The sequence below is a fragment of the Kribbella rubisoli genome (assembly GCF_004217145.1).
Lineage (GTDB): Bacteria > Actinomycetota > Actinomycetes > Propionibacteriales > Kribbellaceae > Kribbella > Kribbella rubisoli.
Map to the genome: position 1 here is coordinate 279,776 of NZ_SHKR01000013.1, position 454,764 is coordinate 734,539.

The 454,764-nt window shown below is 67.9% G+C and carries 438 protein-coding genes, 6 tRNA genes, 1 other RNA gene, 2 pseudogenes and 2 riboswitches (2 of these 449 only partly in view); of the genes and pseudogenes, 249 read left to right on the top strand and 198 right to left on the bottom strand.

The window, feature by feature from the left end; genetic code table 11:
* Nucleotides 1-1,585: the 5' portion of a 2-oxo-4-hydroxy-4-carboxy-5-ureidoimidazoline decarboxylase gene (gene uraD / locus EV645_RS21435; RefSeq protein WP_130445755.1), read on the bottom strand. 329 nt of this gene lie to the left of the window's left edge; only the first 1,585 of its 1,914 coding nucleotides appear in the window; it begins with the start codon at nt 1,583-1,585; its stop codon lies off the left edge, out of view.
* 142 nt (nt 1,586-1,727) lie between these two features.
* Nucleotides 1,728-3,260 carry a PucR family transcriptional regulator gene (locus tag EV645_RS21440; RefSeq protein WP_130445756.1) on the bottom strand — a complete coding sequence of 511 codons (1,533 nt, stop codon included), beginning with the start codon at nt 3,258-3,260 and terminating at the stop codon, nt 1,728-1,730.
* Nucleotides 3,261-3,413: 153 nt separating this feature from the next.
* Between EV645_RS21440 and EV645_RS21445 the strand changes: the two genes are divergently transcribed.
* From EV645_RS21445 to EV645_RS21470, 6 genes are all read left to right on the top strand, one after another.
* Nucleotides 3,414-4,226, top strand: coding sequence for a hydroxypyruvate isomerase family protein (locus EV645_RS21445; protein ID WP_130445757.1), 813 nt, complete (start codon nt 3,414-3,416; stop codon nt 4,224-4,226).
* Between the two features lie 19 nt (nt 4,227-4,245).
* Nucleotides 4,246-5,130: a 2-hydroxy-3-oxopropionate reductase gene (locus EV645_RS21450; RefSeq protein ID WP_130445758.1), complete on the top strand. Its 885-nt coding sequence runs from the start codon at nt 4,246-4,248 to the stop codon at nt 5,128-5,130.
* A complete protein-coding gene (gene gcl, locus EV645_RS21455) occupies nt 5,130-6,905 on the top strand; it encodes a glyoxylate carboligase (RefSeq protein WP_130445759.1) in 1,776 nt (591 codons plus the stop codon). The genes EV645_RS21450 and gcl overlap by 1 nt, the downstream gene beginning before the upstream one ends.
* Nucleotides 6,906-7,033: 128 nt before the next feature.
* Complete coding sequence (locus EV645_RS21460) at nt 7,034-8,074, top strand: glycerate kinase (protein WP_277877072.1); 1,041 nt, start codon at nt 7,034-7,036, stop codon at nt 8,072-8,074.
* A complete protein-coding gene (allB, locus tag EV645_RS21465; RefSeq protein ID WP_130445761.1) occupies nt 8,071-9,411 on the top strand; it encodes an allantoinase AllB in 1,341 nt (446 codons plus the stop codon). Before EV645_RS21460 ends, allB begins: the two co-directional genes overlap by 4 nt.
* Nucleotides 9,408-10,223: a bifunctional allantoicase/(S)-ureidoglycine aminohydrolase gene (locus EV645_RS21470; RefSeq protein ID WP_130445762.1), complete on the top strand. Its 816-nt coding sequence runs from the start codon at nt 9,408-9,410 to the stop codon at nt 10,221-10,223. Before allB ends, EV645_RS21470 begins: the two co-directional genes overlap by 4 nt.
* Before the next feature lie 5 nt (nt 10,224-10,228).
* Here EV645_RS21470 and EV645_RS21475 read toward each other — a convergent pair whose 3' ends face one another.
* Entirely contained in the window at nt 10,229-10,768 is a 540-nt protein-coding gene (locus EV645_RS21475) for a GNAT family N-acetyltransferase (protein ID WP_130445763.1), read from the bottom strand.
* A gap of 51 nt (nt 10,769-10,819) precedes the next feature.
* Complete coding sequence (locus EV645_RS21480) at nt 10,820-11,173, bottom strand: hypothetical protein (protein WP_130445764.1); 354 nt, start codon at nt 11,171-11,173, stop codon at nt 10,820-10,822.
* A 17-nt stretch (nt 11,174-11,190) separates the two neighbouring features.
* On the opposite strand from EV645_RS21480, the gene EV645_RS21485 reads away from it, so the two are divergent.
* Both EV645_RS21485 and EV645_RS21490 read left to right on the top strand, forming a co-directional pair.
* Complete coding sequence (locus tag EV645_RS21485; protein WP_130445765.1) at nt 11,191-11,958, top strand: SDR family NAD(P)-dependent oxidoreductase; 768 nt, start codon at nt 11,191-11,193, stop codon at nt 11,956-11,958.
* Between the two features lie 516 nt (nt 11,959-12,474).
* Nucleotides 12,475-13,101 carry an ATP-binding cassette domain-containing protein gene (locus tag EV645_RS21490; RefSeq protein WP_198681766.1) on the top strand — a complete coding sequence of 209 codons (627 nt, stop codon included), beginning with the start codon at nt 12,475-12,477 and terminating at the stop codon, nt 13,099-13,101.
* On the opposite strand, the gene EV645_RS21495 is transcribed toward EV645_RS21490, so the two are convergent.
* Complete coding sequence (locus EV645_RS21495) at nt 13,028-13,822, bottom strand: ABC transporter permease (RefSeq protein WP_130445767.1); 795 nt, start codon at nt 13,820-13,822, stop codon at nt 13,028-13,030. The genes EV645_RS21490 and EV645_RS21495 overlap by 74 nt on opposite strands.
* Entirely contained in the window at nt 13,819-14,760 is a 942-nt protein-coding gene (locus EV645_RS21500) for an ATP-binding cassette domain-containing protein (protein ID WP_130445768.1), read from the bottom strand. The genes EV645_RS21495 and EV645_RS21500 overlap by 4 nt, the downstream gene beginning before the upstream one ends.
* Before the next feature lie 94 nt (nt 14,761-14,854).
* Here EV645_RS21500 and EV645_RS21505 point away from each other — a divergent pair, with 94 nt between their 5' ends.
* A complete protein-coding gene (locus EV645_RS21505) occupies nt 14,855-15,628 on the top strand; it encodes a TetR/AcrR family transcriptional regulator (RefSeq protein ID WP_130445769.1) in 774 nt (257 codons plus the stop codon).
* Here EV645_RS21505 and EV645_RS21510 read toward each other — a convergent pair.
* The 5 genes from EV645_RS21510 to EV645_RS21530 all read right to left on the bottom strand — a co-directional run bounded on the left by EV645_RS21510 (nt 15,614) and on the right by EV645_RS21530 (nt 19,066).
* The gene (locus EV645_RS21510; RefSeq protein ID WP_130445770.1) at nt 15,614-16,216 is read right to left on the bottom strand and encodes an FMN reductase; all 603 of its coding nucleotides are present in this window, start codon (nt 16,214-16,216) and stop codon (nt 15,614-15,616) included. The two genes, EV645_RS21505 and EV645_RS21510, sit on opposite strands and share 15 nt — an antisense overlap.
* Nucleotides 16,213-17,358: an LLM class flavin-dependent oxidoreductase gene (locus EV645_RS21515; protein WP_130445771.1), complete on the bottom strand. Its 1,146-nt coding sequence runs from the start codon at nt 17,356-17,358 to the stop codon at nt 16,213-16,215. Before EV645_RS21515 ends, EV645_RS21510 begins: the two co-directional genes overlap by 4 nt.
* A gap of 127 nt (nt 17,359-17,485) precedes the next feature.
* The gene (locus tag EV645_RS21520; RefSeq protein WP_130445772.1) at nt 17,486-17,830 is read right to left on the bottom strand and encodes a tetratricopeptide repeat protein; all 345 of its coding nucleotides are present in this window, start codon (nt 17,828-17,830) and stop codon (nt 17,486-17,488) included.
* A 29-nt stretch (nt 17,831-17,859) separates the two neighbouring features.
* Nucleotides 17,860-18,738 carry an aldo/keto reductase gene (locus EV645_RS21525; protein ID WP_130445773.1) on the bottom strand — a complete coding sequence of 293 codons (879 nt, stop codon included), beginning with the start codon at nt 18,736-18,738 and terminating at the stop codon, nt 17,860-17,862.
* A 67-nt stretch (nt 18,739-18,805) separates the two neighbouring features.
* Nucleotides 18,806-19,066 carry a TetR/AcrR family transcriptional regulator gene (locus tag EV645_RS21530; RefSeq protein ID WP_130445774.1) on the bottom strand — a complete coding sequence of 87 codons (261 nt, stop codon included), beginning with the start codon at nt 19,064-19,066 and terminating at the stop codon, nt 18,806-18,808.
* Between EV645_RS21530 and EV645_RS42310 the strand changes: the two genes are divergently transcribed.
* Entirely contained in the window at nt 19,065-19,250 is a 186-nt protein-coding gene (locus tag EV645_RS42310) for a hypothetical protein (RefSeq protein ID WP_130445775.1), read from the top strand. The genes EV645_RS21530 and EV645_RS42310 overlap by 2 nt on opposite strands.
* 3 nt (nt 19,251-19,253) lie before the next feature.
* Here EV645_RS42310 and EV645_RS21540 read toward each other — a convergent pair whose 3' ends face one another.
* Nucleotides 19,254-20,834, bottom strand: a complete 1,581-nt coding sequence (locus EV645_RS21540) for an alkaline phosphatase D family protein (protein WP_130445776.1) — start codon at nt 20,832-20,834, stop codon at nt 19,254-19,256.
* Between the two features lie 168 nt (nt 20,835-21,002).
* Here EV645_RS21540 and EV645_RS21545 point away from each other — a divergent pair, with 168 nt between their 5' ends.
* The 3 genes from EV645_RS21545 (at nt 21,003) to EV645_RS21555 (ending at nt 23,796) form a co-directional block, all read left to right on the top strand.
* Nucleotides 21,003-21,233, top strand: a complete 231-nt coding sequence (locus EV645_RS21545) for an antitoxin VbhA family protein (RefSeq protein ID WP_130445777.1) — start codon at nt 21,003-21,005, stop codon at nt 21,231-21,233.
* 43 nt (nt 21,234-21,276) lie between these two features.
* Nucleotides 21,277-21,759 (top strand): GNAT family N-acetyltransferase, encoded by a 483-nt coding sequence (locus tag EV645_RS21550; protein WP_130445778.1) that lies wholly within the window; start codon nt 21,277-21,279, stop codon nt 21,757-21,759.
* 384 nt (nt 21,760-22,143) lie between these two features.
* Entirely contained in the window at nt 22,144-23,796 is a 1,653-nt protein-coding gene (locus EV645_RS21555) for a peptidase M16 family protein (protein WP_130445779.1), read from the top strand.
* Here EV645_RS21555 and EV645_RS42315 read toward each other — a convergent pair.
* From EV645_RS42315 to EV645_RS21595, 8 genes are all read right to left on the bottom strand, one after another.
* The gene (locus EV645_RS42315) at nt 23,775-24,860 is read right to left on the bottom strand and encodes a hypothetical protein (protein ID WP_198681767.1); all 1,086 of its coding nucleotides are present in this window, start codon (nt 24,858-24,860) and stop codon (nt 23,775-23,777) included. The genes EV645_RS21555 and EV645_RS42315 overlap by 22 nt on opposite strands.
* Nucleotides 24,857-25,741 (bottom strand): hypothetical protein, encoded by an 885-nt coding sequence (locus EV645_RS21565; RefSeq protein ID WP_130445780.1) that lies wholly within the window; start codon nt 25,739-25,741, stop codon nt 24,857-24,859. Before EV645_RS21565 ends, EV645_RS42315 begins: the two co-directional genes overlap by 4 nt.
* A gap of 174 nt (nt 25,742-25,915) precedes the next feature.
* Nucleotides 25,916-27,355: a diguanylate cyclase domain-containing protein gene (locus EV645_RS21570; protein ID WP_130445781.1), complete on the bottom strand. Its 1,440-nt coding sequence runs from the start codon at nt 27,353-27,355 to the stop codon at nt 25,916-25,918.
* A 91-nt stretch (nt 27,356-27,446) separates the two neighbouring features.
* The gene (locus EV645_RS21575) at nt 27,447-28,193 is read right to left on the bottom strand and encodes a sugar phosphate isomerase/epimerase family protein (protein ID WP_130445782.1); all 747 of its coding nucleotides are present in this window, start codon (nt 28,191-28,193) and stop codon (nt 27,447-27,449) included.
* A 19-nt stretch (nt 28,194-28,212) separates the two neighbouring features.
* Nucleotides 28,213-29,028 carry a sugar phosphate isomerase/epimerase family protein gene (locus tag EV645_RS21580; protein WP_130445783.1) on the bottom strand — a complete coding sequence of 272 codons (816 nt, stop codon included), beginning with the start codon at nt 29,026-29,028 and terminating at the stop codon, nt 28,213-28,215.
* Nucleotides 29,025-30,248, bottom strand: a complete 1,224-nt coding sequence (locus EV645_RS21585) for a dihydrodipicolinate synthase family protein (RefSeq protein ID WP_130445784.1) — start codon at nt 30,246-30,248, stop codon at nt 29,025-29,027. The genes EV645_RS21580 and EV645_RS21585 overlap by 4 nt, the downstream gene beginning before the upstream one ends.
* A complete protein-coding gene (locus tag EV645_RS21590; RefSeq protein WP_130445785.1) occupies nt 30,248-31,408 on the bottom strand; it encodes a Gfo/Idh/MocA family protein in 1,161 nt (386 codons plus the stop codon). Before EV645_RS21590 ends, EV645_RS21585 begins: the two co-directional genes overlap by 1 nt.
* An 11-nt stretch (nt 31,409-31,419) precedes the next feature.
* Nucleotides 31,420-32,148, bottom strand: coding sequence for a cupin domain-containing protein (locus tag EV645_RS21595; RefSeq protein ID WP_198681768.1), 729 nt, complete (start codon nt 32,146-32,148; stop codon nt 31,420-31,422).
* Nucleotides 32,149-32,381: 233 nt separating this feature from the next.
* Between EV645_RS21595 and EV645_RS21600 the strand changes: the two genes are divergently transcribed.
* Entirely contained in the window at nt 32,382-33,200 is an 819-nt protein-coding gene (locus tag EV645_RS21600; RefSeq protein ID WP_130445786.1) for a hypothetical protein, read from the top strand.
* Here EV645_RS21600 and EV645_RS21605 read toward each other — a convergent pair.
* A complete protein-coding gene (locus EV645_RS21605) occupies nt 33,187-34,596 on the bottom strand; it encodes an FGGY family carbohydrate kinase (protein ID WP_130445787.1) in 1,410 nt (469 codons plus the stop codon). The two genes, EV645_RS21600 and EV645_RS21605, sit on opposite strands and share 14 nt — an antisense overlap.
* A 120-nt stretch (nt 34,597-34,716) precedes the next feature.
* Here EV645_RS21605 and EV645_RS21610 point away from each other — a divergent pair, with 120 nt between their 5' ends.
* From EV645_RS21610 to EV645_RS21640, 7 genes are read left to right on the top strand one after another with little or no spacing between them, the layout of a single operon-like run.
* Entirely contained in the window at nt 34,717-35,610 is an 894-nt protein-coding gene (locus EV645_RS21610; protein ID WP_242000551.1) for a nucleoside hydrolase, read from the top strand.
* Complete coding sequence (locus EV645_RS21615; RefSeq protein ID WP_130445789.1) at nt 35,607-36,902, top strand: ABC transporter substrate-binding protein; 1,296 nt, start codon at nt 35,607-35,609, stop codon at nt 36,900-36,902. The genes EV645_RS21610 and EV645_RS21615 overlap by 4 nt, the downstream gene beginning before the upstream one ends.
* A 3-nt stretch (nt 36,903-36,905) precedes the next feature.
* Nucleotides 36,906-37,808 (top strand): carbohydrate ABC transporter permease, encoded by a 903-nt coding sequence (locus EV645_RS21620; protein ID WP_130445790.1) that lies wholly within the window; start codon nt 36,906-36,908, stop codon nt 37,806-37,808.
* Complete coding sequence (locus tag EV645_RS21625) at nt 37,805-38,701, top strand: carbohydrate ABC transporter permease (RefSeq protein WP_130445791.1); 897 nt, start codon at nt 37,805-37,807, stop codon at nt 38,699-38,701. Before EV645_RS21620 ends, EV645_RS21625 begins: the two co-directional genes overlap by 4 nt.
* 8 nt (nt 38,702-38,709) lie before the next feature.
* Complete coding sequence (locus EV645_RS21630; RefSeq protein WP_130445792.1) at nt 38,710-39,705, top strand: sugar phosphate isomerase/epimerase family protein; 996 nt, start codon at nt 38,710-38,712, stop codon at nt 39,703-39,705.
* The gene (locus EV645_RS21635; protein WP_130445793.1) at nt 39,702-40,580 is read left to right on the top strand and encodes a transketolase; all 879 of its coding nucleotides are present in this window, start codon (nt 39,702-39,704) and stop codon (nt 40,578-40,580) included. Before EV645_RS21630 ends, EV645_RS21635 begins: the two co-directional genes overlap by 4 nt.
* On the top strand, nt 40,577-41,545 hold the full coding sequence (locus tag EV645_RS21640; protein ID WP_130445794.1) for a transketolase family protein: 969 nt from the start codon (nt 40,577-40,579) through the stop codon (nt 41,543-41,545). Before EV645_RS21635 ends, EV645_RS21640 begins: the two co-directional genes overlap by 4 nt.
* Here the strand turns inward: EV645_RS21640 and ribB are convergent.
* A complete protein-coding gene (gene ribB / locus EV645_RS21645) occupies nt 41,529-42,143 on the bottom strand; it encodes a 3,4-dihydroxy-2-butanone-4-phosphate synthase (RefSeq protein ID WP_338419149.1) in 615 nt (204 codons plus the stop codon). The genes EV645_RS21640 and ribB overlap by 17 nt on opposite strands.
* Before the next feature lie 90 nt (nt 42,144-42,233).
* A riboswitch (FMN riboswitch) is annotated at nt 42,234-42,367 on the bottom strand.
* 45 nt (nt 42,368-42,412) lie between these two features.
* Between ribB and EV645_RS21650 the strand changes: the two genes are divergently transcribed.
* From EV645_RS21650 to EV645_RS21700, 11 genes are all read left to right on the top strand, one after another.
* Complete coding sequence (locus tag EV645_RS21650) at nt 42,413-43,882, top strand: apiosidase-like domain-containing protein (RefSeq protein WP_130445795.1); 1,470 nt, start codon at nt 42,413-42,415, stop codon at nt 43,880-43,882.
* A gap of 31 nt (nt 43,883-43,913) precedes the next feature.
* Nucleotides 43,914-44,891, top strand: coding sequence for a sugar-binding transcriptional regulator (locus EV645_RS21655; protein WP_198681769.1), 978 nt, complete (start codon nt 43,914-43,916; stop codon nt 44,889-44,891).
* Nucleotides 44,881-46,224 carry a threonine/serine exporter family protein gene (locus tag EV645_RS21660; protein WP_130445797.1) on the top strand — a complete coding sequence of 448 codons (1,344 nt, stop codon included), beginning with the start codon at nt 44,881-44,883 and terminating at the stop codon, nt 46,222-46,224. The genes EV645_RS21655 and EV645_RS21660 overlap by 11 nt, the downstream gene beginning before the upstream one ends.
* Nucleotides 46,225-46,502: 278 nt before the next feature.
* Nucleotides 46,503-47,705 (top strand): 3,4-dihydroxy-2-butanone-4-phosphate synthase, encoded by a 1,203-nt coding sequence (locus tag EV645_RS21665; protein ID WP_130445798.1) that lies wholly within the window; start codon nt 46,503-46,505, stop codon nt 47,703-47,705.
* The gene (locus EV645_RS21670; RefSeq protein WP_130445799.1) at nt 47,702-48,394 is read left to right on the top strand and encodes a class I SAM-dependent methyltransferase; all 693 of its coding nucleotides are present in this window, start codon (nt 47,702-47,704) and stop codon (nt 48,392-48,394) included. The genes EV645_RS21665 and EV645_RS21670 overlap by 4 nt, the downstream gene beginning before the upstream one ends.
* A 32-nt stretch (nt 48,395-48,426) precedes the next feature.
* Nucleotides 48,427-49,020 (top strand): TetR/AcrR family transcriptional regulator, encoded by a 594-nt coding sequence (locus EV645_RS21675; RefSeq protein WP_130445800.1) that lies wholly within the window; start codon nt 48,427-48,429, stop codon nt 49,018-49,020.
* A complete protein-coding gene (locus tag EV645_RS21680; protein ID WP_157997126.1) occupies nt 49,020-49,661 on the top strand; it encodes a VC0807 family protein in 642 nt (213 codons plus the stop codon). Before EV645_RS21675 ends, EV645_RS21680 begins: the two co-directional genes overlap by 1 nt.
* On the top strand, nt 49,658-51,043 hold the full coding sequence (locus EV645_RS21685; RefSeq protein WP_130445802.1) for an FAD-dependent monooxygenase: 1,386 nt from the start codon (nt 49,658-49,660) through the stop codon (nt 51,041-51,043). Before EV645_RS21680 ends, EV645_RS21685 begins: the two co-directional genes overlap by 4 nt.
* Before the next feature lie 57 nt (nt 51,044-51,100).
* On the top strand, nt 51,101-51,499 hold the full coding sequence (locus EV645_RS21690) for a cyclic nucleotide-binding domain-containing protein (RefSeq protein ID WP_130445803.1): 399 nt from the start codon (nt 51,101-51,103) through the stop codon (nt 51,497-51,499).
* A gap of 127 nt (nt 51,500-51,626) precedes the next feature.
* Nucleotides 51,627-52,574 carry an adenylate/guanylate cyclase domain-containing protein gene (locus EV645_RS21695; RefSeq protein ID WP_242000552.1) on the top strand — a complete coding sequence of 316 codons (948 nt, stop codon included), beginning with the start codon at nt 51,627-51,629 and terminating at the stop codon, nt 52,572-52,574.
* A gap of 601 nt (nt 52,575-53,175) precedes the next feature.
* Entirely contained in the window at nt 53,176-53,925 is a 750-nt protein-coding gene (locus EV645_RS21700) for a GNAT family N-acetyltransferase (protein WP_242000553.1), read from the top strand.
* On the opposite strand, the gene EV645_RS21705 is transcribed toward EV645_RS21700, so the two are convergent.
* Nucleotides 53,922-55,169 carry an HAAS signaling domain-containing protein gene (locus EV645_RS21705; RefSeq protein ID WP_130445804.1) on the bottom strand — a complete coding sequence of 416 codons (1,248 nt, stop codon included), beginning with the start codon at nt 55,167-55,169 and terminating at the stop codon, nt 53,922-53,924. The two genes, EV645_RS21700 and EV645_RS21705, sit on opposite strands and share 4 nt — an antisense overlap.
* Nucleotides 55,166-55,495: a PadR family transcriptional regulator gene (locus EV645_RS21710; RefSeq protein WP_130445805.1), complete on the bottom strand. Its 330-nt coding sequence runs from the start codon at nt 55,493-55,495 to the stop codon at nt 55,166-55,168. Before EV645_RS21710 ends, EV645_RS21705 begins: the two co-directional genes overlap by 4 nt.
* A 127-nt stretch (nt 55,496-55,622) precedes the next feature.
* Here EV645_RS21710 and EV645_RS21715 point away from each other — a divergent pair, with 127 nt between their 5' ends.
* The gene (locus EV645_RS21715) at nt 55,623-56,549 is read left to right on the top strand and encodes a helix-turn-helix domain-containing protein (RefSeq protein ID WP_130445806.1); all 927 of its coding nucleotides are present in this window, start codon (nt 55,623-55,625) and stop codon (nt 56,547-56,549) included.
* Between the two features lie 125 nt (nt 56,550-56,674).
* Here the strand turns inward: EV645_RS21715 and EV645_RS21720 are convergent, their stop codons facing one another.
* Nucleotides 56,675-58,603 (bottom strand): Xaa-Pro dipeptidyl-peptidase, encoded by a 1,929-nt coding sequence (locus EV645_RS21720; protein WP_130445807.1) that lies wholly within the window; start codon nt 58,601-58,603, stop codon nt 56,675-56,677.
* Between the two features lie 144 nt (nt 58,604-58,747).
* Between EV645_RS21720 and EV645_RS21725 the strand changes: the two genes are divergently transcribed.
* The gene (locus tag EV645_RS21725; RefSeq protein ID WP_130445808.1) at nt 58,748-59,761 is read left to right on the top strand and encodes a LacI family DNA-binding transcriptional regulator; all 1,014 of its coding nucleotides are present in this window, start codon (nt 58,748-58,750) and stop codon (nt 59,759-59,761) included.
* 14 nt (nt 59,762-59,775) lie between these two features.
* On the top strand, nt 59,776-60,678 hold the full coding sequence (locus EV645_RS21730) for a 1,4-dihydroxy-2-naphthoyl-CoA synthase (protein WP_130445809.1): 903 nt from the start codon (nt 59,776-59,778) through the stop codon (nt 60,676-60,678).
* Between the two features lie 507 nt (nt 60,679-61,185).
* Here the strand turns inward: EV645_RS21730 and upp are convergent.
* On the bottom strand, nt 61,186-61,827 hold the full coding sequence (upp, locus tag EV645_RS21735; RefSeq protein ID WP_130445810.1) for a uracil phosphoribosyltransferase: 642 nt from the start codon (nt 61,825-61,827) through the stop codon (nt 61,186-61,188).
* 117 nt (nt 61,828-61,944) lie between these two features.
* On the opposite strand from upp, the gene EV645_RS21740 reads away from it, so the two are divergent.
* From EV645_RS21740 to EV645_RS21760, 5 genes are all read left to right on the top strand, one after another.
* A complete protein-coding gene (locus EV645_RS21740) occupies nt 61,945-62,127 on the top strand; it encodes a hypothetical protein (RefSeq protein ID WP_130445811.1) in 183 nt (60 codons plus the stop codon).
* A 98-nt stretch (nt 62,128-62,225) separates the two neighbouring features.
* Complete coding sequence (locus EV645_RS21745; protein WP_130445812.1) at nt 62,226-62,699, top strand: tRNA adenosine deaminase-associated protein; 474 nt, start codon at nt 62,226-62,228, stop codon at nt 62,697-62,699.
* 31 nt (nt 62,700-62,730) lie between these two features.
* Nucleotides 62,731-63,159, top strand: a complete 429-nt coding sequence (locus EV645_RS21750) for a nucleoside deaminase (RefSeq protein ID WP_130446499.1) — start codon at nt 62,731-62,733, stop codon at nt 63,157-63,159.
* A gap of 13 nt (nt 63,160-63,172) precedes the next feature.
* A tRNA-Ser gene (locus EV645_RS21755) sits at nt 63,173-63,263 on the top strand.
* A gap of 100 nt (nt 63,264-63,363) precedes the next feature.
* Entirely contained in the window at nt 63,364-64,875 is a 1,512-nt protein-coding gene (locus tag EV645_RS21760; RefSeq protein WP_130445813.1) for a potassium/proton antiporter, read from the top strand.
* Between the two features lie 2 nt (nt 64,876-64,877).
* Here EV645_RS21760 and EV645_RS21765 read toward each other — a convergent pair whose 3' ends face one another.
* Both EV645_RS21765 and EV645_RS21770 read right to left on the bottom strand, forming a co-directional pair.
* The gene (locus tag EV645_RS21765) at nt 64,878-65,441 is read right to left on the bottom strand and encodes a LytR C-terminal domain-containing protein (protein ID WP_130445814.1); all 564 of its coding nucleotides are present in this window, start codon (nt 65,439-65,441) and stop codon (nt 64,878-64,880) included.
* Nucleotides 65,442-65,470: 29 nt separating this feature from the next.
* Nucleotides 65,471-65,764 (bottom strand): type II toxin-antitoxin system VapB family antitoxin, encoded by a 294-nt coding sequence (locus EV645_RS21770; protein WP_130445815.1) that lies wholly within the window; start codon nt 65,762-65,764, stop codon nt 65,471-65,473.
* Between the two features lie 166 nt (nt 65,765-65,930).
* On the opposite strand from EV645_RS21770, the gene EV645_RS21775 reads away from it, so the two are divergent.
* From EV645_RS21775 to EV645_RS21785, 3 genes are all read left to right on the top strand, one after another.
* Complete coding sequence (locus tag EV645_RS21775; protein WP_130445816.1) at nt 65,931-67,487, top strand: helicase HerA-like domain-containing protein; 1,557 nt, start codon at nt 65,931-65,933, stop codon at nt 67,485-67,487.
* Nucleotides 67,488-67,635: 148 nt separating this feature from the next.
* Nucleotides 67,636-68,973, top strand: a complete 1,338-nt coding sequence (locus tag EV645_RS21780) for a GGDEF domain-containing protein (RefSeq protein WP_130445817.1) — start codon at nt 67,636-67,638, stop codon at nt 68,971-68,973.
* A 21-nt stretch (nt 68,974-68,994) separates the two neighbouring features.
* Nucleotides 68,995-69,528: a SigE family RNA polymerase sigma factor gene (locus EV645_RS21785; protein ID WP_130445818.1), complete on the top strand. Its 534-nt coding sequence runs from the start codon at nt 68,995-68,997 to the stop codon at nt 69,526-69,528.
* 1,123 nt (nt 69,529-70,651) lie between these two features.
* On the opposite strand, the gene EV645_RS21790 is transcribed toward EV645_RS21785, so the two are convergent.
* Nucleotides 70,652-71,599, bottom strand: a complete 948-nt coding sequence (locus tag EV645_RS21790) for a hypothetical protein (protein WP_242000554.1) — start codon at nt 71,597-71,599, stop codon at nt 70,652-70,654.
* Nucleotides 71,600-71,618: 19 nt separating this feature from the next.
* On the opposite strand from EV645_RS21790, the gene EV645_RS41920 reads away from it, so the two are divergent.
* The 3 genes from EV645_RS41920 (at nt 71,619) to EV645_RS21805 (ending at nt 73,703) form a co-directional block, all read left to right on the top strand.
* Nucleotides 71,619-71,807, top strand: a complete 189-nt coding sequence (locus EV645_RS41920; RefSeq protein ID WP_198681770.1) for a hypothetical protein — start codon at nt 71,619-71,621, stop codon at nt 71,805-71,807.
* Between the two features lie 334 nt (nt 71,808-72,141).
* The gene (locus EV645_RS21800; protein WP_130445821.1) at nt 72,142-72,657 is read left to right on the top strand and encodes a SigE family RNA polymerase sigma factor; all 516 of its coding nucleotides are present in this window, start codon (nt 72,142-72,144) and stop codon (nt 72,655-72,657) included.
* The gene (locus EV645_RS21805; RefSeq protein WP_130445822.1) at nt 72,657-73,703 is read left to right on the top strand and encodes a hypothetical protein; all 1,047 of its coding nucleotides are present in this window, start codon (nt 72,657-72,659) and stop codon (nt 73,701-73,703) included. The genes EV645_RS21800 and EV645_RS21805 overlap by 1 nt, the downstream gene beginning before the upstream one ends.
* Nucleotides 73,704-73,742: 39 nt before the next feature.
* Here EV645_RS21805 and EV645_RS21810 read toward each other — a convergent pair whose 3' ends face one another.
* On the bottom strand, nt 73,743-74,246 hold the full coding sequence (locus EV645_RS21810; protein ID WP_130445823.1) for a DinB family protein: 504 nt from the start codon (nt 74,244-74,246) through the stop codon (nt 73,743-73,745).
* Entirely contained in the window at nt 74,243-75,037 is a 795-nt protein-coding gene (locus EV645_RS21815) for a helix-turn-helix domain-containing protein (RefSeq protein WP_130445824.1), read from the bottom strand. The genes EV645_RS21810 and EV645_RS21815 overlap by 4 nt, the downstream gene beginning before the upstream one ends.
* A 113-nt stretch (nt 75,038-75,150) precedes the next feature.
* Between EV645_RS21815 and EV645_RS21820 the strand changes: the two genes are divergently transcribed.
* Together EV645_RS21820 and EV645_RS21825 are read left to right on the top strand one after the other, a co-directional pair.
* On the top strand, nt 75,151-75,513 hold the full coding sequence (locus EV645_RS21820) for a nuclear transport factor 2 family protein (protein ID WP_130445825.1): 363 nt from the start codon (nt 75,151-75,153) through the stop codon (nt 75,511-75,513).
* Nucleotides 75,514-75,677: 164 nt separating this feature from the next.
* Nucleotides 75,678-76,415, top strand: coding sequence for a phytanoyl-CoA dioxygenase family protein (locus EV645_RS21825; protein WP_130445826.1), 738 nt, complete (start codon nt 75,678-75,680; stop codon nt 76,413-76,415).
* On the opposite strand, the gene EV645_RS21830 is transcribed toward EV645_RS21825, so the two are convergent.
* Complete coding sequence (locus EV645_RS21830) at nt 76,402-77,253, bottom strand: aminoglycoside phosphotransferase family protein (RefSeq protein WP_130445827.1); 852 nt, start codon at nt 77,251-77,253, stop codon at nt 76,402-76,404. The two genes, EV645_RS21825 and EV645_RS21830, sit on opposite strands and share 14 nt — an antisense overlap.
* An 89-nt stretch (nt 77,254-77,342) precedes the next feature.
* On the opposite strand from EV645_RS21830, the gene EV645_RS21835 reads away from it, so the two are divergent.
* Complete coding sequence (locus EV645_RS21835; RefSeq protein ID WP_130445828.1) at nt 77,343-78,143, top strand: methyltransferase domain-containing protein; 801 nt, start codon at nt 77,343-77,345, stop codon at nt 78,141-78,143.
* A 427-nt stretch (nt 78,144-78,570) separates the two neighbouring features.
* A complete protein-coding gene (locus EV645_RS21840) occupies nt 78,571-79,323 on the top strand; it encodes a hypothetical protein (RefSeq protein ID WP_130445829.1) in 753 nt (250 codons plus the stop codon).
* A 159-nt stretch (nt 79,324-79,482) separates the two neighbouring features.
* Here EV645_RS21840 and EV645_RS21845 read toward each other — a convergent pair whose 3' ends face one another.
* The 3 genes from EV645_RS21845 to EV645_RS21855 all read right to left on the bottom strand — a co-directional run bounded on the left by EV645_RS21845 (nt 79,483) and on the right by EV645_RS21855 (nt 81,480).
* On the bottom strand, nt 79,483-79,809 hold the full coding sequence (locus EV645_RS21845; protein WP_130445830.1) for a hypothetical protein: 327 nt from the start codon (nt 79,807-79,809) through the stop codon (nt 79,483-79,485).
* Nucleotides 79,806-79,991 carry a hypothetical protein gene (locus tag EV645_RS21850; RefSeq protein WP_130445831.1) on the bottom strand — a complete coding sequence of 62 codons (186 nt, stop codon included), beginning with the start codon at nt 79,989-79,991 and terminating at the stop codon, nt 79,806-79,808. The genes EV645_RS21845 and EV645_RS21850 overlap by 4 nt, the downstream gene beginning before the upstream one ends.
* A 301-nt stretch (nt 79,992-80,292) precedes the next feature.
* Complete coding sequence (locus EV645_RS21855) at nt 80,293-81,480, bottom strand: MFS transporter (RefSeq protein ID WP_157997128.1); 1,188 nt, start codon at nt 81,478-81,480, stop codon at nt 80,293-80,295.
* A gap of 62 nt (nt 81,481-81,542) precedes the next feature.
* Between EV645_RS21855 and EV645_RS21860 the strand changes: the two genes are divergently transcribed.
* Nucleotides 81,543-82,049 (top strand): helix-turn-helix domain-containing protein, encoded by a 507-nt coding sequence (locus EV645_RS21860; protein ID WP_130445833.1) that lies wholly within the window; start codon nt 81,543-81,545, stop codon nt 82,047-82,049.
* 24 nt (nt 82,050-82,073) lie between these two features.
* On the top strand, nt 82,074-82,850 hold the full coding sequence (locus EV645_RS21865; RefSeq protein WP_130445834.1) for a GNAT family N-acetyltransferase: 777 nt from the start codon (nt 82,074-82,076) through the stop codon (nt 82,848-82,850).
* 116 nt (nt 82,851-82,966) lie between these two features.
* On the opposite strand, the gene EV645_RS21870 is transcribed toward EV645_RS21865, so the two are convergent.
* Nucleotides 82,967-83,521: a dihydrofolate reductase family protein gene (locus EV645_RS21870; protein WP_130445835.1), complete on the bottom strand. Its 555-nt coding sequence runs from the start codon at nt 83,519-83,521 to the stop codon at nt 82,967-82,969.
* Nucleotides 83,522-83,579: 58 nt separating this feature from the next.
* A complete protein-coding gene (locus EV645_RS21875; protein WP_277877075.1) occupies nt 83,580-86,102 on the bottom strand; it encodes a Tex family protein in 2,523 nt (840 codons plus the stop codon).
* A 154-nt stretch (nt 86,103-86,256) separates the two neighbouring features.
* On the opposite strand from EV645_RS21875, the gene EV645_RS21880 reads away from it, so the two are divergent.
* Nucleotides 86,257-86,634, top strand: coding sequence for a hypothetical protein (locus EV645_RS21880; RefSeq protein ID WP_130445837.1), 378 nt, complete (start codon nt 86,257-86,259; stop codon nt 86,632-86,634).
* Between the two features lie 46 nt (nt 86,635-86,680).
* On the opposite strand, the gene EV645_RS21885 is transcribed toward EV645_RS21880, so the two are convergent.
* Together EV645_RS21885 and EV645_RS21890 are read right to left on the bottom strand one after the other, a co-directional pair.
* On the bottom strand, nt 86,681-88,156 hold the full coding sequence (locus tag EV645_RS21885; RefSeq protein WP_130445838.1) for an MFS transporter: 1,476 nt from the start codon (nt 88,154-88,156) through the stop codon (nt 86,681-86,683).
* Between the two features lie 63 nt (nt 88,157-88,219).
* On the bottom strand, nt 88,220-88,855 hold the full coding sequence (locus EV645_RS21890) for a DUF624 domain-containing protein (RefSeq protein WP_242000555.1): 636 nt from the start codon (nt 88,853-88,855) through the stop codon (nt 88,220-88,222).
* A 76-nt stretch (nt 88,856-88,931) separates the two neighbouring features.
* Between EV645_RS21890 and EV645_RS21895 the strand changes: the two genes are divergently transcribed.
* From EV645_RS21895 to EV645_RS21920, 6 genes are all read left to right on the top strand, one after another.
* Entirely contained in the window at nt 88,932-89,999 is a 1,068-nt protein-coding gene (locus EV645_RS21895) for a LacI family DNA-binding transcriptional regulator (protein ID WP_130445840.1), read from the top strand.
* Nucleotides 90,000-90,037: 38 nt separating this feature from the next.
* Complete coding sequence (locus tag EV645_RS21900; RefSeq protein WP_130445841.1) at nt 90,038-90,448, top strand: hypothetical protein; 411 nt, start codon at nt 90,038-90,040, stop codon at nt 90,446-90,448.
* On the top strand, nt 90,445-91,620 hold the full coding sequence (locus tag EV645_RS21905) for a hypothetical protein (RefSeq protein ID WP_130445842.1): 1,176 nt from the start codon (nt 90,445-90,447) through the stop codon (nt 91,618-91,620). Before EV645_RS21900 ends, EV645_RS21905 begins: the two co-directional genes overlap by 4 nt.
* Before the next feature lie 153 nt (nt 91,621-91,773).
* Entirely contained in the window at nt 91,774-93,048 is a 1,275-nt protein-coding gene (locus tag EV645_RS21910) for an extracellular solute-binding protein (protein WP_130445843.1), read from the top strand.
* Nucleotides 93,045-93,983 (top strand): carbohydrate ABC transporter permease, encoded by a 939-nt coding sequence (locus EV645_RS21915; RefSeq protein WP_130445844.1) that lies wholly within the window; start codon nt 93,045-93,047, stop codon nt 93,981-93,983. The genes EV645_RS21910 and EV645_RS21915 overlap by 4 nt, the downstream gene beginning before the upstream one ends.
* A complete protein-coding gene (locus EV645_RS21920; RefSeq protein WP_130445845.1) occupies nt 93,976-94,887 on the top strand; it encodes a carbohydrate ABC transporter permease in 912 nt (303 codons plus the stop codon). Before EV645_RS21915 ends, EV645_RS21920 begins: the two co-directional genes overlap by 8 nt.
* 247 nt (nt 94,888-95,134) lie before the next feature.
* Here EV645_RS21920 and EV645_RS21925 read toward each other — a convergent pair whose 3' ends face one another.
* Nucleotides 95,135-95,677, bottom strand: a complete 543-nt coding sequence (locus EV645_RS21925) for a TetR/AcrR family transcriptional regulator (RefSeq protein ID WP_242000556.1) — start codon at nt 95,675-95,677, stop codon at nt 95,135-95,137.
* A 211-nt stretch (nt 95,678-95,888) separates the two neighbouring features.
* Between EV645_RS21925 and EV645_RS21930 the strand changes: the two genes are divergently transcribed.
* Genes EV645_RS21930 through EV645_RS21940 form a run of 3 tightly spaced genes read left to right on the top strand, consistent with a single transcriptional unit; the run spans nt 95,889 to nt 99,166 of the window.
* Nucleotides 95,889-96,668, top strand: coding sequence for a nitroreductase/quinone reductase family protein (locus EV645_RS21930; protein WP_277877089.1), 780 nt, complete (start codon nt 95,889-95,891; stop codon nt 96,666-96,668).
* Between the two features lie 28 nt (nt 96,669-96,696).
* A complete protein-coding gene (locus tag EV645_RS21935) occupies nt 96,697-98,307 on the top strand; it encodes a LuxR family transcriptional regulator (protein ID WP_130445847.1) in 1,611 nt (536 codons plus the stop codon).
* A 52-nt stretch (nt 98,308-98,359) separates the two neighbouring features.
* Nucleotides 98,360-99,166 (top strand): class I SAM-dependent methyltransferase, encoded by an 807-nt coding sequence (locus tag EV645_RS21940; RefSeq protein WP_157997129.1) that lies wholly within the window; start codon nt 98,360-98,362, stop codon nt 99,164-99,166.
* On the opposite strand, the gene EV645_RS21945 is transcribed toward EV645_RS21940, so the two are convergent.
* From EV645_RS21945 to EV645_RS21960, 4 genes are all read right to left on the bottom strand, one after another.
* On the bottom strand, nt 99,142-99,891 hold the full coding sequence (locus EV645_RS21945; protein ID WP_130445849.1) for a class I SAM-dependent methyltransferase: 750 nt from the start codon (nt 99,889-99,891) through the stop codon (nt 99,142-99,144). The genes EV645_RS21940 and EV645_RS21945 overlap by 25 nt on opposite strands.
* A gap of 14 nt (nt 99,892-99,905) precedes the next feature.
* Nucleotides 99,906-100,652 carry a RibD family protein gene (locus tag EV645_RS21950; protein ID WP_242000558.1) on the bottom strand — a complete coding sequence of 249 codons (747 nt, stop codon included), beginning with the start codon at nt 100,650-100,652 and terminating at the stop codon, nt 99,906-99,908.
* Between the two features lie 63 nt (nt 100,653-100,715).
* A complete protein-coding gene (locus tag EV645_RS21955) occupies nt 100,716-103,046 on the bottom strand; it encodes an ABC transporter permease (RefSeq protein ID WP_130445851.1) in 2,331 nt (776 codons plus the stop codon).
* A complete protein-coding gene (locus EV645_RS21960; protein ID WP_130445852.1) occupies nt 103,043-103,750 on the bottom strand; it encodes an ABC transporter ATP-binding protein in 708 nt (235 codons plus the stop codon). Before EV645_RS21960 ends, EV645_RS21955 begins: the two co-directional genes overlap by 4 nt.
* 139 nt (nt 103,751-103,889) lie before the next feature.
* Between EV645_RS21960 and EV645_RS21965 the strand changes: the two genes are divergently transcribed.
* The 8 genes from EV645_RS21965 to EV645_RS22000 all read left to right on the top strand — a co-directional run bounded on the left by EV645_RS21965 (nt 103,890) and on the right by EV645_RS22000 (nt 109,500).
* Nucleotides 103,890-104,684 (top strand): sensor histidine kinase, encoded by a 795-nt coding sequence (locus tag EV645_RS21965; RefSeq protein WP_242000559.1) that lies wholly within the window; start codon nt 103,890-103,892, stop codon nt 104,682-104,684.
* Nucleotides 104,681-105,346, top strand: coding sequence for a response regulator (locus EV645_RS21970; RefSeq protein ID WP_130445853.1), 666 nt, complete (start codon nt 104,681-104,683; stop codon nt 105,344-105,346). The genes EV645_RS21965 and EV645_RS21970 overlap by 4 nt, the downstream gene beginning before the upstream one ends.
* Entirely contained in the window at nt 105,339-105,590 is a 252-nt protein-coding gene (locus tag EV645_RS21975) for a DEAD/DEAH box helicase family protein (RefSeq protein ID WP_198681775.1), read from the top strand. Before EV645_RS21970 ends, EV645_RS21975 begins: the two co-directional genes overlap by 8 nt.
* Nucleotides 105,591-105,683: 93 nt before the next feature.
* Nucleotides 105,684-106,118: a VOC family protein gene (locus EV645_RS21980; protein WP_198681776.1), complete on the top strand. Its 435-nt coding sequence runs from the start codon at nt 105,684-105,686 to the stop codon at nt 106,116-106,118.
* A gap of 15 nt (nt 106,119-106,133) precedes the next feature.
* Nucleotides 106,134-106,544 carry a YciI family protein gene (locus EV645_RS21985; protein ID WP_130445854.1) on the top strand — a complete coding sequence of 137 codons (411 nt, stop codon included), beginning with the start codon at nt 106,134-106,136 and terminating at the stop codon, nt 106,542-106,544.
* On the top strand, nt 106,541-107,686 hold the full coding sequence (locus EV645_RS21990; RefSeq protein WP_130445855.1) for an RNA polymerase sigma factor: 1,146 nt from the start codon (nt 106,541-106,543) through the stop codon (nt 107,684-107,686). The genes EV645_RS21985 and EV645_RS21990 overlap by 4 nt, the downstream gene beginning before the upstream one ends.
* Nucleotides 107,687-107,707: 21 nt before the next feature.
* Entirely contained in the window at nt 107,708-108,109 is a 402-nt protein-coding gene (locus EV645_RS21995; protein ID WP_198681778.1) for a VOC family protein, read from the top strand.
* 803 nt (nt 108,110-108,912) lie between these two features.
* Nucleotides 108,913-109,500 carry a hypothetical protein gene (locus EV645_RS22000; protein WP_130445856.1) on the top strand — a complete coding sequence of 196 codons (588 nt, stop codon included), beginning with the start codon at nt 108,913-108,915 and terminating at the stop codon, nt 109,498-109,500.
* Between the two features lie 508 nt (nt 109,501-110,008).
* Here EV645_RS22000 and EV645_RS22005 read toward each other — a convergent pair.
* A tRNA-Ser gene (locus tag EV645_RS22005) sits at nt 110,009-110,096 on the bottom strand.
* Between the two features lie 165 nt (nt 110,097-110,261).
* Between EV645_RS22005 and EV645_RS43395 the strand changes: the two are divergent.
* From EV645_RS43395 to EV645_RS22015, 3 genes and pseudogenes are all read left to right on the top strand, one after another.
* Nucleotides 110,262-110,444: pseudogene (locus tag EV645_RS43395) on the top strand (RNA polymerase sigma factor); the annotation flags it as partial.
* 133 nt (nt 110,445-110,577) lie between these two features.
* Nucleotides 110,578-110,937 carry a sigma factor-like helix-turn-helix DNA-binding protein gene (locus EV645_RS43400; RefSeq protein ID WP_422386637.1) on the top strand — a complete coding sequence of 120 codons (360 nt, stop codon included), beginning with the start codon at nt 110,578-110,580 and terminating at the stop codon, nt 110,935-110,937.
* Nucleotides 110,938-110,947: 10 nt separating this feature from the next.
* Nucleotides 110,948-111,472: a GNAT family N-acetyltransferase gene (locus EV645_RS22015; RefSeq protein ID WP_130445857.1), complete on the top strand. Its 525-nt coding sequence runs from the start codon at nt 110,948-110,950 to the stop codon at nt 111,470-111,472.
* On the opposite strand, the gene EV645_RS22020 is transcribed toward EV645_RS22015, so the two are convergent.
* Nucleotides 111,449-112,264: a TIGR03620 family F420-dependent LLM class oxidoreductase gene (locus EV645_RS22020; protein ID WP_130445858.1), complete on the bottom strand. Its 816-nt coding sequence runs from the start codon at nt 112,262-112,264 to the stop codon at nt 111,449-111,451. The genes EV645_RS22015 and EV645_RS22020 overlap by 24 nt on opposite strands.
* 107 nt (nt 112,265-112,371) lie before the next feature.
* Here EV645_RS22020 and ffs point away from each other — a divergent pair.
* Both ffs and nadE read left to right on the top strand, forming a co-directional pair.
* An RNA gene (gene ffs, locus EV645_RS22025) (signal recognition particle sRNA small type) lies at nt 112,372-112,468 on the top strand.
* A gap of 28 nt (nt 112,469-112,496) precedes the next feature.
* Nucleotides 112,497-113,315, top strand: coding sequence for an ammonia-dependent NAD(+) synthetase (nadE, locus tag EV645_RS22030; RefSeq protein WP_130445859.1), 819 nt, complete (start codon nt 112,497-112,499; stop codon nt 113,313-113,315).
* On the opposite strand, the gene EV645_RS22035 is transcribed toward nadE, so the two are convergent.
* From EV645_RS22035 to EV645_RS22045, 3 genes are read right to left on the bottom strand one after another with little or no spacing between them, the layout of a single operon-like run.
* A complete protein-coding gene (locus EV645_RS22035; protein ID WP_130445860.1) occupies nt 113,308-114,162 on the bottom strand; it encodes an alpha/beta fold hydrolase in 855 nt (284 codons plus the stop codon). The genes nadE and EV645_RS22035 overlap by 8 nt on opposite strands.
* 33 nt (nt 114,163-114,195) lie before the next feature.
* On the bottom strand, nt 114,196-114,594 hold the full coding sequence (locus EV645_RS22040; RefSeq protein ID WP_130445861.1) for an SRPBCC family protein: 399 nt from the start codon (nt 114,592-114,594) through the stop codon (nt 114,196-114,198).
* Nucleotides 114,595-114,596: 2 nt separating this feature from the next.
* On the bottom strand, nt 114,597-115,073 hold the full coding sequence (locus EV645_RS22045; protein WP_130445862.1) for a MarR family winged helix-turn-helix transcriptional regulator: 477 nt from the start codon (nt 115,071-115,073) through the stop codon (nt 114,597-114,599).
* 163 nt (nt 115,074-115,236) lie between these two features.
* On the opposite strand from EV645_RS22045, the gene EV645_RS22050 reads away from it, so the two are divergent.
* Nucleotides 115,237-116,862, top strand: a complete 1,626-nt coding sequence (locus tag EV645_RS22050; protein ID WP_242000560.1) for a long-chain fatty acid--CoA ligase — start codon at nt 115,237-115,239, stop codon at nt 116,860-116,862.
* A gap of 65 nt (nt 116,863-116,927) precedes the next feature.
* On the opposite strand, the gene EV645_RS22055 is transcribed toward EV645_RS22050, so the two are convergent.
* Nucleotides 116,928-117,743 carry a nucleotidyltransferase domain-containing protein gene (locus EV645_RS22055; protein WP_130445863.1) on the bottom strand — a complete coding sequence of 272 codons (816 nt, stop codon included), beginning with the start codon at nt 117,741-117,743 and terminating at the stop codon, nt 116,928-116,930.
* Nucleotides 117,744-117,800: 57 nt separating this feature from the next.
* Between EV645_RS22055 and EV645_RS22060 the strand changes: the two genes are divergently transcribed.
* The 12 genes and pseudogenes from EV645_RS22060 to EV645_RS22095 all read left to right on the top strand — a co-directional run bounded on the left by EV645_RS22060 (nt 117,801) and on the right by EV645_RS22095 (nt 126,668).
* A complete protein-coding gene (locus EV645_RS22060) occupies nt 117,801-118,439 on the top strand; it encodes a nucleoside/nucleotide kinase family protein (RefSeq protein ID WP_198681780.1) in 639 nt (212 codons plus the stop codon).
* 117 nt (nt 118,440-118,556) lie between these two features.
* A pseudogene (locus EV645_RS22065) lies at nt 118,557-120,056 on the top strand (DNA polymerase III subunit gamma and tau); the annotation flags it as partial.
* Nucleotides 119,944-120,285: a hypothetical protein gene (locus EV645_RS43405; RefSeq protein WP_242000653.1), complete on the top strand. Its 342-nt coding sequence runs from the start codon at nt 119,944-119,946 to the stop codon at nt 120,283-120,285. The pseudogene EV645_RS22065 and the gene EV645_RS43405, both read left to right, overlap by 113 nt.
* 732 nt (nt 120,286-121,017) lie before the next feature.
* On the top strand, nt 121,018-121,248 hold the full coding sequence (locus tag EV645_RS42320) for a hypothetical protein (RefSeq protein ID WP_206751452.1): 231 nt from the start codon (nt 121,018-121,020) through the stop codon (nt 121,246-121,248).
* Between the two features lie 51 nt (nt 121,249-121,299).
* Nucleotides 121,300-121,440, top strand: a complete 141-nt coding sequence (locus EV645_RS42325; protein ID WP_198681858.1) for a hypothetical protein — start codon at nt 121,300-121,302, stop codon at nt 121,438-121,440.
* Nucleotides 121,441-121,697: 257 nt separating this feature from the next.
* On the top strand, nt 121,698-121,934 hold the full coding sequence (locus EV645_RS42330; protein ID WP_206751453.1) for a hypothetical protein: 237 nt from the start codon (nt 121,698-121,700) through the stop codon (nt 121,932-121,934).
* Between the two features lie 260 nt (nt 121,935-122,194).
* Complete coding sequence (locus EV645_RS42830) at nt 122,195-122,752, top strand: YbaB/EbfC family nucleoid-associated protein (RefSeq protein WP_242000561.1); 558 nt, start codon at nt 122,195-122,197, stop codon at nt 122,750-122,752.
* Between the two features lies 1 nt (nt 122,753).
* On the top strand, nt 122,754-123,353 hold the full coding sequence (recR, locus tag EV645_RS22075; RefSeq protein WP_130445864.1) for a recombination mediator RecR: 600 nt from the start codon (nt 122,754-122,756) through the stop codon (nt 123,351-123,353).
* Complete coding sequence (locus EV645_RS22080) at nt 123,346-123,990, top strand: DUF5063 domain-containing protein (RefSeq protein WP_130445865.1); 645 nt, start codon at nt 123,346-123,348, stop codon at nt 123,988-123,990. The genes recR and EV645_RS22080 overlap by 8 nt, the downstream gene beginning before the upstream one ends.
* Nucleotides 123,991-123,996: 6 nt before the next feature.
* Entirely contained in the window at nt 123,997-124,647 is a 651-nt protein-coding gene (locus EV645_RS22085) for a hypothetical protein (RefSeq protein WP_130445866.1), read from the top strand.
* 21 nt (nt 124,648-124,668) lie between these two features.
* Nucleotides 124,669-126,135 (top strand): serine/threonine-protein kinase, encoded by a 1,467-nt coding sequence (locus tag EV645_RS22090; RefSeq protein ID WP_130445867.1) that lies wholly within the window; start codon nt 124,669-124,671, stop codon nt 126,133-126,135.
* Entirely contained in the window at nt 126,135-126,668 is a 534-nt protein-coding gene (locus EV645_RS22095; protein WP_130445868.1) for a GNAT family N-acetyltransferase, read from the top strand. Before EV645_RS22090 ends, EV645_RS22095 begins: the two co-directional genes overlap by 1 nt.
* Here EV645_RS22095 and dinB read toward each other — a convergent pair.
* Entirely contained in the window at nt 126,607-127,800 is a 1,194-nt protein-coding gene (dinB, locus tag EV645_RS22100) for a DNA polymerase IV (RefSeq protein WP_338419150.1), read from the bottom strand. The two genes, EV645_RS22095 and dinB, sit on opposite strands and share 62 nt — an antisense overlap.
* 88 nt (nt 127,801-127,888) lie before the next feature.
* Between dinB and EV645_RS22105 the strand changes: the two genes are divergently transcribed.
* A complete protein-coding gene (locus tag EV645_RS22105; RefSeq protein ID WP_242000562.1) occupies nt 127,889-129,100 on the top strand; it encodes an MFS transporter in 1,212 nt (403 codons plus the stop codon).
* On the opposite strand, the gene EV645_RS22110 is transcribed toward EV645_RS22105, so the two are convergent.
* Nucleotides 128,983-129,654 carry a dihydrofolate reductase family protein gene (locus EV645_RS22110; RefSeq protein WP_130445871.1) on the bottom strand — a complete coding sequence of 224 codons (672 nt, stop codon included), beginning with the start codon at nt 129,652-129,654 and terminating at the stop codon, nt 128,983-128,985. The two genes, EV645_RS22105 and EV645_RS22110, sit on opposite strands and share 118 nt — an antisense overlap.
* Nucleotides 129,611-129,934: an ArsR/SmtB family transcription factor gene (locus EV645_RS22115; protein WP_130445872.1), complete on the bottom strand. Its 324-nt coding sequence runs from the start codon at nt 129,932-129,934 to the stop codon at nt 129,611-129,613. The genes EV645_RS22110 and EV645_RS22115 overlap by 44 nt, the downstream gene beginning before the upstream one ends.
* A 231-nt stretch (nt 129,935-130,165) precedes the next feature.
* On the opposite strand from EV645_RS22115, the gene EV645_RS22120 reads away from it, so the two are divergent.
* Both EV645_RS22120 and EV645_RS22125 read left to right on the top strand, forming a co-directional pair.
* Nucleotides 130,166-131,434 (top strand): aspartate kinase, encoded by a 1,269-nt coding sequence (locus tag EV645_RS22120; protein WP_130445873.1) that lies wholly within the window; start codon nt 130,166-130,168, stop codon nt 131,432-131,434.
* A gap of 5 nt (nt 131,435-131,439) precedes the next feature.
* Nucleotides 131,440-132,537 (top strand): aspartate-semialdehyde dehydrogenase, encoded by a 1,098-nt coding sequence (locus tag EV645_RS22125; protein ID WP_338419151.1) that lies wholly within the window; start codon nt 131,440-131,442, stop codon nt 132,535-132,537.
* A gap of 92 nt (nt 132,538-132,629) precedes the next feature.
* Here EV645_RS22125 and EV645_RS22130 read toward each other — a convergent pair whose 3' ends face one another.
* Nucleotides 132,630-133,619 (bottom strand): helix-turn-helix domain-containing protein, encoded by a 990-nt coding sequence (locus EV645_RS22130; RefSeq protein WP_130445874.1) that lies wholly within the window; start codon nt 133,617-133,619, stop codon nt 132,630-132,632.
* A 1,199-nt stretch (nt 133,620-134,818) separates the two neighbouring features.
* On the opposite strand from EV645_RS22130, the gene EV645_RS22135 reads away from it, so the two are divergent.
* Genes EV645_RS22135 through EV645_RS22210 form a run of 16 tightly spaced genes read left to right on the top strand, consistent with a single transcriptional unit; the run spans nt 134,819 to nt 152,877 of the window.
* Nucleotides 134,819-135,685 carry an ABC transporter permease gene (locus tag EV645_RS22135; RefSeq protein WP_130445875.1) on the top strand — a complete coding sequence of 289 codons (867 nt, stop codon included), beginning with the start codon at nt 134,819-134,821 and terminating at the stop codon, nt 135,683-135,685.
* On the top strand, nt 135,672-136,490 hold the full coding sequence (locus EV645_RS22140) for an ABC transporter ATP-binding protein (protein WP_242000563.1): 819 nt from the start codon (nt 135,672-135,674) through the stop codon (nt 136,488-136,490). Before EV645_RS22135 ends, EV645_RS22140 begins: the two co-directional genes overlap by 14 nt.
* 3 nt (nt 136,491-136,493) lie before the next feature.
* Complete coding sequence (locus EV645_RS22145; RefSeq protein WP_130445876.1) at nt 136,494-137,588, top strand: glycosyltransferase; 1,095 nt, start codon at nt 136,494-136,496, stop codon at nt 137,586-137,588.
* Nucleotides 137,585-138,907, top strand: a complete 1,323-nt coding sequence (locus tag EV645_RS22150) for a glycosyltransferase (protein ID WP_242000564.1) — start codon at nt 137,585-137,587, stop codon at nt 138,905-138,907. Before EV645_RS22145 ends, EV645_RS22150 begins: the two co-directional genes overlap by 4 nt.
* Nucleotides 138,904-139,620 (top strand): hypothetical protein, encoded by a 717-nt coding sequence (locus EV645_RS22155; protein ID WP_130445877.1) that lies wholly within the window; start codon nt 138,904-138,906, stop codon nt 139,618-139,620. Before EV645_RS22150 ends, EV645_RS22155 begins: the two co-directional genes overlap by 4 nt.
* The gene (locus EV645_RS22160; protein WP_130445878.1) at nt 139,613-140,806 is read left to right on the top strand and encodes a hypothetical protein; all 1,194 of its coding nucleotides are present in this window, start codon (nt 139,613-139,615) and stop codon (nt 140,804-140,806) included. Before EV645_RS22155 ends, EV645_RS22160 begins: the two co-directional genes overlap by 8 nt.
* Nucleotides 140,803-141,414 carry an acyltransferase gene (locus EV645_RS22165; RefSeq protein WP_130445879.1) on the top strand — a complete coding sequence of 204 codons (612 nt, stop codon included), beginning with the start codon at nt 140,803-140,805 and terminating at the stop codon, nt 141,412-141,414. The genes EV645_RS22160 and EV645_RS22165 overlap by 4 nt, the downstream gene beginning before the upstream one ends.
* Nucleotides 141,411-142,502, top strand: a complete 1,092-nt coding sequence (locus tag EV645_RS22170) for a DegT/DnrJ/EryC1/StrS family aminotransferase (protein WP_130446509.1) — start codon at nt 141,411-141,413, stop codon at nt 142,500-142,502. The genes EV645_RS22165 and EV645_RS22170 overlap by 4 nt, the downstream gene beginning before the upstream one ends.
* Nucleotides 142,503-142,504: 2 nt before the next feature.
* Complete coding sequence (locus tag EV645_RS22175; protein ID WP_130445880.1) at nt 142,505-143,506, top strand: Gfo/Idh/MocA family protein; 1,002 nt, start codon at nt 142,505-142,507, stop codon at nt 143,504-143,506.
* Between the two features lie 2 nt (nt 143,507-143,508).
* On the top strand, nt 143,509-144,561 hold the full coding sequence (gene wecB, locus EV645_RS22180) for a non-hydrolyzing UDP-N-acetylglucosamine 2-epimerase (RefSeq protein WP_130445881.1): 1,053 nt from the start codon (nt 143,509-143,511) through the stop codon (nt 144,559-144,561).
* Between the two features lie 4 nt (nt 144,562-144,565).
* Nucleotides 144,566-145,774: an acyltransferase family protein gene (locus tag EV645_RS22185; RefSeq protein WP_130445882.1), complete on the top strand. Its 1,209-nt coding sequence runs from the start codon at nt 144,566-144,568 to the stop codon at nt 145,772-145,774.
* 25 nt (nt 145,775-145,799) lie between these two features.
* Complete coding sequence (locus EV645_RS22190; RefSeq protein WP_130445883.1) at nt 145,800-147,101, top strand: nucleotide sugar dehydrogenase; 1,302 nt, start codon at nt 145,800-145,802, stop codon at nt 147,099-147,101.
* A complete protein-coding gene (locus EV645_RS22195; protein WP_130445884.1) occupies nt 147,098-149,722 on the top strand; it encodes a glycosyltransferase family 4 protein in 2,625 nt (874 codons plus the stop codon). Before EV645_RS22190 ends, EV645_RS22195 begins: the two co-directional genes overlap by 4 nt.
* A gap of 12 nt (nt 149,723-149,734) precedes the next feature.
* A complete protein-coding gene (locus EV645_RS22200; RefSeq protein ID WP_130445885.1) occupies nt 149,735-150,874 on the top strand; it encodes a glycosyltransferase in 1,140 nt (379 codons plus the stop codon).
* 46 nt (nt 150,875-150,920) lie between these two features.
* Nucleotides 150,921-151,838: a hypothetical protein gene (locus EV645_RS22205; RefSeq protein ID WP_130445886.1), complete on the top strand. Its 918-nt coding sequence runs from the start codon at nt 150,921-150,923 to the stop codon at nt 151,836-151,838.
* A gap of 58 nt (nt 151,839-151,896) precedes the next feature.
* On the top strand, nt 151,897-152,877 hold the full coding sequence (locus tag EV645_RS22210) for a hypothetical protein (protein WP_130445887.1): 981 nt from the start codon (nt 151,897-151,899) through the stop codon (nt 152,875-152,877).
* Here the strand turns inward: EV645_RS22210 and EV645_RS22215 are convergent.
* A complete protein-coding gene (locus tag EV645_RS22215; RefSeq protein WP_157997131.1) occupies nt 152,864-153,670 on the bottom strand; it encodes a helix-turn-helix transcriptional regulator in 807 nt (268 codons plus the stop codon). The genes EV645_RS22210 and EV645_RS22215 overlap by 14 nt on opposite strands.
* 102 nt (nt 153,671-153,772) lie before the next feature.
* Here EV645_RS22215 and EV645_RS22220 point away from each other — a divergent pair, with 102 nt between their 5' ends.
* Nucleotides 153,773-154,519, top strand: a complete 747-nt coding sequence (locus EV645_RS22220) for an SDR family oxidoreductase (protein ID WP_130445889.1) — start codon at nt 153,773-153,775, stop codon at nt 154,517-154,519.
* Nucleotides 154,520-154,564: 45 nt separating this feature from the next.
* Here EV645_RS22220 and EV645_RS22225 read toward each other — a convergent pair whose 3' ends face one another.
* Both EV645_RS22225 and EV645_RS22230 read right to left on the bottom strand, forming a co-directional pair.
* The gene (locus EV645_RS22225) at nt 154,565-155,440 is read right to left on the bottom strand and encodes an NAD(+)/NADH kinase (RefSeq protein WP_130445890.1); all 876 of its coding nucleotides are present in this window, start codon (nt 155,438-155,440) and stop codon (nt 154,565-154,567) included.
* Nucleotides 155,437-156,429 carry an SPFH domain-containing protein gene (locus EV645_RS22230; RefSeq protein ID WP_130445891.1) on the bottom strand — a complete coding sequence of 331 codons (993 nt, stop codon included), beginning with the start codon at nt 156,427-156,429 and terminating at the stop codon, nt 155,437-155,439. The genes EV645_RS22225 and EV645_RS22230 overlap by 4 nt, the downstream gene beginning before the upstream one ends.
* 79 nt (nt 156,430-156,508) lie before the next feature.
* Between EV645_RS22230 and EV645_RS22235 the strand changes: the two genes are divergently transcribed.
* From EV645_RS22235 to EV645_RS22245, 3 genes are all read left to right on the top strand, one after another.
* Nucleotides 156,509-157,186, top strand: coding sequence for an NUDIX hydrolase (locus EV645_RS22235; RefSeq protein ID WP_130445892.1), 678 nt, complete (start codon nt 156,509-156,511; stop codon nt 157,184-157,186).
* Between the two features lie 99 nt (nt 157,187-157,285).
* Nucleotides 157,286-157,939: an SDR family NAD(P)-dependent oxidoreductase gene (locus EV645_RS22240; RefSeq protein ID WP_242000565.1), complete on the top strand. Its 654-nt coding sequence runs from the start codon at nt 157,286-157,288 to the stop codon at nt 157,937-157,939.
* Between the two features lie 82 nt (nt 157,940-158,021).
* Nucleotides 158,022-158,537 (top strand): hypothetical protein, encoded by a 516-nt coding sequence (locus tag EV645_RS22245; protein ID WP_130445894.1) that lies wholly within the window; start codon nt 158,022-158,024, stop codon nt 158,535-158,537.
* A 113-nt stretch (nt 158,538-158,650) separates the two neighbouring features.
* Here the strand turns inward: EV645_RS22245 and EV645_RS22250 are convergent, their stop codons facing one another.
* The 10 genes from EV645_RS22250 to EV645_RS22295 form a co-directional block, all read right to left on the bottom strand.
* A complete protein-coding gene (locus EV645_RS22250) occupies nt 158,651-159,556 on the bottom strand; it encodes a carbohydrate kinase family protein (RefSeq protein ID WP_242000566.1) in 906 nt (301 codons plus the stop codon).
* A 102-nt stretch (nt 159,557-159,658) separates the two neighbouring features.
* Nucleotides 159,659-160,288, bottom strand: a complete 630-nt coding sequence (locus EV645_RS22255) for a CoA transferase subunit B (RefSeq protein WP_130445895.1) — start codon at nt 160,286-160,288, stop codon at nt 159,659-159,661.
* Between the two features lie 2 nt (nt 160,289-160,290).
* Entirely contained in the window at nt 160,291-161,079 is a 789-nt protein-coding gene (locus EV645_RS22260; protein ID WP_130445896.1) for a CoA transferase subunit A, read from the bottom strand.
* 86 nt (nt 161,080-161,165) lie between these two features.
* On the bottom strand, nt 161,166-162,098 hold the full coding sequence (locus EV645_RS22265; protein WP_130445897.1) for a hypothetical protein: 933 nt from the start codon (nt 162,096-162,098) through the stop codon (nt 161,166-161,168).
* A gap of 53 nt (nt 162,099-162,151) precedes the next feature.
* Nucleotides 162,152-162,850 (bottom strand): carbohydrate-binding family 9-like protein, encoded by a 699-nt coding sequence (locus EV645_RS22270; RefSeq protein WP_130445898.1) that lies wholly within the window; start codon nt 162,848-162,850, stop codon nt 162,152-162,154.
* Nucleotides 162,843-163,247, bottom strand: coding sequence for a hypothetical protein (locus EV645_RS22275; RefSeq protein ID WP_198681782.1), 405 nt, complete (start codon nt 163,245-163,247; stop codon nt 162,843-162,845). Before EV645_RS22275 ends, EV645_RS22270 begins: the two co-directional genes overlap by 8 nt.
* 9 nt (nt 163,248-163,256) lie before the next feature.
* On the bottom strand, nt 163,257-163,877 hold the full coding sequence (lipB, locus tag EV645_RS22280) for a lipoyl(octanoyl) transferase LipB (protein ID WP_130445899.1): 621 nt from the start codon (nt 163,875-163,877) through the stop codon (nt 163,257-163,259).
* Nucleotides 163,878-163,886: 9 nt separating this feature from the next.
* Nucleotides 163,887-165,215 carry a J domain-containing protein gene (locus tag EV645_RS42335; RefSeq protein WP_198681783.1) on the bottom strand — a complete coding sequence of 443 codons (1,329 nt, stop codon included), beginning with the start codon at nt 165,213-165,215 and terminating at the stop codon, nt 163,887-163,889.
* A gap of 70 nt (nt 165,216-165,285) precedes the next feature.
* Nucleotides 165,286-165,362, bottom strand: a tRNA-Pro gene (locus EV645_RS22290).
* Between the two features lie 24 nt (nt 165,363-165,386).
* A complete protein-coding gene (locus tag EV645_RS22295) occupies nt 165,387-166,325 on the bottom strand; it encodes a metallophosphoesterase (RefSeq protein WP_422386641.1) in 939 nt (312 codons plus the stop codon).
* A 32-nt stretch (nt 166,326-166,357) separates the two neighbouring features.
* On the opposite strand from EV645_RS22295, the gene EV645_RS22300 reads away from it, so the two are divergent.
* Entirely contained in the window at nt 166,358-166,825 is a 468-nt protein-coding gene (locus EV645_RS22300; RefSeq protein ID WP_130445901.1) for a GatB/YqeY domain-containing protein, read from the top strand.
* A 44-nt stretch (nt 166,826-166,869) separates the two neighbouring features.
* On the opposite strand, the gene EV645_RS22305 is transcribed toward EV645_RS22300, so the two are convergent.
* The 4 genes from EV645_RS22305 to bagA all read right to left on the bottom strand — a co-directional run bounded on the left by EV645_RS22305 (nt 166,870) and on the right by bagA (nt 173,984).
* Nucleotides 166,870-169,206, bottom strand: coding sequence for a penicillin-binding protein (locus EV645_RS22305; RefSeq protein WP_242000567.1), 2,337 nt, complete (start codon nt 169,204-169,206; stop codon nt 166,870-166,872).
* A gap of 192 nt (nt 169,207-169,398) precedes the next feature.
* Nucleotides 169,399-171,750: an endopeptidase La gene (lon, locus tag EV645_RS22310; RefSeq protein ID WP_130445903.1), complete on the bottom strand. Its 2,352-nt coding sequence runs from the start codon at nt 171,748-171,750 to the stop codon at nt 169,399-169,401.
* A gap of 89 nt (nt 171,751-171,839) precedes the next feature.
* Nucleotides 171,840-172,961, bottom strand: coding sequence for an ArsA family ATPase (gene bagB / locus EV645_RS22315; protein WP_130445904.1), 1,122 nt, complete (start codon nt 172,959-172,961; stop codon nt 171,840-171,842).
* 69 nt (nt 172,962-173,030) lie between these two features.
* A complete protein-coding gene (bagA, locus tag EV645_RS22320; protein WP_130445905.1) occupies nt 173,031-173,984 on the bottom strand; it encodes an ATPase BagA in 954 nt (317 codons plus the stop codon).
* Between the two features lie 84 nt (nt 173,985-174,068).
* Between bagA and EV645_RS22325 the strand changes: the two genes are divergently transcribed.
* The 5 genes from EV645_RS22325 to EV645_RS22345 all read left to right on the top strand — a co-directional run bounded on the left by EV645_RS22325 (nt 174,069) and on the right by EV645_RS22345 (nt 177,382).
* Nucleotides 174,069-174,230 carry a Sp36 family protein gene (locus EV645_RS22325; protein ID WP_130386959.1) on the top strand — a complete coding sequence of 54 codons (162 nt, stop codon included), beginning with the start codon at nt 174,069-174,071 and terminating at the stop codon, nt 174,228-174,230.
* Nucleotides 174,227-174,688 carry a RidA family protein gene (locus EV645_RS22330; RefSeq protein WP_130445906.1) on the top strand — a complete coding sequence of 154 codons (462 nt, stop codon included), beginning with the start codon at nt 174,227-174,229 and terminating at the stop codon, nt 174,686-174,688. The genes EV645_RS22325 and EV645_RS22330 overlap by 4 nt, the downstream gene beginning before the upstream one ends.
* 7 nt (nt 174,689-174,695) lie before the next feature.
* On the top strand, nt 174,696-175,541 hold the full coding sequence (locus EV645_RS22335) for an NUDIX hydrolase (RefSeq protein ID WP_242000568.1): 846 nt from the start codon (nt 174,696-174,698) through the stop codon (nt 175,539-175,541).
* The gene (locus EV645_RS22340) at nt 175,538-176,299 is read left to right on the top strand and encodes an MBL fold metallo-hydrolase (RefSeq protein ID WP_130445907.1); all 762 of its coding nucleotides are present in this window, start codon (nt 175,538-175,540) and stop codon (nt 176,297-176,299) included. The genes EV645_RS22335 and EV645_RS22340 overlap by 4 nt, the downstream gene beginning before the upstream one ends.
* Before the next feature lie 135 nt (nt 176,300-176,434).
* Nucleotides 176,435-177,382 (top strand): type IV toxin-antitoxin system AbiEi family antitoxin domain-containing protein, encoded by a 948-nt coding sequence (locus EV645_RS22345; RefSeq protein ID WP_130445908.1) that lies wholly within the window; start codon nt 176,435-176,437, stop codon nt 177,380-177,382.
* A gap of 212 nt (nt 177,383-177,594) precedes the next feature.
* Here the strand turns inward: EV645_RS22345 and EV645_RS22350 are convergent, their stop codons facing one another.
* Complete coding sequence (locus tag EV645_RS22350) at nt 177,595-178,272, bottom strand: Crp/Fnr family transcriptional regulator (RefSeq protein WP_130445909.1); 678 nt, start codon at nt 178,270-178,272, stop codon at nt 177,595-177,597.
* 133 nt (nt 178,273-178,405) lie between these two features.
* Between EV645_RS22350 and nth the strand changes: the two genes are divergently transcribed.
* Genes nth through EV645_RS22380 form a run of 6 tightly spaced genes read left to right on the top strand, consistent with a single transcriptional unit; the run spans nt 178,406 to nt 182,817 of the window.
* The gene (gene nth, locus EV645_RS22355; RefSeq protein WP_130445910.1) at nt 178,406-179,182 is read left to right on the top strand and encodes an endonuclease III; all 777 of its coding nucleotides are present in this window, start codon (nt 178,406-178,408) and stop codon (nt 179,180-179,182) included.
* Nucleotides 179,179-179,778, top strand: a complete 600-nt coding sequence (locus tag EV645_RS22360; RefSeq protein WP_242000569.1) for a TlpA family protein disulfide reductase — start codon at nt 179,179-179,181, stop codon at nt 179,776-179,778. The genes nth and EV645_RS22360 overlap by 4 nt, the downstream gene beginning before the upstream one ends.
* Nucleotides 179,775-180,479, top strand: a complete 705-nt coding sequence (locus tag EV645_RS22365; RefSeq protein WP_130445911.1) for an NUDIX hydrolase — start codon at nt 179,775-179,777, stop codon at nt 180,477-180,479. Before EV645_RS22360 ends, EV645_RS22365 begins: the two co-directional genes overlap by 4 nt.
* Complete coding sequence (locus EV645_RS22370; RefSeq protein ID WP_130445912.1) at nt 180,476-181,648, top strand: MarP family serine protease; 1,173 nt, start codon at nt 180,476-180,478, stop codon at nt 181,646-181,648. The genes EV645_RS22365 and EV645_RS22370 overlap by 4 nt, the downstream gene beginning before the upstream one ends.
* Nucleotides 181,649-181,690: 42 nt before the next feature.
* Nucleotides 181,691-182,191, top strand: coding sequence for a SigE family RNA polymerase sigma factor (locus EV645_RS22375; RefSeq protein ID WP_130445913.1), 501 nt, complete (start codon nt 181,691-181,693; stop codon nt 182,189-182,191).
* Nucleotides 182,188-182,817, top strand: a complete 630-nt coding sequence (locus EV645_RS22380) for a hypothetical protein (RefSeq protein ID WP_130445914.1) — start codon at nt 182,188-182,190, stop codon at nt 182,815-182,817. Before EV645_RS22375 ends, EV645_RS22380 begins: the two co-directional genes overlap by 4 nt.
* On the opposite strand, the gene EV645_RS22385 is transcribed toward EV645_RS22380, so the two are convergent.
* The 4 genes from EV645_RS22385 to EV645_RS22400 form a co-directional block, all read right to left on the bottom strand.
* Nucleotides 182,804-183,631 (bottom strand): alpha/beta fold hydrolase, encoded by an 828-nt coding sequence (locus EV645_RS22385; RefSeq protein ID WP_242000570.1) that lies wholly within the window; start codon nt 183,629-183,631, stop codon nt 182,804-182,806. The genes EV645_RS22380 and EV645_RS22385 overlap by 14 nt on opposite strands.
* Nucleotides 183,632-183,711: 80 nt before the next feature.
* Entirely contained in the window at nt 183,712-184,155 is a 444-nt protein-coding gene (locus tag EV645_RS22390; RefSeq protein WP_130445916.1) for a phage holin family protein, read from the bottom strand.
* Between the two features lie 52 nt (nt 184,156-184,207).
* Nucleotides 184,208-185,422 (bottom strand): Na+/H+ antiporter NhaA, encoded by a 1,215-nt coding sequence (gene nhaA, locus EV645_RS22395; protein WP_130445917.1) that lies wholly within the window; start codon nt 185,420-185,422, stop codon nt 184,208-184,210.
* 70 nt (nt 185,423-185,492) lie between these two features.
* Nucleotides 185,493-186,155 (bottom strand): haloacid dehalogenase type II, encoded by a 663-nt coding sequence (locus EV645_RS22400; protein ID WP_130445918.1) that lies wholly within the window; start codon nt 186,153-186,155, stop codon nt 185,493-185,495.
* 49 nt (nt 186,156-186,204) lie between these two features.
* Between EV645_RS22400 and EV645_RS22405 the strand changes: the two genes are divergently transcribed.
* Entirely contained in the window at nt 186,205-186,786 is a 582-nt protein-coding gene (locus EV645_RS22405) for a TetR/AcrR family transcriptional regulator (RefSeq protein ID WP_130445919.1), read from the top strand.
* Here EV645_RS22405 and EV645_RS22410 read toward each other — a convergent pair.
* Nucleotides 186,755-187,726, bottom strand: a complete 972-nt coding sequence (locus EV645_RS22410; protein ID WP_130445920.1) for a glutathione S-transferase family protein — start codon at nt 187,724-187,726, stop codon at nt 186,755-186,757. The two genes, EV645_RS22405 and EV645_RS22410, sit on opposite strands and share 32 nt — an antisense overlap.
* Before the next feature lie 203 nt (nt 187,727-187,929).
* On the opposite strand from EV645_RS22410, the gene EV645_RS22415 reads away from it, so the two are divergent.
* Complete coding sequence (locus EV645_RS22415; protein WP_130445921.1) at nt 187,930-188,688, top strand: GntR family transcriptional regulator; 759 nt, start codon at nt 187,930-187,932, stop codon at nt 188,686-188,688.
* Between the two features lie 29 nt (nt 188,689-188,717).
* Here the strand turns inward: EV645_RS22415 and EV645_RS22420 are convergent, their stop codons facing one another.
* The 3 genes from EV645_RS22420 to EV645_RS22430 are packed head-to-tail and all read right to left on the bottom strand — an operon-like array spanning nt 188,718 to nt 190,594.
* A complete protein-coding gene (locus EV645_RS22420; protein WP_130445922.1) occupies nt 188,718-189,269 on the bottom strand; it encodes a P-loop nucleotide/nucleoside kinase family protein in 552 nt (183 codons plus the stop codon).
* Nucleotides 189,269-189,943: an SIS domain-containing protein gene (locus EV645_RS22425; RefSeq protein ID WP_130445923.1), complete on the bottom strand. Its 675-nt coding sequence runs from the start codon at nt 189,941-189,943 to the stop codon at nt 189,269-189,271. Before EV645_RS22425 ends, EV645_RS22420 begins: the two co-directional genes overlap by 1 nt.
* 45 nt (nt 189,944-189,988) lie before the next feature.
* Nucleotides 189,989-190,594, bottom strand: a complete 606-nt coding sequence (locus tag EV645_RS22430; protein WP_130445924.1) for an NAD(P)-dependent oxidoreductase — start codon at nt 190,592-190,594, stop codon at nt 189,989-189,991.
* A 71-nt stretch (nt 190,595-190,665) separates the two neighbouring features.
* Here EV645_RS22430 and EV645_RS22435 point away from each other — a divergent pair, with 71 nt between their 5' ends.
* The 3 genes from EV645_RS22435 (at nt 190,666) to acs (ending at nt 193,905) form a co-directional block, all read left to right on the top strand.
* Nucleotides 190,666-191,019, top strand: a complete 354-nt coding sequence (locus EV645_RS22435; RefSeq protein ID WP_130445925.1) for a winged helix-turn-helix transcriptional regulator — start codon at nt 190,666-190,668, stop codon at nt 191,017-191,019.
* Between the two features lie 56 nt (nt 191,020-191,075).
* Nucleotides 191,076-191,519, top strand: coding sequence for a MarR family winged helix-turn-helix transcriptional regulator (locus tag EV645_RS22440; protein WP_130445926.1), 444 nt, complete (start codon nt 191,076-191,078; stop codon nt 191,517-191,519).
* Between the two features lie 451 nt (nt 191,520-191,970).
* A complete protein-coding gene (acs, locus tag EV645_RS22445; RefSeq protein ID WP_130446513.1) occupies nt 191,971-193,905 on the top strand; it encodes an acetate--CoA ligase in 1,935 nt (644 codons plus the stop codon).
* 50 nt (nt 193,906-193,955) lie between these two features.
* On the opposite strand, the gene EV645_RS22450 is transcribed toward acs, so the two are convergent.
* Entirely contained in the window at nt 193,956-194,468 is a 513-nt protein-coding gene (locus tag EV645_RS22450) for a DUF402 domain-containing protein (protein ID WP_130445927.1), read from the bottom strand.
* Nucleotides 194,469-194,517: 49 nt separating this feature from the next.
* On the opposite strand from EV645_RS22450, the gene EV645_RS22455 reads away from it, so the two are divergent.
* The 3 genes from EV645_RS22455 to EV645_RS22465 all read left to right on the top strand — a co-directional run bounded on the left by EV645_RS22455 (nt 194,518) and on the right by EV645_RS22465 (nt 197,402).
* A complete protein-coding gene (locus tag EV645_RS22455; protein WP_130445928.1) occupies nt 194,518-194,958 on the top strand; it encodes a hypothetical protein in 441 nt (146 codons plus the stop codon).
* Between the two features lie 129 nt (nt 194,959-195,087).
* On the top strand, nt 195,088-196,929 hold the full coding sequence (asnB, locus tag EV645_RS22460) for an asparagine synthase (glutamine-hydrolyzing) (RefSeq protein WP_130445929.1): 1,842 nt from the start codon (nt 195,088-195,090) through the stop codon (nt 196,927-196,929).
* A gap of 53 nt (nt 196,930-196,982) precedes the next feature.
* Nucleotides 196,983-197,402 (top strand): MarR family winged helix-turn-helix transcriptional regulator, encoded by a 420-nt coding sequence (locus tag EV645_RS22465; protein ID WP_130445930.1) that lies wholly within the window; start codon nt 196,983-196,985, stop codon nt 197,400-197,402.
* A gap of 150 nt (nt 197,403-197,552) precedes the next feature.
* Here EV645_RS22465 and EV645_RS22470 read toward each other — a convergent pair whose 3' ends face one another.
* The 12 genes from EV645_RS22470 to EV645_RS22525 all read right to left on the bottom strand — a co-directional run bounded on the left by EV645_RS22470 (nt 197,553) and on the right by EV645_RS22525 (nt 210,868).
* Nucleotides 197,553-197,987 carry a hypothetical protein gene (locus EV645_RS22470; RefSeq protein WP_130445931.1) on the bottom strand — a complete coding sequence of 145 codons (435 nt, stop codon included), beginning with the start codon at nt 197,985-197,987 and terminating at the stop codon, nt 197,553-197,555.
* 242 nt (nt 197,988-198,229) lie between these two features.
* The gene (locus tag EV645_RS22475) at nt 198,230-201,802 is read right to left on the bottom strand and encodes a discoidin domain-containing protein (protein ID WP_130445932.1); all 3,573 of its coding nucleotides are present in this window, start codon (nt 201,800-201,802) and stop codon (nt 198,230-198,232) included.
* A 183-nt stretch (nt 201,803-201,985) separates the two neighbouring features.
* A complete protein-coding gene (locus EV645_RS22480; RefSeq protein WP_130445933.1) occupies nt 201,986-203,623 on the bottom strand; it encodes a solute symporter family protein in 1,638 nt (545 codons plus the stop codon).
* Nucleotides 203,620-203,964, bottom strand: coding sequence for a DUF485 domain-containing protein (locus EV645_RS22485; RefSeq protein ID WP_130445934.1), 345 nt, complete (start codon nt 203,962-203,964; stop codon nt 203,620-203,622). Before EV645_RS22485 ends, EV645_RS22480 begins: the two co-directional genes overlap by 4 nt.
* Before the next feature lie 83 nt (nt 203,965-204,047).
* Nucleotides 204,048-204,884: a class I SAM-dependent methyltransferase gene (locus EV645_RS22490; RefSeq protein ID WP_130445935.1), complete on the bottom strand. Its 837-nt coding sequence runs from the start codon at nt 204,882-204,884 to the stop codon at nt 204,048-204,050.
* A 38-nt stretch (nt 204,885-204,922) separates the two neighbouring features.
* Entirely contained in the window at nt 204,923-205,669 is a 747-nt protein-coding gene (locus EV645_RS22495) for a cytidylyltransferase domain-containing protein (RefSeq protein ID WP_242000571.1), read from the bottom strand.
* The gene (locus tag EV645_RS22500) at nt 205,657-206,472 is read right to left on the bottom strand and encodes a hypothetical protein (RefSeq protein WP_130445936.1); all 816 of its coding nucleotides are present in this window, start codon (nt 206,470-206,472) and stop codon (nt 205,657-205,659) included. Before EV645_RS22500 ends, EV645_RS22495 begins: the two co-directional genes overlap by 13 nt.
* Complete coding sequence (locus EV645_RS22505) at nt 206,472-207,962, bottom strand: hypothetical protein (protein ID WP_242000572.1); 1,491 nt, start codon at nt 207,960-207,962, stop codon at nt 206,472-206,474. The genes EV645_RS22500 and EV645_RS22505 overlap by 1 nt, the downstream gene beginning before the upstream one ends.
* 10 nt (nt 207,963-207,972) lie before the next feature.
* Complete coding sequence (locus EV645_RS22510; protein WP_130445937.1) at nt 207,973-209,097, bottom strand: DegT/DnrJ/EryC1/StrS family aminotransferase; 1,125 nt, start codon at nt 209,095-209,097, stop codon at nt 207,973-207,975.
* Nucleotides 209,098-209,099: 2 nt separating this feature from the next.
* The gene (gene pseB / locus EV645_RS22515; RefSeq protein WP_130445938.1) at nt 209,100-210,083 is read right to left on the bottom strand and encodes a UDP-N-acetylglucosamine 4,6-dehydratase (inverting); all 984 of its coding nucleotides are present in this window, start codon (nt 210,081-210,083) and stop codon (nt 209,100-209,102) included.
* A 100-nt stretch (nt 210,084-210,183) separates the two neighbouring features.
* A complete protein-coding gene (locus tag EV645_RS22520) occupies nt 210,184-210,651 on the bottom strand; it encodes a type II toxin-antitoxin system VapC family toxin (RefSeq protein WP_242000573.1) in 468 nt (155 codons plus the stop codon).
* On the bottom strand, nt 210,641-210,868 hold the full coding sequence (locus tag EV645_RS22525) for an AbrB/MazE/SpoVT family DNA-binding domain-containing protein (RefSeq protein ID WP_130445939.1): 228 nt from the start codon (nt 210,866-210,868) through the stop codon (nt 210,641-210,643). Before EV645_RS22525 ends, EV645_RS22520 begins: the two co-directional genes overlap by 11 nt.
* Before the next feature lie 111 nt (nt 210,869-210,979).
* Between EV645_RS22525 and EV645_RS22530 the strand changes: the two genes are divergently transcribed.
* On the top strand, nt 210,980-211,996 hold the full coding sequence (locus EV645_RS22530) for a PseG/SpsG family protein (RefSeq protein WP_242000574.1): 1,017 nt from the start codon (nt 210,980-210,982) through the stop codon (nt 211,994-211,996).
* Here EV645_RS22530 and EV645_RS22535 read toward each other — a convergent pair.
* On the bottom strand, nt 211,989-214,217 hold the full coding sequence (locus EV645_RS22535; protein WP_130445940.1) for a hypothetical protein: 2,229 nt from the start codon (nt 214,215-214,217) through the stop codon (nt 211,989-211,991). The genes EV645_RS22530 and EV645_RS22535 overlap by 8 nt on opposite strands.
* 95 nt (nt 214,218-214,312) lie before the next feature.
* Between EV645_RS22535 and EV645_RS22540 the strand changes: the two genes are divergently transcribed.
* The 5 genes from EV645_RS22540 to EV645_RS22560 are packed head-to-tail and all read left to right on the top strand — an operon-like array spanning nt 214,313 to nt 222,054.
* Nucleotides 214,313-215,065: an N-acetyltransferase gene (locus EV645_RS22540; RefSeq protein ID WP_130445941.1), complete on the top strand. Its 753-nt coding sequence runs from the start codon at nt 214,313-214,315 to the stop codon at nt 215,063-215,065.
* A gap of 45 nt (nt 215,066-215,110) precedes the next feature.
* Nucleotides 215,111-217,402 carry a glycosyltransferase family 2 protein gene (locus tag EV645_RS22545; protein WP_130445942.1) on the top strand — a complete coding sequence of 764 codons (2,292 nt, stop codon included), beginning with the start codon at nt 215,111-215,113 and terminating at the stop codon, nt 217,400-217,402.
* Nucleotides 217,402-218,226: a DNA replication complex GINS family protein gene (locus EV645_RS22550; RefSeq protein WP_130445943.1), complete on the top strand. Its 825-nt coding sequence runs from the start codon at nt 217,402-217,404 to the stop codon at nt 218,224-218,226. The genes EV645_RS22545 and EV645_RS22550 overlap by 1 nt, the downstream gene beginning before the upstream one ends.
* Nucleotides 218,219-219,910 carry a hypothetical protein gene (locus EV645_RS22555; RefSeq protein WP_130445944.1) on the top strand — a complete coding sequence of 564 codons (1,692 nt, stop codon included), beginning with the start codon at nt 218,219-218,221 and terminating at the stop codon, nt 219,908-219,910. The genes EV645_RS22550 and EV645_RS22555 overlap by 8 nt, the downstream gene beginning before the upstream one ends.
* A complete protein-coding gene (locus EV645_RS22560; RefSeq protein WP_130445945.1) occupies nt 219,907-222,054 on the top strand; it encodes a glycosyltransferase family 2 protein in 2,148 nt (715 codons plus the stop codon). Before EV645_RS22555 ends, EV645_RS22560 begins: the two co-directional genes overlap by 4 nt.
* On the opposite strand, the gene EV645_RS22565 is transcribed toward EV645_RS22560, so the two are convergent.
* A complete protein-coding gene (locus EV645_RS22565) occupies nt 222,051-223,442 on the bottom strand; it encodes a class I SAM-dependent methyltransferase (RefSeq protein WP_242000575.1) in 1,392 nt (463 codons plus the stop codon). The genes EV645_RS22560 and EV645_RS22565 overlap by 4 nt on opposite strands.
* 163 nt (nt 223,443-223,605) lie before the next feature.
* On the opposite strand from EV645_RS22565, the gene EV645_RS22570 reads away from it, so the two are divergent.
* A complete protein-coding gene (locus tag EV645_RS22570) occupies nt 223,606-224,382 on the top strand; it encodes a hypothetical protein (protein WP_130445946.1) in 777 nt (258 codons plus the stop codon).
* Here EV645_RS22570 and pseI read toward each other — a convergent pair.
* The gene (gene pseI / locus EV645_RS22575; RefSeq protein ID WP_130445947.1) at nt 224,379-225,428 is read right to left on the bottom strand and encodes a pseudaminic acid synthase; all 1,050 of its coding nucleotides are present in this window, start codon (nt 225,426-225,428) and stop codon (nt 224,379-224,381) included. The two genes, EV645_RS22570 and pseI, sit on opposite strands and share 4 nt — an antisense overlap.
* Nucleotides 225,428-225,931 carry a GNAT family N-acetyltransferase gene (locus EV645_RS22580; RefSeq protein WP_130445948.1) on the bottom strand — a complete coding sequence of 168 codons (504 nt, stop codon included), beginning with the start codon at nt 225,929-225,931 and terminating at the stop codon, nt 225,428-225,430. The genes pseI and EV645_RS22580 overlap by 1 nt, the downstream gene beginning before the upstream one ends.
* Nucleotides 225,932-226,029: 98 nt before the next feature.
* Here EV645_RS22580 and EV645_RS22585 point away from each other — a divergent pair, with 98 nt between their 5' ends.
* Nucleotides 226,030-227,607, top strand: coding sequence for a glycoside hydrolase family 10-like protein (locus tag EV645_RS22585; RefSeq protein ID WP_130445949.1), 1,578 nt, complete (start codon nt 226,030-226,032; stop codon nt 227,605-227,607).
* A gap of 182 nt (nt 227,608-227,789) precedes the next feature.
* Here EV645_RS22585 and EV645_RS22590 read toward each other — a convergent pair whose 3' ends face one another.
* The gene (locus tag EV645_RS22590) at nt 227,790-230,093 is read right to left on the bottom strand and encodes a hypothetical protein (protein ID WP_198681785.1); all 2,304 of its coding nucleotides are present in this window, start codon (nt 230,091-230,093) and stop codon (nt 227,790-227,792) included.
* Between the two features lie 173 nt (nt 230,094-230,266).
* On the opposite strand from EV645_RS22590, the gene EV645_RS22595 reads away from it, so the two are divergent.
* From EV645_RS22595 to EV645_RS22605, 3 genes are read left to right on the top strand one after another with little or no spacing between them, the layout of a single operon-like run.
* Nucleotides 230,267-230,518: a phosphopantetheine-binding protein gene (locus EV645_RS22595; RefSeq protein ID WP_130445950.1), complete on the top strand. Its 252-nt coding sequence runs from the start codon at nt 230,267-230,269 to the stop codon at nt 230,516-230,518.
* Nucleotides 230,515-231,768: an AMP-binding protein gene (locus EV645_RS22600; protein ID WP_242000576.1), complete on the top strand. Its 1,254-nt coding sequence runs from the start codon at nt 230,515-230,517 to the stop codon at nt 231,766-231,768. Before EV645_RS22595 ends, EV645_RS22600 begins: the two co-directional genes overlap by 4 nt.
* The gene (locus EV645_RS22605; RefSeq protein WP_130445951.1) at nt 231,761-232,507 is read left to right on the top strand and encodes an SDR family NAD(P)-dependent oxidoreductase; all 747 of its coding nucleotides are present in this window, start codon (nt 231,761-231,763) and stop codon (nt 232,505-232,507) included. Before EV645_RS22600 ends, EV645_RS22605 begins: the two co-directional genes overlap by 8 nt.
* Here EV645_RS22605 and EV645_RS22610 read toward each other — a convergent pair.
* The gene (locus tag EV645_RS22610) at nt 232,471-233,964 is read right to left on the bottom strand and encodes an MFS transporter (RefSeq protein WP_130445952.1); all 1,494 of its coding nucleotides are present in this window, start codon (nt 233,962-233,964) and stop codon (nt 232,471-232,473) included. The two genes, EV645_RS22605 and EV645_RS22610, sit on opposite strands and share 37 nt — an antisense overlap.
* Nucleotides 233,965-234,088: 124 nt before the next feature.
* On the opposite strand from EV645_RS22610, the gene EV645_RS22615 reads away from it, so the two are divergent.
* The gene (locus EV645_RS22615) at nt 234,089-234,688 is read left to right on the top strand and encodes a TetR/AcrR family transcriptional regulator (RefSeq protein ID WP_130445953.1); all 600 of its coding nucleotides are present in this window, start codon (nt 234,089-234,091) and stop codon (nt 234,686-234,688) included.
* On the opposite strand, the gene EV645_RS22620 is transcribed toward EV645_RS22615, so the two are convergent.
* Together EV645_RS22620 and EV645_RS22625 are read right to left on the bottom strand one after the other, a co-directional pair.
* Nucleotides 234,648-235,166, bottom strand: a complete 519-nt coding sequence (locus tag EV645_RS22620; RefSeq protein WP_130445954.1) for a dTDP-4-dehydrorhamnose 3,5-epimerase family protein — start codon at nt 235,164-235,166, stop codon at nt 234,648-234,650. The genes EV645_RS22615 and EV645_RS22620 overlap by 41 nt on opposite strands.
* Nucleotides 235,163-236,368 (bottom strand): DUF2786 domain-containing protein, encoded by a 1,206-nt coding sequence (locus EV645_RS22625; protein ID WP_242000577.1) that lies wholly within the window; start codon nt 236,366-236,368, stop codon nt 235,163-235,165. The genes EV645_RS22620 and EV645_RS22625 overlap by 4 nt, the downstream gene beginning before the upstream one ends.
* Nucleotides 236,369-236,522: 154 nt before the next feature.
* On the opposite strand from EV645_RS22625, the gene EV645_RS22630 reads away from it, so the two are divergent.
* On the top strand, nt 236,523-237,914 hold the full coding sequence (locus tag EV645_RS22630; RefSeq protein ID WP_130445955.1) for an FAD-binding oxidoreductase: 1,392 nt from the start codon (nt 236,523-236,525) through the stop codon (nt 237,912-237,914).
* Here the strand turns inward: EV645_RS22630 and EV645_RS22635 are convergent.
* The 4 genes from EV645_RS22635 to EV645_RS22650 all read right to left on the bottom strand — a co-directional run bounded on the left by EV645_RS22635 (nt 237,889) and on the right by EV645_RS22650 (nt 243,988).
* On the bottom strand, nt 237,889-238,860 hold the full coding sequence (locus EV645_RS22635) for a GNAT family N-acetyltransferase (RefSeq protein ID WP_130445956.1): 972 nt from the start codon (nt 238,858-238,860) through the stop codon (nt 237,889-237,891). The two genes, EV645_RS22630 and EV645_RS22635, sit on opposite strands and share 26 nt — an antisense overlap.
* A gap of 45 nt (nt 238,861-238,905) precedes the next feature.
* Nucleotides 238,906-239,949: an alpha/beta hydrolase gene (locus EV645_RS22640; protein ID WP_130445957.1), complete on the bottom strand. Its 1,044-nt coding sequence runs from the start codon at nt 239,947-239,949 to the stop codon at nt 238,906-238,908.
* Nucleotides 239,950-239,965: 16 nt separating this feature from the next.
* Nucleotides 239,966-241,636, bottom strand: coding sequence for an arginine--tRNA ligase (gene argS, locus EV645_RS22645; RefSeq protein ID WP_130446521.1), 1,671 nt, complete (start codon nt 241,634-241,636; stop codon nt 239,966-239,968).
* A gap of 129 nt (nt 241,637-241,765) precedes the next feature.
* Complete coding sequence (locus EV645_RS22650) at nt 241,766-243,988, bottom strand: bifunctional glycosyltransferase/CDP-glycerol:glycerophosphate glycerophosphotransferase (RefSeq protein WP_130445958.1); 2,223 nt, start codon at nt 243,986-243,988, stop codon at nt 241,766-241,768.
* Between the two features lie 24 nt (nt 243,989-244,012).
* Here EV645_RS22650 and EV645_RS22655 point away from each other — a divergent pair, with 24 nt between their 5' ends.
* A complete protein-coding gene (locus EV645_RS22655; RefSeq protein ID WP_130445959.1) occupies nt 244,013-244,786 on the top strand; it encodes a Fic family protein in 774 nt (257 codons plus the stop codon).
* Nucleotides 244,787-245,057: 271 nt separating this feature from the next.
* Here the strand turns inward: EV645_RS22655 and EV645_RS22660 are convergent, their stop codons facing one another.
* Nucleotides 245,058-245,867, bottom strand: a complete 810-nt coding sequence (locus EV645_RS22660; protein ID WP_130445960.1) for an HAD family hydrolase — start codon at nt 245,865-245,867, stop codon at nt 245,058-245,060.
* Nucleotides 245,868-246,272: 405 nt separating this feature from the next.
* Between EV645_RS22660 and EV645_RS22665 the strand changes: the two genes are divergently transcribed.
* Together EV645_RS22665 and EV645_RS22670 are read left to right on the top strand one after the other, a co-directional pair.
* Nucleotides 246,273-247,952 carry a chitinase gene (locus tag EV645_RS22665; RefSeq protein ID WP_130445961.1) on the top strand — a complete coding sequence of 560 codons (1,680 nt, stop codon included), beginning with the start codon at nt 246,273-246,275 and terminating at the stop codon, nt 247,950-247,952.
* Between the two features lies 1 nt (nt 247,953).
* Complete coding sequence (locus EV645_RS22670) at nt 247,954-248,862, top strand: helix-turn-helix transcriptional regulator (protein WP_130445962.1); 909 nt, start codon at nt 247,954-247,956, stop codon at nt 248,860-248,862.
* A gap of 35 nt (nt 248,863-248,897) precedes the next feature.
* Here the strand turns inward: EV645_RS22670 and EV645_RS22675 are convergent, their stop codons facing one another.
* Together EV645_RS22675 and EV645_RS22680 are read right to left on the bottom strand one after the other, a co-directional pair.
* Complete coding sequence (locus tag EV645_RS22675) at nt 248,898-249,347, bottom strand: aminoacyl-tRNA deacylase (RefSeq protein ID WP_130445963.1); 450 nt, start codon at nt 249,345-249,347, stop codon at nt 248,898-248,900.
* A 4-nt stretch (nt 249,348-249,351) separates the two neighbouring features.
* The gene (locus EV645_RS22680) at nt 249,352-250,572 is read right to left on the bottom strand and encodes an MFS transporter (RefSeq protein ID WP_130445964.1); all 1,221 of its coding nucleotides are present in this window, start codon (nt 250,570-250,572) and stop codon (nt 249,352-249,354) included.
* Between the two features lie 71 nt (nt 250,573-250,643).
* Here EV645_RS22680 and EV645_RS22685 point away from each other — a divergent pair, with 71 nt between their 5' ends.
* Nucleotides 250,644-251,531, top strand: coding sequence for a LysR family transcriptional regulator (locus tag EV645_RS22685; protein WP_130445965.1), 888 nt, complete (start codon nt 250,644-250,646; stop codon nt 251,529-251,531).
* Nucleotides 251,532-251,619: 88 nt separating this feature from the next.
* Nucleotides 251,620-252,423, top strand: a complete 804-nt coding sequence (locus tag EV645_RS22690) for an SGNH/GDSL hydrolase family protein (RefSeq protein WP_130445966.1) — start codon at nt 251,620-251,622, stop codon at nt 252,421-252,423.
* Nucleotides 252,424-252,458: 35 nt separating this feature from the next.
* On the opposite strand, the gene EV645_RS22695 is transcribed toward EV645_RS22690, so the two are convergent.
* Together EV645_RS22695 and EV645_RS22700 are read right to left on the bottom strand one after the other, a co-directional pair.
* Nucleotides 252,459-254,003, bottom strand: a complete 1,545-nt coding sequence (locus EV645_RS22695; protein WP_130445967.1) for a cellulose binding domain-containing protein — start codon at nt 254,001-254,003, stop codon at nt 252,459-252,461.
* 30 nt (nt 254,004-254,033) lie between these two features.
* The gene (locus EV645_RS22700; protein ID WP_130445968.1) at nt 254,034-255,782 is read right to left on the bottom strand and encodes a glycosyl hydrolase family 18 protein; all 1,749 of its coding nucleotides are present in this window, start codon (nt 255,780-255,782) and stop codon (nt 254,034-254,036) included.
* A gap of 205 nt (nt 255,783-255,987) precedes the next feature.
* On the opposite strand from EV645_RS22700, the gene ssd reads away from it, so the two are divergent.
* From ssd to EV645_RS22735, 8 genes are all read left to right on the top strand, one after another.
* On the top strand, nt 255,988-257,064 hold the full coding sequence (gene ssd / locus EV645_RS22705; protein WP_130445969.1) for a septum site-determining protein Ssd: 1,077 nt from the start codon (nt 255,988-255,990) through the stop codon (nt 257,062-257,064).
* A 38-nt stretch (nt 257,065-257,102) separates the two neighbouring features.
* Nucleotides 257,103-258,278, top strand: a complete 1,176-nt coding sequence (locus EV645_RS22710; RefSeq protein WP_242000580.1) for a TadA family conjugal transfer-associated ATPase — start codon at nt 257,103-257,105, stop codon at nt 258,276-258,278.
* A gap of 173 nt (nt 258,279-258,451) precedes the next feature.
* Nucleotides 258,452-259,093, top strand: a complete 642-nt coding sequence (locus EV645_RS22715; protein ID WP_242000581.1) for a type II secretion system F family protein — start codon at nt 258,452-258,454, stop codon at nt 259,091-259,093.
* A complete protein-coding gene (locus EV645_RS42835; RefSeq protein WP_242000582.1) occupies nt 259,086-259,802 on the top strand; it encodes a type II secretion system F family protein in 717 nt (238 codons plus the stop codon). The genes EV645_RS22715 and EV645_RS42835 overlap by 8 nt, the downstream gene beginning before the upstream one ends.
* A gap of 202 nt (nt 259,803-260,004) precedes the next feature.
* Nucleotides 260,005-260,253 (top strand): DUF4244 domain-containing protein, encoded by a 249-nt coding sequence (locus tag EV645_RS22725; protein WP_242000583.1) that lies wholly within the window; start codon nt 260,005-260,007, stop codon nt 260,251-260,253.
* Nucleotides 260,254-260,322: 69 nt separating this feature from the next.
* Nucleotides 260,323-260,820 (top strand): TadE family type IV pilus minor pilin, encoded by a 498-nt coding sequence (locus tag EV645_RS43410; RefSeq protein ID WP_130445973.1) that lies wholly within the window; start codon nt 260,323-260,325, stop codon nt 260,818-260,820.
* Nucleotides 260,817-261,563, top strand: a complete 747-nt coding sequence (locus EV645_RS43415; protein ID WP_422386638.1) for an Rv3654c family TadE-like protein — start codon at nt 260,817-260,819, stop codon at nt 261,561-261,563. The genes EV645_RS43410 and EV645_RS43415 overlap by 4 nt, the downstream gene beginning before the upstream one ends.
* A 183-nt stretch (nt 261,564-261,746) precedes the next feature.
* A complete protein-coding gene (locus tag EV645_RS22735) occupies nt 261,747-262,367 on the top strand; it encodes a response regulator transcription factor (RefSeq protein WP_130445974.1) in 621 nt (206 codons plus the stop codon).
* On the opposite strand, the gene EV645_RS22740 is transcribed toward EV645_RS22735, so the two are convergent.
* The 10 genes from EV645_RS22740 to EV645_RS22785 all read right to left on the bottom strand — a co-directional run bounded on the left by EV645_RS22740 (nt 262,364) and on the right by EV645_RS22785 (nt 273,792).
* Nucleotides 262,364-263,341 (bottom strand): phosphotransferase, encoded by a 978-nt coding sequence (locus tag EV645_RS22740; protein WP_157997132.1) that lies wholly within the window; start codon nt 263,339-263,341, stop codon nt 262,364-262,366. The genes EV645_RS22735 and EV645_RS22740 overlap by 4 nt on opposite strands.
* Nucleotides 263,338-263,748, bottom strand: a complete 411-nt coding sequence (locus EV645_RS22745; RefSeq protein ID WP_130445976.1) for a hypothetical protein — start codon at nt 263,746-263,748, stop codon at nt 263,338-263,340. The genes EV645_RS22740 and EV645_RS22745 overlap by 4 nt, the downstream gene beginning before the upstream one ends.
* 24 nt (nt 263,749-263,772) lie before the next feature.
* Nucleotides 263,773-265,020 (bottom strand): CehA/McbA family metallohydrolase, encoded by a 1,248-nt coding sequence (locus EV645_RS22750; RefSeq protein ID WP_130445977.1) that lies wholly within the window; start codon nt 265,018-265,020, stop codon nt 263,773-263,775.
* Nucleotides 265,020-266,189, bottom strand: coding sequence for an ABC transporter ATP-binding protein (locus EV645_RS22755; protein WP_130445978.1), 1,170 nt, complete (start codon nt 266,187-266,189; stop codon nt 265,020-265,022). Before EV645_RS22755 ends, EV645_RS22750 begins: the two co-directional genes overlap by 1 nt.
* Entirely contained in the window at nt 266,189-267,031 is an 843-nt protein-coding gene (locus EV645_RS22760) for a carbohydrate ABC transporter permease (RefSeq protein WP_130445979.1), read from the bottom strand. The genes EV645_RS22755 and EV645_RS22760 overlap by 1 nt, the downstream gene beginning before the upstream one ends.
* Nucleotides 267,028-267,936, bottom strand: coding sequence for a carbohydrate ABC transporter permease (locus EV645_RS22765; protein WP_130445980.1), 909 nt, complete (start codon nt 267,934-267,936; stop codon nt 267,028-267,030). The genes EV645_RS22760 and EV645_RS22765 overlap by 4 nt, the downstream gene beginning before the upstream one ends.
* The gene (locus EV645_RS22770; RefSeq protein ID WP_130445981.1) at nt 267,936-269,366 is read right to left on the bottom strand and encodes an extracellular solute-binding protein; all 1,431 of its coding nucleotides are present in this window, start codon (nt 269,364-269,366) and stop codon (nt 267,936-267,938) included. Before EV645_RS22770 ends, EV645_RS22765 begins: the two co-directional genes overlap by 1 nt.
* Before the next feature lie 594 nt (nt 269,367-269,960).
* Nucleotides 269,961-270,728 carry a hypothetical protein gene (locus tag EV645_RS22775; protein WP_157997133.1) on the bottom strand — a complete coding sequence of 256 codons (768 nt, stop codon included), beginning with the start codon at nt 270,726-270,728 and terminating at the stop codon, nt 269,961-269,963.
* 317 nt (nt 270,729-271,045) lie between these two features.
* Nucleotides 271,046-271,447, bottom strand: a complete 402-nt coding sequence (locus EV645_RS22780) for a hypothetical protein (protein WP_130445983.1) — start codon at nt 271,445-271,447, stop codon at nt 271,046-271,048.
* Between the two features lie 35 nt (nt 271,448-271,482).
* Nucleotides 271,483-273,792, bottom strand: a complete 2,310-nt coding sequence (locus EV645_RS22785) for a DEAD/DEAH box helicase (RefSeq protein WP_198681786.1) — start codon at nt 273,790-273,792, stop codon at nt 271,483-271,485.
* 174 nt (nt 273,793-273,966) lie between these two features.
* Here EV645_RS22785 and EV645_RS22790 point away from each other — a divergent pair, with 174 nt between their 5' ends.
* From EV645_RS22790 to EV645_RS22820, 7 genes are all read left to right on the top strand, one after another.
* Nucleotides 273,967-274,326 carry an STAS domain-containing protein gene (locus tag EV645_RS22790; RefSeq protein WP_272948965.1) on the top strand — a complete coding sequence of 120 codons (360 nt, stop codon included), beginning with the start codon at nt 273,967-273,969 and terminating at the stop codon, nt 274,324-274,326.
* A 224-nt stretch (nt 274,327-274,550) separates the two neighbouring features.
* The gene (locus EV645_RS22795) at nt 274,551-276,854 is read left to right on the top strand and encodes a sodium-translocating pyrophosphatase (RefSeq protein WP_130445984.1); all 2,304 of its coding nucleotides are present in this window, start codon (nt 274,551-274,553) and stop codon (nt 276,852-276,854) included.
* A 127-nt stretch (nt 276,855-276,981) separates the two neighbouring features.
* Nucleotides 276,982-278,184 (top strand): DUF4142 domain-containing protein, encoded by a 1,203-nt coding sequence (locus EV645_RS22800; RefSeq protein WP_198681787.1) that lies wholly within the window; start codon nt 276,982-276,984, stop codon nt 278,182-278,184.
* 268 nt (nt 278,185-278,452) lie between these two features.
* Complete coding sequence (locus EV645_RS22805; protein WP_130445986.1) at nt 278,453-279,445, top strand: ABC transporter ATP-binding protein; 993 nt, start codon at nt 278,453-278,455, stop codon at nt 279,443-279,445.
* 1 nt (nt 279,446) lies between these two features.
* Nucleotides 279,447-280,211 (top strand): ABC transporter permease, encoded by a 765-nt coding sequence (locus tag EV645_RS22810; protein ID WP_130445987.1) that lies wholly within the window; start codon nt 279,447-279,449, stop codon nt 280,209-280,211.
* A 173-nt stretch (nt 280,212-280,384) separates the two neighbouring features.
* On the top strand, nt 280,385-281,179 hold the full coding sequence (locus tag EV645_RS22815; protein WP_130445988.1) for a DUF2785 domain-containing protein: 795 nt from the start codon (nt 280,385-280,387) through the stop codon (nt 281,177-281,179).
* 317 nt (nt 281,180-281,496) lie between these two features.
* Nucleotides 281,497-282,801 carry a cytochrome P450 gene (locus EV645_RS22820; protein ID WP_130446524.1) on the top strand — a complete coding sequence of 435 codons (1,305 nt, stop codon included), beginning with the start codon at nt 281,497-281,499 and terminating at the stop codon, nt 282,799-282,801.
* A gap of 109 nt (nt 282,802-282,910) precedes the next feature.
* Here the strand turns inward: EV645_RS22820 and EV645_RS22825 are convergent, their stop codons facing one another.
* Nucleotides 282,911-283,726: a TIGR03619 family F420-dependent LLM class oxidoreductase gene (locus EV645_RS22825; RefSeq protein WP_130445989.1), complete on the bottom strand. Its 816-nt coding sequence runs from the start codon at nt 283,724-283,726 to the stop codon at nt 282,911-282,913.
* Nucleotides 283,727-283,933: 207 nt separating this feature from the next.
* Between EV645_RS22825 and EV645_RS22830 the strand changes: the two genes are divergently transcribed.
* Together EV645_RS22830 and EV645_RS22835 are read left to right on the top strand one after the other, a co-directional pair.
* Nucleotides 283,934-285,490: a GGDEF domain-containing protein gene (locus EV645_RS22830; protein WP_130445990.1), complete on the top strand. Its 1,557-nt coding sequence runs from the start codon at nt 283,934-283,936 to the stop codon at nt 285,488-285,490.
* A 39-nt stretch (nt 285,491-285,529) separates the two neighbouring features.
* Nucleotides 285,530-287,098 (top strand): GGDEF domain-containing protein, encoded by a 1,569-nt coding sequence (locus EV645_RS22835; RefSeq protein WP_242000584.1) that lies wholly within the window; start codon nt 285,530-285,532, stop codon nt 287,096-287,098.
* Here the strand turns inward: EV645_RS22835 and EV645_RS22840 are convergent.
* Both EV645_RS22840 and EV645_RS22850 read right to left on the bottom strand, forming a co-directional pair.
* On the bottom strand, nt 287,092-288,534 hold the full coding sequence (locus EV645_RS22840; protein ID WP_130445991.1) for a DUF7059 domain-containing protein: 1,443 nt from the start codon (nt 288,532-288,534) through the stop codon (nt 287,092-287,094). The genes EV645_RS22835 and EV645_RS22840 overlap by 7 nt on opposite strands.
* A 421-nt stretch (nt 288,535-288,955) precedes the next feature.
* Nucleotides 288,956-292,609 carry an NPCBM/NEW2 domain-containing protein gene (locus tag EV645_RS22850; RefSeq protein ID WP_130445992.1) on the bottom strand — a complete coding sequence of 1,218 codons (3,654 nt, stop codon included), beginning with the start codon at nt 292,607-292,609 and terminating at the stop codon, nt 288,956-288,958.
* A 157-nt stretch (nt 292,610-292,766) separates the two neighbouring features.
* On the opposite strand from EV645_RS22850, the gene EV645_RS22855 reads away from it, so the two are divergent.
* Complete coding sequence (locus tag EV645_RS22855) at nt 292,767-294,146, top strand: alpha/beta hydrolase (protein WP_130445993.1); 1,380 nt, start codon at nt 292,767-292,769, stop codon at nt 294,144-294,146.
* A 210-nt stretch (nt 294,147-294,356) separates the two neighbouring features.
* Entirely contained in the window at nt 294,357-297,113 is a 2,757-nt protein-coding gene (gene topA / locus EV645_RS22860; protein ID WP_198681789.1) for a type I DNA topoisomerase, read from the top strand.
* Between the two features lie 6 nt (nt 297,114-297,119).
* Here topA and EV645_RS41925 read toward each other — a convergent pair whose 3' ends face one another.
* Nucleotides 297,120-297,293 (bottom strand): hypothetical protein, encoded by a 174-nt coding sequence (locus EV645_RS41925; protein ID WP_157997134.1) that lies wholly within the window; start codon nt 297,291-297,293, stop codon nt 297,120-297,122.
* Between the two features lie 345 nt (nt 297,294-297,638).
* Between EV645_RS41925 and EV645_RS22865 the strand changes: the two genes are divergently transcribed.
* Nucleotides 297,639-298,070 (top strand): Fur family transcriptional regulator, encoded by a 432-nt coding sequence (locus EV645_RS22865; RefSeq protein ID WP_130445994.1) that lies wholly within the window; start codon nt 297,639-297,641, stop codon nt 298,068-298,070.
* 66 nt (nt 298,071-298,136) lie between these two features.
* The gene (locus EV645_RS22870; RefSeq protein WP_242000585.1) at nt 298,137-300,908 is read left to right on the top strand and encodes a glycoside hydrolase family 2 TIM barrel-domain containing protein; all 2,772 of its coding nucleotides are present in this window, start codon (nt 298,137-298,139) and stop codon (nt 300,906-300,908) included.
* 8 nt (nt 300,909-300,916) lie between these two features.
* Here EV645_RS22870 and EV645_RS22875 read toward each other — a convergent pair whose 3' ends face one another.
* From EV645_RS22875 to EV645_RS22885, 3 genes are read right to left on the bottom strand one after another with little or no spacing between them, the layout of a single operon-like run.
* Entirely contained in the window at nt 300,917-301,324 is a 408-nt protein-coding gene (locus EV645_RS22875) for a type II toxin-antitoxin system VapC family toxin (protein WP_130445996.1), read from the bottom strand.
* On the bottom strand, nt 301,321-301,596 hold the full coding sequence (locus EV645_RS22880) for a type II toxin-antitoxin system Phd/YefM family antitoxin (protein ID WP_130445997.1): 276 nt from the start codon (nt 301,594-301,596) through the stop codon (nt 301,321-301,323). The genes EV645_RS22875 and EV645_RS22880 overlap by 4 nt, the downstream gene beginning before the upstream one ends.
* Nucleotides 301,597-301,633: 37 nt before the next feature.
* A complete protein-coding gene (locus tag EV645_RS22885) occupies nt 301,634-303,046 on the bottom strand; it encodes an aminotransferase-like domain-containing protein (protein WP_130445998.1) in 1,413 nt (470 codons plus the stop codon).
* Nucleotides 303,047-303,109: 63 nt separating this feature from the next.
* Between EV645_RS22885 and EV645_RS22890 the strand changes: the two genes are divergently transcribed.
* The 5 genes from EV645_RS22890 (at nt 303,110) to EV645_RS22910 (ending at nt 309,389) form a co-directional block, all read left to right on the top strand.
* Nucleotides 303,110-304,204: a pyridoxal phosphate-dependent aminotransferase gene (locus EV645_RS22890; RefSeq protein ID WP_130445999.1), complete on the top strand. Its 1,095-nt coding sequence runs from the start codon at nt 303,110-303,112 to the stop codon at nt 304,202-304,204.
* A 9-nt stretch (nt 304,205-304,213) separates the two neighbouring features.
* On the top strand, nt 304,214-306,199 hold the full coding sequence (gene tmk, locus EV645_RS22895; RefSeq protein WP_130446000.1) for a dTMP kinase: 1,986 nt from the start codon (nt 304,214-304,216) through the stop codon (nt 306,197-306,199).
* 115 nt (nt 306,200-306,314) lie between these two features.
* Nucleotides 306,315-307,523, top strand: coding sequence for a DNA polymerase III subunit delta' (locus EV645_RS22900; RefSeq protein WP_130446001.1), 1,209 nt, complete (start codon nt 306,315-306,317; stop codon nt 307,521-307,523).
* A gap of 129 nt (nt 307,524-307,652) precedes the next feature.
* Nucleotides 307,653-308,321, top strand: coding sequence for a DUF4190 domain-containing protein (locus EV645_RS22905; RefSeq protein WP_130446002.1), 669 nt, complete (start codon nt 307,653-307,655; stop codon nt 308,319-308,321).
* A 27-nt stretch (nt 308,322-308,348) separates the two neighbouring features.
* Nucleotides 308,349-309,389 (top strand): DUF4190 domain-containing protein, encoded by a 1,041-nt coding sequence (locus EV645_RS22910; protein WP_130446003.1) that lies wholly within the window; start codon nt 308,349-308,351, stop codon nt 309,387-309,389.
* Here EV645_RS22910 and EV645_RS22915 read toward each other — a convergent pair whose 3' ends face one another.
* Nucleotides 309,390-309,953 (bottom strand): hypothetical protein, encoded by a 564-nt coding sequence (locus EV645_RS22915; RefSeq protein ID WP_130446004.1) that lies wholly within the window; start codon nt 309,951-309,953, stop codon nt 309,390-309,392.
* Nucleotides 309,950-310,447, bottom strand: coding sequence for an RNA polymerase sigma factor (locus tag EV645_RS22920; protein ID WP_130446005.1), 498 nt, complete (start codon nt 310,445-310,447; stop codon nt 309,950-309,952). The genes EV645_RS22915 and EV645_RS22920 overlap by 4 nt, the downstream gene beginning before the upstream one ends.
* A 92-nt stretch (nt 310,448-310,539) precedes the next feature.
* Between EV645_RS22920 and EV645_RS22925 the strand changes: the two genes are divergently transcribed.
* On the top strand, nt 310,540-311,562 hold the full coding sequence (locus EV645_RS22925) for a PSP1 domain-containing protein (RefSeq protein ID WP_130446527.1): 1,023 nt from the start codon (nt 310,540-310,542) through the stop codon (nt 311,560-311,562).
* On the top strand, nt 311,559-313,100 hold the full coding sequence (locus tag EV645_RS22930) for an alpha/beta hydrolase (RefSeq protein WP_130446006.1): 1,542 nt from the start codon (nt 311,559-311,561) through the stop codon (nt 313,098-313,100). Before EV645_RS22925 ends, EV645_RS22930 begins: the two co-directional genes overlap by 4 nt.
* Here EV645_RS22930 and EV645_RS22935 read toward each other — a convergent pair.
* Nucleotides 313,097-313,729, bottom strand: a complete 633-nt coding sequence (locus tag EV645_RS22935) for a hypothetical protein (RefSeq protein WP_130446007.1) — start codon at nt 313,727-313,729, stop codon at nt 313,097-313,099. The genes EV645_RS22930 and EV645_RS22935 overlap by 4 nt on opposite strands.
* An 89-nt stretch (nt 313,730-313,818) precedes the next feature.
* Here EV645_RS22935 and EV645_RS22940 point away from each other — a divergent pair, with 89 nt between their 5' ends.
* Complete coding sequence (locus EV645_RS22940; RefSeq protein ID WP_130446528.1) at nt 313,819-314,163, top strand: sterol carrier family protein; 345 nt, start codon at nt 313,819-313,821, stop codon at nt 314,161-314,163.
* 48 nt (nt 314,164-314,211) lie between these two features.
* On the opposite strand, the gene EV645_RS22945 is transcribed toward EV645_RS22940, so the two are convergent.
* The gene (locus EV645_RS22945; protein WP_130446008.1) at nt 314,212-315,003 is read right to left on the bottom strand and encodes a hypothetical protein; all 792 of its coding nucleotides are present in this window, start codon (nt 315,001-315,003) and stop codon (nt 314,212-314,214) included.
* 184 nt (nt 315,004-315,187) lie between these two features.
* Between EV645_RS22945 and EV645_RS22950 the strand changes: the two genes are divergently transcribed.
* Both EV645_RS22950 and EV645_RS22955 read left to right on the top strand, forming a co-directional pair.
* Complete coding sequence (locus EV645_RS22950) at nt 315,188-316,474, top strand: MFS transporter (RefSeq protein ID WP_130446009.1); 1,287 nt, start codon at nt 315,188-315,190, stop codon at nt 316,472-316,474.
* Between the two features lie 179 nt (nt 316,475-316,653).
* Complete coding sequence (locus EV645_RS22955) at nt 316,654-317,616, top strand: hypothetical protein (RefSeq protein ID WP_130446010.1); 963 nt, start codon at nt 316,654-316,656, stop codon at nt 317,614-317,616.
* A 129-nt stretch (nt 317,617-317,745) separates the two neighbouring features.
* Here EV645_RS22955 and pdxR read toward each other — a convergent pair whose 3' ends face one another.
* Nucleotides 317,746-319,245 carry a MocR-like pyridoxine biosynthesis transcription factor PdxR gene (gene pdxR, locus EV645_RS22960; protein WP_130446011.1) on the bottom strand — a complete coding sequence of 500 codons (1,500 nt, stop codon included), beginning with the start codon at nt 319,243-319,245 and terminating at the stop codon, nt 317,746-317,748.
* Between the two features lie 28 nt (nt 319,246-319,273).
* Between pdxR and EV645_RS22965 the strand changes: the two genes are divergently transcribed.
* Nucleotides 319,274-320,074 (top strand): methyltransferase, encoded by an 801-nt coding sequence (locus EV645_RS22965; RefSeq protein ID WP_130446012.1) that lies wholly within the window; start codon nt 319,274-319,276, stop codon nt 320,072-320,074.
* 5 nt (nt 320,075-320,079) lie between these two features.
* Here EV645_RS22965 and EV645_RS41930 read toward each other — a convergent pair whose 3' ends face one another.
* Nucleotides 320,080-320,220 (bottom strand): hypothetical protein, encoded by a 141-nt coding sequence (locus EV645_RS41930; RefSeq protein ID WP_157997135.1) that lies wholly within the window; start codon nt 320,218-320,220, stop codon nt 320,080-320,082.
* Between the two features lie 22 nt (nt 320,221-320,242).
* On the opposite strand from EV645_RS41930, the gene EV645_RS22970 reads away from it, so the two are divergent.
* Nucleotides 320,243-321,730, top strand: coding sequence for a CYTH and CHAD domain-containing protein (locus tag EV645_RS22970; protein ID WP_130446013.1), 1,488 nt, complete (start codon nt 320,243-320,245; stop codon nt 321,728-321,730).
* A gap of 115 nt (nt 321,731-321,845) precedes the next feature.
* On the opposite strand, the gene EV645_RS22975 is transcribed toward EV645_RS22970, so the two are convergent.
* From EV645_RS22975 to EV645_RS23015, 9 genes are all read right to left on the bottom strand, one after another.
* Complete coding sequence (locus tag EV645_RS22975; RefSeq protein ID WP_130446529.1) at nt 321,846-323,477, bottom strand: sodium:solute symporter family transporter; 1,632 nt, start codon at nt 323,475-323,477, stop codon at nt 321,846-321,848.
* Between the two features lie 11 nt (nt 323,478-323,488).
* Complete coding sequence (locus EV645_RS22980; RefSeq protein ID WP_130446014.1) at nt 323,489-323,821, bottom strand: DUF485 domain-containing protein; 333 nt, start codon at nt 323,819-323,821, stop codon at nt 323,489-323,491.
* A 174-nt stretch (nt 323,822-323,995) separates the two neighbouring features.
* Entirely contained in the window at nt 323,996-325,534 is a 1,539-nt protein-coding gene (locus EV645_RS22985) for a sodium/solute symporter (protein ID WP_130446015.1), read from the bottom strand.
* Nucleotides 325,535-325,915: a hypothetical protein gene (locus EV645_RS22990; protein WP_130446016.1), complete on the bottom strand. Its 381-nt coding sequence runs from the start codon at nt 325,913-325,915 to the stop codon at nt 325,535-325,537.
* Nucleotides 325,912-326,658 (bottom strand): LytR/AlgR family response regulator transcription factor, encoded by a 747-nt coding sequence (locus EV645_RS22995; RefSeq protein ID WP_130446017.1) that lies wholly within the window; start codon nt 326,656-326,658, stop codon nt 325,912-325,914. Before EV645_RS22995 ends, EV645_RS22990 begins: the two co-directional genes overlap by 4 nt.
* Nucleotides 326,659-326,667: 9 nt before the next feature.
* Nucleotides 326,668-327,792, bottom strand: a complete 1,125-nt coding sequence (locus EV645_RS23000; RefSeq protein WP_130446018.1) for a sensor histidine kinase — start codon at nt 327,790-327,792, stop codon at nt 326,668-326,670.
* A 17-nt stretch (nt 327,793-327,809) separates the two neighbouring features.
* Nucleotides 327,810-328,541, bottom strand: a complete 732-nt coding sequence (locus EV645_RS23005) for a metallophosphoesterase family protein (protein ID WP_130446019.1) — start codon at nt 328,539-328,541, stop codon at nt 327,810-327,812.
* A gap of 55 nt (nt 328,542-328,596) precedes the next feature.
* Complete coding sequence (locus tag EV645_RS23010; RefSeq protein WP_130446020.1) at nt 328,597-329,631, bottom strand: hypothetical protein; 1,035 nt, start codon at nt 329,629-329,631, stop codon at nt 328,597-328,599.
* A gap of 193 nt (nt 329,632-329,824) precedes the next feature.
* The gene (locus EV645_RS23015) at nt 329,825-330,979 is read right to left on the bottom strand and encodes a hypothetical protein (RefSeq protein ID WP_130446021.1); all 1,155 of its coding nucleotides are present in this window, start codon (nt 330,977-330,979) and stop codon (nt 329,825-329,827) included.
* A 113-nt stretch (nt 330,980-331,092) separates the two neighbouring features.
* On the opposite strand from EV645_RS23015, the gene EV645_RS23020 reads away from it, so the two are divergent.
* The gene (locus EV645_RS23020) at nt 331,093-332,520 is read left to right on the top strand and encodes a serine/threonine-protein kinase (protein ID WP_130446022.1); all 1,428 of its coding nucleotides are present in this window, start codon (nt 331,093-331,095) and stop codon (nt 332,518-332,520) included.
* On the opposite strand, the gene EV645_RS23025 is transcribed toward EV645_RS23020, so the two are convergent.
* Nucleotides 332,517-333,452 (bottom strand): hypothetical protein, encoded by a 936-nt coding sequence (locus EV645_RS23025; RefSeq protein WP_130446023.1) that lies wholly within the window; start codon nt 333,450-333,452, stop codon nt 332,517-332,519. The genes EV645_RS23020 and EV645_RS23025 overlap by 4 nt on opposite strands.
* A gap of 117 nt (nt 333,453-333,569) precedes the next feature.
* Here EV645_RS23025 and EV645_RS23030 point away from each other — a divergent pair, with 117 nt between their 5' ends.
* The 4 genes from EV645_RS23030 to EV645_RS23045 are packed head-to-tail and all read left to right on the top strand — an operon-like array spanning nt 333,570 to nt 337,741.
* Complete coding sequence (locus EV645_RS23030; RefSeq protein WP_130446024.1) at nt 333,570-334,904, top strand: dipeptidase; 1,335 nt, start codon at nt 333,570-333,572, stop codon at nt 334,902-334,904.
* A gap of 43 nt (nt 334,905-334,947) precedes the next feature.
* The gene (locus tag EV645_RS23035) at nt 334,948-336,069 is read left to right on the top strand and encodes an NAD(P) transhydrogenase subunit alpha (protein ID WP_130446025.1); all 1,122 of its coding nucleotides are present in this window, start codon (nt 334,948-334,950) and stop codon (nt 336,067-336,069) included.
* Nucleotides 336,069-336,374: an NAD(P) transhydrogenase subunit alpha part 2 gene (locus EV645_RS23040; RefSeq protein WP_130446026.1), complete on the top strand. Its 306-nt coding sequence runs from the start codon at nt 336,069-336,071 to the stop codon at nt 336,372-336,374. Before EV645_RS23035 ends, EV645_RS23040 begins: the two co-directional genes overlap by 1 nt.
* Nucleotides 336,371-337,741, top strand: a complete 1,371-nt coding sequence (locus EV645_RS23045; RefSeq protein ID WP_130446027.1) for an NAD(P)(+) transhydrogenase (Re/Si-specific) subunit beta — start codon at nt 336,371-336,373, stop codon at nt 337,739-337,741. The genes EV645_RS23040 and EV645_RS23045 overlap by 4 nt, the downstream gene beginning before the upstream one ends.
* 319 nt (nt 337,742-338,060) lie before the next feature.
* Here the strand turns inward: EV645_RS23045 and EV645_RS23050 are convergent, their stop codons facing one another.
* Genes EV645_RS23050 through EV645_RS23055 form a run of 3 tightly spaced genes read right to left on the bottom strand, consistent with a single transcriptional unit; the run spans nt 338,061 to nt 340,035 of the window.
* Nucleotides 338,061-339,047 carry a helix-turn-helix domain-containing protein gene (locus EV645_RS23050; RefSeq protein WP_130446028.1) on the bottom strand — a complete coding sequence of 329 codons (987 nt, stop codon included), beginning with the start codon at nt 339,045-339,047 and terminating at the stop codon, nt 338,061-338,063.
* Between the two features lie 5 nt (nt 339,048-339,052).
* Complete coding sequence (locus EV645_RS42840; RefSeq protein ID WP_242000587.1) at nt 339,053-339,289, bottom strand: response regulator transcription factor; 237 nt, start codon at nt 339,287-339,289, stop codon at nt 339,053-339,055.
* Nucleotides 339,235-340,035 carry a TrmB family transcriptional regulator gene (locus tag EV645_RS23055; protein WP_242000588.1) on the bottom strand — a complete coding sequence of 267 codons (801 nt, stop codon included), beginning with the start codon at nt 340,033-340,035 and terminating at the stop codon, nt 339,235-339,237. Before EV645_RS23055 ends, EV645_RS42840 begins: the two co-directional genes overlap by 55 nt.
* Nucleotides 340,036-340,336: 301 nt before the next feature.
* Here EV645_RS23055 and purF point away from each other — a divergent pair, with 301 nt between their 5' ends.
* Nucleotides 340,337-341,896 (top strand): amidophosphoribosyltransferase, encoded by a 1,560-nt coding sequence (purF, locus tag EV645_RS23060; RefSeq protein WP_130446029.1) that lies wholly within the window; start codon nt 340,337-340,339, stop codon nt 341,894-341,896.
* Between the two features lie 83 nt (nt 341,897-341,979).
* Entirely contained in the window at nt 341,980-343,053 is a 1,074-nt protein-coding gene (gene purM / locus EV645_RS23065; protein WP_130446030.1) for a phosphoribosylformylglycinamidine cyclo-ligase, read from the top strand.
* A 173-nt stretch (nt 343,054-343,226) separates the two neighbouring features.
* Here purM and EV645_RS23070 read toward each other — a convergent pair whose 3' ends face one another.
* From EV645_RS23070 to EV645_RS23080, 3 genes are all read right to left on the bottom strand, one after another.
* Nucleotides 343,227-343,412: a DUF3073 domain-containing protein gene (locus EV645_RS23070; RefSeq protein ID WP_130387089.1), complete on the bottom strand. Its 186-nt coding sequence runs from the start codon at nt 343,410-343,412 to the stop codon at nt 343,227-343,229.
* 194 nt (nt 343,413-343,606) lie between these two features.
* Nucleotides 343,607-344,419: an ABC transporter permease gene (locus tag EV645_RS23075; protein ID WP_130446031.1), complete on the bottom strand. Its 813-nt coding sequence runs from the start codon at nt 344,417-344,419 to the stop codon at nt 343,607-343,609.
* 33 nt (nt 344,420-344,452) lie between these two features.
* Complete coding sequence (locus EV645_RS23080) at nt 344,453-345,343, bottom strand: ABC transporter ATP-binding protein (protein ID WP_130446032.1); 891 nt, start codon at nt 345,341-345,343, stop codon at nt 344,453-344,455.
* Nucleotides 345,344-345,485: 142 nt separating this feature from the next.
* On the opposite strand from EV645_RS23080, the gene EV645_RS23085 reads away from it, so the two are divergent.
* Together EV645_RS23085 and EV645_RS23090 are read left to right on the top strand one after the other, a co-directional pair.
* Nucleotides 345,486-346,676 (top strand): sensor histidine kinase, encoded by a 1,191-nt coding sequence (locus EV645_RS23085; RefSeq protein ID WP_130446033.1) that lies wholly within the window; start codon nt 345,486-345,488, stop codon nt 346,674-346,676.
* Nucleotides 346,673-347,329 carry a response regulator gene (locus EV645_RS23090; RefSeq protein ID WP_130446034.1) on the top strand — a complete coding sequence of 219 codons (657 nt, stop codon included), beginning with the start codon at nt 346,673-346,675 and terminating at the stop codon, nt 347,327-347,329. The genes EV645_RS23085 and EV645_RS23090 overlap by 4 nt, the downstream gene beginning before the upstream one ends.
* Here EV645_RS23090 and EV645_RS23095 read toward each other — a convergent pair.
* The 3 genes from EV645_RS23095 to EV645_RS23105 all read right to left on the bottom strand — a co-directional run bounded on the left by EV645_RS23095 (nt 347,326) and on the right by EV645_RS23105 (nt 350,023).
* Nucleotides 347,326-347,562 carry a hypothetical protein gene (locus EV645_RS23095; RefSeq protein WP_130446035.1) on the bottom strand — a complete coding sequence of 79 codons (237 nt, stop codon included), beginning with the start codon at nt 347,560-347,562 and terminating at the stop codon, nt 347,326-347,328. The genes EV645_RS23090 and EV645_RS23095 overlap by 4 nt on opposite strands.
* A gap of 192 nt (nt 347,563-347,754) precedes the next feature.
* Nucleotides 347,755-348,603, bottom strand: a complete 849-nt coding sequence (locus EV645_RS23100) for a C40 family peptidase (protein ID WP_130446036.1) — start codon at nt 348,601-348,603, stop codon at nt 347,755-347,757.
* Nucleotides 348,603-348,770: riboswitch (cyclic di-AMP (ydaO/yuaA leader) on the bottom strand. It overlaps the preceding gene by 1 nt.
* Nucleotides 348,771-349,069: 299 nt before the next feature.
* A complete protein-coding gene (locus tag EV645_RS23105; protein ID WP_130446037.1) occupies nt 349,070-350,023 on the bottom strand; it encodes a pyridoxal-phosphate dependent enzyme in 954 nt (317 codons plus the stop codon).
* Nucleotides 350,024-350,123: 100 nt separating this feature from the next.
* Between EV645_RS23105 and EV645_RS23110 the strand changes: the two genes are divergently transcribed.
* Nucleotides 350,124-350,486, top strand: a complete 363-nt coding sequence (locus EV645_RS23110; protein ID WP_130446038.1) for a YciI family protein — start codon at nt 350,124-350,126, stop codon at nt 350,484-350,486.
* Between the two features lie 62 nt (nt 350,487-350,548).
* Here the strand turns inward: EV645_RS23110 and EV645_RS23115 are convergent, their stop codons facing one another.
* Together EV645_RS23115 and EV645_RS23120 are read right to left on the bottom strand one after the other, a co-directional pair.
* The gene (locus EV645_RS23115; RefSeq protein WP_130446039.1) at nt 350,549-350,734 is read right to left on the bottom strand and encodes a YegP family protein; all 186 of its coding nucleotides are present in this window, start codon (nt 350,732-350,734) and stop codon (nt 350,549-350,551) included.
* 80 nt (nt 350,735-350,814) lie between these two features.
* A complete protein-coding gene (locus EV645_RS23120) occupies nt 350,815-351,477 on the bottom strand; it encodes a TetR/AcrR family transcriptional regulator (protein WP_130446040.1) in 663 nt (220 codons plus the stop codon).
* Nucleotides 351,478-351,569: 92 nt separating this feature from the next.
* Here EV645_RS23120 and EV645_RS23125 point away from each other — a divergent pair, with 92 nt between their 5' ends.
* The 5 genes from EV645_RS23125 (at nt 351,570) to EV645_RS23145 (ending at nt 355,443) form a co-directional block, all read left to right on the top strand.
* A complete protein-coding gene (locus EV645_RS23125; RefSeq protein WP_130446041.1) occupies nt 351,570-352,994 on the top strand; it encodes an MFS transporter in 1,425 nt (474 codons plus the stop codon).
* Nucleotides 352,995-353,034: 40 nt separating this feature from the next.
* Nucleotides 353,035-353,319 carry a tyrosine-protein phosphatase gene (locus tag EV645_RS23130; protein ID WP_130446042.1) on the top strand — a complete coding sequence of 95 codons (285 nt, stop codon included), beginning with the start codon at nt 353,035-353,037 and terminating at the stop codon, nt 353,317-353,319.
* 137 nt (nt 353,320-353,456) lie between these two features.
* The gene (locus EV645_RS23135) at nt 353,457-354,527 is read left to right on the top strand and encodes a serine hydrolase domain-containing protein (RefSeq protein WP_130446043.1); all 1,071 of its coding nucleotides are present in this window, start codon (nt 353,457-353,459) and stop codon (nt 354,525-354,527) included.
* A 12-nt stretch (nt 354,528-354,539) separates the two neighbouring features.
* The gene (locus EV645_RS23140) at nt 354,540-354,878 is read left to right on the top strand and encodes a hypothetical protein (RefSeq protein ID WP_130446044.1); all 339 of its coding nucleotides are present in this window, start codon (nt 354,540-354,542) and stop codon (nt 354,876-354,878) included.
* A gap of 82 nt (nt 354,879-354,960) precedes the next feature.
* Complete coding sequence (locus tag EV645_RS23145; RefSeq protein WP_157997136.1) at nt 354,961-355,443, top strand: GNAT family N-acetyltransferase; 483 nt, start codon at nt 354,961-354,963, stop codon at nt 355,441-355,443.
* On the opposite strand, the gene EV645_RS23150 is transcribed toward EV645_RS23145, so the two are convergent.
* Nucleotides 355,390-356,610 (bottom strand): hypothetical protein, encoded by a 1,221-nt coding sequence (locus tag EV645_RS23150; protein ID WP_130446046.1) that lies wholly within the window; start codon nt 356,608-356,610, stop codon nt 355,390-355,392. The two genes, EV645_RS23145 and EV645_RS23150, sit on opposite strands and share 54 nt — an antisense overlap.
* Nucleotides 356,607-357,734 (bottom strand): helix-turn-helix domain-containing protein, encoded by a 1,128-nt coding sequence (locus tag EV645_RS23155; RefSeq protein WP_157997137.1) that lies wholly within the window; start codon nt 357,732-357,734, stop codon nt 356,607-356,609. The genes EV645_RS23150 and EV645_RS23155 overlap by 4 nt, the downstream gene beginning before the upstream one ends.
* A 334-nt stretch (nt 357,735-358,068) precedes the next feature.
* On the opposite strand from EV645_RS23155, the gene EV645_RS23160 reads away from it, so the two are divergent.
* Complete coding sequence (locus tag EV645_RS23160) at nt 358,069-358,806, top strand: phosphotransferase family protein (RefSeq protein WP_130446048.1); 738 nt, start codon at nt 358,069-358,071, stop codon at nt 358,804-358,806.
* Here the strand turns inward: EV645_RS23160 and EV645_RS23165 are convergent.
* A complete protein-coding gene (locus EV645_RS23165; RefSeq protein WP_130446049.1) occupies nt 358,789-359,640 on the bottom strand; it encodes an aminoglycoside adenylyltransferase domain-containing protein in 852 nt (283 codons plus the stop codon). The genes EV645_RS23160 and EV645_RS23165 overlap by 18 nt on opposite strands.
* A 102-nt stretch (nt 359,641-359,742) precedes the next feature.
* Complete coding sequence (locus EV645_RS23170; protein ID WP_130446050.1) at nt 359,743-361,866, bottom strand: MMPL family transporter; 2,124 nt, start codon at nt 361,864-361,866, stop codon at nt 359,743-359,745.
* Nucleotides 361,867-362,021: 155 nt separating this feature from the next.
* Here EV645_RS23170 and EV645_RS23175 point away from each other — a divergent pair, with 155 nt between their 5' ends.
* Genes EV645_RS23175 through EV645_RS23185 form a run of 3 tightly spaced genes read left to right on the top strand, consistent with a single transcriptional unit; the run spans nt 362,022 to nt 364,395 of the window.
* Complete coding sequence (locus EV645_RS23175) at nt 362,022-363,170, top strand: sensor histidine kinase (protein WP_130446051.1); 1,149 nt, start codon at nt 362,022-362,024, stop codon at nt 363,168-363,170.
* Nucleotides 363,167-363,823, top strand: a complete 657-nt coding sequence (locus tag EV645_RS23180) for a response regulator (RefSeq protein WP_130446052.1) — start codon at nt 363,167-363,169, stop codon at nt 363,821-363,823. The genes EV645_RS23175 and EV645_RS23180 overlap by 4 nt, the downstream gene beginning before the upstream one ends.
* Before the next feature lie 53 nt (nt 363,824-363,876).
* Nucleotides 363,877-364,395, top strand: coding sequence for a GNAT family N-acetyltransferase (locus tag EV645_RS23185; RefSeq protein WP_130446053.1), 519 nt, complete (start codon nt 363,877-363,879; stop codon nt 364,393-364,395).
* Between the two features lie 207 nt (nt 364,396-364,602).
* Here EV645_RS23185 and EV645_RS23190 read toward each other — a convergent pair.
* From EV645_RS23190 to EV645_RS23205, 4 genes are all read right to left on the bottom strand, one after another.
* A tRNA-Phe gene (locus tag EV645_RS23190) sits at nt 364,603-364,675 on the bottom strand.
* A gap of 44 nt (nt 364,676-364,719) precedes the next feature.
* Nucleotides 364,720-364,796 (bottom strand) — tRNA-Asp (locus EV645_RS23195).
* Between the two features lie 59 nt (nt 364,797-364,855).
* Nucleotides 364,856-364,928: transfer RNA gene (locus EV645_RS23200), tRNA-Glu, on the bottom strand.
* Between the two features lie 166 nt (nt 364,929-365,094).
* The gene (locus EV645_RS23205) at nt 365,095-366,285 is read right to left on the bottom strand and encodes a hypothetical protein (protein WP_130446054.1); all 1,191 of its coding nucleotides are present in this window, start codon (nt 366,283-366,285) and stop codon (nt 365,095-365,097) included.
* Between the two features lie 130 nt (nt 366,286-366,415).
* Here EV645_RS23205 and EV645_RS23210 point away from each other — a divergent pair, with 130 nt between their 5' ends.
* Genes EV645_RS23210 through EV645_RS23220 form a run of 3 tightly spaced genes read left to right on the top strand, consistent with a single transcriptional unit; the run spans nt 366,416 to nt 367,705 of the window.
* Nucleotides 366,416-366,733 carry a hypothetical protein gene (locus tag EV645_RS23210; protein ID WP_130446055.1) on the top strand — a complete coding sequence of 106 codons (318 nt, stop codon included), beginning with the start codon at nt 366,416-366,418 and terminating at the stop codon, nt 366,731-366,733.
* On the top strand, nt 366,727-367,338 hold the full coding sequence (locus EV645_RS23215; RefSeq protein ID WP_130446056.1) for a helix-turn-helix domain-containing protein: 612 nt from the start codon (nt 366,727-366,729) through the stop codon (nt 367,336-367,338). Before EV645_RS23210 ends, EV645_RS23215 begins: the two co-directional genes overlap by 7 nt.
* 19 nt (nt 367,339-367,357) lie before the next feature.
* The gene (locus tag EV645_RS23220) at nt 367,358-367,705 is read left to right on the top strand and encodes a metallopeptidase family protein (RefSeq protein WP_130446530.1); all 348 of its coding nucleotides are present in this window, start codon (nt 367,358-367,360) and stop codon (nt 367,703-367,705) included.
* A 6-nt stretch (nt 367,706-367,711) separates the two neighbouring features.
* Here the strand turns inward: EV645_RS23220 and EV645_RS23225 are convergent, their stop codons facing one another.
* Nucleotides 367,712-368,437 carry a polyprenol monophosphomannose synthase gene (locus EV645_RS23225; RefSeq protein ID WP_130446057.1) on the bottom strand — a complete coding sequence of 242 codons (726 nt, stop codon included), beginning with the start codon at nt 368,435-368,437 and terminating at the stop codon, nt 367,712-367,714.
* Between the two features lie 56 nt (nt 368,438-368,493).
* Nucleotides 368,494-368,877, bottom strand: coding sequence for an STAS domain-containing protein (locus tag EV645_RS23230; RefSeq protein WP_130446058.1), 384 nt, complete (start codon nt 368,875-368,877; stop codon nt 368,494-368,496).
* A gap of 197 nt (nt 368,878-369,074) precedes the next feature.
* Between EV645_RS23230 and EV645_RS23235 the strand changes: the two genes are divergently transcribed.
* The gene (locus EV645_RS23235) at nt 369,075-369,803 is read left to right on the top strand and encodes a DNA alkylation repair protein (protein WP_130446059.1); all 729 of its coding nucleotides are present in this window, start codon (nt 369,075-369,077) and stop codon (nt 369,801-369,803) included.
* A 15-nt stretch (nt 369,804-369,818) separates the two neighbouring features.
* Here EV645_RS23235 and EV645_RS23240 read toward each other — a convergent pair whose 3' ends face one another.
* The gene (locus EV645_RS23240; protein WP_130446060.1) at nt 369,819-371,318 is read right to left on the bottom strand and encodes an MFS transporter; all 1,500 of its coding nucleotides are present in this window, start codon (nt 371,316-371,318) and stop codon (nt 369,819-369,821) included.
* Nucleotides 371,319-371,322: 4 nt separating this feature from the next.
* Nucleotides 371,323-372,039, bottom strand: coding sequence for a hypothetical protein (locus EV645_RS23245; RefSeq protein ID WP_130446061.1), 717 nt, complete (start codon nt 372,037-372,039; stop codon nt 371,323-371,325).
* Nucleotides 372,040-372,328: 289 nt separating this feature from the next.
* On the opposite strand from EV645_RS23245, the gene EV645_RS23250 reads away from it, so the two are divergent.
* The 4 genes from EV645_RS23250 (at nt 372,329) to EV645_RS23265 (ending at nt 375,101) form a co-directional block, all read left to right on the top strand.
* Nucleotides 372,329-373,144, top strand: coding sequence for a DUF4397 domain-containing protein (locus EV645_RS23250; protein ID WP_242000589.1), 816 nt, complete (start codon nt 372,329-372,331; stop codon nt 373,142-373,144).
* Between the two features lie 194 nt (nt 373,145-373,338).
* Nucleotides 373,339-373,794: a class F sortase gene (locus EV645_RS23255; protein ID WP_242000590.1), complete on the top strand. Its 456-nt coding sequence runs from the start codon at nt 373,339-373,341 to the stop codon at nt 373,792-373,794.
* Nucleotides 373,795-373,813: 19 nt separating this feature from the next.
* A complete protein-coding gene (locus tag EV645_RS23260; RefSeq protein WP_130446063.1) occupies nt 373,814-374,431 on the top strand; it encodes an L-threonylcarbamoyladenylate synthase in 618 nt (205 codons plus the stop codon).
* A gap of 22 nt (nt 374,432-374,453) precedes the next feature.
* Entirely contained in the window at nt 374,454-375,101 is a 648-nt protein-coding gene (locus EV645_RS23265; RefSeq protein ID WP_198681792.1) for a nitroreductase family protein, read from the top strand.
* Here EV645_RS23265 and EV645_RS23270 read toward each other — a convergent pair whose 3' ends face one another.
* Nucleotides 375,102-375,593 carry a DNA polymerase ligase N-terminal domain-containing protein gene (locus EV645_RS23270; protein WP_130446064.1) on the bottom strand — a complete coding sequence of 164 codons (492 nt, stop codon included), beginning with the start codon at nt 375,591-375,593 and terminating at the stop codon, nt 375,102-375,104.
* 228 nt (nt 375,594-375,821) lie between these two features.
* Here EV645_RS23270 and EV645_RS23275 point away from each other — a divergent pair, with 228 nt between their 5' ends.
* Complete coding sequence (locus EV645_RS23275) at nt 375,822-375,998, top strand: hypothetical protein (RefSeq protein WP_198681793.1); 177 nt, start codon at nt 375,822-375,824, stop codon at nt 375,996-375,998.
* A gap of 29 nt (nt 375,999-376,027) precedes the next feature.
* On the opposite strand, the gene EV645_RS23280 is transcribed toward EV645_RS23275, so the two are convergent.
* On the bottom strand, nt 376,028-377,089 hold the full coding sequence (locus EV645_RS23280) for a serine hydrolase domain-containing protein (RefSeq protein WP_157997138.1): 1,062 nt from the start codon (nt 377,087-377,089) through the stop codon (nt 376,028-376,030).
* Between the two features lie 39 nt (nt 377,090-377,128).
* A complete protein-coding gene (locus tag EV645_RS23285) occupies nt 377,129-378,028 on the bottom strand; it encodes a TIGR03564 family F420-dependent LLM class oxidoreductase (RefSeq protein ID WP_130446066.1) in 900 nt (299 codons plus the stop codon).
* Nucleotides 378,029-378,106: 78 nt separating this feature from the next.
* Between EV645_RS23285 and EV645_RS23290 the strand changes: the two genes are divergently transcribed.
* From EV645_RS23290 to EV645_RS23325, 8 genes are all read left to right on the top strand, one after another.
* Nucleotides 378,107-378,979, top strand: a complete 873-nt coding sequence (locus tag EV645_RS23290; protein ID WP_130446067.1) for a LysR family transcriptional regulator — start codon at nt 378,107-378,109, stop codon at nt 378,977-378,979.
* 268 nt (nt 378,980-379,247) lie between these two features.
* Nucleotides 379,248-381,542: an MFS transporter gene (locus tag EV645_RS23295; RefSeq protein WP_130446068.1), complete on the top strand. Its 2,295-nt coding sequence runs from the start codon at nt 379,248-379,250 to the stop codon at nt 381,540-381,542.
* Between the two features lie 73 nt (nt 381,543-381,615).
* Nucleotides 381,616-382,914, top strand: a complete 1,299-nt coding sequence (locus EV645_RS23300; protein ID WP_130446069.1) for an SWIM zinc finger family protein — start codon at nt 381,616-381,618, stop codon at nt 382,912-382,914.
* Nucleotides 382,911-384,314: a DUF5691 domain-containing protein gene (locus EV645_RS23305; protein ID WP_130446070.1), complete on the top strand. Its 1,404-nt coding sequence runs from the start codon at nt 382,911-382,913 to the stop codon at nt 384,312-384,314. Before EV645_RS23300 ends, EV645_RS23305 begins: the two co-directional genes overlap by 4 nt.
* Complete coding sequence (locus EV645_RS23310; RefSeq protein ID WP_130446071.1) at nt 384,311-385,405, top strand: ATP-binding protein; 1,095 nt, start codon at nt 384,311-384,313, stop codon at nt 385,403-385,405. Before EV645_RS23305 ends, EV645_RS23310 begins: the two co-directional genes overlap by 4 nt.
* Nucleotides 385,402-387,564: a DUF5682 family protein gene (locus EV645_RS23315; RefSeq protein WP_130446072.1), complete on the top strand. Its 2,163-nt coding sequence runs from the start codon at nt 385,402-385,404 to the stop codon at nt 387,562-387,564. The genes EV645_RS23310 and EV645_RS23315 overlap by 4 nt, the downstream gene beginning before the upstream one ends.
* Nucleotides 387,561-388,709, top strand: a complete 1,149-nt coding sequence (locus EV645_RS23320) for a VWA domain-containing protein (RefSeq protein ID WP_130446073.1) — start codon at nt 387,561-387,563, stop codon at nt 388,707-388,709. The genes EV645_RS23315 and EV645_RS23320 overlap by 4 nt, the downstream gene beginning before the upstream one ends.
* 10 nt (nt 388,710-388,719) lie before the next feature.
* The gene (locus EV645_RS23325; RefSeq protein WP_130446074.1) at nt 388,720-389,007 is read left to right on the top strand and encodes a hypothetical protein; all 288 of its coding nucleotides are present in this window, start codon (nt 388,720-388,722) and stop codon (nt 389,005-389,007) included.
* A gap of 100 nt (nt 389,008-389,107) precedes the next feature.
* On the opposite strand, the gene EV645_RS23330 is transcribed toward EV645_RS23325, so the two are convergent.
* Nucleotides 389,108-389,452, bottom strand: a complete 345-nt coding sequence (locus EV645_RS23330) for a YciI family protein (RefSeq protein WP_130446075.1) — start codon at nt 389,450-389,452, stop codon at nt 389,108-389,110.
* Nucleotides 389,449-390,390 carry an aldo/keto reductase gene (locus tag EV645_RS23335; protein WP_130446533.1) on the bottom strand — a complete coding sequence of 314 codons (942 nt, stop codon included), beginning with the start codon at nt 390,388-390,390 and terminating at the stop codon, nt 389,449-389,451. Before EV645_RS23335 ends, EV645_RS23330 begins: the two co-directional genes overlap by 4 nt.
* A 219-nt stretch (nt 390,391-390,609) precedes the next feature.
* Here EV645_RS23335 and EV645_RS23340 point away from each other — a divergent pair, with 219 nt between their 5' ends.
* The gene (locus EV645_RS23340) at nt 390,610-391,179 is read left to right on the top strand and encodes a TIGR03086 family metal-binding protein (protein ID WP_130446076.1); all 570 of its coding nucleotides are present in this window, start codon (nt 390,610-390,612) and stop codon (nt 391,177-391,179) included.
* Between the two features lie 88 nt (nt 391,180-391,267).
* Here the strand turns inward: EV645_RS23340 and EV645_RS43210 are convergent, their stop codons facing one another.
* From EV645_RS43210 to EV645_RS23355, 3 genes are read right to left on the bottom strand one after another with little or no spacing between them, the layout of a single operon-like run.
* A complete protein-coding gene (locus EV645_RS43210) occupies nt 391,268-392,440 on the bottom strand; it encodes a hypothetical protein (RefSeq protein WP_130446534.1) in 1,173 nt (390 codons plus the stop codon).
* On the bottom strand, nt 392,424-393,494 hold the full coding sequence (locus EV645_RS23350) for a glycosyltransferase family 2 protein (RefSeq protein WP_130446077.1): 1,071 nt from the start codon (nt 393,492-393,494) through the stop codon (nt 392,424-392,426). The genes EV645_RS43210 and EV645_RS23350 overlap by 17 nt, the downstream gene beginning before the upstream one ends.
* Nucleotides 393,495-393,505: 11 nt before the next feature.
* Nucleotides 393,506-393,889, bottom strand: a complete 384-nt coding sequence (locus EV645_RS23355; protein WP_242000591.1) for a GrpB family protein — start codon at nt 393,887-393,889, stop codon at nt 393,506-393,508.
* A 134-nt stretch (nt 393,890-394,023) separates the two neighbouring features.
* Here EV645_RS23355 and EV645_RS23360 point away from each other — a divergent pair, with 134 nt between their 5' ends.
* The 5 genes from EV645_RS23360 to EV645_RS23380 all read left to right on the top strand — a co-directional run bounded on the left by EV645_RS23360 (nt 394,024) and on the right by EV645_RS23380 (nt 400,047).
* On the top strand, nt 394,024-396,903 hold the full coding sequence (locus EV645_RS23360; RefSeq protein ID WP_242000592.1) for a S8 family serine peptidase: 2,880 nt from the start codon (nt 394,024-394,026) through the stop codon (nt 396,901-396,903).
* Between the two features lie 94 nt (nt 396,904-396,997).
* Nucleotides 396,998-397,561 (top strand): TetR/AcrR family transcriptional regulator, encoded by a 564-nt coding sequence (locus EV645_RS23365; RefSeq protein WP_242000593.1) that lies wholly within the window; start codon nt 396,998-397,000, stop codon nt 397,559-397,561.
* Entirely contained in the window at nt 397,558-398,415 is an 858-nt protein-coding gene (locus EV645_RS23370; protein WP_130446079.1) for an LLM class F420-dependent oxidoreductase, read from the top strand. The genes EV645_RS23365 and EV645_RS23370 overlap by 4 nt, the downstream gene beginning before the upstream one ends.
* A 79-nt stretch (nt 398,416-398,494) precedes the next feature.
* Entirely contained in the window at nt 398,495-399,352 is an 858-nt protein-coding gene (locus tag EV645_RS23375) for a hypothetical protein (protein ID WP_130446080.1), read from the top strand.
* A complete protein-coding gene (locus EV645_RS23380; protein WP_157997139.1) occupies nt 399,349-400,047 on the top strand; it encodes an HD domain-containing protein in 699 nt (232 codons plus the stop codon). Before EV645_RS23375 ends, EV645_RS23380 begins: the two co-directional genes overlap by 4 nt.
* Nucleotide 400,048: 1 nt before the next feature.
* Here EV645_RS23380 and EV645_RS23385 read toward each other — a convergent pair whose 3' ends face one another.
* Nucleotides 400,049-401,053 (bottom strand): LacI family DNA-binding transcriptional regulator, encoded by a 1,005-nt coding sequence (locus EV645_RS23385; RefSeq protein WP_130446082.1) that lies wholly within the window; start codon nt 401,051-401,053, stop codon nt 400,049-400,051.
* A 136-nt stretch (nt 401,054-401,189) separates the two neighbouring features.
* Between EV645_RS23385 and EV645_RS23390 the strand changes: the two genes are divergently transcribed.
* The 12 genes from EV645_RS23390 (at nt 401,190) to EV645_RS23445 (ending at nt 416,506) form a co-directional block, all read left to right on the top strand.
* Entirely contained in the window at nt 401,190-402,491 is a 1,302-nt protein-coding gene (locus EV645_RS23390; protein WP_130446083.1) for an ABC transporter substrate-binding protein, read from the top strand.
* 5 nt (nt 402,492-402,496) lie between these two features.
* On the top strand, nt 402,497-403,432 hold the full coding sequence (locus EV645_RS23395) for a carbohydrate ABC transporter permease (protein ID WP_130446084.1): 936 nt from the start codon (nt 402,497-402,499) through the stop codon (nt 403,430-403,432).
* Nucleotides 403,429-404,244 carry a carbohydrate ABC transporter permease gene (locus tag EV645_RS23400; RefSeq protein ID WP_130446085.1) on the top strand — a complete coding sequence of 272 codons (816 nt, stop codon included), beginning with the start codon at nt 403,429-403,431 and terminating at the stop codon, nt 404,242-404,244. The genes EV645_RS23395 and EV645_RS23400 overlap by 4 nt, the downstream gene beginning before the upstream one ends.
* Nucleotides 404,241-405,704 carry an alpha-amylase family protein gene (locus tag EV645_RS23405; protein WP_130446086.1) on the top strand — a complete coding sequence of 488 codons (1,464 nt, stop codon included), beginning with the start codon at nt 404,241-404,243 and terminating at the stop codon, nt 405,702-405,704. Before EV645_RS23400 ends, EV645_RS23405 begins: the two co-directional genes overlap by 4 nt.
* Nucleotides 405,705-405,724: 20 nt before the next feature.
* The gene (locus EV645_RS23410; RefSeq protein WP_242000594.1) at nt 405,725-407,722 is read left to right on the top strand and encodes an alpha-amylase family protein; all 1,998 of its coding nucleotides are present in this window, start codon (nt 405,725-405,727) and stop codon (nt 407,720-407,722) included.
* Nucleotides 407,723-407,733: 11 nt separating this feature from the next.
* Nucleotides 407,734-409,299, top strand: a complete 1,566-nt coding sequence (gene aceB, locus EV645_RS23415; RefSeq protein WP_130446088.1) for a malate synthase A — start codon at nt 407,734-407,736, stop codon at nt 409,297-409,299.
* Between the two features lie 165 nt (nt 409,300-409,464).
* Entirely contained in the window at nt 409,465-411,234 is a 1,770-nt protein-coding gene (locus tag EV645_RS23420; protein WP_206751449.1) for a peptide ABC transporter substrate-binding protein, read from the top strand.
* Between the two features lie 2 nt (nt 411,235-411,236).
* On the top strand, nt 411,237-412,214 hold the full coding sequence (locus tag EV645_RS23425) for an ABC transporter permease (RefSeq protein WP_130446090.1): 978 nt from the start codon (nt 411,237-411,239) through the stop codon (nt 412,212-412,214).
* Entirely contained in the window at nt 412,201-413,109 is a 909-nt protein-coding gene (locus EV645_RS23430) for an ABC transporter permease (protein ID WP_130446091.1), read from the top strand. The genes EV645_RS23425 and EV645_RS23430 overlap by 14 nt, the downstream gene beginning before the upstream one ends.
* Complete coding sequence (locus EV645_RS23435; RefSeq protein ID WP_130446092.1) at nt 413,106-414,071, top strand: ABC transporter ATP-binding protein; 966 nt, start codon at nt 413,106-413,108, stop codon at nt 414,069-414,071. The genes EV645_RS23430 and EV645_RS23435 overlap by 4 nt, the downstream gene beginning before the upstream one ends.
* A complete protein-coding gene (locus EV645_RS23440) occupies nt 414,064-414,840 on the top strand; it encodes an ATP-binding cassette domain-containing protein (protein WP_130446093.1) in 777 nt (258 codons plus the stop codon). Before EV645_RS23435 ends, EV645_RS23440 begins: the two co-directional genes overlap by 8 nt.
* A 622-nt stretch (nt 414,841-415,462) precedes the next feature.
* The gene (locus tag EV645_RS23445; protein ID WP_198681795.1) at nt 415,463-416,506 is read left to right on the top strand and encodes a hypothetical protein; all 1,044 of its coding nucleotides are present in this window, start codon (nt 415,463-415,465) and stop codon (nt 416,504-416,506) included.
* A gap of 3 nt (nt 416,507-416,509) precedes the next feature.
* Here the strand turns inward: EV645_RS23445 and EV645_RS23450 are convergent, their stop codons facing one another.
* From EV645_RS23450 to EV645_RS23465, 4 genes are all read right to left on the bottom strand, one after another.
* Entirely contained in the window at nt 416,510-417,490 is a 981-nt protein-coding gene (locus EV645_RS23450; RefSeq protein WP_130446095.1) for an aminoglycoside phosphotransferase family protein, read from the bottom strand.
* Nucleotides 417,491-417,699: 209 nt separating this feature from the next.
* Nucleotides 417,700-418,857 carry a DegT/DnrJ/EryC1/StrS family aminotransferase gene (locus EV645_RS23455; protein WP_130446096.1) on the bottom strand — a complete coding sequence of 386 codons (1,158 nt, stop codon included), beginning with the start codon at nt 418,855-418,857 and terminating at the stop codon, nt 417,700-417,702.
* Nucleotides 418,839-420,605: a polysaccharide deacetylase family protein gene (locus tag EV645_RS23460; RefSeq protein ID WP_130446097.1), complete on the bottom strand. Its 1,767-nt coding sequence runs from the start codon at nt 420,603-420,605 to the stop codon at nt 418,839-418,841. Before EV645_RS23460 ends, EV645_RS23455 begins: the two co-directional genes overlap by 19 nt.
* A gap of 69 nt (nt 420,606-420,674) precedes the next feature.
* Nucleotides 420,675-421,055 (bottom strand): cupin domain-containing protein, encoded by a 381-nt coding sequence (locus EV645_RS23465; RefSeq protein WP_130446098.1) that lies wholly within the window; start codon nt 421,053-421,055, stop codon nt 420,675-420,677.
* Nucleotides 421,056-421,123: 68 nt separating this feature from the next.
* On the opposite strand from EV645_RS23465, the gene EV645_RS23470 reads away from it, so the two are divergent.
* Nucleotides 421,124-421,345, top strand: a complete 222-nt coding sequence (locus EV645_RS23470) for a hypothetical protein (RefSeq protein ID WP_130446099.1) — start codon at nt 421,124-421,126, stop codon at nt 421,343-421,345.
* Between the two features lie 6 nt (nt 421,346-421,351).
* On the opposite strand, the gene EV645_RS23475 is transcribed toward EV645_RS23470, so the two are convergent.
* Nucleotides 421,352-422,113 carry a S1 family peptidase gene (locus tag EV645_RS23475; RefSeq protein WP_130446100.1) on the bottom strand — a complete coding sequence of 254 codons (762 nt, stop codon included), beginning with the start codon at nt 422,111-422,113 and terminating at the stop codon, nt 421,352-421,354.
* A 150-nt stretch (nt 422,114-422,263) separates the two neighbouring features.
* Here EV645_RS23475 and glgX point away from each other — a divergent pair, with 150 nt between their 5' ends.
* The 4 genes from glgX to EV645_RS23495 all read left to right on the top strand — a co-directional run bounded on the left by glgX (nt 422,264) and on the right by EV645_RS23495 (nt 428,856).
* Nucleotides 422,264-424,381: a glycogen debranching protein GlgX gene (glgX, locus tag EV645_RS23480; protein WP_130446101.1), complete on the top strand. Its 2,118-nt coding sequence runs from the start codon at nt 422,264-422,266 to the stop codon at nt 424,379-424,381.
* A complete protein-coding gene (treY, locus tag EV645_RS23485) occupies nt 424,378-426,774 on the top strand; it encodes a malto-oligosyltrehalose synthase (RefSeq protein ID WP_130446102.1) in 2,397 nt (798 codons plus the stop codon). The genes glgX and treY overlap by 4 nt, the downstream gene beginning before the upstream one ends.
* 1 nt (nt 426,775) lies before the next feature.
* On the top strand, nt 426,776-428,503 hold the full coding sequence (gene treZ, locus EV645_RS23490) for a malto-oligosyltrehalose trehalohydrolase (RefSeq protein WP_130446103.1): 1,728 nt from the start codon (nt 426,776-426,778) through the stop codon (nt 428,501-428,503).
* 155 nt (nt 428,504-428,658) lie between these two features.
* Nucleotides 428,659-428,856 (top strand): hypothetical protein, encoded by a 198-nt coding sequence (locus EV645_RS23495; RefSeq protein WP_130446104.1) that lies wholly within the window; start codon nt 428,659-428,661, stop codon nt 428,854-428,856.
* Between the two features lie 171 nt (nt 428,857-429,027).
* On the opposite strand, the gene EV645_RS23500 is transcribed toward EV645_RS23495, so the two are convergent.
* Together EV645_RS23500 and EV645_RS23505 are read right to left on the bottom strand one after the other, a co-directional pair.
* Entirely contained in the window at nt 429,028-429,756 is a 729-nt protein-coding gene (locus EV645_RS23500; RefSeq protein WP_130446105.1) for a helix-turn-helix transcriptional regulator, read from the bottom strand.
* Nucleotides 429,753-431,339, bottom strand: coding sequence for an AfsR/SARP family transcriptional regulator (locus tag EV645_RS23505; RefSeq protein ID WP_198681796.1), 1,587 nt, complete (start codon nt 431,337-431,339; stop codon nt 429,753-429,755). Before EV645_RS23505 ends, EV645_RS23500 begins: the two co-directional genes overlap by 4 nt.
* A 235-nt stretch (nt 431,340-431,574) precedes the next feature.
* Here EV645_RS23505 and EV645_RS23510 point away from each other — a divergent pair, with 235 nt between their 5' ends.
* Entirely contained in the window at nt 431,575-432,390 is an 816-nt protein-coding gene (locus tag EV645_RS23510) for an SAM-dependent methyltransferase (RefSeq protein WP_130446107.1), read from the top strand.
* A 715-nt stretch (nt 432,391-433,105) separates the two neighbouring features.
* On the opposite strand, the gene EV645_RS23520 is transcribed toward EV645_RS23510, so the two are convergent.
* From EV645_RS23520 to EV645_RS23530, 3 genes are all read right to left on the bottom strand, one after another.
* Nucleotides 433,106-433,942: a nucleotidyltransferase domain-containing protein gene (locus tag EV645_RS23520; protein ID WP_130446109.1), complete on the bottom strand. Its 837-nt coding sequence runs from the start codon at nt 433,940-433,942 to the stop codon at nt 433,106-433,108.
* Between the two features lie 33 nt (nt 433,943-433,975).
* Nucleotides 433,976-434,815, bottom strand: a complete 840-nt coding sequence (locus tag EV645_RS23525) for a phosphotransferase (protein WP_198681797.1) — start codon at nt 434,813-434,815, stop codon at nt 433,976-433,978.
* A gap of 93 nt (nt 434,816-434,908) precedes the next feature.
* Nucleotides 434,909-435,643, bottom strand: coding sequence for a Type 1 glutamine amidotransferase-like domain-containing protein (locus EV645_RS23530; RefSeq protein ID WP_130446111.1), 735 nt, complete (start codon nt 435,641-435,643; stop codon nt 434,909-434,911).
* A gap of 146 nt (nt 435,644-435,789) precedes the next feature.
* On the opposite strand from EV645_RS23530, the gene EV645_RS23535 reads away from it, so the two are divergent.
* Entirely contained in the window at nt 435,790-436,089 is a 300-nt protein-coding gene (locus tag EV645_RS23535) for a hypothetical protein (protein WP_130446112.1), read from the top strand.
* Here the strand turns inward: EV645_RS23535 and EV645_RS23540 are convergent.
* Entirely contained in the window at nt 436,086-436,391 is a 306-nt protein-coding gene (locus EV645_RS23540; RefSeq protein WP_130446113.1) for an alkylmercury lyase, read from the bottom strand. The genes EV645_RS23535 and EV645_RS23540 overlap by 4 nt on opposite strands.
* Entirely contained in the window at nt 436,388-438,964 is a 2,577-nt protein-coding gene (locus tag EV645_RS23545) for a GNAT family N-acetyltransferase (RefSeq protein ID WP_130446114.1), read from the bottom strand. The genes EV645_RS23540 and EV645_RS23545 overlap by 4 nt, the downstream gene beginning before the upstream one ends.
* Nucleotides 438,965-439,077: 113 nt before the next feature.
* Here EV645_RS23545 and EV645_RS23550 point away from each other — a divergent pair, with 113 nt between their 5' ends.
* Complete coding sequence (locus EV645_RS23550) at nt 439,078-439,758, top strand: siderophore-interacting protein (protein WP_242000595.1); 681 nt, start codon at nt 439,078-439,080, stop codon at nt 439,756-439,758.
* A 10-nt stretch (nt 439,759-439,768) separates the two neighbouring features.
* Nucleotides 439,769-440,218, top strand: a complete 450-nt coding sequence (locus EV645_RS23555; protein ID WP_130446116.1) for a GNAT family N-acetyltransferase — start codon at nt 439,769-439,771, stop codon at nt 440,216-440,218.
* Here EV645_RS23555 and EV645_RS23560 read toward each other — a convergent pair.
* Together EV645_RS23560 and EV645_RS23565 are read right to left on the bottom strand one after the other, a co-directional pair.
* Nucleotides 440,196-441,053, bottom strand: coding sequence for a serine/threonine-protein kinase (locus EV645_RS23560; RefSeq protein ID WP_130446117.1), 858 nt, complete (start codon nt 441,051-441,053; stop codon nt 440,196-440,198). The two genes, EV645_RS23555 and EV645_RS23560, sit on opposite strands and share 23 nt — an antisense overlap.
* Nucleotides 441,054-441,240: 187 nt before the next feature.
* Nucleotides 441,241-442,998 carry an ABC transporter ATP-binding protein gene (locus EV645_RS23565; RefSeq protein WP_130446118.1) on the bottom strand — a complete coding sequence of 586 codons (1,758 nt, stop codon included), beginning with the start codon at nt 442,996-442,998 and terminating at the stop codon, nt 441,241-441,243.
* A gap of 252 nt (nt 442,999-443,250) precedes the next feature.
* On the opposite strand from EV645_RS23565, the gene EV645_RS23570 reads away from it, so the two are divergent.
* Entirely contained in the window at nt 443,251-444,048 is a 798-nt protein-coding gene (locus EV645_RS23570; protein ID WP_157997141.1) for a sensor histidine kinase, read from the top strand.
* Entirely contained in the window at nt 444,045-444,665 is a 621-nt protein-coding gene (locus EV645_RS23575; protein ID WP_130446120.1) for a response regulator, read from the top strand. The genes EV645_RS23570 and EV645_RS23575 overlap by 4 nt, the downstream gene beginning before the upstream one ends.
* A 21-nt stretch (nt 444,666-444,686) precedes the next feature.
* Here EV645_RS23575 and EV645_RS23580 read toward each other — a convergent pair whose 3' ends face one another.
* The 8 genes from EV645_RS23580 to EV645_RS23615 all read right to left on the bottom strand — a co-directional run bounded on the left by EV645_RS23580 (nt 444,687) and on the right by EV645_RS23615 (nt 452,784).
* On the bottom strand, nt 444,687-445,304 hold the full coding sequence (locus EV645_RS23580; RefSeq protein ID WP_157997142.1) for a TMEM175 family protein: 618 nt from the start codon (nt 445,302-445,304) through the stop codon (nt 444,687-444,689).
* A gap of 63 nt (nt 445,305-445,367) precedes the next feature.
* Entirely contained in the window at nt 445,368-446,777 is a 1,410-nt protein-coding gene (gene sthA, locus EV645_RS23585) for a Si-specific NAD(P)(+) transhydrogenase (protein ID WP_130446122.1), read from the bottom strand.
* Nucleotides 446,778-446,832: 55 nt separating this feature from the next.
* Nucleotides 446,833-448,335 (bottom strand): arabinosylfuranosidase ArfA, encoded by a 1,503-nt coding sequence (gene arfA, locus EV645_RS23590; protein WP_130446123.1) that lies wholly within the window; start codon nt 448,333-448,335, stop codon nt 446,833-446,835.
* A 24-nt stretch (nt 448,336-448,359) separates the two neighbouring features.
* Nucleotides 448,360-449,259 carry a carbohydrate ABC transporter permease gene (locus EV645_RS23595; RefSeq protein ID WP_242000596.1) on the bottom strand — a complete coding sequence of 300 codons (900 nt, stop codon included), beginning with the start codon at nt 449,257-449,259 and terminating at the stop codon, nt 448,360-448,362.
* Nucleotides 449,256-450,140 (bottom strand): carbohydrate ABC transporter permease, encoded by an 885-nt coding sequence (locus EV645_RS23600; RefSeq protein WP_130446124.1) that lies wholly within the window; start codon nt 450,138-450,140, stop codon nt 449,256-449,258. The genes EV645_RS23595 and EV645_RS23600 overlap by 4 nt, the downstream gene beginning before the upstream one ends.
* Nucleotides 450,141-450,153: 13 nt before the next feature.
* Entirely contained in the window at nt 450,154-451,443 is a 1,290-nt protein-coding gene (locus EV645_RS23605) for an extracellular solute-binding protein (RefSeq protein WP_130446125.1), read from the bottom strand.
* 92 nt (nt 451,444-451,535) lie between these two features.
* Nucleotides 451,536-452,546 (bottom strand): LacI family DNA-binding transcriptional regulator, encoded by a 1,011-nt coding sequence (locus EV645_RS23610; protein WP_130446126.1) that lies wholly within the window; start codon nt 452,544-452,546, stop codon nt 451,536-451,538.
* A gap of 37 nt (nt 452,547-452,583) precedes the next feature.
* On the bottom strand, nt 452,584-452,784 hold the full coding sequence (locus EV645_RS23615; RefSeq protein ID WP_130446127.1) for a hypothetical protein: 201 nt from the start codon (nt 452,782-452,784) through the stop codon (nt 452,584-452,586).
* A gap of 184 nt (nt 452,785-452,968) precedes the next feature.
* On the opposite strand from EV645_RS23615, the gene EV645_RS23620 reads away from it, so the two are divergent.
* A complete protein-coding gene (locus tag EV645_RS23620) occupies nt 452,969-454,003 on the top strand; it encodes an aminotransferase class V-fold PLP-dependent enzyme (protein WP_130446128.1) in 1,035 nt (344 codons plus the stop codon).
* Between the two features lie 27 nt (nt 454,004-454,030).
* Complete coding sequence (locus tag EV645_RS23625; protein WP_130446129.1) at nt 454,031-454,456, top strand: MerR family transcriptional regulator; 426 nt, start codon at nt 454,031-454,033, stop codon at nt 454,454-454,456.
* On the opposite strand, the gene EV645_RS23630 is transcribed toward EV645_RS23625, so the two are convergent.
* Nucleotides 454,440-454,764, bottom strand: partial view of an SRPBCC family protein gene (locus EV645_RS23630; RefSeq protein ID WP_130446130.1) — the 3' portion only. Its footprint extends 176 nt past the window's final position; the window shows 325 of its 501 coding nt (coding positions 177-501); its start codon lies off the right edge, out of view; the stop codon is at nt 454,440-454,442. The genes EV645_RS23625 and EV645_RS23630 overlap by 17 nt on opposite strands.

The window sequence follows — 454,764 nt, forward strand, 5'->3', positions numbered from 1 at the left end:
CAACGAACTGCGACCCCAGCTGCGGGTACGCCTGGATCAGATCGCGCTGCTCGTCGCGTGAGCCGGAGAACAACGCCTCCTGGAAAGAACGTCGCAGCGCGTGGGTGTCGGCGTACGGCCGCATGTCCCAGGCCCGCTCGACGGCCCAACGCGGACCCTGGAACAGCCCGCCGAAGGTCTCGACGAACTCCTCGCGCGTCATCTTGTTCACCTGGTCCAGCCGCACGGAGTCACCTGGCTGTCCCGCAACCGCGGGGCCGTAGTTCTTGCCGATGTGGTGGAACAGGATGTTCAGGAAGATCGCGGTCAGGCTGCCGAGCGTGATGCCGCTGCCGAAGATGATCTCGGCCCAGTCCGGCACGGCCTGCGCGACCTGCGGCTGCGCGGTGACGTACATGGCCAGGCCGACGCTGGTCGCGACGATGACGACGTTGCGGTGATCGTGGAAGTCGACCTTCGTCAGGGTCTGGAAGCCGACCACGGCCACGGTCGCGAACATCGCCAGCGCGGCACCGCCCAGGACCGGGTGTGGTACGCCGGCCACGATCGCACCGGCCTTCGGCAGCAGCCCGATCACGATCATGATCGCTCCGGCGGTCGCGACCACCCATCGGCTGCGGACCCTGGTCAGCCGGACCAGGCCGACGTTCTCGGCGAAGCAGGTGTACGGGAACGAGTTGAAGACGCCGCCGATCGTGGTCGCCAGGCCGTCGGCCCGCAGCGCCCGGGCGATGTCCTCGCGACCGATCCGCTTCTCGACGATCTCACCGGTCGCGAAGACGTCACCGGTGGTCTCGACCGCGGTGATCAGCATGACCACGACCATCGAGATGATCGCCGCCACCGAGAACTTCGGCCAGCCGAAGTAGAACGGCTGCGTCACGCCGACCCAGGCCGCGTCGTGCACGGCGCCGAAGTGCGCGTCGCCGAACGCCCAGGCGACCAGCGTCCCGGCCACCAGGCCGATCAGTACGGCGATGGTCGCCATGAAGCCCTTGAACACGCGCTGGATCAGCACGATCAGCGCCAGCGTCCCGAGTGCGTACGCCATGTTCTTGCCGCTCGTCGGCGCCGCCGTCGGTCCCGCCCCGCCGACCGCGTCCCCAGCCGCGACCGGCAGCAGCGCCAGACCGATGATCGTGATCACCGAGCCGGTCACAACTGGCGGGAAGAACCGGATCAGCTTGCTGAAGTACGGCGCGATGAAGAACGTGGCCAGCCCGGCGACCAGTACGGCGCCGTAGATCACCAGCAGACCGTCGGTACCGCCGCCGGCCGCGAGCCCGATCGCGATCATCGGCGAGACCGCCGTGAACGTCACGCCCTGCAGCAGCGGCAGCCGGACGCCGACCTTCCAGAATCCGACGGACTGGATGATCGAGGCGATACCGCAGGTGAAGAGGTCCGCGTTGATCAGGTGGATGAGCTGCTCGGTGGTGAGCCCGATCGCACTGGCGAGCAGGATCGGTACGATCACCGCCCCGGCGTAGAACGCCAGTACGTGCTGAGCGCCGTACACCGCGAGCTTGCCAGGCGGCAGCACCTGATCGACGGGGTGGCGGCTGGACCGCAGGTTTGCCTTCATCGGGGACACGCTCCTCGGGCTGCATGGGGCGGCGGGGGATTTGACCTGCCCCTGAGCATCGGCTCAGAACGCGCCGGATTGCACCCGGTGAACCTCCGAAGATGAACGGCCGGAGAACACCCTGTTTTGTGCGATCACACAACTAGAGGGATTTGAGCGCCAGGAACACGTCCACCCGGTCCTCGAGGCTCGACAGATCGCGACCGGTCAGTTGCTCAACGCGTTCGATCCGGTAGCGAACGGTGTTCACGTGCAGGTGCAGCGACTCCGCCGTACGCGTCCAGGAACACGAGCAGGCGAGGAAGGCCTGGAGCGTGGTGAGCAGGTCGGCATGGGTACGGCGGTCGTGCTCGAGGACTGCTCCGAGCACACGGTTGGTGTAGGTACGCCGTACGTCGTCCGGCAGGGTCGCGAGCAGGAGGACGTGGGACGCGACCTCGTCCGAGGTGACCACCGACACGGGCGCGCGCCCCGCCCCGGCGGCCCGCTGGGCGAAGCGGGCTTCTTCGAGCGCGCCGGCGAGCGCGTCGACGGAGGTCTCGCCGCTGATTCCGACCGCGAGCCGACCTCGACTCAGACCAGGACCGAGACGGCTGAAGCTCCGTCGTACGTGCTCCGGCAGCTCCGGCGTATAAGGCAGGAAGCCGACCAGCAAACCGTCACGTCCAGGCGCGACGACCGCCGGGCCGACCGTCAGCGCCACGTCCTCGAGCAGGCTCAGTGCGACCTCGCTCGGTCCGTCATCGCGGAGCTCGGCGACCGCGACGACCATCGGTCGCTCCGAGTGCGCCCCGGCCTGCTTGAGCCGCGCAGCGACCTCGGCCTGCGGCGCCCCGGACTCGACCAACGCGAGCGCGTCCGCGACCAGCGGACGTAGCGCCCGGCGGCCCTCGTCGCGGCGAGCGCGGTCGAGCGCGGCGATCGCGCACAACTCATGCACCGCCTCGACATGGTCGCGGGACCATTCGTTGTGATCGCCTTCGATCACCAGCACCCATGCCGTCAGGCGGTTCCCCAGCCCGGATCCGACCGGGAACAGGCTGTACGACGCATCGATCGTCATCGCGACCGCGGGCGTGCGATCCGCGGTCAGGAACTTGCGGGTCACCGCGTCGATCGCGGCGGCGTCGAGCTCACCCGGTCCCGGTACGACGTGGCGCCCGGTCGGCGTCAGCACGCGACAGTCGTGCCCGATCTCCGCCGAGATCCGAGCCGCCAACTCGTCGAGGCTGCGCCCGGCCGCGATCGACGACAACAGCTGCCGCTGCCGGACCAGACTCGCCGACAGCCGGGCCCCGGTCTCGGCCGATCCTGCCGCCGCGACGTACTCCGTCACGTCCGCGAAGGCGATCTCGACCGGCACCTCGATCAGCGTCACCTCGTGCCGCCGGCACGCATCCGTCAGGTCCGCCGGCACATCGCCCAGCTGCGCCTTGCCCGCCAGGATCGTCCGCGCCCCGCGGCCCGCCATCGAGGCCACGAAGACCTCGCTGTCCATCGGCCGTCGCCGCCAGACCAGCCCGGTCAGCACGACCTCGCCGCCGTTCAGGTACCGCCCCGGCTCGAGTAGGTCGGTGGTGACGAGCCGCCCGATCGGGCGATCCAGCACCCCGCCCGCCGAATGCAGCAGGCGCAGCCCGAGCTCGGGCGCGTCCAGCAACTCGGACAGCAGCACGGCAAACCTCCTTTAGAGGAACGTACAACGCGCGCGCCCACGTGAGACACCCCCTCGCCGTCCCGAACCCAGACCTTGACGCTCTCGCCCAAGCTACCCTATGGTTTTCGCAGAACAGAAACGAACTTCCGCAATACGGAAATTGGAGTCAGGATGAGCCACCAACTGCGGTACACGGTGAACTGCTCGTTGCTCTTCACCGAGTTGCCCCTGCTGGAGCGACCGGCCGCCGCCCGGCGGGCCGGGTTCAGCGCGGTCGAGTTCTGGTGGCCGTTCGTCGAGGCGGTCCCGCCGGACCGGCAGGTCGACGCGTTCGTCAACGCGGTCACCGACGCCGGAGTCCAGCTGACCGGCCTCAACTTCTTCGCCGGCGATATGCCCGGCGGCGACCGCGGGCTGGTGTCCTGGCCGAAGCGGTCGAGCGAGTTCCGCGACAACATCGACGTCACCGTCGGCATCGGTGAGCGACTCGGCGCCCAGGGCTTCAACGCCCTGTACGGCAACCGCGTCGACGGCAGCAGCGAGCGGGAGCAGGACGACCTCGCGGTCGAGAACCTCGCCCTCGCCGCCCGGGCCGCGGCACGGATCGGCGCCACGGTCCTGGTCGAGCCGGTCAGCGGGGCCGAGCGGTACCCGCTGAAGACAGCAGCCGACGCCCTCACTGTGATCGGCCGCGTCCAGACGGCGTACGACGTACCGAACGTCGGATTGCTTGCCGACCTGTACCACCTCGCGGTCAACGGCGACGACGTGAACAAGGTGATCGCCGACAGCACCGACTGGGTCGCCCACGTGCAGATCGCCGACGCGCCGGGGCGCAATGAGCCCGGCACCGGCACGCTCCCGCTCGACCAGCAGCTGACCGCCCTCGAGGCGAACGGCTACTCCGGCTGGGTCGGACTCGAGTACAAGCCGTCCACCACCTCAGACGAAAGCTTCGGCTGGCTGCCGTTCGAGCGCCGCTGACACACCTAGGAGACGTGAAATGACGAATATCGCCTTCATCGGCCTCGGCATCATGGGCAACCCGATGGCCGTCCACCTCGCCAACGCCGGGCACAACGTGGCCGGCCTGGACCGCAGCCCGGAGCGGGCCGAGGATCTGGTCGCCGCCGGCGGCCGGGCCGCGACCTCGCTGGCCGACGCGGTCAAGGGCGCCGACGTGATCTGCGTGATGGTGCCCGACTCGCCCGACGTCCAGGCCGTGCTCGAGGGTGAGGACGGGGTCTTCCAGCTGGCTGAGACCGGCACGCTGATCATCGACTTCTCCAGCATCCGACCCGACGTCACCCAGCAGCTCGCCGAGCAGGCGCGGGCGCTCGGCTTCCACCTGCTCGACGCCCCGGTGTCCGGCGGCGAGGCGGGGGCCAAGAACGCCGCGCTGTCGATCATGGTCGGCGGCGAGGCGGACGACTTCGCGAAGGCCAAGCCGCTGTTCGACGTCGTCGGCAAGACCGTCGTCCACGTCGGCCCCAGCGGTTCGGGTCAGACGGTCAAGGCCGCCAACCAGCTGATCGTCGCCGCGAACATCCAGGCGGTCGCCGAGGCTGTCGTCTTCCTGGAGGCGTACGGCGTCGACACGAAGGCCGCGCTCGAGGTGCTGGGCGGCGGGCTGGCCGGGTCGACCGTGCTGAACCAGAAGAAGGAGAACATGCTGTCGCGCTCCTTCCAGCCAGGGTTCCGGATCGACCTGCACCACAAGGACATGGGCATCGTCACGGCGGCCGCGCGCGAAGCGGGTGTCGTCGTACCGCTCGGTGCACTCGTCGCGCAGCTCGTCGCGTCGGCGCGGGCGAACGGCGACGGCGGTCTCGACCACTCGGCTCTGCTGCGCGGCGTCGAGCGGCTGTCCGGGAAGGAGATCGGCTGATGACACGGATGCGCGCGGTTGACGCCGCAGTACTGATCCTGGAGAAGGAGGGTTCGACGCAGGCGTTCGGGTTGCCGGGCGCGGCGATCAACCCGTTCTACGCCGCGATGCGCGACCACGGCGGGATCAAGCACGTCCTCGCCCGGCACGTCGAGGCCGCCTCGCACATGGCCGAGGGGTACACCCGGGCCCGGGCCGGCAACATCGGCATCTGCATCGGTACGTCGGGACCGGCCGGGACCGACATGATCACCGGCCTGTACTCCGCCGCCGCGGACTCGATCCCGATCCTGTGCATCACCGGCCAGGCGCCGGTCGCCAAGCTGCACAAAGAGGACTTCCAGGCCGTCGACATCTCGTCGATCGCCAAGCCGGTCGCGAAGTGGGCGGTCACGGTGATGGAGGCCGCGCAGGTGCCGGGCACCTTCCAGAAGGCGTTCCAGGTGATGCGCGAAGGCCGTCCGGGTCCGGTGCTGATCGACCTGCCGCTCGACGTCCAGCTTGCGCAGATCGACTTCGACATCGACACGTACGAGCCGCTTCCGGTCTCTCGTCCCGCGGCGACGCGGGCCCAGGCGGAGCGGGTGCTCCAGATGCTCGGCGCTGCCGCTCAGCCGTTGATCGTTTCTGGCGGCGGCGTGATCAACGCGGACGCGAGCGATCTGCTGGTGGAGTTCGCCGAGCTGACGGGCATTCCCGTCGTACCGACGTTGATGGGGTGGGGCTCGATCGCCGACGACCACCCGTTGAGTGCCGGGATGGTCGGCCTGCAGACCTCGCACCGGTACGGGAACGCCACGATGCTGGCGTCCGACCTGGTCCTCGGCATCGGCAACCGGTGGGCGAACCGGCACACCGGCGGGCTGGATGTGTATCGCGGTGAGCGGAAGTTCATCCACGTGGACATCGAGCCGACGCAGATCGGGCGGGTGTTCGCGCCGGACTACTCCGTTGTGTCGGACGCCCGGGCTGCGCTCGAGGTCTTCGTCGAGGTGGCGCGCGAGTGGGCCGCCGACGGCAGGCTCGCCGACCGTACGGCGTGGGCCGCGGAGTGCCGCGACCGGCGTACGGCGTTGCAGCGGAAGACGCACTTCGAGAGCACGCCGATCAAGCCGCAGCGTGTCTACGAGGAGATGAACCGTGCGTTCGGGCCGGAGACCCGGTACGTCAGCACGATCGGGCTGTCACAGATCCAGGCCGCGCAGATGCTGCACGTGTACCGGCCGCGGCACTGGATCAACGCGGGCCAGGCCGGGCCGCTCGGCTGGACCGTGCCGGCGACGCTGGGGGTCGCGGTCGCGGATCCCGAGAGCACCGTGGTCGCGTTGTCGGGCGACTACGACTTCCAGTTCCTGATCGAGGAGCTGGCGGTCGGGGCGCAGTTCAACATCCCGTACATCCACGTGGTCGTGAACAACTCCTACCTCGGGCTGATCCGGCAGGCGCAGCGCAACTTCGACATGGACTACTGCGTGCAGCTGTCGTTCGAGAACATCAACAGCCCGGAGGTCAACGGGTACGGCGTCGACCACGTGAAGGTCGCGGAAGGCCTTGGTTGTAAGGCCCTCCGGGTCTTCGAGCCGGACGGCATCCTGCCGGCCCTCGAGCAGGCGAAGAAGCTGATGGTCGAACACCAGGTCCCGATCGTCGTCGAGGTCATCCTGGAACGCGTCACCAACGTCTCCATGGGCGTAGAGATCGACAACGTCATCGAATTCGAAGACCTGGCCATCTCCCCCGAGGACGCGCCGACGGCGCTGGCCCTCCTCGACTGATGACCGACGCAACCCGCCCCGCCCGCAAGGCGGATGGGGGGCCCGCCCCGGGGCTGGATCCCTCACCGCGGACGGGCTACCGCCGAATCCCCCCGCCCCGAGCGGAGCGAGGGGCGGGGTTTCGGGTGGTGGTTGCCTCTGACAAGTTCAAGGGGACCTTGACGAGTGCGGAGGTGGCGGCTGCGGTTGGTGCTGGGGTACGACGAGTCCACCCCGACGCCACCGTGGTCGCGGTCCCGGTAGCCGACGGTGGCGACGGCACGCTCGCCGCCGCCGTCGAGGCGGGCTACGAGTTGGTCCCGGTTGTTGCCTCGGGCCCTACGGGGGAGCCGGTGAAGTCCGGCTACGCCCGCCGAGGCGACACCGCGGTGGTTGAGCTCGCGGACGTGTCCGGCCTGGTCCGCCTCCCAGGTGGCGTTCCGGCTCCGTTGACGGCCACGTCGTACGGCACCGGCGAGCTGATCGCCGCAGCCGTCGCCGCCGGCTGCACCCGCATCATCCTCGGCATCGGCGGCAGCGCCTCCACCGACGGCGGCGCCGGCCTGATTGCCGGGCTGGGAGGCCAGCTGGAGGGCGTGCAGGTGGTGGTGGCTTGTGATGTGGACAACCCGCTGACCGGGCCACGGGGCGCGGCGGCTGTCTACGGACCGCAGAAGGGCGCCACCGCGGAGCAGGTCGTCGAGCTCGACCGCAAACTGAGCGCGTGGGCCGACCAAGTCGCCGAGCAAACCGGCCGGGATCTGCGGGACGTGCCGGGTGCTGGAGCCGCGGGTGGGGTCGGCTTCGCGGCGCTTGCGCTTCTGGATGCCGAGCTGCGGCCGGGGATCGAGTTGGTGTTGGAGATGGTCGGGTTCGAGGAGCAGCTCGCGGGTGCCGACCTCGTGATCACGGGTGAGGGCGCGCTCGACGAGCAGACCCTGCACGGGAAGGCCGTGGCCGGAGTAGCTGCGAAGGCAGCCGGCATCCCGGTGGTCGCTGTGTGCGGCGTCAACCAGCTCGAGCCTCATCAGCTTCAGGAAGCCGGTGTGCAAGCGGCGTACGCGCTCACCGATCTCGAGCCGGACGTCCAGCGCTGCATCGCGGAGCCGAAGCCGCTGCTCGAGCAGCTTGGCGAACGGATCGCAGTCGAGCACCTTACGATGACGAGAAGGGAGAGAGGGATCGGATGAACGCTCTTGATCTGGTGATCCGGGCCCGGCGAGTAGTCCGCCCCGCGGGCGAGCAGCCGGGTGCGATCGGCGTACGGGACGGGCGCATCGTCGCGATCGCGCCGTACGACGCCGAGCTCCGCGCGACCGCCGACGTACGCCTCGCCGACGACGAAGCCCTGCTCCCGGGCCTCGTCGACTCCCACGTGCACGTGAACGATCCCGGCCGGACCGACTGGGAAGGCTTCACCTCCGCGACCAAGGCAGCGGCCCGCGGCGGCGTCACCACGATCATCGATATGCCGCTCAACAGCATCCCGCCGACCTGTGACGTGCCGGCGCTCACCCTCAAACGCAAGACCGCCGAGACCCAGGCGTACGTCGACGTGGGGTTCTGGGGCGGCGCGATCCCGGGCAACGTCCCCGACCTGCGCCCGCTTCACGACGCCGGCGTGTTCGGCTACAAGTGCTTCCTGCTGCACTCGGGCGTCGACGAGTTCCCGCCGCTCGATCACGCCCAGCTCCAGGCCGCGATGCGTGAGATCAGCAGCTTCGACGGTCTGCTGATCGTGCATGCCGAAGACGCCCACCGCATCGACGAAGCGACGCAACCCGACGGCGCGAGCTACGAAGCCTTCCTCAACTCCCGTCCCCGCACCGCCGAGAACGATGCCGTTGCCGAGGTCATCGACCTCGCCCGCGCGACCGGCTGCCGCGTCCACATCCTGCACGTATCCAGCGCCGAGGTCCTCCCGCTGGTCGCGAAGGCCCGCGCGGACGGCGTACGGATCACCGCGGAGACCTGCCCGCACTACCTGGGCTTCACCGCGGAGGACATCCCCGACGGCGCCACGCAGTACAAGTGCTGCCCGCCGATCCGTGAGGCCGCGAACCGCGAGCTCCTCTGGGACGGCCTCCGCGACGGCACCATCGACCTGGTCGTCTCCGACCACTCGCCGTCGACGATCGACCTCAAGCACCTCGACACCGGCGACTTCGGCACGGCCTGGGGCGGGATCGCGTCACTCCAGCTCGGCCTGCCCGCCGTCTGGACCGAGGCCCGCCGCCGCGGCTTCACCCTCTCCGACGTCGTCCGCTGGATGTCCGCCGCCCCCGCGAAGCAGACCGGCCTGACCGCCAAGGGCGGCCTCGACATCGGGTACGACGCCGACTTCTGCGTCCTCGCCCCGGACGAGACCTTCGCCGTCGACGCGACGCAGCTCCAGCACAAGAACGCCATCACGCCGTACGACGGACGCACGCTCACCGGCGTCGTCCGCAGTACCTGGCTCCGCGGCCGACCCGTCGACATTGCCGTCGACCCGCGCGGCCGCCTGCTGACCCGAGGAGAACGATGAGCTACTACGCCCCGAAAGGCGGACTGCCCGCGCAGACCGACCTCACCACCGACCGCGCGGTCTTCACCGAGGCGTACGCCGTCCTGCCGCGCGGCACGATGCGGGACATCGTCACCAGCCGGCTGCCGTTCTGGGACGACACGCGGTTGTGGGTGATCGCCCGTCCGCTGTCCGGGTTCGCGGAGACGTTCTCGCAGTACATCGTCGAGGTCGGGCCCGGCGGCGGGAGCGACAAGCCGGAGACCGACCCGGCCGCCGAGGCCGTGCTGTTCGTTGTCTCAGGCAACGTTGTGCTGACGGTCGCCGGTGAGAAGCACACGCTGACCGAAGGCGGGTACGCGTACCTGCCGCCGGGCGGGGACTGGACGGTGCGGAACACTAGCGACGCGGTCGCGACGTTCCACCTGGTGCGGAAGGCGTACGAGCGGGTCGACGGGATCGACGTACCGCCGGCGTTCGTCACCAACGAGGCGGACGTAGAGGGCCGGGAGATGCCGGGCACCGAGGGACGCTGGAAGACTCAGCGGTTCGCCGACCCGGACGACGTACGGCACGACATGCACGTCAACATCGTCAGCTTCGAGCCGGGCGGGGTGATCCCGTTCCCGGAGACGCATGTGATGGAGCACGGGCTGTACGTGCTGGAGGGCAAGGCGATCTACCTGCTGAACAAGGACTGGGTCGAGGTGCAGGAGGGCGACTTCATGTGGCTCCGCGCCTTCTGCCCGCAGGCCTGCTACGCCGGTGGCCCCGGACGCTTCCGCTACCTCCTCTACAAGGACGTCAACCGCCACCCCAAGCTCACCCTCTGAGGTCCTCAGACGGTGATGCGGACCGGGCGCTGGGGTGGGGTGAGCGGGTCGGTGACGAGGCGGGCGTGGCGCTCGACGTCGTACCGCGTGCCGTCGAAGGCGAGGCGTTGGCGCTCGATGCCTTCGGAGAGGAAGCCGGCACCGGCGGCGACCGCGCAGGATGCCGGATTGTTCAATTGGTGACCGAGCTCGAGCCGGTACAGCCCGGCCTGCCCGTGCGCCCAGCCGGCCAGCGCGCGGAGGGCGTCCCGCGCGACACCATGCCCGCGGACGTCCGCGAGCGTCCAGTACCAGGTCCAGCCGACCCGGTGCCGGTCGATATTCGTCACCGCGACGCAGCCGATCGGGTGATCGTCGGCGTCCGCCACGGCGTACACATGCCCGTTGTCCAGGTCCGCGACCCGCCCGATCCAGTCGACCGCGGACGCCCGATCGACGATCCCGCCCTGACTGACCATCTCAGGATCCGCATGCGCCGCGGCCAGCCGCAACGCATCACCGGTCCGCCACCGCCGCAGCCCCAGCTCCCCGAGCGCGTATCCCATCCATCGAATCTACCCCCGCCCCGCGCCCCACAATCTGCCCTCCGGCGCGTTTCAAGCCAGCCCGATGACACCGACGACCCCGGCCAGCACGCTCAGGACCTCTACTAGCCGGTCGCCGACCGGGATCTTCCCGTCGTACACCCAATAGGTCTCGTCCTGGGCGAAGGTGAATGTCACCCCGCGGGCGGTCGCCAAGCAGAGGGTCGCGGCGATACCCGATCCGACGATCAGACCGATGGGGATCACGCGCTCGGCCGGCGTCGCGGTCGTCGCCAGCACAAGCGCGGCGATCCAGCCGACGCCGATGGCAGCCAGGCAGCGGCGGCGAACTCTCGTCAGCAGGCGCACCACGACCGCGCCTAGAGGCCAGGCGACATACGCGGCGATCAGAACGGAACGCGGCACTACGAGAGGATAGGCCCATGGGATATCTGGATTTCAGGGATCAGGTTGTTGTGGTGACCGGGGCCAGTAGTGGGATCGGGGCTGCGGCGGCGGTCGGGTTCGCGGAGAGTGGGGCTTCGGTCGCGCTTCACTACCACCAGAACGAGGAGGGGGCGAAGCACACCGTCGGGGCGGTGCAGACTGCCGGCGGTACGGCGTCGTTGCACCAGGCGGATCTGGCTGACCCGAAGTCGGCGGACGCGTTCATCGACGAGGTGCTCGCGCAGCACGGGCGGATCGACGTACTCGTGAACAACGCGGGCGACCTGGTCCACCGGTCGCCGATCGCCGACGTACCGGACGAGGAGTTCCACCGGATCCTCGACGTGAACCTGACCTCGGTGTTCGCGCTGAGCCGGCGGATCGTGCCGGTCTTCCGGGCGCAGGGCAGCGGCTCGATCATCAACGTCACGTCGATCGCCGGGCGGACGGGCGGCGCCGGCGGGTCGGTGGTCTACGCGACCAGCAAGGGCGCGGTCAGCACGTTCACCCGCGGCCTGGCCAAGGAGCTCGCCCCGGAGGGCATCCGGGTGAACGCGATCGCGCCGGGCGTGATCAAGACCCCGTTCCACGAGCGCCACACTGCCGACGCGCAGATGCAGGCCATGCTCGCCACCATCCCGATGGGCCGCACCGGTACGCCGCACGAGTGCGTCGGCACGATCCTGTTCCTCGCCTCCGACCGCATGTCGTCGTACGTGACCGGCCAGATCATCGAGATCAACGGCGGCCAATTGACGCCCTAGGCAACTTGTTTGACTCTGAGGTTCTTGCCAGAAAGCTCGGATGGATCCCCAAGCCTGGCTGGCTAACTTCGTGGTTGTCGCAAGCAGTTGACCGCGGCAACAACCAACACACGAAGGAGAACTGCCATGAGCTTCAAGGAGATCGCCCCGCTCAAGCCGAAGGCCCCGACGGCGGCGCGTGCCACAAGAAGCCCGCCAAGAAGGCGCCGCGCCGCCGTCGGCCGATCGCACGCTGACCTCAGTTCTCTGACGATGGGGCCTGCATTCCGCAGGCCCCATCGGCGTGTTCAAACGGGAGGCGGCGGCAGATGACGATCCGGCAGGCGTTCGCGCGGTTCTGGCCGCTGACGCGAGGTGACCGGCGGTGGTACGTCCTGGTCTGTGTTTGTGTGATCGCGGCGGCTCTGTGCGAGACCGTTGCGATCCTGCTCTTCGGCAACCTGACCGACAACGCGCTCGAGCAGGGCTCACTCGCGGCGTTCTGGCATCCCGCCTCGGCCTGGCTCGCGGTCGCGGTTGGAGCCCGGCGAGTTCGTGATCCTCACCGGCCCGAGCGGTATCGGCAAGTCCACGATCGCGAAGCTCCTGCTCCGCTTCTACGATCCCGCCGCCGGCACGATCCGGCTCGACGGCATACCGCTGAAGTCTCTGGAGGTACGGCGCCTGCGCGAGAACATCACGTTGCTCTCGCAGCAGACGCTCGTCCTCCCCGACACGATCCGGGCAAACCTCGCGTACGGCCGCCCCGACGCCACCGACACGGACATCATCGCCGCAGCCCGCGCATCCGCCGCCCACGACTTCATCACAGCCCTACCTGACGGCTACAACACCCGCCTCGACCCCTCCACCCCCACTCTCTCCGGCGGCCAACTAAAACGCCTGACCTTCGCCCGAGCCCTCCTCCGCAACACTTCCGTCCTGCTCCTCGACGAACCAACCGCCGGCCTCGACCCCAGCGCAGCCAACGAAATCATCACCCCCCTCCAATCCCTGACCCACAACCGAACCACCCTCCTCATAACCCACGACCCAGCCCTCCTGCCCTACGCCGACCGGGTCGTCACCCTCAGCGGGACAGAGTCCGGAAGCGATGCGCAGACAGTGGAAGGAAGATTGCTGTCAGCAGCAAGGGAGCTATGACGGCGGCCAGCTCTGCGTGGGTGCCTATCCAGGTGGTGGTGGAGGAGGGGTCGGGGTTGCCGAAGAGTTGTCGGGAGGCGGTTGCTGTTGCCGATAGGGGGTTCCACTGGGCGATGGTGCCTAGCCAGGTGGGCATCGTGGAGGTGGCTACGAAGGTGCTGGAGAGGAAGCCGATGGGCCAGACGAGGACCTGGACCATCGTCACGCTCTGCGCGTTCTTCACGGTGAGGCCGATGAAGATGCCGATCCACAACAGCGCGAACCTCAGCAGCAACAGCAACCCGAACGCGGCCAGCGCGGACGGCAACCCTTCATGCCAGCGCCAACCGAGGGCGAGGCCGGTCGCGACCAGCACGAGGAGCGTGACCACCGAGTCGAGCATGTCCGCGATGCATCGGCCGAGCACCACCGCCGTCGAGCTCATCGGGAGTGAGCGGAACCGGTCCGTCACCCCCTTCGACACATCGGTGGTGACCGCCGTCATCGTGCCCTCGAGCCCGAACAGCATCGCCAGCGCGAAGATCCCCGGCACCAGCAATTCGTAGTACGACGAACCCTCCGGGAACTCCATCGCCCCGCCCAGCAGGCCGCCGAACATCAGCAGCATCAGCACCGGGAAGAACCACTGGAACAGCACCAACCCGGGCTGCATCCGCCAATGCGTCAACGTCCGCCGCGCGATCGTCCAGCTGTCGGCGAGCGCCCACCCGAGGCCGTTCATGCGGCCGCCCCGGTCAGGTGCAGGAAGACTTCGTCCAGCGTCGGCCGCCGCAACGTGATGTCCTCCGGTTCGATCCTTGCCTCATGCAACGAGTTCACCATCACCACCAACGCCTTCGTACGATCCTTCACCGGCACACTCACCCGTACGTCGACCACCTGGATCTCGCCGTCCGCCAGCGGCCCGGCCAGCTCCACCACCCGCGGTACGTCGGCCGGATCCGCGAGCAGGATCTCCAGCCGGTCCGACCCGAGCTGCGTCTTGAGCTCATCAGGGGTGCCCTCGGCAACGACCTTCCCCGCCCTGAGCATCGAGATCCGGTTCGCCAGCTGATCCGCCTCCTCCAGGTACTGCGTCGTCAGCAACACCGTCGTACCGCCGTCGACCAGCTGCCGTACGGCGGACCACACCTCGATCCGCCCGGCCGGATCCAGGCCGGTCGTCGGCTCGTCCACGAACAGCACCCGCGGCGCCACGATCAGACTCGCCGCGAGATCCAGCCGCCGGCGCATGCCACCGGAGTACTTGCTCACGGCCTGCCCGGCTGCCTCTGTCAGGCTGAACCGCTCCAGCAGTTCGTCCGCCCGGCTCTGGTGATTCTTCAGATGATTCAGCCGTCCGAACATCACCAGGTTCTGCCGCCCGGTGAGTATTTCGTCCACAGCGGCGTACTGCCCGACCAGCCCGATCCGCCGTCGTACCTCCGCGCCTTGCCGGCCTACGTCGTACCCCGCGATCGTCGCCGTACCGGAATCCATCTCCAGCAGCGTGGACAGGATCCGCACCGCCGTCGTCTTGCCGGCGCCGTTCGGGCCGAGCAGACCCGTCACCGTGCCGGCCGTGACCTCGAGGTCGAAGCCGTTCAGCCCCGCACCCTCCGTGCCGCCCTTGTAGTTCTTCCGTACGCCGACGGCCTCGATCACTGTTTCCGTAGTCATTCCCACCTCTCGGGTCGTTGAGCCGTAGAGTGTACCGTACATTGTACGGCTCAGGTACGATGCGTTCAACGACGAGCGGTGGAAGAAGGTTCCGGTGGCGGGAAGGAAGGCGGCTGCGCCTGATCCGGCGCGCAGTCTGGCGCTGCTGTGGGGGAGTCACGCCAAACCCGGCCGCTCCGGTCTGACCGTTCGCGCGATCGTCGACGCCGCGATCGAGCTCGCCGATGCCGAAGGCCTCGAGGCGCTCTCGATGCGGATGGTCGCCGACCGGCTGAAGGTCGGCACGATGTCGCTCTACACGCACGTCCCCGGCAAGGGTGAGCTGGCCGACCTGATGTTCGACCGCGCGTACGGCGACCTGTACGCCGACGCCGACGAGCCGTCGAAGCAGCCCGGCGGCTGGCGGGGCGCGCTCGAATTCATTGCCCGCCGCAACTGGGAGATCCTGACCGCGCACCCGTGGATCCACGAGGTCCCGACGATGCGTACGGCGCTGGGCCCGAACATCACCCGCAAGTACGAGGCGGAGCTACGCCCGCTCGACGGCCTCGGCTTGACCGACGTCGAGATGGACTCCGCGCTGGCCCTCGTCCTCACCCACGTCCAAGGCACCGCCCGCGCCGGCGCCGAACAACTCCGCACCCAACGCGACTCCGGCCTCACCGACGAGGAGTGGTGGCGTCAGATCTCCCCGACCCTCACCACGGTCATGTCCGGCACCCATTTCCCGGTCGCCGGCCGTGTAGGCACCGCCGTAGGCGAACACTTTCAGTCAGTAATAGACCCAGCCCACGCCCTGACCTTCGGCCTGACCACCATCCTCGACGGCCTGGCCCAACTGATCGAGTCGCGATCAGCTGTTGAGTAGGTCTGCGAAGGGGGTGGGGTTGGTGAAGGGGTCGGCCTTTGTCGGGGTTTCGTGGTGGAGGGCGGCGACCAGTTCGCTTGCTGCTTGGGTGATGCGGGGGCGAAGGCCGGCGGCGTTGGGGCCCCAGTCGGTGGAGGCGGCGTACACGCCGGTCGGGACCGGTAGGGCCTTCAGGTAGGCGAAGAGTGGGCGGAGGGCGAAGTCCAGGACCAAGGAGTGCCGCTCGGTCCCGCCGGTGGCGCCCAGGAGAACGGGCTTGCCGGCCAGAGCCTGGTCGTCGAGTACGTCGAAGAACATCTTGAACAGGCCCGAATACGACGCGCTGAACGTCGGGCTGACGACGATGAGGGCGTCCGCCGATTCGACCGTCTCGAGGACCTCGCGCAGCTCGGCCGACGGGAAGCCGGTGAGCAGGTTGTTGGTCAGATCGTGAGCGTGGTCGCGGACCTCGATCGTCTCGGTGCGGGAGGTGATCCCGCGACCGGACAACTCGTCCGCGACAGCGGCCGACAGTTGGTCGGCGAGCAGCCGGGACGACGACGGTGTCGTCAGCCCAGCTGTCACCACGGCAATCACGCGTTCGTTCATCGCGTCGGCTCCTCGGCGGTCGGCTCGGCCACCACGGCCGGCTCCTCGATTGTCTCCAGTGCGCGCGCCCGCTCGGCGGCGACCTTCAGGGAAGCGTGCGTCGGCGCGTCCGGCACGTGTGCCGGCTTCAACGCGGCGAACTCCTTCCGCAGTACCGGAACGACCTCTTCACCGAGGATGTCCAGCTGCTCCAGCACGGTCTTCAGCGGCAACCCGGCGTGGTCGATCAGGAACAGCTGCCGCTGGTAGTCACCGAAGTGCTCCCTGAACGACAGCGTCCGCTCGATAACCTCCTGCGGACTGCCGACAGTCAGCGGCGTCTCCCGGGTGAAGTCCTCGAGCGACGGCCCGTGTCCGTAAACCGGCGCGTTGTCGAAGTACGGCCGGAATTCGCGGACCGCGTCCTGCGAGTTCTTCCGCATGAAGACCTGGCCGCCGAGCCCGACGATCGCCTGGTCCGCGGCGCCGTGCCCGTAGTGCTCGAAGCGCCGGCGGTACAGCTCGATCATCTGCTTGGTGTGCGTGATCGGCCAGAAGATGTTGTTGTGGAAGAACCCGTCACCGTAGTACGCCGCCTGCTCGGCGATCTCGGGCGACCGGATCGACCCGTGCCACACGAACGGCGGTACGTCGTCCAGTGGCCGCGGTGTCGCGGTGAACCCCTGCAGCGGCGTACGGAACTTGCCTTCCCAGTCGACGACGTCCTCGCGCCAGAGCCGGCGGAGCAACGCGTAGTTCTCGACCGCGAGCGCGATGCCGTTGCGGATGTCCTGACCGAACCACGGGTACACCGGACCGGTGTTGCCGCGACCCATCATCAGGTCGACCCGGCCGTCGGCCAGGTGCTGCAGCATCGCGTAGTCCTCGGCGATCTTCACCGGGTCGTTGGTCGTGATCAGGGTCGTCGAGGTGGACAGGATGATCTTCGACGTCTGCGCCGCGATGAATCCGAGCTGGGTCGTCGGCGACGACGGCACGAACGGCGGGTTGTGGTGCTCGCCCTGCGCGAACACGTCCAGCCCGACCTCCTCGGCCTTCAGCGCGATCGCCACCATCGCCTTGATCCGCTCACCCTCGCTGAGCGTGACCCCGGTCGTCGGGTCCTCGGTCACATCCCCAACGCTGAACACCCCGAACTGCATCGGCTCTCCTAGGTCTAAGTAGTTCACTATTAAACTACATAACACGGACCCCTGGCCAGTCATTCCGCCCCGGGTACGCCGAAGGCCCGCGATCCAGGGGTGGATCGCGGGCCTTCAGTGTCGTCGATCAGAGCGTGTGACCTTCGAGCAACTCGTCGTCACCGGTCAGCGCGGCGGCGATACGCCGATGCTTCCCGGCCTCGTCCCGGCGGGACTGCCGCTCGAGCGTCCGCGCCAGCATCAGATGCGCGTAGTACTCGGTCGGCTCCCGCTCGATCACCTCGAGCAGCTGCTCCTCGGCCGGCTTCAGCAGCGCCGCGTGGTAGTACGCCCGCGCCAGCAGGAGTCGCGTCCCGACATCGTCCGGCGTCTCGTCGACGACCGGCTTCAACGCCCGGATCGCACCCCGATAGTTCCGCTCCTCGAAGTACTGCTGTCCCAGTCCGTAGCTCAGCGCACGCATGTCCTCCATGCGCCGCAGAACGCCGTACGCGGCTCTCGTTATTCCGAGGCGTCGAGTACTGCGACCTGGTCCGCCGTCAGTTGCAGGTCGACCGCGGAGTACGAGTCGCGGATGGTTTCCGGGCGGCTGGAGCCCGGGATCGGGATGACGATCGGGGACTTGGCGAGCATCCAGGCCAGCGTGAGCTTCTGCGGGCTGACGCCGAGCTCGGCCGCGAGGGTCTGAAAGGCCGGGTACTTCGCGCCGAGCTCGCTGGCGTTGGAGATGCCGCCGAGCGGGGACCACGGCAGGAACGCGATGCCCAGCTCGTCGCACAACTCCAGCTCCGGCTCGCTCGAGCGGAACTTCGGCGAGAACTGGTTCTGGACCGAGACGAGCCGGCCGCCGAGGATCTCGTTGGCCTGCTTGATCTGGGCGGGGTTGGCGTTCGAGATGCCGGCCATCCGGATCTTGCCGGCGTCGAGGAGGTCGCGGATCGCGCCGACGGAGTCCTCGTACGGCGTCTTCGGGTCGGGCCGGTGGAACTGGTACAGCCCGATCGCCTCCACGCCGAGCCGCTTCAGCGACGCCTCGGCCGCCTCGGCGATGTACTTCGGGGAGCCGTTGAGCGTCCAGCTGCCGTCGCCGGGGCGCAGGTGGCCGCCCTTGGTCGCGACCAGCACGTCGGAGGTGTCACCGCCGTACGACGCCAGCGCCTTGGCGATCAGGCTCTCGTTGTGTCCGTCGTCGGTCGCGGTCAGGTGGTACGCGTCGGCCGTGTCGATCAGCGTGATCCCGGCGTCCAGCGCCGCATGGATCGTCGCGATCGACCGGGCCTCGTCGGGCCGTCCCTCGATCGACATCGGCATCCCGCCGAGCCCGATCGCGGATACCTCGACGTCACCGATCCGGCGGGTCTTGTTCGTGTCAGTTGCCATGTATCCAACGTCCCCCGCGAGGACTACGAATTCCAACAGGAATATCCGCACACACTCAGCAGCTCGACTACTGAATGTCTGCCACCGCGTCCAGCGCCGCGTGCAGGTAGGGGACCAGCCGCTCGACGTCCCCATTGAGCACGGTCGACCCGAGGACCGTCCGGTTCAGCATCATCCCGGCGCAGATCGCGATCAGTAGTGCGGACCGCCCGGTCTTGTCCGGTCCGGGCAGGCCGTCGGCGAGCCGGGCCTGGTAGTTCCGCTCGAGGCTGTCGCGCATGATCGCCGCGGCCCGCGGGTTCGCCACCGAGCGCAGCGTGAGCAGCATGCCGTCGGTCGCATGCTGGTCCTCGCCCGTCAGCAGCGCCTTCGCGGCGGCCGCCGCCGACCTGGTGCTGACCGCCGAGGACATCGAGCGGCTCGACACCATGAAGGTCGTCGGTGAACGCGAGCAGGACATCAGCGACAACTGGCTCAGCGGCGTCACCCCGCCGCTGAGCCGGCTGAGGTAGCTGTCAGGCTGAGTGGACGTGCGGGTGGCGGTCCTCGACGACGTACGTCGCTCGGGTGGTGATCGGGGCGTTCGGGGTCTCGACGTACGGCACGACCCGGAAGTCAGACTTCCACTGCTTCTGGTCGGCCGTGACCCGGACGTACCCGCGCTGGGAGTTGAAGAACTTCAGGTGCGGGTTGGCCTCGAGGAACTGCCGGCCTTGGTCGGTCATGTCGGCGCCGTTGCCGCCGCTGGTGATCGACGTACCGACGAACTCGGTGCCGACCGTGGCGGAGTCCGGGTTCGCGTAGTCGCGCTTGAGTTCGAGGGCGTAGTTCTGGTGCCGGTCGCCGGTGATGACGACCAGGTTGCGGACGCCGCTGTCCTGCGCGGCCCCGAGAACCTTGTTGCGCTCAGCAACATAACCGTCCCACGGGTCCAGCCAGACATGGGTTTCCGGACCGGGCGTCCAGTCGGTCTGGCCCATGGGGGTCTGGTTGCCGATCACCTGCCAGCGGGCCTTCGACTGCCGGAACCCGTCCAGCAGCCAGGCGCGCTGCTTGCCGCCGAGCATCGTGTTGTCCGGGTTGAACCGGTCGTCACAGGTGGACGAGTCGCCGTCGCCGCACGGCTGGTCGGTGCGGTGCTGGCGGGTGTCGAGGATGGTGAAGTCGGCGAGCCGGCCGTACGGGAGGCGCCGGTGGTAACGGATGTCCGGACCGGACGGCATCTGCGCGTGCCGCAGCGGCAGGTTCTCGTACATCGCCTGGAAGGCATCGGCGCGGCGGGCCCGGAACACGGCCGGGTCCTGGTCCGGCTCGGTGTCGATCTGTGAGATGTCGCCGGCCCAGTTGTTCTCGACCTCGTGGTCGTCGAACGTGTGGATCCACGGGTGCGCGGCGTGCGCGGCCTGCAGCGGCGCCTCGGTCTTGTAGAGGCTGTACTGCAGGCGGTAGCGGGCCAGGTCGAACGTCTCGGTGTGGAACCGCGGGTCGGTTGTGACGAGGCGCTTGTTGGTCTTCACGCCGGACTCGTAGATGTAGTCGCCGAGGTGCACGACCAGGTCGAGGTCCTCGTTCGCCATGTGGTCGTACGCCGTGAAGTAGCCGTCCTGCCAGGCGTTGCAGGACGCGAACGCGAACTTGAGCTCGCGCGGGGTCGTCAGCGGGTGCGGCGCGGTCCGGGTGCGGCCGGTCGGCGAGACCTCGCGGCCGCTGCGGAATCGGTAGTAGTACACGTGGTCGGGCAGCAGGCCGCGGACCTCGGGGTGGACGGAGTGGCCGAGTTCGGGTGTGGCGAGGACGCTGGATCGCCGTACGACGTGGCGGAAGCTCTGGTCGTACGCGACCTCGTACTCGACCCGGACCGGACGCGCGGGCATGCCGCCCTTCCCGTCGACGGCGTACGGGTCGGTGGCGAGGCGGGTCCACAGCACGACCCCGTCGTACTGCGGATCGCCCGAGCCGACCCCGAGCGTGAACGGGTTGCCGGTGCCGGACGGGCTGGCGTACGTGGTCGAGGCGTCCCAGGCCCCGGTGCCGAGCAGTACGGCGGCAGCGCCCGCACCCCCGTACCCCAGGAAGCGACGGCGTGACACGGACATGGTTCCTCCAGATGAAGGGCGGGTCAGGTGGGGGAAAGCGGTGTCAGTGTTTCGACGGCAGGTGGCGATAGGGTTAACAGCCTTGGTCGGTAAATTAACAGGTGTCGACGGTAGGAATCCGGACTTCGCTACGCTGGGCCGATTGCTAGCTACTCGGGGAGCTGACTGATGGCCTACGAACCGTGCCGCTACGCCCAGCGCTGGCCGGAGTTGTTCGAATCGCTCGACGATGACCAGAAGCAGCGGGTCAGCGACGCGCTCGCGAACAACCGGCTGGAAGGCTGGGAGCCGCAACGCGACGACGTCGCCGACCTGGCCGACCGCGAGGCGGGCCGGATCGACACCGCGGAATACATCCGCCGCACGATGTCGAAGGTGACCGGCGGAGACCCGGTCTGACTCACCGGACAGGGCCTGCGGCCCGCGGTGCAGGATAGGCGGTATGCAGACCGACGAACGGATTCGCCGTGCCCGGCCGGAGGACATCCCGGCGATCGTGGAGCTCGTGTACGCGCTGGCGGAGTACGAGCGCGCACCCGACGAGTGCCACCTGACCGCCCCGCAACTGCAGACCGCGCTCTTCGGCCCCAATCCAGCAGTCTTCTGCCATGTCGCCGAACACGACGGCGAGATTGCCGGCTGCGCGATCTGGTTCCTCAACTTCTCCACCTGGCGCGGCGTCCACGGCATCTACCTGGAAGACCTCTTCGTCCGCCCCGAAACCCGAGGCACCGGCCTGGGCAAAGCCCTCCTCACCGCACTGGCCCAAGAATGCGTCACCAACAACTACGAACGCCTCGAATGGTCCGTCCTCAACTGGAACACCCCCGCCATCGACTTCTACAAGTCCCTAGGCGCCACCCCCCAAGAAGACTGGACCGTCTACCGCCTAACCGACGCAGCCCTCACCAAGCTGGGTTCATAAAGGCAGAGGTGGTTGGAGGAGAGCCCCCACGCGGTGCTACGCGCGGCTCCTTCGTCGCCGTGCTGCGCGCCGCTCCCACCCACCCTGGGGCGGTGCGTGCTGCCGCGCGCTCCTTGACGCTCATCGCGCGAACGTGCGGGCTGTCGCCCGTTCCTGCTCGCTCCGCTCGCGGCGACCTCGGCGTACCGGCAAGCGACGCTGTGTCGTCAGGCCGATGACGCCCCTCAGGAAGTGAGCTGGTAGCCGCCACGCGCTGCGCGCCGAACTGGCCGCGCGGGCTGTTGAGCGCCGGGGATGTCAAAAGTTGCAAACGGGGAGCGGATTGCGGGGTTGATCCGGCAGGATGGGCCGGCGGTTGGTCTGGATTGGTGGGGGTGCGGGGAGATGGCTGGGGAGTTGCGGGTTACAGAGGTGGACGGGGTTCCCGTCTACTGGGTGCCGGGTGAGGGCCGGATGCGGGCCAGCCTGTGGTTCCGAGGCGGGTTTGCGGACGACACGCTGCCCACGCATGGCTGGCGGCACCTGCTTGAGCATCTCGCGCTGCACGATCGCGACACGATCCGCGTGCCGATCAACGGGCGCGTCACCATGCTGCATACGACGTTCGACGCCGAAGGTGAACCCGAGGACATCGTCACCTTCCTGCGGGACCTGTGCGGTTGGCTGAACGCGCCCGACTTCGGCGAGCTGGAGCACGAGCGGCGAGTCCTGCGCGCCGAGAGCGCGCGGCGAGGTGCGGGGCCCGTAGAGCTGCACATGTTGTGGCGGTACGGCGCCCAGGGGCCGGGGCTCGTCGCATATAGCGAGTACGGGCTGCAGACCGCCGAACCGGATCGTCTGCGAGCGCTGGCTGCGGAGGTTTTCGCCCGCGGGAACGCCGTACTCGCACTGACCGGTCACCCGCCGGCGGGTCTGCGGCTTCCGCTGCCCGACGGTTCGCGGTCACCCGCCCGGGTCGCCGTGCCGTGCGATCAGAGGTTGCCGCTCGGCTTCGGCGGCCCTCCGGGATCCGTGGCGGTGTCGGGCGTGCTTCAGCGATCGACCGTCGGCCCCGCGCTGGGTCGGGCCTTGCGGCGTGGGCTGGAGGACGGGTTCCGGCACGGCGCCGGAGTCGGGTACAGCGGATGGCACTCGTACGAACTGGTCGACGCGGAGAACGCGATGCTCACCGCCGGGATCGACATGCTGCCCGAGGCGCGACCGACGGTGGTCGCCCAGACCTTGGACGTACTTCGCGACCTGCGCCAGCGCGGTCCGGACCCGACCGAGCTGCGCGACGACGTGGACCAGGAGATCCGGCGGATCAAGGCCGAGCCGGCCGAACACTGGATGCCGTACGTCGCGGCACGCGAGGTCCTGCTGGGGCGTCCGGTACTGGAACGCGACGAGCTGATTGCTGAGGCCGAGGAGATCACGGTCGGCGAGGTCCGCCGGGCCGCGGATGCGTTGTGGGACAGCGTGCTGCTGTCGGTCGATCCCGACGCGACGACCGATCCCCGGCTGAACTGGATCACTCGTCCGCCGGGCTCGAGGTCGACGCCCACCGGCCGACGCTTCAGAGCGGCCGGCTGGCCGGTCGTGAAGGGCGAGCTGACCGTCGGCCGCAGCGGCGCTCACCTCGAGACGGGATCCGCTGAGGCTTCGGCGTCGTACGACGACCTTGCAGCTCTGATCGCATATCCGGACGGTGGTCGGCAGCTCGTCCGGCGCGACGGCTATCAATTGCAGATCGAGCCGGCCCGATGGCGGAACGGTCAACAGGCTGTGGCAGCCGTCGACGATGCGGTCTCCCCGACGTTGAAGGTCCCGATGCCGGCCCGCGATCCGGAGGACATTCCGCGCAGCGCGGTGACGCGACGCCACCTGGCGACGTACCTGCTCAAGAAGCCTGCGTTCTGGGTCGCTCTGATTTGCGTCGCCGTGGTCGTCATCGGCCTGGCCAGCGGCATCCCGGCTCAGCGGATCGCCCAGCCGGGAGCCGTCGCCGTGCTCCTCGTCGGTGTCATCGTTGCCGTCTACAACCTTCGCCGGGGTTGACTCAGGAAGCGGTCGCGTAGCTCAGTGAGTAGTTGGGACTTGTCGGTGAACGGCTCGGTGGCCAACCAGATCGTCTCGACCGCGGCCGAGAATGAGTCCACGTTGAAGGTGGCGGTGACTACAGTCACGGCGTTGTCGAACGGGTCGCGGTCAGCGAACCACCCGTAGGCCTGGGTGACGAACTGGTGGACGGGGGCGCTGGCATCTGTCACCGGTTCGACCCGTGGTAGCGGTCCGTTGAGGGTCTCGAGCCAATCGGTGCCACGGTCCATGCGGTCCAAGATGCCGGCAATCCGCTCGTTGCCGGCGTACCCGGCCTCCTCGCACCCGCGTCGTGCCGCCCACCGTGCGATCAAGCGCAACGTCTGCGGTTCGGTCTGCTCGAGCGCATCCACCAAGGCCCGGTCCATGAATGCCAGCTCCCGGCCGTTCATGGTGCGCTCCAGCCGTTCGGTTGGCAGCGTGCCGCCCCAGGCCGCTGCCCGCTCGGCGAGGCGGCGCTCTCCCTCCTGGCGCGCCTTCTCCTGCTTCAGTTCCGCGAGCTGGGCAGGTGTCGGCTGCTGACGGGCGAACTTGTGCCAGTACGCCGCCTGCTTACTGGTCTCCTTAACCACCCGATCAGGCGCAGGCCGAGCCGGCCAGAACTGCAGGAGGTAGCGATCGACGAGCGGTTCGCCGTCCCGCGGTGGGCCGGACTGGTGGCCGGCGTCCATGCCCCAAGCGGAGTACCGGACTCGGTAGGTGACCTGCTCCAGCTCCAGCGGCAACCGCTGGTACCCAAGACTCGTCAACAACACGTCGCTAGGCGGCAGGTACGACGCCTCGACCACGTCCTCAGCGTCGTACTCGACAGACGGCATCCGGTCGTGTACTTCAACCCGGAGCTCGACCTTCCCCGTGTGCAGCCCGGTCCGCAGGAACAACTTGCCCGGCACAGCCGCCCCGCACAATCCGTTCCGCTGTCCGGCAAAGCACTCCTCCGGAGCGCAGTACTCGTCGGGACCCGCGACGTAGATCTGCCCGTACTCGAGCCAGAACGGCCCGTCCGTGACGACCCGAGTCATTCGCCGGTGAGGTTCTTGTATTCGCGGGTCATCGCGAAGTAGGTGCGCGCGTCGAAGGTGGCGCCGATCTTGCCCAGACTCCGGATCACCGTCGCCGATCCGTTGGCGTGCCCAACGGCGTACAGGTAGGCGGTGTCGGTGTCCTGGTCGACGGCCGTCAGGAGCGTGCCGTTCTGCCCGCAGCTGTCGACCACCAACGACTCGAACCGTTCCCAGCCCGCGTCACGCACCCGGCGGACGATCCGCGCCAGCGGCAGCCGGACCGGGATCCGGATTGTGTACAGCGCGCCGCCGCGGGTCGTCGCCAGCAGCGTGTCGTACGACGCGTTCTCGCTGATCACCGTCATCGCCTTGACGGAGCCGAAGCCGGGAGCCGAGCCGTACGGCATGATCCCCTCGTACCGGAACAGCGTGCCGTCGTTGCGCAGGCCGTACATAAGCATGTCGCGGCCCTTGCGCGCCGCGACGTCCGACGTAGCGAGTTGCGTGAACGCGCCCCAGCCGCCGTTGATCCGCCGATCGATGATGTCGGGATTCGAGCTGCCCGGGTGGTAGGTCAGCGTCGGCTGGTAGATCCCGGTGCCGGAGAGCATCATGGCGCGCCACTCGCTGAGACCTTGCTGCGGATAGAGCCGGTAGTACCAGCTCGCGCTCGCCCTCGCATAGCTGAGGCCGGCACCGCCGAAGCGGACTTGCTTGACCGCCGGCACCGCGGTCGCGGTCACGTCCCAGGCGCTCAGGCCGCCTTCAACGTCCTGAAAGCCGACGCGCTGGACACACGGCGAGGTCACCGCATCAGCCGTCGCCGCATCAGCTGATGCTGGAACCACGGCAGCTGTGACAAGCCCAACCGCCAGCATCAGCGCAAGTTTGCGCAGCATGTGTCGATCCCCCCATTCAATGGATCCCCATTTGAACCACAAGCACGACCAACACTTCAAGTCGCCTGCAGCTTGCTGCAACCAGATGCATGGCCTTCTGCTGTGCGACGAACACGCCGATGACAGCCGCAAGCGCGGCCTAACACCGCGTGGGGGCTTTCAACCTCCCGGTAACTAGATGCGGCGGTTCTTTGCGGTGTACATCGCCTGGTCGGCCTCGTGGAGGAGGGTGTCTAGGTCGGTGGTGGTGGGGGTGATGGGGACGGTGCCGACGCTGGTGGTGACTTCTACGGCGATGTTGGGGAGGGGGCGGCTGACGGCGGACTCCAGGCGGGCAATCAGGGTGGTCAGGTCGTCGCCGGCGATGTCTTCGGCCAGTACGGCGAACTCGTCGCCGCCGAGGCGTGCAACGGTGTCGCCGTGGCGGACGGCCGTGGTCAGGCGGATCGCGATCTCGCGCAACGCCCGGTCGCCGGCCTCGTGGCCGTAGCCGTCGTTGACGAGTTTGAAGTGGTTCAGGTCGCAGAAGAGGAGCGCGCCGGGGCGGCCCGTCGTACGTGTCCGCTCGAGGACCTTTGTGAATCGGTGCTGCAAGAGCCGCCGGTTCGGCAGGCCGGTGAGTGGGTCGTGCGCCGCATGGTGGCGGAGCTCCCGTTCGGCGTCCTTGCGGGCCGTTACGTCGTCGATCTGGATCAATAGGATCCGCGGCCGCTCGACGCCTTGTTCGACGATCGCCGCCGTACCGCCGAGCCAGATCGCGTTCCCGCTCGGCTGCGTGAACACCCGCTCGAACCGGTACGTACCGTTGCCAGCAGCAACATCCTCCAGATCGGACCGGGTCGACCCAGGCTCCTCGTCGCGCAGGAACTGCGCCAGCCGCGCCCCGAGCAGATCACTGGCGTCGTACCCCGTGATCCGGCAGAACGCGTCGTTCACGCGCAGGATCCGGCCGCGCTCCGGCCCGTCGAATCCGATCGTCGCCATGCCGTTCCCGGCGCCCTCGAAGACCAGCCGGAACGTCGCCTCGCTCGCCTCCAGCCGCGTCTTCTCGGCGAGCAACTGATCCGTCAGCCGCGCCTTGTCGATCGCCAGCCCGGCCTGGGTCGCGAAGATCTCCAGCAGCTCCCGGTGCACCGGCCCGGGCCGGCGCTGATCCTCGGGCAGATCGACCGACAGCATCCCGACCAGCTCCCCGTCCGAGGAGTACAACGGAGCGAACAGTGCGTCGAGCGGATGCCACGCACCCGGGTCGTCAGAGACGGGTACGTCGGGCACCCACCCGACGACCTCGCCCTCGGGCAGCCGCTCGTGCGGCACGAACCGGAGCTTGCCCCAGGCATCCGCGATCGCGAACTCGGTGTCGAAGATGTCCGGCGCGCTCACCCGCCCGAGCAGCGCCTCGCGCGCCTCGGGTGAACCTGCGACCGCGATCACCTCGAACTTGCCGTCCGCGTGCCGCAGGTTCAGTACGGCGATCCCGAAGCCGAGCCCGTTCACGACGCCGTCGACGACGGCCTGCAGCGTTTCGGCAAGGCTTCGCCCAGCGCCCATCCGGGCGCTCACTTCGTACAGGCGACGGACGGCACTCAGCCGCACCGTTGGATCGTTCTGCACCCGTCGAGAATAGGCCGATCTCACCACCTGTGAGCAGACGTAACCAGAATTGATCCGGTTAAGCGTTGGTTCTCACAGTCATGAGAACTCCTCAGTATCGGATCTCGGTCAGGCCGCGGTAGCTGCGTTCGGCCGACTTCCAGGCGTCGGTGGGCTTGTCGTGCTCGACCAGCCACTGCTCCACGCCGCCCGCCTGGGCGTGCTCGAACATCGCGCCGAAGTCGAGCTTGCCGGCGCCGACGTCCTCCCACGAACCGTCCTCGGCCATGTCCTTGACGTGCAGCGCGGGGAACCGGCCTGGGTGCTCCTGGAACAGCTTCGCCGGGTCGTGCCCGCCGTCGACCGCCCAGTACAGGTCCAGCTCGAAGCCGAGCAGCTCCGGGTCCACGCCGAGCAAAATGTCGTACAGCACCTGCCCGTCGACCTCGTCGAAGTCGCGCCCGTGGTTGTGGAACAGCAGCTTCAGCCCGGCGTCCCGCGCCACCTTCCCGGCCTCGGTGAACGCGGCCGCCGCGGCTTTGAAGCCCTCGACCGAGTGCTGCTCGGACGGGATCGACGGTACGACGGCCCACTGCGCGCCGAGCGTCTTCACATCGGCGAGCGCGCCGGCCCAGTCGTCGGCCAGCCGCTTGTACCCGACGTGCTCGAGCACGATCTTCAGCCCGGCGTCGTCGGCGTACGACCGGATCTCCTCGGCGCTGTGGTCGAACCGGCCGCTCACACCGACAGTCTGATAGCCGATCCCGGCGAGGCGCTTCAGCGTCCCCGGGTAGTCCTCGGCCAGAACGTCCCGCATCGTGTAGAGGTGCATCCCGATACCACCGGCGGGAATAGTCATGCAGACAGCTCCTCGGTAACTAGATGACGTGTTCCTTGTATCGCGCCAGTGCCAGGTCGAAGACCTCCTGGCCGGGCGCGTCCCACAGTTGCTGGTTGAAGATCTCGACCTCGATCGGCCCGTCGTACCCCGCCGCATCGCACGCCTCGCGCAGCCGGCGCAGCTCGATCGAACCGTCGCCCATCATGCCGCGGCCGAGCAGCGTGTCCTCGGGCAGCGGGACAACCCAGTCGCTGACCTGGTACGACAGGATCCGCTCACCGGCCCGCTCGATCTGCCGATACACATCCGCGTCCCACCACAGGTGGTAGGCGTCCACGATCACGCCGACCTGCGACGCCGGGAACTGCTCGGCCAGATCGAGCGCACCGCCGAGCGACGACACCACACAGCGGTCCGAGCAGAACACGGGGTGCAGAGCCTCGACGGCGAGCTTCACGCCACGTTCTTCGGCGTACGGCGCAAGCTCGGCGAGCCCGTCGCGCACCATACCGCGCGCACCGTCGAGATCACGTGAACCCGCGGGCAGTCCGCCGCTGACGAGGACGAGGACCGACGTACCGATGGTCGCTGCCTCGTCGATCGCGCGCCGGTTGTCGTCGATCTTCGCGTTGCACTCGGCCGGATCGGTCGACGTGAAGAAGCCGCTCCGGCACAGCGACGAGACCTTCAGGCCGGCGTCGGCGACGAGCTTCGCGGCCTTGTCGACGCCGTACTCCTGGATGGGCTCGCGCCACAGGCCGATCCATTCCAGGCCGGCGTTGGCGCTTGCCGCGACGACATCCTCGAGCGGCCAGTACTTCGTTGTCGCCTGGTTCAGGCTGTACCTGTTCACGCGTCGACACCGCTCACGCGCAGCAGTTGGCGGAACCGGTCGACGGCGAGCTCAGGGTCGGTCAGTACGCCGGCTTGGTCGGCCAAGCGGAACGTGTCGGCGAGGTGCGGGAGCGACCGGCCCGTCTGCAGGCCGCCGACCATCGTGAAGCCGGGCTGGTGCCCGTTCAGCCAAGCCAGGAAGGCGATTCCGGTCTTGTAGTAGTACGTGGGCGCGGAGAAGATCTGCCTGGCGAGTGGGACGGTTGGTGCGAACACGCGCTCGTACTCGGCCAGCTCGCCGGCGTCCAGGGCTTTCAGGGCGGCTGCGGCGGCCGGGGCGATTGCTGCGAAGATGCCGAGGAGGGCGTCGCTGTGCCGGTTCTCGTCGCCGCGGATCAGCTCGGGATAGTTGAAGTCGTCCCCGGTGTAGAGCCGGACGCCTTCGGGGAGGCGATTGCGCAGGGCAACTTCATACGATGCGTCGAGCAACGAGATCTTGATGCCGTCGACCTTCGCCACGTGGTCGTTGATCAGACCAACGACCGTGTCCGCGGCCGACTCGAAGGATCCGCTGCCCCAGTAGCCTTCCAAGGCGGGGTCGAACATGGGGCCGAGCCAGTGGAGGATCACCGGCTTGGTCGACTGGGTGAGAAGGCGGTCGTAAACCTTCCGATAGTCGTCGGGCGATTCAGCTGCCGCGCACAACGCGCGACTCGCCATCATGATCGGTTGAGCCCCGGCTGCCTCCGCCACCGCAAACTGCTCTTCGTACGCCGAGACCACGTCTTCCAGCGAATGCTTGCCGGCCGCAAGCTGATCCGTCCCGGCCCCCACCGCGATTCGCCCCTCCGGCGCCTCAGCCGCCGACCGCCGAATCAACTCCTGCGTAGCCGCCCAGTCCAGCCCCATCCCCCGCTGCGCCGTATCCATCGCCTCGGCCACAGACAACCCCAACGACCACAAATACCGCCGAAACCCCAGCGTATGCTCCCAATCCACCACCGCCGGAGCTCCCGGCGAGTTGTCCCCCAACGGATCAGCAACAACATGAGCAGCCGCGAACGCCAACCGACACGCCGCCGGCGAATAGGTGCCGTGAGCAACCGGCGTCCCCGACAAACGATAGTTGTCCAGCCGCCCACCATCCGGCCGCGCACCACCACCGCCTTCTGCGCCGCCGGCCGACGTGGGACCGGCGAAGTTTCCGGCGCTTGTAGGCAGCTTGAGTTCCAGGGCCATTACTGGACCTCGAGGTCGAGCTTCGGGACTTCGAGTTTGCGGCCTTCGTGCCAGGACTGGAGGCCCAGCTCGGCCAACTGCACGCCCTTGGCGGCTTCGATGAAGTCCCAGGTGAAGGGGGTGTCGTCGACCACGTGGCGGAGGAACATCTCCCACTGGACCTTGAAGCCGTTGTCGAAGGGTTCGTTGTCCGGGACCTCGGCCCACTGGTCGCGGAACGGCTCGGTGGCCGGTAGGTCCGGGTTCCACACCGGCTTCGGTGTCGCCGACCGGTGTTGCGCCCGGCACCGCCGCAGCCCCGCGACCGCGGACCCCTCGGTCCCGTCCACGTGAAACTCGACCAGCTCATCCCGGAACACCCGCGTCGCCCACGACGAGTTCATCTGCGCGACGATCCCGCCCTCGAGCTCGAACACGCCGTACGCCGCATCGTCCGCAGTTGCGGCGTACTTGTCGCCCTGCTCGTCGACCCGCTCAGGAATATGCGTAGCACCCTGGCAGTACACGGACTTGACCGACCCGAACGTCTGGTCGAGCACATATCGCCAGTGGCAGAACATGTCGAGGATGATGCCGCCGCCCTCTTCGGACTTGTAGTTCCACGACGGCCGCTGCGCTTCCTGCCAGTCGCCTTCGAAGACCCAGTAGCCGAACTCACCGCGGACCGACAGGATCCGGCCGAAGAACCCGCCGTCGACCAGCCGCTTCAGCTTGCGCAGGCCGGGCAGTGACAGCTTGTCCATCACGACGCCGTTCTTCAGCCCGGAGTCGATCACGGTCCGGGCCAGGTCGACCGCCGCGTCCAGGCTCTCGGCGATCGGCTTCTCGCAGTAGATGGCCTTGCCGGCCTCGACCGCGGCGCGGACGCCCTTCTCGCGCAGCTGGGTGAGCTGCGAGTCGAAGTAGATCTCGACGTCCGGCTGTGCCAGCGCCTCAGCGAGATCGGTGGTCCACCGCTCCAGCCCGTACTGCTCGGCGATCCGGCGCAGCTTGAGCTCGTTGCGGCCGACCAGGATCGGTTCGGGGATGATCATCGTGCCGTCCGCGGCGGGCAGTCCGCCCTGCTCCCGGATCGCCACGATGGAACGCTCGAGGTGCTGGCGCAGGCCCATCCGGCCGGTGACGCCGTTCATCACGATGCCGATGCGTCGCTCGTTCACTGTCGTACCTCTCACGCTCGAGTGTCATAAACGTCGAGGCGGCCGCACATGCCGTGCAGGCCGGACTCAGTAGGTGCGGGAAGTTGGTGCAGCTCAGCTGACTCCAGGTACGGCGCGGTGCCGGCCTCGAGCGCATCCAGCGCGGCGCCGGTCTCGTCGGCGACGCGGTGCGCGCCGTCCTCCCAGCGCTTCCGCCAGTCCGCAAGCTGCGGCTGCACGAGCCGGATCGCGGCGGCGTAGAAGTCGTCCAGCGCGGACGGTCCCTCCGACTCGTACCGTTCACGCAGTACGCCGTACCCCTGCACAGCGAGGTCGCGCCGCGCCATCGCCGACTCCGTCCGCGCGCCCTCGGTGAGTGCCGTCGCCTTCAAGTACGTCTCGCGGTCGGTGAGGTACTCCGGCGGCAGCGTCATCACGGCATCGCCCGCCTCAGGCAGACCGGAGTTCGACATCAGGGCGAGGATCTGGAGACCGCCGTGGTTGACGAGCCGATGGATCATCCCAGGCCCGAACCAGACCACGGCGCCGGCCTGCAGCGGGGTCTCGCGGTAGCCCTTCGTGGAGAGCGTCTGTACGGCGCCGTCGCCGGCGAGCACGTAGTACCCCTCGGAGCAGGCCAGGTGCACATGCGGCGTACCGCCGACCAGGCCGTCGGAGGCCTCGACGTCGTACACCGTCAGTTTCGAGATACCGATCCCACCCGGCAGCGGCATGGCCGGTCCGGACTCGACCTCACACATGCGCGCCTCCCTCCTGAGCCTGGGAAAGGGCTTTCCGCAGCCTGTGACCGTAACCATAGGTGGGCGTCCCGACCGAGTCAACCTGTAACGGAAAGCGATCTCCAGCAACAACCGGTCACCGGCCTGCACGCCGCTCCGAGGCCGGCTGGAACCGTCGCGCAGTAGCGTCCGTCCTAGCTCGTCGACAAGACACCCGCCCCCGGCCGTACGGCCGGACTCTTGTGGAGGCAGGCATGGCCAACAGGATCAGCAGACGGCAAGCCATGATGATCGGCGGCGGTGCGCTCGCCGGTGCCGCGACGTTCGGTTCGGTGGCAGGCGCCCGGTCCGCCTCGGCGGCGACCGAGTGGTTCCGGCTGCCTGTCATCACGGCGAACATCGGACGCAAGAACCTCGCCGCCCGCGGGCCCGCGATCCAAGCTGTGCGCAGCGGCGATCCCGGCAATCGGCCCTTCGTCGGCTGGCAGGAGATCAGCGAGGGTGATACCGGCGAGCCGGCGATGATCAGCCAGAACTTCGGCGACGCCTACGCCAACGCGTTCCTCGACGACCCCAGCTCCTACCGGGTGCCGATCTCCGTCCCGACGCCGTGGAAGGTGATCAACTCGAAGCCGACCTTCGTGCACGGCGTCGTCCCTGACGTGAGCCCGCCGCGCTGGATCAATGAGGTCGTCGTCGAGCACGGCGCGCATCCGGGGCTGAAGTTCGTCCTGATCAACACGCACTACCTGCACGGCGCGTACAACGATGACCAGAACCCGAACCTGCGCGCCTATTACGACCTGCACAAGAAGACCCACCGCGAGCGGGTGATGGCCCACAACGACAAGGGCCATCTGGTGATCTGGACCGCGGACACCAACAACCCCGGCTACGACAAGGCGACCGGTCAGGACGCCGAGCGCAAGGTTTTTGCCGACGGCATCGACCGGATCAACTGGCTGCCCGGCGACGGCACCGTGCAGCTCGACCTCGTCACCACGAACGTGGTGCCGATGAACGTCGACGACCACAACGCCCGCGTGGCGATCTTCCGGATCAGGCTGGCCTGACCCGAACGGCCGCAACCGCTCCGGCCCATTGCGTCCGGAGCCCGGCCCGCGCGGCGGCATCTAGCCGGGGCTCGAACGTCCGGTACGAACGCCGCGCGGCCCAGCCGGTCGTCGTACCCAAGGTGGTCCAGGCCAGCTCGGCCGCGCCCAGAGCGGAGACCTCCGGTACGTCGGCAGCCTCGACCGGCCGGCCGAGAAGATCCGCCTGAGTCTGCATCACCAACTCCGACACGGTCGCGCCGCCATCAGCACGTAGGCCCTTCACCGCGCCCGGGATCGTGTCGGTGATGTCGCAGATCTGATGGGCAACGGCGTGGACGGCTGCCCGGGCGATGTGAGCGCGAGTCGTCGAGCTGTTCATCCCGGTCAACGCCGCCCGCGCCTCCCGGTCCCAGTGCGGCGCGCCCAGCCCGGCAAAGGCCGGCACGAGTACGACACCTTCCGCCGAGGGCACAGTCGCGGCGAGGGCGACGAGCGCGCCGACGTCGGGCAGGCCGAGCAGGTCGGCCGTCCAGGCGAGCGCCGCCCCCGATGACACGATGTTTCCTTCGAGCGCGTACATCGGCCGATCCGTCAACCAGGCCAGCGTGCAGCCGCTCTCGACAAACCCGTCCACCGGTGTCATCACCGACGAGCCGGTGCCGTACGTCGCCTTCACCATCCCGGTCTGCGTGCAGCCCTGGCCGTACATCGCCGCGTGCGAATCCGCGAGTACGGCGACGATCGGGATCCCGTCCGGCAATCCCGGCACGCTCGTGGTCACGCCGAAGCCCGCGTTGGATGGCCGTACGTCGGGCAACGCCGACCGCGGTACGCCGAACGCGTCGAGCAACTCCGTCGACCAGTCCAACCTCACCGTGTCGTAGAGCAGCGTCCGAGAGGCGTTCCCGGCCTCGGTCAGATGCTCACGGCAACCAGTCAGCCGATGGATCAACCAGGCGTCGACGGTGCCGACCAGGGCGTCGGACTGATCGAGGAGCCAACGCATCTTCGGCGCCGAGAACATCGCATCCACTCGGAGCCCGGTCCGTTGACGGACCAGATCGTCAACGGCGGAAGGCAGTTGGGCGCACCAGGCGGCGGTGCGGGTGTCCTGCCAGCCGATGACAGGGCCGACCGGTTCGCCTGACCGGCTCCAGCCGACGACGGACTCGCGCTGAGTGGAAAGCGCAATCCCCGCCAGGTCGAACGAGGAGGTCGAGGCGCTGAGGCACGTTGCGATCGCCCGCAGCACGCTCTGCCAGAGGTCCTCGGCGTCCTGCTCGACCCAGCCTGGGCGTGGCGTGGACAGACCGACCGGAGCGGAGCCCGTCGCGAGAACGCTCCCGTCAGGCGCCACCAGGACCGCCTTGGAGTTGGTCGTGCCCTGGTCGATCGCGAGTACCGCCTGGACCATCCGCCCTCCAAGTTTCAACTGAACCCTTGACGGGACTCTAGCTGCGTGGCGACACTCATGGCGACAGCCTATGCAGTACTGAATATCTATTCACAAGGTCGAGGACCGAGGAGCGCGCGAGTGAAGCCGAGTAGACGCCGGGTGATCATCAACACCGATGCCAAGAACGAGGCCGACGACCAGTTCGCGATCGTGCACGGGCTGCTGTCGCCGACCTTCGACGTGCGCGGCCTGATTCCCGCGCACTTCGGCACCCACCGGTCGGACCGGAGCATGGAGGAGTCCCGCGAGGAGATCGACCTGCTGCTGGACCTGCTCGACCTGACCGGCAAGGTCCCGGTAGCGAACGGCGCCACCACCGGCATCCCGGACGAGCAGACCCCGCTCGACTCGCCCGGCGCGCGGCTGATCATCGAGGAGTCGAAGCTGGCCTCGAAGGGTGACCCGCTGTTCGTGGCGTTCCTCGGCCCGATCACCGACATGGCGTCGGCGATCCTGCTCGAGCCCGATCTGGTGAATCGGGACGTGATCGTGGTCTGGATCGGCGGCCGCGGCTACAACGGCTATGCGGCCGACCACCGGCTGGAGTTCAACCTGTCGAACGACATCCACGCCGCGAACGTCGTGTTCGGCTCGGGTATCACCGTCTGGCAGGTCCCGAGCGACGTCTACACGAAGGTCTCGGTCAGCTACGCGGAGCTCGAGGAGAAGATCGGCGACGCCGGCCCGCTCGGCCGGTACCTGATCGACCAGCTGGTCGAGTGGAACGCGACGTACCACGGCGAGCCGATCGAGTCCCGCTCCCTCGGCGACTCGCCCGCGATCTCCCTGATGCTCTACCCGCACAGCGGCAACTTCCGGACCCGTCCGGCGCCGCGCTTCGGTGTCGACGGGTGGTACCTGCCCGGCACCGACAACCCCATCCAGGTCTGCGAGCAGGTTGACGTCCGCTTCCTGCTGGAGGACATGTTCGCCAAGATCCGCCGCTTTGCCCGTCAAAGGAGCAGCTCATGAGCACGTCGTACACCCGCCGTGGTTTCCTCGGCCTCACGTCCGCCGCCGCGCTCGGCGCCGGTCTGTCCGCCTGCACCGGCGGTGGTGCGTCGACGGGCGGGGGAGCCACGCAGGGGGCGTCGAACAACCTGCGCCTGTTCACCTACGAGGACGACTCGACGATCGGCCTGCTCAAGGCCCAGGTGAAGAAGTTCGACGAGCAGAACGGTACGACGACCACCGTCGACAGCCTGCCCGGTTCCGGCGCGGCCGTGTACCCGGACAAGCTCCGGACCGAGCTGCTCGGCGGCAAGGGCCCGGACGTCTGGCGGATCTGGGGCGGTCAGATCGGCAGCCCGTTCGCGAAGGCCAAGCAGGCGCTGGACCTGAGCAAGTACTACGACAAGTACGGCTGGGACTCGAAGATCAACACCGCGGCGATCGGCGGGATGACCTTCGACGGCGTGAAGTCCGGCGTACCGTTCCTGGCCCTCGGGGTAGGGGCCTGGTACAACAAATCGCTGTTCGCGAAGGCCGGCGTGAGCGCGCCGCCCACGACGTACGCCGAGCTCGAGGCTGTGAACGACAAACTGGTGGCTGTCGGCGTCACACCCTGCGGACTGGGCGGGAAGTATGGCTGGGACATCATGCGCCTGTTCGAGTACCTGCTCGAGCACACCGCCGGCCCGGACCTGCACGACAAGCTGCTGACCGGCGCCGAGAGCTGGGACCGGCCCGAGGTGGTCGAGGCGTTCACGCTGTTCAAGAAGTGGCAGGACAAGAAGTGGCTGCCGCAGGGTGCGCTCGCCCTCGACCCGGCCGATGTCGAGCCGTGGTACGTCCAGGGCAAGACGGCGTACACGATCACCGGACCGTGGACCGAGGCGGCGGCGATCCTGGCCGCGAAGAAGAGCTCGGCCGCCTTCGGCAACTTCGAGCTGCCGACCGACAAGTCGCCGGCGCGGCACTCGGGCTTCGTCGAGGGCTACATGATCAACGCCAAGTCCGGTAACGCGGACAAGGCCGCGGCGCTGATCGACTTCATCGTCCAGCCCGCCACCCAGAAGGCGATGAACATCACCGCCTCGACGGTCAAGGGCGCCGAGCCCGACCCGAAGACGCTGCCGCTGGCGGCGCAGTGGTCGCAGAAGTACGGGAACAACCCGTTCTACACGATCCAGGACCAGGCGTTCCCGAAGAAGCAGGCCGACCAGTACTTCAGCGTGCAGAGCGATCTGCTGCAGGGCAAGGTCGCCCCTGACGCGGCGTCGAAGAAGATGCAGGAGATCGTCTCCGCCTGGGCGAAGAGCTAGCCGATGGCAACGACAGTCGCTGTCGCCAAGCAGCCCAAACGCGGCGGCCGATGGTCCCCGTGGTTGTTCGCCCTGCCCGCGCTGCTGGTGTACGTCGCGTTCCTGGTCTACCCGGCGGTGTCGTCGCTGTGGTTCAGCCTGACCAACTGGGACGGCCTGAGCGCGACGTACAAGTTCGTTGGCCTGGACAACTACTTCAAGCTGCCGCACGACCCGGTCGTGGTGACCGCGGTCCGGAACAACCTGATCTGGACCGTGGTCACGATCGCGGTGCCGACGATCATCGGCCTGCTGCTGGCGATCGCGCTGAACGGCAAGGTGCACGGGAAGCCGATCCTGCGGCTGATCTTCTACACACCCGCGGTCCTGCCGCTGGTGTCGATCGCGAGCATCTGGGGCTGGCTGTACAACCCGCAGTACGGCGCGATCAACTCGTTCCTGCGCCTGATCGGGCTGGACGGGCTGGCGCAGCCGTGGCTCGGACAGGACTCGACCGCGTTGTGGGCCGTGATGGTGCCGGCGATCTGGTTGCGCACCGGGTTCCCGATGCTGCTCTACTTGGCCGCCCTGCAAGGGATCCCGAACGAGCTCTACGAGGCCGCGACCGTGGACGGTGCGTCCAAGTGGCAACAGTTCTGGCACGTGACGATGCCGAGCCTGCGACCCGCGCACTACATCGTGCTGGCGTTGTCGCTGATCGATTCGTTCAAGGTCTTCGACATGATCTACGCGATGACGTACGGCGGCCCTGGTACGTCGACGCAGGTGATGGGAACGTGGATGTACTTCAACGTCTTCCAGTACTACCAAGCCGGCTACGGTACGGCGATCGCCGTCGTGATCACGCTGGTCGCGATCGCGGTCGGCATCCCCTACGTCCGCTCGCAGACGAAGGAGGCGTCATGACTTCGATCGCTCCCGCCCGCGTGGACCTGCCGCTGGACACGGCCGCGGTCGAGCCGGTGCCGACGCCGCCGAAGGGCCGCCGGGGTCTGGTGATCACGCTGGTCCTCATCGTCGTCGCGCTGTTCTGGATCTCACCGCTCGTGCTGCTGGTGATCACCGCCGTCCGGCCGCTCGCGGACTTCATCGGGAACGGGCCGTTGTCCTGGCCCGACCAGCTGACCTGGAAGAACTTCTCCGACGCCTGGGACATCGGCAACTTCGCCACGACGTACAAGAACAGTGCGATCCTGGCGGCGATCAAGGTGCCGCTCGGCGTGCTGGTCTCGGCGATGCTCGGGTTCGCGCTGGCGAAGCTGCGGATGAGGTTCCGCCGGACGGTGATGTTCTCGGTGTTCCTCGGGCTGACGATCCCGATCTACATCACGATCGTCCCGGTCTTCATCATGATGCGCTCGCTCGGCGCCACCGACAGCATCTTCGGGCTGATCGGGCCGTACCTGGCCTTCGGTATCCCGTTCGAGGTGCTGGTGCTGCAGTCGTTCTTCCGGCAGATCCCGGACGAGATCATCGAGGCCGCGAAGGTCGACGGCGCCGGCGACTGGAGGGTCTTCTTCACGATGATCCTGCCGCTGTCGGTGCCGGCGCTGGTGACGGTCGCGATCCTGGACGCGGTCGCGACCTGGAACGAGTTCCTGTTCGCGCTGATCCTGCTGAACTCCGACGCGCACAAGACGATCCCGGTCGGCCTGCTGAACTTCCAGGGCCAGTTCGCCAACAACAACACCGGACTCGCGGCGGGCATCCTGATCGCCGTGGTCCCGATCCTCATCGCCTACACCCTGCTCCAGCGCTGGATCGTCGGCGGTCTGACCGCCGGCTCCCTCAAAGGATAGGAACAAATATGACTGACATGCCGGTCTTCGGCGCGGGTATCTGGCACTTCGCCACCTACAAGGACCGTTACGCCACCGACGGGTACGGCGATCCCGTCACCCTGCTCGAGCAGATTGATCGCGCCGGAGCGGTCGGCGATCTGTCCGTGGTCGACCTGAACTGGCCGTTCGCCGGGTACGACGGCACGCTCGACGAGGTGAAGGCCGCGCTGCAACGCAACAACCTCAAGGCGATCGCGATCACGCCGGAGATCTACACCCGCGACTTCGTCAAGGGCTCCTTGACGAACCCGGACCCGGGCGTCCGCAAGCAGGCGATGGAACTGTTGCACCAGGCAACCGAGCTGGCGAAGGACCTCGGCTGCTCGTACGTGAAGCTGTGGCCGGGCCAGGACGGCTGGGACTACCCGTTCCAGGTCGACTACCACGACATCTGGAACCTCGCCCTCGACGGCCTGAGGGAGCTGGTGTCCGCGCACTCCGACATCAACTTCGTGATCGAGTACAAGCCGCGCGAACCGCGGGTGAAGATCATCTTCCCGAACGTCGCCCGGACGCTGCTCGGGATCGAGAAGATCGGTCTGCCCAACCTGGGCATCCTGCTCGACTTCGGCCACTCGCTGTACGGCCAGGAGACGCCGGCCGACGCGGCGCAGCTGGCGATCGACTACAACCGGCTGTTCGCGATCGACGTCAACGACAACATGAAGGGCTGGGACGACGACATGGTCGTCGGCTCGGTGCACCTGGTCGAGACGTTCGAGTTCTTCCACACGCTACGCAAGAACAACTGGGAGGGCGTCTGGCAGCTGGACCAGTTCCCGTTCCGCGAGGACAGCGTCCAGGCCGCGAAGCAGGCGATCACGTTCCTGAAGGCGATCCACCACGCCCTCGACGTACTCGACGACGAGGCGTTGGCCGCCGCGCAGGCCTCGCATGATGCGCTGGCCGCGCAGAAGCTGGTGCAGAAGGTGCTGCTGAGTTCGATGTCGGAGATCGCATGACTCTCACCGTCGAGCACGCCACGCTGCCGGTGCTCGGACGGCTGCCTGCACACAGCAGCCGGACCGAGCAGATCGCGCACATCGCCGAGGCTGCCAAGCAGATCCGGATCCAGGACCTCAAGCTGGTCCACTACGCCGGAGCCGGGCACATCGGCGGTGACTACTCCGCGATCGACATCCTGGCCACGCTGTACGGCGCTGTGCTCGACATCTCGCCCGCGACCGTTGACGATCCCGAGCGGGACCGCTTCATCCTGAGCAAGGGCCACGTCGCCGGCGCGCTCTACACCACGCTCGCGGCGTTCGGGTTCCTGCCGGTCGAGGAGCTCGCGACGTTCCTCAAGCCGTTGTCCGCGCTGAACGGTCACCCGAACCGGACGAAGGTCGCCGGCGTCGAGGCGAACACCGGTCCGCTCGGTCATGGTCTGCCGATCGCCGTCGGGCATGCCCTCTCGGCCAAGCTCGACGTCTCGATGCGCCGTACGTATGTGCTCGTCGGGGACGGTGAGTTGCAGGAGGGGTCGAACTGGGAGGCGATGATGGCGGCCTCGCAGTACCAGCTCGACCGGCTCACCGTGATCGTCGACCGGAACCGGCTGCAGCAGGGCGCGACCACCAAGGAGACCAACGACCTCGACCCGTTGCCGGAGAAGGCGGCCGCGTTCGGGTTCGCGGTCGTCGAGGTGAACGGTCACGATCACGGCGAGTTGCTCGACGTGCTGTCCGCCGTACCGTTCCGGCCGGGCAAGCCGACGTTCGTGATCGCCCACACGCACAAGGGGCACCCGATCTCGTTCATGAGCAACAACGTCGCCTGGCATCACCGCGTCCCCGACGACGCCGAGTTCGCGCAGGCCCTGAAGGAGCTCTCATGACCGTCACCGACAGACCCTCGATCGCCGACCAGCCGCGCTACGACTGCCGGGACGCGTACGTCGAGACGCTGGCCCAACTCGCCGAAGCCGATCACCGGATCGTTGGCGTGGTCAACGACTCGGTCGGATCCAGCAAGCTGAACAGCTTCCGCAAGGCGTTCCCGGACCGGCTGATCAACGTCGGGATCGCCGAGCAGGACATGGTCGGCGTCGCGTCCGGGCTGGCCAACGGCGGCCGGATCCCGTTCGTTTCGGCGGCGTCCTGCTTCCTCACCGCTCGCGCCCTCGAGCAGATCAAGGCCGACGTCGCGTACTCGAACACCAACGTGAAGCTCTGCGGCATGAGCCCAGGCGTCGCGTACGGCGAACTCGGCCCGACGCACCACTCCGTCGAGGACATCGCGTGGTTGCGGGCGATCGACGGGATCAGGATCATCGTGCCGGCCGACCCGATCGAGACGGCGGCCGCGCTGCGTTGGGCGGCGGCGTCCGAGGGGCCGGTGTTCATCCGGGTCAGCCGGATGAGTGTGCCGAAGGTGTACTCCGACGACTACGAGTTCCGCCTCGGCAAGGCGATCACGGTTCGGGACGGGAACGATGTCACGGTGATCAGCAACGGCACGGTCCTGTGGCGCGCACTCGCGGCGGCTGAGCGGCTGGCCGAGGAAGGGATCTCGACCCGGGTGCTGTCGATGCCGACGGTGAAGCCGCTGGACACCGACGCCGTGGTCGCGGCCGCGCGGGAGACGGCCGGCATCGTGACCGCCGAGGAGGCTGTGACCGCCGGCGGACTCGGCGGCGCGGTCGCGGAGACCGTCGTACAGCATCATCCGGCGCGGGTGTCGATCCTCGGGTTCCCCGAGTTCGCGCCCACGGGGTCGGCCGGTTATCTGCTGGACCGGTACGGCCTGTCCCCCGAGGGCATCGCCGACGCCGCCCGCAAGCTCGTCATGACAGGTAAGTGACCAGGTCGGCGATCGAGATCATCGCGAAGTCATGAGCGTCGGCGAACGCGCGCAGGTCGGTGCCGGTCATCAGCGTGCCGTCGTCGTTCATGAGCTCGCCGATCACGCCGACCGGCGGCAGGCCGGCCAGCCGGACGAGCTCGACTGTCGCCTCGGTGTGACCGGGGCGCTGTCGTACTCCGCCGTCGACCGCGCGCAACGGGAGGATGTGACCGGGCCGGATCAGGTCCGCGGGCTGCGCCTCCGGGTCGGCCAGCACGCGGACGGTCCGTGCTCGGTCGGCCGCGGAGATGCCGGTGCCGACACCGGTCGCCGCGTCCACGGAGACCGTGTACGCCGTCCGCAGGCTGTCCTGATTGTTCGGGACCATCAGCGGGAGCTCGAGGCGGTCCAGCAGCTCCGGCGCCGCGGGCGCGCAGACGTATCCGCTGGTGTGGCGGACGAGCAGGGCCATCAGCTCGGGCGTGGCGAGACTCGCGGCGAAGGTCAGGTCGCCCTCGTTCTCACGGTCCTCGTCGTCGACGACCACGACCGGCCGTCCGGCGGCGAGCTCGGCGACGGCGCGTTCGATGGTGTCCAGGCTGGTGATGGTGTTCACGGTCGTTGTCCTCTCGGCAGTGCTCTGGACAGCACTCCGGGGCAACGACAAACCTCACGCCCCTGTTTTCGCGCAGGAAACGTGAAGCTGCCACGTGCGTCTTCCCATCCGGACTTTCACCGTCGGTCCCGGAGTTCCACCAGGTCAACCGCTCCTTCTTGCGAAGTCACGGGTCGCGGACTGTCACCGCCGGCTCGGAATTTCACCGACCCCAGAGCACGTGTGTCTTTCATCATCAGCTTAACGGCAATGAGCATCCCGGGAGTGTCATGTCCATCTCATCCGTCTGGCGCGAGATCGAACTACCGGCCACCGGCGACTGGGTCGAGTTCGAGCACGAGAGCGGTCTCGTACTGCGTCGGCCTACGTTCTGGGACGGCGGCGAGCCTGCGGTGCGGAAGGTCCGTTTCGCCCCGCCGGAGGCGGGCCGCTGGCGCTGGAGGGGCGGCGAGTTCGAGGTGCGTCCTGTGGGCGGGGACGAGCTCAACCCGTTCTACCGGCATGGGTTCTGGCGGATGTCGCCGGGTGGTCGCAGTCTCGTACATGCTGACGGGACTCCTGCGGTTCTGGTTGCCGACACCGCATGGGCGCTGCCATGGCGGGCGACGGCTGAGCAGGTGCGTGAGTATGCGGCGGACCGACAGGCCAAAGGCTTCAACGCGGTGCTGCTGATGACTGTGCAACCGGACATGCACGCGGTCGGTCCCCGCGACCGCACCCAGGACGAAGGCTTCGACGTCGGCTTCGAGGACCTACCGGACGGCCACCTCAACGAGTTGAACGTCGACTACTTCCAGTACCTCGACGAACTGCTCGCCATCCTCGTCGAGCACGGCTTGGTCCCCGTGCTGCAGCCCGTTTTCCAGGGCTTCGGCTGGAAGGGCCTCGACGTCGCCGGCACCGTCGTACCGCCATCGGAGTACGCGGCCTACTGCCGCTACCTGGTCGCGCGATACGGGGCTAGGCCGGCGATCTACCTGGTCGGTGGCGACGGCTCAGGTGACGAGCCGCAGACCGCGGCGGGTGGAGCCGAGGTGCACGAGGTCGACTGCTACGGGCAGCCGACCGGCATCCACTACCGCCCGCACATCCGCGCGAACGCCCACCAGGACGCTGACTGGCTCGACTTCCAGTGGTGCCAGACCGGCCACACCGGCGAGCATGTCGCCGAGCGAGTCGCGGACATGTGGCGCAACGAGCCGGTCAAGGCAGTCGCGAACGGCGAACCGACGTACGAACACACCGGCCGGACAGGCGTCGCCGAGGGCTGGTGGCAAGGCCATGAAGCGTGGAGCAACCTGTGCGCCGGCGGGACGATGGGTGTCGTCTACGGCGCGGGCAGCCTGTGGCAGTGGCGGCTGCATCCCGAAGAGCCGGGGCATTCCGAGTTCTTCCTGGCGCCGGGCGCGGGCTGGCGCGAGGCGGTCGGCTTCGAGGGTTCGACGTACGTCGGGATGCTCGGCAAGATCCTGGCGGGCCTGCCGACCACCGACATGGCGCCGGACTGGACCCGGGTCATCTCAGGCCGGGCGCTGAGCGGCGCGGACGGGATGCTGATCGTCTACCGCGAGGACGGCGGACCGGTGATGGTGTTCGACGACACGGTCCCGCTGGCGTACACGATCGTGGACCCGCGCGACGGCTCGATCGTCGCCTCCGGCAAGCGCGATGCACGGAACGCCCCGATCCCCGACCCCGGAGGAGCGCCTCGGGTCTACCTCTGTCTGCCTGACCTATAGTCCGTATTCCCGAACGTTTCGAGGGGGTCGAGTGAACGCGAACCGCGCAGTACGCCAGCCGGGGCTGGACGAGCTGCGGCTGCTCGCGAAGGTTGCGCGGATGTACCACGAGAAGGGCATCCGTCAGCCGCAGATCGCCGCCGAGCTCAACCTGTCGCAGGCGCGGGTGTCCCGGATGCTCAAGCAGGCGGTCGACGTCGGCATCGTGCACACCGTGGTGACCATGCCGAGCGGCGTGCACAGCGACCTTGAGGATGAGCTGCAAGGCCGGTACGGGCTGCGGGATGCGGTCGTCGTCGACACCCTCGGCGTGGGGGACGACGTACTGCCGGCGCTCGGTTCCGGCGCGGCGGCGTACCTGGACATGACGCTGACCGGCGGGCACGTGGTCGGGATCTCGTCCTGGAGCGAGACGCTGATCAGCGCCGTCGACCGGATGCCGCGCAAGAGCGTTCCGGTGGTGGACAAGGTGGTCCAGATCGTCGGCGGTCTGGGCGACGCGGCTGTGCAGATGCAGGCCACGCGGCTGACCGCGCGATTCGCCGAGCTGACCGGTGGGATGCCGGTCTACCTGCCGGCGCCCGGTCTGGTCGGGACACCCGCCGTACGCCGGGCAATGATGAACGACGTGTCGGTTCGCGACGTTCTGGGCACGTGGGGACAACTCACCGACGCCCTGGTCGGGATCGGCAGCCTCGAGCCCTCGCCGCTGCTGCAGCGCAGTGGGAACGCGGTCGCGGAGGCCGACCAGGACGAGCTGCGCCGGCTCGGTGCCGTCGGGGACGTGTGTTTCCGGTTCTTCGACGAAGAGGGAAAGCTTGTGCGTTCGACGTTCGACCAGCGGGTCATCGGGGTGACCGCGAAGGAGCTGCTGGCGGTGCCGCGGCGGATCGGCGTCGCCGGCGGCGAACGCAAGTACTCCGCGATCCGGGCCGCGATGCTCGGCGGCTGGGTCAACATCCTGATCACCGACCTCGCGATGGCACACCGGCTCTTAGATGGAGCCTGACGAGCAGCGGGAGGTCTACGCCACCATCGACCTGGCCTTGCGGGTCGGTGAGGTGCTGCTGTCCAGCGGCGCCGGTACGGCGGACGCGACCGCGACGATCCTCGGCGTCACCGCGGCGGGCGGACTGCGCGGCTGCGAGGTCGACATCACGTTCACCTCGATGGCGGTCTCGTACCAGGCTGCGCCCGACGTCGCGCCCGAGACGCACATCCGCCTGGTCCGCTACCGCTCGCAGGACTTCTCCCGGCTGACCGACGTCGATCAGCTGGTACGACGGTTCGCCGGCGGCGATGTCACCCGCGAGGATGCGTCACGCGAGCTGGCCCGCCTGACGTCGGCGGGTCCGCCGTACCCGCGGTGGAGTGCCGTACTTGCCTGGGGCGTGATGGCAGGTGGCGCGACGCTGCTGCTCGGCGGCGGCTGGCTGATCACGTTGGTGGCGGTGCTGACTGCGATCGTGATCGACGTCAGCAACCGCTGGTTCAATCGGCAGCGGCTGCCCGCGTTCTACCAGCAGGTCGCCGGCGCCTTCGTCGCAACAGCGGTTGCTCTGATCCTGTACGCCGTCCACGCGCCGGTGAAGCCATCACTGGTCGTTGCCGCGGGCATCATTATGTTGCTGGCGGGGATCGCGCTCACCGGTGCCGTCCAGGACGCGATCACCGGGTACTACGTGACCGCGGCGGCCCGCAGTCTCGAAGCGATGCTGCTCACCGGCGGGATCATCGCGGGGGTCTCGCTCGGGCTCGCGCTGGGACTGAAGTTCGGGCTGCACGTCGGCATCGAGGCCGAGACGATCCAGCTCGGGAACCTGCCGGTCATGGTCTTCTCCGGTGCGGTGATGGCGGTCGCGTTCGCCTACGCGACGTACGCACCTCTCCGCGCTTTGCTGCCGGTCGCCGTGATGGGCGCGCTGGGCTCGCTGGTCTTCACGCTGATGATCCGCGCGTCGTTCGGGCCGGCCTGGGCCACCGCCGCAGCAGCGTGTGTCGTCGGGCTGGGCAGCTACTCCGTCGGGCGTCGCGTCGGCGTACCGCCCCTGGTCGTGGTCGTCGCCGGCTCGATCCCGCTGCTGCCGGGGCTCACGATCTACAAGGGCCTCTACGAGCTGATGGGCCTCGGCAACCTGATCGGCATCGTCAGCCTCGGTACCGCGGTCGCCATCGGCGTCGCGCTCGCCTCGGGTCTCATCCTCGGCGAGTACCTCGCCCAGCCGATCCGCCGTGAGGCCCGCCGCCTCGAGGACCGGCTCGCCGGCCCCCGCCTGGTAGGCCCGCGCCGCCCGGTGCGGCGCCGCACCACCCGACCAAGGCGCCGGCGCCGCACGGGCTAGCTTGCTCGTCATCGGCTGGCAGGTCCTCGGACAACGGTCGCCAGGTCCTCGTCAGCCGCACCACCTGGGGCAACAATCTGCTGGACGTCCTCTGACCCGTCTGTGGTTTACTGCCGATTGGTGCGATTCCACGGTGTGACGGTTGGACGTGATTCCAGGCCCGTCGGCTCTGCCGGAAGGCGGAGTGACCCGGTGCGACCGGGGCCACGCGGTGATACCCCGCTTCAGCTCGGACCTCGGACGGTCCCTGGCCATGTGCGAGTGGCGGAGAGCGAAGCATGTTCACAGGACGAATCGAGAATGTAGGCACGGTCGTCGAGGTTTCCGGCGACCTGTTGCGGGTCAGGTCGGATGTTGCGGTGGCGCCGGGTGGCGCGGTCTGCCTCGACGGGATCAGGTTCGCCGCGGAGTCAGGCCCGCCCGGGGAGATCAGGGTCGTTGTGACGGACGAGACCCGCCGGCGTACGACGTTCGATCGAGTCTGCGGCGGTACGACGCTGCATGTCGAACTACCGGTGGCGATCGGGGACCGGATCGACGGGCATCTGATCCAAGGGCACGTCGAGGGGGTCGGCAAGGTGCTCCGCGTCGACGTTGAGCCGACCGGTCACCGGGTGTGGATCAAGCCGCCGGAGCGACTGTTGGCGCGGTTGGTGGCGAAGACGTCGGTTGCGATCGACGGCGTGAGCATCACCGTCGCCGAGGTGCTCAAGGACCGGTTCTCCGTCGTACTCGTGCCGAACACGCTGACGAAGACGAAGCTCGGTACGTTGGTCGCGGGCGATCGGGTCAACCTCGAGAGCGATCTGCTCGTGCGGATGGCACGTGAAGGGCATGGGCCGGAGTTGCAGCGGGCGGTGGCGCAGCTGCCGTGGGCGGGGCAGCTCAGCGGCGAGGCCGGCGTACAGAAGGTGGTTGCGCAGATCGCGGCCGGTGGTGGGGTTGTGGTGTGGGATCCGACGGCTGAGGGCGAAGGCGACGTGGTCTTCGCGGGTGAGCGGTTCCGGCCGGAGGCGATGAGATTCCTGCTCACACAGGCTTGTGGGCACACGACGGTCCCGTGCGCGGCCGACGTACTGGAGCGGTTGGAGATCGGGCCGATCCCGGGCAACGGCGACCGGCAGGGTACGGCGATGCATGTGCCGGTCGATCTCGCCGCGTCTGAAGGGACCGGGGTGTCCGCGGCCGATCGGGCGGCGACTATTCGCCGGCTGGCGTCGGCGGACGCCGTACCGGAGGACTTCCTGCGACCTGGGCACGTGTTTCCGCTGGCCGCGCGGCCCGGGCTGCTCGACGAGCGTCAAGGGCACACCGAGGCGACGGTCGCGTTGTGCGTTGCTGCGGGGTTGGCGCCGGTCGGCGTGTGTTGTGAGGTGATGCGAGCCGACGGGGTGATGGCGGGCGCGGCCGACCTCGAGCAGTTCGCGCTGCGGTGGGAGTTGCCGATGATCGACATCCACGATCTGGAGCGCTGGCTGTGAGCCTCTACGACAACCCTCAGTTCCTGGAGGGCTATCGGCAACTGCGCCGTACCGGCCAGGGCATCAACGACGCGTTGGAGATACCGGCAATGGATGCCGCGCTCCAAGGTCTGCCGCTCGAAGGAGCTCGGGTGGTGGATTTGGGGTGTGGTGAGGGTGGGCTTGCAGGTCGCTTGGCTGCTCGGGGCGCTGCGGAGGTGTTGGCCGTTGACGCCTCCGAGCGGATGCTTGCGGCCGCGGTTCCGCATCCTCATGTTCGGTATCTGCGCGCCGATGTTGCCAGCTTCGATCTACCGTGCGGCTCCGCGGACCTGGTGGTCAGCAGCATGGCGTTGCACTACGTCGAGGACTTCGTTGGGCTGGTCGAGCGGGTGGCGGGCTGGCTCGCGCCGGGTGGGGCATTCGTGTTCTCGGTGGAGCATCCGGTGATGACAGCGCCCGTGGTCACCGCGGACTGTGTCGTCGACGACTATGCGGACGAGGGGCGGCGGGAGCGGAGCTGGTTCGTCGACGGGGTGGTGAAGTACCACCGCACGATCGGCTCGATTGTTTTGAGCCTCCGCCGCCACGGCTTCCGCCTGGAATCCCTCGACGAGCCGCTCCCGACCCTGGATCAGGTGGCCGCCCACCCTCACCTCGCCATCCATCGTCGACGCCCGCCGATCCTCTTGGTCTCGGCTCGCACTTGACGCAGGTTTATCCATCTGGGTAACTTTTACTCATGCGGATAAATCAGAGCACCGACCGCGCCCGGAGTACGGCGGCTCGCCGCGACCAGATCGTGGCCGCGACGATCACCGTACTCGCGGAGCGCGGCTATGCGGCGACGTCGTACGACGCGATCTGTGAGGTTGCCGGGCTGAGCAGCAAGCGGCTGATCTCGTACCACTTCAGCACCAAGGACGAGCTGCTGGCGGAGGTCCTCCGCCGGGTGACCGCCGATGCGGGCGAGGCGATGCGGCCGGCGATCGAGGCCGCCGACGAGCTGCCGGGGAAGCTTGCCGCCTACATCCGGTCGAACGTCGAGTTCATCGCTGCCCGGCCGGATCATGTCCGCGCTGTGCAGCAGATCGTCTTCGGCGGCGCGCAGGTGCCGTCCGAGGAGGCCGACGGTGCGGTCGCCCGCTTGGTCGCGCTGTTTGAGGCCGGTCAGCAGGCCGGCGTGTTCCGGCGCTTCGATTCCTTGCTGATGGCGGTCGTCCTGCGCGCCGCCATCGATGCCGTGGCCGGCCGCCTGATCGGCGGCGCCGACCCCGATGACTGCGCGCGGGAACTGATCGAGACCTTCGACCGAGCGACCCGAGTGGAGCAATGATGACGATGACGCTGGATGCCAAACCCAAAGCGCGCTGGGGAGCGGTGCTCGCGCCCGTCCTGGTCGACCTGGTCGTGCCCCTGCTGATCTTCTACGGTCTGCGCCAGTCCGGCGTCGGCGTGGTCGGCGCGACCCTGGCCGGATCGGTGATCCCGGTCGTGCGTACGGCGTACTCGATCGTCCGGGGCCGCAAGGTCGACTGGATGGCCGTCTTCATGATCATCGCGCTCGCGGTCGGCACGATCGCGTCGCTGGCGATGCACAGCCCGCGGATGCTGCTCGCCAAGGACGGCGTGATCACCGCGCTGTGCGGGCTGTGGATGCTCGGAACCGTTGCCCTCGGCAAACCTCTGCTGCTGTCGATCGGCCGTGGCATCGCGGAAGCCAAGCGTGGCAAGGGTGGCGGCTCGGTGTGGGCGGGTCGGTGGGACCGTGAGCCGCGGTTCCGGTCCGGCATCCGTCTGGTCACGATCGTCTGGGGTGTCGGTCTGGTCTTCGATGCGGTCGTACGCGTTGTGATCGCATATGTGCTGCCGCTCGACGCGGTCCCGGGTGTGACGACGATCCAGTGGATCGTGTTGTTCGCGCTGCTGTACGGCTTCATGATGATCTACTCGCGCAAGAACGATCTGCTCGCGTGAACGACGTGCTGGTCGTCGGTGCCGGACCGACTGGGCTGTTGCTGGCGTCGGAGCTCGTTCTCGCGGGTGTGGATGTCGTCGTCGTGGACAAGGCCGCTGAGCGGTCCGGGCAGTCGAAGGCGTTGACGCTGCAGCCGCGGTCTGTGGAGATCCTGCACTCCCGCGGGCTGCTCGGTTCGCTGCTCGACGGCGCGCCGCGGTTGCCCGCCGGTCACTTTGCTGGGTTGCCGGTTCCGCTTGACTATACCGCGTTGGACACCAGATTCCCTTACCAGCTTGGGATTCCGCAGCGGCGGGTCGAGCAACTGTTGGAGGATCATTTGGTTGCTCAGGGCATCGTTGTACGGCGGGGTCTCGAGCTGACCGGCCTCCGGCAGGACTCGGCCGGCATCGTGGCGTCGTTCTCGGACAGCTCGGCGATCCGCGCCGGGTGGACTGTCGGCTGCGACGGGGCGCGGAGTGCGGTGCGGAGGCTGGCTGGGATCGAGTTCCCAGGACGCGACGGGCGGTTCAGCGCGGTCGTCGCCGATGTCGTCATCTCCGGTGTCGAGCCGGGCTGGGGACTGCCGGCGCTGGTGCCGCGGGATGGTGCAGTGATGACGATGGTGCCGCTGGAGGACGGCGTACACCGTGCGCTGTTCACGGGCCCGGGGCAACAAAATGTGCCGAAGGATCAGCCGGTCACGTTCGATGAGGTCGCTGCCGCGTTGCAGGCCTGGTACGGCGAGGACGTCGTACTGCGTGAGCTCCGGTACGCGTCGCGCTTCACCGACGCTGCCCGGCAGGCCGATCGGTATCGCGCCGGCCGGGTCTTCGTGGCAGGCGATGCGGCGCACATTCACTCGCCGACCGGTGGTCAGGGGATGAACCTCGGACTGCAGGACGCGTTCAACCTCGGGTGGAAGCTCGGCGCGGTTGTGCGGGGCGATGCGGACGACGACCTGCTGGACAGCTACCACGACGAACGGCATCCCGCCGGGAGCGCCGTACTCGCGAACACCCGGGCCCAAGGTGTGCTGATGGTGCCGGACGACGACGTCGCGTGTCTGCGCGAGACATTCGTCGATCTGCTCGGCGTACCGGAGGCGAATCGGCGGCTGGCGGGCATGATCTCGGGGATCGGGCTTGCATATGCGGGCGGTGAGCATCCGTTGGTGGGTCGGCGGATGCCGGATCTGACGCTCGCGGACGGTACGACGGTGTCCTCACGTCTTCGAGGCGGGCGGTACGTGCTGCTCGAGGGCGGGAACCTTCCGGCGGCGCGGATTCTGGTCCGGCCGGACGGGTACGTGCGGTGGGCAACCGATGACTCCGAGGCAGAAGTGCCGGGGTTTGCGCGTGTTTCGGAGCTTCGAGTGACCACGGCGTCGACAACCCGTTAGAGTTACTGACTGGAAACATCGGCGGAACGCCGGACGGGGCCGACGAGGAGGAGCGACGTGGCACTGGGTAGGACGTCCCCGCGGGATCTCCCGCTGTTCGCGGAACTGTCCGGACGGGACATCAGGGACATCTTCCGGGCCGGTGAGGAAGTCTCGGTGCCGGCCGGCTGGTCGCTGATCCTGGAGCAGACGCCGCCCGACGCGGCGTACCTGATCCTCAGCGGTACGGCGGCGGTCCGGGAGAAGGGCCAGGAGATCGCCGAGCTCGGCCCGGGCGATATCGCCGGCGAGGTCGCGGTCCGGAAGAACACGTTGCGGACGGCAACCGTCACGGCGAAGTCGCGGCTGCAGTTGCTGCACTTCACCCGGGAGAAGTTCGACGACCTGACCCGACGCCTGCCGGCCTTTCGCGACGCCATCGACGCCACCATCGCCGAGCGCCGCGGTGGCCGCTGATCCTGCGGCTGACCCCGGGGCCGACATTGCCGCCGGGGCTGGGGCTGGCGGTGGGGCTGGCGGTGGGGCTGGGGCTGGCGGTGGGACTGGGACTGGGACTGGGGCTGGGGCGCCGGATCTCGCGGCGTTGGCGCAGGAGTTCGAGCGGACGTTGCTGGGCGGGGAGCGGAGGTTCACCCGGGTGCAGGTGTCGGAGCGGGCCGGGATCTCGATCGAGCGCGCCGAGCGGATGTGGCACGCGCTCGGTTTCGCGACCGTCCCGGACGACGAAGTGGCCTTCACCGACGACGACGTAGAGGCGTTGCGGCTGGTCGCGGCGCTCGAGGACGACAAGTTCATCGAGCCCGAGATGGAGTCCTCGCTTGCGCGCAAGCTCGGGCAGACGCAGTCCCGGCTGGCGTCCTGGCAGTCCGCGATGTTCCTGGAGTTCCTCGGCGGCGCGAAGCTGTCCGCGGACGAGGCGATCGAGGTCGCGGGACTGTTGCTCCCGGCAATGGAACGGTTGCAGACCTACGTCTGGCGCCGGCACCTGGCGGCCGCTGCCGGTCGGGCGGTGGCCGGGTCCGACGAGCTGGCGCGTGGGGTGCGAGCCGTCGGGTTCGCGGACATCGTCAGCTACACGCGGTTGACCCGCCGTCTGAACGAGGCTGAGCTCGGCGAACTGATCGAGCGGTTCGAGGGTACGGCCGCTGACGTCGTCGCGCTGAACGGCGGGCGGGTGATCAAGTCGATGGGCGACGAGGTGCTGTTCGTCGCCGACACCGCCGCCCAGGGCGCCGCGGTCGCGCTCGCACTGCAGGACGCCGTGAACGCGGACGAGGAGCTACCCGAGCTGCGGATCGGCCTCGCGTACGGCACGATCCTGATCCGCCTCGGCGACGTGTACGGCGAGGTCGTCAACCTCGCCGCCCGCCTCACCACCGAATGCAAACCCGGCCGCGTCCTAGCCGACCGCGAACTAGCCGCCGCCTTAGACGGCCACCCCGCCTACACCCTCCACCGCCTCCGCCGAGCCTCAGTCCGCGGCTACCGCCACCTAGCCCCCTACGCCATCCAACGCACGACCACCCTATAACCACCCCCACGCCCCATAACCACCCCCACGCCCCGCCCTGCGGCCCCGTGCAGCACGCCTGCCCAGCGCCCGGACCCCGCATCCGCCCGCAACCTGTCCCGCGCCACTCCCCGGCGGCCCGCACCCCTCCCGCCCGACACCCCACGCCGCACCCACCTCCGCGCCGCGACGTTGTACCCGCACCCCGCCCCGCACCGGCGTCCCGCCCGTCCCGGAACACCCGCAGGACCCGCCTCCCGCGCTGCGGCGCCGTACTCGCGTCCCGCGCTACACCGGCTCCCGGCTCCGTCCCGGCGTCCCGCGCCGGACCCGCCTCCCGCGCCGCGGCGCCGTACCCGCGTCCCGCGCCGGACCTGTCTCCCGCGTTGCGGCGCCGTACTCGCGTCCCGGGCTGCACCGGCGGCCCGCCCCGTCCCGGCACCCCGCGCTGCACCTGCCTCCGCGCCGCGCCCCCCGGTCCCAGTCTGGGTTGGGGAGGATTTTCTACCCGAATCGGTACGTAATCCTCCCCAACCCGGCGGTGCTCGGCACGCGGGCCGCCGGGCGGAGGTGGGTTTGGGTGGTCGCTTACGTGTCAAGGGCATGACATACGGTTTGGTATGTGCAGGAGATCAGGACACCGGCTGAGCTGTCGCTGGTGAGCGGGAGTGACTCGATCGTCGAGTGGGCGGCGCAGGGGTTTGCTGCTGGAGCCGATCCTGGACGCCGGTCTCGAGGCGTGGTCCGGGCGTGGCGCCAGGGGGACGCGGTGGCGGTTGCCTCGCCTGACGTGTCCAAGCATGATCGGCTCGCGGTGATCGGGGCGGTGGAGGATGCGGCGCCGCTGGTGCGTGACGTACTGCGTGAGGTTGGCCCGTCGTACCGGCCGTTCGGGGATGAGGAGCTGGTGCGTGGGCTGGCGGAGCGTGTGCCGGGGTTGAGGTTCTCGGCGTCGTTCGGGTGGATGGATACGTCCGACGTACCCGACCTGACAACGACGGCCGCCTGGCTGGACGGGGACGCCGGAGTCGAGGCGCTGCTCGCCGAGGCGTCGCCCAAGTCATACGCGTGGCCAGGGCATCCCGGCGTACGGCGGTGGGCTGCTCTGACCGGGGAGCGTGGTGAGCTGCTGAGTATCGCGGCCGATGCGTGGAGTGCGCCGGAGGTCGGGTTCCTGGCCGGCGTCGCGACGCATCCTGTTGCTCGGGGCAAGGGGTTGTCCCGGCAGGTGTGCGGGTTCGTGACGGCCGAGCTGGTCAAGCGGCACCGACGGGTCGCGTTGATGGTGGACGGCGACAACCCGGCAGCTATCGCGGTCTACCGGCGACTCGGCTACACCTACCGCCGAGTCGCCGCTGCCGGGATGCGCTAGCGCGTCGGCTGCACTGTCAGGGTGGGGCCCGCGGGCTTGCTCGGCTTCACGGACGGCGTCTTGACCGGGGCCGTCGGCGTCTGTGTCGGTGTCGGCGTCGGACCTGCAGTCGGCGGCGGGGTCGTGCGAGTAGCGGGTGCCGGCGGTGGGACGAAGGGTGCCTTCGTGGTGTCCTTGCAGTTGTCCGGGCCGGTGTCGCCGTTCTCGTCCGGTACGACGACGGCCTGCGGGAACAGGTTGCTGGTCGTGTCGCGCGACTGCGTGCCGTAGTTCGTCGCGCAGTCCTGCTGCTCGAGGCTGATCGGGTTCCCGTCCTGGTCGTACAGCCGGACCGGAACCTGCTTGCCCTGGGCATCGAACGGGTAGATGTTCGTGACCGAGTTCCCGTCCAGCATCAGCCCGTTCGACGGCGGGTTGTAGTGCGAGGAGCTACCGCGATAATCGTTGTAGTTGTTGAGGAATCCGAACGACGCCCCGACGTACGCCGCCGCCAGGAACGACGGCACCACGATCGCCGCGACGACATTGAGCGGTACGACGTACCACAGCCAGCGCCTGTCCTGCTGCGTCTTCCGCCCGATCCAGATCGACACCGCCGCACCTGCGACCGCCCCGACCACCGTCACGGAAGCGGCCCCGAAGAGCGCGAAGAATCCACCCGCGCCGATCACGCCGCGGACCACCCACCAGACCGGCTGACCGATCGTCACGAGCTCGTGCCGGACGTTCGGCGGGATCTGGTCGATCCACCCGCGGATCGCGGCCGCGCCGCGCGCACCACGTGGGGTGTCCAGCACGATTCGCGGGTCGTGGCCGCGCAACGCCTGCACGCCGAGGAACGCCGCGACGAACAGGATCCCGAGCCCGAGCAGCCCGAAGAACGCGGTCTCGTCCTGCGACCACGCGAAGATGCCGACGGCAATGAAGAACGGGCCGGCGATCGCGGAGATGAGCCCCCAGCGCAACGCCTTCCAGCCGGCGTCCAGACCGTCCTGGCTGACCGGCGCGGTCCGCGGGGGATAGCCGGCCGCGGTCCGCAGCTCATCGGCGTACTGCGCCGGGGTGCCGAGGCGTTGCTGCAGGTCCGCGAGTGTCGGCTCCGCGCCGAACTCCGCCGCCACCTCGGTCAGGTGACCGCTGACGTCCTGCAGTACGTCCTCCAGCTCGCCGGGCGGCAGATCGTTGAGCTGAGCCCGCACCTGGGCCAGGTAGAGCGCGACCGCTCCGGTCAGGGTGCTGTTCACGCGGCCTCCTTCTCCAGCAGCAGCACCGACATCGTGTCGGCGAAGTGGTTCCAGGTCTTGGTCGACTGGGCCAGCAGGTCGCGGCCGGTCTTGTTCAGCCCGTAGTACTTGCGATGCGGCCCTTCCTCGCTCGGCTGCACGTACGACGTCAGCGCACCGGCCGCGAACAGCCGGCGCAGCGTCCCGTACACGGAAGCGTCCGCCACGTCCTCCAGCCCGGCCGCGCGTAGTCGGCGCAGTACGTCGTACCCGTAGCCGTCGGCGTCGCGCAGTACGGCGAGAACCGCGAGGTCCAGGACGCCCTTGAGTAGCTGGCTCGTATCCATCAGGTCTCCTCCAGCAGGTGTTCCGCGCAGAACAGTACTACACATTGCGGAGTACTGCGGTAACCAGTCTGGGGTTCCGCAATTTCGATCAAGTCGGCGGCGGGTGGAAGGGGGCACAGTGGTGGGCATGGCGGATGTGTTCGAGGAGTTCGTGGCGGTGGTGGCGGCCGGAATGGCCGGGCCCTGCGAGTCGGTGCACGGGGCCGGGCTCGCGGAGCGCGTTCATCTGTCCCGGTTCCACTTCGACCGTGTGATCGGTGCGGTGGCCGGCGAGTCGCCGTTCGCATTCCGGCGGCGCGTGCTGCTGGAGCGGGCGGCGTACCGGCTGCTGACCGAGCCGGTCGCCGTACTCGAGGTTGCTGTCGAGGCCGGGTACGGGTCGCACGAGGCGTTCACTCGCGCGTTCGCCAGGTCGTACGGGATGTCGCCACGCGAGTGGCGACGGGAAGCGTCGCGGGTGTTCTTTCTGACGGCGCCGAGTGGAGTGCATTTTCAGCCGCCGGCCGGGCTACGGCTGCCGGCCCGTAGAAAGGTGAGAGGGATGGACGTACTGGTCAGAATGGTCGAACATCACGTCTGGTTGACCGGCGAGATGATCGAACGCGGCGCCCGCCTGGACGCCGCCGCACTGGACCGACCGATCGAGCTGTCCGTCGAAGGTATCGACGACGACATCTCGATCCGGTACCTGCTGGACCGCCTGGTCTGGCAGGAGGAGATGTGGCTCGCGTCCGTCGAGGATCGCCCGTTCCAGGTCCCCGACTGCGGTCGCGAGGTCACCACCCCGATCTCCGAACTCCGCACCCGCCACGCCGAAGCCGGCTCGCGCTTCGTGGCCCTGGTCAACCAGCTCAACGAGGACGGCCGCTTCGACGAAAGCTTCGTCGACACCACCTGTGAACCACCACGGGTCTTCACCTACGGCGGCATGGTCGCCCACGTCCTGACCTTCGCCGCCCACCGCCGATCCCTCTTGATCGGCGCCTTCTACACCGCCGGCATCCAAGACCTGGGCTTCGGCGACCCGATGCACTTCGTAGCTGAAGGCAACTAACCCCCCGAGTCGTGAAATTCGGCCAGGATCCTCAGCCGATTTTCACGACTCGGCATCGGGGTCACCAGCCAACCGCCACGACTCGGCGGAGCGGTCAGGCGGCGAGGCGGGGGTGGCGGCGGGGGCTAGTTGTTCGGGTCGTGGAGGTTGGGGCGTTGGGTGGGGGTGGTGATGTCGACGTCGATCGGGTTGATCTTGGTGGGGGCGGTGATCTTGCCCGAGGTGACCGGGACGTTGAGTTTGCTGCCGGCCAGGTCGATGTCGATGGTGGCGCCGGTGTCGTTGGGGGTCGTCCACCCGGTGTCGGAGAGGGTGACGGCCAGGCCTAGGACGCGGCCCTTGGGGATGATCTGGTCCTGGGCGCGGAGCGGGACGTTGACCGTCGTCCACGTGCCGGGTGTCAGCGGGGTCGGCTTCGAGAGGGACTTGCTGTGGGCGGCGTCGATCCAGCCGCGGCTGACGATGCCGTGGTCGCTCTGGGTGGTGAGCTTGTCGACGGTGAAGTAGCAGCTGTCGTCGAAGTCGGTGCTCGAACCCTCGCAGGTGCTGTCGTCAGTAGTACGGATCCCGGAGTACCGCTCCGCGTCGCCGTACTCGATCAGGCGGGCGGTGATCGGGGTCGTCGCGGAGTCGGACTTCACCCGGAGCGTGACCGAAGGAGTACCGCTGATCCGCATCGGGGCGGTCAGCGGGGCGGACAGGAACATCTGCCGGCCAGCGATCACCTCGGTCGGATCCGCGACGATGTCGTCCTCGGTGAGATCGGGATCGTCGGTGATCATCAGCGAACCCTTGCCCGCAGCACCTAGTTTGCCGACGGACAACGGGACCTGTGTCGGACGGTTGACGGCCGGCCAGGTCTTGTAGTTGCGCCAGACATCGGGTGTCGTCTCGATCGAGACGGCCGGCTCCTTCATCACGCCGTTCTGCAGGCCCTGCAGCCAGTAGTCGAACCACTTGTGCAGCTCGTCCACCCACTCGTCCCGGCGGAACTCGAACGGGTCGACGTGGTCCTCGAGCCCGAGCCACAGCTTGCGCGGCACGTTGTTGCGCGACAGCGCCGACCACCACTGCGAGAAGTGATTGGTCTGCACGTTGTAGTCGCTGAGCCCGTGGGTCATGAAGACCGAGGCCTTCACCTTCGACGCGTTCTTCGTGTAGTCGCGCTCGGACCAGAACGCGGTGTAGTTGCCCGTGTCATCGTCGTCGTTGTCACCGAGATCGCCGCGAACGTCTTCACACGCGGGGCTGTCGTGACCGACGTACCCGCCGAGCCAGGGCATGTAGTCGTCCGAGTACGGTACGCCGCCGGAGCGGGTGTAGTCGTACCACGAGGAGATCGCCGAGATCGGCACGATCGTCTTCAGGCCCTTCACGCCGGTCGCTGCGACGCCGTTCGCGAGCGTTCCGTCGTACGACTTGCCGATCATCCCGACCGCGCCGGTGGTCCAGGTCGCCTTCACCGCTTGCCCGTCGGCATCGTGTGCGGTGTTGCGCCCGTTCAGCCAGTCGATCACGTCGACCACGGACTGGATCTCGTCGCGGCCGCCGACGTCACCGCAACCGGTCGACCGTCCGGTGCCGAGGATGTCGACGCCGACCATCGCGTACCCGCGCGGGACGAAGTAGTTGTCGTAGAACAGCGGCATCTTCTGGATCTCGCCGTCGCTGTCGTACGTCTTCTTCTCGTTCTCGTTGCCGCGTCCGCAGCAGGAGTAGTACGGCGAGGCGTCCATGATCACCGGGATCTTCACACCGGCGGCAGCGGGCTCGCGGGGCCGGACGATGTCGACCGCGATCACGTCGTCCTTGCCGTCGGAGTCGGTGTCCATCGTGGTGTCGACGTACACCGATTCACGGACCGCGTTCGCGTAGTCGTAGACCGGTTGCGTGCTCTTGGTGCGCGCGTCGACATGCTGCGGCACACTGGGTGCTGCCGGGGCAGCTGCGGGTCCGTCAGGGATCGGAGCAGCCACGGCGGGACCGGTGACGGTCGCGAGGCTGAGTACGGCGGACGAGACCAGGATCGTCACCCTGGCGCGGACGGTCGTCATGGCTGGGAAGGCTAGTCACTCGCGCGCCGCAACGCCAGGTTCTGCCGAGATTGGCAGCGACCTGCCCGATACGCAGCGTGAGAGCGGGCGATTCGGTAGGGTGACCGCCACCGCCCCCGGGGGGACGCACGAAAGGGTAGGCCAGTGAATCTGCGAGCACCGGTGACATTGCTGGACGTTGCACAGCGTGCGGGTGTGTCGGTCGCGACCGCCTCCCGCGTGCTGAACGGCGGGGACCGCGTGCCCCGTCCAGAACTGCAGGAGCGGGTCAAGGCCGCCGCCGACGAGCTCGGCTACACGCCGAACGCACAGGCGCAGGCCCTGGCCAAGTCGTCGACGAACCTCGTCGGCATCCTGGTGCACGACATCGAGGACCCGTACTTCGCCGCGATCGCGAACGGCGTGATGCGCGCCGCGGACGAGCGCAACCTGCTGGTGATGATGGCCAGCACGTTCCGGGACTCCGACCGCGAGATCGCTTACCTGTCGTCGTTGCGGGCGCAGCGGGCCCGCGCCGCGGTGATGATCGGCAGCCGGCGGACCGATGCCGACAGCCTCTCCCGGACGGCGGCCGAGGTGGAGAATTTCCTCAACTCGGGCGCGGGCCTCGCACTGGTCAGTCAGTCCGGGATGCCGGCACATACGGTCGAGCCGGACAACCGCAGCGGATCGGCCGATCTGGCCCGCGAGCTGGTCGCGCTCGGCTGGCGGAAGTTCGCCGTACTGGGTGGTCCGGAGACGCTGGCGACGGCGCGCGATCGGCGGGCCGGGTTCATCGAGGGACTGGCCGAAGCGGGGTTGCAGCCGGTAGCCGTCGAGGCCGGTGACTTCACCCGCGACGGTGGGTACGCCGCTGCCGAGCAACTGCTCGATCGGCAGGCCGATGTGGACTGTTTGTTCGCTGTGAACGACGTGATGGCAGTGGGCGCGATGTCCGCGTTGCGGACGCGCGGAGTCGATGTGCCGGGCAAGCTCGGCGTCGCCGGCTTCGACGACATCGCCACGCTGCGCGACGTGTGGCCGGGTCTGACGACCGTGCGGCTGCCATTGGAGCAGATGGGCCGCCGTGCGCTCGAGCTGGCGATCGAGGGCGGCGATGTGACGACCGAGACGTTCAAGGCCGAAGTCGTACTGCGGGAAAGCACCGCCAAGGCCTGAAATATGCTCTCGGGGTGACTGTCTCCGAGATCTTCGACCCGTCGGCCTGGAAACAGGTCGACGGCTTCGAGCTGACCGACATCACCTATCACCGGGCAGTCGACGCCGGCGTGGTGCGGATCGCGTTCAACCGGCCCGAAGTACGCAACGCGTTCCGGCCGCAGACCGTCGACGAGCTCTACCGCGTGCTGGATCACGCGCGGATGTCGACCGACGTCGGGTGCGTGCTGCTCACCGGCAACGGTCCGTCGCCGAAGGACGGCGGATGGGCGTTCTGCTCAGGCGGCGATCAGCGGATCCGCGGCAAGGACGGTTACAAGTACGCCGAGGGCACGACGGCGGAGTCGATCGACCCGGCACGCGCGGGACGGCTGCACATTCTCGAAGTACAACGTCTGATCCGCTTCATGTCGAAGGTCGTGATCTGCGTCGTTCCGGGTTGGGCAGCCGGTGGTGGACACAGCCTTCATGTGGTCGCGGACCTCACGCTGGCCTCGGCGGAGCACGCGCGGTTCAAGCAGACCGATGCGGACGTGGCGTCGTTCGACGGCGGCTTCGGCTCGGCGTACCTGGCTCGTCAGGTGGGGCAGAAGTTCGCGCGGGAGATCTTCTTCCTCGGTGAGGAGTACTCCGCCGAGGACGCATACCGGATGGGCATGGTGAACAAGGTCGTCCCGCACGCCGAGCTCGAGGCGGTCGCCCTCGAGTGGGGCAAGAAGATCTGCGCGAAGTCGCCGACCGCGCAGCGGATGCTGAAGTACGCGTTCAACCTGATCGACGACGGACTGGTCGGCCAGCAGCTGTTCGCGGGCGAGGCGACCCGCCTCGCCTACGGCACCGACGAGGCCGCCGAAGGCCGCGACGCATTCCTCGAGAAACGCGACCCCGACTGGTCGCCGTATCCCTACGCCTTCTAGGGTTTGTGCCACTTCTGGTTGCCGAGGGCAAACTTCTCCGCCCCGGCCGCCGTTGACCAGCTGGACCTGAGTGCCATCGGCGGTCAACGCCCAGGCGAGATCCATGCACAGCCCTGGATCCACCGACGCGACCGCCCGCCTGTACTTCGGCTTCGCGTGCGGCGTCACCGGCGACCGCCGAGCAAACCTCTTCTACCGCAGCACCCTCACGTGATCATCCGGGCAGCCCGGTTATTCAGAAGCCCCGCCCAGTTGCTTTTGCGGTAAGAAGTTGGCACTCAGCGGCAGTTATGTTCCGCAGAGCTGGTCCCCGAGCACTGGCGTGATCAACCGGTAGATCCGCGCGCGGGCGCATCAGCACGCGACACGGTGACGCACCGCAGGCGAACCTCCGGCTGCCTACCGGGGCCAGTCATCACTGGCTGTCTTCTTTTGTCTTTCAATGGAGAGTTCGAACGGTGGGTTCTGGCGAACCCTGTCCTTCTCTGTCTCTTGTTCTCTTTTCTTCTACTGGGCGACGCCGTACAGGCGGTCGCCGGCGTCGCCCAGGCCGGGGACGATGTAGCCCTTGTCGTTCAGGTGGGAGTCCATGCCGGCGATGACGAGGTTGCACGGTACGTCGAGGTGGGTGAGCTCGCGTTCGACGCGTTCCACGCCCTCGGGGGCGGCTAGCAGGCAGATCGCGGTGATGTGGTCGGCGCCGCGGTCGACGAGGAACTGGATTGCCGCGGCGAGCGTGCCGCCGGTCGCCAGCATCGGGTCGAGGACGTAGCACTGGCGACCGGACAGGTCCTCCGGGAGGCGCTCGGCGTACGTCGACGCGGTCAGCGTCTCCTCGTTCCTGATCATGCCGAGGAAGCCAACCTCCGCGGTCGGGAGCAGCCGGGACATGCCTTCGAGCATGCCGAGGCCGGCCCGCAGGATCGGTACGACGAGCGGCTTCGGCGCGGTCAGCTTGACGCCTTCCGCCTCGGCGACGGGGGTCTGGACGGTGACCGGACCGGTGCGGACGTCCCGCGTCGCCTCGTAGGCGAGCAGCGTGACGAGCTCCTCGGTCAGCCGACGGAACGTGGGTGAGTCCGTGTGCTCGTCGCGCAGCGCGGTGAGCTTGTGGGCGACGAGCGGGTGGTCCACGACGAGGATCTGCATAAGCCGGAACGCTACCTGAGGGATGCCGTCGGCGATTCGCGTCGGGAAACCTCGCTCGCTGTCAGACTGAAAAGTGCACCGGAATCTGCCCTGCCTCGCCCATCAGGGAGTACGCCGATGACCCTCGAGCCCAGACCGCGCCTGGTAGTACCCCGCCGCGACCTCGACCGGCTGCGCCGGCGTGCCGAGTTCCTGCGCGAACTGGAGGAGGCAAAGGCGCTCCGCGACCGGATCGCACCCCGCCGGGCGCGCGTCCGGCAGCTCCGTGAGGCAATGCGGAGAGCGACGTACCATCACTGACTGTTGACGGGTGTTGGTGGATCTGATACCGCTCCGAGATCGCATGGAGAGGCGGAGTCTGGGACGATGACCCGGTGTCCGATGCCATGGCTGGGCCGATGACCACTGACCTCGATTTCGCGGTCGCCGCTTACACCGAGGACGGGAATTGGACCGTCACTCCGCTGGTACTCCGCGGTGAACCGGACCTGTCGACGCTGGTCTCCGCCCTCCGCCGGTACCCAGGTGAGGGCGGCGTGCTGGGGATGGTCTCGGTCGACGAGGACTTCTTCGTGCTGGTTCGTGTCGCCGGCGGCCGGGCCCGGTTGCTGATCTCCGACGTGACCGCGGCGACCGAGTGGCCGATCGCCCGGCAGATCGTCGACGAGCTGGACATCCCGCTGGCCGATGACGACGACGAGCAGGTCCCGGCCGGCGATCTCGCGATCATCGCGGACCTGGGAATGACCGCGATGGACCTCGGTGCGCTCTGCGACGACGTCGACCTCTACCCCGAGGAGATGCTCGAGGAGATCGCCGAGGCGCTTGGGTTCGGCAACCAGTTCCACGACGCGATCGAAGCTGTTGGCTAGCCCACTGCTGCGCCGCGAGTGGTCGCGGTTGATGACGCTCGCGCTGGAAGAGGGCGAGAAGGCGCTGCCCGACGTACCGATCGGGGCCATCGTGGTGGACGCCGACGGCCAGGTGATCGGGCGCGGGCACAACGAGCGCGAGACGACAGGCGATCCGACAGCCCATGCCGAAGTACTCGCGATCCGGGAGGCGGCGCGGCACGTCGGCGAGTGGCGGCTGAGCGGTTGCACGCTGGTCGTCACGCTGGAGCCGTGCACGATGTGCGCGGGGGCGATCGTGCTGTCCCGGCTCGACCGGCTGGTCTTCGCGGCGTACGACGAGAAGGCGGGCGCGGTGGGATCGCTGTGGGACGTCGTACGGGATCGTCGGCTGAACCATCGGCCCGAGGTGATCGGCGGTGTGATGGCCGACGAGGCGGGCGCGCGGCTGCGCGATTTCTTCATTCGTCACCGGCCTTGATATTGTCCTCGGCGGTGGCGTGTCCGAGCGGCCGAAGGAGCGCGCCTCGAAAGCGCGTGACGGGCAACCCCCGTCCGAGGGTTCAAATCCCTCCGCCACCGCCAACCGCCCCTCGGGGCGGAAGATAGGCCGAAGACCCTGATGCTGTGTGATGCGTCAGGGTTTTCGTCTCTCGGGACCTGACGCATCGCACGGGAGGGCCCCATGGATGTTTCGGAGCTCGACCGGGTCCTGCTGGCGGGGGCTGTGGTCCTGCTGGTCGCGGTCGTGGCCGTCCGGCTGACTGCGCGGCTCGGGCTTCCATCGCTGCTTATCTATCTCGGGATGGGCCTGCTGCTCGGCGAGTCGGGGCCGGGGCACATCCACTTCGAGGACGCGCAGCTGGCGCATGCGCTGGGGTTCGCGGCCCTGGTCGTGATCCTGATCGAGGGCGGTCTGACCACCCGGTGGAACGAAGTACGCCCGGTGATGCCGCTCGGGCTCGTCCTCGCGACGGTCGGGGTCGCGGTCAGCGTCGGTGTGGTCGCCTGTGTGGCGCATTTCGTCCTCGGGCTCAGTTGGCAGCTGTCCGTGCTGCTCGGCGCCGTGACGTCTCCGACGGACGCGGCCGCCGTGTTCTCGGTGCTCAGACGGGTGCCGATCCGGCCGCGGCTGCGTGGTGCGCTGGAGGCCGAGTCCGGTCTGAACGACGCACCGACCGTGCTGCTGGTGACCCTCGTGAGCACGGGTGAGGTCGGCGAGAAGGGCATCCTGTCGTTCACCGGCCTGGTGCTGTACGAGCTGGTCGTGGGCGCCCTGTTCGGCCTGCTGATCGGCTGGGTGAGCGTCGGCCTGATCCGACGAATGGCGCTCGGCTCCGCGGGCCTCTACCCGCTCGCAGTGATGTCAGTCGCCTTCATCTCGTACGCCGGGGGCTCCGTCCTCCTGCATGTGTCCGGGTTCGCGGCTGTTTATGTGACCTCGCTGGTGCTCGGGCGGGCGGAGCTGCCGCACCGGATGGCGACCCGGTCGTTCGTGGACGGGATCGCCTGGCTGGCCCAGATCGGGCTGTTCGTGATGCTCGGGTTGCTGGCCTCGCCGGGGCGGTTCCGGCTGAACGACGTACTCGTCGCGCTGCTGATCGGGATCGCGGTGACGGTGGTCGGGCGGTTCGCCTCGGTGGCGATCTCCGCGGCGCCGTTCCGGCTGCCGTGGCGGGAGCAGGCGTTCATCTCGTGGGCGGGGCTGCGTGGCGCGGTGCCGATCGTCCTGGCGACGATCCCGCTTGCCGAGGGTGTGCCGCAGGCGGACCGGATCTTCGATGTGGTGTTCGTGCTGGTCCTGCTGTTCACGCTGCTGCAAGGGCCGTCGCTGCCGTGGCTGGCGGGCCGCCTGAAGGTGCTCGACGAGAACGCGGCCCACGAGGTGGACATCGACGTGGCGCCGCTGGAGTCGCTCGGCGCGGACATGCTCCAGGTCTACGTCCCGAGCGAGTCGCGGCTCGCCGGCGTCGAGATCGGCGAACTGCGGTTGCCGCCGGGCGTCTCGGTCTCGCTCGTCATCCGCGGCGAACACGCCTTCGTGCCGGACCGCCGTACGGTGCTCCGCGCCGCCGACTCGCTGCTGGTCGTTGCCCCGAGCCCCGTCCGCGAACAGACCGAGCGCCGCCTACGAGCCGTCTCCCGGGCCGGCCGCCTGGCCGGCTGGTTCGGCGAACGCGGCCGCGAACAGCACTGAGGTCAGTTCGGGTTCTGGCCTGAGGGGACGGGCTGCGGGGTGTGGATGACCGGGAGGCAGACGGTGGTGCCGGCGGCCACCTGGACCGACGGGATGCCCTTGAGACGGACCGAGCCGAAGCCGGCGCCGATCACCAGGTCGACGGTGTGGTCGGTGCGGCCGTCGGGGACCAGCACGGCCTTCTGGTTGAGCTGACCGGCGACCAGCGCCAGCTCGGGCGAGTTCGCCGCGACGCCGCGGAGCTCGGCCACGTCGACCTTGTTGCCCTTGGGCTCGTTGGAGATCTTGCCGATGTTGAAGCCACGCTGCTTCAGCGCGTCGGCGACCCGCTGCGCGGAGCCCGCCCTGGCGCCGCCGTTGTAGACGTTCAGCACGACCTGCTTCGGGACCAGCCGGTTGTTCGCCAGCTTCTGCTCGACACAGGTCGGCTCGGCGCTGCTGTTGATCAGGGATTTCCAGCCCCACCAGCCCCCGCCGGCGAGAATGCCCAGCAGGATCACCATCGTGATCGGCGTACGCCAGCGAATGCGCGAATGCGGCCGCGGTTGCGGATGTATCGCTGTCATCGGCTCAACCCCCCGTGAGCAGACATGGGTCAGTCCACTACCAAGACCCGAGCGTGGAGGACCTGACGCTGCTGCAGCGCGGCACGGAGGGCGCGGTGCAGGCCGTCCTCGAGATACATGTCGCCCTTCCACTCCACCACATGCGCGAACAGGTCGCCGTAGAAGGTCGAGTCCTCGTCGAGCAGCGCGTTCAGGTCAAGAGTGCCCTTCGTCGTGACGAGTTCGTCCAGCCGCACCTGCCGTGGCGGCAGCGAGGACCAGTCCTTCGGCCGCAGCCCATGGTCCGGGTACGGCCGGTCTTCCCCGACGCGCTTGAAGATCACCTCCCGAAGTCTAGCGGGGTAAAAGGTCTCAGGTGCAGGTCATGAATGTCACCGGAATAGTCCGGAGTTGAATGCAACCTTTTGGCGCCGTTGAGGCGTCCAGCAGGATGGTGAGGACTAGCATGCCGACCGGGTAGTTCCGTCAACCGGGGAAGGCACGCTCAAGATGGCCGAGTCAGATGTCGTGGAGACCGTCAAGCAGGGGTACGCGTTCGAGGGGGCGGCAGTCGAGCTCGGTGCCTTGCTGGTCGACGATGAGCCGAAACCGGAGGCGGCGGTCCGGATCCCGCTCGGGATGATGAACCGGCACGGCCTGGTCGCGGGCGCGACCGGTACCGGAAAGACGAAGACCCTCCAGCTGATGGCTGAGCAGCTGTCCGCGGCCGGCGTCGCGGTGTTCGCTGCTGACATCAAGGGCGACCTGTCGGGCATCTCGCAGCCCGGCGAGGGGAACGACAAACTGCTGGCCCGGACCAAGTCGATCGGCCAGGACTGGACCGCGAGCGGCTTCCCGACCGAGTTCTACGCGCTCGGCGGCCAGGGCACCGGGATCCCGATCCGCGCCACGATCACGTCGTTCGGGCCGGTCCTGCTCTCCAAGGTTCTCGGGCTGAACGACGTACAGGAGTCGTCGCTCGGGCTGATCTTCCACTACGCCGACAAGGCCGGGCTGACGCTGCTGGACCTCAAGGATCTGCGCGCGGTCATCCAGCACCTCACCTCCGACGAGGGCAAGGACGACCTGAAGGAGCTCGGCGGACTGTCCGCGGCCACCGCGGGTGTCATCCTGCGGTCGCTGATCGGATTCGCGGACCAGGGCGCGGAGGCGTTCTTCGGCGAGCCGGAGTTCGACACCGCCGACCTGCTGCAGCAGCGTGACGGCAAGGGCCTCATCTCGCTGCTCGAGCTGCCGAACCTGCAGGACCGGCCGGCCCTGTTCTCGACGTTCCTGATGTGGCTGCTCGCCGACCTGTTCCACGACCTGCCCGAGGTCGGCGACGTGGACAAGCCGAAGCTGGTGTTCTTCTTCGACGAGGCGCACCTGCTGTTCAACGACGCGTCGAAGGCGTTCCTCAACACGATCGCGCAGACCGTCCGGCTGATCCGGTCGAAGGGTGTCGGCGTCTTCTTCGTGACGCAGACGCCGAAGGACGTGCCGGACGACGTACTGGCGCAGCTCGGTTCGCGGGTGCAGCACCAGCTGCGGGCGCACACGCCGAACGACGCGAAGGCGCTGAAGGCGACCGTGTCGACGTTCCCGAGCTCGTCGTACGACCTGGGCGAGGTGCTGACCCAGCTCGGGATCGGCGAGGCGATCGTGACCGTGATGAACGAGAAGGGTGCCCCGACCCCGGTCGCGTGGACCCGGTTGCGCGCGCCCCAGTCGCTGATGGCGCCGGCGTCCGCGGAGCAGCAGGCCGCGTCGGTTCAGGCCTCGCCGAACAACGCGAAGTATTCGCAGGCCGTCGACCGCGAGTCGGCGTACGAGATGCTCGCGGCGAAGGTGCAGGCCGGGGCGGCGCAGGCCGAGGCCGAGAAGCAGGCCCAGGAGCAGGCCAAGCAACAGCAGCAGGAGCAGCGGCAGGAGTCGCGGCCGCGGACACAGAAGCAGGAGAAGTCGATGGTCGAAGAGGTGATCGGCTCGTCGGTGTTCAAGCAGTTCGCCCGCTCGGCCGGCCGGGAGATCGTCCGCGGGCTTTTCGGTGCTGCCCGAAGGCGCTGATCTTCCTTCCGTGCAAGGGAAATCCTGCAGTTGATTGTTGATCAAACGACTGAATAGTGAAGGATTGTCGATCGTTCCCAAGTCGTCATCCACAGCCGCGCCGCCACGGATTGGGACCTGACGCTCACTCGTCGTACCGTGTGAGGTGATGGTTGCACAGAGTAGGCGAGCGATACGATCCTGGGCGCTCTGGACCCTGACGGTTCCGGCGTTCGCCGTCGTGGTGCTCGTCGACCTGGCCGCCATCGGGTACGGCGTGCAGGCGTTCACCGACCGCCCCGACTGGCGCGGGCTGGATGTGGTGTTCGCGCTGACCGTCTCCGCGCTGATCTCGGTCGAGGGCGCCCGCCGGGTGGAGAACCGGCGGCGGCGCGGCGGCGCGCTGCACAAAGACCTCGCTCCGGCCTGGATGATCGCCGCGGCCGTGATCCTGCATCCGGCGCTCGCGATCCTGGTCGCCGTACTGCTCCGGATCTGGTGGCGGATCCGGGCCGGCAAATGCATCCCGTACCGGTGGGCCTTCTCGACGGCGGTCCATGTGCTCGCGGTCGGCGCCGCGCATGCGGTCTTCGTCTCGCTCCGGGGCGTCACTGGCGGCGACCTCGGTCTGGTCGTCTCGATGGTCGGCGCTTCGGCGGCGTACGTCGCGACCGACACAGTGCTGTGCGGGCTGGCGATCTCGCTGATCATCCCGGGTAGCAGTCGCCGCGAGGCGGTCGGCGGGCTCGACGACCTGTGCACCGACGCGACCGCCGCCACGCTCGGCTGTCTGCTCGCGGCCGCCTGCCTGATCAGCCCCTGGTTCGCGTTCGTCGCGATCCCGATCACGCTGACCGCGCAGCGTGCGCTGCTCCTCGGGCAGTTGGAGTCCGAGGCGCAGACCGATCCGAAGACCAGCCTGACCCGGGTCGACTGGTGGCGTCGGCGGACCGAGGACATGCTCCGGACGGTCCGGACCCAGCGCGAGCCGATGGCGGTCCTGCTGATCGACATCGACCACTTCAAGCAGGTCAACGACCGGCACGGTCACCTGGTCGGCGACGAGGCCCTGCGCGCGGTCGCGACGATCCTGCGCAGCGCGATCCGGGCGAAGGACGTGATCGGCCGGTTCGGAGGCGAGGAGTTCGTGATCGCGCTCCCGGACACCGGGCTCGACGAGGCGACCGTCACCGCGGACAGGCTTCGCAACGCGGTCTCCGCCAGCCCGCTCGCTGCGATGTGCGCCGGCGTACTCGACGATCCGGATCTGGATCCGGACACGTTCCACCTGACCGTCAGCATCGGCGTTGCCGTGTATCCGAACGACGGGGCGACGGTCGACGACCTGCTGCTCCGCGCCGACCGCGCGATGTACGCCGCCAAGGCCGCCGGCCGCGACCGCGTTCGCCTGGCCGCCGACATCATCGCGCTGCCCCGGCTGACCGCCTCCACACAATTCTCCGAACAAGCAGAACCTTTGGCCCAGGCGCAGCGTCCTGTGAGGTGAGAGCGGCAGGACGGAGCGCAGATGGCGGCGACGGGGAGTCGTGACGACGACTTCACGGCTTTCGTGCTGGCCAGATCCGCGCGGTTGGTGCACTTCGCGCGGATGCTCTGCGGGGATGCCGGGCTCGCCGAGGACCTGGTGCAGAACGCTTTGGAGAAGGCGTACCTGCGCTGGGACCGGATCGAGCTGGCCGACCCGTTCGCGTACGTGCGGCAGGCCGTGGTCAACCAGCACCTGTCCTGGGTACGACGACGGCCGTGGCGGGAGCGCCCGAGTGGCGGGGCGACCGAGCTGGACCTGTTCCTCGGCCCGGTCGTCGACGATCCGTCCGGTGCAGTCAACCGGCGGGTGGGGCTGGGGGCCGCGCTCGCGACGTTGAGCCGGCGGGAGCGTGCGGTCGTCGTACTGCGGTATGTCGAGGACCTGACCGAGCGGCAGACCGCCGAGGTCCTCGGGGTCGCGGTCGGCACGGTGAAGAGCGCCAACGCGCGGGCCCTGGAGAAGCTGCGCGCTGCTCCGGAGCTGAGCGGCGTACCGGTGGGGGAGCGAGCATGAACGACATCGAGGACGAACTGCGGGGTCTGTTGGCGCCGGGGGACGCCGGTACGCCGCTGGACCCGACGCGGGTGATCGCGGGGGCGCAGCGCCGGCGTGGCCGACGGAATCTGGCGACGGTTGCTGCTTCGGTTGCTGTCGTGTCGGTGGTGGCGGGAGGGGTGGTCGGGAGCCACTCGCGCGGCGGTCCACCGGAGCCCGCTCGGCCGGCGCCTACTACCGGGGTCGCCCCGACGCCTCGTCCAACGCCGACGTCACCTGCGACGACTTCGCCGACGATGCAACCGACCGCGACCCCGACGTACCCCACGCGAATGAGCCCATCGCCGACACACGCGCCGCCTCCCACCGCAATACCACCGACCGCGCCGCCGTCCAGGATGCCGACGAACGTGCCGCTCCGCCCACCGACCTCGCCCACCGCGTCCTTGCCGACGCCGGCCCGGGGCCTTGTTCCAACCGCCACCCCCAGCCGCTCGGCCTACACGGAGACGCCAACCGTCGCCCCGACGCGCTGAGCAGAACCTTTCCGCGGCGGTTCGCGTCCTTCAGCCCGACCGAACACCAGAAGGTTGCGGAGGGCAACGATGAGAGAAGTAGGACCGAACCGGCGCATCACGCGGCTGGTACTGGGCGGAATCGCTGCAGCGGCGGTGGTGGTTGTCGCTGTCGCGGGGACTGCGATGGCGCGCAGCGGATCGGCAGACGGCGACGGCGGTACGCCGGTCCACGCCACCCCGAGCCCGACCCCGGACCAACCAACCGCCTCCCCGAGCCGGACCCCCGAAGCCACCGCCTCCCCGAGCGCCGTCCCGCCCAGCACGCCAACCCTGCCGCCAACGGTGTCACCAACCCGCGACCCCCGCCCCGCACCATCCCTCCCGCCAACAGCAACGCCAAGCCGCGTTCCGACGGTTGCTCCAACCAGAGCCCCGCGACCGGTCCCGCCAACCGCGACACCGACCCGCTGGTCGACGCCGGTGCCGAGCGCAACCCCGACCCAGCCCCCACGCGCAGCCCGCCCCACGCCAACCCGGGCCGGCAAGTAGCTCAGTCGGTTACAGACCAAGCGCCGGACCGCACGCACGTTGAGCGTGTGGCCGGCGCTTGTCGGGAGTTGGGGTCAGCAGGTGCTGAAGGTGCCGGATGAGATCCAGGCTTTGGCGACGTACATGCCGGTGCTTACTCGGAGCCAGATGTTGGTGGTGCCTTGGGAGCCGGTGACGGTTTCGCCGGTTGTCTGGCATTCGACGGTGACCTGGGCGGACTTGCCGGCCATGCCGACGACGGCGCCGGTGGAGTTCGGGGCGTTGCGGACGTTCAGGTATCCCGACGAGATCGAGACCGTCCCGCGGCCGCCGTCGCCCGTCCACAGGTACGTCACGTCGACGAACCCGTTGTCCGCCAGCTTCAGCGCATCCCAGAACACGCCGTCTGCAAGGTCGATCCCGGCCGGGTTCGCGACGGTTCGGCCGAACTGATCCTTCTTGCCGTTGTATCCGTCCTGGTACGCCGCCTGCGCCTCGGGCTTGCCCTGCGGCAGGTCCTTCCACATCTCGCGGGTCGCGCTCGGGTTCCAGTAGTCGTCCTTCGTGTTCCACGGGCCGACGTCCCAGACCGGCTCGAAGGCGCAGCGCGACGCAGTACAGACCTTCACCGAGTACGTACCGGATCCGTTGCCGGACAGGCCGCGGCGTGAGGGCAGTGCGACGAAGTGGTCGCGGCTGATGATCACGTGGCCGTTGGCCGTCGTACCGCCGACCAGACCTTCACGGGTGGCGAACACGTGCGACTTGAGCGGCGCGGCCTGAACGCTCATCCGTGGAGCCGCGACCTTGTCTGTCGGTTGGACGGTCAGACCGGAGACGGATGGGCTACCGCCGGTCGGTGGTGCGGTGAGGATCACCCGCAGCTGGACCTGGTCGCTGGCGCCGGGCAGTGCGGTCGGGGTGCCGGCCTTCGCCTCGGTCCACTCCGACCATCGGCCGTCGGCCCAGGCCCGCATGTCGACCGTCCCGGACATACCGTTTGGTATGGCGGCCGAGTAGCCGACCACCACGGCCGAGGTCAAGTCGGCGAAGTGGACCGGGGTGAGCTCGGCCAGGCCAGTGCGTTGGTTGATCTCGGCCGAGCCGATCGCGGCGGGTGCGTCGCCGAGGATGATCCGGCCGCCTTCGACGCGGACGTTGCTCGACCCGGCGACCGTCCGCGAGACGGCGACGGGCTGGGACCCAGCGACGGGCCGGGAGGCGCCGGCGCGATCGGAGGCGGCGGGCTAGGAGGCGGCGGGCTGGGTTCCTGCGACGGGGTCGGACCTACCGGCGGGCTGGGAGGCGGTGGTGGGATCGGGTGCGGCTGCGGGATCAGTGGTGGCGGCGGTGCTGGGCAAGGTTGGGGTAAAGATCGCCGCGGTCACGGCCAGACAGGCGGCGAGTGCGGCTGGGCGACTGGTACGCATGGGCGGAACCTCCGGGGCGGTGAAGGCTTGTGCACCCAATGTGACAAACAAACACCGCCTCTGTATAGACCGTGAATAAATTTCTCCTGACCGAACAGAACCTGATCGGTGACTCAGCGGGTTTGGACCGTTGTGACAGAGGCTGAGGAGAATCGATGACCCGGACCGCGGACGCCGACTTCGAGCGATTCGTCGTGGCGCAGTCGACCCCCTTGCTCCGCTTCGCGGAGATGTTGTGCGGCGATCGGCATACCGCCGAGGACCTCGTACAGCAGGCGTTGATGCGGTCGTATCCGAAATGGCACCGGCTGGAGGGCGACCCGTTGCGGTTCGTCCGGCGGGTGCTGGTCAACCGATTCCTCTCCCAGGCCCGCCGGCGCTGGAACAACGAAGTACCCAGTGATCCGGTAGCAAACGATTGGGACCAGCGAGCGGTGGCGGACTTCGCCGGGGCGGTCCAGACCAGGGAGGCCGTGCTCTCGGCTCTCAACGGTCTGACCGTCCGGGAGAGAGCCGTGGTCGCGCTGCGCTACTCGCAGGATCTCTCCGAGGCCGAGACCGCCGAGCTGCTCGGTATGGCGGCCGGGACCGTGAAGAGCACGGCCTCCCGGGCGCTGGCCAAGTTGCGTCTGGCACCCGACCTGATCGACAGCGGAGTTGGAGGAAACTGATGAGTGACGAGCAGCAAGTACGGAACGCGCTGACGTATGAGATGGACCCGTGGCAGCCGGACGCAGGTGACCTGATGCGGCGCGGCAAGCGGCTGACCTGGCTGCGTCGGGGACTGGCCGCGGCGGGCGTCACCGCCCTGGCCGGAACCGTTGCGACGGTGTCCGCCGCGGTCGGCGGACCGACCCTTCCGGTCAAGAACCTGCTGGTGGGTGGAAAGCCTCCGGTACCGGCGGTGATTCCGGCCGGTACGCCGACGGCGCCGTCGATCGACCCGACCTGCCTCCCGGCCAAGCCCAAGCTGCCCAAGGTGGTCGTGAACAAGACGATCGACCCGAACAACCCGCCGAAGCCGACGCTTCCGGCCAAGCCCACCCTGCCGGCGAAGCCGTCGCTGCCGACCGCCAAGCCGACGCTCCCGAGCCTGCCGACCACCCGGCCCTCGTTGCCTGGTAAGCCGACCCTGCCGGCGGGCAAGCCCACGCTGCCGACGCGCCCGGGCATCCCCACCACCAAGCCGACCTGGCCGACGACGAAGCCGACGCTGCCGGGCCGCCCGCAGGTGCCGACGACCAAGCCCACACTGCCGACCCTTCCGTCGGGTAAGCCCAGCCTGCCGACGACGAAGCCGACCCTCCCGTCGCTTCCGACGGCCAAGCCGACGCTGCCGAGCAAGCCTTCGCTCCCGGCCAAGCCGTCGCTCCCGACCGCGAAGCCGTCGTTGCCGGCCAAGCCCGCGGTTCCGGCAGTACCGGACTGCGTGCAGGGCGTGCCGACCGGCAAGCCCACGCTGCCGAGCAAGCCGAACCTGCCCGGCAAGCCGTCCCTGCCGACCGCGAAGCCGACCGCACCGAAGCCGGCTGTGCCGACCGTGACGGTCTCGGCCGGCGTGAAGGTGACGGTCCCGGTCAAGCCGCACAGCAAGCCGACGCTGCCGTCGATCCCGACCACGAAGCCGACGCTGCCGAGCTCGACCTCCAAGCCGAGCTTCCCGACGCCGACCGTCCCGACGGCGTTCCCTACCGGCCTACCCTCCTCAGGCCGGTAGGGCTCCCGGCCACCGGCGAGTAGGCCCTCCCTGCAAGACCTACTCGCCGGTGGCCCCATCCACGAGCTCGCGGGCCACGTCCAAGTGGCCCGCGTGCCGTGCGTACTCCTGCAGGACATGGAACAAGATCCAGTTCAGCGTCGGCCGATTGTCGGGCCTGAACCGCCCGCCGGCCGCCGCAACCGTCGCGGGGTCCGCGCCGCTGACGACCTCGCGCGTGAACTCACCACCCGCATGCAACTGAGCCAGCAGGCTCTCCAGCGAGTCGTCCGCCGTCACCGCCCAGCGACCGTCGGGATCATCTCCGGAGTCACCCCACGGATGCTCGACCTGTTCAGCGGTGAAGCCCCAGCGCAACCACCGTCGCTCCATGAAGACAAGGTGCTTCAGCAGCTCGAGCGGCGACCATCCAGAGGGCAGCCGGCTGCCGCGTAGCTCGGCGTCGCTCAGCCCCGTCAGCTTCGTCTCGATGATCTCGCGATAGCGATCGAGGTACTGCAGATGCAGCTCGATCGTGTCGGCGACGTCCCTGGCCGGCTTCACGAAAGGCTCCGCAAGTACTGCGCGGTCGCATCGTCGGCGGGATAGAACGACTCGATCATCAGCTCGGACACCGTGACATCGAGCGGCGTGCCGAAGGTCGCGATCATCGTCAGCAGCGACAACTCCCGCCCGTCGTGCGTGAGCTTGAACGGTACGACGACCTCGGCCGGCCCGGGTGGTGCCGGCTTGTCGTCCATGGCGTACTCGCGGAGTTCGTCGTACAGGTCCTGGAGTTCGGGGTCGGCGGTGCTCGCGGCCTGGCGTTGCAGGCTGGCGAGTGCGCTGGCGCGGACCTCGGCGATATTGCCGATCCGCTTGGCCAGGCCGTCCGGGTGCAACGTCAGCCGGAGCGCGTTGATCGGTGCCTGGAGCAACTTCTCGTCGACGCCCGCGGTGAAGATCTGGATCCCGGCGTTGGTCTCGACGATGTTCCACCAGCGGTCGACGACAAGCGCCGGGAACGGCTCATGGGCCTTGAGCAGGCGGCGCAGCGTCGTACGGACAGCGAGCATCGCCGGCGAGTGCAGCGACGCCTCGCTGTAGATCGGCGCGAACCCGCCTGCGAGCAGCAGCTGGTTCCGGTCCCGCAGCGGTACGTCGAGATGCTCGGCCAGCCGCAGCACCATCTCGCGGCTCGGCTTGGACCGCCCGGTCTCCACGAAGCTCACGTGTCGCGTGGACACCTCGACCCGGTTCGCCAGCTCGAGCTGACTGAGCCGGCGCCGCTCCCGCCACCCGCGCAGAAGCTCGCCCACCGGGCGCTGGAACGTCTCCTCGATCGTTGCTGCCATACCCCGACCGTAGCGGTCGGCGTAGACATCGCCATTACCTCTGACGTCATCGACCGCTGCCCGGGTACGGCGGCAAGGTTCTGGTCATCGCAACCTTCCGAGGAGGAAACACCATGAACGCAATCGCTCTCGCCGACCAGTACTTCGCGATGTGGAACGCCGCCGACGCCGACCATCGCGCCGAGCTGATCGCCGGAACCTGGACCGACGACGCGACCTTCCAGGACCCGAGCTTCGAGACCACCGGGCACGACGAGCTGAACAAGCTGGTCGGCGCCGCGCAGCAGATGTTCCCGGGCCTGTCCTTCGTCCGCACCGGCGACATCGACGAGCACCACACCTACCTGCGCTGGACCTGGCACCTCAAGGCCGACGGGCAGGAGCCGGTCGCCGGCGGCACCGACATCGTCGTCCTCGACGGCGACGGCAAGATCCAGAAGCTGATCGGCTTCCACGATTTCGCCCCGGAGCACTGAACTACACAACAGCCCGGAACCGTGGAACGGGTCATCCATCGGTGTTGGGGGTTCTCTGCTGACGTACGAAGGGAGAACCCCCAAGACGAGTGGATCACCCCCGAAAGAGGGCGCGGAATGTTAATTGGGTGGAAGGTCGGGGGTGGTCGGAGCAGCATGGGCGAATGCTCACTGCCGAAGAGCTGGATGTCTTCGAGCGCGACGGGATCGTGAAGCTCCCGTCCGCGTTCTCCGCCGACGATGCCGCGCGGATGCGGGACAGCTTGTGGGACGAGCTCTCCGAGCGGCACGGGATGGACCGCGACGACCCGTCGACCTGGACTCCGTCGCGGCCGACGGGTTTGAAGAGCACGAAGTCGTCTCGGGCGGCCCACGCGATCCTCGGGCCGCGAGTGCGATCGGCGCTCGACGGGCTACTGGGTGAGTGGCTCGAGCCGAAGCATCAGGGCCAGGTCCTCGTGACGATGCCGGAGGGCGGGCCGTGGGCGGTTCCGCATCGCCAGTGGCACACCGACGTGGGGTTCGAGGAAACGCCCGAGTCCGTGAAGATCTGGGCTTTGCTCGGCGACCTCGAGCCGGGTGGCGGCGGGACTCCGCAGGTGGCCGGCTCGCACAAGGTGATCGAGCGCTTCCTGACCACGACCGAAGAGCGCGAGTTCAAGGCTGTGCGGGACGAAGTACTGCGGTCAGATCCGTGGTTCCGCAACCTGACGTCCGAGGAGCGCACGGTGGACCCGATGGCGCCGGCCGACCTGGACGGTCTGCAGGTCCGGGTCATCGAGCTCACCGGTCAGGCAGGTGACGTGTACCTGACCCATCCGTGGATCCTGCACTCGATCGCGCCCAACGCGGCCGACACACCCCGGATGATGCGCAGCCGCTTCATCTTCAAAGCGCATTGACCAGTCGGGCGCATCGGACCGGGTCCTCGGTCAGGCCTGACGCCAATCCCCACAGCCAGTAGTCGACGGTTCGCCAGATCACCCAGTCGCGGGCGCGGTCCCGGTCGAGGCCGGCCTCACGAACCGCGAGATCGAAGTACGGGACGATATCGGTCATCCGGTCGAGGTCCCACCACAGAACGCGACCGAGGTCGAACTCGATGTCGCCGCGGTACAGCACCGGGTCGACCATCAGCCAGGCCTCCCGGTCTCCGGCGAGGACCTGGCCGGAGTGGAAATCGCCGTTGACCGCCGCGGTCGACGTGGTCTCGGTCGGGGCGATGTCGAGTGCCTCGCGCAGGATCGCGACGTCGAACGGACGGCCGAGCCGCTCCCACTGCGGCTCCAGCTCGGCTGATCGCGTCGTCACGATGTCCGCGGTCGACAGCGCTTCCTCCGGCCCGGGTACGGCGATCCTGCGCATCAGCTGGCCGAGTACGGCGATCACCTCGTCGATCGGCCGCGTCGTCAACGGAGTCGACAGCCGCTCGAGCAGCATCGCCCCGGACCCGGCGTCGGCGTCCAGCAACAGGACCATGCCGCGGCCGTCCCACCAGTTCAGCGCCCAAACCTGCTGCGTGACCTCGTCACCGGGCGGCGACATCCGCAGTACGAGCTCCATGCCGTCCCGCTCGACCGGCACGACGATCGCGTTCGACCCGTGGGCGATCGGGCCTGCTACAGCGAGGTTCCAGCGGCGGCATTGCTCGTCGACTGCCCGGGGCAACGACTCCAGCCAGGCCTGCCCTTCGGTCCACCAGCGCGGCATCTCGAGGAACGTCCCGGGCAGCTCGATCACCCTGGAACCGTAGCGGGGCAACCCGGGGCAGCGCTTCGGATTTCCAGAAGGCCTCCCCGGAAACGGGATCGCAGACCATGATGTGGGACATGGGCGGAGAGGTTGAGGTTGACGGGTTGCAGTTCGACCCCGAGGTTTCCCGGCAGATCGAGTCGGTGTACACGACGCCGGATGTGATCGAGCAGCGACGAGTGGTGCGGGCGGCCTTGGCGTTGCGGCCGGGGGACCGGGTGCTGGACGTCGGTGTCGGCCCGGGGTTGCTGGCGGCGGAGATGTCCGGCGAGGTCGGGCCGGACGGGCGGATCTGCGGGATCGACATCAGCGAGAGCATGCTGGCGATCGCGGGGACCAGGACGGATGTCCCCGGCGGACCCGGGATCGAGTTGGAGCTGGCTACGGTCGCCCGGATCCCGCATCCGGCGGAGAGCTTCGACGTGGTGGTGTCGACCCAGGTCTTCGAGTACGTCGACGACGTGGCCGGCGCGCTCGAAGAGGTACGGCGGGTGCTGCGGCCGGCCGGTCGCGTCGTACTGCTCGACACGGACTGGGGATCGGTGGTGTGGCGGTCGAGCGACGACGAGCGAATGGCTCGGGTACTGACCGCGTTCGAGGACCATCTCGCCGATCCGCATCTGCCCCGTACGCTGGCCGACGTACTGGCCAAGTCCGGTTTCACGCTCACGCACGAACAGGTGGTGCCGATCCTCAACACGGCGTACGACGCGCGTACGTACAGTGCCGGGCTGATCGACATCGTGTCGGAGTTCGTACCGGGTCATGCGGGTGTGACGGAGGACGACGCGCGCGCCTGGGCGGATGATCTGCGGAGTCTGGGGCCGAGCTACTTCTTCAGCCTGAACAGGTATCTGTTCGTCGCATCCGCACTGTGAGACCCCGTACCCCGGCGGGTGCATCCTGGGAGAGACACACCCGCCGGGCCGGTCGTTCTCCCGCCCCTCAGTGGGAGAACTCGCGGCTCGGTGAACACCACCCATGCCCGAATGGCACTGACCGAACCGCGGGACCACCTAGAGGTACCCCAACTGGCCGCTTCGCACACACCCCGGCACGCGAATCGGACGGAAAACTTCACGTTCCTCAAACCTTTACACCTAGTTACCTGACCTAGCACCCGCTTACGCTGGTCACCGATTTCGCCCGCCGGGGGTCGGCGCGCGATCGATTCAGGGGGAAGGAACGGGGCAATGCCGGAAGTGTTCGACGACGAGTTGACCGATGACGAGCTGGACCAGCTGGAGGCGCTCGGCGCCGCCGAGGACGCGGAGCTGATCCTCGGCCCGGCGACCGGGGATAAAGATGCCTGAGGCAAGGATTTCCTGGCGCGGCGTCACGATGAACAGGCGGACGGTGTCGATGGTCGAGGCCGCCGAGCAGCTGTACAGGTCCAAGTTCGCGATCCTGCAGGGCTCGTACAGCAAGGGCGGTGTGGAGGCGTCGGCCGGCACCCACGACGGTGGCGGCGCGGTCGATATCGACGTACGGACGAAGAGTGCCGCGCAGCGGGTCGCGGTGGTGAAGGCGATGCGTGCGGTCGGGTTCGCCGCCTGGCTGCGGACGCCGGCGCAGGGCAACTGGCCGTACCACGTGCACGGGATCGCGGTCGGCGACAAGGAGCTGTCCCGCGGTGCGGCGATCCAGGTGACGGAGTACCACCGCAAGCTCAACGGGCTGGCCAACCGGGGCAAGGACGACGGGCCGCCCGGGTACTACGGGATGACCTGGGAGCTGTACCTGAAGGCACACCCGCCGAAGCAGCCGGTTCCGGACTCGACGATCTCGCTGGCCGCGATGGCGTACGCGCGGACGCATGACGCGATGACCGGCGTGTGGGGCGCGGACCGGGCCCGGGTGATCGCCTGGGCGGCGCACCCGCGGGTCGGCGCGATCACCAAGGCCGAGACGGTGCCGGCGGCGGGCGTGCCGTGGCACCTGCATTTCCAGCGGGTGATCCGGAAGGTCCAACTGCACTTCAAGCTCGAGGTCACCGGGATCTTCAACAACTCGGTCGCCGCGGAGATGAAGCGGTACGGGTACACGATCGTCGCCTGAGCTCTGCGCTTCGGCGCATCACGACATGGGCAAGGCCCCACCGGTAGCAGCCGGTGGGGCCTTGTTGGTCCACTACCGCCCGGGCATCCCCGGTGCAGCTGTGGAGGTGGAGAGCGGAACCGACGCCGATGCAGGGGTCAAGACGTCAGCTCCGCTTGTCTATGGAGTTGTCACCCTCGGGTCCGCCGCCCAGACCTGCGCCTGGTGGAACTCGAGGTGCTGCCGCAGCCCGGCCGGAGTCGCGCCGATGCCGAGATGGTTCATCGTCGGTACGACGACCGCACGGACGTCGGACCGCTTCACTTCGTCGAGCAAGGCGTGGAAGGCAGCTGACTCGGCCGCATCGCGCTCGGTGTAGACGGTGCCGAGGGTGAACCCCTCCGCGCTGGCGAAGGCGACCAGTGAATCGGTCGCCGCGGCCAGCTCCTCCGCGCAGCTCAGCGCGTCAGCCCGTACATACCCGAGCAGCGTCGGCCGGGTGGTCATCGTTCTGCGCTGTCCACCAGCACCGGCTCGCTCGTCACCCGGAGGGAGGCGAACCGCCGACGCATAGCTTCCTCGTACTGCCCTGCCTGCTCCACATTCGTGGTGTGGTCCGCGATCGGGTGAGCGCCGAACCAGACCCGCACCCGACGGTGCGTTGCGGGGGTCTCGAGCGTCTCGGTCATCGCGGTTCCTTCAGCAGTGTGTGGTTGGCCCCGAACGGCTTTGTCCGGCGCTGAGTAAAGAACACAACATCGGCGGGCCCTTCGGAACAGTTTGGAAGGGACCTTTACAGAGGCCTAACGCAGAGTAGGGAAACCCTACGAACCCGCAGGTCAACGGCCACTCCGACCGGTACCCGGGGAGCCAGGAAACCATGTCAAGAATGTTTGCAGCAATGTGCCGATAACGATTCGGAGACGCCCTGGGGGTATTCAGCCAGGGCTAAAACCTATGATGTCCTGCTAACCCTTTGCACTGATTCGCTCACGCATTGAATGTGCCGTTCCTGGTGAAGCTTGCGGGATGACGCGGTACGACGACCATCGTGAGGGCTGCTGCGCAGACGGCCAGCGCTGCGATGAGGTTGAGGGTGAGCGGCAGATAGAGGACGAGCGTCATCGCGGGGGCGGCGAGGGCGCCGATCAGCAGGGCCAGTGAGTCGGCGGCGAAGAAGAGCGCGCCGACGCTCGCCAGGACGGCGGTTGGCGCTGTTCGCTGGATCGTGGTCTGCACTGTGATGAGCAGGATGCTGCCGGGTAGGCCGATCAGAACTGCTGCAGCGACGGCTATCGGGACGTTGGGGGCATTGAACAGCGCGAAGTACGCCAGGGCTGTGACGAATTGGGTGATTGTGAGTAATTCGCGGGTCCCGAGGAGCCGGGCGGCTCTGGTGCTGAGGGCGGCGCCGATGAGGTATCCGGCGCCGAGGCCGGAGATCAGGTAGCCGACGACGTACCCCTGGGCGTGCAGGCGGCCGATCGTGAACGGGACGAGGAGCGCGGTCAGGCCTGCGTTCGCGGTGAGGAAGACCGTCTGGCCGATGAGGATGCCGCGGAGCGCCCGATTGTTGAGGACGGCGCGGAGTCCTTCGAGGGGACGTGGTGGTACGCCGGTGGTCGGGTGCCGGCGTGTGCGGACCGTCGCGATTGTTGCCGCCGACAACAAGTAGCTGACGATGTCGACGATCAGCACGAACTTGATCCCGGGGCCGGCCAGCAGGAGTGCGCCGAGCGGCGGCGCGGCCAGCCGGATCGCGCTGCTGGTGACGGCGTTGATGGCGTTGGCCTTCGCGAGTTCGCTGCCCGTGCCGACTACGGCCGGGAGTAGGGCGCGTACGGCGGGCCGGAAGACGGTCGTCGCGGTGTTCTCGAGCAGGATCGCGAGGTAGATCAGCCAGACGTGATCCCGGTCGGCGAACAGGATCAGCCCGACTGCGGCGGCGCTGGCGAGGTCCGCGATCCACATCGCCCGCGCCAGGTCCCAGCGATCGAGCAGTACGCCGGCCCAGGGGCCGATCACCAACGCCGGAAGGGCTTCCAGGGCCAAGGCCAGGCCCGTCGCGACCGCTGAGCCGGTCAACGTGAACACGTAGAACGGGATCGCCACGATCAGGAGCCAGGACCCGATGCCCGACACTGCGCCGCTGAACCAGAGCCTCCGGAAATCTCTCACGTCGCCGGAATCTATCCTCTAGAAATAGACATGGGCAAGAGTTTTCTGTGAAGATAATCCCCATGGAGTTGGGTGAAGTACTGCGCGACCGTCGCAAGGCGGCCGGGCGGACCATCGCGTCGGTAGCGGTCGACGCCGGTCTGTCCGTTCCGTACATCGCGAATCTGGAGAATGGTCGGGGCAATCCCACGGTCGCCGCGCTGGATCGGCTCGCGACGGCGCTCGGGGCTCAGCTTGAGGTGCGGATCGGGGATTCAGAGCCACCGGCTCCGCTGTCGGTCGGGGGCGAGTTGGTGTCCGGGTCCGATCGGGCCGACTCGGTTGTCGCCCTGCTCGCCGATGCCGCCGGCGGGGCGGGTGGCGCTGCTCGGGCGGGTGGCGTCGGTGGGGCGGGTGGCGCTGCTGGGGCCGGTGCGGCCGTTCGTGGCAGGTCTCGGGTGGCGGTCCGTCGGGATCTGGTCGCGGCGCTCGACTCGCTCGCCGCCTTGCTCGGTCGCAGGCCGAGCGCGGCCGACCTGAGCCGGTTCCTCGACCTGCTCCAGCTCTCGCAATCCGGTCGCGGGCTGTGATCGGCGCATCGTAGGGTCCGGGTCATGGACATCGGTGCGCGGATCGCCGCGGCTCAGTTGACCGGTTCGGCGCGCTCGAAGCGGCAGGTGATCGCTGGGCCGCTGGCCGGCATGTTGCACGACGACGACGCCTGGTACCTGTCCGGCGTACTCGCGGCCGACCCCGGGCAACCATTCGATCCGGACGAGATTCCCTGGGCGATCGAGACGATCCGCCAGGCGTTCGCCGCCGAAGGACGATGGGTGCACGCGGAGTTCGTCGACGAGGCGAACCCCGGCCTGGCGGAGGCGCTCGCGGCGCAGGGGATGACGATCGTGTCGCACCTCCCGCTGCTCGTGGTCGAGCCTGATGAGCTGATCGTCCCGTCGTTGCCGGCTGGTACGACGGTGCAGGTGGTGTCGTCTCCGGAGGAGCAGGCCGTGGCGAATGCGGTCGCCGCCGAGGCCTACGAGATGGAGAGCGCCGACTTCGCCTTCAAGCCTGACGCTGCGGACGGCGGTGCGGTCATCGTTTACGTGGACGACGTACCGGCCGCCACCGCAGCGTGGACGGCAGTCGCCGACGAGGTCTCGGAGGTTGCCGGCGTAGGCACCATCCACAGCCACCGCCGCCGCGGCCTGGGCGCCATCGCCACCGCCTACGCAACCCAGAACGCCTTCAACCTGGGCGCCGCCACACTGGCCTGGCTGACACCCGGCGACGACGGAGCGGACCGCGTGTACCGCCGCCTCGGCTATGCGCCGCGGGCGACCGCCGTACACCTGGGCGACCCTGGCGGGCACCTGGCCGACCTTCGCTGATTCAGGCCCCGCGTAACGACAGGAGATAGTGCGGTTTCAGCACTCCCGACGGCTGACGTGAGCCTGCGCCCGCGGCGAATCAGCCCGCCGAACCGCTCGATCAGCCGTAGAAGCTGCTACGAGGTCGCGTCGTGAGCTCTACGGCGGTACGTCAGGAGAGCGACGCCGCTGGGGAACGACGTACTGCCAGTCAAGGTCAGTCTTTGCGCTGAGCCGTCGGGGAACAGACGTTGGCCGGTCGCGACCACCGAGGGATAGATGAACAGGCGGTACTCGTCGACCAGGTCGGCCTCGATGAGTTGGTGAGTGAGGTCGATGCTGCCGGTGCAGACGATGTCTTCGCCGGCGGTCTGCTTCAGTTGGCGTACCTCGTCCAGACCGCGGAGGATCGTGGTCGGCTCCCATCCCGGATCCTGCAGCGTCGAGCTCACGACGTACTTCTGCACCTGATTCAGGTACGCCGAGACGCCGGTCGGGTCGTCCGTCTGCGCGGGCCAGAAGCCGCGCATTTGCTCGAACGTGACACGACCGGTGAGGAACGCGTCCGCGCCCGCCATCTGCTCGCGCAGCGCTTCGAGCACCTCCGGGCCGCCGTCGGCGGGTCCGAACCAGTCACCCGCCTCGATGACACCGTCGACGGTGATGTTCTGGGTGACGATCAGGTCGCGCATCAGGCTCCTCCTCGCAGGATTCACCTGGTACGTCGGAGCCGGTCGTCACCCTTCGACATCAGCGGACCGTAAAACCGGCGTTCCGGAACGCTTCGGCGAGCGATGTCTCGTCCATCGGGGTCTCGGCCTGCTTACCGCCACGTCCTTGGCCTTGGCTACCTGGCCCGCGGTTTCCGCCGCGACCGCCTTGGCCACCCTGTCCACCGCGACCGCCCTGTCCGCCACGACCACCCTGACCACTGCGGCCGTCCTGGCCGCCCGAGCCGCCTGGTCCACGACCTTGATCGCCCGAACCGCTGCGGCCTTGACCGCCCTGGCCACGGCCTTGTCCACGTCCTTGACCGCCGCCTTGACCGCCGCCCTGGCCACCCGCTTGGCGGGAACCACGGTCGCCCGGACGTCCGCCACCGGCGCCGGGCTCGTCGTCCAGGCGCAGCGTGAGCGAGATCCGCTGGCGCGGGATGTCGACCTCGAGCACCTTCACCTTGACGATGTCGCCGGGCTTGACCACCTCGCGCGGGTCCTTGACGAAGTTCTTCGACAGCGCGGACACGTGCGCCAACCCGTCCTGGTGCACGCCGATATCGATGAACGCGCCGAACGCGGCCACGTTGGTGACCTGACCCTCCAGCGTCATCCCCGGCTTCAGGTCGGCGATCTTGTCGACCCCGTCGGCGAACACCGCGGTCTTGAACGCCGGCCGCGGGTCACGCCCGGGCTTCTCCAGCTCGGCCAGGATGTCCGTGACGGTCGGGAGGCCGAACATGTCGTCGACGAAATCCGCCGCCTTCAGCCGCTTCAGCTCGGACGACCCGATCAGCGACTTCACGTCGGACCCGGTCGCGTCGAGGATCCGGCGTACGACGGGGTAGGACTCCGGGTGCACGCTCGACGTGTCGAGCGGGTCGTCGCCGTCAGGGATCCGCAGGAACCCGGCCGCCTGCTCGAACGCCTTCGGACCGAGGCGTGCGACCTCGCGCAGCGCCGTACGCGACTTGAAGGGGCCGTTGACGTCGCGGTGCTGGACGATGTTGTCCGCCAGCCCCGGCGTGATGCCGGAGACCCGGGTGAGCAGCGGAGCGGACGCGGTGTTGAGGTCGACGCCGACCGCGTTCACACAGTCCTCGACGACCGCGTCGAGCGAGCGGGACAGCGAGTTCTCCGGGAGGTCGTGCTGGTACTGGCCGACGCCGATCGACTTCGGATCGATCTTCACCAGCTCGGCCAGCGGGTCCTGCAGGCGGCGCGCGATCGAGACCGCGCCGCGCAGCGACACGTCCATCCCGGGCAGCTCCTGGGAGGCGAACGCGGACGCGGAGTACACCGACGCTCCCGCCTCGCTGACCACGGCCTTGGTGAGCTTGAGCTCCGGGTGCTTGGCGATCAGCTCGGCAGCCAGCTTGTCCGTCTCACGCGACGCCGTACCGTTGCCGATGGCAATCAGGTCGACGTCGTGGGCGGCGGCGAGCGCGGCCAGGGTGGCGATCGACTTGTCCCATTGGTTCTGCGGGACGTGCGGATAGATGACGCCGGTGTTGACCACCTTGCCGGTCGCGTCGACGACCGCGACCTTCACGCCGGTGCGGAAGCCCGGGTCGAGGCCCATCGTGGCGCGGGTGCCGGCCGGGGCGGCCAGCAACAGGTCGCGGAGGTTGGCCGCGAACACCCGGATCGCCTCGTCCTCGGCGACCTGCCGCAACCGCATCCGCAGGTCGATGCCGAGGTGCACGAGGATCTTCGTCCGCCAGGCCCAACGGACGGTCTCGACCAGCCACTTGTCGGCCGGGCGGCCCTGGTTCTCGACGCCGACCTTGCGGGCGATCGTCGTCTCGTACTCCGTCGGTCCGTCGACCTCGACGCCCGCGGGCAGCGGCTCGACCGAGACCGTCAGCACGTCCTCCTTCTCGCCGCGGAACAGCGCGAGGATCCGGTGCGACGGCATCTTCGTGAACGGCTCGTCGAAGTCGAAGTAGTCCGAGAACTTCGCGCCGTCGGTCTCCTTGCCTTCCCGCACGGCGGAGGCCAGCCGGCCCTGCTCCCACAGGCGCTCGCGCAGCTCACCGATCAGGTCGGCGTCCTCGGCGAACCGCTCGACCAGGATCGCGCGGGCGCCGTCGAGGGCAGCCTGCGGGTCGGGGACCTCGGCGTTGACGAACACAGCGGCCGCGGCGATCGGCTCGACATCCGGGTCGGCCATCAGACCGTCGGCGAGCGGCTCGAGACCGTTCTCCCGGGCGATCATCGCCTTGGTCCGGCGCTTCGGCTTGAACGGCAGGTAGATGTCCTCGAGCCGGGACTTGGTGTCCGCGGCGAGGATCTGCTCCTTCAGCGCGTCGTCGAGCTTGCCCTGGCTCTCGATCGAGTCGAGCACGGTCTGCCGGCGCTCCTCGAGCTCACGCAGATACCGCAGGCGCTCCTCGAGGGTGCGCAGCTGCGCGTCGTCGAGCTCTCCGGTGACCTCTTTCCGGTACCGCGCGATGAACGGCACGGTAGATCCCTCGTCGAGCAACGCCACCGCCGCCCGCACCTGGTTCTCACCCACCTCGAGCTCATCCGCGATCCGCCGCTCGATCGACTGCACCACCACTGTCCGCTTCCCCTCTACCGACAAACCCGCCGAACATTCTGCCCCGGCCGGGCTCCATATCCTTCCCCATCCCACCCCCCACCCCGAAACCCGTCCCACCCCACCTGTGGACAAACCCCATGCGATCATCCCTCCGGGGAGGAACCGCATGGGGCAGTTCGATTCGTTCGTCGAGCGCAGTACGAATCCGCCGCCGATGGCGACGCGGGTGTTCTGCGTGGTCCTGCCGATCCTGTGGATCGTCAAGGCAGCCAGGAGTCGCCACCTGGAGGACATCCTGATCGCGGCGTGGTTCGTGGTGCTGATGCTGCCGTCGGGCATCGCACCGAAGGCGTACCCAGCGCGTCTGGCCACACTGGACAGGCGGCCGATCATCAGCTCGGTGTTCATGTTTCTGCTGATGACCACCGGTGCTTTCGTCCTCCTCGCCCATTTCCTGCCGCGCGCTACAGCCGTACTCATCGGGGTGCCGTTCGGTCTGGTTCTCACCATCACCGGTCAGCTGGTCCGACGGCGTCGTACATGACGAACTCCCCGGGACCGTGGGGGTCGCCGGGGAGTTCGGGTGGGGGTCAGGCGGCTTCGCAGAGGACTGGCTCGGGGGTGTCCTCGGTCTGCGGCTTGGGCTGGCGCATGACGGTGAGGGCGATGGCTACTGCGGCGGCGACGATGGCGGCGGCTACTGCGAAGGAGAAGTGGTAGCCGTCGGTCAGGGCCTGGAGGGTTGGCTTGGTGCTGGCTGCGGTGCGGGTGGCGGACAGCGTGGCGAGGATGGCCAGGCCCAGGGCGGCGCCTACCTCGCCCATGGTGCCGATCAGGCCGGACGCCAGACCCGCGTCCTCAGGCTTCACGTCTGACATCGACAGGCCCATCAGAGCCGGGAAGCAGATGCCGCCGCCCAGGCCCAGCAGCACCAGCACCGGCAGTACGTGGACGAAGTAGTTGCCACCGACCGGAGCCAGGGTGAAGAGCGCCAGTCCGACGACGATCAGGGACAGTCCGGCGATCAGCGGGCGGCGCGGGCCGAAGCGCATGACCAGCTTCTCGGAGTACTTCACCGACAGCAGCCCCATCACCACAGTGGTCGGCAGGAAGGCCAGTCCGATCTCCAGAGCGTCGTACCCGAGCACCCGCTGCAGGTACAGCGAGCCCAGGAAGAAGATGCCGAACATCCCGGAGGCCGACAGCGCCTGAATCAGGTTCGCACCGGTCAGCGTCCTGGAGCGGAAGATCCGCAGCGGCACCAGCGGGTTGGCCGCGGTCGCCTCACGGACGATGAAGCCGGCCAGCAGTACCAGCGTCGCCGCAGCCAGCGCCAGCGTCCGCGGGGCGGTCCAGCCGAGCTCAGCGGCCGGCTTGACGATGGTGAAGACGCCGACCATCAGCGCCGCGGTGATCAGCACCGCACCCGGTACGTCAGTGCCCTTGCCGATCCCCAGGCCCTTGTCCTTCTCGATCAGCTTCACCGCGAGTACTGCGGTCAGTACGCCGAGCGGGAGGTTCACGAAGAAGATCCAGTGCCAGCTGATCGCCTGCGTCAGGACGCCACCGGCCAGCAGACCGATCGAGCCACCGGCGGACGCGACGAACGCGTACACGCCGATCGCCTTGGCCTGCTCCCGCGGCTCGGGGAACAGCGTCACGATCATGCCGAGGATCACTGCGGAGGTCAGCGCACCGCCGACGCCCTGGATGAACCGGGCGATGACGAGCATCTCCTGCGTCTGCGCCAGTCCGCACAGCACGGAGGCGGCGGTGAAGACGACCAGTCCGGCGGTGAAGATGTTCCGCCTGCCGAGCAGGTCGCCGAGCCGGCCGGCCAGTAGGAGCAGACCGCCGAAGGCGATCAGGTAGGCGTTCACTACCCACGCCAGTGATGAGCTGGTGAAGCCGAGGTCGTCCTGGATGGCCGGCAGGGCCACGTTCACCACGGTCACGTCGAGCACGATCATCAACATGCCCGCGCAGAGGGTGTACAGAGCCAGCCAGCGCGAGCGGCCGCCCTGCGTGGCCGGCGTAGTCGCCAGGGTGTCGGTCGTCGCGTACATCTCGAGGTCTCCTTGCAGTTCGTCGTTTTTGGGCCTTACACCCATACGTCGAACTGGCGGAGCTCAGATTGACACGTCTTCAGAAGTTTTTTCGCGACGCTGCCGAGCCAGTGCGTACGCCGTGAGCGCCGGGACCAGTCCGGACCCGACGACGAGCAGTGTGGGCACCTGCGACGCCAGAGCGAACCAGGTGAGCAGTACGACGACCCCGCCGGCCACAGGCAGCGGCCGTCGCAGCAGGAACAGGTTGGCGGACCTGAACACCGTCTTCATGGTCGCGTCGTTGCCCGCCTGAGGCAGGACAGCCAGTCCGCACAGGTAGAGCCCGAGGATCATCCCGGTGAGGGGAATCAGCACTACTAGTGCGAACACCCGCGCCGGTCCGGACGCGTACGCCCAGAACGACAGGCCGAACGCGAGCAGCACGGCACCGGCGTACAGACCGAATCCGGACAGCCAGAAGCGCTTCATCGCCCAGCGGAACTCCCCGAAGTACCGCCGCAGCAGCTTCGGCTTGTCCTGGCTGATCGCGTCCGCCAGCACGCGCTGCATCGCGAACGCCGCCGGGAAGAGCGTGATGATGCCCAGGCTGAGCACCAGGAACACCAGCTGCAGCATGAGCAGGTCTCCGACGACCGAGAGCTTCGCCAGTACCGCGTTGGTGCGGCCGGCGCCTCCAGCATCAGGGGGAGTAGCCACCGATCGCCTCCTCGTTCCATCCGGGCGTCCCTTGATCGTATGATCACGAACAATCACGCGAAGATCAGGGGACCGCATGCTTGCACAGGAGCGCCACGAGCTGATCCTGCGGAGCCTGCGGCGGCACGGCCGGCTCCGAGTGGCCGATCTGGTGGCCGAGCTGGGCGTCTCCGCGATCACAGTACGCCGGGATCTGGCCGAACTGGACTCCGCCGGCCTGCTCCGCCGCGTGCACGGCGGCGCGATCGGCACCGGGACGGCCGACCAGGGCGCCCGCGGGAGCCAGTTGACGATCGGCATCATCGTCCCGAGCGCGGCGTCGTACTACTCCGACGTGATCCGCGGCGCCGAGGCGATGGCCGACCGGTACGGCGCGCGCCTGGTCCTCGGCGTCTCCGGGTACGACGTGACGATGGAGCGCGACCGGATCGACAAGGTGCTCGGGATCGGGGTCGCCGGCCTGCTGATCAGCACCGCGCTCGGCGACGGCGACGCGGACCGGCTCGACTCGAGGCTGGACGAGATCGACGTACCCGTGGTGCTGATGGAGCGGGCGTTCGGGTTCCCGCACGTGAACCGCGAGTACGACCACGTCCGCACCGACCACGCGTACGGCGCGATGCTGGCGCTCCGGCATTTCGTCGCCCTCGGTCATCGCCGGATCGCGATCAACCTGCAGGCCACGGTCACGGCGTACTGGCTCCGCAGCGGCATCGAGACCGCCGCCAAAGCGCTCGGCGTCGAGGTCTTCCTCTCACCCGTCGACCTCCCGATGCGCGGCGACGACCCCGGCGCCATCACCCAACTGGACGCCTTCCTCGCCGAATGCGAGTCCTTCGGCACCCGCGCCGTCCTCGTCCACTCCGACGAACACGGCGCCCGCCTGGTCGAACGCGCCATGGAGTTGGGCCTCCGCGTCCCCGAGGACCTAGCCGTCATCGCCTACAACGACGTGACGGCGTCCTTGGCAGTCGTACCCCTCACCGCAATCTCCCCCGCCCGCCGAGCCCTCGGCGAAACCGCCTGCGACCTCCTCCTCCGCAAACTCCAGTCACCGACCACCCCGACCCAGCACCTCAGCCTCCTTCCAACCCTCAACATCCGCACTTCGTGCGGCGCCCCCGACGTCCTGGTCGCAGGGTAAATTCAGAGGACTGCACCGGAATCCTGGGGAGAGTCACGATGGAGTACGCCGAGTTCGAGGTCGAGTACAAGCGGGTATTCGAGGTGATCCTCAACGGCCGCGGAGACCGGGACCTGACTGCAGATATCGCGCGGCTGCATGCGCTGGCCGAACAGATCGACGACGAGGACGACCGCGACGACGCTTTGTTGGAGGTAACGGGCATCGAGGACGTCATCTCCCATGGCCCCGGAGAACCTCCGTCCGAGGTCATCCAGCAGGCCCGTTCGGCGTACGCCGAAGCTGTCCGCGACGACGGCACCGACAACGAACGCTTGGCCCGCGCAGAGGAAGGGATCCAGGCTCTGATGGACATCGAGAGCGCCACTCCGGAAGAAGAAGGCGCGATCGGTTCCATGGAACACACGCTGCGGATGCTGGCAGACGCTTTGCGACCCGACGTTCGATGAAGGTCACGACCTTCCGGGAGCTGATGCGCGAGCAGGCGAACGCCGCCGTGCGGATCTCGGGGGCGCACCACTCCTCGTGGAACGGGCGGTACGGGGCGCCGATCGCGGAGACCAGCAAGACGGGCGGTACGGCGAACTGGAACCACACGATCTCGTACAACCCGCGCCATGTGGACGAGCCGCTCCAGGACATGTTCCGCAACAACCGGGTGCACAACCAGGACAAGGCCGAACTCCGCAGGTATCGCGATGCGCTGCGGGTGGTCCTGCACGAGAACGCACATCTGCTGTCGTCGGAGGGCCGGGAGCATTCGCAGGCGGAGGCCGCCTTCAGCCGAGAGCCGGGCGTTCGCCCGCTCGAGGAGGGTGTGACCGAGCTGTACTCGCACCAGGCGTTGAACGAATACATCGACGAACTGGGGATCGACCAGGTCGCGCCTGGCATCAAGGAAGTCAGGACGCAGAAGGTCTACCCGGAGTACACGCCCGCGGTGGAGGGCTTCGCCGAGAGGATCGAGCAGAAGTCGGGAGTCCAGCGAGACGAACTGATCGGTCGGCTGGCCGTCGTTCCTGCCGATCAGAAGTTCAAGGTGGCCGCGGCGGCGATGTACGACAACAGCCGCCTGCGCGGGATGATCCCGGAAGACCAGCGGGAGCACGCCATCGGGCAGGTTGCGAAAGCGATGAGCGCCGAGTTCGCTCGAGTGGACAAGCTCCCCCAATCCGCGGACGCTGACGCGCGGCGAGCGGTCGGTATGCAGGCAGTCGTCGAGGGCTCGAAAGTGATCAGCCGGCTGAAGAAGCAGTGGCAGATGCCGGCGCCGGGTCAGCAGGTGCAGCGTGGCGTCGGTGCCGAGCAAGGGCGGACCGGTCAGCCAGAGCGCGGCGGCACCCCCCAATCTCAGTCGGCGACTGGGGCGTCGCTGGCGTCCTCGGCGGCCACGGCAGCACCTGCGTCTCCGGCTGCCTCGGCCGCCGCGGCGTCCTCACCGGCCCCACCGAGCCCACCCGCTCCGGCGTTGCCGCCGGACATTGCGGCGGCGGCTCGGGCTGGGTTGTCTGGGCCTCCGTTGGGGTCGGCTAGTCGGTTGAGTGCTGATCGGCAGGGGGCGCGTGGTGCGGGGGCGTCTGCGCCGGCGGCTCAGCGGCAGGGGCCGGAGACTCAGCGCTGAGCTGGTGGAACGCTGATCGGTCGGGTTCCGGTTGTGATCGATTGTGATCGTTCGAGCGGCGAGGTATTGACGAGGAAAGCCCTTTCCCATACTTTCGCTGCACTTGAGGGGTCGCAGGCCCCCGGCTGAAACAGGCAGCGAAGGAGTTCCCCTGTGAGACGAGGTGTGGGACTGACCGTGCTGGCGGCTGCGCTCAGCGTGGTGGTCAGCGGTTGTGGCAGCGGGGTGATCGACAAGAGCACGGACGGCATAGCGCCGGCCGAGGCGACCGGGACGTTGCGGGTGCTGATCCCGTCCTTCCCGCCCAGTACGAAGGGGCGCGAGGCGTTCCAGAACGTCGTCGACGAGTTCCACAAGACCTATCCGAAGATGAAGGTCGAGCCGGACTTCGCGACGTACAACAACCTGAACGAGAAGCTGGCCACCTCGATCGCGGCCGGGATCCCGTACGACGTGATGGTCACCGGCGTCGGCTGGGTCCAGCCGTTCGCCTCCAAGAACATCTTCGAGGACCTGGGTAAGTACGGCGTGACGCCGGACTACATCAAGGAGAAGAGCACCCCGGCGCTGATCCCGGCGGTCACGTACGACAAGAAGTTGTACGCCTACCCGCTGCTGGCCGACGCCCGGGCGGTCGCGCTCCGCAAGAGCGCGTTCATCGAGGCGGGCCTCGACCCGGACAAGCCGCCGACCTCGCTGGCCGAGATCAAGACCGCGGCCGAGAAGCTGACCAAGCGGGACAAGAACGGCAACATCACCCGCAGCGGCTTCGACCTCGCGTCCGCGACCGGCTTCCGGCAGTCGTTCACCACGTTCCTGGCCTCGACCGGTACGCCGCTGTACGTCGGCGGCGAGCCGAACTTCGACAACAAGGCCGGCCTGGACACGCTGCTGTGGATCAAGTCCATGATCAACAACGTCCAGCCGTACGGACAGACCAACGCTGCCCAGCAACCTCTGGTGCTGACTGGTGAGGCCGCGATGGGGATCGTCAACGGCGCCGTCGACTGCTCGGACAAGGGCATCGGCAAGAAGAACTGCGACGACCTGAAGTTCTTCCGCTTCGACAGCGGCAAGGAGATCGAGTACGTCGGTGGCGACCTGGCGTCGATCGGGTCCCGCAGCCGCCACAAGGACGCGGCCTGGGCCTTCATCCAGACGATGGTCAACAAGCCGACGCTGGACGCGATCGCCAAGCTGAACAAGAAGATCCCGGCCTACAAGGACGCCGGCAACTCGCCGCAGGCGGAGTCGAACCCGTTGAGCAACTTCACCGCGAACGGTCTGCAGTACGCCGCGAACGAGAACGAAGTGCCGTCGAACTGGCTCGAGATGCGCGGCAACTTCGACATCCAGCTCACCCAGGCGGTCCTCGGACAGAAGGATCCCGCCAAAGTGCTGCACAACCTGGCAGGACAGTCACGATGAGCACAACTCTTGAACGTCCAGCACTGGACACCCCGCGCAAGGTCCCCACGTCCAAGGACACCGGCACGCTGCTCAAGGGCCAGAAGCGCGCCGGTTGGGCCCTGCTGACGCCGGCCCTGCTGCACTCCGCCGTCTTCATCGTCATCCCGGTGGTCGCGGTCCTGGTTCTCAGCCTGACCAACTACAGCTTCGGCGACACCTGGTCCTGGGTCGGGTTCGGCAACTACGCGGACCTCGCCCGCGACGTCGACTTCCTGGCCTCGCTGTGGCACACGGTCCTGTACGCGATCGTGGTGATCCCGATCTCGATGGCGATCGCCCTCGCGGTCGCGGTCGGGCTGAACCAGAAAATCCGCGGCCTCGGCTTCTTCCGGACCGCGTTCTACATCCCGACGGTGACGGCGACCGTGGCCATCGCGACCATCTGGCTGTGGATCTACAACCCGGGCTCCGGCCTGGCTAACGGCTTCCTCGGTCTGTTCGGGTTCGCCCCGAACCGCTGGCTGGCCGACCCGGCGACCGCGCTGCCGTCGCTGATGGTGGTCGGCATCTGGCAGGGCCTCGGCACCAAGATCATCATCTACCTGGCCGCGCTGCAGGGTGTCTCCCGCGACCTGCTCGAGTCGGCCGACCTGGACGGCGCCAGCCGCTGGCAGCGTTTCGTCAACGTCACCTGGCCGTCGCTCGGCCCGGTGCAGTTCTTCGTGCTGATCACGTCGATCGTCGGCACCTTCCAGGTGTTCGACCTGGTGTACGTGATGACGCGCGGCGGACCCGGTAGTGACACCCGCGTGCTGGTGCTCGACATCTACCAGAACGCGTTCCAGGACCTGAAACTCGGCTACGCGTCCGCGGAGACCGTGATCATGATGATCGTGATCGCAGCCTTCATCGGAGTCGGACGCCTGCTCCAGAGGGCGGACACCAATGACTAGCGCTGCATTGCCTTCGACCGGTACGAGCGTGAGCCGCCGGCCGTCGTCGCTCCGGCCGGGGCGGATCGCGTTGTACGTCGTGCTCATCGTCGGCGCGCTGCTGATGATCGTGCCGTTCCTGTGGATGCTGCTGACGTCGTTCAAGAGCGACCTCGAGGTGCAGCAGTTCAACTGGCTGCCTGGTGAGTTGCGTTGGCACAACTTCGTCGAGGCGATGCAGAGCGCGCCGTTCCTGCGGTACTTCCGCAACAGCCTGTTCATCGCGGTCGGCGAGACGGCGTTCACGCTCGTCGTCTGCACGATGGCCGGGTACGCGCTGGCCAAGGCGCCGATCCGGGGCGGCAAGTCGCTGCTGAACTACTTCATCGTGCTGCTACTGGTGCCGTTCCAGATCATCCTGGTGCCGCTGTTCATGATCGTGAAGTCGATCCCGCTGTTCGGCGGCAACAACATCATCGGCCACGGCGGTATCGGCTGGCTGAACTCCTGGTGGGGCCTGATCATCCCGCTCGGCGCGGCGCCGCTGTTCACGTTCCTGGCCCGGCAGTTCTACGTGTCGCTGCCGGACGAGCTCGCGCAGGCCGCGCGGGTGGACGGGCTCAGCGAGTTCGGGATCTTCCTGCGGATCATGACCCCGCTGATCAAGCCGGCCCTGATCACGATCGCGGTGTTCCAGATCGAAGCCGCCTGGAACGGGTTCCTCTGGCCGCTGATGATCACCACGTCGGACGAGATGCGTCCGCTGCAGCTCGGGCTGGCGATCTTCTCGCAGAACCCGGCGGAGATTCAGTGGCCGTACCTGATGGCCGGTACGGCGCTGGCGACGCTGCCGATGATCGTGCTGTTCGTGTTCGCCCAGAAGCGCTTCGTCGAAGGAATGGCGAACGTCGGGATCAAGGGCTAGATCCTCGAACAGGTGCTCACCCCGCCCCGGGTGAGCACCTGCGAGGCCCCCTCCACATGCGGTGGTCCCGAAGAAACACCGGAGCTTCCCACGTAGTCCCCCCACTGGGTCACTCGTCCCGTTTATCGGCGCAGTGTGCCCGCCGTTACAGCATTCATGAGGTTTTTTCGCTAGTTCCCGAAATGATTTGCCGAACTGCGCGCGATATACGACGTTTCGCATCCACGCGACGACGTTCGGTAAGGGATCAGGCCGTATGCGCGCGGACGACGTACCGGATCATCGGGGCGAGGTCGGTGGTGCCGAGGAGTTCCAAGGCGTTGGTGGCGCGGAGCGTGGCCAGGCCGTGGAGGTTTGTCCACAGGGCGGTGGCGCGGAGCTCGGCCTCGTCGGGGTGAAGCTCGGCGACCAGGTCGACGAAGGTCTGGAACAGCGGGAGCGACGTCGCGCGGAGGTTGCCGCCGGCCCCGTCCAGCAGGTCGTGGCGGAAGAGCAGGTCGAACATGCCGGGGCGTTCGGCGGCGAACTCGAGGTAGCGGCGCCCCGCGTCGACCAGTCTGTCCTCAGATGGTCCGTCGGTCGGGGTGAGTCGGGCCGCCAGATCTGCCAGCCCGGTCGCTGCGATCGCGGCCAGGAGCGCGTTGTGGGTGGGGAAGTAGCGGCGCGGTGCGCCGTGCGAGACGCCGGTACGGCGGGCGATCGCGCGCAGGGTGAGATTGGCGAGGCCCTCCTCCTCAAGGAGGTCGACCCCTGCCTGGACCAGCCGATCGGGCAGTGACACCTGGGACACGTAGACATTGTCTCCTGCTTGGGTTGGCCCGGGGGCTTGGGTACGATCGCGGCGTGACTGCCGGGTCGGCTGCTTCCAGCCATTCACGAGTTGGGGTCCCGGCTGCGTTCTGAACGCCGCGCGGGCTCCACCGGGCGTTTCTCTCCCCGTCTGCATTTCCTTTCACGAGACACGAGAGAAGCGAATCCTGAACGATTTCACCGCACAGCTCATTGACGAGTTCCGGGCGAACGCCGGCCAGGTGGGCGGTCCCTTCGAGAACTCCAGGTTGTTGCTCCTGACAACAACTGGCGCGCGCTCCGGGCAGCCGCGCACCGCGATCCTGGGGTACTACCCGGACCGCGACCGGGTCCTCGTCGTCGGCTCGGCCGGCGGCAGCCCCAAACACCCGGCCTGGTACCACAATCTGCTCGCCGATCCCGCGGTCACCGTCGACCTCGGCCTCTTCACCTACCCGGCAACAGCGGTCGTACTTCGTGGTCCCGAGCGCGACGAGGTCTTTGCGCGCCTGGTCGAGGCTGATCCGGGGTGGGGCGACTACCAGGCCCGCACCACGCGGACCATCCCGGTCGTCGCGCTCGTCCAGCGACCGGGTCCTCCACCGACGGGTGGCTCGTTTGCCGAGGCTTTGAAGACGATCCATGCGGCGTTCCGGCGTGAGCTTTCGCTGATCCGGGCCGAGGTCGCGAAGTCCGGCACGCTGGGCGCTCAGCTCCGGATCAACTGCCTGACTGCCTGCCAGGGCCTGCACTATCACCACACCGGCGAGTCGACCGGCCTCTTCCCGGCGCTGGTCCAGCAGCACCCCGAGCTGGCCGACGTCATCGCCGTACTGCAGACCGAGCACGACAAGATCGCCGTACTGCTGGAGGAGCTGGAGCGGTTGGCCGCGACTCCAGCGGCGGAGATCCTGCCCCACGTCGACGAGCTGATCGCTCAGCTCAACGCGCATCTGGATCGCGAGGAGGCGGAGCTTCTGCCATACCTCTGAGGCTGACGCCGGGTCTACGGTCGGGATCATGACCGAGGACTTCGTGGCGGCCGGCCGGGCTGCGTTGACACGCGGAGCCTGGTCGGCCGCTCGCGGCCAGTTCGAGCGAGCGCTCGAGACTGCGACGACAGCTGAAGCTCTCGAAGGATTGAGCTGGGCGACGTGGTGGCTGGAGGATGTGTCGGCCTGTCTGGAGGCTCGGGAGCAGGCGTATCGCCTGTATCGGAAGGCTGATGACGCGCGGGCTGCGGCGCGGATGGCGCTGTGGCTCGGGGACGATCACAACGAGTTCCGCGGAGCCGGCGCGGTAGCCGAGGGCTGGTTCAACCGGGCCGCTCGCCTGCTTGAGGAGCTGGAGCCCTGCCCGGAGCTCGGGTGGCTCCGGGTGTTCGAGGCTCATGCTGCGCTCGGTCGGCACGACACCGGTCGGGCGCGCGAACTCGCCGTACAGGCTCAGGAACTCGGGCGTCGGCATCGGGCGGTCGATCTGGAGATGTTCAGTCTGGCAACCGAGGGCCTTGCGCTGGTGGAGGAAGGCGCTGTCGGGCAGGGCATGCGGTGTCTGGACGAGGCGACGGCGGCCGCGCTGGCCGGGGAGTACGAGAATCTCGCGCCGGCGGCGTGGACGTGCTGTCGCTTGATCTCGGCGTGCGAGGAGATCCGGGATTATGAGCGCGGGGCGCAGTGGTGCCGGCAGGTGGAGGAGTTCAGCCGGCGGATGGAGGCCCGGTTCGTCACTGGTGTGTGCCGGGCGCACTACGCGGCGATCCTCGGCTGGCACGGCGACTGGAGTGCGGCCGAGCGGGAGCTGACGAAAGCGCACGAGGACCTCACGGCCAAGCGCCCGTACTGGCGTGCCGAGGCGGTCGTACGTCTCGGTGAGCTGCGTCGCCGGCAAGGACAGGTCGAGCAGGCGGAGGCCTTGTTCAACGAGGTTTCGTCGCATCCGCTGGCCAGGCGCGGGTTGGCGGAGCTGAGCCTCGACCGGGGTGATCCGGCTGCGGCGCGCGACGTACTGGAGCGGATGTTGCGGCGGATCCCGGCCGGTTCGGTCAGTCGGGCTTGGCCGCTTGAGCTGCTGGTCCGGGCTGAGGTGGCGTTGGGGGAACATGAGGCGGCGGCGATCCATCTGGCCGAGTTCTGCTCGATCGCCGATCTGCTGCAGACGCGGCCACTTCGGGCGGCGGCCCGGTTTGCGGAGGGCATCTATGCCGCGGCTCGCGGCGAGCATGAGGATGCCTGCACCTGTCTGGAGGAGGCCGTTGATCTGTATGACGGCCTGGCTCCCTTCGAAACCGCGCATGCGCGATTGGAGTTTGCCCGCGGCCTGCTGATGCTCGGTCGGACCGAGGCCGCCCGCCGCGAAGCTCGTACGGCGCTGTCGGCAATCCCCGTGCCGCGCCGGGACGAAGCGGAGTTGCTGGTGGCGCTCGGACTGGCCGGCCCGCCTGTCCTCAGTGCACGTCAGCTCGACGTACTGCGGTTGATCGCCGACGGGCTCGGTGACCGGGAGATTGCTGCGCAGCTGGTGATCAGCGAGCACACCGTGCATCGGCATGTGGCGAACATCTTCACCCGGCTGGACTGCTCGACTCGTGCCGCGGCGGTGTCGCGCGCGACAGGACTGGGGCTGCTCTGAATGGCCTGTTCGGGTGACGCGGCGGGGGCGGGTTTGGTCGATGGTGGGTGGTATGCAGAGGTTGGCGCAGTACAAGGAGTCGGTCCGGACGACGTGGGCCACGGGCGACTACGACGCGATGATGCGCGAGGAGGGGCTGTACGAGGTCGGTCAACGGCTGGTCGACGCGTTGGCCGTCCGCGCTGGTGAGGACGTACTCGACGTGGCTTGCGGGACGGGGAACGCAACCATTCCGGCCGCGCGGACCGGTGCTCGCGTCACCGGCCTCGATCTCACGCCGGCCATGCTGGCGAAGGCTCGCGAGCGCGGAGCGGGGCTCGCGATCGACTGGGTTGAAGGCGATGCCGAGGAGTTGCCGTTCCCGGACGGGAGCTTCGATGTGGTGCTGTCGAGCTTCGGCTGCATGTTCGCGCCGCGCCACGCGGTCGTCGCCGGCGAGATGGCTCGCGTACTGCGGCCGGGCGGCCGGCTCGGTCTGTGTGCGTGGACGCCGGAAGGGACGATCGGCGAGTTCTTCCGCGTGGTGGGTGCGTATCTGCCGCCCGCTCCGGAGTACGTCGATCCGCCGCTGGCCTGGGGATCCGAGGACACGGTGCGATCGCTGTTCGAGGGGATCGAGCTGTCGTTCAATCGTGAGATGGGCATGATCCATCACCCGTCGGTCGCCGAGGCGGTGGACTGCTATGCCACGCAGTTCGGCCCCGTGGTGCTCGCTCGCGAGGCGCTCGGCTCTAGGTGGCCGGCGCTTCGTCAGGACCTGGTCGAGCTCTTCGAGCGGAACAACACCTCAGGGTCCAGTCTGGTGCTGCCGGCTGAGTACCTGGTGATCCGCGGTCAGCGGCGAGCCAGGAGCGCGTAGGAGTTCGGCAGGCGGCCGGACCACGCGGCGGCGTTGGTATCGTCCTGCGGTCGCCAGAACGGGTCGGCGTACTCCTCGAGGGTTTCGAGGTGCAGGCCGGCCGCGGTGATCGCTGTGACGATCTGGCCGAGATTCCACTGCCATTCACGAGCGCCGTTGCCGGGGAACGTGTCGTTGACGTGTGACTCGGCGAAGTAGCTGCGATCCGGCCGGATCCGCGGCTCGTCCTCGTCCCACGTCCACAACGGGACGGCCGGATGCGCTTCGTATATGAACAGGTGCCCGCCGGGCCGCAGTACCCGAGCAATGTCCCGCGCCCACGCGTCGAGGTCCCGCATCCAGATCAACGCGCCCTTGCCGGTGTAGACGAGATCCGCGCACGCATCCTGCACCGGTACGCCGGGCACCTCCGCCACCAGGTAGTGACACGCCATGCCCAGCTCGCGAGCACGCCGTTGCGCCGCACCCGCCGCCACCGAGCTGTAGTCGATCCCGATGACTCTTTGCGCGCCCGCTTTGACGAGCCCGATGTCATCCAACCCATGCCCACTCTGCAGATGCACCACTACCGGCCGACGAGCCAGCACCGGCCCAAGCAACCCAAGCTCCCGCTCCAGCAGCAGCCCGTCTCCCCGAGCCGTCTCGAGCAGTTCGTCGTACTCCCTCACGTGCTTGGTCGAAGCCTGCTCCCAGACCGCCCGATTACCCGCCACCACCTCGTCCATGCGCCAAGTCAATCTCATCCAGCAACTGCATATCGTGCAGATCGGGCCACCTCGTAGCGGAGGCTCACCACGCCGTCGGCTGTGGTGCTACTGGACACGAGTCGCAGTTTGGTCGGGAGCGCCCCGGGCACGAGCTCAGGTCCGTCGAACACCGTCGGCACACCGGCACCTCCGATAGCAGCAGGGAACAGAATCAGATGTAGCTCGTCGACCAGATCCTCGCGCAGCAAGGCGCCGTTCAGCCCGCCGCCAGCCTCGGACACGACGCACGTGACGCCGAGCCGCTCGCGCATCCGGCGCAGCGCAAGCTCCAGATCCACGTGGTCTTCGCCGGCGACGAGGTACGGGATGTTCTCGCGCTGCAGATACGCCAGATATGCCGTCGGCGTGGCACGGGAGGTGAGGACCAACAGGTCGATCCCGCCCCCGCCCTTCTCCGTCCACAGGACCCGCCCGCGACTGTCCACAACTGTGAACCATTTGCGATGTCGCGGATCGTTCACCACGTCGTCCGGCAGGAAGTCGTCGTACGAGGTGGTTGCCTCAGGCAACTCTAACGGACCGGTGTCGGCAATGACGAACGTCCCGCTGCCTTCGAGGATCGCCGTCGGCGCATAAAGCTCCTCCAACAACGCAGTCCGCGCACCATTCATTGTCATGAACCCTTCCGGCCACAACGAATGCCACAGCTTCCCGGCCTCCTCGGACAGCAGGAGACGGTCCCGGCCGACGGTCACCCGTCCGTCGACCGAGGCCGTCACTGATACCACCACTCGCGCTCTGTCGCCCATGAAAGCCTTCCTATCAAGGCCTTCCGACAGTTTTCATTCGTTGTGGAGAACCTTGGCGATCGTGGTGTGGGCTGCTGACCGCGCAGGGAAGTAGGCGCCGGCTGCGGCGATGAGGATGCCGGCGAGGATCAGGAGGGTCAGCAGCGACCAGGGGTAGACGTCGAGCATGAACGCCGGGATCGCCACCTGGGCGCCATTGGCCATCGCCGGGACTACCAGGCGATGCGCGATGATGCCCAACGGAATACCCAGCACGCCGCCGAGTGCGCCCAGGGCAGCCATCGAGGTGACGACCATGACGGTGACCTGGGCGGGGGTCATACCGATGGACTTGAGCATGCCGAGGTCACGGCGGCGTTCGCGGGTGTTGAGGATCACGGTGTTGAACACACCCAGCGCCGCTACCGTCCCCAGCATCAGAGTGAGCAGTACGACAGTCGCCAGCACGATCGCCACGAAGGTGCCGGCATCCTGCCCGTCGGTCCGCATCAGACCCGAGTCGCCCTTCTGCACCGCCTGCACGAACGCATCCAGGTCCGTACCCGGCTTGACGTTGATCTCGTACAGCGACGCCCGCAGCGACGGCGCCACCAGCGCCAGCGTCTGCCAGTTCGACAGCACCTCGTCGCCTGAGTTGTACATGGCCTTCCCGACGATCTGCGCCCGGACGGTCTTCCCCTCCGACTGCAGTGTGATGGTGTCGCCGACGGCCAGACCACGCTGCCGCAGGAACCGCTCAGAGACGACCACCTGACCCGGACCGTCGAACCAGCGCCCGTCAAGGATCCGGTAGCCGAGCTGCTCGAAGTCCCCGCGATAGAAGGACACCCGCAGATCAGTACTGGTTCCAGCCAGCCGCATCGGCAGGTCGGTACTCGCCGTCACCGACACCGCGCCCGGAGTCGACCGGATCAGGGCCTCGTCTGCCGCATCGCTCAGTTTGGGCGCAGGTGGTGCCTGAGGATCGTTCGGCGCTGGCCCGCCGTTATCCGGGGGCGCGAACAGCGACACGTCCACGGCGTCCACTCGGCTAGCAGCAGTCTGGTACGTCGTCAGCGACTTCCCGAGCCCCACCGCCAGCGTCACACTCGTCACCCCAAGTACGACGGCCGCCAGCGTCAACGCCGTACGGGCCGGCCGTGCGAACGGAAGTCCCAGCCCAAGAGACACAGATCGCGGCAGCCGGGTACCGCTGAGCCAACGCTGGACCCGCAGCCCACGCCCAGCCCGCGGAGCGCTGCCTGCACTGATCGCCTCAGCTGCCGACAGACTCCGCGCGCGCAGCGAAGGCAGTAGAGCAGACAGCGCCACCAGCACCGGTACGCCGAGCACGACGACCACGTCGACCCAGATCGGAACGGTGACACCCTCGGCGCCATAGTTCTCGAAAGCCCTTGTCAGTAAGGACTCTGCGAGCACGTTACCCAGCACAGTGCCGCCGGCACATCCGACGATCGCCGGGATGGAGATCATCGTCAGGTACACCGCCATCACCTGTGTCGGTGTGAACCCCAGCGACTTCAGTACGCCGATGTGCTTGAAGCCGGAGACCACAGCGCCACTGACCACGTTGGCGACAATCAGGACTGCGACCGCCAGCCCAAGCCAGCCGAACACCATCAGGAACGGCACAAACGTGTTCGGCTCACCTGTGGCGAGCGCTCGCAGCCCGAGGTACGACTGTGTGCCCACCAGCGCGCCGGACGGCAGTCCGGACGTCACTGCGGTCTGGCCGGCAGACACCTGTTCGTTGGTCGCCGCCTGAGCGAAGCGGTACAGCATCTGCGTGGCTGTCGGCTTCAGCGAGGTCATCTGCGCCGGTGCGACCCACGCATCGGCCGACTGACTCACGCTGTACGCGAACCCGACGATCGTCAGCGTCTGCCCCGCCAGCCTCATGGTCGATCCGAGAGTCGGTGCTCCGAACCCCTCTGACGCAGTGGGGTTCCGGTTCAGCACGATCTCGCCGGCCTTGGCCGCCCAGCGCCCCTTCCAGACGTTGAGGCGGTCGACCGGTCCGCCCGGATCCGCGCGTCCAACCGTCACCAGGGACTCCGGTGCGCCGAAATTCCCGTTGAGTCCCTGTCCCAGCGTCGCCATCGCGAACGGACCGGAGTACGCCTTCGCAGCCGACGCCGACTTGGTCAGCTGACTGTCGCTGACCTTGCTCGGGTCGTACGACGCCACCAGGTGAGCACCGCTCTGCCGCGCGTACGCCTGGTCGAACGGACCGCTCGACGCAGCCAGCAACCCCAGTGCGACCACGATCATCGTGGTGGAGAGCAGTACGACGACTCCGATCACCACGGTCTGCACGCGACGTCGGCGTACCGCTGCGCGCGACACCGGCCAGACGGCGCTCACGACGTACGCTCCAGACTGCGTTCGCCGGCGATCTGCCCGTCGACGAAGTCGATGACCCGGCTGGCGCACCGCGTGGCGAGCTGCTGGTCGTGGGTGACCAACAGCAGCGTCTGACCGATCTGGTTGAGGTCCAGCAGGAGGTCCATCACCTGCTCGCCGGCGCGGGTGTCCAGCGCACCAGTGGGTTCGTCAGCGAGCAGAATCGCCGGCCGGTTCATCAGTGCGCGTGCTACCGCGACACGCTGTCGCTCACCGCCACTCAGCTGCGCTGGGTACGTGTTGCGGCGGTCACCGATGCCCAGCTCCTCGAAGAGCTCGAGTGCGCGCTTCCGTGCGTGCGCGGCCGACGTACCGGTGAGCTGCGCGGCCAGTGCGACGTTGTCGAGAGCCGACAGGTCGTCCAGCAGGTTGAAGAACTGGAAGATCATACCGATCCGGCGGCGCCGGAACAGTGCCAGCCCCTTCTCGTTCAGTGACCCCAGGTCGTCGCCGTGCACCACGACGGCTCCTGACGTCGGCCGGTCCAGTCCGGCCACCATGCTGAGCAATGTCGACTTGCCGCTGCCGGACGGTCCCATGACCGCGACCGCCTCACCGGCGTGGATCTCCAGCGACACCCCGTCGAGCGCGACCGATTCGCCGTACTCCTTGCGTACGGCGGTGAGCCGTACGACCGCCTGTTCGTTGCCTAGGTCCTCCGTCATGCTGCTCACGCTAGGGCTGCTCGGCCGACGCTGACGTCAACCTGCCGGGGTAATCTCCGCAGGCCGTCATCCTGCAGATGTACGGCGTGCGCCGGGCGGATGATGCGCTTTGCCGAACAGCTTTGGGACAGTGGATGCTGTGACCCTCTTGTGGCTGCTCGTCGCTGTACTCGCCGTGCTGGCCGGTGTGCTCGCGTTCGCGCTCTTCCGGGCGCGGCGTGCCCACACCCGAGCGCTGGAGGAACGCGGGTGGTTGCTGGAGCGCGAACGGGAGACCGCGGCCCGCAACGCCGTCGACGCGGAGCGGGCGCGGATAGCGCACGACCTGCACGACATCGTGAGCCACAACGTCAGCGTCATGGTCATCCAGACCGGTGCGGCGCGGCAGGTCCTGGCAACCTCGCCTGGTGATGCGGAGGCGGCTCTGCTCGCAGTAGAGGCGGCGGGGCGCGACACCATGGCTGAACTGCGCCACCTACTCGGTCTGCTGGCGCCGAAGGCCTCAGGTGAGGATGACGAGGCCCTGTCGCCGCAGCCGAGTCTGAGCCGGCTCAGTGAGCTGATCGACCGGATCGCCTTTGCTGGACTACCTGTGGAAGTGCGGGTCTCGGGAGAGCCTCGACCGCTCCCGACGGGCCTCGACGTCACGGCGTACCGGATCATCCAGGAGGCGCTGACGAACGCGCTGAAGCACGGCGACGGTGTGAAGGCTGAGGTGACAGTCCGGTACGCGCCTCATGCTTTGCGCGTGGAGATCCTCAACACCGGGCCTAGCATCCTGACCGGCGGTCGACCGCCGGCTCCAGAAGGCGGTGGACGTGGTCTGCTCGGTCTGAAGCAGCGGGTGGCCGTGTACGGCGGTGACCTGGACGCCCGGCGTCGTCTGGGCGGCGGCTTCCGGGTCCGCGCCAAGCTGCCGCTGGAGCGCCCATGACTACCCGAGTGGTGATCGCGGACGACCAGGCCCTGGTGCGGACCGGCTTCCAGATGATCCTCAAAGCCCGCGGCATCGAGGTGGTCGGCGAGGCCGCGGACGGTGCGGAGGCGGTCGACGCCGTACGACGGCTGCACCCGGACGTCGTACTGATGGACATCCGCATGCCCGTCATGGACGGCCTCGAGGCCACCCGCCAGATCCTCGCCGGCCCGACCGACTGCCGCGTCCTGATCCTCACTACCTTCGACCTCGATCGCTACGTGTACGCCGCGCTCGCAGCCGGCGCGAGTGGCTTCCTCCTGAAGGACGTCACGCCGGAGCACCTGGCAGCCGCCGTACGCCTGGTCACCACCGGCGACGCGCTCCTGGCCCCGTCCATCACCCGCCGCCTCGTAGAACGGTTCGCCGTACCGGCCGCGGCGCAACCAGCCATCCACCGCGACCTGACCAGCCTGACGCCGCGTGAACTGGAGGTCCTCACCCTGATGGGCCAAGGCCTGTCTAATGCCGAGCTAGCCACGGAACTCGCCCTGAGCGAGGCCACCGTGAAAACCCACGTCGCCCGCATCTTCGCCAAACTAACCCTCCGCGACCGAGCCCAGGCGGTCGTCCTCGCCTACGAAACCGGCCTCGTCTCCCCAGGCAACCGCGATGCCTGAGCCGTGCTTCTTGGTGACCGGCATGCCCGGCGCCGGCAAGTCGACCGTCACCAGACTCGTTGCCGAGCAACTCCCACGATCGGCCCGCCTCGGCGGCGACGAGTTCAACCAACTGATCGTGAACGGCTTCGTCTGGGCACTCGCCGAGCCCGCCGACGAAGCAGCCCGCCAGGTGGAACTCCTCCACCGCAACCTGTGCGCCCCAGCCGACCGCTTCGACTTCGACCGCGCCCGCGTGAACTAATTCCAGGACTCTTCGGCTGAGGATGTCGAGAACCTGGTAGTGGCTTCGTCCCGGGGGTGTAAGAGGTCGCGAAGAGCTAGGAGAGACACCGTCATGATCCAGATGGATAACGTCGGCATTGTTGTTGAGGACATGGATGCCGCCGTCACCTTCTTCATCGAGCTTGGGCTGGAGTTGGAGGGGCGGACGCAGGTCGAGGGGCCGTGGGCGGACAAGACGGTCGGGATCGACGGCATTCGCTGCGAGATCGCGATGATGCGGGTTCCGGACGGGCACGGACGGCTCGAGTTGTCGCAGTACCTGACGCCCGTGGCGAGTCCCGCCGTACCGGAGAACGCGCCGTACCACAGCGTCGCCATGCATCGCGTCATGTACCGCGTCGACAACATCGAAGAGCTGCTGCCCCGCCTCCGCGAACACGGCGCCGAGCTCGTCGCTGAGGTCGTGCAGTACGGCGACAGCTACCGGCTCTGCTACGTCCGCGCCCTCGGGGGCGTCATCGTCGGCCTCGCCGAACAGCTCAACTGAGACAGGGAGAATCTGATGGCCAAGTACTTGCTACTCAAGCACTACCAGGGCGGCCCGGCCCCCGTCGTCGATGCCGGTCCGATGGACCAGTGGACGCCGGACGAGGTCAACGCACATGTGCAGTTCATGACCGACTTCGGCGCCCGGCTGGAGGAGACGGGCGAGTTCGTCGACATGCAGGCGCTGACGCCCGACGGCGCGTTCGTGCGGTACGGCGGGGAGGGGCAGCCGCCCGTGACCGACGGACCGTTCGCCGAGACCAAGGATCTGATCGCCGGGTGGTACGTGATCGACGTGGAGTCGTGGGACCGTGCGGTGGAGCTGGCTGCTGAGCTGTCCGCGGCCCCAGGCCCCGGCGGCAAGCCGCTCCACGAATGGCTCGAGGTCCGGCCGTTCTGGGGCGAGCCGCCGACGGTCACCGAGTGAACGAGCAAGTGCTGCGGGACCTCGTGCCCGCGGTGATCGGTGTTCTCGTACGGCGTGGAGCTGACTTCGCGCCGGCCGAGGACGCCGTACAGGATGCTCTGGTCGAGGCCGTGCGCGTCTGGCCGGACGACCCGCCGCGGGACCCCAAGGGCTGGCTGGTGACTGTTGCCTGGCGCAAGTTCCTCGACGCGACCCGCGCCGAGAACTCGCGTCGGCACCGCGAGGAACGGGTCGAGTCCGAGCCGACACCCGGCCCGGCTGGAGCGTTGGATGACACGCTCCAGCTGTACTTCCTGTGCGCGCATCCGTCCCTGACTCCGGCATCGTCGGTCGCGCTGACGCTGCGCGCGGTCGGCGGTCTGACCACGCGTCAGATCGCCCAGGCTTACTTGGTGCCTGAAGCAACGATGGCCCAGCGGATCAGCCGGGCCAAGCGGACCGTCTCGAGCGTCCGCTTCAACCAGCCCGGCGACGTCGCCACGGTGGTCCGCGTGCTCTATCTGGTCTTCAACGAGGGGTACTCCGGTGACGTAGACCTCGCCGCCGAGGCGATCCGACTCACCCGGCAGCTGGCGGCCATAACCAACCACGAGGAGGTCGCCGGCCTGCTCGCACTCATGCTGCTCCACCACGCCAGGCGCCCAGCACGGAGCCGCGCCGACGCCAGCCTCGTACCGCTCGCAGAGCAGGACCGCAGCCTGTGGGACACCCGTCTGATCGCCGAGGGCGTCGACGTACTCCAGACTGCACTAGCCCGCGACCGCCTGGGCGAGTTCCAGGCCCAGGCCGCAATCGCGGCCCTCCACGCTGACGCCCAGACCGCCGAGGAAACGGACTGGGTGCAGATCGTCGAGTGGTACGACGAGTTGGTGCGCCTCACCGACAACCCGGTAGCCAGGCTCAACCGAGCCGTCGCACTAGGCGAAGCAGACGGCCCACGCGCCGGCCTAGCCGCTCTGGCCGACCTGGACCCTGCCTTACCTCGGTGGACCGCCGCAGCGGCCTACCTCCACGAACGCGCCGGCGACCCAGCCACAGCAGCCCACCTGTACGCCGAGGCCGCCCGCACAGCCCCCAACCTCCCCGAACGCAACCACCTAACCCGCCAAGCCGCCCGCCTCAACACCCAACTACGCAGCTAACCGCGGGCGTACCGTCACGGCATGACGCAACCACGAATGCGAATCGGGGCCGTCACAATCACGGCCGCACCGCCGCCGCACACCCGCGAGTTGGCCACCTTCTACGAGCGCCTGCTCGGCTGGCAGATCGTAGACGAAGGCCCGAAGGGTGGCTGGTTCCAGCTCCACCCACCCGAGGGCGACGCAGACAGGACGCTCCCAGGCATCAACATCGAGTCCGACCAGGAGCACAACCCGCCAGTCTGGCCCAGCAAGCCCGGCCACCAGAACGCGACAATGCACCTCGACATCAACGTAGACGACCTAGACGAGGCCGTCACCCGGGCCCTCCAAGCAGGCGCCACCCTCGCCGACAACCAGCCCCAACCCCAAGTCCGAGTAATGCTCGACCCCCACGGCAACCCCTTCTGCCTATGCCGGTAACCCGGGAGCCGGTGACGTTCTCACGCCTGCTGAGAGCTCTTGACACCCCCGAAACATGCAGAAGTGCCCGGACGCTGAGCGTCCGGCCCTCCGTCGTTCTCCGAACCATGCTCTGACCTGCGGAGACGCGACTATGTGTGCCTCAAGGAAACTGGCGCACGATACGAGATTCGAGGTGGTGAGGGGCTGGCCCCAACACGCCTTCCAAGACGACGATTCCCAATCAAGTCCGGCCGGGCCTTTCGGACTGAGTCTGAGGCTGTCGTCCCGTTGGACGATGGCGAACGCCCACGTACGGCTGTGGATGAGACCCACTCTGAGACCCACCCGGCGCACTGGTGTCAGCAGCTGGTCGCGTCCGAAGGGCTGGAACACGCCAGGTGATAGGCGTAGCGCAACCTGGCGGAGGTGAACATCCGGCCAGGGTTGCCCTTCGTCGGTTCAGGTTAGGAGAGCGGACCGGCTACATAACCTAGGCCGATCGTCCAAGCAGGTTCGAGCGTGGTTCCTGTGAACAGCCGCGCGAACTTGCGCACGCGTGCCTCCTTCCCGCCTCGCGGCAGCCTGGCTCCTGGGGTGATGTCCTCTAGTTCCAGACCAACGAGCCTTGCTAGCAGTAGTGCGAGGACGATCAGAGCCAAGGCGCCGATCGGAATCGAACCGATCTCCGTAATCCCTAGCCTCAACCGACGACTTGGTAACGATATCGGTTCCAAGCAGTTGATACCAGTGATGTATCAGCTGCGGCATCGCTGGCTCTCTTGTGGGTCAGCTGGCACAGCCGCCAGGGGGTTTGGGGACTGATGAGCAATCCCGATGGGTCTCGTACCGAGGCAGAGAAAGACCGGAAGAGGGAGAGAAGGAAGGAATGGATCACCCATGGGATTACCCTGCTAGTTGCCATAATCGCTGTTGGGAGCACCTGGTTGGTGGCCCGCGCAACCACGACCGCGGACAAAGAGAAGGAGGCTCGCGCTAGTAGATCTGAGGTCTACGCCGACTATCTGAAGGCGGCGGCGACGTATCGGGATCGTGGCTATGACGCCTGGCGAGCAGTCGATGCGCGAGCTAAGGATCCGAAGATCCCGTATAACGCAATCAGGCCCACACTTGCGAACTTCGAGATCGCACGCCGCGCGTACCGGGACCAAGCAAATCGAGTGGCAGTGTATGGCAGCCCGAAGGCGTGGGCGGCGCAGAAGACAATCACGAGTTCGATGCTTTCAACGCTCGCTCCGGTCCAGGTCGCGGATAAAGTGGGAGGGCCAGATTTTAAGCTCTTCAACGCCGGTTATAAAGAATTCATCATGGTGTTCTGCGAAGATGCGCAGGCGATGAATGTACCTGATTGCCGCCCCGCCCGTGGAGAGGATGTCGGTGCCACGCGATGAATGCGATGGCGTTTGACCCCGGCGCGCCCCGGTGACCGTGCCAGAAAAGATAGCCTTTGTGCTGCTGGTGGCCCGAAACTTGGTCAGCTAGTTAATCTGGACCGGCGTCACTACATCACCGGTAGTCCGCCTAGAGCGAAGGGCCGTTGCCGCTGCTTGTCGCCGACGGGATTCGAGATGGCCTGCACGGTACATGGCCACATGGTGTTCTCGCTCGGTGTGCCGAACCGCGCAGTGGTGGACGTGATGAGGTGGTCGTCCTCGACCCTGGTGGAACACTGCCAGCGAATCATGGCGAGGTACGGGTCGACGTCGCGGAGCCGGTCGGCAGATTGCTCTGGGCGCTCAGCGGAGAGGGGGCCAAGGGCGCTCGGGCTCGGCTTGAGAGAGCTGTTGAGACGCTGAAGGATCAGAGGGCCGGTCGCACACGCGACCCGCCCTCTTCTCTGTCCATCGCCCTAGCGTGGTAACCGCCGTCTAACCTGCGGTTTCTTCACTCTGGGAGTGGTGGCGGAGGATACGAGATTCGAACTCGTGAGGGGTTGCCCCCAACACGCTTTCCAAGCGTGCGCCCTAGGCCTCTAGGCGAATCCTCCAAGCGGAGAGGATACCGAAGGGGGCGGGGGAATCCGAAATCGGGGCGTGAACCTTGGAGGTGGGTTGGGCGACTGTGGGGGTGAAGGAGGTGACGGGTGGAGCGGAGTTGGGTGGCGGTGGTGGCGCGGGCTCAGCTGGGGGACCGGGAGGCGGTCGCTGAGCTGGTGCGGGGGTGGCACGGGCCGGTCTGGGGGTCTGTGCGGCAGATGCTGGGCCGCGATGACGTGGCCGACGACGTGTCGCAGGAGGTCTGGCTGGGCGTCGTCCGCGGGCTGTCGCGCCTCAAAGAGCCGGACCGGTTCGCCGCGTGGCTCTTCACGATCGCCCGTCGCGGCGTGGTCAACCAACTGCGGGACAAGTACGCCGACCAGCCGCAGCTCACGCAGTACGACGAACCCGATCCGGCGGACCACGTGGTCGATCGGATCGACGTACCGGCGGCTTGTGGGCGGCGTGCCTCTGTTGGAACGGGACGTGCTCGTGTTGTTCCACCTGGAGGACCTGAGCCTGGAGGAGTGCGCCGAGGTGCTGGCCGTACCGGTGGAGACCGTGAAATCACGCCTGCACCGGGCACGCGATCGCCACCTGGATCGCCTTCGGTTTCGCAGTACTGCTTGCGGCCGGACTGGCGCTTGTCGGTCACGGTGCGCTCGGCGTCCCGTTCGTCCTCGTGACGCTGGCAGGTGTCCTCTACACCGACGTGCAGAAGAAACGATTGGAGCGACGGTGAAACCCATCGGACCGTTGGCGATAGCTCTCAGACGCTTCGGCAGCAAACGAGCCGGTATAGCGATCGCAGCGCTGCTAATTGTGCTGCTGGTGGTCGGCCTGCTCATCTAGGGTCGGCCGCATGGATGAGCTGGTACTGCGGCCGATCGGCCCGGGAGACGATGACGCGCTGCAGGAGCTGATCGAGTCCGATCCTGGGTACACCGAGCGCATCACCGGCTACCCGCCTGGCCCGGCCGACGCGCAGAGCCTGCTGCTGATGCGGCCGGAGGACCTCCCGGAGGAGTCGAAGGTCGTACTGGGCGCCTTCGCCGCGGACCAGCTGGTTGCAGTCGTCGACCTGCTCAGGGGCTTCCCGAACGACCACACCGCCTTCATAGGTCTGCTCGAGGTCCACGCCAAGCACCAGAGCCTCGGCTACGGCAGGACGACGTACGACCTCGTCGAGCGGTACGTCGCGACCACGTGGCCCGAGATCCGCACGCTGCGCCTCGCCGTCGTCGACACCAACGCTGAGGTCGCCACTGGCTTCTGGCAGCGGCAAGGATTCGAGCCGACCGGTGAGGAGCGCCCATACCGGTACGACAAGCTCGAGTCGATCGCCCGCCTCTACGAGAAGCCGCTAGCCGAGCAGAGTGGGAGCTAGCGTCCGCCACTGCTCGATCGGCTGAGGACCGGTCACACCAGTGAGCACGTTCACCGCGACATGGTCGGCACCAGCGTCCAGATGCTCGGTCAGCTTGGCCTTGATATCGGCCGGACTACCCCACGCCGCCAGCGCGTCGACCATGTGGTCCGGCAGCTCAGCCTGATCGCTCTCACCGAACCCCTGCCGCTTCAACGACGCGATGTACCCCGGAATGCGCGTGAAGAAGCTGATCGTGTCCCGAGCGATCGCCCGCGCCCGGTCTGCGTCCGTTTCGAGTACGACGAGGTGGCTGACGGCCAGGAGCTTGTCCGGGCCTAGCACCTTCCGCGCCTCGGCGGAGTACGCCGCACTGGTCAGGAACGGGTACGCACCGGCAGTCCGCTCGCCGGCCAACGCCAGCATCTTCGGACCGAGCGCAGCGAGCAGCCGACGCTCCACAGGTACGTCCAGCTCGTCCAGATACGAGTTGAGCGTGGCGATCGGCTTGGGACCGTGCGCTCCACCAAGGCCCGCGGTGAACCGTCCCGGCGCGGTCGCTTCCAGTGCGGCGTACGTCGTACTCACGTCAGCCGCGGTGTAAAGCGTCACCCCCAGAATCCCGCTGACGAACTTGATCGCAGTCGTCGCTCCGACCAGGTCGACGATCGTCTGCAGCCCGGGCAGCGGACCGCCGGACAGCCAGATCGCCGGATACCCGAGCTCCTCCGCCGCCTGTGCCGCGGCAATCGAGTCAGCACTGCTGTCAAGCCCGGTCGTGATTCCGAAGGGGCCGAATTGATGATCCGTCACTCATCCAGAGTGAACCTGGATCGGGTCAGGCGGCCAGGCTGTTCGCTCAGAGCGTGTGCGGTGGGAGTCCGATTCCCGGTTGGCCAGAGGGATCCCGTACACTCATGGCTGGTTCCCCGCGTGGCGGTATCTCGCCCAAACCCCCCAGGGCCGGAAGGCAGCAAGGGTAAGTGAGCTCTTCCGGGTGCGCGGGGAATCCTTATGTCCGGGGCCTGGCGTCGTGAGGAGTCCGATGAATCCCGAGAGCCGTTACCTGCAGGAACTGATCATCGCCGAGCTCGGCGTGCCCGCGAGGTTCGACGTGGACACCGAGATCGAGCAGCGGGTGGAGTTCCTGGCCGACCGGCTCCGGACGACCGGCGCGGCGGGCTACGTGCTCGCCATCAGCGGCGGCGTCGACTCCGCGGTCGGAGGGCGGCTCGGGCAGCTAGCGGTCGAGCGGATCAGGTCCGAGGGCGGTCAGGCGACGTTCATCGCGATGCGGCTGCCGTACGGCGTGCAGGCCGACGAGGCGGACGCGCAGCGCGCACTTCAGTTCATCAAGCCGGACGAGACGCTGGACGTGAACATCAAGCCGGCCACCGACGCCATGGTCGAGTCGGTGCGGCACGCCGGGCTCGGTGACCGCGAGGACTTCCACGTCGGCAACATCAAGGCACGCCAGCGCATGGTCTCGCAGTACGTCGTGGCTGGTGCCCGCGGCGCGCTGGTCATCGGCACGGACCACGCGGCGGAGGCGGTGATGGGCTTCTTCACCAAGTACGGCGATGGCGCCTGCGACCTGACGCCGCTGTCCGGTCTGAACAAGCGTCGCGTCCGCGCGGTCGGCGAGCGGCTCGGTGCGGACCCGGAGACCACCGGCAAGGTGCCGACGGCCGACCTGGAGACGAACAACCCCGGCGTACCCGACGAGGCCGTGCTGGGCGTCACCTACGACGAGATCGACGACTTCCTCGAGGGTCTCGACGTCGACGACAAGGCGGCGAGCACGATCATCGCTACCCACCGCCGCACCGCTCACAAGCGCGCAGTACCGCTCGCGTTCAGCTGAGCAAGAACTCGGTCACCAGCTCGGCGTAGAGGTCAGGCTGCTCGGCGTGCGTGAAGTGGCCGGTGCCGGCCGCGTAGTAATAGGTGCCATTCGGTACGCCGGAGCGGAACAGCTGGATCTCCTGCTCGCTGGTGGCCGGGTCGTACTCGCCCTTGATCAGTAGAGCGGGCTGGGTGAGCTGAGCGAAGTACTGCAGGACTGGCTGGCCGAAGCTGGCCGATCTGGTGATCTGGTCGTGGAAATGGCCGGAGCGCGAGTGGTACTCGTCGGAGATCTCGGTGTCCGCCGGCAGTTGGAGATCCCGGGCGTCCGGACCGGTGTAGATCTCCATCCTGCGGTCGCCGAGCTGAGCGATCACTGCGATGCGCTCGTCCCACATGGCCTTCGTTGCCGGACCAGTGTGGGGTGGCGGGGCCTCCACGCCGGGGAGCAGTGGGAGCGCTGCGCGTAGGAGCGTGTCGCTGGCCAGGACCATGTCCCAGCCCGGGTTCTCGAAGACGACCTTGGTTACGGCGTCCGGGTGAGCGACGGCGTACCGGAGTGCCAGCCGACCGCCGTACGAGTGGCCGAGGATCGACCACTGCTCCACTCCAAGCTTCTCGCGGAGTGCCTCGAAGTCGGCGATCAGGTCCTGCTCGCTCACCGGTCCGGTCAACGGGTCGGACTGCTGTACGCCGCGCTGGTCCACTGCGATCAGCCGGAAACTCTGGCTGATCCGATCGCCCTGGAACGCCAGAAAGTCGTAGGAGCCCGCGCCAGGTCCTCCATGGATGAACAGCAGCGGCGGCGCATCCTGAGGTCCGCGCTGGTCGACGTACAGCCTGGTGCCACGGATCTCCATGAGCATGGCAGGGAGCGTACGGCGGCAGCGGGTCGACCGTCAGGCAGCGTGGCTGAACTGGCGGACGCGGTTGGCGAGGCGGGCCAGGCGGATGGTGGCGATGTTCCGGTACGCCGGGCGCAGGACGTTCGCCAGCGGACCGGACTGCTCGAACGTGTGGGTGACACGGCTGTCCGGGCCGATCGTCCACGTCCCGACCTCGCGGAACCCGGGCACCTGCCAGCTGATCTCGATCCGGTCCGGCTCGACCACCGTGTACTGCAGCTCGCCGGCGAACCCAGGCCGGACTCGTAGCGCATAGCTGCTGCTGAGATCCGCCTCGGCGGGCCCGTCGATGGCCAGGAACGCCTCGTTCCACTCCGGGAGCGCGAGCGCGTCGAGCAGGACGTGGCGGATCGCCGCGGGACCGGCGTGGATGATTTCGGTGGCCTGTTCCATGACTAGTTCTCCTGAGTGGCGAGTTCGGGATCCCGGCGACGGGCCAGGGCCGCGCCGGCCGGGAAGGCGCCGGCGAGCGTGCGGAGCGTGCTGATGGTCTCGTCGAGGGCCTGTCCGGCGACGAGGTCGTCCATGGTGCGGTGCAGCCGGTTTTCCGCGGTCACGATGCGGCGGTGCAGGGCCCGGCCCTGCGTGGTGAGGCTGAGCGTCAGGTAACGCCGGTCGACCTTGTCGATGCCGCGTTTCACCAGTCCTTGGGCGACGAGGCGATCGACGAGGCGGCTCGGGCTGTTGCCGGTCTCGCAGACGAGCAGTCCGCCGAGAGCGTTGAGCGTGAGCGGACCGTGGTCCCTCAGGACGCGCAGAACCTCTGCCTGGGAAGGCGTTATGCCCAGTGGGCGCAGCTCGGCGGCGAGCAGCCGATTGCCCTCACGCTGGATCGCCAGCACGAGATAGCGAAGCTCCTCGACAACCTTCATGGCCGATATGTTACACGACACGTATGTCATGTCATCTATCAGACGCGAGTGTTTCGGAATCGGTCGGTAGCTGTTGCCTCAGGCGACGGGTTCCGGAAGAGTGCCGGAGAAAGTCCGGTTGAGGTCATGGCCAAGGCGCCGTGGCGGCTGGCACAGTGTCTGCATGAAGGGTCTGATGCAGAACTACCAACTGTCCCTGGACACGATCTTCCGCCGGGCCGAGCAGTTCTACCCGGACAAGACCGTCTACACCGGCGGTCCGGCGCCGACCAAGAGGACGTACGCCGAGTGGGCCGAGCGGACCAGACGTCTGGGCGGCGTCCTGGACACTCTCGGGATCACCGCGGACGGCCGCGTGGGGACGTTCGCGTGGAATTCAGGGCGCCACCTCGAGCTGTACTTCGCCGCGCCCTGCACGGGCAGGGTGCTCCACACGCTCAATATCAGGCTCTTCCCCGACCAGATCGTCTACATCGCGAATCACGCCGAGGACGAGGTCGTGTTCGTCGACCGCTCGCTACTGGGGGCGTTCCTGCCGCTGCTCGAGCGGCTCCCGGAGGTCCGGCACGTGGTCGTGATGGACGACCTGCCGCCTGGGGCGCCGGGTGCGGAGGTCCCGGACGACCCGCGGTTCCACGACTACGAGGAGCTGCTGGCCGCGGCGGAGCCGGTCGAGTTCCACGTCGAGGACGAGAACCAGGCCGCCGCGATGTGCTACACGAGCGGTACGACGGGGCACCCGAAGGGCGTGGTCTATTCGCATCGGTCGACCTGGCTGCACTCGATCGGCGTACTGACGAACTCCGGGATCGGGCTGACCGAGACGGACACCGTGATGCCGGTCGTGCCGATGTTCCATGCGAACGCTTGGGGTCTGGCGCATGCCGCGCCGATGGCCGGCGCGTCGCTGGTGTTCCCGGGTCCGGACATGACTCCGGCGGGGATCCTCAAGCTGCTCAAGGAGCAGGAGGTCACGCTGTCGGCTGGGGTGCCGACGATCTGGCAGGGGCTGTTGCCGTTGCTCGACGGCGTCGAGTTGCCGAAGCTGCGACGCATCCCGTGCGGCGGTTCTGCCGTGCCGCTGGCTCTGTCGGAGGCGTTCCGGCAGAAGCTCGGCCGGCCGATCCTGCAGGCGTGGGGGATGACCGAGACGAGTCCGGTCGCGACCGCGTCCCACGTTCCCGCGCGGTACGCCGACCTTCCCGAGGAAGAGCAAGCGCACCTGCGTGCCCGGGCCGGTCTGCCGCTGCCAGGAGTCGAGGTGCGCATCGTCGAGCCCGGTTCGATCGAGGCGCTGCCGTGGGACGACGAGGCCACTGGTGAGCTCCAGGTCCGTGGCCCGTGGATCGCCGCGGAGTACTACCGTCCCGACGACGGCGCCCAGCTGAACACCGAGGACGGCTGGATGAAGACGGGCGACGTTGCTGCGATCGACCAGTTCGGTTCGGTTCGGATCGTCGACCGGACGAAGGACCTGGTGAAGTCCGGCGGCGAGTGGATCAGCTCGGTCGAGCTGGAGAACCTCCTGATGGCCCATCCGGCAGTGCGAGAAGCCGCAGTTATCGGTGTGCCACATCCCAAGTGGGACGAGCGACCGCTCGCGTGCATCGTCGTCCAGGAGGGTGCGACAGTGACCGGCGAGGACATCCTTGAATACCTACGCCCGCTCGTCGCGAAGTGGTGGGTCCCGGATGCGGTCGAGTTCATCGACGAGGTCCCGAAGACCTCAGTCGGCAAGTTCTCCAAGAAGGATCTCCGGACCCGCTTCGCCAACTATCACCTGCAGTGAACCCAGGTTGGTTGCCATAGGCATGCGAGGTGTATGCCTACGGCAACCATCAGGAGTTGCCTGGGTCAGGCGAAGTCGACCTGGAAGTGATTGCGGAGGTGAGTGAGGGTTGCGGCGACGAACTCGGCCGGCCAGGGGTTGTTGGTCAGCTTGGCCAGGGCGGTGCCGCGGGTGATGAACTGACGGCAGATGTACTGATTCGCCGCGATGATGTCGGCAGGATCGGTGCCGGCAGCGGGGATGGCTTCGAGAGCGGCGCGTTGTTCGTCGGAGAGTAGGGCGTTGAGGCGCTTGGCGCCGGTGGTCCGGCGTACGCCGCGTTCGGCCAGCATGAGCGCGACGAGTTGATCGCGGATCGCGCCTACGCCCTGGTTGCCGACGATCCGCTCGTCGCGGCCGAGGACCGTGACGAGGTTCCCGAGGAAGTAGAAGAATAGGTTGACGTTCGGCGCCGGCCAGTACGGTTCGCCGGGCAGACCGCCCTTCGCAGCGATATTGCCGTCCGGAAACAACGTCCCTTCCCGGTCGAACAGCACTCGCACACCGTCGTAGTGATTCCGTTCGAACGACGCCAACGGGTGCACGAACAGATCTACGTGCAACCAGTCCGGCGTGATCCCCAATCCGCCAATCAAACCCGGGACCTCGTCCGTCAATACGGTCGGGCCGGTGAGCTCGCGCAGTACGTCGTCCCAGCTCTCCCTGAACCAGTCCAGGCTGTCGTCGGTCACCACGAGATGTAGGTCGACATCACTGAACCGATCGGCGGCGCCCGTCGCATAGCTCCCGATCAGGTACACCCCGAGCACCCGCTCGTCCCGCGGCAGAACCTCTTGAGCCCGCGCGATAACCCCTTGCTGCCGCTCGTCCCCAGTCACCATCACGCCACGCTAAACCGTGTCTGGCCTTTCCTCAGGTCGGGGCACTACGGTCGCAAGGTGACGACCCGGCAGGCCATGCTGAAGCAGTTGGTCGAGGTCATCGACGATATTTCCCGCGATCGTCCGGTGCGGGTCGCGGTGGACGGGCCGGACACGGCCGGCAAGACGACGCTGGCCGACGAACTCGCCATCGCTTTGTCCGGCATCCGTCCAGCGATCCGGGTCAGCGTCGACGACTACATCCGGCCGGTCGAGGAGCGGCCGCAGTCTCTGGGCGTGGCATCAGCCGGCTATTTCGATGACAACTTCGACCTGGCTGCATTGATCGCCGGACTACTGATTCCGCTAGGGCCGGGCGGTGATCAGGGGTATCGGGACGCGGACGGCGCGACCGGCACCGCGCCGTACGACGCGGTGTTGCTTGTCGATGGAGTGTTTCTGTTGCAGACCGCGCTGCGCCCGTACTGGGATGTCGGCATCTACCTGCACATCGGCGAGGACGAGATGCTTCGGCGCGGCCTGCTCCGCGACCGCGACCGATACGGCGGGGAGGACGCCGCTCGGGAGGTGTTCGAGACGCAGTTCATCCCGGGCTGGCGTGCGTACCAGGCGCAGTGCGACCCGGCCGTTGCCGCCACCGTCGTCATCGAGCACCACGACCCGGCTCACCCGGCGATCCAGGTCCGAAGTACCTGATCCGGTCCCGGGCGCTGGGGCCGCCGAGGTTGTGCGATTGTGATCGTTGGACGCGACCAGTCGGGCAGCGGGGTGCGCGGGCGAGGAAATGTCCGACGGCAGCGCTAGGGTTGCCGGGTGGAAGCGCCCCTTGCCTTGTATCGCCGGTATCGCCCGGAGACCTTCGCGGAGGTGATCGGGCAGGATCATGTCACGGCGCCGTTGCGAAACGCGTTGAGCAACAACCGGGTCAATCACGCCTACCTCTTCTCCGGACCGCGCGGGTGCGGAAAGACCACCAGTGCGCGGATCCTCGCCCGCGCGATCAACTGCGAGAAGGGCCCGATCGCGGAGCCGTGCGGGGTGTGCAAGTCGTGCACCGACCTGGCGCGCGGCGGTCCCGGCAGCATCGACGTGATCGAGATCGACGCGGCGTCGCACGGTGGTGTGGACGACGCCCGCGATCTGCGTGAGCGCGCGTTCTTCGCGCCGGTCGAGAGCCGCTACAAGATCTACATCATCGACGAGGCGCACATGGTGACCACGCAGGGCTTCAACGCCCTGCTGAAGCTGGTCGAAGAGCCGCCGCCGCACCTCAAGTTCATCTTCGCCACCACCGAGCCCGACAAGGTCATCGGGACGATCAGGTCGCGTACGCACCACTATCCGTTCCGCCTGGTGCCGCCGAAGGTGCTGGCCGACTACATGGCCACGCTGTGTGTGTCCGAGGGCGTGGCGATCGAGCCGGCCGCGCTGCCTCTGGTGGTGCGCGCTGGTGCGGGTTCGGTGCGTGACTCGCTGAGCGTGCTGGATCAGTTGATCGGTGGGGCCGGGCCGGGTGGGGTGACGTACGAGCTGGCGGTTGCGCTCCTTGGGTTCACTCCGGACTCGCTGCTCGATGCGTGTGTGGACGGGTTTGCGGCGCATGACAGCGCGGCGGTGTTCGAGACGATCGAGAAGGTCATCGAGACCGGTCAGGACCCGAAACGGTTCGCCGAGGACCTGCTGCGACGGTTGCGCGATCTGGTCGTGCTGTCCGCCGTACCGAATGCTGTCGCGTCCGGTCTGATCGAGGCGGCCGAGGACCAGGGCGAGCGCCTGCAGACCCAGGCCGCTGGGATTGGGCCGGCTGAGCTGACGCGCGCGGCGGACATCGTCGCCGCTGGCCTGCTGGAGATGCGCGGCGCGACTGCGCCTCGCCTCCAGCTCGAACTGATCTGCGCCAAGGTCCTGCTCCCTGGCGCCGACGACTCAACCAACGGCATCCAGGCCCGCCTGGACCGCATGGAACGCCGCCTGGCCATAGGCGCCCCAGCCGGTACGCCGGAAGCCGCGCACTCAGGTGCCGCAGGTACTGCGCCTACGGGCCAGCTGCCCGCGTCCGGTAGAGGTACGCCGGGCGTTGGCGCTCCTGGTGGTGGGGCGGACTACGCGGCATCGGGCGCGTCCGGAGCAGACGCAGTAGCAAGCCGGGCGGCAGCACGAGCCGCTGCAACCGCTGGCGGATCCCGAGCCACCACCGCTGGTGGCGCCGGGGACGCCGGCCCTGCCGGAGCATCAGCTGCTGGAGCTGCTGGAGCTGCTGGAGCTGCTGGAGCTGCTGGAGCTGCTGGAGCCGGTGCAGGTGCTGGCACTGGTGGTGCAGGCGCGGCCGGTGGACCTGGGGCGGTGGACACGTCTGGTGAGGCGGGCGCGGTTGGCGCGCCCGGTGGAGCGGGAGTCGCCGGTGGCGCCGGTGCAGCTGGTGGCGCTGGTGGTGCAGGCGCTGCCGGTGCAGCTGGTGGTGCGGGCGCTGCCGGTGGATCTGGTGCGGTGGACTCGTCTGGTGGGGCGGGTGCAGTTGGCGCGGCCAGTGGAGCAGGAGTAGCTGGTGCGGGTGACGGAGCCGGTGGAGCTGCGGCTGTAGGTGGTGGAGTCGGTGCGGGGGGTCCAGGTGCAGGGTCTGTTCCGGCGAGCGCGGAGTCGGCTGGCGCTCCGAATGCAGCTGCCAGCCCGTCGGCTGGTGGTGTGGGTTCGGCTGGTGGCGGTGGGCGCACAGGTGCTTGGGGTGACGGTCCCGAGGCTTCGACTAGCGCTGCGGCTCCGAGTGAGGTAGCTGCTGGTGGTGCAGGATCCGCGGGGAGGGGCGCCGCGGCGGCCGCGTCCGGCGGGGCGGCTGGTGGGGCGTCCGGGGGGCCGGTTGGGTTGGCAGATATTCGGCGGTTGTGGCCTGAGGTTTTGGAGGCTGTGAAGAGCAAGCGGCGGTTTGCTTGGATCATGCTCAGCCAGAACGCGCAGGTGATCGCGATCGACGATCAGACGTTGACGCTCGGGCTGGTGAACGCGGGGGCTCGGGAGAGTTTTGCGCGGTCCGGCAGTGACGAGATTCTTCGGCAGGCGATGAACGACACGATCGGCATCGACCGCCGCGTGGAAGCCGTCGTCGACCCGTCCAGTGATCCGGGCGCCGGTGGTTCTGGTGGCGCAGGTGGTGCTGGGGGTTCCGGTGGTCGCCCTGGCGGCGGGCACGGTGCGCCAGGTGGGACCGGCGGTGGTGCGCAGGGCGGATTCAGTGGAGCCGGCCAGGGCGGACCGGGTGGTGGTGCTCAGGGTGCGTCCGGTGGTGCGCCGGCCGGTGGAGGCGCGCCGGGTGACGGTGGTGCTGGAGGCTCGGGGACAGGTGGCTTCGGGCCGGGTGGAGGCATGGCTGGTCCGGGTGCAGGTCCGGGCGGAGGTAGCTCCGGCATGGCTGGCTCGGGTGCCGCGGGTCCGGGTGGAGGTGGCCCAGGGCTGGCGGACGCTGATGGCTCGGGTGCGAGTGGCGCTGGTGGGGATGCTGCTGGCGGCGTAGGCGGCCATGGGCTGGGCGCTGTGGGCCGCGCTGACGGGGCCGGGACGGCTGGTGGTGCTGACGGGGCTGGGGGAGTTGGCGGGTTCGGAGCTGATGGGCACGGGCAGTCGGGGGCTGGGGCCGTGGATGGCGCCGGTGGGTTCGGCGGTGGTCCAAGCGCTGACGGTCCTGATGGCTCTGCGGGTGGAGTAGGAACGGCCGTGCCGGGTGGGGCTGGCCGAGCCGGCTCCGGCGGAGCCGGAGGGCCTGGAGTTGGAGGGGCAGGGCAGCCGGGCGGTGGTGGCGCAGGTGGGGCGCGGACCGGTGCCGGTGGGTCGGGGACCGGTGGGCAGAGTGGGGCGTGGGCCGACGCGGGGAGTGTTGCGCTGCGGGAGCCGCCGGATTCGGAGTACGACATGCCTCCGGAGCCGGATCCTTGGGAAGCTCCTGGTGCTGTTCAGCAGGCTCCGGTGGATCGGCGGGAGCAGGCGGCCAGTAAGCGGCGGGCGGCGGAGGCTGCTGTAGCGGCTGAGCAGGCTCGGGCTGCGGCGCGGGCGCCGGTTGTGCCTGAGGTGCCGTTGACGCCGGAGGAGGAAGCTGCCTCGATCGGCGAGGACGACGTGGTGCTGGATGACGATCCGCGGACGCATACCGATCTGCTGAGGGAGACCCTTGGCGCCCAGATGATCACCGAAGAGCCCAACTGAGTTCAGCTGAAAGTCACTCCCACAGGCTCGTCCACAGCTGTGGTGATAGCGGCGCGGTGGGTGTCCACATGATCCACAACCCTGTGGGAAAAGATGTCCACAAGGCTGTGGATAACTTTGGGGAGACTGGTCGGTTTCTGGGTGTTCGCTGGGTTGTCCGACCGACCGGCTAGTGTTGAGTCTCCGGTCGTCGGACGCGTTTCGGGGGCCGGGTAGGCAAGCTCGGGGCTCGGGAGAGCGGTTCGGACGAGGAGATCGCAGTGTTCGACGGTGGCGGTGCTGGGGGCTTCGACATGTCCAACCTGCTCGCGCAGGCGCAGGCGATGCAGAACCAGCTGATGGAAGCGCAGGCAGACCTCGAAGGTCAGGAGATCGAGGGGTCGGCCGGTGGTGGTCTGGTGACTGCTCTGGTGTCGGGCACGGGCGAGCTGCTCAGCCTGGACATCAAGAAGGAGGCCGTCGACCCGGACGACACCGAGACGCTGGCCGACCTGGTCGTCGCCGCGGTGCGCGACGCCTCCGAGAACGCGAAGCAGGCTGCTGCCGCCGCGATGGGTCCGCTGGCCGGTGGCCTGGGCGGCGCGTTCGGTGGCGAAGGCGGGATCCCCGGCTTCGGCGGTGGCGCTCCGACCGGGCAGTCGGCGCCGGCAGGTTTCGGCCTGCCCAGTGCGCCCCCGGCAGTCGAGTCAGGGTCAAGCGATGACTCTGAGAGCGGCACGGACGAGAGCCGGAGCCAGGCGCAGGACGAGACTCGTGGCGGCGTCGGGTTCGTGAACCCGGGAAGCGAGGCCGGCGCGTCCGGTCAGAACCCGGTCTGACGTGTACGAGGGTGCCGTTCAGGATCTCATCGACGAGCTGGGGCGGTTGCCCGGAGTGGGGCCGAAGTCCGCGCAGCGGATCGCGTTCCACCTGCTCGCGGCCGACGAGACCGACGTACGGCGGCTTGCGCACGTGCTGATCCAGGTCAAGGAGAAGGTCAAGTTCTGCGAGATCTGCGGCAATGTCGCGGAGGAAGCGCAGTGCCGGATCTGCCGTGACCCGCGCCGGGACCTGAGCCTGATCTGCGTGGTCGAAGAGGCCAAGGACGTGGTCGCGATCGAGCGCACCCGCGAGTTCCGCGGCCGGTACCACGTGCTCGGCGGGGCGATCTCGCCGATCGAGGGGATCGGACCGGACGAGCTGCGGATCAAGGAACTGATGCAACGGCTGGCCAGCGGTGAAGTGATGGAGATCATCCTGGCCACCGATCCGAACCTGGAGGGTGAGGCGACGGCCACCTACTTGAGCCGCCTGCTGCGGCCCATGGGGTTGCGCGTCACCCGTTTGGCTAGTGGACTTCCAGTAGGCGGTGACCTCGAGTACGCCGACGAGGTCACACTCGGACGGGCGTTTGAAGGGCGACGATCAATCGATGACTGAACCAACCGATATTGCAGAGCGCGCATTGGCCACGGACTCCGAGGACCTCACCGAGTTCGCCGAACAGATCGCTGACCAGGTCCGGAGCTTCCTGATCTCGGTGCGCGACATCGCCGCGCAGCCGGACGAGGACGGCATCGACGAAGGCCTCGCCTCGCTGCCGTACCTGCTGCTCGAGGTGAGCCAGCTGCTGCTCGCCGGTGGCCGGCTCGGTGCGTTCGAGGACTTCGTCCCGGAGGAGCGCTTCGAGAGCGACGCCGGCCCGGACCCGGACCTCGACACGATGCGCGACCGGCTCGCGGTGCTGTTCGAGGGCCTGGACGAGTACGCCGAGGTCTTCGACCCGTACGCCGCTCCGCCGGAGATCACCGTGAATCGGCTCTCCGACGACCTCACCGCGATCGCGACCGACCTCGTGCACGGCCTCGCGCACTACGAGGACGGCCGGGTTGTCGAGGCGCTCTGGTGGTGGCAGTTCTCGTACGTCTCCACCTGGGGCGCTGCTGCGAGCGCCGTACTGCGGGCCATCCAGTCGCTGATCGCGCACGACCGGCTCGAGCCGGCGCACGACCCCGAGACCGAGGCGACCGATCGCGAGCTCGTCGAGGTCGCCGAAGAGGCCGTCCAGCGCCGCTGACCGAGGGTGTCTGTTCATGAGGTGATCCGGCGGTTGCCGGACATCGGTGCGGTTCGGCGGGTCAGTCGGGCGTTGGCGGTGCTTGACCTGGTGCTCAACGAGGATGCGAGCACCAGGTATTACGACTTCGACGCGCGGTGGTCCGAGACAGAAGAGGCCGCGTTGATGCGGGACGGGTCGGGTGGCGAGTACTCGATCGTGTTCTCGCCGGACGGCGCGTTCGCGTACGGGTTCGACCACGAGTCGCCGATGTCGCCGTACGCGAACGGCCACAAGCTCTGGCCCGGGCTGCTCGACGGCGTACCGGAGGTGTTCCACGGTGCGCGGGACGACAAGGCGTTCAGCGATGACGGTGTGCCGCGCGCGACCGTGTGTTTCTGGCGTACGACGGAGGACCCGGCCTGGAGTTCCGGCCCGGTGGAGAACGTGGACCGCGACGGCGCCGGCTGGCTGTTCGAGCTTGTTGCCGATGGGCGGCCTGAGGCGTACCTGACGTTCGCCGAGGAGTACTACGAGGTCGCGCTCGACCTCGACGCGATCCGGCACGTGTACGCGCTGATGCCGCTGAGCGAGTACGTCGTCACGTCGCTGAACAGGCAGCGACGATTGAGCGATCTCTCCGAAGGGATCGCCGAGATCGGTTACCCGCGGTCCTGAAGCGCGTTAGCGTGTCGCCCGATGACAACGCATCCACACGATCCGGCCGTGGTCGGATCGTTCGCGATCCAGGGCCGGCTCGGCCGTGGGGCGATGGGTGCGGTCTACCTCGCTCGATCGCCGGGCGGGCGGTTGGTCGCGGTGAAGGTGGTGCGCGACGAGCTCGCCGGTGACTCGGGCTTCCGGGCGCGATTCGCGCGCGAGATCGACGCTGCACGGAAGGTGAGCGGCGCGTTCACCGCGGCGGTTGTCGACGCGGATCCGGATGCGGATCGCCCGTGGCTCGCGACGGAGTACTTGCCGGGACCCACGCTGCAGAAGGCGATCGAGACGTCCGGACCGTTGTCGCCGGCGGGAGTGCAGTCGCTAGCGAGTGGGTTGGCCGAGGCGTTGATGGCGATCCATGCGAGCGGTGTCGTGCATCGCGATCTGAAGCCGTCGAACATCGTGCTGACCGACAACGGACCGCGCGTGATCGACTTCGGTATCGCGCGGGCGTTGGAGGAGGCGAGCCTGACGGCGACCGGGATGGTGATCGGTACGCCGGGTTACCTGTCGCCGGAGCAGATCACCGGGACCGGGATCGGGTCGGCGAGCGATCTGTTCGCGCTCGGTGCTGTGCTGGTGTTCGCGGCGTCGGGGCGTGGTCCGTTCGCGACCGGAAACCCGGCGTCGATGCTGCATCGGATCGTCAACGAGCATCCACAGATCCCACCGCTCCCGGGTGCGCTGCACGACGTCGTACGCCGATGCCTCGCTCGCGACCCCGCCCAGCGCCCGACACCGCTGGAAATCCTGCAACTCCTCGGACAGCCCGTCCCGACAGCCCTTCTCAATCCGCCCACGATCGTCCTGCCATCCGCCACCAGGGTCCTGCCGCCAACGGCAGGGCAGGATTTGCCACCGGTACCCACGCCCCTTCCCGCGCCGCCCGGAGCGTTTGCCCAAGCCCCGACACCGAGCGGCCCGCCCGCCCAGGGTGGTGTGGTTGGGGCGAGTTTTGCGACGAGTCGGGTGCGGGCGGTGGTGTTTGCGGTGGTTACCACGGTTCTCTGTCTTGCGTTTGCGTCGCGCGATCCGGAAATGCAGGTCTTGCATCCGATCATCTCGACGGTCCTCGGTCTGGTCTCGTTGACCTTTCTGTACTTCGCGATCCGGCACTGGATCCTCGTGCTCAGGCCGAAGGTCGTGCTTCGTCTGTCTCCGCAGGGATTGACGATCAACCGGGCCTACCGCGAAGCGACGATCCCCTGGTACGGCGTGACGCGGCTTCATGTCGGCGGTGACAGCAAGCGTCCGTGGTTGATTGCTTGGCTCGAACCGCAGTACCAGAACCAGTTGCCGGTCTCGCATCGTCGTCACCATGGCGGGCTGCGGATCTACCCGATCGCGCACGGCGCTACCCACGGCCGCCGTCAGACACAGGTCAACGAGCTCCGCGCTGCTCTCAACTGGTACGCGGGCCGGATCCACGACAATTCGTACTGATGAACATTCGACCAGCCACCACCGCCGACGGCCCGAGAATCAGCGAGCTGCTTATCGCGTCCTGGGGAAGTCACATAGCGGTCGCTCACGGCGTGGCGTACGACGCCACCACGCTGCCGGCGATCGTGGCCGAAGAGGGCGACCGCATCGTCGGCCTGCTCACGTACAACCTGCAGGGTCAGGAGCTCGAGGTCGTCACGATCGACGCTCCGGCGCAGCATCGCGGCGTAGGGTCAGCCCTGCTGGAAGCCGCGGCCGAAGCAGCAAGGGGAGCTGGTGCTCGCCGGCTCTGGTTGATCACGACCAACGACAACCTCGACGCCCTCCGCTTCTACCAGCGCCGCGGCATGCGCATCGTCGAGGTCAGACCTGGAGCAGTCGACGAGTCCCGCAAGCTCAAACCCACGATCCCGCCCACCGGCGCGTACGACATTCCCTCCATGACGAACTGGTTCTGGAGCTTCGACTCGACTAGTCGGGGAGCATCGGCATCTCCAGGCCTTGGCGTTTGCCGAGGAGGATGCCGCGGGTGATCGCGTCGGTGCCGAACTTGTCTTTGACCTGGTCGAGGGCCGAGTCGAGCTCGTTGTTCGCCGCCTTGTCGAAGGGCAGCGCCAGCTGCAGGGCCGCCTCGTTTTCGAGGTTGCCGACGGAGATGCCGATCATTGTGATGCCCTGCGCGGCGATCAGCGGATGCGCGGCCCGGAGCAACGCCCGGGCCGTGAGCAGAATCGCCCGCGTCTGATCCGTTGCCTGAGGCAACGTATGTGAGCGGGTCGCCCGGGTGAAGTCGTCGAAGCGCAGCCGCAGCGTGACCGTCCGGCCCGAGCGCTCCGCGTTACGCATCCGGCGGGTGACTCGGTCCACCAGACCCGCGAGCACCGCATCGAGCGTCGCCGGCGACTTCGGTGACCGACCCAGCGCCCGCTGGGAACCGATCGACCGTCGCCGTCGCCCGACCTCGATCGGCCGCGGATCCCGGTTGTGCGCCAAAGCGTGCAGATGCCGCCCAGATGCCCGCCCGAGCATCGCGACCAGCGCGGCCTCGGGCAGGATCGCAACATCACCGACCTTGGTCAGCCCGCGGTTGCGCAACTTCTCCGCCGTCACCTCGCCGACGCCCCACAGCCGCGAAACATCCAACGGATGCAGGAACTCCAGCTCCCGGTCCGGCGCGACCTCGAGCAGCCCGTCGGGCTTCGCGACCCCGCTCGCCACCTTCGCCAGGAACTTCGTGCGCGCCACCCCGACCGTGATCGGCAGCCCTACGCGCGACAGCACCTCGGCCCGCAGTCGTCGCGCGATCTCCACCGGAGTCCCGCGGATCTTCCGCAGCCCGCCCACGTCCAGGAACGCCTCGTCGATCGACAGCCCTTCGACCAACGGCGTCGTGTCCTCGAAGACCTTGAACACGGCCTTGCTGGCCTCGGAGTACGCCGACATGCGCGGCTCGACGATGATCGCGCCGGGACAGCGGCGCAGCGCCTGTCCGCCGTTCATCGCCGTACGCACGCCGTACGCCTTGGCCTCGTAGCTGCACGCCAGCACCACGCCCGCGCCGACGATCACCGGGCGGCCGCGTAAGCGCGCGTCGTCCCGCTGCTCGACCGAGGCGTAGAACGCGTCGAGGTCGGCATGCAGGATGTTCGCACCACCCAAGGACACGAACACATGTTCGCATATACCACCGACAAAATGAGATAGGGAGAATTCCCGACGCGGTGGCCGACGATGTCAGGAAAGAATGCAGCTTATGGACCTGTCGGCGTACCGCGATCTCTGGAAGACCCACGGCGTGGTGGCGCTCTTGGCCTCGGCGCTGGTCGCGCGGATGCCGGTGCTGGCGACGATGGTCCCGTTGGCCTTCCTGGCCAAGGACGCCTCCGGCAACTTCGGCTGGGCCGGTGTGGTCGCAGGCGCCTACTCAGTCGGTACTGCGGTCGCCAGCGTGGTCTGGTCACGCATGGCGGACCGCAAGGGCGCACGGAAGGTCGTCATCGGCACTGGGATGGCGTGGGGGCTGTGGATGGCAGTGCTCGCTCTGATGCCCTACAGCTGGTACCGGCTGCTTCCGATCGCCGCTGTGCTGGCCGGTGTGTTCGTCTCGCCGGTCACCTCGGCACTCCGCGCCAACTGGCCGCGGATTGTGCACGGCTCCCGCCTGCGGGCGGTCTACTCGCTGGATGCGACCGCGCAGGAGCTCCTGTTCGTCATCGGCCCGATGCTCGGCGCACTGATGGTCAGCTTCGCCAGTCCGCGCGCCGGGCTGCTGGCGTGTGCGGTGACGGCCGCGGCGGCTATCTGGTGGTTCGGGATGAACCAGCGGACCGATGTACCGCATGACGAGACCGCCGGACCGCGTCCCACTGCGTGGCAGCTGATCTTCCATTCGCACCGCACGCCGATCCTGATCGCCTGGGCCTGTCTGGTGATGGGCTTCGCGTCGATGTCGCTCGGCATGGTCGCCGTCGCCGATGAGCACGGCAACCGTTTGATTGCAGGCATTCTCGAGACTGTGGCCGCGGTGGGGAGTGTGACCGGCGGTGTGATCAACGGTGCGCTCCCCGGCGGCCGTACGTCGGCAGTGTGGCGGCGGATGCTGGTGTTCTCCGCGCTGGTCGCGGTCTGCATCCTCGCCACGTCGTCCGTCCTCGCACTGGCGGTGGCGATGTTCGCGACGGGCTGCATGATCGCTCCGACGGTCGCGGCCCTCTACGAGCGCGTCGGCGCGCTCACGCCGACGGCCGCGCACACCGAGATCTTCGGCTGGACCCAGAGCGGCGGCATGGTCGGGTCAGCGATCGGCTCCGCTATGGCAGGCGCGGTAGTCGAGGCGTTCGGCGTTCGCTACGCATGGGTCCTGACGGCCGGCCTCGCCGTACTGGCGACCCTGTCCCTGCTGCGCGTGCCGCCCCATCGGCCGGCCGAGACAAGTGCAGTGGAGGGTACGGCGGTCGCGGCGTAGCGCACCCGATAGTTCGCTTCGAGTACGCCGCCGTCGCGTGCGCACATCGAGATCAGCCGCAGCGGGCGGCGATCCAGCAGCATGCCCCGGCCCGCGGCGATCGGGTGGATGAGCAGCGAGACCTCGTCGATCAGTCGCCACCGCAGCAACGAGCGGACCAGCGACAGACTGCCGATCACGTGCAGGTCGTCGCCGGGCACAGACTTCAGGGCGGCGAGTACGCGGCGGGTGTCGCCCTGCAGCATCTCGGTGCCGGGGCGGGCGACCACGGGACGGGACCCGATCACGAGGTTCCGGGTGTGCTCGAGTCCGGCCAGCGTTCCGGCGTACCGCTCGAACGTCTTGCGGCCGAGCAGCACGGTGCCGGCTCCGGCGACCAGCTCCCCGAGGGCCTGCCGAGGCTCCGTGAGCCACTGCTCCGGCCGTTCGACGATGCCATCTTCGGACATGCACAGCCTCGCGACGATGTTCCGCATATGAAGCCAGATGCAAACTCCGGCCCGAAGGTTGTCAGTCCTTCCGGCGGCCGCGGTGCAGCTCGGTCTCGAGGGCATCGAGCCGGTTGATCCAGAACTTGCGGTACCGGTCCAGCCAGGTGTCGATCTCGCGCAGCGGGCCGGGGTCGACGGCGTACAGCCGCCGGGTGCCGTCGACGGTCACGGTCGCGAAGCCGTTGTCGCGCAGAACCCGAAGATGCTGGGAGACGGCCGGCTGGCTGATGCCGAACTCCGCGCCGATCGTGCCGGCGATACTGCCGGCCGGCAGCTCGCCGTCGGCGAGCAGCTCAAGGATCCGGCGCCGGACCGGATCGCCGAGAATGTCGAACGCGTGCACCGGACAAGTATTTCAGCGATGACTTATATGAACAAGTCACCGGACGGTTTGCGGTTGGCGACGGCCGGTCCCGGGGAACCTTCCCGTACTGACGGTGATCTGCCGGACGGGTCGCCCGGGTGCTGGTCGGCCGGTAGGCAACGGTCAGGTCACGGCTAGAATGACCGACGAGACTACGCCTGGTGCAACGCCGCACGGCGTACCGCAACCAGTGGTTTGAGGAGAAACACTGTGGGACGCGTCGTACACAAGTACGGCGGTTCTTCGGTCGCCGACGCCGATTGCATCAAGCGCGTGGCCCAACGGATCGTCGCGACAAAGAAGGCCGGGAACGACGTCGTAGTGGTGATCTCCGCCATGGGCGACACCACCGACGAACTGATGGACCTGGCCCAGCAGGTCTCTCCGCTGCCCCCGCCGCGCGAGCTGGACATGCTGCTCACCTCGGGTGAGCGGATCTCCGCCGCGCTGCTGGCGATGGCGATCGCCAACCTGGGCTACGAAGCACGCAGCTTCACCGGCTCGCAGGCCGGTGTGATCACGACGTCCGCGCACGGCAACGCGCGCATCATCGACATCACGCCGGGCCGGATCGAGGGCGCCCTCGGTGAGGGCCACATCGCGATCGTGGCCGGTTTCCAGGGCGTCGCCCAGGACACCAAGGACATCACCACGATGGGCCGCGGCGCCTCCGACACGACCGCGGTGGCGCTGGCCGCCGCGCTCGAGGCGGACTACTGCGAGATCTACACCGACGTGGACGGCATCTTCACCGCGGACCCGCGGATCGTGCCGGCCGCCAAGCACATCCCGAAGATCTCCTACGAGGAGATGCTCGAGATGGCCGCCTGCGGCGCCAAGGTGCTCCACCTGCGCTGCGTCGAGTACGCGCGGCGCTACAACGTCCCCGTCCACGTGCGTTCCTCCTTCTCGCAGAAGGAAGGCACCTGGGTCGTCGATGCTAAGGAACTGGATGAGATGGAACAGGCGATAATCTCCGGCGTGGTCCAGGACCGCAACGAGGCCAAGATCACGGTCGTCGGCGTACCGGACAAGCCCGGTGAGGCGGCCCGGATCTTCGAGACGGTCGCCGGCGCCGAGACCAACATCGACATGATCGTGCAGAACGTCTCGGCGATTGCCACCAACCGCACCGACATCTCGTTCACGCTGCCCCGCGTCGACGGCTCCCGGGCGATGTCCGCACTCGCCCGGATCAAGGACGAAGTGGGCTACGAGCAGTTGCTGTACGACGACCAGATCGGCAAGGTCTCGGTCGTCGGTGTCGGAATGCGCTCGCACCCGGGCGTTTCGGCGAAGTTCTTCTCCGCACTCGCCAACGCGGGCGTGAACATCGAGATGATCTCCACCTCGGAGATCCGGATCTCGGTGGTCGTGGACGAGAACCTGGTGGATGCTGCCGTGACCGCGGCGCACACCGCATTCGATCTGGACGACGAGCACACCCAGGCTGTCGTGTACGGAGGAACTGGACGGTGACCCCTGTGAGCGCTGTGGAGAACACGATCGAGGACCGGGCGGGCCTGCCATCGCTGGCGGTGGTCGGTGCGACCGGGGCCGTCGGGTCGGTGATGCTGACCCTGCTCTCGACCCGCGAGAACGTCTGGGGAGAGATCCGGCTGATCGCGTCCGAGCGCTCCGCGGGTAAACGGTTGAAGGTCCGCGGCGAGGAGGTCGAGGTCGTCGCGATCAGCGAGGACGCCTTCGACGGGATCGACGTGGCGATGTTCGACGTACCGGACGAGGTGTCGGCGCATTGGGCGCCGATCGCGGCGGCCAAGGGCGCCGTCGTGGTGGACAACTCGGGCGCGTTCCGGATGGACCCGGACGTCCCGCTGGTGGTCCCGGAGGTGAACGCCGAGGCGGCCCGGAACCGGCCGAAGGGCATCATCTCCAACCCGAACTGCACGACGCTGTCGATGATCGTGGCGATGGGCGCGCTGCACCACCGCTACGAGCTCGAGCAGCTCGTCGTCGCGTCGTACCAGGCCGCGTCGGGTGCCGGGCAGTCCGGGATCGACGCGCTGTACGACCAGCTGGCGAAGGTGGCCGGAAACCGCGAGCTCGGCAGTACGCCGGGTGACGTACGGCGGGTGGTCGGTAACGACCTCGGTCCGTTCGCCGCGCCGCTCGCGCTGAACGTCGTGCCGTGGGCCGGCTCGCTCAAGGACGACGGCTGGTCGTCGGAGGAGCTGAAGGTCCGCAACGAGTCGCGCAAGATCCTCGGCCTGCCGGACCTGAAGGTGTCCGCGACCTGCGTGCGGGTCCCGGTCGTCACCACGCACTCGTTGTCGGTGCACGCGCGGTTCGTCCAGGAGGTCGACGCCGACGGCGCCCGGGAGGTACTGCGGGACGCTCCCGGCGTGCTGCTCTTCGACAACCCGGCCGAGGGCGAGTTCCCGACGCCGGCCGATGTCGTCGGCACCGACCCGACCTGGGTCGGCCGCATCCGCAAGTCCCTCGACGACCCGAACGCGCTGGAGCTGTTCGTCTGCGGCGACAACCTCCGCAAGGGTGCGGCGCTGAACACGGCCCAGATCGCCGAGGTCGTGGCCAAAGAGTTCACCACCGCAACAGCCTGAAAAGCCCCCCGCCCCCTCGCTTCGCTCGGGGGCGGGGTTATTTTCGCGCCGGCCATGTCGGCGGGGGTTGGTTGAGGGCGCTTTGTCTTGCTCTAGAGCCAGTTTTCGCGGGCGGCGTGGAGCGCCAGTTGGAAGCGGGTGCTGGCGCCGGTGCGGTTCATCAGGCGTTCCAGGTAGCGGAAGAACGTGCGGCGGCTGATGCCGAGCGTGCGTGCGATGGTGTCGTCCGCGGCGCCGGTTGCCAGGAGTGCGAGCAGGCGGCGCTCGATCGGCTCCAGGCGGTCGTCCTCGGTGCCGACCGACGCGTGCAGCGGCAATGCGTTGCGCCAGCACAGCTCGAACATCCCGATCAGTGCGGTCAGCAGGCTGCTCGGCCGGATGATCAGCAGCGAGCGGTTCACCTCGGTGTCGCGCACCGACATCGAGACGTAGGCGATCGACCCGTCGATGATGGTCAGCTTCGCCGGTACGTCGGGTAGCACGCGGGCCTGCTCGCCCGCCTCCACGCACGGGAGGATGTTCTCGGTCAGGTACCCGGGCACCTCGACGGACTCCGGCGAGTACACGACCCGGTAGGCGACGCCACGCTTCAGGTGGTCGATCTCCTCCTGGTTGGGACCGCCGATGTAGTACGGCGGGGAGTCGATGGCCAGGATCTCGCGCTGCGCACCGCCCTTGATCTGGTGGATCCGCTCGACGATCGCGCTGCCGGTGACCACCTCGATCAGGTGCGTGGTGGACTCGTTGTGCACGGTCCGGCGGAACTCGTCGTACGCGTTCAGGACGTCGATGCGGGCCTGCTTCAGCTCCGACTCGCGGCGCAGCGTCAGGGCCTCCAGACCGGCGTCCGGGGGCACCGGCAGGTAGCGGGAGTGGTCCGAGCCCGACCGCCGGGCCAGGCCGGCCTGCACGAGGCCGCTCAGAATGGAGTCGATCGGGTGCTCCCGGTCCGGGACCGCGTCGTCCAGTTCGGTGATCGACGACGGTCCGGTCCGCAGCAGGTGCTGGTAGACCTCGATCTCGTCGTCGTTGAGCCCGAGCACCTTCAAATGGCCGGCACGCTCCGTGTCGGTTGTGCTCACGTTGCTCCCTCCCTTCCCAGTGCTGTCACCGTCCGCTACCGTCCCTCAAGCGTAGATGGGGCGGTCCAGCGCCGTCGGCACGGTCCGTGTCGACGTGTATGCGTGCAGCGATATTTGTTGTTCGATCAACATTCTTGTGCCGTGTCACCATCTGGCCACCATTTCCGCGCAGTTGTGAGCGAGAATTGAGGTCCAGCAGCCCGGCGACGGACCACCTGAGCGCCGCCGGGCTGCTGTTCCAATTCTGGCCTCTGTTCGCTGTCTCGTCAGCGGAGCCTGTTTCGGTTGGGTCTCGATCCCGGCGCATCGGTGCCCTCGCACTTCCGTGCCATCACCCGCTGTGCTGAAGGGTGTACAAACTGTGGCATCTCCAATCGTGAGGCCGATCAGGAGGAGAAGCCCGATGCGACCGGTTCCGCCGTGTGCCGCAACCGCCCGTGTCGATGCTGCCGTCCCCAGCGCGCTGGCATCTTTGCAGGGATTCCAGCCGTCGCTGTCCTCCGCCGGCCTCCGGTCCGTCTCCACACCTGCTGCGCGCACCTGCCGGCGTCCGCAGCATCTCTGGAGACGGACTCGAGGTGCGATGACCGCCGCCCTGGTCATCGTGCCGGCTGATCCGGCACGGCCTGCGTCCGCTTCCGCCCAGCGCGGACGCTGCCCCGGATCGACGGTGGAACCCCGGGAGGTGCAGACCGGTGCTCCGTGGATGGTGAGGCTGTCCATGGGGAGCGCGGATGTGATGTTGCGCGTCACGTCCTCCGCCCGGCTCGCTCCGGCCAGGAAGCATCTTCCGGGGTCCCGCCGATAACACCTGGCTCCTGTTTTCACAGCAGTCACGGGACCGGTGTGGCAGGTCACGTCAACTTCGCGTCGGTGCGTAGCGTCGTACCCATGAATTGACGGCGATTTGACTTGGCTGCAAGGCGTTTTGGTCGTCGCTGCCTGTCAAATGTATATTCCGGATAACGATCGGCGAAGGACGACTCAGTGTTGCTGACGCAGTGTCGTACGGGGTTTCGTAGCCGTCTGTACGTCGTTGCTCACTAAGGAGGACCGCTGTGTCGTCGGCGTTGAAGCCGATCCGCTACTCTGCTTCCCGGTCTGCGTGGCACGCCGCCGTACCCCGGGCGGCAGTCGCCGAAACCCAGGTGCTCGGCCATCGTGGATCAAATTTTCCGGCAGAGAGAGGCGTCGCCTGAATGAACGCGACTAGCGTCGACGAGGAGTTCAACCCGTCGGTGCACGTGTACGAACCACACAAGGTCGGCCTGCCGGCCCTGCGCCCGTACTTCAAGGCGCTGTGGCAGCGGAGAGAGTTCGCAGCGGAGATGTCCCGGACCAACATCCGGGGTGCCCACACGAACACCTTCTTCGGCCAGGTGTGGCTGGTGCTGAACCCGCTGTTGCTCGCCTTGGTCTATTACCTGCTCACCGACATCATCGCCGGTGGCAGCACGAAGGTGGACGCCGGACTGCGGTTCGCTCACATGTGCGGCGGCCTGTTCGCCTTCTACTACTTCTCGGGTGCGATGACGGCCGGTGCGGCCAGCGTGGTCGGCGGCGGCAAGCTGCTGATGAACCAGTCGTTCCCGCGGATGCTGCTCCCGCTGTCCGCGGTGCGGACGGCGTTCTTCCGCTTCCTGCCGACCTTGGTCGTGTACGTCGCGATCCACGTCATCGTGGGGCTGAAGCTGCACTGGCAGATGCTGCTCGCGCCGGTGTTCCTGGTGCTGCTGACGATCTTCGCGGCCGGCATGGGGATGATCTTCGCCGCGCTGCAGGTGTACTTCCGCGACACCACCAGCTTCCTGCCGTACTTCGTGCGGATCTGGCTGTACATGTCGCCGGTGCTCTGGTTCGCCGAGCAGGCCCCGGCGAAGTTCAAGGGCTTCATCCAGTACAACCCGTTGTACTCGCTGCTGGGTGGCTGGACCGACCTGCTGGTCAAGGGCCACGTCCCGGAGTGGAAGATGTGGGCGGGTGCCGTGGTGTTCGCGGTCGCGGCGTTCCTGATCGGCTCGCTGTTCTTCATGTCGAGGGAGCGTGAGTTCGTTGTCCGTCTCTGAGACCGAGAAGAAGCCGATGGAGAAGACCCAGTCACAGGTCCCGGCCGTCAAGGTGCAGGACGTGTCGATCACCTACCGGACCACGTTCGAGCGGGTGCCGACCTTCAAGAGCGCGATCATCCGGCTCGGCCGCGGCGAGCGCGCCGTACGCGAGGTCAAGGCCGTCCAGAACGTGTCCTTCGACGTCAACCACGGCACCACGATCGGCATCATCGGCGCGAACGGCGCCGGCAAGTCGACGCTGATGCGCGCGGTGGCCGGCATCCTGCCGCCGACGTCGGGCCGGATCGAGGTGCACGGCCGGGTCTCCACGCTGCTGTCGCTGGGCGTCGGCTTCAACGCCGCGCTGTCCGGCAAGGAGAACGTGGTGCTGGGCGGCCTGGCGGCCGGCCTGAGCCGCAAGGAGATCGAGGCGCGGTACGAGGAGATCGCCGAGTTCGCCGAGCTCGGTGACTTCATGGAGATGCCGATGCGGACGTACTCGTCCGGCATGTTCAGCCGGCTGGCGTTCTCCGTCGCGGTGCACATGGACCCGGACATCCTGCTGATCGACGAGGCCCTGTCCGCCGGTGACGCGTCCTTCAAGACCAAGGCCGCGGCCAAGATGGGCGAGCTGGTCTCGAACAGCCGGACGATGTTCCTGGTCAGCCACGCGATGAGCAGCGTCCGCGAGATGTGCAACGACTGCATCTGGCTGCACAAGGGCAAGTTGATGATGCGCGGCGAGCCCAACGAGGTCATCCAGGCCTACACCAAGTTCCTGCAGGTCGGGGAAGAAGAAGCCGTCTCACTCGAGGACCTCTGAGCGATGTCACCCAGCACGGCGCCGGACGTGGGGATCATCACGACCGGTCACGACGTGGCCGACGCGCGCCTGCACAAGATCACCGCGGCCCTGCATAGTCGCGACCTCACGGTCGAGCTCTGGGGTCTCGGTGAGGCGAGCGGCGGGCCCGCGGGTGCGGTCGTGCACGCCGGGCCGCGCGGCACGATGGTGCAGCGGCTGGCCCGGACTGCCGTGCTGCCGTGGCGGACCAAGGCGAAGGTGGTGATGACGGTCGATCCGGACATGATCCCGATCGCCCGTCTCGTCACCGGCCTGCGGCGGCGCAAGCTGGTCGTCGACGTCCACGAGGACTACGAGCGGCTGCTGGCCGACCGCGCCTGGGCGAAGGGCCTGGCCGGCCTGCCGGCCCGGTTGATCGTTCGCGCCGGTTCGAAGCTGGCGGCGGGCGCCGACCTCACCGTGGTCGCCGACTCGCACCTGGCGCCGCACCAGGCCAAGCACCGCCTGGTGGTCCAGAACCTTCCTGACCACGGCTTCCTGGCCCCGGCCCCGGCGACCGGCGCCCCGCGCGCTGTGTACGTCGGTGACCTGCGAGCCAGCCGTGGACTCTTCGACATGGTCGAGACCGTCGCTGCGGCGCCGGAGTGGTCTCTCGACCTGGTCGGCCCGGTCGCACCGTCGGACCGGGACAAGCTCGAAGCCCGGATCCAGGAGCCCGAGCTGGCCGGCCGCGTCCGGCTGCACGGGCGCCAGCCACCCGCGGACGCCTGGCGGATCGCACAGGGTGCCTGGGCGAGCCTGGCCATGCTGCAGCCGACCCCGGCGTTCATCGAAGCGATGCCGTCCAAGATCTACGAGTACCTCGCCAGCGGTCTTCCCGTGCTCTCCACCCGGCTGCCCCGGCAGACCAGGGTGATCGAGGAGTCCGGTGGCGGAGTCCTGGTGGACTCGGTGGCGGAGGCCGCCGAGACCTTGCGGCGCTGGTCCGCGGACCCCGGTGAGCTGGAGAAGTTGCACGACCATGCACTGCAGTGGGCGGCTGAGCACCTGCCGACCAACACGCCGTACGACGACCTGGCCGACGCGATTCTCAATCTTTTAAGAGGAAGTGCATGACCGACCGCCCTCACCTGCTGTACGTCGCCTGGGGCTTCCCGCCCTGCCGGGGCGGCGGTGTCTACCGGGCACTGGCCACGGCCAACCGGTTCGCCGCGCTCGGCTGGAAGGTGACCGTGCTGACGGCCGACCGCGACACGTTCTTCCGGTTCACCGGTGCGGACCTGACTCTCGAGGAGCGGGTCGACCCCTCCGTCGAGGTCGTGCGGGTGCCGTTCGAGTGGCCGATCCTCGAAGCCGATCTGCGCAAGTGGTCCAAGCGCCGGGCACAGAATCCGAAGCTGTGGAGCAAGTGGCGCACCAAGCAGGACCAGATCCCGTTCCCGGAGACCGGGTACGGGCCCTGGCGCTCGGTGATCGAAAAGGCCGCGGAGCAGATCCACAAGGCGCACAAGGTCGACCTGACCGTCGCCACCGCGAACCCGCATGTCGCGTTCACCGCGGCGTACCACCTGCACAAGAAGTTCCAGGTGCCGTACGTGATGGACTACCGCGACGCGTGGCTGCTGGACGTGTTCACCGGCGACCGCCTGCACGAGCCGAACAGCCGCGCGGCCAAGTGGGAGAAGAAGCTGGTCGAGTCCGCTCGCGAGGTCTGGTTCGTCAACGACCCGATCAAGGACTGGCACGAGAAGCTCTACCCGGCGCACGCGTCCAAGATGCACACGGTCGCGAACGGCTTCGACCCCGACCTGGTGCCGGACACCGCCGACCGCGGTGCGGTCACGGATCGCCCGCTGGTCTTCGGGTACGTCGGCACGGTGTCGCCGAAGGTGCCGCTGGCCGACTTCGTCGAGGGCTGGAAGCTCGCCAAGGAGCAGTCCTCGGAGCTGGCCGGCGCGAAGGCCAAGATCTACGGCTACCTCGGGTACTACGCGCAGCCGCGGGCCGACATGCTCGGGACGATCAACAGCGCGTCCGAGGCCGGGGTCAGCTACGAGGGCCCGGTCGGCAAGGCCGAGATCGCCAAGGCGTACGACGAGTTCGACGCCCAGCTGCTGATGCTCGGCAAGGGGCGGTACGTGACCAGCGGCAAGGTGTTCGAGTACCTCGCGACCGGCTTGCCGGTGGTGTCGGTGCACGACCCGGAGAACGCGGCGTCCGACGTACTGCGGGGTCATCCGTTGTGGTTCCCGGTGTCGGACGTGACGCCGGAGGCGATCGCGGCGGCGCTGGTCGAGGCGGCGCACGCGGCGCGGACGGCGGACGAGGGGATCCGCGCGAAGGCGCGTGAGTTCGGTGCGTCGTACCGGCGGGACCTGCAGCTGGATCCGCGGATCGAGTCGCTGGCTGCGTCTGTGAAGGGGGTTGCGGCATGAACACCGTCGTACTGCTGTCCACGCGGCGGCTTCCGCCGACGTACTTCGACCAGGTCCGCGAGGATCTCGGCGACCAGAACATCACCATCGATGTCGTCGGCTGGGTAGCCCCGTCCGCCTGGGTCGCCGACAAGGTCAACACCTTCACCCTCATCGGCCCCGGCCGGATGCCGTCCCAACCGGCCCCCGACCCGGAGCCGGAGCCCGAGGCATCCGACGAAGCTCCAGATGCCGTCATCGCTCCCGAGGCAGTAGCCGACCCGGCATCCGTAGTTGCCGACGAGGCAAAGGTTGCCCCAGCAGCAGCCGAGGTAGCCGCCGCCGAGCCTGCACCCCAGCCGAAGCCCGCACCGAAGCCCAAGCCGACCGGTGCCAAGCGGGTTGTGAAGGCTGTGGAGTGGCGTGCCCGCAAGGCTCGTAAGGTCGCTGGGCGGATGTTGCCTAAGGCAATTAAGACGTCGGCGCCGGTGAAGTTCCTGCGGGGGCAGCGGGCGACGAGCGATCTCGGTAAGAACTACTGGGAGCGTGTGCTCAGCCGCCGCGACGTGATGGCGACCATCGACAAGGCCGACGTGGTCGTGGCGCTGGATGCCGGTGCGATCTGGGCCGGCTGGAACCTCGGCCAGCGGAAGGCGAGCACCCCGGTGGTGCTCGGTCTGCCGGCCGCCCGCCGTGAGTTCGACCAGTTGAAGGCACCAGCAGGTAATGGGTGACACGACGACGATGACGATCCGCGAGCACCTGCCGGCGCCGCTGGCCCGGACCGCGGGAGCGGTCCGGCGGCGGCTCCGGGGCTTGCGGTACTCGTTCACGCAGCTGCCGGCGTTCCCGCCGGCAGCGACGACGCCGGTGCGGATGTGGGTCGGACCGACCAACTCCGCCGGTCAGGGCCACGCCTGGGCACGGGCTGCCCAGACCCTGCCGGATGTCGACGCCGTCTCGTTCACCCTGCAACGCAAGGGCCAGTTCGAATTCACGAACGACTACGGCGTACCGCTGGCGTGGTTCGGCCAGAAACGCTGGCAGCGGGCCCAGCAGCAGCACATCCTGTCGAACTACACGCACGTGATGGTCGAGTCGCTGCGCCCGGTCTTCGGCTCCCGCGGCTTCGCGGACGCGACCCCCGACATCGAAGCGATGCTCGAGCAGGGCATCAACGTCTCGCTGCTCTTCCACGGCTCCGACATCCGCCTGCCCAGCCGGCACGCGAAGCGGGAGCACTGGTCGCCGTTCACCCCGGGTGACGAGCTGACCGAGCGGCTGGAGACGCAGGCCCGCCGGCACGCCGAGCTCGTCGAGTCGCTGAATCTTCCGGTCTTCGTCTCCACGGTCGACCTGCTGGACGACGTACCGAACGCGCAGTGGCTTCCGGTCGCGATCGACCCGGCGCCCTGGCAGCAGGCGGCGCGGCCGCTGTTCGGCCACGATAAGCCCGTCGTTGCTCACGTTCCGTCGAACGCGAAGCTGAAGGGCACCGAGGAGATCGACGCCGTCCTCACCGCGCTGCACGACAGCGGACAGATCGAGTACCGCCGCATCACCGGCGTACCGCACAGCGGCATGCCGGCCGTGATCGGCGACGCCGACATCGTTGTCGACCAACTCCGGATCGGCCTGTACGGCGTGGCGGCCGCGGAAGCGCTGGCCGCCGGGCGGATCGTCGTTTCGTACGTCGGTGACGGCGTGCGTGAGCGGGTGCGTAGTCTGGCCGGGCGAGAGGTCCCGATCGTGGAGGCGGATCCCGACACCCTGGGTGATGTCGTCAGCGGTCTGATCGCCGATCGTGATGCCGCCGCCGAGCGGGCGGTGGCCGGTCCGGGCTTCGTGACGGAGCTGCACGACGGACGCCGCTCGGCCGAAGTACTGAAACCCTGGCTGACCCAGAAGGAGACCCTGTGACGTCCCGCATCGCGCCGTCCGCCGACGTCGACGACAGCGCTCAGATCGGCGACGGTTCGTCGGTCTGGCACCTCGCGCAGATCCGCGAGAACGCCGTCCTCGGCAAGAACTGCATCGTCGGCCGCGGCGCCTATGTCGGGACCGGGGTCCAGATGGGCGACAACTGCAAGATCCAGAACTACGCGCTGGTGTACGAGCCCGCCTCGCTCGAGGACGGTGTGTTCATCGGACCGGCCGTCGTGCTCACCAACGACTACTTCCCGCGCGCGGTGAACCCGGACGGTTCGCCGAAGAGCGGGCACGACTGGGAACCGGTCGGGGTGACGATGAAACAGGGCTGCTCGCTCGGTGCGCGCAGCGTCTGCGTGGCCCCGGTCACCATCGGTCGCTGGGCCACTGTCGCCGCCGGTGCGGTGGTGACCAAGGACGTGCCAGACTTCGCGCTGGTCGCCGGGGTTCCGGCTCGTCGGCTCAAGTGGGTCGGCAAGGCCGGGGTTCCGCTGCTCGACGTCGGGAACGGCGAGTGGAAGTGCCCGAACACGGGCGAGATGTACATCGAAACCGACGGGCGGCTGCGGCCGGCCGAAGAAAATCTGGAGGAGAACTGATGGTGCAGCCGATTCCGGCCGCGAAGCCGATCATCGGGAAGGAGGAGCGCGAGGCCGTCGACCGTGTCATGCAGTCCGGCATGCTGGCCCAGGGCCCCGAGGTAGCGGCGTTCGAGCAGGAGTTCGGCGCAGCGCTGGTCTCCGGCCGTGCGTGCGTCGCGACGAACTCGGGCACGTCGGGTCTCCACCTCGGCCTGCTGGCCGCGGGCGTCGGACCGGGTGACGAGGTCATCGTCCCGTCCTTCACCTTCGCCGCCACCGCGAACAGCGTCGCGCTGACCGGCGCCACCCCGGTGTTCGTCGACATCGAGCCGACGTACTTCTGCCTGGACCCGAAGGCGGTCGAGGCAGCGATCACCGAGAAGACCAAGGCCGTCATGCCGGTGCACCTGTTCGGTCACCCGGCCAACATGACCGCGCTGCAGGCGATCGCGGACAAGCACGGCATCCAGATCTACGAGGACGCCGCGCAGGCCCACGGCGCCACCTGGAACGGCGCGCCGGTCGGCACCTTCGGCGAGTTCGCGATGTTCAGCCTGTACCCGACCAAGAACATGACGTCCGGTGAGGGCGGCATGAACTCGGTCGCGAACGCCGACATCGAGCGCCGGATGCGGCTGTTCCGCAACCAGGGCATGCTCAAGCAGTACGAGAACGAGGTCGTCGGCCTGAACAACCGGATGACCGACCTGCACGCCGCCATCGGCCGGGTGCAGCTGACCAAGGTCGGCGGCTGGACGAAGCAGCGGCAGGAGAACGCGGCCTTCCTGGACGCGAACCTCGCCGGTGTCGGCGTCCCGGCCGTGGCCGACGAGGCCAGCCACGTGTACCACCAGTACACGATCCGCGTGACCGAGGACCGCGACGGCTTCGCCAACGCGCTGCGGACGGAGTACGGCGTCGGCTGCGGCGTGTACTACCCGATCCCGAACCACCGGCTCCCCTCGTTCCAGCGCGAGCTGGACCTGCCGGAGACCGAGAAGGCCGCTGCCGAGGTGCTCTCGCTGCCGGTCCACCCCTCGCTGTCCGAGGATGACCTGAACCGGATCGTGGCCGCGGTGAACACCGTGGCGAAGGCGGGTGCGTGACCATGGCGAACCTCCGTGCGGGCCTGATCGGCCTGGGCATGATGGGGCGGCACCACGCTCGGGTGCTGGCCTCCCTCGAGGGCGTCGACCTGGTCGCGGTCGCCGACCCGGGCGGTGACAAGTTCAACGTGGCCGGCGGCCGTCCGGTGCACGAGAACATCGAGCAGCTGATCGCCGAGAAGCTCGACTACTGCATGGTCGCGGTGCCGACGCAGTACCACGCCGAGATCGCGAAGGCGCTGGCCGAGGCCGGCGTGCACGCGATGATCGAGAAGCCGCTGGCCGGCTCCTCGTCCGAGGCGACCGAGATCGCGAAGGCGTTCGAGGCGGCCGGGCTGGTCGGCGCGGTCGGCCACATCGAGCGGTACAACCCGGCGCTGCAGGCGCTGCGGGTGCGTCTCGAGGCCGGCGAGCTGGGTGACATCTACCAGATCACCACGCGTCGCCAGGGCCCGTTCCCGGCGCGCATCGCCGACGTCGGCGTGGTGCTCGACCTGGCCACCCACGACATCGACCTGACCGCGTGGGTGACGCAGTCGCCGTTCGTCACGGTGTCCGCGCAGAGCGCCCACAAGTCGGGCCGGCAGTACGAGGACCTGATCGCGGTGACCGGCAAGCTGGCCGACGGCACCGTCACCAGCCACCTGGTCAACTGGCTGTCCCCGATGAAGGAGCGTCTCACCGTCGTCACGGGTGAGAAGGGCGCCTTCATCGCCGACACCCTGACGGCCGACCTGTCGTTCCACGCGAACGGCACCGTGCAGACCGCGTGGGACGACGTCGCGCACTTCCGCGGTGTCAGCGAGGGCGACATGATCCGGTACGCGATCAGCAAGCCGGAGCCGCTGAAGACCGAGCACGAGGCGTTCCGCGACGCCGTCCTGGGCAAGGAAGCCGACATCGTCACGCTGCAGCAGGGTCTGACCACCGTCGCGGTGGCCGAGGCCGTGATCCAGTCTGCGGCCGAGGATCGAACCATCAAGGTCGCCGGGGAGTCTGCCTAGTCATGAAGGTTCTGAGTGTTGTCGGGGCTCGCCCACAGTTCGTGAAGCTGGCGCCGGTTGCGGAGGCATTCGCCGCGACCGAGCACCAGCACGTGATCGTGCACACCGGGCAGCACTACGACAAGAACATGTCCGACGTGTTCTTCGCCGACCTGCGCATCCCGGACCCGGACGTCCACCTGGGCGTCGGGTCCGGCAGCCACGGCGTCCAGACCGGCGCGATGCTGGCCGCGATGGACGCCGTACTGGACGAGCACAAGCCCGACTGGGTGCTGGTGTACGGCGACACGAACTCGACGCTCGCCGGCGCCCTGTCCGCGGTGAAGATGCACCTGCCGGTCGCGCACCTCGAGGCCGGCCTGCGTTCGTTCAACCGGCTGATGCCGGAGGAGCACAACCGGGTGCTGACCGACCACGCGGCCGACCTGCTGCTCGCGCCGACCCAGGTGGCGATGGACCACCTGGCGAACGAGGGCCTGCAGGGCAAGTCCCGGCTGGTCGGCGACGTCATGACCGACGTCTGCTTCCGGGTCCGCGACGCGGTCGGGGACAAGCCGCTGGACCTCCCGTTCAAGCAGGGCGAGTACGTCGTCTCGACCATCCACCGGGCCGAGAACACCGACGACCCGGAGCGACTGGCCGGGATCGTCGACGGTCTGGCGGCGGCCGGTTCGCCGGTGCTGCTGCTGGCCCACCCGCGGCTGGTCGCGAAGTGTGCGGAGCACGGCATCAAGCTGGAGCGTCCGGACGGTTCGCTGCACGTCCGCGAGCCGCTGGCCTACCCGGAGATGGTCGCGGCCGTCCTCGGTTCGGCCGGTGTGGTGACGGACTCCGGCGGTCTCCAGAAGGAGGCCTTCCTGCTCGGCCGGGTGTGCACCACGCTGCGCACCGAGACCGAGTGGGTCGAGACGCTGGACGACGGGTGGAACGTGTTGACATCCGACGTGAGTAAGCTGCCCGAGTTGGCCGCACGGCCGGCTCCCACGGGGGAACGCCCGATGCCCTACGGCGACGGCCACGCTGCTGAGCGTGTCGTAGCCACTCTCGCGGAGTAACTACATGACGAAGGCCGCCGAAGAGAACCAAACGCCGTCGACCCAGGAGCTGCCTGGGTCGACAGATGTGGGGACCCCGCCGCCCGGCGCGCCTGTCAGTGCCTTCCCCGGGGAGTCCGGCACACCGCCGGCCTCCCGCGCGGGACGGCTGCCACGAGTCGAGTCGCTCACCGGCCTGCGCTGGTGGGCGGCCTTCTTCGTGTTCTGCCACCACATGACCAACCTGGCGCCGCTGCCGATCTTCGACTTCCTGAAGTTCGGCACCTCCGGCGTCACGTTCTTCTTCGTCCTGTCCGGTTTCGTCCTCACCTGGTCTGCCCAGAAGGGCACGAAGATCCGGACGTTCTACCGGCGCCGGTTCGCCCGGATCTTCCCGCTGTACTTCCTCACGCTGGTCGCGGCGTTCTTCGTCTTCTACCGGGCCGATCCGCCGGCCGGGATGTCGTGGATCAAGCCGATCTCGGTGGGCGTGCTGGTGCTGTCGCTGTTCCTCCTGCACGGCTGGTCGAACAACCCGACCATCCTGTACGGCGGAAACCCGGCGGGCTGGACGCTGTCGGTGGAGGCGTTCTTCTACGCGTACTTCCCGTTCGTCTGGCGGGCCACGCAGCGGCTGAAGACGGCCGGCGGCCTGATCCTGTGTGTCACGGTGATCGTGGCGGGCGGTGCGTACCGATTGGCGCTGTTCCACTACAAGGACGTCGTACCGATCCTGCCGCAACCGATCCTGCATTCGGTCGCATTCCTGTTCGGTATCGGCCTGGCGATCTCGCTGCGGTCCGGCTGGAAGCCGCGGATCCCGGTGTGGTTCGCGTTCCTGGTCACCGGCGGCGGTCTGTACATCCTCTGGTACTCCGGCAAGCACGCGGCGACCTTCCCGGGCGCGATCACGATGGGCCTGTGCCAGAAGGAGGTCCTGACCTTCCTGTACGGCTTCCTGATCCTCGCGGTCGCGTCCCGCGACACCCGCGGCGGCCGGTCGCTGCTGCGCAGTAAGCCGATGGTCGCGCTCGGCCAATGGTCCTATGCCTTCTACCTGGTGCACGCCACGATCCTGTACGCGATCAAGGAGCACCACGGTGTCGCCGGCCCGATCGGCTGGTCCAACCTGACGTGGTACGCCGGTGTCCTCGTCCTCTCGATCATTGCCTCGTGGCTGCTCTACAAGTTCGTCGAGCACCCGCTGGAACGGAAGCTCCGGGGCCCCCGATGAAGAATCACTACCTAGTGGAGAACCTGTGCGTGTCAGTGTTGTTGCCTTAGGCAAGATCGGACTGCCGTTGGCGGTCCAGTTCGCGGCCAAGGGTCATCAGGTCGTCGGCGTCGACATCAACGAGAAGTTCGTCGAGATGGTGAACGCCGGCAAGGAGCCGTTCCCGGGTGAGGCCCACCTGCAGGAGCTGCTCGCCGAGACCGTGGCCGACGGCCGTCTGCGGGCGACCACGGACTACGCGGACGCCATCCCGAACAGCGACGCCGTCGTCGTGGTCGTGCCGCTGTTCGTCGACGAGAAGACCGGCGAGCCCGAGTTCGGCTGGATGGAGAACGCGACCCGTTCGCTGTCCGAGCACCTGAGCCCCGGCACCCTGGTCAGCTACGAGACCACGCTCCCGGTCGGCACCACCCGGAACCGGTGGAAGCCGATGATCGAGGAGATCTCCGGTCTGACCGAGGGCACCGACTTCCACCTGGTGTTCTCGCCGGAGCGGGTCCTCACCGGCCGCGTCTTCGCGGACCTGCGCAAGTACCCGAAGCTGGTCGGCGGTCTGTCCGAGGAGGGCGCGAAGCGCGCCATCGCCTTCTACGAGGCGGTGCTGGACTTCGACGAGCGTCCCGACCTGCCGCGTGCGAACGGCGTCTGGGACCTCGGCTCGGCCGAGGCGTCGGAGCTGGCGAAGTTGGCCGAGACGACCTACCGCGACGTGAACATCGGCCTGGCGAACCAGTTCGCCCGGTTCGCCGGCCAGAACGGCATCGACGTACATGCCGTCATCGAGGCGTCGAACTCGCAGCCGTACAGCCACATCCACCGGCCCGGTATCGCGGTCGGCGGCCACTGCATCCCGGTCTACCCGCGGCTGTACCTGTGGACCGACCCGGAGGCAACCGTTGTCCGGGCCGCCCGCGAGGCGAACGCCGGCATGCCGGACTACACCATCGGCCTGCTCGAGGGCGCCTTCGGCGAGCTGAAGGGCGCGAAGGTCGTCGTGCTCGGTGCGGCGTACCGTGGTGGTGTGAAGGAGACGGCGTTCTCCGGAGTCTTCCCGGCCGTCGAGGCGCTCAAGGCGCGCGGCGCCGAGGTGTCCGTGCACGACCCGCTGTACACCGACGAGGAGCTCCAGGGTCTCGGCTTCACGCCGTACACGCTGGGTACGCCGGTGGACGCGGCCGTGCTGCAGGCGGACCACGCGGACTACGCGCAGCTGAGCCCGGCGGACCTGCCCGGTGTGCAGGTGCTCGTCGACGGCCGTGACCGCACCGACCCAGCGCGCTGGGCGGGTGTCCGTCGGATTGTGATCGGAAGGTCGGTCAGCCAGTGACAACTGCCGACCTGCGGGTCGTGATGATGGTCGCGAACGACGTCACCAACGACAGTAGGGTCCGCAAAGAGGCCGCAGCACTGGCCGAGACCGGAGCAGAGGTAACTGTGCTCGGGGTCTCGGCCAGCGGCCTGCCGTCGAGGGAGATGCTCGACGGCGCGCTGATCGTCCGGGTGGCGGTGCCGTTCGCACTGCGTGAGGAACGGAAACGAAGCCGTACGGCGCGACGCGACTGGCGGCCGCCGTTGGTGGGGTACAAGCACCGCCAGAGCTACGTGGCGCGCAGCGAACGGATCCAGGCCGAGCTGAAGGAGCTCAAGGCCGACTCCGGGCATGCGATCGCGCGGGCGAAGGCGGGCCAGGGAAATCCGCTCAAGTTCAAGGCCGGCGTCGGCACCCGCCTGCTCCGCCGCGCGCGCTGGAAGGCCGCCGAACGGGCCAGCTGGGTGCGCAAGGGCGTGGGCAACAAGGCCGATGCGCCGTTCAAGTTCAGCTGGCGGGCGTACGACGGTGTGCTGCACCGGCTGCCCTGGCCGGCGCCGTGGCGCAAGCTGCACCCCGAGGCGCTGGACCTGGAGCTCGCGTTCGGCGACCTGATCGACCGCCTCGAGCCGGACGTGGTGCACGCGCACGACATGCACGTGATCGGTGTCGCGACCCGCGCCGCCGGCCGCGCGGCGCTGCGTGGCCGCACGCTGAAGGTCGTCTACGACGCGCACGAGTACGTCGCCGGCCTCTCGCAGTACGGCGCGCGCACCCGGCGTTCGATCGCGGCCTGGGCCAACCACGAGCGCGAGTACATCGGCGACGTCGACCGGGTGATCACGGTCAGCCCGGCGATCGCCACCCGGCTGCAGGCCGAGCACAAGCTCAAGCTCAAGCCGACCGTCGTGATGAACACGCCGAACCCTGCTGACGTGTCGGTCGAGGTGTCCGACATCCGCAGCCAGATCGGCCTGGCTTCCGACGTACCGCTGCTGGTTTACAGCGGTGGCGTGACGCGCGCGCGTGGCGTCCACACCGCCGTCCAGGCGCTGGTCGATCTGCCGGACGTGCACCTGGCTGTTGTGTGCGTGCCTGGCGTCGCGACCGACGCCGTACGCGCGCTGCAGACGCAGGCTGTGCAGCTCGGGGTGCAGGACCGTCTGCACTGCCTGGATCCGGTCGGGCCGGACGAGGTGGTCGCGTTCCTGCGTACCGCGGACGTCGGGCTGATCCCGATCCTGCGGTATCCGAGCCACGAGATGGCGCTGCCGAACAAGCTGTTCGAGTACGCCTTCGCCGGTCTGCCGGTCGTGGTCAGCGACATGCCGAGCATGAAGGAGTTCGTCGAGCGCACCCGCATCGGCGAGGTCTTCACCGCCGAGGACACCAGCGGCCTCGCGGCCAAGGTGCGGACGGTGCTCGCGGACCTCGACAGCTACCGGGAGCGGGTCGCGGACCCGGTGTACCAGCAGGAGGTGTCGTGGGCCGGCCAGGCTGCCAACCTGCGCGCGCTGTACGGCGAGCTCACCGGGCGTCAGCTGGACGTCGTCCGCCCGGGCGGGCCGGTGGAGAAGAAGCGGCCGCACCTGCTGATCGGTCCGGTCAACAGCGCCGGCCAGGCCTGGCTCTGGGCGACCGCGGTCGAGCGCGAGGTGCCGGACGTCAAGGTCGAGTCGCTGACCACGGGCAGCGGCGCGTTCGACTTCAAGGTGCACCGCACCGGGACCTACAAGCAGTACCGGACCGACCTGCGCTGGCAGCTCGAGCTGACGGCGTACGCGTTGCGTGAGGTCACCCACGTGCTGTTCGAGGCGGGCCGGCCGATGTTCGGTCAGCTGCGCGGGCAGATGTGGACCACCGACGTGCCGATCCTCGAGCAGGCCGGGATCAAGCACGGCGTGCTGTTCCACGGCTCGGAGATTCGCGACCCGGCCCTGCACCGGGCGCGCTACCGGTACTCCCCGTTCCGCAACCCCGAGGACGAGCTGACCCAGCGGCTGCAGTCCGGCAACGACAACATGCGCCGGCACCTGCAGGGGTACGACGGCCCGGTCTACGTCACCACGCCGGACCTGCTGGAGTTCGTCGAGAACGGCATCTGGATCCCGCTGGCGGTCGACGTCGAGGGGTTCGCGTCGAACCGGCCGGTGCTCGAGCGCGAGGTCCCGGTGGTGCTGCACGCGCCGTCGGCCAGTGCGCTCAAGGGCTCGGCGTACGTCGACCCGGTGCTGACCGATCTGGACGCGCGCGGCCTGATCACGTACCAGCGGGTGCAGGGCGTGCCGCACGCGGAGCTGGCCGAGATGGTGAAGGACGCCGACATCGTCGTCGACCAGATGCTGCTCGGTTCGTACGGCGTCTTCGCCTGTGAGGCGATGGCCGCCGGCCGGGTCACCGTCGGCCACATCGCGGACCCGGTCCGGGACCTGCTGCCGAGTGATCTGCCGATCGCCGAGGCGACGCCGGACGACCTGTCCGAGGTGATCGAGCGGCTGGTCAGCGAGCGCGACTCGGCCCGGAAGATCGCCGACGCGGGGCCCGGCTACGTCCGGGATCTGCACGACGGACACCGGTCGGTCGAGGTACTGCTGCCGTTCCTGAACAACGAGCTCACCCCACGTGAGGCCGGCGAGTAGGTGCGGATTCTGATGATCGCGCAGTCCCCGATCGCCGGGGACTCGCGGATCCTGCGGGAGGCCACGGCGCTGGCCGCGGCCGGTCACACGCTGCATGTGATCGGCCGCGACGTCCCAGAGGGCTTTGAGATTGGCCCGGGGATCACAGTGGAGTCGGTCTCCCGCTCCTCCGGTCTCCGGAGCGGGAACGGCGGTCTGGCGGTCGGCCATGGGCGGAACGGGCCGAAGGTGCTGGTGCAGCGCTTCGGCCGGTGGCTGCTTCTGCCGGAACACCGGAATCGGACCGAGAAGCATTGGCGTACCGCTGCGGCCTCGGTTGTGGCTGCGGCGGGGCCTGTTGATGTCGTGCACGCGCATGACTTCAACACGTTGGAGCTTGCCGCGGAGTACGCCGAGAAGTGGTCGGCTTCGCTGGTTTACGACAGCCACGAGCTGTGGTTCGACCGGGCGCTCCCGGGGCGGCCGACGCCGTTGTGGCGGGCGCGCGGTCGGCGGTACGAGGTTTCGCTCGCGTCGCGCGCACGGGTCGTGTTCACGGTGTCCGACGGGATCGCTGAGCGGTTGCGTTCACGCGGGTTGTCCGACGTACGCGTCGTGCGGAACACGTTCCCGCGAGCTGACGACGTACCGCCGGCGCCGGATCAGCCGGAGGGGCTGCTGTATGCCGGACGCGTCGGGGCCGGCCGGGATCTGCCGACGGTCGTTGCTGCGGCGCGGCAACTGTTGCCGTTCCGGACCGTGTTGATGGGGTCGGTGGATCCCAACTATCGCTTGGATCTGGGCCCGGTCGAGACGGTGGCGGAACGCTCGATCGACGAGGTCGACGACACGCTACGCACGTACGGCATCTCATTGGTCACGTTGACCAACACCTGCGAGAACCATCGGCTCGCGCTGCCGAACAAGTTGTTCCACGCGGTCCGCGCCGGCGTACCGGTAGTCGCCGCCGACCTTCCCGAACTGCGCGCCGTCGTCACGCAGTACAAACTCGGCGGCCTGTACGAGCCGGGCAACGCGCAGTCGTTGACGGCTGCAGTCCGAGCGGTGATCGAGAACTACAGCACGTACACCGACGGAGTCCGCACAGCCGCCGCAGAGCTCAACTGGGAACACGACGCAGCCACCCTGGTCACTGCTTACTCGGAGCTGTAAGAACTTTCTGTCTCCTCCGGGCATCAAGGTGGTTGAGGGGGACGCCATGAAGCGACGGATTGCGGCTTTGGCCGGGGGTGCGGCGCTGGTGGCCGCCGCGGTAGTGCCGACGAACGCACAAGCAGCCGGGGACAGCGCAGCGGCGATGTGCCAGGTATGGCTGGGGTCGGTGACGACGACCGGTATGCAGCGGAGCCTCACTGTGACCGCAACCGTCCCGCCGACGATCGGGCAGGGCCAGTCCCTCGCGGTCTACCAGCCCGGGCAGGTCCGGCTCAGTGCCCGGCAGACATCCGAGCCAGGACCGGGAGGCGACGACCGCTACGGGTACGTCGTCATCGGTGACGGGCTCTACTACAGCAGCTACCGCACCGACATGGTCGGCGGCCTGGATCCGTCGAACCCGCCGGGCCTCGGCCGGATCGGCGGTGGCTGGACCAACTTCACCGCGATCGAGCTCGCCGACTACGCGAGCTACCCGGACGGCAAGATCTACCACACCGTGCTCTACGGACTGCGCAACGACGGCGTCCTGTTCCGCTGGAACCAGGTGCGGGGTGGACTGCGGGCGAGCGGCTCATACCCGGGCTTCGCGTCGGTCAAATCGATGGCGCTGATCGCGAAGACACCGACGTACGACACCTTCCTGGCCAACACCCGGGGCGGTGCGCTGTACACCATCCGGATCCCGTTGACCTCGCCGATGAAGCCGATCGTGACACCGGTCCGAACGCGCACCTGGCAAGGGTTCGAGACGCTTTGGGCGATGGCGTGCGGCAAGAACGGCACGCTGCTGCTGGGCATCGACAAGGACACCAAGACCGCCAACCTGTACGCCGTCGGCCACGCGAACGGCACTGCAACAGTGATCCAGTCGCGGGGCGCGGTCCCGGGCACCTTCGACGACCCGGTCTATTTCCGCTGGGTGCCGATCTCGCTCTTCGACGGCGCCAACGGCGACTGAGCTCTGCTCCGCAACCTTTCGTGCCCGACCTGTATCAGAGTGTGTGAAAGGGGTGGACATGAATCGACGACTGACTGCTTTGGCGGGCTGCGCGGCACTCGCGCTGACTGCCTTGATGCCCGCGGCTGCACACGCTCAGGGGACGGCGAAGCCTGACCCGACCAAGCCCGGGGCGACGGTGCCGGGCACCAACAAGAAGATCACGGCGGCGCAGGCCAACGCCTGCTTCGTCTGGCAGGGCGGAGTGACCGCGAGCGGCGGGCACCACTTCGCGGACCCGACCGCGACGACGCCTCCGCAGACACCGGACGACTGGACCACCGCCGGGGTGTACACGCCGGGGCAGGTCCGGCTGAGCGCGCGCCAGACCATCGAGCCGGACATCTCCGGCACCGATCGCTACGGGTACGTCGTGATCGGCGACGCGCTCTATTACAGCTACTACCAGGCGTACGAGGACGGCACGATCGACAACCGGTCGCTCAGCCGGGTCGGTGGCGGCTGGGGCAGCTTCACCTTCCTGGAGACCTCGGACTACGAGAGCCCGGACAACGGGACCAAGAAGATCTACCGCTCGACGTCGTACGCGCTGCGCAACGACGGTGTGCTGTACCGCTGGGACATCGGCGGGAAGGGCTGGCGCGCCACCGGGTCGTACCCGGGCTTCTCCTCCGTCAAGACGATGACGCTGATCGCCAAGACCCCGACGTACGACACGTTCCTCGCGAACACGCGCGGCGGGGCGCTGTACACGATCCGGATCCCGTCGGCGTCGCCGATGAAGCCCGTCGTGAAGCAAGTCCGGACGCGGACGTGGCAGGGCTTCGAGACGCTGTCGGCGATGGGCTGCGGGCAGTACGGCACGCTGCTGCTCGGCGTCGACAAGGACACCAAGAAGAACTACCTGTACGCCGTCGGCCACGCGAACGGCCTGTCCACGGTCATCCAATCCCGCGGCGAGGTAGCCGGCGACTTCAGCGACCCGGTCAACTTCCGCTGGGTAACCATCCCCGTCTACGACACCGCTAACGGCGAATAGCGGCGGAGTCCTCGGCAAGCCAGGATGCGGTGGCCTGGTCCGTTGGGGTGTAGGTGATGACGAACTGGCCGTCGTCGCCTGGGAGTTGGAGTGACTCCAGGGCGAAGGTCAGACGGCCGGCGAGCGGGTGGTTCAAGGTCTTCGGGCAGTGGGAGCGGTTCTGGACGTTCTGGGAGAGCCAGAAACGCTCGAAGTCGGGGCTGGCGGTGCGGAGTTCCTCAACTAGCGCCGCCAGCTCCGCGTCGTCGGCGTACTCCGCCGATGCGCGCCGGAGCAGCGCGGCCGCGTCCTCGGCGACGGTTTCCCAGTCGGCGTAGAACTCTCGGGACGACGGATCGACGAAGTACAAGCGGGCCAGGTTTCGCTGCGTGGGATCCTCGAAGTCGGCGATCACTGCGGTCGCGGCGCAGTTCCAAGCGAGCACGTTGCTCAACCGGTCGACGACGATCGCGGGGACATCCTGCATCGCGTCGAGCATTGCCTTCAGCTGCGGGCGGACGGGTGCCTTCGGGGGTACGGCGGGTGGGGCCGCGCACGCGAGCGAGCGCAGGTGATCGCGCTCGGCCTGATCCATCCGCAGAGCGTCAGCGACCGCGGTGAGGACCGCGACGGACGGATTGCCGGCGCGGCCCTGCTCGAGCCGGATGTAGTAGTCGACGCTGACATTGGCGAGCAGCGCCACCTCCTCGCGGCGGAGGCCGGTGACGCGACGGTCCTGACCGGGCCGCAAGCCGACGTCCTCGGGGCCCACCCGGGCCCGTCTGGTCTGCAAGAACTCTCCCAGCGCACTCACCCGTCCAGTATCCCCGGAACGTTCAACACACTGGGTGGTACTGCGAGACCTACGGTCGAAGCGGATCTTCTGCGCCGCCGTCGCCAGGCGGAGCGTGGAGCCATGAGTACTTCACGCATCGCACTCGTCACCGGCGCCGCCAGCGGAATCGGTGCTGCCATCGCCACCCGTCTCGCCGCAGACGGTGCATCCGTCGCACTGCTCGCACGGCGCCGCGATCGCCTCGAGAAGGTCGCCGCGCAGATCGCCGAGGCAGGCGGTACGGCGTTCGTCGTCGCGGCGGATGTCACGTCGGAGGAGTCCGTGGCCGAGGCCGCGGCTCAGGTCCAGGAGCGTTTCGGCGACCTCGACCTCCTGGTCAACAATGCCGGACTGATGTCGGTGGTCCCGTTCGCGGACGGGCCGATGGCCGACTGGCGGCGTACCGTCGAGGTCAATCTGACCGGTGTCATCACAGTCACGCACGCCTTCCTGCCGGCGCTCAAACGGTCAGCGGCGAGTAGGACAACCGACCTCATCAACGTGTCCTCGCTGGCGGCAGACCGCTTCAACCCGGGCATGGCGGCGTACGGCGCCTCGAAGGCCGGCGTCAGCCACCTGACCCGGACACTGCGGGCCGAACTCGCCGGTGAAGGCATCCGGGTAACCAATCTCGAGCCCGGCATGATCGACGGCACCGAGCTGGCCGACAGCTTCCCGGCCGACCTGCGGGCGATGGTGGACGACCTGCGCGGCAACCTCCCCGCTGTCCCGGTGAGTGAGGTCGCCGACCTCATCGCGTATGTCGTAAGTCGCCCGCGCGACGTCAATCTGCCGCACCTGATCATCCAACCGTCGAAGGAGATCTAGCCCCTGTCCATCCGCCGTACCGCAGGCAGAGAACGCCGGGCCCCTTCAGACGACGAGGTGCAGCTTCACCGCAGCCACGCTGACCTCGACGCGCTGACCCCAGCTCACGGTGAGAGTGTCGGACTCCATCCCGTCGCCGAACACGACCAGGTCCGACTCGGCGGTGATCGTCAACGAATCCGGTGCCTTCAGCAACCCTTCGGTGTTGTCGGTGCCGGTCGCCGGTGACGGCCAGGCCTCGCGGACGAACCAGCACAGCATGGGATCGGTCGGCGCCGGCAGCCCGAGCGGACTGCGTCGTTCCTGCCACGCGGATCGGCACCAGCCGGTCGATCCGGTGCCGGTGCCGACCAGGATCCCCGACGACGACTGCTGCTCGGGCAGCCCGTCGGGCGAGCTGAGACGGTAGCGCGCGGACTGGTGCGTACGGTGGCCGACGTACACCTCGTTCAATGCAAGGAGTTGCTGGCCGTCATCGGTGCTCGCGGCAACCATCGTCCGTTCGGCGACGGTCCGGGTGATGAGCAGGTCCGCGATCGCGTCCGGTTCGTGCGGCACGAGTACGCCGGGGTTGCGGGCCGGCTCGGGGTTGATGCCGATCACCGGCTGACCGTCGAGGTACTTCGCGACGTTGGCGACCAGGCCGTCCTGGCCGACCGCGATCACGACGTCCTCCGGCCCGAACCCGAACCGGTCGAGGTCGTTGCGCTCGGCAACAGCTCGGCGCCAGTCCAGCGGGATCGCCGCCGACACCGTGGCGAGCGCGTCCTGCTGGGCCTGGTGCCGCGTATCGAGCTCGGCCAGGTCGCGCCCGCGCCCGGCGAGGAAGAACCCGGCCTGTTGCCGCGTCCCGTGCCGGGCGACCAACTCGGTCAGCTCGGTCGCCCGATGCACGATCACCGCCCTGGGTGGGAGGCTCATCGGGTTTCGGCCAGCTTGGTGAGGATTGGGGTGAGCAGGTCCGGAGTCAGGTTCAGCGTGCCGATCTCCGGCAACGCTCCTTGCTTGATCGCCAGCGCGAGGATCACGCCCTGGTCCAGGTCGGCGTACGCCTCCAGCAGAGCCTTCTCCGCAGCAGCCTCCGCAGCGCCGATGACCCGCTTCGCGTCGGCCTCGGCCTGGCTCAGCGTTCGCTGCTGGCTCGCAGCCGCCTCGGTCGTGATCGCCTCCGCCGCTACGGCTTCGGTCGCGCGCAGGCGCTCGTTCTGACCGCGCTGGTTCACGAGCTGCTCCTCGCGGCGGGCGAGCTCGATCTGGTTCTGCAGCTCGTTCTCCGCGATCGAACGCTCCCGCTCGACGGCCATCGCGCGACGCTCGTACGTCGCCTTGTCCGCAGCCTGCTGCACCATCTCGCGGGTCGGCGTCTGCAGCGCCTTCTCGACATCCCGCTCCGCTCGTACTGCGACCACGCGCACGTCCTCGACGCCGATACCGAGACCGGTCAGCCGCTGGTCGTTGCGCAGCCCGCTGCCGACCGCCGTACGCAGACCTGTCATGCCCTCGGACAGAGCCTCGGTCAGCGACATGCGGGCCAGCAGGTCCAGCGCGGTCTGCTGTGCGAGCTCGGTCAGCAGACCGCCGAGCTGCTCGAGCGGAGTGGTTCGCCACAGTCCCGTGTCCGGGTCGATCCCGAAGTCGAGCCGGCTGGACGCCAGTGCCGGGTCGGTGACGCGGTATGTCACGCTCGCCTGCACGGCGACGTCCTGGAAGTCCTGCGTGCGGCCGTGGAACAGCAGCGGCTGCTCGCGGTCGTCGATCGGGATCTCGCTCAGCGACGAGTTCAGCGCCCGGAACCAGAACGCCTGGCCGGCGCCGTCGTGCGCGACCTTGCCGTTGCGCAGGTGCCGCACGTGGGTGGTCGGGTTCGCTCGCAGGTGGCTGATGAAGCGGAACCGGGTGATGTCTGCCATCTCTTCGTTCTCCTTGTCGTCACTATGACGATAAGTCCGGTGGTGACTTCTCGTCAAGGTGACGATTAGAGTGGGTTCCATGGACTTCGAGCCGCTCGGCCTGGCCGCCGACCTGGTCATCCTGACCGTGCGCGACGGCCGCCTCCAGGTGCTGCTGATCCGCCGCGGCATCGCGCCGTACCAGGGTCGCTGGGCGCTGCCCGGCGGGTTCGTCCGGCCGGACGAGGACCTGGAGACGACCGCACGCCGCGAGCTCGCGGAGGAGACCGGGCTGTCCTCGGAGCGGATCCACCTCGAGCAGGTCGCGACGTACGGCGCTCCCGATCGCGACCCACGCGGACGGGTGGTCAGCGTGGCGTACCTGGCGCTGGTCCCGGACCTGCCCGCGCCGGTCGCCGGATCGGATGCGGCGTCGGCGCACTGGGTCGAGGTCGCCGAGGTCGATGCCGGGCGGCTGGCATTCGACCATCACCGGATCCTGGCGGACGGGGTCGAGCGGGCCCGCGCCAAGCTCGAGTACTCGCCGCTCGCGACGGCGTTCTGCCCGCCGGAATTCACGATCTCCGAGCTGCGCGGGGTCTATGAGGCGGTCTGGGGTACGCCGCTCGACCCGCGCAACTTCCACCGCAAGGTCACCAAGACGGCCGACTTCGTCGTACCCGCCGGCGGCACGACGACCCGCGACGGCGGCCGCCCCGCCCAACTCTTCCACCGCGGCACCGCGACAACTCTCCACCCACCCATGACCCGAGCCTGACCCTCACTCCACCGACGGGTGGGCTCAGGTTGGGGTTGAGTTCAGGTTCGGTTGAGGTGTTTGGCTGGGCGTATGAACCTTGCCGGACGACATGTTCTTGTGACCGGAGCTGGGCGGGACACCGGGCGCAGGCTTGCGCTCGCGTTTGCTGCTCGTGGGGCTCAGGTGCTTGCTACCGCCCGTACGCAGTCCGCCGCCGAGGAGACGGTCGCGCTCATCCGCGCAGCAGGCGGTACGGCGACTGCCGCCGTACTCGACCTGGCCGACCCGACGTCGATCGACCAGCTCCCCGTCGACCGCCTCGACATCCTCGTGAACAGCGGCGCCCGCTACCTCGGTCCTGAGGCGACCCCGGAAGACATCACCGACACGATCGCCGGCACCGCGACCGGCACCGTCCTACTCACCGAACGCCTACTCCCGCTCCTCCGTGCCTCCGACCGCCCCGACATCGTCAACCTCATCTCCGCCGCCGGCGAAGTAGGCCACCACCGCTCCGACGCCCACCCAGCCTTCTACGCCGCAAAGCACGCCCAGGCGGGGTACGCCGAAATCCTCTCCGCCCGCCTACGCCCGGAAGGAATCCGCGTAATCTCCCTCTTCCCCCCGGACTTCGCCCAAGACGGCTCACGCGACGCCGACTCAACCCTCACGGCCCAATCGGTAATCGACTGCATCCTCTTCGCCGTCAGCCAACCCCGCGACTGCTTCATCCGAGCCTTCCACTTCGAACAGCTAGCTCTTCGGCAGTGATCCATGGCTGACCTTCGGAGGTGGCAGTGCCTCTGTCGTTGGTGACTTTGTGCTGTCGGAGCAGCCACTTAGAGTTCATCGCATGCCCGAGCACGTGTTCGTCGACGAGAGCAAGACCAATGGTCTTCTAATGGCGGCGACCATATGTCCGGCAGCGGAGGTCAATGAACACCGTCGAGCGATGGCCGGCCTCCTGATGCCCCGTGAGCGACGGATTCACTTCACCAAAGAGTCGCCGGCGAGGCGGCGGAAGATCCTCGCGGTCATCGCCGAGTTCGGTCTCGTCGCCCGCCTCTATCAAGCGGACAAGAACGACGTCTCTGCTCGTCGGGCGTGCCTGGCGGCTTTGGTGCAGGACATCTCGGCCTCGGCCGAGCGGCTGGTAGTCGAGCGCGACGAGTCCACCGTGACCGTGGACAAGCAAGTGCTGTTCCATGCTGCACGGCGGCACGAATGCTCCGACAGCCTGCAGTACGAGCTGCTTGCGGCCCATGCGGATCCGATGTTGTGGACACCCGATGCTGTGGCTTGGTCCTGGGTGAAGGGCGGGGAGTGGCGCGACAGCGTCGCGGCGTACTCGACCGTGATCCGGGTCTAGACGCGCGAAACCCGGCTCGCCAACCGTCCGGATGACTGCCGGGTTCACTTCCCGAGGGCTACTGCCCTGAGCTAGTCATCACTATACATTTCCTCACACCTTCACACGATTCTTCATCCGTGCTTTCGGCTGCGAACGGCTAGGTCTTCGGCGGTGATGAGGTTGGTGTGGGTGCCGGGGGAGCCGCAGGCCCAGGCGCCGGCGATGGTGCCTGCGCGGGCGGCGTCGGGCCAGGGGGCGCCGTCGAGGTAGCGGGCCAGGAAGGCGGCTACGTAGGCGTCGCCGGCGCCGTTGGTGTCGATGACGGGGCGGTCGGGGAAGGCGATGGCGGGGAAGTGGCGGACGTCTTCGCCGCGGACGTGGAGGTAGCTGCCGTCGGCGCCGGCCATCGCGACGACGACCTCGGCGCGGCCGTTCGCGAGGATCCACTCGACGCCGTCGGACGGGAGCGAGTTGGTCGAGACGAAGACGATGTCCGAGGCCGTCGCGAAGTCCTTGTGGTGGTCGTTGCGGCCGTCCCAGTCGTGCAGGTCCGTGGAGATCGAGCGGTCGGCGGCGATCGCGTCCCCGAGGGCGTCGCGAGCGAAGTCCATGATCGAGACGTGGACGTGCTGCGCCTGGCGCATCATCGGTCGCCACAGGCCCGGGTCGACGCGCAGGCCGGCCGGGTGACGTCCGTCGTACATCGAGAGCCGGCGACCGTCCGGGCTGACCAGGTTGACCGATCGACGGGTGCCGCTCGGGTGCAGGGCGACGCGCAGCGGGAGGCCCAGCTCCTGGTACGTACGGCGGATGCGCGCGCCCTCGGGGTCGTCGCCGATCACGTCCACCAGACCGGCGTTCAAGCCGAGCAGGTGGCAGCCGAGCGCGACACCGTGCCCGGTGTGCGCCAGGTACGACTCGATCGGATCGACCGCGATCGAGTCGGCATCAGCCAACGGCAGGCTCGGCACCCGCACGATCGTGTCGATCCCCACTCCACCAATTACCAGCACGTCCAACTCCACGGGTCCCGTCATACCCGACTTTCGCCAGGTATTACAGGTGTCTTCCGCAAGCTGAACGCATAGTTGGCCTCCCGCGCACAGTCAGTCCGTGCTCAATCGCTGCCGGAGACTGCGTTATTGCTTGATCGGGGCGCCGGTCTTCTCCTGGAGTTCGTCAAAGGTGACGCCGTCGGCGAGCTCGACCAGCTGCAGGCCGTCGTCGGTGACGTCGAGTACGGCGAGGTCCGTGATGATCCGGTTGACGACGCCGCGGCCCGTGTACGGCAGGTCGCACTCCTCGAGGATCTTGTGCGAACCGTCCTTGGCGACATGCTCCATCAGCACGATCACACGCTTGGCGCCGTGCACGAGGTCCATCGCGCCGCCCATGCCCTTGACCATCTTGCCGGGGATCATCCAGTTCGACAGGTCGCCCTTGGCCGAGACCTGCATCGCGCCGAGGATGGCCGCGTCGATCGCCCCGCCGCGGATCATCCCGAACGACAACGACGAGTCGAAGAACGACGCGCCGGGCAGCGTGGTGACGGTCTCCTTGCCGGCGTTGATCAGATCCGGGTCCTCCTCGCCCGCGACCGGGTACGGCCCGACGCCGAGGATGCCGTTCTCGGACTGCAGTACGACGGTGACGCCGTCCGGGATGTAGTTCGGGACCAGCGTCGGCAGGCCGATGCCGAGGTTCACGTACGAGCCGTCGTCCAGCTCCGCGGCAGCCCGCGCCGCCATCTGCTCACGGGTGAGTGGCATGCTCAGGCCTCCTTCTGTGACTGGGGCGGTGGGGTGGGAGAAGGTTTCTGTACGGTCAGCTTCTCGATCCGCTTTTCAATATCCTTGCCAACGGCAACAACGCGCTGGACGTAGACCCCGGGCAGGTGGATCGAGTCCGGGTCCAGCTCACCAGGCTGGACCAGCTCCTCGACCTGCGCGATCGTCACCCGGCCGGCCATCGCGGCCAGCGGGTTGAAGTTCCGCGCGCTGCGGTCGAAGACCAGGTTGCCGTGGGTGTCGCCCTTCAGCGCGTGCACCAGGCCGAAGTCCGTGGTGATCGAGTCCTCCAGCACGTACGTCGTGCCGTTGATCTCCCGCGTCTCCTTCGCCTCCGAGGCCTTCGCGACCGAGCCGTCCGCGTTGTACTTCTGCGGCAGCCCGCCCTCTGCGACCTGCGTGCCGACACCGGCGAGCGTGTAGAACGCCGCGATCCCGCAACCGCCGGCGCGCAGCTTCTCGGCCAGCGTGCCCTGCGGCGTCAGCTCGACCTCCAGCTCCCCGGTCAGGAACTGGCGGGCGAACTCCTTGTTCTCCCCGACGTACGACGAGGTCATCTTGGCGATGCGCTTGTCGGCGAGCAGGATGCCCAGGCCCCAGTCGTCGACGCCGCAGTTGTTCGACACCACGCTGAGCCCGCTCACCCCCTTGTCGTGCAGCGCGCTGATCAGCTGCATCGGGTTGCCGCACAACCCGAAGCCCCCGACCGCGAGGCTCGCCCCGTCCCCGATGTCCGCCACCGCTTCCTGCGGCGACCCGTACGTCTTGTCCATCAGCTGCTCCGTTGCAGTCGTCGGTGCCGATTCGCTCCCGACTCTAACCAGCAGCACCGCCGGCCGCGATGTGGCTGGCACCACACCTAGGCGGAGGCCTCGGACGCGTTCAGCACGCGGAGCTCATGCAGGGCCTCGAAATGAGCGTCCTCGAGGTTGGGGAGCGTCAGGACCGCCGAGAGGTGGGTACGAGCGGCCGGAGCGTTGCCGGAGTGCCGCGCGGTGCGTGCCAGACCCAGCCTGGCGGCCGCGACGGTTTCTGCGAGGTCTGCGTGCTCGCCGATGGACAGTGCGCGGCTGTAGTCCGCGTGTGCGTCCTCCAGCTTGCCCAGCCGCCGGTAGAGGTCTGCCCGCTCACACAGCAGCAGCGCGGTCTCCTCAGCGAGGCACAGCTGCTCCGCGAGCTCCAGCGCCTCCGTGGTGATGTCCAGCGGCTCGTCGACGACCTGGCGGAGCGAGCACAGCGCCAGGAACATGCCCCAGCGGTCCTCGAGCATCCGGAAGCGGCCCAGCGCCGTACGCAAGGCTTGGGCGGCATCGGCCGGTGCAGCGGCAGTCAGGCCCGGATAGCCCCGGCAGAGCTCCACAGCGGCCCGGGTCCACGCGTCGCCGGCCTCGTTGCGCTCCAGCACCTCCTCGACCACACCTGCCGGTTCGAACGGTCCGAAGACCAGTGACCAGAGCAGGACGGTCACGGAGTACTGGAAGGGGCCGGTGGTCGTCAGGACGATCTGCTGGGCGCGCTCCAGCTGCTCCTGCTCCGCCGACCCGGCGCCGTGGATGACGGCGAGCAGGTACTCCTCGTCCAGCCCGACCGGGACGGTCCGGCCGAGCATGCTCAGGACCCGCTCAGCCGCAGCCGCTGCCTCGTCCTGAAGCCCGTTGGACCACCAATACGCCGAGTAACGCGCAACGAGCCGGAGGGCGGTCCGCAGGTCGCTCTCACACGCGCGCTCGATCGCGCTGACGACCTGGTCCGCCTCCAGATTGTTCGGTCCTCCGGAGCCCCCCAAGTTCACGTACCTCATTGTTGCGCGGCCCTGTTAACGCCATGTCACAGGGGTCACGCGGGTCAGAATCTGAGCACGCCCCAGCGGTCCGGGCGGTGCATGTCCTCGATGCCCTGCGGAGACCAGACCCAGAACTCGATCTGCTCACCCTTCACGTACGCACCGTCGACGACCTCGTGCGGCCACTCGCACCGCATCAGGTTCATCCGCCACTCGTCACCCGGTTTCGGCGGGGTCGCCCGACCCTCGTTGTACGCCGCCAGGTCGGCCCACGGTACGGCGAGCTCGACGGACCACGCGGTGTCCGTGTCGGACGGGTCGTTGACCGTGCCGTCGAGGTGGATCGCGGTCCGCAGACCGGGCAGGTTCGTCGGGTCGATCGGCAGGCCGCCGTCGACGTACGGCTTGGGCAGCGTCAGCTCCCAGATCGTGCCGAGCGGGTTGATCTCGAACTCGTAGTAGTTCAGCCCGTCGCCGTCCGGGTCCAGGAACAGCTCGAAGTTGTTCTCGTGGAAGAGCTGGCTGTTCTTCTCGGTCATCGTGGACCACAGGTGCGGCTCCTCGAGCAGGCCGCCGACGTACAGGTACCGATCGTCGTACATCAGCTTCGCCCGGGTCCGGAACCGGGGCGCGGGGCCGTCGTGGATCGGGACGAAGTCGGTGGTCCAGGGCGCGGCCTCCCAGGCGGGATCGGTGAGGGTGCCGTCGAGATTCGGCGCGGACGCGGTCCGCGGGCACTCGTAGACGGGCAGGTCAGGCATCGGCACGCTCCAGCAGTCCGGCGATGAGATTGGCGAGCAGGAAGGTGATCGCGGTCAGCGCCGGCACGACGGCGATGATCCACGGCGAGTCCAGGTGACCGGTCAGGAACGCGACGACGAGCGCCACCATGAACGCGACCCCGAGGAACGGGACCAGTCGCGGGTGCGGCATCGCCAGCCGGCTGAGGGCGAGGCCGCCGAGCACCATCGTGACGGCCACGATGACCACCAGCAGTGGGAGCCCGAGGGCGCCGCAGTTCGTGGTGTCGCGGAACCGGTCGCAGCTGCGCTCACTCAGCCAGATGAAGGCGATCGTCGCGAACCCGCTCAGCAGGCCGACAACGGCCAGGATCAGCGCCGGCGGCAGCGGCGGGGCGTCGTACCGTCCCTGACTCATTCCCGAAGGCTATCGGGCTCCCAGGGAGTTCGCGATCGCGTCCCGCACCGCCGCGTCGGTCGGCGTGGGTACGCCGCGTTCGGCCGCGAGCTCGGCCAGCGAGGTCATCGTGACGTCGTGCAGCCCGCAGCTTGTGAACGTGTGAAACACGGTCAGGTCGGGGGCGACGTTGACCGAGAAGCCGTGACTGGTCACGCCGCGGCGGATCCGCATCCCGATCGAGCACAGCTTCCGGCCGTCCTCGGTCCACACCCCGACCAGGCTGCTCGCGCCCTTCGGCGTGTCCCGGCGTACCAGCGGGAAGCCGAGCGAGCCGAGCGCGTCGATCAGCCCGTTCTCGACCCAGCGGACGATGTCGACCGGGCCGCGCTGCTTCAGGTCGATGACCAGGTACCCGACCAGCTGGCCCGGTCCGTGGTACGTCGCGAAGCCGCCGCGATCCACCGCGATGGCCGGCGTACCGGCGGGCAGATCGTCCGGGGACGTCCGCGGCCCGTACGTGATCACCGGCGGATGGCTCAGCAGGAACAGGCGGTCCTCGGCCTTGCCCTCGATCCGCTCCTCGACCCAGCCGCGCATGTCCTTCGCGGCGACGTCGTACTCCACCTCACCCAGCTCAACTCGCTGCATGCTTTCAGCCTAGGCATACGGCGCGCGGTGCAAGATGTCGTACAGCGTCAGGCGGTCGAGCAGGAGGCCCTCCGGCTGCAGCCACGCCTGGAGCTGGCTGGCCGCGGTCTGCGCGGGCAGGCAGGTGATGGCGGCCTCGGATCCCAGCGCGGCGGTGATGCCGCCCTGGCCGTCGACGGGCGGGTGGACGATCAAGAAGCCGCGGACCTCGACCGGGTCGAGCCGCTTCCGCCATGCGGCGACGGCGGCGTCCAGACCTGAGACGGGGCTGTCCAGGGGTACGCCGTTCAGCTGCAGTGCGCCATACACGTCCAGCGCATAGTGCCCAGGCGGTCCGACGACCGATGAGATCAGGGCGACTCGGTGGCCGTTGAGAAGGAGGTGGCTGACCGCCATGTCGCCGATCCGCGCGCCGTGCACCAGCTTCGAGGCGGGGAGCGCGCTGACGACCGCGTCCAGGAGCCGGGCGGTCCGCCGGTGCCGCAGTACGTCGGCCGGCGCGATCCAGGCCGTACGTCCGTCGTCGACCAGCGGCTCGCCCGGACGGCCCCACAGGTTGAAGTCGTACGCCGCTGTGGCGTCGATGGTCCGGTCCAGCTTGTGCACCTTCGACCAGCGTCCGGTGAGGACGCGGGTGAGCACCAGGCCGATGAGCAGGGCGATGATCACGACCCGCTGGAGCGCGGTCGCGCCGCTCTTCGAGAAGGGGAACGGCACCAGGAAGTACAGCAGGGCGGTCACGATGCCGAACGCCTTGAGCAGTCGGTGCAACGGAATCCGCCTGCTCCAGTGTGGCGGCATGGCCACCACGATCATCGCGACCGTGCCGACGGCGAAGATGATGTCGGACACGCCGTCGAGACCGCCGATGGCGATGATCGCGATGTCCAGCACAGTCAGGACAGCCAGCAACAGCAGCGCCGGAAGTCGCCAGCGTCCGAACGCCGGGACGACGTCGATACCGCCGGACAGCGGCTCCGGCACCGGCTGCGAGGCCTGGGCCGAGGTCTGGGTCTGGGTCTGGGTCCAGGTGAACGGATCCGGCTCGGGCGTGGGCCGCGGCTCGGGCTCCGGGTCGGGCTGACGGGTGAAGGTCGGCTCCTCGTACGTGGGCTTCTCGTACGTCGGGGCGCTGGTCCGGGCGTCGAGGGTGCGGTCGTACGCGGCGCGCTTGGCCGGATCGCCCAGCGTCGTCCACGCCTCCTGCACGAGCCGGAACAGCGCAGCGTTGCCGCCCTGGTCCGGGTGGACCTGACGAACCAGGCGCCGGTACGCCGACTTGATCTCCGCCGTCGTGGCGGTTCGCTCGACGTTCAGCACCTCGTAGTGGTCAGACACCCCAGCGCACCTCCAGAACACCCCTGAAGCGCACTCAGGGCCAGCCACCTAAGTGACTGGCCCTGAGTGTTGGTCGGGCTGACAGGATTTGAACCTGCGACCTCTTCGTCCCGAACGAAGCGCGCTACCAAGCTGCGCCACAGCCCGAAGTCGCGAGTAGCTTACATGTGCTCAGCGTCCGAACGAAATCGGGTTAATCCGTGGGACGAGGGTGAGCAGCGTCGCCTCCGGCCGGCACGCGAATCGCACCGGCGCGTACGGCGAAGTACCGAGGCCGGCCGACACGTGCAGGGCCGCCTGGCGGCCGTCGTACCCCCAGGTGGACAGGCCCTTCACCCGGGACGTGTCGAGGTCGCAGTTGGTCACCAGCGCGCCGTACAGCGGCACTGCCAGCTGGCCGCCGTGCGTGTGACCGGCCAGGACCAGGGGATACCCGTCGCCGACGAACCCGTTCAGGATCCGCTGGTACGGCGCGTGCGTCACTCCGACGGAGACGTCGGCCGTCGGGTCGATCTCGCCCGCGACCGCGTCGTACCTGTCGCGCCTGATGTGCGGGTCGTCGGTGCCCGCGAAGTCCAGGCGCAGGCCGTTGACCTTGAGGGTCGCCTTGGCGTTGTTCAGGTCGGTCCAGCCGGCGCCGGTGAACGCGCGGCGCATCTCCTCGTACGGCAGGTCGGGGCCGTGCGGCTTGTGGCGCTGCTTGTGGGCCGGCAGCAAGTACTTGCCCGGGTTCTTGAAGTGCGGCTTCCAGTAGTCGTTGGAGCCGAACACGAAGACACCTGGCAGGTCGAGCAGATCGCCGTACGCACGCAGCAGCGGGCGGACCGAATCCTCGTGCGAGAGGTTGTCGCCGGTGTTGACGATCAGGTCGGGCTCGAGCGCGGCCAGCTCGTTGACCCAGCGGATCTTCTTCTCCTGCGTCGGCCACAGGTGCAGGTCGGACAGGTGCAGCACCCTCAACGGGTCGCTCCCCGCGGGCAGCACCGGCACCGTGACTCTGCGCAGTGTGAACCAGCGCACCTCGATCGCGGCCGCGTACGCGACGCAGGCAGCGCCCACGGCGCCCACGACGGCCGTGGTCTTCAGGGTGGTACTGGCGATCCCGCGCAAGCTCATTCCTCCAGCCTGCCACAATCGTGGTCATGTCCAACTCCGGAATGAAGCAGCGCCTGCACGACGACATGACCGCGGCCTTGAAGGCACGCGACGATATCCGCAAGTCGACCCTGCGGATGGCGCTCACCGCGATCACCAAGGCGGAGGTGGCCGGCAAGGAGGCCCGCGAGCTCAGCGACACCGAGGTCGTCGACGTCCTCAGCTCCGAGGCGAAGAAGCGCCGCGAGTCCGTCATCGCCTACCGAGACGCCGGCCGCGCCGAACTCGCCGACAAGGAACAGGCCGAGGCGGACATCCTCGCCGAGTACCTCCCCGAACAACTCACCGAGGACGAAATCAAAACCCTCGTCACCGAAGCCATCACTTCCACAGGCGCCGCCGACCTGGGCCCCCGCGGCATCGGCAAGGTCATGGGCGCCCTCCAACCCAAGGTCAAAGGCAAGGCCGACGGCTCCGTCGTCTCAGCCGAAGTAAAACGCCAACTCGGCGCCTGAACAAGACAAAGGGCCTCGTCCGGTTGGACGAGGCCCTTTGTCGTCTAGCCGTGGCCGCGGCCGCCGCAGTTGGGGTATTTGGGGTTCCAGGGTGGGCAGTTGGGGTTGATGGTGGTGGGGCCGCCCGGGGGTTTGGTGGTGTTCTGGGGTTTGTTCGGCTGGTTCTTGTTGTTGCCGTTGGAGACGTAGATCGTGACCAAGGAGCCGTCGGGGGCGCCGTCGCGTTGGCGGGGGTCGGTGTAGGCGACGGTGCCGGCGGTCTCGTCGGAGTTGACTGTGCCGCTGGCGATCGCTACGTCGAAGCCGGCCTGGCGGAGCTTGTTCGCGGCGTCGTCGGGGTTCATGCCATTGACGAACGGGAGGCTCTTCACGTCGCCGCGCTGGATCTTGTCGGACGGCGCGACGAAGTGCGTGGTCGGGTAACCCTGCAGGGCGGCCTTCATCGCGGCCTCCCAGATCGGACCGGCCGTGCCGGAACCTGTGGGGTCGTGGATGCCTTCGCCGTTGAGCGTCTGGCCCTGAAGCGGCGAGTACGGCAGTGAGGCGTCAGCCACTGTGGCAGCTGCGGCCAGCTTCGTCGAGTAGCCGGCGTACCAAACGGCCTTGGCGTCGTTGATGGTTCCGGTCTTACCGGCCAGGTCGCTCTTGCCGAACTTGAGCTTGCCACCGGTGCCGTTCGGCTCCATGACCTGGTGCAGGACCGCGTTGACGCCGTCGGCGACCTCAGGCGCCAGAGCCTGCTTGCAGTCCGCGCCGCGCGTGCTGACCGGCTTGCCGGCCGAGTCCTTGACCGACGTGACCACCCACGGGTTGCAGTACATGCCGCGCGCGGCGAAGGCGGCGTACGCACCGGCCAACTGCAGCGGGGTCACCAGATCGACTCCCAGCGTCATGGACGGGACCTGCTCCAGCGGCCCGAGCGACTGGGCGTTGTACATGCCCAGGGAGGCCGCGATCTTGGCGATCGGGCACAGGCCGGTCCGCTGCGAGAGCTGCAGGAAGTACGTGTTGGTCGACTTCTGCGCTGCCTGGATCATGGTCGGATCCGCGACGTTCTGCGTGGAGTTCTTCGGCGAGTAGTCGTCGGGAGTCTTCACTGTGCCGTTGCAGGTGCTGAACTTCGTGCCGCCCAGCGGCAGCGGGCTCGGTGAGTTGATCTTGTAGGTGAGCGGAATCCCCTTCTGGATCGCTGCCGCGATCGTGAAGGCCTTCATCGTCGAGCCGTTCTGGAAGCCGCCGTACCCGCCCGGATACGTCTTCGGGGCGTTGTAGTTGTACGCCGTCTGCCCGCGCTTGCTGCCGTACTTGCGGCTCTGCGCCATCGCCTTCACCAGGCCGGTGCCCGGCTCGACGATCGTGATCGCCGCGATCGCCTGGTCGGTCGGCTTGGAGTGGGTGTCGATCGAGCGCTGTGCGTCGGCCTGGATCTTCGGGTCGAGCGACGTCCGGATCGTCAGGCCGGCGGTCTTCAGGTAGTTCGCGCGGTCGGTCTTCGTCTTGCCGAACGCCGCGTTGTTCTCGAGCTCGGAGACGACGTACTCGCAGTAGAACGGGTACGGCCCGTTGCCGCAGCCGAGCTTGTTCGAGCGGACCTTGTTCGGGTCGATGACCGGCGTCTTCAGCGCCGAGTTGGCCTGGGAGACCGAGATGACGTGCAGCTCGAGCATCCGCTTGATGACCACGTCACGGCGGTCCTTGGCGCGCTTGGCGTTGTTGGTCGGGTCGTAGCCGGTCGGGTTCTTCACCAGGCCGGCCAGCATCGCGGCTTGCGGCAGCGTCAGCTGGGAAGCGTTCACCGAGAAGTAGTGCTGGGCCGCGGCCTGGATACCCCACGCGCCGTCGCCGAAGTTGGCGAGGTTGAGGTACTTCTCCAGGATCTCCTGCTTGGAGTACTGCTTCTCGACCGCGATCGCGTACCGCAGCTCGGCGACCTTGCGCTGGTAGTTGTCGGCGGTCGCGGCCGCGACCTCCTCGGGCGTTTTCGCCTTCTCGACCAGGCTGATCTTCACGTACTGCTGGGTGATGCTCGAACCACCCTGCTGCACGGAACCGGCGGACTGGTTCTGCAGCAGCGCGCGCAGCGTGCCCTTGAGGTCCAGCGCGCCGTGCTCGTAGAACCGGTCGTCCTCGATCGCGACGATCGCCTTCTGCATGATCGGCGCGACCTGGGCCAGCTTCACCGGCGTCCGGTTCTGCTCGGCCAGTGTGGCGATGACCGAACCGTCCGCCGCCAGGATGACGCTCTTCTGCTTGAGCGGCACCTCGTCGAACTGCTGCGGCAGGTCTTGCAGAGTGGTGGATGTCTTCTCTGTGGTGAACCCGGCGAGGCCGGCGAACGGGATGGCGAGACCGGCAGCCAAAGCCCCCGAAAGCACGCTCACCCCAAGGAACAGAACCACAGATTGGGCGACTCCCCGGTCACCCTTTTCCCTAGCGCGCATGGTTATAGAGACTACGGGATGCGCTGATTGGGTTACCGCTGCGCGTATGACTTCAGTCACACTGGCTGGACAAAGTTCATCCAAAAGAATGAGGGCCCGAGCATCGCGCTCGGGCCCCCATTCTGTACTTCGTTATGCGGCGTACTGGTGCGCCTGTACCTCGGCCGGCTCCAGGGCCAGCTCCAGCACCTCGCGGACGTCGCTCACCGGGTGAACGGTCAGCTCGCCGAGCACGGACGCAGGCACGTCCTCCAGGTCCGGCTCGTTCCGCTTCGGGATCAGGATCGTGGTCAGCCCGGCCCGGTGGGCGGCGAGCAGCTTCTGCTTCACCCCACCGATCGGGAGCACCCGTCCGGTCAGCGACACCTCACCGGTCATCGCGACCTCCGAACGGACCGGCCGTCCGGACAGCAGCGACGCCAGCGCCGTCGTCATCGTCACACCCGCCGACGGTCCGTCCTTCGGGACAGCACCGGCCGGCACGTGGATGTGAGTGTTGCGCTCGGCCAGGTCGCTTACCGGCAGCCCCAGCTCCGCACCGTGCGAGCGCAGGTACGACAGGGCGATCTGCGCCGACTCCTTCATCACGTCACCGAGCTGTCCGGTCAGCGTGACTCCGGTCGGGCCGGTCTCCTTGTCGGCCAGCGACGCCTCGATGAAGAGCACGTCACCACCCGCACCGGTTACTGCCAGTCCGGTCGCCACACCCGGAAGCGCCGTACGCTCGGCCGACTCCGGAGTGAACTTCGGCGAACCCAGGTACTCCTTCAGGTTGTCGCCGCCGATGGTCAGCGCGCCGAGCTCCTCGCCCAGGGCCAGCTTCGCCGTCACCTTCCGCAGTACGCGGGAGATCGACCGCTCCAGCTGCCGTACGCCGGCCTCCCGGGTGTACTCACCCGCGAGCACCCGCAGGGCCGAGTCCTCGATGGACACCTCGTCCGCCGTCAGGCCCGCCCGCTCCAGCTGACGCGGGAGCAGGTGGTCACGGGCGATGATGACCTTCTCGTCCTCGGTGTACCCGTCCAGCTGCACCAGTTCCATCCGGTCCAGCAGCGGCGCCGGGATGGAGTCCAGCACGTTCGCCGTGGCCAGGAAGACCACGTCGGACAGGTCCAGCTCGACCTCCAGGTAGTGGTCCCGGAAGGTGTGGTTCTGCGCCGGGTCCAGGACCTCCAGCAGGGCCGCGGTCGGGTCACCCCGGTAGTCCGCACCCACCTTGTCGATCTCGTCCAGCAGCACGACGGGGTTCATCGAACCCGCCTCGGTGATGGCCCGGACGATCCGGCCCGGCAGCGCACCGACGTACGTACGCCGGTGACCGCGGATCTCGGCCTCGTCCCGCACACCACCCAGAGCGACCCGGACGAACTTCCGTCCCATCGCACGCGCGACGGACTCACCCAGCGAGGTCTTACCCACACCAGGAGGACCGACCAGGGCCAGTACGGCGCCACTGCGGCGTCCGCCGACCACTCCGAGACCACGGTCCGCGCGGCGACGCCGTACGGCCAGGTACTCGGTGATGCGCTGCTTCACGTCATCCAGACCGGCGTGGTCCGCGTCCAGCACGGCCCGCGCCTCGCGGATGTCGTAGCTGTCCTCGGTCCGCTCGTTCCACGGCAGCTCCAGAACCGTGTCCAGCCAGGTCCGGATCCAGCCGACCTCGGGAGACTGCTCGGCGGTCCGCTCGAGCTTGTCAACCTCGGAGAGCGCGGCCTTGCGGACGTGCTCCGGCAGGTCGGCGGCCTCGACGCGGGCCCGGTAGTCCTCTTCCTCGGACTCGGCCTTACCGTCCAGCTCGGCCAGTTCCTTGCGGATCGCGGCCATCTGCTGGCGCAGCAGGAACTCCCGCTGCTGCTTCTCCATACCCTCCTGGACGTCCTTCTGGATCGTCTCGGAGACCTCGAGCTCGGCGAGGTGGTCCTTCACCCAGCCGATCAGCTTCTCCAGCCGCTCGGACACGTTCGCGTTCTCGACCAGCCAGGACTTCTGCTCGTTGTTGAGGTACGACGCGTAGCCGGCCAGGTCTGACAGCTCGGAGGGGTCGTCAACCTGCTTGATGGAGTCGATGACCTGGTACGCGCCGCGACGCTGCAGCACGGAGGTCGTCAGAGTCTTGTACTCTCGGGCCAGCTCGACGGAGCGGTCGTCGGTGATCTCGTGCATCACCGTCGCGCCCACCCAGAGCGCCGCACCCGGTCCGGTCGTCCCGGCGCCGATGCGGACCCGCTGGGTCCCGCGGATCACGGCCGCCTGGGCACCGCCCGGCAGCCGGCCGATCTGCTCGATCTCACCGAGCGTTCCGGCCTTGGCATATTTACCGTCCAGCCGCGGCACCAGGAGCACCTGGTCCTGACCCGCGGCCTGCGCGGCGTCGATGGCCGCCCGGGCCTCGCTGTCGGCGAGTCGGACCGGCACGACCATTCCCGGCAGGACCACGACGTCGTCCAGCGGCAGTACCGGAAGATTCAACGTATCGGTCACGCTGTCACACCCTTTTCCAAGTTGAGTCTGACAGGCTCAACCACAGGTGTAAGCAGGTAATTCCCGACGTTCGCTGAGGGTGAAACGGGTCACGCAGTCAGCAGGTCGCCGATCTGGCGTAGACCGGTCAGGTCGTGTACGTCGTCTGCCAGGGCGGGCACCTCGACGGTCCGGATGGCGCGGTGGCCGCGGCGGAAGCGGTCGGCGCGGCGGTGGTCGCCCACGACCTGTTGCATCTTGTCCGCGTGCAACCGCAGTACTGCGGCCGTCAACGGCGACTTGTCCGCTTCCTCGAGCTTCTCGGCTGCAGCTAGTGACCGCTCCGCCGACAATTCCGTGGCCTGCGAGTTCGTCACCCGGTTCAGCACGACGCCGGCCAGCGGCATTCCCTCGGCGCGCAACCGCTCGGCGAAGTACGACGCCTCGCGCAACGCGTCGTTCTGCGGGGCGGCCACCACGAGGAACGAGGTGTGCGGCTCCCGCAGCAACGCGACCGTCTGCTCGGCCCGCTGCCGGAACCCGCCGAACAACGTGTCGAACGCAGCGACAAACGTTTGTACGTCGGTCAGCACCTGCGCGCCGAGGACCTTGTTGAGCACCGACATCGCCATGCTCACCCCGGCCGACATCAGCTTGAACGGCCCGCGCGCCGGCGCCAGCAGCAACCGGAGGAAGCGCCCCTCGAGCAACGAAGCCAGCCGCTCGGGAGCGTCCAGGAAGTCCAGCGCGGACCGCGACGGCGGGGTGTCGACGATGATCAGATCCCAGTCGCCGTTCTGCTCGGCCTGCTTGTGCAGCTGGCCCAGCTTCTCCATCGCCATGTACTCCTGCGTGCCCGCGAACGACGAGGAAAGCGCCTGGTAGAAGGGATTCGCGAGGATCTGCTCGGCCTTGTCCGGCGTCGCGTGCTGCAGTACGACGTCGTCGAACGTCCGCTTCATGTCGAGCATCATCGCGTCCAGCCGCCCGCCGTTCGCGGCCTTCACCCCGGCCACCGCGCGCGGGGTGTTGTCCAGCTCGGTCAGCCCGAGCGACTGCGCCAGCCGCCGCGCCGGGTCGATCGTCAGTACGACGACCTTCCGCCCGCGCTCCGCCGCGCGTAGTCCCAGCGCCGCAGCCGTGGTGGTCTTGCCGACCCCGCCCGCACCGCACGTGACGATGATCCGCGTTCCCGCATCGTCGATGAGCGCATCCAGATCGAGCTCCGTCATCCGCGTCCTCGCTTCGCTGCGGGCGCGGACGACGGATTCGTGCTCTGCTTGTTGATGAGTTCGCTTCGCTCACTCATGGCGCAACTCCTCGGCCAGGTCGAACAGGGTGCCGTGGTCGATACCCTCGGGCTGCAGCTCCAGCTCGACAACTTTCTTGCCTAGGGCATCTATCCGGTCGCGGTTCTCGCGTTCGAGCCCGACCCGGATGGCGTGGTCGTGCGCCTCGGTCGCGAGCGTCTCGACCAGGTCGGCGCCGATCGTGATCCCGGCCGCCTTGAGGCCTCTGGTCAACTCGGCGGTGGGCAGTTTCTCCTTCACCGCAAGGGCAAGCGCGTCATCGTCGAGCGGGCTGTTGCGGACCATGTTGACCACGATCGAGCCGATCCGCAGATCGATCTTCTCCAGCTGTTCGACCGCGTCCAGTGTCTCCTGGACCGGCATCTCCTCGAGCAGCGTGACCAGGTGGACGCGGGTGACGTCCGAGCGCAGCATGCCCATGATCGCGTCCGCCTGGTTGCGGATCGGCCCGACCTTGGCCAGCCCGGCGACCTCGTGGTTCACGTTCAGGAAGCGTCCGATCCGCCCGGTCGGCGGGGCGTCCAGCACCACGGCGTCGTACGCGAGCCGGCCGTGCGCCTTCCGCCGGGTCGCCTCGTAGACCTTGCCGGTGAGCAGTACGTCGCGGAGTCCGGGGGCGATGGTGGTGACGAAGTCGATCGCGCCGACCTTCTCCAGCGCTTTCCCGGCGCGGCCGAGGTGGTAGTACATGTCGAGGTACTCGAGCAGCGCAGCCTCGGCGTCCACGGCCAGCGCGAACACCTCACCGCCGCCGGGGCCTTGCGCGATGCGGCGTTCGACGTACGGCAGGGGAGGTACGTCGAAGAGCTGGGCGAGTCCTTGGCGGCCCTCGACCTCGCAGAGCAGGACCCGCTGACCTTCGTCGGCCAGCGAAAGAGCCATCGCGGCCGCAACAGTCGTCTTCCCGGTCCCCCCTTTACCGGTGACCACGTGCAGTCGCGCCATAGGTCCCAGGGTAGGACGTGTGCCAGGACACATCGTTCCTGACCGGGGCGGTGGGGCGGGGAAGGTATCAGTAGAGTCCCCTGCATGAAGAAGTTCGAGTACTTCACCGCGCCGCTGCTGGTCCACTCGACCAAGGAGATCCTGGACAACTTCGGCCAGGACGGCTGGGAGCTGGTCCAGGTCGTTCCGGGGATGAACCCGGAGAACCTGGTCGCCTACTTCAAGCGGGAGATCGAGGACAAATGAGCCACCCCGAGGAGAAGCTCGCCGAGCTCGGCCTGAAGCTGCCCGACGTGGCCAAGCCGGTCGCGGCGTACGTCCCGGCGGTCCGGACCGGTGACCTCGTCTACACGTCCGGTCAGCTGCCGCTGCGCGAGGGCACGCTGATCGCCACCGGCAAGGTCGGCGGCGAGGTCAGCGCCGCGGTCGCCAGCGAGTGCGCCCAGCAGTGCGCGCTGAACGCGCTGGCCGCGGTCAAGGCCGAGATCGGCGACCTGGCGAACGTGAAGCGCATCGTCAAGGCGGTCGCGTTCATCGCGTCCACGCCGGACTTCACCGGTCAGCCGCAGGTCGCCAACGGCGCCTCCGAGCTGTTCGGCCAGGTCTTCGGCGAGGCGGGGCAGCACGCCCGCAGCGCGGTCGGCGTACCGGTCCTGCCGCTGGACGCTCCGGTCGAGGTCGAACTCATCGTCGAGGTCGGCTGACCCGATCGTGCGGGACCTGAAGTCCGAACTGATGACCGGCCGGATGGCCGAGACAGCCCTCGAGCACGTCCGGACTGGCCGTACGCCGGTCGAGGCGCGACCGGCGTCGACGGTCATCCTGCTCCGCAGCACCCTCGTCGACGCACCGGCAGCCGGCGGCCTCGAGGTGTACTTGCTGCGGCGGCAGCGGACGATGGCGTTCGCGGCCGGCATGACTGTGTTTCCCGGTGGGCGGGTCGACCCGGCTGACTCGGCGATTGCCGACTCGTGGTCCGGTCCGCCGCCGGGTGAGTTCGCCGACCGGCTCGGCTGCTCGGCCGAGCTGGCTGCTGCCTACGTGGCCGCCGCGGTGCGGGAGACCTTCGAGGAGTCCGGTGTGCTCCTCGCCGGCCCGTCCACGGAGACGGTGGTCGGCGACACGACCGGTGCCGACTGGGAGGCCGACCGGGTCGCCCTCGAAGCAGGCGAGCTCAGGTTCGCCGACTTCCTGCACCGGCGCGGGCTCCTGCTCCGTGCGGATCTGCTCCGCGCGTGGGCGCACTGGATCACGCCGGAGTTCGAGCCCAAGCGGTACGACACCGCCTTCTTCGTCGCCGCGCTCCCAGCCGGTCAGCTGACCCGGGACGTGACGAGCGAGTCCGATCAGGTCGCGTGGGTCAGGCCGGGAGACGCGGTGGCCGCGGTCGATGCGGGCGAGACGCTCATGCTGCCCCCGACGTACCTGTGCTGCCGCGACCTCACGCAGTACGACGACGTCGCCGAGGTACTGGCCGGTGCGGGCGACCGCAAGATCCGGACGATCATGCCGACCGTGCGGATCGACGGCGACCAGGCTTATCTGGAGACGACATGACCGAGTACGCGACTCTCGTACGGGCGGACAATCCCGGCCCGATGACGCTGGACGGGACCAACACCTGGATCCTGAAGGCGCCGGAGGGGGAGCGGTCGGTCGTGGTCGACCCCGGCCCGATGCTCGAAGAGCACCTCACCGCGGTCCTCGAGGCGGCCGGCCAGGTGGCCGTCGTACTGCTGACGCACAAACACCCGGACCACTCCGAGGGCGCCGCCTGGTTCGCCAACCAGGCCGGCTGCGGGGTGCGGGCTGTGGATCCCGCCTTCCGGATCCCGACCGATCACGCCCACGGGCTGTCCGAAGGCGACGTGATCACCGCCGACGGCCTGCGGATCGAGGTCCTGCCGACGCCCGGCCACACGCTCGACTCGGTCTGCTTCTGGCTGCCGCAGGACGGCTCGCTGCTGACCGGCGACACGGTCCTCGGCCGCGGTACGTCGGTCGTCGCGCACCCGGATGGTGCCCTGGGCCCCTATCTCGACTCCTTGAACAGCCTCCGCGCCTTCGCCAACTCATCGGCCGGCGTAGCGCGCCTGCTGCCCGGCCACGGGCCCGTCATCGACGACCCCGCCGCCGTACTCACCTACTACCTCGATCACCGCGAGGAACGCCTGAACCAGGTCCGCGCGGCCGTCGCCGAGGGGCACACCACGCCCGAGGCGATCGTCGAACACGTCTACGCCGACGTCGACAAGACCCTCTGGCCCGCCGCCGAACGCTCGGTGCGGGCCCAGCTGGACTACCTGAACGGATAACCCCTCCAGTTGCCCGTTCTCCCCTCGTCACACCGACAGAGAAGGGACACTTCGGTGGGAGATCCCGCCAAATGGTTGTCCACAGATGTGGTGAGAGGGGGCCACGGAGGGTAGTGGGGCGGGGATGCTGGACGGGTGAACCTGAAGCTCAGACTGATCGCCGAACGTCAGGGTGGGGTGTTCAGCCGCACGCAGGCTCTCGAATGCGGTTACACCCCGCGGCAGATCGTCCTGCGCCTGGGCAACGGCAGGTGGGAGCAGCTCAGGCGTGGTCAGTACGCCGAGACGCTCGACGTCACCGGACTGCCGGCGTGGGAGCAGCAGCGGACCGGGCATGTCCGAGCCATCCATGCAGTGATGAACTCCCTCCGACAAGGCAGTGTGGTCGTCAGCCACCAGTCCGCGCTCGCCCTTCATGGACTGCCGCTCTGGGGTCTCGACCTGACCCGGGTGCACATCACGCGCGTGGATGGTCGTGCCGGCGGTCTCATCGCGGGCGTGCAGCACCACCTCGGTCGCCTCGAGCCACCCGATCTGACCCAGGTAGACGATCGGCCGTCCACGACCGTACCTCGTGCTCTCGTCGAGGCTGCTTGTACGACGTCGTTCGAGGCGGCCGTCGTCAGCGCGGACGTCGTACTGCGCGAAGGCCTCGTCGAGGCAGACGAGTTGCAGCGCCTGTTGTCCGTGATCGAGTTCTGGCCGGGTAGCCCCATCGCGCGGGCAGCGTTGCAGTTCGCAGATCCGCTCTCCGAATCGGTCGGAGAATCGCGTTTGCGGGTACTGATGCATCAGGCCGGGCTGCCGGACCCGGTGCTCCAGGCCGAGTTGTTCGACTCCGACGGTTTGGTGGGGCGGGTCGACTTCTACTTCCCGCAGTACCGCACCGTGGTCGAGTTCGACGGGCTGCTCAAGTACAGCGGTGGGTCGTCCGCGGTGCTGGTCCGCGAGAAGCACCGTGAGGATCGGCTGCGCGCGCTCGGACTCGAGGTGGTGAGGTTCGTCTGGGCGGACTTCAACCGCCCGGCGTACGTCGGACTCACCATCCGCCAGGCATTCACCCGCGCCCACCCCGCCGCCTGACCCCGCGCGCCGCCTGACCCCGCGCCAGCCTGACCCGGTCCTCCGCCGTGGCGTCGGTCCGCGCGATGGGTTATCCCCCCGTGTTGCCGGTTCTCCCCTCTTCACAAGAACCGACAACCGGCAACCCGACGGGATATCCCCTCGTGTTTCCGGGCTGGTACGCCGGGGGGCGGGGCGCCGGGTACGGCGACGTGCCGGGGTGCCGGGGGTGGTTAGCGCGCTCGCCGCTGCAGGCGGTCGACGTCGAGGAGTACGACGGAGCGGGGCTCCAGGCGGACCCAGCCTCGGGAGGCGAAGTCGGCCAGCGCCTTGTTCACGGTCTCGCGGGAGGCGCCGACCAGCTGGGCCAGCTCCTCCTGAGTGAGGTCGTGGTGGACGTGTACGCCGTCGTCGGCGGTGCGCCCGAACCGGCTGGCCAGGTCGAGCAGGGCCTTGGCGACCCGGCCCGGCACGTCGGAGAAGACCAGGTCGGCCACCACGTCGGAGACCTTGCGCAGCCGCCCGGCCAGCTGCAGCAGCAGGCCGCGGGCCACCGCGGGGCGCCCGTCCAGCCAGCGGAGCAGCTCGTCGTGGGTCAGCGACATCAGCTGGGCGTCGGTGACGGCGGTGACGGTCGCGGACCGCGGACCCGGGTCGAACAGCGACAGCTCGCCGAACATCTGGCCCGGGCCGAGCACGGCGATCAGGTTCTCCCGGCCGTCGGCCGACGTACGCCCGAGCTTGACCTTTCCTTCGACCACGACGAACAGCCGATCACCGGAGTCGCCCTCGTGGAACAGCACCTGGCCGCGCCGCAGCCGGCTCTCGGACATCGATGCGGCCAGGGCGTCGGCCGCCTCGTCGTCGAGCTGACTGAACAGCGGTGCCTGTCGGAGCACTGCGGCATCCACTTTGGGCCTCCTAGGACCTTCGACCACGACTGCGGGCGGGGGATCTGCCCCGTCCGGCACCGGGTCGTTCACACCCGGTCGCCACAAAACCGTAGCCCCTCGGGTGTCGGCACCGCCACGTAGGCTTGCCTCCATGCCATCCCCGCGTGTCGCGGAACCAGTCCCGGGAGCCCTCCCGACGGTCTCGCTGAACCTCCCCCGCAAGGCCCCCGTGGTCGTCGACGAGACCCATACCCAGCTCGTCCGCCGGGCCCGCAAGATGCACAAGGTGCTCACCGACACCTACCCGGACGCCCACTGCGAGCTGGACTTCGCCACCCCGCTCGAGTTGCTGGTGGCCACCATCCTGTCGGCCCAGACCACCGACGTCACGGTGAACAAGGTGACCCCCACGCTCTTCGCGAAGTACCCGACCGCCCAGGCGTACGCCGAGGCCGACCGGGACGAGATGGAGGCCATCCTCAAGCCGACCGGCTTCTTCCGGGCCAAGACCAACAGCGTGATGAAGCTCGGCCAGGCCCTGGTCGACGACTACGACGGCGTCGTGCCCGGCAAGCTGACCGAGCTGGTGAAGCTCCCGGGCACTGGCCGGAAGACGGCCAACGTGGTCCTCGGCAACGCCTTCGGCGTCCCGGGGATCACCGTCGATACACACTTCGGCCGCCTGGTCCGCCGGTTCGGCTGGACCGCCGAGGAGGACCCGGTCAAGGTCGAGCACATCATCGGCGAGCTCTTCCCGAAGAAGGACTGGACGATGCTGTCGCACCGGCTGATCTTCCACGGCCGCCGCCGCTGCCACGCCAAGAAGCCCGCCTGCGGTGCCTGCCCGATCGCCCAGTGGTGCCCGTCGTACGGCACCGGCCCGACCGACCCCGAGGTCGCCGCGAAGCTGGTGAAGGTCCCGGCGTGAACCTCCCGGCACGATCGCGTACGACGCCCCGCCGCCGGCCACTGGTCTGTGCGGCGACGGGCGTCGCGCTCGCGATCCTGCTGGCTGCCTGCGGCACGGAGAAGCCGGGAGCCACGTCGACAGCGACCCCGGTCGCCGGCGCGGACAAGCTGACGGCGTGTCCGTCGACGCCGTCGAAACCTCCGACGACCAACGGTCTACCGGACGTCAGTCTGCCGTGTCTGGGCAGCGGCCCGGATATCCGGCTCGCCGACCTCCGCGGTCCGCTGGTGATCAACGTGTGGGCGCAGTGGTGCGGTCCGTGCCGCGACGAAGCGCCGTACCTGGCCGAGCTGGCGAAGGCGGGGACGGTGAAGATGCTCGGGATCGACTACGACGACCCGCGGCCGGAGCTGGCGGTGAAGTTCGCGGCCGACGAAGGGCTGACGTATCCGCACGTCGTCGACCGGGACAAAGCGATCCAGCGTGCGTTGAAGATCGGCGGTCCGCCGCTGACCGCCTTCATCGACTCCGACGGTGCGGTCGCCTTCGTGCATCGCGGCGTACTCACCTCGCAGCAGCAGCTCGATCAGCTGGTGGAGGAGCACGCGCGATGACGTTCGATGTGGAGATCCCGGACTGGCTGCAGCCGTTGGCGAAGGCGTCCGATGACGTCGACCCGAACCAGTTGTCCCGCTTCCTGCCGCCGGACGATCCGTCGGTGCGCAAGTCCGCCGTTCTGATCTTGCTTGCTGAGGGCAACGATGGGCCCGAGGTGCTGCTGACCGAGCGGGCCTGGACGTTGCGCAGCCATGCCGGGCAGATGGCGTTCCCCGGTGGCGGGGCCGATCCCGAGGACGGGACCGGTGACGAGGGTCTGGTCCGGACCGCCTTGCGCGAGGCCGAGGAAGAGACCGGGCTGGACCCGGCCGGCGTCGTACCGTTCTCGATCTGGCCGGCGCTCTGGGTGCCGGTGAGCAACTTCGGCGTGTCGCCGGTGCTCGCGTGGTGGCGGGAGCCGTCGCCGGTCGCGGTGGTCGACCCGGCCGAGGTCGCATCGGTGCACGAGGTGCCGATCAGCGCGCTCGCCGACCCGGCGAACCGGATCAGCTGCGTGCACCCGTCCGGATTCACCGGCCCGGCGTTCGTCGTCGACGACCTCTACATCTGGGGATTCACGGCCGGGTTGCTGGATAAATTGCTCCTTCTCGGCGGATGGCGCCGCGACTGGGACCCCTCGGTCGTCGTACCGTTGCCCGACCGACTGGTCGAGGCGGCCTGGCGGAGGCATGGGGACAAGTCGGAAGGCGTGGAATGAGCTGGCTCGACTGGGCGGTGCTCGGCACCGCGGCACTGGTGGCGATCTCGGGGTACGTCGAAGGGTTCGTGCTCGGGGCATGCGCCACGCTCGGCCTGCTCGGCGGCGCCGCCATCGGCGTCTGGGGCGTCCCCAGGATCCTGGACCACTTCTCACCGAGCGTGACGGTGTCGTTCGCCGCGCTGGTGCTGGTGGTGGGACTGGCCGCGCTCGGGCGAATGCTCGGGGCGATGGTCGGGACCAGGGTGCGCAACCGGCTGTCCTGGAAACCGATCCGGTTCCTCGACGCGCTCGGCGGCGCCGCGCTGGCCGCGGCCTCTGTGCTGATCGTCGCCTGGGTGCTCGGCGTCGCGGTCAGCGGTGCGCGGATCCCGAGCGTGACGTCCGCGGTCCGTGGGTCGCAGGTGCTGGCGAAGGTCGACGAGGTCCTGCCGGACAGCGCCGATCGCGCGCTGCAGTCGTTCAACGATGTGGTGAACACCGACCTGTTCCCGCGGTTCCTCGACCCGTTCGTGCCGGAGCGGATCCGGGAGACGCAGCCGCCGGACAGCGCGATCGCGCGACAGGCGCCGGTGCGGGCGGCGTACACGCGGATCGCAAAAGTGACCGGGGTGGCCAGTTGTTCGCGCGGTCTCGAGGGCAGTGGGTTCGTGTACGCGCCGCAGCGGGTGATGACGAACGCCCACGTCGTCGCCGGGGTCAGCTCGCCCTCGGTCGAGGTGAATGGGAAGAAGTACGACGCGAGGGTCGTCGTGTTCGATCCCGAGACCGACATCGCTGTGCTGTACGTGCCGAACTTGAAGGAACAGCCGCTGACCTTCGACTTCGCGGGTAAGGCCGACGACTCGGCGGTCGTCCTCGGCTACCCGGAGAACGGTCCGTTCGACTCCGAGCCGGCTCGCATCCGCTCCGAGGAACGGCTCCGCGGCCCCGACATCTACGGCGACAAGACCGTCACCCGCGACGCGTTCTCGATCTGGGCCTCGGTCCGCCCCGGCAACTCGGGCGGCCCGCTCCTGTCGTCCAAGGGCACGGTGTACGGCGTGGTCTTCGCCGCCTCGGTCGAAGACAACCGGACCGGCTACGTCCTCACCGCCGAACAGGTCTCCACCGACGCCCGCACCGGCACCACCGCAACCCAAGAGGTCTCCACCCAATCCTGCACGTGATGCAACATGCCGGAGCCGCCGCCGCATTGAAGGAGTGTGACGGTGACGACGGAGGCACTCTCGTTCGACGAGTTGGTGCGCTCGAGCGAACGGCGGTTACTGCGGCTCGGACTGATGCTGACCGGCAACCCGCACACTGCGGAGGACCTGGTCCAGACGGTCTTCGCGCGTGCGCACCGCCGTTGGCAGCGGATCGGCTCGCTCGACCATCCTGAGGCCTATTTGCGGACGATGGTGGTCAACGAGTTCCTCAGCTGGCGTCGCCTGCTGAAGAACGGCGAGGTCCCGCTGGCCGAGCCGGTGGACCAGCCGTCCGGCGAGGACATCGGAACCCGCCAGGCCCAGCGCGACACCGCCTGGCGGCTACTGTCCGAGCTGCCTCGCAAGCAGCGAGCGGTCCTCGTCCTGCGCTACTACGAGGACCTTCCCGACAGCGAGATCGCCGAGCTGCTCGGCGTCGCCCCCGTCACGGTTCGCACCAACGCCGCCCGCGCACTGGCAACCTTACGAGACACCCTGTCCGCCGAGGAGGCGCAGCGATGACCAGGCTGACCGACGACGAGCTCGGCGAGCTCCTCAGTGAAACCTTCGCCGGCAAGGAGAACCTGATCGATCGCTTGCCGGAGGCAACCAAGCGTCACGGTCGCGGCCCGGCTCTGCTCGCCGCGGCCGCAGTGATCGCTGTGCTGGCCGGAGTCCTGTACGGCGCCGACCTGCTGGACAACGCCGATCCGGTGGCTCCTGCAGCGACCTCTACGGCGACGCCCGCGCCGACCGTGTTTTCCAGGATCGCCGGGGACGGCGACATCTGGGGCGCCGTGGTCGTCGCGATGGCACGCCAGTTCAAGCCCGCCGGCGTCCAGTGGGAGGCGATCCAGGTGAACGGCGGCCACCTGGGATCGAGACCCGCCACCGTCACCTTCTCCTCCGCGGCGCAGGCGAAGATCGAGCGAGCGGTCAAGCCGGTAGCGCCGGTCATCTGGGGCGGCCCCGAGTCCCCGGTCTCGTGCACGCCCGGACCGGTCCCGATCATCACCGTCTACCCGATCTTCATGTACCCCGATCACGCCGGGGTTCGCGCCGTGTTCGCCCGGGGCTGCGGGAACCGTCACGACGTGACCTATCGGCTCGAGCGGGTCGGCGGCGGCTGGAAGGTCACCCAGCGGTAAAAGATCTCAACCAGTCCACGACCAGGCTGTTGAACAGGTCCGGTGTCTCCTCGTGGGGGAAATGGCCGGCTGGGGCGATCAGTTCGTGGCGCAGGGGCGCGGTGACCAGTTGCGGCGGGGTGGTCGCGGTGGGGGAGATGGCGGTGTCCTGTGCGCCGTGGATCTGCAGCACGGGTACGGCGACCGGCGTACGCATCCGGCTCGAGTACTTGCGGCCGTCCGGGCGAAGTCGCGAGCGGACGAACCAGCGGTGGTACTCGAGGGCACAGTGCGGCGCCGGCCAGACCTGGAGTGCCGCGCGGTAGCGGCGAGACGCCTCCGCGTCGGGGAAGGTGCCGTCCGGTGCGGCCCAGGCGCGAAGGAGGCCTTCGATGTGGATGCCGTCGTGCGCCAGCAACCGCCGCTCCGGAAAGATCGGCAGCTGGAACCAGGCCGTGCGGCTCAAGGCCTTGGCTCGGCCGGCGCGGGTCAGCACGAGCGGGTGCGGCGCCGACACGGCGGCCAGTCCGCGGACCTGCCGGGGCGCTAGTACTGCGGCCGACCAGCCGATGAAGCCACCCCACCCGTGCCCGACGACCACCGCATCGGTCGCACCAAGAGACCGGATCACGCCGGAGACGTCAGCTGCCGCGGTGTACGGGTCGTATCCGCGAGGCGTCTTGTCGCTGGCACCGTACCCGCGCAAGTCCATCGCCACCGCGCGGTAGCCGGCGGCCGCGACGACCGGCAGTTGGTGTCGCCAAGCCCACCAGAACTCGGGAAAGCCGTGCAGGAACAGGACCAGCGGGTCGTCCGCCGCGCCGCACTCGGCCACATGGAACCGGGCCCCGTTGGCCGCGACCAGTGAGTGCGACCAGGGGCCGTCGACCAGCAGGTCGACGACTCCCGCCGGGCTCAGCGCCGTACGCCCGGCTCAGGCAAGGCCGCGTGCTCCTCGTCGCCCTTGCCGATCGCCTTGAGCGCCTCGACCGACTGCTTCGAGGTCTCGATCGTCCGCTCCGGACCCTTCGCGCTCTTCAGCGCCCGCATCCCGATGAACACCAGGATCGCGCCGATCAGCAGGAAGGCGCCGGCCACGATCAGGAACGCGATCGCCGGGTGCAGACCGGCGGCGGTCAGCCCGTACGCCGCGGAGATGCTTAGTAGGATGACCGCGAGCAGCGCCAGGAATGCAGCCGCCGCGAACATCCCGGCACCGGTCCCGGCCGCGATCGCGGTCTTCTTCAGCTCGGTCTTGGCGAGCTCGACCTCACTGCGGACCAGGCTGGACAGTTCCTTGCTGGCATTCGCGACAAGCTGGCCGACCGTGGGCCCGTCCCCGTTCTGCCCCATCGACATCGCAACTCCTTCCCACACGTCCGTGCCCCGACACTACAGTCCGTACCCGCGGTCAATCGGCGTACGCGCGGTTTCGGCGAGCCAGCAGGAGCGCGGCGATCAACGCGGCCAGCACCGACGCGACCAGTACGGCGGCCTTGGCGCGCTCGACCTGGGCAGCGTCGGATCCGAAAGCGAGCTGGGCGATCAGCAGCGCGACCGTGAAACCGATGCCGGCCAGCACGGACACGGCAGCGACATCTCGCCACGCCAGGTCGGAGTTCAGCTCGGCCCGCGTGAAGCGTGCGGTCAGCCAGGACCCGCCGAACACGCCGACAGATTTGCCGACCAGCAGCCCGGCGACAACGCCGATAGCGACCGGGTCGGTCAGCATCTGCCGTACGGCGGTCCCGCTCAACGTCACGCCAGCTGCGAACAGCGCGAACACCGGTACGGCGAGGCCCGCGGACCACGGCCGCAGCCGGTGCTCGATCCGCTCCGCCGGCGCGTGCTTCTCGCCGGGGTCCGCGACGACGCGGGTGACAAGCCCGAGCGCAACGCCCGCGATCGTCGCGTGGATCCCGGACTCGTGCATGAACCACCAGGTCGCCAAAGCGATCGGCACGTAGAGGAACGGAGTACGGATGCGGCGTCTCTGGAGGAGGTACCAGAGTGCGATCAGGGCGACCGCGGCGAGCAGCGAGAGCAGGTGGAAGCCGTGCGAGAAGAACACCGCGATCACGAGGATCGCGCCGAAGTCGTCCACCACCGCCAGCGTGAGCAGGAACGCGCGCAGCGCGCTCGGCAGCGACGAACCCACGATCGCGAGGACAGCCAGCGCGAATGCGATGTCGGTCGCGGTCGGAACCGCCCAGCCGTGCGGTTTCCCGTCCTTCGCGACCAGGTTGGTGATCACGTAGATGATTGCCGGGAGCATCATTCCGGCGATCGCCGCGACCACCGGTACGACGGCCTCGTTGAGCTTCGACAAGGTGCCGACCACAAGCTCGCGCTTCAGCTCGACACCGGCCAGGTAGAAGAACAACGCCAGCGCCCCGTCGGATGCCCAGGCCTCGACCGTCAGCGGGCCGAGCTGGGCGTCGCGGAGGTGGTGGTACGCGTCCTGCCAGGGAGAGTTCGCCCAGACCAGCGCGATGACAGCGGCCGCGAGCAACAGCAGGCCGCCGGTGGTTTCAGCGCGCAGCGTGTCCGCGAGGAATGCTCGTTCGCGCCCGAGAACGCGGGGGAATGCGCGCTTCTTCTGCCGGATCCGCGGGTGCTGGCTCATGTCGGCCCTTCATTTCGGGGTCGGTCGGACGGACGCCGACCAGACTTCCCGGCACACCCAGTGACCGATTCTACCTGGTGATCTCCTCGGCCAGGGCTTCGAAATCTCCTACGACGAGGTCCGGCGCGAGGAACGACTTCGGGTACGGCGTGTGCCGCCGGTCGAGGTAGAACCCGTTGAGTCCGGCCCTGCGGGCGCCGTCGATGTCCCACGGGTGGACCGCGGCGAGCGCCATCCGTTCCACGGGAACCCCGCAGACCTCGGCGGCGTACCTGTAGGCGTCCGGGTGCGGCTTCCAGCGCTGGGGTGTGGCGACCTCGAGGCGGTGCTCGAGGTACGGCATTATGCCGCCCTTCTCGAAGACCTGCTTCGACATCGCCGCCGACCCGTTCGTCAGCGTGACGATGCGAATCCCGGATTCATGGATTCGGCGAAGTCCAGGTTCGACGTCGGGGTGCAGCGGCAGGCGGGTGAATCCGGAGAGCACGCTCGCGATCGTTTCGTCGTGCGGCTCGATCCCCGCGGCGATGAGCTGTGCCTCCAGGAGTTCGGCCGCGAGCTCGCGGAAGTCGGCGTACGCATCGACCGCGGTCAACGCGAACCCGTCCCGCAGGGTCGCCGCGAACCATGCGTCGAGGCTGTGCCGGGGCAGGCCTACCGCTTCGAACCCGTCCCGCAGCGGCTCCATGTCCGTCAGGGTCTCGTTGACGTCGAGCACCAGTACGTCGATCATCACGACTCCTCACATCTTGGATCGGTCGTTCCAAGATATGATGCCGGGTATGGCGGATGTCAAACACTTCGACGAGGGAGAAGCGCTGGCCACGGTCGAGCAGCTGTTCTGGCGTCGTGGGAGCGCGGCCACCGGGATCCAGGACGTGGTCGCGGCGACCGGGCTGAGTCGATCGAGTCTGTACAACGCCTTCGGCGGCAAGGACGACCTGTATGCGGCGGCCGCCCGGCGGTACCTCGATCAGCGGTCGCGGCCGATGTTCGACCAAGTGGCTGCGGATGGTCGTGGACTGGCCGCAGTACGCGCGTTCTTCGACCGGTTGCTGCGGTTGCGGCTGTCCGGGGAGTACGCCGGATGGGGCTGCATGATGGCGAATGCGAACGCGGACAACCCGCCGGAAGCGGTACGGGCGGTGCTCGCGGAGCATCACGCCGCACTGCGGGATGCGCTGGCGGTCGCGTTGACGGTTGCTCAGAGCAACGAGGAGTTGCGGTCCGGGGTCGAGGTGGAGGGCGCGGCGGAGCTGCTGACGCTGCTCGCCTACGCGGTGAACCTGCGGTCACGATCCGGTGCGACGCGGGCGCAGCTCAGGTCGGCGGTCACCGCGGCTCTGGCCGCACTGGCCAGCTGATCCAGACGCGCGGATCGGGGCCCTTCGGGATGATGCCCGTCGGGTTGATGTTGTGGTGGGTCACGTAGTAGTGCCGCTTGATCTGGTCGAAGTCGACCGTCTCGCCGAAGCCGGGGCGCTGGTACAGGCGACGCGCGTACGCCCATAGGTTGGGGAACTCGGTCAGCTTCTGCCGGTTGCACTTGAAATGCCCGTGGTACACCGCGTCGAAGCGGACCAGCGTCGTGAACAGCCGGATGTCCACCTCGCGGAGTGTGTCACCGACCAGGTACTCACGGTCCTGCAGCCGTCCCTCGAGTACGTCGAGACGCGCGAACAGGGCGTCGTACGCGGCGTCGTACGCCTCCTGGCTGGTCGCGAAACCGCAGCGGTACACGCCGTTGTTGACGTCGCGGTAGATCTCGTCGATCAGGACGTCCATCTCGGCGCGATCCGGCGGGATCAGCTGCGGGGCGCCGGGTTTGTGGAAGTCGGTCCACTCCGTTGAGAGGTCGAGGGTGATCTGCGGGTAGTCGTTCGTCACCACGTCGCCGGTGTTCGTGTCGACGATTGCCGGCACGGTCACGCGTCCGTCGTACGACGGGTCTGTGCGCAGGTACGCCTCGGAGAGGAACTTGATGCCGAGCACCGGGTCGGTGTCGCCCGCGTCCAGAGTGAACCGCCAGCCGCGCTCGTCGCGGACCGGGTCGACGATCGCCAGACTGATCGGGTCCTCCAGGCCGAGCAGCCGGCGGACGATGACGGACCGATGTGCCCACGGGCAGGCCAGGCTCACGACCAACCGGTACCGTCCCGGCTCGACCGGCCAGCGACCTTGATCATCGGGGCCTTCGCCCGGCCTCGAGGTGGAGTCTCGGGTGATCCGGCCGGTGAATCTGTTGCCCTGCCGCTTCCATTCGCCTGCCGATGACGTCTCCTGCACGAACTGTCCCGAGGCCATAACGACAAAACTACCCCCCGCTGGGAATTGGCTGAGGCTGTGGATGGTCACTGGCCGTGAGACGGCACTGGACGTTACAGTCGGGCTGACAAGGTCGTCCGGGACAGAGAGGTCACGGACGTCTTGCGCGGTAAGAAAACACCGCGGCCCGTGTACCCCGGCAACCGGTTTGCCGGCCAGATTCCCAGGGATGCTGAGACCTCATGGCCCGCCCACGGAACAACCCAGGCGACCTCGCCGAGCTCCCTACCGAGCTGCGGACCGATCGTCCGAAGGGTGACCAGATTCGCGAGATTCTGGAGAACCTCACCCGCTCGCTGGCCGTCGGCACCGTGCTGCCGTCCGAACGCGTCCTGGCCGAGCGCTTCGGCGTGGCCCGGATGACGGTCCGGCAGGAAGTGGACCGGGTCGTGGCCGAGGGCCTGGCCAACCGCCGCCCTGGCGGCGGCACCTTCGTCGCCGAGCCCCGCCCGTCGCGGATGCTCGCCTCGTCGTTCACCCAGGACATGATCAACCGCGGCATCCTGCCCGGCGCCAAGGTGCTCGAGCACCGCGTCGGCGCCGCCGACGAGGATCTCGCCCGCGAGCTCGAAGAGCCGATCGGCACCCCCGTCCTGCACCTCACCCGCCTCCGCACCGCCGACGGCGACCCGATGGCGATCGAGCGCACCGCGCTCTCGCTGCAGCGCTACCCCGGCCTCGACGAGATCGACTTCGCCGAGAAGTCGCTCTACACCGAACTCTCCACCCGGTACGGCGTAACCCTCGGCATGGTCTCGGCTTCCATCGTCGCCGCCCCACCGGAGCCCGGAGACGCCGAACTCCTCGAGATCGACAACTCCACCCCCTGCCTCATCATCACCGTCGCCCCCCGCACCGCCACCGACCAGGTCATCGAATTCGGCCGCTCCGTCTATAGGTCGGACCGCTACGACATCACAGTTGCCTACCGCGCCACCTGAGCTGTAGTCAGCCTCCGGGCACGCGGGAGCTAGAGGTCGAGGTAGGTCTCGACCTCCGTCAAGATGATGTCTATTGGCTTTGTAGCGTCGACCCGTAGGTAGCCGTCGGCCGGGCGTTTTGTTCGTTGGAGCCAGGCTTGGAATAGCTGCTCGCCATCGATATCCGCGTCGCCCGCGTCTACGGCGTGCACGCTGATTCCTCGGCGCTGGCTTCGCAGCGGGGTTCGGGAGCTGAGGCGCTGACCGATCAGCGTGAGGTCGTCCGTGTGGGATTCCACGTACTTGTAGGCGACCCCCCTCTCATCAGCAATCGCGCGACCCGTCTCAAGAATCTCGTCGTACCCGCACGGGCTGTCGATCACCACGCTCAACCCCTGGTCCAACACGCTCCGGGCCAGCGAAAACATGACCGGATACGCGACCCGTCCACTCGCCTCGATAGATACGCCGCCATCGAGCACGGCGCTCCGGATGACATCGAGATCCACCACGACCGCGCCGTACCGCGCACCGATCTGGCGGGCGATCGTGGATTTCCCGGATCCCGGAAGGCCGGACATCTGCAGAAGGAATCGCTTCATCACACGTTCTGACTGCGGAGGACGTTCGGGGTTTCGCCGCGCTCCGCCAGGCGCGCAACGACCTCGACGGTCAGCGCCTGCACGAGCATTGCTCCCACCATCGTCGAGGTCGCGCCGGTGAGTTCCGGTGAGCCCGGGACCTCGATCAGCGCGTCACCCGGTACGCCGCAGTTGTCGATCACCACGTCCGCGGTCTCGAACAACCGCTGACCGCCCGGCGCCCGGGACATGGTCGAGGTCGTATGCGCCATCGACGTCAGCGCGATCACCTGCGCACCCCGCTTCCGAGCACCCAGAGCGAACTCGACCGGTACGGCGTTCCGCCCCGAGTTCGAGGCGATCAGTACGACATCGCCGGACTCCACCTGATTGATCTCCAGCAAAACCTCGGCCAGCCCGGGCAGTCGTTCGAGCAGCGAGCTCTTCTGCAGCCCCTCGTGCAGCATCAGCCCGGGTTCGAGAATCGCCCGTACGTCGGCCAGCCCGCCGGCGCGCCCGTACAGCTCCTCGGCCAGCGCGTGGCTGTGCCCCGTCCCGAACGCCCAGAACCGCTTCCCGCCGGCGAGCGCCTCCGCGACCAGCCCCGCCGCTACCCGGATCGCCCCGAGTTGCGTCTCGGCCGCCTGCTGCGCGATCGCCAACGCCTTACCGAAGTACTCCTCAGCCCCAGCCATGCGCCGAACCTATCGTTCGCGATCCGCGATCCGCGAGCACCCTGACTAGACCACTACGCCGATCGCGGTGCGATGGTGGGCCGGGTTGTCCACTTCGTCGACGAGCGCGACCGCGAGCTCGGCGTACGAGATCAACTCACCGGCGTCCGCCGGCGCGACGCGGTACCGGTCCTTGCGGGAAGGATCGGCGTGGTCGAAGTCTCCGGCCGGAGCGATCGATATCCAGTCGAGGGGCGATGCCGCGAACACATCCAGCGCCGCCTGATGCGCAAGGAAGAACGATCGGTACTCCGTTGGATATCCGTCCGTGTCCATCAGCAACGTCCCGTCGGCCGTCGGCAGGATCGACGCCAGCCCGACCCACACGAATCGATTCACGCCGGCCTTCTCGAGCCCTTCGACCAAGGCGCGCGCCGCCGCCGGAAAGAACACCGCCGGGTCGCTCCCGCCGTCGTACACCGCCGCGATCACCGCGTCCTGCCCCGCCGTGAGCTCCGCGACACGCCCCGCGTCGGTCACATCTCCGACGGTCAGCGAGGTCCCGCCCGCCGTACGCGCGACACCAACCACCTCATGGCCTCTGCCGACGGCCTCCTCGACAGCCGCCGTACCGGCTCGTCCCCGCGCGCCGATCACCAGAATCTTGCTCACCGCAACCTCCTTGGAATGGGTACGGCGAAGGTAGGCGGGAGCGTGGTTACCGATTGGATACCTTGGTAGCTATGGAGGCGCTCCGAGCGGATATGTTCGAAGAGATCTGCCCGTCGACCCTGCTGCCGTTCAAGGTCGGCGGCGACAAGTGGGCGGGGATGGTGCTGCGCTGCCTGGAGGGCGGCCCCCGGCGGTACTCCGAACTGCGCGTGCCGCTGGCCCGGATCAGCCCCAAGATGCTGACCCAGTCCCTGCGGTCGCTCGAGCGCGACGGATTCGTCCGGCGGACGGAGTACGCCGACCCGGCGCGGCGCGTCACATACGAGCTGACCGGCCTCGGGCGGAGCCTGCTCGAACCGCTGCGGGCGTTCTGTGACTGGGCCGAGGACCACTGGGACGAGCTGCTGGACGCGCGCGAATCGTAGGTTGCGCCAACGCTGAGGTCACCGGCGAAGAACCTGTCAGCGCTTACACTGCCACCGTGGACGAGCAGACTCCGACTGCCCTGACTCAGTTGCCGAGCTGGCTGCTGACCCAGAGCGCAGCGCAGGCGAGCCGGATCGTGACCGAGTCGTTCGGCGCAGTCGGGGCGCGGACGTACCATTTCCGGCTGCTGGCGACGCTGGTCGAGTTCGGGCCGGCCAGTCAGGCCGCTCTCGGCCGGCACAGCTCGATCGACCGCAGCGACGTGGTTGCCGCGCTCAACGAACTGGAGGCGGACGGGTTCGTCGAACGCAGCCCCGACCCGGCCGATGCCCGCCGCAACATCATCACGATCACCACGGCCGGCAAGCGGCAGTACAAGCGGCTGACGACTCTGGCCGGCAAGGTGCAGGAAGAGATCTTCGCGCCGCTGTCAGCCACCGACCGGGCCCGCCTGACGACGATCCTCGCCAAGCTCCGGACCTACCACCAGGGGCAGTAGGCCCTACCCGTTCGGCAGCTGGGCGCGAGCGGCCCGCTGAGTACGCCGGACGCGCAGCTCACGGGCGTGAACCCGCCGCCGAGCGGCCCGGGAGATCTTCCGGCCTTCATCGGCGACAGGACTCGGCGTCTGGGATCTCAGCTGCATCGGGTTCACGTCAGGTCCGATGCACAGTCCGCGCGATCGGTTCCGTCGTACGGCAGATTGACCCTCACACCCACCGCGGCCGATCACAGCCTGTTGGCCCCGGCTGACCGCCAGGCCCGGAATTGGTCCTGTTCGGCGCAGATTCGAAACGACTCGGCGATACACCGGTTCCGTGGCAGAGTCAGCGTTGGTAGAAAGGTAGCCGGGCGCGCCGGCGCGCCGAAGCCAGCGATGAGGAGTCGTCGACGTGACGAATGCAGAGTCACCCCAGCCCGAGGCCCAGTCCGAGGCGCTGTCGAACCTGATGCACGAGGAGCGCCGCTTCGAGCCGCCCGCCGAGCTCGCCGCGAACGCGAACCTCAAGTCCGACGCGTACGAGCGGGCCGCGGCCGACCTGGAGGGGTTCTGGGCCGAGCAGGCCAAGCGCATCACCTGGGCCACCGAGCCGACGGAGACGCTGGACTGGAGCAACCCGCCGTTCGCCAAGTGGTACGCCGACGGCAGGCTGAACGCGGCGTACAACTGCGTCGACCGTCACGTCGAGAACGGTCTCGGCGACAAGGTCGCGTACTACTTCGAGGGCGAGCCGGGTGACACCCGCGAGATCACCTATGCGCAGCTCAAGGACGAGGTCAGCAAGGCGGCCAACGCGCTGCTCGAGCTGAACGTCCAGGCCGGCGAGATCGTCGCGATCTACATGCCGATGATCCCCGAGACCGTGGTCGCAATGCTCGCCTGCGCCCGGATCGGCGCGCCGCACACGGTCATCTTCGGAGGCTTCTCGTCCGAGGCGCTGAAGGACCGGATCCTGGACTGCGACGCCCGCGTCGTGATCACCTCCGACGGTGGCTACCGCCGGGGCGCACCGGCGGCGTTGAAGCCCGCGGTGGACGCCGCGCTGGTCGACTGCCCGGACGTGCGCAACGTGCTCGTGGTGAAGCGCACCGGCCAGGAGACCGCGATGGTCGAGGACCGCGACCTGTGGTGGGAGGACTTCGTCGGCAAGCAGTCCGCGGACCACACGCCCGAGGCCTTCGACGCCGAGCACCCGCTGTACGTGATGTACACGTCGGGCAGCACGGGCAAGCCGAAGGGCATCCTGCACACGACGGGCGGCTACCTGGTCGGCACGTCGTACACGCAGTGGGGCGTCTTCGACCTGAAGCCGGACACCGACGTCTACTGGACCGCCGCCGACATCGGCTGGGTCACCGGCCACAGCTACATCGTGTACGGCGCACTCGCGAACGCGACCACCTCCGTGCTGTACGAAGGCACCCCGGACACCCCGCACCAGGGCCGCTGGTGGGAGATCGTGCAGAAGTACAAGGTGTCGATCCTGTACTGCGCTCCGACCGCGATCCGCACGTTCATGAAGTGGGGCGCGGACATCCCGGCGAAGTTCGACCTGTCGACGCTGCGGGTGATCGGGTCGGTCGGCGAGCCGATCAACCCCGAGGCGTACGTCTGGTACCGCGAGAACATCGGCGGGAACAAGGCGCCGGTCGTCGACACGTGGTGGCAGACCGAGACCGGTATGCACATGATCTCGCCGCTGCCGGGCGTGACCGCCGGCAAGCCGGGCGCCGCGATGCGGGCGATCCCGGGTGTGTCGGTCGACGTGGTGGACGACGCGGGGAACTCGGTGCCTGATGGGTCCGGCGGGTACCTCGTGATCACGAAGCCGTGGCCGGCGATGCTGCGGACGCTGTGGGGCGACGACCAGCGTTTCATCGACACGTACTGGTCCCGCTGGCCGGGCGTGTACTTCGCCGGCGACGGCGCGAAGAAGGACGAGGACGGCGACCTGTGGCTGCTCGGCCGCGTCGACGACGTGATGAACGTGTCGGGTCACCGCTTGTCCACGACCGAGATCGAGTCCGCCCTGGTCTCGCACCCGAAGGTGGCCGAGGCCGCCGTCGTCGGTGCGTCCGACCCGACCACCGGTCAGGCGATCGCCGCGTTCGTCATCCTGCGCTCCGAAGCTGGTGACGGCGGCCCCGACGTGGTCCAGGAACTCCGCAACCACGTAGCCAAGGAAATCGGCCCGATCGCCAAGCCCCGCCAGATCATGGTCGTCTCCGAACTCCCCAAGACCCGCTCCGGCAAGATCATGCGCCGCCTCCTCCGCGACGTAGCCGAAAACCGCGAGGTAGGCGACGTCACCACCCTCGCCGACTCCACCGTCATGGACCTCATCAAAACCAACCTCGCCGCCGGCAAGTCCGACGAAGACTGAGCACTTCGGCAAGTCAGCAGGCCCCCGGTTCGCCGGGGGCCTGCTGCCGTTCAGGCGGGTTCCTCCAAGAGAGACGGAAGTTGTTCGAGGGCGACTACCTCCGCGGGTGGGAAAGCTCGTGACTCGCCGATCGGCCCCTCGGCCTCGCCGCGGAGGTAGTGGTTGATGAAGTGTTGGGTTTGGGTGAGGACGGTGGCGCACTGGGTTGGGGTGATCTGGCCGGTGCTGAGGGCGTCCGCGAATTCGTCGAGGTCGAGGAGTTGGTAGCGGTTTGCGGCGGGTGGAATCAGTAGGTCGACGTACAGGTCGCGGACGACCAGGCCGGCGTCGGTGTGGTCGATCTCGACGAGGTCGACGTACCACCAGCCCTCGACCGGGCCCTCGAACACGGCCGGCTTGGTCAGTTGGATGCCCTCGTTGAGGAGCAGGTAGCTGCGGTCGACGGTGGGTCGGCCGGGCACCTGGTACTTGGGCAGGATCTTGACGTCGTAGGCGACAACGTCCCCGACCCGCCGGCCGGGGCACCACTGGCCGCTTCGATGGAACACCTGGATGTCATCCACCGCGCGACTCTTTCACGGGAGGACCCCGGGTGGGGCTTACCTTCGGGGGGTGACGGCGGTGCTTGCGATCATTCACGCGGGGCTGGCTGCGGCCTGGGTCGGCGGTATGGCGTACTCGTTGTTCGTCGTGCAGCCGAAGCTGAAGCGGTACTTCGGGAAAGACCACGACGGGCGGGAGCAGCTCACCGCGGTGATTGCCTCGGGCAACCGGTGGAAGGTGGTCGGGCTGATCGGCGCGATCGCGGTCACCGGGATCGCGCTGCTTCTGATCGACCACGACGACTGGTGGATCCACGCGTTGAAGGGCCTCTTGCTGCTGATCGCGAGCGGCATCTTCTGGTACGTCTCGTGGCGCCACTGGCCGCAGCGCGTCTTCGCCACCGCGGCCGAGCTGCCGGCACTTCAACGGCGGCTCATCATCCTCGCGACCACCATGCTCGCCCTGGCCGGATCAGCCTTCGCGCTCGGCGTTCTCGCAGTACACCTCTGAACCGGCCAGCTTAGGCGTGGCGGCCGTCGCCGGCGCTGAGAGGTTGGTCACGGAAACGATCGCTTGTGTCACTCATCGCGAGAAATACATTGGAATGGAATGCATCTCGCGAGGGAGAGGATCGACCGCATGTGTGGCATCACCGGGTGGGTGGCGTACCGGCAGGACCTCGGCGCGGAGCGGGAGGTCGTCGACGCGATGACCGAGACGATGTCGTGCCGCGGGCCGGATGCGAGAGGCACCTGGTACTCGCCGCATGTCGCGCTCGGGCACCGCAGACTCGCGGTCATCGACCTTCCCGGCGGCGAGCAGCCGATGACGACCGAGGTCGCCCACGAGGGGCGCACGATCACGCTCGGGATGGTCTACAGCGGTGAGGTCTACAACTACACCGAGCTGCGCGACGAGCTCCGCCGCCGCGGGCACGCGTTCACCACCGACTCCGACACCGAGGTCGTACTTCGTGCGTACGTCGAGTGGGGTACTGCGTTCGCCGAGCGGCTGAACGGGATGTACGCGCTCGCCATCTGGGACCCGCGGACCGAGACCCTGGTGATGGTCCGCGACCGGATGGGCATCAAGCCGTTCTTCTACTACCCGACCGCGGACGGGCTGCTGTTCGGTTCCGAGCCGAAGGCCATCCTGGCCAACCCCGCCGTACCGGCCGTTGTCGAGGCCGAGGGCCTGCGCGAGCTGCTCACGGTGTCGAAGACGCCCGGCAAGTCGTTGTGGGCAGGGATGTTCGAGGTCGAGCCCGGCACGGTGGTCACGGTCGACCGCGCCGGCATCCACCGCAGTACGTACTGGCGCTTGGAGACCCGGCGGCACACCGACGACCAGGACACCTCGGTCGCGCACATCCGCGAGCTGCTCGACGACATCACGCGCCGGCAGCTCGTGGCCGACGTACCGCGGTGTGTCCTGTTGTCCGGCGGGCTCGACTCCAGCGCGATCACCGCACTCGCGGCCGGTCAGCTCGCTGAGGAGGGAAAGAAGGTCCGCAGCTTCGCGGTCGACTTCGTCGGTCAGGAGGAGAACTTCCAGCCGACGGAGCTCCGCGGTACGCCGGATACGCCGTACGTGCACGATGTCGCGGATCTGGTGCACTCGCAGCACTCGGACATCGTGCTCGACAACGCCGTACTGACCGATCCGGAGATCCGCCGGAAGGTGGTCCGCGCGAACGACGCGCCGCTCGGCGGGGACATCTTCAACTCGCTGTACCTGCTGTTCGCGGCGATCCGGCAGCAGTCGACGGTCGCGCTGTCGGGCGAGTCGGCGGACGAGGTGTTCGGCGGATACCTGTGGTTCCACGACTCCGAGGTCCGGAACCGGCCGATGTTCCCGTGGATCGCCTATGCGCTGTCGCGGCGGGAGAGCGGTCAGGTCCACGTACTGCGCAAGGACGTGCTGAAGCAGCTCGATCTCGGCGGGCACCTGCGGGACCGGTACGCCGAGGCGGTGGGCGAGGTCGAGCGGCTCGAAGGGGAGTCCGACGACGAGTGGGCGATGCGGAAGGTCTGCTACCTGCATCTCACCCGGATGGTGCGGATCCTGCTCGACCGCAAGGACCGGATGAGTATGGCGGTCGGGCTCGAGGTGCGGGTGCCGTTCTGCGACCACCGGTTGGTTGAATACGTATACAACACTCCGTGGTCGATGAAGACGTTCGACGGGCACGAGAAGAGCCTGCTGCGGGCGGCGACCAGCGACGTACTCCCGCAGTCGGTGGTGGACCGGCGCAAGTCGCCGTACCCGCAGACGCAGGATCCGGCGTACGTCGAGGCGCTGGCCGGCCAGGTCCGCGAACTGGTGGCCGATCGCCACCCGGTGTTCGAGCTGGTCGACCGGGTCAGCGTCGATCAGGCGGCGCGGTCCGCGGAAGCCGTTGGACGGCGGCAACTGGAGCAGACGCTGTCGCTGGCGACCTGGATTGACCTGTATCACCCCGACATCAAGCTCGCGCTGTAGGAGTTGTTTGGCTGGCTGTGCCAGGATGGCGCTTCCCCTCGGAGGTGATCGACATGGCGGCGGCGGAGACTCTGCTACTCCTCGTGAGCATGCACCGGATCGTCAGGCACCTGCGCCGGAGCAGGACCACCACGGTCATGCACCCGACGCAATTCCTGGCGCTGATGCTGATCGCCGACGAGCAACCGATCCGGATCGGCGAGATCGCCACCCGGGTCCCCTGCTCCCAACCCACCGCGACGACGACGGTCGCCGCCCTGGAACAGGCAGGCCTGGTACGCCGCGAGCCGGACCCGGTCGATGGCCGCGCAACCGCCGTCGTCCTCACCGAGGCCGGCGCCGCCACAGTCCAAGCCTCCGGCCAACAAGCCGCCGACGAACTCTCCAACCTCCTCAACCGCCTCCCCGAAGCAGACCAAGCACTGGTCCTCAAGGCCGGCGAAGCCCTGTCCCGGATGGCCGACGACCTCTAACGGGGTTTCCCGGGGCATCCAGGGGCAGATACACAAATCCCCTCCCACCCCCACAAACTCCGGCTACAGTTGATCCTGCTCGTGGACAGAAGAGTCCCTTGAAGTGGACCCGGCAGCCTACCGGACGGTGGGTGAGCCGGGTCGGCGCTTCTACAGGTCCTTCAGCTGGCTGAAGGGCTCGACAAGTCGACGCCAATGCCCGCCTCGAGTCCACGCGGCGGCAACTGCGTCCGGCACCCACAGCAGCGGATCCAGCTTCGGGGCCAGCAACTCCCACCGCAGGTCGAAGCACTCGAACCGATGGCACGCGGCGTGTAACGTTGCCCGGTCCTTGTCGCGAGTCGAGTCGTCCCGCTCGATCACCAGTCGCTCGGCGTCTTGCGCGTTGTCACGCACAATGGCCTCCAAGCATCGTCGCCGGTCGGCGTGCGTGTCGCGGTCCGCGTGATAGACGTCGACCAGCACATGAAAGTCGCCGAGCAGCCTCAAGATCTGCTTGCGCCGTGCGTCGGTCTCGTGGTTGAAGTGCAACCGCTCCTGGCCAGGCAACAGAAGCGCCCGAAGCGCCTTGCGGTTGACTGTCACGTCGCCTGCTGGGCATCGTGCGGCGGCCATGAGGAGGCCTCGTGACTTGCTTTCGTCGACGAACACATGAACTGGCATTTCCCCGCCCTTGTCAGTGGCAAGGCTCGACCATCACATGTGCACGGCGACGCTCTGGCGAGTGACACCGGGGCATCTCGGGGCAGCTTGGGACAGATTGAAGGCCTTGTAAACAAGGCGGGAGCCGCCGGAGGGGGTGGGGCCTCCGGCGGCTCTCGGGAAGGTTAGTGGCGGTTGACGGTGAACGTGGTGGTTGTGTTTTGGATGTCGGTGGCGTTGTTGGTGAGGGTCAGGTTGTTGAAGGTGGCGGAGCCGACTGCTGGGCCTTGGCCTGGTTCGGGGAGTTCATTGGCCCAGATTCCGAAGCCGGACTTGGAGTCGAAGGCGTCGCCGGACTTTCGGGCTCCGGAGATTGTCGTGTTGGTGAAGACGGTGTCCGCGACCGGGAACTGCGGTTGACCGCCGACGTAGTTGGTCTGGAACATGATTCCGCTGTACGTCGGATCGACGACGTCCAGATCATTGACGCGAATGCCTTGGAAGACCTTCGACGCCGAGAAGATCCACACGCCGGGGAAGGCCTGATTACCCCAGAAATGCCCGCCGGATCGCACCACCGAGGCATTCTCGAACACGGTCGGCGGCGTCGCTCCGAAGCCGTTCATCGGAATGCCGAAGTCGAGCGAACTGATCGTGATCCCGGGGTATGTGAGCATGTCCGCCGCGTACAAGTTCCGGAAGATGTTGTTGGTCCCGCCGTACACCGCGAACCCGGCCGCCCGCCACGTCAGTGACGCAGAAAGGTTCTCGAAGACGTTGTCGCGGACCTCTCCGCCGCCGTTGTCGGTGGCGTTGAAGAGCGCGAAACTGTCGTCGCCGGTCGACCGTGCGTCGTTGTTGCTCACGGTGTTCCCGGCCGATCCGTTCGTCATGTTGATGCCGTCGGCGAACGTGTCCCGGATACGCGAATTCTTGATCACCGAGTTGTCGGTGTTCGCGCCCCAGTACATGCACATCTGGTGTTCGACCCAGATGTTGTCGATAGTCATGTTCGACGTACCCGCGAAGTTGAACACCTTCCCCGGGCCGTCGTTGCGGCTGTCGTAGTTCCCGAAGTACGAGAATCCGCTGAACGTCGACCCGTTCGCCGAAGACTGCGAATCGAAGCCGACGTCGGTGTTCGACTGGTTCTGCGGAGCCACGAACCGCGTGAACCACGGCCCCGCGCCGACGACCCGAATCGCACGGCCGTAGACGTTGAACTTCGACGACGTCTGGTACTCACCCGCCGGCAGGTAAACGCCCTGCAGTGTGGTGTCCTGCCGCACCCGGTCGAGCGCACTCTGCACGTCCTGCTGGGTGAACCCGGCCGGCGTCACATACCCGGCACCCGGATTCGCAATAGCCGTAGCAGCCTCGGTGTCGATGAAGTCGATCGAGTATGTCGAACCGTTCGACGGGTCCTTCTGCAGCCGGATCTTGGTCCCGGCCGGATAGGTCTGGTCGAGCATCAGATTGGCTTCGTCGTAGATGTGTCGCGCCGGTCCGGAGCCGGGCGAGTTGTTCGGCGACGCCTCCGCGCCGTACAACCAGGCGTACTTCGATGTCAGCGGCAACGTCTTCGCGAAGCTGCCGTTGATGTACACGCTGATCGACGAGCTCTGACCGCCGCCGCCGGACGAGTCCGGCATCGAGAACCGCGTGACCAGCGTGTTCGTCGACGCCCGGGTGGTGAACTCGACGTACGAACCGTTCGAGTTGAGCGTCACCGCGCGCCGGCCGGACGCCTCGCCGGCCAGGTCGCCGATCGTCCGGTTCGGTCCGATGACGGTCGCGCCGCCGCCGACCGAGGCGTCCTCGGCCTCGAGGTGGTCGTACGGCATGTTCGCACCGCGGCCCACGAACAGCGGCCGCTCACTGGTGTTGTTCGTCCGCTTCACCGGAAGCTCATTGGCGTCGTCTGCAATCACCACGCGCACGGTGTAACGCCCGTTCGCCGCCGTCCAGTTGCCAAGAGCAACAGCTGGAGTCGTCGCACCGGCCGCGATCGCGCCGTTGTACGAACCGGTCAGCGTCGTGACCACGGACGATCCGTTCAGCACGGTCAGCGTGATCCCATGCGCACCAGACGCAGAGGCGACGCTGCCTTGGTTGCGCAGAGCAACGGAGAAGGCGACGGAGTTGCCCGCCGACGGGTTGCCAGGCGTCCAGTTGACCGCCGACGCGACGAGGTCGGAGCTCGCCACCGGCGTCACTACCAGAGGCCCGGAAGCTGCCGCGGTGTTGTTCCCGTCGTTCTGCTCGATGACCGTGTTGGCCTCGTCGACCTTGGCGCTCAACGAGTACGACCCCGCGTCGCGCGTTCCGATCGACGCGCTGACCGTCGTCGACGCCCCGGCCGCGAGCGCGCCGACCGCCGCCGTACCGACCTTGGTATCGCCGAGGTAGAAGTTCACGTCGGTCGCCGCGGAGCCCGCCGTACCGCCGTTGTTCACCGTCGCGCGAACCGTGATCGCGTCCGTCTCGACAGGCGACGTCGGGGTCCAGCTGACGCCCGACAAGGTGAGGTCCGGGTTCGGTGCCGGTACGCCGAGCACCTGCAGCTCGGCGACCTGTCCCGCCGGTGCGCCGGTGTTCCCGGTGAAGTTCAGCCGTACGTCGGCGACCCGCGCGCTGACCGGGATCGTGACGCTGTTGCCGCTCGCCGGGTTGAAGGCGTACGACGCGGAGGCAACGATCGTGGTGAAGGACGACGAGCTCTGCTCGCGACCGAGGATCGAGAACGTCTGAGTGCGAGGACCCCACGCCGAATCCGGGTTGAGCCGGACCACGATCGAGCTGAGATCCGCGTTCGCGCCGAGCTGCGTGGTCAGCGTCGCCGGATTGGCGTTGCCCTCCCAGTACGTCGTCACGTTGTCGTCGTTCGCGTTCGCCGGCACGTAGGTGAACGTGTACCCGGACGCGGTGATCGGCTTGTGCAGCGCAAGATTGCTGCCCGGACCGCCGCTGCCGTTACGCGTGACCGTGTTGCTGTTCGCCGATTGGTTGCCAGCAGCATCCTTTGCGCGAACGAAGTACGACACCGAGACATTGGCCGGCTGGTTATCGGTATACGTCAGCCCGGTCACGCTGGTGCGGAGCTGGCCGTTCGCGTAGACGTCGTACCCGGTGACACCGACGTTGTCGGTCGACGCGTTCCAGGTGAGGCGGATCTGGCCGGCGCCGGGCTCGGTGAAGGCCAGGCCGCCCGGGGCGGTGGGAGCCTGGGTGTCACCGGTCGCCGGTCCGTAGACCTCGAGCTCGGACAGCTGCCCGGCCGGCCACCCGGTGTTCGCGGTGATCCGGATCCGGACGTACCGCGTGGTCGCCGTGCCGTAGTCGACCGTCACGGTGTTGCTCGGCGGGCTGAACGTGCGCGCCGCGGACGCGGACAGGTCGGCGAAGTTCTGCCCGTCGACGCTGCCCTGGACCGCGAGGGTCTCGTCGCGGGCACCCCAGTTCGCGGTCGGCAGCTTGAGCACGACCTGGTTGGTCGCGACGGATGAGCCGAGGTCGACCTGGACCCACTGCGGGAACGCGTTGTTCGCGCTCTCCCAGTAGCTGCTCTGATTGCCGTCGGTCACATTCGACGCGACGTAGGTCTGGGTGCTGCTACTGGCCGAGGCGGCTTTGCCGGCGGCGAGGTTGGGTCCGGCGAGTACGGCGGCCTGGGCGGCGGGCGCCGGTCGGACGAAGGGTGCTGCCGCGAGACTCGCAGCCAGCAAGGCGGTCAGCAACCGCCATCTCGGAATACGCATGGGCCTCTCCTGGTGGGCGGGTCAGGGAAGAGCTGCCGCGCTTGAGTCCAAAACTTGCATAGCCTTGCTCACTTCTTGCGCGACGATGGCTCATTGTTACGGCACCATCACGCAGGCGTCAACGGTTCGGGAACGACGAAGGCCCGGCTCGCACGCAGCGAGCCGGGCCTTCGAGGAACAGCGTCAGTGCTTGGCGGGACCCTCCGCGCCGGCACCGGTGAGCGCGCGGACCGAGAGCTCGTTGTAGCGCTCCTCGCTGGACTTGTCCCGGCCGAGGTACGTGCCGAGAATGCCGAAGAGGAAGCCGAGCGGGATCGACACGATGCCCGGGTTCGCCAGCGGGAACCAGTGGAAGTCGGTGCCGGTGATCATCGACGTCGGCTTGCCCGACACCACCGGCGAGAACACCACCAGGACGACCGCGGAGATCAGGCCGCCGTAGATGCTCCAGGTCGCGCCGGCGGTGTTGAACCGCTTCCAGAACAGGTTGAACAGCAGCGCCGGCAGGTTCGCCGAGGCCGCGACCGCGAACGCCAGCGCGACCAGGAACGCGATGTTCAGCTTCTGCGCCGGTATCGCCAGCGCGATCGACACCGCGCCGATCCCGATCGCCGCGAACCGCGCCACCCGCAGCTCGGACTTCTCGGACGGCTTCTCCTTCGCGATCACGTTCGCGTAGAGGTCGTGCGCGAACGACGAGGCGGACGTCAGCGTGAGCCCGGCGACCACCGCGAGGATCGTCGCGAACGCGACCGCCGCGATCAGCGCCAGCAGGATCGCGCCGCCGATCGAACCGGCGCCACCGCCGACGGACTCCGCCAGCAGCGGCGACGCGACGTTGCCCTTCGACTCGGCCACCGCCGAACCCTTGCCGGTGTCGAGCAGCGCCGCGGCGCCGAACCCGAGGGCCAGCGTCATCAGGTAGAACACGCCGATCAGGCCGATCGCCCACTGCACCGAGCGCCGGGCAGAGCGCGAGTCCGGCACGGTGTAGAAGCGGATCAGGATGTGCGGCAGACCCGCCGTACCGAGGACCAACGCGAGGCCGAGGGACAGGAAGTCGATCTGGCCGGTCAGGTCCTTGCCGTACAGGAGACCGGGCTGCAGGAACGACTCGCCATGGCCGGACTTCGTCGCGGCCGCGCCGAGCAGGTCCGAGATGTTGAAGTGGAATTTCAGCAGGACGAGGAAAGTGATCACGACGGTGCCGGCCATCAGCAGCACGGCCTTCACGATTTGCACCCAGGTGGTGCCCTTCATGCCGCCGATCGTCACGTAGATGATCATCAACGCGCCGACCAGGATGATCACGGCGGCCTTCAGACCCTCGCTCTTCACACCGAGCAGCAGCCCGACCAGCGAACCGGCGCCGACCATCTGGGCCAGCAGGTAGAAGATCGACACCACGATCGTCGAGGTCGCGGCCGCCGTACGGACCGGGCGCTGCTTCATCCGGAACGCGAGCTGGTCGGCCATCGTGAAGCGGCCCGAGTTCCGCAGCAGCTCTGCGACCAGGAGGAGCGCGACCAGCCAGGCGACGAGGAACCCGATCGAGTAAAGGAAGCCGTCGTACCCGTAGAGGGCGATCTGGCCGGAGATGCCGAGGAACGACGCCGCGGACATGTAGTCGCCCGCGACGGCCAGGCCGTTCTGTGAGCCGGTGAACGAGCGGCCGCCGGCGTAGTAGTCGGCCGCGGTCTTGTTCTGCCGGGACGCCCACCAGGTGATGTACAGCGTCACGGCAACGACCGCGCTGAACAGCGAGATCGTCAGCGCCCGGTTGCCCGGCTCGGTGGCCAGCGGGATGAGAAGCGAGTTCACCGGCGGCGCTCCCTCTTGTACTTGGCGTTCAGGCCGTGGGCCAGCGGATCGAGCTTGCGGTTGGCGAACCGGCCGTACAGGGCTGCGATCGCGAACGTCGACACGAACTGGAGCAGGCCGAAGATCAGCGCCACATTGATGTGGCTGCCGCCGATCCGGTGGCTCATGAAGCCGCGGGCCCAGTTGTTGCAGGCGACGTAGGCCAGGTACCAGGCCATGAAGGCGATGGTCCACGGCACGACGAAGTTCCGGTAGCGCCGTTTCAGCTCAGTGAAATCGGCCGCCTCGTGCACAGCCTCGTATGCGCGGGCATCCCGCTCGCGCACCGCCTGGTCGTCCATCAGATCCCCTTTTGCCCGCGACACGAACAGATGCACGTTAGCCGCAAGTCTCCGATTTGTGACCTACCGCAACCAAAACGTTTCTAGAGATGCGGTGCGACCGGCCCGTCGACGGTACGGCGGTAGTTGGCGAACTCGCTGGGATGAGCCCGGAAACAGTCGGTGAAATACGGCATTCGCAGGGCCTCGGGGGGCCGGGCGGTGTGCTCGTAGATCAGCTCGACCTGGTCCAGGACCTGGTCGCGCCGGGTGTCCTTGAGTATGGCGACCCGCGAGTGCGACTGGGCCAACTGCCGCAGACCCTCACGGTTCAGGTCGTGCCAGTGCCGGAACCGGACGAACTCCGGCGGGGTGAACAGGTTCGACTGGTCGAGGATCGGCACCGGGTCGAACCGGTCGCTGCCACCGACGTCGTCGCCCTGGATGACCTGGAAGATCCGGCGGACCCACGGGACCACGGTGTCCGCGTTGTTCCAGAGCAGGCCCAGTACGCCGTTCGGCCGCAGCACGCGGGCGATCTCCGGCAGCGCGCGGGCGTGGTCGAACCAATGGAACGCCTGCCCGACGATGACCGCGTCCACGGAGGCGTGCGCGAGCGGGATCGACTCCGCCGCGCCGACCATCGTGTCGATGCCGGAGCGCCTGCGGCAGACCTCGAGCATCTCCTGGGACGGATCCACCGCGATCACGTCGTGTCCGAGCTCAGCGGCGACCGCGGCGAGCTTGCCGGTGCCGGCCCCCAGATCGAGGACCTGCAGGCCGCGCCCGGGGCCGAGGATCCAGGTCAGCGCATCGCGCGGGAACGTCGGCCGGCCGACGTCGTACGCCGCCGCGACGGCGCCGAACGCCTTCGCCCGGGCCGCGTGTGCGCCGTTGGCCGGGGTGTCCGCGGCATCCCCGGCTGGATCATCGGTGGTCATCACCGTAAATCATGCCGTAGTGGACGGCCTGCGTGCTGTCACTCGCCGAGCTTCTTCTGCTCGATGTGCGCGTTCAGCGCGGCCAGCTCCGGGTGGGCGTCCAGGATCGCGACCAGTTCGGCGCAGCTGAGCCGGGGTGCGTCGAAGTCCTCGATGAGGGCGTCGAGCAACTTCCAGTCGTCGGCGGTGTCCAGCGTGAGCCGGTACTGCGCCGCGTTCCTGGAGCCGCCCGACCAGGGCAGATTCAGCAACCGCATCTCGCCGGACCGGTTCTGATGCAGGTACGGCGTGACGTGCTCGCGGTCGGCCTTCAGCGTGGCCTTGGCCTCCGCGTCGTACAACCGGGCGGTGGAGAAGATCTCGAAGTCCATGCCGCGCGGGTAGGTCCGCTCGAGGCAGTTCGAGATGTACAGGTCGAGGTCGTTCTCGGCCCGCCACCGATCGACGCCCGCGGCAACGATCTCCGGGTCGATCAGCGGACAGTCGGACGTCACCCGGACGATCGCGTCCAGCTCGTGCTCGCGGGCGGCGCCGGCGAACCGGCTCAGTACGTCGTCCTCGCTGCCGCGGAACACCGGGATGCCGTCCTCATGACACACCTGCACCACGAGGTCGTCGTGGACGTTGGTGGTGGTGGCAACGATCACCGGCAGGCCGGTGCGGCTCAACCGGTCGAGGTGATGCTCGAGGTACGAACGGCCCGCGACGCTCAGCAGCACCTTGGCCGGCAGCCGCGTGCTGGTCACGCGCACCTGCGTGATGATGCCTACTTTCAGAGGTTCCATCGGAACATCTCCCGGATCTCGGCCGGACCGGCGACATGGTCGACGCCCAGCTCGGTATCGGTGAACTCACGCGCGACCGCCGCCGGGACGAACGGCTGGTCGAGCTCCGGCCACAGTCGTTTGATCCGCGCCTGGCCGCCGAACGACGGGTGCTCGTTCTCCAGCACCATGGGATCACCGTAGACCCCGGGCTGCAGGCCGAGCGAGGCGCCGTACAGAACGGCGGAGCTGAGCCGGTTGGACGCGACCCGCTCGTGCTTGCGGAGCTCGCGAAGCTGGTTGACCAGGAACTTCGCGTTGGTACGCCGCCAGTGCAGGCCGCGGTAGCCGTGCGTGATGACCCGGAATCCGGCGTCCTTGTAGACGTTGCGGATCGCGGGCTTGTCGTACTCGTTCCAGTACAGGCAGACGGTGACCGGGCCGGTCTCGTGCTCGTTGATCGAGGCAACGATCCGGCCGTGGTCGCCGAGCACGTGCTGGCCTTCCCAGCCGTGGAACGGGTAGAAAATGGTGCCCTTGGCACGTTTCGCGGGGGTGGCGAGCTCCGGGTGCACCTTGAGCAGGTACAGCCAGACCGAGCCGATCACCGAATAGTTGCGCAGGCCCAGCGCGTGCCCGCGGCGGCGGACGCTGTCGGACCAGACGAACTTCGGCATCCCCGGCGCGAAGTTCGTGCCGTGCGCGAAGCCGTCGAGGATGTTCCAGCCGTGCTGCAGGTAGCCCCAGATGCGCGGTGGCTTCGAGAGTCCGGCGTACGAGGCCATGATGTTGGCGTGGCCGTAGAAGTGGTTGGCGTGATGCATCAGCGGCGCACCTTGCGCAGTACCCGCTTGAGGCGGCGGCGGATCACGCGAGCCGGGTTGAGGACGGCATGGCCGACGCGATACGGGAGCGAACGACGGATGCCGCTGACGGTTCCTTCGAAGAGGATCGCGCGGGCGCTCGCATGGGCGAGCTCGTCCGCGAGCCGGGCCACTGTCGCGAGCTGCTCGGCGCTGCCGCGCGGGCGGATCACTTCGTCCGGGGTGAACTCCTGCTCCGGCACGGTGATCCCGGCCATCGCTGCCAGCCGTGCCGTCAACGCGTGCGGATCAGCTGCCGCAGGCCATGGTTGCCGAGAGCCACTTTCCAACGCCCGCTTCGCGAACCGAGCCAGGTGCTCCACGACGTCCAGCTCTTGCGGCTCCCCGAACAGCCGGTACGACGCCCCGTCAAGAATCACGTTGTCCGGCGACCCAGCGCCACCCGCCGCCAGCCAAGCGACGTACCCAGGAATCACCCGCCGAAGCTCAGCCTGATCGTCACATCGCAAGGCCGTCAGTAGGTGCTCTTCGAGCAGAACACCTTCACCTGCCGGGACGGCGCCTTCAGGCAGTACGTCAGGTGCGTCGCCGCCGATCACGAAGTACCAGGCGGGCGCCAGCTCGAACCCCAAGCCGGCTGCAGCTGCATCCAGCACCGCGCGGTACGGGTCCATCAAGACCGGCCCATCGTTGCGCGAGGCAACAGCCCGCGCGGCGGCCACACCGGCGAACCCGTCAACCGAGCTGAGCGCAACGTCCACCTGAGTCAACGAAGGAAACACGCCGTAGACCCGCACACCATCCACACCATCCACACCGGCCTCGCCGCTCACTTCGGCACCGCCGGTGAGGCCGGCGGCCCGGAGCGCGGCGGTCAGCGGTTTGAGACCGGCCGGCGCGCGATCGCCGACCTCCCGCCCCCAGTCCTCGTCCCGGGGAAGAGCCGCCGTGATGTCCGGCTGCACCAGCCGCTGGAAACCGAACGAATTCTCCGCCCCGAGCAACAACCGCCCACCCGGCGCCAGCCGCCCCTGAAGCCGCCCGAGCGCGTCAGCCCAGCTGAACTTCGCGGTGTCGGGCCCGACCAACCGCTCCAATCCATCCAGCACAACAAGCACGTCGTACCCACCGGCCGCCCCGCGCGCCGAGCCGGCCCCGACGCTGTCCGTCGACCCACCGCTCTTCTCGTCGAGCGCGAAGCGGTCGACGGAGCCGCAGAAGACCTGACCTTTGGTCTCGGACAGGAGTTCGGCCAGCTCCTCGGCGTCCGGGGCGGAGCGCACCAGCAGGTCTACCGACGTGACCTGGGCGGCGACGGCGGTGATGAGGTCGGTGGCATGAGGGCCTGCGATCAGGACGGAGTGTTCCGGTTGCAGGACGGCGGCCAGGAGTGCTGTGGCTGCGGGTCCGGCGGCCGCGGGGCGGGCGTCGCCCGGGTGCAGATCCGACCAGTTGAGCATCTCTCCGCCGATCAGATTCGATCGGGTCACATCAGTCACGTTAGCCAACCACGTCCACAAGAGTCTCGATCACTCGGTCCACGTCACCGTCGGTGAGGGACGGGAACAGCGGCAGGGACAGTTCCTCGGCGTAGTACCGCTCCGCGTTGGGGCATAGGCCGCGCTGGTAGCCCTGGTGTGCGAAGACCGGGTGCCAGTAGACGGGAATGTAGTTCACCTGTACGCCGATGCCCGCCGCGCGCATCCGCTCGAAGACCTCGCGGCGGCGGCCGCCGAGGACGCGGATCGGGTAGAGGTGCCACATGGGATCGACGCGGTCGCGCTGCACCGGCGTACGTAGGCCGTCGACGCCGGCGAAGGCCTTGTTGTAGCGCGCGGTGATCTCCGTGCGGCGGCGCTTGAACTCCGCGAGGCGGGCGAGCTGTGACAGGCCAAGCGCGGCGCCCAGGTCGGTGAGGCGGTAGTTCACGCCGTACTCGTGGACCTCTTGGTGCCACGGCCCTTCGTCGGTGAGCTCGAAGCGTGAAGGGTCGCGGACGAGGCCGATGAAGTGGAATTCGTGGGCGCGCTGGGCGACTGCGGGGTCCTTGCAGACGACCGCGCCGCCTTCGCCGGTGGTGAGGTTCTTCGTCGGGAAGAACGACATCGTGGTGACATCGGCGAGGTCGCCTACCGGGCGGCCCTCAAGAGATCCGCCGACCGAGTGGGCCGCGTCGGCCAACGTCCGAGCGCCGACCCGATCTGCCAACGTCTGCAGCGCGGGGTAGTCGGCGGCTTGGCCGGCATAGTCGACCGCCGCGATGACCCTGGAACGGTCAGAAAGCGAGGCCTCGACAGCCGCGGGATCCAGCAACGCGGTGTCGTAGTCGACGTCGGCAAAGACGATGCGAGCACCGAGCATGGCAGCGCAAGAAGCCGTGGCTACGAAGGTCATCGGCGTGGTGATCACCTCGTCACCTGGCCCGACCCCGAGGGCGGCGTACGCGATGTGCAACGCCGCCGTGCCCGACGTACAGCTGACGACGCGATGCCCGCCGGCGAGCTCCGACACCGCCTCCTCGAAGGCAGTAACCGCAGGCCCGGTCGTCAGCCAGTCGCCGCGCAGAACGGCGGTGACCGCCGCGATGTCCTCTTCCGAGATCGACTGGCGTCCATACGGCAACACGGTCAGACGTCGCTCTCGAGGATCTTGCGGATCTCCTCGATCGAGTACCACTGGTCGTTGGTGTCCGACGCGTAGTGGAAATCGCCCGCGACCGGCCGGCCGTCGGCGGGCGGCTGGTAGCCCCAGGTGGCCAGGTCGGGCTGCAGCACGAAGCGGTTGCCGAGGGACAGCGCGCGGCGGCCTTCCTCCGGGCTGATCATCTCCTCGTGCAGCTTCTCGCCCGGGCGCAGGCCGACGTCGTGCATGGTCGCACCGGGCGCGATCGCCTCGGCCAGGTCGGTCACCTTCATCGACGGGATCCGCGGCACGTACAGCTCGCCGCCGGTCATCAGGTCGAACGAGTCGACGACGAACTCGACCGCCTCCGGCAGCGTGATCAGGAACCGGGTGCAGCGCAGGTCGGTGATCGGCAGCGACTGCCCGGCCGCGTGCAGCGCGCGGAACTTCGGGATGATCGAGCCCCGGCTGCCCATCACGTTGCCGTACCGCACGACGCTGAAGCGGGTGTCGTACGCCGCCGCGTAGTGATTGCCGTTGATGAACAGCTTGTCCGCGGTCAGCTTGGTCGCGCCGTAGAGGTTGATCGGGCTCGACGCCTTGTCCGTCGACAACGCCACGACCCGCTTCACGCCGGAGTCGATCGCGGCCTCGATGACGTTCTGCGAGCCGATCACGTTGGTCTGGACGAACTCCCACGGGTTGTATTCGCCGCTGTCCACCTGCTTCAGCGCAGCGGCGTGTACGACGTAGTCGACCCGGTGCATCGCCCGCAGCAACCGGGACCGGTCGCGGACGTCGCCGAGGAAGAACCGCAGCCGCGGGTCGTCGCCGAACAGCTGGCGAACCTCCCACTGCTTCAGCTCGTCACGGCTGAACACGATGATGCGGCGGGGGTTCAGCTGGTCCAGCGCGTGCCGTACGAAGCTCCGGCCGAACGACCCGGTGCCGCCCGTGACCAGGATGTCTGAGCCGGTAAGGATTGACACGCGAGCGGGACCCTTCTGACGGACAGTTCCGAACCGCACACACGCGGTACGGACCTCGAAACAATAGCTGCCCCGTGAGCAAGCCCTTCAATCCACTGTCTCAGCCCGGCGTGATCAAACGTACGCTCGGGAAGTAGAAGCGGAACGGGCGTGGGTCGCGGGTGATGACGTCGTAGCGCTGCACGGCGGCGTGCGCGCCGATGTAGAAATCGGGCAGCGGGGAAGTCTTCGCGCCGCCGCTGCGGCGGTAGGTGACGAACGCGCGCGCGGCCAGGAAACCGGCCGGGAACGGGAGCGGCTCGCGCCGGAAGTCGCTGACCGGCAGCGCGGCGTCGACCTCCTCGATCCGGTCGAATCCGGCCGACACCTCGGCATACACGATCGGGTTGATCACCAGGTCGCCCTGGTCGCGGGCGTCGGCCACCGCGGTCGCGGACCACTCTCCCCAGTCGCGATCGTCGGTCAGGATGTCGAGCAGCACGCACGTGTCGATCAGCGACACCCGCTCCTCGGGCTGCTCGGCCCGGCGGCGCGGGCCGAGGAACTTGCCGGGGCGATCACTCGCCACGCAGCAGCTCCATCAGCTCCTCGGTGCTCATCCCGCCGGTCGCCCGGCCGCGCATCTCGCGGACCAGCCGCTGGCCGCGGCTCTCGGCCTCCTCGACCCGGACGATCCGCAGACCGTCGGCCGCCTCGATGACGGTCACTTCGTCCCCCTCGTGGAGATGGTGCTTGCGGCGGAGCTCGGCCGGGATCGTGACCTGGCCCTTGCTGTTCAGTCGCATCGTAGCCTCCCACGTGTCACTTCTCCTACGTATCACTATCGTATCCACAGTGCGGCTTCTCACGCTGGGCCGGCCCGGAGAAACGGATATGCGGCCCGGTACGGTCTGGGCGTGAAACGCGTCGGAGTGCGATGTGATGTGGGCCCCGCCCGGGGCATCGGGCACGTGATGCGCTGCCTCGCGCTCGCCGAGGAGGTACGCCGGCGCGACGTCGAACTGCTCTTCATCTGCGACGCGCACACCGTGCCGTGGGCGGCGGACCAGATCGCAGCGCGCGGCATCGACGTACATCCGGCGGTCTGGACACCCGCCGAGCATCTCGAGCTCTTCGCACAGCTAGGCCTCGACGCGGTCGTCTTCGACTCCTACGACCTGGACGCATCCGTCTACTCGGCTGCCCGGGCGCTTCCCACGCTGGCGATCGTCGACGGCGACTTCCGTGGGGCGGAGGCGGACGTGCTGGTCGACCAGAACCTCGCCGCTGAGCTCGACCACCCCACGCTGCCGCGGGACTCGGTCCGGCTGGCCGGTCTGCCGTACGTGATGATTCGCGACGAGGTCCTCCATCACCGTCCGGCCGAACCGCCCACGGCCCGGCAGACCGCAGTACCGAAGGTGTTCGCGTTCTTCGGCGGCACAGATGCCTTCGGCGCCGGCCCGTACGTCGCACGCGCGCTAGCGGCGACCGGCCTGCCGTTCGAGGCGACCATAGTCGCGCCCAGCCCGGACCTGGCCGAACGGATCGCCGCGGTCGAGCTGCAGCCGCACCAGCACCTCCAGATCATCGGTCCGACCAATCAACTGGCCGCCGAGGTGCGTGCCGCCGACCTGACCATCAGTGCGTCCGGTACGTCGACCTGGGAGCTGCTCTGCCTCGGGGCGACGACCGGACTGGTCTGTGTGGTCGACAACCAGGTCATGGGCTACGAGCGCGCTGTCGGTACCGGTGCGGCGGCTGGGCTGGGTTTGTTGAGCGCACTGGAGGCGGACACGATGTCCGCGGTCCCGACACTCAAGCGACTGCTGACTGACTCGGCTGAGCGTGGCCGGTTGGCGAGTGCGGGCTGGGAGTTGGTCGACGGCAGAGGGCGGGAGCGGGTGGCTGACGCCCTCCTGCAGCTCATTTGAGTTCGTAGATCGTTGCGTCCAGAGTCGCGTGGCGCAGCCGGACGAAATTGCGGAGCGCGGGTGATACGCCGCCGGCGCGGTTGTCGGCGTACAGCCAGCGCACCCCGGCCTGGCGTAGTCGCTCGATCGACGCGGGTGTGGGTGACTTGAAGGCGATGTCGTTGGCGGCCAGCTCGCTGCTGTCCCAGTACGGGATGAGGCTCGGGTTGCCGCCGGTGGTGAGAGCGATCCGGTTGGCCTGGTTGGAGTATGACCAGCCTTCGATGAGCACTGGGCGCTCCGACAATGCAGCGAGCCAGAAGTGCCGGCTGTCGCAGAGGCCGTTGCGTTGGATGATGCAGTGCGCGTTGGTCGCGACCAGATCGCCCGGTGTGCTGTTTCGCTGGAGCCACTGCGCAGCGCCCGCTTCAGCAGCCGTCGCACCGCCGCGGAACGGATGCGCGAAGACCAGATTCGATGCTTTGTCCGACACGAACGCCTGCAGTGGCACCAGCGCTGCGCCGATCATGCACGCTGCGACCGCGGCGCCGAGCAACGCCACGAAGAAGTTGCCCGGCCGTCGCGCCAGCTTCCAGGCAACGGCCACCAGCACGGCAACCCCCAGGACGGCCGCCAGCGTCCACAGCCATGGAGCCTTGATGCCAGGCAGATCAGCGGATTGCCATCGAGCGATCGCCAGCGCCACCAGACCGAGCAGTCCGCCCGCACCGACGAGTATGACGGCCCGCCGATCGCCCAGCCGCCCGACCAGATTCGCCAGCCCGACAGACGCCAGTACGGCGACCACCGGGAACGCCGTACGCAGGAAGTAGAGCTGACTGACGCCAGACTGTGTCGTCAGCAGCGTGCCCAGCAACCCCGCGACCACGAAGCCCGCCAGGAACACCGCGCCGGTGTCCCGCCACCTCCGGCCGAGGAAGAACAATCCCGATGCCGCCAGCGCCCAACTCAGCAGAGTCGTTGCCCCAGACAACAACTGTGCGTGCGGGTTCGACATCAGCAGCGGGTACGGCGCCAGCTGGACGAACGTCTCGAACGGCTTGATCTCCGTCCCCCACGTGCTCCCGCCGAAGATCGTGATCAACGCGGCCACGAACACCGCGAGCGACAACAACCCGCCGTAGAACGCAGGCCGAGTACTCCGCCGAGCCAACCCCAACTGCAGGAACGCGAACGCGAACCCGACGCCCACCAGCGGCAGGATCGTCGACTTCGCCCCGGCCGCGACCAACGCGAGCAGCACCAGCAACACCCACCGGCTGCGCGGCTTGCTGTCGGACCGCAACAGGTCCACCGCCACGATGCACACGGCCAGTGCGATCAGTACTCCGAGGTTCTGCGTCGGACTCAGGTACGCCGCGACCGCAGTGGACACGCCGCCCAGCCCAGCCCCGCCCAACGGCTGCATGGCCCCACCGAGGCCAGCAACGAACACAGCGAGCGGGCCGGCCCAGGTGGCGCCCGACTCCGCCGTCGGAGCAAGCCGAGTGGTCAGTGCGAAGACCAGCCCGCAGCCAGCGAGGAACAGCGGCAGCCAGCTCAGCGAATGGATCAGATCGGTCAGATCGATCCGCGTACCCCATTGCGTCGCAGCCGTCGCCTGGTGGAAGAACGTGTGGTACTTCATCGGCTCCCCACCGAGCCACAACGTCGAGATCGGTACGTCGTACTTCGCACTCGCGGCCAGCGCCTGCTGAAAGGCCAGATCCGGGTACGCCCGCAGCGGATCCGTGTACGCCGGGAGGAACTGCCCCGGACCGCGCCTATACACGATCAGCAGCACCACTGCGGTCGACGCCGCGAGCAGCCACGCCTGCAGCGGTCGGAGCGGCTTCTCGACCCGCCGCCAGACCCGCGCCCGGGCGTCACTGTCGACGAACGCGACCACCAGCACGACCGGCGCCCACACCCACGACCAGGCCTGCAGACCGATCGACGCACTGGCCAGGTAGACCAGCACCTGCCCGGCCGTCCCGACCGCAAACCCCGCGGACAGGTCCTCGACCAGGTTGCGCCCGTACCCGCCGATCAGCCGCCACAGCGCGAACCCGGGCAGCATGACCACGACCCCGGTGAACAGCACGAACCGGACGAGTTCGAAGAACGTCGCATGCAGCGCGAGCAGGACCAACGCCAGCACCACGACGGCCAGCCCGGCGACCAGACCGGAAAGGGAAGGCCCCGCAGTACGCGGCCCCCGCCGCCTCGCTCTCGCGCGCATGCCGTAACACTAATGTGAATTTCGCCCCGGAGCGTGCCCGGCGATTCACGGGTGGTCACCTCGAGGCCACCGCCATGCCTTAAGCTCGACGCCCTATGAGTTGGTACGACGCTCTCGAGGCCGGCGAGCTGACCGTGCGGCCGTCCGTTGACGCGGCGAAGCGGTTCGGTGTCTCGATCGACCGGATGTCCGTCTCGGCGTCGGCCGGCACGCCGCTCGCCGAGGTGCTGGGCGCGGTCGAGGCGTCGACGGCTGACGTGATCGTGCTGCGCTATCCGGCCCGTGAGACCACCTGGTTCGCCGCGCTGGCGAGCGGACCGCGCCAGGCGCTGCTCGCCGACACCGTCGTCTACTGGTCGCTGCCGACCGGCAAAGGCCGCCGCCCCGCGCCGCTGGCCGGGTTCAGTGCGCAGCTCGAGCCCACTGCCGACGACGATCTAGTGGACGACCTGGTCGCGGATGTCTTCGGCGACTCCGGCAACCACTACTGCGCCAACCCGATCTTCGACCGCACCCTTGCGCTTGCCGGTCGGCAGGACTGGGCCCGGCGACGCGTCGCCGAGGCAGGTGCCGTCGTACTGCGGGGTCCGGACCGGCGGGTGCTCGCCCTCGGGGCGATCGACCAGCAGCGCTCGTGGACCGAGATCCAGTTGGCCGGCGTCGTACCGGCTGAGCAGGGCCGCGGCCGGTACGGTCACCTGCTCGCCGCGATCGAGGACGCGTGTACGTCCCGGCGGCTCGTCGTCTCGACGCAGGGCCACCAGACCGGCATCCAGCGGATCTGGGCACGTTACGGGTTCGAACCCGTGCATAACCTCCTGACCGTTCACCTCGTTGCCGCTACGTAGTCCCCTGGGGGCCCGCGTACCGCTGTCGAGGGAGGAAACACCGGAGTGACGCCGCGGCTGAGCGTGGTGGTGCCCTTCTACGGCGTCGGCGACTACCTCGGAGACTGTCTGGAATCGATTGCCCGGCAGGCCTGGTCCGACTTCGAGGCGATCCTCGTCGACGACGGTTCCCCGGACGACAGCGCTGTCGTCGCCAAGGAGTTCTGCGCCCGGGATCCGAGGTTCCGGCTGATCCAGCAGGACAACGCCGGCCCCGGTCCGGCCCGCGACCGGGGTATCAGCGAGGCGACCGGTGAGTATCTGGCATTCGTCGACGGCGACGACCTGGTCTCGCGGTACGGATTCGCCGCCCTCGTCCGGACCCTGGACCGAACCGGTTCAGACTTCGCCGGCGGCAACGCCCGGCGGTTCAACAACAGCTTCGGCGTCCGGCCGTCCTGGCTGCACAAGCAGCCGTTCGCGCGGGTCCGGCACGCCACGCACGTGACGGAGTTCCCCGACCTGGTCCTGGACCGGATGCTCTGGAACAAGGTCTACCGCCGCTCGTTCTGGACCGAGAACGGCTACACGTTCCCCCCGATCCGCTACGAGGACTACCCGGTAGCGCTCAAGGCCCACCTGGACGCGGTCACGGTCGACACGATCACGCAGGCCGTCTACTACTGGCGCGAGCGGGAGTCCGGCGAGTCGATCACCCAGCAGAAGTTCCAGCTCGGCAACATCCGCGACCGGGTCACCTCGGCCGGCATGGTGATCGACCTGGTCGAGAACGCCGTACCGGTGGTCCGTCGGCGTACGCACGCGCACCTGGCGCAGATCGACGTACTGACGCTGATGTCCGCGTTCGGCACTGTCCCGGTCGAGGAGGAGCAGCACCTGGTCGACCTGTCGCGCGAGCTGCTCGACCGGATCGACGCCGACGTACTGGCTGCCACCCATCGGTACGACCGGATCCAGCACGCTGCGCTTCGCGCCGGTGATGTCGAGCTGCTTCGTCGGCTCGCGGTCTTCCGCAACTCCGGCGGGCTTCGCGGCGGCGCTCGGGCCGTTCCGCGCGGCAAGCGTTCGCGGCAGCTCGACTACAACTACCCGGGGCAGGCCGAGACCGTCGTACCGCGGAGGCTGTACGGGCTGCGCGAGCAGGACCTGACTCTCGCGACGAGCGTGCGCGAGGTGGTCTGGGTCGACGGCAAGTTGTCGGTCAAGGGCACCGCCGAGATCCGCCACCTGGAGACGGATCGCTCGTCGAAACTGCAGATCGCGCTGGTCGTCGACGACACCTCACATCCCCTCGAGGTACGCCGGTATGCCGCGCTGGACCTGCACGGGGACAAGTCGCTCGTGGGATTCGAAATTCTGCTGGATCCTCAACTGCTCGCTCTCTGCACGGGGGCGCCGGCGCACTTCGAGGTGCGGATGCGGTCGGGGCGGCGGGACCGGAAGGGCATGCTCGGCGGCCAAGGACCGGGAAGCCCCGGGTGGGCGCCGGGTGCATGGATCGACGAGACGAACTGGATCCAGCCGGGGCCGGGCAAGTACGGCTGGTTCTCGCTGCGGCGGCTGACGGACCCGTGCCGGTTGACCGCGGTCGAGCAGTCCGATGATGAGCTCGTGCTGCACGGTCGGGCGTCGTTCGACGAGCCGGAGTTGCATCTCAGCCGGCCGGTCGTCGGCGGTGAGGAAGAGATTCCGCTGGAGGTCGACGGGCGTGACTTCACCGCCCGGCTGCCGATCCGGGACATCCTCGCGGCGGCGAACCACGACGATCCCTTCGGCCAGCGGACGACCCGGTCGTTCAGGGTTCACGGTCCGGATGGGCAGCAGCGCGTGTTGCTGTGGACCGCGGGCGACTCGGCCGTCTCGCGCGTTGTCGACGATCGGGTCGTCACGCTGACCCGGTCGACCGGCGGGTACGTGAACCTGCACGAGTCGCCGATCCGGACGACCGCCGCCCATGCTGTTGCTGAAGGCAATCAGTTGGTCGTGCGCGGGTCCGAGGGCTGCGACGTCACCTTCAGCTGGCGGCGGTACCTGGCCGACTCCGACGATCACCTCGACGTCGCATGCCGTCGTACCGTGTCCGCCGACGGGTGGTCGGCCGCGGTCGACGTCGACTCGTTGATCCCGGTGACGGCGGTGAAGCTGTCGGTCGACCCGCTCGCCGCGCTGGCCGACTGGATCCTGTTCGCAACCTCCCCCGACGGTGCGGCCCACGCCGTACAGTGCGAGCCCTTCCTGTGCAGCCGGTTGCCGTTGGCAATTACACATGGCGCCCACGGGACGCATGCGCTCGCAGTTCGACCCCATGCCGGCACTCTGCACGTCGAGGTGCGCTGATGCATCATCACAACCACTACTACGGTCAGACGCACATCCTGTCGCGGTACGCCGGGTTCGACTTCGACCATCCGCCGCGGCTCCGGGGATACCTGCAGCACGGCTGGAACATCGGCTGCGGCTGGAACCCGGTGCACGAGTTCTACGACGGCGCCTGGCGGTTCACCTGGAGCGATGCGCCGCGGCGTCGCGGGCATGCGCTCGGCCGGCGGAACTACCACAGCATCGGCGCGCCGTTCCTCTACCTGATGGAGCTCGAGCCGGAGAAGGAGGAGCCGGTCGAGCGCGAAGGCACGCTCTGGTTCCTGTTCCACGGGTGGGAGGGCGGCAAGATCCACGGCGACCACCGGCGGCTGATCGACGAGATCCGCGAGACCGAGGACGGTCCGGTCACGTTCAGCCTGTACTACACGGAGTACGACCGGCCCGAGGTGCGCGGGTTCTACGAGGACGCCGGCTTCCGCGTGGTGTCGTTCGGGCGGCGCGGGTTCTCCTACGAGGGGACCGATCGGCGCTTCCTGTTCAAGCAGCTCGCCGAACTGCGCAAGCACAAGCGGGTCGCGGCCAACCGGCTGTCGACCGCGATCTTCTACGGCATCGCGGCAGGCTGCGAACCGGCGGTGTACGGCGATCCGATGGAGATGGAGGGCGAGAACCCGTTGTTCGGCGGGCAGAGCCGGATCGAGCGGCTGTGGCCCGAGCTGCTCGGCAAGTCGATCGACCTCGAGGCCGCCCGAGCCACCACCGACCTCGAGCTCGGGAAACCCTGGATGATGCCGCCCGCGGAACTGCGGAGTCTGTTCGATTGGAGAGAGCGTGTCTGACGTCCAGGTGGTTCGCGGGGAGATGCAGCCGTGGACCGATCACACGACACCGCGGCCGGCGCTTGCGGCGCTGCTGACCGACGTCGTCCCGGCCAACCGCCGGACGCTGATCCTCGGGCCGCACGCGCCGCAGCAGATCGAGTCCGTGCTGGCGCACTCGTCCGAGGTGACGATCCTGGTCCGCTCGGTCGCCGATGCGCAGCAGCTCGGCGAGGACTTCGGCCCATGCCTGCAGGTGATCGCGGGCGCGCTGGACGGGCTGGAGGGCGAGCCGTACGACGTCATCATCGCGACCGACGGCTTGGACCGGATCCTGGGCTACGACAGCACCGACCTGTCGTGGACGGAGCGACTCGCTGCGTTGTCCCGGCTCGCGGCACCAGACGCGGTCGTCGTGCTGGCGCTGGAGAACGAGTTCTCGCTCCTGAACCTCCTGGACAGCCGGCCCGCGCACGAGCGCCACGGCGACGACGAGTGGCGCCCGCTCCACGACGACCCCACACGCCCGGTCTCCGTCGACCAGTTGAAGGCTGCCCTGCCGTGGCGAGCCGAGGTGTACGCCGACTTCGCGTCTCGCACCTTCATTCGCGCCGACGTGGCTGCGGGCGCCTGCCCCGGCGAGCTGCCCACCCGGTCGGCGGTCGGTGCGCTCGAGTCCATCGACGTACCGCTCCTGTCGCCGCCGCACGAGGGTGTCGACACGGCCGCGCGGGCGGGCCTGCTGGCGTCGGTGCCCACTGGATGGCTGGCGATCTCCGGGGCCCAGCCGTCGCACGATCTGTATGCGCAGACCGCTCAAGCTGTCCTGATTGCGGACCAGAACCTCACCGGCTGGGACACCACCACAACCATCGGGCCAGGCACGTCCGAGTCCGATCACTCCGCCGCTCCCGTGGAGGAGCTGTCCTTCGATCCGGACGTTGTCCCGGCTGCAGTTCCCTCTGGTGTCTCGGTGGAGACGGTGCTCTTCCGCCTCGCCGCAGCCGAGGACGTGCCTGCCTTCCGCAAGCTCGCCGCCGACCTGGGCGAGTGGGTAACTGAATCGCGCGTGATCGTCCGATGGGACGACATCATCTTCGATGGCGAATCCTTCGCGTCCGGTGTCTCGCCGTGGGTGGCTCAGGAAAGTGTGGAGAAGCACGATCTGCTGGCGGCTGCCTGGGTGCGGTTCCAGGATCGGTTGATGGGGCAGCATCGGCGGCATCCGTGGCCGCCGTGGATGGTGGGCGACGACCTGGTGTCCGCGTGGCTCGGGATGTCCGGGGTCGAGCCGCCCGAGCAGCTCCAGGCGACCTCGCCCGACACCGCACCTGCGACCGCGCAACAAGTTGCTCGCGGCAAGGAACTGGCGGCGGCGCTGGACGTCGTACTCGAGACCCGCAAGGGCACCGTCGACGTACGCACGGCTCTGGCGGCGGCCGAGGAAGCCAAGCAGGAGCTGTTCGAGCTCAAGGGGCACGTGTACGGACTCGAGCGGACGCTCGGCTTCCGCAACAAGGCGATGAAGACGCGCGAGAACCGCATCCGTGAGCTCCGCGGCCAGCTGCAGCGGCTCACGAGCGCCCACGAGCGCATCCGCGGTTCCCGGACGTACGCCGTCTCGCGCGTGATCTTCCACGCGGCGCAGGTCCGCAAGCCCAAGACCGTTGCCCGCAAGCTCGCCCGCCGGATCCGGAAGCGATGAGCAGTCCGCGCCTGAGCGTGGTGGTGCCGTTCTACAACGTCGGCGCGTACATCGGGGACTGCCTGGACTCGATCGCGCGACAGACCTGGGGCGACTTCGAGGCGATCCTGGTCGACGACGGTTCACCGGACGACAGCGCTGTGATCGCGAAGGAGATGTGCGCCCGCGACTCGCGGTTCCGGATCGTCGAGCAGGACAACGCCGGGCTCGGTCCCGCCCGCAACACCGGGGTGGAGCACGCGACGGGGGAGTACATCACGTTCGTCGACAGCGACGACCTGGTGACCCGGCACGGGTTCGGACTGCTGATCAAGTCGCTCGACCGGACCGGTTCGGACTTCGCCGGCGGCAACGCTCGACGGTTCAACAACAGCTACGGCGTACGGCCGTCGTGGCTGCACGGGCAGACGTTCACCGAAGACCGGTTCGCGACACACATCTCGGAAACGCCGCAGCTCGTGCTCGACCGGATGGTGTGGAACAAGGTCTACCGCCGGTCGTTCTGGGACGAGTACGGGTACCGCTTCCCGGCGATCCGGTACGAGGACTACCCGGTCACTCTCAAGGCGCACCTCGACGCGGTCACCGTCGACGCGATCGCGGCGCCGGTCTACTTCTGGCGCGAGCGCGAGTCGGGTGACTCGATCACGCAGCAGAAGTTCCAGCTCGCGAACATCCGCGACCGCGTCGCCTCGGCCGGCCTCGTGCTGGACGAGATCGAGGACGCGCTGCCCGAGATCCGTCACCGGGTGCACGCGCACTTCCGCCAGATCGACCTGCACTCGATCCTGTCCGCGTTCGGCACGGTCCCGCCCGAGGAGGAGCAGCATCTCGTCGAGCTGACGAGCGAACTCCTCGGCCGGCTGGACAACGCCGTACTCGACACCGCGTCGCGGGTCGCCCAACTGCAGTTCGCGGCTGTCCGCGCGGGGGACGTCGAGCTGCTGCGCTTGGTCGCCCTCGACCCGGACGCGGCGGAGGAGCACCTGCCGCTGACCAAGACCGACTTCACGCTGGCAACAAGCATCCGCGAGGTGACCTGGATCGACGGCGAGCTGTCGGTACGGGGCACCGCCGAGATCCGTCACCTGCAGTCCAAACCGTCGAGCCTCCGGATCGGTCTCGTCATCGCCGGCCGGAACTATCGACTTCCGGTACGGCGGTTGCCCGAGACCGACCTTCGCGGCGAGGAGAGCCTTGTCGGATTCGAGGTCCGTGTCAGCCGGGAGCTGCTCGCCAAGTGCCCGGCGGGCCCTTCGCATTTCGACGTACGGATGCGGGTCGGTGGGATCCGCTGCCGGGACATGCTGCGGGGGCAGAAGGCCGGCAGCCCGGGATGGCCGCCGGGGATGTGGATCGACGGGACGAGCTGGATCCAGCCGGGTCCGGGCAAGGAAGGCGCGTTCGCCGTACGGCGGTTGGCGGATCCGTGCCGACTGACCTCGGTCGAGCAGACGCCCGACGCGCTGATCCTGCACGGGCGGTCGGCGTGGGACGAGCCGTCGCTGTTCGTCAGCCGGCCGTTGTCGGGCGGCGTGGAGGAACTGCCGATCGAGGTCCACGGCCGCGACTTCACCGCACGGCTGCCGATCCGGCCGATGCTCGAGGAGATCAACCCCGACGATCCGTTCAGCCAGCGGACGACGCGGGCGTTCCGGATGCGTGGGCCGGAAGGCCGCGAGCAGGTGCTGTTGTGGACGGCGGGCGACCGGCTGGTCTCACACGCCGAGGGCGGTCGCGTCGTGATGCTGACCCGATCGACCGGCGGCTACGTGAACCTGCACGAGTCCCCGATCCGGATGACCGCAACAACAGCAGTTGCTGCTGGCAACATGTTGGTTGTGCGGGGCCCCGATTGGGGCGACGTCGACTTCAGCTGGCGACGGTACCTGCCTGATTCCGACGACTACGTGGACGTTGCGTGCCGTCGTACCGTGTCCGATGACGGCTGGGCGGCTGTTGTCGAGATGGCGGAGCTGGAGCCGGCCGATTGGATCCTCTTCGCGACGGCGCCTGCCGGTACGTCGCATGCGGTCCAGTGCGAGCCGTTCTTGTCCAGCCGGTTGCCGCTCATGATCACCCGGGGGCGGCACGCGTTCGCCGTACGTCCACTGGCCGGCACGTTGCATCTCGAGGTGAGTTAGCGCCTCGCCACCAGCAGTTGGTGGGTGACCGGCCAGTCGACAGGATCGCCGTCCGGGGTGGTGATGGAGGCGACCGGGGCGATGCGGTTGTCGATGACCCAGTCGTTGCGCCACGCGTTCGACGCCGGGTCGACGGTGAAGCCGGCGCGTTCGGCAACCGCGGACCAGCCGGCGAAGTTCAGGCCGCAGAACTGTTCGTGTGTCTCGCTCAGCCAATTGTCGACGTAGTCCTTGCGGGTCAGGAAGTCCATCGCGTCGGCCAGCCGGAGCGTGAGCTTGTCGCCGGCGACGTCGAACTCGAAGGCGACTTTGGCGTTACGCCGGAAGTCGTGTGCGAACTGGAAGAACCGTGCGCGGGTCGAGAGCTTGCTGATGTACGCCGCTGGATCGTCGAGCACTTGGAGTTCGGTGATGTCTTGCGGGTTCTCGCCGTCGCTGTCGTCGAGCCGCAAAACGACCGGGCGGTCGGGCTCATCGGGGCCGCACACGTCGGAGTTGATCCAGACGCCGTGCGGTGCTGTGTGGGCGAAGAGCGCATTGGCGAAGCGCTGGACCGTGTCGGGACGCGAGCCGTCGGCGTACGACCAGATCTCGTGGGTGAGTGCGAGCGTCAGTGTGGTGTCGATCGACCGCGGCAGGAAGACGGCCGAGCCGAGCATGTTGCGTTGATAGAAATAGACGTTCGGGTTGGTGAAAAGGCCTTGCTCTTTCTTGTGCACGCATTCGGCGTACAAATGCCGGGCGACCTCGACGCCGATCAGATCCGACTCGTGAAAGCGCGGGTCCGCATCGATCAGTTGCAGGGTCGCGCCGGTCGCGCAGCCGATGTCGAGAATGCGTCCGGGGCGGACGAAACCCTTTATTTGCTGCCATTTCCGGTCCGCGGCGGATTCGAACGCGTCGGCGTACGTCTTGTAGTCGCGGGTCGTGGTGAGTCCGCCGTCGTCGCCGACCACCGGGTCGTTCACGCACCGCGCGACGTGCGCGTCCAGGGCGTACCGCTCGAACACATCCACGGTCGCCGGATGCGCCAGTTCCTTCCAATGATCATTGCCCTCAGCAATCATCAGCAGCACGTCCCAGGGCCGCGCGACACCTTCGGGCTCGACCCCGATCACCGTGAACCCCAACCGCTCGTACAACTTACTCACGGCCGGCGTAGAACAAGCGACGACCGTATTCCCCGGCGTCAACCGCACGAGATCATCGGTCCCCGCCTCGATCGCCTTCACCGTCACCTCGGCAAAGTCATCCGTAGGCGGCGTATCCACCACCCCCACCACCAACGACCGAATCCCCGCCGCCACACTGAACCGCTCGATCGCCGCCTCCCGCCGATCGAACCCCACCGGATTCCGCTTGGTCGTCTGATGATTAGCCGACGTCACCGCCCACACCACGGTCCGCCCCGCGAACCTCCGCAGAAACTCCCCCTGAAACCGGGTCAACACATGATGCCGCCCCGGAAACAACAAGTACTCGGTCACCCCGGCCAACCTTTCCTGCGTAGCATGCATCAGACAGAACATGATCCCAGGGGGAGGGACCGCGGTGACACGATGGGCTCTGGCAGCCGGCTGCCTCGCACTGATCCTCACCGGCTGCACGACGTCCGACCGGGCAACCGATCACACCGCACCGTCGGCCACTCCCAGTGCGGCGCCTACGGCGATGACGACGGTCCCTCGGGCGTCGACGACTCCCACGCCGGCCGAGTTCCGGTACACCGCGAACGACCTGCAGCTGGCGCTTCCGACGGCGTACGGGACGCACAAGCTGGAGAAGTCGCTCTACATCTATCCGCCCGCGCCGACCGCGACCTGGCGGCCGGATCCGCTGGCCGTCTGGAAGGTCGAACCGGCGATCTGCCGGGACGTCATCCGCTACCAGGGCGTCCCTGGTGTGCCCGGCGACTTCATCGCGCCGACCACACCTTCGGCCGTGGGCTTCGCTTCCCTCGGCCAGGGGGTCGGCCGTGAGCGCCCGTTCGTCAGCGTCAACGTCGTCGAGCTGGCCGGCGCGCTCGGCGACCGGCTCCTCGACCAGCGCCTACCGACCCCACCCGAATGCGCCCACATCCTGACCGACGGCAAGGCCCGCGCCTCGGTCGTCGAGCGCGCCCTACCCGGCTTCGGTGTCCGCGCCCGCTACATCGTCCGCACGTACCCGGTCGGCGCCCAGACCTACACCGAGCGCACCTTGCAGTACCGCACACCGACGTACGTCGTCCTCGTCCGCCTGGACGCCTTCATCAATCCCGAACAGCCCTTCCTCGCCTTCGCGACGAAGGCCCGGGACAGCCTGAAAACCCTGACCCCGATGAGCTAGAGCAGGTCCCAGGTGAGTGGGGTGCCGGCCTTGGTGGCTACCCGGAAGGGGCGGCCGTTGACTTGGTTGAACAAGTCGGGGGCGAGGCCGCCGGCGGGGCGGATGGAGCGGACGTTGTCGGGGGTGATGGCGTCGCCGGCTTGGACGTCTCGGGTGACGTAGAGGGAGCGGCGGAAGCGGAGGACGTTCTCTTCGGCTTGTTTGGGGCCGATGACTGGTTTGCCCAGTGAGAGTTGGGCGACGCGGGCGCTCTCGACGAGGAGCTCCAGTTCCCACGGTTCGAGCGAGAACGCGGAGTCGACGCCGCCGTCGACCCGCTTGAGCGTGACGTGCTTCTCGATCACCGTCGCGCCGAGCGCGACAGCAGCCACAGCAGCGCCGATGCCCATCGTGTGGTCCGACAGGCCGACCTGTACGCCGAGGGCGTCGCGCAGGACCGGGATGCCGCGCAGGTTCGACTGCTCGGGCGGGGCGGGGTAGCTCGCCGTACACGACAGCACGATGATCTGCTCGTTGCCGGTCGAGCGCGCGGCCCGGACCGCGGCGTCGATGTCGGTCAGCGTCGCGGAGCCGGTGGAGATGATGATCGGCTTCCCGGTCTCCGCCATCCCGCGGACCAGCGGAAGATCACCGATCTCGTTCGACGCGACCTTGTACGCCGGGACGTTCAGCTTCTCGAGGAAGTCGATCGCGGTCTGGTCGAACGCGGACGAGAACGCCACGAGCCCGAGCGACGTCGCCAGCTCGAAGATCGGCTCGTGCCAGGCCCACGGGGTGTGCGCCTCCTCGTACAGGTCGTACAGCCGCGCCTCGCTCCACAGCTCGTGCTCGACCGGCAGCCGGAACGCCGGCAGGTCGAGGTCGAGCGTCATCGTGTCCGCGGTGTACGTCTGCAGCTTCAGAGCCTGAGCGCCGGACTCAGCAACCGCCCGGACGATGTCGAGCGCCCGCGCCAGGTCTCCGTTGTGGTTCCCGGACATTTCGGCGATGACGAACGGCTGGTGATCCGGCCCGACCGGCACGCCGCCGATCTCGATGGTGCTCATTACTTCCCCTTGCGTCGATCCTGCTTGCGCAGGCTGATCGGTATCACGGTGAGTTCGCGCCCGTCGGCGTACCGGACCTCCGGCGTACCTTCGACGAAGCGGAAGCGCCGGTTCATCTGCCGGACCACAGCGTTGTGTTCGAGCACCTCGCCGGTGAGTACGTCGAGGCCGAGCTCGTCGAACGCGTACGCCGTGGCCTCGCGCATCACCTCGATCCACGCGGGCAAGGTCTCCCCGCGCTCGGCGAGCCCGTCGGCATCGAGGAAGAACCCCCACGCACCGGACGTGCCTTCGAGGTCGAAGAAGTTCACGACGCCGGCGGTCGCACCGTCCCGTTCGTAGACCAGGACACGGCGGCTGGGGTCCTTCGACGTCTTCGCCCACCACGCTGCGTGCTCGTCGGCGGTGATCTCGTGCGAGGTGATGCTCACGTCACGATTCGCCTGCTGGTTCCGCAGTCGCCGGATGATGTCGACATCGGCTTCAGTAGCGGTGCGCAGCATGTACCTAACCTAGCGCCATCTCAGTGAGCACTGTTCTTCAAGCGCCTTGATGTGTAAACATCTTTCGACTTCAGCTTGATCGACGGTCGGAGAGTGACATGAGAGTCTGGCGAGCGATGGGTGTCTTGGGCGTGACCGCAGGGCTGTTGCTGAGTGGGCTGACCGGTACGGCGTCCGCCGCGCAGACGCCCGCGGACCAGCAGAAGTGTGCGCCCAGCGCGACCACTCCGCTGCGGCAGTTCCGGGCGAGCTGGATCTCGACGGTGGTGAACATCGACTGGCCGTCGAAGACCGGGCTGAGCGCCGCGCAGCAGCAGGCCGAGCTGATCGGCTGGCTCGACGACGCAGTACGGCAGCACCACAACGCTGTCATCCTGCAGGTCCGCCCGACCGCGGACGCGTTCTGGCCGTCGAAGGTCGAGCCCTGGTCGCAGTACCTGACCGGAACCCAGGGCGGCGACCCCGGCTACGACCCGCTGGCGTTCGTGGTCGCCGAGGCGCACAAGCGGAACCTCGAGCTGCACGCGTGGTTCAACCCGTACCGGCTCTCGATGGGCACGGACATCAATGCGCTCATCCCGACGCACCCGGCGCGGCTGCACCCGGACTGGGTCGTCACGTACGGCGGGAAGCTCTACTACAACCCCGGCATCCCGGCCGCTCGCAAGCTCGTCGAGGACGCGATCATGGACGCGGTCTCGCGGTACGACATCGACGGCGTGCACTTCGACGACTACTTCTACCCGTACCCGGTGGCCGGCCAGACGTTCGACGACGCCGCGACCTTCGCGCAGTACGCCGACGGCTACACCGACCTGCAGGCCTGGCGGCGGCACAACATCGACCTGCTGATCCACGAGCTGACCGAGAAGATGCACGCGATCAAGCCGTGGATCAAGTTCGGCATCTCGCCGTTCGCGGTCTGGCGGAACAAGGCGACCGACCCGGAGGGCACCGACACCACGGCCGGCGTGCAGACGTACGACGACCTCGCGGCGGACACCCGCAAGTGGGTCCGCGAGGAGTGGATCGACTACATCGTCCCGCAGGTCTACTGGGCCGGCGGGTTCGCACCGGCCGACTACAACAAGATCGTCCCGTGGTGGGCCGACCAGGTCCGCGGTACGCACGTCCACCTCTACATCGGCGAGGCGACGTACAAGGTCGGTACGTCGACGCAGTCGCCGGACTGGTCGGACCCGCAGGAGTTGAGCGACCACCTGGCGTTCGACAGCGCGATCCCCGAGGTGAAGGGCAACATCTACTTCTCCGCGAAGGACGTCCGCGCGGATCGACTCGGCGCGACCACGCTGCTCAACAACACGTGGTACACCAAGCCGGCGCTGATCCCCGCGATGCCCGCACTCGACTCACGCCCGCCGCTTCCCGCACACGCGGTCCACGCCTCGCGCACTGCGAACGGCGTACAGCTCAAGTGGTCCCGCACGTCGAATGACACCACGTCGTACGCCATCTACCGCCGCGACCTCCTGGGCACCGACCACTGCCCCGACAACGACGCCCGCAACCTAATCGCCACCATCCGCGCCACCGGCCCCACCCAGTCCTACACCGACCCCACAGGCACCCCCGGCAAGCCCTACCTGTACACAGTCACAGCCCTGGACCGCCTAGCCAACCAAAGCCTCGCCATCCCCACGGTCTCGCTCCGCTGAGGTCTGCTAGCGGTAGTGTTCGCCGGCTGCCGAGCTTCTTTTTCAGGGGTTATCCACTCGTCTTGGGGGTTCTCCCGGCGCACACCACCAGAGAACCCCCAGCACCGATGGATGACCCCAGCCAGATTGCCGGGGGTCGGGCTGTCCGGTGCGTGACGCCGGACCGTTCGACGGATCCAGGATCAGGGGCTCTGGAGGCCCGGCGTGGTTGTTTGCTGCGTCGGGAGTGGGCCGGTGGGGAAGCTCGGTGTCTGCGTGGGTGTGCCGGTTGGTGATGGGGTTCTGGTGGGGAAAGGGGTTTCTGGGGGTGGGGGGTAGATCTGGTAGACGCGGACGGTGCCCAGCTGGAACCTGAGTTCGGTTAGCTTGTCGAGGTTCTTCGGGGGTGCGCTGACTCGTTCGTCGAGTAGCAGCCACTGCACGTCGTACTTCGTGCGTAGCGTCTCGATCAGTTGGCGGGTGGGGTTGCTGAACACCTCGTCGTTGATCTGCAGCTGCTCCTGGTCCGAGTACGGCCCCTGCACGCCGGCGGGATACGTGTCGTCGACGCGGGTCTGGTACGCCCACCCCTCGACCAGCACGCGCCGCTCGGCGTACCCGGCGATCCAGTACGAACCGGTCTGGCAGTGCGATGCCCGCGCCTGGTGGCAGTGCACGTTGGTGGCGATCCGGTCGTCCGACCCGGAGTTGCGCCGGATAAATCGCGCGGCCTCGATCCCGCCCGGCGCGATCGACTCGTACGACGTCAACGGCGGGCTGGCGAACTTACGTACGGACGCGATCGTCGGCGACACCGTCGTACCCACCAGCACTGCCACCGCGATGACAGCCCAGGTACGCCGGGAGCCGCGCAGCACCAGCCCGAATACGCCGATGCCGATCGCAGCGATCACCAGTGCGACAACGAGGCCCTGGCCGAAGCAGTTGCTCGACGTACACGACTTGTCCGAGCGGTAGCGACCCCAGTAGATGGCAGCGACACCGATCGCGAGTGCAACGGCCGCGATCCAGTACTGACGCCGCTCCAGCGACCCAAGCCCCCACGTCGCAAGCAGTACGCCGAACATGAATCCGGTCCGCACGAAGAACAGCTGCGTCTCGCCACGATCCGCCAACAGCGACGCACCCAGCACCGCCGCAACGAATCCGGCCAGCAGGAAGACCACCATCGGGTCGCGTGCCAACCGCCGCCTGATCAGCAACGCACCGACCACCGGCATGACCCACCCGACCACCACCACCGCAGCGATCACCGGGACCGCGGAGCCACCGCCCATCCGATCCGCCAGGCTGTCGAAGGTCGCCCCCGGATCGAACCGCACACTCGACGCCGCACCACGCAGTACGAAGAAGAACGTCAAGGCGTACGCCGCAGCGACGCCCGCGCCGAGCACGAGAGCGCGCAGATTGAGCCGACCGGCCCGGACCGTCAGATAGATCCACGCAACAGCCAGACCGGTCGCGTAGACAGGCAGTGCGGTCGCTTTCGTCAATGCCAGCGCGGCAATGAGCACACCGGCCGCGACGTAGAGCCGAAACAACTCACCGCGCGTCTTGGGCGACTGGCGCCGCAGAAGCAACGCAGTGACCGCGATCAGCGGCAGCAGCAACACTGTGGAGAACGCCTGCGGCGGATTGGTCAGCTGTCCAAGGGAAAACGGCCCGTCCGCGAACACGCGGTCGGACACCGCCCACGGCCAAGCAACCAGATCGCCTCCGGCCACGACGAGCCCCGCAGCGATCGGTGCGGCCACAGCACGACCAGTCAGCATCATCCCGACCGCGGCCGCACCCAGCACCGTCAGCAGGATCCAAGCGAACGGCACCATCCGGTGCGTCAGCACGTCGAGCGGCACACTCGTGATCCAGTGGACGGAGGCGATGTGGTCGTACGCCGTCCAGTGGCTCGTCAACCACCCGCCATCGGCGTACGGAACCCGCGGCGGGAAGTGGTGCGTCACTTCACCCGCCAGCGCGAGGTTGTGCGGTGCGTCCGAGTTCGGCCGCAGCGCCTCCGACCCGTCGAGCGGAACGAGCCGCGAGCCGACGCGTACGAACCACGCGGCCGCGACCCCGACCGCGACCATCGCACCGGCGATCGACCACCACGGCGTCGGCCGTTCGGGCAGCTTGCGTCGCGGCAACGCCCGCCACACCCCGAGCGCCAGCGCCGGCATCAGCAACGCCGCGAACGGCATCTTGAACAGCATGCCGATCGGATAGAGCAGCGCCTCGACGGCCATGCCGAACGCAGTACCGAGGACGATGTCGGCCGAGAACCACCCGACGCCGCCGGTCAGCCGGCGCCAGAACATCGTGCCCGGTACGACGATCACGACCAGCAGATAACCGAGGTACGCCGCGGGCATCCAGGGCGGATGTTCCTGCAGCGCCACGAACCAGGCCAGCGGCAGGACGGGCAGGCTCGCCAAGGCCGCGATCCGCTTGCCGCGTCCTGCGGCACGGCGCCTGCCCGCTCTGATCATCGCGCAAGTGTATGAGTCCGACGAGTCGCGTTCGTGGCCGGTGAGCCGTTTACCACCGTGAAGTTCGCATTTACACTCAGTAACCTCCCAGACCCGTCAGTCGCCGGGAGGTCCCGATGGTCAAACGGTTGACAGCCTGGGTGGTCGATGGTGACCCGCTAGGCTTCGGGACTATGAGTTCGGTGGCGCGGGGTCGGGTCAGGGAGATGATGGGTGAGGTGATGACGGCTCAGGGCCGGTCATTGCCGACCGACGACACAGCGGACCTCCGCGAGATCGGGTTCCGGTCGCTGGACTTCTCCGAGCTGGCCCTCCGGGTGGAGGACGAGCTCGGCGACGAGCTGAACTTCGATGCCCCTGGGCTGCGCCGGATCGCGACGGTCGGCGACGTACTGGACTTCATCGAGCACCTTCAGTCTGCGTGACGGCCGCCGTGACCAGCCGCCGCCGGACCACCGCCCTGATCGGTGACGACAACACTGTCGTCGTCGCCGGTAAGCGCCTGACCTGGCGGACGCTGCACAAGCTGCCGCAACTGCCGTCGCCCGCAGCAGTCCTGGTCGACAGCGGCGCCGACGCGCTCGCCGCGCTTCGCCACCACGCGGTCCACGGCACAGAGCTGCTGGTCGCCACTGAGTCCCGGGTGGACATGCGGATGCGGGAGGAGCTGGGCGAGTCCGGATTCGCGATCGTCCTGCCCAATGGGGAAGTCACGCCGGCGAAGCTGAAGCGCGTCGAGGAGTCTGGCCGCGCTTGGCTGCTCACGTCCGGTTCGACCGGCCGCCCGAAGCGCATCGGCCACACCCTCGAATCCCTGACCACGGTCACCGGGGACCAACCCCCGCGCACGTGGCTGCTGCCGTACTCGCCCGGGACGTACGCCTGGTGGCAGGTCGTCACGCTCTCGCTGACCCAGGCCGACCAGGGCCTGGTCGTGATCGAGCCCAGCGAGCTCGAGGAGTGGCCGGCGATCGCGGCCGAGCACGGCGTCACTGCCGCCTCGGGTACGCCGACGTTCTGGCGGCAGGCCATCTACCGCGACGCCGACGCGCTCGCCGCCGTACCGCTGGAGCAGATCACGCTCGGCGGCGAACCGGTCGACCAGGCGATCCTCGACCAGCTGCGCGAGATCTTCCCGAAGGCCCGGATCTCCTGGATCTACGCGTCCTCAGAGGTCGGCGCCTCGATCGTGGTGCACGACGGCAAGGCCGGGTTCCCCAAGTCCTGGCTGGACCGCGAGCCCGATCCGGAGCGTCCGATGCTGACTGTCCAGGGCGACGAGCTGGTGATCCGCTCGCCGCATCACGGCGCGGGCCTGGTCGGCGCCGTACACACCGGCGACCGGATCGAGTACGACGGCGACCGCGTGCTGATCACCGGGCGCCTGGACACCGACGAGATCAATGTCGGCGGATCGAAGGTGTCGGCGGGCGTGGTCCGCAACGTGCTGATGGGCCATCCGGGTGTCTCGTGGGCGCGGGTGTTCGCGCGCAAGGCACCGTTGGTCGGCCGGATGGTCGCGGCCGAGGTCGTCCCGAACCGTTCGCTCGGCCCGATCACGGACGCCGACCTGGTGCAGTGGTGCTCGACCCGGCTGCCCGACTACGGCGTACCCCGGAGGATCAAGTTCCTCGACGAGATTCCGCAGAAGGAAACCCTGAAGAGTGATGTCTGAAGTCAGTCTTGTCCCGCCGGCCTCGGTCGTGCTGGTGTCGGGCGGCTCGCGGGGCCTCGGCCTGGCGATCGTCACCGACCTGCTCGCGGCCGGGCTGAAGGTCGCCGCGTTCGCCCGGACCGTCACGCCCGAGCTGGCAGCGCTGAGCGAGAAGTACCCGGACCACCTGCACTTCGGCTCGGTCGACATCAATGACGCCGAAGCCGGTCAGGCCTTCGTCAAGCAGGTCGAGCAGGTCCTCGGGCCGATCGATGCCTTGGTCAACAATGCGGCGATCGGCCAGGACTCGTTGCACGTCCACACCTCGGCCGATCACCTGTCCGAGATCATCCGGACCAACTTGACGTCGCCGTTGATCCTGACCCGTTTCGTCCTGCGCCGGATGCTGGCGAAGGGCCTGAAGGGCCGGATCGTCAACATCACCTCGATCTGCGCGCAACGCGGCTATCCCGGCCTCGTGGCGTACTCGGCCACCAAGGGCGGCATGGACGCGGCCACCCGCTCACTCGCTCGTGAGCTCGGTGGCCGCATCCTCGCCAACTCGGTCGCGCCGGGCTTCTTCGCCTCGGAGATGTCCGCGGTCCTAGGTCAGACCCAGCTCGACCAGATCGTCCGCCGTACGCCGACCGGTCACCTGACCGAGCCGGAGGACGTGCTGCCGGTGGTCCGCATGCTCCTGCTGGAGAACACGAACATCAACGGTCAGGTGCTGGTCGTGGACGGCGCCGCCTCGATCTGAGTCAGGCTCTCGACCGGCTCCGGTTCGGTGCGGAACCAGTTCCACGGGCGGACGCTGATCACGATCATGGCCAGGCTCAGCCCGGCGTACACCAGCGAGCCGATGAAGGCTGCGTGGACGCCGTCGACCAGGACCTCCCGCGGGACGACCGAGGTCGAGTTGCGGCTCGCCGTACCGAAGATCGTGACCAGGATGCCGAGGCCGAGTGCGCCGCCGACCTGCTGGACCACGTTCAGCATGCCGGACGCAGCGCCCGAGTCCTCCGGTGCGACACCGGAGATGGCCCGGCCGACCAGCGGGATGAAGATCATCCCGGCGCCACCGCCGAACAGCAGCAGTGGACCGACCACGTCGTGCAGGTAGGTGCTGTGCGCGTCCAGCCGGGTCAGCCACACTGTGCCGAGTGCGACCAACGTCGATCCGGTCAGCATCAGCTTCGCACCGTCGATCCGGGCGACCAGCCGCGGTACGACGCGCGACGCGGTGAACAGCAGACCGGTCATCGGCAAGAAGGCCAGGCCGGCAGCCAGCGGGCTCAGCTCGAGCACGCCCTGCAGGTACTGGGTCAGGAAGAAGAACATCCCGAACATCGTCCCGACGACGAGCAGCATCGTCAGGTACGACGTCGACCGGGCGGCAGACTTGAACAGCCGCAACGGCACGATCGGGTGACTGACCCGGCGCTCGATCAGTACGAACGAGACCAGCAGCACCACGCCGACCGCGAAGGAGGCCAGCACCTCGGCCGACGTCCAGCCGGCCTCGGCGACCCGGATGAAGCCGTACACGAGTGAGGTGATGCCGAGCGTCGACGTGAGCGCACCGGCCACGTCGAACCGACCGGTCTCAGGCTCGGTCTCGGTCAGCACGCGTCGCGCGGCGAAGACGAGCGCGATGCCGATCGGGACGTTGACGAACAGGCCCCAGCGCCAGGACGCCCACTCGGTCAGCATGCCCCCGAGGACCAGGCCGACGCTGCCGCCACCGGACGAGACGAGGCTGTAGTAGCCGAGCGCCTTCATCCGCTCGGGACCTTCGCGGTACGTGAGCATGAGCAGCGTCAGCGCGGCCGGAGCGGCGATGGCGCCACCGATGCCCTGCAGCACGCGGGCGGCGAGCAGCAGCTCCGCGTTCGGCGCGAGACCGCCGAGCAGCGAGGCGAGCGTGAAGACACTGATACCGGTCATGAACACCCGGCGACGGCCGAGCAGGTCACCGGCGCGGGCGCCGAGCAGCAGGAGACCGCCGAACGCGAGTGCGTAGGCGTTCTGCACCCACGACAGGCTGGACGGGCTGAAGTGCAGGGCCTGCTGGATGTGCGGCATCGCGATGTTCACCACGGTGCCGTCGAGGATCACCATCAGCTGGGTGACCAGGATGACTGCGAGAACTACCCCCGGCCGCCGAGCGGGCGTGCCGGATCTGGCGCCGGCCGGCGCCGCGGCTGTTGCCGACATATTGCTCCTTACCCCGGAGGGGTTACAGTTGTGAGAGGAAAGCGGAGCGCTCCTCCGGATACGATACGGAGGCATCCTCCGCTTTGCAAGGGATATTCTGTGCGGACCTGTGCGAGGAGGTTGGATGGCGCCGCAACCGTTGCCGTGTGCGCGGCCGACCCGCGCGGACGCGGCCCGGAATTACGACCGCCTGGTGACCGCCGCCCGGGAGACCTTCGCCGAGCACGGCACCGACACCTCGCTGGAGGAGATCGCCCGCCGCGCCGGAGTCGGCATCGGCACTCTGTACCGCCGGTTCCCGAGCCGGACCGCGCTGCTCGAGGCGGTCTACGTCGAGGAGATCCAGTCCGTCTGCGACCGGGCGTACGACTTCGACCGTGAGTTGGAGCCGTTCGACGCGCTGGCCGCGTGGCTGCGCAGCTTCCTCGGGTACGGCCTGTCCAAGGGCACCCTGGCCAGTGAGCTTACGGTTGCCCTAGGCAAAGACTCGCCGTTCTTCAAGGCCTGCAAGATGAACGTGCAGGATGCTGGCAATCTCCTGCTGGACAAGGCGAAAGCGGCCGGCGAGGTGCGGTCGGAGCTCGAATTGGCGGACGTGATGCGGCTGGTCGGCGGCATCAACATGGGCCGCGACATCGAGCCCGAGCAGGCCAACCGCCTGCTCGACATCGTGCTGTGTGGGCTCAGGCCCGCTGCTCCCGCAGCCGCGCCAGCGAAGGGTTAGCCGCGTCCCGCTCGGTGTAGCTGAGCTCCTGGACCGGCCACTCGATCCCCAGCTCCGGATCGAAGAGATCCACGGCGACTCGCTCCGGCGACCAGTGCTCATTCACCAGGAAGTTGTACGTCGTGTGCGGCGTCACCGTGCAGAACGAATTCCCGACGTCACGCGGCACATACAACGCCTGCTCGGGACCGAGCTCGAACGTCTCCACCCGGCCGAAGGTCTCGTTGTCCCGCAGGTCGACGATCGCCGCGAACACCCGGCCCGACGAAGGCGACATGTACTTGTCCCACGGCTCGGCATGGATACCGCGGACGATCCCGGCTTCGGCGAAGTACGCGACGTTGTGCTGTACGACGTCCATCCCGAGCCCGGCCAGCTTCTCGCGGTGGAAGTTCTCCTTGAACCACCCGTCGTCGTTGGGCTTCACATCCAGCGCGATCCGCAGTACTCCGGGGATCGTGGTCTCCTCGACCTTCACCGGCGCACCTGCCGGCGGGCATCGAGCTGGGCCTGGTCGGCGGCGGTCAGGCCCGCGTGCCAGCCGGCGCCGTTGGTGATGCGCGTCCGGCGGGTCGTCGTGTTCGGGAACAGTTGCGCGAACAACGCGTCCACCTGCTCCTCCCGCTTGGCCAGCACCGGCAGCAGCCGACCTGCATCGGCTTCCGGCACGGCGGCCTGGGTCGCGGCGGCGGTCTGCTCCAACCGCTCGCCGATCCGCAACGCATACGCCATCAGGAACGACTGCCGGAACGACCGCGTCCTGGACTCACCCCGATGGCCGATGTGCTTGCCAGCAGCAATCATCGCGCGATTCGCCTGCACCAGCAGGGAGGTGCTGAGGATCTCGGTGTGCTGCAGATCCACCTCGGCGCCGACGATGGTGACGACGGCCAGGTCGTCGATCACGACCGTCCGGCACCGGTTCGCCGCGGCGACCGCGCCGACCAGCTGAGCCTTGGCGGACACATACGGCGTCTCGACCCACAGCCGCCGCGCAGCCGAGTCGTCCGGGATCTCCACGTCCGCCTCGACCAGCGCGCTGTCCAGCGAGAACTTGGCCATCAGCTCCTGCGCCTTCCCGGACAGCGCCTCCGCCTCATCCGGAAACTCGGTCGCCTCAGCCTTGGCGAGCAGCGCGCGAATCCGGGCCAGCATCTTCCCGTTCGCCGGCACGACGTGGTGCGCCTGGAGCACCGTCGTGCCAGGCAGGGGAAAGATCCGAGCCAGCACCGGGAGTGTTTGGAGGAAACCGGCCAGGGACAGCGCGTGGTGCAAAGTGAGGTAGCGGCCGACGCGGGCACCGGCCGCCCACGCGGTCAGGCTCAGTGCGGTGAAGGGCTGCGGCACGCCGAGGTCAGTCAGTTGTTCAAGCCAGCGTGAGTCGATCGTCGCGGCCTTGTAGCCCACGTGTTCGGCGGCTATCGCGGCCAGCAGCAGCGGCTCGACGCCTGGGTCCAGACTGCGGCGGCCGTGCTGGACGACATCGGCCGGCGCCCAGCCGCGCTCCCAGGTGGTGCGGAGGAGCCCGGTGAGGAAGGACTGCACGCAACGGTCCACCTGCGCCTGGTCGCGCTCGTCGTACGCGCCCAGGCGGGCCAGGTGTTCGTCGGCGCGATCGTCGCGCACCGCCACGACTGCGGCCGTGATCGGTAACAATCGCAGGATTTCCTCGTCACTCACGCCGTTGAGTCTGACACCCACCGAAGTTCCTGCCCAAACGGGAATCCGTTCCCTTGTGGATAACCCCAGTCACTCTGCAGGCTGCCCGAAAGGACGCTGACGCAGCGGAGCCGGGCACCTAGCCTGGCGGCAGTACATCGGGGAGGGGACAGTAATGACGCAGACTGTGGGGGAACTGCGCGCGGCCGTGAGCGGAGCCGTGTTCGCACCGGAAGACGACGGCTACGACACTGCGCGCCGGCTGTGGAACGCAGAACACGTCCGGGAGCCGGCGGTGATCGCCCAGGTTCATTCGGCCGAGGACGTGCAGGCAGCCGTCCGGTACGCCGTGGCTGAGGGGCTGGAGATCGCCGTACGCGGCGGTGGCCACAGCATCGCCGGGCTGTCGTCGGTGGACGGCGGACTCATGATCGAGCTGAGCCGACTCAACCAGGTCACGGTCGATCCCGAGGCCCGGCGTGCTCGCGTCGGCGGCGGTGCGCTGCTGCGGGATCTCGACGCCGCCACGCAGGAGCACGGCCTCGCCGTACCTGCCGGGCTGATCGGCCACACCGGCGTCGGCGGGCTGACGCTCGGCGGCGGCATGGGTTGGCTGACCCGGATGCACGGGCTCACCATCGACAACCTGGAGTCGGTCCAGCTGGTCACTGCGGACGGCAGCATCGTGCGTGCCGCGGAGGACGAGAACGCCGACCTGTTCTGGGCCGTACGCGGTGGCGGCGGCAACTTCGGTGTGGTCACCGAGTTCGAGTTCCGGCTGCACCAGGTTGGGCCGATCGTGAACTTCGGCCTGGCGTTCTGGGGGCAGGACCAGGGTGCGGAGCTGCTCAGGGCGGCCCGCGAGGTGATTCCGACGCTGCCGCGTGAGGTCAACGTGGTGATCGCGGCCTTGAACGCGCCGCCGGCGCCGTTCGTCCCGGAGGAGCACCGCTTCAGGCCAGGTTTCGCCCTGGTGGTGGTCGGGTTCGGTTCGCCCGAGCAGCACGCCGAGGCGGTGGCCCGGCTGCAGGAGACGCTGCCGCCGCTGTTCCAGGTGGTCACGCCGATGCCGTACGTCGCCGTACAGCAGCTGCTCGACGAGGCGAACGGCCCGGGCATGTACCACTACGAGAAGGGCGCATACCTCGAGACGCTGTCCGACGAGGCGATCGACGTGTACACCTCACAGCAGGTGCACAAGACGTCGCCGATGTCGGCCGCGATGATCTACCACCTCGACGAGGGCTATCTCGAGACCGACGACGACGCCACCTCGTTCGGCGGGCAACGGAGCGAGCGCTACGCGATGTTCGTCATCGCGACCACTCCGGTCCCCGAGGCCCTGGGGGCCGAGCGCGCCTGGGTGCGGACCCTCTGGGACGCCATCCAGCCGTATGCGATCAACATCGGCAGCTACGTGAACGGTATGGCCGAGCCCGACGCGGCGCGGATCCGGGCGTCGTACGGCGACAAGTACGAACGGCTGGTGGAGCTGAAGCGGAAGTACGACCCGGACAACGTGTTCCACCGGAACCAGAACATCAACCCAGCGGCAATTGGTAGCTGATGAACTTCTGGTGAGTGACGAAGCCGAGGCCCTCGTACAGACCGAGGGCTCCGGTCGGGTTGTCGGCGTCGACGCCGAGCGCGGCCCGCTGGTAACCGGCCTCTGCGGCCTTGGCGAGAACCTTCGCCAGGGCCGCACGGGCCAGACCGCGCCCGCGGTACGCACGCCGGGTGCCGACCTGGCCGATGTAGAGCTCCCGGACCCCTGTCGCCTCGGTGTCGGCGTCCCACTCGTAGCCGTTGACGTACGCCGCGATGGTGTCGCCGTCCAGCACGTAGTACGACTGCTGACCGCGGAACGCGCGTGATCCGACGTTCCGGGCGCGCCAGCCCTCAGTGGTAGGCGGCGACCAGCCCCAGTGGTCGGAGAAGGCCTCGAAGTGGGCCAGTCGCAACGCTTCCTCGTACGACGTGTCGTACGACCTGAGCTTGAGCCCGTCGGCGACCGGCGCGTCCGGGACCGGCAGGTCGAGCGGCCGGCGCATGTCGAAGAAGTAGCGCTCCTCCTCGAAGCCGAGGGTGCGCAGCAAGGCGTCCGCGCCGGCGTTGGTGCTGTTCGCGCCGACTCCGACCAGACCGGGTGCCTCTGGGTGCTTGGCTGTGTGGAGTTCGCCGGCGCGCTGGATCAGCCAGCGCATCAGCGTCGTGCCGAGGCCCTGCCGGCGCCACTCCGGATGGATGGCGCCCTCGGTGTTGACCCGGTCCACGTCCACCACGGCGGACTTCACGTGCGTGATGCCGTAGCCGATCATCCGGTCGCCGGACCACAGGCCGATGGTGTCCCGGGCCAGGTCGAGGTGCGGGTGCTCCAGCTGCTCGGCCAGGTCCTCGGCGCTGTAGTTCTCGCCGTCCTGGTCGACCTCCTCCTTGGCGGCCACCAGCTCGGCCCACGCTTCCACGTCACCCTTGTCGATCGGGCGCGCCTCGATCCCCTCCGGCCAACTCATGGCACGAAGGTACGGCGTCCGGTCCGTCGAGGCACGTCAATTAGCTCAGTTGCTCGGCGAGTAGCTCAGTTGCTCGGCGAGCCATCGCACCGCCATCGGATAGCGGTACTCGATCCCGCCGTGGGTGCCCTCGAACAGCTCGAAGTGCATCCGTCCGTCCGGCAGACCGACCTGCTGGGCGGCCCGGTGGAACGCGGTCGCGCTCAGGTCGAGGTAGTACTCGTCCTGCTTGCCCGCGTCGATCCACACTGCACGCAGCGAACGCAGCGCGTCGGCGTACTGCGGCTCTTTGACCATCTCGACCGGGTCCCGCGACAGCCAGCGCGCCCAGACCTCCGGGACGATCGAGCCCAGGTCGTCGAACGGCAGCAGTACGGTGCCGTCGGGCTCAGCGGAGTACGCCGACGCGTAGCCGTACATCTCCAGCAGGTGCAGGTCCTCGTTCGTCGTACGGCCGGTCCGGGTCGCGAGCACCTCGAAGTACTTCTCGTAGCTGCCGTCGTACTTGTCCCGCAGCGTCCGCGCACGCTCTGGGAACTCAGGCCGGTAGCAGACGTCGAAGAGCGCGTCACCGGCGTGGGTAGCCAGCGCCCCGAATACGTCCGGCCGCAGCATCGGCATCACCATCGCCGTGTACCCACCACTCGACTTGCCGGTGACAGCGCGGTGGTCGCGGTCGGGGATGGTCCGGTACGTCGCGTCGATCCACGGCACGATCTCGTCGCACAGGTACGACTGGTACTGCCCTGTGCCCGGCGAGTCCAGGCACTGGCTGCCGCCGTACTTCGTCCAGGAGTCGACGAACACTACTACTGCGCGCGGCGCGCTCTCGTCCGAGAACATCGCGTCCAGCAGCTCCGGGTACGGCTGGCGGAACGGAGTCCGGTTGAACCACATCCCGACGTGGCCGGTGTACCCCATCGTCACGTAGATGGACGGGTAGCGGTCCTCTGACTCGTCGTACCCCGGCGGCAGGTAGACCAGCACCGGACGCTCGTGCGGATCGCCGAGCGGGTTCCCGCGCAGCAGTTCGCTCGTGAACGTCAGTTGGTCCAGGCGTCCGTTGAGTTCAGCCGACCACGGCAGCATCCGTACCTCCAGTGAGTCACATCGCGTCAGGGGCCTCGATACCGAGTAGGCCGAGTCCATCCTGCAACACGGTGCGGGTTGCGGTGCAGAGGGCGATCCGGCTTGCTCTGGTCGTGCCTTCGCTGCCGAGAACCGGGCACTGCTCGTAGAAGGTGGAGAGGGCGGACGCTACGTCGTACAGATAGGTGCACAGTCTGTGCGGCTGGAGCGTCTCGGCGACCTGTGCGACGGTGGCGGCGAAGCCGGTCAGGAGGAGGGCAAGCCGCTGCTCGGCGGGGTCCTTGAGTTCAGCGACCTCGGTTGACGCCTCGGCCTTGGACAGGAGTCTGGTGAGCCGGGCGTGCGCGTACTGGAGGTACGGTCCGGTGTTCCCGGTCATCGCGACCATCCGGTCCAGGTCGAACACGTAGTCGTTGCCCCGGTCGCTCGACAGGTCGGCGTACTTGACCGCACCGATCCCGACTGCCCGTGCGGTCGCTGTCCGGTCGACGCCGTCCCTGCCTTCCAGTAGCGAGTCGGCGCGGGCGACTGCGCTGTCGAGCAGTTCAACCAGCTTGACCGTGCCGCCGGCTCTTGTTTTGAAGGGCTTGCCGTTCGGTCCGAGGACGGTGCCGAATTCCACGTGCTCGGCCGGCACGGCCTCCGGCAGCCAGCCGGCCGTCCGGGCAAGCGTGAAGATCATGTCGAAGTGCAGCGCCTGCCGGTGGTCCACGACGTACACGATCCGGTCGGCGTGCAGGGTGGTGATCCGGTGTCTGATCGCGGCCAGGTCTGTTGCGCTGTAGCCGAATCCACCGTCGGACTTCCGGACGATGACGGGGAGCGGACTGCCGTCGCGGCCGAGGAATCCGGGGAGGAACGCGCACATTGCGCCGTCCGATTCCGTCAGGAGGCCTTGGTGGTTGAGCTCGGCGACGATCTGTGGGAGGTCGTCGTTGTAGGCGCTTTCGCCGACTACGTCTTGTCTTGCGAGGTTCGAGCCGAGCAGGGCGTAGACCTTCTCGAAGTCGTCGAGGGAGACGTCGACCATGTGTTGCCAGCTGGCCAGCGTCTCCGGATCGCCGGACTGCAGTTCGACGACCCGCAGTCTGGCCTTGTCGGCGAAGGTGCCGTCAGCATCGAAATGTTTCCGGCTCCGCTCGTAAAGATGCTGCAATCCCTCCAGATCAAGGGATTCCGCGGTCCCGTCCTCCTCGAGCAGCTGCTCGATCATCATCCCGTACTGCGTTCCCCAGTCGCCGACGTGGTTCTGCCGGATCACGTCGTATCCGACGTACGTCAGGACGTTGCACAGTGCGTCGCCGATCACCGTCGACCGAAGATGACCGACGTGCATCTGCTTCGCGACATTCGGCTGCGAGTAGTCGACGACGACCCGTTGGCCTTTCCTGGTAAAGGATTCCGGCTCGTTGACGGCCTTGGCCAGGGTCGACGGCAGCAACGTCAGGTTGATAAAACCGGGACCGGCGATCGAAGGCTTCTCACAGAGGTCGTCGACCTGCAGGTTCTCGATAAGGCGCGCGGCAACCTCCCGCGGAGACTGCTTGAGTGCATTACCGATCCGCAAGGCCAGATTGCTCTGGTAATGGCCGAACTCGGGCTTGGTCGCCGCCCGCAACTCCGGGTCGTACGGCGTACCGAAGGCGGCCTCGGCGGCAGCGGACAGTCTGGTGGCAAGGACAGGCAGAACTGCGGACATAACAGGGTCCTTCGAAGAGACGCGACTGGAACAGGCTGGGGTGTTCAGACAGTGCGTCGTCGTCGCAGGCTGAAGCTCACGCGCGCGGCGTGGATGGGCTTCAGGCTGATCGACATGTCAGCCATTATGCACGAAGTACGCCGACGGTGCCGGTGACCGGTCGGCCAACGGCACGATCGCCGGTACGTCGGTCTCGCCGAGGAACACCCGGCGTACGACGCGCTCCGCGGCTTGCCCGTCGTCGAACTCGCAGAACTTCTCGCGGTACAGGTGCCGGTGTTTCGCCGCCTCCGGCGTGGCGAACGTGCCGTTCCGCAACGCGGCGAACAGCTCGTCGGACGATCGAGCCACCGTGCCGGGCGGAAAGTCGGCGACGTCGAAGTACGTCCCACGCCGGCCGTTGTAGAAGCCCTGGTCCTCGACGTGCAGCATGATCGGCCGGTCGAGGTTCGCGTAGTCGAAGGTGATCGACGAGTAGTCCGAGATCAGTACGTCGGCCGCCAGCATCAGGTCCTCGACCCGCGGGTGCCGGGACACGTCGATCACCTTGCCGTCATGCAACTCCGGTGCCTTGGACAACGAATAGTGCGTCCGGACCATCACCCGGCCATGGTCGCCGGCGGCGTTCGCCAGCTGGTCCAGGTCGAGCTGGAGACCGCTGCCGCCGAGATCCATCAGCCCGGTCGGCAGACGGACGGAGTCGACCCCGTCGCGGAACGTCGGCGCGTACAGGATCACCAGGTGCGAGTCGTCGTACCCGAGGCTCGTCCGGATCGCCCGGACGTCGTCGAGGGTCGCGGTGAGCAGCCGGTCGTTGCGGGGGTAGCCGTACTCGAGCTCCTCGAAGTACGCCGGATAGGTGCGCTCCCAGATCTCCGAGGAGTACCGGTTCGAGGAGAGGTTGTAGTCCCAGCGGTCGACCTGGCGCATCAGCTCCTCGAGGTCGAGGCCCTTCCCGGCCTGGGGGAAGTTGCGCAGGTCGGTGCCCATCGTCTTCAGCGGCGTACCGTGCTGGGTCTGCAGGTGGATCTGGCCCTCGCGCTTCTCGAGCTCCTTCGGCCAGTTCATGTTGCTGACGAAGTACGTCGCCTTGCTGAGCAGCTTCTCGTACGCCGGGGAGTTCGCGACGACGTACTCGATGCCCTCCGGGATCGCGCTCAGGTGATCGTTGTCGACCACCCAGACCCCGCGGATGTGCGGCGCCAGTTCGGCCGCCTTCTCGTAGATCGCCCGCGGGTTGCAGGCGTACTGCTTGAACCAGTACGCCGTGTACGCGGCCAGGTTCGGGTCGAGCTTGCCGCGGCGCAGCATTTGGCCGACCCGCTTGCGCGGGCTGTGCACGTGCAGCATCCGCGCGCTGAGCTTGAGCGTCGAGTAGGTCGCGTAGTCGTCGTGGATCAGCAGCCAGCGTTTGAACCCGCGCGCCGTCCGGTCCGTGGTGTAGCCCTCGGGCTTCCAGCGTTTGGCGAACGCGTGCGCCGCGTGGAAGAACTCGGCCCGGTCGTCGGTGTCGATCCGCTCCGGCTTCGCGAGTACGGCGACGATGTGGTCCAGCGAGCGGTCGAACACGAACCTGCGCCAGCCGGCCAGCTCCGGGTCGGACTGGATGAATGCGTGCACCCGGTCGTACTGGTCGAAGATGTCCCACTGCCGGCGTCCGCTGGTGGCGTGGATGTTGCCGCCGGTCCGGTGCTGCCGGTAGTGCACGACGACCCGGTCCAGGGTGGCGATCCGCTCGGCAGTCAGCATCGTCGAGTACGTCCAGGGCACGTCCTCGTAGAAGCCGGAGGTGAACGCGAAGCTGTGCCGGCTGAGGAACTCCCGCCGGTACGCCTTGTTCCAGACCACCTCGAGGAAGGTCAGGAAGATCGGCCGCTCGGCCGCCGTGAACACCCCGGCGCCCTCCCGCGCGAACGCCTCCTGGCGCTGGCTGGCGACCACCCGGCCGTCCCAGAAGATCCGCTCATAGCCGAACAGCACGATGTCCGGCTGGTTCGTGTTGTCGATCCGGGCGGCGATCGCCTCCAGCGAACCCGGCGTGTAGCTGTCGTCGGCGTCCAGGAACAGCACGTACTCGCCGCGGCACTCCTTCAGCCCGGCGTTCCGGGTCAGCCCGAGCCCGATGTTCTCGTCCAGGTGCATCGCCCGGACCCGTGGGTCGGCCGCGGCGTACTCGTCCAGGATCCTGCCGGAGCCGTCCGGGTCCGCGTCGTCGACCCCGATCACCTCGAAATCGGTGAACGACTGGCTCAGCACAGAGTCCAAGCAGGGCCGCAACCATGCCCGCGAGGCATGGCAGGGGACCACGATGCTAAACCTGGGGACGGTGCCGAGCGCCATACGAAGTCATCCTAGGGTGCAGGCATGAGTGTTGACGTGTTCGAGCCGTTGGCCGGGTTGGAGGGGGTCGGGTCGGCGGCGGCTGCGGCCCGGGATGCGGTCGACGTGCTGCTCCGGGACCGGGGGCTGCGCCGGGTCGGTTCGGACATGACCGCCGAGGCCCTGCTACGCGGCGCCCACGCCTCCGCCGCTCTGGCCGGCAGTACGTCGACGCCGGACGAGGTACGCCGGGGCGCAGCCGACGGACTGGCCTCCGGCGCGGTCCGGCTGACCGGCGAACTGATGGCGCTCGCGCCGCAGCTGGACAAGGCGCCGGTGCAGGTCTGGACCAGACTGCACCAGTTGGCCGCGGCCGATCTGAGCGATGAGGACCAGTTGGGTCATCTTCGGACCAGTCGGGAGCCGGTGCCCGACGACATCCCGGGGCTGCCGCCGGCGCCGGGCGCGGACGAGATGTGGGAGCGGTTGAGCGCTCTCGCGCAGAACCTGACCCGCCCGACCAAGGCGCCCGGCCTGGTCGTGGCCGCGATCGTGCACGCCGAGATCGCCGTCCTCCGTCCGTTCCCGAGCGCGAACGGGCTGGTTGCCCGGGCCGCCGAACACTGCTTATTGGTTGCCAGAGGCATCGACCCGGTCGCGGTCACGGTACCCGAAGGTGGTCACTATGTGTTGCAGGCTTCGTATGCGAGCGGGCTGACCGACTACGCAGTGCAAGGATTGACCGGTGTCCGTGATTGGTTGCTGCGGTCCTGTGAAGCCGTGACAAAAGGTGCCGAGCTGTCGCCGCTCGTGTCCTGAGCCCACATGCGGACGGCGTCCTCAGATTGAGAACGCCGTCGCTGGCACAACATCCTGGTTACCATGCGTGCACCGGTTTGCCGCCACAGGTCTGGCCTGGGTCGAGCTGCCCGTTTGGGATGGGCTGGTCGCCGCGTGGGTGCCTGGTTGCCGTGCAATCTCTACCGGACCCGAAAGTCCTTTGTGGTTCCTTTGTACTCCTGAAACCCCTTTCTGGGAAGGGGATGCGGTGTCTTCATGGAGTTGAGAACAATGAAGCTATCTTCAGCTTTCAAGCACTCCGCGAACGCTTCCGGGAGGCCAGCAACAGTGCCCCGGCGGCAACGGCCGCGACCACGCCGGCCGCTACGGCGGGTCGCCGTACGCCGTGGAAACCCGCGCGTTCGACGGGCTCGGCGAACTCCAGCACCGGCCACCCGCGCTCGACCGCGATGCGGCGCAACGCCTTGTCCGGGTTGACCGCGAACGGGTGCCCGACCGCGGCCAGCAGGGGCTCGTCGGTGATCGAATCCGAGTAACCGTAGGAGGTTCGGAGGTCGTAACCCTCGGCAGCGGCCAGCGCCTCGATCGCGGTCACCTTGTTCGGACCGTACGCATAGTCGGCGATCTCGCCGGTGTACTTGCCGTCAGCAACTACCATCCGGGTGGCGATCACCTTGTCGGCGCCGAGCATCGCGCCGATCGGTTCGACCACCTCGGCGCCGGACGACGACACGATCACCACGTCCCGGCCGGCCGCGTGGTGCTCCGCGATCAGCTCGACCGCCTCGGTGTGGATCATCGGCCGGACGATGTGGTCCAGGGTGTCGGCGACGATCGCCTTGACCGTCGCGACGTCCCAGCCGGTGCACATCGCCGAGATGTACTCGCGCATCCGCTCCATCTGGTCGTGGTCCGCGCCGCCGAGCAGGTAGACGAACTGGGCGTACGCGCTCCGCAGCACGGTCCGGCGGTTGATCAGCCCGCCGGCGTAGAACGGCCGGGAGAACGCGAGCGTGCTGGAGCGGGCCAGAATGGTCTTGTCCAGATCGAAGAAAGCCGCCGATCGAGCCATCCCGGGGTGCGCCATGGGACCGAGCATAGGCAGCTCGGAGAAACGCCGAGGGACCCGGGCTTTTGCCTGGGCCGGTATCCCGTTAGACTGATGAGCAGTGTGACAGTGACACTGGCCGGAAGCGCCCGTTCGGGTGCTGCCAGCGCCCGGGCAACAGACGATCAGTCGAAATTGAACTGAGATGTGTGAGGCCCGGTCTTGGGGGGTACATACCCCCTGACAGTGGCAGACTGTCGCCTCCTGAACGGCCCCCGGCTCCTCCCCCCGAGCCCGTGGCCGAAGACGGCCCCCGGTCACCCCCCCCGCCGGGGGCCGTCGCCTTTCTCCGTTCAGCCAAGTAAGCGTAAAGATTCTCGCTTTTCTGGGCGTGAGAGCGTTCCCACTTTATGCAGGGTCTTGACAATGTAATTGCCTGGTCACAGGTTGTAGAACATGAAACCGCCTGCGTACCGCCCCCAGGCAGCGGTCATCATCAGCCTGCTCGCCGTACTCATGGCCTTCCTGGCCCCCGGTTCCGCCTCCGCGGCTACCAATCTCGTCACGAACGCCGGCTTCGAGTCCGGCACGCTGTCGGGCTGGTCGTGTCCGGCCGGCGGCGTCACGACGACCGCCCCGCACTCCGGCTCGTACGCCCTCCAGGCGACCCCGAGCGGGAGCGACATCGCCAAGTGCTCGCAGTCGATAGCGGTACAGCCCAATACGGCGTACACGCTGTCGGCGTGGGTCAAGGGATCGAATGTCTACCTCGGCGTGGACGGTGGTCCCAGTACGTGGACAACTTCGTCCGGCTGGAGCCAGTTGACCGTCCCGTTCACCACGAGCGCCTCGGCGACCTCGGTGACGATCTACGTTCACAGCTGGTACGCGCTCCCGGCGTACCAGGCCGACGACGTCGTACTGGATGGTCCCGGTGGTACGCAGGACACCACGGCGCCGTCGACGCCAGGTGGTCTGACGGTCGGCAGCCCGACCTCGAGCTCGCTGAAGCTCAACTGGTCTGCTGCCTCCGACGCGAACGGGACCGACCACTACGACGTGGTCCGCGGGACCGGAGCAGCCCAGAGCGTCGGAAACGTCACCAGCTGGACCGCTACTGGTCTGACCGCTTCGACGACCTACTCGTTCAAGGTGCGCGCGTGTGACCCGAGTGGCAACTGCTCGCCGTACGGCGCAACCGTGTCGGGCACGACGTCGGACGGTGGCACCAACCCGCCCGTCGACAACCTGCCGGCCCACGTGCTCACCGGGTACTGGCAGAACTTCAACAACGGCGCGACGGTGCAGAAGATCTCTGACGTGCCGGCGGCGTACGACCTGATCGCAGTGGCCTTCGCTGACGCCGACTCGTCCCGGCCGGGTGCCATCACCTTCAACCTGGACAGTGCTGGGCTCGGTGGTTATACGGTCGCGCAGTTCAAGGCCGACATCGCGGCGAAGCAGGCAGCCGGTAAGAAGGTCATCCTGTCCGTCGGCGGCCAGAACGGCACCATCTCGGTTGCTGATCCCACAGCGGCGTCCAACTTCGCATCCAGTGCTCTGTCGGTGCTACGCACCTATGGGTTCGACGGGATCGACATCGACCTGGAGAACGGGGTCAACGCGCAGTACATGGGTCAGGCGCTGCGTAGCCTGCAGAGCCAGTTCGGCAGCGGACTGGTGATCACGATGGCGCCGCAGACGATCGACATGCAGAGCACGTCGTTCGAGTACTTCAAGCTGGCGCTGGCGATCAAGGACATCCTGACCATCGTCAACGTGCAGTACTACAACTCCGGCTCGATGAACGGCTGCGACGGACAGGTCTACTCGCAGGGCTCGGTCGACTTCATCACTGCCCAGGCCTGCATCATGCTGCAGGGCGGACTGCGTCCCGACCAGGTCGGACTCGGTCTGCCGGCGTCGTCGCGGGCGGCGGGTAGCGGGTACGTGTCGCCGACCGTCGTCAACAACGCTCTGGACTGCCTGACCAAGGGCACCGGCTGCGGCAACTACCGGCCGAGCTCCCCGTGGCCCTCGCTGCGTGGAGCGATGACCTGGTCGACCAACTGGGACGCGGCGAACGGCAACCAGTTCGCGAACCAGGTCGGCAGCCACGTGCACTCGCTGCCCTGATATGCACAGCTATCGACCGGCTCCGGTGCTTGAGGCGCTCGGTGTCTGCTCGGAGGACGAGCAGCTCTACCGGGCGCTTCTGGCCCGACCGGAGTCCACAGCCACTGACCTGACCACGTTCGTCGACTGGCCCGCCAACCGGGTCGGCCGGCATCTACGGTCCCTGCTGTCGCTCGGCCTGGCGTCCCGTACGCCGGGCCGTCCGGCCCGCTACGTACCTGCAGTACCGGATGCTGCGGTCGAGCTGCTCGCGCTGAGGAAGCAGGCCGCGATCGTCGAGGCCCGGCTCGGCGCTTCGGTGCTGACCGCCGAGTTCCGGCAGCCGGATGCGTTCACGGTCATCCGGGGCGCCGAGGCGCTCGCGCAGCGGTTCTACCAAGCGCAGCAGTGTGCGCAGGACGAAGTACTCGTGCTGGATCGCATGCCGTACGCCGTGGAGCCCCGTCGGGCGCATGGTGTGAGGTACCGAACGATCTACGACATGGCGTCGTTGTCGGAGCCGGGCGATCTGATTGCGGCCCGATCGTCGGGTTCCTGCCGGATGCTGCGCGACGTACCGCTCAAACTGATCGTCATCGACCGTCGGACTGCTCTGCTCCCGACGTCATCCGATGTGGTCGTTGAGCTGGGTCCTTCCAGCCTGCTGGACGCACTGCTTCGTCTCTTCGACCTCTTGTGGCAGCAGGCGAGTCCATTGACGCCGGCGGTCTCCGAAGGGCCGCTGACGTCTGACGACCAGCAGCTCCTGTCGCTGGCTGCGGCCGGCCTGACAGACCAAGCCATAGCCCGCCGACTGGGAGTCGCTCAACGAACCGTAGAACGCCGAATGCAGCGCATTCTCAAGGCGCTGGACGCCACCACTCGCTTCCAGGCCGGCCTCCGCGCCGGGCAACGCGGTCTGCTCGTCTAGGCCCTGTCTGGTGGCGCTGCACCACCAGAGAGGACCTAGTCCGTGACGTCGGCCACCGTTGCGTTCAGAGCCTTGGCAAGCGCTTGGGCGTCCACGGTGATGCCGACGCCGTGGTCCCCGCCGCCGATGGAGATGGTGCCGGTGATCCGCTCGTCCGCGATCACCGGCCAGGCGTGCGTGCTGCCGAGCGGCGTGATCGTGCCGCGGACGTAGCCGGTGACGTCGAACGCAGTGTCCTTGTCCGGCATCGAGATCCGGTTCACGCCGAGCAGCGCCCGCAGCTTCGGCCACGCGATCTCGCGGTCACCTGGCACCAGGATGAACCGGTAGTCGTCGTCCGACAGCCGCACGACGATCGTCTTGATCAACCGGGCCGGCTCGATACCCCGCGCCGCCGCGGCCTCCTCCAACGAGTTCACCCGGCCGTGCCTGGTCACCTCATAGGTGAGCCCCAACTGGTCAGCCGCATCCGTCGCCTTAGTCACCTGGCTAGTTTTGCACCTTGCTCGGGACGTTCTTGAGCAGGACGGCCAGGATGAACGTCACGACGAACAGCGCCCCTGCCTCGGCTGCGACACCAGTCCACGCCGCGCGGCTCCACGCCGTACCTGCGAGGCCGCCGAAGACTGAGGACCCGAGGTAGAAGGAGAAGAGGTACATGCTGGAGGCCTGTCCAGTTCCGACGCCGCTTGCGTGCGCTCGAGCCGGCACCCAGCCGCTGGCTACTCCGTGCACGGCGAAGAACCCGGCTGTCATCACAGCCAGCCCCAGCACGATCAGCGGCAGTGGAGCGGCGAGCGTGATGGCTACTCCGGCCAGAGTGATCAGACACCCGATCGGCACGACTGCCCGTCGCCCATAGCGGTCGGCGAGCGTCCCTGCCGTCGCTGAGCCGGCCGATCCGAGCAGATAGACACAGAAGACCAGCCCTGCTGCCCCAGCGCTCAGGTGGTAAGGCGAGCCGGACAGTCGGAAGACCGCTCCGTTGTAAACGGCGACGAACGCACCTACAGCTGTGGCGGCGATGCCGTAGAGCGCTAGCAGGGCCGGATCTTTGAGCACCTGGATGGAGAACAGGTCGCGTCGGCGAGGGGCCGGGCTTGGGCGGAAGTTCCGCGACGCGGGGAGGAGCAGCCAGACGACCGCAGCGCAGAGTACGCCGACCGCGGCGATCCCAGCGGTCGCGAACCGCCAACCGCCGAGGTCCGACAAACCTCCCGCGATGAGGCGCCCAGCCATGCCGCCAACCGCAGTACCCGCGATGTAGAGGCCGCTGGCTCGTGCGTGACTGTCCTGGTGCACCTCCTCGCGCAGATACGCCATCGCCACAGCTGGCAGACCGGCCATAGCGATTCCCTGCAGACCCCGCAGCGCCAGCAACGCGTGCCACGTCGGAGCGAACGCGCTGAGCAGTGCGAACGCCGTCGTTGCGGCGACCGACCAGCGCATCAGATTGGTACGGCCGAGAACCTCGGACGCCGGACCGGCGACCAGCAGCGCGAGACCCAGTCCGAACGTGGCGAACGACACGCTGAACGCGCTCTGGCTGGGGGAGACATGGAAGGCGTCGACGAGCTGGGGGAGCAGCGGCTGCGTGCTGTAGAGGAGAGCAAACGTGGCCAGTCCGGCCGCGAACAGTGCGACGGAGAGCTTGCGGTACTCCGGGTCTCCGGGCAGGTACCCGGTCTGGCGGGCAACGGACTGGTGCATGTCTTCGACGGTCGCACGCGTGGAGCGATACGTAAAATGTCAATCTCAGCAGAAATCGATACGATTTCAGTATGCATGTCGAGGATCTGCGGTGGTTCGCCGTACTCGCGGAGACCGAGCACCTGACCGAGGCGGCGGCTGCGCTGGGGACCAGCCAGCCGAATCTGTCCCGGTCGCTGCAGCGGGTCGAGCGAGCGTTCGGGGTGGCGTTGTTCGAGCGGGAACGCCGCGGCGTGCGGCTGAATCCGTACGGCCGGCTCGTGCTCGAGGCCGCGCGAGCCGGGACGGCTGCGGTCGACACCGCTCGTCGGCGCATTGATGCGCTCGTCGACCCGGAGTCCGGGACTGTGCGGCTGGCGTTCCTGCACTCGGTCGCGACCAGTCTGATGCCGGACCTGCTGAAGGCGTTCCGCGCGGACGCGCCAAATATCGAGTTCGCGCTGCGGCAGGAGCCGGCGCACGACATCGTCCAGGACCTCGAGACCGGTGAGGCCGAGATCGCGATCATCGCGCCCCGGCCGGACCCCGAGCACTTCGGCTGGCATCTGCTGGAGCGGCAGCGGCTGTGCCTGCACGTGCCGCCCGGGCACGCTCTGGCTTCTCGGCATCGGGTCGAGCTGGAAGAGGTCCGGGACGAGCCGTTCGTCGCTCTGCAGCCCGGCTTCGGCTTCCAGCGGGTGACGGACCGGTTGTGCCAGGCCGCGGGGTTCACTCCGCGGTTCGCGTTCCAGGCGACCGACCTCGCCACGATCGACAGCCTGGTCGGTGCGGGCCTCGGCGTGGCGATCCTGCCGGCCGGTGCGGTCCGCGGGAACGACAGCGGCGCGGTGTCTGTCCCGCTGGCCGGCGTACAGGCCCGTCGGGAGATCGGGATGGCGTGGCGGCTGAGTACGCCGCTGACGCCTGCAGCGGAGCGTTTCCGGACGTTCGTCCGATCCCGGAAGGTCACGTCCAGCTGACTGTTATGACAACGACTTCCGTAGCGTTCGTCCAATTTTCCAGGTGTCGACTTGCAGTGAGAGGCCTTTCCACCGCACTCTTTCCTGCGTGAGGAAGCGCCTGGGTTCGTTCCGACCGAGTCGCCGGCTGCTGTTCGCAGCTGGGACGGCGGCGGCTGCGTCGACGGTTGCGGCGGCGTCTGCGACCTCCGCAGCCTCTGCGGCTGAGGCGGTCCCGGTCTCCCCGCAGTCAGAGACCGACGGCGCGACCGGACTGGCCTATCTGGGCAACTACGGCTCCGGTGTGCTTGGCGCCTGGGAGCGCCAGGCCCGTGCGATCTCGAACGAGGCGCAGATCCGCCGGACGCGTGAGAACGACGGCGTGTTCATGTTCGGCGACAGCATCGGCGTCCAGGACGGACCGGCGCTGGCCCGCCAGTTGGCCCAGCTCGGCATCATGACCGCTGTGCACAACTGGGCCGGTCGCCCGGTGACCCCCGCGGTCGACGCGCTGGACACCTGGGCCCAGGACTACGGCCTGCCGCACCGGATCCTGATGTCGGTCGGCTCCAACGACATCTTCACGCCGCCCGCGGTCGCCGCGCAGGTCGACCGGACCATGCAGATCGCCGGCCCGGAGCGGACCGTCTACTGGGTCAACGTCCAGGCCGCCCGCACCGCGTTCATCCCGGAGATCAAGGTCGCCGACCAGCGCAACAGCGCGTGGATCAACCTGCAGCTCGCCGAGGCGGCGCGCCAGCACGAGAACCTGCGCATCATTCATTGGGCCGAGCACCTGGCGTCCAGCCCGAACCGGCTGGCCCGCTATCTCCGCGACGGCCTGCACCCGTCGATCCCGCTCGGGCGGAACGCCCGCAACGGCCTGATCATCGAAGCGATCAAGGCCGGCTGAGCGCGGCTCGTCGCCGCACCCAGCCGGACCCTGTCTCAGAAGCCCGCGGTGATGCGGGTGAAGTCCCAGTCGCCCTGGGCGATGCCGCTGCAGTTCGACACCACACCGCCGCCGGCGCAACCGCGGTCGCGGTTGACCGACCAGAACGCCAGCCGGCCGAGCCCGTTGCTCTTGGCCCAGTTGGTGATGTTCTGCCAGGTCGCGGTCGTCGTCATCTCCTGCTGGTCGGACAGACCGTTCATGCCGGAGATGCCCTGGTGCGCGTACGCCTCCGCGGTGGACCAGCCGAAGGTGGACTTGAGCTTGTTGTTCAGGCCCTGGGACGCGCCGACCGTGTCGTTGTAGATGTTCGAGCTGCCGAAGTCGAACGGCATCAGCGTGAAGATGTCGATGTTCGCGCCGAGTGCCTTGGACTGGTCGATCAGCCGGTTGCCGTAGTACGTCGGACCGGTCGTCGACGTACCGAACGTGACGATGGTCTGGATACCCGGGTTGTTCTGCTTGACGATCTTGAGCGCGGTCAGGATGCGGTCCTGCACGGCCTCGTTCTCGAACTCGTCGGAGTTCTCGATGTCGATGTCGATCGCCTTCAGGTTGTAGGCGTTGATGACCTGCTGGTACGCACCGGCCAGCGCCTCGGGAGTGCTGCAGTTCGGGCCGAGCTTGTTGCCGCTCCAGCCGCCGAACGACGGTACGACGTCACCGCCACCGGCCCGGATCGCCGCGATCGCGCTGGCATCGGCACCGCCTTGGAGCGGCCGGGTGCTGTCCCAGGCCGGGCTGCAGCCGCCGCCGGACAGGACGAACGCCATGGTGAACCACTTGATCCCAGTGGCGTTCATCACGGTCGACGGGCTCGGCGGGTCACCCCAGCCCATGTAGAGGTACGGCGCGGCCTGCTTGGTGCCGGTGTTGCCGCCACCGGTGCCTGTGGTGACCGAGACGGAGTTGCTCTTCGGTCCCTCACCGGCGCTGTTGGATGCGCTCACCTGGTACGAGTACGACGTGTTCGCGCTGAGCCCGGAGTCCGTGTAGGGCGTGCCGCTGGGCGAGCCGACTTTCGAGCCGTTGCGGTACACGTTGTAGCTCGTGGCGCCTGATGACGCGGACCAGGACAAGTTGACCGACGTGCCTGACGCCGTACCCGAGAGGCCTGTGGGTGCACCTGGTGCGGTGCCGCCACCGCCGCCCGAGCAGGAGCCGCCGTTCAACCGGCAGGACGCGACGCCGGCGAAGTTGCCCGGGCTGCCGTTGAAGCCGAAGCTGACGCTTGCGCCGGGCGCGAGCGGTCCGGCCCAGCTCGGCGGGGTGAACGTGTGGGTCTGTCCGCTGCTGGTGTGGTTGGCGTCCCAGGTGCTGGTGACGGTGTACCCGGACGGGAAGTCGAGCGCGACCGACCAGGTGCTGAGGGAGCTGGTGGTGCCGTTGGTGACAGTCACCTTGCCCTCGAAGCCGCTGCCCCAGTCGGACACTTTGGTGAAGGTGGCAGAGACTCCTGCCGCGCTGGCCGCCTGTGCGGTCAGCAGAGCGATGACCACGGCCGAGATGGCCGCTATCGCCAGGGTGATACGTCGTTTCATGATGCTCCGATCAGTTGGGGCGGTACGTGATCAGACCTGGCCCCAGAGTGCGGGGACGTTCGGCGGCTCCCAGCCGGTCAGGGATGTGTGGCCCTGGATGCACCTGTAGGTGACGCCGTTGTAGGTCACCAGCGCACCTGTTGCGTACGTCGTGTTCGGCGCCCACGGAGTGGCCGATGTGGGCGGCGTCGTCGGCGGGGTGGTGGGAGGCGTGGTCGGGGGAGTTGTGGGTGGCGTGGTCGGCGGCGTGGTCGGCGGGGTGGTCGGCGGGGTGGTCGGCGGGGTGGTGGGAGGCGTCGTCGGAGGGCCGCTGCAGCCGGCGGTGTCGGCGTTGACCGAGTCGACCACGTTGTTGAACAGGGTCACGCCCGGGTCGAGTGCCTCGAGGGAGTACATCATCGCGCCGGCCAGACCGTTGCAGTGCTGGTAATCGGCCTTGGCCTTGATCGACCGGGCGTTGTCACCGGACCAGAACGTGCCGTTGCTGTAGAACCACGAGGACTTCGTCGCGTCGTCGAAGTACGTCGATGACGGGTTGTCGACGAAGCCGGTGAGCTCCTTGTAGAACGAGACACCTGGCACGTTGCCGCTCAGCGCATGTCCGTCGGCCGGTCCGGTCGCGGTCTGGTACTTGCCGTTGGCTGTGGCCGGCACACCCTTCCATCCCCTGTAATAGAAGGGGTATCCGATGCTCAGCTTGTTCGCCGGGAACCCACCGGGGATGCCGTACGCCGAGTCGCCGGTCGTCCACGCCTTCACCGCAGCGTCGACGGAGTACTTGCCCTGACCCGGTGGGATCGGGTTGCTCGGGTCGTTCGGCGCTGTGTAGAGCGGGTCCTGGAAGTTCGTCGGCCCGGTGGCTTCCCAGCCGCCGTGCATGTCGTACGTCATCACGTTGTTGTAGTCGAGGTACTGGCCGATCTTGTTGGTCTCGATCGTCGCGATCTTGTCCTGGCCGGCCGGAGTGGCGGCGGTCAGGTAGTACCGCTTGCCGGTCTGGCTGCCGTACGCATTGAGCTGGCTGCGGAACTCGGCCAGCAACAACGTGAAGTTCTGCTTGTCGGCAGCGCTGTAGTGGTTGCCGACGTGACCGTTCGGCGAGCCCGGGTACTCCCAGTCGATGTCGACACCGTCGAAGATGCCTGCTGCAGAACCAGCGCCGCCGAACCCGTCGATGACCGGCAGGTCGCCCTTGAGGAACATGTTCACGCAGGAGCTCACCAACGCCTTGCGCTTGGCGTCGGTGGAGGCGGCGTCGGAGAAGTACTTCGAGTAGGTCCAGCCGCCGATCGAGATCAGGATCTTCAGGTTCGGGTACTTCGCCTTGAGCTTCTTGAGCTGGTTGAAGTTGCCCTGGATCGGCTGGTTCCACACGTCTCCGACTCCGTCGACGCTGATGTCCGCGCCGTACGACTTGCCGTAGTCCGCGAACGCGTCACCCGCACCGTCGCCGGCGTTCGGGTTGTTCTCGTCCTGCGAAGCGGCCTTGTTGGCCATGAAGCAGGTGTGGTTCGTCGGATCGATGTTCGCGAACGCGTAGTTCAGGAAGTCCAGCTTGCCGGCCGCGCCGGTCGTGATCAGGTTCTTGGGGTAGAAGCCGTTGGCGTAGATACCCCACTGGGTGAAGTACGCCGTCTTGACGCCGCCGCTGGACGCCTGCGCTGTGGTCGCGGCGTTGGCGGTGGTGGCGTCCTGGCCGGCGAGCGAGACGCCGGCGGCGGTGAGCAGAGCGGTGGCCGCGACAGCTGAGGTGGCGGCAAGCATGCGTAATCGACTCATCAGAGATCCTCCGGAGCGATGGGACGGAAGCGGTCCGGTGAAATTTAGTTAAAGACGCTTCGAAAGGAACCGTAACCGTTCCCGGCTAGTTGGTCGCCGCCTCGTCGTGGCGGGTTCCCGCTGCTGACGGAAACCCGACAATGCTTTGTCCACAGGGATTCCACTCGCGTGCCCGAAGCGGGCCGAACAACGGCATCTTCTTGGCATGGACACGAAATCACCAACCACCTCGGTGCTCATGGCAACTACCAACGAAGCCCTGCTCGACGATCTGTTGCGGTTGGCTGCGGCCGCTTCTGTCACGCCCCTGGTCGAGCCGGACCTGCACGGCCTCCGGCGCAACTGGCAGACCTGCTCGCTGGTTGTGATCGGCCGCGACCTGGCCGAGCCGTTGGCCCGCCTCCAGCCGGCCCAACGACCAGGAGTCGTCGTGGTCGGCTCGGCCCTCGACGGCGACGACCTCTACCGCTGCGCCTTCGATGTTGGCGCTGATGTGGTGTGCCGGCTGCCTGACGACGAGTCCTTGCTCGCCGGCAAACTGGCCGACGCCCTGGACGGTGTGAATCGCAAGGCCGTCACGCTGGCCTTCGTCGGCGGCTGCGGGGGAGCGGGAGCCACCACGCTCGCCGCTGCGGTCGCGGTTCTTGGCAATCGGCGCGGATTCCGGACGATGCTCATCGACGGCGATCCACTCGGCGGCGGCATAGAGCTTGCCCTAGGCATCGAACGCGATCCCGGCGACCGCTGGCCGAAGTTGTTGAACGCTTCGGGTCGCGTCAGTGCAGCGGCCCTTCGCTCTGCGCTGCCATCCGTCGACGGCCTCGCCGTACTGTCCTGGGATCAGTCCGACGTCACCGTGCTTCCCCCGGACACCATGAGCTCGGTCATCGGCGCCGCCCAACGCAGCAACGACCTCGTCGTCCTGGATCTACCGCGCCGGGCCGATCCGACTGTCGAGGAAGGTTTCATCCGCTCCACCGCGACCCTCCTCGTCGTCCCCTGCGACGTCCGCTCTGTCGCGGCCGCGAAGCGCCTCTCCGGCCCTCTCCGCTCCGTCGCCGGCGACCTCCGCGTAGTAGCCCGCAGCACCCGCCCCGCCCTGTCACCTGCTGACGTCTCCACCCATCTCTCCTTGCCCTTAGCAACAAAACTGGGCATCGACCGCACCCTCCCAGCCGCTATGGATCAGGGCCGCTTTACCCCCAGTCCCCGAAGCCCTCTAGGCCGAGCCGCCACCACCCTCTTGAACCTCTTCGACCTGGCCGACCCGGCAGCGGCATGAGCGCAGCCCCCGTCCTACCTATCCGAGTTGGTGATTCTGTGACTACCGCAGTCGTCCCCGCCGACCTGCTCGACCGCGTCCGCGGCACGCTGGCGGTCACCGGCGCAGAGCCCACACCTGTCCAGGTAGCGGCAGCCCTCCGCGCCGACGGCACCATCTGCGGCGACGCCATGGTCCTCGCCGTCGTCACGGCCCTCCGCCGCGAAGCTCTGGGCGCCGGCCCACTCGACAGCCTCCTGGCCGAGCCAGGCGTAACCGACATCCTCGTGAACGGGCCCGACGAGGTCTACATCGACCGCGGCAGAGGCCTCGAGTTCGTAGCCATCCGCACCGGCGACGAACCCGCCATCCGCCGCCTGGCCACCAGGCTCGCCGCCGCAGCCGGCCGCCGCCTCGACGACTCCACGCCGTACGTCGACGTCCGCCTCTCCGACGGCACCCGCTTCCACGCCGTACTCGCCCCGATCGCCGCCCCAGGCACCTGCCTGTCGCTCCGCGTCCCCTCCCGCAAGGTCTTCACCCTCGACGACCTCGTAGCCGCCGGTGCACTCCCGCGAGCCGGTGTGACAATCCTCCGCGACCTCCTCGGCTCTCGCCTGGCGTTCCTCATCAGCGGCGGCACCGGCACCGGAAAGACAACCCTCCTCAGCTCCCTGCTCTCCTTGGCCGACCCGTCCGAACGCCTGGTGCTGGTAGAAGACGCCAGCGAGCTCCGACCCGACCACCCACACGTAGTCCGCCTGGAAGCCCGCCCGCCCAACGTAGAAGGCACCGGAGAGATCTCCCTCCGAGACCTGGTCCGCCAGGCCCTCCGCATGCGTCCAGACCGTTTGGTAGTAGGCGAGGTCCGCGGACCCGAAGTCGTAGACCTCTTGATCGCGTTGAACACCGGCCACGAAGGCGGCTGCGGCACCATCCACGCGAACTCGGCCGCCGACGTGCCTGCTCGTCTCGAAGCGCTCGGTGCCCTGGCCGGGCTCACCCGAGAAGCCATCCACAGCCAAATCACCTCAGCCCTACACGCTGTGATCCACCTGACCCGAACCCCCACCGGCCACCGCCGAATAGCCGAGATCCACACCTTCACCGCTCATCCCAACGGCCCTCCAACCACCCACCCCGCCGTCACCTTCCACCCCGACAACACCCTCACCCTCCACCCACCCGCCGACCTCTTCACCAAGCTCCCCGCGACTGCGGTGGATGCGGCATGACCCCAGCCTTCCTCGCCGCCGCCCTGACCCTCCTGACCTGCACGCTCGCGCTTCCACCGCCAGCCGCAGCCCTCCATCGCCTGCAAACCCACACTGGCAAGCGCCCCAACCTCACTCGCAGCCCTCTACGAATCCGGCTAACCCGAGCGGTTCTCCTGGCCCCTCCAACCGCTTTGGCCACAGCGATCCTCGGCCCTCAAGCCCTCGTCTCAATCTTCGCCATCACTGCCGTACTGATCCTGATCGCCAACCAGCGAGCCCAACACCAGCACCAGAAATCCACAGCCGCCCGCCGCACCAACATCATCGAAGCCCTGGACGTACTAGCAGCCGACCTTTCCGCCGGCCGCCCGCCCATCGCTGCCCTAGAAGGTGCAGCTTCCATCAGCCCAGACCTAGAAGTAGCTCACGCCGCAGCCAAGCTCGGCGCCGACGTCCCCACCGCCCTGATCCGAGCATCAACCAAGCCGGGCGCCACCAGTCTCCGAGCTCTGGCCGCCGCCTGGCGAGTCACCGAGGAGTCCGGCGCTGCCTTCGCCGCCCTCACCGAACGCCTCGCCAACTCCCTCCGAGCTGACGAAGCCATCCACCGCCAAACAGAATCCAGCCTCGCCGGCGCCCGCTCCACCGCCCGAATCCTCGCCATCCTCCCCGCCTTCGGCATAGCCCTCGGCTATGCACTGGGCGCCCATCCCCTCACCTTCCTCACCGCCACTCCACCCGGCTGGCTCTGCCTAGCAGCAGGCCTGGCCCTCACTACCGCAGGCCTCCACTGGACCACCCGCCTCTCACGACCCGAAGCTCCGCATGTCTGAAGCCTTGACCGCCGCAACGGCAGTTGCCCTAAGCACCTATCTCGCGCTCCCGCCCCGCCCTAACCTCCGCCGCCTAACCCGCCCTCAACCCCGCGGCGGCCCCCGAACCCCACCCCACCACCGCCTAGTCGCAGCCACCACAGCCCTAGGCGCCCTACTCCTCATCGGCTTTCCCTGGGGCGCGATCCCAGCAGCCATCGCCCTGTACGCCGTCCCGCGAGCCCTCGCCCGCCTGGAACCAGCCGCCACCAAACAACGCAACACCCAACTGGCCCGCGACCTCCCACTAGCCATCGACCTACTAACCGCCTGCCTCCGAGTCGGCCGCCCACCCCAACACGCACTAGCCCTCGTAGCCGAAGCCCTCCCCGGTCCCCTGGCCGACCTCTTCACGAAGATCGCCCACCACCTTGCCCTCGGCGCCGACCCAGCCACCGCCTGGGCTCACCTACGCGCCGAGCCCGCCTGCGCCCCCATGGCCCGAGCCATCACCCGCTCGCTCCGCTCCGGCGCCCCACTGTCCAAAACCCTCGAACACCTGGCGGACGAAACCCGCCGCTCCCACCACCACACCGCCGACCAACAAGCAAGAGCCACCGAATCCCGAGCCGCCCTCCCCCTAGGCCTCTGCTTCCTTCCAGCCTTCGTCTTCCTCTCCATAGTCCCCACCATCGCCGACTCCCTGATCCCGTACGTCCTGACCCCGTAATCCACAACCCCAAAAGTCCTCAAGAAAAACCCACCCAACAACGGCATGTTCTCAGCAAGCAACCCAGCCGAATCCCAGGAGATATCGAATGCCCACCCCAGTAGTAGCCCTAAGCAACCACCTCCATCCCACCCACGCCTTCGACGCTCCAAACCCCCACGACCCCCAAGCCACTCACTCCGACTCCCGTACTCCAGAGCACGTGCCCAACACCCGCGAGCACCGCCGCGCCCGCACACTCCGCCGCGTCCGCTCGCGCACCCTCCGAGGCCTCCGCACCCGCACAGAACGCGGCGCCGCAACCGCCGAGTACGCCGTCACGATCGTCGCCGCCTGCGGCCTGGGCGGCATCTTGGTAGCCCTCCTCAAATCCCCCGTAATGCAGAACGCCCTGAAAGCCCTCATCAACTACGCCCTGAAGATCGCCGGCGTCGAAGGCGTCCACCTCTAACCACTCCACAATCAGGCGACCGGTCGGCCCACCCCTCCCCGACCGGTCGCCACCCCAAGGAGCCCTCCAATGTCCCGCCCGGTCCCCCACGCCAGCCCCACAGACGATCCCAACGGCCTCCATCCCACCCCGGGCTCCAGCCCGACCACCTGCTCCGATGGCACCACCCGCGCCAACCGCACCACCTGCTCCCGCGGCACCAAGAGTTGGCACCGCAGCGACCGAGGCGCGGTGACAGCCGAGCTGGCAATCGCACTCCCCGTCCTGTTCTCCCTGCTCTTACTAGGCATCTGGTCCATCGGTCTCGTCGTACTCAACATCCGATGCATCGACGCAGCCCGAGACGTAGCCCGCGCAGTAGCCCGAGGCGAACCACCCGATCAAGCAAAAGCCATCGGCCACCGCACCATCCCCACCGGCACGATCACCATCACCCGCGAGTCCTCAGACATCCACGTAACCGTCACTGCAACCCCAACCCACACCCCTCCACTTCTCACCCTCCTAACTCCCACCCGCCTAACAGCAACCGCCACCCTCCAAGCCGAACCTGAGACGACCCCATGACCCACTCGGAGCGAGGCAGCGCCACCATCCACACCCTCGTAGCCGCCGTACTCCTCACAACAGCCCTAGCCGCAGCCATCCTCTGGTCCACCATCTCCACCGCCCGCCACAAACTCGCCATCGCCGCAGACCTAACCGCCCTAAGCGCCGCCCAATCCCTAGCCACACCAGCCACCCAACCGACAAACGACTCCGCCCCGACCCCAGCCTCCGCCCCGACCCCAGCCTCCGCCCCGACCCCAGCGTCTGCGCCGACCCCAGCGTCTGCGCCGACCCCAGCGTCTGCGCCGACCCCAGCGTCTGCGCCGACCCGGGCCTCTGCGCCGACCCGGGCCTCTGCGCCGACCTCGGCCTCTGCCCCGAGTCCGGCCTCCACACCGGCCGCCAGGCTGGTCCCGTCCGCGGGCTCGGAGTCCCCATCAGAGCCCCTGCCGACGACCGGGGCTGCACCTGCCGCCTCATCACTCATCATCTCCTCCGCGCACACCGACACATCCCTGACCACGCAGCGACTTCGAGCTACGCACCCGTCAATCGCCGATCAACAGCCGACCGTCACCGCACCCGCCATCCCACCCGCCACGCCGTGCGAAACCGCCGCCCGCATTGCGATCCTCAACAAGGTGCACCTCACCAACTGCAACGCGACCACCGACGATGTGACCGTGGAGGTATCACTCGAGCTCGATCTCCCGCTGGCCCATCCGACCCTCAGCGCAACTGCCCGGGCCGGTCAACTCTGACGCCACCCCACCCGGCAAACTTGAGCCTGGTTCTGGTGTGGTCGCGATCTGGTCGCAATCTGGTAGAGATGCCGCGTTGATGTGGACTACTCGTGTTGCCGCGCTCCATGATCTGGAACCGAGTCCAACTCATCTTCCCGGACGTACTTCCCCGACGCCCGGACGGTTACCTCGGAGGCACGCTTGCCCGACCGGATTCGGCTGTTGCTGGTTGACGACCAGATCCTCAGCCGAGGCTTGCTCCGCAGCGGTCTGGAGCGCGAGCGCGATCTGGAGATCGTTGCCGAGCTCAACAGAACCGACGACGTCGTAGGCGCGGCGAAACGGCACCGCGCCAACGTCGCGCTACTCGACGCGGGCGGACCGGGGAACCACAGCATCACTGTCACCACCAAGCTCCGTACGTCGATGCCGGAATGCCGCGTAGTCATGCTCACCACCTACGGTCGGCCAGTGCACCTCCGCCGCGGCCTAGATGCCGGCGCCAAAGGCTTCGCGCTGAAGGGCTGCCCAGCGCCCCAACTCGCAGACGCCGTACGCCGCGTGCACCTAGGCCTTCGCGTAGTCGACGCCAACCTAGCCGCTGAGACGCTGCAGTACTCCGAAACCCCACTCGACCAGAACGAGACCGACACCCTGCGCGCCGCCCGCGAAGGCGGCTCCGTAGCCCTGATGGCCCGCAAACTCCAGGTCTCCGAGCGCGTCGTACGCACCCGCCTCTGGTCCGCAATAGGCAAAACCGGAGCCCGCACCCGCTCCGACGCCATCCAACTAGCCGAACAAAACGGCTGGCTTCTCGACTAGCCGCGGCAGGTTGTGGCGAGGTCGCGGAGGTGGCGCACGGTCTGGGGGAACGTGTGGAGGTCTTGGCTGATCAGGGCGGCCAGGTCTTGGCCTTGCGTCCAGCCTGGTGCGGGTTCTTTGCCCACTTCGACGTCGAGGCGTTCGGCGAGGTGGCACAGGTGGAGCGAGACTTTGCGGACGAACAGGTCGTCGCCGGTCGGGGCCAGCGCGCCGCCGGAGTCGATGTACTCCTGGAGGATGCGGCAGATCCGGGCAGGGTCATCACCGCCGAAACTCAGCGCGGCGCGGGAGATTTCCAGGGTGGCGCTTTCGCAGGCCACGCTCTCCCAGTCGATCAGGACGGGGCCTTCGGCTGAGACCAGGACGTTGTACGTCTCGAGGTCGCCGTGGCTCAGTACCTGGTCGCCGGCTGTGGTGAACGCGGCTTGGATCGACTGGCCCAGCTCATAGAAGAAGCCGACCTTGTCGCCGAGTGCAGCTGCCCACGGCTTGGCCTGGCTTCGGCCGAGAGCGACCCACTCCTCCCAGCGGTCGCGCGGGAAGACTCCCCACCAACGCCATTCGGGCTGTACGCCGGGCAGCGGCATCAGCCCGTGTAACCGCGCAGCGACCCGTCCGAGCCACGCTGCCACGTCGTCGGCAGGTGTGAGCGTGCGGTGCTCGATCCAGTCGTACAGGCGAACAGTGCCGAACTCGTGCACCCGGGCCGCATATCCGAAGGCCGGAGCCCGCGGTTCGACCGGCCGGGCGATTGGCAGGCCTTGCGCGAGTGCGGCCGCTTCCAGCGCCATGCCCTGCTCGATGTGGGTCCACCATGGTGGGTCGTCGAGGCCCCACAGCCGTTTGACGAGATAGTCGGCTGAGGCTGTTCGAAGACGCCAGGTCTCGAAGCTGGTGTGCTGGACCGGCGTCAGAGGCTCGATGGACCGGCCGAGTCCGAAGGCCTTGCCGATGGATTCCGCCGCGTGCGTCACGACTCGAGTTGGTCCAGGAGCCAGCGGGGGCCGACGGCGGTGGCGCCGGTGGGGTCTGTGCGCTGGCGGAGGCCGCGGTCGGCGGTGACCACGGTGATCTCAGGGTTGTGGGGTTGGGCCGCGGCCTCGGCGGTGACGGCGGCGATGGTGTCGTCGCCGGAGCCTGGGGCGAGTACGACGCGCAGAGTGCCGGTGTCGGGAGCGTCGGGGCCGGTGACGGCGGCTCGGGCGGCGCCTTCGAGGATCACGACGATGTCGGTCGTGTCTTGCAGGCGTTGCTGGAGTACGGCGAGCTTCGTGAGGAGACGTCGAGCTGCGCCGGAGCGATCGCGCCACCAGCCGTCGGGGCGGGAGCCGACCACATTCGCAGCATCTACCACGATCACCTGGGGCCGCTCGCTCGTCATGAGGTCAGTCTGCAGGACAGCGGGTCAGGTGCATGTCGAGAGGAACTCGCCAGTGTGGGTGACGAGGATGTGGGGGCCAGGCGTCGCGGAGATGCGTTCGACGGACGAACGGATGGGGTGGCGGGTGCCGTCGGGGGCTATTACGAGGGTGTTGGGGGCGTCCACGGCGATCAGTTCGTCGTCGGCTCGGAGTAGGACGGGGGAGGTGTAGGACCAGGAGATGGCGGTTCGGCCGGAGGATAGGGCTTCTAGGGTGGCGGCGGGGAGTTCGTTGGGGCCTTCGGCGTCGGCGTCTACGGCGATCCAGGTGGTGGGGCTGCCTGGTGGGGTGAATGAGGTGGGGTTGTGCCAGTCGCTGCCGCCGATGGGGGTGGTGCCTTCGAGGCCCCAGGCCTGCCACCAGGCGACGGGGCCGCCCCAGGTGTGGTCGAGCCAGGAGGAGTGCCAGATTTCGGCCAAGGCCGGGTGTTCGGGGAGCGGGTGGCGCCAGGCGCAGTCGCCGCCGAGGGGGTGGTTGATCGAGAGGAGGCCGCCGCGGCGGGCGACCTCGGATACCCAGGTGGCGGCGGGGCGGCGGAAGTCGATCGCGCCGATCTCGCCGAACGCGTTGGCGTGGCCGGTGTCGGTGGTGACTTCCTGGCCGGGGATGAGGCCGATGCCGAAGCGGTTGCTGAGTGACGGGAGTTCGGTGTGGTGGGCGACGGTGTTGTGGTCGGTGACTGCGAGTACGTCGAGACCGGCCGACACCCCGAGTGCCGCGAGGTTGGCGACTGGGGTGGAGCCGTCGGAGTGGAGCGAGTGCGCGTGGAAGTCGCCTGCGATCCACTTGAGGCCGGAGGATGCCGGGAGGGTACGGCGTGGTGGTCGCGGCGGTACTGCGATGGCCGCGGTCGCGTCGGCGTACTCGTTCAGGCCGGGGATGGTGGCGACGGGGCCGGTGGTGGCTTCGACGAGGAGTTCGACGCCTTCGAGCGGGATGCGGTGGAGGCCGAGGACGATCCACCAGGTGCCTGGTTCGAGCTCGCCTGGGAGGTAGCCGGGAGTGGCGGCCTCGGGGGTGATGGCGAAGGTTTGGCGGGCGCCGCCGGACCAGCCACGCCAGCCGGCCGCGCCTTCGCAGCCGATGTCGATGACGGCGCCTTCGACCGGCGGGATCGTGAGCGTGACGAGGAGGCCGGGACAGTCGGCCGGGATGTCGACGGGAAGCGAGTGCCAGGGGGACTCGGCCCGGTCGTCCAACGTCCAGCGCCGACGGTACGACGTGACAGCCATCAGGCGACCGGGGCGGGTTGGCGGGCTAGGAGTTCGCCGGAGTCGTGGTCGTAGAGGAGGACTCGGGTGGCGGGGGCGGTGAGGGCTACTGCGGTGCCTGGGGCGGGTTCGGTTTCTTCGGGGACGGTGACGCCGACGAGGGTGCCGTCGCAGTCGACGGTGACCAGCGACTGGGTGCCGAGGTTCTCCGCGACGACGACAATGCCGCGGAGGGCTGGTCCGGTGACGTCACCCGAGGCGACGGTGAGGTACTCCGGCCGGATGCCGACGGTGACCTCGGCGCCGACCGGCGTGGAGAAGGTGGCTGCGGGCAACGATCCGCCCGCCACCGAGACCAGGCCGACGGCAGCACTGGAGGCGGCCGAGCCGTTCTGGCTCGAGGTGGTGTCGGTCGGGCGCGGGGCGCCTTCCACTCCGGACGATGCGGCGACCTTGCCTGGGAGGAGGTTCATCGGGGTTGAGCCTATGAAGTTGGCTACGAAGGTGTTGGTAGGGCGGGCGAAGACCTCGCGTGGCGATCCCAGCTGGCGGAGCTTGCCGGAGTCCATGACGGCGATGCGGTCGGCGAGGGCGAGGGCTTCGGCCTGGTCGTGGGTGACGAAGACCGTGGTGATGCCGAGGTCGCGTTGGAGCTTCTTCAAGAAGGTGCGGGCTTCGAGGCGGAGCCGGGCGTCGAGGTTCGACAGCGGCTCGTCCAGCAGCAACACCTTGCCCTTGGATGCGATAGCGCGGGCCAGAGCGACACGCTGCTGCTGGCCGCCGGACAGCTGCGCGGGCTTGCGCTCCAGCAAACCCTGCAAGGACAGTTCGCCCGCGGTGTGCGACGCAACCTCAGAGCGGGTCGCGGCGGCAACCCGGCGTACCTTCAAGGGGTAGGTGATGTTCTCGGAGACGTTCATGTGGGGGAAGAGCGCGTAGTCCTGGAAGACCATCGCGACTCCGCGCTTGCCCGGCTCGACCCGCGTCACATCGACCGAGTCGATCCGGACCGTGCCCTCGCTCGCCGCCTCCAGGCCGGCGATCGTCCGGAGCAGCGTCGTCTTGCCGCAGCCGGACGGGCCGAGGAGGGCGAAGAACTCGCCGTCGGCCACGTGCAGGTCCAGCCCGTCGACGGCGCGGACGCCGTTCGGGTAGACGGTTGCGAGGCCTTCGATGTCGATGCCCGCCATCAGCTCTTGATCCCTCCATGGAAGCGGAACCCGTATCGCGAGTTCACCAACAGATAAAGCACGACGACCGGGATCGAGAACAGCAGCGAGAACACCGGCAGCACCTGCAGGTTCACGCTGCCGCCTTCGTCGGTGAGGGTCTGCATCAGCACCGCACCGGGCTGCTTGTCGATCGACCGGATCAGCAGGAAGGGCACCAGGAAGTTGCCCCAGGAGTTGACGAACGCCCAGACCATGATCGTCGCGAGCCCGGGCCGTGCGACCGGGAGTACGACGTCGCGCAGGATCTGGCCGGTCGACGCGCCGAAGACCCGCGCCGACTCCTCGTAGGACTTCGGTACCGCGTCGACGAAGTCCTTCAGGATGAAGATTGCCGCCGGCAACAACCCGCCGGTCATCACCAGCGCGACCCCGAACCGCGAGTCGATCAGCCCGAGCTGGAACATCATCACGAAGATCGGCACCATCGCAGCCGTACCGGTGACCACCGACGACAGCAGCAGCAACCCGTAGAGCAACGCGTCCCGACCAGGGATGCGCACCCGCGACAGGGCGTACGACGCCAGCGCGGCAAACGCGGTCACGGCAACAGCCGTCGTCACGCAGATCAGCAGTGAGTTGACCATCGAGTGCATCGCGTACGGATGCTCGAGCGTCTTCCGGAAGTTCTCCAGCGTCCAGTCCGGCCAATGCACGCCGAGACCCGGCGAGGCGTCGAACGGCGCCGACGCGATCCACAGCATCGGTACGGCGAAGAACAGCGTGATCGCGCAGATCAGCACGTAGAACCCGATCCGCCGCAGGACATAGGCGGGCGTCGGCGGCAACGACCGCGTGCTCATGAGCGCCTCCGCAGTAGTCGCAGGTACACCAGTGAGACCAGCAGGTTCGCGATCAGCAGCAGGAACGAGATCGCCGACGAGTACCCGAGCTCACCGCCCTGCAGCGCGACGTTGTAGATGTACACCGGCACCGTCTCGGACTCGTGGTTCGGCCCGCCCTTGGTGAGCAGGAACGGCGAGAAGTCGTTCGCCGTCCACAGCGAGATCAGCAGCGTGTTCGTCAGCACATGTCCGCGGATGTGCGGGAACACCACGTCCCGCAGCGTCTGCCAGCCCGAGGCGCCGACCATGCGCGCCGACTCGAGCTGCGACGGCGGGACGGCCTGCAACGCGGACGAGTAGAGCATCATCGAGAACGCTGTACCGCGCCACGTGTTGAAAACCACGAGGCAGGCCATCGGGTAGTCGATCAGCCAGGCGGTTCCCTGTGTGCCCAGCAGACCGTTCAAAGTCCCGCCGTCCCGGTCGTAGAACGCGACCCACAGGTACGCGACCACCGTCGACGGCAGGATCCACGCGAGCAGGACGAAGGCCTCGACGGTACGGCGTACGGCGGGACGCGTACGCCGCATGATCCAGGCCAGCGTGAAGCCGAGGATGTTCTGCCCGATGATCGCCGAACCGAGGACGAACACCAACGTCAGCCACAACGCGTTGTGGAACAGCGCGTCGTTCAAGGCCTTGGTGTAGTTCGACAACCCCACGATCGACGGCGACACGGCCTCGACGCCGGTCAGCCGGTAGTTCGTGATGCCGATGTAGATCGTCCAGACCGCGGGGAAGATCAGGAATGCGCCGATCAGCAGGAACGCGGGCGCGACAAAACCGAGGGCGCGGCCGACGCCGAGCCCCGCGACATCCCGCGCGGGAGCACGTCCCCGCGCGGGAGCAGATGCGGAAGCCATCAGTTACTGGTGACCTTGTCCTTGCCGCCGGCCGCGGTCTCGACCGCCTTCTGGTACGCCGATGCCGCGGCGTCCGTGCTCTTGCCGGCCACCACGTCCGCGGTCGCCTGCTGCAGCGCCGCCGAGATCTTCGGGTACTCCGCCAGACCCGGACGGAACTGCGTGATCGGCAGAACCTTGTCGGCGATGAAGCTCAGCATCGGGTCGCTCGCCAGTACTTCGCTGTTCACGTCAGACCGCTGCGTGATCTTGGCGGCTCCGTCGAGCGACGCCTTCACCATCTCGGCGGAGTTCATGAACTGCAGCAGCTCCCACGCCTGCTGCGGGAACTTCGTGTTCGGGTTGATGACGGTCGCGCCGCCGCCGGACATCGAGACGAAGTCCTGGCTCTTCACGCCGGAGCCCGGCTTCATCGCCGGGATCAGCGCCCAGCCCACCGCGGTGTCGCGGTCGGCCATCTTGGCGACGCCCTCCTTGGGCTCGACCACGCTGCGCCAGAAGTAGTCGCTCTCGCCCAGGATGCCGATCTTGTTCGCGGCGAACTCGGCGAACGACTTGTCCCGGCCCTTGGCCTCCTTCTGCAGCACGGGGTCGCCCAGACCGGTGCTGTAGATCTGGTGGTAGAAGTCCAGCACCTGGCGCAGTTGCGGGGTGTTGCCCAGCCACTTGCCGTCGGTGTTGACGGTCGCGCCGGTGCCGACCAGCAGCGGCAGTACGCCCTGCATGGTGGTGGCTTCGCCCATCGCCGTACCGGCGTTGATCTGGATCGGTGTCACGCCGGGCAGCTTCTTCAGCGCCTGGCCGGCCGAGATGATGTCGTCCCACGACTTCGGCTGCCAGTCGGCGGGCAGTCCGGCCTGCTGGAACAGCTTCTTGTTGAAGTAGAGCACCCGGCCGTCGGTGCCGCCCGGTACGCCGTACCGCTGGCCGTTGAAGCTGCCGAGTGCCTGGACCGACTCGGGGATCTGCTTCCAGCCGTCCCAGTCGTTCACCTTGGCGGCGTCGCCGACGGTGTCGGTGAGCGGCTTGATGTAGCCGGCCTGCGCGAACTCGCCGACCCAGATGCCGTCGATCTGGAACAGGTCCGGTCCGGACTTGTTCGACAGGTCGAGGGACAGCTTCTGCTTGTAGACCTCGTCGTCGGAGCCGTCACCCTGGAACTTGACCGTGACGTCGACGCCCTTGCCCTTCTGGTCAGCGACGAACTTCGGGATCAGCACGTCCTCGAGGAAGGTCGCCCCCGCGCTGCTCTTACCGCCCTTGACCGAGTTCGAGCCGATGGTCAGCTCGACCTTCTTGGCGTCGGCGTTCCGGTTCGCGTCCTGGCCGCTGCTGCCCGAGTCGGACGACGATCCGAGGCATCCGGTGAGCAGCGCAAGGGCGGCGGCGCCGAGGACGCCGGCGGTGGTGAACCGCGAGAGAGATCGCATCAGGGCTCCTAGCGAAGGTGGGCGGCGACAGCGCCAGTGACATGCCGGTCAAAGATTGTCACTCTCAAACGACTATGTGAAGACTTTTTCCCAACCCGGGGTGAACGTTGACCGGTGCTGTAGGCAACCAAGTGGCCGCTGTCAAGCCGGGATTCCGCGGTACGCATTGCGGAAGAGTTAAAGGATGCTCAAGGTTCTGTGGCAACAGGTAGTTGCCTAGATACAGAGCGTGAGGATCGGAGCTACTGTCTTGCCGACCGGTTCAGTGGATCGGAGGTGACAGACATGGGACTGCTCCACGGAGTTGCTTGCCTTCTCGACGACCTGCTTGATCACTGCCATCACTGGTGTTGGTGGTGACCGCGGCCGCCTGGTGACGGCTGCGGACCTGACGGCCGAACGGTGACGACGACGCCGGGCTCCCGCTGACGCGCAAGCAGCGGGGAATCCCGAAGTCATCCCCGAGCACCGAGCAACCGTCGTTCGATTCACCAGAGACAACTGAATGCTCACGTCGATCCGAAGGAGTGAGAAAACGGCCGGCCCCGACATCATGTCGGGGCCGGCCGTCTGTCTGGCTGGAACCTCCTCAGGTCAGCTCTGCGCCAGCTCCATCATCTGCTTCGGCAGCACCGTCATCTGGGCCGGGATCGGCAGCTGCGGCTGCAGCAGCGACAGCAGGCTGGCTGCCGCGCCCGCGATCGGCAGCGGCAGGGCCAGGCCCAGCGACGACAGCAGCGCGTTCACGAGCGCCAGCACGGCGCCCAGGATGTCCAGGCTCGGCACCGGGAGCCCGGCCCAGGCCTGGATCGGCGTGCCGGCACTGCTGAAGCTGCCGGTCGGTTGTGCCTGCTTGGCCTTCCCCTTGCCAAGCATGGACGTCAGGGCGAGACCGCTGGCGGCGTTCACGAACGTGCCCGCGCTCTCGTCATAGCTCCACTTCTGCCCGTCGCCGTTGCGGCAGGGCAGAACCAGCAGTGGCGCGGAGGCCGGAACCTTCGCCAGGTCCGCACCGCTGTCCAGGCAGGCTCCGGTCTTGGCAAGGGCGCCACCGACGCTCTTGCTCATCGCGACCTGCAGCTGGCCGGACTCGGTGTAGATCCACTCCTGGGTCTTGCCCTCCTTGCCTGGAGCACACGCCATCATGACCGCCATCGGGACCTTGGCGGCCGCGACGAACGTCAGGCAGTAGCGCGTGTCGGAGCGGGTGGCGATCTGTTGTGCCACGCCCACCGTGACGCCCGGTGTCTTCGAATCGCCGGAGACGGGGTTCGCGGCCTGGGCCGGTACGGCGGTGGCGAGTGCGACGCTGACCGCGAGGACTGCTACGCCGGTGCGGCTGAACAGCTTACGGATGATCAAGACAACCTCCAGAGGTCGTGCTATCTCGCAGGCGTCAGGTCGTCGGGACCCCGTGCGCAGCCGGTACGCCGGCAGTGACTCAGCGCGACGTTGACGCCACAACAAGTAAGGCACAGGTGTGGCGGGGGAGGTTATGGCGATCTCGTGAAACTTGATGCCAATGGCAACTAACTGCCAGCCCGATCTCGTTGCGCAAGGCATCGAAATCGGGCTGCCGGGTCGCTGTGCGACCGCTGTGAGGTGATCGAGATCTTACGGCAATCCGGTGATATTCCGGTAGTTCTACGGGATAGTTGATGCCGTAGGCAACGGAGTGGTCAGTGCGGTTGTTTGGTGTCACTGGGGTCCGGCGCGAGCTCCTGCTCGGCGGCCAGACGCTCGTCCGCGGGCGTATCCGCAGTGGTCTCGAGGGCGGGCTTAGTTGCGTCACCCTCTGTAATCTCGCCGCCGACGGTGTCACTCGGCGTGCTCGTCGCCTGGGCGCGCAGCTCACGCATCTCCTTGCGCCGGCGGTAGCCCCGGCCGAGACCCTTCTTCAGCAGCCAGAGCCCGACGATGAGCGCGGCGCCGGTCAGGGCGCCGAGGAAGAACACGGTCGGCACCGAGACGCCGAAGTCGACGCCGAAGACCTCGAGGTTGGTGGACGCGGTCGAGGAGACCGAGACGCCCAGACCGAACAGCACCGCGAGGGCGATCAGAACAATTCCGAGGACGGCCATGGCAAGCTGCCTTTCCGCCGGCTCAAGCCGGCCCTTCAGGCCTCACTGCTCAGCAATGCGGAGAGCAGCGCTACTGCGCCGCTCTTGTCGAGTGGGTTGTTCTGGTTCCCACACTTGGGCGACTGTACGCACGACGGGCATCCATCCGTACATTCACAGTGTGCAATCGCCTCGCGTGTCGCGGTCAACCACTCGCGCGCCGCGGCGTACCCGTGTTCGGCGAATCCGGCTCCGCCCGGGTGGCCGTCGTACACGAAGACCGTGAGGCAGCCGGTGTCGGCGTGGCGGGCGGTGGAGACGCCGCCGATGTCCCAGCGGTCGCAGGTGGCGAACAGTGGGAGCAGTCCGATCGACGCGTGCTCGGCCGCATGCGCAGCCCCCGGTACGTCGGACAGGCCCAGGTCGGCGACCGTGGTGTCGGGCATCGTCCACCAGACTGCTTTGGTCCGCAGTGTGCGCTCGGGCAGGTCCAGTGGCTGTTCGTCGAGTACGTCGCCGGTCGCGATCAGCTTGCGCTGGTAGGAGATGACCTGGCTCTTCACCTGGACCCAGCCGCGCGACAGCTCCGCCGCACCCCAGCTGCAGGTCTCCTCGGTCGCCAGGATGCTGATCTCCGTCGTATCCCGCGCGAACGTCGTGTAGTCCGGCGAGGCCGGCTCGACGACAGCGGCGTGCTCTTCGAGGTCGAGCGAGCGGACCAGGTACGACTCGCCGGCGTGGACGTAGACCGCGCCCTCATGGACCGACGAGTGCGCCGAGCCGCCGTCGACCGTGCCGAGTAAGCGACCGGTCTGGTCCTCCACGATCTGCACGGTCTTCCCACCGGCCGACCGGATGTCGATGGCGTCGACCGCCCGCTCTCGGCGCGTCCAGAACCAGCCGTGTGGCCGCTCCCGCAGCGCGCCTTGGTGCACGAGCTGTGCGATGACCCGTGGAGTCGTCTCGCCGAAGATCTCGAAGTCGTCCGCCGTCAGCGGGACCTCCTGCGCAGCCGCACACAGCTGCGGCCCGAGGACATAAGGGTTCTCCGGGTTGAACACCGTCGCCTCGACCGGTCGGCCGAAGATGGCGCGCGGATGGCGCACCAGATAGGTGTCGAGTGGGTCGTCGCGCGCGATCAGCAAGGCCACTGCCTCCCCACCGGCTCGGCCAGCGCGTCCGGCCTGCTGCCACAGCGATGCGCGCGTGCCAGGCCAGCCAGAGAGCAGTACGGCGTCCAGCCCGGCGATGTCGATACCCAACTCGAGGGCATTGGTCGCAGCAACGCCTGTCAGCTCGCCGCTCTGCAACATCCCCTCGAGCCGTCGGCGTTCCTCCGGCAGATAACCCGCCCGGTACGCCGACACCTGGTCGATCAGCGTTGGGTCAACCTCTGCCAGGTTCTCACGGGCTGTCAGCGCGACCGACTCCGCACCACGCCGCGAACGGACGAAGGCAACAGTCCGGACACCAGTGACAACCAGATCGCTCAACAGGTCGGCCACCTCGGCGGTGGCCGAACGCCGTACCGGTGCGCCGTTCTCACCATGCAGCCCGGTCAGTGGCGGCTCCCAGAGACCGAAGGCAATGCCGCCGCGCGGAGAGCCGTCCTCCACGACCTCCATCATCGGCAGACCAGTCAAGCGTTCGCCTGACACGGCCGGCTCGGCAACAGTCGCCGAAGCGCAGATGAAGATCGGATGAGCGCCGTACTGCGCGCAGACGCGGCGCAGTCGTCGCAGTACGCCGGCGACGTGCGCACCGAAGACGCCGCGGTAGTGATGACACTCATCGACCACGACGTACTGCAGGCAGCCCAGGAAACGCGCCCAGCGTTGGTGATTCGGCAGAACCGACCGGTGCAGCATGTCCGGGTTGCTCAGCACGTACGTCGCATGGTCGCGCGCCCAGTCCCGCTCGCTGCGCTCGGAGTCGCCGTCCAGCGTCGTCGCCCGCAGCCCAGGCACGGTGTACGACGACACCGCGCGCAGCTGGTCGTGGGCCAGCGCCTTCGTCGGAGACAGGTACAACAAGGACGCCGTACGCCGATGCGGTGACGCTGCCTGCGCAATGCTCAACGTTGCAAAGGCCGGCAACAGGTAGCCGAGTGACTTGCCCGATGCGGTCCCGGTCGCGACGACGACGTGCTTCCCGGCGTACGCCGCTTCGGCCGTGGCGACCTGGTGGGTCCAAGGAGCTGTGATGCCGGCGTCGCGCAGCTGGCCGAGCACCTCGTCCGGCACCCAGCGCGGCCAATCACACGTTTGTCCCAACCGGGCCGGCACAGACTCGACATGCGTCAATCGGTCGTCACGACCGGCGGCCAGGCGTTTCAGGACAGCCTCGGCCTCACCACCTGCACGCATACCGTGAGCCTAGTGCGCCGTACGGACAGCAATACGCTGAGAACGAGCTGAGCGTGCACGTGCGGCGTGCACAGTCGGATGCACACGGCTTTTTGCGGAGGGGAATCGACTTCGGTCTGACGAGATGAAAGAGTTTTCGGTAGCGGGTCTCACTCACGGTCCGTACATGGTTGAATGCAGCAGTTCACGGGATCGGAGGCCGAAGTGGATCTGTCGCTGACCGCGCGCGCCGAGGGCGGGCGGACCGTCATCGAGGTGGCGGGGGAGATCGACGTCTACACCGCACCGAAGCTCCGCGAGAAGATCGCCGCGCTTGTCGATGAAGGGGTCTACGACCTGGTCATCGACCTGGAACGCGTGGAGTTCCTGGACTCCACCGGCCTCGGCGTACTCGTCGGCGGGCTGAAACGGGTGCGCACCCACGACGGCTCGCTGTCCCTGGTCTGTACCCAGGAACGGCTGCTGAAGATCTTCCGGATCACCGGCCTGACCAAGGTCTTCGACATCCATCCGGACGTCGCCTCGGCGATCTGATCGCAGCGAATCGGAGCGAAAAGGTGTCTGCAGGGCTACGAAGAGTGAGCTGCTTGCTCAGACACTCGGGTATGGCGTAGACCACCCTGTCGTCAGGTCTGGTCGGATACCCGTTAGAGTGACCCACCGCGTCAGTTCCTGGCGCTATGTCGTATTTCCTCAACCCCTCGGTTGCGGCAGATGGGGGCCGTCAAGCCTCGATGGGTTGCCTACAAGGAGGACGGATGTCCGCGCTGCTTGCTGCACAAGCGGTGGATCTTTCGTCGAGCAACACCACACTGGTGATCGTCGTCGGGGTGATCGCGATCCTCGCGGTCGTCACCGCGATGGTCTTCCGGGGCCAGGTGCTTGCCGCGAACGATGGCACCGAGAACATGAAGACGATCGCCGCGGCGGTCCAGGAAGGCGCCTCGGCCTTCCTGAGCCGGCAGTTCCGGACATTGTCGATCTTCGCTGTGGTCGCGTTTCTGTTGCTGTTCTTGTTGCCGGCCCACACCGACGGCGACAACGAGACGACGCTGAAGATCTTCCGCTCCGTATTCTTCCTGGTCGGCGCGGGTTTCTCCGCCCTGATCGGCTACCTGGGCATGTGGCTCGCGACGCGCGCCAACGTCCGCGTCGCCGCGGCCGCCCGCGACGAGGGCCGCAACCCGGCGATGCGGGTCGCGTTCCGCACCGGCGGCACCGTCGGTATGGCGACCGTGGGCTTCGGCCTGTTCGGCGCCGCGCTGGTCGTGCTGCTGTTCAAGGGTGATGCCCCGACCGTGCTCGAGGGCTTCGGTTTCGGTGCCGCGATGCTCGCCATGTTCATGCGGGTCGGCGGCGGTATCTTCACCAAGGCCGCCGACGTCGGCGCCGACCTGGTCGGCAAGGTCGAGCAGAACATCCCCGAGGACGACCCCCGTAACGCGGCGACGATCGCCGACAACGTGGGCGACAACGTCGGTGACTGCGCCGGTATGGCGGCCGACCTGTTCGAGTCGTACGCCGTGATGCTGGTGGCCTCGCTGATCCTGGGCAAGGCCGCGTTCGGCGAGCAGGGCCTGATCTTCCCGCTGATCGTGCCGGCCATCGGCGTGATCACCGCGGTCATCGGCGTCTTCCTGACCCGGCCGCGGACCGGTGAGAACGGCCTGCGCACGATCAACCGGGCGTTCTACATCTCCGCCGTGATCTCGGCGGTCCTGTGCACGGTGGCGGCGTTCGTCTACCTGCCGAGCAGCTTCAAGGATCTGACCGGTGCCTCCGGCGCGATCGCCGCGTACGACGGCGACCCGCGCCTGATCGCCACCTTCTCGGTGATCATCGGCATCGTGCTGGCGGCCATCATCCTGGCCCTCACCGGTTACTACACCGGCACCGAGGACAAGCCGGTCCGCGACGTCGGCAAGACCTCGCTGACCGGCGCCGCGACCGTCATCCTGTCCGGTATCTCGGTCGGCTTCGAGTCCGCCGTCTACACCGCCGTGGTGATCGCGGCGGCCGTGTACGGCGCCTTCCTGGTCGGCGGTTCCGGTGTGGTCGCGCTGTTCGCGATCGCGCTGGCCGGCTGTGGTCTGCTGACGACCGTCGGCGTCATCGTCGCGATGGACACCTTCGGTCCGGTCTCCGACAACGCGCAGGGCATCGCCGAGATGTCCGGTGACGTGGACGGCGAGGCGGCCCAGATCCTGACCGAGCTGGACGCCGTCGGCAACACCACCAAGGCCATCACCAAGGGCATCGCGATCGCGACCGCCGTACTGGCCGCGACCGCGCTGTTCGGTTCGTTCACCGACGCGATCCGGACCTCGCTGGCCGACAACTACCCGAAGTTCGAGGCCGACGCACTGGTCTTCAACCCGGGCACGCTGGTCGGCATCATCCTCGGTGCGGCCGTGGTGTTCATGTTCTCCGGTCTGGCCATCAACGCGGTCGGCCGCGCCGCCGGTGCGGTCGTCTACGAGGTACGTCGCCAGTTCCGCGACATCCCCGGGATCATGGAGGGGACGGGCAAGCCGGAGTACGGCAAGGTCGTCGACATCTGCACCCGGGACTCGCTGCGGGAGCTGGCCACGCCTGGTCTGCTCGCGCTGACCGCGCCGATCGCCGTCGGCTTCGGTCTCGGGGCCGCGCCGCTGGCCGGCTACCTGGCCGGTGCGATCGGCGCCGGCACGCTGATGGCGGTCTTCCTGGCCAACTCCGGTGGTGCCTGGGACAACGCCAAGAAGCTGGTCGAGGACGGCAACTGGGGCGGCAAGGGTTCGCCGGCTCACGAGGCCACCGTCATCGGTGACACCGTCGGCGACCCGTTCAAGGACACCGCCGGTCCGGCCATCAACCCGCTGATCAAGGTGATGAACCTGGTATCGGTGCTGATCGCTCCGGCCGTCGTCGGGATGTCCGCGATCGGCGACGACCCGAACAAAGCGCTCCGGATCATCATCGCGGTCGTCGCGGTGGTCATCCTGGCCGCTGCGGTCTACGTCTCCAAGCGCCGGGAGTCGGTCATCTCCGACACCCCGGCCGAGGTGAACGCGGCCGCGTAGTACGCAGTACCTGATGAAACGGCCCGTCGATCAGATCGGCGGGCCGTTTCGCATGTCTGGACCCAGACCGGTCGCCGACTTACTGTCGGTACGACGAAACGTTTGTTGGGGGGAGGTGGCACGAGCTATGTCTCCCCGGCGTTCGGCGATCGCCTTGCTGCTTCTCGTCGTCGCGTGTCTGGTGGGTACGGCGCAGTCGGCGTACGCAGCGACACCCGATGCCACGTACCTCAACACCGCCCACAAGCTGAACCTGACGATCATCCAGGCGGCGCACGCGGCGAATGCCGACGGCCAGAGCTCGTGCGTGCGAAGCGTCGGCACGGTGATGGAACGCGATCACCGCAGGCTCGCCGCGCAGGAGTCCGAGCTCGCCGGCCGGTTCGGCATCAAGCTCGCGACCTTGCCTTCCCCGGCACAGCGTGAAGAACTCGACGCCCTCGGAGCCAAGGCCGACAGCCCGACGTACGACGCAGCTTGGCTCGCGTTGCAGCGGAAGCTGCACCAGGAGTACCTGGCGTTGATCGGAGGCGACCTGCCGAAGAGCGCGTCGCCTGCCGTCGAGTCACTTGCCGACGGGGCCAAGCCGGTGGTGCAGATGCACCTGGAGATGGTGACCCCGTCCTGCCACATCGTGACGAGCAAGCCAGTAGTGCCGACCGGCAACGGGGGACAGGTGGGCGATGCCCAGAAGGCTCGCTCGCGCGCGGCACTGATCTTGCTCGCCATCGGAGCGTTCCTCCTTCTGGTTGGCAAACAGAAGTCGATGCGACGGCGGGTCATTGGTGTGGCGTTGGTGGCGGCCGGCCTTCTCATGGTGTTCGGGTCGCCCGGCAATTCGGGGAAGGTGCCACAGGCCGGCACCTCTGACGCGGAGCGGGAAGCTGCCGTTCCACCGGTCCGGCTGAAGCTGCAAGGCGTTCAGAACGCGCCGGTGCAGGCTGTCGCGACCGGAAGCGACGGCCAGCTGCAGATGCCGGCGTCGCCTGACGCCGTGGGCTGGTGGGCTGCGGGTGCGGCGCCGGGCTCGGACGGTGGGACAGTGCTGCTCGCCGGGCATGTGGATACAGCCCGGTCCGGACGTGCGGTGTTCGCAGGGCTTTCCGAAGTACCGGTCGGTGCCAAGGTGTCGGTGACGGGTGGGGACGGGCACGTGCACCGGTACAAGATCGTGGCTCGGCGCACCTACTTGCAGAGTGCATTGCCACGCGATCTTTTCCAGGGTGCTGGAAAGCCGCGGTTGGTGCTGGTCACCTGCACCGGTTCGTACGACCACAAGACGAATCGCTACACGCACAACCTCGTGCTGTACGGCGTCCCGGTGGTCTGAGCCGTTTGGTAGTCACTTCCACCTGCACCAACCGAAGTACGTCGTCCGTCGACTTTCGGCTGATGCGGGAAGACCCGCGCATAGGGGATCGTCGGGGTCGTGGTCAGGGCTTTAACCGATAGCAGCCGGCAACCGCCGGACGGCAGAATCAACCCACGGGTGGACACACCGGATCCGCCCGGGGTCCGATGATCGGGACCCCGGAAACCTCGATACTGAGTGCTACACAGTCCACTACCAGGTGCGCCACCGAAAGAGGAGTACGGCGATGATCGAGGCAACGGGCCTCACCAAGCGATACGGCGCAACAGTTGCCGTTGACAACCTGTCTTTCGAGGTGAAACCGGGAAGGGTGACCGGCTTCCTCGGCCCGAACGGGGCCGGCAAGTCGACCACCATGCGGATGATCCTCGGACTCGACACCCCGACGTCCGGCCAGGTCACGATCGACGGGCAGCGCTACCGCGACCTGCACCAGCCGCTGACCAAGGTCGGCGCGCTGCTGGACGCCAAGTGGGTGCACCCGAACCGCTCGGCGCGCGCTCACCTGGCCTGGATGGCGGCGTCCAACAAGCTGCCGAAGGACTCGGTCGACAAGGCCCTGGAGATGGTCGGCCTGACCGCGGTCGCGAACAAGCGGGCCGGCGCCTTCTCGCTGGGTATGTCCCAGCGGCTCGGCATCGCCGGCGCACTGCTCGGTGACCCGGAGGTGCTGCTGTTCGACGAGCCGGTCAACGGCCTCGACCCGGAGGGCATCGTCTGGATCCGGACCTTCATGCACCGGCTGGCCGACGAGGGCCGGACCGTGCTGGTCTCCAGCCACCTGCTGTCCGAGATGGCGCTGACCGCCGAGGACCTGGTCGTCATCGGCCGCGGCAAGCTGATCGCGCAGAGCACCACGCAGGAGTTCGTCGACCGCGCCAGCGGCACGACGGTCAAGGTCCGTACGCCGCAGCTCGACCAGCTGGCCGGCGTGCTGCACCAGCAGCAGCTGGTCACCCGGATCGAGGACGTCGAGAACGAAGGCAAGGTCCTGTTCGTCGAAGGCGACCTGACCACCGACCAGATCGGTGAGACTGCTGCCGCGCACGGCATCGTGCTGCACGAGCTGACGCTGCAGCGCGGTTCGCTGGAGCAGGCGTTCATGCAGATGACCGGTGACTCGGTCGAGTACCACGCGCACGACGAGATCGCTGCCGTGACCCAGCTCGACGCGCCGTCGGGCGCCGAGGTGGCCGCGGGTCCGAAGGAGGACAACTGACATGTCGGTGATCACAGTCGAGCGGATCAAGCTCTTCTCCACCCGCTCGCCGTGGTGGTGCATGATTGTCGCCGCCGTGCTGACGGTCGGGTTCGCGGCACTGACGACCGGCTTCCTCAAGGGCGCCGACGAGCAGCAGGCGACGATCTTCATCACCCAGCCGGGCGCCCAGCTCAGCCAGATGGTGATGATGGTGATGGCCGCGCTGGCCGTCACCACGGAGTACCGGTTCGGCACCATCCGGACCAGCTTCCAGGCCGTTCCGCAGCGCGCCGCGCTGTTGCTCGGCAAGACCGCGGTGGTCGCGTTCCTGTCCGGTGTCATCGGCCTGATCGCGTCCTTCGGCGCGTGGGGCGTCGGCAGCCTGTTCGCCAGCAACGCCGACCTGTCGATCAACACCGGAGCCGAGTGGCGGCTGCTGGCCGGTCAGGGCCTGGTCTTCGCGATCTCCGCGGTGATCGCGGTGGCGGTCGGCATCCTGATCCGGCAGAGCGCCGGTGCGATCGCGATCCTGATCCTCTGGCCGCTGCTGGTCGAGAACCTGGTCAACCTGATCCCCAAGGTCGGCGACGACCTGGCCCGGTGGGCGCCGTTCGCGAACGGCAGCTCGTTCCTGAACCAGGGCCAGGACTTCGGTCTGGCCGGCGCCGGCGCCGGGGGCAGCGACTTCGCTCTCAGCCCCTGGTGGGCACTGCTGTACTTCGCCGGCTGGGCGGCCGCGCTGATGGCGATCGCCCTCTTCTCGGCGAGCAAGCGCGACGCGTAGACGAACCCCGGCCAAGGTTAAGTGACCCTGGCCGGGGCAGGGAGCCCGGTCGGGCTGAGGGGTCCTGGCCGCGACGGCCCGTGGTACATCCGGGAGACCGGATGGACCACGGGCCGTTTCTCCTGTTGATCAAAGGTTGGCGGGTGGCCCGGCGAGCGTCTACGGTGCCGCGCATGACCGATTGGGCGCAGGTGCGCGAGGCGGGCTTCGCGGTCCCTGAGGGCCGCACCACGGACGAGTTGGTGGCCGAGCTGGTGGGCATGCTGCGATCACCGGATCCCGTCGTACGGGACCGGCACGGGTACGCCGTACTCGCGACCTGGATCGGCCGCGGCGTACTGACCGCCGATCAGCTGCGGGCGCTCGGCGACGAGATGGTTCCGCGGTTCGGCGATCCGGAGATCCAGGTACGGACGTTCGCGCCGTTGATCCTCGACTCGATCGTGACCGCGGGCGTCTTCGAGCCGCACTGGGTGCCGCCGTTCGAGCGCTGGTACGTCGCCGAGGAGGACCTGCGCGGGTACGACGAGAAGCTCGGCTGGCTGCACGCCGTAGCGCATGGGGCCGACCTGCTCGGGACGCTCGGGCAGCACGCGGCGGTCGAGCCGATGCAGATGCTCCGGCTCGGGATCGGCCGGCTGCTGACGCCCACGTCGTACGTGCTGCGGGACATGGAGGACGATCGGCTCGGGTACGCGCTGGCCGCGACGCTCATCCGCGACGACCTGACCGAGTCCGACGCGCTCGAGTGGCTCGACCCGGCGATCCGCGCGCTCTCGAACCCGCCGACCGAGGGGATCACGCCCGAGGTGACGAACACGATCCGGACGTTGCGGGTTGTATACGTGTTGGCCGATCACGGTCTGCGGGTCGGTGATGAGAAAAAGCTCACGCCGATCCCGCGACGCGAACAGGTCAAGACGAAGCTGGCCGACGTGTTCCGCATCGTCACGCCGTACTATCTCTGAGCGCTCTCAGGTATTGCAGGGCTCGGGGCAACTACCTGGTGGGGTACCCCGCATCCGACTTTCGTCTTGTTTTTCCCTGAATCCTCCCCGAGCAACGGCATGTCGAGGTCCAGGGCGGAGTACAGGTGTAGTCAGGTGGCAGTGGAGGGCTCGTCCGTGACAAGGTCTCCACTGGCAGGCCATGGCCCCCTCCCATGGTGGTGCCAACGCCACTACCTGAGTAGTGCCAACACCATCAGATCTGGTCCCCGGCAAGGTTAGCTTTGAGCTACAAAGCCGTCGGGGGCAGCGGGTTCTAGAGAGGGCGCGTGGAAGTCATGGTTGCGACATACCTGAAGAGATGGGTCGGCAACCGCATTCTCAATAGGACCACCCGCAAGGGTGGTCTCGACCTGTCGAAAATGCGGATGTTCCCCAGCTCGGTCTCGATGCCGCTGCGCCGGCAGGGTCTCGACCCGGTGCCGGAGCTCGCGGAGGTGCGGGAGACCGAGCCGGTGCACAAGCTGGCCCACCTGTTCGGGCTCAACGTATGGGTGGTCAGCGGGCATGCCGAGGCGAAGGCCGTGCTCGCCGACACGGCGAACTTCAGCAACGACATCCGGCCGCTGGTCGGCTCGGACCCGAACAAGCCGTCGGAGGGTATCGGCGGGCTCGGGTTCACCGATCCGCCGGACCACACGCGGCTGCGGAAGCTGCTCACCCCCGAGTTCACCAAGCGCAAGCTGGCCCGGCTCGAGCCGGCGATCGAGAAGATCGTCAACGACCAGCTGGACCTGATGGAGGCCAAGGGCCCGGTCGTCGACATCGTGTCGGACTTCGCCTTCAACGTGCCGTTCCTGCTGATCGCCGACCTGCTCGGCGTGGAGGAGCAGGACCGCGATCGCTTCCGCGCCCTCGGGCCGGCCCGCTTCGACCTGTCCGGTGGCGGGATCGGGGTGTTCGGGTCGGCTTCGGAGTCCCGGGACTTCCTGTTCGAGATCGTCCGTAAGCAGCGGACGAACCCGGGCGACGGGCTGATCGGGTCGATCATTCGCGAGCAGGGTGACGACCTCGACGACGTCGAGCTCGGTGGGCTCGCGGACGGTGTGTTCCTGGGCGGGTACGAGACGTCCGCGAGCATGCTGGCGCTCGGCACGCTGGTGCTGCTGCGCGACCCGAAGAACTTCGAGCTGATCCGGAACGAGCCCGGCGCGGTCGACGGGATCGTCGAGGAGCTGCTGCGGTACTTGACGGTCGTCCAGGTCGCGTTCCCGCGGTTCGCACGACACGACCAGGAGCTGTTCGGCCAGCAGGTGAAGAAGGGCGACCTGGTCGCGGTGTCGCTGTCCGGCGCGGACCGCGACAAGCAGATCTTCGGCGCGGACGCCGAGGACTTCTACCCGCGCCGTACGGTCTCCGCCCCCCACCTCGCCTTCGGCCACGGCATGCACCGCTGTGTCGGGGCGGAGCTGGCGCGGATGGAACTGCGCGCGGCCTTCACCGCGCTCGCCCACCGCTTCCCGGACCTGTCCCTCGCCGTACCCGAAGAACAACTCCGCTTCCGCGACTTCTCCATCGTGTACGGCGTCGAATCCCTCCCCGTCCAACTCCACGCGGCGTCTACCAACCAAGCCGCCGTCTGAAGCACACCGCTCCGCGGCCGCCGAGTCGTGGCGTATGGCGGGTACCCCGAAGCGCGAGTCGTGGATCGAGGTTGAATTCCCCAGCCATTTCCCACGACTCGACGGCCGGTCAGGACAGGTTGAAGCGGTGGGCGAAGGTGGTTAGGTCGTCGAGGGACCGGGGGTTGATTACCAGGCGGGTTACGCCTTGGTTTTCGTAGGAGGTCAGGGCTTCGGGGATTAGCTCGGTGGAGGCCCAGCGGGTGTATTCGAGGTTGTCCTGGGGCGCGGTCTTGCAGGCCAGGTCCCATTGGGCTGCGCGTTCGGTGGGTGTGAGGTTGCCGCCGGGGAAGTAGCCGGTGCCGCGGAGGCCGGCTCGGCGGGCGGCGGCGCGGCTAGAACCGCCGATGTGGATGGGGAGCGGGGCCAACGGGTGCGGGTAGCTGGTCAGGTTCTCGAAGTCGAAGAACTCGCCGGAATAGCTCACCCCGTCCGGCCCGCCCGACCACAGCAGGCGCAGTACGTCTATGGCCTCGTCAGTACGGCGACCACGGGTCGCGAAGTCGACGCCGACCGCGGACGCCTCTCCGGCCAGACTGCCCAGGCCGACGGTCAGCAGGCGCATCCGGCCCTTCGAGAGCACGTCGATCGTGGCGAGACGCTTCGCGAGGATGACCGGATGGTGGTACGGCAGCAGCAGTACTGCGGTACCCAGCAGGAGACGCTCGGTCGCGGCGGCGACGTACATGAGCAGGTCGAGCGGATCGGCGTACTCGAGCGTGGTCGGCAGTTCGAAGCCGCCCAGGCTCGCGCCGCGGTAGAGCGCGACGTGCTCGGGCACGTACAGGCCCTCGAAGTCGCACGCCTCCGCGTGCTGGGCAAACTCGACCAGCCGCTCCGGATCCATCCCTTGCCCTGGAGTGCTGTAAGTAACGGCGAATTTCACCCCGCCGACCCTAGAACCCTGCCCCCGAGGGCAACGCAAATTCCGGCACTGGTGGTTCTCGTGAGTAGTGTCTTTGTGGCACTAGGTGGTCGTTGGCCGGATCGGGTCGTGACAGGATGCGGGGTGGGTGGTCACAATGGGCGGTCCGGCCCGAGGTGCGGGTGACGGAACAGGGAAGGGCCGTCGGCGGGTATGGGGATTGGGGAGATGGCGACGGGCGATGTGCTGACTGCCCGGATCGCCGCCGCGATGACCGCCGCGCAGTCAGGTGGGCATGCGAGTGCTGCGGCGGAGATCGAGGCGATCCGGTCCGAGCTGGGTGCGGAGCCCAGCTACCGGCTGGCCGCCGTCGAGTACGTGCGCGGCGTGTCAGCTCATCACGCCAGTGACGCCGACGAGGCGCTGCGGGCGGTCGACGCCTGTATCGAGGTCGCCCGGGCGATCGACGAACCCGGCTGGGAAGCGAACGCCCTCCCGATCCGCATCATCAATCTCGCCCGCAGCGGCCGCGGCGGCGACACCGTCAACGACCTGGTCGCAGCTGAAGCGGCCTTGAGCCGGACCAAGGACCTGGGACTGACTGCCTGGGCGCACACCGGCCTCGGCTACGCGTACGACGTCCTACGGCTGTTCGAGCTCTGCATCCCGCACTACGAGCTCGCGACCGGGCTCGACGCGGACGTGTTCGAGCTGGCCGAATCCGAGGCGATCGACCGCTTGAACCTCGCCGAGACGTACCTGCGCTGGGCACACGAACTCGAGCGCCTCGGCGATCCTTTGTATACAAGGGAGATCGAGGAGCGGCTGGCGTCAGCGGCGTACTGGGCGCGTGAGGCCGAGCGGGTGATAGTGGACGACGAGACCCAGGAGTTCTGGCGTCTGAGCGCCCGTCTGTGGCTTGCTGCGGCCGCTACCGCCGAGGACCCGGACCGTGCGGTCGCCGAGCTGACCGAGATCCGCGACGAGATCAGCAAGCTCGGCGAGACCGAGCGGCTCGCGATCGCCGGCGCGTACCTGGCCAGGGCCCTGAAGGCGCAGGGAAAGTTCGAGCAGGCCAAGGCCGCGGCGGACCGGGCGGCCGACGACCTGATTCCGTTGGCCGACCCATCGACACATGTCCTGGTCCTGCAGACCCGTTCGGAGATCGATGCTCTCGACGGTACGCCGGGAGCCTTTGCCGGCTTGGAGTACGCGCGTTCGGTCGCGCGCGGGTGGTGGAAGGAGCGGCAGCGGGCGCTGAACGCCGTACGGCATGCGCTTGCTGTGCACGATCTCCCGGCCCGGCACGACGCCGAGTGGCACGCGGCGCGGCAGGATCCGCTGACCGGCGTGGGGAATCGCCGCGCGCTGGACGAGCGGCTGACCGCGGCCCGTGACTCCGGGCGTGCGGTGACCTTGCTGGCCATCGATGTGGACAATCTGAAGATCGTCAATGACACCTTCGGGCACGCCTGCGGGGACGAATTGCTGCAGGTTGTGGCAAATCTCCTGGTAGAACAGGCGCGAGCGACTGATGCCGTGGTTCGATCGGGAGGCGACGAGTTCTTCGTGGTCCTCGACCAGCCCGACGCCAAGGGCGGTGCCCAGCTGGCCGAGCGGATCCGGATCGCCGTCGGGGCCATCGCGGCTTCGACGGAGAAACCGTGGTTGCGCCGACTCGGGCTGAGCCTCGGGTACGCCGCAACCGCCGAAGGTCTCGGCGTCGAGCAATTGATCGCGCGGGCGGATCTGCGCCTGTACGAGGACAAGCGACGCAACAGGTGACGGGCACCGCAACAAAGTGAGTCAGGGTAGGGAGGTGCGGTGCGCGAGACGTCGGGGGTGACGGCACGGATCGCAGCGGCGATGACGCGGGCGCAGTCGGGCAGTCCGGCCGAGGCTGCGCTCGAGCTCAACGAGCTGCTGGCCGAGCTGGATCCGGAGCCGAGTCACGAGCGGGCAGCGGCCGAGTACGTGCGGGCCGTCGCGGCGCATCACGCCACCGATTCGGTCGAGGCGCTGGACGCCGTCGACGGCTGCATCCGGGTCGCTCGCGCGATCGACGAGCCGGGCTGGGAGGCGAACGCGATCGCGCTGCGGATCGTCACGCTGATCCGCACCGGCGAGGGCGGTGACTCGGTCGCGGACCTGGTCGCCGCTGAGAACGCCCTGTCGCGGACCCGCGATCTCGGTCTGGCCGGCTGGGCGCACACCGGCCTCGGCTACGCGTACGACCTGCTCCGGCTGTACGAGTTGTGCATCCCGCACTTCGAGCTCGCCGCCGAAGGTGATCACGATCCGCTCGGCCTCCCCGAGGCGCCGGCGATCAACCGGCTGAACCTGGCAGAGTCGAACCTGCGCTGGGCCCACGAGCTCGAGCGGCTCGGCGACACGTCGTACGACGAGGAGGTCAAGCAGCGCCGGCGGGCAGCGCATCGGTGGGCGGGTGAGGCGGTCGATGCGATCCTCGCGGCCGATCTGCTCGGGTACTGGCCGATGGTCGGGCGGATGTGGCTCGCGGCGAGCAACGACGCCGGGGACGCGGCCGAGGCGGCTGTGATCCTGAAGGACTGTCGCGACCAGCTCGCAAAGCTCGGCGATCTCGAGCTGGCTGCGATCGCGGGCGCGTACCTGGCGATGGCGTACCTGAAGCTCGGCCGGGTCGACGACGCGATGGAGGCCGCGGGACGGTCGGCGAGCGAGCTGCCGCCGACGTCGGATCCGCCGGTCGAGGCGCTGATCCGGCACACCGCCGTACGGATCGTGGCTGAGTCCGGCGACGCGGGTGCGTCCAGTGGGTTGCAGTACGCGCGGGCGATCAGCAGAGGGTGGTGGGCGGAGCGGCTGCGCGGGCTGTACGCAGTACGGACTGCGCTGGCGAGCCATGAGCTGTCGATCCGGCACGACGCCGAGTGGCGGGCCGCTCGGGAGGACCCGCTGACCGGTGTGGGCAATCGGCGCGCGTTGGACGAGCGGATGTCGGTGGCGCGGGACTCCGGTCGGTCGGTCGCAGTGATCGCGATCGACGTGGACAACCTGAAGGTCATCAACGACAGCTACGGACATGCCTGCGGGGACGAGGTACTGCGGCGTGTCGGGCAGCTGCTGAAGGAGCAGTGCCGCGCGGAGGATGTGGTGGCACGAGCGGGTGGGGACGAGTTCGTCGTCGTACTCGACAACCCGGACGAGCGGGGCGCGCCTGAGCTCGTCGAGCGGATCAAGACCGCAGCGGATCGAGAGGCGGCGCACGCGCTGGCGCCGTGGTTCGCCATGCTGCGGCTGAGCGTGGGGCAGGCGAGCAGCACGGACGGTACCTCGGTCACCGACCTGCTGACCGAGGCGGACCGCCGCATGTACGCCGAGAAGCGCCGACGTCGGCGGGCTGCTCAGTAGTTCAGGAAGCCTTCCACGATGAGGTTTCTGATCTGCGGGAGGTAGTCGGAGAGTACGTCGACCAGCGGGCGGTCCATCAGGTCCGCGAGGGCCGCGAGGATCTGGCCGGTGCTCAGGTCGCCGTCACACGCACCGACGAAGCCTGCCAGGACAGTGTCGACCTGCTCTGCGCGGCGCATGCCACGCTGACGTCGCAGAACGATCGTGGCTGGGTCCTCAGCGCCTGGCTGACCAGTGGTCTCCTGGATGACGTCATCCGCGACGCGGAGGTGCAGAGCGGTCAGGTCAGCGGGGAGGCCTTCCAGACGTTCGAAGCGGTGCAGGACGTGCGGACCGATCGGGCGCTCGATCTCGTACGGCCATGACTCGGCGTCGAGGGTGCCTCCGACGTTGTGGAGAGTGATCCAGCCCATGCCGATCGCTTCGACGCTCTGGTCCTCCAGATAACGCATCCACTCGTCGTACCGGGTGGTGTACTGCGGTGAGCCGTGCAGGCCGGCGTCGCGCAACCAGAGCTCGACGTACTCGGACGGGTCGAGCTGCTCGCGCTGGACGGCCCAGGCCGACCGGTCCGCGGTCCAGGTGGCGATGCGGTCCTGCCAGTCCTCGCCGCGGACACAGGTCCAGTTGGCGAGCAGCTGGCACCAGCCGCCGTCGGTGAGGTGGTCCGGCGCCTGCCTGATTAGCTGCTCGACGACGGCGTCACCGGCGTACCCGGTCTCGCGGTAGGTCAGGTCGCCGCCGGGTGGGGAGATGACGTACGGCGGATTGCTGACGATCAGGTCGAACCGCTCACCCCGGACCGGCTCGTACAGGCTGCCTTCGCGTACGTCGAGGTCGATGTGGTTGAGCGCCGCCGTCCAACGGGCCAACTGGAGCGCACGCGGGTTGACGTCAGTGGCGACGAGCTGGTTGACGCGATCGGCGAGGTGGAGCGACTGAATGCCACACCCCGTGCCGATGTCGAGCGCACGATCTGCCTTGATCGGGACGGTGAGGTGGATCAGACTCAGGCTGGCCGGGGCGATCCCGAGCACGTAGTCGGACCGCATTGCCTCGCGGCGCCCGTCGAGCCCGGGGGTGGGGTCGGCAACCACCCACCACTCCCGCTCATCCTCCGCAAACGGCCGGATGTCGAGCACAGCCCTCGCCTCGCCGCCGGTGGTCGCGATGATGCCCAAGGCAACCAGATCGACTCCCGGAATCGCCTTGTCTACAAGCGCTTCCGGCACGGTCCGCTGTAACAAGAACAGCCGGATCATCGTGTCAAGCGCATCCCCCGAGTCCGTACGCCGAACCGCCGGCGCCGTCTCGTTCCGCCCCAACGCCCCGTTGGCCTGCTCCCCGAGCCGCTCGGCAACCCCATCCACGGTGTACCCCGCAGCCCCGAACGCCGCCCGCAACCCACCCACGTCGTACCCCGTCAACTCCCGCATCTCCCGATCTTCCCACCGTCACCCCACCACCCGCCCGGCCCCACCCCCACCCCGCCCGCGGCTCCGGCTGATGGGTTAACCCACAAGCAGGTGGGTTAACCCATGAAATGCGACCGGGTGGGGCGGCTGGTCCCGATCTTCCTACCGTCACCCCCACCACCCGCCGCCGCACCCCACCCGCCGCCGCACCCCCACCCCTGCCCCACCCCTGCCCCACCCCCGCCTCACCCCGCCCAACCCGCGCCCCGCCCCGCCTGCGGCTGATGGGTTAACCCACGGCGTTGTGGGTTACCCACCCGGAGTGCCGGTGGTTAACCCACAAGCGGGTGGGTTAACCCATGAAATGCGACTAGGTGGGGCGCTGGGCGGGGGTGGCGGCCGGGCCGGGGGCTGGGCGGGGGTGGGGGCTGGGTGGGACGGGTTATGGATTGCAGGTGAGTTTGGCTTCGGCCCAGTCGGCGTGGTCGCTGGTGTTGCCGTCGCCTCCGTCGGTTACTTGGAGGGTGAGGGTTTGGCCGCCGGTGACGTCGACCGTCGTGGTGGCGGTGGGGGACGTGCCGGTCAGTTGATCCGACGTGTACTTCGCGGTGCCGTCGGTGAGGACCTTGAAGGTGACTTTGCCGCGGTCCTCCATCTCGTCGTCGATGCCCAGTTTGCTGGTGAACGTGGTGCAGTTGCCACCCAGACGGACGCTCACCGACGAAGGAGCGTGTGCACCCAATCCCTTCGCGTACGTGACCCCGTCCAGCGTGATCGGGCCGCCGTCGCCGGTGCCGTCCTCGCCGTTGCTGCGGTCGCGCTCGACCGGGCCCCAGCCGTTGCTCGAGTCAAGGAATTCCAGGTCACTGACCCAGTTGTCCCCAGTAGGTGCCGGAGGCAACGGTTTGTCGGCGGCCGTGGCGGCGAAGAACCCGAGCCCGCCGCCGGGCAGCTTGATCGCCTTCACCGTCTTGCCGGGATCGAGCGGTACGGCGGTGTAGAAGACGCGATAGTCCGTCGTCGTATTGCCCAGACCGGCTGGTGTGTAACGGCCCTTGACCGAGACGGCGAGCGCGGCGCCGCCTGTGGTCGGGTCCTGACAGCACCAGTTCGGCAACTGGAAGGTGCCTTCGGACGTGGAGCCGTCGGTATAGATGATGGTGACGGTCCCGCGAGCGTTGAGACTCGCGCCGGCGCCGAGTAGCGCGAGGTGCGAACCGGTGCCCGAGACGAGGATCGGCGCGGACTGGTTCTTCACCACGTTCGGAGTCCCCGGCGCTCCGGTCGGCCAGGTGAACCTGGCGTCCTGGACCGTGACCTCAGCGCCCGGTGAGTACCCGGCGGCCGCGAGCGCTTCGCCGTTGAAGCTGTCACCCGATCCGTCGAAATTGCCTTGTTTGTAGGTGTTTGCATCGGTGATGCCGACCAGGTTGGACGCCTGAGACAACGATGCGTACGGCAGCTCGGCTGTTGCCGAAGCGGAGTTTGAATAACTCTTGCCTTGGGCAACGTAGCTTGCCTTCAGTTGCAGGGTGAAGCTCGCCGGCTTGACGTCCGCACCCGGTGTCACCTGCAGCTTGGCGGTGACAGTCTGGCCGGAGCGGACCGACGCGAACCGGTTGGCGCCGGTGACAGTCCAGCCGGCCGGGACCTGCATGGCCAGGTCGACGTTGCGGACGGTTCCGGGGGTGCTGTTGCGGAACGTCGCGGTCACCTCGGTCGCCTGGCCAGGCGCGTTCCAGAGCGACGGCGTGGTGAGCTCCGGGGTGCCGAACGTGTTGCTGACGTCCGCTCCGCCTACCGAGGAGGTGCCGGAGAGGCGTACCACGGTAGACCGCGAGGTGGAGATCGACGCGGTCTGCACGGTGACGACACCGTTGGCGAAGCTCCACTTGGCGGGGCGCCCGTCGATGGTGACGTTGTGCGGCGCGGTGCCGGTGTGGAGAGTCAGTTCGTACGGGCGCGCCGCCGGCTTGCCGTCGTACGAACCGTTGCTGCGACCGATGTTCACGGTGATGTCGCCGCGGCCGTCGGTCGGTGCGTCGACGGCGAACGTCTGCGTGGCGGACTTCGTGGAGCGGGTGACGCGGTCGTCCTCATAGAGGTTGAACGAGGACTTCCCCGACGGGTAGATGTCGACCGTGACGGGGTCGCTCGGCTTTTGTTCGGCGGCGTTGTTGAGGCCGGACTTCCACATCGGTACGACGGCGCCCGCCTTCACGAACAGCGGCAACGTGTCGAGCGCCGCGTGGTAGCCGTTGACCGTCGTCGGGCCCTGGTACACGCGACCGGTCCAGTAGTCGACCCACCGACCTGCGGGCAGGTAGATGCCGTTCTTCACCTCGTCCGCGCCGTACATCGGCGCGACCAGGAACTCCTTGCCGGCCAGGAATTCGTACTTCGTTGTGTCGTCCCACGTCTTCGGGTCGTTCGGGTACTCCAGCACCAGCGACCGGTTCAGCGGTGCGCCGGTCCGGTGCGCCTCAGCGGCGTAGGTGTAGAAGTACGGCAGCAGGCGTTCGCGCAGCTTGAGGTACTTGCGGTTGATCGAGGTGTACGGGTCGCCGTACGCCCAGGGCTGCTTGTACGCCGGAGTCGACCAGCCGGACATGCTCATCAACGCCGGGTTGAACACCTTCCACTGCAGATCACGCACGTACGACGTGGCACTGCCGCCGAAGATGCCGTCGACGTCACCCGCGCTGTAGGCGATACCCGAGTTACCGGACCCGGTGATCGCCGGGATCTGCCACTTGATCGCGTCCAGCGAGCCGCTGTGGTCGCCGGTCCACTGCACGGCACACCGCTGCGCGCCGGCCCAGCCCTCGACCATCCACGCGAACCCACGGGCGTTGCTGTACTGCTCGATGCCGTCATGCGCGGTGTCGCAGGCACTCAGTGCGTAGCGGTAGCCCGGACCGACCCACGCCACGTCCAGCTTCCGTACGCGCACACCGGCGTCACCGACCTCGGCCGGCTGCCGGTCCAGGTTGGACTGGGTCCACAGGCCCATCTGGATGTTCCGTGCCCGCAGTTCGTCGCCGGTCTGCTTCAGCGCCGGGATGTCGCGCTTGCCCCACCACGTGCCGTCGACCTGCTCGGAGTCGGTGTTGGCGGAGTACCCGCAGCCGTAGTCGTCGTTGACGAGCATCCAGCCGCCCGGCATGTCCTCGTCCTTGAACCGCTGCGCGACCTTCACCGCGTCGAGCGTGGTCACCTTGTCCGGGGTGACCTTCCAGTCGTTGCTGGGGTCCGGGTCCGTCGCGTAGTGACCGCGGTTGTAGCAGTCGGAGTCGCCGTACTCGAGTCCGTAGATCGGCGGCATGAACGGCCGGCCGGTGAGCTCGGTGTAGCGGTCCAGCGAGGTCTTCAGATCGCCGACGAAGTAGTACGCGTCGAACCGCTTCTCGTCGTGAGTAGTTACAACCGGACTAGTGAAGGTGTAACTACCCGGATCGAAGGTGTTCCGCAGTACGCCGTACCCCGCGGTGCTCATGTAGTACGGCGACGCGTTCGGGTTGCCGCCGTCCTCCCAGTTGAAGTCCCTGGAGATCTTGATCGTCTGGTCGCGGTGCGAGAAGCGGCCGTTCTGCATGCCTCCGCCGAAGAACTGCTCGTTCGCACCACGCGCCAGGGTCTGAGTGGTGGAGGTGTCCGTCCAGGACAGCGGTGCGGCCTCGGACCAGACCAGCTGCCCGTTCGACCGGTACAGGGAGAACTTCAGCGGGCTCTTCTGCGCACGGACCTCGATCTTGCCGGTCGTGAGCGAGTAGTAGGTGCCGCGGTCACGCCAAGAGGTCTTCGGGGTGCCGTAGTCCGTCTTGGTGACGATGTTGGACGCCGGGACGCCCGGATCGGTGGGCGGAGTGTTCGCGGGGTCGGTGAAGTTCCCGTCCGGCGCCATCCACAGCCGGAAGACGTCGTCCTTCAGGAACACCACCCGCACCTTCGCCGCGCCGGCGCTGAGGGTGTACGTCGCCTTGTCGGCCGCGAAGCCGGTGACGTCACCGAGCGTGGTCGCCGCGGCCTGTGCGGGAGCCGCGGTGTACACAAGTGCGCCTGCTAACAGAGCTAGGGCGACTACTGAACGTTTCATGCGGACAAAGATGCTCACGAGTGCCTCACTTCACGCATCAATGAACAAGATGCGCACATTGAAGCTCACCGGCGACGCGTTGTCATCAGGTCGGCCTTCATGAAGTTGGGACAGTGTCGCCATCACGGGGTGAAACAAGGCGATGACGATGAGTCGCATGAGCAACCGGCGTCCCAGCAGCCCCAGCAGTCACGTCTTCACCAGGCGTCATCTCCTGGGCGCCGGCCTGACGGCCGGCGTCGCGGCGGGTGTTGCCGCGGCCTGGCCGGGGTTGGCGCAAGCCGCCCCGATCGACCCCGATGCTCCGGCCGGCGTCGCGCCGGGCCTCGCGCCGGACAGGCTCCGCGCGCAGGACGAGCCGAACTTCCATCCGGTGAAGTTCCGGCTGCCGGCGCCGACCGGGCGGAAGGCGCTGGGGACGACCGCGATCCACCTGATCGACCGATCGCGGCCCGATCCGACCATGCCCAGCGGGCACCGCGAGTTGATGATCAGCCTCTGGTACCCGGCCGGGATGTTCGGGTCGGCGCCGTTCGCGAAGTACATGCCGCCGCGGACCTCGGTCGAGGTCGACGACGCGTGGACCGGTGAGTACGGGCTGGCGCTGCCGAGCGGGTCGTTCGACTTCGCCAGCACCGAGACGCACGCGCGAGTCGACGTACCGGCGCAGCCGATGCGGCATCCCGTCGTACTGTTCTCTCCCGGTTTTCAGTACAGCCGGTTCGTGAACACCGCACAGGTCGAGGATCTCGCCAGCCGCGGGTACGTCGTGGTGACGATCGACCACTCGCACGAGACCCCGGTGGAGTTCCCCGGCGGGCGGTTCCTGCCGGGCGCGCCGGAGTCGGAGCCGCCCGGTCCGGACCAGATCCGCACGGCCGTCGAGACCCGGACCGCGGACGCGCGGTTCGTCCTGGATCAGCTCGAGCGGATGGCCGACGGCCGGAAGGTCGATGCCGACGGCAAGGATCTTCCGAAGGACCTCGCGGACGGGCTGGACCTGCGCAAGGCCGGCATGTTCGGCATCGGGCTCGGCGGCTACGCGACCGCGAACACGATGCTGCAGGACCGGCGGATCTCGGCCGGGATCGACCTCGACGGCACCCTCCAGGACGACCGGGCGAAGGGTCCGCTCGGCGACGTCGCGGAACGTGGTCTGGACCGGCCGTTCCTGCTGTTCGGATCGGGTGAGACCCAGCGGACCGATCCGGCCAAGGACAACTACGACCCGTCCTGGGCGAGCTTCTGGACGGCGCAGCGCGGCGGCAGGCTGAACCTGGCGATGGCCGGCACCAAGCAGAAAGCGTTCACCGACTACCAGTTCATCTTCTCCCAGCTCTTCCACGACATCTACGGCGAGGACCCGATCATCACCTCGGTGATGAAGGCTCTCGTCGGCAGCGCGAAACCGGCCCGGAGCGTGCTGGCGCAGCGCGAGTACATCGCTGCATTCTTCGACCAGACGCTGCGCCGCCGGCCCTCGCCTCTGCTCCGCGGTGGCTCTCCGAAGTTCCCGGAAGTTCAGTTCGTGCGCTGAGTCGGCGTACTCTCGACTGAGGTTCGCCACGCTGCCGTGGCGGCATCGCGACGCGCGGTGACGATGCATGAGGGGAAGGGCACCGGTTACCGTGCGTTGAGAAATGCGTTGCCGTCGGCCGTACTCTGTCCTCGGGTCGGGTCGGTCTGTGCCCGGGGGAACAGAGCTGAGGGCGGGCGCGATGTCGGCAGGACGAGAGTAGGGAGCGCAGTGGCAGGGGCAGCAGGGACCAAAACAGCGGCCGGGACCCGTCTGGTGATCGTCGAGTCGCCGAAGAAGGCGCGGATGATCGCCGGCTTCCTCGGGTCCGGGTACGTGGTGGAGTCCAGCTTCGGCCACATCCGCGACCTGCCGAGCGGAGCGGACGAGATCCCGGCGAAGTACAAGGGCCTGCCGTGGGCACGCCTGGGCGTGAACGTCGACGAGCACTTCGACCCGCTGTACGTCGTACCGGCCGACAAGAAGGCGCAGATCCGCAAGCTCAAGGACCTGCTCAAGGGCGCCGACGAGCTCTTCCTGGCGACAGATGAGGACCGCGAGGGCGAGGCGATCGCCTGGCACCTGCTCGAGGAGCTGAAGCCGAAGGTCCCGGTCAAGCGGATGGTCTTCCACGAGATCACGCCGAAGGCGATCCAGGACGCGGTCGGCAACGCCCGGGACATCGACGAGGACCTGGTCGACGCCCAGGAGGCGCGCCGGATCCTCGACCGGCTGTACGGGTACGAGGTCTCCCCGGTGCTGTGGAAGAAGGTCATGCCGCGGCTGTCGGCGGGCCGGGTCCAGTCGGTCGCGATCCGGATGGTGGTCGACCGCGAGCGCGAGCGGATCGCGTTCCGCAGCGCCTCGTACTGGGACCTCGACGCCACGCTGGACGCCGGCGAGGACCGGAATCCGCGACTCTTCCCCTCCCGCCTGGTCTCGGTGGACAGCAAGCGGGTGGCGCAGGGCCGCGACTTCAGTTCGGTCGGTGAGCTCAAGGGCGCGAACACCGTCCATCTGAACGAGGCGACCGCGACCGCGCTGGCCGGCGCGCTGCGGGAGTCGCAGTTCACCGTCCGGTCGATCGAGTCCAAGCCGTACACGCGCAAGCCGTATGCGCCGTTCCGGACCACCACGCTGCAGCAGGAGGCAGGCCGCAAGCTCGGCATGTCCGCCTCGCAGACCATGCAGGTCGCCCAGCGGCTGTACGAGAACGGCAACATCACCTATATGCGTACCGACAGCGTGACGCTGTCGGACACCGCGATCACCGCCGCCAGGGCGCAGGTCCGCGAGCTGTACGGCGCGTCGTACCTGCCGGACAAGCCGCGCGTCTACACCTCCAAGGTGAAGAACGCCCAGGAGGCGCACGAGGCGATCCGGCCGGCCGGCGAGACGTTCCAGACACCGGCCCAGACCGGTCTGAGCGGCACCGAGTTCCGGCTCTACGAGCTGATCTGGATGCGGACGATCGCGTCCCAGATGCGGGACGCGGTCGGCAACAGCGTCTCGATCAAGATCGACGCGACCGCGGCGACCGGCGAGCAGTGCGAGTTCACCTCGTCGGGCCGGGTGATCACCTTCCACGGGTTCCTCAAGGCGTACGTCGAGGGCGCGGACGACCCGTCCGCCGGCACGGACGACCAGGAGACGCGGCTGCCCGACGTGACCGAGGGCGACGTACTGCCCGCGTCCGAGGTGGTCGCGTCCGGGCACGAGACCAAGCCTCCGGCGCGCTACACCGAAGCCACGCTGATCCGCGAGATGGAAGAGCGCGAGATCGGCCGCCCGTCGACGTACGCGACGATCCTCGGCACCAACGTGGCCCGCGGGTACATCTACAAGAAGGGTCAGGCCCTGGTTCCGGCCTGGCTGGCGTTCGCGGTCGTCCGGCTGCTCGAGGAGCACTTCACCCGGCTGGTGGACTACGCGTTCACCGCGACGATGGAGGACGTGCTCGACGAGGTCGCGGCCGGTGACCTGCAGCGCGAGGGTGTGCTGTCGCGGTTCTACTTCGGTGACGACAACCTCGAGGGCCTGAAGTCGATGGTCACCGACCTCGGCGACATCGACGCCCGCCAGATGTCCACGTTCCCGGTCGGCGGCGACGACTCGGGCATCGTGCTCCGCGTCGGGCGGTACGGGCCGTACGTCGAGGACAAGGACGAGCGGCGCGCGAACGTGCCGGAGGACCTGCCGCCGGACGAGCTGACCGTCGACAAGGCCCACGAGTTGCTGGCCCAGCCGTCGGGCGTCGAGCTCGACCTCGGTACTGCGCCGGACACCGGCCTGCGCGTTGTCGCCAAGGCCGGGCGCTTCGGGCCGTACGTGACCGAGGTGCTGCCGGAGGACGCGCCGAAGAGCGCCAAGCCGCGGACCGGGTCGCTGCTGAAGTCGATGACGCTGGAGAACGTCGGCCTCGACGACGCGATGAAGCTGCTGTCGCTGCCGCGCGTGGTCGGCAAGGACCCGGAGTCGGGCGACGAGATCACCGCGCAGAACGGGCGCTACGGGCCGTACCTGAAGAAGGGCACGGACTCGCGGTCGCTGGCGACCGAGGAGCAGATGTTCGACATCACGCTCGACGAGGCGCTGAAGATCTACTCCGAGCCGAAGCAGCGCGGTCGTCGCGCCGCTGCCCCGCCGCTGAAGGAGCTCGGCGAGGACCCGGAGTCCAAGAAGCCGGTGGTGGTGAAGGAGGGCCGTTTCGGCCCGTACGTCACCGACGGCGAGACGAACGCGACGCTCCGCAAGGACGACGCGGTCGAAACGATCTCGCTGCTCCGCGCGGCTGAACTGCTGGCGGACAAGCGAGCCCGCGGTCCGGTGAAGAAGACCGCGAAGAAGTCCACCGCGAAGAAGACGACGGCCAAGAAGACGACGGCGAAGAAGACGACGGCGAAGAAGGCCACCGCCAAGAAGACGACGGCGAAGAAGGCCACCGCCAAGAAGACGACGACCAAGAAGGCGCCCGCCAAGAAGAGCTGACGGGCGTCAGCCGCCGAAGCTGCTGAAGCCGCGGACGATGAAGTAGAGCACGAACGCGAAGAACGCGGCGAAGATGATCGCGACTGGCACGGCCACCCACAGTGGTGGCCGCCGGGCGCGAACCGCGGCGCCGGTGGACTGGCTGACGAGTCCTTGGCGACGATGCGTCCGCTTCGCCACTTCCCGGTGACGGTCACCTCTTCGCCGTCGACGACCTGCCCCTCGAGAGCGGTCGCGCGCAATTCGACAAGCACGGGCTGCTGCGGTTGCCCGACGCTGTCGTGCTGGGCGAGCCGGAAGGTCAGCACTTGGATCGAGCCGTTGTCGGAGCGGCCCTCGGAGCGGTACTGCACGTTCTGTACGACACCGCGCAGCTCGGCGGCGCCCCGCCGGGCGACTGCGTTCGACTGGTCACTCATCGGAGTTCCCCCAGGTGTGAGACGTAGTACCCGGAAAGTACATTGGGTTCGGGCCCGCAGGTGGCCGCAAGCCAGGACGAGACGCAATCGCAAAAGGAGCGCGCGGATGACGAGTGCGGCCGAGGTCAGCGCGCAGCGGTTGCGTGAGCGGGGGGAGCGGGTTACGCCTGCTCGGCTTGCGGTGGTCGAGGTGCTGGCCGGCACCGAGGAGCATCTGAGCGCGGAGCAGATCGGCGAGCGGGCCGAGCAGTTGCGGCCGGGGATCCACCGCGCGACCGTGTATCGGGCGCTCGACGCGCTCGGTGAGTTCGGTCTCGTCACGCACGTCCACCTCGGGCGGGCCGGTACGACGTACCACCTGGCCGGCGATCTGGCCCCGCGTCACCTGCACCTGCGCTGCTCGGAGTGCGGCACGGTGTACGACGCCCCGGGCGACGTCCTCGAATCGGCCCGGAAGAAGCTCGCCCGCGAGCTCGGGTTCCACCTCGCGCCCGAGCAGGTGGCCCTCGTCGGAGTGTGCAAGAACTGCCAGCCGTGAGGTCCGCTGTCCATATCTGTTCATCGGTGTGGATTCATGAACAGAGTTGGCTTACAGTCTGGGTCTGTGACCTATGTCGAGGACTTTGCCTCCGGTGAGAACGTGCTGGCGCCGCGCGCCTGGCTGGACGACGACTCCGGGCGGTTGGCGCTCAGCGGGGACTGGAGCTTCCGCCTGTCGCCGACGGTGGCGGACGCGCCGGACGACCTGAAGGACCCGGACACGTCCGGCTGGGACACGATCGCCGTCCCGGGTCACTGGCAGCTGAGCGGATACGGCGCCCCGGCGTACACGAACGTGGTCTACCCGTTCCCGCTCGAGCCGCCGTATGTGCCGACCGACAACCCGACCGGCGACTACGTCCGGACCGTGACGGTGCCGGCGAACTGGGACGGCGCGCGGATCGTGCTGCGGTTCGAGGGCGTGGACTCGCGGTTCGCGGTCCACGTGAACGGCTCGGAGGTCGGCTGGTCGTCGGGGTCCCGGCTGCCGTCGGAGTTCGACCTGACCTCGCTGGTTGCCCCAGGCAAGGAAGCACGGATCGCGGTCCGGGTGCACCAGTGGTCGGTCGGGAGCTACGTCGAGGATCAGGACATGTGGTGGCTGTCCGGGATCTTCCGCGAGGTCAACCTGCTCGCACTTCGCCCGGACGCGCCGACCGACGTCTTCGTCAAGGCCGCGTGGGACCACATCGACGGCGCGGGCACGCTGCTCGTCGAGTCGGACGTGCCGGGTACCGTCAGCGTGCCGGAGCTCGGGCTGGAGCTCCCGACCGGTGAGCACACGCGCGTCGAGGGTGTCGAGCCGTGGAGCGCCGAGGTGCCGCGGTTGTACGACGCCGTACTGCGGACCGCGGGCGGCGAGGTGCGGCTGCGGATCGGGTTCCGGACCGTTGCGATCGTCGACGGGATCTTCACGGTCAACGGCAATCGGGTGTTGTTCAACGGCGTCAACCGGCACGAGTTCCACCCTGACCGAGGTCGCACGCTGACCGAGCAGGACATGCTGGACGACGTACTGATCATGAAGCGGGCCGGGATCAACGCGGTCCGCACGAGCCACTACCCGCCGCACCCGCATTTCCTGGCGCTGTGCGACGAGTACGGGTTGTACGTGATCGACGAGTGCGATCTGGAGTCGCACGGGTTCGGGTACGAGCCGCAGCCGCCGAAGCTGCCGAACCCGGTGATGGATCCGCGCTTCCGCGACGACCTGGTCGATCGGATGCGGCGTACCGTGCACCGCGACAAGAACCACCCGTCGATCGTGATCTGGTCGCTCGGCAACGAGTGCGGGATGGGCGAGAACCTCAAGGCGATGTACGACCTGGTGAAGGAGCTCGACCCGTCACGGCCGGTGCACTACGAGCGCGACACCGAGGCGGAGTTCGTCGACATCTACTCGCGGATGTACACCTCGCCGGAGGGGTGCGCGGAGATCGGGGCGGACAACAGCCTCTACCGGAACCTGCCGTTCATCCTGTGTGAGTACGGGCATGCGATGGGCAACGGGCCGGGTGGGCTGCTCGACTACCGCGAGGTGTTCGAGAAGTACCCGCGCTGCCAGGGCGGATTCATCTGGGAGTTCATCGACCACGGTCTGCGGACGACGATCGACGGGCGCGAGGTCTACGCGTACGGCGGGGACTTCGGCGAGACGATCCACGACGGCAACTTCGTCTGCGACGGGCTGCTGTTCCCGGACCGGACGCCGTCGCCGGGTATGCACGAGTACATCAAGGTGATCGAGCCGCTGCGGATCGTTGCTGATGGCAACCGTGTGTCGATCACCAACCGCTACGAGGTGCTGGACACGAGCCACCTCCGCCTCCAGGCCCGGGTTGAGGCGGAGGGCGAGGTTGTGGCCGACGGCAACCTGCCGTTCCCGGTGATCGCGCCCGGCGAGACAGTCTCGATCGAGCTGCCGCCGGGCGTCCTGAAGCAAAGCGAGCGGGCGGAGGCCTGGCTGACGGTGACCGCCGAGCTGGCCGAGCCGACCCCATGGGCCGAGGCCGGTCACCGGGTCGCGTGGGGTCAGATCCGCCTGGACGAGCCGGCTCCGGCTGCTGCTGTTCCTGCTGGTTCGCCGGCCGAAGGAACTGCTGGTGTGCAGGGCATCAACATCGCTGGTCTGCAGAACATCCGGCTGGATGTTTGGCGGGCGCCTATCGACAACGATGCGATTCCTGGGGTTGCGGCGGCCTGGCGGGAGCAGGGGTTGCACCGGGTGCAGCACCGCATCGTTTCGCAGGGTGAGCGTGACGGTGCTTGGGAGGTTGTCACCCGGACGGCGCCGCCCGCGCTCCAGTGGGGTCTGCGTAGTACGTGGCGTTGGACGGCCGTCGACAACGGCGTGGTGCTCGAGCTCAGTGTCGTACCCGAAGGCCTGTTCCCGGAGGTACTGCCGCGGCTCGGCATCACATTCGAGCTGCCGAAGGTGGAGCGGGTCGAGTGGTTCGGCACCGGCCCCAACGAGGCGTACGTCGACACGCGCGAAGCTGCTGCGGTCGGCAAGTATTCTGCCACAGTCGCCGAGCTGCAGACGCCGTACGTCCGCCCCCAGGAGAACGGCCACCGCATCGACACCCGCTGGACCCAGCTGGACGGTCTGCGCATCGAGGCAGTCGACGAGCTCTTCGGCCTGACCGTCCGCGACTGGACCAGCCAGGCGTTGGAGACGGCCAAGCACACCCCGGACCTGGTCGCCGGCGACACCACCTACGTCACGCTCGACATCGCCCAGACCGGCGTAGGCACAGCCGCCTGCGGCCCGGCCCTCCCCGACCGGGACAAGCTGAAGACCGCCCCCGCAACCCTCACCCTCCGCTTCACCAGCTGACTGGCGGATCAGCTGGAGCCCGGTGCAGCCGTCGGCAGGCCAATGTCGTCGGCGGCTGCCAGGAGGCGCTTGTCGTAGGTGACCAGCGCCGTCAGAGAGATGCCTTCGAGGACGAGGGATTGCGCCGTCGCCAGATGGATGGCGTCGAGAGTTCGTAGCATCGGGTCGGAGTAAGCCGCTGCCGTCGCAAGGACCGTGTCGTCGACGGGGACTCGGTCGAGCCTGGCCAGGACCGTCGGCACGGCTGCGAGCCGGCTTGGATCGGATCGGCGCAATGCACGGGGAACCTCGGTGAGCACCAAGGACGATGCCACGAGATCCTTGTCGTCCTGGTTCGCCAGCCAGGTCTCGAGTGCTGCGCTTTCCGCCTCCCGGCGGATCATCTTCACGATCGCGGCCGAGTCGAGGAAGATCACAGACGCTCCTCACGAAGGTCCGAGATGATTTCGGTCGAGTCGACCGACAGATCCGGCTCGCCTGCAGGAAGGACGAGTGGTCCCGGATTGCTCGCGGGAATCAACCGGCCGCGACGAATCAAGTCGGCCCGGATGCTGGTGCTGTCGTCGATCGGGACGAGGCGTGCCGCCGGGTGGCCGCTGACGGTGATCTCGAGGGACTCGCCGTTGGCAACCCGCGCCAGCACGGCGCTGGTGTGCTGGTTGAGTTCACGCACGGGGATGCTGTCCATGGCACAAGTGTAGAACGTTGTGTTCTACGCCTGCCAGTCAGATCGCGATCGAGGGGCGGGGGCGGACGCGGGTGGTCGGTGGGTGGTAGGCGGACCAGGCTTTGGCGAGGCGGTGGACCGCTTCGGTCAGGGCTGGTTCGGGGGCTCGGAAGTGTAGGCGGACGTGGGAGTCGCTGGCGCCGGTGACGTCGAGGCCGGCGCCGGGGAGGATGGCTAGACCGTGGCGTAGGGCGGTCTGGGCGAAGGACGTGCCGTCGCCGTACGGGAGACGGACCCAGAGGCACTGGCCGCCGGTGACCGTTGGGATGTCCCACGAGGGGAAGGCCTGCGTGAGGAGTTTGTGCAGGTGGTCGTGGCGGCACCTGAGGGTGTCGTGGAGGTCAGGACCGTCCAGGAGTGGCAGCAGATGTACGGCGGCCAGCTGGGTCGGGACGTTGCCGCCCAGGTCGTGTACCGCGCGGAGGCGGGCCAGGCGGTTGATCAGGGGTGTGGACGCGCGGATCCAGCCGATGCGCAGGCCGCCCCAGATGCTCTTGCTGAGTGAGCCGATCGAGATGACCGAGTCGGAGTACGCCGCCAGTGGCGTGGGCTCCACCTCACCAGGGAAGCCAAGATCAGCTGGTACTTCGTCCTCGATCAGCGGGATACCGGCGCCGGCCAGCCGCTGGCGGGGCAGCGCAGACATCACCGAGCCGGTCGGGTTCTGGTACGTCGGGATCACGTAGGCAAGCGCAGGACGCCGCTCCCGCACCGCCGCCTCGAACCCGTCCAGCCCGACCGGCAGACCACGCAGTACTGCGCCTTCCTCGCGGAACACCTCTAGCGCGCCCGGGTACGTCGGCGCCTCGACGAGCACCTGGTCGCCGGGAGACACCAGAGCATGCGCCAGCAGCGACAGGGCCTGTTGGCCGCCGTTGGTGACCATGATCTGCTCGAAGGACGTCCGTACGCCGCGGGCCGAGTAGCGGTCCGCCAGCGCCTTCCGCAGCGCCGGGTGACCGTACGGGTAGTAGCCGATGTCGTCGCTGATCCGACTGAGCTCCGGGGCGATCTCCACGAACGCCTCGGCAAGCTGCGGCGGCGGATCGCCGGGGGCGGCGCAGACGGCGAGCAGTACGTTGTCGTCGCGCGCCTCGAGCGAGTCCAGGAAGATCGGGTCGACCGGAGCGTCCTCGACCGGTCCTCCGGACGGTACGCCGGCCACGCGCGTGCCGCTGCCCTGCCGGCGAGTGATCCGGCCCTCGGCGCGGAGCAGGTCGTACGCGGCGACCACCGTCGTACGGCCGACTGCCAGCGCACCGGCCAGCGCACGGTCCGGAGGGAGCGGGACGCCGGGAGGGAGTTCGCCGTCGTCGATCAGGTGGCGGAGGCGGGCCGCGAGCAGCACGTACAGCGGGCCGCGGCCGGACGACCAGCGGCCCAACCGGTCGACTACCTCGATTGGTCTCATCTGCGAACCAATTCTGCCGGATTGGCTCTGGGGCGGCCAGACCAAGCCCAGAACCATGGATGTATGCCGACCTTTCCGCGCAACGAGATCGTGTCCCTGACCGCCGAGCAGGCCCAGCACGAGCTAGGTGAGAGCTACGGCCCGGACCTCCGGCTGGCCGACCTGCTGACCCCGGAGCTGGCGGACCTCGAGCTCGGCTACGGTACGGCGGCTGGTGACCCGCGACTGCGCGCAGCGATCGCGGATCGGCACGGCGTACGGCCGGATCAGGTCGTCGTCACGATCGGTGGGATGCACGGGATCTTCCTGCTGTCCTACCTGATGCTCGAGCGCGGCGGGCAGGTCGTGACGACCAATCCGCTGTTTCCGAACACACGCAACATCTATGCGTCGCTCGGCGCTGACGTGCGGGTGGTTCCGCTGACCTTCGACGACAGATACCGCGTGACAGCTGACGCCGTACAGGCGCAGCTCACACCGGAGACCAAGCTGGTCAGCCTGACGACTCCGCAGAACCCGTCAGGTGTCGCGATCTCGCTGGAAACCCTGCAGGAGATCGTGATCGCGATGGGCGAGGTGTGTCCGGACGCCTATTTGATGGTCGACGAGACCTACCGGGTGGCGGCGTACGGCGATGATCCGATCGCGCAGACCGCGGTGTCGCTGGGGTCGAAGGTCGTGTCGGTGGCCTCGCTGTCGAAGTGTCACGGGGCCGCCGGGTTGCGGATCGGGTGGGTCGTGAGCACAGATGACGAGCTGGTGGACCAGTTGGCGACCGGAAAGTTCAGCACGGTCGTGTCCGCGGCGCCGCTGAGTGAGGCGTTGGCGGTGCGGGTGCTCGAGCAGGAGGACCAGATCCTCGGAGTACGAAGGTCCTGGCTGGCAGAGAACCTTCGGATTACCGAGAACTGGGTGAAAGAGAACGGCGATCTGGTCGAGTGGGTCCGGCCAGATGCCGGGGCCTTGTGCGTGGTGCGGTTGAACGTCGATCCAGTGCGGTTCAAGCAGGCGGCCGCGGAGCGAGGTGTGCGGCTGGCTGATGGTGGCTGGTTCGGGGATCAGGAGCAGGTATTCCGGCTTGGCTTCGGGTACCTGGCGGCGGGTGAGCTGAAGGCGGCGCTGGATGCGCTGCGTGAGGCTGTCCATGCTGCCTACTAGTCTTTAGGCGTGCCGGAGGCTTATGACCCGCTGACCGATCCTGCACCGGCGCATGATGTGCGCGCGGTGTTGCGGATCCGCGCGTTCCGGCGGCTGTGGATCGCGTTCGGGCTGTCGAGTCTGGGCGACTGGATCGGGTTGCTGGCGTTGACCGCGATGGCGAAGTCGTTCGCCGGCGACAACTACCAGGCGGCGAACTTCGCGATCGGCGGCGTGCTGTTCCTCCGCGTGCTGCCCGCGCTGGTGATGGGTCCCGTGGCCGGCTGGATCGCGGACCGGCTGGATCGGCGCTGGACGATGATCCTCGGCGACCTGATCCGGGCGGCGTTCTTCGTCACGATCCCGATCATCGGCACGCTGACCTGGCTGCTGGTCGCAACCGTGCTGATCGAGATCGTCAGCCTGATCTGGGGTCCCGCCAAGGACGCCTCGGTGCCGAACCTGATTCCACGGCACCGGCTCGAAGCGGCCAACCAGATCAGCCTGATCACGACGTACGGCACGGCTCTTCCCGCCGCGGTGATCTTCACCGCGATCACGCTGGTCACGCGCTGGGCCGGTGATTTCTCCATCGATCTTGCGGTGTACGTGAACGCCGCGACGTTCGCTGTCTCGGCGTTCGCGATCGTGTCGGTCGCCGAGATCGGCCGCGCGGTGCATGATCACGAGGACCATCCGACGCTGTGGCGGACCATGGTCGAGGGCTGGTCCTACGTCACCGGCACGCCGGTGGTCCGCGGTCTCGTGGTCGGTATCTCAGGCGCATTCGCGGCCGGTGCGGTCGTGATCGGATTGGGTCGCACGTACGTCGAGGATCTCGGTGCCGGCGATCCTGGGTACGGCGTGTTGTTCGGTGCTGTCTTCGGTGGTCTCGCGTTGGGGATGGGGTTCGCGCCGCGGATCTTCTCCGGGCTGTCGCGGCGACGGTTGTTCGCGGCTGGGTTGGTCGGGTCGGGCATCTGCCTGGCCGGGCTGGCGTTGATCCAGCAGATCGAGATCGCCACGATGATCGCGATTCTGCTCGGGTTCTGCGCCGGTGGATCGTGGGTTTCCGGCTACACCTTGCTCGGCCTCGAAGTGCCGGATGCCGTTCGCGGGCGGACGTTCGCGTTCGTGCAGTCCGCAGTACGCACGGTGCTTGCGGTCACGTTGGCGATCGCGCCGTTCGCGGCCGGTGCGATCGGCCGGCATACGTGGACGATCCGCGGCCATTCGGCGACGTACAACGGTGCTTCGATGACGATGCTCGCGGCCGCGATCCTGGCCGGGGTGATCGGCCTGCTCGCCTGGCGGCAGATGGACGACCGTCCGGGTGTCCCGTTCTGGCGCGACGTACGGCGGAGTTTCGGCAAGACACGTGGTGACTACCCGACGACGGGGCTGTTCATCGCGATCGAGGGCGGCGACGGGGCCGGCAAGTCGACGCAGTCCGCGCTGCTCGTGAAATGGCTTGAGGAGCAGGGGCAACAGGTCTTGCTGACTCGCGAGCCGGGCGCGACCGAGCTCGGCAAGACGCTGCGGCAGATCGTTCTCGACCCGGCGACCGGCGACATCTCGCACCGCACGGAGGCGCTGCTGTACGCCGCCGACAAGGCCGAGCATGTCGACTCCGTGATCAAGCCTGCTTTGAAGGCAGGAGCCGTCGTGATCACCGATCGGTACGTCGACTCGGCGCTGGCATACCAGGGCTCCGGGCGTGATCTGGATGTGTCCGACGTCGAGCGGGTGAACCGCTGGGCCACCGACGACCTCCGGCCGAACCTCACGATCCTGCTCGATCTGCCGCCGAAGCGCGGTCTCGGCCGATTCGAGGAGCGGGACCGGATCGAGGCCCAGTCCGACGAGTTCCACGAGCGGGTGCGGCACGCGTTCCTCGAGCTGGCGGCCGCGGAGCCGCAGTACTACCTGGTCATCGACGCGTCCCAGGACCGCGAGGACATCGCCAAACAGATCCGCGCCCGTCTCCAGCCGATTCTCCCCAAGGTGGGCCTATGACAGTACTGATGCCGCGACTCCGTCGCGGCGGGTCATGGGGCTGTGACTCCCGGCCTTCCCTCGTCGCTCTGGTCGCTTCGCTCCCGCCGCTCCTCAGTCCAGGCCGGGAGGCCCCATGACCGTGTGGGACGACCTGGTCGGACAGGACCCGGCAGTCGCCGTACTGCGGAAGGCTGTCGACGGCGCCGCCGGCGTGCTGCGTGGAGAACGTGGTGCTGCGGTCGCCGGCATGACGCATGCCTGGCTGATCACCGGGCCGCCGGGATCGGGCCGGTCGAACGCGGGCCGAGCGTTCGCGGCCGCGTTGCAGTGCGCCAACCAAGGCTGCGGCGAGTGCAACGACTGCCGTACTACGCTCAGCGGCGCGCACCCCGACGTGTCGTTGATCCGCACCGAGCTGTTGTCGATCCGGGTCAGCGAGGTCCGCGAACTGGTCCGCCGCGCCGCGATGAGCCCGACGCAGGGCCGCTGGCAGGTGATGGTGATCGAGGACGCGGACCGCCTGACCGAGCAGGCCGCGGACGCTTTGCTGAAGAGCATCGAGGAGCCGGCGCCGCGGACCGTCTGGGTGCTGTGCGCGCCGACGGTCGAGGATGTCGTACCGACGATTCGTTCACGTTGCCGCCTGCTGGTGCTGCGTACGCCGCCGGTCGCCGCGGTCGCGGAGATGCTGAGCCGCAAGCTCGAGGTGGATCAGGATCTGGCCTGGTTCGCCGCGCGGGCCGCGCAGGGGCATATCGGCCGGGCGCGGGCGCTGGCTCGCGACGAAGAGGTCCGCGAGCGGCGGAACAAGGTGCTCGAGGTGCCGTTCGCGTTGCGTGACCTCGGTGCGTGCCTGAAGGCGGCGCAGCAGCTGGTCAACGCGGCCAAGGTCGAGGCGAAGGCCAGCGCCGAGAAGGTCGACGAGAAGGAGCGGGCCGCGCTCGAGCAGGCGCTGGGCGTCGGGACGAAGGGCGCCAAACCGCGCGAGGCGAACGCCGCGCTGAAGGAGCTCGAGGACCAGCAGAAGGCTCGCGCCAAACGCTGGGAACGCGATGTGCTCGACCGATCACTCGTGGATCTGATGGCGTTGTACCGCGACGTGCTGGTCGTGCAGACCCGATCCGGTAGCGAGCTGATCAACGCAGAGTTGCATCGGAACATCGAGCAGCTCGCGGCGCGGACGACACCGGAGCAGACGGTGCGCCGGATCGACGCGATCGGGATGTGCCGCGAAGCGATCGAGGCGAACGTCGCGCCGCTGGTCGCGCTGGAAGCGATGACGGTCTCGTTGTTCGAGGGACGCAGCGACGGGTTCACGATCCCGCGCCGGGTACTGCGCTGAGGCGTTGGTCACGTTCCGGGATGCACGTCCGATAACTGGGCGGATGGTGTAACACCGAGACCGGCGGGTCCGATGACTGGGTGTCCGGGTGAAGCAGATCGCTCGGCACTTTTCGCCGAACGGACACCGATGAACCAGCCGCCCTCCGAGATCCAGCCTGCGCGGCAGCCGTTGCCGTCGGCTGAGTCATGGCTCGAGGGCGTCCCGACCCCGGCACAGCAGAAGCAGGACGGGTACGCCGTCGCGGCGCTCGCGACCAGCCTGCCCGGGATGGTGCCGATCGCCGTTGTGCTTGCCGGGATCGCGTTGCGGCGGATCAAACGGTCCGGTGGCCGCGGGAAACGGCTCGCGTACGGCGCGTTGCTGGTCTCGCTGTGCTGGGTGATCGCGACGGCGGTCGCGGTGACGCTCAACCTGGTCGGCGAGCACCGGGCCGGGATCGGCCGGACGGTGTCGATCTCGCAGGTCGCCGTCGGCCGTTGTTTCGACGCGGACCTGGACGCCGATGCACTGAAGCTGGTGCGGATCGCGGACTGCGCCGCGCCGCACACCGGTGAGGCGTACGCGAAGGTGAGCGCGGCCCTGGCCGGGCTGTCCGTCGCAGAGACCGGGACGGTGGCGACGCAGCAGTGCGCGGGGGCGTTCGTCGAGTTCGTCGGGAAGCCGTACGAGCGGTCCGAGCTGGACATGTACTACGTCGTACTGGAAAATCGTGACGTTGCTGACGGCAACGTCCTGTGTCTGGTCGGGATGCCGGGGACCAAGCTGACGGGTACGATGCGCGGATCACAGCGGTAATGCCCGCGGGGGAGCAGTGGGGGTAGCGTGACTCAGCCACCGTACGAACCGGAACGTCCGCAGGACAGGCCGCACGACGCCACCCCGGACGCCACCCAGTCGTTCCCGACCCAGGACCCGACCCAGGTCTTCCCAACCCAGGACCCGACGCGGGCGTTTCCGACGTACGGGCGGCCGCAGCAGGCGCATTCTCAGCAGGCCGGTTCGTCGCCTTGGGTGGCTCCTGGGCAACCACAGCCCGCTCCAGGGCAGCCGCAGTACGGGCCGCCGGGGAGTTATGGGCAGCCTCCTTATGGGCCGCAGCCGCCGCAATCGCCGTACGGGCAGGGGTATGGGCCGGCGCAGTATCCGACCCAGTATCCAACGCAGTATCCGGCGCAGTACGGGCAGGCGCCGGCGCCGTACGGGTATGGCTACGGCTACACGGGGTCGGGCGGGTCGAACGGGCTGGCGGCCGCGGCGCTGGCGACCGGGATCGGCGGGATCTTCATCGGCCTGTCCGCGCCGGTCGCGATCGGTCTCGGCATCGCCGCGCTCGTGCAGATCAAGCGCCGCCAGCAGGCCGGCAAGGGGATGGCGATCGCCGGGCTGGTGATCGGTTCGCTCGTGACGATCGGGTACGTCGTCCTGATCGGGTTCCTGATCGTGCTCGGCTCGACGTACGACGAGGGCTACGGATCGCCCGAACCGGTCTCGTCGTACTCCACCGGCCCGACGACCAGCGTCGACGACCTGGCCGTCGGCGAATGCTTCGACGACGGCAGCGAGGAGGCCGAGGTCGTTCGCCAACCGTGCACCCTCGCCCACGACGGCGAGGTCATCGCCGACGTCACCCTCCCCGAGGGCCCGTACCCGGGCGACAACGGCGTCGACAAAGCCGCCGACCGCGCCTGCAGCCCCAGGTTCACCAGCTACGTCGGCAAATCCCCCGACGACTCCGAGCTGGACCTCTCCTACTGGACCCCCACCCGTTCCATCTGGGAGGACGACGATCGCCTGGTCGTCTGCGCCATCTACGGCCCCGACCACGAAAAGCTAACCAGCACAGTAAAAGACAGCCACCGCTAGCTAGCGCCGGGCGCTGATGCCGCCGACCATCCACAGTCGGCCGCCGGTTGCGCACTCCCGGCCGGTCCAGGTGTTCTGGAACCTGTCCGCACCTCCGCCGCCGATGCTGATTCGTACGCCGGACCGCGCGACAACCTTGCCGATGGCGTCGAGGATCTCGAAAGATTGCGAGTCTCCGCGGACGGTGTACCCGCGGGGCCACACGAGAGTCACCTCGGACTGCCCCGCCTGCGCTCGAACACAGCCGTTCGCGTCGGCGGTCAGCGTGGCTACGAGGAGCGCCTCCATGCCACTGGGACCGGCGTAGTCGGACGTGACGATTCGAGGCGGGACGGCGGCGGCCGACGGCCCACTTGCTGTCGGCGGGTGTCCATCGCCTGGGTGGACGGCCCACGTAGTACCGGCGATGACCGCGGCGGCGACCAGCGCCGTACCGACGACCGTGAGGCGTTGGCTGCGGGTGCGGCGGTGGCGGATGCGGTTGGCGACGGCGTCCTCGGCTAGGTCGACGGTGTTGCTGCCCTCGGCGGCTGTTGCGCGGAGTAGGTCTTGTAGGTCTGTCATGGGGTGCTCTCCTCGGTGACGCCGAGTTGGGTGGCGAGCTTTGCTCTTGCATCGGCCAGGTGGCGTTTCACGGTGCCTTCGGCGCAGCCGAGCTCGCCTGCGATCTCGGTGACCGGCAGGTCTTCGTAGTAGCGCAGTACGACGCACGCGCGCTGCTTCGGTGACAGGGTCGCCAGCGCTCGCCGGACCTCGTCCGCCACCGCCAGCCGGTCGTCGTCGTGGTGCGGTACGTCAACCAGCAGGTGGCGGGTCGCGTTCCAGCGCCTGAGTCGCCGCCGGCTGTCGATGTACTGGTTGAGCATCGCGCGGCGTACGTACGCCTCGAGTTCGTTGACGTCCCCACCGATCCGCCGCCGGCTGAACACCCGCGTGAGCGCTTCCTGGACGAGGTCGCCGGCTGTACTCGCGTCGCCGGTCAGCAGATACGCATAGCTCCGAAGCGCACCACCCCGCGAAGCCAGCAATGCCCGGAACGCAGGCTCCCAGTCAGCCACCTCACCACCCCTCTCACCCACCCAGACGAACAACGGGCCCGCGACGTTGGGGGTCCACCTGAACAATCTGCAAGTACTCTGACGGCGTGGGCATGGTTATGGCGGTGTCGTTCGAGCGGTACGGGCGGCTTTATTACCTGGATCCGGGTGAGTTTCGGCCCCGGGTGGGGGAGAAAGTGCTCGTGCCTACTGACGACGGGCCCGAGGTGGCTGAGTGCGTGTGGGCGCCGCAGTACGTCACCGAGGAGGTTGGCGGGCTGCCGCTGTGTGAGGGCATCGCCAGCGCGAAGGATCTGGATCGCGACGAGCAGAACCGGCAGCGGCGGGCTGACGCGCGGGTGATCGCGAAGCGGACGATCCGGCAGCACGATCTGCCGATGAAGGTGGTCGGGATCGATTTCGTCGACCGGCGGCCGGATGTCGATCAGCTGGTGATCGTGTACTTCTCGGCCCCGCACCGGGTGGATTTCCGCGAACTCGTGCGGGACCTGGCGCGGGCGCTCAGGGCCCGCATCGAGCTCCGGCAGGTCGGCGCCCGCGACGAGGCGCGGTTGCAGGGCGGGATCGGGCCGTGCGGGCGGGACCTGTGCTGCGCGACGTTCCTGAAGGATTTCGAGCCGGTCAGCGTCCGGATGGCGAAGGACCAGGACCTCCCGCTGAACCCGCTCAAGATCTCGGGCGCGTGCGGCCGGCTGATGTGCTGCCTGAAGTACGAGCACCCGCTCTACCAGGAGTTCAACGCGAAGGCCCCGGCTCTCGGGACCGCGGTGGAGACCCCCGCGGGTGATGGAGTGGTGGTCGGGCACAACGTGCCGAGCGACACCGTGGTCGTCCGGCTGGCGGCGTCGGGCCGGCGCTGCGCCTGCAGTCGCGCGGACGTGTGCTCGCCGCGGCAGCAGTACGAGGCGTCCGGTACGACGACCCCGGACGCCGCCCCGATCGAACCAGTCGGTACGCCGGACGTCACGCCTGCAGCCGACGCCGTACCAGCATCAAATGCCGAACCCGCAGCACCAGCCGCGCCGGAAGAAGAGACCCGCGAGGAGCGGCGGGTTCGGAAACCGCGCCGGCGCCGCCGCCTGCACCATGACGACGAGGGAGAAACCGCGCAGTGAGATTCCGCAGGTCGACCGTACTGGTGGCAGCTCTTGCGGTCCTGGCGAGCGGATGTGGAGTGGCCAGTCGCGCCCAGAACGCAGGCAGCGGCACCGAGGTGCCCGGCATCGGCAGCAACCCGCCGAGCGCACCTGTGGGACCGATCCCGGCCGGGCTGGAGAAGTTCTACCAGCAGAAGCCGGACTGGGAACGCTGCGGCTCCAACCAGCAGTGCGCGACCATCCTCGTCCCGCTCGACTACACCAAGCCGGCCGGCCAGACGATCGAGCTGCGGGCCCGGAAGGTGCTGGCGCGGGACCGCGGCGGTCGGCTCGGCACGCTGTTCATCAACCCGGGCGGTCCGGGTGCGTCCGGGCAGGAGTTCGCCGGGCAGGCGCGGCTGGTGTTCGGATCGTCGCTGCTGCGGAAGTTCGACATCATCGGCTGGGACCCGCGGGGCGTAGGGGAGTCCACGCCGGTCAAGTGCCTGGACACCGAGCAGTTGGACACGATGATCGCCGCCGACGGCAGCCCGGACAACGCGGCCGAGATCGCGGACCTCGACAAGGAGGCGAAGACCTTCGCCGCCGCCTGTGAAGCACGTTCCGGTCGCCTGTTGCCGCATCTGTCGACCAAGGACGCCGCCCGCGACATCGACGTCCTGCGAGGCATCGTCGGCGACCCGCAGCTGTACTACATGGGGATGTCGTACGGCACGTACCTCGGAGCGACGTACGCCGAGCTGTTCCCGAAGAACGTCGGCCGGATGGTGCTGGACGGTGCGGTCGACCCGTCGATCACCAACGAGCAGATGGGGATCGCGCAGGCGAAGGGCTTCGACAAAGCGCTGGACGCGTTCGCGGAGGACTGCGCACAGCGGTCCTGCAAGCTCGGCAGCAGCAAGACCGAGGTGCTCGCGAAGGTCGACCAGCTGATCAAGGACAGCGACGCGAACCCGCTGCCCGGAGACGGGAACCGCAAGGTCACGCAGGCCCTGGTCATCCTCGGCCTGATCTACCCGCTGTACCTGAAGGACTTCTGGCCGCGCCTCGAGGACGCCGTCGCCGACGGGCTCGCGGGGAACGGCGGCCGCCTGCTCGCGCTCGCCGACGAGTACACCGACCGTCAGCAGAGCGGGTACGCCGACAACTCGAACGAGGTCAATATCGCGATCAACTGCCTCGATCACCCCGACTTCACCTCGATCGCGCAGATCGAGGCGAACCTGCCGGCGTACAAGACGGCGTCACCGCGGTTCGGCGAGTTCCTCGCCTGGTCGTCGGTGTCCTGCGCGAACTGGCCGGTGAAGCCGGTCAACCAGCCGCACAAGATCAAGGCGGCCGGCGCGAAGCCGATCATGGTCGTCGGTACGACGCGTGACCCGGCCACGCCGTACGAGTGGGCCGTCAGCCTGGCGCACCAGCTGGAAAGCGGTGTCCTGGTCACGCGCGACGGCGACGGGCACACGGCGTACCTCTCGGGGAACGCGTGTGTGAAGAACGTCGTCGAGAGCTACCTGGTGCAGGGCAACACCCCGGCCACCGACATCAAGTGTTAGTTGGGGCGGGTATCGCCCGGCGCGACCGGCAGTTTGAGGGTGTCGGTCGCCTGCTGCAGTACGGCGACGAGGCCGGCCTCGTCCTGTGGGCGGCCGCCGACGGTGATCTCGACGGCTGACGTCTGGCCGCCGTCGAGCGAGATCCAGCGCGACAGACCCATCCGCGGACCGCGGGCCTGGTCGGTGTAGGTGTACACCAGCGTGCCGTTGTCGCGGCTGAGCACCTTCAGGTTGCGCTCGTCGATGCTGTGCTCGCGGCCGGCAACCAGCTGATCCGGCGTCTGCTTGCTGCCCCGCGTGTCGAACCGGACCTGCCAGACGCCGGTCGGGTCGAGGAACTTCGGCCGGGTGCCGTCCTGGGCGCTCTTCCAGCCGGCCGGGACCTCCGCGGACACCGGGTCGTCGTCGGTGCCGAAGTCCTGCACGATGTAGTGCAGCGAGTCGGGCGCCAGACAACCCGCACAGGCCGGGGTGCTGGGTGGGGCCGAGCTCACGATCCCCACCGAGGTGTTGTTGTCGGTGGCGAACGGATTGCCGCCGTTGATGGCGAGCACCGCGCCGAACACGGCTACGCCGACGGTCATTCCCGCCAGCGTCATCAGCAGCGCCTGGTGCCTGGGCGTGAGCATCCCGACCTCGCTTCCCTCTCTCCCGGCCGATTATCGCTGACGAGAGGGGCGTCACCGCAAACCCGCGCGTACGCTGGCACGTCGTGGAGATGTCCGAACCCGCGTTCCAGCAGGCGTTGCAGCGCTACGACAACGGTACGGCGGAGCGCGCCGACTTGAAACTGCTCACGAAGGAACTGCTGAAAATCCTGGTGGCAAAGGCGCCGGGTCACGCCGTCGAGGTCCGCGTCCCGCCGTACGGCGCGGTGCAATGCATCGAAGGCCCGCGCCATACCCGCGGTACGCCGGGCGCGGTGATCGAACTTCCGCCGGAGCTGTGGATCGACGTCGCACTGGGCCGCACGACGTGGGCCGACGCCCGGTTGAGCGGCAAACTCCGCGCCAGCGGCGAGCGCACCGACCTGACCGGCCTACTGCCACTCGTCCGAGCGTGAATGAGCCGCGGCGCTCCCCTGCAGCACCGCGGCTCACGTCTCGGGAACTCAGTGCGCCGAAGTCGACCAAACCGCCGTACGGCCGTAGACGATCACCAGGCGGCCGTCGTCCCGCATCTGGAGCACGGAGCCCTTGCGGACGGTCTTGCTGGACCACAGCGCCTTCTTGGCGGCGCTGTAGACGACGAAGTTGCCGTCCTGCTGCATGACGGCGAACGCGCCCTTGCTGACGGTCTTGGTGGACCAGACCGGGGTCTTGCCGTTCTTCACCATGACGAGGTTGCCGTCGGTCTGCATCTGCAGGCGGTAGACCCGGCTGGGCGAGAACAGCATGTCGTAGGGGTTCAGCAGCCGGCCGGAGCCGAGCGTGCCGATCACCATGTGCCGGAACCAGACCGCCTTGTTGCGGACGTTGTAGATGACCAGGTTGGAGTCGTTCTGCACGGCCAGGTACGCACCGGTGCTGCCGCCGGTGTTGCTGGCCCAGACCGGGGTACGGCCGGAGATGACGACCAGGTTGCCGTCGCGCTGCATGATCAGACTCGAGGCCTTGCGATTCGTCATCGAGCCCCACAGCGCGGTGCGGCCCTTGTAGAGGACGGCGTTGCCGTCGGTCTGCATGATGAGCGTGTAGATCCCGTTGGGCGAGCGACGGTACTGGCCCGGCTTCAGGTACTCACCCGGCTTGAGCAGCGACGACACGGCGGTCGTGCTCGTGGCCGAAATGGCCGCAGTACCTGCGGCCTGGGCGGCCGGGGGAACAAGCAGCGTGGCACCGGCGGCAGCGCCTGCGGCGAGCGTGGCGAGCAGCCGGGTGCGTGCTGACTTGATCGAGATCATGCGGTTCGTCTCCGTTTCCCGAGAACCGGCCGGGCGTTCCCGGCCGGTGAAATTGACGCCTTAGGCAACCAATCGGTTCCACGCTAGGCCGCTGCGAGGGTCGCCGCCGGATGTTTCGACGGTGGTCGAAAGGCTGCCGAAAATCAGGTTCGTCCCTATTGGTAGGACCTGTCAGTATGTTCCGGTGGCAGCAAGTCTCCGCACGCGACTGGCCCGGTTGCGCGTCGATCTGACCCCGTGGCGTGGTTCCCGTGACTTCCGCATCCTGCTGGTCTCGGGATCGGTCTTCTTCCTCGGCGGAATGGTCGGGTACGTCGCTCTGCCGTACCAGCTGTACCAACTCACCGGATCGAACTTCGCCGTCGGCGCGATGGGTCTGGTGACGATCGCACCACTCGTCGTGTTCGGCCTGTACGGCGGTGCGCTGGCCGACCACGTCGAACGCCGCAAGCTGCTCGTCGGCACCGGCATCGCCCAGGTCGTGATCTCCGCGCTGATGGTCACCAACACCCTGCTCGCGCACCCGCAGATCTGGCTGATCTACGTCTGCGGCGCGCTGAACGCCGTCGCCTCCTCGCTGCAGCGGCCCTCGCGGGAGGCACTCCTGCCGCGCGTCGTCCGCCACCAGGAGATCCCGGCGGCCGTCGCGCTGAGCTCGCTGACCTCGCAGATCGGCCAGCTCGCCGGTCCGGCGCTGGGCGGTGTCCTGGTCGGTACGGCGGGCGTGACCTGGGCGTTTGCGATCGAGCTGACCGGGATCGTGTTCGCGACGTTGCTCTACAGCCGGCTCGGCTCGTACAAGGCGGGTGACCACACCACCGCGCCCAGTCTGCGCGCGATCGGCGGCGGGATCGCGTACGCGTTCCGCCGCAAGGACCTGCTGGCGACGTACGTGGTGGACATGGTCGGGATGTTCCTGGCGATGCCGATCGTGCTGTTCCCGGCGTTCGCGACCGAGATCCTGAAGGAGCCGAAACTGCTCGGTCTCCTGTACAGCGCAGAGGCGATCGGCGCGATGTGCGCGAGCCTGACCAGCGGATGGGCGAAACATGTCCATCACCAGGGCCGGGCGGTGGTGCTGGCCACGATGGGCTGGGGCGCCGCGGTCGGCATCGCCGGGCTGGCGCCGAACATCTGGTTCGCGATCGGGTTCTTCGCGCTGGCGGGCGCGGCCGACATGGTGTCGGTGCTGTTCCGCTCGGTGATCTGGAACCAGACGATCCCCGACGAGATGCGCGGCCGGCTGGCCGGGATCGAGATGCTCGGATACTCCCTCGGCCCGCTCGGCGGCCAGGCACGTTCCGGCCTCGTCGCGGACCTCACCGGCGTCCGTACTGCGATCGTCAGCGGCGGCGCCCTGTGCGTCATCGGCGTGATCGGCACCGCCGCGTGGCTGCGCGAGTTCTGGCGGTACGACGCCCGCACCGACGAACACGCCGTCCGCGAAAGAGACCTCCGCGCGGCCCGGTGAGGGCATGTTTCCCCGCCCCGCGCCTACTGCGCGGCACTCGGCACGGCACCTCGCCGCACGGGTGCAAAGGGAACGATGCTCCGCATCGACCCCTTCGCCCCCGCGCGCCGATGCACCGCGCCGAGCACCTGCTCGCGACGGCGCGGGACGGGGAGACATGCCCTAGGCTTCCAAGCATCATGCGTACCCTGATCGCCGCCGGGCTGGCCGTCGTACTGCTTGCGGGCTGTAGCGGTCCCGGTCAGGAGAATGCGCCGAGTGCGCCGCCACTGGTGTCGGTTTCGCAGACGCCTTCGGAGACCCCGTCGGAAACGCCGTCCGTGACGCCGTCGTCCGGTTCGAAGCTTGCGGAGACGCTGTGCGTGCGGATGGACGCCGCGCTGGTGAAGTCGACGCTCGCGGTGCCGGTCGCGAACATCCAGCCGGAGACGCCACCGGTCGACTTCGGCATTCCGACGTACGACGTCTGTCAGTTGACGCTCAGCACGGCTGCGAACGGGCCGGTGCTGAAGGTCGAGACTTCGGTGCTTCCGGCAACAAAGGCGACGTTGGCGGCGACCCAGAAGGCGTACGCCGCGACGAAGAAGGAGCCGGCCAAACCGGCGCTGCTGGGGGACGGCGGGTACGGGACGAGCACGTTCGTCGTGTTCCTGCTGGACGGCAGGCTGTACAGGATCACCGGGCCCAAGGCCACGCTCGCGAAGTACGTCGTGCTGGGGCAGGATGCGATCAATCAGGCGCCCGGGCTGCCGGAGCCCGCGCTGTTGATCACGCGGCAGGACTGTGAGCGCGGTTCGTCCGCGGCCGAGAACGTGATGGGCGGGCCGCCGATGGTCCGGCGGGACGGCGAGACGACCCTCGGCGACCCGGTCTGCGGCTGGGTCACCTCGACGAACGTGCTGTACACCTCGGTACGCCGTACCCCGCAGGCGAAGGCCCTGATGGTCCCGATCCGCAAGGCCGCGACCTCCCAGTCCCTCCCGCTCGGCGACGAGGGGTACGTCGACACCGCCACCGGCCGGACGACGATCCGTGTCGGCGACGACAAGATCGTCGAGCTCGTGCCGCTTCCGGCGCGCGCGATCAACCCGGACCTGATGACCCAGTTCGCGCTCGCGATGGCTCAGCTCTACACCCACTGAGATCGCTACCTGCGACCGGTTCGCGGGTGTTGGGGTGTCCGGATCCGTTGGTGCTGCCGCGTCCGCGGCGTACCGAAGGACAGGTAGTGGTCGGCTGATCGCTGCCGCGCGAGGCGGGTGGAGGGACTGCTACCTGTTCTTGGCCAGGGATCCGGCGATGGTGGCGATGGCCTCGGTGATCTCGGTGGGGGTGCGGGCGGCGTAGCCCAGGACGAGGCCGGGGGCGTGGGGGAGTTGGCTGTGCCAGGACAGGGGGTGGGTTTTGATGCCGTTGGCCAGGGCTGACGCGGCCAGGTCGGTGTCGTCGGTGCGGTCGTCGAAAGTGATCGTGAGGTGCAGGCCGGCGGCGGCGCCGTGGATGGTTGCGGTGGGCAAGTAGTTGTGGATCGCGGTGACCATCGCGTCGCGGCGGACCCGGTGCCGGCGGCGGAGGAAGCGGAGGTGGCGTTCGAGCTCGCCGGACTCCATCAGATGGGCGAGCGTGAGCTGCGGGAGCGCCGCGTTGCCGAGGTCGGCCAGGCGTTTGCGGCCGACGAGTTCGTCCTTGTACTGCGGGGGCGGGAGCATCCAGCCGATCCGCAGCGACGGCGCGAGGAGCTTGGAGATGCTGCCGGCGTAGATCACGTGGTCGGGCAGCATCGCGTGGAGTGCGGGGACGGGCGGGCGGTCGTACCGGTGTTCGGCGTCGTAGTCGTCCTCGATGATCAGCCCGCCGTCCGCGGCCCATTGGATCAGCTCACGACGACGTTCACCGTCGAGCACTACCCCAGTCGGGAAGTGGTGCGCCGGCGTCACCATGACCACTCGGGCGGCGGATTCCCGCAGTACATCGACCTGTAGGCCGCGGTCGTCGACCGGGATGGGTGGGGTATGCATGCCCCAGTTCTGTAGGTGCTGCCGAGATCCGAGCGAGCCGGGATCCTCGACGGCGATCTCCTGTACGCCGCGCTGCGCGAGGACCTGCGCCGCCAGCCCGATCGCCTGCGCAACACCAGCCACGATGATCAGGTCGTCCGGGTCGGCCGCGATCCCGCGGTTACGCGCGAGCCAGTTCGCGACAGCTCGCCGCAGCGCCGGAGTCCCCGCCGGATCGCCGTACCCGAAGCTCGCCGACTCCAGGTCGTCAAGCACAGCCCGTTCAGCCCGCAACCACGCCGCCCGCGGAAACGCCGCCAGATCCGGCACTCCGGGGGTGAGATCGACCTTGGCGGGCGCGGCGCGGAGGTCGTCGAAGATGTCGAGGTTGTCCGCGGAACGACAGGAGGTAGTCGCCGATTCGCCGACGGTTGGCGCCGCGCCAGGCGGGCCGGCGGCTATACGTACATGACTACGTCCTGTCGAACCGGCCACCAAGGTGCCGCCGCGGCCGTGGGTGGTGATGTGGCCGTCTTCGGTGAGGCGTTGGTAGGACTCGGTGACCACGCCTCGGGAGATGCCTAGGTCGGCGGCGAGGGTGCGGGTGGCGGGGAGGCGGGTGCCTACTGGGAGGTGGCCGGTGGAGATTGCAGTGCGGAGGCGGTCGGTGAGCCAGTTCGCGAGACCGCCGGGTGGCGCCTCGGCGGGATCCAGTTGAAGGAAGTCCGCGCCTCCATTGGACCGACCACTTCTGCCCGGATTGGACCTGTTCACAGGACCATTGTGGCCGGATCGTAGAGGTATGGGAACTGACTACGTCCACGGCTACACCCCGGCAGAGACCCGTCGCCTGGCGGACCAGGCCGGAACGCTCGCCGACCTCCTTCACGGCGGCACCACCTACCCAGCCGGCAGCCGAGTGCTGGAAGCGGGCTGCGGAGTGGGCGCGCAGACCGTACAGCTGGTGACCCGCAGCCCCGGCATCGAGCTCGTATCGGTCGACGTCTCCGAAGACTCGCTCGCCCAGGCGAAGGCCCGCGTCGCCGTACATGCTCCGGATGCCACAGTCGACTGGCGCCACGCAGACCTCCACGACCTGCGCGGCGAGAAGTTCGACCACATCTTCGTCTGCTTCGTCCTCGAGCACCTCACGGATCCGGCCAAGGCTCTCGTCAGCCTGCGCGACCTGCTGAACCCCGGCGGCACGATCACGGTGATCGAAGGCGACCACGGTTCCGCCATCTACCACCCGCGCAGTACACAGGCCCAAGCCGCGGTCGACTGCCTCGTCGACCTCCAGGCCGAGGCGGGCGGCGACTCGCTCATCGGCCGCCGCCTCCAACCGCTCCTCGACCAGGCCGGATACGACGAGGTACACGTCGAGCCACGCGCCGTGTACGCCGACCAGACGCTCCCGCATCTCGTCGACGGGTTCACGCGCAAGACGTTCATCGCGATGGTCGAGTCAGTGCGTGAACGCGCGATCGCGGCCGGCCGACGTACCGAGGCCGAATGGGACGCGGGCATCCGCGACCTCGAGAAGACTGCCGAGCCCGGCGGCACATTCCACTACACGTTCTTCAAGGGGGTCGGTCGGACATGATCGCTCTACTCGTCCTCGTCGCCGCGGTCTGCCGGTCGCTGAATCGCAACCAGCGCAGGCAGCTCCGCCCGACCGTCAACGGGATCGAGGACCGTGACCTGCAACGACTTGTGGCTGATCTCCGAGCACTCACCTGACCAGTTCATGAACTCCTGGTAGACAGGGGGTATGCCCCCGACTGAGCAGCTTGAGATCGAGACGAAGTACGACGTCGACGACAGCGTGATTCTGCCGGCGCTGCACGAGCTGCCCGGGGTCGCAAGTGTCGCCCAGCCCGTCGAGCTCGACCTGGAGGCCGTCTACTACGACACCGCCGGGCTCGACCTGGCTGCGAACAAGGTGACGTTGCGCCGCCGGACCGGTGGTGAGGACGACGGCTGGCACGTGAAGTTCCCGGTGTCGTCGGGCGAGCGGCTCGAGGTCCATCACCCGCTCGGGCGATCGGTGCGGAGTGTGCCGATCGCAGTCGTTCGCACGGTCCGCGTGCATGCGCGCGATCACGCGCTCGTCCCGGTCGTCACGCTGCAGACGAGGCGCGTCGTACACCGCCTGCTCGACGCGGACGGCGCCGTACTCGCGGAGGTCGCCGACGACAACGTGACCGCGACGGTCGAGGGCGGCGAGCCGGAGAGCTGGCGCGAGTGGGAGGTCGAGCTGGTCGGTGGGGACAAGCTGCTGCTCGAGGACGCCGGCGAGCTGCTGAAGTCGGCCGGCGCGCGTCCCGCAAGTGGTCCGAGCAAGTTGGCGCGGGCGCTCGGCAATCGGGTGCCGTCGTCCGTGGACTGGACGCTGCCGAAGAAGCCGCGGACGTCCGACCTGTTCCGGGCGTACGCCGCTGCGCAGGTGAAGGCGATCCACGAGCGGGACCCCGAGGTGCGGCGTGATGTGCCGGACTCGATCCACAAGTTCCGGGTCGCGACGCGGCGGCTGCGGTCGGCGCTGGCGACGTACCGTGCGGTGATCGACCGCGAGGCCGGTGATGAGCTCCGGGCGGAGCTCAAGTGGCTCGCGGGCGAGCTCGGGGTCGCACGCGATGCGGAGGTGCAGCGCGAACATTTCGCGGCCGAGGTCGCGGAGCAACCGGTCGAACTGGTCATCGGCCGCGTCGCCGGCCGGATCGACGATCACCTGCGCCGGGTCTACAAGGACGGCCGTGCGGGCGCGCTCGCGGCGCTCGAGAGTGAGCGGTACTTCCGGCTGCTCGACGCTTTGGACGAGCTGATCGTGAAGCCGCCGGTGACCGGCGACGACCGCAAGGCGAGCAAGCAGATCGACGACGTCATCGGCCACGACCGCAAGCGGATGCGCAAGGCGGTCAAGCGTTCGCAGGCCGCGGAGACGGTTGCTGAGCAGGACCACGAGCTCCACGAGGTCCGCAAGGCCGCCAAACGACTCCGGTACGCCGCGGAGTCCGCCGTACCTGTGCTGGGCGACGACGCGACTGCGCTGGCTGCTCGGGCCGAAGAGGTCCAGGAGATCCTCGGCGAACACCAGGACTCCGTTGTCTCCCGCGAGCTCCTCCACCACCTGGCCCTTGAGGTCTTCGCCGACGGCGGCAACCCCTTCACCTTCGGCCGCCTTCACGCCGTCGAAGAAGCCCGCGGCAACACCTCGCGAGCCGTCTTCTACGAACTCTGGCCAACCCTCGAGTTCTGACTGCCGGCCCCGAAAACGTGAGCCGGGCGGTCAGGTACTCGCCTACCTGGCCGCCCGGAGTTGGGGCTGTCAGGCAGGTCCGCGTCGAATTCAGCAGGACCTGCCTGACAGGTATTTAGTGGTTGACCGCCTTCTCGGCGCCGGCGCCGGTGAGGGAGCGGACTTCCATTTCGGCGAAGCGGTCCACGTCGACCGGCTCCTTGCTGGTGACGGTTCCCAGCCAGCCGAGGAAGAAGGCCAGGGGGATCGTCACGATGCCCGGGTTGTCGAGCGGGAACCAGTGGAAGTCGATGCTCGTGTCGGTGATCATCGACAGGCTGGCGTGGGTCTTCGCGTCGACCTTGCCGGAGACGACCGGGCTGAACACGATCAGGATGATCGTCGAGGCCAGGCCGCCGTAGATGCTCCAGAGCGCGCCGCGGGTGTTGAAGCGCCGCCAGAACAGCGAGTACAGGATCGTCGGCAGGTTCGCACTCGCCGCGACCGCGAACGCGAGTGCCACCAGGAACGCGATGTTCTGGCCGTTCGCGAAGATGCCGCCGATGATCGCGACGATGCCGATCACGACCGCGGTGTACCGCGCCACGCGGACCTCGCCGTCGCCGCTGATCTGGCCCTTCTTGATGATCTGGCCATAGATGTCGTGCGCGAACGACGTACTCGCGGTGATCGTCAACCCGGCCACGACGGCGAGGATCGTGGCGAAGGCGACCGCGGAGATGACGCCGAGCAGGACCTCACCGCCGAGTTCGAAGGCGAGCAGCGGGGCGGCCGAGTTCGCCTTGCCCGGTGCGGCCTTGATCCGGTCCGGTCCGACGATCGCGGCAGCGCCGTACCCGAGGACCAGCGTGAACAGGTAGAAGATGCCGATGATCCAGATCGCCCAGCTGACACTGCGGCGGGCTTCCTTCGAGTCCGGGACCGTGTAGAAGCGCATCAGCACGTGCGGGAGACCGGCGGTGCCGAGCACCAGCGCGAGAGCCAGCGAGATGAAGTCCAGCTTGGTGACGCCGGTTGCGCCGTACTGCAGGCCGGGCGACAGCAGTTTCTCGCCGGCGGCCGGGCTCTTGTCGACGGCTGCACCGAGGAGGCTGGACAGATTGAAGGCGTACTTCGCGAGCACCCAGAGCGTCATGATGCCGGCGCCGATGACCAGCAGCACGGCCTTGACGATCTGTACCCAGGTGGTGCCCTTCATGCCGCCGACCAGGACATAGGTGATCATCAGGATGCCGACCACGGCGATCACGATGCTCTGTCCGGCCCGGTGGCTGACGCCGAGCAGCAGCGCGACCAGACCGCCGGCGCCGGCCATCTGCGCCAGCAGGTAGAAGAAGCAGACGACGAGGGTCGAGATCGCGGCCGCCATCCGGACCGGCCGCTGCTTCAGCCGGAACGACAATACGTCGGCCATCGTGAAGCGGCCGGTGTTCCGTAGCAGCTCGGCAACTAGTAGCAGTGCAACTAGCCACGCGACCAGGAAGCCGATCGAGTACAGGAAGCCGTCGTATCCGTTCAGCGCGATCGCGCCGGCGATGCCGAGGAACGACGCGGCGGACAGGTAGTCGCCGGAGATCGCGATGCCGTTCTGCGGACCGGTGAACGACCGGCCACCGGCGTAGAAGTCGGCCGCGGTCTTGTTGTTGCGGGAGGCCCGGAACACGATCGCCAGCGTGGCCACGACGAACAACGCGAAGATGACGATGTTGACGGTCGGGTTACCGATGTCTGTCGCCAGCGGCAACATCAGTGGGGCGGTCACTGGGCTTCTCCCTCGATCTGGCGGCGCAGCTTCTCGGCGTCCGGGTCGAGCCGGCGGTCGGCCCAGCGGACGTAGATCAGCGTGATCGCGAACGTCGACACGAACTGGCCGAGCCCGAACAGGAGGGCGACGGTGATGTTGCCGCCGACCTTGTGCGACATGAAGCCGTGCGCGTAGTCGGCGAGCAGGACGTAGACGAAGTACCAGACCAGGAACAGTGCGGTCATCGGGAACACGAACCGCCGGAACCTGCGACGCAGTTCGGAGAAGTCCGGTGACAGCTGGACATCCCTGTACGTCGTGAGGTCCGGATCGCGCGTATCACTCATCGGCGAGCCTCCAGGTGGATCGAGCCGGGCGGAAGAGGCCGGGCACGTCGTACTGTGGCCTGCGTCACCAGCAGCCGACAGCACCGGCGCGCATCGAGCGCTCAGCGGAGCAGACCAGTCGCTCGGTGGATCGGTCAGCTGCGCCGAGCGGTAGGAATCACACGACGAGCGGTCTTACCGAGGCGGCAGGCCGCGATCCACGTCGACGGCCTCAGGGGTGTGCAGTCGGACCATGCTGCGGGCGGTTCCGGCCGGGATGCGGTCCGGGGTGAGTTTCGAGACCACGATGACCGTGATGAACGCGAGCGGCATCGTCCACGCGGCCGGCTGGCCGACGAGCGCCCGCGGCCAACCTCCCTGCGGTGCACCCGCCACGTTGATCAGAGCAGCAGCGCTGGCCGCGATCCCGCCGACGACCAGACCGGCCGCCGCGCCCGTGGTCGACATCCGCCGCCACCAGATCCCCAGCACCAACAGAGGGCAGAACGTCGACGCAGCAAGGGCAAACGCGAGCCCGACGGTGTCCGCGAGGCTCAAGGCGCCCGTCACCGTGAACGCCAGATATGGCACGACCATCGCGATCAACGCCGCGATCCGGAAGCTGTTGACCGCCACGTAGTCGCCGCCGGTCCACTCGCGCAACCGGCTCCGCAGCAGGTCCTGGTCGATCACCCCGGCGATCGCGACCGTCAACCCCGACGACGTCGACAGGAACGCCGCGAACGCCCCGGCGGCAACCAGTGCACCGAGCAGATCCCCTGCTGTACCAGGGAAAACTCGCCCGGGTAGCTCGAGTACGACGGTGTCCCCGCCGCTGGCCACCAGGTCGGGCGCGAACGTCCGCCCGAGGACGGCGTACATCGGCGGGAACAGGTAGAACAGGCCGAGCAACGCGAGGACGACGACCGTCGTACGGCGGGCCGCGCGGCCGTCCGGGTTGGTGTAGAAGCGGACGAGCACGTGCGGGAGGCCCATCGTCCCGAAACAAAGGGCCAAGAGCAACGAATACGTCGCGTACAGCGGATGGTCGCGACCGCCCGCACGCGACAACGGCTCGGCCCACTCGGCGGCCGCCCCGTGGAGTGAGTCGAGTACGCCGGTCGGCTGGTGCCACGCGAGCAGGATCACGAAGATTGGTGCTGCCAACGCTGTCAGCTTCAGCCAGTACTGGAACGCCTGCACGAAGGTGATCGAGCGCATTCCCCCCGCGGCGACGTTGATCACCACGATGACCGCGACGATCATCGCCCCGACCTGCGGCGGTGCGCCGGTAACGGTTTGTACGGCGAGACCGGCTCCGTGCAGCTGCGGCAGGAGGTAGAGCGTCCCGATTCCGACCACGAGACCGGCGCAGATCCGCCGTACCAAAGGCGATTCGAAGCGGGTCTCGGCGAAGTCCGGCAATGTATACGCACCGGACCGGCGCAGGGGAGCCGCGACGAGGACCAGCAGCATCAGGTAGCCGACCGTGTAGCCGACCGAGAACCACAGCATGTCGGCGCCGTTCACCAGCACCAGACCGGCGACACCGAGGAACGACGCAGCCGACAGGTACTCGCCGCTGATCGCCGACGCGTTCCAGCGCGGACTGACCGCGCGACTTGCGACGTAGAAGTCACTCGTCGTCCGCGAGATCCGCAGCCCGAACAGCCCGATCCCGATCGTTGCCGCGACCACCAATCCGATCGCACTCAAACTGATTGCCGATGACATCTATTGCCGTCCGACGAACTCGGTGAACTCGGCCTCGATCCGCTCGGCGTTGCGGACGTAGATGCGCGCGGCGACGTACACGACCGGATAGACCACGATGCCGAGGATCACCCAGGGCAGCGGCAGGCCGAAGATGGACAGGGTGCGCGTCGGCGGGACGAGCCAGAAGAGCAGCGGGATGCTGCCGAGGACGAGCAGTACGCCGCCGATGACTGCCAGCGTGAGTCGCAGCTGGGACTGGACCAGCGACAGCATGTAGATCTCACCGAGCCTGGTCTGCTCATCGATCTCGCGGGTACCGGTCGGGATGATCGGACGCCGGGCCGCACTGGTCCGCGGGCTGGTGACCCGAACCCTGCGCGGTCCCTCCGGAGTGCTCATCGCAGGGAGGTCGATCGGACCAGGAGATCGCGCAGCTCGCGGGTGTGCCGCCGGCTGACCGGGAGCCAGTCGCCTCCGACGCGGACCGCGCACCGGCCGCCGTCGACCCGCATCTCGTCGATATGCGCCAGGGCGACCAGCGTGCTGCGGTGGATCCGCGTGAACCCGGCGTCGCGCCAGCGCTCCTCCAGCGTGCTGAGCGGGATGCGGACGAGGTGCGAGTTCTGGCCGGTGTGCAGGCGGGCGTAGTCGCCCTGCGCCTCGACGTACCGGACTGTGGAGCGTTGCACGAACCGGGTGATGCCGGCGAGCTCCACCGAGATCGTCTCGTCGTCGGTGTCGTCCGGCGACTGCAGCGCAGCCGGTGCGCCCGCGGTGACCACCCGGCGGACCGCCTCGGCCAGGCGCTCGGCCCGGACCGGCTTCATGACGTAATCGGCCGCGTCGAGCTCGAAGGCGGCCACGGCGTGTTCGTCGTACGCCGTGACGAAGACGATCCGAGGACGCGGCTGGCGGAACTTGGACAGCACACTGGCCAGGTCGATGCCGTCCAGACCGGGCATCTTGATGTCGCAGAACACCACGTCCAGGTCGGAGGCCTGCAGGATCTTCAGCGCCTCCGGGCCGTCCGATGCGGTCTGGATGGCGCCGATCCGAGGGTCCTGGCTCAGCAGGTACACCAGCTCCTCACGGGCGGGCTCCTCGTCGTCCGCGACGAGCGCGCGCAGCGGAGTGTCAACCATCCCCTCACACTAAGGGGACGCATGCACCCCTGAGGAGTATTTGGGGATGCGGAAAGTTACCTTCGTGCCGGCCTCCAGTGCGGTCTCCACGACCAGGCCGTACGTGTCGCCGTACACCTGCCGCAGCCGGGCGTCGACATTGCCCAGGCCGACCGAGTCGCTGCCGGTTTCGCCGGACAGGGCGGCGCGGATCACCTCAGGGTCGCTACCGGCGCCGTCGTCCTCCACGCTGATCTCTGCCTCGTTGATCCGGTCCCGCGCGCGGATAGTGATCGAGCCGGCCCCGGCCTCGAGTCCATGCCGTACTGCGTTCTCCACCAGCGGCTGGACGACCAGGAACGGGATGACCACTGGCAGCACCTCCGGCGCGATCTGCAGCGACACCTTGAGCCGATCACCGAAGCGGGCCTGCTCCAGCACCAGATAGCGCTCCACATTGCGCAACTCATCAGCCAGCGTGGTGAACTCGCCGCCACGCCGCAGTGCGTAGCGGGAGAAGTCCGCGAACTCCAGCAGCAGCTCACGCGCTCGCTCGGGATCTGTGCGGACGAACGAGGCTATAGCGGCCAGGGCGTTGTAGATGAAGTGCGGGCTGATCTGGGCGCGCAGCGCACGCAGCTCGGCCTCCATAGCCCGGGTGCGTTCCTTGTTGAGCTCTGCCAGCTCCACCTGGCCGGACACCCACCGGGCAACCTCCTCGGTAGCTCTGACCAGTGCAGCGGAGGTGTTGTTGCTGTACGCGACCAGTACGGCGACCACGCGCTCCTCGGTGACGATTGGTGCGACCACCGCTGTACGGATCGGGCACTGTGGATCGCCACAGGCCACGTCGTGTGCACCTAGTACTGCGGTTCGGCCCGAGCGGAGCGTCGGCGCCGCGAGGTCCTTGGCGTCCCGGCGGTGATTGCTCTCGTACGCGCCACCGACGCCGTCCCACGCCAGTACGCCGGACGAGTCGCAGATCGCGATAGCCGCCGTACCAAGGAGGTCCCTGAGGTGGCGGCTCGCTTTACCTGCCGCTGCGGGGGTCAGGCCTTCGCGCAAGTGCGGGCTGGCCAACGAGGCGGTATGCAGCGTCGCATACGTCGCCTTGTCGGCCGGAGTCCCGAAATGCTTCCTCCGCCGCGCGAACACCCCCTGACGGTAACCGCTCAGCCCTCCGCACGCGGCCTGAACGCCTCCAGCGCCTCCGTGTCGGAGTACGTGCTCAGCAGGTACTCCGCAACCCACGCCTCCCGGCCTGGGTACGTCGACTCGCGCACGATCCGGTCCGCCGCTGCAGCAGCGTCCAACGCGGATCGACGCAGTTGTACGCCGTCTGCGGTGAGCAGCGCCCAGCTCGGACCGGGTGCGCCGTACGGCATGCCGACGCTGCCTGCGTTCACCACCAGGCGCCGATCGACCTGACGCGCGACCGGCATGTGCGTGTGGCCGCACACCACCGTCCTGACGTCAGCCGGCAAGCCGCTGAACACTGTGGACCACCGTGAGATCGGACTGTCGACCAGCACCATCTCCTCGTCATCGCGTGGAGTGGCGTGGCAGAACAACGCGTCTCCGATCGTCACGGTGGTGGGGAGTCCGGCCAGCAGCTCGACCTGGTCCGGCCGCAGCTGCTCCGCAGCCCACGGGCTCACCTCATCCGGTGGCTTGGCGTCGTACGTCCCCCGAGCCATCTCCACCAGCTCCCGGTCCGCGTTACCGCGCACCCACACGGCCCGATTGCCCAACGCCGTCAGGACATCCAGCGTCTCCACCGGCTGCGGTCCACTGGCGATGTCCCCGGCCAGCACGATCACGTCAGCATCCTGAGCGTCGGCCAGCACCGCCTCCAGTGCAGGCAGCACCCCATGAATGTCAGCCAGTACTGCAACCGTCGTCATACCCGCAGTCTGCCGTGAAAACCCTTGCGGCAAAGGGACATCTGCTCAGAGCAGATCAGCGGGCGAAGTCGACCTGCTTGGCGGCGACAACCTCGGTCGCGCGTTCACACTCCGCGGTGTCGAGGGAGCAGCGCACGACTGTGGTCTTGGTGTTCGGATCCTGACCTCCTCCGGCCACGACGGCGACCATCAGCAGGTGCTGTTCGTCCTCTGCGACGGCCTCGTAGAAGCAGCCACTCCACTGGCGCTCCACGGCGCCGCTGCGCGAGTCCAGCGCGGTGATGATGTTGCTGCAGTAGCTGTCGCCGTACGCCGGTGTGCCGATCGCGACGCTGCCATCGGGGGTGAATCCGGTGACCCGGTAGTCGCAGGTCTTGAACCGCTTCTTGCCGGTGGCGATCTCGACCACTGTGGAGCAGCCGTCGCCGGTGTTGTTCGCAGGCAGTGCGGACGCGAGGCGGCCGTCCTCGGAGACAGCCGTCGCGTCGCCGGTGACCGTCTTCACCAGAACGGGTTTGGCGGCACCCGGTGTCCACGAGTAGAGCTTCAACGTCCGCTCAGCGCCCTTGACGGAGGCCTTGTAGTAGATCGTGTCCTTCGTGTACGCGAGCATATAGATGCTCTGGACGTCGGGGAGCTCCACGGACTTCACCGAGGCGCCGTTGTCCGCGTAGAGCGTCGCGCCGTACGTCTGCTCTCCAACGACTACTGGCGGGGTGGTCGCGTACGCCACGGCCGACTGGTCGGCCGTCCCGGCGAGGGTCATGACATGCGGCGTACGGCGAATCACTGTGCCGCTCGAGCCGACCTTGAGCAGATCGCCGCCGGAGGTCGTTGCGAGGACGCTGGTGCCCAGGCGGGCGACCTCCATCAGGCTGCCGGTGCTGGGGACCTTCAGCTCCTTGCCGGCTCCGAGCACAGTGCGGTCGAACCGATAGGCCAGCTGCGGAGCCCGCCCCTGCGTCAGCTTGGCGGCCTCGAGAGCAACCGGGCCGGAGGGGGCCTGGGGTGTCGTCGTAGACGGAGGCTTCGGCGTGAGCGACGGCTTCAGCGTCGGCTTCGCTACTACGACCGGGGTCGAGGTGAGCATGGGGGTCGGTGATGGCGTCGGTGACGGTGTGGGACTCAGGGTCCCGCCCAGTGGCGCGGCGAGGGCTGAGGAGGCTGACTCGGGCCGCTGGCGGTAGGCGAGCGCTCCGCCGACAGCGACAGCAGCCACAGCGACGGCCGCTACGACAGCGATGAGACGGCCGTTCAGCTGTCGCTTGGGCGGAGTCGTCAACTCAGTCCCCGATCAGTAGTGCGCCCTTGGCAAGGGGCGTGGCGAGTTCGCAAGCACCGGTAGAGACCGTGCAGCGGATGATGGAAGCAGGTGTCTCCTCGCCGGTGTCGGCGAGTAGGAGGAGGTGCTGGTCGTCTTCAGGGACCCACTGGCGGAACACTCCGGACCACTCGTGCAGCAGAGTGCCCTTCTTGGCGTCCAGTACAGCTGCGATGCCGTTGCCGTATCCGTCCTGGTACATCGGTCCGGCGATCGCAGTGGCGCCGTCCGGGGTGAAGCCAACGATCTGGTAGTCGCAAGTGCGCCAGAGACGCTTGCCTGCTGGCACGGTCAGGAGGCTGCTGCAGCTGTTCTGGTCGGCCAGAGTGGTCAGTGAGCCCGCCGTACCGACGCTGGAGACAGCCATCGCCTTCGGGACGGCCTTGATCAGCGTCGCCTTCGACTCACCAGGAGTCCACTCGTACAGGTTGGTCGAACCGTCCTCGGTCGTGCCCGCGTCGAAGTACACCTTGCCGTTGAGGTAGCCCAGCAGGGAGGTGTTCCAGACGTCCGGCACGGTCACCTTCTGTACGGTGCCGCGGCCCTGATCCTGCTGTGCGTAAATGGTCGCTCCGGCCATCGACTCGCCGGTGTCCTTCAGGCGCGAGCCGACGTACGCCGCGCCGACGCCGTCGTCGGTGGTGACGATCTGGGTGATGTCCGGGGTCCGGGCGGTGATCTTGCCGTCGGTGTTGATCGTCAGCATCTCGGTGCCGTAGCCCTTGGTGACTACCGCGAGGGCCGACGAGCCGAGCCGGGCGACCTCCTGGATGTCGGCACTGCCCGGGACCGTGACGTCTCCGCCGGCGCCGCCACGGATCGTCCGGCCGGTCAGGTACGCGATCTGCGGAGCGCGGCCGGTCGGGAGCTTGCTGAGGACGATCTTCGTCTTCAGCGGCCCGGCCGGCGGCGTACTGCTCGGCGTCGGTGTCTTGGAGGGCATCGGCGTCGGTTTGGCCGTCGTCGGGCTGCTGGGGGACGGCGACGTGGAGAGGGGAGCGGCTTCGGCTGCCGCGGTCTCGGGGCCCTGGCGGTAGGCGAGGGCTCCGCCGCCCGCGATAGCGGCCACGGCGACAGCTGCGACGAGGGCGACCAAGCGGCCGTTCTGCACTCGCATCCGCGATCTCCTAACAAACCTCAAGGCCCGCTGTCGGGAGATGTGACGTCGGGAAACACCGCTTTGTTCACTCCAGCGAACGGGTCGCAGGAGGGATCGAGCATAATTGCGCCATGGACCAGCCACCCCGGATCGGCCGGTACTCCCTGGTCCGCCGGGTGGGTGCCGGAGGTTTCGCGACCGTTTGGCTGGCCCGGGACGAGCAATTGGACGCCGAGGTCGCGGTCAAGATCCTGTCCGAGAACTGGGTCGAGGACGAGGACGTCCGCCGTCGCTTCCTGGCCGAGGGCCGGTTCCTGCGCAAGGTCGATTCGCTGTACGTCGTCGGCGTCCACGACATCGGCGAGGCCGAGGACGGCCGCCCGTTCATGGTGCTGACGTACGCCGACGGCGGCACGCTCGCGGAGCGGATCAAGGCCGGGCCGCTCGAGTTCGGCGAGGCGGTCCGGATCATCACGCAGGTCGGGCGCGGTCTGAAGCACCTGCACGCGCGCGGCGTACTGCACCGGGACGTGAAGCCGGCCAACGTGCTCTTCCGCACCGACTCGGCCGCGGGCGATCGCGCGATGCTGTCCGACCTCGGACTGGGCAAGTCGCTGGCGGAGGTGTCGCGGATCACGATGCCCGGCGGCACTCCGGCGTACGTCGCTCCGGAACAGGTGATGGGCGACCGGCTGGACCACCGAGCGGACCTGTACTCGCTGGGCGCCGTTGCGTACGCCGCCTTCACCGGTCAGCCACCGCATGGCGTTGCCAGCCTCGGTGCGGTGATGCAGATCGACGCACCGCCGCCGTCGATGACCACGCTGCGCGAGGACGTACCGGACGCGATCGACGTCGTCGTACGGCGTGCTCTCGAGCCGGACCGCGACCAGCGCTGGCCTGACCTCGACAGCTTCCTCAATGCGCTGCGAGAGGCGTACACCACGGGCAAGGTGCCGGCTGGGTTGGTCCCGGCCGCGGAGATGCCCGCACCGGCGCCCGCTGCCGCTCCGGTCGACCAGGCGACCGCGTTAGCCAGTTTGAACGAGCAGACCGTTCCGGTGAAGCCCAAGCGCCGCCGGCGTGCAGCAGTGATCACTACGCTCGCTGCGCTGGTTCTTGCGGCAGGGGGTGGGTACGGCGGTTATGAGTACGTCCTGACCCGTCCGATCAAGGTGGATGACAAACCGCTGTCGGTAGAGGTCCCACGCTCGTGGAAGCAGAAGGCCGTTGACGGACAGCAGTCGCTCCTCGTCAGCACCAATACGTCCTCGTGGCAGACGAACTCTGCGATCGAAGGCGTGTTCGTCGGCGTGGTGAACGCGACCCAGCTGCCGACGAGCGTCACGGCGCCTGACGGCTGCACCGTGGGTTCAGGGGCTCAGAGCACCATCGATGGCCAGCAGGCAGTCACGTTCCAGCTCAGCTGTGGGACCAGCCCGAGCATTGTCGAGCAGTACCGGCAGGTGAATGCCGGCACGCAGCTCCGGATCCAGGTCCGGGCTACCGACGCAGGGACCCGGACCAGGGTGCTCGACTCGGCGGCGTACAAGCCTTAGGGCACCAGCGACGTCAGCGACGAGATGGATGCCTTGTGCATGCGCGGGATGACGTTCAGCGTGGCCGGGTCGGACGCGTAGAGGTGCGATCCGGACTCGTAAACCAGGTAGGCCGTCCCGTTGTACTCCGTGATGCCCTCCGTCATGCTCGGCGCGCGGAAGCAGCTCAGCGCGGCGGCGTCCAGATCCTTCTGGCCGCGCTTGACCACGTAGATGTTGCTGCGGTTCCCACGCCCGTACGACGTGCTGTAGATGAAGTGGCTCGCGGTGACTGTCAGGCCCTGCGTCTTGGTCGGGATCTCCCATGCGCCGGACTGAGTGGTCAGCGTGCCGTCGTCGGCGATCTTGTACTCGTACATGGTCCCGCGGCCCGTGTCGTTGAACGTACCGGCGAACAGCGAGTCGCCGTAGCCCCCGATGAAGGACGAGCCGGCGACGTCGCGCGCAGTACCGACCTGTGCGAGGTACGGCGTACCAGCGGCCTTCAGGGCGTCGCGTAGCTCGGTCAGCCGGTACTTGCGGATGCTACTGCCCTGGCCGGCCACGAAGGCCCAGCCCTTGCTCACGGTGATCCCGCCGACGTGCGATTCGGCGATTGCGACCACGCCGACCGTGGAGCCGGTGGACGGGTCGATGCCGTAGATCTCGGAATCGGCGCCCTCGCGGTACGCCGCGACGAGGAGCAGGTTCTTGCCGGAGCCGTCCCAGTTGTACCAAGTGCCCGCGCCTTGCGGGGTGTACGTGCTGAGGTTCGGGATGCTCGCACTGTTGCTGAACCGGGCGTCGTACTTCTTCGACGCGGACGGCCCGTCGTAGAACGTCGCGCCGCCGGTGGTGGCGGTGTCGCAGCTGATCGCGGCGTGCGCCGGCAGGGCTGCGGTGAGGGCGGCGGCTGTGGTGAGAAGGGCGGTCGAGATCGCGAGAAAGCGCATTGTGACCTCCGGAGGTTGGGCGGAAACCTACGAGAACCTCAGAGTAAATCGGCAGTGAGTAACGAGCCAGGGCTCACCGGGCGGCAGATCGGCGAACGGACGCCGTACGGTTGTCGCATGACCGATCTGTCCGCGGCGATCGACCGCGTTCTGCCCAGCGTCCGTGCCGACCTCGAGGACCTCATCCGGATCCCGTCGGTCAGTTACGAACCGGCCCGCGCGGCCGACGTCCAGCGGTCCGCCGAGGCGACCGCGGCGCTGTTCGAGGCTGAAGGCTTCACGGTGAAGATCGTCCGCGCCGGCGACGGTGCGCCGGCGGTGATCGCGAAGAAGCCGGCCCCGGCCGGGAAGCCGACCGTACTGCTGTACGCGCACCACGACGTCCAGCCGACCGGACCGGTCGAGCAGTGGACCTCGGACCCGTTCGAGCCGACCGAGCGCGACGACCGGCTGTACGGGCGGGGCGCCGCCGACGACAAGGCCGGCATCGCCGCACACCTCGCCGCCGTACGGGCCTTCGGCAACGATCTGCCGGTGGGCGTGACGGTGTTCGTCGAGGGCGAGGAGGAGATCGGCTCGCCGACCCTGCTGCAGCTGCTCGACGAGTACTCCGAGGACCTCGCCGCCGACGCGATCGTGATCGCGGACTCCGGCAACTGGGAGGTCGGCACGCCGGCCCTGACGGTCTCGCTGCGCGGCCTGGTCGAGGCGTACGTCGAGGTGCGGACGCTCGATCACGCCGTACATTCAGGTCTTTTCGGCGGGCCGGTCCCGGATGCGCTGTCGGCGCTGTGCCGGCTGCTCGCCACCCTGCACGACGACAAGGGCGACGTTGCGGTCGACGGGCTGCACGCGTCCCGCGCGGCGGATGTGGTGTACCCGGAGGATCGGCTGCGGGCCGAGTCTTCGGTGCTCGATTCCGTTCGGCTGACCGGTTCGGGTTCGCTGGTGGACCGGCTGTGGACCCGGCCGGCCGTTGCGGTGGTCGGTATCGACGCTCCGTCCGTCGCGGAGGCCAGCAACACGCTGGTGCCGGTCGCGCGGGCCAAGGTGAGCCTGCGGGTCGCGCCCGGCGACGACGCGATCAAGGCCAGTGCAGCATTGCGTGAACACCTGGAGAACCACGCGCCCTGGGGTGCGCAGGTGACCGTGACCGAGGGCCAGAACGGCCAGCCGTGCAGCGTGAACGCGCGCGGCGCCGGGTACGAAGCGGCCCGGTCGGCGTTCAAGACCGCCTGGGGTGTCGACCCGATCGACATGGGCATGGGCGGCTCGATCCCGTTCATCGCCGAGTTCCAGCAGGCCTTCCCGGAGGCAACGATTCTGGTCACCGGCGTCGAGGATCCTGACACCCGAGCCCACGGAATCGACGAGGGCCTCCACCTCGCCGAGTTCTCGAAGGTATGCCTCGCAGAAGCGTTATTGCTTCAGAACCTGGCGAACCAGGCGTGAGCGGGCTTTCCGGCGACCCAGTGTTTGGCATAGGTTTCGGCGAGTGAAGATCGCAGTCGTACGGGAGACGAGACCGGCGGAGCGCCGGGTCGCGCTGGTGCCGGAACAAGTCGCGAAACTGATCGAGCTCGGCTACGAGGTCGCGGTCGAGCCGGCCGCCGGTGAGCGCGCGCTGTTCTCCGACGACCAGTACCGCGACGCCGGCGCCGAAGTGGCCTGGGGCGCCGACCACGCGGCCACGATCGTGGCATCGGTCCAGCCGCTCGAACGCGAGCGCCTGCAGCGGTTGCACGCCGGTACGGCGCTGATGTCGTTCCTGCCGACGAACCCGCCGGACGTGGTCCGGACCGCAACTCGCGCCAAGCTGACCGCGTTCGCGATGGAGCTGATCCCGCGGATCTCCCGGGCCCAGTCGATGGACGCGCTGTCCTCCCAGGCGCTCGTCGCCGGATACCGGGCGGCGATCGTCGCAGCCGAACGACTCCCGCGCTTCTTCCCGCTGAACATGACCGCAGCCGGCACGGTCCCGCCGGCCCAGGTCGTCGTACTCGGAGCCGGTGTCGCCGGTCTGCAGGCGATCGCGACCGCCAAGCGCCTCGGCGCGGTAGTCAAGGCGTACGACGTCCGTACCGCGGCCGCCGAGGAGATCGCGTCGATGGGCGCCGTACCGATCGAGCTCGAACTGGGCACGCTCGACGGACCCGGCGGATACGCCCGCGAGATGACGCCTGAACGCGCGCAGCTGCAGCGAGAACTGCTCACGCCGTACGTCGCCGCGGCGGATGCGCTCATCACGACAGCCGCCGTACCGGGCCGGACTGCTCCGATGCTGGTGACGCGATCGATGGTGGAGCAGATGAAGCCGGGATCGGTCGTGGTCGATCTAGCCTCCGAGCAGGGCGGCAACGTCGAAGGATCCGTCGCCGGGACCGAGCTGACCATCGGCGAGGCGCTCGTCTGGGGTGGCGCGAATGTGCCGTCGCAGATGGCCGGTCCGGCATCGCGGCTCTACGGTCAGAACATCGCGAACCTGATCCGGCTGATGACCCGCAACGCCGCCTTCGACCCCGACTTCACCGACGAGATCGTCCGCGGCTGCTGCGTCACCCACGACGGCAGCGTGCTCCATGAGCCCACCCGCGAGCTCTTGAAAGGCCAGGCTTGATGACCGAGTCCATTGCGCTGCTGACGATCTTCGTCCTCGCGGCGTTCGTCGGGGTCGAGGTGATCAGCAAGGTCTCCTCGACGTTGCACACCCCGTTGATGTCCGGGGCGAACGCCATCCACGGCGTCATCCTGGTCGGCGCCATCATCGTCACCGGCTCGGCCGACTCCGTGATCGTGGTGATCGTCGGGCTGCTGGCCGTCGTACTCGCGACCGTGAACATGGTCGGCGGGTTCGTGGTCACCGACCGGATGCTGGAGATGTTCAAAGGTCCGGGGGCTCGTAAGAAGGAGCTGCACAAGTGATCCCCACCTGGGCCCAGATCGGCTATCTGGTCTCCGCGGTCTGCTTCATCGTCGCGCTGAAGGCACTCTCGTCGCCGCGGAGCGCTCGAACCGGCAACCTGATCGGTGCGGCCGGCGCGGTACTCGCGGTCCTCATCACGTTCGCGGCGTACAAGCCGGACCACCTGGCGCCGATCCTGATCGCGCTGATCATCGGCACCATCGGCGGTGTGGTCGGGTCGCGGCGGGTGCAGATGACCCAGATGCCGCAGCTCGTTGCCTTGTTCAACGGTGTCGGCGGTGGCGCGGCGGCGTTGGTCGCACTGCTCGAGCTCGACGAGGTCTCGTCCGACGCGACGGTGGCGGCGATCGCTTCGGCGTTCACGATCCTGGTCGGAGCGGTGAGCTTCTCCGGATCGGTGGTGACGTTCACCAAGCTGCAGGAGCTGATGACGACCCGGCCGGTGACGTTCCCGGGTCTGCCGGTGCTGTTCGTCGCTTCGATCCTCGGCGGGCTGGCGCTGGGCGTCTGGCTGGTGTCGGACCCGCGCGTGTGGGTCGGCGTACTGCTCTGCCTCGTGGGGCTCGCTATCGGTGTGATGCTGGTGCTGCCGGTGGGCGGTGCCGACGTACCGATCGTCATCTCGTTGCTGAACGCATTCACCGGTCTGACGGTGGCCGCGGGCGGTTACGTGCTGGGCAACACGCTGCTGCTGATCGCGGGCACGCTCGTCGGCGCCGCCGGTACGTTGCTGACCAAGCTGATGGCGGACGCGATGGGGCGGTCCGTGTTCAACATCCTCTTCGGCGCGATCCGGGGCGGGTCGACGCTGGGCGCCGGAGTCGCGTCCGAGCGGCCGGTGATCTCGGGCGGGCCGGAGGACGTGGCGATCCTGCTCGGGTACGCGAACAAGGTCATCATCGTGCCCGGGTACGGTCTGGCGGTCGCCCAGGCGCAGCACGTCCTGCGTGACCTGGTCGAGGAGCTGCAGTCGCGGGGCGTCAAGGTCGACTACGCGATCCACCCGGTCGCCGGTCGCATGCCCGGCCACATGAACGTGCTGCTCGCCGAGGCCCAGGTCCCGTACGACCAGCTCCGCGAGATGGACGACATCAACGGCGACTTCAAGACCACGGACGTCGTCCTGGTCGTCGGCGCCAACGACGTGGTCAACCCCGCGGCCCGCAACACCCCGTCGGCCCCCATCTACGGCATGCCGATCCTCAACGCCGACGAGGCCCAACGCGTCATCTTCCTCAAACGCTCGATGCGCCCCGGCTTCGCCGGCATCGAGAACGAACTCCTCTACGACCCCCGAACAACACTCCTGTTCGGTGACGCCCGGGACTCGTTGACAAAGCTCCTGGGCGCGCTCAAGACGGTCTGACGCCAGGAAAACGTTTGTCATCTGAAAAGCCGCGTACTAAACCACACTGCACGGTTTCCGCGCAACCATCTGACACCTTCCTGCCCGAAATTCACCGCAGTCAGGTCCAGGCCGGTAAGTAGACCAGCACCCCTTGGCCGCCTCCGGTCAACGACCTACCCCGGCCACCACTCTTCGTTGCCCGCCCGAGAGCCCCTCTGTTTGACTTTCCCCACGAGAGGCCCGGGCGGCGCACCCATTTCCCCTCTCCTTCCCCCCGCCCCAAGGAGATCACCGTGCCCAGCCCCCACCCACCCCTTTCCCGCTCCTGGGACTGGGGCTAATCCACCCACCCCCGCTGAGCCGCCCGAACCCCCAACTCAAACCGCCCCGAAGCCCCCACCTGCTCGCTCAGCTTGGCCGCAATCCGCCGCACAGTGCGCATCGACACACCCAGCTTCCGAGCCACCTGCTCGTCGGTTGCCTCGCGCACCAGGAGCCCAAGGAATTCAGCTTCCTGCGCGCTGACACCGCTTCCTCTCGCCGGTTGCTCGTCCTTGAAGGGGTCGATCGCGCGGTTCCAGAAGCTCAGGTAGAGCTCCTCTGCCATCCGTACGACGGCACGACTGTGGTGCACGACGGCGCCGACAGAGGTGTCGTCAGGGTCGATCCCCATTACCGCCGACGCGCCGTCGAAGATGGTCAACCGGAATGGCACCGAGGGCGCCAGTCGCACCTTTCCCCCGAGACTGAAGACGAAATGTGCAAGTTCGCGCGCGCCTGACCTCTTCCAATAGGATTCTGGATAGACGTATCGCATCTCTATGCCACGCTCGAGATGTTGTTTGTCGGGGAAATGCTCTGGGTCAAGAACTGTAGATGCGTCAGACTGAATTAGTCCCCAGACAGATCTCGTTGGAGAAAACCGCTGCATTCGTTGGTTGGCGAGTTCGCGACCCTCGAGGATCTCGACGTCGCGCGTTGTTCTCTGCACCAAGGAATTCGCGAGATCCGCCGTGAATCTGTCGGCGGCGAGCTGGTCCGATCGCAGCTCCTTGCTCAGCGCCTCGATCTCCTGTTGCCGCCGCGCGGCGAGGCGTCCGAAGGTGAGCGACGGATCGAGCGGATACTCAACCCCTTCGATCCAGCTCGGCACGAGGAACCCGAGCTCGCGCAGCTTCTCCAGGTCGCGGGACGTCTCGTCCTCGCTCTGCCCCAGCTCGACGGCGAGATCGCTCAGTCGCGAGCCTCGTCCCAGTTCTGGCCGCTGCAGCAAGGTGCGGTAGACGGCGAGCAGATGCTCCGTGAGCCCTGCCGAGTCGAACAACGCCGTCAGACCCAGCCGCGCTTTGCGGCCGCTACGCCGAGTTCGAAGCGGCTGGCGGCGTCGAGGCGTTCGGAGAGGTTGGCGGTGATGCGGCGCGCGGTGCGGAGGGAGATGCCGAGGAGGCGGGCAACCTGCTCGTCCTTGGCGCCGCCGGCCAGGAGGCGCAGTACTTCGGCCTCGTGCGGGGTCAGCGGGGCGTCGTCGCGTTCGTCGGGATCGAACAGTTCGGTGGCTTGGTCCAATACGAGTCGAAAAGGGCCAGGGCTACGGCGATGACCGCCGGACTTCGGTGGATGACTGCGCCGGCTGTGGGGTTGTCCGGATCCATCGGCATGATTGCGATCTCCTGGTCGACAAGCAGGATCCGCATCGGCAGCGTCGGAGTTACTCGGACCTCGCATCCGAGCCGGTGGACGGCTGCGGCGTACTCCATCGCCTGCTTCGACGCTGTCATGCTCTGCAGGTAGACGGTTCGTAGCTTGATGCCACGATCAAGCAGCGGAAGGTCCGGTGACTCCTCCACTGACAGGGTCGTGTCATCGATGTGAGTCGGCACCAGGCCCCAGAACGTCTCCCGGGCCTTCAGAGCAAGCTCTTCGATGCGACGTGATGCATTCGCCCGGCCCTTCAGGACCTCGACGTCACCGCTGCTGCGTGCGGTCAGGAGTTCGTTGTACTGCTCTGCGACAACCTCTGCGGATGCCTCGGCCTCACGCAGCTCACCGAGCAGCCGGGTCAGCTCGCTACGACGGCGTTCGGCCAAACCGGTGAGTCCCACCCGGGGATGGACCGCGTGCTCTCCTCCTGGGTTTGTCCACGTCGGTACGAGGAGGTCCAGTTTGCGTAGTCTGTCCATCAGCTCGAGCACGGCCTCAGCCGGCAGCTCTACTAGCGCGGCAATCTGCTCGGGCGTACTGTCTGGGTGGCTGAGAAGGGCGTGATAGACCGCAAAAGTGGCTTCGTCCACCCCCAGCGGCTCGAACACCATCTTCTCCTCCAGAACTTGTCGGAACCGACCATATACAGAGCGCGTCCATAAAGAGCACTCAATAGGCGGTTTCGGATTATTTCTGAAGGGACGAGTTGTGATCAAGAAGTTGCTGGCTGTAGTCGGTCTGGGGATCGTGCTGGCCCTCGGGGCTTCGGTCCCGGCTAGCGCATCGACGGGTCAGGAGCCGGCCTGTCAGCCCCTCGTCTGCTGGTAGCCGGACCTCGGTTGTCGGAGTCCAACTGAGCTCGTTGCTCGGGCGTGACGCAGGCCACTGTCCGGCGTCCCGTAGACTGTGGGTGTGGCTCGTGGCGATGGTCGGCTTACTCATGAACTCGACCCGCAGGATCTGGGTCCGCAGGATGCTTGTGGGGTGTTCGGGGTTTGGGCGCCTGGTGAAGAGGTTGCCAAGCTCACCTACTTCGGGCTCTATGCCTTGCAGCACCGGGGGCAGGAGTCGGCGGGGATCGCGGTCAGTAACGGGTCGCAGATTCTGGTCTACAAGGACATGGGGCTGGTCAGCCAGGCCTTCGACGAGGCGACCCTTGCAAGCTTGAGAGGGCACATCGCGATCGGCCACTGCCGGTACTCGACGACTGGTTCCAGTGTGTGGGCCAACGCGCAGCCGACGTTCCGGTCCACCGCGACCGGTTCGATTGCGCTCGGCCACAACGGCAACCTGACCAACACCAGCGAGCTGGCCGCCAGCCTGAACGGCGAAGGTGACCTGGATCTCGGTCTCGACGCCGACGTCGACCACGCGAAGGCGAACGCCAAGCACGGTGCGTCGTCCGACACCGACATCCTCACCTCGATGCTGGCCGGCTACCCGGACCTGACGATCGAAGAGGCCGCCGCCAAGATCCTCCCGAAGGTCAAGGGCGCGTTCAGCCTGATCTTCATGGATGAGAACACGCTGTACGCCGCCCGCGACCCGCAGGGCATCCGCCCGCTGGTCCTCGGCCGGCTCGAGCGCGGCTGGGTGATCTCCAGCGAGACCGCCGCCCTCGACATCTGCGGTGCGAGCTTCATCCGCGAGGTCGAGCCGGGTGAGATCGTCGCGATCGACGCCGACGGTCTCCGCTCGACCAAGTTCGCCGAGCCGGACCCCAAGGGTTGTCTGTTCGAGTTCGTGTACTTGGCCCGTCCGGACACCCAGATCTCCGGCCAGCGGATCTACTCGACCCGCGTCGAGATCGGCCGCAAGCTCGCCAAGGAACACCCGGCCGAGGCCGACCTCGTCATCGCGACCCCCGAGTCCGGCACCCCGGGCGCGATCGGGTACGCCGAGGAGTCCGGCATCCCGTACGGGTCCGGCCTGGTCAAGAACGCGTACGTCGGCCGCACGTTCATCCAGCCGAGTCAGACGATCCGCCAGCTCGGCATCCGCCTGAAGCTGAACCCGCTGCGTGAGGTCATCGAAGGCAAGCGCCTCGTCGTCGTCGACGACACGATCGTCCGCGGCAACACCCAGCGCGCGGTCATCCGGATGCTGCGCGAGGCCGGCGCCAAGGAGATCCACGTCCGCATCACGGCGCCGCCGGTGAAGTGGCCGTGCTTCTACGGCATCGACTTCGCCAGCCGGGCCGAGCTGATCGCCAACGGGCTGAACACCGAGGAGATCTGCCGTTCACTCGGCGCTGACTCGCTCGGGTACATCAGCCTCGACAACCTGGTCGAGGCGACGACGGTCCCGAAGGAGCGGCTCTGCCGCGCCTGCTTCGACGGCGTCTACCCGGTCGCCCTGCCCGACCCGGAGCACCTCGGCAAGCACCTGCTCGAGCTGCCGGTGACCGACGCCGACGGTCTGGCCACGGTTTCCGGCGGTGGCGGCGCCGCCGACGCCCTGAGCCGTCCGTGATGCCGAACCGCCTGTAATCCAGTCCCCCGGGAACACGGCGGTACGCCGGACGCCCGGAGTACCGCCGTACCGAGGAGAACAACGTGAGCGAAGGCGCGAGCTACGCGTCCGCCGGGGTCGATATCGAGGCCGGTGACCGCGCCGTCGAGCTGATGAAGGAGTGGGTGGCGAAGGCGACCCGCCCCGAGGTGGTCGGCGGGCTCGGCGGGTTCGCCGGCCTGTTCGACGCGACCGCCCTGACGTCGTACCGCCGGCCGCTGCTGGCGACCTCGACGGACGGGATCGGGACCAAGGTCGCGATCGCGCAGAAGCTGGACAAGCACGACACGATCGGGTTCGACCTGGTCGGGATGGTCGTCGACGACCTGGTCGTGTGCGGCGCGGAGCCGCTGTTCATGACCGACTACATCTGCACCGGCAAGGTGGTCCCGGAGACGATCGCGCAGATCGTCAAGGGCATCGCGGAGGCCTGTGTCGAGGCCGGTACGGCGCTGGTCGGCGGCGAGACCGCGGAACACCCGGGTCTGCTCAAGGCAGACGAGTACGACGTGGCCGGCGCGGCGACCGGCGTGGTCGAGGCGGACGAGGTGCTCGGCGCGGAGCGGGTGCGCGCGGGAGACGTCGTACTGGCGATGGCGTCGTCGGGACTGCACTCGAACGGGTACAGCCTGGTCCGGCACGTGTTCTTCGACCGTGCGAAGTGGACGCTGGACCGCGAGGTACCGGAGCTGGGTACGACGCTGGGCGAGGTGCTGCTCACGCCGACCCGCGTGTACGCCAAGCACTGTCTGGAGCTGATCCAGGAGCTGAACGACGGGGAGGGGCGGCCGCTGCATGCGATGTCGCACATCACCGGCGGCGGATTCGCCGCGAACCTGGCGCGCGTGATCCCGGCCGAGCTGTCGGTCCGGATCGACCGCTCGACCTGGACGCCGGCGCCGATCTTCGGGCTCGTCGGGCTGCTCGGCGACGTGGCGCTGCCGGAGCTGGAGAAGACGCTGAACATGGGCGCGGGCATGGTCGCAGTACTCGACCCGTACGCCGCCGATGCGGCGATCCAGGCGCTGGCCGCCCGCGACATCCCCGCCTGGGTATGCGGCGAGGTCACCGCGACACCGGGCGGCACCGTCACCCTCGAAGGTGCATACGCCAAGTAGGCCTGCATCCAGCACCACCTGGGAGCGGCTCTGGAACGAGCTGTCCGACGCCTCGGGCAGCTACGACCGTTGATCCGCCACAGGTGGTGCTGGTGTGGGTTCTCGTCGGACGCACGGTGAACTGCTCAGTCACCCCGAAGGGCGCCTGAGCAGCTCAGCCGGGCTGATGTTGCTTACCGACGGGGGTGGTAGTCGTCGGCGTCGTCTCCGTCGCCGTCGTTCTCGCCGTTCGCAGAACGGTCGCCACCCTGGTCACCGGACAGCTCACGCTTGAGCTGGTCCAAGTCGGTGTCCCAGGTGCGGTACTTCAGGTCGCGTGCGACCTTCGTCTGCTTGGCCTTTGCACGGCCGCGCCCCATAGCGTCGACCCCCTCGCACAAGTCAACCGGGTACGCTGCGTGGCGCCCACGGATCAGTCGTCAGTAATCGTGGTTCAAGGATACCCGGCGCGCGGGATCGACACACGCACCGCCCCCGTCCAGAGGTCGGATCACAGCATCGACGGGGTGAGCCGGTCCCCTGAAACTGGCTCACCCCACCGCGTCCGGCCCCGTTACTTCACTTCGCGACGTGAGCTAGCCCACAGTCCGACGATGGTCGGAAGGACGATCCAGACCCCGACCGCGGTCAGCGTCTCGGGCACCATCCCGTGCAGATCCCGCTCCGCGATCCGGCCGAGTGCGCCGAACACGTCCAGGTAGTTCGCGTTGTCCTTGAACAGTGCCGGCCCGGCCAGCGACCACGCGGTCGGCGCGATGAAGAACGCCAGGATCGCTACCGCGGTCTGCGGGATCACCGCACCGAACGCGGCTCCCATCACGACGTTCAGCCCCATGGTCAGGTAGGCGCCGGCGAGCTGCCCGCCCAGTCCGGCGTACGACGCAGCGTGGTCGGTGACGCCACCGGCGAGCGCGGTGCTTGCCAGCGCCAGCGCGACGACGCCGGTCATCACGACCGCGCTCAACACCACAGCGGAGACGAACTTGGCCAGCTGGACCCGGACCCGGCGCGGCGACAGCGTGAACGTGGTCAGCGCGGTCCGCTGGGTCCACTCCGACGTCATCGCCATCACGCCGATCACCGGGAGCAACAGCATCGCCCCGGTGGAGCCGGCGCCCAGGAAGCCGTCGAAGCCGGCGTTCCCGGCCGGCAGGTGAGTGAACTGCCAGGCCATGGCGGCCAGTGCGATCAGCAGGATCGCGGCGATCAGGACCCGGCCACTGCGGGTGTTGACGGACTTGCGTAGTTCGATTGCAACTAGTTTCAGAAACGACTGGCCGCGGGCTGGCGGCAATGCGGTCGCTACCTCGGCCCGGTGCTTGGCCGGTGCGGTGGTGGTCGGGACGTCTTCGGTCACGGTGGTCATAGCGATGAGCTCCAGAAGAAGAAGTAGGTGTGATCAGGCGGCCGCGGCGGTCGGCGCTGCGGTCAGCTGGAAGAACAGGTCCTCCAGGCCGGCGCCGTCGCTCTGGCGGAGTTCGATCAGGATCTGACCGGCAGCGGCGGCGGCGCGCCCGACCTGCTCGGCGGTGGCGTCGACGCGCAGCGAGCCGTCGGCCAGCGGCTCGAGGTTCAGGCCTGCCACGGTCAGGGCCTCGTTCAGTCGGATCGGGTCGAGGCCGCGGACGAGAGTGCCGGTCCCGGCGAGCAGTTCGTCCAGCGAGCCGTCGGCGACGATCCGGCCACCGCCGATGACGACCAGGCGGTCGACAGTCGCCTGCACCTCACCGAGCAGGTGGCTGGACAGGATCACGGTGCCGCCCCGGGCGGCGAAGTCCTGCAGCAGCCCGCGCATCCACCGGATGCCTTCCGGGTCCATCCCGTTGGCGGGCTCGTCGAGGATCAGCACGGCGGGGTCGCCGAGCAGCGCGGCCGCGATGCCCAGCCGCTGCCGCATACCGAGCGAGTACTGACCGACGCGGCGCTTCGCGGCGTGGCTGAGTCCGACCGCCTCGAGCATCTCGTCGGTGCGGCTCTTCGGCACCCCGAGCAGGCTCGCGTTCAGCAGCAGCGTCTCACGGCCGGTCCGGCCCGGGTGCTGTGCTGCGGCGTCCAGCATGACTCCGACGACCCGGCCCGGGTTCGGCAGGTCCGCGTACCGCTTGCCGGTGATGGTGGCGGTGCCGGAGGTCGGCGGCGTCAGGCCGGTGAGCATCCGCAGCGTGGTCGACTTGCCGGCGCCGTTCGGGCCGAGGAAGCCGGTGATGCTGCCGGGCTGAACGGTGAACGACACGTCCTGGACAGCCGTGGTGCTGCCGTAACGCTTGGTCAGGTTCTCGACGGTGATCATGACATCGAGTCAACCGCCGGCGACCCCCTTCGCACATCGGACGAGCGGCTGCGGCCACCCCCTACGAAAGTTGCCTCCGGCGACCAGGAACCCACCCGGAAGGGGGACGTGATCGCGTCGACCGTCGAACTACAGTGACGGAATGCGACGGTTGCGCCGGTGGTACGCCTGGTGGGTCAGGCATGCCCCGCGCGTGCGCGACTTCCTGTACGTCGCCTTCAGCCTGCTCACGATCGTCGCGCAAGCCGCGTCCGGCGGAGGCGGCTGGAGCCCCAAGGACTGGTACGTCCTCGGCGCCGGCATCGTTGCCTCGGTCGCGCTGCTCTGGCGCCGGCGGTTCCCCGTGACGGTCACCGCGATCGCCGTCGTCACGATGCTGACCGGCGGGATCTTCGTCCCGATGGGGCTCGCCCTGCTGACGCTCTCGATCCGTCGCCGCGACCTGGCCCTGGCGATCCTCGGCCTCGCGTCGTACGCCGCCTATGTACTGAATACCTGGAGTGGCCAGGGATCGATCTGGGTCCCGATCTTCACCGGGCCGTTCCTGGTCGGGACGTGGATCGCGGTCGGCGCGTACGTCGGTGCCCGCCGCGACCTGATGGCATCGCTGCGAGACCGGGCCGAGCGCGCCGAGGCCGAGCGCGAGCTGCGGAGCGAGCAGGCCCGGCTGGGCGAGCGAGCCCGGATCGCCCAGGAGATGCACGACGTCCTCGCACATAAGGTCTCGCTGATCGCCCTGCACGCCGGCGGTCTCGAGGTGAACCCGGCCGTCGGCGCGGACAAGGTCGAAGACTCGGCCAAACTCATCCGCGAGACCGCCCGGCAGGCCATGGAGGATCTCCGCGAGGTCCTCGGCGTACTCCGGTCCGACGTCAGCGTGGCTGGTGCCGACCTGTCGCCCGTGCCCCACGCCGCGGATCTCGAGCGGCTGATCGAGGACTCCCGCAACGCGGGTGTGACCGTCGGGTACGACGTTGCGCTGCCGGCTGACGTGCCGGATTCGCTGGGGCGGACCGTCTACCGGCTGGTGCAGGAGTCGCTGACCAACGTGCACAAACACGCCCGCGGTTCAGCGACCGAAGTGTGGGTCCACGGTGCGCGGGGCGAGGGCGTGACGGTGAGGGTGACGAACGTACGGCCGGTGGCTGCTGGTTCACTGCTCCCTGGCGCCGGTGCGGGCCTGGTCGGGCTGCGCGAGCGGGTGCAGCTGGTCGGTGGCCGGCTGACCACGGGGCCGACGCTCGAAGGCGGCTGGCAGGTCGAAGCCTGGCTGCCGTGGGACGACCGCAAACAAGATGCCGAGCCTGTGTTCGTGGACGAAGGGGAACGATGACGCGGCTGCTGATCGTGGACGACGAGGCGCTGGTCCGGGCCGGGCTGAAGATGATCCTCGAGTCGGACGACGAGCTCGAAGTGGTCGCCGAGGCCGAGGACGGTGCCGACGCCGCGGCGATGGTGAAGGAGCATCGGCCGGACGTCGTGCTGATGGACATCCGGATGCCGCGGCTGGACGGACTGGCCGCGACGCGGGAGGTTCAGGCGCTGCCGGATCCGCCGAAGATCGTCGTACTGACGACCTTCGACCTGGACGACTACGTGTTCCGCGCACTGCAGGCGGGGGCGAGCGGGTTCCTGCTCAAGGACACGCCGCCGCGCGAGCTGGTGCAGGCGATCAAGGTCGTCGCTGCCGGGGACGCGATGCTGTCGCCGGCGGTGACGCGCCGTCTGATCGGGCACTTCGCCGGGGACCCGCGGACGGACCGGCGGCGGGTGGCGCGCGAGCGGATCAGCAAGCTCACCGAACGCGAGCGCGAGGTGCTCGTCGAGGTCGGCCGCGGCCTGCAGAACGCCGACATCGGCAGGAAGCTCTTCATGAGCGAGGCCACCGTGAAGGCGCATGTCTCCCGGGCCCTGGTGAAACTCGACGCCACGAACCGCGTGCAGGTGGCGATCCTGGCCTACGAAGCCGGTCTGCTCGACAACTAGTCGCGCGAGAAGAAGTACCAGGCGGTGCCGGCCACGGTGACGATCGTCAGCGCGATCCAGACCGGGTAGTACCACCCCGGCGCACTGTGCCAGACGAAGTTCTCCTGGCCGGAGAAGAAGACCCGCCAGAAGGACTTCCCGGTGTCCTGTGCCTTCTCGGACACGCCCCGGACCGTGCCGTAGAAACCCGTCCCCATCGTGACTACCCACAGCAGGACGATCAGCCGCCGCATCAAACCTCCGTTGCCTCAACGGCAGCGTAGAGATGCGGGGTGAACGGAAGGCGTGCAGATAGGAAACCGGCCCGGCCGTCGGAGGGGTGGGGGATCGACGGCCCGGCCGGTTTCATGGCCAGCGTGCCTGGGGGATAGGACGCTGACGACCAGCGGCACCCGATGGGGGGAAAGGGCGCCGCCGGTCAGGACTCAGATGCGGCCGAAGGCCACGCTGCTGGTCCAGATCTTCGCCTTGGCGACCGGGCGACCCGGCTTCGAGGCGTGCCACAGCATGTTCCCGCCGGCGTAGATGCCGACGTGGTACACACCGCCGCCACCGTTGCGGAAGAACACGAGGTCACCCGGCTTGGCGGCCTTGCGGCTGATGTGCTTGGTCGCGCTGTACTGCTGGCGCGACGTACGCGGCAGCTTGTGACCGGCCTTCTTGTACACGAAGCCGGTGTAGCCGGAGCAGTCGAAGCCGCGGGTGGTCGTGCCGCCGTAGCGGTACGGCGTGCCCTTGAGCTTGGCCGCCTCCCGGAGCACCTTGGCCCGGAAGGTGGTGGTGCCGGTGCTCGCGCCGGCCTTGCCGTAGAGCACCTTGTGCTTGGCGGCCCAAGTCAGCCGGCCCCAGGTGTTCTTGTCCATGTAGCCGGTGGCCTTGAGGCCCCAGGACGCCTGGAACTTCTTCAGCACCCGGACGGTGCTGGTGCCGAAGTAGCCGTCCGGCCCCAGGTGCAGGGCGCGCTGGACGTACTTGACGGTCGGGCCGGAGTCGCGGAACCGGAGCAACGGCCGGCTCGGAACGCTCATGTGGCCGCGCGCCTGAGCGGCGGTCATGGTGGCCGCCGAGGCGGTCGCCGGGGTGGTGCCGATGCTGAGGGCGGCTCCACCGCCGACAGCGAGGCCGACCGAGAGGACGGCGGCTGCGGCGCGGGGCGCCGCGGGCTTGCTGGTGTTTCTACGGTGCTTCGCCAGGGTCCGGCCGGTAGGCCGGTCGGTACTGGAAAGCTGGCTGACGGCGCGCGAAAGCGACGTCCGTCGGGCAGTGACGGGCATGGTTGTCTCCCGACGCCTGTGAAGTTAGCTGTCGGGTTCGGGCTGGGATTCATAGCCCGGTCCGCTCCCGCGGACTTCACCCCAGGGTTTCGACCACTCACGGTCGAGACCCAACTTCCTGGGTTCCCCACCCCTGCCATGGTGTTCGAGGGGAGCACATGGGCCCTGGCAGGGCTCGGCGTTGACCCACGTGCGGTTCGTGTTGTTTACCGAACCGCCGACGACTGTATAACAGAACGATCACGACGCAAACCCTCAGATCCACAAAGACCCTCCCGAATGCCCTTGAGAGGGCATCTGACGGGTCAGCGAGCCTGGGTGAACACCAGGTGTCCTGAGCGCGTCTGAGCGGGGCACAGGCGGGATATGAGAGCTTCGATGTGACCTCGGTCACAAACGATGGTGGCTTTCTGTGACAACGGGCACAGAGGGTGGTCAGGGCACCCTAAAATCCTTGCGAATTCAGCTATTTTTCGAGCAGCTCGCGGAACCGCTCCAGCCCCACGTTCCCGCCCGACAGCACCACTCCGACGCGCTCGGGCATCCCATGGATCCGTCCGGCCAGCAATGCGGCCAGCGCACTCGCTCCGCTCGGCTCCAGCACGATCTTCAGCCGTTCGAAGGCGAACGCCATCGCTGCCACGATCTCCTCGTCGCTGACCAGCTCGAACGACTCCACCAGTCGCCGGTTCACCGCGAACGTCAGTTCGCCGGGCGTCGAGATCGCCTGCCCGTCCGCGATCGTCCGCGGTACGGCGATCTCCACCCGCTCGCCCGCGGCCAGTGAGCGGGCGTGGTCGTCGCCCGCCGCCGGCTCGACCCCGATCATCCGGATCCCCGGGCACATCAGCGTCGCCGCGGTCGCACAACCGGCCATCAATCCACCGCCGCCGACCGGAACCAGCAGGGCGCCGAGATGCCCGATCTCCTCGAGCAGCTCCAGCGCGACGGTCCCTTGCCCGGCCATCACGTCGTAGTTGTCGTACGGCGGGATCAGCGTGCGTCCGCGTTCGGTCGCCAGCTCCTGCGCGAGGGCGGCCCGATCCTGCGTGTAGCGGTCGTACGTGACCACCTCAGCGCCGTACCCGCGAGTGGCGGCGACCTTCGTCGGCGGCGCGTCCTCCGGCATCAGGATCACCGCGCTCGTCCCGGAGAGCCGCGCGGCCAGCGCGACCGCCTGCGCATGATTGCCGGAGGAGTACGCCGCGACGCCCGCCTCGAGCTGCTCGGCGGTGAGCAGGCTGATCGCGTTGTACGCACCCCGGAACTTGAATGCACCGATCCGCTGGAAGTTCTCGGCCTTCAGGAACACCTCCGCCCCGACCCGCTCGTCGAGCGTCCGCGACGTGAGGACCGGCGTACGGTGTGCGACACCCTTCAGGCGCTCAGCGGCGGCCCGGACATCTGTGAGACTCAGCACGATCCGACGTTATCTGCGGGCGATGTCAAAGTGCGCCTGCCCGCTCCGTACTGATGGATGAGAGGCACCCACTCCGGGGGCCGCGGGTGAAGGAGACACCGTGAAGTACCTACTGGTTCTGAACATCAACCCCGACGTGCTCGCCGCGCTGCCCGAGGCCGAGCAGCAGGCCATCGGTTCCGGTCACCAGAAGTTCATGGACACGATCAAGGCGTCGGGCGAGTTCCACAGCACGGTCGCGCTGCAGCAGCCGGCCCAGTCCGCGGTCGTCACGGTCCGGGGCGGTCTCCCGGCGGTGACCGACGGGCCGTTCGTGGAGTCGAAGGAGTTCCTCGGCGGCTACTACCTGGTGGACGTGGCGTCCCGGGAGCGCGCGCTGGAGCTGGCCGCGATGATCCCGGACGCGGCGATCGAGGGGCTCGGCGTCGAGGTTCGCGGGGTCGAGTTCGCGGACGGTCTCTGACCCGATCGAAACGAAGGGGGTTCTCCACAGACTGTGGAGAACCCCCTTGTTTTGTTGACGTTTCAGTCGGTCTGGTCGTCGACGTTCGCGTCGCCCGCGTTCCGCTTGACCGAGTCGATGCCGTTCTGCGCCGCGGCCTTGGTCGTGTAGCTCTCGCTGCTGGTCGCGATGATCTCGCCGTTGCCGGCCTTCAGACGAAACCGGAACTCGCCGGACTTGTCCTTGTACAGCTCGAACTTCCCCGCCATCGATGTACCTCCATAGAGAGTGGTATCGCTCCGTTTCGGAGCGTAGTCCTCTCGGGCCGATGCCGGGGTACGTACACGCCCTACTCGCGGATGCCGCGGATGCCTGCGACGACGAGGTTGAGGCCGATCTCGTAGTACCGGTCTCGTGACTCCGGGCAGATCAGTGCGCCGGCGGCGGAGGTGATCAGCGGGTAGCGCTCCGGGGACAGCGCGCCGAGGGATGCCCGCTTGCGCCGGAGGGAGGCCTCGCGAGCCTCAGGATCGCTCACCTCGCGGGCGACCGGGTCCGTGGTCACCAGTGAGATCAGTGAGCAGATCGCCTGCCGGCCGACCTCGGCTGCGTCGTCGACGGTGAATCCGCCCTCGACGAGCAGCTCGAGCGCTCGCTCGGACAGCGCCAGGCCGGGCTCGGTGATCAGGATCCGCGGCAGCGTCAGGTCCGCGAGTCGCGGGTGCCCCCGGAGCGCGGTCACGAACGCGGTCAGCAGCGTGTGGAGCTGCTTGTCCCAGCGCTCGTCGTTCGGCGTCGGGAGTACGACGCCGGCCAGGATGCGGTCCCCGATCGCGGCCAGCAGGTCGTCCTTGTCCTTGAAGTGCCGGTACAGCGCCATCGGCGTGACGTCGTGCTGCGCGGCCAGCTTCCGGAACGAGACCGCGGCCGGTCCTTCGTCGTCGGCGATGGCCAGCGCGCTGTCGACGACCTTCTCCGGATCGAGGCGGCGGGAGGTCTCTTTGGTGATCACGTTGACAAGTCTACACCGTAGACCTAGTGTCTACTCCGTAAGCTTACGGCGTATACATACAGCGTAGACTCTCAACCGAGCGAGGTACGGCAATGCGACGCAGTCCTTGGGCCACCCTGGCGGTGCTGGCTCTAGCTCAGTTCATCGTGGTGCTCGACGTGACGATCGTGAACGTCGCGCTGCCCCACATCCAGGCGGACCTGAACTTCTCCGCCGATTCCCTGCAGTGGGTCATCAACGCGTACACACTGCTCTTCGGCGGCTTCCTGCTCCTCGGCGGACGGATGGCCGACCTGCTCGGTCCGCGCCGGGTGTTCACCGCGGGCCTCGTCCTCTTCGGCGCGACCAGCCTGATTGCCGGCCTCTCCAACTCGCCGGAGTTCCTGATCGGCGCCCGTGCGGTCCAGGGCCTCGGGGGAGCGCTGCTGTCACCCGCGGCGCTGGCCATCCTGACGATGACCTTCGCCCACGGACGCGAGCGCAACATCGCGATGGGCGTCTGGGGCGGTCTCGCCGGCCTTGGCGGCACGCTCGGCGTGGTCGCGGGCGGCGTACTCGTGGACTCCCTCAGCTGGCAGTGGGTCTTCTTCGTGAACGTTCCGATCGTGATCGCACTGATCGCCCTCATCCCGGTCTTCGTCCCGGACCTGCGGCACTCGACGGGTCGTCGTACGTTCGACACGCTCGGCGCGGTGCTCGGCACGGCTGGTCTGATGTCGGTTGTGTACGGCGTGGTGCGGTCAGAGCCGTCCGGCTGGGGATCGTTCGAGGTCGTCGGCGTGCTGACCGCAGGGGTTTTGCTGCTCGTGGCGTTCGTGGTGGTGGAGTCGCGGTCCGCAGCTCCGTTGGTACCGCTGCGACTGTTCCGGTCGCGGGCGCTGAGTGTGTCCGGTGCGACGCTGGCGCTGAACGGTGCCGGGTTCCTGTCTATGTTCTTCCTGACTGCTATCTACTTGCAGCAGGTGCGTGGCGACAGCGCACTCGAGGCCGGCGTCCACTTCCTGCCGATGGGCGGCGCTGCGATCGTCGGTGCGGTGCTGGCGTCCCAGTTGGTGCAGAGACTCGGCACTCGGACCGTCCAGCTCGCCGGTGCGGTCCTCAGTGTTGGCGGACTGCTCCTTCTGTCCCAGGCTGACGCCACCGGTAGCTACAGCTCACAGCTCCTGCCCGGTCTGATCATCTTCGGCTTCGGCATCATCGGCGTCGGCGTACCAGGCCAGATCAACGCAGTCTCCGAGGTACGGCCTGCTGAGGCCGGCGCGGCATCCGGTGTGGTCAACGCGATGTACCAGGTCGGCGGCGCACTGGGCCTGGCGATCGTCACTACCCTCTCCATCAGCGACACGACCAACGAGCTAACCCACGGCGCAACTCAACTCCAGGCCCTCCAGTCAGGCTACGAACGCGGCCTCCTGGCGGCCGCCGCCTTCGCCGTAGCCAACGTCTTCCTCACCATGGCAACCCCCCAACTCCAGCCCACCTCAGAGCAACTAGCCGAGGCGACCGCCGCCGCATAAGTTGCCTGCGGCAACATCCGGCCAGTCTACTGTGGTTGCCATGCAACCCTTAGTCTGGCCGGACTGCCGTAATGTAAGGGATCTGGGCGGCGGCGCCATCCAACCGGGTCGACTGATCCGCAGTGACAATCTCGATCAGCTCGCCGCCGCCGGCCTTGCCGCCGTACAAACCGCTAAGATCAGCCGCTTCGTGGATCTCCGCAGCGCCTGGGAGTGCGAGACTTGGTTGCCGCTGACTACGAAGCTTCCGGGACGTCGTCGGACGTCATTGTCAGGCTGCTTGATCATCTGCGGACGCAGTACGGGGGAACGGCTGCGTACCTGAGGAATTCGGGGGCAACCACTGAACAGTTGGATGGATTGGTCGGTCGACTGACGGGGTGATTCCCCGGGCGATCCCCGATGTTTGTGGTGTCCGTCGCGGGAAGGGTTGGAGGCTCGGACGGACAAGAGGAGATCGGGATGCTGGTGCAGGGAGTGGTTGCGTTGGTGACTGCTGCGATGACGGCGGTGGTGCCGGCTTCGCCTTCTAGGGGTGGCGATTTGCAGAAGAGCGTTGATGGGGTGGCTGCGATCGGGGCGATGGCAGAGGTGCGGAGCGGGGCGCAGGTTTGGCGTGGGAGTAGTGGGGTTGCGGAGCTGGGGACCTCGCGGAAGGTCCCGGTGGACGGGCGGTTCCGGGCAGGAAGTATCACGAAGACGTTCGTCTCCACCGTCGTACTGCAGTTGGTTGCCGAAGGGCGGATCCGGCTCGATGACTCGGTGGAGCGTTGGTTGCCGGGCGTCGTACCGAACGGCGAGAACATCACCGTGCGCCAATTGCTCAACCACACCAGCGGGTTGTACGACTACAAGAACACGTTGCCGATGCCGCCGAGCGAGGACTTCTACGCGCTTCGGTATCGGACCTGGACGGCGAGCGAGCAGATCGAGCGCGCGCTGGCGAATCCGCCGGTGTTCGACAAGCCGGGTTCGCAGTACGACTACTCGAACACCAACTACCTGCTCATCGGCGAGATCATCAAAAAGGTGACCGGCCGGACGTACTCCGACGAGATCGAGCGCCGGATCATCCGCCCGCTCGGACTGCACGGTACGACGATGCCGCGTACGTCGACGCGCATCCCGGGGCCGCATCCGCATGGCTACGTACCCAAGGACGGCGGGCAGCTCGACTGGACCGAGATGAACCCGACGCTGTTCGGCGCGGGCGGCGACATCATCTCGACGACCCACGACCTCAACCGCTTCTTCTCCGCCCTGCTCGGTGGGCAACTGCTCCCGGCGCGGCTGCTCCAGGCGATGAAGACACCAGGAATCGAGGACGGGACGTACGGCCTCGGCCTGTCCTGGCACGACACCGCCTGCCATATCCGTGTCTACGGCAACGACGGCGACGCGCTCGCGTACCAGGCCTATTCGTTCTCCACGGCCGACACCCGCCGGCAGGCAACCGTTGCCGTCACGCCGCACCTGCCGACCAACCCGGACGCCACCGTCAACACCTTCCTCGACAAGGCGTTCTGCTCGTGACACGTTGACTGCATGACTCGGTTCACGGACGACCAGATGCGCGCAGCGATGAGCACGACCCGCGAATACACGATCGTGCTCCTCGAGGAAGGACCGCAGTACGGCAAGGACGGGGCCGACGCGATCGTCTGGGAGCACGGCCGGCGCAATTTCGAGCTCCGCGCGGACGGTCTGCTGAACGTCGTCTGCCCGGTCCGGGACGATTCCCCGCTCTGCGGAGTCGGCATCTTCCCGGGTACGGCGGACGAGGTACGACGGCTCATGGACTACGATCCGGGGGTGCGGGCGGGTGTGTTCACCTACCGGATCCACCCCACCCGGAGCTTCCCGGGAGATGCCCTAGGAATGTGAGATTGTCCGGCAATCGGTTTGGCCCTCGGGCGAAACGGCGACACTGGGATGGATGCGTTGCTGCCGTCGACCGAGGGGGACCGTGACCTTGGAACTCGCCACGCTCGATGCCGACGACTGGCCCATCGCCCGGGAAGTCCGCCTCCGGGCGCTCAAGGATTCGCCGTCGGCGTACATCTCGGAGTACGAGGACGAGGTGGCGGTCGGCGAGTCCGCATGGCGGGAGCGGTTCACCCGGATGCGGTGGATCGTCGCTCGCCACCAGGCGCGCGTGATCGGATTGGCGAGCTCGGTCCGCGTCGACAGCCGGCCGCCGTACGAGCGGCACGTCGAATCGGTGTGGGTCGATCCGCGGCACCGGCGTACCGGGATATTGCGCGCCATCTTCGGGCATCTGACCGAGGTCGAGCCCGACGTCACCGAATGGCGGGTGTGGGTGCTGGACACGAATTCCGTGGCGCGCGAGGTCTACGAGCGCCTCGGATTCAGCCCGACCGGCGAACGGCAGCCGCTAGCCGACGGTTCCGGTCGGCTGGAGATTCGCCTGCGCTTTGATGCGCGCTGATACGCCGTACCCACAAGAGGCCCAGGTCTGAAGCCCGAGCTCGGCCAATGCGTCGCGATCAGAGAGCTCCGACGTGTATCGCCACAGCACCTGCTCCCACTGCAGCTCGTCCTCTTGCCATTTCTGGATGAAGTCGACGCACAAGTCCGGGGTGATGCTCGAGGCTCGCTTCTCCGCAACCCGAAGGGATTCGTGTGCGTCCAGCATCCTCAGGTACTCCACCGGATTCGCCGACAGTTGGGCGTGGGAGAGCGCCGCGATCGTCTCTTCGATCGTCTCCAGCCGGATCTCGATGAACTCTCGCCACAGACTCGTCCGGGAAGCGGCAGCCAACTGCTCTTTGAAGGTCCACTTGGGTGTGCTCTCGAAGAGCGCATACAGGCCCTCCGCCAGCAGGTCGCCGAACTCTTCGCGATCCGCGCGTCCCGGATCCGCGAACGGTGCGTACTTCGCCTGTCGGACCTCACCGATCCTCGGCAACGACCGCTCGGCCGCATGCCGCGCGAAGAAGAACCAGTCCTCGTTGTAGACATCCGCGAAGAACGACAGACCCGGCTGCTGAAGATTGACGCCCAGCGCTGCGCCGCTGACGAACACGTCCTGCCTGAAGCCGGCGAGCCGTCGCGCATGACAGACCACCGAGTTATCGGGGAAGTGCCGGCTGACCATCGAGGCAACCGGGTTCCGGTCAAGAGTCCCGGACAGTCGCTCGACATCCCATGGGTTGAACTGGCTGATGTCGTCATCGACGAACAGGATCTTGTTCCATCCGCGCATCCGGCCGAGCAGCAGGCCGATGTTCCGCTTGGCGCTGAGGTCACTCGAGCGGCCGGCTGAGGCCATCTTGAACTCGGGGCCTGACGTCAGCGGGGCGTCGTACGGAAGTTGGTAGTTGTCAGGCACATCGACGACGAGTGCTCTGGCGCCGAACGTCCTTTCCACCCGACGCACGACCTGTCCGACCTGTGCCTGCCGGCTGCACAGGATGACGAGCGGCACGGACAGAGTGGCAGACAAAGTGATGACGTCTTGCAGGGCTGATGCCGGCCGGGCAGCTGGTACGACTATCGCGTCCAGCCCGCTGCGCGCGGCCGGCGCAGCGCTTGCGGCGGAGACATCGCGCAGCAGCGACGCGTGAGATTGGCCGTGCTTGAGCTGACGGCTCATTCGTCCTCCTCCTCGGGGGACCACTCGTAAAGGCGGTTCTCCGGGATTTCCAAGTCAGGAGTAATGGCCTCGCCGTTGATCACCGGCACGCGCAGGAGCAGACCGAAGATGCCGCCCGGGAATGTATTCGCGAGGTAGGCCTCGTTGCGTTCGCGGACGGCGTCGTCGGTGAGCGTTCTTACTGCGCCCAGGACACCGCGGCTGTAGACGCCATTGCAGATGGTGATAGTTCGGCTGTGATTGAACGGATTGCGCAACCGAGCGAGCAGAGCCACGTCCTCGACGAGCTCCCGCGGAGTCTCGCCCTTCCAGGCGTCCTGCGCCTGGATCTCCTCGAGCTCCGCCTTCGACGGTGCGTCCGGATCGACGTACTTGAGCTCTTCCCACTGGGGCCGGTACTCGCGGCCGTCGCGCGATCGGAAGATCTCGCCGTCGACAAGGTCCGCGACGGACATCTGCCGGATCGGCAGTTGGTCCAGTACTCGGAGCAGGCGGCTGGTGACCTGGTTCCAGGCGATGCCGCCGAGCAGGATGAGGTGACCGGACAGGTGGTCCGCGTTCACCTCGGAAGGAAGATGGTGCCGAGCGCGAATCTCCGGGTTGGAGGCGCGCACATGGCCCCACATCTCGATCAGTGCGTCGAGGTCCGCATACCTGTAGAGGCGGGTGTAGTTCGGGTTGTCCTGTTCGGCGAGCGGAGATCGCCCGTCCTCCGGGGCTTCCGGGCAGATCAGTGTGATCGGTCCGGACTCGAAGTCGAAGGTGTACGACCCGCCGATGGGCGACGGGGTGGCTTGCTGACGAACTCCATCCCTCAGCCCGACCAGCTCACGGTGGAGAGCGTTGAAGCGCTCTCGCTCCGCCGCGCTCAGGTCCTGCTCCCGCGGCAGCCGCGCCGGGCCTTCCGGTACGCCGGACTTCGCAAAGAGCAGCGCATACGATCGCAGGCGCTCTTCCGGCGGCAGTTTCGGGTTGGACTGTGATTCCCACGAGCTGATCGTTGCGACCGCGACCCGGGTGTCGGAGCTGAGCGCGCGCGACAGGTCCTTCTGGGTCAGCTTTTGCGACTCGCGGAGTTCCCGAAGTCTCCTGGCGAGTCGTACGGCCTCTGGTGAGGGGGCCACTGTCACTCCCGAATCTGCTCAGCCAATGACGGGCTCACGGATCCGGCTGATCCTATACCCGCTCTACCCGACTCCACTGACTACATCTGAACCCCGCACCGAAGATCCTCCGATGCCCCGCGACGCTCAGATTCGTCGACTCCCTGCGTTTCCCCGATCACAGTGTGTGCTTTGCTAGCCGCAGTACACCATCGCTCTACCGTAGTACCGAAGTCGACCTGAATCCAACTGAACCCGCACAATACGCCGAAATAGGTCAGATCCTGGCGCCGTCTCAGCTGGTGGCGCCGATATTCCAGTGACGCAGGTGGTCTTACCCGCGAGGATGGCGCGCGTGGATGAGGTCAAGGTTGTCGTCGCCCATAGCGAGCGCGCGACGCTGCGAGTCGGTGATGTGTTCCTGAAGATCGACGCCGATCAGGCAAATATCGACGTCGAGGTCGAAGCCATGGCCCTGGCGCCGATCCCGACTCCGGAGATCCTGTGGCGCAAGCCGCCAGTACTCGCCCTTGGAGCTGTCCCCGGTATGGCGCTCGGCGTACTCGGCGAGCCCTCACCTGCGTCGCCGGCCGCCTGGGCGGCGGCAGGTGCCGCCATCCGAATGCTGCACGACGCGCCTCTGCCGCCATGGCCCGGACAGAACCTCGACGACATCACCGCGCACCTCGACAGCGAATGCGACTGGCTCATCACGAGCGGCACCCTTCCGGCCGACCTGGTCAAACGCAACCGCGAAGTCGCCGAGGCCGCACTCCGCCCGTGGACCCCGGTCTTCATCCACGGGGACCTGCAGATCACCCACATCTTCGTCCAGGACGACAAAGTCACCGGCATCATCGACTGGTCCGAGGCAAGCCGAGGCGACGCCCTGTACGACCTAGCCATCCTCACCCTCGGCCACGAGGAATGCCTCCCCAACCTCCTAGCCGGCTACGGCACCGACGTAGACCTCGACGTCATCCGCGGCTGGTGGTCCCTCCGAAGCCTAGGAGCCTCCCGCTGGCTCGTACAACACGGCTTCGACCCCAACACCCCAGGCTGCGAATTCGACGTCCTAAGAGCCCGGATGTGACGGTGCCACAGTGGCGCCGGTTGGGCTCATTGGCTTGCCGGTGCCGGTCTCCACGACGTGCGCCAGGAAATCGCGGATGTCGGCGAGTAGCTCGGCCTGGTCGTCGTACGCCGAGGTGCCTGCGCCTTCACGTAGACGTAGCCCCTCGGTCAGCACTCGGTGCCAGCGTTCGTCGTAGTGCGTCAGTGCCCAGCGGGCGGCGTGGGACTTGGCGGTCATCTCGCCGGTGACCAGGAGGTGGTGCAGGCGCACGGAGGCGACGATGCAGTGCGAGAGTAGGTAGTCGCGCTCCTGCTCATCGGCCGGGAGGTCGGCAGGGGTCGCCCGGGTCAGCCCCTCGGCGTTGCGGCGCCAGTAGGTGTCGAGGTTGTCGACGGTGTACGCGTGCAGCACCTGCTCGTCGGTCCAGATCTTCAGTGTGGACAGCTCCGGTCCGGCGATCGTGATCCCACCCCGCGCCAGCTCATGCCAGGCGATGATCCACGACGGTGACGCGAGCACCTCGAGCTTCCCGGTGTGCATCATCTCGGGCACCGGCGGCACCGTCCGCGGATCACACGCGAGATCAGACGCCAGCAAGTACGGCCCATCAAAGTGAACAGAGGAGTACGCCGCCAACTGCGCGTGCACGCCCCGCAACGCCTCGACCTCCGCCGGCTCCGGCCGATGAGCAACCGTGGCAACAAAATCAACATCAGACTGCCGCGGTGCCCACTCCCCGAACACCACCCCGCCACGCAGATAAACCCCAGTCACCAACCCCGCAGGCAACTCCCGCTCAACCAGCAACAGATACCGCTCACACAAATCCCGCACCGGCCCCGGAAGCACCACTAGCTCTCCTATCCACCGTGGCGCGAGGCACCTGCCCCGCACCCATGGGATGCCCAAGGCCGCCACAGAGTTCGAAAAGAAGCTGATCCCTGGGCGTGTGCATCAGACTCTGGGAAGTTTCAGCTCGACAGCGGTCCGGGTGGTCGCTGTCGGCTGCCGGTTGAACCAGGCAGGCATCCACCAGTTCGCGTCGCCCAACAGCTTCATCAAGGCTGGTACGAGAACCAGTCGCACGACCGTCGCATCGATGAGGACGGCAGTGGCCAGGCCCAGGCCGAACATCTTGGCCGTTGGGTCGTCGGCAAGGGAGAAGCTGACGAAGACCGCGATCATGATGAGCGCTGCCGAGGTGATCACGCGGCCGGTCGTGGTGATGCCGTGGATGGTCGAGGCGGTGTTGTCGCCGGTCCGGACGTACTCCTCACGGATCCGTGTGAGCAGGAAGACCTCGTAGTCCATCGAGAGCCCGAACACCACGGCGAACATGAACATCGGGATGAACGGGAGGATCGGGATGGTCGACGACAGCCCGATCAGATCCGCGGCCCAACCCCACTGGAAGATCATCACCATGACGCCGAAGGATGCGCCGATGCTGAGCAGATTCATCAGCGCGGCCTTCAGCGGTACGACGACCGACCGGAAGACCACCGTGAGAAGCACGACGGACAACAGGATCACAGCGCCGATGAACCATGGCAGCCGATCGTTGACCTTCGCACCCACGTCCGCCAGGGTGGCCGTCTGACCACCGACATGGGCCTTCGCCGGACTGCTCCTCAGTACCGAGGGAAAGACCTCCGCGCGAAGCCGCTCGACTGTCGTCATCGTGGCGTCGTCCTGCGGTCCGGTCGTCGGTACGGCGATCAACGTCGCGACGCCGGCCCCTGTGTTCACCTGAGGAGGTGCGACCGACGCGATGCCCCGATCGGCCCGGACGGCGTCGTACAGGGGTAGTACGACGCTCGGATCGCGCGAGACGTCGACGGCGATCACCAGTGGACCGTTGCTACCGGCACCGAATCCCTGGGCAACGAGGTCGTACGCCCGGCGCTCGGTTCGCGTCACGGGCAGCGCGCCGTCGTCCGGCGTACCGACGCGAAGTGCGAGCACGGGTGCGGCCAGTGCCAGCAGCAGGACGGTGGCGCCGACGGCGTAGGCGGCGGCGTGCTTGGACACGTGCCCCGCCCACCGCTGCCAGCCCGAACCAGGGGACGACTGCACCCGCCGTACCCGAAGACGGTTGATCCGATGTCCGGCCAGACCAAGGAACGCGGGCAGCAAGGTGAGCGAAGCGAGCACCATCGTCAGCACGATCAGTGAGATGGCAATCCCGCCGGCAGTCATGAACGGTACGCCGGCCACCACCAGCCCGAGGATCGCGATCACCACTGTGCCACCGGCGAACAGCACAGCCTGCCCGGCCGTGGAGACAGCACGCCCGACCGACTCCTCGACTTGCATCCCGCGGGCCAGGTTCTCGCGGTGCCGGGTGACGATGATCAGCGCGTAGTCGATGCCCACGCCGAGCCCGATCATGCTGCCGAGTACGGGCGCCCAACTGGGCAGCTCGATGAGATAGGTGACCAAGGACAGTGAGCTGATCGCCAGCGCGAGGCCGAACACCGCCATTCCGATCGGCAGCCCCATCGCGATGATCGATCCGAACGCGAGCAGCAGGATGACCATCGCGGCGATCAGCCCGACCGCCTCGCCGAGACCTGCCGGGGCTTCCTCGAACGCGTAGAAGAGATCCCCGCCGAGCTCGATCCGCAGCGGCGATTCCACTGCTGTCAGGGTCTTGAGCTGCTCGAGGTCGCTCGGCTCGAGCTTGTCGAGCACCGGATACTGAAGCTTGATGAGCCCGACCCGGCCGTCGGGCGAGATGACGGGATCGGCCGCCTCCAGCACGTGGGGCAACGAAGCCGCAGTCGACCGGATCTGCGTCAGCGCATCCCGCAGCTCGGGTGCGTTGAGCGTCGCGTGCTCGTCGAGCGGAGTCACGACCACCTGCGCGGTCAGCCCGGCCTGATCCGCTCCCGCGGCCGACAGCAGATCGGTCGCGGACTGCGAGTCGACACCAGGTGCTCCGAACGATTCCTCGAGTTTCTTGCCGAAGGCGCCGGATGCCGCGATCACGAGCGCCGCCACCACCAGCCACGCCCCGATCACCACCCAGGGCCGACGTGCGGCGTACCGGCCCAGTTTGTACAGATTCGACCTCATCACAGATCCCTTCAGCGAGAGTTGAACTCATCGTGTGGCCGTGGGGCCGGCCACCACCTCAGGCGATGAGGCGGACTTCCCTCGGCCGATCAGCCGGGTCGCGTCCCGTACTTTGAGCCGATCCGCTCGGCGCCCGGAGTCCCTACGCTGTGGGCATGGTGAGAAACGCGCTCCGCTCGCTGCTGGCCGAGCCGCGAGCGCCCGACCCGCCCAGGCGGGTGTGGCGCGACTGGGTGCTCGTCGCCGGCCTGCTGACGGCCGTCGTTCTCGAAGGTGTACTCCGTGAGGATGTGGTCTGGAGGCCCGTCGCGCTCGTGCTCGCCGTGGCAACCGTGTGCGCTCTCCTGTGGCGTCGTACCCACCCGTTGGCCGTGGTGGCCGCCGCCTTCGGAGCCCTGATAGTGGTCAACATCGGGACCTTGATCAGTGGGGACGCGACCTTCGGCCTGTACTCGATGATCTGCGTGGTGTTGCTGCCGTACTCACTTGTTCGCTGGGGATCCGGCCGCGAGATCCTGATCGGGCTGGCGTTCATCCTGGTGGCGCTGGTGCTAGGACTCATCAGTGACTTCACCGGGTACGGCGAAGCCGCCGCCGGCAGCATGTTCCTGCTGTTCCCGGCGGCAGTCGGGGCCGCGGTCCGCTATTGGTGGTCCGCCCGGGTCCGCGAGCTGGACCAGGTGCGACTCCGGGAGCGCGAGCAGTTGGCCCGGGAGCTGCACGACACGGTCGCTCATCACGTCTCGGCCATCGTCATCCGGGCCCAGGCCGGCCGAGCCGTCGCGGCCACCCGCCCGGAAGCCGCGGTCGATGCGCTCGCCATCATCGAGGCGGAGGGCACGCGTACTCTCGCCGAGATGCGGACGATGGTCGGCGTACTGCGCGATGACGGAACAGCGGCGCTGGCTCCACAACCGGGAGTAGCCGACCTGGAGCGGCTCGCCCGCAGCGTCGGGGAGCGGCCGCGGGTCGAGGTCGAGGTGTCGGGCGACCTCGACGACCTCGGACCAGCGGTCGGCGCCGCGATCTATCGCATCGCGCAGGAGTCGATCACGAACGCCGTACGGCATGCTCGGCAGGCGACTCGCATTGACGTTCGGCTGACGTCGTACGACGACTCTGTCCGCCTGACCGTCCGCGACGACGGAGAGGCCACCTCGGCGCCCCGGAACTCGTTCGGTTACGGCTTGGTCGGGATGACCGAGCGGGCCACGCTACTCGGCGGAACGTTCGCCGCGGGACCCGATGCGGACCGCGGCTGGTCCGTCGACGTGGTGCTGCCGCGAACGGCGGTCGGCCGATGACGATCCGCGTACTCGTCGCCGACGACCAGGATCTCGTCCGGACCGGACTCGCGATGATCCTCGATGCGCAACCGGGTATCGAGGTGGTCGGTCAGGCGGCCGACGGCCTGGAAGCGGTCCAGTTCGCCCGCCGGCTGCGGCCCGACGTGTGCCTGTTCGACGTCAGGATGCCCGGCCTGGACGGGATCGGGGCGACCCGCGAGCTCGCCGGCCCCGGCGTCGACGACCCACTGGCGATCGTGGTGATCACCACCTTCGATCTCGACGAGTATGTGTACGGCGCGCTGAAGGCCGGCGCGCGTGGATTCCTGCTCAAGGATGCCGGCCCCGACCTTCTGGTCCAGGCGATCCACGCCGCCGCCAACGGTGACGCGCTGATCGCGCCGAAGATCACCGCACGGCTGCTGGCCGCGTTCTCCGAACCACCGACCGGCCGCGTACCGGTCCAACCGGTCGATCCGCTCACGACCCGCGAGGAACAGGTCCTGACCGCCGCGGCGACCGGCCGGACCAACGCCGAGATCGCCACGGAGCTGCACATCAGCCTCAGCACCGTGAAGACCCACCTGACCAGCGTGATGGGCAAGGTGGGCGCCCGGAACCGGGTCGAGATCGCCATGTGGGCCTACGAAACCGGCCGCATCAAGCTGTAGCGCCGGCGGTTAATGGTTCGCCTGGCGGGCCGCCGGGACCGAGGATGACTGCGATGACTACTACTTTCCCCCGAGCGGTTCGCTTCGTCGAGATGACCAGTACCGCGCTGAGTGCATTGCTGGCCGACGACCGCCCCGCGGCACAGACCGAGCTCGGCTTCCCACTCGGCGACGAGTTCCTCACTGACCGGGCCAAGTGGCTCTGGCAGTACCGCCTCGATCAGCTGACCCGCGATCCCAGCACCTTCGGGTGGCTCGTCAAGCTCGTCGTGGCCGACGGGATCGTGGTCGGCTATGCCGGTTTCCACGGTCCACCGGACGAGGCCGGCATGGTGGAGATCGGCTACACGGTCGACCCGCCGTACCGGCGACAGGGTTTCGCCAAGGCGATCGTGAACGCGCTCCTCGAGCGCGCGGCAGCCGAACCCGCAGTACGGACCGTCCGGGCCACCATCAGCCCCACCAACCAGGCATCCCTGGCCACCATCGCAGGCTTCGGCTTCGTCGAGAACGGCGAACAGTGGGACGAAGAAGACGGCCTAGAACTCATCTTCGAACGCCCCAGCCGCTGACCCAAAACGTCGCCGGCGGCATCGCGAAGAAGCTGCTGGGAAACGGCGCGGCGTCCCGCTGCACCCCTGGTGTGTGACCTTGCTCCTAGGACTCAACTGCCGCCGCACATCGTGCAGGCGATCGTGGCTCACACGGACGTCCAGGTGACGATGGTGGTCGACGCGTGGGAAAGAAAAATCCCTCCCCGGTGTGCGGAGAGGGTGTTGTGGTCAGGGGCGGTCTCGAACCGCCGACCTTCCGCTTTTCAGGCGGACGCTCTACCAGCTGAGCTACCTGACCGGGGAGAAAGATCGGCGGCGGTGTTGGACACCGCCGCCTTCTCCTGGCGACCCAGACGGGACTCGAACCCGCGACCTCCGCCGTGACAGGGCGGCACGCTAACCAACTGCGCTACTGGGCCAAAGGACTCGATGATCGTACAGCATCTTCGAGCTAGTTCTTGCACCGGCCTTTCGGCCGTATCCCCAACGGGATTCGAACCCGCGTTACCGCCTTGAAAGGGCAGCGTCCTAGGCCACTAGACGATGGGGACTCGGACCCGCGGGAGCCGAAGCTCCAGGGACAGCCGTAAGCATAGAGGAGTTGTCGCCTTGCTCCAAAACGAGTTCCGGACGGGCCGCGGCGACGGGCAAACCAGGGCCGAACGAGAGGGTGCCGCACGCCGCAGGTGGTCGGCGTACGGCACCCTCGAACAGGGCTCAGCTGGTCGCGTCAGGTGCGATCAGCCGCGGGTAGTGCGCGGCGAACAGGTGGAAGACCACCAGCGACGGCAGCACGCGGTTGCGGGGCGGGATCGTGACGGCGACGCCGTACCCCCATAGGGAAGCCTTCAGGCGCTGGTTCGGTGTGCCGTGGTGGCCGTCGGCGGTGAAGCCGCAGTCGCCCAGCTGGTAGAACATCTGGCTGAAGTCGCGTACCTGTCGCAGGCCCATCCGCTCGCCCCGCGCGTGGGTGAGGAAGTACCCGCTGAACGAGTCCGCCATCAGCTCCGCCCACCGGGACGCCTCCGGACCGGGCAGCTCCGGCCGCATCAGCGAGTCGGCGAACTGGACCTGGTGACCGAACTCATGCCCGAGGATCGCCTGCGGGGCCACGCTGCCCAGACCGACGCGAGCAAAACCCTCCATCATGCCGTCGCCGAACGCGATTCGCTTGGGCGACTTCCCGTACCCGGGGATGTCCTCACCGCCCGGAGTGGCGTAGGCGTTGAACGTGAAGATCGGCAGGTCGCCGTACCCGAGGGCCGGGCTGTTCAGCTCGTGCGCGACGAGGTCGGCGGAGACGCGCGACTGTGCCGGGTCGAGGCCGTAGAGGACGGTGAAGACGCGGTAGTTCACCTCGGCGTTCAGCATCGAGCGGCCGTGCGCGGGCACCACCGAGATGCCGCGGGTCGGGATGTCCCAGAACTTCGTCAGGTCCTTGAAGGTGCTGTTGACCGTGTGCGTGTACTGGCCGTGGGAGCCGAAGGTGTACGGACCCGGTTGGGGCAGGTACGCCGCGTCCATCAGCGCCATGTTGAAGATCAGGACGTGCAGTACGGCGAGTGCCTGCTCCTGAGTCCAGTTCGTCGTGTCGGGCAGGATCGCCGCCACGACCGGTGGGGTGGCGTCGGAGCACTTGTACTGCGTTGGGTCGATGGCGTCGAGCACGGCCTCCTGGACCGGGTTGTCGTGCAGCCCGAGCTTGGCCTTGACGGCCTCGGCCCGCTCGCGCAGCGCCGGCAGTTCGTCGGCGAGCTGCTGGAACTTCGGGTCCAGTTTGTGCGGTACGGCGCCTTGCACCAGGGCGACCGGACCGGGTGAAGGAGCTGCGGCGGCGGCCGAGGGGACGGCGAGACCGAGCGTGAGGCCGAGGGCGGCCACCACAGGCCTGATCAGGCGTTTTCTCATCGGGGACTCCTGCAAACGCATGGGGGATGTGGGCGGCATCAGTATTTGCCGGGCACAGCGGGCGGTACGAGCGTTGGGACCTGTCAGAAACCGGCATGGCGAGAACCTGTCGGTGGTGATACACAAAGGCATGGAAGCGCTCCAGGCGCTCGGCCTGACCCCTGCGGCCGAGGCGCTCCTCGTGCGGCTGATGCAGCGCCCAGAGACCTCGCCGACGGATCAGGACCCGGTCGAGGAGCTGATCGGCCTGGGGCTGGTGGAGCGGACCGACGACGCCCTCGTCGTACGTCCACCGCGGCTGGCGATGGACGCTCTCGCCGAGCGCCACACCAAACAGGCCGCGCTGGCCCGGGAGAGCGCCGATCTCCTCACCGAGTCCTGGCGGCCGCCGGCCGCCAGGACTACCTCGAGATCCTCCCGACGTACGCCGCCTCGCAGGCCGTGCTGAACTCGGTCCAGAAGGACGCACAGGACCACGTACGGGCGATGACGACGGGCAACCTCGCGGCGCGCGAGCTGAAGATCGTCGAGGGCATGTTCGACGCGCTGGAGCGTGGCGTCCGGTACGAGGTCATCTACGGCGCACACGTGCTCCAGGACGCCAACGCGCTGCACATGGTCCAGGCGTGTATCGACGCCGGCGAGCAGGCCCGGGTGTTCCCGTACGTGCCGCTCAACATCACGATCGTCGACGACCGGTGGGCGCTGGTCGGGGCACGTGCGGAGGTGGAGCGCGGGCCGGAGTTCGTCGCCATGGTGGTTCACCAGTCCCCGCTGCTGGGTGGACTGGCCCGGATCTTCGAGGCGCTGTGGCGGATCGCCGTACCGATCACCGGCGGGACCGAGCTGAACGACGTGAACGCCGCGCCGAGCCTGGAGTCGAAGCGGTTGCTGACTTACCTGAGTGCGGGGCTGACGGACGAGTCGATCGCGCGCGAGTTCGGCGTCAGCGAGCGGACGATCGCGCGCCGGATCGGCCGGCTGCAGGAGGCGCTGGGAGCGCAGACGCGGTTCCAGCTCGGCGTGCAAGCGTCGCGTCAGGGCTGGCTGTAGTCACTACGCTGGACGCGTGATGGAGATGAGCCGGGCGAACTTCGAGGCGCTGGTCTCGCAGGCGCTGGACGAGATACCCGAGGAGCTCGGGGCGTACGTCGAGAACGTGGCGGTGTTCGTCGAGGACGATCCACCGCCGGGCGATCCGGAGCTGCTCGGAATCTACGAGGGCATCCCGCTGACCGAGCGCGGGCACGAGTACGGCGGCGTGCTGCCGGACCGGATCACGATCTACCGCAACCCGACGCTGGCGATCTGCGACACGTTCGGCGACGTCCTCGACGAGGTGAACGTCACAGTGGTGCACGAGATCGCGCACCACTTCGGCATCGACGACGCCCGGCTCCACGAGCTGGGCTACGGCTGAGCAGGCTCAGCGGTTGAAGAGCAGCTTCCACGGCATCAGGGCCGACTCGAGCTGGACCTTCAGCGACATCTTCGAGACGCCCTCGGTCCGCTCCTCGAAGCGGATAGGCGTCTCGGCGATCTTCAGGCCGCGCTTGACCGTCCGGTAGTTCATCTCGACCTGGAACGAGTACCCGTTGCTCGCGATCGACGCGACGTCGATCCAGCGCAGGGTGTCGGCCTTCCACGCCTTGAAGCCGGCCGTGGCGTCCTTCACGTGCAGCCGCAGGATCGCGTTCACGTAGAAGTTCGCCCAGGCGGACAGCGCCCGCCGGTGCCAGCCCCATTCGGCGGCCGCGGAGCCGCCCGGGACGTAGCGCGAACCGATCACCACAGCGGCGTCCGTGGTCCGCAGCATCTCGACCATGGTCGGGACCACCGACGCGGGGTGGGACAGGTCCGCGTCCATCTGGATGACGATGTCGGCACCCTCGTCGAGCGCACGGGTGATCCCGGCGACGTACGCGCGGCCCAGGCCGTCCTTGACGGTCCGGTGCAGTACGCCGACCGCCTGCGGCGACTTCTTCGCCAGCTCGTCGGCGACGTCGCCCGTACCGTCGGGCGAGTTGTCGTCGACAACGAGAAGCTCCAGGCCGGGCAGGTTCAGGTCGGACAGGAGTCCGGCCAGCACGGGCAGGTTCTCCCGCTCGTTGTAGGTCGGCACCACGACCACGATCTTGGCTAGCTCACCCATGACTTTCCTTTGTCGGAGACACCGAAAGCTACCGTATCCGCCGACCACAGCTGATTTCAGAGTTCGGAGAGCGCCTCTTCGACGGTGCTGTAGATGCGGAACTGGCCGCCGAGACCTGTCACGCTGAGCGGACGGTCGACCGGTCGGCCGACGCCGACGAGGGCCAGGGTGATGTTGTGCCGGCCGGCCAGATTGCGCGCCTCGACCAGGTTGCCGAGGCCGGCCGAGCTGCAGAACGTGACGGCCGACAGCTCGATCAGCACGAGCCGGGCCGGCGGTGCGACCGCGGCGTGGATCGACTCGGCGGCGAAATCGGTGGTGGCGATGTCGATCTCACCGGACATCCGGACGAGCAGTACTCCGGGTTCCAGCTCCACGGTCACTGCGTCGAAGGTGGTTCGGATCATCTCGCCGTCCCGCGGGTCTGGGTGGCTTGTCACGCGGGTATCTCCCCCGGGGTAGCGCCACGAACGCGGGTCCTGGCGGATATTGGTTTGTTCCTCGTCTCACCGTATGCCCCAACGCACAGGCGTCACAACGGGTCTACCGGTGATCGACCCCGGAGCGTGACCTCACTCCGGAAGCGCTTCAGAGTAAAGCAAACGTCAGACCCACGACGGGTGATAGACAAGGCGGTGTGACCACCAAGGATCTGCTTGAAGCGGTCGATGCCGCCGCCGATCCGGCGGTGGCGGAGGTGCTTGCGCGCTACTTCAAGCTCCAGCCCGGCGGCTACGGGCACGGCGACCAGATGGTCGGCGTGAAGTTATCGACGATCCGGGGGATCCTCAAGCCGTACCTGCAGGCCGGTCTGCCGCTGCCGGAGCTGGAACACGCCCTGACGAGTCCGATTCACGAGCACCGCCTGACAATCCTTTGCCTGCTGGCCGATCGTGCCGCCCGTGCCCTCAAACCGCGTACGGCGAACCCGGACGAGCTCGGCGCGATCCACGACCTCTACCTACGCAGTACGGCGTACATCAACAACTGGGATCTCGTCGACTGCAGCGCTCCGCAGGTCGTCGGCGGGTACCTGCTCGACAAGCCCCGGGACGAGCTCTACACGCTGATCCGTTCGAGCAGCCTGTGGGAGCGCCGGATCGCGCTCGTCGCCACGCAGTTCCTGATCGGCCAAGGCCAGATCGACGACACCTTCAAGCTGGCCGCCGAGGTCCTCGATGACCGGGAGGACCTGATCCACAAGGCGTCCGGCTGGATGCTGCGCGAGGCAGGCAAACGCGTCTCCGAGGCCGAGCTCCGCGACTTCCTCGACGAGTACGCGACCCGCATGCCACGCACGATGCTCCGCTACGCGATCGAACGCCTCGACCAGGTCAGCCGCAAGCACTACCTCGCTCTGCGATAGGCAAAAGTCGACAAATCAGCTGCTCGGCGGCGCATGCGTGTGCGCGTCGGCAAGCGGCGGCGCCTCGAGCGCGCAATGCCGGTGGTGGATCTCGGCGGGCTGCACCTCGCGGGCCGCCTTGCCGGGACGATCGGCCAGCGTCACCCAGGCGATCAGGCCGCCGGCCGCCGCGAGTACCGCGGAGATCCACAGGGCCTTGCCGAATCCGTTGTGGAAGGCAACGGGATCGCGGTACGCGTTGCCGGTGATGCCGGCCGCCACCGGAATCGCGGCGACCGCCATCAGTTGCGCGGACCGGGCGACCGCGTTGTTCACGCCGGAGGCGATGCCCGCGTGGTGGTCCGCGACCGAAGACATGACGGTCGCGGTCAGAGGTGCGACCGTCGAGACCAGGCCGAGCCCGAGCAGTACGACGGCAGGCAGCACGGCGCCGAAGTAGCTGGACCCCTCGTTGATCCGCAGCATCAGCAGGAACCCGCCGGCCATCAGCGCCGGTCCGACCGTCATCGGGATGCGGGCGCCGATCCGGTCCGACAGCCCACCGGCGTACCCGGACAGGAAGAACATCAGCAGGGTCATCGGCAGCAGCGACGCGCCGGCCCACAACGCGGAGTAGTGCAGCGAGGTCTGCAGGTAGACCACGACGAGGAACGTCGCCGTCCCGAGTGCGCCGTACACGACGACGGTGACCAGGTTCGCGCCGGTGAAGCGCCGGTTGGCGAAGATGCTCAGCGGCAGCATCGGGTGCGAACTGCGGCGCTCGACCTCGATGAACCCCGCGAAGGCGAGCACGCCGATCACCAGACTGGTCAGCACGACCGGATCGCCGAAGCCGCGGTCCCCGGCACTGATCAGGCCGTACGTGAGGCCGGCCAGGCCGACGGTGGCGAGGACCGCGCCGCTGAGGTCGAGCTTGCCGCCGGCGCTTTCGTCGCGGCTCTCGGGCACATGCCGGAGCGTGACCAGGACGGTGAAAAACGCGATCGGAACGTTGAGCAGGAAGATCAGTTGCCAGTAACCGCTGTCGACCAGGGTGCCGCCGACGAACGGGCCGACGGCCGCCGCGACCGAGGTGAGGCCGGACCAGGCGCCGACCGCCTTGCCGCGGTCGGAGTGCTGGAACGAGGTCTGCAGGATCGCCAGGCTGCCCGGTGTCAGCAGCGCACCGCCGATGCCCTGCAGGACCCGGCCGGCGATCATCACCTCGAGGTTCGGCGCGACCGCGCACACCACCGAGGCGGCGGCGAACCAGATCACCCCGGCGACGTACGTCCGCCGTCGCCCGAGCCGGTCGCCGATCGAACCGCTGAGCAGCACGAGCGAGGCGAGCATCAGCATGTAGCCGTTGACGATCCACTGCAGGCCCGCGACGTCCGCGTTCAGGTCCTCGCCCATCGCCGGCAGGGCGACGTTCACGACGGTTCCGTCCAGGAACGCCATCCCTGACCCGAGCGCCGTAGCCGCCAGTACCCACCGGCCCCGGGCGGTGCCCAGAGCGATCCGCTCATCCGTCATGTAGTCAGCGTGGCAGATCCAGTTGCAGGACGACGAGGGCCTTGCTTGCCGGGATGCCGGGCTGGATCCCGAGGATGGGAGGATCGCCGACAGCGCAGCGGGTCTCGGTCAGCAGCGGGCAGATCGCGTTGAGCAGACCGCTGGTCACGGTGACGTCGGTCGGCAGGGTCCCGCCGGCGGCGGAGGTGAGCGGCCGGATGGCTGCGCCGGCTCGCGTGGACGTCGACGGAGAGGCAAGCACCGCCGACCCGGACAGCGTGTACGTGAGCCGGATCCTGGTGGCCGAGACGGTCAGCGGGAGGTCATCCGCCGCTGTCACTGTGGTGTTCTCGATCGGCACCGTCTGGTCGTCGGCGATCACCTTCAGGTTGGTGACCCGGGGCGTTGTCCGGGCCATCATTCCGGGCAGGTGATCACCTGACGACGGCAACTGCAGCGGCAGGATGTCGGTGGCCTCAGGCAACATCACGTTCTCGGTCATGTCGAACGAGCCGTCCCGGTGCGGTACGGCGATCAGCTGGATGCCGGGCACGGTCTCGCCCGGCCCGGGCGTGGTCTGCCTGGCCGTCGGAGCACTACCCGACGGGCGCGCACTGTTCAGCCCGGGACTCGGCGCGACCGGGATCGCGGCGATGCTCGAACAAGCGACGGTCGCGCTGTACCCCAGCACCAGCGCGACCGCCGCCAGGATGCGAACTCCCGTCCGTCCGGTCTCCTCCACCCCCGATGTCCGCTCGGGGAGGAACCCGTGAAGCAGCCGCGAGCCAGGTCCTGACACGAGTCACCGTCTCCCCATAACGGACCTGGCCATAATCGAGACCAGCGCGGCCCCTTCCGGACAGGTCGGACTAGCGCTTACGATACGCCCGAATTCGGGGGGCAGGGAAATGCTTACGCTATTTTCTGGAGAACGGCGGAGGGGGAAGAAAATGCAGGAACGGAGCGTGTCCGGGCAATTCCGGGCGGTATCCACGAGTATTTCGAGAATTCGCGGTCCGGTAATTCGCAGGGTGTTGTCGCTGCTGCTCGCCGTAACGGTGGCCGCTGCGCCGGCAGTCCTGACGGTGCCGGCGCAGGCTGCCGCGGGGGCCAACCTGTACTTCGTCCAGGGGCTGCCGGGACGCAGTCTGGACATCAGTGTCGACGGCCATCAGGTCGCCACGGGAGTCGCGGGTGGGAAGCTGGTCGGGCCTTTCGGGGTTGCCTCCGGCAAGCGGATGATCACTGCGAAGCAAGGCGGGAAGCTGGTCATCCAGCGTGAGGTCTCGGCCGGATCCGGGGCCAGTCTGGACGTCGTCATCCACCAGCCGGTGTCACCGACGGGTCAGCCGCTGATCACGTCGTACGCGAACAAACTGACCGCGGTGCCGGCGGACAAAGCCGGATTGCGGGTTGCGCACGATGCGGCGGTCGGACCGGCTGACATTCGGGTTAACGGAAAGGTGCTATTCCGTAACGTAGCGAACGGTGAATCACTCGACGTAGTCGTTCCGGCGGGTACTTACAAGGTCGACATCGTTCCTACCGGCGCAACGTCACCGGTTGTTCTCGGTCCGTTGGACCTGCCGGTGAAGGCCGGTTACCTGACCCGGGTGTTCGCGATCGGAGCACCGAGCCAGAAGACGATGACCGTTGCCCTGGGCACGATCAAGGTACCGGCCACCGGCTCGGCGAAACCGGGTGTGGTGAACACCGGAACAGGTGGACAGGCGGCAGGGCTCGACCAGGCGCAGAGCCCTGCCGGACAGTCTGGACTGTGGGTCGTGGTGTTCCTCGCCGCACTGGGTGTCGCGGTAGTCACTGCCCGGAAGGTGGTCCGCCGCTGAAACGCGGACTGGTCGGTACGGCGCTGTGCTGTCTTGCCCTGGCGGGTTGTGCCGCCGGGGCGGACGGTGCGGTGCCGACACCGACGCCTACGTTCGGCTTCACGTTCGAGGGCACACCGTCTGCCGTGCCCTCTCCGACGGAGCCGATGTCAGCACCGCCGGGACGGGTCGGCACGCCCGCCCCGAGTCAGCGCGTGCGTTTCATCCCGCAACAGGTCGTGCTACCGGGCGGCAAGGACGCACCGGTGCTTCCGGCAACTACCGTCAGCGGGCAGCTCCAGGTGCCGTCGAAGCCGCAATGGGTCGGTTGGTGGGACGGCGGCGCCGAGGCCGGTGATCCGTTCGGCTCGGTGGTGCTCGCCGGTCACGTCGATTCGAAGAACCAGGGGCTCGGGTTCTTCGCGCGTCTTCTCGGCGTACGTCAGGGCGAGATCGTCGTACTCAACGGCTCCGGGCATATGGCGTCGTACCGGGTCGTCTCGATCGAGTCGGTCCGCAAGGACGCGCTCGCGACGAAGAGCGGTGCGTTCGACCAGTCCGTCGATCATCGGCTGATCCTCATCACCTGCACAGGTGCCTACAACGCCTCCCAAGGCGGCTACGAGGACAACCTGGTTGTCACCGCAACCCCGATCGGCCTGGCCAAGTAGACCGGTAGGCTCCCCGGTCATGGCCAGGTATTTCGACATCCATCCCGAGAACCCCCAGCGGCGGTCGATCGGGCAGGTGGTGGACCTCCTCCGCGAGGACGGGCTGATCGCGTACCCGACCGACTCCTGCTACGCACTCGGCTGCCAGCTGGGGAACCGGGACGGGATCGACCGGATCCGGACCATCCGGCAGCTGGACGACCGGCACCACTTCACGCTGGTCTGCGAGAACTTCGCCCAGCTCGGGCAGTTCGTACACATCAGCAACGCCGTCTTCCGCTCGATCAAGGCGGCCACGCCGGGCAGCTACACGTTCATCCTCCCGGCCACCAAGGAGGTCCCGCGCCGGCTGCTGCACCCGAAGAAGAAGACCGTCGGCGTACGCATCCCTGACCACGTGGTCACCCAGGCCCTGGTCGCGGAGCTCGGCGAGCCGCTCGTCTCCAGCACCCTCCTCCTCCCCGGCCAAGAGGAGCCGATGACGCAGGGCTGGGAGATCAAGGAAGAGCTCGACAACCAGATCGACGCGGTCATCGAGGGCGAGGCCGGCACCGAGCCGACCACCGTCGTCGACTTCTCCGAGGACGTGCCGGAGCTCGTCCGCGTAGGCGCAGGAGATCCGGCCCCATTCGAGTGAGGCCTTAGGACAGACTGTTGGCGTGACCTACACCCTGGACCTGAACCCCGACGAACTGCTGACGACCACCCGCACCGTCCGCAAGCGCCTCGACCTCGAGCGACCCGTGCCGATGGAGCTGATCCGGGAGTGCATCGAGATCGCCCTGCAGGCGCCGTCGGGGAGCAACCGGCAGACGTGGCACTGGCTGGTGATCACGGACGCCGAGAAGCGTGCGGCCATCGGTGAGTACTACCGCCGTTCGGTCGAGGAGTACCTGGCCGGCCCGGGCGCGGCGGGCAAGCTGCACGCCGACGACCCCGAGCGTGGTCCGGTCCAGCGCCGGGTCGGCGACAGTGTGGCCTACCTGGGCGAGCAGATGGGGAAGGTCCCCGTGCTGGTCATCCCATGCCTCAAGGTCCACTCGCTGCCTGCCGGCAACCAGGCCGGCCTGTGGGGCTCGATCCTGCCGTCGGCCTGGAGCTACATGCTCGCTGCCCGGGCCCGGGCTCTCGGTACGGCGTGGACCACCCTGCACCTCAGCTACGAGCGGGAGGTGTCGGAGCTGCTCGGTCTTCCGGAAGACATCCGTCAGACGGTGCTTATCCCCACGGCGTACACGATCGGGACCGAGTTCAAGCCGGCCGCGCGTCAGCCGCTCGACGAAGTTCTCCACCTCGACAGCTGGTGATCACGAGGCGGCCATCTCCTCGATGGTCAGCCCGCTCAGCACCGAACGGGGTTCGGCCACCGTCAGGTCCAGCCCCGGATCGGCATCTGCGTCCTTCACCTTCACCAGCAGCCAATCCGCGCCGGTCCGGGTGAAGGCCCAGGCGCCGTTGAGCTTCACGCCGTGCAGTTGCACCTTCAAGTGCCCGCGTTCGATCGCCTCGGCAGGATCGACGAGCTGGTGCCGGTCGTCGCGGGTCAGATTCGTGTAGACGCCGGCGTCCCAGACGATCACGGCGCCACTGCCGTACTGCGCATCGCGGTGCACGCCCTCGTACGACGCGTACTCGAGATCGTGGTCCGAGGTGAACACCGCGAGCCGCTTCACGATCGGGTCGAGGGACGGCCCGCGCGGCACCGCCCACGACTTCAGCACCCCGTCGACTTCCAGCCGTACGTCGTAGTGCAGCCGCCTCGCATCGTGCAGCTGAACGACGAAAATCGGCCTGGTCATGGGGCCTCCCGTCCTGGACTGAGGAGCGAAGCGACGAGGGAAGGACGGGAGTTACAGCCCCATGACCCGCCGCGCCGGAGGCGCGGCATTAGTGCTGTCATCAGGCTCCTGAGGATTTTGAATTACAACTAACGATCGGTCGTGAACCGGTTGTAGGCTTGCGTCTGGTTGGGAAACCAGCCCCCACAACCTTCCCATCACATCCGCCCCTGTCCAGAAGCAGGTGCCATGCCCGTAGCCCCCTCACCGGCGCGGCCGATCGCCGTCCAGATCCTCATCGCCGGACGCTGGATCGCAGGCCAGGAGCTCGGTCGACGGACCGGGACGGCCGGGGCCGACGAGGTTCTCGTCAGCCACCACGGCCATCTCGTCTGGGTCGACCAGCGCTCGGTCCGCGAGTCCTGAAAGCTGAAAGCCCTTACCACTAAGGGTTTTCAGCAAAGAGCTTTCGCAACCAGGTTGCCGATCTCGACCGCGGACGCCGAACCCGTCGGGTCGAACAGCGTCCTGGTCAGCGCGAAGGCAACGCCCGAGCGCGTGTCAGCCCAGGCGATACTCCCGCCCATGCCCGGCCACCCGAACGTCGCCGGGCTCTCCTCCGCCGTCGATCCCAGCCGGCCGATCGCGTAGCCGAGCGCCATCGTTGCCGTATTGCCGAGCAACTCGTCCTGCGCGACCAGCGCCGGGCCGGTGATCACAGGCACGGCCTCGGGCCGGACCAGCTGTACGCCGTCCACCTCGCCGATCAGCCCGGCGTACAACTTGGCGATGCCGCGGGCTGTCAGGATCGCGCTCGACGGGTCCTCGATCGCCAGCTGTTCGGGCCGGTTGAGCCCGGCGGCCCGCGGTTGCATCGACGGCGGCACGACCTTGCTGAACATCCCGGCCAGCATCTCGAACGTCTCGTCGGCGCCCGCGGGTTCAACCAGTGGGATCAGCCGGTCCCGCTGGTCGGACGGGAGCGCGAAGAACACGTCGTTCTCGATACCCAGCGGCGTGATGAGCTCCCGCAGTACGGCGGAGATCGGCCGGCCGGTCGCGCGCCGGACGATCTCGCCGACCAGCAGGCCGAACGTCTCCGCGTGGTACGTCATCTTCGTACCGGGCTCCCACCACGGCTCCGCAGCGGCGAGGTACGCCGGGATCGTGGGGAAAGACTCGTGTGTTGCGTCAGGCGGCAGGCCCGGCAGGCCGACCGAGTGCGTCAGCACGTGCCGCAGCGTCGCCTTGTCCTTTCCGAGCGCCCCGAACTCCGGCCAGATGTCCACGATCGGCTGGTCGTAGTCGAGCACCCCGCGATCCACCAACACGTTCGCGACCGTCGCGGATGCGCCCTTCCCGGTCGAGGCCGCGTAGTACAAGGACTCCGACGTCACGCCGTCGCCGGCGACAGCGTCCACCAGCAGCTCACCGTGCCGGTAGACGGCTACCTGTAGCCCGTGTTCCGTCTCGACCAGTTCGTCGATCCGCTTCTGCACTATCTCTTGGAGTTCCATACAGGTACGTCGGAGCGGGCCTGGGACCTTTGACACCATCTATGCATAGTCCAACGCGAACCTGACCGTGCGCTCCACCTCCGCGTCCGTGCCCACCGGGCAGACCAGGAATTCCGTCGTACCGGCGTCTGCGTAGCGCTGCAGCTCCTTGGCGACCGTCTCCTCGTCGCCCAGCACCGCGGTCTCCTCCGGTCCGGCCTTGCCGCCGCGATCGAGCACCGCGCGGTACGAGGGCATGTCGCCGGCCGCGCCGTAGTGCGACCCGATCCAGCTCCGCGTCGCATCCGGATCGTCCGTGACCGCGACGCAGACGCCCGCTACGACCTGGGGCTGCGGTCGGCCGGCGGCGGTCGCCGCTGCGTCGATCGTCGGGCGGATGAAGCTCTCGATGACCTCGGGGCCGGCCCAGCTGGTCGTCGTACCGGCGGTCAGTTCGCCGGCTGTCTTGAGCATCCGCGGCCCGAGCGCGGCGAGGATGAGTTCGGGCGCCTCGGCACCGGCGATCGCGAGCTGGCCGCGCGCGGTCAGTCGCTCGCCCGCGTAGTCGGTCGGCTCACCGGCGAGCAGCGGTCCGAGCGCTTCGATGTACTCGCGGACGTACGCGGCGGGGCGGTCCATCGAGAGCCCGAACATTCCTTCGACCATGTGCGGGTGGCTCGCCCCGACACCGAGCGTCAGTCGGTTGCCGGTCAGCGCCTGCACGCTGAGCGCCTGCGCCGCGAGGGCGAGCGGGTGGCGCGGATACACCGGGACGACGCCCACGGCGTACCCGATGGTCGAGGTGTACGACGCGACGCCGGCGATCAGCGTCAGCGCGTCCCAGCCGAGTCGCTGGCTGAACCAGACCCGGTCGATGCCGTTGTCCTCGGCGGCCTTCGCGGCGGCGCCGATCTCGTCGATGGTCTTGCCCTCTTCGTCGATCCACAGTCCGATCCTCATGTCCACCAGTCAACGAGACTCGAGGCGGCCGACCCAGACGCAGTTACGCTGTACAGCGATAAGGAGTCGTGATCGCTGATGGAGCTGCGGCAGTTGCGGTACTTCGTCACCGTCGCCGAGGAGCTGCACTTCGGGCGGGCCGCCGAGCGACTGAACATCGTCCAGCCCGCGGTCAGCCAGCAGGTCGCCCGGCTCGAACGCGAGCTCGGCCTGCGACTCCTCGACCGGTCGTCGCGGCACGTGCGGCTGACCGGCGACGGCGAGCGCATGCTGCGGGAGGCCCGCGCGGTCCTGTCCGCCGCGGACCGAGCCGCCGAGGTCGCCGCAGAGCTCGCCTCCGGGCGTTCCGGCGTACTCCGTATCGGCACCGCGCCTGGCCTGCGGGACCGGCTTGAACGCGGCCTGACCGCCCTCCGTGCGCGCACGCCCAACCTCGAGATCCAGCTCAGCTCCGGCTCGACCGCGGAGTACCTGACTGCGCTCCGGTCGGGGGAGTTGGACATCGCCTTCGTCCGCGGCGGCGTCGCAGTCGCCGATCTGCAGGTCATCGAACTCTGGCGCGATCAGCTGTCCGTCCTGGTCCCGACGGCGTACCGGTCGGACGACGGCGTCAAGCTGGTCGACCTTGCAGGGCTCCCGCTCCGGCTGCCTGCCGATGACATCTGGCTGCGCGACCGCCTCGTGGCTGCGTGCCGTGAGGCCGGCTTCGAGCCGTTGATCGGTCGGCCGATCGAGGACTTCGAGTCGGCGGTCGTCGAGATGTCGACGGGCTCGCCGGCCTGGACCGTCGTCTACGGGACGGCCTGCGAATCTGCCGAGGGCGCGCTCTGGATGGGTCTGCTCAATCCGCCCGCAACGGCACCGGGCCACCTGGTGATGGGGCCGGGGCAGACGGAGTGCGCTCGCGTCCTCGTCGAGGCGTTCGGCAATGAACCCCCCGGCGGGCCCTGACAGCTCCGCCGAGGGGTGTTGATTACTCAACAAACACGGGATCGTACGGCGGAAAGCCTGTTCCGAGGAGGGCTCGTCTCATAATTCGCCGCGATCTTTCGGCGAACGATTGCTGCCTCCCGGTGATCGGTTGCTGACACTGCGGGGATATTGTTGGTAGTTGCAACCAAAATATCGGGCTGGTGTGAGGACAAGTCAGCCGTTTCCGCCCCGGGACAGTGCATAGCGCTGCCCCGGTCGTCGCGATCCCGCCGTACGAACGGAAACCATGTCTGCCACCACCCAGACCCGCTATCGCTCGAGGTACGCCGACGGCGAGCCGGACACCACACCGGCGCCACCCCCACCGCCGACGCCGCCGACGGCTGCCGCTGAGCTGTCGCACCGGGAGATCCTCGAGATCCTCGCCGGGCTGCTCGCCGCACTCTTCACCGCTGTCCTCAGCTCGACGATCGTCAGCAACGCGCTGCCGACGATCATCGCGGACCTCGAAGGCTCGCAGACGCAGTACACCTGGGTCGTCACCGCCAGCCTGCTTGCGATGACCGTGTCGACGCCGGTGTGGGGCAAGTTGTCGGACCTGATGAGCAAGAAGCTGCTCGTGCAGCTCGCGATCGTCATGTTCGTCACCGGCTCGGTGCTGGCCGGCGCCTCGCAGAACGTGCCGTTCCTGATCGGCGCGCGCGTTCTGCAGGGGCTCGCGATGGGCGGGCTGATGGCGCTCGCGCAGGCGATCGTCGGCGCGGCGATCCCGCCCCGCAACCGCGGGCGGTACTCCGGCTACATGGGTGCCGTGATGGCGCTCGCGACCGTGTCCGGGCCACTCGTCGGCGGTGTCATCGTGGACACGTCGTGGCTGGGATGGCGGTGGTGCTTCTACGTGTGCGTCCCGCTCGCCGTGATCTCGCTGATCGTTCTGCAGCGCTTCCTGCACCTGCCGGTCGTGAAGCGCAAGGTCAAGATGGACTACCTCGGCGCGCTGCTGATCGCGGGCGCCGCGAGCCTGCCGCTGATCTGGGTGTCGTTCGCGGGCGAGCACTTCCCGTGGTGGTCGTGGCAGACCGGCGCCTACCTCGGCGGTACAGCGGTGCTCGCGCTGCTGGCCGTGGTGGTCGAGGTGCATGCGCGTGAGCCACTCGTACCGGTCAAGGTCGTGCGGGAGCGGACGACGGCGTTGGCGATCCTCGCGAGCCTGTCGGTGGGGATCGCGATGTTCGGCAGCGCGGTGTTCCTCGGGCAGTACTTCCAGGTGGCGCGCGGGTACAGCGCGACCGAGGCCGGATTGCTGACGATCCCGATGATGTTCGGGTCGTTCCTCGGGTCGGTCGGGTCCGGGCAGCTGATCACGCGGTACGGAAAGTGGAAGCGGTACCTGGTGCTCGGCGGGTTGTTCCTGACCGCGGGGCTCGGCGTACTCGGGACGATCGACCATACGTCGCCGTACTGGTGCATCGGGCTCGGGATGCTCTCGATGGGCATCGGGATGGGCATGATGATGCAGAACCTGGTGCTCGCCGTACAGAACACCGTGGACGTCAGCGAGGTCGGTGCGGCGAGTGCGTCGGTCACGTTCTTCCGCAGTCTCGGCGGTGCGGTCGGGGTGTCGGTCCTCGGCGCGGTCCTCGCGACGCGGGTGACGGATCTGATCACCGAGCACATCAAGGCGCTCGGTCCGGCCGCGGCGGCTGCTGCCCAGGGTGGGTCGGGGAGCGTGCTGGACGTGAACTCGCTGCCGGCGCCGGTCGCGGAGATCGTGCGCCAGGCGTACGGCGACGCGACCGGGCGGATCTTCGTGATCGCTGCCGGCGCTGCCGTGGTGAGCCTGCTGGCGGTGCTCTTCATCCGCGAGGTGCCGCTGCGGCAGACGGTCGCGATGGGTCCGGACGGTACTGCGTCGTCGGCATCGGACCGGCCTGGCGCGGCCTCGGCTTCGGGCCTGCCCGGCGCGACCGCGGCTTCGGATGACCCGGCCGAACGTGCGGCTGTGGTCGCGCTCGACGTGATCACGTCGGCGGAGCGGACCGCCCGCGAACGTGAGCGCGAAGCCAACGAGCGCGTGCAGGCGGCCGCGACCGTGATCCGGCAGATGCGTACCGACGTGAAGGACCTGTTCACCCGCGTCGACCAGCAGATCGGGGACCTCGAGGACACGCTCCCCGACGCCGCCATCCCGCAACCCGCCGCCGCGATCCTCGACTCCCAGCGTCCCCAGGGCGAGCTCGTCGACGAGCTCCGCCGCTACGAACTGAGCGTCCTCAGCGCCAGCCAACGCACCGCCGACCACCTCCGAGCCACCGCCCGAGCCGACGCCGACCAACTCCTCTCCGAAGCCAAGTCCGAAGAACAGGAGATCCGGGCGCGGATCGCTGAACTCCAGTTGGTGGAAGAACGCCTCCTAGGGACAGTCCGAGACACCCTCTCCACAACCCCGCCGCCGGCCGCGCCTGTGTCGAGCGCGCCGCCTCCGTTCCCGTCGGACGGCTCGGCGCCGTACCTGCCTCACGCCACGGGCAACGGCTACCCGGACGCTACCGCCAGCCCCGAACGCCAGCCGTTCGGGTGACCACCTCACCTCCGGCACCTGGGTGTCGGGGGTGGGTGGCATGCTTCGGGTAGGTCGGTGGGGAAGGAGCGGCGTGGGGTTGTGGGACGTGGAGCAGGTGCTTGGGCTGGCGTCTGATGCTGCGTCCGCGAAGGCTGGGCAGGGGTTGGCTCGGCCTGAGAAGTGGTCGGAGGCCGGTGCGTCCGACCGCGCGGTCTGGGGGCTGTGCCAGGGGAGCGGCAAGCAGCCGTACCAAACCGCCGTCGACCTGAGCGGACCGGCGTACAAGTGCTCGTGCCCGAGCCGGAAGTTCCCCTGCAAGCACGCGCTGGGACTGCTGCTGCTCCACGCCGCGGGTGAGGTGCGGCCGGGTGATGAGGCCGAGTGGGTGAAGACCTGGGTGGACCAGCGCGCCTCCCGCGCCGACCAGCCGGAGCGGAAGCCTGGCGAAGTCGCCGACCCGATCGCCGCCCAGCAGCGCGCCGCACGCCGCACCGATCGGGTCTCGAGCGGCATGGCCGAGCTGAAAGGCTGGCTGGACGATCAGGTCCGCGTCGGCCTCGGCGGGTTCGACCAGCGTGCGTACACCGAGCTCAGCCGCCTCGCCGCGCGGATGGTCGACGCTCAAGCGCCAGGTGTCGCAGGAGCGGTACGACGTGCGGCCGGCGTCGTCGGACGCGGTCACGGATGGCCGGGCGAGCTTCTCGAGGAGCTCTCCCTCGTGCACCTGATCGTCTCCGCCCACGACCGCCTCGCCGAACTCCCGCCGACGCTGGCCGACACCGTTCTGAGCAGGATCGGCTGGTCGACCGAGACCGCCCGCGTGCTCGTGGAGGGCGAGAAGGTCCAGGACGACTGGCTGGTGCTCGGTCGCGTGATCGAGCCCGACGACCGTCTCACCGTCCGCCGCGTCTGGTTGCGCGGGGCAACAACTGGCCGCCTCGGCCTCATCCTCACGTTCGCCGCCGCCGGCCGCCCACTGGACCCGCTCCCCGCGCGCCCCGGCGAGTACGTCCCCGGCACGCTCTCGTTCTACCCGGGCGCCCTCCCGATGCGAGCTCTCCTCACGCAGACCGATCCCCGCCAGCCCGCGCCACGTCCCACCGGTTTCACAGCCCATCAAGCGCTCGCGTCGTACGTCGAATCCCTCGCCGCCGACCCGTGGAACGAGCGCTGGCCGTTGGTCCTCCAGGACGTACGACCGGCCCGCCATGGCGACGGCTGGGCGCTGGTCGATGCGGACGGAGACGGTCTCGAGCTGCTGCCGGGATGGGATGCGTGGAAGCTACTCGCGGTGTCGGCAGGCGATCCCATCACGGTCGCCGGTGAGTGGAACCGCGCCGGCCTGCGCCCGATGACCTGCTGGCACAACGATCGGCCGGTGATCCTGTGAAGGGTTGGGACGGTCTGGTCAGTTCGGCGCTCCTCGGCACCGATCGCCGGCCTGCACACTTCGAGGACCTCCCGGAGCACATCCAGGAACGCCTCGGCGACGGCGGCCTCCTCGATGCGGCCGCGCTCGCCACTGTCTACAAACGCGCCGGCCGCAAGCCGCTCCGCGAAGTAGATCCGATCCCAGCCGCGCCAGGCGAGGACCGGCCGCTGCCACGTCCGGCGGCGATCCGTCGCCTCGCCGCGATGCTCGGCGGGTTCCAAACTTCCGCCCTCGGCGAGTGGTTGCGTGCGGCCGACGCCCGTGGCTGGGGCGTGCCACCGGAACACCTGCCGGCTCTCGCGGACTACGCCCGCCACCGCGCCGAGTACCGTCCGCTCGTGATCGCGGCCGCCGGCCGACGTGCTCGTTGGCTCGCCGATCTCAACCCCGAGTGGCGCTACCTCCACGCTGCCGTTGCTGAGAGCAACGACCCGGAGTATTGGACGCACGGAAACGCCGTCCAGCGACGCACCTGGCTGCGCACGCTTCGCCAGCAGGACCCGCAGGCGGCTCGCGAGGCACTCACGGAGGTCTGGCCGACCGAGTCCGCAGCCACCCGAGCCGACTTCCTCGGCCTGCTCACCGACGGCTTGTCCTTGCAGGACGAGGATTTCCTGGAATCTGCCCTCGACGACCGTTCACGTGAGGTACGCCGGGGCGCCGCGCGCCTGCTCTCGCGCGTACCCGGCTCGAAGTACGGCGAACGCATGACCGAGCGTCTGCACTCGCACCTCGTCCCGAGCCAGGGCGTCCTCGCGGTCGACCTGCCGAAGCGGCTGTCGGAGTCGATGGAACGCGACGGCATCGACTCGCAGAACCCGGAAGGCATCGGCAAGCGCGCCTGGTGGTTCCTGCAGATCATTGCCAACACGCCTTTGTCGGCGATGGAGCTTGAATGGTTGCAGACACCTGTCGAAGGTTGCGCGCCCGACATTCTCCAAGCGGGCTGGACCGAGGCGGCCATCCGTGAAGGTTCCGCCGAGTGGGCGCGTGCTCTCCTGCAGTCGGAAGCCTCGACCGGTGACCGCAGCCCGGCGGAGCTGTTGCGCTTGCTACCCGCCGACGAATGGGCCCGCGCGGTCGACGTACTGCGGAAGACAGTGGATGTCACCGAGCTTGTCGGCGGCCTGCCGGTCCCGTGGCCGGAGTCGCTCGCGAGCATGATCCTCGACCAGCTCGTCAAGGTCGGCTCCAACCGTGCCTGGGCCCGGCTCGCCAGTATCGCGGCCCGCGCCGTACCGCCCGACGTACTCGACCATCCGATCACCCGCGAATCCACCGGCGAGGAAGACACCTGGCGTCGCCGCCTGGTGGAGACCTTGACCTTCCGCCGCGAAATGTACGAGGAGCTCTCATGACAGAGTTGGCGACCACCGAAGTCCTTCGCCCGCACGCGGAAGTCGAGTACGCCGACGAGCTGCGAGCGCTCAGGGCCGCCGACGACAAACCGCGTCCGCCGGCCTGGCAGCTGTCGCCGTCGGCGGTCGTCACGTACTTGCTCGGCGGCACGGCGGGCGACACCGAGATCTCACCGAAGTACGTCGGTCCGCGGCGGCTGGTCGAGGTCGCCGTCGCGACCCTCGCCACGGATCGAGCCCTGCTGCTGCTCGGCGTACCCGGAACGGCGAAGACCTGGGTGAGCGAGCATCTCGCCGCTGCGATCAGCGGGGACTCGACGCTGCTCGTGCAGGGTACGGCGGGTACCGCGGAGGAAGCGATCCGGTACGGGTGGAACTACGCCCAGTTGATTGCCCAGGGCCCCAGTGAGGCCGCGCTCGTGCCGAGTCCGGTGCAGCGCGCGATGGTGGATGCGAAGATCGCCCGGATCGAAGAGCTCACGCGGATGCCGTCCGACGTACAGGACGCGCTGATCACGATCCTGTCCGAGAAGGCGCTGCCGATCGCCGAGCTGGGCACGGAAGTCCAAGCCCGTAAGGGATTCAACGTCATTGCCACCGCCAACGATCGGGACAAGGGTGTCAACGAGTTGTCGTCGGCATTGCGCCGGCGGTTCAACACCGTCGTCCTTCCGTTGCCCGAGTCCGCGGACGACGAGGTCGAGATCGTCGCGCGCCGGGTCGCGCAGCTCGGTTCAGCGCTTGAGCTGCCCCAGCCGGATGATGCGTTGGACGAGATCCGTCGGGTGGTGACGATCTTCCGCGAGCTGCGCTCCGGCCGGACGGAGGACGGTCGTACGGCGGTCAAGTCGCCGTCGGCCACCTTGTCCACCGCGGAGGCGATCAGCGTGGTCACTGGCGGTATCGCGCTCGCGGCGCACTTCGGCGACGGAGTACTGCGGCCGACAGATGTTGCCGGCGGCATCCTCGGCGCGGTCGTGAAGGATCCGGCCGCGGATCGGGTCGTGTGGTCGGAGTACCTCGAGACCGTGGTGCGCGAGCGCGACGACTGGGCGCCTTTCTACCGGGCCTGCCGAGAGATCTCCGGATGACCGTTCACCTGCTCGGAATCCGGCACCACGGGCCGGGATCGGCGCGCGCGGCGGCGGCCGCGCTGGCCGAGCTCCGGCCTGACGTGGTGTTGATCGAGGGACCGCCGGAGGCCGACAAGATCGTCGAGTTGGCGGCCTCGGAGGAGATGGAGCCGCCGGTCGCGTTGCTCGCGTACGCCGTCGACGACTCGACGCGGGCCGCGTTCTGGCCGTTCGCTGTGTTCAGTCCCGAGTGGCAGGCGATCAAGTACGGACTGGCTGCCGGGGTTCCGGTGCGGTTCTGCGACCTGCCCGCAGCACAACAGTTCGCTTCGAGCGGTGGGCGGTCCGTATCGATGGATCCGCTGGCCACGCTGGCCGAGGCGGGCGGGTACGACGATCCCGAGCGCTGGTGGGACGACGTGATCGAGTCGCGCCGGGACGGCGCCGAGCCGTTCACGGTGATCGCCGACGCGATGCGTGAACTGCGTCGCGACTCGGAGGCGACCGGCCGCGAAGCGCAACGCGAGGCCTACATGCGGACCGTGCTGCGCAAGGCGATCCGCGAGGGCTTCGAACGGATCGCGGTGGTCTGCGGTGCCTGGCACGTCCCCGCGCTCGAACTTCCGTTGCCCCCAGCAACACATGATCAACGGATCCTGAAAGGTCTCCCGAAGCGGAAGATCGCCTGCACGTGGGTGCCCTGGACGCACGGCCGGCTGGCGGCAACGAGCGGGTACGGCGCCGGCATCACCTCACCCGGTTGGTACCACCACCTCTTTACCGCGCCCGATCAGATCACTACGCGCTGGCTGTCGAAGGTCGCCCAGGTACTGCGGGACGAGGATCTGCCCGTCTCCAGCGCGCACGTGATCGAGGCGGTGCGACTCGCGGATACCCTTGCGGCATTGAGGGAACGCCCGCTCGCCGGCCTGAGCGAGGTCACCGAGGCGACGCGGGCAGTGCTGTGCGGCGGGAACGACGTACTGCTCGATCTCGTGACGCGGGAAGCTGTTGTCGGCGAGCTGCTCGGGACCGTGCCGGGCGAGACGCCGCAGGCGCCGGTCGCGGCCGACCTGGCGGCGCACGCCAGACGGTTGCGGATGAAGCGGGACGCGACCGAGCGCGTGATCGAACTCGACCTGCGGAAGTCGAACGACCTGGAGAAGTCCAGACTCCTGCACAGGTTGAGGATTCTCGGTGTGCACTGGGGTGTCCCGGCCGTCGACGAGCGACGCGCGCAGGGCACCTTCCGCGAGATGTGGCGGCTGGCCTGGGATCCGGGACTCGAGGTCGAGTTGGTTGCCGCGGGCGCCCACGGTACGACGGTGCTCGGTGCCGCGACCACCGTGATGCTGAAGGCCGCCGACTCGCCGACCTTGGCCGACGTCACGGCCGCGCTGGAGAAGTCGCTGCTCGCCGATCTCGCGGACGCGCTTCCGCCTTTGCTGCAAGGGATCGACACCCGTGCGGCCGCCGATGCGGATGTCGGTCACCTGATGGCCGCGCTCCCCGCCCTCGCGCGAGCCTCGCGGTACGGCGACGTACGCGGGACCTCCGGACTGGCCCCGGTCGCCGGGCGGATGGTGTCGCGAGTATGTGCCGGGCTGGGGCGGACGGTCCACGGGCTCGACCCGGATGCGGCGACCGCCGTACAGGAGCTGATCGACGGGGTGCAGGACGCGACCGTGCTGCTGGCTGAGGACGTGCGCGCGGAGTGGCTGAACACGTTGGAGGGGTTGAGCGATCGCGCCTCGGTGCCGCCGCTGATCCGGGGGCGGTTGACACGGTTGATGCTGGACACCTCGCGGCTACCGGATCACGAGGTCGCACTGCGGTTGGGGCGGGCGTTGTCGCCCGGTACGGCGACTGCGGAAGCGGCCGGGTACGTCGAGGGTTTCCTTGCCGGCGGCGGGTTGTTGCTCGTGCACGACGAGCGGCTGCTCGCGCTGGTGGACGAGTGGCTGGGCGCCATCCCCGACGATGCGTTCGTCGAGGTGCTGCCGTTGTTGCGGCGTACCTTCGGGACCTTCGCGGCACCCGAGCGACGCTCGATCGGGGCGCGGGCGCGCGTGCTCGCCGACCCGGCTTCTCTCGTCGTTGCTGACGACAACGACCTCGACGCTGAATTGGCGGCGACAGCGTTGCCGGTCGTTGCTCAGTTGCTGGGGGTCTCATGAACGACGAGCGAATGCGTCGCTGGCGGCTCGTGCTGGGTGGCGAGGCCGAGGAAGAGACGGGTACGACGCTGTCGTCCGAGGACCGCTCCGTCGACGCCGCGCTGGCCGCGTTGTACGACGCTGCGGAGGGCGAGGCCGGGAGCCAGCGGTCGTCCGGGTTGGGTTCGTCGGCGCCGCGAGTGGCGCGGTGGTTGGGCGATATCCGGCAGTACTTCCCGAGCACTGTCGTACAGGTCATGCAGCGGGACGCGGTCGAGCGGCTCGGCATCACGCGGATGCTGATGGAGCCGGAGCTGCTCGGCGCGGTCGAGCCCGACGTACACCTGGTCAGCACGCTCCTGGCGCTCAACGAGGTGATGCCCGAGGAGACCAAGCAAACCGCACGGGACGTGGTCGGCCGGGTCGTCGCCGAACTCGAGGCTCGACTGGCGGAGCGGACGCGGGCCGCGGTCACGGGTGCGCTCGACCGGGCCGGACGTACGACGCGGCCGCGGCACTCGGACATCGACTGGGACCGGACGATCCGGATCAACCTCAAGCACTTCTCGCCGACGCTCGGGACGATTGTGCCGGACCGGTTGGTCGGCTATGCGCGACGGAACCACAGCGTGCAGCGGGACATTGTGCTGGCGATCGACCAGTCGGGGTCGATGGCGGAGTCGGTGGTCTATGCGTCGCTGTTCGGCGCCGTCCTCGGCTCGATCCGGACCCTGCGGACGTCGCTGGTCGTCTTCGACACCGCCGTGGTGGATCTGACGGATCAGCTCGAGGACCCGGTCGATGTGCTGTTCGGGACGCAGTTGGGCGGCGGGACGGATATCAACCGGGCGCTGGCGTACTGCGAGGACCTCGTGACGAAGCCGGCCGAGACGGTACTCGTGCTGATCTCCGACCTGTACGAGGGCGGCGTACGGGAAGAGATGCTGCGGCGCGCGCGTTCCTTGGTGGAGTCCGGCGTACAGGTGATTGCTCTGCTGGCGCTGGCGGACTCGGGCACCCCGTCGTACGACGCCGAGAACGCCGCGGCGCTGGCAGATCTCGGCGTACCGACGTTTGCCTGCACTCCGGATCTGTTCCCGGACCTGATGGCTGCGGCTATCCGGCACGAGGACATCACCAGCTGGGCATCCACAAACCTGACGTGAGAGGAATCCGATGACCACCGTCGAACTGACCCGCTTCCGCGTGCTGGCCGAGAAGACCGAGGAACTGCTGGCCGCCAGGGTCGATATGCTGAAGGACTTCGAGGCTGATCGAGCTGGATTCCTCGGCGCGCGGTTGGTGCAGCTCCCCGACAACGAGTGGCTGGACATCGTCGAGTGGGCGACGCCGGAGGACTACGCCACGTCCAGCGAGAAGGGCCCGAACCTTCCTGGGATCGCCCGGTTCTTCGCCGCAATTGACTCGCTCGTCGTGGCAGAAGAGGGCACTCTGGCCGGGTGAGGATCAGCGAGATCGAGCCGAGCGAGTACGCCCGCGCCGCCGGTTTCCAGCACCGAACCCGACTCATCGGCAAGCCGTACCCGATCCTTCATCTGAAGCGTTAGCCGGCGATCTCGAGGATGTCGATCGGGGTGTAGGGGTCGGCCTCGGCGAAGCGGAGGGCCCATTGGACGGCCTCCTCCTTGGAGTCGACGCGGATGATCGAGACGCCCGCGACGAGCTCCTTGGTCTCGGCGAACGGGCCATCGATTACCCGCGGCTGACCCGGCACCGGGAATGTGACCCGCGCACCACGCGAGCTCGGCATCAGCCCCTCACCGAGCACCAGCACCCCGGCCTGACGCATCTCCTCGAGCACGGCATCCGCCCGCTCGAGAATCTCCGGATCGGGCGGGTTGCCCGCCTCGAGATTGTCATTGGTCTTGTGCAGCAGCATGTACCTCATAGCCGAGACCCTAGACCGGCCCAGAACGCATCGGGTATCTCGTGATCGAGCCACGCCGCGATCTCGGTGATCTCCCGTGGACTCCGCGCCCCGACGACCACGGCCGGTACGGCGGGGTGCCGCAACGGGAACTGCACCGCAGCCGCCAGCAGCGGTACGGCGTACCGCCGGCACAGCTCCCGCAGTACGTCGATGCGGCGGAGCACGTCCTTCGGGACCCGCTCGTAGCCGTGGGGCGCGCCGTCGGCGGTGTCGGCGAGGACACCGCCCTGGAACACCCCGGCGGCGAGCACGGCGACATCGAGCTTCTCGCACAGCGGCAGGAGCTCGTCCGCGCCGGTCTGGTCGAGGAGCGTGTACCGCCCGGCGAGCAGGATGCAGTCGACTCCTGAGGTCTCGCGGAGGAACCGCGCCGCCACGTCCGCGTGGTTGACGCCGAGCGAGATCGCCCCGATCGTGCCGCGACCGCGGAGCTCGGTGAGCGCCCGGAACGTCTCGGTCGACGCGGTCAGGTAGTCGAGCTCAGGGTCGTGGATGTGCAGGATGTCGATCCGGTCGATCCCCATCCGCTCCAGGCTGGCCTCGAGCGATCGGATCGTCGCGGCGTACGAGTAGTCGAGCCTCGGCCCGAGCCCGGCCGGCGGCTCGGCCCAGATCGGCTGCAGATCCGGGCCGCCCGGTTCGATCAGCCGCCCGACCTTGCTGCAGAGCACGAACTCGCCGCGTGATCGACCGCGCAACGCGAGGCCGGCCCGCTGCTCGGACACGCCGTACCCATAGACCGGCGCGGTGTCGAACAGACGAACCCCCAGCTCCCACGCCCGGTCAATCGTCGCCACCGCCTGCTGCTGCGGAACGGCTGCGAACATCCCACCGATCGAGGCGAGCCCCAACCCCAGCTCACTGACCCGCAATCCCGTCCGCCCCAACTCAACCATCCGCACCCAACGACCCTAGGAGGCCCCACCGACAGTCTCCGGCGCTAACGACAGGAGGTAGTCCCGGATTTCGCGCTCTCCGAGCGCTCAGCCAGCGCGTGTGAGTCCCGCCCAGCCCACTACCTCCTGTCCTTAGAGTCGGCCCACCCGCCGACGTACCTGCCGACAGGCCGGTGAGATCCGCTTCCGCGGAGCGTGGTGTGGGCGGAAGATGCAGGGATGGGCGAGATCGCGGAGCGGTACCGGCGGCGGGCCGAGGCGTTCGAGCGGAAGGTTGCGGCCGTGGCGCCGGACCAGTGGGCGAACCAGTCGCCATGCGTGAAGTGGACCGCGCGGGACGTGGTCGAGCACATCGTCACGATGCACGGTGTGATGCTGATCCCGGTCTTCCGGAAGCTAGAGCCGGCGGATGATCCGCTGAGTGCCTTCCAGGAGGCTCGTGCCGCGATCGAGGACGTCCTCGAAGATCCCGTTGCCGCGTTGACCGAGAGCGATACGCCCGGCGGGCGGATGACGGCCGAGCAACACATCGATCAGGTGATCTCCGACGACCTCGTCCTGCACGGCTGGGATCTGGCCCGAGCGACAGGTCAGGACGAGACGATCGAGCCGGTCGACATCGAGCGACTCTGGGCGACAGCGGCAGCGATCCCGCCGGACCTGATGGCGAAGTACCGCACGCCCGGCGCGTTCGGCGAGGGCATCGAGGTGTACGGCGCCGAAGTGCCCGTCGCGCCCGACGCCCCACTCCAGGACCGCCTCCTAGCCCTCCTCGGCCGCCAGCCCTGACCCCTCATCCCCGAGGTAGGTTCACCCACCTTGTTGTGGGTTCACGGGTCGCACACGGGGTGGGGAACCCACCTCGCGGTGGGTGAACCTACCTCGGAGGGCGGTCGGGTCGGAGGTGGTGGGTGAGAGTGGTCGGGGCGTAGTACGCGGTGGGGTCGGGGCAGGTGGGGGCGGCGGTGAGCTGGGCAGGGGTGGTCAGGAGTACGGCGTGACCGCGGGCGATTGCCGAGGCCAGGTACTCGTGTCCGGGCAGGTCCGCGACCGCCGTACGGCAGCCGAGCGCCATGCCCTCGAACAGCGCCGTCGTCGAGACCCCGACCTGGTACGTCGCCGTGGCGAGCAGATCGAGCGTGCTGCCGCCGGTCGACAGCTGTACGCCGGACGGGATCGTGTAGTCCTCGGGACGCTCGCTCGGGTGCAGCCGATAGACGACGTCCAGCTCGGGATCCTCCTTCGCCACCGCATCCGCGACCTGCACGAGCTCCGCGCCGACAGTGCCTTGCGACAGGAACACCACCCGCCGCGGATCCTTCGGTCCCGGCGCCGGCAGGAACGTCGCGCCGATGACCTCGGTCCGCATCCCTGCGGGCAGGTCCGCGACGTCGGTCCAGTACGACCCGAAGCACCACAGCTCGTCCGGCTGGTCCGCGACCGTCGGCCGGCCCGGGTAGCTGTAGCCGAGGTGGAACGGGCTGATCGCGCCGTGCTGCAGCTCGACCACGCGGATCCCGAGGTCGCGAGCGGCGCCGACGATGTGCTGGTGGAAGTACGCGACGACGACGTACACGGTCTTGATCCGATGTCGCTTGAGCAGCGCGCGATACAGGGCCCGCAGTCGCAGGTGTTTCGGTACTTCGCGGGCGAGGATCGCGCCGACCGGGACGCGGACACCGGTGAGTTTCTCCAGCGCCTCGCCGATGCCTCGATCGTCGACGGTGCGCCGATGGATCGCGCCGGCCGCAGAGGTGAAGAAGTCGAGGTTCTTGCTGCCGGGGAGCGGGGTGCCGTTGATCCCCGAGTCGAGGATCAGGGCGTCGTCGCCGAGCGCTGCCCGCAGCTCGTCGGTGTAGATCTCGACACCGTTCGGTTTCCGCGGATGCGGTACGACGAGGGCGTCGTACCGGCCGGGGAACGGTGAGCGGGTGACGATCCCGGCGACATGCTTGGCGACCAGAGCGGCCTTGTCGTACGGCGTGCGTCGTACCGGATGGGGTGCGCCGTGGATGCCGGTGCGGCGGGTCAGCTCATGGAAGACGCGCATCCGGATGATCGGCCAGGGGTGAGCGCCTTTGGTCTGCCACTCGAGCAGCCCCAGGTCCGTCTCCACCTGCCAGATCGCCCGGCACAGCTCCGCCACCGTCGGCCGGCCCGGGGCCGTGGCCGGACCCGTGCCGTTCCCGGTACTCGTCATGGTTGATCCCTACTATCCCCGCGAGACTGCCGACGCCCGAGAAGAACCGGCGGACTGCCTTCAGCAGGTGCGTCTTCCGGCCGAGCAGCAGCCCGGCGAGGGCGAACCCGATCGCCGAGATCACCCGGGCCGAAGCATAGGCCAGCACCAGCACGTAGCTGATCGCGCCCGGGCGGATCAGCAAACGGCTGATCGTGTCGCCGGAGCCGGAGCGGAACGCACGGCGTACCAGCCAGTGCAGCGTGGTCCGGCCGACCGGCACCTCCTCGGCGATGCAGGCCTCTTCGCACCACACGATCCGGAAGCCGGCCCGGTGTACGCGGAGGAAGAAGTGCAGGTCGCTGGAGCCTGTGTAGCGGAACGCGGGATGGAATCCGGGCGTGACCGCGTGGTAGACGCGGCGGCTGACCAGCGTGTTGTTCGTGTACGCCTTGCGGAGCTCCTCGCCGGTGGTGTGCTTGCCGGTCGAGTCGTGTACGTCGCTGTAGTGGTTCCAGGGCGGGGCACCGGGCGGAAGGTTGCCCTTCACCGGCCCGGTGACGACATCGGCGCCGGTGGACTCCCACGCGTGCAGGAGCTTTCCGAGCCAGCCGGCCGGGGCGGTCTCGTCGTCGTCCACGAAGATCAGGGCGTCGTCGTTCCAGCACAGCTCGACCGATTTCTCCCGCGCGAAAGGGATCCCCGGCTCCGGTTCGACCACCGATTGAATCGGGTACGGCGTACCGGCGCCGAACTCCTCCAGCACCGCCGCCGCCGACCCGTCCGCGTCGTTGTCCACCACCACGATCCGGATCGCATAATCCGAATCCGCGGGCAGTTCCTGAGCCTGCAAACTGGTCAATAACCCCCGCAACAGAGCAGGTCGCCTGAAGGTAATCACCGCAATGGCGACACTGGTGCTCATGGCGCCCGAGACTATCGGTCCCCACCAACCGGCGCCCATCCAACCTTCAGGTGGGTCAAGCGTCGGATGGGCCGGGTTCCCAGCCGATTGATTGGGACCAGGCGTCGGCCCGGCGGATGGTTTGCCAGAACCAGGGGAGTTTGGCGTCGCGGAGCAGCAGCGGGAACTGCTGGGAGAAGCTGCCGAGCTTGCGGACGTGGATGTGGGTCCGGGGCGCACCGGCCGGCTCGCGGAAGCTGGATGTCGACGATCGGCTTGGCGGCGAGATCCGGTACGGCGGTGGAGCCGATGTGGTCGATCCGGAGCGCGACGTCCCCGAGCGCGTCACGCAGCCCGCGGCCGAGGTCGGCGAACCGGTCCGCCCACGCCGCGTCGTACGACTCGATCCGGATCACGTCTGCGAAAGTACCGCTCGACCGGTCTGAATTGCAGGAAGTTGCAGAACCTGTAACGCCGACTGAGATTCGCCCGATTTACGGCCGGGGCCACATCTGGCCCGATCCGCCCTTATGAGGTCTTGGGAGTTGCGGTGTTGCGTAAGGCGCATTTCCTGCGGCTGGCTCTGCCGGCTGCGCTGGTTGCGGGGTCAGTCGTGGTGGTTACCGGTTCATCCGGTAACGCTGCGGTGTCCGCCGAGCCGAATGTGCGGCAGGCGAAGTTCCAGCCTGCCGAGGCGAGCGGTCCGAAGTACGACCCGAAGTCGGTGATCGTGCAGTTCAAGCCGAAGGCGACGACCTCGGCCCGCAAGGCTGCGGTGGCCAAGGTCAAGGGGACGCCCGACGTGTCCGTCACCGCGGACGTCGTCAAGGTCACCGGTGACACCCCGGCGCCCGAGCTGCTGAAGAAGTTCAAGGCCGATCCGTCGGTGGAGCTAGCCTCGCTGAACTACTTCCGGCAGAAGTCCGCCATCCCGAACGACTGGCTGTACGCGAACTACCAGAAGTACCTGTCGACCGTCCGCGTCGACAAGGCCTGGGACCTCTCGAAGAGCGCCGGCAATCAGACGATCGGTGTTCTCGACACCGGCGTCGACGCCGGCCACCCGGACCTCGCCGGTCACCTGCTGCCCGGCTACAACACCTTCAACACCGCACTGCCGCCGAACGACGGCGACGGCCACGGTACGGCGACCACCGGCATCATCGCGGCCGGCACGTCCAACAGCCTCGGCATCGCGGGCGTCGCGTGGAACGCGAAGGTCCGTCCGGTCAAGGTCCTCGACGACACCGGCTCGGGCGACGACACGAACGTGATCAACGGCATCAACTGGGCGGTCAAGAACGGCGTCCGGGTGATCAACATGTCGCTCGGCGGCGAGGGCGACGACCCGATCCTGCACACCGCGATCCAGAACGCGGTCGCCAAGGGCGTCGTACTGGTCGCGGCGGCCGGCAACACCGGTGACTCGTCGCTGCACTATCCGGCGGCGTACCCGGAGGTCCTGTCGGTCGGCGCGACGAACGCGGCCGGCGTACTGACCAGCTTCAGCACGTACGGCGACTCCGTCGACCTCGCCGCCCCGGGCTACGACATCACCAGCACCTCGCCCCGCGCCGGAACCCCGGCCGGCTACGAGCCGTACTTCCTCGGTCTCGCCGGTACGTCGTTCTCCTCGCCGATCGTTGCCGGCGTCGCCGCGCTGGTCCGCAACAAGTGGCCGACGTTCACCCCTGCGCAGGTCATGGCCCGCCTCAAGGCCACCGCCCGCGACGCCGGCCCCCGCGGCAACGACCCGTACTACGGCGCCGGCATCCTCGACGCCTACGCCGCCCTCGGCGGGGCACCGACCACCGACTTCGCCATGGGCGCTGCCGACAAGAACGACCAGCCGGCCCGGGCGGGCGAGCTGATCGCCGGGGTCGCGGCCTCGGGGACGATCAGCGTCGAAGGTGATGTCGACTGGTACAAGATCCCGGCCGTGGGCGCCCACCAGGTGCGCATCGACGTCACCGGAGCGATGTTCGACTCCGGCACCTACGCACAGAACTTCGGGCCGGTCGTCTCGGCGTACGACGCCGACCTCAAGCCGCTGGCGTTCGTCCAGAAGCCGGAGCCGCCGGTGGACAGCGACGGGTACGAGATCCCGCAGGCGTTGACCGCCAGCACCTACGCCACGCTGCCGGACGCGACCAGCTACATCTCGGTCCGGAACGCCAACGGGTCCCGCGACAGCCGCGCGTACTCGATCAAGGTCACCAACGCCAGCGGCAACGTGGGCACTGCGCCGATCCCCGCCTACCCGGTTAGCGACGTGGTGCCTGGGGACCTGTCCTCCGGTGTCTCGGTCCTTGCCAAGCCCACCGTCACCTTCCCGCGGAACGTCGACGAGAACAGCGTCACCAACGGCGGAGTGAAACTGCTCAACGGCAAGACCGGTGCGGTGATCCCGGCGACCGTCACCTACGACCACGACATCCGCCGGGCGGAGATCTCGCCCGCGTCCCCGTTGGCTGAGGCCACGCCGTTCCGGATCGTCGCCGACGGTGTCGTCTCGCTCGATCCCACGGTGCCGATGGTGCCGTTCACCTCGGTGTTCAGTACGGAGGATCTCCTTCCGCAGCCGGTGCAACTCGTCGGGGTCGGCGCCTACCTGGCCGCCAACCTGTCGTGGACGATCCCGCCGACCACGGACCTCGATCAGGTGATCATCCGCCGTAACGTCGGCAGCAAGGCGCCGACGCCGACCACCGGGACGCTCGTGTACGCGGGCACGGGGAGCGCGGTGAAGGACACCGGGCTGGCGCAAGGTACGACGTACACGTATGCCGCCTGGATCAAGGACCGTGCCGGGCACTACAGCGCCAAGACCGCGGTGAAGCAGTTGCTGGGGATGAAGTCGGGCATCAGCGTGACGTCGACGCTGATCAACTACGGCGGCTCGATCACGCTCAAGGGCAGCACGCTGCGGATCGACAACCTGGCGTACGCCGGGTTGCCCGTGAACGTCTATGTCCGGCCGAAGAACGCGTCGAAGTTCACCTTGCTGGCGGCGCTCAAGACGTCGTCGACCGGGACGCTGTCGATGACGCACAAGCCGCTCGTATCGTCGGTCTACATGCTGACGTTCCCGGGCAACGGGATCCTGATGGGCACCCGTACCGCCGACGTCACCGTCCAGGTCAGGCCGACGATCTCCGCCACTGTGTCGCCGGCGTCGATCCGGCTCGGCGGGACGACCGCGTTCAGCGGGTACGTCGCTCCGGCGCACTACGGCCAGACGGTCTACCTGCAGCAGTACGGCAGCAAGGTCTGGAAGTCGATCGCCTCGGTCAAGCTCAGCACCTCCGGCAAGTACGCCTTCGGCATCAAGCCGGCCGTTCGCGGCCAGATCGCCTATCGCGTCTACTTCCCCGGCGATGCCGATCACGCCCCGGCGTACACCGTCAACAAGATCGTCACCATCAGCTGACGTCAACGAGCTGGGGAGGATCCTGTTCCGATTCGGGGGCAGGATCCTCCCCAGCTTCATTTCCCGGGGCTGTACCTGTGGGTACAGTGGGCGGGTGGAGACGGTGGAGCGGTTGATTCGAAGTACCCAGGAGTTGTTGTGGGAGCGGGGGTACGTGGGGACCTCGCCGAAGGCGATTCAGCGGGCCGCCGATGCCGGGCAGGGGAGTATGTATCACCACTTCGCCGGGAAGGCGGAGTTGGCGAAGGCTGCTATCGAGCGGTCGGGGGCCGAACTCAGGGCTGCCGCAGATGCTCAGCTGACCGGCGAAGGGTCGGCAAGTGCGCGGATCGCCGGGTATCTCGAGCGGGAGCGGGACGTGCTCAAGGGATGCCAGGTCGGCCGGCTGACCGCGGATCCTGACGTGATTGCCGATCCGATGTTGCGGGCACCGGTTGCCGAGACATTCGAGTGGTTGCGGAAGCGGCTGGCCGAGGTAGTTGCGGAGGGCAAGCGTTCGGGTGAGTATCCGGACTCGCTGGATCCGCAGCGGATCGCGGCGACGGTGGCGGCGGTGCTGCAAGGTGGATACGTGCTTGCTCGGGCGGCCGGTTCGTCGGAGCCGTTCGAGTTGGCTGTTCAGGGATTGATCGACTTGTTGCCGGAGGCTACGAAGTGAAGATCGGTGCGGTGTTCCCCCAGCTCGAGATCGGCGCGGATCCGACGGTCGTGCGCGACTGGACGACGACCGTGGAGCAGGCCGGGTACAACCATGTGCTCGCCTACGACCACGTGCTCGGCGCGGATCCCGCGAACCGTCCGGGCTGGACCGGGTACACCGACAAGTCCTTGTTCCACGAGGTTTTCGTGCTGTTCGGGTACATGGCGGCGATCACCACCAAGCTCGAGCTCGTGACCGGCGTACTCGTCCTGCCGCAACGGCAGACGGCGCTGGTGGCGAAGCAGGCCGCCGAGGTCGACGTACTGAGCGGTGGGCGGCTGCGGCTCGGTGTCGGCATCGGGTGGAACCAGGTCGAGTACCAGGCGCTCGGCGTGCCGTTCAAACAGCGTGGAGCGCTTCTGGAGGAGCAGGTCGACGTACTGCGCAAACTCTGGGCCGAGCCGGTGATCTCGTACGACGGCAAGTACCACGAGATCGTCGAGGCCGGCCTGAATCCGTTACCCGCGCGCCAGATCCCGATCTGGTTCGGCGGCACCGCAGACGCGGTACTCCGCCGTACGGGCCGAATCGGCGACGGCTGGATGCCGCAGTCTGCGCCCGACGATCGGGCCCGACAGCAGATCGCGATGATCCGCGAAGCCGCGGAGGCAGCAGGCCGTGATCCGCAGTCCGTCGGCATCGAGGCGCGACTCACCCTCGCCGCCGTACCCGAGCAGGACTGGCCCGCCTTCGCCGACGCCTGGCGCGACCTAGGCGCCACCCACCTCTGCATCAACACCATGAACCTAGGCCTGGCCACACCGCATGACCACGCCAAGGTCCTCGCCGAAGTCCTCCCAAAACTCACCTGACAACCCCAAAAGGTATCTCCCGCGACCTCCCGAGCATCCGAGCAGGTAAGGGGAGTCTCGTCAGGGAGAGGGGACAGCCATGTCCGCCGAGAACGATTTCGAGAAGAGGACCTACAACTACCTACGGCTCGCGATGATCGCGGTTCTGATTCTGCTCGCCGTGGCGATCCTGCGGGAGCGCAGCAAGGCCAAGGACTGCTGGCAGGGCTCGATCAGTGCGTACTACTACACGCCGGTGCACGCGGTGTTCATCGGTGCGCTGGTCACGGTCGGCGCCTGCATGATCGTCCTGAAAGGCGCAACGACTCTCAAGGACGTGCTGCTGAACCTCGGCGGCCTGCTCGCCCCGGTGGTTGCCTTCGTGCCGACCCCGAACGCCGGCAGTTGCTCGTCCGCAGAGATCGTTTCGCGCCGCGCGGCGGTGGACATCGCCAACAACATGTTCGCGTACTTCGTCGTCGGAGGAGTCGCACTCCTGGGCGCGCTGCTCATCGGGCTGACCGCGAAGGGCAAATCCAGGTGGGGCCGGGAACAGGCCGTAGGGTTTGTCGCTTCCGTGGTGCTCTGGCTGGCGGGGATCGTCTGGCTCAAGGCCGATCCGGGCAGCTTCAACCGCAATGCGCACTACACCGCGGCCGCGCTCCTGTTCGCGGCCATCATCGGCATCGTTTTCATGAGTGCACTGGGCAAGCGTCACGAACCGGTCGCCGGGGCGCGGGAGCGGAGGAACTTCGCCCGCGCCTACGGGGTGATCGCGGCCTCGATGCTCGTGTGCCTGGTCATTGGACTCATCGCCAGGTCGTCGGGGATCCTCTGGATCGAGACTGCTCTACTCGGACTCTTCCTGCTGTACTGGGTGCTTCGGACTGCCGAACAATGGCGCGCGGACACGGAGGTCGCCCCGGAGGGCGAAGCGGAGGAGCTCAAGGCGGAATGAACGAGGTTCTCACCACCAAGGACAGGCTGCGGTTGCTGCCGACCGTGGTGGGGCGGTTGGGGACGACCGGGGCCGAGTTGGCGGCGTACTGCCTGGGCAAGCGCGGGGCGCCGTTGCCTCCGGGGGTGGTGATCAGCCCGTGGGGGACGGGATGGGGCGCCGAGGCGAAGAGAGTTGCGGCAGGGGTCCTCGGGCCAGGCTTTCTCGAGCACTCGGTGCGGACCTGGCGGTTCGGGATGGCGTTGGCGTACGCGGACCGAGCTCAGGCGAACGTCGACTCGGACCTGTTGTACGTGGCCGCGATGTTGCACGACATCGGGCTGTTCGCGCCGCTGAAAGGCAGATGCTTCACGGCCGCTGGGGTCGAGGCTGTCCGGGAGACGGCTCCTGCGGGCACCGCGGCGCATGAGATCGCGGACGTGGAAGCCGCGATCTACGAGCATGTCGACATCGAGAAGCCGACCAAACCCCTGTCGTACTACCTCCAGGCGGGGTCGTTGCTCGACGTGGCGGGGACGCGGATCACCAAGGTCGACCCGGTGGTCGTCAGGCAGGCATGCAGCAACCGAGCAGGGTTTCCTGCAGCGTGCAGGTCTGCTTGGCGAGCCGAGTCCCGGAGGTTTCCCGAGGGTCGGGCTGCCTATCTGAAGTTTCCTTTGCTGCTGGGGACCCGGCTCAATCCCCTGCCGCGCTGAGTTAGTGGCGGTTGGCGGTTGAGCCTCGGATTGCTAGGGGGCAGGGGAGGGTGACCGTCTCGGTGGGGCGGTCGGGGTCGGCTATGCGTTGGCGGAGGAGGTTGACGCCGGTTTCGACGATGGCGTGGGTGGGTTGGTCGACCGAGGTGAGGTCGAAGGATTCCCAGGCGGCCATCTCGGTGTTGTCGAAGCCGATCACCCAGACGTCGTCGGGGACTCGCGCGCCGACCGCGCGGGCGCCGTCGAGGATGCCGAAGGCGAGCAGATCGGTGACCGTGTAGATCGCGGTCGGCGGCTTCTTGCGGGACAGCAGCTTCTCCGCGGCGGCGTGACCGTCGGCATGCGGTACGCCGACCGACACCACGTTACTCGGCTTGATCTTCACGCCGGCATCGGCGAGGGCCGCACGGAAACCGAGGTCGCGGTCCCGGGACGTGTTGCCGGTATGGACGAGCGTGACGAGCCCGATGTCGGTGTGGCCGTGGTCGACGAGGTACTTCCCCGCGTCGTATGCGCCCTGCCAGTTGTCGCCGACGACCTGGTCGCACTCGAGCTCGTCGATCCCGCGGTGCAGCAGCACGGTCGGCGTACCCGAGGCGAGCGCCATCGTGTGCAGCTTCGAGTCGTACGTCGCCGAGGTCAGCACGAACCCGTCGACGAGCCGCTGGTGCAGCACCTCGGCGACCGTCTCCTCCGGATCGTGCTCGATGTTCCACAGGATCATGTGCAGACCCGTCGAACTGAGCACGCGCCCGATCTCGTCGAGCAGCTCGGCGTGGAACGGGCTGGTCACGCGCGTCATGAACACGCCGATCGTGTCGGTCCGCCCGGTCTTCATCGCGCGCGCCAACGCGTTCGGCGTGTAGTTGGCGTCCTTCAGCACCTGCAGGACCCGCGCCCGCGTCTCCGGGTTGACCTTCGGATTGTTCGTCAGTACCCGCGAGACCGTCGCCTGCGAAACTCCCGCCAGCCGGGCCAGATCCCTACTCGTCGGTGGTCGTGCCATCGACCCCGCCTCCCCTCGTCGTCCAAATGCTGAACCCTACTCAAGAGTCTCGCCCCAGGCCGTTGACCACGCCGGAGCGAATGTGTATACGTATTCATTGTATACGTATTCATCCCTATGTGGATGGGAGATTCCGGTGCAGACACAACTCTCCAACCTGAGCCGCCGCAGGTTTCTCGCCGGATTGACGGGACTCACGGCTGCCGGAGTGATGGCCGGCTGTGGTGGCAACGGCAACGCAGGCGGGAGTGGGGGCAAGAGCCTCACCTTCCTCAACTGGGAGCAGGTCAAGGGCAACCCGCTGGAGCAGGCGATCAGTGCGTTCGAGAAGGAATCGGGCACCAAGGTCACCATCCAGCCCGCTGTCACCCAGGAATACGACACCAAGATGCGCACGCTGATCGCGGGCGGCAGCCCGCCGGATGTGATGCGAATCAACGACGACTTCGTCCGCGGCTTCTCCCAGCAGGGAGCGCTGCTGGACCTGAAGCCGTACATCGACAAGGACAAGCTCGACACGTCGCAGTTCGCCAAGGAGACGTTCGACTTCCCGCTGCAGCCCGACGGTTCGCACACCGCGTGGGTCCTCGGCTATGAGCCGCGGCTGATCTTCTACAACGTCGATCTGTTCAAGCAGGCCGGCGTACCGCTGCCGCCGACGACGTGGTCGGCCGACGGCTGGACCTGGTCCGACTTCGAGGACAAGGCCAAGAAGCTCACCGACCCGGCGAAGAAGCAGTACGGCGCACTGGTCTACCTGGACACGGGCTACGAGCAGACGTTCACGGTCAACCACGGCAGCCAGACAGGCATCTTCTCCAAGGACGGCACGCAGTTCACGCTGTCGGACTCGAAGGAATCCGAGGCGCTGCAGTGGGCGACCGACCTGACCTGCAAGGACAAGGTGCAACCGCCGTGGTCCGCGCTGCAGCAGGACAGCATCCAGAACCAGATGTTTGCCCAGGGCAAGATCGCGATGATGTTCGCGACCTTCGGCACCGTGCCGTACATGCGCCAGACGGTCAAGGACTTCACCTGGGACGTCGCTCCGCCGCCTGGTGACGTGGAGCAGAAGACCGAGTCCAGCGTGATCGTCTTCTGCGTCCCGAAGAAGGCGAAGAACCCCGATGCGGCCTGGGATCTGCTGAAGTACCTCGCCAGTGAGGACGGCGGCAAGATCCTGCTCCAGGGCGGTGCGTTCACGCCGATCAACCTCAAGGCGGCGGCCGAGCTGGCGCCGAACGGGAAGGCGCCCGCGCATATCGGGCTGTTCGCCGAGGCCGCGAAGCACCTGACCGCGACCAACCAGACCAAGAACACCATCGGCGCCCGCGAGCTGTACCGGCCCGCGCTGGACACCGCCTACAACTGCGAGAAGCCGGTCGCCGACGTTCTCCAAGGCGTCAAATCACAGGTGGAGAACGCCTTGAAGGGTTGATGTCGATGGCAACCATCACGATCACACGCGACACCTCAGACACCGTCAACACGGCCGACGTACGCCGGGCCCGCCGCAAACAGAACCTCACCGGCTGGCTGTTCATCAGCCCGATCGTGGTCGGGGTGGTGGCGTTCCAGTTCTTCCCGATCCTGGTCTCGATCGTCGCGTCGCTGACCGACTGGAACGGCATCTCGCCGCCGAAGTTCGTCGGCCTGAAGAACTTCAGCGAGATGTTCACCGACGACCCGTTGTTCCTGCAGACGTTCAAGAACACGGTCTACTTCACGCTGGCGAGCATCCCGCTGACGATCGGTATCGGCCTGGTCCTGGCCTTGCTGTGCGCTCGTCCGATCCGTGGTGTCGCCTTCTTCCGGACGGCGTACTTCGCGCCGTACGTGACGAATGTGGTGGCGATCGGGTTCGTCTGGTTCTGGTTCTTCCAGCCCGACAACGGCGTGATCAACGGCCTGCTCAGCCAGCTCGGGATCACGGGGCCGCAATGGCTGTCGAGCTCGAGCTGGGCGATGCCGGCCGTGATCATGGTCAGTGTCTGGCAGGGCATCGGCTACCCGATGATCATCCTGCTCGCGGGTCTGCAGGGCCTGCCGAACGAGTTCTTCGAGTCCGCGAAGATCGACGGCGCCGGAGCGTGGCAGCGGCTGCGGTTCATCACGTTGCCGCTGCTGACACCGCACTTCCTGTTCCTGCTGATCACGCAGTTCATCTCGTCGTTCCAGGTGTTCGGCCTGATCTACGTGATGACCAAGGGCGGGCCCGGCCACGCCACCAGCGTCTACATCTACAACATCTATCAGAACGCGTTCAGCTACGGGAAGGTCGGCTACGCCTCGGCGATGGCGTGGATCCTGTTCGTGGTGATCGCGGCCGTCACCTTCCTGCAGTGGAAGCTGCAGAAGAGGTGGGTGTTCTACTCATGAGAATCGTCGGAAAGACTTCGCAGTACGTCGTAATGACGTTGTTCGCGGTCGCGTTCCTGGCGCCGCTGGTCTGGATGATCAGTGCGTCACTGCGGCCGGAGGCGAAGGTGCTCAGCTCGCCGCCGAAATTCCTGCCCACGGACACGCAGTGGAGCAACTACGGCGAGGTGTTCGACCTGATCCCGGTGTTCCTGTGGAACAGCGTCAAGCTCGCAGCCTTCAACGTTGTCGGCATCCTGATCGTCGCCTCGATGGCCGGCTACGCCTTCGCACGACTCAGGTTCGCCGGCCGGGACATCGCGTTCATGGTGCTGCTCGCCACGTCGATCATCCCGGGCATCGCGTACCTGATCCCGCAGTACATCGTCTTCCAGCACATCGGCTGGGTGGACACGCAGTACCCGCTGTGGGTGCCGAAGGTGCTCACGCCGGTGTTCGCGACCTTCCTCATGCGGCAGTCGTTCCTGACCATTCCGAACGAGCTCGAGGACGCCGGCAAGATCGACGGTGCGTCCACGTTCGGGATCTACTGGCGGATCATGCTGCCGCAGACCAAACCGGCGCTCGCCGCGATCGGGGTCTTCACGTTCCTCGAATCGTGGAACGACCTGTTCGGTCCGTTGATCTACATCACGTCCGAGAACCTGCAGACCTTGCCGGTGGCACTCGCGCAGTTCCAGGGCGAGTACTTCACCAAGATCAGTCTGCTGATGGCAGGCGCGACGATCTCCGTCGTACCGGTCATCGCCGTCTTCCTTTTCGCCCAGCGCTATTTCATCCAAGGCATCACGATGACAGGAATGAAGGGGTGAGCATCGTGCCCGATCGGGTCGTTGCCATGCAGATCGGAGCCATTTCGTTCGTCGACGAAGGCGTCGACCAGACACTCGACATCCTGGCCGAGCGCGGCGCGGTCAACGCGCTGTTCCTGGCCACACCGACCTGGACCCGGGGAACCGGCGGCCGGCAGATTCCGGGCCACCCGATCCCCGACCACGGCGTCCAGGAGTACGACCTCGGCTGGGTCGGCGGTAACTACGCGACCCCGCATCCGCAGTACTACGGCAACACCGTGCTCGGCGACGTCGGCCGCGCACCCGAGCACCCCGAGCTGGACCTGCTCGGCGAGGTGATCCCGAAGGCCCGTGAGCGGGGCATCAAGTCGTTCGCGTGGATGGAGGAGAGCGGCGGCGCGCGCGAACTGCGGACGTACCCGAACTTCGCCAAGGTGCTCGAGGTCGACGCCTGGGGACGCCCGGGACGGCGGCCTTGCTTCAACAACCCGGACTACCGCAACTGGCACCTCGGGTTCGTCGAGGACTACGTCCAGAGCTACGAGCTCGACGGCCTGGCCTGGTGTTCGGAGCGGCCCGGTCCGCTGAACATGCTGATGCAGGGCACCGTCGACGTGTCCGAGATCGGCTGCTTCTGTACGCACTGCCGCCGGATCGCCCGCGATCGGGGTATCGATGTCGACCGGGCGATGCGCGGATATCGCGAGCTGGTCGAGTGGAACCAGCGGGTCGGCGCGGGCGAGCGTCCGGTGGACGGCGCGTTCGTGACGTTCTGGCGGATCCTGCTGAACTTCCCCGAAGTACTGTCCTGGCAGACGTTGTGGACCGAGAGCCAGCGGCAGCTGTACCGCGACATCTACGGCGTCACCAAGGCGATCTCGCCCGACGTGCAGGTCGGCTGGCACGTCTACCACAACATCTCGTTCAGCCCGTTCTACCGGGCGGACCAGGACTACACGGAGATGGCGAAGTTCTCGGACTTCATCAAGGTCGTCATCTACAACAACTGCGCCGGCCCGCGGTTCTTCACCTGGGTGAAGAGCATCTGCGGTGCGCTGTTCGCCGACGCGGAGCCCGAGGACGTGTACCCGCTGATGATGAAGCTGCTGCAACTCGACGAGGGTTCGTACGAGAAGCTGCCGCAGACGGGCTTCACCGCGGACTACGTACGCCGGGAGACCGAGCGGGCCGTTGCCGGTGTCGGCGGGCAGAGCGCGATCTACCCGGGGATCGACATCGACATCCCGGTCGGCGTCGCGAAGCAGCGCGGGCTGGAGAAGCCGCGTGACGTCGGCACGAAGATCAACTGGGACGACAACGAGGGTGAGCTGACCGCCTGCACGCGCGAGTCCGTGCGGGACGCGACGCTGGCCGCGTTCGAAGGCGGTGCGGAAGGCGTCGTGCTCAGTCGTAAGTACTCCGAGATGCTGCTGGAGAACCTGTCCGGTGCCGGCGATGCGGTCCGGAGTCTGAAGTGAAGCCTTGGTACCAAAGGACCTTGAGGTGGGCGCAGACGAATCTCACCGAGAAGGATCCGGCCCGGTACGACGCCGAGTGGTGGCGGGAGCACTGGCGTCGTACCAAGGTGCAAGGGGTGATCGTCAACGCCGGCGGGATCGTCGCGTACTACCCGAGCAAGTTCGAGCTGCAGCACCGCGCGGAGTACCTCGGTGATCGCGATCTGTACGGCGAGATCGCCAAGCTCGCGCAGGAGGACGGGCTGACGGTGCTGGCCCGGATGGACTCGAACCGGGCGCACCAGCCGTTGTACGACGCGCATCCGGACTGGTTCGCGATCGATGCCGACGGCAACCCCTATCGTGCCGGGAAGTTGTACGTCGCCTGTGTGACAGGCCCGTATTACAAGGACTTCCTGACCGGGATCCTCGAGGAAATCATTGAACGCACTGAACCGGACGGGTTGACCGACAACAGCTGGAGCGGCCTCGGACGGGACTCGATCTGCTACTGCCCGAACTGTCGCGACAGCTTCGGGCAGGACCTCCCGGCATCGCCGGACTGGGCCGATCCGGTCTACCGGCAGTGGATCCGCTGGAGTTACGACCAGCGGCTGGCGGTGTGGGATCTGAACAACGAGGTCACGCGGCGCGCTGGTGGTCCGGACTGCTTGTGGATCGGGATGAACGGGGGCGAAGTAGTTGCTCAGAGCAAGAGGCTGCGCGACGACGTCGAGATCTGCAAGCGGGCGTCGATCTTCATGCTGGACTCGCAGTGGCGGCACGAGGAGTCCGGGTTCCAGGCGAACGCGGATTCCGGCAAGCGTCTGCACGGGCTGCTCGGTTGGGACACGCTGATCCCGGAGAGTACGGCGATGTACGACGCCGGCGTACCGACGTTCCGGCTCGGGAGCAAGCCTGAGCCCGAGGCGCGGATGTGGGCGCTCGAGGGGTGGGCCGGCGGGATCCAGCCGTGGTGGCACCACATCGGGTCGGTGCATGACGACCGGCGGCAGTATGCAACGGCGCAGCCGCTCTTCGAATGGCACGAGGCCAACGAGGAGTTCCTCGTCGATCGGGAGCCGGTGGCTACGGTCGGGCTGTTGTGGAGTCAGCGCAGTGTCGACTTCCACGGGAAGGACGAACCGGAGACGGTGAGTCAGCTGCCCTACCGCGGGTGGGTGGATGCGCTCGTCCGGGCACGCATCCCGTACCTGCCTACGACTGAAGTTGATGACCGCTTCGAGGTAATCGTCGTGCCGAACGTCGGTGTGCTGACCGACGAGCAGATCGCCCAGCTGCAGGCCTACCGCGGCCGCTTGGTCGTGACCGGGGAATCGGGGCTCTACGACGAGTGGGGCGATCGCCGGGATGACTGGGCGTTGGGCGACCTGCTGGGAGTCCGGCACGCGGGCAAGCGGCTGGGCGACGGGACGGTGACCGACTGGGAGAACTACGACAGTCACAGCTACCTGCGGATCGAGGACCGATCGGTTTTCGACGGCGACACCGACGTACTGCCGTTCGGTGGGCAGCTGGAGGTGGTGGAGGCCGACAAGCCTGCGCTGACCTGGATTCCGCCGTTCCCGATCTATCCGCCGGAGAAATCGTGGATGGAGGAGCCGCAGAGCGACACCCCGGCTCTGGTCCTCGGCGAGCGTACGGCCTACCTCGCGGCGGACCTCGATCGGCAGTACGCGAAGCATCACCACCCGGATCACGGGAAGGTGCTCGCGAACCTGGTCCGGCACGACGGCATCCCGCTGCGCGTGGACGGTGCCGGCGTACTCGATTGTCAGCTCTACCAGCAGGGTGACCGGCACATCCTGCACCTGGTCAACCTTGATCAGGGTGGCGCGTGGCGCGGTCGTCTGGAGGAGTTCACGCCCGCCGGCCCGTTCACGGTGTCGCTCAGAGTGACCGGGTCGAGAGCGCGACTCCTCGTCTCGGGTGATGAGGTAGAAGTGAAGGAGCAGGACGGCTGGATTACGGTCGAGGTAGACCGGATCACCGATCACGAAGTCGTAGTACTGAGCTAAGGGAGCGACACGTGTCCATCGACGTCACCGGCCCGATGAACGAGCGGTACGACGAGATTCTCACCGAGCGTGCGCTCGGACTCATCGAGACGTTGCACCGCACGTACGACGGGCGGCGGAAAGAGCTGCTGGAGCGCCGCGAGCAGCGGGTCGCGGAGATCGCGGCCGGGGCGTCGCTGGGATTCCTGCCGGAGACGAAGGACGTCCGGGACGACCCGGAGTGGCGGGTTGCGCCCGCCGCTCCGGGTCTGATCGACCGGCGGGTGGAGATCACCGGCCCGACCGACCGCAAGATGACGATCAACGCGCTGAACTCCGGCGCCAAGGTCTGGCTGGCCGACCAGGAGGACGCGAACACGCCCACCTGGGAGAACGTGGTCGGTGGCCAGCTCAACCTGCTCGACGCGATCACCCGGCGGATCGACTTCAGCACCGACGCGAAGAGCTACGCGCTGAAGCCGGACGAGGAGCTTGCGACGATCGTCGTACGGCCGCGGGGCTGGCACCTGCCGGAGAAGCACATCCAGGTCGACGGTGAGCCGGTCAGCGGCTCGCTGGTCGACTTCGCGCTGTACTTCGCCGCGTGCGCGGAGCTGCAGATCGCCCGCGGGCAAGGACCGTACTTCTACCTGCCGAAGATGGAGTCGCACCTCGAGGCACGGCTCTGGAACGACGTGTTCACGACGGCACAGGACACGATCGGCATCCCGCGCGGGACGATCCGCGCGACCGTGCTGATCGAGACGTACCCGGCCGCGTTCGAGATGGAAGAGATCCTGTACGAACTGCGGGACCACTCCGCGGGGTTGAACGCCGGGCGCTGGGACTACATGTTCAGCGTGATCAAGACGCACCGGACCCGCGGCACGGACTTCCAGCTGCCGGACCGCAACAGCGTGACGATGACCGTGCCGTTCATGCGCGCGTACACCGAGCTCCTGGTGCGGACGTGCCACAAGCGCGGCGCGCACGCGATCGGCGGGATGGCGGCGTTCATCCCGAGCAAGGACCCGGCGGTCAACGAGCAGGCGTTCGCGAAGGTCGAGGCCGACAAGACCCGCGAGGCCGGCGACGGCTTCGACGGCTCGTGGGTCGCGCACCCGGGCATGGTCGAGACCTGCCGGACCGTGTTCGACTCGGTGCTCGGCGACAAGCCGAACCAGGTCGACAAGCTCCGCGAGGACGTTGCCGTGACGGCCGATCAGCTGCTCGACGTCGCCTCCACGCCGGGTGAGGTCACCGAGGCCGGCCTGCGCAACAACGTCAGCGTCGCCGTGCAGTATCTGGCCGCCTGGCTCGAGGGCACCGGTGCCGTCGGCATCTTCAACCTGATGGAGGATGCCGCGACCGCCGAGATCTCCCGCTCACAGATCTGGCAGTGGCGCCACAACCAGGTCGTCCTCGACACCGGCGAGACCGTAACCACGGATCTGGTCGAGCGGATCGCGGACGAGGAGATCGACAAGCTCGGCAACCCCGACCGCTACGACGCCGCCCGCTCGCTGTTCCTCGAGGTGGCCCTCGCCGACGAGTACACCGACTTCCTGACCCTCCCGGCGTACGAACGCTTCAGCTGACAAGGAGATCTGCCGCCTGTCGGGATCGCTGGTCTCGATCTTTTCGGTAATGGCCGTAAAGCGTTGACATCGACGCTGTGACGGCCCTACGGTCGCGACCATAAGTCGAGTTCCGGACGCCAGAAAGGCGGCACTCCCTTGCCCAAGCCTGTGTGGTCTAGCTCGGTGCCGCCGGTCGGTCAGACCCGGCGCGACTTCCTGCGACTGTCGGGTCTGACCATCGCCGCACTCGGCGGCAGCTGGTCGCTGACCGGCTGCGGACTGTTCGGCGACGACAACGACAAGGCCGCCAACGGCCAGTCGACGCTGAAGATCGACTACGTCCCGGTCGAGGTGCTCGACCCTCAGGTGATCACCAACGGCATGTGGATCCTCAGCCGGGGGATCTCCGAGGGCCTGGTCACCCAGACGGAGAAGGGCGACAACGTCCAGCCGGCCGTCGCGTCCGAGTGGAAGGTCTCGGATGACAACCTGACCTACACGTTCACCCTGCGGGACAAGGCTCAGTGGTCCGACGGCAAGCCGGTCGTCGCCAAGGACTTCGAGCGGACCTACAAGCGGCTGTTCACCCCGGCGGGCGGCTCGGCCGGCGGCACGACGCTCGGCGCCAACAGCTACCAGACCGCGACCGGGATCAAGGGCGCCCAGGACTTCCTGTCCGGCGTGCTGACCGACTGGTCGAAGGTCGGCGTGAAGGCGAACGGGGACCATGAACTGGTCCTCACGCTCTCGAACCCTAATCCGGACTTCCTGCTCGCGCTGACGCACCCGGCGATGCTGCCGCTGCCGATGGATCTGGTCGAGGGCAAGCCGAAGGACTGGCAGAACCCGCCCAACTACGTGTCCAACGGCCCGTACACGGTCACCGAGTGGGTGGCGAACTCCCGGCTGATCCTGGTGCCGAACGAGAAGTACTGGGACCGCGACAACGTCAAGGTGGACCGGATCCAGGTCAACCTGGTCGAGCCCAGCGCGGCGGCGACCGCGACCGTTCCGTACGAGAACGGCGAGACAGACCTGGTCCAGCTCGCCGGCCCCGACGTACTGCGGTTCCAGAAGGACGCGGACCTGTCGAAGCAGCTCGAGCAGACCGAGAACTACAGCATCCTCTACCTCGCGAAGCTGCGTAGCCAGCACAAGGCGATGGAGGACGTCCGGGTCCGCAAGGCGCTGTCGCTCGCGCTCGACCGCAAGACGCTGGCCGGTGTGCAGCCCGGTCAGGAGCCGGGTGTCTCGCTGGTGACGAGTCGGACCGCCGGCTGGGACGAGAGCATCGGGATCAAGGATGACGCTGCCGAGGCGAAGCGGCTGCTCGCCGAGGCCGGCTACCCGAACGGTCAGGGTCTGCCCCCGGTTCGGCTCCTGGTCGGCGTACCGGACACCACGCTCGCCGACGCGATCGTGGACAGCTGGACCAAGCAGCTCGGCATCAAGGCGAGCGTCGACCACGTCGAGGCCGGTGTGTACACCGAGCGGCGCTGGCAGGTCCAGAAGGGCAACTACATCGGCTTCTACTACGGCACGTTCGCCGGGCTGCCGACGTGGCCGACGATGGTCGGGTCGCTGTGGTCGCCGAAGAACGTGCAGGAGATCAGTCTGCCGAGCGATCAGTGGCAGAAGTATCAGGCGTTGCAGGACAACAAGAACCTGAAGCCGGCCGACAAGACCGCACAGCTCAACGCCGTACTGGCCGAGCACGCGACGGCTCCCGCGCGGGAGATCGGTGCGCTGGTCGACAAGGCCAACGTCGAGCCGGACGACGCGAAGCGGATGGGCTTGTACAAGCAGGCGGCCAAGCTGCGCGAGGAGCAATACCTGTACCTGCCGGTGCTTTGGCTGAGTCTCTTCCACGCGGTCAAGCCGAAGGTGCACGGCCTGCAGTTGCGCGCGTACCCGGACTACTTCTACCTCAAGCCGCTGAGCGTAGGGAGCTGACCGTGGGGCTCGCCGTCTACATCGGAAAGCGGCTGGTGCGGTTGGTCCTGTCCTTGATCGCGGTGTCGATCCTGACGTTCACGCTGCTACAACTTGCCCCTGGCAACTTCGCCGACCTGCAGCGGGTGAACAGCGGCGCGACGAACTTCGGTGGCGTCGGCACCGAGTCGATGGTCGGCGAACTCGAGACCCGGTACGGCGCCGACGTACCGGTCTGGAAGCAGTACCTGATCTTCATGAAGGGCGCGGTCGTCTGGGACTTCGGGCCGTCGTACAAGTATGCGAGCCGGAATGTGCAGGACATCATCGCCGAGGCGTTCCCGGTGTCGGCCACGCTGGCGTTGCTCGCGGTCCTGCTCGCGCTGCTGATCGCCGTACCGGTCGGGGTGTTCGCGGCGTTGCGGCAGAACAGCAAGACCGATCACGGGACGATGTTCGTGGTCACGCTCGGGCACGCATTGCCCAGTTATCTGAGTGCGGCGTTCATGATCTTGTTGTTCTCGGCAACCTTGAAGTTGTTGCCTTCCGGCGGCTGGAACGGCCCGAAGGACCTGATCCTGCCGGTGCTCGCGCTCAGCCTCGGGCCGGCCGCGGTGCTGGCGCGGTACGTGCGGTCGAGCATGCTCGAGACGTTGCGCGAGGAGTACGTCACCGCTGCGATCGCCAAGGGCGGCCCACGGCGTACGGTCATCGTCCGGCATGCGCTGCGCAACTCGTTGATCCCGTTGGTCACCGTGGCTGGTCCGCTCCTGGCGGCGCTGATGACGGGCACTGTTTTTGTCGAGGCGCTGCTGCGGATCCCGGGTCTCGGGCTGTACTTCGCGAACGCGGCGGCGAGCCGGGACATGCCGCTGCTGATGGGTACGGCGTTGTTCTTCGCGCTGATCCTGATGGTGACGAACCTGGCCGTGGACCTGATCTATCGCTTCCTCGATCCCCGAATCCGCACGGTGGGAGGTGTGTCCGATGACGGCCACTGAGGGCATCTCGGCCGCCGCCGGCGAGTCCGAGCAGGCTGAGCGGGCTGCGCGTGGGCCGTTGGCTCGGGCGTGGTCGCGGTTTCGCAAGCACCGGTTGGCGTTCGGCAGTCTGATCTTCTGCTCGCTGCTGATCATCACCGCGATCGCGGCGCCGCTGATCGCGCCGTACGGCTATGAAGAGACCGACATCCAGCACAAGCTGGCCGGGCCTGGCTCCGAAGGGCATCTGCTCGGGACCGACCTGCTCGGGCGAGACATTCTCAGCCGGTTGATCTACGGTCTGCAGACAGCGCTGACGGTTGCCTTTGGCGCGGAGTTGACCGCGCTCGTGCTGGCGTTGGCGATCGGACTGCTCGCCGGGTATCTCGGCGGCCGGGTCGAATCGTTGCTGATGGCATTCACCGATGTCATGTACGCGTTCCCGAGCTACCTGTTCGCGGTGGTGATGGTGACGGTGCTCGGCCGCAGCATCTTCGCGCTGGTGGTCGCGATCGGGATCGCGTCCTGGGTCACTCAGGCCCGGCTGGTCCGGGCGCAGGTGATGACGATCAAGGAACGCGAGTACGTCGAGGCGGCCAGGTCGATGGGCGCGAAGGGCAGCACGATCGCGATCCGGTACATCCTGCCGAACGCGATCGGGCCGATCCTCGTCACCACCAGCTTCGCGATCCCCGCCGCGATCGCCGCCGAGGCGGGCCTCGCCCTGCTCGGTCTCGGCGTACAGCCGCCGACGCCGTCGTGGGGCGCGATGATCAGCGAGGGCAGTCGATATCTGCTGGCGGCGCCGCACATGCTGGTCGCTCCGGCGGTGCTGTTCGCGCTGACTTTGCTGGCGTTCACGTGGATCGGCGACGGCGTACGGGATGCTTTCGACCCGAGCGGGGAGCAGCGATGAACGACGAGGCTTTGCTGTCGGTGCGTGACCTGCGGACGACGTTCGGCAGTTCGTTGACCGCGGTCGACGGCGTGTCGTTCGACGTACGGCGTGGGCAGGCGCTCGCGATCGTCGGCGAGAGCGGCAGCGGCAAGAGCGTGACGATGCGCAGCGTGATGGGCATCCTGCCCCGGACCGCGCGGATCACCGGCGGCCAGGCGTACTTCGGCGGCCGCGACCTGCTCGCGATCGGCGACAAGGAACTGCGCAAGATCCGCGGCCGCGAGATCGCGATGGTCTTCCAGAGCGCGATGGAGGCGATGAATCCGACGCTGACGCTGGAACGCCAGCTGACCGAACATCTGATCTGGCACGGTTTGTGCAACAAGGCCGAAGCGCGCAAGCGGGCCGTGCGGGCGCTGGGGGATGTCGGGATTCCTGATCCGGAGAAGCGGATTCGCACGTACCCGTTCCAGCTGTCCGGCGGCATGCGGCAGCGGGCGATGATCGCGATGGCGATGGTGACCGAGCCGGATCTGCTGATCGCCGACGAGCCGACGACCGCTGTCGACGTCACTGTCCAGCGTCAGATCCTGGACCTGTTGAAGGGGCTGAAGGATCGCGGCACTGGCGTCATCATGATCACGCACGATCTCGGTGTGGCTCGGTACTTCTGCGACGACGCGGTGGTGATGTACGCCGGTCGCGTGGTCGAGCGGGCGCCGATGGCTTCGCTGCTTGACGATCCACGGCATCCGTACACGGTCGGGCTGCTCGGGTCGAGCGTTGAGGTCGGCGGGCGGGAGTTGGCGCTGCGGCCGATCCCTGGTAGTCCTCCGGATCTGTCGCGGCGGCCTGTGGGGTGTGCGTTCCATCCTCGCTGCCCGCGTGCCGAGCTGCCCCGGTGCCAGACCGAGCAGGAGATCCTGACCATCGGCCCCGACCGGGACGCCGCCTGCTGGAAGGTGACCGTCGATGCCTGACGAACTGGTCCGCGCCGAGTCGGTCACCAAAGTCTTCCGGACCCGTGCGGGTGAAGTCCGTGCTGTCGACGACGTTTCGCTCACCGTGCATCGTGGCGAGACGCTCGGCCTGGTCGGCGAGAGCGGCAGCGGGAAGTCGACGGTGGCACGGCTGATGATGGGGTTGCAGCCGTGTACGTCGGGCCGCGTCGTGTTCGACGGGAACGACCTCGGCCAGCTGCCGGCACGCGAGCTGCGGGTCCTGCGGCCGCGGATGCAGATGGTCTTCCAGAACCCGTACGGCTCGCTCCTTCCACACTTCAGCGCAATCGGCAACGTGATGGAGCCGCTCCGCCTACACGAGCGCGGCGACAAGGCATCGCGCCGTACTCGCGCACTAGAACTCCTCGACCTCGTCGGCATCAACACACACAACGCCGAGCTATACCCGCGCCAGTTCTCCGGCGGTCAACAGCAACGGATCGCCATCGCGCGCGCATTGGCCCTCGAGCCAGACCTCCTGGTGTGCGACGAGCCAACCTCCTCGCTGGACGTCTCGATCCAGGCGCAGATCCTCGAACTGTTCACCGACCTACGAAACCGCCTCGGCCTCTCCATGCTGTTCATCTCCCACAACCTCGCCGTAGTAGAACGCCTAGCCGACCGCGTAGCCGTGATGAACAAAGGCCAGGTAGTCGAAGAAAGCCCAACCGAAACGCTCTTCCGCGCCCCCCAAGACCCGTACACCCGCCAACTCCTCTCCGCCGTCCTCCCAGTCCGCGCGGAGTAAAAACAGGAAGGGTTGTCCGCGCGTGTTGGGCCTTCTCTGCTGGTGTACGAGGGGAGAGGGCACAACAGCAGGGGAGAACCCTGGGGTGGCCAGTTTGGCCGGGAGTGGGGCGAGTGTTGGAGGTTTGGTGTCGGGATTGAGGGGGGCTGTCGTAGGGTTGCCGTTGATGTGCGAAGTTGGCTCGTCGCAGGTGGGGGAAGCGGGGTTGCTCGGGGTGTTGCCTGGGGGCTTCGAGGGGTAGGGCTCCGTTGGGGCGGGGTGTTGAAGGTGGCGTGGGGGCACGTGGAGGGTTTCGTCGGGCGGGGCGCGTCGGCCCGATCCGGAAGACCAGCGACGCTAAGCCTCAGATCGCCGTGCTCCTCGGCTCCGCTGCTCTCGGACTGCGACGAGCTGCGTTCTCTGTCTAGATTTCAGGAGTTGGCCGATGGATGACGAGATTCAGCTGATCAGTGACGGTGATGGGTTGGCGGTTCTCGGGGATCCGGCGGCTGTCGAACGCTTTTTGGTCTCTGAGGGACTGGAATCGAAAGATCTCGGGTTGCCGCGGCTTGGATCTGTTCTCAGTGCCGGGGCTGTTGCCGCACAGGCGGGTTCAGAGATTGCGGCCAACTCGGGTCGTTGGATGAAGATGACCAAGGATTCCGCGCGGCTTGTCGAGAAGCATGGGCTGAGGAAGAACGCCAATGGTCTCAACACTGGTGTGTTGAAGGGGAGTCACGGCCAGATCAAAGGGTTTGTCGAATTCACGAAGGGGTCGCTGCTGACCAACCCGGCGGTGCTGGCCGGGGCGGCGGGGATTATGGCGCAGCTTGCTATGCAGCAGGCTATGGATGAGATCACCGACTATCTCGCCACGATCGACAAGAAGGTCGACGACGTACTCCGCGCGCAGAAGGATTCTGTGTTCGCGGACCTGATCGGCGTGGACTTCGTACTGCGGGAGGCCATGACGATTCGGGAGCAGGTGGGCAGGGTCTCCGAGGTCACGTGGTCGAAGGTGCAGGCCACCACGCTGACGATCGCGACAACTCAGGCGTACGCGCTGCGCCAGCTCGACGCACTCGCGGAGAAGCTGGAGGGCGAGTCCAAGATCGGTGAGCTTGCCAAGACGGCCAAGGAAGCCAAGTCCACGGCCCAGGAATGGCTCGCCGTACTGGCCCGCTGCTTCCAGCTGCAGGACGCGATCGCCATTCTCGAACTCGACCGCGTCCTCGACGCCGCTCCGGACGAGCTGGACCACCATCGCCTCGCCCTCCGCGCTGCACGGAACAATCGGTTGGACCTCATCTCAAAGAGCACCGAGCGCCTGATGGCACGCATGGACGCGGCCGCTGGTACGGCGAACACCAAGGTGCTGCTGCACCCGACCTCGTCCCGGGAGGTGGTGGACTCGAGCAACCATGTCGCGCAGAACGTCGTGGAGTTCCACGGGCGGCTCGGGATCGAGCGCGGTCGGGAGTCGTTGGAAGCGAGAAGGTGGACGGACGCGGCCACGGAGGTACGCGACAAGGCGTTCGACGCGGGGGCAGACGGCGTCGGTGCCGCCAAGCGCCTCGGCAACGAGACGTTCGACCTGGCCAGATCGACGACGGGCAAGCTCTCAAGCCGGCTCACCGATCGAGTACGTCGGCGGCGTACCGACGAGGAAGCCGACCAGCAAGACTGAGCGCTAAGCCAGGTCGAGGTTGGACGTGAGCTGGCGCAGCTGGTCGAGCTTGCCGGGGACACCTCGCAGTAGATCGGCGATGGCGGCGTCGATTGTCGCGGGTTCGCCCATCCAGCTTGCGGCAGTGGCCTCGCCGAGTGAGACGCGGATCTGCTCGGCGAGAATCTGTAGGTGATTTCGGGTCACGCCGAGGAAGAGGTCCGGTCCTGCCCATCCGAGCTCCCCACCGGCTTCGGCGTACGCCGTGAGGATCTTGTTGATCTGCTCGGGGTCGCCGGCGCCGAAGATGTACGCGACCCGGCCGGCCTCGAGGGCCGCGCTGTCGGTCCGCACGCTGTCCCAGTCGACGAGGACAGGGCCGGACTCGGACATGACGATGTTGTGGGTCTTGAAGTCGCCGTGCGTTGTGACGATATCCGGGGCGACGTCGAGCAGTTCCGTGATGCGCTCGGTGGCCGCGAGGATGTGCGGAAGGCAGTCCGCGCACAGGCCCGCCCAGGGCACATCACGATCTCTAGCCATGGCGAACCAGCCCGCCCAGATCTCAGGCGATTGAATAGCGGGCCGCCACCACTCAGGCAGGCCAACCGCGCCGATTGGCTGCAGTTGATGGACTTGCGTCATGGTCCGCCCGAGCCAGACGGAGACGTCTCGGTCGTACGTCCGGTGCTCGATCCATCGGTAAACCCGAAACACCCGATCCTCGATGCGGGTCAGCCAATCCAGGAGCGGATCGATCGGCATGACCGGTCCTGGCATGTCGATGCGTGCTGCCCGCGCGTCGCGCTCGAACGCCATCGCGACAGCCAGCCCGTCGATCAACTGACTGCCGATAGTCGGAAAGTACCCTTTGACGAAGTAGCTTCCGGTCGAGGTGTTGAGCCGCCACGTATCGGCACCGCCCCGCCTGAAGTGCACAAGCTCGCCGGCGGGCTCCCCCAGATCGAACGCGATCGCGACTTCTCTCGGGGACGGCGTGTACAACGGTTCCCTCCAAGATCCCTGTAGCTACAGCGGATTCGTCAATGGTTCCAACGGCGGCTGGCAACGCAAGGTTCCTGCAGGACCACAACCGAAGCGAGGTCGTGAGCTGAACGGATGAGGGGTTGACCCCTGACTTGGTCGGTTGTACCCGCTGCATTCAAGGGGCCAACCGACAAGCTCGGGGTCAACCCGTCATATGGCGCGCGCCGCTAGTTCGTTTCGTTGACTGCGCTGGTGATGGTGGTGGTTATTGCTCGGGTTTGGTCTTCGGTTCCTAGTAGGTAGGTTTGCGGGAGCCAGATCGTTTCCGCCGAGACTGTGTCGGCGTTCGGGCAGTCGGCATCGGGGTACGGCTGGCCGAGCTTCTCGGTGATGGCTTTCGACTCTCGGAGTACGGCGGCGTTGCGGTGCAGGGGGACGTAGCCGCTGGAGGCTCGGGTGAAACCCGCTGTGGCAAGGGACTGTAGGACCGCTTCGCGGTGGTCGGGGAGGCGGAGCAGGAAGAGGTGGCGGCCGTGGGCTGTGATGGCTGGGTCTTCGGGGGCGAGGTGGATGCCGTCGACGTCGCGGAGTAGGTCCGTCAGGAGGCGGGCGTTGCGTTCGCGGACCTCCTGGACCGCTGGGTGGCGGCGGAGCTGGACGCGCAGTATCGCGGCCTGGAACTCGGTCAACCGCAGGTTGTAGCCGACGGCCTCGTGTTGATACCAGCCGCCGCCCGGCACCCGGCCGACGTTGACCAGCGAGTACAGGGCACCGGCCAACTCATCGTTGTCGGTGAGCACGGCGCCGCCCTCGCCGGCCGTGATGTTCTTGCTGCTCTGGAAGCTGAACGTGCCGAGGTCGCCGATCGCGCCGACCGGACGGCCTTTGTACGCCGCCCCGTGTGCCTGGGCCGCGTCCTCGATGATCGTCAGGCCGTGACGCCTGCCGAGCGCCGTGAAGGCGTCCAGATCCGCTGGCCGGCCGGCGAGATGGACGACGATGACTGCCTTCGTCCGCTCGGTGATCGCGGCCTCGACGGCAACAGGATCGAGCAGGTGGGTGTCCAGGTCCACGTCCGCGAAGACAGGAACCGCACCGACGAACAGCGCCGCCGAAGCAGTCGCGATGAAGGTGTACGGCGGCACGATCACCTCGTCGCCGATGCCGACGCCCGCGGCCCGCAGCGCCGCCGCGATGGCCAGCGTCCCGTTGCTCAGGCAGATCCCGAAACCCGCCTGCTGGTACGCCGCGAACTCCCGCTCGAACGTCGCGACGACATCGCCGCTCGTGCTGCCCCAGTTCCCCGAATTCAGTACCTCGAGCAGCGCTTTCGCCTCATCATCGTCGTACTGCGGCCACTCAGGCATCATGGTGTGATCACCCATCTGTTGTCTCCGGCAACGAGATCTGCGGACAGTTCGACGAAGGACCGGCCGTGCCGTACGACGATCCGGGCCGATCCCTCACCCTCCTTGACGATCGGGTCCGAACCACCTTCGGGTACGGCGAGCAGCACCGCGGCACCCTCGACAAGCTCAATCGCAAACGCCTGCACAGCAAGCCCGTCCGCTACCGGCTCGACCGCCAGCGTCACGCCGCGCCGACTGCGTTCCCACGCGTTGATCCGTCCGGCCGTCCACCACGGCATACCGCGCCGTCGCGCCTCGGCGGCCAGCTCGATACATGCTGACCGCGTCGCCGGGCGCTTGTGCAGGTGCGGGCCGTGAAAGAGGAAGTGCGCAACACCGTGGACAGCCTGTGCCCCGTCCAGGATCACATCGCGTACGGCGGAGTGGCCCGCCCACGCGAGATCCTGCGTGTGCAGCGGCAGATTCAGTACGTCGAACAACCGGTTGCCCTCAGCAACCGGTCCCATCGGGTACGAAACGTGTGCCGCGCCGAACACGAACCCCACATCACCCTGCTTGCTCGGCCCGCGCGATTCGTCGATCTGGATGCCGAGTCGCTCGCACCAGATGTAGAACTCGGTCCAGCCTTCCCAGCGGGTGTAGTGGTTCTTGTTCGAGATGATGACCTCGGTGCCCGTGACGGCCTGCGCCCAGGCGTACTGCGCCCGCATCTGCGGCCAGCCCCATACCGCTAGGTCGGCGTCGCCCATCGCGTTGTAATGCAGGGCATTCTCGTGTCCTGCCGCGGTGATCGCCGTGTGCAGCTCGGCGGAGTACCCGCCGGGGAAGACATGACACCAGGTGACTTCGACGTCGGCCTCGGCGAACGCGTCGAGTGCCGCCTGGCCCTCTTCCTCCTCGTTGCCGTCGGAGTCGTGCGACATGTGCGCGACCGCGTCGACTCCAGCCGGCCAGTACCCGAGCCACGGCACCACGGCGCCGGCTTGTTCGGCGCCCCACCACAGGCTCTGCGCGAACAGCGAGCACCACCAGTCGGCCTGCGGCTGGTCGAACATCGGTACGGCGCTCGGTGGTGGATACGTATGCACGAACGGCTCGACCAGTTCTGGCTCGCCCGGCGGCATCGCCCGGTCCCGTTCGAAGCTGAGCGTCATCCCGTCCTCGCACTTGAGGACGCCGTCGTCGATCGGCGCAGTACCGTCGGCGGCCGGCTCGCCGTCGGCGGTCACGACGTACCCCTGCTGGATGCGGACGATGCTCTGCCAGAGGTCGACGCCGTACGTCAGCACGATGCCCGCACCGAGCCGGCGAAGCGTGATCGCGGCCGAACCCGAGGAGTCCCAATGGGCGAGCACCTCGACGTCCGAACCCGTGAGCCGACTCCCGCCGACAGCGTGCAGCGGAACAGGTGGTCGAGACGACCACACAGCGCTCTCCGCCAGTACAACGTGGTCTTCCAGCACTGAGCCGTCAGCCGATACCCCTGCAAGTGCAGACAGCGGACCGGGATCGCCGACCAGGATCAGTACGCCGCCGTCGCGCACCCACTGCTCAAGCCCGGGGTCCGCCTCAGCAGTGGTCGCGACGATCAATACACCGCCATCCGAAACACCGGCTTCGGACAGCGGGATCTTCAGATACGGCAGGCGGAGATGACCGAGCACCTCATCCAGATAGACCCACCAGGCGTCCTGACCCGCCCGATGGGCCCGCTCCGACGCCACCTGGTTGTCCACGACCGAGACCGCATGACGTTCTCGCACCCCGCCAACCCTGCCGTACCCCGCTACTGTCGGCAAGACCTAAATATCAGTTATGGACGCCCGTAATAACTACCGATGGTCTGATGCAGGCGGGTCGACATTGACGGTCGGGATGCCGCCACCGGCCCGCGCGATGATGGCGAGCGACGGGTCCGAGCTGGGGTTGCTCTCGCGGTGGATCGTGAAGCCCGGCACATGCACGAAGTCGCCGGCCACCGCGTCGAGGTACTCGTCGGTGCCTTCGAACTCGAGGCGGAGTACGCCGCGGACGATGTAGAGGCTGCTCTCGTTCTTGTCGTGGTGGTGCCAGCCGGAGATCGCGCCGGGCTGGGTGACGACCTGGCCGGCCCACAGGATCGGGAGTTCGAAGGCTCGCATCCGGAGCATGCCGTCGGTGGGATCGGCGGCGACCAGATCGCCGGCCTTGATCACGCGAACACGTTCAGCCATATCGCCAGTCTGCCTCCGTCCGGCTCCGGCGGGAACACTGGTCGGCGTGCACGACGTAGGCTGCGCGGATGGCGAGTATTGTGTTGCGAGTTCGGCTCATCAGCGGTGACCAGCTCGACGTGACCTTCGAGGAGCCGCAGGCGGCGGACGACGTCGTGATCGAGCACGCCGTCACAGCGCTCTCCGGCGATAACGGCACGCTCCGGTGCAGACACGGCGAACGGGTTCTCGTGCTGTACGCGCGCGGCGTCGCGGCTCTGGAGATCGCTCCACGCGGCGCGGTGCTGTAACCCGGCTCAGCGAGCCAACTGCGGCGCGAGCGCCTTCGCGACGGCGGCGGTCTCGGCGTAGACGCCGGGCTTGCCGGCCTGTGCGCAGCCCTGTCCCCACGAGACGACACCGAGCAGTCGGCCGTTCAGGACGAGCGGACCGCCGGAATCGCCTTGGCAGGCGTCGATCCCGCCGTTGAGGTATCCGGCGCAGACGTTGGTCGCGGCGGCGTACCCGTTGCTGAAGTAGCTCTTCACCGCCAGGCAGGTCTTGTCCCCGAGGTCCGGCACCGCCGCCTTCTGCAGTGTGTCGTCCAGTCCGGTCCCTTCCGTGTCACCCCAGCCGTAGACGGTCGGTACGACGCCATTGCGATCCGCCCGCGCCCGCGTCTCCAGCGGCAGCACCGGCACTCCGGTGAACGGCTTCGCCAACGTCAGTACGGCGAAGTCGTAGCGGTTGTCCTTGGTGTTGTACCGGGGGTCGATCCACACCTTGCTGATCGCCGACGCCTGCCCGACAGACTCGTCCGCGAGGTTCGCCCGCCCCTGCACGGCGTAGTACGTGGCGATGTCCTCGTCCATACAGTGCGCGGCGGTGATGATCTTGTTCGGCCTCACCAGCGCGGCGCCGCAGTACCGGCCGCTGGAGTCCGCGGACTGCGTGTTGTTCAGCGCGATCGCCCACGGCGCCTCGGTGGCACTCGCCAACGTCCCGCCGACGACGACTGGTTTCGCGCCGGCCGTGACGGCCAGCAGAACCCCGACAACAAGTGCAGCCCGCTTCAACATTCACTACTCCATGTGAGACAACGATCGCTGCAAGTAAACTCCCACGCCGAGCAGGATCGTCCACAGCCCCCACGCCGCGGCGAATGAACACTCGCACCCAAAACTCCCACCGATGAGGTCTCCAACGTCGGAGGTGGCTACTGTCGTCAGGTGCAGAAATGGCCTGGTCGTCCTTACCCTCTCGGCGCCACGTACGACGGCGCCGGGACGAACTTCGCGGTGTTCTCGGAGGTTGCCGAACGAGTGGATCTGGCGCTGGTCGGTGACGACGGCACCGAGCAGCTGGTGCAGCTGACCGAGGTGGACGGTTTCGTGCACCACGCGTACCTGCCGGCGGTGCAGCCGGGGCAGCGGTACGGCTTCCGTGTGCACGGGCCGTACAACCCCGCCGAGGGGCACCGGTGCAACCCGTCCAAGCTGCTGCTGGACCCCTACGCGAAGGCGATCGACGGGCAGATCGACGGGGACGAGTCGCTGTTCAGCTACAGGTTCGAGAAGCCGGACGAGCTGAACACGATGGACAACCGCGAGCACACCATGCTGTCGGTGGTCACCAACCCGTTCTTCGACTGGAGCAACGACCGCCCGCCGGGCCACGCGTACCACGAGACGGTGATCTACGAGGCGCATGTCAAGGGCCTCACCAAGACGCACCCCGGTCTGCCGGAGAACATCCGCGGCACGTACGCCGGGATCGGGCACCCGGCAACCATCGAGCACCTGAAGGAGCTCGGGGTGTCGGCGATCGAGCTGATGCCGGTGCACCAGTTCGCCCAGGACGGCCACCTGCAGGAGCTCGGCCTGTCGAACTACTGGGGCTACAACACGATCGGCTTCTTCGCGCCGAACAACGCCTACTCGTCCACCGGCACCCTCGGGCAGCAGGTGACCGAGTTCAAGGCGATGGTGAAGGCGCTGCACGAGGCGGACATCGAGGTCATCCTCGACGTGGTCTACAACCACACCGCCGAGGGCAACGAGTTCGGCCCGACCCTGTCGTTCAAGGGCATCGACAACGCGGCGTACTACCGGCTGGTCGACGAGGACAAGCGGCACTACTACGACACCACCGGCACCGGCAACAGCCTGCTGATGCGGCACCCGCACGTGCTGCAGCTGATCATGGACTCGCTGCGCTACTGGGTCACCGAGATGCACGTCGACGGCTTCCGCTTCGACCTGGCGGCCACGCTGGCCCGTCAGTTCCACGAGGTCGATCGCCTGTCGGCGTTCTTCGACCTGGTCCAGCAGGACCCGGTAGTGAGCCAGGTGAAGCTGATCGCCGAGCCCTGGGACGTCGGCGACGGCGGCTACCAGGTGGGCAACTTCCCGCCGCTGTGGACGGAGTGGAACGGGAAGTTCCGCGACACCGTGCGGGACTTCTGGCGTGGTGAGCAGTACACGCTGGCCGAGTTCGCGTCCCGGCTGACCGGCTCGTCGGACCTGTACCAGGACGACAGCCGGCGGCCGCTGGCGAGCATCAACTTCGTCACCGCCCACGACGGGTTCACGCTGCGCGACCTGGTCTCGTACAACGACAAGCACAACGACGCGAACGGTGAGGGCGGCAAGGACGGCGAGAGCCACAACCGCTCCTGGAACTGCGGCGTCGAGGGCCCGACCGACGACCCCGAAGTACTGCGACTGCGGGCCAACCAGCAGCGCAACTTCTTGACCACGCTGCTGATCTCGCAGGGCGTGCCGATGATCGCCCACGGCGACGAGCTCGGCCGGACGCAGCAGGGCAACAACAACGTGTACTGCCAGGACAACGAGATCGCCTGGGTCGACTGGGAGCTGACCGAGGCGCAGCAGCACCTGCTGGAGTTCACCCGGTCGGTGGTCAAGCTGCGCAACAACCACCCGGTACTGCGCCGCCGCCGGTTCTTCCACGGCGACACCGGCGTCGACGGCCTCGGCGACCTGGTGTGGTTCACGCCCAAAGGCACCGAGATGCAGAACGGCGACTGGCAGCAGAACGACGCCCGCTCGATCGCGGTCTTCCTGAACGGTGACGCGATCTCCGAGCCGGACCCACGCGGCGAGCCGGTGGTCGACGACTCGTTCCTGGTCCTCATGAACAGCAACTACGAGCCGGTCGACTTCCTCCTCCCGCCAGAGGAGTACGGCGAGAGCTGGACGGTGGCCGTGGACACGACGAAGGCCACCGGCGGTGCGACCAGCGAACCCTACGTGGCCGGCAACACCATCCAGCTGGAAGCCCGCAGCACGCTGGTCCTGACCCGCCCGAGGCAGGCGGCCGGATGAGGGGGGTCCCGCAGGCCACCTACCGGTTTCAGCTCCGCGCGGAGTTCGGCTTCGACGCCGCCGCCGCGGTAGTCCCGTACCTGCAGAGCCTCGGGATCTCCCACGCGTACCTGTCCCCGATCCTCCAGGCCGCGCCCGGTTCCACCCACGGGTACGACGTGGTCGACCACAGCAGGCTGTCCGAGCCGATGGGCGGACGGCCAGCGTTCGAGCGGCTGTCGGCCCGGCTGGCGGAGAGCCGCATGGGCGCGATCGCGGACGTCGTACCGAACCATGTCGCCGTACCGACGCCGGCCAGCTTGAACAAGGCACTTTGGTCGGTGCTGCGGCTCGGCCCGGGTTCGCAGTACGCGGAGTGGTTCGACGTCGACTGGGGTTCGGGCAACCAGCCGCTCTTGATGGCGGTGCTGGGTCAGCGGATCGGCAAGGTGCTGGCCGACGGCGAGCTGTCCGTCGACGACGGCGTACTGCGGTACTACGAGCACGAGTACCCGCTCCGCCCGGGGACCGAGGACCTGCCGATTGCCGCACTGGTCACCGAGCAGTGGTATCGCCTCGCGCACTGGCGGGTCGCTGACGAGGAGTTGAACTACCGACGCTTCTTCGACGTCGACACCCTTGCTGCAATCCGTCAGGAAACACAGGAGGTCTTCGACGCGACACACCAGCTGCTGCTGGCGTTGCTGAACGAAGGCAAGCTCAACGGTTTCCGCATCGACCACCCGGACGGTCTGGCCGATCCACGAGGCTACCTGCGCCGACTGGCCGAGCGGACCGGCGGCGCGTGGGTAGTAGTGGAGAAGATCCTCGAGGGCGACGAAGAGCTGCCCCGCGACTGGCCCTGCGCCGGCACGACTGGGTACGACGCTCTGCTGCGCGTCGGAGGTCTGTTCGTCGATCCCTCCGGCGCTGCACCACTCGCGGCCCTGCACTCCGAGCTCACTGGTGCTCCAGCCGACTTCGGGCCGGTCGTGGAGGAGGCGAAGCGCGAGATCGTCCAGCACGGGCAGTACGCCGAGGTGCATCGCCTGGTCGAGCTGCTGGCCCGCATCTGCCAGGACGACGTACGGCTGCGCGACCACACGAGGCGGGCGTTCCACGAGGTCGTCGCTGAGCTGCTGGTGCATTTCGACGTCTACCGCGCGTACGTCGTACCGGGGGAGGAGCCGTCGCCGACTGCGGTGGCTGCGTTGGAGCGGGCCGCGGAGAAGGCACGCGACAATCTCGACGAGGACCGGCAGGCCACGCTCGACCTGGTACTGCACCTCCTGCTCGGCCGGGAGACCAGCACGATTGACGAGCGGGCGCGGGCCGAGCTGATCGTGCGCTTCCAGCAGACGTGCGGTCCGGTGATGGCCAAGGGCGTCGAGGACACCGCGTTCTACCGCTGGTTCCGGCTGACGTCGCTGAACGAGGTCGGTGGGGACCCGGAGCACTTCGGTGTCACACCGGAGGAGTTCCACGCGTACGCGACCCAGCTGAACCGGCACTGGCCCAAGACGATGACCACGCTGTCGACGCACGACACGAAGCGCTCCGAGGACGTGCGCGCGCGGCTCGGCGTACTGTCCGAGCAGCCCGCCGCGTGGTCGGAGGCTGTTCGCGAATGGCGTCGCCTGTCGGAAGACCACCGCAGTCCGTTGCTGGACGGCAGTACGGAGTACCTGTTCTGGCAGACGCTCTTCGGCACCTGGGACGACGGACCGCTCGCTGAGGACCGCATGCAGGCCTATCTGCTCAAGGCGATCCGCGAGGCCAAGCGCAACACGTCCTGGATCTCACCGGACGAGGAGTACGAGCAGACCGTCGCCGCGTTCGTCAACGCTGTCCTGCAGGACGGGAGCGTCCTCGACTCGGTACGTCGCTTCGCCGACGACCAGAGCGCCTACATCAGGGCAGCCACCCTCGGGCAGAAGCTCGTGCAGCTCACGATGCCCGGCGTACCGGACGTCTACCAGGGGACCGAGCTGGTGGACCTGTCGTTGGTCGACCCGGACAACCGGCGGACGGTGGACTACGAGCGGCGCATCGAGCGGCTGCAGCATCTGGATAGCGGTGGCAAGCCGGAGAACCTGTCCGACGAGAAACTGCTGATCACCTCACGCGCACTCCGCATCCGCCGGCAGTACCCAGACGCCTTCGCCGGCAGCTACACGCCGCTCCCGACGTCCAATGGGCATGCGGTCGCCTTCGCCCGTGGCGACGCAGTCATCACCGTGGCGACCAGACTGCCCGCTGCGCTGCAGCGTCTCGGCGGCTGGGGAGAGAGCGCTGTCGTGCTGCCGAGCGGACAGTGGAAGAACGTGCTGACCGGTCGCGAGGTTGGCAGTGGTGCTGCCAGAATCGAGGACCTGCTGACAGACCTGCCAGTGGCCCTGCTGGTCAGGAGCTGACATGCACACGTTCCGTGTCTGGGTGCCTGAGGCAACCAACGTCGACCTGGTACTGCGCGACGGTGTGCTGCCGATGCGCTTCGCACCGGACGGCTGGTGGGAGCGGCAGGTCGTCGAAGCACACCACGGCACCGACTACGCGTACTCCGTCGACGGCAGCGACCCGATGCCCGATCCGCGCAGCCCGTGGCAGCCGGACGGCGTACACGGGTTCAGCCGGGTCTTCGAGCCGGACCGTTTCGAGTGGAGCGACGACAACTGGACCGGTCGCGACGTACGCGGCTCTGTCTTCTACGAGCTGCACCTGGGCACCTTCACCGCAGGCGGCACGCTGGACGCGGCGGCCGAGCACCTGGACTACCTGGCCGTGCTGGGCGTGGAGGTGGTCTCGCTGCTGCCGGTCGCCGCGTTCCCCGGCGTACAAGGCTGGGGGTACGACGGTGTGGACCTCTACGCTGTCCACGAGCCGTATGGCGGACCGGAGGCGCTGCAGAGGTTCGTCAACCACTGTCATGAGGCCGGACTGGCCGTTTGTCTCGACGTCGTCTACAACCACCTCGGCCCGAGCGGGAACTACCTCGGCAGCTTCGGTCCGTACTTCACCAATCGCCACACGACGCCATGGGGTCCAGCGGTCAACCTGGACGACACCGGTAGCACAGAGGTACGCCGGTGGATCTGCGACAACGCACTGCGCTGGTTCCGCGACTTCCACATCGACGCCTTGCGGCTGGACGCCGTACACGCGCTGGTCGACGACAGCCCGACGCATCTGCTCCAGCAACTGTCGGACGAGACCGCAGAGCTGTCGGGCGAGCTCGGACGACCGCTAGGCCTGGTAGCCGAGTCCGACCTCAACCAGCCGAGCACCGTCGAGCCGGTGTCCAGCGGTGGGATGGGCATGACTGCGCAGTGGAGCGACGACTTCCACCATGCGCTGCACTCGCTGCTGACCGGCGAGCGCTTCGGGTACTACGTGGACTTCGGCGACCCTGCGGTGTTCGCGAAGACGCTGACGCGGGTGTTCATGCACGACGGGACCTACTCGACGTTCCGCGGCAAGATCTGGGGACATCCGGTCGATCCACGCAAGGAACACGGCGGTCAGTTCCTCGCCTACACGTCGAACCACGATCAGATCGGCAACCGGGCTCTTGGCGACCGGCCGGCGCTGACGCCGGGGCAGCTCGCGATCGGCGCCGCGCTGGTCCTCACCTCGCCGTACACGCCGATGCTGTTCATGGGCGAGGAGTGGGGAGCCTCGACGCCCTGGCGATTCTTCACCGACTTCGGTGAGCCGGAGCTGGCCGAGGCAGTCCGGACCGGGCGGCGGCGGGAGTTCGCGGAGTTCGGCTGGAACGCCGACGAGATCCCGGACCCGCAGGATCCCCGGACCTGGCGCAGCTCGGTGCTCGATTGGTCGGAGCCGGACGAGGCCCCGCATCACGAGGTGCTGATGTGGTACCGGCACCTGCTCACTTTTCGGGCCCGGATGCCGGAGCTGCGCGACGACCGGCTCGAGTCCGTCGGGATCTCGTTCGACCCGGCCGGGGCGTGGCTCGTGGTGGCGCGCGGGAGCCTCCGGGTGGTCGCGAACCTGGCCGCCGAGGACGCCGTGGTGCCGGTCGACGCGGACCCGGAGTACCTGGTGATGTCGTTCGGCGCGGCCGAGCTGACCGACGGCGGACTGTGGTTGCCCGGTCACGGCGTCGGCATCGTCTCCGTCTGAGACTTTCCAACGCTGCACATTTGTGGGGCAAACCAACACAACCCGGCGTTCGAGCACGTTGATCCGTGGTGATTTCCGGAATCGCTTGTCTGGTGGTGCGGTCGTGACGGACTGTTGATGGGCCAGCAGGGGACGGGGGTCAAAGGGAGGACCGGATGACTGTCGGAGGCGTCGACACTTACTACGACTACGAAGAAAAGCAGTGGAAGAGCCGGAGGCTGGGCGGCGGACCGATCCGTCGCGGCCCGGTGTGCCCGGCCCCACGTGCTGCGGACCACGCGGTACACGACACGACCCACGAGCGGCGCGCGTCCGGCCGCGACCAAAAAGTACCGAAAAGCACCCTGAGCTAACGAGACCCGGTGGCAGGGCCCGCCAGACCAGGCCACCGTTCCCAGCCGTATGAGCGGCCGTCGCCCGAGCCCCCGACGATGGCCCCTCCGGCATGCCCAAAGTGCTGTCGGTGGTCGGGCGACCTGGTCGGATATGCGCCGGATCGGTCCGCGACGGACAGAACCGAGCGGTCACGATGCGCGCTCCAGCAGCCAGCCGCGATCAGCAGCCTTGACGCCGGCCTGGAAGCGGCTGCGGGCGCCGAGACGGTTCATGATCTGCGCGACCATCCGGCGTACCGTGCGGACCGAGATGTCGAGGTGGGCGGCGGCGACCTCGTCGGTCGCGCCGAGGGCGAGCAGGCGGAGCATCTCCTGCTCCCGCAGCGACAGGTCGTTGTCGTCCGGCAGGTCGCTGTCGGCCAGCGGTACTGCGTCCGGCCAGATCCGCTCGAACAGCTCGAGAGCGGTGACCACCACGCTCGTCAGCCGCAGTACGGCGACGCTGCCGCTGGTGGTGTCTGCGGGCAGCACCGCGACCACGCCGTCGATGACGATCGCGTTCATCGGCACATGCGGGGTCGTGCGGACCGCGACGCCAGCCAGCGACAACGCACCAAGGTGCCGGCCGACGGTCGGCGTGGTCCGCGCATGGTCGGGGTAGATCGCCCGGTAGCGCACGCCGGGCTTGACCTCGCGCGGCCCGAACGTCGGTCCGGCCGGGGTCACCGTGCTCATCGCGATCACCTCGTTCTCCGCGGAGGCGAGGAGCTCGGCAAGGCCGCCGTGGGCGGGGATCTGCTGGAAACCGGTGGGCATGTTGAGCATCGTTTGAGCAGCACCCCTTCCCGTGCCGAGCAGGGTGCCGGCCAAGGCCTGGTTAGTTGCTGCGGGCAATACCGAGCCGTGCGTCGCGCTCATGCCACGAGCTCCGCTTTCGGGCCGGTGGTGATCAGCAGCTGGTTGGCATGATCGCGTACAACGGGCAGGACCTCGAAGCGTCCCGGTGCCGGCTCGGTGACCAGGTTGTGGTCCATCAGTACGTCGACCATGATCTCGGCGTCGGCCCGATCCGTACCCGTGACTCGCGCAGCCTGACGGAGATCGAACCGCGGTGTCATCGCGATCAGCCGGTACAGCCGCTGCGCCGGGCTGGGCAGTGCGTCGTACACGTCGTCGAAGCGGGCGAGCAGCTCTGCCAGCGCCTGGCTCCGGGCCGCCGGGTCTTCGAAGCGAGCTGCCATCCGAGCGACGGTCCAGGGCTGCCGGTTGCGCAGCCGCTCGGCCAGCTGCCGGATCGCGCCTGGATGACCGCCGCAGCAGCTCAGGATCTGCTCGACATCGGTCAAGCGGGCAGCATCAGAATGAGCCAGTACGTCGAGCGTGATCGCCGCCACACGATCCAGGCCGGCGAGCCGACGGCGGCTGATGACCAGTACCAGCGCGTCCGGGTCGTTCGTTAGCCGATGCCGGATCTGGGCGGCGTCCTCGACATTGTCCAGGATCAGCAGACCGGTTGCCGCGGGCAACGACGTCGGCCGGTCCAGGTCGACGTACTGCTGGGTCTCGAGACCCGACGCCGCGGCGACCTCGAGCGCGAAGGCCGTCTTGCCGATGCCCGGCATCCCGTCGATCGTGACCACGCCGCGCGCACCGCGCAGGGCGCGCAGCTCAGGCCGGCGGCCGACGAAGCCGGGGACCCGCGGCGGGAGGTTCGAGCTGACAGGTTTCGCGACCGGCGCCGCGTCCTCGCTGAGGATCTGCTGGTGCAGCGCGGTCAGTTCGGCGCCAGGCTCGATCCCGAGGTCGCGGACCAGCGCGGTCCGAGCTCGCTGGTACGCCGCCAGTGCGTCATGCCGTCGTCCCACCTGCCGGTACGCCGCCATCAGCCGGGCCCACGCCAGCTCGCGGAGCGGCTCCTCCTCGGTGAGCGCACGCAGTACGGCGATCGCCTCGGCGGGCCGATCGAGCAGCAGCTGGGCGTCCGCGAGGTCCTCGCGCAGTGCCCGGTGCAGCTCGGTCAACCGATCCACTGCCGACGTGGCATCCGCCGTCAGACCGTCGTACGGCACCCCGCGCCACAGCGCGAGCGCTCGCTGGACCACCGTGATCGCCTCCGCCGAGTCCCGACGGCTCAGCAGCTCGCGGGCCTCGTCACACAGGGCGGCGGCGACGTCGGCGTCCAGCTCACCGGGGCGGACATGCACCCGGTACGCGCCCGGGCGGCTCTCGATGCGCTCCTCCGGGAGCGAGCGGCGGAGCTGCCAGACGTAGGTCTTCAGGTTGTTCTGCGCGGACGCCGGCACGTCCCGGCCGGCCCAGACCGCGTCGACGAGCTGCTCGGTGCTGACCCAGGCGTTGCGGTGCAGCAGGAGCAGCGTCAGCACGGTCGCCGGCTTGCCGCCGCAGAGGTCCAGCGGGTGTCCGTCCGGCCCGTCGACTTCGAGCGGGCCCAGCACCCGGAAGCTCAACCGGTCTGGTGTGTGCGCTGCGCGACCGTTCATGGCACATACGATCCGGGGAGCCGATGACATTTTGATGACACCGGCGGATGACAGTGTGCGTACTAGTGGTAGATGACGACCGATCAGCCGTTCCTGCGGATGGGGTCCGAGTCCACCCGTTGACGATCTTCTGTCCGGGAAGCGGTCGGTAGAACAAGACCGGCCGGGGTCCGGAGCGAGGTAGTTTCAGCGTCGCATAGAGTGACAGCTGTCTCGAGAGGAAGGACCCCGCGCGATGGCTGACGCAGACGACCAGGTGGGCTCGGCGTACCCGTTCGACACCAGTAAGCCGAGTATCGCCCGGACGTACGACTACTTGCTCAGGGGCAAGGACAACTTCGCGGTGGACCGCGCGTTCGGGGACCGGTTCATCAACGAACTGCCGGGTTCGCGGATGATCGCGTACGACAACCGCGGCGCGCTGATCCGCGCGGTCCAGGAGATCGTGACGAACACGCCGGTGCGGCAGTTCATCGACCTCGGCAGCGGCCTGCCGACGGCCGACAACGTGCACCAGGTCGCCCAGCGGTACGCCCCGGACGCGAAGGTCGTGTACGTCGACAACGACCCGATCGTGCTCGCCCACGGGCGCGCGCTGCTCGCCGAGAACGACAACACCACCGTCATCCAGGCCGACCTGCGCGAGCCGAAGGCGATCATCGAGCACCCTGACACCGTGCGGCTGATCGACTTCAGCCTGCCCGTCGGCGTGATCTTCAGTGCCACCCTCCACCACGTCAACGACGACGAGGATCCGGCCGCCATCGTCCGCTTCTGGCACGACCGCATCGCCTCCGGCAGCCACGTCTTCATCAGCCACTTCCGCAGCGAGAACGACCCCCGCAGCCAAGAACTCGAAACGCTCCTCCAGAGTTCGCTCGGCCGCGGCCGCTGGCGCACCGACGACCAGATCCTCGCCCTCTTCGGCGAAGGCTTCACAGTCCTCGACCCCGGCCTGGTCCCCGCCTCCGAATGGCGCAACGACGACGCCCCCGAAGACCCCAACGACTACCAACGCCTCATCGCCGCCGTACTCGCCCGCAAGAACTAGGTATTGCGAGAATCCCGCGCGGTGCTCCGCGCAGGCTCCTCCCACGTAGCGTCAATGACAGGTTTCTCAGGGGTCTGTACCGACGGACGGGTACTGGTCTCCGGTGCGCGCCTGGATCGGCTCCGATACGCCGCGTCGGGCTGACCAATACCCGTCCTTCGGTACGCGAGAGTCATAGGCCATCCAACGATCCCGCCATCGCACCGCTCTCCGCCGCGGACCGTCTCAGGGGTCAACCCCCGAGCGTGCCGGTTGTCCCCCCGGTATGCGAGGTGTCAAGCGTCAACCTCAGGGGTTGACCCCTCAAACGGTCCGCCACCGGACGTCCTGGGCGGTTCGCTCGCTTGACCAAGCTGCTGGCTGCACGTCCTGAGCTCGGCCGCCGGCGCACCGACGACCAGATCCTCGCCCTCTTCGGCGAAGGCTTCGCAGTCCTCGACCCCGGCCTGGTGCGGGCGTCGGAATGGCGCAACGACGACGCCCCGAAGACCCCAACGACTACCAACGCCTCATCGCCGCCGTACTCGCCCGCAAGAACTAGGTACTGCGGGAGCCCGGTGCCACGCGCGACACTCCGTCGCGCGGGGCTAAGGACAGGAGGTAGTGCAGCTGGCCGGCGGTCGGCTGTGGCGGCTGAGCGTGGCGGCGGCTTGTTGAGCTGACTACCTCCTGTCGTTAGCACCGGCTGCCCGGGCTCGACCGGCTCGTGCGGTTGCTACCCCGGGTCGACCGACAGAGTGGTCAATAGGTGTTGGCGGGCTGCGTCTTCGAGTTCCTGGGGCCAGGTGATGCCGCATCTTGTGTGGAGGGTGCGGGCTAGGGGGAGGAAGTGGGCGGCGCAGGTGAGGTTGGCGGTTATGACTGATTCGCGGGTGGCTTGGAGGGGTGGGAGATCGGCGAGGAGCTGCTGACGGTCGGCGGGTAGTAAGCGGTCTAGGTGTAGAGCCCCGCCTCGATCTTCGACGGCGACGTCTTCGAGCATCAGGTCGATCAGCATCTGTCGCAGCAGACCGGCGCCCGACTGGCCGACGACGTACTCCTCGCGTCCGATGGCGACCGGCAGTAGGCCGAGTACGCGGAGGAATTCCACGGTGATGGACTCGACGCGGTGGGGGTCCGGCTGCCTCGGTGCGCCCGGTGCTGCGAGCTCGGCACTCAGACCATGCGGGTCGTACAGGGGCTTGGCGGTCGACCGGGTGCGGCTGCCGATCGCGTCCGGCGTACCCACCGAGACGTCGAAGCGAAGCCAGTCCGGCGTGATGTGGTTGAAGACCCGCGGGCCGAGCGCGCGCCGGAACACCGTCGGCGAGATCTCGTCCGAGGTCTTCGGCCAGTCGTCGCAGAAGCTGTCGGCATCGTCCGCGGCGACGACGACCCACAGATCGACGTCGCTGAACCGATCGTGCGTCCCCCGGCCGAAGCTACCGACCAGCCACACGCCCAACACCCGATCGTCCTTGCTGAGAACGTGTTCAGCCCGGTCGATCAGCGCCTGCTGCCCCGAGTCCGCCGCATCGCTGCTTGCCGAGTATTCGCGAGCATTGTCAGTCATGAACGTCCATGATGCCCCTAGGCGGATTCCGCGTTAGAGCTGGTCGAGGGCTGCCGCGAGGAACGCATCGCGCCGCGCAGTCGCCTCGGGGCTGTACAGAGTTGTCGGGGTGTTGAGGGCGGCGACAGCGTCCCAGTACGGGATGTTCGTGGCCGCCGTACCGGAGGCTTCTTCCCAGGCTTCCACGATGTCCGCGGTTGTCGCGCCGTACGTGATGGCTATCTGCTTGCGCAGTTCGCCGAGATCCACGCCGGGGTTGCCGACTCCGGCCGTCTTCCAGTCGATCAGGGCGCAGTTGGCGTCGCTCGTCCAGGCCATGTTGCCCGGCCAGACATCGCCGTGGACAAAGACGGTTTCGCCCTGCGGCTGGGGCATGCTCCGGATCAGGTCATCTGCTTGTCTGAGGAGTGGCGACGTCGGCAGCTGACCCAGCCGGCGGTCTCTGGCGAAGTAGTCGACCGCGATGGGACGTGTTCGGAGCGGCAGGTGCGGGCCGGGCTCGAGCCGGATCGCATGCACCTGCGCGAGCGCCGCACCCGCAGCGCGGAGCCGCGCGACAGGCAACGCCCGCGGCCACGTCGTGTTGCCTGCAGCAACAGTCTCGAGCGTTGCCGGTACGCCGGCTGCGCGGCCGTCGAGGTCCTTCGCGACGAGCCGCGGAGCCCGCAATCCATGTACTTCGGCAACCTCGAGCGCGGCCGCACCCGTAGCGATCAACTCCGCATCGATGCGGGAGGTGAGCGAACGCAGGACGAAATGTCTTTCACGACCGCGTACGTCGACACGCAGCCGCCATGGGCCTTGGTCGTCGTGCAGTGTTTGCACCGACTCGATCGCGGCATCGCCGCCGATCGAATCGACGGCCCAGTTCACTGTCCGCTCGGTCGGCTGCGCGCCGCCTGCACCTCTACCCGTCCCGCACTCGGAGATCCTGGCACGTGACCGGGCAGGGGTCCAGACCATGTCCTAGGGGGTGAACAGCTTCCACTGGCCCTCGGAGACGACCTCGACGGTGCCGTCGACCACCTTGATGGCCGAGTCGTCGTCGATCGCGTACGTCGGCGCGGGGATGTGTGCTGCCCACTTCTCGGCGTTGGCCAACGAGGCATCGGTGTGGTCCGGGTGTTCGAAGTGCGGGATGACCGCGAAGTCGACGAGCCCGACCCCTTCACCGGTGACGAGGATCCGGTGGAGGTCGCCTTCGGGGGTGCTGAAGACGATGTCTTCCGACTTCAGCGGTCCGTCGGTACCGCGGGGCTGTTCGGTGTACGTCTCCACGAAGGTGGAGGCCGCGGCGATGCTGCTGGCGCTGACCCCGACGTACACGGCCTCGGGGCGCAGGGTCGGCAGGAGGTCGGCGAGGCCGGAACGACGCATCCAGTTGGCGAGGAACAGCGGGTCGCCGCCCCAGAACAGCAATGCGTCGGCTTCGCGGACCACAGGGACCCAGGCATCGTCTTCGATGCTCGGCAGTACCGACAGTTCGAGGACTCCCAGAGACTTCCAGCCCAGGTCGGTCAGATGCGACGGGCCGTTGCCGGTGATCATCCGGTACGCGCCGAACTGTCCGCCGCGGAACGGGTAGATGGAGGTCGGGACGACGAGGGCGGTGGACTCTGCGATCGGTTTGCCCAGCAGCTCGACCAGCGCGTTCTCGATGCTCGCGTTGTGGATCCCGGCGGAAGTCAGCAGAAGCTTCATGGTGCCTTTCCTTGGTTGTCCGTACGGCGGAGCGTGCGGCCCGCTCATCCCTGCAACGAACAGCACCGCCCCGATCCGACACCGCCACCAGGAATTTGTCCAGAACCGTGCTGGCCTCGCCGGAGAGTTGGGCAGATGATGATGCCGTGAGCGTCGCAGACGAGACATCGCAGCCGCCGGCACCGCTGTGCTGGTGCTGCGGCAATCAGTTCGAGGAGCACGACCTCCTAAGACTCGGCTCCCACCCCGAGGCAGCCGTCTGCTTCAACTGCGCCCGCTTCCTCCACCGACGGGCAGTAGGCCAGGAGGACCAGCGCCGTACGACGCTCGCCGGGCGAATCCGGACGGGCATCACCGGCGTCCGCGAATGGATCATCGCCCACAACTGGCACCGGCTACCGCTGCTGGGCTCCCTCCTGCAGCGCCTCGACCGCCACCTGCCCTAGGCCAACCGCTGGGCAGCGGCGAGCGCGGCCCGCACCTGCTCGGTGGATGGCACCGGAACGGTCCGACCGCCCTCGTCGCGATACAGCCGACAGGTAAGCCCACACTCGGCCGAGACTGCGTCGGCGAACGGATCAACACCGTCGATCAGCAGGGTCGGCGAACCCGCCATTCCGACCTCGACAGCCTCGTCGTCGCTCCGGATCTCCCGAGTGGCGATAGGGAGATCGGTGACTTCCGCCAGCCGCTCCAGCATCGGAGCCAGATTGGGACAGTCCGGCACATGCAGGACTTCAAGGGTCATTTCGGGTCCCCGAACTGCGCCTTCGTGAGGAAGGCGAATTGGGCTGTCTTGGTGGAGCCGTCAGGTTGGGGGATCTTGGCTTCGGGGCCGAGGGTGAAGCCGGTGCGGTGGAAGCGGTCAATGGCTCGGATGTTGCGTACGTCGGGCTCGACCACCAGGCGCGGATGCCCGAGATGCACGAACACGAACTGTGCAAGGGCTTTCAGCAGGTTGGCGGTGAACCCCGGCTGCGGATCACCGGGCGCGATCAGCAGATGTAGCCCGAGATCGCCCGCCTTGATGTCGTACGCCGCACCGGCCGGATCCGTCTGCGGATCATAGGTTTGCAGCAGCGCAACCGGCACCTCGTCCAGCCGTACGACGTACACGTGATGCGTAGGCACCGAGTCCAGGAAGCGGTACGTGGCAGCGATCTCGTCGCGCGACAGCTCACCCATACCCCAGTACGTCGCCCGCTCGGCCGTCACCCACTCGTGGATGAGATCGAGGTCCCGCGCCGGATCGGCCTCCTCGAGCCGGACCGTGCCGAAGCCATCTACCTCAACCGAATAGCCGCGATCCTCACGACCCGTTGCAGCGACCGCCGGAGCCAACGATCCGCTCAACCACAACGGCAGCTGGTCGTGATGATGCGGATCCCCGAGTACGCCGGACGCGCCGAGCGGCACGATCCACTTGCTGGCTGAACGATCGGCGAGATCCCAGGCATACCGAGCCGCCGACGCACGAATGCAGACGTCGGTGAGCCCCGGCAGACTCGATGTCGACATGACGCAGTGATGATCGCCGGACAGCGCCAGGTCGTAAGGCTCCTCGTCCCGCGTAAACACCGGCCCGCGCAACGCATGCAACGGCGAGAGTTGATGCGTCTCGCCCCACGGCGGTCGAGGTTTGTGCGCGGCAACCTCTTCCAGCGCCTCCCGCGCCAACCAGCCGAAGTTGATCTCCGGAAGGTCCGCAGCAACCAGGTTCTCGAGCGCGTACGAGACGTGCGTCAACGGATCCATCCACGGCGCGAACACCTCCGCGACCTCGGCGTTCTCGAGGACCGTGAAATGATCGGTGAGCCGCGAGATCAAGGCCTTGCGGAGAGCGGCGTACGACGAGGCCGTCGTACTCTCCGCGTCCATGTGACGGTCCCAGGCGAGCAGTTCGGTGCGCAGGGCAACGGCCTGCGTGGAGAGGTCCTCGAGGTCGATCAGAAGGTCGAGGATGGAGCGGGCCGAGCCGAGGAGCGTGTCCTTGTGGATCGACGGCATGTCGTCGACGGCCCAGTCGTTGCGGGCCTTCACCAGTTCGCGGATGCGGTCCGCACGGTGCGTCGCCGCGAACTCAACGCCCAACGGCGCCGCCAGTTCACGAGCGTTCGCCATCACCGCGGGACCGTCCACGTCCTCCCGCGGCATCGGGTCGTACCAGCCGTCCCACTGATGCTCCACCTCCCAAGCCGGTACGACGCGCATCCTGTTGCTCGCATGCCGTCGCGGCACCAGCCCCGCCGTACGGTGCAGCAGCCCGCCCGCGGTGTCCGCCGCCATCACCACATTCACGGGTTCGATCCACTCGTCGAACGCGGAATCGACGTCCGCGACAGTGGTTGCCCGCAGCAACCTAGCCATCACCTGGAACCCGAGCCGGCCGGTCACCCGCGGCGGGTACCGCAGACTGATGCCGTCCTGGATGATCGGGCCACGCTCGGTCTCGATCACCTCGACCTCGATCGGGGCCGCGCCGGCGACCTCGACCACCTCACGATGTGCAGCGGCCGGCTTCCAACCGTCCGGGCCCAGGGCCTCCACCCCGGTAGCAGTTCGACGGAGCTGCTCGGCATACAGATCCTGGTAGTCGGCCATCGCGTTCGTGATCGCCCACGCGACACCGCCCGTGTGCCCGAAGTGTGCCAGCCCGGGAATGCCAGGCACGGCAAGCCCCAGTACGTCGTACTCCGGGCATGTCAGCCGGATCTGCTGGTAGACGCCCGGGCTCTCGACGTACCGATGCGGATCGCCGGCCACGATCGCCTGACCCGACGCGGTTTGCGAACCCGGGATCAACCACCCGTTACTTCCGGCCCCATGCGGTCCCTCGGACGTGAACAGGTCCAACGCATCCTCACCGAGATGCCGCGCGACGTGCGTCCGCCACAACTTGGTCGGGAAGCCGGCGAACAGCACATGCACCGCCAGCCAGATCCCGAGCGGCGTCCACGGCTCCCACTCCTGCAACGTCAACCCGGTCTCCGCGAACTCCGGCGCCCGCATGGCCCCGCCCGGCAGCGCATGATTCACGCCCTCGACGTACGCCGTGACCCACTCGCGCGTCTCGTCGTCGAGCGCCTCGAAACACCGCTGAGCCGTGTCGGCCAATCTGGCCTGTCGGGCGAAGACGTCCCACCCGGCCGCCTCGGCGCCGAGGAACGCAGCGCTGGTTCCGAGATACCTGCGCCGCTCGAGCTCGATCTGCCAGGCACGGTCCCGGGCGGCATTGACGCCCTGCAGATAGACCAACGCAAGAGGGTCGCCGGCTTGAAGGTGCGGCACGCCGTACGTGTCCCGGAACACTCTCGCATTCACAACGTGCCTCGTTTCAGTTAGGTTAGGCTGCGCTAACTTACGCAGCTACAATCCCTCATCGCAAGAGCAATTGTCGCCGGAGGTGTGGAGTGGGGCACGGCTGGGAAGGCGTGGTGCTCAAGCTGTTTCGCGGGAAGGACTTCGTCTTCACCGTGACCGGTGCCGAACAGGTCACCGAGCGCTACCGTCGGGTGCATTTCACCGACGGCGGGCTGCTGCAGGCGGTCGGCGTACACCCGACGATGTGGGTGCGACTCTGGTTCGACAACGCGGGCAAGCCGCACCAGCGCGCGTACACGCTGGTCGATCCGGATATCGAGGCCGGCACGTTCAGCCTGGAGTTCGCGCTGCACGACGGCTGTGCGAGCGACTGGTCGCGGAAGGCCGAGCCCGGCGCCACGATCGAGGCGACGGTGCAGGGGACCGGCTTCGAGGTGCCGGACCCGCTGCCGGCGCGGATGCTGGTGATCGGCGACCCGGCCTCGTTGCCCGCGATCAACTCGCTGCTCGCGGTCGCCCCGAAGCTGCCGGCGACGATCTGGTTCGAGACCACGCACGACCTCGACCAGGAGCTGCCGTTCCGCACCGAGGAGCATCACGACCTGAGGACCGTCCCGCGGTCGCAGCTGGTCGAGCATGTAAAGACCGAGCTCAAGGACCAGATCAGCCCCGACACGTTCGTCTGGATCGCGTGCGACACCGCGACCACGCGCACGCTCACGGCGTACGTCCTGAAGGATCTCGCCGTGCCGAAGCATCGCGTGAAGTCCCTCGGCTACTGGAAGGCCGCGTAATCTTGCCGGCGTGATCACGCCGCTCGACCTGACCGACCACACCCTCGCCGAACGGTTGCTGCAGATCCAGCACGCCGCGTACGCCGTCGAGGCCGAGCTGATCGGCTTCGACGGCATCCCGCCACTCCAGGAAGACCTGGCCGGACTCATGCAGTCGACAGAGCACTGGCTCGGCGGGTACGACGGAAGCACGCTGGTCGGCGCGGTCGCGTACGAGTTCCCGGCCGACGACACGGTCGAGATCGCCCGCCTGATCGTCGACCCCGCCCACGCCCGTCGCGGTCACGGCCGGGCCCTGCTCGACCACCTCGACCAGATCGAACCGCGCCCGGTCAGCCTGGTCTCGACCGGCTCGGCCAACACCCCGGCGATCAACCTGTACAAATCGCGCGGGTACGCCGAGATCTCTCGCGTCACGATCGCGCCAGGAGTCCAGCTCACCCAGTTCGAGCGTCGGTAGCCATACGGCCCTCGGCATAGCGATCCAGCCAGTCCGGCCAAGGCCGGAGCTCGCCGGCCGCCTCCGCGAGTGCGACCAGGACCTGGGCCGTAGTGCCCCGCTCGGCAGGTTGCTCGGCGAGCAGTTGCCGGATCACGGGAGCAAGAGCCGAGGGTGGAGTCTCGACCCCTTTTGCCTGCGGTACGCCGGTCACTGCCTCGGCGAGTACTGCTCCCAGCCCGTACAGATCCATCGCGGCAGAGACCGGCTCGCATGCCTCCTGCTCTGGTGCGGCGTATCCCTCGGTGCCGACCGGGTGGCCCGCCGGTTGCAGCGAGCCGATCGAGCGCGCGGAGCCGAAGTCCAGCAGGATGGGGCGGCTGTCGCGCAGTACGACGTTCTCCGGTTTGAGATCGAGGTGGGCAAGACCCCGGCGATGCAACGAGGCCACGGCGGGGAGAAGCTGTGCGCCGAGTACGGCGGCCTCCTCAGCCGGGAGCGCGCCATTGTCGTCGAGCTCCTCGTCCAGTGCTGGGCCGTCGACGTACTCCACCACGATGTGTGGCACGGGTTCCTTGGTGCCATCGGCCAGTAGTCGCGGCAGTGCAGGGTGCAGGTTGCCTACCAGGGCAGCGGTCTCGCGGCACAGCGCTTGCGTCGCTCGCGGCTGGCCGATCTGGTGAGGGCGGGCCAGCTTCAGCACGGCTGGGCTCCAGAGGCTGGGACTCCAGACGAGCCAAGTCTCACAACGCACCCCGACACCGAGGCGTTCGATCGCGAGGTTCCCACCTGGCACGTCCGAACCTTCCGTGAAGTCCCAAACGGCCAGACCGTCTTCAGCGTCTACCGGTTCCATGTCCGTCCTCCGGGCCGGGATGCCGGCCGCCGGGAAGGCCCGACGGCCGGCGGACTCGCCAGTTGTCAGCAGCGGCTACGGCTGCGGCTACGGCTGCGGCTACAGCTACGGCTGTGCGAGCGGCTGTGCTTGTTGTGCCGCTTGTGCCGCTTGTGGTACATCGTCGGTGCGATCCTAGGCATGGTGTTCACCCCCTTCCGCTTGCCCTGCGTTGGCGGAGATCTGCGATGTTCAGTGGTTTGGCCAACTCGTCCTGGAGATCCGGGAGAGACAGCGAGACGACGCGGTCGGCGATGGCGCTCAGGGCGCGGTCATGGGTAACGAGCAACACCGTGCGATGGGCGGTCGCGGTCTGGATGGCCTTGACCACCGCGGCGGCGGATCGGGGATCGAGCGATGCCGTCGGCTCGTCCAGCAGCACCATCGGTGCATATGAGACGACCGCTCGGGCGATGGCGATGCGGCGACGCTGGCCGCCCGACAGGCGGACACCGCTCTCGCCGAGCGTGGTGTCGTACCCGTGCGGCAAGCGACCGATGAACTCGTCCACCTGTGCGTTCCGGCCGGCTTCGAGCACGTCGGCGCGGGTGGCCGCCGGGTTGCCGAAGGCAATGTTCTCCGCGACCGTCGCATCGAGTAGCCACGGATCCTGCGGCACATAGGCGAATCGGCTCCGGACCGTGAGCTGCCGGCAGTACCGCACATTCACTCCGTCGATCAGAACCCTGCCGGTGTTGACCTCGTACAGCCGGAGCAGCAGGTGCAGGACGGTGCTTTTGCCGATGCCGCTCGGCCCGATCAGACAGACCGTCTCACCTGCGGCGATCCGGAGGTTGAAGTCGTCGAGGACCGGCTGGTCCGGCTCGTACCGGAACCCGACCTTCTCGAACCGAACATCCTCGACGAGCGGTGGCGCGATCCAGGCGCCGACGCGATCGGTGACTGCCTCGTCGCACTCCAGCACCTCACGCACTCTGATCGCACTGGCACCGGCCTTGGCCAGCACCGCCGACAATCGGGTCAGCCCGCGCACCGGCGAGTAGAGGTCGCGCAGGTAGGCCGTCACTACCAGGAGTCCGCCGACCGTCATGGCGCCGTTCAGCACGGACAGGCCGCCTACGACCAGCACCAGCGCGGAGCCGATCGCCAGCAGGACGTCGGCCACCGGGGTCCACCGGGCGTCCACTCTGATCGCACGCAGTTCGGCTTCGAGTACTGCGCGGTTGCGGTCGCCGTACTCGCCGGTGGCGTGATCGAGACGACCGAACGCTTGTACGGCGCGAACGTTGCGCAACAGGTCGGTTGTGGCCCCGGACAACTGCCCGGACTCGGCCCGCGCAGCCTGCTGAGTGGCTCTGATGCGTGCCCGCTGGCGTACCGCGAGCCCCGCCAGCACCGGTACGACCGCCAGACCGATCAGGAGCAGCGTCGGGTCGAAGGCCAGCAAGAGAACGAGGACACCCACCAGCATCACGGCGTCGGGCAGGAAGGAGGTGGTCAGCGCGACCACGCCGTCCAGCACGCGGCCTACGTCGGTGGTCAATCGGGATACGAGTTCACCACTGCGCATCCGGTCGTGCCACCGTAGTGACCGGGTCATCGCGCGCTCGAACATGGTGGCCCGCAGCGCGGCGCCGATCCGTTCGGCGGCCCCCTCGGCGGTCTGCATGATCACCAGCTCGAGCAACCCGTCGACAATGGTGAGACCGACCGAGGCGGCCCCGGCCAGCACCAGCAGCTTGGCCGATCCCATCCCGGCCAGGAACTCGAGGTGCCCGGTCAAGGGCCGGCCCCCGAGGGCGTAGTCCACTGCCAGCGCCAACGGCCACGGACGCAACAGCGTGATGCCCACCTGCAGTACGACGAGGGTCGCCGCGGCAGCCAGCGCCGGAGAGTGCGGACGGACCGACGGGCCGGCCACGCTGAGGCTCAGTGGCGCCTTCATGCTTCAACCATCGCGGCGTGATCATCATTGCGCCATTGCACATTTGGGCTAGCACCTGCCAGTTCGGTTGCTTGCCGTACACCCCTAACTACTGCGAATGCCGGACCGCCCCGAGACCTGCTCACTTCCGGCGGATGCGCCTATGATCCGAAATGGGGGAAATGGCGGATGGGGGCTTTGGGGGAGTTGCGTCGTAGCAGGCCAGTGGATCGAGTGGCATCCGTCGCCGATCCACTGGATTTACTCGCGATTATGGGACTGGTCATTCTCGTAGCAGCCGCCGCTCTGACCGGCTTCGTGATTCATCGGTCGGGGTCTTCGCTGCTGGCGATCGGCGGTCTGCCGCTCATCGAGGCGGGCGTGCTTTTCCTGGTGTGGTTGGCGTTCCGGAGGAACCGGCGCCTGCAGCGGGAGCGATTGTGCCGGCACGAAGCGCGGGCCCGCGACGTCGAGCGGCGCCGGCTGATCGGTGAATTGCACGACGGCGTGGTGCAGGATCTCGCCGGAATCAATTTCACCCTGGAACGGCTGCGACTGGGCAGTATGTCCGCCGGTCAGCGCGGCGAGCTGATCGCCGACAGCGCCGCCACGCTGCGGCGCAGTATCGGCACATTGCGAACCCTGTTGATCGACAGCTATCCGCCGGACGTGGCCGGGGAAGGGCTCCGTCGCGCGCTGGCAGATTTGGCGGAAGGGCTCGAACGCGCCGGAATGGACGTCCGGCTCGAGGTCACGCAGGCGGAATATCTGCCGCCGGTGACCTCGGCGCTCATCTTCCGGGCGGCACAGGAGGCTGTTCGGAACGTCGCGATGCACAGCGGCGCCCGGGAAGTGCTCATCCGGGCGGAGCTCCGGGGTAGGCAGGCGACGCTGGTCGTGGAGGACGACGGCCAAGGGTTCGACCAGGCGCGCTTGCGGCAACGGCTCAGTTGCGGGCATTTCGGGCTGCGCTCGACCGGCGACCTGATGACGGCCGGCGGCGGCGTCCTGCGAGTCCGCGCCGCGCCGGGCCGCGGCACCACCCTGATGGTCGAGGTCCCGGTCGGATGATCCGGGTCCTGGTCGTCGACGACCACGAGATCGTCCGAACCGGCCTGCGGCAACTCCTGGCCGGCACCGATGACCTCGACCCCGTGGGCGCTGCTGCCGGCGGAGACGAAGGAGTCGCGATGGTCGCGCAGTTGCATCCCGACGTCGTCCTGATGGATCTGTCGATGCCTGGCACCGACGGGATTGCGGCCACCGAACGCATCGTCGCGGACAATCCCGGCACCCACGTGCTCGTCCTGACCTCGTTCAGCGATCACGATCGCATCGTCGCCGCCCTGGACGCAGGCGCCGAGGGTTACCTGCTCAAGAACAGCACCGCCGAGGCGATCCTCGGCGGGATCCGCCAGTTGGTTGCCGGCGGCTCGCCGCTGGACCCGATCGCGGCTCGGGAGTTCCTCACCGGCAGACGGCTGCCGCCGAAGGAGATCACCTTCACGAACCGTGAGCAGGAAGTGCTGGAGATGCTCGGGTCAGGCCTGCCGAACCGGGCGATTGCACAGCGCCTGGGTATCAGCGAACGGACGGTCAAGGCCCATCTGACCAACATCTTTCATCGCCTGGGTGTCACGGATCGAACGCAGGCCGCGTTGTGGGCCCAACGGCATTCCGATCACTGAATCCTGGCCACCGATCCAGGTTCAGTCGCGGGTCCTGAGCTGCTCGAACCCGTAGTACAGGGCGAGCAGGAACACGATCAGCAGCGTCACCTGGGCAGAGATGAACGAGATCCCGATGCAGGCGCCGTAGATCACCGTGCCCATGGAGTAACGCATCACGGACCTGCGGGTCTGCGACTTCGTCATCTCGTGCTCGACCAGGTGGTGGCGCAGTACGTACCACCAGATCAGGCTGAACGCGATCGCCGCCAGCGTCAGGTTCGCGCTGTAGACCGCGGCCGCGACGTTCGCGTTGATCGAATCGTCCTTGAGATGCTCGGCGAACAGACTGGTCGGGAACGGCAGCAGGGTCGCCCACAACAGCAGCAACAGGTTGAGGAACATCAGCCCGCGATCCGCGCGCTGGATCTGGCGGAACATCGAGTGGTGGTTGACCCACATGATGCCGAGGATCGCGAAGCTGGTCAGGTACGCCGCGAACTGCGGCCACTCGTCCAGCAACGCCGGCCACAACCGCTCCCCCTCTTCGAGCTCGGGACTGTGCAGTTCGAGGACGAGAAGGGTGATCGCGATCGCGAAGACGCCGTCACTGAACGCTTCCAGCCGGTTGGTCTCCGCAAGGTCAGACTGAGTGTTCACGGCCACACAGTCTGAACTAGTACACCGGTGAATGGGCGGCAGAACTGATCGCCTTGAGCGTAATCAGTCGGTGCCGAATGCATCGAGAGCCCGGATCTTGTTGGTGACGTCGAGGGCGGCGACCTTGTAGGCCTCCGAGAGCGTCGGATAGTTCAGGACCGTGTCGACCAGATAGTCGACTGTGCCGCCGCAGCCCATGATCGCCTGGCCGATGTGGACGAGGTCGGTCGCGTTGGTGCCGAACACGTGTACGCCGAGCAGGGTGCGGTCCTCGGTCGAGACGAGCAGCTTGAGCATCCCGTACGTGTCGCCGAGGATCTGGCCGCGGGCCAGTTCGCGGTACCGCGAGACGCCGACCTCGTACGGCACCGACGAGCGGGTCAGCTCCTCCTCGGTCGCACCGCAGTACGAGACCTCGGGGATCGTGTAGATGCCGATCGGCTGCAGACCGGCCAGCTCCCGGGCCGGTTCGCCGAACGCGTGGTACGCCGCGAGCCTGCCCTGATCCATGCTGTTCGCAGCGAGCGCCGGGAAACCGATCACGTCGCCGACGGCATAGATGTGCTCGACCGTCGTCCGGTAATGCTCGTCGACCTTGATCCGGCCGCGCGCGTCCGCCTCGAGCCCGGCTGCCTCCAGGTTGAGCTCGTCGGTGACGCCCTGGCGGCCGGCGGAGTACATCACCATCTCGGCCGGGATCCGCTTGCCGCTGGCCAGCGAGGTGACCGTCCCGCGGTCGGAGACCTCCACCCGCTCGACCTCCTCGCCGAACCGGAAGGTCACCGCCTGGTCGCGGAGGTGGAACTTGAGCGACTCGACCACCTCGGGGTCGCAGAACTCCAGCATCCGGTCGCGCTTCTCGACCACCGTCACCCGGGTCCCGAGCGCGGCGAACATCGACGCGTACTCGATCCCGATCACGCCGGCGCCGACCACGACCATCGAGCCCGGCACCTTCTCGAGCTGCAGGATCGCGTCGGAGTCGAGCACGTGCCGGTTGTCGAATTCGATCTGAGGCGGCCGGGCCGGCCGGGTGCCGGTGGCGATCACGATCTTCTCGGCGGTGACCGTGCTGGTCTCGCCGCGCCCCATCCCGGTCACTTGAACCGTGTTCGGGTCGACGAAGCTCGCCGTCCCGTGCAGCAGCTCGACGTGGTTGCGGAGCAGCTGCGACCGGACCACTTCGACCTCGCGGCCGACCACATGCTGCGTCCGGGCCATCAGGTCGGCGATGGTGATCTCGGACTTGACCCGGTAGCTGGCGCCGTACAGATCGCGCAGCGCCATCCCGGTCAGGTAGAGCACAGCCTCGCGCAGTGTCTTGGACGGAATCGTCCCGGTGTTGACGCAGACGCCGCCGAGCATCGAGATCCGCTCGACCACCGCCACCCGCTTACCCAGCTTCGCACCGGCGATCGCGGCCTTCTGCCCACCAGGGCCGGACCCGATCACCACGAGGTCGTAGTCGTACATCGGATCTCCCCACCAGACTGGGCGCCAACAGGGCACCCAGTCTGGTACAGCGGGGTCAGTCAGTCGACAGTGAAATGGCTGTCCAGCTGATGGCCGGGAGCGTAACGGTCAGTTTGCCGTCGACGAGGGTGGCCGCCTCGAGCTGTTGCGGGACGACGCGGTCGGGGTCGGTGGCCGAGTTGACGGCCAGGGGGTCCGCGTCGTGCATGATCAGCGCTTCGGCGATGGTCGTGACGCCGCTGCGGCTGACGTCGATGGTCACCTCGATCGGGCCTTCGGTCGACCGGTTGACGGCGAAGATCGCGACCTTGCCTTCGTCGTACGTCGCGACCGCGTCGACCGCCGGTACGTCGCCGTACTTCTCGGTCGTGGTGAGCGGCGAGTCGGTCTCGACCCGCAGGACCTGACCGGACGCGAGCCGGGAGGTGATCGCGAACGGGTGGAACGTCGGCTGCCGCCAGGCCGCGCCGCCGGGCTCGGTCATGATCGGGGCGATCACGTTCGCGAGCTGGGCGAGGCAGGCGACCCCGACCCGGTCACTGTGCCGGAGCAACGAGATCAGCAGGTTGCCGAGGACAACGGCATCGGTGGCGTTGTACTCGTCCTCGATCCGTCGCGGAGCCACCTCCCACTTGTCGTGCGGGCCGTCGGTACGGCGGGAGCGCTCGCCGTACCAGACGTTCCACTCGTCGAACGAGATGCCGATCTTCTTGCTGCTCTTGAGCTCCGCGCCGACGTGATCGGCGGTCGCGACGACCGATTCGATGAAGTGGTCCATGTTCACCGCGGACGCCAGGAACGAGGCGGTGTCGCCGTCGTCGTTCCCGTAGTACGCGTGGCAGGAGATGTACTCGACGAACTCGTACGTCTCCCGCAGTACGTCGCGCTCCCAGGTCCCGAACAGCGGCATCCTCGACGATGACGAGCCGCACGCGACGAGCTCGAGATCCGGCTCGACCATCCGCATCACCCGCGCGGTCTCGGCCGCGAGCCGTCCGTACTCCGTCGGCGTCTTGTGACCGACCTGCCACGGCCCGTCCAACTCGTTGCCCAGGCACCACAGTTTGATGCCGTACGGCGATGCGCCGTGCTGCTCGCGCAGGTCGGACAACGCCGTACCGCCCGGGTGGTTCGAGTACTCGAGCAGGTCCAGCGCTTCCTGGACACCCCGCGTCCCGAGGTTGAGCGCCATCATCGGCTCGACGCCGGCCTTCACACACCACTTGCTGAACTCGTCGAGACCGAACTCGTTGGTCTCGATGCTGTGCCAGGCCAGGTCGAGCCGGCGCGGCCGCTCGTCTCGCGGACCGACACCGTCCTCCCAGCGGTAACCGGAGACGAAGTTGCCGCCGGGATAACGCACCACGGACACGCCGAGCTCACGGGTCAGCTCGAGGACGTCCTTGCGGAAGCCGTCCTCGTCGGCGGTCGCGTGGCCGGGTTCGTAGATGCCGGTGTAGACACACCGGCCCATGTGCTCGACGAACGTCCCGAAGGTACGACGGTTCACGGGCGCGATCGTGAACGCAGGGTCGATGGTCAGTTTGGCAGCGGGCACCAGGTTGCTCCTGTCGTAGGTTGTCTAGCCCTTGATCCCCGCGTCTCCGACACCGCGGACGACGTGGCGCTGGAACAAGGCGTAGACGATCAGCAGAGGGAGGCCGCCCAGCACGGCGGATGCCATGATCTGGGCATAGCGCAGGCCGTACGAGCCCTGCACGTTGGCCAGGCCGACCGGGATCGTCATCATTGACGGGTCGGTGGTCACGATGAAGGGCCAGAGGAAGTTGTTCCAGGCCCCGATGAACGTGAAGATGCCGACGGCAACGAGGATCGGCCGCGACATCGGCACCATCACGCTCCAGACGATGCGCCACCGGGACGCGCCGTCGACCCGGGCGGCGTCCTCGTAGTCGCGGGAGATGCCGTCGAAGAACTTCTTCAGCACGAACACCATCACCGGCGCGACCACCTGCGGAAGCACGATGCCCCAGTAGGTGTCGACCAGGCCGAGGCCGGTCATCTCCTGGAACAGCGGCACGATCAGCACCTGCGGCGGCACCAGGATGCCGGCGATGATCAGGCCGAACAGCACCCGCCGGCCCGGGAACGTCGTCCGCGAGAAGCCGTACGCCGCCAGGACGGAGACGAACAGCGTCAGAGTGGTCACGAGGATCGAGACGACCGTGCTGTTGACGAACCAGCGGATCAGATCCCCTTGCTCGATCACGCTCCGGTAGGCGTCGCCGGTCGGTGCCTCTGGCAACCAAGTGATCGGCGCACGGGTGGTCTCAGGCTCCGGTTTCAGTGAGGTGTCGAGAGCCCAGAGCAGGGGAACGAGCCAGAGGACCGCCAGGAGCACCGCACCGACGGCGGTCGCGGTTCCGGCGAAGGTCCAGCGTGGTTTGGCCGAGCCGCTGTGGGCCGGCTTGGGCGCGGGCGCGGCCGGCCGGCGTTCGGTCGGCATCGTCGTGGTCGTCATGCCGCCGCCTCCCCTCGGCCGGAGAACAGTTTGAACTGGGCGACTGCGACGATCACGATGATCGCGAAGAACAGGTACGAGATCGCCGACGCGTAGCCGATCCGGTAGCTGGTGAAGCCGGATTCGTAGATGTACTGGATGATCGGCCGGGTCGCGTAGTTCGGCCCGCCGTTCGTCATCAGGTAGATCTGGTCGAAGATCTTCAACGACGCGACCAACTGCAGTACGACGATCAGCCCGGTGGTCCGGCTCAGCAGCGGCAGCGTGATCCGGAACAGCTGCTGCCGACCGTTCGCGCCGTCGATCGCGGCCGCCTCGTAGACCTGCGTCGGAATCCCTTGCAGGGCAGCGAGATAGAGCAGGAAGTTGAACCCGACCGTCCACCAGACGGTCGTGATCACCACTGCGAGCATGGCCCGGTTCTCGGTGTTCAGCCAGTCGATCTCGGCGAATCCGCCGGCTGTCAGGAGTCCGTTCACCAGGCCGAATCCGGGCTGATAGATCCACACCCAGATCAGCGTCACGACGGTGGCCGGCAGGACGAACGGAGCGAAGTACGAGAAGCGCAGGAGCCAGCCGAGGAGGCCCTTGCGGTTCGCGAGCAGGGCCATGATCAGGGCGATGATCACCAGCGGCGGCGTACTCATCGCAGTGAAGACGAGCGTGTTCTTCAGCGACGACCAGACGGCCGGATCGCCGAACAGGTCCCGCCAGTTCTGCAGGCCGAGAAACTCGTGCTTGACGCCGGCCAGGCTCGTGTTGAAGAAGCTGTTCCAGAAGCCGGACGCGATCGGCCAGAGCATGAACAGTGCGAACAGCAGCAGGAACGGCGCGACGAAGAACAGGCCGCCCCAACGTTGCTTCCAATCCGGTCTTTGCATGGGCGTTCTCCTGTCAGACCGGGGACGGGGTGTCGAGGAGCTTCTGAGTGGCAGCCTTGAACTGCGCGAGCGCAGACTTGGGCGTGGCTTGTCCGGTCGCGATCCCGCTGAAGGCCGCCGCGGACTCGTTCTCCAGCTGTGCTCCGGAGCCGCTGAACCAGGCATCCGGGTCGTAGAACACGTTCGGGGCAACACTCCGGTATTCCGCCTGCGGCTTGAGATCCAGGTACTCCTGGCTCTTCACCACCGGCTGGTACGCCGGGATGTGGCCGCCGGCAGCCCATTCGACGCTGTGCTTGAGCATCCAGGCGATGTACTCGATCGTCGCCTTGGTGTCGTCGGCGTTGCGGTGCGCCTGGTGCGGCAACACGAACGTGTGCGAGTCGCCCTGGAACTTCGGTACGTCGTACACGACCGGGAACGGCGCCATGCTGAACGGCAGCTTCGCGGTCTGGTACGTCGTGACCTCCCACTCGCCGTTGAAGCTCAGCCCGGCCTCGCCGTTGCTGAACTGGGCGACCAGGGCCGCGTAGTTCGCCGATCGCGGCGTGAGGCCTTCGCTGGCCAGCTTCGCGATCAGGTCAAGGGCCTCGAGCGCCTTGGCGTCGTCGATTACCAGCTCTTTGCCGTCCGGGCTGAAGAACTCGCCTTCGAGCTGGCCGTAGAGCGTCCACCACAGCCGCCACGGGCTGGTTGTGTCGACGGAGACGGCGTACTTGCCGGTCGTCTCCTTGACCGCCCGGAGCATGTCGAGGAACGGGGTGACGCCCATGACCGGCTTGATCTTGTTGTCCGGCCCGAGCAAACCGGCCTTCTTGCAGATCTCGAGGTTGTAGTAGAGGACGAACGGGTGCTGGTCCAGCGGTACGGCGTACAGCTTGCCGTCGATGACGCAGCGGTCCCAGGTCGCCGGCAGGAAATCGGACTGCCGTACGCCGGCGTTCTCGAGCAGATCCACCGGGATCGGGTCGAGCATCGTCGTCGGGCTGAACCCCTTCAACCGGGACATGTGCATGGTCGCGACCTCGGGCGCGCGGCCACCGGCCGCCGACATCGCGAGCTTGGTGTAGAACGGCGGACCCCAGGCGAGCGTGTGCGCTTGGAACGCGACGTCCGGGTGCTCGGCGACGTACTGGTCGTGGATCTGCAGCAGGCGGGCACCGTCGCCCCCGCCGAACAGGTTCCATTCGCGGACTTTGGGCTTCGAGCCGAGGGTGCCGCAGCCGGTCAGCGCGAGCGCGCCGAGCATGCCGCCGAGCACTGCTCGGCGCCGCGGGCGGAAGGGAGGGGAGTTAGGGAGCATCTGTCCTCCAGGGCGGAGTGGAGCACGGATCTACATCGGTGCACTACATCGGTGTAGAAAGGATGCACGGAGGCTTCCGGACCGTCAAGATCTCAGCTCACGCCGAGGGTGGATTCCCGGGTGTGGAGCTCGTAGGGGGCGACGATCTCGTGATGCTCGGACAGGTCGCCCGCCATCCGCTGGACCAGGAGCTCGACCGCGGTCCGGGCGATGTGGACCCGGCTCGGGTCGACCGTGGTCAGGGCCGGGCTGCTGTAGCTGGCCTCGTCGATGTTGTCGAAGCCGGCGACCGCCACGTCGTCCGGGATCCGCACGCCGTGCGCGGCGAGGGCACGGATCGCGCCGAGCGCCAACGTGTCGTTGAGGGCGAAGACGGCGTCGAACTTCTGTCCGGTCCCGAGCAGCTCCGCCATCGCGTCCGCCCCGCTCGACCGATGCCACTTCCCGCCCGAGACGGCGAGCCCGTCCGGCACGGGAATGCCGTACTCCGCCAGTGTGTCGGCGTAGGCGCCGTACCGGATGGCCGCGGTGCCGACGCCCTCCAGCGGCCGGACGCCGATCACCGCGATCCGCCGGCGACCCTGGTCGAGGAGATGCCGGACGACGGCCTTGGTGCCCTCGACGTTGTCGATCATGACGTGGTCGACCGGTCCGTGGAAGATCCGTTCGCCGAGCAGCACCATCGGTGTGTGCGTGTGGAGCTGGTCGACGTCCTCGGGGCCGAGGCCGAGCGGGCTGTACAGCAGGCCGTCGACCAGGTGCCCGCGCGGCCGGGCCAGCGCGGTCAGCTCCCGTTCGCGGTCGGCGCCGGTGGTCTCGATCATCACCGTCAGGCCGTGCTCGCCGGCGGCCGCGATCGCCGCGTCGGCGAGCTCCGCGAAGTACGGGTTGCTCAGCTCCGGTACGGCGAGGCCGATGACACCGGTCCGCCCGGACTTCAGGTTCCGGGCGGAGATGTTCATCCGGTAGCCGAGGGCATCGATCGCCGCGAGCACCTTCGTGCGTGTCTCGGCGCGGATGTACGGATACCCGTTCATCACGTTCGAGACCGTCTTCGGAGACACACCGGCCTCGCGCGCGACGTCGCGCATCGTCACCGCCATGGCATGTCCCTCATGGGCAGCCACGGTAGTGCAGAGCTCACTCCTCCGCGGCCGCCTCGTCGTGCGGCGGACGGCGTGGCGGGTTCGGCTGCGGTCCGGCCGACCGGCTTCCCGGGTGATCGGGGATGTCCGGCTCGTGGTCGTCGTCCAGCTCTACACCCTCCTCCCGCAGCACGTCGTCCACCGCAGCATCCACTTCGTAACCGGGATTTGGCAGACCGGGCCTGTCGAAACTCATCGCACCCTCCCTGTTCGTTCTTGGGCCCCACGATACGGCTGCAGGTCGACAGTACCTATACGTCCACGACACAGAACCCCACGCGGGGCAAGCGCCGGAAACGCCGGGCAGTGGACGTATACGTACTGTCGACCTGCTGATTCTCAGCGGCCGGCTAGGTCGAGCCCGACCTAAAGTGGCGGGCATGGATATTGCAGGGCTGTGGGATCCGGAGCCGGGCTGGTTGAACACCGCGTCGTACGGGCTGCCGCCCAAACCGGCGTGGGAGGCGCTGCAGGCCGCGCTCGCGGACTGGCGGGTCGGCAGGACGAGCTGGGAGCCGTGGGACGAGTCGACCACGCGGGCGCGGGAGTCGTTCGCGCGGTTGATCAGGGCGGACGCTGCGGACGTGTTCGTCGGTAGCACGGTGTCGGCGGCGATCGTGCCGATCGCTGCGGCGTTGGCGGACGGTGCGAAGGTGCTGACCGACGACGTCGAGTTCACGTCGAACGTGTTCCCGTGGCAGGTGCACGCGGACCGCGGCGTCGAGCTGATCGCCGTACCGGGTTCCGAGCTGGTGGCGGCGATCAAGCCGGGGATCGACGTGGTGGCTGTGAGTGCGGTGCAGTCGTCCACCGGCGTCGTACTCGATCTGCCGGCGGTTATTGCTGCCAGCAAGGAGATCGGCGCGCTGGTGGTGATCGACGCATCGCAGGCGCTCGGCTGGCTGCCGATGCGGATCGACGGCATCGACGCGTTGATTGCCCACAGCTACAAGTGGCTGATGTCGCCGCGCGGCGCGACGCTCGGCTTCCTGTCGCCGCGCCTCCAGGAGCGCTGCCGCCCATCGGCCGCCGGTTGGTACGCCGCCCGCGACGTCCACGCTTCGTACTACGGACCCGTGATGGAGCTCGATCCCGGCGCACGGCGGTTCGACCAGTCGCCGGCCTGGTTCAGTTTCGTCGGCGCGGCGCCGGCGCTCGAGCTGATCGAGCAGATCGGCGTCGACACGATCAACCGCCACAACCTCGACCTCGCCAACGCGTTCCGCGCCGGCCTCGGCCTGGAACCGTCGAACAGCGCGATCGTCAGCACCAGCCTCCCCGGAGCGCAGGAGGCCTTCGCGGCCGCGGGCATCCGGGCCGCCGTACGGGACGGGAAGCTGCGCGCGTCGTTCCACATCTACTCGACGGATGACGACGTACAGCAGGCTCTCGAGGCGCTCAAACCCCTGCTCTGAGAGCTGGTTACGGAGTTAGGGTGCCCCATGCGTGGATTGAGTATCGGGCAGGTGGCGGAGCGGACCGGGTTGAGTGTGCACGCCCTCCGGTTCTACGAGCGTGAGGGTCTGCTCGCAGATCCGGTACGGCGTGAGTCGAACGGCCGGCGGGTGTATACCGAGGACGACGTCGACTGGCTGGACATGTGCATCAAGTTCCGCTCGTCCGGGATGCCGCTCGACACGATCCGCAAGTACACCGAACTGGTCCGGCAGGGCCCCGGCAACGAGCAGGACCGGCTGGCCCTGCTCCGCAGCCATCAGGATCATGTGACGTCCCAGATCCAGGACCTCACCGAGTGCCTGAACGTGATCAGCCACAAGGTCGGCGTCTACGAGGAGCACCTCGAGGCTGGGACGGCCGACTGCCTGTGGGTCGGCCCGTCCCAGTCCAGCTCTAGCGAGGCTTCTTGAGTGTTGACTCCATGGCGGTGAGGGTCGATCGCATGTTGGCCGCCAGCTGATCGAGCCGGCGCTGGATCGCCTCCGCGGCCCGCTCCGGGTTCTCGACCGCGCCCATCCGCATGCCGCTGTCGCCGGGGCCGTGAGTGAACGTCTGCCGGACGTGCGTCTCGGCGCCGTGGTCTTCCAGTTCGTACTCCCAGTGGGCGAACGGCACCTCCTCGTCGCCGTACACGTCCCAACCGAAGCGGTACGGCGCCTCCGCGACGGTGACCGTGCACGTCACGTACGTCTCGAACCCGTCCTTGAAGCGGTTGCGC

Excerpts from the sequence above, each read along its gene's own strand:
- EV645_RS23080 (WP_130446032.1), bottom strand. The coding sequence starts at position 345,343 with ATGATCACCGTCGAGAACCTGACCAAGCGTTACGGCAGCACCACGGCT.
- EV645_RS23075 (WP_130446031.1), bottom strand. The coding sequence starts at position 344,419 with ATGACCACCGTGACCGAAGACGTCCCGACCACCACCGCACCGGCCAAG.
- EV645_RS23140 (WP_130446044.1), top strand. The coding sequence starts at position 354,540 with ATGACTCGGTTCACGGACGACCAGATGCGCGCAGCGATGAGCACGACC.
- EV645_RS23325 (WP_130446074.1), top strand. The coding sequence starts at position 388,720 with ATGACCACCGTCGAACTGACCCGCTTCCGCGTGCTGGCCGAGAAGACC.
- EV645_RS21450 (WP_130445758.1), top strand. The coding sequence starts at position 4,246 with ATGACGAATATCGCCTTCATCGGCCTCGGCATCATGGGCAACCCGATG.
- EV645_RS22680 (WP_130445964.1), bottom strand. The coding sequence starts at position 250,572 with ATGCACCAGTCCGTTGCCCGCCAGACCGGGTACCTGCCCGGAGACCCG.
- EV645_RS22525 (WP_130445939.1), bottom strand. The coding sequence starts at position 210,868 with ATGCGACTGAACAGCAAGGGCCAGGTCACGATCCCGGCCGAGCTCCGC.
- EV645_RS21805 (WP_130445822.1), top strand. The coding sequence starts at position 72,657 with ATGAGTGACGAGCAGCAAGTACGGAACGCGCTGACGTATGAGATGGAC.
- EV645_RS22965 (WP_130446012.1), top strand. The coding sequence starts at position 319,274 with ATGGGAACTGACTACGTCCACGGCTACACCCCGGCAGAGACCCGTCGC.
- EV645_RS23330 (WP_130446075.1), bottom strand. The coding sequence starts at position 389,452 with ATGAGGTACATGCTGCTGCACAAGACCAATGACAATCTCGAGGCGGGC.
- EV645_RS23400 (WP_130446085.1), top strand. The coding sequence starts at position 403,429 with ATGAGAATCGTCGGAAAGACTTCGCAGTACGTCGTAATGACGTTGTTC.
- EV645_RS21900 (WP_130445841.1), top strand. The coding sequence starts at position 90,038 with ATGGAGTACGCCGAGTTCGAGGTCGAGTACAAGCGGGTATTCGAGGTG.
- EV645_RS22260 (WP_130445896.1), bottom strand. The coding sequence starts at position 161,079 with ATGGACAAGACGTACGGGTCGCCGCAGGAAGCGGTGGCGGACATCGGG.
- EV645_RS22805 (WP_130445986.1), top strand. The coding sequence starts at position 278,453 with ATGATCGAGGCAACGGGCCTCACCAAGCGATACGGCGCAACAGTTGCC.
- EV645_RS23540 (WP_130446113.1), bottom strand. The coding sequence starts at position 436,391 with ATGACCCTTGAAGTCCTGCATGTGCCGGACTGTCCCAATCTGGCTCCG.
- bagB (WP_130445904.1), bottom strand. The coding sequence starts at position 172,961 with ATGACGGAGCTCGATCTGGATGCGCTCATCGACGATGCGGGAACGCGG.
- EV645_RS22135 (WP_130445875.1), top strand. The coding sequence starts at position 134,819 with ATGAACGCGACTAGCGTCGACGAGGAGTTCAACCCGTCGGTGCACGTG.
- EV645_RS21525 (WP_130445773.1), bottom strand. The coding sequence starts at position 18,738 with ATGGCAACTGACACGAACAAGACCCGCCGGATCGGTGACGTCGAGGTA.
- acs (WP_130446513.1), top strand. The coding sequence starts at position 191,971 with ATGCACGAGGAGCGCCGCTTCGAGCCGCCCGCCGAGCTCGCCGCGAAC.
- EV645_RS21550 (WP_130445778.1), top strand. The coding sequence starts at position 21,277 with ATGCAGACCGACGAACGGATTCGCCGTGCCCGGCCGGAGGACATCCCG.
- EV645_RS21510 (WP_130445770.1), bottom strand. The coding sequence starts at position 16,216 with ATGAACGAACGCGTGATTGCCGTGGTGACAGCTGGGCTGACGACACCG.
- EV645_RS21820 (WP_130445825.1), top strand. The coding sequence starts at position 75,151 with ATGAACGCAATCGCTCTCGCCGACCAGTACTTCGCGATGTGGAACGCC.
- EV645_RS22605 (WP_130445951.1), top strand. The coding sequence starts at position 231,761 with ATGTCTGAAGTCAGTCTTGTCCCGCCGGCCTCGGTCGTGCTGGTGTCG.
- EV645_RS23465 (WP_130446098.1), bottom strand. The coding sequence starts at position 421,055 with ATGGCTGAACGTGTTCGCGTGATCAAGGCCGGCGATCTGGTCGCCGCC.
- EV645_RS21765 (WP_130445814.1), bottom strand. The coding sequence starts at position 65,441 with ATGACAGCGATACATCCGCAACCGCGGCCGCATTCGCGCATTCGCTGG.
- EV645_RS23070 (WP_130387089.1), bottom strand. The coding sequence starts at position 343,412 with ATGGGGCGCGGCCGTGCAAAGGCCAAGCAGACGAAGGTCGCACGCGAC.
- EV645_RS21865 (WP_130445834.1), top strand. The coding sequence starts at position 82,074 with ATGGACATCGGTGCGCGGATCGCCGCGGCTCAGTTGACCGGTTCGGCG.
- EV645_RS22550 (WP_130445943.1), top strand. The coding sequence starts at position 217,402 with ATGCATCATCACAACCACTACTACGGTCAGACGCACATCCTGTCGCGG.
- EV645_RS22780 (WP_130445983.1), bottom strand. The coding sequence starts at position 271,447 with ATGGCCGTCCTCGGAATTGTTCTGATCGCCCTCGCGGTGCTGTTCGGT.
- EV645_RS22640 (WP_130445957.1), bottom strand. The coding sequence starts at position 239,949 with ATGCTGCCGTGGTCGGCTGAACTCAACGGACGCCTGGACCAACTGACG.
- EV645_RS22935 (WP_130446007.1), bottom strand. The coding sequence starts at position 313,729 with ATGCTCACGCCCAGGCACCAGGCGCTGCTGATGACGCTGGCGGGAATG.
- EV645_RS21780 (WP_130445817.1), top strand. The coding sequence starts at position 67,636 with ATGGTTGCACAGAGTAGGCGAGCGATACGATCCTGGGCGCTCTGGACC.
- EV645_RS22080 (WP_130445865.1), top strand. The coding sequence starts at position 123,346 with ATGACTGAACCAACCGATATTGCAGAGCGCGCATTGGCCACGGACTCC.
- EV645_RS22590 (WP_198681785.1), bottom strand. The coding sequence starts at position 230,093 with ATGATCAGAGCGGGCAGGCGCCGTGCCGCAGGACGCGGCAAGCGGATC.
- EV645_RS22300 (WP_130445901.1), top strand. The coding sequence starts at position 166,358 with ATGTCCAACTCCGGAATGAAGCAGCGCCTGCACGACGACATGACCGCG.
- EV645_RS23260 (WP_130446063.1), top strand. The coding sequence starts at position 373,814 with ATGGCCAGGTATTTCGACATCCATCCCGAGAACCCCCAGCGGCGGTCG.
- EV645_RS23600 (WP_130446124.1), bottom strand. The coding sequence starts at position 450,140 with ATGCAAAGACCGGATTGGAAGCAACGTTGGGGCGGCCTGTTCTTCGTC.
- EV645_RS23495 (WP_130446104.1), top strand. The coding sequence starts at position 428,659 with ATGACTGTCGGAGGCGTCGACACTTACTACGACTACGAAGAAAAGCAG.
- EV645_RS21940 (WP_157997129.1), top strand. The coding sequence starts at position 98,360 with ATGCAGAGGTTGGCGCAGTACAAGGAGTCGGTCCGGACGACGTGGGCC.
- EV645_RS22610 (WP_130445952.1), bottom strand. The coding sequence starts at position 233,964 with ATGTCGGCAACAGCCGCGGCGCCGGCCGGCGCCAGATCCGGCACGCCC.
- EV645_RS23115 (WP_130446039.1), bottom strand. The coding sequence starts at position 350,734 with ATGGCGGGGAAGTTCGAGCTGTACAAGGACAAGTCCGGCGAGTTCCGG.
- EV645_RS22365 (WP_130445911.1), top strand. The coding sequence starts at position 179,775 with ATGACGTTCGATGTGGAGATCCCGGACTGGCTGCAGCCGTTGGCGAAG.
- EV645_RS22970 (WP_130446013.1), top strand. The coding sequence starts at position 320,243 with ATGCCCCCGACTGAGCAGCTTGAGATCGAGACGAAGTACGACGTCGAC.
- EV645_RS23435 (WP_130446092.1), top strand. The coding sequence starts at position 413,106 with ATGAACGACGAGGCTTTGCTGTCGGTGCGTGACCTGCGGACGACGTTC.
- EV645_RS21665 (WP_130445798.1), top strand. The coding sequence starts at position 46,503 with ATGTTCACAGGACGAATCGAGAATGTAGGCACGGTCGTCGAGGTTTCC.
- bagA (WP_130445905.1), bottom strand. The coding sequence starts at position 173,984 with ATGGCGCGACTGCACGTGGTCACCGGTAAAGGGGGGACCGGGAAGACG.
- EV645_RS21625 (WP_130445791.1), top strand. The coding sequence starts at position 37,805 with ATGACTTCGATCGCTCCCGCCCGCGTGGACCTGCCGCTGGACACGGCC.
- EV645_RS22655 (WP_130445959.1), top strand. The coding sequence starts at position 244,013 with ATGAGTGTTGACGTGTTCGAGCCGTTGGCCGGGTTGGAGGGGGTCGGG.
- EV645_RS22090 (WP_130445867.1), top strand. The coding sequence starts at position 124,669 with ATGACAACGCATCCACACGATCCGGCCGTGGTCGGATCGTTCGCGATC.
- EV645_RS22225 (WP_130445890.1), bottom strand. The coding sequence starts at position 155,440 with ATGAGCCTCCCACCCAGGGCGGTGATCGTGCATCGGGCGACCGAGCTG.
- EV645_RS22955 (WP_130446010.1), top strand. The coding sequence starts at position 316,654 with ATGCGTACCCTGATCGCCGCCGGGCTGGCCGTCGTACTGCTTGCGGGC.
- EV645_RS23125 (WP_130446041.1), top strand. The coding sequence starts at position 351,570 with ATGCGACGCAGTCCTTGGGCCACCCTGGCGGTGCTGGCTCTAGCTCAG.
- EV645_RS22420 (WP_130445922.1), bottom strand. The coding sequence starts at position 189,269 with ATGAAGCGATTCCTTCTGCAGATGTCCGGCCTTCCGGGATCCGGGAAA.
- EV645_RS21445 (WP_130445757.1), top strand. The coding sequence starts at position 3,414 with ATGAGCCACCAACTGCGGTACACGGTGAACTGCTCGTTGCTCTTCACC.
- EV645_RS21605 (WP_130445787.1), bottom strand. The coding sequence starts at position 34,596 with ATGGTCCAGGCGGTACTCGCGATCGACCAGGGCACGACCAACTCCAAG.
- EV645_RS22700 (WP_130445968.1), bottom strand. The coding sequence starts at position 255,782 with ATGAGTCGATTACGCATGCTTGCCGCCACCTCAGCTGTCGCGGCCACC.
- EV645_RS23625 (WP_130446129.1), top strand. The coding sequence starts at position 454,031 with ATGCGTGGATTGAGTATCGGGCAGGTGGCGGAGCGGACCGGGTTGAGT.
- EV645_RS23520 (WP_130446109.1), bottom strand. The coding sequence starts at position 433,942 with ATGACTGACAATGCTCGCGAATACTCGGCAAGCAGCGATGCGGCGGAC.
- EV645_RS23320 (WP_130446073.1), top strand. The coding sequence starts at position 387,561 with ATGAACGACGAGCGAATGCGTCGCTGGCGGCTCGTGCTGGGTGGCGAG.
- EV645_RS22325 (WP_130386959.1), top strand. The coding sequence starts at position 174,069 with ATGAAGAAGTTCGAGTACTTCACCGCGCCGCTGCTGGTCCACTCGACC.
- EV645_RS23615 (WP_130446127.1), bottom strand. The coding sequence starts at position 452,784 with ATGAGTTTCGACAGGCCCGGTCTGCCAAATCCCGGTTACGAAGTGGAT.
- EV645_RS23025 (WP_130446023.1), bottom strand. The coding sequence starts at position 333,452 with ATGCGCTTTCTCGCGATCTCGACCGCCCTTCTCACCACAGCCGCCGCC.
- EV645_RS23295 (WP_130446068.1), top strand. The coding sequence starts at position 379,248 with ATGTCTGCCACCACCCAGACCCGCTATCGCTCGAGGTACGCCGACGGC.
- EV645_RS22770 (WP_130445981.1), bottom strand. The coding sequence starts at position 269,366 with ATGCGATCTCTCTCGCGGTTCACCACCGCCGGCGTCCTCGGCGCCGCC.
- EV645_RS22975 (WP_130446529.1), bottom strand. The coding sequence starts at position 323,477 with ATGTTGCCGCTGGCGACAGACATCGGTAACCCGACCGTCAACATCGTC.
- EV645_RS22000 (WP_130445856.1), top strand. The coding sequence starts at position 108,913 with ATGAGCAATCCCGATGGGTCTCGTACCGAGGCAGAGAAAGACCGGAAG.
- sthA (WP_130446122.1), bottom strand. The coding sequence starts at position 446,777 with ATGTACGACTACGACCTCGTGGTGATCGGGTCCGGCCCTGGTGGGCAG.
- EV645_RS23565 (WP_130446118.1), bottom strand. The coding sequence starts at position 442,998 with ATGAAGGCGCCACTGAGCCTCAGCGTGGCCGGCCCGTCGGTCCGTCCG.
- EV645_RS22580 (WP_130445948.1), bottom strand. The coding sequence starts at position 225,931 with ATGCTGCGCACCGCTACTGAAGCCGATGTCGACATCATCCGGCGACTG.
- EV645_RS21650 (WP_130445795.1), top strand. The coding sequence starts at position 42,413 with ATGTCCATCTCATCCGTCTGGCGCGAGATCGAACTACCGGCCACCGGC.
- nadE (WP_130445859.1), top strand. The coding sequence starts at position 112,497 with ATGAATCCCGAGAGCCGTTACCTGCAGGAACTGATCATCGCCGAGCTC.
- EV645_RS21980 (WP_198681776.1), top strand. The coding sequence starts at position 105,684 with ATGATCCAGATGGATAACGTCGGCATTGTTGTTGAGGACATGGATGCC.
- EV645_RS22670 (WP_130445962.1), top strand. The coding sequence starts at position 247,954 with ATGCACAGCTATCGACCGGCTCCGGTGCTTGAGGCGCTCGGTGTCTGC.
- allB (WP_130445761.1), top strand. The coding sequence starts at position 8,071 with ATGAACGCTCTTGATCTGGTGATCCGGGCCCGGCGAGTAGTCCGCCCC.
- EV645_RS23205 (WP_130446054.1), bottom strand. The coding sequence starts at position 366,285 with ATGAGAAAACGCCTGATCAGGCCTGTGGTGGCCGCCCTCGGCCTCACG.
- EV645_RS21555 (WP_130445779.1), top strand. The coding sequence starts at position 22,144 with ATGGCTGGGGAGTTGCGGGTTACAGAGGTGGACGGGGTTCCCGTCTAC.
- EV645_RS23100 (WP_130446036.1), bottom strand. The coding sequence starts at position 348,603 with ATGCCCGTCACTGCCCGACGGACGTCGCTTTCGCGCGCCGTCAGCCAG.
- EV645_RS21760 (WP_130445813.1), top strand. The coding sequence starts at position 63,364 with ATGGATGTTTCGGAGCTCGACCGGGTCCTGCTGGCGGGGGCTGTGGTC.
- EV645_RS23530 (WP_130446111.1), bottom strand. The coding sequence starts at position 435,643 with ATGAAGCTTCTGCTGACTTCCGCCGGGATCCACAACGCGAGCATCGAG.
- EV645_RS22840 (WP_130445991.1), bottom strand. The coding sequence starts at position 288,534 with ATGCGGGAGTTGACGGGGTACGACGTGGGTGGGTTGCGGGCGGCGTTC.
- EV645_RS21870 (WP_130445835.1), bottom strand. The coding sequence starts at position 83,521 with ATGCGCGACCTGATCGTCACCCAGAACATCACCGTCGACGGTGTCATC.
- gcl (WP_130445759.1), top strand. The coding sequence starts at position 5,130 with ATGACACGGATGCGCGCGGTTGACGCCGCAGTACTGATCCTGGAGAAG.
- EV645_RS22175 (WP_130445880.1), top strand. The coding sequence starts at position 142,505 with ATGGCGAACCTCCGTGCGGGCCTGATCGGCCTGGGCATGATGGGGCGG.
- EV645_RS22765 (WP_130445980.1), bottom strand. The coding sequence starts at position 267,936 with ATGGCTTCCGCATCTGCTCCCGCGCGGGGACGTGCTCCCGCGCGGGAT.
- EV645_RS22270 (WP_130445898.1), bottom strand. The coding sequence starts at position 162,850 with ATGCCTGACCTGCCCGTCTACGAGTGCCCGCGGACCGCGTCCGCGCCG.
- EV645_RS22155 (WP_130445877.1), top strand. The coding sequence starts at position 138,904 with ATGAACACCGTCGTACTGCTGTCCACGCGGCGGCTTCCGCCGACGTAC.
- EV645_RS22635 (WP_130445956.1), bottom strand. The coding sequence starts at position 238,860 with ATGAGTTGGCCGGAGGGGATCGAGGCGCGCCCGATCGACAAGGGTGAC.
- EV645_RS23090 (WP_130446034.1), top strand. The coding sequence starts at position 346,673 with ATGACGCGGCTGCTGATCGTGGACGACGAGGCGCTGGTCCGGGCCGGG.
- EV645_RS21710 (WP_130445805.1), bottom strand. The coding sequence starts at position 55,495 with ATGGATACGAGCCAGCTACTCAAGGGCGTCCTGGACCTCGCGGTTCTC.
- EV645_RS21485 (WP_130445765.1), top strand. The coding sequence starts at position 11,191 with ATGGGATATCTGGATTTCAGGGATCAGGTTGTTGTGGTGACCGGGGCC.
- EV645_RS21635 (WP_130445793.1), top strand. The coding sequence starts at position 39,702 with ATGACTCTCACCGTCGAGCACGCCACGCTGCCGGTGCTCGGACGGCTG.
- EV645_RS23005 (WP_130446019.1), bottom strand. The coding sequence starts at position 328,541 with ATGACGACGGTTGCAGTACTGGCTGACATTCATGGGGTGCTGCCTGCA.
- EV645_RS23270 (WP_130446064.1), bottom strand. The coding sequence starts at position 375,593 with ATGACCAGGCCGATTTTCGTCGTTCAGCTGCACGATGCGAGGCGGCTG.
- EV645_RS22105 (WP_242000562.1), top strand. The coding sequence starts at position 127,889 with ATGGACCTGTCGGCGTACCGCGATCTCTGGAAGACCCACGGCGTGGTG.
- EV645_RS21680 (WP_157997126.1), top strand. The coding sequence starts at position 49,020 with ATGACGATGACGCTGGATGCCAAACCCAAAGCGCGCTGGGGAGCGGTG.
- EV645_RS21530 (WP_130445774.1), bottom strand. The coding sequence starts at position 19,066 with ATGCTGCTCACGCTGCGCTCGGTGGCGAACCCGCGGGCCGCGGCGATC.
- EV645_RS21895 (WP_130445840.1), top strand. The coding sequence starts at position 88,932 with ATGCTTGCACAGGAGCGCCACGAGCTGATCCTGCGGAGCCTGCGGCGG.
- EV645_RS23185 (WP_130446053.1), top strand. The coding sequence starts at position 363,877 with ATGACTACTACTTTCCCCCGAGCGGTTCGCTTCGTCGAGATGACCAGT.
- EV645_RS22760 (WP_130445979.1), bottom strand. The coding sequence starts at position 267,031 with ATGAGCACGCGGTCGTTGCCGCCGACGCCCGCCTATGTCCTGCGGCGG.
- EV645_RS22405 (WP_130445919.1), top strand. The coding sequence starts at position 186,205 with ATGGCGGATGTCAAACACTTCGACGAGGGAGAAGCGCTGGCCACGGTC.
- EV645_RS41930 (WP_157997135.1), bottom strand. The coding sequence starts at position 320,220 with ATGAACTGGTCAGGTGAGTGCTCGGAGATCAGCCACAAGTCGTTGCAG.
- EV645_RS42315 (WP_198681767.1), bottom strand. The coding sequence starts at position 24,860 with ATGACTCGGGTCGTCACGGACGGGCCGTTCTGGCTCGAGTACGGGCAG.
- EV645_RS21500 (WP_130445768.1), bottom strand. The coding sequence starts at position 14,760 with ATGACTACGGAAACAGTGATCGAGGCCGTCGGCGTACGGAAGAACTAC.
- EV645_RS22535 (WP_130445940.1), bottom strand. The coding sequence starts at position 214,217 with ATGCGCGCGAGAGCGAGGCGGCGGGGGCCGCGTACTGCGGGGCCTTCC.
- EV645_RS22370 (WP_130445912.1), top strand. The coding sequence starts at position 180,476 with ATGAGCTGGCTCGACTGGGCGGTGCTCGGCACCGCGGCACTGGTGGCG.
- EV645_RS21600 (WP_130445786.1), top strand. The coding sequence starts at position 32,382 with ATGGCCAACAGGATCAGCAGACGGCAAGCCATGATGATCGGCGGCGGT.
- EV645_RS21740 (WP_130445811.1), top strand. The coding sequence starts at position 61,945 with ATGACCCTCGAGCCCAGACCGCGCCTGGTAGTACCCCGCCGCGACCTC.
- EV645_RS21745 (WP_130445812.1), top strand. The coding sequence starts at position 62,226 with ATGACCACTGACCTCGATTTCGCGGTCGCCGCTTACACCGAGGACGGG.
- EV645_RS22615 (WP_130445953.1), top strand. The coding sequence starts at position 234,089 with ATGGCGCCGCAACCGTTGCCGTGTGCGCGGCCGACCCGCGCGGACGCG.
- EV645_RS22945 (WP_130446008.1), bottom strand. The coding sequence starts at position 315,003 with ATGATCTCGATCAAGTCAGCACGCACCCGGCTGCTCGCCACGCTCGCC.
- EV645_RS21595 (WP_198681768.1), bottom strand. The coding sequence starts at position 32,148 with ATGTGTGAGGTCGAGTCCGGACCGGCCATGCCGCTGCCGGGTGGGATC.
- EV645_RS21995 (WP_198681778.1), top strand. The coding sequence starts at position 107,708 with ATGACGCAACCACGAATGCGAATCGGGGCCGTCACAATCACGGCCGCA.
- EV645_RS21800 (WP_130445821.1), top strand. The coding sequence starts at position 72,142 with ATGACCCGGACCGCGGACGCCGACTTCGAGCGATTCGTCGTGGCGCAG.
- EV645_RS21815 (WP_130445824.1), bottom strand. The coding sequence starts at position 75,037 with ATGGCAGCAACGATCGAGGAGACGTTCCAGCGCCCGGTGGGCGAGCTT.
- EV645_RS23130 (WP_130446042.1), top strand. The coding sequence starts at position 353,035 with ATGCAACCCTTAGTCTGGCCGGACTGCCGTAATGTAAGGGATCTGGGC.
- wecB (WP_130445881.1), top strand. The coding sequence starts at position 143,509 with ATGAAGGTTCTGAGTGTTGTCGGGGCTCGCCCACAGTTCGTGAAGCTG.
- EV645_RS21775 (WP_130445816.1), top strand. The coding sequence starts at position 65,931 with ATGGCCGAGTCAGATGTCGTGGAGACCGTCAAGCAGGGGTACGCGTTC.
- EV645_RS23310 (WP_130446071.1), top strand. The coding sequence starts at position 384,311 with ATGACAGAGTTGGCGACCACCGAAGTCCTTCGCCCGCACGCGGAAGTC.
- EV645_RS21945 (WP_130445849.1), bottom strand. The coding sequence starts at position 99,891 with ATGGACGAGGTGGTGGCGGGTAATCGGGCGGTCTGGGAGCAGGCTTCG.
- EV645_RS21880 (WP_130445837.1), top strand. The coding sequence starts at position 86,257 with ATGGGGCAGTTCGATTCGTTCGTCGAGCGCAGTACGAATCCGCCGCCG.
- EV645_RS22695 (WP_130445967.1), bottom strand. The coding sequence starts at position 254,003 with ATGAAACGACGTATCACCCTGGCGATAGCGGCCATCTCGGCCGTGGTC.
- EV645_RS22540 (WP_130445941.1), top strand. The coding sequence starts at position 214,313 with ATGAGTTGGTACGACGCTCTCGAGGCCGGCGAGCTGACCGTGCGGCCG.
- ssd (WP_130445969.1), top strand. The coding sequence starts at position 255,988 with ATGGACACGAAATCACCAACCACCTCGGTGCTCATGGCAACTACCAAC.
- EV645_RS23575 (WP_130446120.1), top strand. The coding sequence starts at position 444,045 with ATGATCCGGGTCCTGGTCGTCGACGACCACGAGATCGTCCGAACCGGC.
- EV645_RS22650 (WP_130445958.1), bottom strand. The coding sequence starts at position 243,988 with ATGGCGCTCGGCACCGTCCCCAGGTTTAGCATCGTGGTCCCCTGCCAT.
- EV645_RS21640 (WP_130445794.1), top strand. The coding sequence starts at position 40,577 with ATGACCGTCACCGACAGACCCTCGATCGCCGACCAGCCGCGCTACGAC.
- EV645_RS23030 (WP_130446024.1), top strand. The coding sequence starts at position 333,570 with ATGACCGATCTGTCCGCGGCGATCGACCGCGTTCTGCCCAGCGTCCGT.
- EV645_RS23445 (WP_198681795.1), top strand. The coding sequence starts at position 415,463 with ATGAAGATGACCAAGGATTCCGCGCGGCTTGTCGAGAAGCATGGGCTG.
- EV645_RS22340 (WP_130445907.1), top strand. The coding sequence starts at position 175,538 with ATGACCGAGTACGCGACTCTCGTACGGGCGGACAATCCCGGCCCGATG.
- EV645_RS21475 (WP_130445763.1), bottom strand. The coding sequence starts at position 10,768 with ATGGGATACGCGCTCGGGGAGCTGGGGCTGCGGCGGTGGCGGACCGGT.
- EV645_RS23385 (WP_130446082.1), bottom strand. The coding sequence starts at position 401,053 with ATGGCACGACCACCGACGAGTAGGGATCTGGCCCGGCTGGCGGGAGTT.
- EV645_RS22915 (WP_130446004.1), bottom strand. The coding sequence starts at position 309,953 with ATGACAGACCTACAAGACCTACTCCGCGCAACAGCCGCCGAGGGCAGC.
- EV645_RS22255 (WP_130445895.1), bottom strand. The coding sequence starts at position 160,288 with ATGCCACTCACCCGTGAGCAGATGGCGGCGCGGGCTGCCGCGGAGCTG.
- EV645_RS21575 (WP_130445782.1), bottom strand. The coding sequence starts at position 28,193 with ATGACTATTCCCGCCGGTGGTATCGGGATGCACCTCTACACGATGCGG.
- EV645_RS22045 (WP_130445862.1), bottom strand. The coding sequence starts at position 115,073 with ATGAAGGTTGTCGAGGAGCTTCGCTATCTCGTGCTGGCGATCCAGCGT.
- EV645_RS22205 (WP_130445886.1), top strand. The coding sequence starts at position 150,921 with ATGAAGCGACGGATTGCGGCTTTGGCCGGGGGTGCGGCGCTGGTGGCC.
- EV645_RS23470 (WP_130446099.1), top strand. The coding sequence starts at position 421,124 with ATGGCGAGTATTGTGTTGCGAGTTCGGCTCATCAGCGGTGACCAGCTC.
- EV645_RS21935 (WP_130445847.1), top strand. The coding sequence starts at position 96,697 with ATGACCGAGGACTTCGTGGCGGCCGGCCGGGCTGCGTTGACACGCGGA.
- EV645_RS23135 (WP_130446043.1), top strand. The coding sequence starts at position 353,457 with ATGCTGGTGCAGGGAGTGGTTGCGTTGGTGACTGCTGCGATGACGGCG.
- EV645_RS22865 (WP_130445994.1), top strand. The coding sequence starts at position 297,639 with ATGACGAGTGCGGCCGAGGTCAGCGCGCAGCGGTTGCGTGAGCGGGGG.
- EV645_RS22200 (WP_130445885.1), top strand. The coding sequence starts at position 149,735 with ATGATCGCGCAGTCCCCGATCGCCGGGGACTCGCGGATCCTGCGGGAG.
- EV645_RS21750 (WP_130446499.1), top strand. The coding sequence starts at position 62,731 with ATGACGCTCGCGCTGGAAGAGGGCGAGAAGGCGCTGCCCGACGTACCG.
- upp (WP_130445810.1), bottom strand. The coding sequence starts at position 61,827 with ATGCAGATCCTCGTCGTGGACCACCCGCTCGTCGCCCACAAGCTCACC.
- EV645_RS21785 (WP_130445818.1), top strand. The coding sequence starts at position 68,995 with ATGGCGGCGACGGGGAGTCGTGACGACGACTTCACGGCTTTCGTGCTG.
- EV645_RS22885 (WP_130445998.1), bottom strand. The coding sequence starts at position 303,046 with ATGAGACCAATCGAGGTAGTCGACCGGTTGGGCCGCTGGTCGTCCGGC.
- EV645_RS22230 (WP_130445891.1), bottom strand. The coding sequence starts at position 156,429 with ATGGCAGACATCACCCGGTTCCGCTTCATCAGCCACCTGCGAGCGAAC.
- EV645_RS22745 (WP_130445976.1), bottom strand. The coding sequence starts at position 263,748 with ATGACGAGCGAGCGGCCCCAGGTGATCGTGGTAGATGCTGCGAATGTG.
- EV645_RS23340 (WP_130446076.1), top strand. The coding sequence starts at position 390,610 with ATGGGCGAGATCGCGGAGCGGTACCGGCGGCGGGCCGAGGCGTTCGAG.
- EV645_RS21495 (WP_130445767.1), bottom strand. The coding sequence starts at position 13,822 with ATGAACGGCCTCGGGTGGGCGCTCGCCGACAGCTGGACGATCGCGCGG.
- EV645_RS21715 (WP_130445806.1), top strand. The coding sequence starts at position 55,623 with ATGGCGGATGTGTTCGAGGAGTTCGTGGCGGTGGTGGCGGCCGGAATG.
- EV645_RS22905 (WP_130446002.1), top strand. The coding sequence starts at position 307,653 with ATGAACCAGCCGCCCTCCGAGATCCAGCCTGCGCGGCAGCCGTTGCCG.
- EV645_RS23505 (WP_198681796.1), bottom strand. The coding sequence starts at position 431,339 with ATGAACGGTCGCGCAGCGCACACACCAGACCGGTTGAGCTTCCGGGTG.
- EV645_RS22500 (WP_130445936.1), bottom strand. The coding sequence starts at position 206,472 with ATGCATCACGCCAACCACTTCTACGGCCACGCCAACATCATGGCCTCG.
- lipB (WP_130445899.1), bottom strand. The coding sequence starts at position 163,877 with ATGCAGCGAGTTGAGCTGGGTGAGGTGGAGTACGACGTCGCCGCGAAG.
- EV645_RS23315 (WP_130446072.1), top strand. The coding sequence starts at position 385,402 with ATGACCGTTCACCTGCTCGGAATCCGGCACCACGGGCCGGGATCGGCG.
- EV645_RS21675 (WP_130445800.1), top strand. The coding sequence starts at position 48,427 with ATGCGGATAAATCAGAGCACCGACCGCGCCCGGAGTACGGCGGCTCGC.
- treY (WP_130446102.1), top strand. The coding sequence starts at position 424,378 with ATGAGGGGGGTCCCGCAGGCCACCTACCGGTTTCAGCTCCGCGCGGAG.
- EV645_RS21470 (WP_130445762.1), top strand. The coding sequence starts at position 9,408 with ATGAGCTACTACGCCCCGAAAGGCGGACTGCCCGCGCAGACCGACCTC.
- EV645_RS22755 (WP_130445978.1), bottom strand. The coding sequence starts at position 266,189 with ATGGCGGGCATCGACATCGAAGGCCTCGCAACCGTCTACCCGAACGGC.
- EV645_RS22855 (WP_130445993.1), top strand. The coding sequence starts at position 292,767 with ATGAGCAACCGGCGTCCCAGCAGCCCCAGCAGTCACGTCTTCACCAGG.
- asnB (WP_130445929.1), top strand. The coding sequence starts at position 195,088 with ATGTGTGGCATCACCGGGTGGGTGGCGTACCGGCAGGACCTCGGCGCG.
- EV645_RS22475 (WP_130445932.1), bottom strand. The coding sequence starts at position 201,802 with ATGCGTATTCCGAGATGGCGGTTGCTGACCGCCTTGCTGGCTGCGAGT.
- EV645_RS22330 (WP_130445906.1), top strand. The coding sequence starts at position 174,227 with ATGAGCCACCCCGAGGAGAAGCTCGCCGAGCTCGGCCTGAAGCTGCCC.
- EV645_RS22275 (WP_198681782.1), bottom strand. The coding sequence starts at position 163,247 with ATGAGTCAGGGACGGTACGACGCCCCGCCGCTGCCGCCGGCGCTGATC.
- EV645_RS23350 (WP_130446077.1), bottom strand. The coding sequence starts at position 393,494 with ATGAGCACCAGTGTCGCCATTGCGGTGATTACCTTCAGGCGACCTGCT.
- EV645_RS21960 (WP_130445852.1), bottom strand. The coding sequence starts at position 103,750 with ATGACGGAGGACCTAGGCAACGAACAGGCGGTCGTACGGCTCACCGCC.
- EV645_RS22390 (WP_130445916.1), bottom strand. The coding sequence starts at position 184,155 with ATGTCGATGGGGCAGAACGGGGACGGGCCCACGGTCGGCCAGCTTGTC.
- EV645_RS21585 (WP_130445784.1), bottom strand. The coding sequence starts at position 30,248 with ATGGCCCTGGAACTCAAGCTGCCTACAAGCGCCGGAAACTTCGCCGGT.
- EV645_RS22595 (WP_130445950.1), top strand. The coding sequence starts at position 230,267 with ATGAGTTCGGTGGCGCGGGGTCGGGTCAGGGAGATGATGGGTGAGGTG.
- EV645_RS23175 (WP_130446051.1), top strand. The coding sequence starts at position 362,022 with ATGGTGAGAAACGCGCTCCGCTCGCTGCTGGCCGAGCCGCGAGCGCCC.
- EV645_RS21985 (WP_130445854.1), top strand. The coding sequence starts at position 106,134 with ATGGCCAAGTACTTGCTACTCAAGCACTACCAGGGCGGCCCGGCCCCC.
- EV645_RS22410 (WP_130445920.1), bottom strand. The coding sequence starts at position 187,726 with ATGGCCTCGGGACAGTTCGTGCAGGAGACGTCATCGGCAGGCGAATGG.
- EV645_RS22425 (WP_130445923.1), bottom strand. The coding sequence starts at position 189,943 with ATGGCTGGGGCTGAGGAGTACTTCGGTAAGGCGTTGGCGATCGCGCAG.
- nth (WP_130445910.1), top strand. The coding sequence starts at position 178,406 with ATGCCATCCCCGCGTGTCGCGGAACCAGTCCCGGGAGCCCTCCCGACG.
- EV645_RS22665 (WP_130445961.1), top strand. The coding sequence starts at position 246,273 with ATGAAACCGCCTGCGTACCGCCCCCAGGCAGCGGTCATCATCAGCCTG.
- EV645_RS21615 (WP_130445789.1), top strand. The coding sequence starts at position 35,607 with ATGAGCACGTCGTACACCCGCCGTGGTTTCCTCGGCCTCACGTCCGCC.
- EV645_RS22160 (WP_130445878.1), top strand. The coding sequence starts at position 139,613 with ATGGGTGACACGACGACGATGACGATCCGCGAGCACCTGCCGGCGCCG.
- EV645_RS22785 (WP_198681786.1), bottom strand. The coding sequence starts at position 273,792 with ATGCGTGCAGGTGGTGAGGCCGAGGCTGTCCTGAAACGCCTGGCCGCC.
- EV645_RS21860 (WP_130445833.1), top strand. The coding sequence starts at position 81,543 with ATGGAGTTGGGTGAAGTACTGCGCGACCGTCGCAAGGCGGCCGGGCGG.
- EV645_RS21515 (WP_130445771.1), bottom strand. The coding sequence starts at position 17,358 with ATGCAGTTCGGGGTGTTCAGCGTTGGGGATGTGACCGAGGACCCGACG.
- EV645_RS22810 (WP_130445987.1), top strand. The coding sequence starts at position 279,447 with ATGTCGGTGATCACAGTCGAGCGGATCAAGCTCTTCTCCACCCGCTCG.
- EV645_RS22795 (WP_130445984.1), top strand. The coding sequence starts at position 274,551 with ATGTCCGCGCTGCTTGCTGCACAAGCGGTGGATCTTTCGTCGAGCAAC.
- EV645_RS22110 (WP_130445871.1), bottom strand. The coding sequence starts at position 129,654 with ATGCCCTCGAGACCGAGCTGCACCGCGGCCGCCGGAAGGACTGACAAC.
- EV645_RS22850 (WP_130445992.1), bottom strand. The coding sequence starts at position 292,609 with ATGAAACGTTCAGTAGTCGCCCTAGCTCTGTTAGCAGGCGCACTTGTG.
- EV645_RS23375 (WP_130446080.1), top strand. The coding sequence starts at position 398,495 with ATGTCCGCCGAGAACGATTTCGAGAAGAGGACCTACAACTACCTACGG.
- EV645_RS23275 (WP_198681793.1), top strand. The coding sequence starts at position 375,822 with ATGCCCGTAGCCCCCTCACCGGCGCGGCCGATCGCCGTCCAGATCCTC.
- EV645_RS23285 (WP_130446066.1), bottom strand. The coding sequence starts at position 378,028 with ATGAGGATCGGACTGTGGATCGACGAAGAGGGCAAGACCATCGACGAG.
- EV645_RS23170 (WP_130446050.1), bottom strand. The coding sequence starts at position 361,866 with ATGAGGTCGAATCTGTACAAACTGGGCCGGTACGCCGCACGTCGGCCC.
- EV645_RS22145 (WP_130445876.1), top strand. The coding sequence starts at position 136,494 with ATGTCACCCAGCACGGCGCCGGACGTGGGGATCATCACGACCGGTCAC.
- pseI (WP_130445947.1), bottom strand. The coding sequence starts at position 225,428 with ATGAGCACCATCGAGATCGGCGGCGTGCCGGTCGGGCCGGATCACCAG.
- EV645_RS21845 (WP_130445830.1), bottom strand. The coding sequence starts at position 79,809 with ATGACCACCCGGCCGACGCTGCTCGGGTATGTACGGGCTGACGCGCTG.
- EV645_RS22585 (WP_130445949.1), top strand. The coding sequence starts at position 226,030 with ATGAGAGTCTGGCGAGCGATGGGTGTCTTGGGCGTGACCGCAGGGCTG.
- EV645_RS22800 (WP_198681787.1), top strand. The coding sequence starts at position 276,982 with ATGTCTCCCCGGCGTTCGGCGATCGCCTTGCTGCTTCTCGTCGTCGCG.
- EV645_RS22040 (WP_130445861.1), bottom strand. The coding sequence starts at position 114,594 with ATGGAACAGGCCACCGAAATCATCCACGCCGGTCCCGCGGCGATCCGC.
- EV645_RS22495 (WP_242000571.1), bottom strand. The coding sequence starts at position 205,669 with ATGGAACCTCTGAAAGTAGGCATCATCACGCAGGTGCGCGTGACCAGC.
- EV645_RS22750 (WP_130445977.1), bottom strand. The coding sequence starts at position 265,020 with ATGGCTGTCACGTCGTACCGTCGGCGCTGGACGTTGGACGACCGGGCC.
- EV645_RS23620 (WP_130446128.1), top strand. The coding sequence starts at position 452,969 with ATGGATATTGCAGGGCTGTGGGATCCGGAGCCGGGCTGGTTGAACACC.
- EV645_RS21720 (WP_130445807.1), bottom strand. The coding sequence starts at position 58,603 with ATGACGACCGTCCGCGCCAGGGTGACGATCCTGGTCTCGTCCGCCGTA.
- EV645_RS22465 (WP_130445930.1), top strand. The coding sequence starts at position 196,983 with ATGGCGGCGGCGGAGACTCTGCTACTCCTCGTGAGCATGCACCGGATC.
- EV645_RS22560 (WP_130445945.1), top strand. The coding sequence starts at position 219,907 with ATGAGCAGTCCGCGCCTGAGCGTGGTGGTGCCGTTCTACAACGTCGGC.
- EV645_RS21840 (WP_130445829.1), top strand. The coding sequence starts at position 78,571 with ATGCCTGAGGCAAGGATTTCCTGGCGCGGCGTCACGATGAACAGGCGG.
- EV645_RS23280 (WP_157997138.1), bottom strand. The coding sequence starts at position 377,089 with ATGGAACTCCAAGAGATAGTGCAGAAGCGGATCGACGAACTGGTCGAG.
- EV645_RS23290 (WP_130446067.1), top strand. The coding sequence starts at position 378,107 with ATGGAGCTGCGGCAGTTGCGGTACTTCGTCACCGTCGCCGAGGAGCTG.
- EV645_RS21885 (WP_130445838.1), bottom strand. The coding sequence starts at position 88,156 with ATGTACGCGACGACCGACACCCTGGCGACTACGCCGGCCACGCAGGGC.
- EV645_RS22245 (WP_130445894.1), top strand. The coding sequence starts at position 158,022 with ATGCCCGAGCACGTGTTCGTCGACGAGAGCAAGACCAATGGTCTTCTA.
- EV645_RS21970 (WP_130445853.1), top strand. The coding sequence starts at position 104,681 with ATGACTACCCGAGTGGTGATCGCGGACGACCAGGCCCTGGTGCGGACC.
- EV645_RS23085 (WP_130446033.1), top strand. The coding sequence starts at position 345,486 with ATGCGACGGTTGCGCCGGTGGTACGCCTGGTGGGTCAGGCATGCCCCG.
- EV645_RS23560 (WP_130446117.1), bottom strand. The coding sequence starts at position 441,053 with ATGGAACCGGTAGACGCTGAAGACGGTCTGGCCGTTTGGGACTTCACG.
- EV645_RS23500 (WP_130446105.1), bottom strand. The coding sequence starts at position 429,756 with ATGAGCGCGACGCACGGCTCGGTATTGCCCGCAGCAACTAACCAGGCC.
- EV645_RS22790 (WP_272948965.1), top strand. The coding sequence starts at position 273,967 with ATGCAGCAGTTCACGGGATCGGAGGCCGAAGTGGATCTGTCGCTGACC.
- EV645_RS23440 (WP_130446093.1), top strand. The coding sequence starts at position 414,064 with ATGCCTGACGAACTGGTCCGCGCCGAGTCGGTCACCAAAGTCTTCCGG.
- nhaA (WP_130445917.1), bottom strand. The coding sequence starts at position 185,422 with ATGAGCCAGCACCCGCGGATCCGGCAGAAGAAGCGCGCATTCCCCCGC.
- EV645_RS22980 (WP_130446014.1), bottom strand. The coding sequence starts at position 323,821 with ATGAGTGATACGCGCGATCCGGACCTCACGACGTACAGGGATGTCCAG.
- EV645_RS22830 (WP_130445990.1), top strand. The coding sequence starts at position 283,934 with ATGGCGACGGGCGATGTGCTGACTGCCCGGATCGCCGCCGCGATGACC.
- EV645_RS22150 (WP_242000564.1), top strand. The coding sequence starts at position 137,585 with ATGACCGACCGCCCTCACCTGCTGTACGTCGCCTGGGGCTTCCCGCCC.
- EV645_RS23430 (WP_130446091.1), top strand. The coding sequence starts at position 412,201 with ATGACGGCCACTGAGGGCATCTCGGCCGCCGCCGGCGAGTCCGAGCAG.
- EV645_RS22985 (WP_130446015.1), bottom strand. The coding sequence starts at position 325,534 with ATGTCATCGGCAATCAGTTTGAGTGCGATCGGATTGGTGGTCGCGGCA.
- EV645_RS22095 (WP_130445868.1), top strand. The coding sequence starts at position 126,135 with ATGAACATTCGACCAGCCACCACCGCCGACGGCCCGAGAATCAGCGAG.
- EV645_RS23380 (WP_157997139.1), top strand. The coding sequence starts at position 399,349 with ATGAACGAGGTTCTCACCACCAAGGACAGGCTGCGGTTGCTGCCGACC.
- EV645_RS23570 (WP_157997141.1), top strand. The coding sequence starts at position 443,251 with ATGGGACTGGTCATTCTCGTAGCAGCCGCCGCTCTGACCGGCTTCGTG.
- EV645_RS22940 (WP_130446528.1), top strand. The coding sequence starts at position 313,819 with ATGTCCGAACCCGCGTTCCAGCAGGCGTTGCAGCGCTACGACAACGGT.
- EV645_RS22400 (WP_130445918.1), bottom strand. The coding sequence starts at position 186,155 with ATGATCGACGTACTGGTGCTCGACGTCAACGAGACCCTGACGGACATG.
- EV645_RS21825 (WP_130445826.1), top strand. The coding sequence starts at position 75,678 with ATGCTCACTGCCGAAGAGCTGGATGTCTTCGAGCGCGACGGGATCGTG.
- EV645_RS23510 (WP_130446107.1), top strand. The coding sequence starts at position 431,575 with ATGGCTGACGCAGACGACCAGGTGGGCTCGGCGTACCCGTTCGACACC.
- EV645_RS23240 (WP_130446060.1), bottom strand. The coding sequence starts at position 371,318 with ATGACGGATGAGCGGATCGCTCTGGGCACCGCCCGGGGCCGGTGGGTA.
- EV645_RS21835 (WP_130445828.1), top strand. The coding sequence starts at position 77,343 with ATGGGCGGAGAGGTTGAGGTTGACGGGTTGCAGTTCGACCCCGAGGTT.
- EV645_RS21620 (WP_130445790.1), top strand. The coding sequence starts at position 36,906 with ATGGCAACGACAGTCGCTGTCGCCAAGCAGCCCAAACGCGGCGGCCGA.
- EV645_RS23020 (WP_130446022.1), top strand. The coding sequence starts at position 331,093 with ATGGACCAGCCACCCCGGATCGGCCGGTACTCCCTGGTCCGCCGGGTG.
- EV645_RS22015 (WP_130445857.1), top strand. The coding sequence starts at position 110,948 with ATGGATGAGCTGGTACTGCGGCCGATCGGCCCGGGAGACGATGACGCG.
- EV645_RS23610 (WP_130446126.1), bottom strand. The coding sequence starts at position 452,546 with ATGGCGGTGACGATGCGCGACGTCGCGCGCGAGGCCGGTGTGTCTCCG.
- EV645_RS42310 (WP_130445775.1), top strand. The coding sequence starts at position 19,065 with ATGCCGTCGGTCGCATGCTGGTCCTCGCCCGTCAGCAGCGCCTTCGCG.
- EV645_RS21660 (WP_130445797.1), top strand. The coding sequence starts at position 44,881 with ATGGAGCCTGACGAGCAGCGGGAGGTCTACGCCACCATCGACCTGGCC.
- EV645_RS22820 (WP_130446524.1), top strand. The coding sequence starts at position 281,497 with ATGGTTGCGACATACCTGAAGAGATGGGTCGGCAACCGCATTCTCAAT.
- EV645_RS23015 (WP_130446021.1), bottom strand. The coding sequence starts at position 330,979 with ATGCGAGTGCAGAACGGCCGCTTGGTCGCCCTCGTCGCAGCTGTCGCC.
- EV645_RS23210 (WP_130446055.1), top strand. The coding sequence starts at position 366,416 with ATGGAAGCGCTCCAGGCGCTCGGCCTGACCCCTGCGGCCGAGGCGCTC.
- EV645_RS22035 (WP_130445860.1), bottom strand. The coding sequence starts at position 114,162 with ATGCTCATGGAGATCCGTGGCACCAGGCTGTACGTCGACCAGCGCGGA.
- EV645_RS23095 (WP_130446035.1), bottom strand. The coding sequence starts at position 347,562 with ATGCGGCGGCTGATCGTCCTGCTGTGGGTAGTCACGATGGGGACGGGT.
- EV645_RS23180 (WP_130446052.1), top strand. The coding sequence starts at position 363,167 with ATGACGATCCGCGTACTCGTCGCCGACGACCAGGATCTCGTCCGGACC.
- EV645_RS23335 (WP_130446533.1), bottom strand. The coding sequence starts at position 390,390 with ATGGTTGAGTTGGGGCGGACGGGATTGCGGGTCAGTGAGCTGGGGTTG.
- EV645_RS22415 (WP_130445921.1), top strand. The coding sequence starts at position 187,930 with ATGGCCCGCCCACGGAACAACCCAGGCGACCTCGCCGAGCTCCCTACC.
- EV645_RS22890 (WP_130445999.1), top strand. The coding sequence starts at position 303,110 with ATGCCGACCTTTCCGCGCAACGAGATCGTGTCCCTGACCGCCGAGCAG.
- EV645_RS21540 (WP_130445776.1), bottom strand. The coding sequence starts at position 20,834 with ATGTCCGTGTCACGCCGTCGCTTCCTGGGGTACGGGGGTGCGGGCGCT.
- EV645_RS42835 (WP_242000582.1), top strand. The coding sequence starts at position 259,086 with ATGTCTGAAGCCTTGACCGCCGCAACGGCAGTTGCCCTAAGCACCTAT.
- EV645_RS22685 (WP_130445965.1), top strand. The coding sequence starts at position 250,644 with ATGCATGTCGAGGATCTGCGGTGGTTCGCCGTACTCGCGGAGACCGAG.
- EV645_RS22055 (WP_130445863.1), bottom strand. The coding sequence starts at position 117,743 with ATGGTGACTGGGGACGAGCGGCAGCAAGGGGTTATCGCGCGGGCTCAA.
- EV645_RS22990 (WP_130446016.1), bottom strand. The coding sequence starts at position 325,915 with ATGAGCACTCCGGAGGGACCGCGCAGGGTTCGGGTCACCAGCCCGCGG.
- EV645_RS22250 (WP_242000566.1), bottom strand. The coding sequence starts at position 159,556 with ATGACGGGACCCGTGGAGTTGGACGTGCTGGTAATTGGTGGAGTGGGG.
- EV645_RS21545 (WP_130445777.1), top strand. The coding sequence starts at position 21,003 with ATGGCCTACGAACCGTGCCGCTACGCCCAGCGCTGGCCGGAGTTGTTC.
- EV645_RS22210 (WP_130445887.1), top strand. The coding sequence starts at position 151,897 with ATGAATCGACGACTGACTGCTTTGGCGGGCTGCGCGGCACTCGCGCTG.
- EV645_RS21975 (WP_198681775.1), top strand. The coding sequence starts at position 105,339 with ATGCCTGAGCCGTGCTTCTTGGTGACCGGCATGCCCGGCGCCGGCAAG.
- EV645_RS22630 (WP_130445955.1), top strand. The coding sequence starts at position 236,523 with ATGACGCAGACTGTGGGGGAACTGCGCGCGGCCGTGAGCGGAGCCGTG.
- EV645_RS23220 (WP_130446530.1), top strand. The coding sequence starts at position 367,358 with ATGGAGATGAGCCGGGCGAACTTCGAGGCGCTGGTCTCGCAGGCGCTG.
- EV645_RS22995 (WP_130446017.1), bottom strand. The coding sequence starts at position 326,658 with ATGGTTGACACTCCGCTGCGCGCGCTCGTCGCGGACGACGAGGAGCCC.
- EV645_RS21520 (WP_130445772.1), bottom strand. The coding sequence starts at position 17,830 with ATGGAGGACATGCGTGCGCTGAGCTACGGACTGGGACAGCAGTACTTC.
- EV645_RS43410 (WP_130445973.1), top strand. The coding sequence starts at position 260,323 with ATGTCCCGCCCGGTCCCCCACGCCAGCCCCACAGACGATCCCAACGGC.
- EV645_RS21915 (WP_130445844.1), top strand. The coding sequence starts at position 93,045 with ATGAGCACAACTCTTGAACGTCCAGCACTGGACACCCCGCGCAAGGTC.
- EV645_RS23225 (WP_130446057.1), bottom strand. The coding sequence starts at position 368,437 with ATGGGTGAGCTAGCCAAGATCGTGGTCGTGGTGCCGACCTACAACGAG.
- EV645_RS22235 (WP_130445892.1), top strand. The coding sequence starts at position 156,509 with ATGGACTTCGAGCCGCTCGGCCTGGCCGCCGACCTGGTCATCCTGACC.
- EV645_RS22880 (WP_130445997.1), bottom strand. The coding sequence starts at position 301,596 with ATGGACAGCATCCCCGTGCGTGAACTCAACCAGCACACCAGCGCCGTG.
- EV645_RS22380 (WP_130445914.1), top strand. The coding sequence starts at position 182,188 with ATGACCAGGCTGACCGACGACGAGCTCGGCGAGCTCCTCAGTGAAACC.
- EV645_RS22050 (WP_242000560.1), top strand. The coding sequence starts at position 115,237 with ATGAAGGGTCTGATGCAGAACTACCAACTGTCCCTGGACACGATCTTC.
- EV645_RS22900 (WP_130446001.1), top strand. The coding sequence starts at position 306,315 with ATGACCGTGTGGGACGACCTGGTCGGACAGGACCCGGCAGTCGCCGTA.
- EV645_RS22185 (WP_130445882.1), top strand. The coding sequence starts at position 144,566 with ATGACGAAGGCCGCCGAAGAGAACCAAACGCCGTCGACCCAGGAGCTG.
- EV645_RS22485 (WP_130445934.1), bottom strand. The coding sequence starts at position 203,964 with ATGGACGACCAGGCGGTGCGCGAGCGGGATGCCCGCGCATACGAGGCT.
- EV645_RS22490 (WP_130445935.1), bottom strand. The coding sequence starts at position 204,884 with ATGACCACCGATGATCCAGCCGGGGATGCCGCGGACACCCCGGCCAAC.
- EV645_RS43415 (WP_422386638.1), top strand. The coding sequence starts at position 260,817 with ATGACCCACTCGGAGCGAGGCAGCGCCACCATCCACACCCTCGTAGCC.
- EV645_RS22435 (WP_130445925.1), top strand. The coding sequence starts at position 190,666 with ATGGAGGCGCTCCGAGCGGATATGTTCGAAGAGATCTGCCCGTCGACC.
- EV645_RS21920 (WP_130445845.1), top strand. The coding sequence starts at position 93,976 with ATGACTAGCGCTGCATTGCCTTCGACCGGTACGAGCGTGAGCCGCCGG.
- EV645_RS21850 (WP_130445831.1), bottom strand. The coding sequence starts at position 79,991 with ATGACCGAGACGCTCGAGACCCCCGCAACGCACCGTCGGGTGCGGGTC.
- EV645_RS23150 (WP_130446046.1), bottom strand. The coding sequence starts at position 356,610 with ATGAGCCGTCAGCTCAAGCACGGCCAATCTCACGCGTCGCTGCTGCGC.
- EV645_RS23595 (WP_242000596.1), bottom strand. The coding sequence starts at position 449,259 with ATGACGACCACGACGATGCCGACCGAACGCCGGCCGGCCGCGCCCGCG.
- EV645_RS23455 (WP_130446096.1), bottom strand. The coding sequence starts at position 418,857 with ATGGGTGATCACACCATGATGCCTGAGTGGCCGCAGTACGACGATGAT.
- EV645_RS21905 (WP_130445842.1), top strand. The coding sequence starts at position 90,445 with ATGAAGGTCACGACCTTCCGGGAGCTGATGCGCGAGCAGGCGAACGCC.
- EV645_RS23040 (WP_130446026.1), top strand. The coding sequence starts at position 336,069 with ATGACCGAGTCCATTGCGCTGCTGACGATCTTCGTCCTCGCGGCGTTC.
- EV645_RS21565 (WP_130445780.1), bottom strand. The coding sequence starts at position 25,741 with ATGCTGCGCAAACTTGCGCTGATGCTGGCGGTTGGGCTTGTCACAGCT.
- EV645_RS23475 (WP_130446100.1), bottom strand. The coding sequence starts at position 422,113 with ATGTTGAAGCGGGCTGCACTTGTTGTCGGGGTTCTGCTGGCCGTCACG.
- EV645_RS23395 (WP_130446084.1), top strand. The coding sequence starts at position 402,497 with ATGGCAACCATCACGATCACACGCGACACCTCAGACACCGTCAACACG.
- EV645_RS22220 (WP_130445889.1), top strand. The coding sequence starts at position 153,773 with ATGAGTACTTCACGCATCGCACTCGTCACCGGCGCCGCCAGCGGAATC.
- EV645_RS22815 (WP_130445988.1), top strand. The coding sequence starts at position 280,385 with ATGACCGATTGGGCGCAGGTGCGCGAGGCGGGCTTCGCGGTCCCTGAG.
- EV645_RS23055 (WP_242000588.1), bottom strand. The coding sequence starts at position 340,035 with ATGGTGTTCGAGCCGCTGGGGGTGGACGAAGCCACTTTTGCGGTCTAT.
- EV645_RS23010 (WP_130446020.1), bottom strand. The coding sequence starts at position 329,631 with ATGCTCACCTCGACCCCGGTCGTAGTAGCGAAGCCGACGCTGAAGCCG.
- EV645_RS22660 (WP_130445960.1), bottom strand. The coding sequence starts at position 245,867 with ATGCTCGGTCCCATGGCGCACCCCGGGATGGCTCGATCGGCGGCTTTC.
- EV645_RS43210 (WP_130446534.1), bottom strand. The coding sequence starts at position 392,440 with ATGCGCGTCTTCCATGAGCTGACCCGCCGCACCGGCATCCACGGCGCA.
- EV645_RS22925 (WP_130446527.1), top strand. The coding sequence starts at position 310,540 with ATGGTTATGGCGGTGTCGTTCGAGCGGTACGGGCGGCTTTATTACCTG.
- EV645_RS21630 (WP_130445792.1), top strand. The coding sequence starts at position 38,710 with ATGACTGACATGCCGGTCTTCGGCGCGGGTATCTGGCACTTCGCCACC.
- EV645_RS23605 (WP_130446125.1), bottom strand. The coding sequence starts at position 451,443 with ATGCTCCCTAACTCCCCTCCCTTCCGCCCGCGGCGCCGAGCAGTGCTC.
- treZ (WP_130446103.1), top strand. The coding sequence starts at position 426,776 with ATGCACACGTTCCGTGTCTGGGTGCCTGAGGCAACCAACGTCGACCTG.